The 456,780-nt window shown below is 63.2% G+C and carries 394 protein-coding genes, 16 pseudogenes and 2 riboswitches (1 of these 412 cut by a window edge); of the genes and pseudogenes, 219 read left to right on the top strand and 191 right to left on the bottom strand.

Annotated elements, in window-relative coordinates; all coding sequences use genetic code 11:
* Positions 1 to 51 precede the first annotated feature (51 nt).
* The 5 genes from BN1188_RS20560 to BN1188_RS20540 form a co-directional block, all read right to left on the bottom strand.
* Positions 52 to 921, bottom strand: coding sequence for an ABC transporter permease (locus BN1188_RS20560; RefSeq protein ID WP_040264419.1), 870 nt, complete (start codon positions 919 to 921; stop codon positions 52 to 54).
* 20 nt (positions 922 to 941) lie between these two features.
* Positions 942 to 1,823 (bottom strand): ABC transporter ATP-binding protein, encoded by an 882-nt coding sequence (locus BN1188_RS20555; RefSeq protein ID WP_040263569.1) that lies wholly within the window; start codon positions 1,821 to 1,823, stop codon positions 942 to 944.
* Positions 1,824 to 1,836: 13 nt separating this feature from the next.
* The gene (locus BN1188_RS20550) at positions 1,837 to 2,721 is read right to left on the bottom strand and encodes a TauD/TfdA dioxygenase family protein (protein WP_040263567.1); all 885 of its coding nucleotides are present in this window, start codon (positions 2,719 to 2,721) and stop codon (positions 1,837 to 1,839) included.
* 228 nt (positions 2,722 to 2,949) lie between these two features.
* Positions 2,950 to 4,818, bottom strand: coding sequence for a bifunctional diguanylate cyclase/phosphodiesterase (locus BN1188_RS20545; RefSeq protein ID WP_052469419.1), 1,869 nt, complete (start codon positions 4,816 to 4,818; stop codon positions 2,950 to 2,952).
* A gap of 129 nt (positions 4,819 to 4,947) precedes the next feature.
* Positions 4,948 to 5,619 carry an SOS response-associated peptidase gene (locus BN1188_RS20540; RefSeq protein ID WP_040263566.1) on the bottom strand — a complete coding sequence of 224 codons (672 nt, stop codon included), beginning with the start codon at positions 5,617 to 5,619 and terminating at the stop codon, positions 4,948 to 4,950.
* A 95-nt stretch (positions 5,620 to 5,714) separates the two neighbouring features.
* Here BN1188_RS20540 and BN1188_RS20535 point away from each other — a divergent pair, with 95 nt between their 5' ends.
* Positions 5,715 to 6,146 (top strand): LexA family protein, encoded by a 432-nt coding sequence (locus BN1188_RS20535; RefSeq protein ID WP_052469418.1) that lies wholly within the window; start codon positions 5,715 to 5,717, stop codon positions 6,144 to 6,146.
* A 39-nt stretch (positions 6,147 to 6,185) separates the two neighbouring features.
* Here BN1188_RS20535 and BN1188_RS20530 read toward each other — a convergent pair whose 3' ends face one another.
* Positions 6,186 to 6,812: a LysE family translocator gene (locus tag BN1188_RS20530; RefSeq protein ID WP_040263565.1), complete on the bottom strand. Its 627-nt coding sequence runs from the start codon at positions 6,810 to 6,812 to the stop codon at positions 6,186 to 6,188.
* Positions 6,813 to 7,123: 311 nt separating this feature from the next.
* Here BN1188_RS20530 and BN1188_RS20525 point away from each other — a divergent pair, with 311 nt between their 5' ends.
* Positions 7,124 to 8,398, top strand: coding sequence for a Y-family DNA polymerase (locus tag BN1188_RS20525; RefSeq protein ID WP_040263564.1), 1,275 nt, complete (start codon positions 7,124 to 7,126; stop codon positions 8,396 to 8,398).
* Positions 8,399 to 8,467: 69 nt separating this feature from the next.
* On the opposite strand, the gene BN1188_RS20520 is transcribed toward BN1188_RS20525, so the two are convergent.
* The gene (locus BN1188_RS20520) at positions 8,468 to 8,938 is read right to left on the bottom strand and encodes an arsenate reductase ArsC (protein ID WP_040263563.1); all 471 of its coding nucleotides are present in this window, start codon (positions 8,936 to 8,938) and stop codon (positions 8,468 to 8,470) included.
* Between the two features lie 331 nt (positions 8,939 to 9,269).
* Positions 9,270 to 9,370: riboswitch (guanidine-I (ykkC/yxkD leader) on the top strand.
* Between the two features lie 62 nt (positions 9,371 to 9,432).
* On the opposite strand from BN1188_RS20520, the gene BN1188_RS20515 reads away from it, so the two are divergent.
* The 7 genes from BN1188_RS20515 to atzF all read left to right on the top strand — a co-directional run bounded on the left by BN1188_RS20515 (position 9,433) and on the right by atzF (position 19,037).
* A complete protein-coding gene (locus tag BN1188_RS20515; RefSeq protein ID WP_040263561.1) occupies positions 9,433 to 10,500 on the top strand; it encodes a putative urea ABC transporter substrate-binding protein in 1,068 nt (355 codons plus the stop codon).
* 14 nt (positions 10,501 to 10,514) lie between these two features.
* Complete coding sequence (locus BN1188_RS20510; protein ID WP_040263560.1) at positions 10,515 to 11,330, top strand: ABC transporter permease; 816 nt, start codon at positions 10,515 to 10,517, stop codon at positions 11,328 to 11,330.
* Positions 11,327 to 12,100, top strand: a complete 774-nt coding sequence (locus tag BN1188_RS20505) for an ABC transporter ATP-binding protein (protein ID WP_040263559.1) — start codon at positions 11,327 to 11,329, stop codon at positions 12,098 to 12,100. Before BN1188_RS20510 ends, BN1188_RS20505 begins: the two co-directional genes overlap by 4 nt.
* A gap of 16 nt (positions 12,101 to 12,116) precedes the next feature.
* A complete protein-coding gene (locus BN1188_RS20500) occupies positions 12,117 to 12,830 on the top strand; it encodes an urea amidolyase associated protein UAAP1 (protein ID WP_040263558.1) in 714 nt (237 codons plus the stop codon).
* Between the two features lie 11 nt (positions 12,831 to 12,841).
* A complete protein-coding gene (locus BN1188_RS20495) occupies positions 12,842 to 13,468 on the top strand; it encodes an urea amidolyase associated protein UAAP2 (RefSeq protein WP_040263557.1) in 627 nt (208 codons plus the stop codon).
* A 200-nt stretch (positions 13,469 to 13,668) separates the two neighbouring features.
* A complete protein-coding gene (gene uca, locus BN1188_RS20490; RefSeq protein WP_040263556.1) occupies positions 13,669 to 17,277 on the top strand; it encodes an urea carboxylase in 3,609 nt (1,202 codons plus the stop codon).
* Positions 17,274 to 19,037 carry an allophanate hydrolase gene (gene atzF, locus BN1188_RS20485; protein ID WP_040263554.1) on the top strand — a complete coding sequence of 588 codons (1,764 nt, stop codon included), beginning with the start codon at positions 17,274 to 17,276 and terminating at the stop codon, positions 19,035 to 19,037. The genes uca and atzF overlap by 4 nt, the downstream gene beginning before the upstream one ends.
* Positions 19,038 to 19,106: 69 nt before the next feature.
* Here the strand turns inward: atzF and BN1188_RS20480 are convergent, their stop codons facing one another.
* Positions 19,107 to 19,424: a DMT family transporter gene (locus BN1188_RS20480; RefSeq protein ID WP_040263553.1), complete on the bottom strand. Its 318-nt coding sequence runs from the start codon at positions 19,422 to 19,424 to the stop codon at positions 19,107 to 19,109.
* A 357-nt stretch (positions 19,425 to 19,781) separates the two neighbouring features.
* Between BN1188_RS20480 and BN1188_RS20475 the strand changes: the two genes are divergently transcribed.
* Positions 19,782 to 22,043: an MHYT domain-containing protein gene (locus BN1188_RS20475; RefSeq protein ID WP_040263551.1), complete on the top strand. Its 2,262-nt coding sequence runs from the start codon at positions 19,782 to 19,784 to the stop codon at positions 22,041 to 22,043.
* An 18-nt stretch (positions 22,044 to 22,061) separates the two neighbouring features.
* Here the strand turns inward: BN1188_RS20475 and BN1188_RS20470 are convergent, their stop codons facing one another.
* Both BN1188_RS20470 and BN1188_RS20465 read right to left on the bottom strand, forming a co-directional pair.
* Positions 22,062 to 22,826: a ZIP family metal transporter gene (locus tag BN1188_RS20470; RefSeq protein WP_040263550.1), complete on the bottom strand. Its 765-nt coding sequence runs from the start codon at positions 22,824 to 22,826 to the stop codon at positions 22,062 to 22,064.
* 106 nt (positions 22,827 to 22,932) lie between these two features.
* Positions 22,933 to 23,889: a LysR family transcriptional regulator gene (locus BN1188_RS20465; protein ID WP_084596309.1), complete on the bottom strand. Its 957-nt coding sequence runs from the start codon at positions 23,887 to 23,889 to the stop codon at positions 22,933 to 22,935.
* Positions 23,890 to 24,029: 140 nt separating this feature from the next.
* On the opposite strand from BN1188_RS20465, the gene BN1188_RS20460 reads away from it, so the two are divergent.
* The 4 genes from BN1188_RS20460 (at position 24,030) to BN1188_RS20445 (ending at position 25,834) form a co-directional block, all read left to right on the top strand.
* A complete protein-coding gene (locus BN1188_RS20460) occupies positions 24,030 to 24,455 on the top strand; it encodes a VOC family protein (protein ID WP_040263549.1) in 426 nt (141 codons plus the stop codon).
* A gap of 98 nt (positions 24,456 to 24,553) precedes the next feature.
* Entirely contained in the window at positions 24,554 to 24,754 is a 201-nt protein-coding gene (locus tag BN1188_RS20455) for a hypothetical protein (protein WP_052469417.1), read from the top strand.
* Between the two features lie 312 nt (positions 24,755 to 25,066).
* Positions 25,067 to 25,345, top strand: coding sequence for a hypothetical protein (locus BN1188_RS20450; protein WP_040263548.1), 279 nt, complete (start codon positions 25,067 to 25,069; stop codon positions 25,343 to 25,345).
* A gap of 117 nt (positions 25,346 to 25,462) precedes the next feature.
* Positions 25,463 to 25,834, top strand: coding sequence for a histone-like nucleoid-structuring protein, MvaT/MvaU family (locus BN1188_RS20445; RefSeq protein ID WP_040263546.1), 372 nt, complete (start codon positions 25,463 to 25,465; stop codon positions 25,832 to 25,834).
* 73 nt (positions 25,835 to 25,907) lie between these two features.
* Here BN1188_RS20445 and BN1188_RS20440 read toward each other — a convergent pair whose 3' ends face one another.
* Positions 25,908 to 26,873: an endonuclease gene (locus BN1188_RS20440; RefSeq protein ID WP_040263541.1), complete on the bottom strand. Its 966-nt coding sequence runs from the start codon at positions 26,871 to 26,873 to the stop codon at positions 25,908 to 25,910.
* Between the two features lie 152 nt (positions 26,874 to 27,025).
* Positions 27,026 to 28,447, bottom strand: a complete 1,422-nt coding sequence (mapR, locus tag BN1188_RS20435) for a GntR family transcriptional regulator MpaR (protein WP_040263540.1) — start codon at positions 28,445 to 28,447, stop codon at positions 27,026 to 27,028.
* Positions 28,448 to 28,670: 223 nt separating this feature from the next.
* Here mapR and BN1188_RS20430 point away from each other — a divergent pair, with 223 nt between their 5' ends.
* From BN1188_RS20430 to BN1188_RS20405, 6 genes are all read left to right on the top strand, one after another.
* Positions 28,671 to 30,131: an MBL fold metallo-hydrolase RNA specificity domain-containing protein gene (locus BN1188_RS20430; RefSeq protein WP_040263538.1), complete on the top strand. Its 1,461-nt coding sequence runs from the start codon at positions 28,671 to 28,673 to the stop codon at positions 30,129 to 30,131.
* Between the two features lie 242 nt (positions 30,132 to 30,373).
* A complete protein-coding gene (locus BN1188_RS20425; protein ID WP_198293234.1) occupies positions 30,374 to 31,747 on the top strand; it encodes an NAD-dependent succinate-semialdehyde dehydrogenase in 1,374 nt (457 codons plus the stop codon).
* A 17-nt stretch (positions 31,748 to 31,764) separates the two neighbouring features.
* Positions 31,765 to 32,178, top strand: coding sequence for a cupin domain-containing protein (locus tag BN1188_RS20420; protein ID WP_040263534.1), 414 nt, complete (start codon positions 31,765 to 31,767; stop codon positions 32,176 to 32,178).
* Positions 32,179 to 32,220: 42 nt separating this feature from the next.
* The gene (locus BN1188_RS20415) at positions 32,221 to 32,406 is read left to right on the top strand and encodes a tautomerase family protein (RefSeq protein ID WP_040263533.1); all 186 of its coding nucleotides are present in this window, start codon (positions 32,221 to 32,223) and stop codon (positions 32,404 to 32,406) included.
* 36 nt (positions 32,407 to 32,442) lie between these two features.
* Complete coding sequence (locus tag BN1188_RS20410; protein WP_040263532.1) at positions 32,443 to 32,736, top strand: antibiotic biosynthesis monooxygenase family protein; 294 nt, start codon at positions 32,443 to 32,445, stop codon at positions 32,734 to 32,736.
* A 71-nt stretch (positions 32,737 to 32,807) separates the two neighbouring features.
* Positions 32,808 to 33,569 carry an SDR family oxidoreductase gene (locus tag BN1188_RS20405; protein WP_408633617.1) on the top strand — a complete coding sequence of 254 codons (762 nt, stop codon included), beginning with the start codon at positions 32,808 to 32,810 and terminating at the stop codon, positions 33,567 to 33,569.
* 15 nt (positions 33,570 to 33,584) lie between these two features.
* Here BN1188_RS20405 and BN1188_RS20400 read toward each other — a convergent pair whose 3' ends face one another.
* The 6 genes from BN1188_RS20400 to phbB all read right to left on the bottom strand — a co-directional run bounded on the left by BN1188_RS20400 (position 33,585) and on the right by phbB (position 40,461).
* A complete protein-coding gene (locus BN1188_RS20400) occupies positions 33,585 to 34,628 on the bottom strand; it encodes an AbrB family transcriptional regulator (RefSeq protein ID WP_084596308.1) in 1,044 nt (347 codons plus the stop codon).
* A gap of 42 nt (positions 34,629 to 34,670) precedes the next feature.
* Positions 34,671 to 35,942, bottom strand: coding sequence for a 3-oxo-tetronate kinase (gene otnK / locus BN1188_RS20395; protein ID WP_040263530.1), 1,272 nt, complete (start codon positions 35,940 to 35,942; stop codon positions 34,671 to 34,673).
* Positions 35,943 to 36,035: 93 nt separating this feature from the next.
* A complete protein-coding gene (locus BN1188_RS20390) occupies positions 36,036 to 37,106 on the bottom strand; it encodes an isocitrate/isopropylmalate dehydrogenase family protein (RefSeq protein ID WP_040263529.1) in 1,071 nt (356 codons plus the stop codon).
* Positions 37,107 to 37,249: 143 nt separating this feature from the next.
* The gene (locus BN1188_RS20385; RefSeq protein WP_040263528.1) at positions 37,250 to 38,191 is read right to left on the bottom strand and encodes a GntR family transcriptional regulator; all 942 of its coding nucleotides are present in this window, start codon (positions 38,189 to 38,191) and stop codon (positions 37,250 to 37,252) included.
* Between the two features lie 124 nt (positions 38,192 to 38,315).
* Positions 38,316 to 39,650: a CitMHS family transporter gene (locus BN1188_RS20380; RefSeq protein WP_040263527.1), complete on the bottom strand. Its 1,335-nt coding sequence runs from the start codon at positions 39,648 to 39,650 to the stop codon at positions 38,316 to 38,318.
* A 67-nt stretch (positions 39,651 to 39,717) separates the two neighbouring features.
* The gene (gene phbB, locus BN1188_RS20375) at positions 39,718 to 40,461 is read right to left on the bottom strand and encodes an acetoacetyl-CoA reductase (protein WP_040263526.1); all 744 of its coding nucleotides are present in this window, start codon (positions 40,459 to 40,461) and stop codon (positions 39,718 to 39,720) included.
* A gap of 353 nt (positions 40,462 to 40,814) precedes the next feature.
* Between phbB and otnC the strand changes: the two genes are divergently transcribed.
* The 3 genes from otnC to BN1188_RS20360 all read left to right on the top strand — a co-directional run bounded on the left by otnC (position 40,815) and on the right by BN1188_RS20360 (position 43,976).
* Positions 40,815 to 41,453 carry a 3-oxo-tetronate 4-phosphate decarboxylase gene (gene otnC / locus BN1188_RS20370; protein WP_040263525.1) on the top strand — a complete coding sequence of 213 codons (639 nt, stop codon included), beginning with the start codon at positions 40,815 to 40,817 and terminating at the stop codon, positions 41,451 to 41,453.
* A 92-nt stretch (positions 41,454 to 41,545) separates the two neighbouring features.
* Positions 41,546 to 42,232 carry an aspartate/glutamate racemase family protein gene (locus BN1188_RS20365; RefSeq protein ID WP_040263524.1) on the top strand — a complete coding sequence of 229 codons (687 nt, stop codon included), beginning with the start codon at positions 41,546 to 41,548 and terminating at the stop codon, positions 42,230 to 42,232.
* 124 nt (positions 42,233 to 42,356) lie between these two features.
* Positions 42,357 to 43,976, top strand: coding sequence for a methyl-accepting chemotaxis protein (locus BN1188_RS20360; RefSeq protein ID WP_040263522.1), 1,620 nt, complete (start codon positions 42,357 to 42,359; stop codon positions 43,974 to 43,976).
* Positions 43,977 to 44,115: 139 nt separating this feature from the next.
* Here BN1188_RS20360 and BN1188_RS20355 read toward each other — a convergent pair whose 3' ends face one another.
* The 3 genes from BN1188_RS20355 to BN1188_RS20345 form a co-directional block, all read right to left on the bottom strand.
* Entirely contained in the window at positions 44,116 to 46,131 is a 2,016-nt protein-coding gene (locus tag BN1188_RS20355; protein ID WP_040263520.1) for a M10 family metallopeptidase C-terminal domain-containing protein, read from the bottom strand.
* 292 nt (positions 46,132 to 46,423) lie between these two features.
* Positions 46,424 to 47,620, bottom strand: a complete 1,197-nt coding sequence (locus BN1188_RS20350) for a DUF2252 domain-containing protein (RefSeq protein WP_040263519.1) — start codon at positions 47,618 to 47,620, stop codon at positions 46,424 to 46,426.
* Positions 47,621 to 47,769: 149 nt separating this feature from the next.
* The gene (locus BN1188_RS20345; protein WP_052469416.1) at positions 47,770 to 49,491 is read right to left on the bottom strand and encodes a tannase/feruloyl esterase family alpha/beta hydrolase; all 1,722 of its coding nucleotides are present in this window, start codon (positions 49,489 to 49,491) and stop codon (positions 47,770 to 47,772) included.
* Positions 49,492 to 49,763: 272 nt separating this feature from the next.
* On the opposite strand from BN1188_RS20345, the gene BN1188_RS20340 reads away from it, so the two are divergent.
* Both BN1188_RS20340 and BN1188_RS20335 read left to right on the top strand, forming a co-directional pair.
* The gene (locus BN1188_RS20340; RefSeq protein WP_232430951.1) at positions 49,764 to 51,284 is read left to right on the top strand and encodes an MFS transporter; all 1,521 of its coding nucleotides are present in this window, start codon (positions 49,764 to 49,766) and stop codon (positions 51,282 to 51,284) included.
* Between the two features lie 24 nt (positions 51,285 to 51,308).
* Positions 51,309 to 52,673, top strand: a complete 1,365-nt coding sequence (locus BN1188_RS20335) for an MFS transporter (protein ID WP_040263516.1) — start codon at positions 51,309 to 51,311, stop codon at positions 52,671 to 52,673.
* A gap of 65 nt (positions 52,674 to 52,738) precedes the next feature.
* On the opposite strand, the gene BN1188_RS20330 is transcribed toward BN1188_RS20335, so the two are convergent.
* From BN1188_RS20330 to BN1188_RS21665, 4 genes and pseudogenes are all read right to left on the bottom strand, one after another.
* Positions 52,739 to 54,022: a sugar MFS transporter gene (locus tag BN1188_RS20330; RefSeq protein ID WP_040263514.1), complete on the bottom strand. Its 1,284-nt coding sequence runs from the start codon at positions 54,020 to 54,022 to the stop codon at positions 52,739 to 52,741.
* 399 nt (positions 54,023 to 54,421) lie between these two features.
* Positions 54,422 to 54,589 (bottom strand): annotated as a pseudogene (locus BN1188_RS20325) (general stress protein); the annotation flags it as partial.
* A 316-nt stretch (positions 54,590 to 54,905) separates the two neighbouring features.
* Entirely contained in the window at positions 54,906 to 55,469 is a 564-nt protein-coding gene (locus BN1188_RS20320) for a type 1 glutamine amidotransferase domain-containing protein (RefSeq protein ID WP_040263510.1), read from the bottom strand.
* Between the two features lie 91 nt (positions 55,470 to 55,560).
* Positions 55,561 to 55,740, bottom strand: coding sequence for a hypothetical protein (locus BN1188_RS21665; protein WP_148485277.1), 180 nt, complete (start codon positions 55,738 to 55,740; stop codon positions 55,561 to 55,563).
* 259 nt (positions 55,741 to 55,999) lie between these two features.
* Between BN1188_RS21665 and BN1188_RS20315 the strand changes: the two genes are divergently transcribed.
* The 4 genes from BN1188_RS20315 (at position 56,000) to BN1188_RS20300 (ending at position 61,074) form a co-directional block, all read left to right on the top strand.
* Positions 56,000 to 56,983, top strand: a complete 984-nt coding sequence (locus BN1188_RS20315; RefSeq protein ID WP_040263508.1) for a ribonuclease Z — start codon at positions 56,000 to 56,002, stop codon at positions 56,981 to 56,983.
* Between the two features lie 194 nt (positions 56,984 to 57,177).
* On the top strand, positions 57,178 to 57,606 hold the full coding sequence (locus BN1188_RS20310) for a hypothetical protein (protein ID WP_040263506.1): 429 nt from the start codon (positions 57,178 to 57,180) through the stop codon (positions 57,604 to 57,606).
* Between the two features lie 184 nt (positions 57,607 to 57,790).
* Positions 57,791 to 60,160 carry an outer membrane protein assembly factor BamA gene (gene bamA, locus BN1188_RS20305; RefSeq protein WP_040263504.1) on the top strand — a complete coding sequence of 790 codons (2,370 nt, stop codon included), beginning with the start codon at positions 57,791 to 57,793 and terminating at the stop codon, positions 60,158 to 60,160.
* Between the two features lie 539 nt (positions 60,161 to 60,699).
* Entirely contained in the window at positions 60,700 to 61,074 is a 375-nt protein-coding gene (locus BN1188_RS20300; RefSeq protein WP_148485276.1) for a hypothetical protein, read from the top strand.
* Positions 61,075 to 61,104: 30 nt separating this feature from the next.
* Here BN1188_RS20300 and BN1188_RS20295 read toward each other — a convergent pair whose 3' ends face one another.
* Together BN1188_RS20295 and BN1188_RS20290 are read right to left on the bottom strand one after the other, a co-directional pair.
* A complete protein-coding gene (locus BN1188_RS20295) occupies positions 61,105 to 61,359 on the bottom strand; it encodes a hypothetical protein (protein WP_040263501.1) in 255 nt (84 codons plus the stop codon).
* Between the two features lie 113 nt (positions 61,360 to 61,472).
* On the bottom strand, positions 61,473 to 61,889 hold the full coding sequence (locus BN1188_RS20290) for a J domain-containing protein (protein WP_040263500.1): 417 nt from the start codon (positions 61,887 to 61,889) through the stop codon (positions 61,473 to 61,475).
* Positions 61,890 to 62,048: 159 nt separating this feature from the next.
* Here BN1188_RS20290 and BN1188_RS20285 point away from each other — a divergent pair, with 159 nt between their 5' ends.
* The 3 genes and pseudogenes from BN1188_RS20285 (at position 62,049) to BN1188_RS22420 (ending at position 64,665) form a co-directional block, all read left to right on the top strand.
* Positions 62,049 to 62,945, top strand: coding sequence for a TIGR02285 family protein (locus BN1188_RS20285; protein ID WP_157395829.1), 897 nt, complete (start codon positions 62,049 to 62,051; stop codon positions 62,943 to 62,945).
* 97 nt (positions 62,946 to 63,042) lie between these two features.
* A pseudogene (locus tag BN1188_RS22425) lies at positions 63,043 to 63,810 on the top strand (MCP four helix bundle domain-containing protein); the annotation flags it as partial.
* Positions 63,802 to 64,665: a methyl-accepting chemotaxis protein gene (locus tag BN1188_RS22420; protein WP_408633638.1), complete on the top strand. Its 864-nt coding sequence runs from the start codon at positions 63,802 to 63,804 to the stop codon at positions 64,663 to 64,665. The pseudogene BN1188_RS22425 and the gene BN1188_RS22420, both read left to right, overlap by 9 nt.
* Before the next feature lie 107 nt (positions 64,666 to 64,772).
* Here the strand turns inward: BN1188_RS22420 and BN1188_RS20275 are convergent, their stop codons facing one another.
* The gene (locus BN1188_RS20275; RefSeq protein ID WP_040263496.1) at positions 64,773 to 65,672 is read right to left on the bottom strand and encodes a LysR family transcriptional regulator; all 900 of its coding nucleotides are present in this window, start codon (positions 65,670 to 65,672) and stop codon (positions 64,773 to 64,775) included.
* 119 nt (positions 65,673 to 65,791) lie between these two features.
* Between BN1188_RS20275 and BN1188_RS20270 the strand changes: the two genes are divergently transcribed.
* From BN1188_RS20270 to BN1188_RS20250, 5 genes are all read left to right on the top strand, one after another.
* Positions 65,792 to 67,138, top strand: coding sequence for an MFS transporter (locus tag BN1188_RS20270; RefSeq protein WP_052469414.1), 1,347 nt, complete (start codon positions 65,792 to 65,794; stop codon positions 67,136 to 67,138).
* Positions 67,139 to 67,173: 35 nt separating this feature from the next.
* Positions 67,174 to 68,448 carry a glucarate dehydratase family protein gene (locus BN1188_RS20265; RefSeq protein ID WP_040264400.1) on the top strand — a complete coding sequence of 425 codons (1,275 nt, stop codon included), beginning with the start codon at positions 67,174 to 67,176 and terminating at the stop codon, positions 68,446 to 68,448.
* Positions 68,449 to 68,574: 126 nt separating this feature from the next.
* The gene (locus BN1188_RS20260; RefSeq protein ID WP_040263494.1) at positions 68,575 to 69,501 is read left to right on the top strand and encodes a Gfo/Idh/MocA family protein; all 927 of its coding nucleotides are present in this window, start codon (positions 68,575 to 68,577) and stop codon (positions 69,499 to 69,501) included.
* Positions 69,502 to 69,576: 75 nt separating this feature from the next.
* A complete protein-coding gene (locus BN1188_RS20255; protein ID WP_040263492.1) occupies positions 69,577 to 69,780 on the top strand; it encodes a hypothetical protein in 204 nt (67 codons plus the stop codon).
* 323 nt (positions 69,781 to 70,103) lie between these two features.
* Positions 70,104 to 70,520: a response regulator gene (locus BN1188_RS20250; RefSeq protein ID WP_052469413.1), complete on the top strand. Its 417-nt coding sequence runs from the start codon at positions 70,104 to 70,106 to the stop codon at positions 70,518 to 70,520.
* On the opposite strand, the gene BN1188_RS20245 is transcribed toward BN1188_RS20250, so the two are convergent.
* Positions 70,517 to 71,197 carry a response regulator gene (locus BN1188_RS20245; protein ID WP_040263491.1) on the bottom strand — a complete coding sequence of 227 codons (681 nt, stop codon included), beginning with the start codon at positions 71,195 to 71,197 and terminating at the stop codon, positions 70,517 to 70,519. The genes BN1188_RS20250 and BN1188_RS20245 overlap by 4 nt on opposite strands.
* A 3-nt stretch (positions 71,198 to 71,200) precedes the next feature.
* Positions 71,201 to 72,589, bottom strand: a complete 1,389-nt coding sequence (gene baeS / locus BN1188_RS20240; protein ID WP_088776231.1) for a sensor histidine kinase efflux regulator BaeS — start codon at positions 72,587 to 72,589, stop codon at positions 71,201 to 71,203.
* 154 nt (positions 72,590 to 72,743) lie between these two features.
* Between baeS and BN1188_RS20235 the strand changes: the two genes are divergently transcribed.
* The 4 genes from BN1188_RS20235 to BN1188_RS20220 are packed head-to-tail and all read left to right on the top strand — an operon-like array spanning position 72,744 to position 81,695.
* Positions 72,744 to 73,964, top strand: coding sequence for an MdtA/MuxA family multidrug efflux RND transporter periplasmic adaptor subunit (locus BN1188_RS20235; RefSeq protein WP_040263489.1), 1,221 nt, complete (start codon positions 72,744 to 72,746; stop codon positions 73,962 to 73,964).
* The gene (locus BN1188_RS20230) at positions 73,961 to 77,161 is read left to right on the top strand and encodes an efflux RND transporter permease subunit (RefSeq protein ID WP_040263488.1); all 3,201 of its coding nucleotides are present in this window, start codon (positions 73,961 to 73,963) and stop codon (positions 77,159 to 77,161) included. Before BN1188_RS20235 ends, BN1188_RS20230 begins: the two co-directional genes overlap by 4 nt.
* Positions 77,158 to 80,271: an efflux RND transporter permease subunit gene (locus tag BN1188_RS20225; protein WP_040263487.1), complete on the top strand. Its 3,114-nt coding sequence runs from the start codon at positions 77,158 to 77,160 to the stop codon at positions 80,269 to 80,271. The genes BN1188_RS20230 and BN1188_RS20225 overlap by 4 nt, the downstream gene beginning before the upstream one ends.
* A complete protein-coding gene (locus BN1188_RS20220; protein WP_040263485.1) occupies positions 80,268 to 81,695 on the top strand; it encodes an efflux transporter outer membrane subunit in 1,428 nt (475 codons plus the stop codon). The genes BN1188_RS20225 and BN1188_RS20220 overlap by 4 nt, the downstream gene beginning before the upstream one ends.
* A gap of 26 nt (positions 81,696 to 81,721) precedes the next feature.
* Here BN1188_RS20220 and BN1188_RS20215 read toward each other — a convergent pair whose 3' ends face one another.
* A complete protein-coding gene (locus tag BN1188_RS20215) occupies positions 81,722 to 82,012 on the bottom strand; it encodes a hypothetical protein (protein ID WP_040263483.1) in 291 nt (96 codons plus the stop codon).
* 106 nt (positions 82,013 to 82,118) lie between these two features.
* Positions 82,119 to 83,105, bottom strand: a complete 987-nt coding sequence (gene ftrA, locus BN1188_RS20210; protein WP_040264396.1) for a transcriptional regulator FtrA — start codon at positions 83,103 to 83,105, stop codon at positions 82,119 to 82,121.
* A gap of 94 nt (positions 83,106 to 83,199) precedes the next feature.
* On the opposite strand from ftrA, the gene BN1188_RS20205 reads away from it, so the two are divergent.
* Positions 83,200 to 83,625: a rhodanese-like domain-containing protein gene (locus tag BN1188_RS20205; RefSeq protein ID WP_040263481.1), complete on the top strand. Its 426-nt coding sequence runs from the start codon at positions 83,200 to 83,202 to the stop codon at positions 83,623 to 83,625.
* A gap of 157 nt (positions 83,626 to 83,782) precedes the next feature.
* Here BN1188_RS20205 and BN1188_RS20200 read toward each other — a convergent pair whose 3' ends face one another.
* The 4 genes from BN1188_RS20200 to galB form a co-directional block, all read right to left on the bottom strand.
* Positions 83,783 to 84,733: a GlxA family transcriptional regulator gene (locus BN1188_RS20200; protein WP_040263479.1), complete on the bottom strand. Its 951-nt coding sequence runs from the start codon at positions 84,731 to 84,733 to the stop codon at positions 83,783 to 83,785.
* Positions 84,734 to 84,919: 186 nt separating this feature from the next.
* The gene (locus BN1188_RS20195; protein ID WP_040263477.1) at positions 84,920 to 85,993 is read right to left on the bottom strand and encodes a 4-oxalomesaconate tautomerase; all 1,074 of its coding nucleotides are present in this window, start codon (positions 85,991 to 85,993) and stop codon (positions 84,920 to 84,922) included.
* A 1-nt stretch (position 85,994) separates the two neighbouring features.
* Complete coding sequence (locus BN1188_RS20190; RefSeq protein ID WP_040263475.1) at positions 85,995 to 86,711, bottom strand: 4-carboxy-4-hydroxy-2-oxoadipate aldolase/oxaloacetate decarboxylase; 717 nt, start codon at positions 86,709 to 86,711, stop codon at positions 85,995 to 85,997.
* The gene (gene galB / locus BN1188_RS20185) at positions 86,708 to 87,448 is read right to left on the bottom strand and encodes a 4-oxalmesaconate hydratase (RefSeq protein ID WP_040263473.1); all 741 of its coding nucleotides are present in this window, start codon (positions 87,446 to 87,448) and stop codon (positions 86,708 to 86,710) included. The genes BN1188_RS20190 and galB overlap by 4 nt, the downstream gene beginning before the upstream one ends.
* Positions 87,449 to 87,578: 130 nt before the next feature.
* Here galB and BN1188_RS20180 point away from each other — a divergent pair, with 130 nt between their 5' ends.
* The gene (locus BN1188_RS20180) at positions 87,579 to 88,763 is read left to right on the top strand and encodes a LysR substrate-binding domain-containing protein (RefSeq protein ID WP_040263471.1); all 1,185 of its coding nucleotides are present in this window, start codon (positions 87,579 to 87,581) and stop codon (positions 88,761 to 88,763) included.
* A 174-nt stretch (positions 88,764 to 88,937) separates the two neighbouring features.
* Here BN1188_RS20180 and BN1188_RS20175 read toward each other — a convergent pair whose 3' ends face one another.
* Positions 88,938 to 90,209 (bottom strand): gallate dioxygenase, encoded by a 1,272-nt coding sequence (locus BN1188_RS20175; RefSeq protein ID WP_040263469.1) that lies wholly within the window; start codon positions 90,207 to 90,209, stop codon positions 88,938 to 88,940.
* A gap of 14 nt (positions 90,210 to 90,223) precedes the next feature.
* The gene (locus BN1188_RS20170) at positions 90,224 to 91,576 is read right to left on the bottom strand and encodes an MFS transporter (protein WP_040264395.1); all 1,353 of its coding nucleotides are present in this window, start codon (positions 91,574 to 91,576) and stop codon (positions 90,224 to 90,226) included.
* A gap of 279 nt (positions 91,577 to 91,855) precedes the next feature.
* Here BN1188_RS20170 and BN1188_RS20165 point away from each other — a divergent pair, with 279 nt between their 5' ends.
* Entirely contained in the window at positions 91,856 to 92,047 is a 192-nt protein-coding gene (locus BN1188_RS20165) for a hypothetical protein (RefSeq protein WP_040264393.1), read from the top strand.
* 232 nt (positions 92,048 to 92,279) lie between these two features.
* Here BN1188_RS20165 and mgrA read toward each other — a convergent pair whose 3' ends face one another.
* Both mgrA and BN1188_RS20155 read right to left on the bottom strand, forming a co-directional pair.
* On the bottom strand, positions 92,280 to 93,317 hold the full coding sequence (gene mgrA, locus BN1188_RS20160) for an L-glyceraldehyde 3-phosphate reductase (RefSeq protein WP_040263468.1): 1,038 nt from the start codon (positions 93,315 to 93,317) through the stop codon (positions 92,280 to 92,282).
* Between the two features lie 256 nt (positions 93,318 to 93,573).
* Entirely contained in the window at positions 93,574 to 94,626 is a 1,053-nt protein-coding gene (locus BN1188_RS20155; RefSeq protein ID WP_040264391.1) for an NAD(P)-dependent alcohol dehydrogenase, read from the bottom strand.
* A gap of 173 nt (positions 94,627 to 94,799) precedes the next feature.
* Here BN1188_RS20155 and BN1188_RS20150 point away from each other — a divergent pair, with 173 nt between their 5' ends.
* Positions 94,800 to 95,708, top strand: a complete 909-nt coding sequence (locus tag BN1188_RS20150; protein ID WP_040263467.1) for an AraC family transcriptional regulator — start codon at positions 94,800 to 94,802, stop codon at positions 95,706 to 95,708.
* 208 nt (positions 95,709 to 95,916) lie between these two features.
* Complete coding sequence (katG, locus tag BN1188_RS20145) at positions 95,917 to 98,151, top strand: catalase/peroxidase HPI (RefSeq protein WP_040263465.1); 2,235 nt, start codon at positions 95,917 to 95,919, stop codon at positions 98,149 to 98,151.
* A gap of 67 nt (positions 98,152 to 98,218) precedes the next feature.
* On the opposite strand, the gene BN1188_RS20140 is transcribed toward katG, so the two are convergent.
* Both BN1188_RS20140 and BN1188_RS20135 read right to left on the bottom strand, forming a co-directional pair.
* A complete protein-coding gene (locus tag BN1188_RS20140) occupies positions 98,219 to 98,920 on the bottom strand; it encodes a type 1 glutamine amidotransferase domain-containing protein (protein ID WP_040263463.1) in 702 nt (233 codons plus the stop codon).
* A gap of 75 nt (positions 98,921 to 98,995) precedes the next feature.
* Entirely contained in the window at positions 98,996 to 99,616 is a 621-nt protein-coding gene (locus BN1188_RS20135) for a cyclodeaminase/cyclohydrolase family protein (protein ID WP_040263461.1), read from the bottom strand.
* Positions 99,617 to 99,796: 180 nt separating this feature from the next.
* Here BN1188_RS20135 and BN1188_RS20130 point away from each other — a divergent pair, with 180 nt between their 5' ends.
* Entirely contained in the window at positions 99,797 to 101,278 is a 1,482-nt protein-coding gene (locus BN1188_RS20130) for an alginate export family protein (RefSeq protein ID WP_040263459.1), read from the top strand.
* Positions 101,279 to 101,310: 32 nt separating this feature from the next.
* Here the strand turns inward: BN1188_RS20130 and BN1188_RS20125 are convergent, their stop codons facing one another.
* The 5 genes from BN1188_RS20125 to BN1188_RS20105 form a co-directional block, all read right to left on the bottom strand.
* Positions 101,311 to 102,261, bottom strand: a complete 951-nt coding sequence (locus BN1188_RS20125; protein WP_040263457.1) for an alpha/beta hydrolase — start codon at positions 102,259 to 102,261, stop codon at positions 101,311 to 101,313.
* 51 nt (positions 102,262 to 102,312) lie between these two features.
* On the bottom strand, positions 102,313 to 103,335 hold the full coding sequence (locus BN1188_RS20120) for a transketolase family protein (protein ID WP_040263455.1): 1,023 nt from the start codon (positions 103,333 to 103,335) through the stop codon (positions 102,313 to 102,315).
* Complete coding sequence (locus BN1188_RS20115) at positions 103,332 to 104,180, bottom strand: transketolase (protein ID WP_040263453.1); 849 nt, start codon at positions 104,178 to 104,180, stop codon at positions 103,332 to 103,334. Before BN1188_RS20115 ends, BN1188_RS20120 begins: the two co-directional genes overlap by 4 nt.
* A gap of 17 nt (positions 104,181 to 104,197) precedes the next feature.
* On the bottom strand, positions 104,198 to 105,499 hold the full coding sequence (locus tag BN1188_RS20110) for an MFS transporter (protein ID WP_040263451.1): 1,302 nt from the start codon (positions 105,497 to 105,499) through the stop codon (positions 104,198 to 104,200).
* Positions 105,500 to 105,583: 84 nt separating this feature from the next.
* Positions 105,584 to 106,345 carry an SDR family NAD(P)-dependent oxidoreductase gene (locus tag BN1188_RS20105; protein ID WP_040263450.1) on the bottom strand — a complete coding sequence of 254 codons (762 nt, stop codon included), beginning with the start codon at positions 106,343 to 106,345 and terminating at the stop codon, positions 105,584 to 105,586.
* 173 nt (positions 106,346 to 106,518) lie between these two features.
* Between BN1188_RS20105 and BN1188_RS20100 the strand changes: the two genes are divergently transcribed.
* Positions 106,519 to 107,436 (top strand): LysR substrate-binding domain-containing protein, encoded by a 918-nt coding sequence (locus BN1188_RS20100; RefSeq protein WP_040263448.1) that lies wholly within the window; start codon positions 106,519 to 106,521, stop codon positions 107,434 to 107,436.
* A gap of 194 nt (positions 107,437 to 107,630) precedes the next feature.
* Here BN1188_RS20100 and BN1188_RS20095 read toward each other — a convergent pair whose 3' ends face one another.
* The 5 genes from BN1188_RS20095 to BN1188_RS20075 all read right to left on the bottom strand — a co-directional run bounded on the left by BN1188_RS20095 (position 107,631) and on the right by BN1188_RS20075 (position 112,176).
* A complete protein-coding gene (locus BN1188_RS20095; protein ID WP_040263446.1) occupies positions 107,631 to 108,770 on the bottom strand; it encodes an iron-containing alcohol dehydrogenase in 1,140 nt (379 codons plus the stop codon).
* 82 nt (positions 108,771 to 108,852) lie between these two features.
* A complete protein-coding gene (locus BN1188_RS20090; protein WP_040263444.1) occupies positions 108,853 to 109,125 on the bottom strand; it encodes a DUF6555 family protein in 273 nt (90 codons plus the stop codon).
* A gap of 107 nt (positions 109,126 to 109,232) precedes the next feature.
* The gene (locus BN1188_RS20085; RefSeq protein ID WP_040264389.1) at positions 109,233 to 110,033 is read right to left on the bottom strand and encodes a sulfite exporter TauE/SafE family protein; all 801 of its coding nucleotides are present in this window, start codon (positions 110,031 to 110,033) and stop codon (positions 109,233 to 109,235) included.
* Positions 110,030 to 111,277 (bottom strand): NAD(P)/FAD-dependent oxidoreductase, encoded by a 1,248-nt coding sequence (locus BN1188_RS20080; protein WP_040263442.1) that lies wholly within the window; start codon positions 111,275 to 111,277, stop codon positions 110,030 to 110,032. Before BN1188_RS20080 ends, BN1188_RS20085 begins: the two co-directional genes overlap by 4 nt.
* Positions 111,274 to 112,176 (bottom strand): MBL fold metallo-hydrolase, encoded by a 903-nt coding sequence (locus BN1188_RS20075; protein ID WP_040263441.1) that lies wholly within the window; start codon positions 112,174 to 112,176, stop codon positions 111,274 to 111,276. The genes BN1188_RS20080 and BN1188_RS20075 overlap by 4 nt, the downstream gene beginning before the upstream one ends.
* A gap of 194 nt (positions 112,177 to 112,370) precedes the next feature.
* Between BN1188_RS20075 and BN1188_RS20070 the strand changes: the two genes are divergently transcribed.
* The gene (locus tag BN1188_RS20070; protein WP_040263438.1) at positions 112,371 to 113,645 is read left to right on the top strand and encodes a sigma-54 interaction domain-containing protein; all 1,275 of its coding nucleotides are present in this window, start codon (positions 112,371 to 112,373) and stop codon (positions 113,643 to 113,645) included.
* Between the two features lie 14 nt (positions 113,646 to 113,659).
* On the opposite strand, the gene BN1188_RS20065 is transcribed toward BN1188_RS20070, so the two are convergent.
* Positions 113,660 to 114,091, bottom strand: a complete 432-nt coding sequence (locus tag BN1188_RS20065; protein WP_040263436.1) for a hypothetical protein — start codon at positions 114,089 to 114,091, stop codon at positions 113,660 to 113,662.
* 166 nt (positions 114,092 to 114,257) lie between these two features.
* Entirely contained in the window at positions 114,258 to 115,454 is a 1,197-nt protein-coding gene (locus tag BN1188_RS20060) for an alpha/beta hydrolase family protein (protein ID WP_052469412.1), read from the bottom strand.
* A gap of 228 nt (positions 115,455 to 115,682) precedes the next feature.
* Between BN1188_RS20060 and BN1188_RS20055 the strand changes: the two genes are divergently transcribed.
* From BN1188_RS20055 to BN1188_RS19990, 14 genes are all read left to right on the top strand, one after another.
* Positions 115,683 to 116,624 carry a VOC family protein gene (locus BN1188_RS20055; RefSeq protein ID WP_040263434.1) on the top strand — a complete coding sequence of 314 codons (942 nt, stop codon included), beginning with the start codon at positions 115,683 to 115,685 and terminating at the stop codon, positions 116,622 to 116,624.
* Positions 116,625 to 116,627: 3 nt separating this feature from the next.
* Positions 116,628 to 116,963: a Rieske (2Fe-2S) protein gene (locus BN1188_RS20050; RefSeq protein WP_040263433.1), complete on the top strand. Its 336-nt coding sequence runs from the start codon at positions 116,628 to 116,630 to the stop codon at positions 116,961 to 116,963.
* 178 nt (positions 116,964 to 117,141) lie between these two features.
* Positions 117,142 to 118,266, top strand: a complete 1,125-nt coding sequence (locus tag BN1188_RS20045) for an FAD-dependent oxidoreductase (protein ID WP_040263431.1) — start codon at positions 117,142 to 117,144, stop codon at positions 118,264 to 118,266.
* Between the two features lie 44 nt (positions 118,267 to 118,310).
* On the top strand, positions 118,311 to 119,996 hold the full coding sequence (locus tag BN1188_RS20040; RefSeq protein WP_040263429.1) for a DUF1302 domain-containing protein: 1,686 nt from the start codon (positions 118,311 to 118,313) through the stop codon (positions 119,994 to 119,996).
* A gap of 59 nt (positions 119,997 to 120,055) precedes the next feature.
* Positions 120,056 to 121,372, top strand: a complete 1,317-nt coding sequence (locus BN1188_RS20035; RefSeq protein ID WP_408633637.1) for a DUF1329 domain-containing protein — start codon at positions 120,056 to 120,058, stop codon at positions 121,370 to 121,372.
* 10 nt (positions 121,373 to 121,382) lie between these two features.
* The gene (locus BN1188_RS20030) at positions 121,383 to 122,435 is read left to right on the top strand and encodes a WD40/YVTN/BNR-like repeat-containing protein (RefSeq protein WP_084596329.1); all 1,053 of its coding nucleotides are present in this window, start codon (positions 121,383 to 121,385) and stop codon (positions 122,433 to 122,435) included.
* A 3-nt stretch (positions 122,436 to 122,438) separates the two neighbouring features.
* Positions 122,439 to 124,934 (top strand): efflux RND transporter permease subunit, encoded by a 2,496-nt coding sequence (locus tag BN1188_RS20025; RefSeq protein ID WP_052469411.1) that lies wholly within the window; start codon positions 122,439 to 122,441, stop codon positions 124,932 to 124,934.
* Positions 124,924 to 126,156, top strand: a complete 1,233-nt coding sequence (locus BN1188_RS20020; RefSeq protein ID WP_052469410.1) for an MFS transporter — start codon at positions 124,924 to 124,926, stop codon at positions 126,154 to 126,156. Before BN1188_RS20025 ends, BN1188_RS20020 begins: the two co-directional genes overlap by 11 nt.
* Entirely contained in the window at positions 126,153 to 127,130 is a 978-nt protein-coding gene (locus BN1188_RS20015) for a fumarylacetoacetate hydrolase family protein (RefSeq protein ID WP_040263425.1), read from the top strand. The genes BN1188_RS20020 and BN1188_RS20015 overlap by 4 nt, the downstream gene beginning before the upstream one ends.
* 9 nt (positions 127,131 to 127,139) lie before the next feature.
* Positions 127,140 to 128,132 carry an NAD-dependent epimerase/dehydratase family protein gene (locus tag BN1188_RS20010; RefSeq protein WP_040263424.1) on the top strand — a complete coding sequence of 331 codons (993 nt, stop codon included), beginning with the start codon at positions 127,140 to 127,142 and terminating at the stop codon, positions 128,130 to 128,132.
* The gene (locus tag BN1188_RS20005; RefSeq protein ID WP_040263422.1) at positions 128,122 to 128,901 is read left to right on the top strand and encodes a cyclase family protein; all 780 of its coding nucleotides are present in this window, start codon (positions 128,122 to 128,124) and stop codon (positions 128,899 to 128,901) included. Before BN1188_RS20010 ends, BN1188_RS20005 begins: the two co-directional genes overlap by 11 nt.
* A gap of 101 nt (positions 128,902 to 129,002) precedes the next feature.
* Positions 129,003 to 130,418 carry an iron-containing redox enzyme family protein gene (locus tag BN1188_RS20000; RefSeq protein ID WP_040263420.1) on the top strand — a complete coding sequence of 472 codons (1,416 nt, stop codon included), beginning with the start codon at positions 129,003 to 129,005 and terminating at the stop codon, positions 130,416 to 130,418.
* On the top strand, positions 130,415 to 131,383 hold the full coding sequence (locus BN1188_RS19995; RefSeq protein ID WP_232430950.1) for a methyltransferase: 969 nt from the start codon (positions 130,415 to 130,417) through the stop codon (positions 131,381 to 131,383). Before BN1188_RS20000 ends, BN1188_RS19995 begins: the two co-directional genes overlap by 4 nt.
* Positions 131,384 to 131,408: 25 nt before the next feature.
* Positions 131,409 to 131,855: a globin domain-containing protein gene (locus BN1188_RS19990; RefSeq protein WP_088776248.1), complete on the top strand. Its 447-nt coding sequence runs from the start codon at positions 131,409 to 131,411 to the stop codon at positions 131,853 to 131,855.
* A 162-nt stretch (positions 131,856 to 132,017) separates the two neighbouring features.
* On the opposite strand, the gene BN1188_RS19985 is transcribed toward BN1188_RS19990, so the two are convergent.
* Positions 132,018 to 132,677: an HAD family hydrolase gene (locus BN1188_RS19985; RefSeq protein ID WP_040263416.1), complete on the bottom strand. Its 660-nt coding sequence runs from the start codon at positions 132,675 to 132,677 to the stop codon at positions 132,018 to 132,020.
* Between the two features lie 153 nt (positions 132,678 to 132,830).
* Here BN1188_RS19985 and BN1188_RS19980 point away from each other — a divergent pair, with 153 nt between their 5' ends.
* From BN1188_RS19980 to BN1188_RS19965, 4 genes are all read left to right on the top strand, one after another.
* Positions 132,831 to 134,489 carry a VRR-NUC domain-containing protein gene (locus BN1188_RS19980; protein ID WP_040263413.1) on the top strand — a complete coding sequence of 553 codons (1,659 nt, stop codon included), beginning with the start codon at positions 132,831 to 132,833 and terminating at the stop codon, positions 134,487 to 134,489.
* Positions 134,480 to 136,750 carry an ATP-dependent DNA helicase gene (locus BN1188_RS19975; protein ID WP_040263410.1) on the top strand — a complete coding sequence of 757 codons (2,271 nt, stop codon included), beginning with the start codon at positions 134,480 to 134,482 and terminating at the stop codon, positions 136,748 to 136,750. The genes BN1188_RS19980 and BN1188_RS19975 overlap by 10 nt, the downstream gene beginning before the upstream one ends.
* An 81-nt stretch (positions 136,751 to 136,831) precedes the next feature.
* The gene (gene pgm / locus BN1188_RS19970; RefSeq protein ID WP_040263409.1) at positions 136,832 to 138,475 is read left to right on the top strand and encodes a phosphoglucomutase (alpha-D-glucose-1,6-bisphosphate-dependent); all 1,644 of its coding nucleotides are present in this window, start codon (positions 136,832 to 136,834) and stop codon (positions 138,473 to 138,475) included.
* Between the two features lie 360 nt (positions 138,476 to 138,835).
* Entirely contained in the window at positions 138,836 to 140,941 is a 2,106-nt protein-coding gene (locus BN1188_RS19965) for a UvrD-helicase domain-containing protein (RefSeq protein ID WP_052469408.1), read from the top strand.
* On the opposite strand, the gene BN1188_RS19960 is transcribed toward BN1188_RS19965, so the two are convergent.
* Entirely contained in the window at positions 140,907 to 141,167 is a 261-nt protein-coding gene (locus BN1188_RS19960) for a DUF1652 domain-containing protein (protein WP_040263406.1), read from the bottom strand. The two genes, BN1188_RS19965 and BN1188_RS19960, sit on opposite strands and share 35 nt — an antisense overlap.
* A 302-nt stretch (positions 141,168 to 141,469) precedes the next feature.
* On the opposite strand from BN1188_RS19960, the gene BN1188_RS19955 reads away from it, so the two are divergent.
* The gene (locus tag BN1188_RS19955; protein WP_040263405.1) at positions 141,470 to 143,095 is read left to right on the top strand and encodes a methyl-accepting chemotaxis protein; all 1,626 of its coding nucleotides are present in this window, start codon (positions 141,470 to 141,472) and stop codon (positions 143,093 to 143,095) included.
* A 9-nt stretch (positions 143,096 to 143,104) separates the two neighbouring features.
* Here the strand turns inward: BN1188_RS19955 and BN1188_RS21775 are convergent, their stop codons facing one another.
* Both BN1188_RS21775 and BN1188_RS19950 read right to left on the bottom strand, forming a co-directional pair.
* The gene (locus BN1188_RS21775) at positions 143,105 to 143,269 is read right to left on the bottom strand and encodes a hypothetical protein (RefSeq protein WP_088776228.1); all 165 of its coding nucleotides are present in this window, start codon (positions 143,267 to 143,269) and stop codon (positions 143,105 to 143,107) included.
* 8 nt (positions 143,270 to 143,277) lie between these two features.
* Positions 143,278 to 143,580, bottom strand: coding sequence for a DUF1883 domain-containing protein (locus tag BN1188_RS19950; protein ID WP_040263403.1), 303 nt, complete (start codon positions 143,578 to 143,580; stop codon positions 143,278 to 143,280).
* 118 nt (positions 143,581 to 143,698) lie between these two features.
* Here BN1188_RS19950 and BN1188_RS19945 point away from each other — a divergent pair, with 118 nt between their 5' ends.
* The 3 genes from BN1188_RS19945 to gorA all read left to right on the top strand — a co-directional run bounded on the left by BN1188_RS19945 (position 143,699) and on the right by gorA (position 146,470).
* Complete coding sequence (locus BN1188_RS19945; protein ID WP_040263401.1) at positions 143,699 to 144,052, top strand: hypothetical protein; 354 nt, start codon at positions 143,699 to 143,701, stop codon at positions 144,050 to 144,052.
* Positions 144,053 to 144,195: 143 nt separating this feature from the next.
* Complete coding sequence (gene galU / locus BN1188_RS19940) at positions 144,196 to 145,032, top strand: UTP--glucose-1-phosphate uridylyltransferase GalU (protein WP_040263399.1); 837 nt, start codon at positions 144,196 to 144,198, stop codon at positions 145,030 to 145,032.
* A gap of 82 nt (positions 145,033 to 145,114) precedes the next feature.
* Entirely contained in the window at positions 145,115 to 146,470 is a 1,356-nt protein-coding gene (gene gorA, locus BN1188_RS19935) for a glutathione-disulfide reductase (RefSeq protein WP_040263397.1), read from the top strand.
* Between the two features lie 14 nt (positions 146,471 to 146,484).
* Here gorA and BN1188_RS19930 read toward each other — a convergent pair whose 3' ends face one another.
* The 3 genes from BN1188_RS19930 to BN1188_RS21660 form a co-directional block, all read right to left on the bottom strand.
* Positions 146,485 to 147,129, bottom strand: coding sequence for a response regulator (locus tag BN1188_RS19930; RefSeq protein WP_052469407.1), 645 nt, complete (start codon positions 147,127 to 147,129; stop codon positions 146,485 to 146,487).
* Positions 147,130 to 147,156: 27 nt separating this feature from the next.
* A complete protein-coding gene (locus BN1188_RS22150) occupies positions 147,157 to 147,402 on the bottom strand; it encodes a response regulator transcription factor (protein ID WP_052469406.1) in 246 nt (81 codons plus the stop codon).
* Positions 147,403 to 147,488: 86 nt separating this feature from the next.
* Entirely contained in the window at positions 147,489 to 147,731 is a 243-nt protein-coding gene (locus BN1188_RS21660; protein WP_148485275.1) for a hypothetical protein, read from the bottom strand.
* A gap of 101 nt (positions 147,732 to 147,832) precedes the next feature.
* Between BN1188_RS21660 and ahpC the strand changes: the two genes are divergently transcribed.
* The 5 genes from ahpC to BN1188_RS19900 all read left to right on the top strand — a co-directional run bounded on the left by ahpC (position 147,833) and on the right by BN1188_RS19900 (position 151,541).
* Positions 147,833 to 148,396, top strand: coding sequence for an alkyl hydroperoxide reductase subunit C (gene ahpC / locus BN1188_RS19920; RefSeq protein WP_040263395.1), 564 nt, complete (start codon positions 147,833 to 147,835; stop codon positions 148,394 to 148,396).
* Positions 148,397 to 148,523: 127 nt separating this feature from the next.
* Positions 148,524 to 150,086 (top strand): alkyl hydroperoxide reductase subunit F, encoded by a 1,563-nt coding sequence (gene ahpF, locus BN1188_RS19915; RefSeq protein WP_040263393.1) that lies wholly within the window; start codon positions 148,524 to 148,526, stop codon positions 150,084 to 150,086.
* A 191-nt stretch (positions 150,087 to 150,277) separates the two neighbouring features.
* Positions 150,278 to 150,532, top strand: a complete 255-nt coding sequence (locus tag BN1188_RS19910; RefSeq protein ID WP_232430949.1) for a DUF1652 domain-containing protein — start codon at positions 150,278 to 150,280, stop codon at positions 150,530 to 150,532.
* A 259-nt stretch (positions 150,533 to 150,791) separates the two neighbouring features.
* Positions 150,792 to 151,124: a hypothetical protein gene (locus BN1188_RS19905; protein ID WP_148485274.1), complete on the top strand. Its 333-nt coding sequence runs from the start codon at positions 150,792 to 150,794 to the stop codon at positions 151,122 to 151,124.
* Positions 151,125 to 151,304: 180 nt separating this feature from the next.
* Positions 151,305 to 151,541: a hypothetical protein gene (locus BN1188_RS19900; RefSeq protein ID WP_040263387.1), complete on the top strand. Its 237-nt coding sequence runs from the start codon at positions 151,305 to 151,307 to the stop codon at positions 151,539 to 151,541.
* Positions 151,542 to 151,549: 8 nt separating this feature from the next.
* On the opposite strand, the gene BN1188_RS19895 is transcribed toward BN1188_RS19900, so the two are convergent.
* The 3 genes from BN1188_RS19895 to BN1188_RS19885 form a co-directional block, all read right to left on the bottom strand.
* Positions 151,550 to 152,335, bottom strand: a complete 786-nt coding sequence (locus BN1188_RS19895) for a sulfite exporter TauE/SafE family protein (RefSeq protein WP_040263385.1) — start codon at positions 152,333 to 152,335, stop codon at positions 151,550 to 151,552.
* 352 nt (positions 152,336 to 152,687) lie between these two features.
* Positions 152,688 to 153,638 carry a LysR family transcriptional regulator gene (locus tag BN1188_RS19890; RefSeq protein WP_052469405.1) on the bottom strand — a complete coding sequence of 317 codons (951 nt, stop codon included), beginning with the start codon at positions 153,636 to 153,638 and terminating at the stop codon, positions 152,688 to 152,690.
* A gap of 98 nt (positions 153,639 to 153,736) precedes the next feature.
* Positions 153,737 to 155,224, bottom strand: coding sequence for an MFS transporter (locus BN1188_RS19885; protein ID WP_084596303.1), 1,488 nt, complete (start codon positions 155,222 to 155,224; stop codon positions 153,737 to 153,739).
* A 142-nt stretch (positions 155,225 to 155,366) separates the two neighbouring features.
* On the opposite strand from BN1188_RS19885, the gene BN1188_RS19880 reads away from it, so the two are divergent.
* Positions 155,367 to 156,581, top strand: coding sequence for a maltoporin (locus BN1188_RS19880; protein ID WP_084596302.1), 1,215 nt, complete (start codon positions 155,367 to 155,369; stop codon positions 156,579 to 156,581).
* Between the two features lie 249 nt (positions 156,582 to 156,830).
* Positions 156,831 to 157,145: a hypothetical protein gene (locus BN1188_RS19875; protein WP_040263383.1), complete on the top strand. Its 315-nt coding sequence runs from the start codon at positions 156,831 to 156,833 to the stop codon at positions 157,143 to 157,145.
* 83 nt (positions 157,146 to 157,228) lie between these two features.
* Here BN1188_RS19875 and BN1188_RS19870 read toward each other — a convergent pair whose 3' ends face one another.
* Genes BN1188_RS19870 through BN1188_RS19855 form a run of 4 tightly spaced genes read right to left on the bottom strand, consistent with a single transcriptional unit; the run spans position 157,229 to position 160,761 of the window.
* Entirely contained in the window at positions 157,229 to 157,864 is a 636-nt protein-coding gene (locus BN1188_RS19870; RefSeq protein WP_052469404.1) for a PqiC family protein, read from the bottom strand.
* Complete coding sequence (locus tag BN1188_RS19865; RefSeq protein WP_040263381.1) at positions 157,861 to 159,534, bottom strand: PqiB family protein; 1,674 nt, start codon at positions 159,532 to 159,534, stop codon at positions 157,861 to 157,863. The genes BN1188_RS19870 and BN1188_RS19865 overlap by 4 nt, the downstream gene beginning before the upstream one ends.
* Positions 159,527 to 160,141, bottom strand: coding sequence for a paraquat-inducible protein A (locus BN1188_RS19860; RefSeq protein ID WP_040263379.1), 615 nt, complete (start codon positions 160,139 to 160,141; stop codon positions 159,527 to 159,529). Before BN1188_RS19860 ends, BN1188_RS19865 begins: the two co-directional genes overlap by 8 nt.
* On the bottom strand, positions 160,138 to 160,761 hold the full coding sequence (locus BN1188_RS19855) for a paraquat-inducible protein A (RefSeq protein ID WP_040263377.1): 624 nt from the start codon (positions 160,759 to 160,761) through the stop codon (positions 160,138 to 160,140). The genes BN1188_RS19860 and BN1188_RS19855 overlap by 4 nt, the downstream gene beginning before the upstream one ends.
* 165 nt (positions 160,762 to 160,926) lie before the next feature.
* Here BN1188_RS19855 and BN1188_RS19850 point away from each other — a divergent pair, with 165 nt between their 5' ends.
* On the top strand, positions 160,927 to 161,862 hold the full coding sequence (locus BN1188_RS19850) for an AEC family transporter (RefSeq protein ID WP_040263376.1): 936 nt from the start codon (positions 160,927 to 160,929) through the stop codon (positions 161,860 to 161,862).
* Between the two features lie 11 nt (positions 161,863 to 161,873).
* Here the strand turns inward: BN1188_RS19850 and rarD are convergent, their stop codons facing one another.
* Both rarD and BN1188_RS19840 read right to left on the bottom strand, forming a co-directional pair.
* Positions 161,874 to 162,755: an EamA family transporter RarD gene (rarD, locus tag BN1188_RS19845; RefSeq protein ID WP_040263374.1), complete on the bottom strand. Its 882-nt coding sequence runs from the start codon at positions 162,753 to 162,755 to the stop codon at positions 161,874 to 161,876.
* 45 nt (positions 162,756 to 162,800) lie between these two features.
* Positions 162,801 to 164,372, bottom strand: a complete 1,572-nt coding sequence (locus BN1188_RS19840) for an EAL domain-containing protein (RefSeq protein ID WP_040263372.1) — start codon at positions 164,370 to 164,372, stop codon at positions 162,801 to 162,803.
* Positions 164,373 to 164,766: 394 nt separating this feature from the next.
* Here BN1188_RS19840 and hppD point away from each other — a divergent pair, with 394 nt between their 5' ends.
* Entirely contained in the window at positions 164,767 to 165,843 is a 1,077-nt protein-coding gene (gene hppD / locus BN1188_RS19835) for a 4-hydroxyphenylpyruvate dioxygenase (RefSeq protein ID WP_040263369.1), read from the top strand.
* A 46-nt stretch (positions 165,844 to 165,889) separates the two neighbouring features.
* Here hppD and BN1188_RS19830 read toward each other — a convergent pair whose 3' ends face one another.
* Positions 165,890 to 166,684, bottom strand: a complete 795-nt coding sequence (locus BN1188_RS19830; RefSeq protein WP_157395828.1) for a CSS-motif domain-containing protein — start codon at positions 166,682 to 166,684, stop codon at positions 165,890 to 165,892.
* Between the two features lie 229 nt (positions 166,685 to 166,913).
* On the opposite strand from BN1188_RS19830, the gene BN1188_RS19825 reads away from it, so the two are divergent.
* Positions 166,914 to 168,965 carry a hybrid sensor histidine kinase/response regulator gene (locus tag BN1188_RS19825; protein WP_052469403.1) on the top strand — a complete coding sequence of 684 codons (2,052 nt, stop codon included), beginning with the start codon at positions 166,914 to 166,916 and terminating at the stop codon, positions 168,963 to 168,965.
* Here the strand turns inward: BN1188_RS19825 and BN1188_RS19820 are convergent.
* The 6 genes from BN1188_RS19820 to BN1188_RS19795 all read right to left on the bottom strand — a co-directional run bounded on the left by BN1188_RS19820 (position 168,947) and on the right by BN1188_RS19795 (position 174,210).
* Positions 168,947 to 170,020: a lysylphosphatidylglycerol synthase domain-containing protein gene (locus BN1188_RS19820; protein WP_052469402.1), complete on the bottom strand. Its 1,074-nt coding sequence runs from the start codon at positions 170,018 to 170,020 to the stop codon at positions 168,947 to 168,949. The genes BN1188_RS19825 and BN1188_RS19820 overlap by 19 nt on opposite strands.
* Entirely contained in the window at positions 170,017 to 171,252 is a 1,236-nt protein-coding gene (clsB, locus tag BN1188_RS19815; protein WP_040263366.1) for a cardiolipin synthase ClsB, read from the bottom strand. Before clsB ends, BN1188_RS19820 begins: the two co-directional genes overlap by 4 nt.
* Positions 171,249 to 172,061, bottom strand: coding sequence for an endonuclease/exonuclease/phosphatase family protein (locus BN1188_RS19810; RefSeq protein ID WP_040263364.1), 813 nt, complete (start codon positions 172,059 to 172,061; stop codon positions 171,249 to 171,251). Before BN1188_RS19810 ends, clsB begins: the two co-directional genes overlap by 4 nt.
* Before the next feature lie 211 nt (positions 172,062 to 172,272).
* Positions 172,273 to 172,734 (bottom strand): type II toxin-antitoxin system YhaV family toxin, encoded by a 462-nt coding sequence (locus BN1188_RS19805; RefSeq protein ID WP_040263362.1) that lies wholly within the window; start codon positions 172,732 to 172,734, stop codon positions 172,273 to 172,275.
* On the bottom strand, positions 172,734 to 173,051 hold the full coding sequence (locus BN1188_RS19800; RefSeq protein WP_040263360.1) for a type II toxin-antitoxin system PrlF family antitoxin: 318 nt from the start codon (positions 173,049 to 173,051) through the stop codon (positions 172,734 to 172,736). Before BN1188_RS19800 ends, BN1188_RS19805 begins: the two co-directional genes overlap by 1 nt.
* Positions 173,052 to 173,295: 244 nt before the next feature.
* Positions 173,296 to 174,210 carry a LysR family transcriptional regulator gene (locus tag BN1188_RS19795; protein ID WP_040263358.1) on the bottom strand — a complete coding sequence of 305 codons (915 nt, stop codon included), beginning with the start codon at positions 174,208 to 174,210 and terminating at the stop codon, positions 173,296 to 173,298.
* A gap of 202 nt (positions 174,211 to 174,412) precedes the next feature.
* Here BN1188_RS19795 and BN1188_RS19790 point away from each other — a divergent pair, with 202 nt between their 5' ends.
* The 7 genes from BN1188_RS19790 to BN1188_RS19760 all read left to right on the top strand — a co-directional run bounded on the left by BN1188_RS19790 (position 174,413) and on the right by BN1188_RS19760 (position 183,545).
* Positions 174,413 to 175,432 (top strand): zinc-dependent alcohol dehydrogenase family protein, encoded by a 1,020-nt coding sequence (locus BN1188_RS19790; protein ID WP_040263356.1) that lies wholly within the window; start codon positions 174,413 to 174,415, stop codon positions 175,430 to 175,432.
* 185 nt (positions 175,433 to 175,617) lie between these two features.
* On the top strand, positions 175,618 to 177,057 hold the full coding sequence (locus BN1188_RS19785) for a hypothetical protein (protein WP_040263354.1): 1,440 nt from the start codon (positions 175,618 to 175,620) through the stop codon (positions 177,055 to 177,057).
* A 15-nt stretch (positions 177,058 to 177,072) separates the two neighbouring features.
* Positions 177,073 to 177,693: a transcriptional repressor LexA gene (lexA, locus tag BN1188_RS19780; RefSeq protein ID WP_040263351.1), complete on the top strand. Its 621-nt coding sequence runs from the start codon at positions 177,073 to 177,075 to the stop codon at positions 177,691 to 177,693.
* Positions 177,690 to 178,319: a translesion DNA synthesis-associated protein ImuA gene (gene imuA, locus BN1188_RS19775; protein WP_040263349.1), complete on the top strand. Its 630-nt coding sequence runs from the start codon at positions 177,690 to 177,692 to the stop codon at positions 178,317 to 178,319. Before lexA ends, imuA begins: the two co-directional genes overlap by 4 nt.
* A 7-nt stretch (positions 178,320 to 178,326) precedes the next feature.
* The gene (locus tag BN1188_RS19770) at positions 178,327 to 179,742 is read left to right on the top strand and encodes a Y-family DNA polymerase (protein WP_040263348.1); all 1,416 of its coding nucleotides are present in this window, start codon (positions 178,327 to 178,329) and stop codon (positions 179,740 to 179,742) included.
* A complete protein-coding gene (locus BN1188_RS19765; protein ID WP_040263346.1) occupies positions 179,739 to 182,816 on the top strand; it encodes an error-prone DNA polymerase in 3,078 nt (1,025 codons plus the stop codon). Before BN1188_RS19770 ends, BN1188_RS19765 begins: the two co-directional genes overlap by 4 nt.
* A gap of 78 nt (positions 182,817 to 182,894) precedes the next feature.
* Positions 182,895 to 183,545 (top strand): HAD family hydrolase, encoded by a 651-nt coding sequence (locus BN1188_RS19760; protein ID WP_040263344.1) that lies wholly within the window; start codon positions 182,895 to 182,897, stop codon positions 183,543 to 183,545.
* 12 nt (positions 183,546 to 183,557) lie between these two features.
* Here the strand turns inward: BN1188_RS19760 and BN1188_RS19755 are convergent, their stop codons facing one another.
* Complete coding sequence (locus BN1188_RS19755; protein ID WP_040263342.1) at positions 183,558 to 184,907, bottom strand: cation:proton antiporter; 1,350 nt, start codon at positions 184,905 to 184,907, stop codon at positions 183,558 to 183,560.
* A gap of 51 nt (positions 184,908 to 184,958) precedes the next feature.
* A complete protein-coding gene (locus tag BN1188_RS19750; RefSeq protein ID WP_232430948.1) occupies positions 184,959 to 185,819 on the bottom strand; it encodes a bifunctional transcriptional activator/DNA repair enzyme AdaA in 861 nt (286 codons plus the stop codon).
* 187 nt (positions 185,820 to 186,006) lie between these two features.
* Between BN1188_RS19750 and BN1188_RS19745 the strand changes: the two genes are divergently transcribed.
* The 3 genes from BN1188_RS19745 to BN1188_RS19735 are packed head-to-tail and all read left to right on the top strand — an operon-like array spanning position 186,007 to position 189,685.
* Positions 186,007 to 187,449 (top strand): ATPase domain-containing protein, encoded by a 1,443-nt coding sequence (locus BN1188_RS19745; RefSeq protein WP_040264359.1) that lies wholly within the window; start codon positions 186,007 to 186,009, stop codon positions 187,447 to 187,449.
* 22 nt (positions 187,450 to 187,471) lie between these two features.
* Positions 187,472 to 187,840, top strand: coding sequence for a response regulator (locus tag BN1188_RS19740; protein ID WP_040263340.1), 369 nt, complete (start codon positions 187,472 to 187,474; stop codon positions 187,838 to 187,840).
* Positions 187,841 to 187,867: 27 nt separating this feature from the next.
* The gene (locus BN1188_RS19735; protein ID WP_040263339.1) at positions 187,868 to 189,685 is read left to right on the top strand and encodes a monovalent cation:proton antiporter-2 (CPA2) family protein; all 1,818 of its coding nucleotides are present in this window, start codon (positions 187,868 to 187,870) and stop codon (positions 189,683 to 189,685) included.
* 43 nt (positions 189,686 to 189,728) lie between these two features.
* Here the strand turns inward: BN1188_RS19735 and BN1188_RS19730 are convergent, their stop codons facing one another.
* The 5 genes from BN1188_RS19730 to BN1188_RS19710 all read right to left on the bottom strand — a co-directional run bounded on the left by BN1188_RS19730 (position 189,729) and on the right by BN1188_RS19710 (position 194,194).
* Positions 189,729 to 190,070, bottom strand: a complete 342-nt coding sequence (locus tag BN1188_RS19730; RefSeq protein ID WP_040263337.1) for a DUF202 domain-containing protein — start codon at positions 190,068 to 190,070, stop codon at positions 189,729 to 189,731.
* Entirely contained in the window at positions 190,067 to 190,459 is a 393-nt protein-coding gene (locus tag BN1188_RS19725) for a YidH family protein (protein WP_198293233.1), read from the bottom strand. Before BN1188_RS19725 ends, BN1188_RS19730 begins: the two co-directional genes overlap by 4 nt.
* A 45-nt stretch (positions 190,460 to 190,504) precedes the next feature.
* Positions 190,505 to 190,942, bottom strand: a complete 438-nt coding sequence (gene aroQ, locus BN1188_RS19720; protein ID WP_040263334.1) for a type II 3-dehydroquinate dehydratase — start codon at positions 190,940 to 190,942, stop codon at positions 190,505 to 190,507.
* Positions 190,943 to 191,014: 72 nt separating this feature from the next.
* Positions 191,015 to 193,030: a mechanosensitive ion channel family protein gene (locus BN1188_RS19715; protein WP_040264357.1), complete on the bottom strand. Its 2,016-nt coding sequence runs from the start codon at positions 193,028 to 193,030 to the stop codon at positions 191,015 to 191,017.
* A 99-nt stretch (positions 193,031 to 193,129) separates the two neighbouring features.
* Complete coding sequence (locus BN1188_RS19710; RefSeq protein WP_040263332.1) at positions 193,130 to 194,194, bottom strand: NAD(P)-dependent alcohol dehydrogenase; 1,065 nt, start codon at positions 194,192 to 194,194, stop codon at positions 193,130 to 193,132.
* A 321-nt stretch (positions 194,195 to 194,515) separates the two neighbouring features.
* Between BN1188_RS19710 and BN1188_RS19705 the strand changes: the two genes are divergently transcribed.
* From BN1188_RS19705 to BN1188_RS21655, 5 genes are all read left to right on the top strand, one after another.
* A complete protein-coding gene (locus tag BN1188_RS19705) occupies positions 194,516 to 194,944 on the top strand; it encodes a response regulator (protein ID WP_232430947.1) in 429 nt (142 codons plus the stop codon).
* A gap of 90 nt (positions 194,945 to 195,034) precedes the next feature.
* Complete coding sequence (locus BN1188_RS19700) at positions 195,035 to 195,721, top strand: DJ-1/PfpI family protein (protein WP_040263330.1); 687 nt, start codon at positions 195,035 to 195,037, stop codon at positions 195,719 to 195,721.
* 50 nt (positions 195,722 to 195,771) lie between these two features.
* Positions 195,772 to 196,548: an exodeoxyribonuclease III gene (gene xth, locus BN1188_RS19695; protein ID WP_040263328.1), complete on the top strand. Its 777-nt coding sequence runs from the start codon at positions 195,772 to 195,774 to the stop codon at positions 196,546 to 196,548.
* Between the two features lie 102 nt (positions 196,549 to 196,650).
* Positions 196,651 to 196,947 carry a hypothetical protein gene (locus BN1188_RS19690; RefSeq protein ID WP_052469398.1) on the top strand — a complete coding sequence of 99 codons (297 nt, stop codon included), beginning with the start codon at positions 196,651 to 196,653 and terminating at the stop codon, positions 196,945 to 196,947.
* Positions 196,934 to 197,101: a hypothetical protein gene (locus tag BN1188_RS21655; RefSeq protein WP_157395827.1), complete on the top strand. Its 168-nt coding sequence runs from the start codon at positions 196,934 to 196,936 to the stop codon at positions 197,099 to 197,101. The genes BN1188_RS19690 and BN1188_RS21655 overlap by 14 nt, the downstream gene beginning before the upstream one ends.
* Here BN1188_RS21655 and modC read toward each other — a convergent pair.
* The 4 genes and pseudogenes from modC to modA all read right to left on the bottom strand — a co-directional run bounded on the left by modC (position 197,098) and on the right by modA (position 199,792).
* A complete protein-coding gene (gene modC, locus BN1188_RS19685) occupies positions 197,098 to 198,186 on the bottom strand; it encodes a molybdenum ABC transporter ATP-binding protein (RefSeq protein WP_040263326.1) in 1,089 nt (362 codons plus the stop codon). The two genes, BN1188_RS21655 and modC, sit on opposite strands and share 4 nt — an antisense overlap.
* A pseudogene (locus tag BN1188_RS19680) lies at positions 198,183 to 198,470 on the bottom strand (molybdate ABC transporter permease subunit); the annotation flags it as partial. The pseudogene BN1188_RS19680 and the gene modC, both read right to left, overlap by 4 nt.
* A 55-nt stretch (positions 198,471 to 198,525) precedes the next feature.
* Positions 198,526 to 199,050: pseudogene (gene modB, locus BN1188_RS19675) on the bottom strand (molybdate ABC transporter permease subunit); the annotation flags it as partial.
* Complete coding sequence (gene modA, locus BN1188_RS19670; protein WP_040263324.1) at positions 199,019 to 199,792, bottom strand: molybdate ABC transporter substrate-binding protein; 774 nt, start codon at positions 199,790 to 199,792, stop codon at positions 199,019 to 199,021. The gene modA and the pseudogene modB, both read right to left, overlap by 32 nt.
* A gap of 151 nt (positions 199,793 to 199,943) precedes the next feature.
* Between modA and BN1188_RS19665 the strand changes: the two genes are divergently transcribed.
* On the top strand, positions 199,944 to 200,690 hold the full coding sequence (locus tag BN1188_RS19665; RefSeq protein WP_040263322.1) for an alpha/beta hydrolase: 747 nt from the start codon (positions 199,944 to 199,946) through the stop codon (positions 200,688 to 200,690).
* 38 nt (positions 200,691 to 200,728) lie between these two features.
* Here BN1188_RS19665 and BN1188_RS22145 read toward each other — a convergent pair whose 3' ends face one another.
* Positions 200,729 to 203,311: a glycosyl hydrolase family 28-related protein gene (locus BN1188_RS22145; RefSeq protein WP_052469397.1), complete on the bottom strand. Its 2,583-nt coding sequence runs from the start codon at positions 203,309 to 203,311 to the stop codon at positions 200,729 to 200,731.
* A gap of 399 nt (positions 203,312 to 203,710) precedes the next feature.
* Here BN1188_RS22145 and pvdP point away from each other — a divergent pair, with 399 nt between their 5' ends.
* From pvdP to BN1188_RS22410, 5 genes and pseudogenes are all read left to right on the top strand, one after another.
* Positions 203,711 to 205,318: a pyoverdine maturation tyrosinase PvdP gene (gene pvdP / locus BN1188_RS19655; protein ID WP_040263320.1), complete on the top strand. Its 1,608-nt coding sequence runs from the start codon at positions 203,711 to 203,713 to the stop codon at positions 205,316 to 205,318.
* Positions 205,319 to 205,634: 316 nt separating this feature from the next.
* Positions 205,635 to 206,855: a putative DNA modification/repair radical SAM protein gene (locus BN1188_RS19650; protein WP_040263318.1), complete on the top strand. Its 1,221-nt coding sequence runs from the start codon at positions 205,635 to 205,637 to the stop codon at positions 206,853 to 206,855.
* On the top strand, positions 206,852 to 207,721 hold the full coding sequence (locus tag BN1188_RS19645; protein ID WP_040263316.1) for a TIGR03915 family putative DNA repair protein: 870 nt from the start codon (positions 206,852 to 206,854) through the stop codon (positions 207,719 to 207,721). The genes BN1188_RS19650 and BN1188_RS19645 overlap by 4 nt, the downstream gene beginning before the upstream one ends.
* Positions 207,722 to 207,876: 155 nt before the next feature.
* A pseudogene (locus BN1188_RS22415) lies at positions 207,877 to 208,914 on the top strand (HAMP domain-containing protein); the annotation flags it as partial.
* 15 nt (positions 208,915 to 208,929) lie between these two features.
* Positions 208,930 to 209,769, top strand: coding sequence for a methyl-accepting chemotaxis protein (locus tag BN1188_RS22410; RefSeq protein WP_408633636.1), 840 nt, complete (start codon positions 208,930 to 208,932; stop codon positions 209,767 to 209,769).
* A 60-nt stretch (positions 209,770 to 209,829) separates the two neighbouring features.
* Here the strand turns inward: BN1188_RS22410 and BN1188_RS19635 are convergent, their stop codons facing one another.
* Positions 209,830 to 210,216, bottom strand: coding sequence for a DUF4124 domain-containing protein (locus BN1188_RS19635; protein WP_052469396.1), 387 nt, complete (start codon positions 210,214 to 210,216; stop codon positions 209,830 to 209,832).
* Between the two features lie 106 nt (positions 210,217 to 210,322).
* On the opposite strand from BN1188_RS19635, the gene BN1188_RS19630 reads away from it, so the two are divergent.
* Complete coding sequence (locus BN1188_RS19630) at positions 210,323 to 211,042, top strand: DUF72 domain-containing protein (RefSeq protein WP_040263312.1); 720 nt, start codon at positions 210,323 to 210,325, stop codon at positions 211,040 to 211,042.
* Between the two features lie 149 nt (positions 211,043 to 211,191).
* Here BN1188_RS19630 and BN1188_RS19625 read toward each other — a convergent pair whose 3' ends face one another.
* Entirely contained in the window at positions 211,192 to 211,458 is a 267-nt protein-coding gene (locus BN1188_RS19625; RefSeq protein WP_084596296.1) for a DUF3253 domain-containing protein, read from the bottom strand.
* Positions 211,455 to 212,603 carry an aldose epimerase family protein gene (locus BN1188_RS19620; protein ID WP_040263309.1) on the bottom strand — a complete coding sequence of 383 codons (1,149 nt, stop codon included), beginning with the start codon at positions 212,601 to 212,603 and terminating at the stop codon, positions 211,455 to 211,457. The genes BN1188_RS19625 and BN1188_RS19620 overlap by 4 nt, the downstream gene beginning before the upstream one ends.
* Positions 212,604 to 212,818: 215 nt before the next feature.
* Between BN1188_RS19620 and BN1188_RS19615 the strand changes: the two genes are divergently transcribed.
* The 4 genes from BN1188_RS19615 to araH all read left to right on the top strand — a co-directional run bounded on the left by BN1188_RS19615 (position 212,819) and on the right by araH (position 217,355).
* Positions 212,819 to 213,691 carry an SMP-30/gluconolactonase/LRE family protein gene (locus BN1188_RS19615; RefSeq protein ID WP_040263308.1) on the top strand — a complete coding sequence of 291 codons (873 nt, stop codon included), beginning with the start codon at positions 212,819 to 212,821 and terminating at the stop codon, positions 213,689 to 213,691.
* Between the two features lie 124 nt (positions 213,692 to 213,815).
* The gene (locus tag BN1188_RS19610) at positions 213,816 to 214,820 is read left to right on the top strand and encodes a substrate-binding domain-containing protein (protein WP_040263306.1); all 1,005 of its coding nucleotides are present in this window, start codon (positions 213,816 to 213,818) and stop codon (positions 214,818 to 214,820) included.
* A gap of 23 nt (positions 214,821 to 214,843) precedes the next feature.
* Complete coding sequence (gene araG, locus BN1188_RS19605) at positions 214,844 to 216,394, top strand: L-arabinose ABC transporter ATP-binding protein AraG (protein ID WP_040263304.1); 1,551 nt, start codon at positions 214,844 to 214,846, stop codon at positions 216,392 to 216,394.
* Positions 216,387 to 217,355, top strand: a complete 969-nt coding sequence (araH, locus tag BN1188_RS19600) for an L-arabinose ABC transporter permease AraH (RefSeq protein ID WP_084596295.1) — start codon at positions 216,387 to 216,389, stop codon at positions 217,353 to 217,355. Before araG ends, araH begins: the two co-directional genes overlap by 8 nt.
* Positions 217,356 to 217,957: 602 nt before the next feature.
* Here araH and BN1188_RS19595 read toward each other — a convergent pair.
* Positions 217,958 to 220,579 carry an ATP-binding protein gene (locus tag BN1188_RS19595; RefSeq protein ID WP_052469395.1) on the bottom strand — a complete coding sequence of 874 codons (2,622 nt, stop codon included), beginning with the start codon at positions 220,577 to 220,579 and terminating at the stop codon, positions 217,958 to 217,960.
* A gap of 218 nt (positions 220,580 to 220,797) precedes the next feature.
* On the opposite strand from BN1188_RS19595, the gene BN1188_RS19590 reads away from it, so the two are divergent.
* Positions 220,798 to 223,365, top strand: a complete 2,568-nt coding sequence (locus tag BN1188_RS19590) for a M10 family metallopeptidase C-terminal domain-containing protein (protein ID WP_052469394.1) — start codon at positions 220,798 to 220,800, stop codon at positions 223,363 to 223,365.
* A 72-nt stretch (positions 223,366 to 223,437) separates the two neighbouring features.
* Here BN1188_RS19590 and BN1188_RS19585 read toward each other — a convergent pair whose 3' ends face one another.
* The 4 genes from BN1188_RS19585 to BN1188_RS19570 form a co-directional block, all read right to left on the bottom strand.
* A complete protein-coding gene (locus tag BN1188_RS19585; RefSeq protein ID WP_052469393.1) occupies positions 223,438 to 225,960 on the bottom strand; it encodes an ATP-binding protein in 2,523 nt (840 codons plus the stop codon).
* A gap of 5 nt (positions 225,961 to 225,965) precedes the next feature.
* Entirely contained in the window at positions 225,966 to 226,271 is a 306-nt protein-coding gene (locus tag BN1188_RS19580; protein WP_040263300.1) for a DUF6482 family protein, read from the bottom strand.
* Between the two features lie 312 nt (positions 226,272 to 226,583).
* Positions 226,584 to 226,913, bottom strand: a complete 330-nt coding sequence (locus BN1188_RS19575; protein WP_040263298.1) for a hypothetical protein — start codon at positions 226,911 to 226,913, stop codon at positions 226,584 to 226,586.
* A 387-nt stretch (positions 226,914 to 227,300) separates the two neighbouring features.
* Entirely contained in the window at positions 227,301 to 227,750 is a 450-nt protein-coding gene (locus BN1188_RS19570; RefSeq protein ID WP_040263293.1) for an acyl-CoA thioesterase, read from the bottom strand.
* A 238-nt stretch (positions 227,751 to 227,988) separates the two neighbouring features.
* On the opposite strand from BN1188_RS19570, the gene BN1188_RS19565 reads away from it, so the two are divergent.
* A complete protein-coding gene (locus BN1188_RS19565; RefSeq protein ID WP_040263291.1) occupies positions 227,989 to 229,419 on the top strand; it encodes a serralysin family metalloprotease in 1,431 nt (476 codons plus the stop codon).
* Entirely contained in the window at positions 229,403 to 229,792 is a 390-nt protein-coding gene (locus BN1188_RS19560; RefSeq protein WP_157395826.1) for an AprI/Inh family metalloprotease inhibitor, read from the top strand. The genes BN1188_RS19565 and BN1188_RS19560 overlap by 17 nt, the downstream gene beginning before the upstream one ends.
* Positions 229,793 to 229,803: 11 nt before the next feature.
* On the opposite strand, the pseudogene BN1188_RS22405 reads toward BN1188_RS19560, so the two are convergent.
* The 4 genes and pseudogenes from BN1188_RS22405 to BN1188_RS19545 all read right to left on the bottom strand — a co-directional run.
* A pseudogene (locus tag BN1188_RS22405) lies at positions 229,804 to 230,241 on the bottom strand (methyl-accepting chemotaxis protein); the annotation flags it as partial.
* Positions 230,242 to 230,346: 105 nt separating this feature from the next.
* Positions 230,347 to 231,117: pseudogene (locus BN1188_RS22400) on the bottom strand (PAS domain-containing protein); the annotation flags it as partial.
* A 106-nt stretch (positions 231,118 to 231,223) separates the two neighbouring features.
* Positions 231,224 to 232,333: an SMP-30/gluconolactonase/LRE family protein gene (locus BN1188_RS19550; protein ID WP_040263284.1), complete on the bottom strand. Its 1,110-nt coding sequence runs from the start codon at positions 232,331 to 232,333 to the stop codon at positions 231,224 to 231,226.
* A gap of 83 nt (positions 232,334 to 232,416) precedes the next feature.
* Positions 232,417 to 233,535 carry a site-specific integrase gene (locus BN1188_RS19545; RefSeq protein ID WP_052469392.1) on the bottom strand — a complete coding sequence of 373 codons (1,119 nt, stop codon included), beginning with the start codon at positions 233,533 to 233,535 and terminating at the stop codon, positions 232,417 to 232,419.
* Positions 233,536 to 233,622: 87 nt separating this feature from the next.
* Here BN1188_RS19545 and BN1188_RS19540 point away from each other — a divergent pair, with 87 nt between their 5' ends.
* The 4 genes from BN1188_RS19540 to BN1188_RS19525 all read left to right on the top strand — a co-directional run bounded on the left by BN1188_RS19540 (position 233,623) and on the right by BN1188_RS19525 (position 239,325).
* On the top strand, positions 233,623 to 234,615 hold the full coding sequence (locus BN1188_RS19540) for a DNA-binding protein (protein WP_040263281.1): 993 nt from the start codon (positions 233,623 to 233,625) through the stop codon (positions 234,613 to 234,615).
* A gap of 69 nt (positions 234,616 to 234,684) precedes the next feature.
* A complete protein-coding gene (locus BN1188_RS19535; protein ID WP_040263279.1) occupies positions 234,685 to 235,689 on the top strand; it encodes a DNA-binding protein in 1,005 nt (334 codons plus the stop codon).
* A 557-nt stretch (positions 235,690 to 236,246) separates the two neighbouring features.
* A complete protein-coding gene (locus tag BN1188_RS19530; RefSeq protein ID WP_040263277.1) occupies positions 236,247 to 236,942 on the top strand; it encodes a response regulator in 696 nt (231 codons plus the stop codon).
* A gap of 1 nt (position 236,943) precedes the next feature.
* The gene (locus BN1188_RS19525) at positions 236,944 to 239,325 is read left to right on the top strand and encodes an ATP-binding protein (protein WP_052469391.1); all 2,382 of its coding nucleotides are present in this window, start codon (positions 236,944 to 236,946) and stop codon (positions 239,323 to 239,325) included.
* Positions 239,326 to 239,352: 27 nt separating this feature from the next.
* Here the strand turns inward: BN1188_RS19525 and BN1188_RS22395 are convergent, their stop codons facing one another.
* The 3 genes and pseudogenes from BN1188_RS22395 to BN1188_RS19515 all read right to left on the bottom strand — a co-directional run bounded on the left by BN1188_RS22395 (position 239,353) and on the right by BN1188_RS19515 (position 241,519).
* Positions 239,353 to 240,141, bottom strand: coding sequence for a methyl-accepting chemotaxis protein (locus BN1188_RS22395; RefSeq protein WP_408633635.1), 789 nt, complete (start codon positions 240,139 to 240,141; stop codon positions 239,353 to 239,355).
* A gap of 69 nt (positions 240,142 to 240,210) precedes the next feature.
* Positions 240,211 to 240,984 (bottom strand): annotated as a pseudogene (locus BN1188_RS22390) (MCP four helix bundle domain-containing protein); the annotation flags it as partial.
* Between the two features lie 112 nt (positions 240,985 to 241,096).
* Positions 241,097 to 241,519: a c-type cytochrome gene (locus BN1188_RS19515; protein ID WP_040264334.1), complete on the bottom strand. Its 423-nt coding sequence runs from the start codon at positions 241,517 to 241,519 to the stop codon at positions 241,097 to 241,099.
* A 162-nt stretch (positions 241,520 to 241,681) separates the two neighbouring features.
* Between BN1188_RS19515 and BN1188_RS19510 the strand changes: the two genes are divergently transcribed.
* The 5 genes from BN1188_RS19510 to BN1188_RS19490 all read left to right on the top strand — a co-directional run bounded on the left by BN1188_RS19510 (position 241,682) and on the right by BN1188_RS19490 (position 246,234).
* Positions 241,682 to 242,749, top strand: coding sequence for a zinc-binding metallopeptidase family protein (locus BN1188_RS19510; protein ID WP_040263273.1), 1,068 nt, complete (start codon positions 241,682 to 241,684; stop codon positions 242,747 to 242,749).
* Positions 242,750 to 242,811: 62 nt separating this feature from the next.
* The gene (locus BN1188_RS19505; RefSeq protein WP_052469459.1) at positions 242,812 to 243,582 is read left to right on the top strand and encodes an OBAP family protein; all 771 of its coding nucleotides are present in this window, start codon (positions 242,812 to 242,814) and stop codon (positions 243,580 to 243,582) included.
* Positions 243,583 to 243,717: 135 nt separating this feature from the next.
* The gene (locus tag BN1188_RS19500) at positions 243,718 to 244,002 is read left to right on the top strand and encodes a hypothetical protein (RefSeq protein ID WP_040263271.1); all 285 of its coding nucleotides are present in this window, start codon (positions 243,718 to 243,720) and stop codon (positions 244,000 to 244,002) included.
* A gap of 129 nt (positions 244,003 to 244,131) precedes the next feature.
* On the top strand, positions 244,132 to 245,532 hold the full coding sequence (locus BN1188_RS19495) for an MATE family efflux transporter (RefSeq protein ID WP_084596292.1): 1,401 nt from the start codon (positions 244,132 to 244,134) through the stop codon (positions 245,530 to 245,532).
* A gap of 9 nt (positions 245,533 to 245,541) precedes the next feature.
* Entirely contained in the window at positions 245,542 to 246,234 is a 693-nt protein-coding gene (locus BN1188_RS19490) for a TetR/AcrR family transcriptional regulator (protein WP_052469389.1), read from the top strand.
* On the opposite strand, the gene BN1188_RS19485 is transcribed toward BN1188_RS19490, so the two are convergent.
* Together BN1188_RS19485 and BN1188_RS22045 are read right to left on the bottom strand one after the other, a co-directional pair.
* Entirely contained in the window at positions 246,228 to 248,918 is a 2,691-nt protein-coding gene (locus tag BN1188_RS19485) for a beta-glucosidase (RefSeq protein ID WP_040263269.1), read from the bottom strand. The two genes, BN1188_RS19490 and BN1188_RS19485, sit on opposite strands and share 7 nt — an antisense overlap.
* A gap of 41 nt (positions 248,919 to 248,959) precedes the next feature.
* On the bottom strand, positions 248,960 to 249,112 hold the full coding sequence (locus tag BN1188_RS22045; protein WP_232430946.1) for a hypothetical protein: 153 nt from the start codon (positions 249,110 to 249,112) through the stop codon (positions 248,960 to 248,962).
* Between the two features lie 641 nt (positions 249,113 to 249,753).
* Here BN1188_RS22045 and BN1188_RS19475 point away from each other — a divergent pair.
* The 13 genes from BN1188_RS19475 (at position 249,754) to BN1188_RS19415 (ending at position 262,954) form a co-directional block, all read left to right on the top strand.
* Positions 249,754 to 251,457, top strand: coding sequence for a GspE/PulE family protein (locus tag BN1188_RS19475; protein ID WP_052469388.1), 1,704 nt, complete (start codon positions 249,754 to 249,756; stop codon positions 251,455 to 251,457).
* A 1-nt stretch (position 251,458) separates the two neighbouring features.
* A complete protein-coding gene (locus tag BN1188_RS19470; RefSeq protein WP_040263265.1) occupies positions 251,459 to 252,658 on the top strand; it encodes a type II secretion system F family protein in 1,200 nt (399 codons plus the stop codon).
* Positions 252,659 to 252,667: 9 nt separating this feature from the next.
* A complete protein-coding gene (gene gspG / locus BN1188_RS19465) occupies positions 252,668 to 253,090 on the top strand; it encodes a type II secretion system major pseudopilin GspG (RefSeq protein ID WP_040263258.1) in 423 nt (140 codons plus the stop codon).
* A gap of 14 nt (positions 253,091 to 253,104) precedes the next feature.
* On the top strand, positions 253,105 to 253,545 hold the full coding sequence (locus BN1188_RS19460; RefSeq protein ID WP_040264324.1) for a prepilin-type N-terminal cleavage/methylation domain-containing protein: 441 nt from the start codon (positions 253,105 to 253,107) through the stop codon (positions 253,543 to 253,545).
* On the top strand, positions 253,542 to 253,901 hold the full coding sequence (locus BN1188_RS19455) for a prepilin-type N-terminal cleavage/methylation domain-containing protein (protein WP_040263256.1): 360 nt from the start codon (positions 253,542 to 253,544) through the stop codon (positions 253,899 to 253,901). The genes BN1188_RS19460 and BN1188_RS19455 overlap by 4 nt, the downstream gene beginning before the upstream one ends.
* Entirely contained in the window at positions 253,898 to 254,500 is a 603-nt protein-coding gene (locus BN1188_RS19450; RefSeq protein WP_040263254.1) for a prepilin-type N-terminal cleavage/methylation domain-containing protein, read from the top strand. Before BN1188_RS19455 ends, BN1188_RS19450 begins: the two co-directional genes overlap by 4 nt.
* Complete coding sequence (locus tag BN1188_RS19445) at positions 254,497 to 255,213, top strand: type II secretion system minor pseudopilin (protein WP_040263252.1); 717 nt, start codon at positions 254,497 to 254,499, stop codon at positions 255,211 to 255,213. Before BN1188_RS19450 ends, BN1188_RS19445 begins: the two co-directional genes overlap by 4 nt.
* On the top strand, positions 255,210 to 256,247 hold the full coding sequence (locus tag BN1188_RS19440; RefSeq protein WP_040263250.1) for a PilN domain-containing protein: 1,038 nt from the start codon (positions 255,210 to 255,212) through the stop codon (positions 256,245 to 256,247). The genes BN1188_RS19445 and BN1188_RS19440 overlap by 4 nt, the downstream gene beginning before the upstream one ends.
* Positions 256,222 to 256,833 carry a type II secretion system protein GspM gene (gene gspM, locus BN1188_RS19435; protein ID WP_040263249.1) on the top strand — a complete coding sequence of 204 codons (612 nt, stop codon included), beginning with the start codon at positions 256,222 to 256,224 and terminating at the stop codon, positions 256,831 to 256,833. Before BN1188_RS19440 ends, gspM begins: the two co-directional genes overlap by 26 nt.
* Positions 256,830 to 257,351: a hypothetical protein gene (locus BN1188_RS19430; protein ID WP_040263247.1), complete on the top strand. Its 522-nt coding sequence runs from the start codon at positions 256,830 to 256,832 to the stop codon at positions 257,349 to 257,351. Before gspM ends, BN1188_RS19430 begins: the two co-directional genes overlap by 4 nt.
* Positions 257,348 to 259,630, top strand: coding sequence for a type II secretion system secretin GspD (gene gspD, locus BN1188_RS19425; RefSeq protein ID WP_052469387.1), 2,283 nt, complete (start codon positions 257,348 to 257,350; stop codon positions 259,628 to 259,630). The genes BN1188_RS19430 and gspD overlap by 4 nt, the downstream gene beginning before the upstream one ends.
* Before the next feature lie 105 nt (positions 259,631 to 259,735).
* Entirely contained in the window at positions 259,736 to 260,296 is a 561-nt protein-coding gene (locus tag BN1188_RS19420; protein WP_040263245.1) for a DsbA family protein, read from the top strand.
* A gap of 180 nt (positions 260,297 to 260,476) precedes the next feature.
* On the top strand, positions 260,477 to 262,954 hold the full coding sequence (locus tag BN1188_RS19415) for a bifunctional diguanylate cyclase/phosphodiesterase (protein WP_052469386.1): 2,478 nt from the start codon (positions 260,477 to 260,479) through the stop codon (positions 262,952 to 262,954).
* Between the two features lie 32 nt (positions 262,955 to 262,986).
* Here the strand turns inward: BN1188_RS19415 and BN1188_RS19410 are convergent, their stop codons facing one another.
* Entirely contained in the window at positions 262,987 to 265,227 is a 2,241-nt protein-coding gene (locus BN1188_RS19410; RefSeq protein WP_232430945.1) for a hybrid sensor histidine kinase/response regulator, read from the bottom strand.
* Positions 265,228 to 265,447: 220 nt separating this feature from the next.
* Here BN1188_RS19410 and BN1188_RS19405 point away from each other — a divergent pair, with 220 nt between their 5' ends.
* On the top strand, positions 265,448 to 266,812 hold the full coding sequence (locus tag BN1188_RS19405) for an MFS transporter (protein WP_040263243.1): 1,365 nt from the start codon (positions 265,448 to 265,450) through the stop codon (positions 266,810 to 266,812).
* A 455-nt stretch (positions 266,813 to 267,267) separates the two neighbouring features.
* Positions 267,268 to 267,780: an SRPBCC family protein gene (locus BN1188_RS19400; protein ID WP_040263241.1), complete on the top strand. Its 513-nt coding sequence runs from the start codon at positions 267,268 to 267,270 to the stop codon at positions 267,778 to 267,780.
* A 3-nt stretch (positions 267,781 to 267,783) separates the two neighbouring features.
* Here BN1188_RS19400 and BN1188_RS19395 read toward each other — a convergent pair whose 3' ends face one another.
* Both BN1188_RS19395 and BN1188_RS19390 read right to left on the bottom strand, forming a co-directional pair.
* Complete coding sequence (locus tag BN1188_RS19395) at positions 267,784 to 268,695, bottom strand: LysR family transcriptional regulator (RefSeq protein WP_040263239.1); 912 nt, start codon at positions 268,693 to 268,695, stop codon at positions 267,784 to 267,786.
* Between the two features lie 106 nt (positions 268,696 to 268,801).
* Positions 268,802 to 269,893: an NADH:flavin oxidoreductase/NADH oxidase gene (locus tag BN1188_RS19390; RefSeq protein ID WP_040263237.1), complete on the bottom strand. Its 1,092-nt coding sequence runs from the start codon at positions 269,891 to 269,893 to the stop codon at positions 268,802 to 268,804.
* A gap of 84 nt (positions 269,894 to 269,977) precedes the next feature.
* Here BN1188_RS19390 and BN1188_RS19385 point away from each other — a divergent pair, with 84 nt between their 5' ends.
* Complete coding sequence (locus BN1188_RS19385; RefSeq protein ID WP_040264315.1) at positions 269,978 to 270,280, top strand: ArsR/SmtB family transcription factor; 303 nt, start codon at positions 269,978 to 269,980, stop codon at positions 270,278 to 270,280.
* A gap of 29 nt (positions 270,281 to 270,309) precedes the next feature.
* Here BN1188_RS19385 and BN1188_RS19380 read toward each other — a convergent pair whose 3' ends face one another.
* From BN1188_RS19380 to BN1188_RS19355, 6 genes are all read right to left on the bottom strand, one after another.
* Positions 270,310 to 271,653 carry an OprD family porin gene (locus BN1188_RS19380; protein WP_040263235.1) on the bottom strand — a complete coding sequence of 448 codons (1,344 nt, stop codon included), beginning with the start codon at positions 271,651 to 271,653 and terminating at the stop codon, positions 270,310 to 270,312.
* 7 nt (positions 271,654 to 271,660) lie between these two features.
* Positions 271,661 to 273,124 (bottom strand): ABC transporter ATP-binding protein, encoded by a 1,464-nt coding sequence (locus BN1188_RS19375; RefSeq protein WP_040263234.1) that lies wholly within the window; start codon positions 273,122 to 273,124, stop codon positions 271,661 to 271,663.
* The gene (locus BN1188_RS19370; RefSeq protein WP_040263233.1) at positions 273,121 to 273,966 is read right to left on the bottom strand and encodes an ABC transporter permease; all 846 of its coding nucleotides are present in this window, start codon (positions 273,964 to 273,966) and stop codon (positions 273,121 to 273,123) included. Before BN1188_RS19370 ends, BN1188_RS19375 begins: the two co-directional genes overlap by 4 nt.
* Entirely contained in the window at positions 273,963 to 274,898 is a 936-nt protein-coding gene (locus BN1188_RS19365; RefSeq protein ID WP_040263232.1) for an ABC transporter permease, read from the bottom strand. The genes BN1188_RS19370 and BN1188_RS19365 overlap by 4 nt, the downstream gene beginning before the upstream one ends.
* A complete protein-coding gene (locus tag BN1188_RS19360) occupies positions 274,895 to 276,436 on the bottom strand; it encodes an ABC transporter substrate-binding protein (protein ID WP_040263231.1) in 1,542 nt (513 codons plus the stop codon). Before BN1188_RS19360 ends, BN1188_RS19365 begins: the two co-directional genes overlap by 4 nt.
* Before the next feature lie 198 nt (positions 276,437 to 276,634).
* A complete protein-coding gene (locus BN1188_RS19355; RefSeq protein ID WP_040263230.1) occupies positions 276,635 to 277,822 on the bottom strand; it encodes an MFS transporter in 1,188 nt (395 codons plus the stop codon).
* A gap of 468 nt (positions 277,823 to 278,290) precedes the next feature.
* Here BN1188_RS19355 and BN1188_RS19350 point away from each other — a divergent pair, with 468 nt between their 5' ends.
* The gene (locus BN1188_RS19350) at positions 278,291 to 278,899 is read left to right on the top strand and encodes a hypothetical protein (RefSeq protein ID WP_148485273.1); all 609 of its coding nucleotides are present in this window, start codon (positions 278,291 to 278,293) and stop codon (positions 278,897 to 278,899) included.
* Between the two features lie 76 nt (positions 278,900 to 278,975).
* On the opposite strand, the gene pnuC is transcribed toward BN1188_RS19350, so the two are convergent.
* The 3 genes from pnuC to BN1188_RS19335 form a co-directional block, all read right to left on the bottom strand.
* A complete protein-coding gene (gene pnuC / locus BN1188_RS19345; protein WP_040263228.1) occupies positions 278,976 to 279,569 on the bottom strand; it encodes a nicotinamide riboside transporter PnuC in 594 nt (197 codons plus the stop codon).
* An 11-nt stretch (positions 279,570 to 279,580) separates the two neighbouring features.
* Entirely contained in the window at positions 279,581 to 281,740 is a 2,160-nt protein-coding gene (locus BN1188_RS19340; RefSeq protein WP_040263226.1) for a TonB-dependent siderophore receptor, read from the bottom strand.
* 304 nt (positions 281,741 to 282,044) lie between these two features.
* Positions 282,045 to 283,091, bottom strand: a complete 1,047-nt coding sequence (locus tag BN1188_RS19335) for an NAD-dependent epimerase/dehydratase family protein (RefSeq protein ID WP_040263224.1) — start codon at positions 283,089 to 283,091, stop codon at positions 282,045 to 282,047.
* A gap of 227 nt (positions 283,092 to 283,318) precedes the next feature.
* On the opposite strand from BN1188_RS19335, the gene BN1188_RS19330 reads away from it, so the two are divergent.
* The gene (locus BN1188_RS19330) at positions 283,319 to 283,927 is read left to right on the top strand and encodes a dTMP kinase (RefSeq protein WP_040263223.1); all 609 of its coding nucleotides are present in this window, start codon (positions 283,319 to 283,321) and stop codon (positions 283,925 to 283,927) included.
* 82 nt (positions 283,928 to 284,009) lie between these two features.
* Here the strand turns inward: BN1188_RS19330 and BN1188_RS19325 are convergent, their stop codons facing one another.
* The 8 genes from BN1188_RS19325 to BN1188_RS19290 form a co-directional block, all read right to left on the bottom strand.
* Positions 284,010 to 288,641, bottom strand: a complete 4,632-nt coding sequence (locus BN1188_RS19325; protein ID WP_040263221.1) for an autotransporter domain-containing protein — start codon at positions 288,639 to 288,641, stop codon at positions 284,010 to 284,012.
* Between the two features lie 222 nt (positions 288,642 to 288,863).
* Complete coding sequence (locus BN1188_RS19320; protein ID WP_040263219.1) at positions 288,864 to 290,606, bottom strand: ABC transporter ATP-binding protein; 1,743 nt, start codon at positions 290,604 to 290,606, stop codon at positions 288,864 to 288,866.
* A complete protein-coding gene (locus tag BN1188_RS19315) occupies positions 290,606 to 291,553 on the bottom strand; it encodes an acetamidase/formamidase family protein (protein WP_040263217.1) in 948 nt (315 codons plus the stop codon). Before BN1188_RS19315 ends, BN1188_RS19320 begins: the two co-directional genes overlap by 1 nt.
* A 55-nt stretch (positions 291,554 to 291,608) precedes the next feature.
* The gene (locus tag BN1188_RS19310; RefSeq protein WP_040263216.1) at positions 291,609 to 293,216 is read right to left on the bottom strand and encodes an ABC transporter substrate-binding protein; all 1,608 of its coding nucleotides are present in this window, start codon (positions 293,214 to 293,216) and stop codon (positions 291,609 to 291,611) included.
* Positions 293,217 to 293,241: 25 nt separating this feature from the next.
* On the bottom strand, positions 293,242 to 294,168 hold the full coding sequence (locus tag BN1188_RS19305; RefSeq protein WP_040263214.1) for an ABC transporter permease: 927 nt from the start codon (positions 294,166 to 294,168) through the stop codon (positions 293,242 to 293,244).
* Entirely contained in the window at positions 294,168 to 295,016 is an 849-nt protein-coding gene (locus BN1188_RS19300; RefSeq protein WP_040263212.1) for an ABC transporter permease, read from the bottom strand. Before BN1188_RS19300 ends, BN1188_RS19305 begins: the two co-directional genes overlap by 1 nt.
* Positions 295,013 to 295,597, bottom strand: a complete 585-nt coding sequence (locus BN1188_RS19295) for an ANTAR domain-containing response regulator (protein WP_040263210.1) — start codon at positions 295,595 to 295,597, stop codon at positions 295,013 to 295,015. Before BN1188_RS19295 ends, BN1188_RS19300 begins: the two co-directional genes overlap by 4 nt.
* Positions 295,594 to 296,739: a transporter substrate-binding protein gene (locus BN1188_RS19290; RefSeq protein ID WP_040263208.1), complete on the bottom strand. Its 1,146-nt coding sequence runs from the start codon at positions 296,737 to 296,739 to the stop codon at positions 295,594 to 295,596. Before BN1188_RS19290 ends, BN1188_RS19295 begins: the two co-directional genes overlap by 4 nt.
* A 507-nt stretch (positions 296,740 to 297,246) precedes the next feature.
* Here BN1188_RS19290 and lhpI point away from each other — a divergent pair.
* Positions 297,247 to 298,176, top strand: a complete 930-nt coding sequence (gene lhpI / locus BN1188_RS19285; protein WP_040263206.1) for a bifunctional Delta(1)-pyrroline-2-carboxylate/Delta(1)-piperideine-2-carboxylate reductase — start codon at positions 297,247 to 297,249, stop codon at positions 298,174 to 298,176.
* Positions 298,177 to 298,225: 49 nt separating this feature from the next.
* Here lhpI and BN1188_RS19280 read toward each other — a convergent pair whose 3' ends face one another.
* Together BN1188_RS19280 and BN1188_RS19275 are read right to left on the bottom strand one after the other, a co-directional pair.
* Positions 298,226 to 298,912 (bottom strand): RibD family protein, encoded by a 687-nt coding sequence (locus BN1188_RS19280; protein WP_040263204.1) that lies wholly within the window; start codon positions 298,910 to 298,912, stop codon positions 298,226 to 298,228.
* A 125-nt stretch (positions 298,913 to 299,037) separates the two neighbouring features.
* Entirely contained in the window at positions 299,038 to 299,916 is an 879-nt protein-coding gene (locus BN1188_RS19275) for a LysR family transcriptional regulator (RefSeq protein WP_232430944.1), read from the bottom strand.
* Between the two features lie 87 nt (positions 299,917 to 300,003).
* Here BN1188_RS19275 and BN1188_RS19270 point away from each other — a divergent pair, with 87 nt between their 5' ends.
* From BN1188_RS19270 to BN1188_RS19260, 3 genes are all read left to right on the top strand, one after another.
* Positions 300,004 to 300,504: a lactoylglutathione lyase family protein gene (locus tag BN1188_RS19270; RefSeq protein ID WP_040263202.1), complete on the top strand. Its 501-nt coding sequence runs from the start codon at positions 300,004 to 300,006 to the stop codon at positions 300,502 to 300,504.
* 71 nt (positions 300,505 to 300,575) lie between these two features.
* On the top strand, positions 300,576 to 301,682 hold the full coding sequence (locus tag BN1188_RS19265; RefSeq protein ID WP_040263200.1) for an NADH:flavin oxidoreductase/NADH oxidase: 1,107 nt from the start codon (positions 300,576 to 300,578) through the stop codon (positions 301,680 to 301,682).
* Positions 301,683 to 301,703: 21 nt separating this feature from the next.
* Positions 301,704 to 302,396, top strand: coding sequence for a type 1 glutamine amidotransferase domain-containing protein (locus tag BN1188_RS19260; protein ID WP_040263198.1), 693 nt, complete (start codon positions 301,704 to 301,706; stop codon positions 302,394 to 302,396).
* 73 nt (positions 302,397 to 302,469) lie between these two features.
* On the opposite strand, the gene BN1188_RS19255 is transcribed toward BN1188_RS19260, so the two are convergent.
* Both BN1188_RS19255 and BN1188_RS22040 read right to left on the bottom strand, forming a co-directional pair.
* Positions 302,470 to 303,123 carry an RES family NAD+ phosphorylase gene (locus BN1188_RS19255; protein WP_040263196.1) on the bottom strand — a complete coding sequence of 218 codons (654 nt, stop codon included), beginning with the start codon at positions 303,121 to 303,123 and terminating at the stop codon, positions 302,470 to 302,472.
* On the bottom strand, positions 303,116 to 303,838 hold the full coding sequence (locus BN1188_RS22040) for a hypothetical protein (RefSeq protein WP_052469385.1): 723 nt from the start codon (positions 303,836 to 303,838) through the stop codon (positions 303,116 to 303,118). Before BN1188_RS22040 ends, BN1188_RS19255 begins: the two co-directional genes overlap by 8 nt.
* A 1,396-nt stretch (positions 303,839 to 305,234) precedes the next feature.
* Between BN1188_RS22040 and BN1188_RS19245 the strand changes: the two genes are divergently transcribed.
* Positions 305,235 to 306,527: a tyrosine-type recombinase/integrase gene (locus tag BN1188_RS19245; protein WP_187375339.1), complete on the top strand. Its 1,293-nt coding sequence runs from the start codon at positions 305,235 to 305,237 to the stop codon at positions 306,525 to 306,527.
* A 26-nt stretch (positions 306,528 to 306,553) separates the two neighbouring features.
* On the opposite strand, the gene BN1188_RS22140 is transcribed toward BN1188_RS19245, so the two are convergent.
* Together BN1188_RS22140 and BN1188_RS19240 are read right to left on the bottom strand one after the other, a co-directional pair.
* Positions 306,554 to 306,688: a hypothetical protein gene (locus BN1188_RS22140; RefSeq protein ID WP_267904448.1), complete on the bottom strand. Its 135-nt coding sequence runs from the start codon at positions 306,686 to 306,688 to the stop codon at positions 306,554 to 306,556.
* A 120-nt stretch (positions 306,689 to 306,808) separates the two neighbouring features.
* Positions 306,809 to 307,582 (bottom strand): AraC family transcriptional regulator, encoded by a 774-nt coding sequence (locus BN1188_RS19240; RefSeq protein ID WP_084596290.1) that lies wholly within the window; start codon positions 307,580 to 307,582, stop codon positions 306,809 to 306,811.
* 213 nt (positions 307,583 to 307,795) lie between these two features.
* On the opposite strand from BN1188_RS19240, the gene BN1188_RS19235 reads away from it, so the two are divergent.
* Genes BN1188_RS19235 through BN1188_RS19225 form a run of 3 tightly spaced genes read left to right on the top strand, consistent with a single transcriptional unit; the run spans position 307,796 to position 311,014 of the window.
* Positions 307,796 to 308,722, top strand: a complete 927-nt coding sequence (locus tag BN1188_RS19235) for a 4-hydroxyproline epimerase (RefSeq protein WP_040263194.1) — start codon at positions 307,796 to 307,798, stop codon at positions 308,720 to 308,722.
* Positions 308,723 to 308,762: 40 nt separating this feature from the next.
* Positions 308,763 to 309,710: a dihydrodipicolinate synthase family protein gene (locus BN1188_RS19230; RefSeq protein WP_040263193.1), complete on the top strand. Its 948-nt coding sequence runs from the start codon at positions 308,763 to 308,765 to the stop codon at positions 309,708 to 309,710.
* A 26-nt stretch (positions 309,711 to 309,736) separates the two neighbouring features.
* A complete protein-coding gene (locus BN1188_RS19225; protein ID WP_052469384.1) occupies positions 309,737 to 311,014 on the top strand; it encodes an NAD(P)/FAD-dependent oxidoreductase in 1,278 nt (425 codons plus the stop codon).
* 43 nt (positions 311,015 to 311,057) lie between these two features.
* Here BN1188_RS19225 and zigA read toward each other — a convergent pair whose 3' ends face one another.
* From zigA to BN1188_RS19205, 5 genes and pseudogenes are all read right to left on the bottom strand, one after another.
* Positions 311,058 to 312,272: a zinc metallochaperone GTPase ZigA gene (zigA, locus tag BN1188_RS19220; protein WP_052469383.1), complete on the bottom strand. Its 1,215-nt coding sequence runs from the start codon at positions 312,270 to 312,272 to the stop codon at positions 311,058 to 311,060.
* An 87-nt stretch (positions 312,273 to 312,359) separates the two neighbouring features.
* Complete coding sequence (locus tag BN1188_RS22385; RefSeq protein WP_408633634.1) at positions 312,360 to 313,088, bottom strand: methyl-accepting chemotaxis protein; 729 nt, start codon at positions 313,086 to 313,088, stop codon at positions 312,360 to 312,362.
* A gap of 129 nt (positions 313,089 to 313,217) precedes the next feature.
* A pseudogene (locus tag BN1188_RS22380) lies at positions 313,218 to 313,988 on the bottom strand (MCP four helix bundle domain-containing protein); the annotation flags it as partial.
* 140 nt (positions 313,989 to 314,128) lie between these two features.
* The gene (locus BN1188_RS19210; RefSeq protein ID WP_040263188.1) at positions 314,129 to 315,454 is read right to left on the bottom strand and encodes an APC family permease; all 1,326 of its coding nucleotides are present in this window, start codon (positions 315,452 to 315,454) and stop codon (positions 314,129 to 314,131) included.
* A gap of 118 nt (positions 315,455 to 315,572) precedes the next feature.
* The gene (locus BN1188_RS19205; RefSeq protein ID WP_040263187.1) at positions 315,573 to 316,391 is read right to left on the bottom strand and encodes a carbon-nitrogen hydrolase family protein; all 819 of its coding nucleotides are present in this window, start codon (positions 316,389 to 316,391) and stop codon (positions 315,573 to 315,575) included.
* Positions 316,392 to 316,517: 126 nt separating this feature from the next.
* Between BN1188_RS19205 and BN1188_RS19200 the strand changes: the two genes are divergently transcribed.
* Complete coding sequence (locus BN1188_RS19200) at positions 316,518 to 317,348, top strand: response regulator transcription factor (protein ID WP_040263185.1); 831 nt, start codon at positions 316,518 to 316,520, stop codon at positions 317,346 to 317,348.
* On the opposite strand, the gene BN1188_RS19195 is transcribed toward BN1188_RS19200, so the two are convergent.
* A complete protein-coding gene (locus BN1188_RS19195; protein ID WP_052469382.1) occupies positions 317,333 to 318,250 on the bottom strand; it encodes an alpha/beta hydrolase in 918 nt (305 codons plus the stop codon). The two genes, BN1188_RS19200 and BN1188_RS19195, sit on opposite strands and share 16 nt — an antisense overlap.
* A gap of 191 nt (positions 318,251 to 318,441) precedes the next feature.
* Entirely contained in the window at positions 318,442 to 319,467 is a 1,026-nt protein-coding gene (locus BN1188_RS19190; RefSeq protein WP_040263183.1) for an alpha/beta hydrolase, read from the bottom strand.
* Between the two features lie 137 nt (positions 319,468 to 319,604).
* Between BN1188_RS19190 and BN1188_RS19185 the strand changes: the two are divergent.
* Positions 319,605 to 320,511, top strand: a pseudogene (locus BN1188_RS19185) (LysR substrate-binding domain-containing protein).
* Positions 320,512 to 320,546: 35 nt separating this feature from the next.
* Positions 320,547 to 321,392, top strand: coding sequence for a glutathione-dependent disulfide-bond oxidoreductase (gene yghU / locus BN1188_RS19180; RefSeq protein WP_040263181.1), 846 nt, complete (start codon positions 320,547 to 320,549; stop codon positions 321,390 to 321,392).
* A gap of 163 nt (positions 321,393 to 321,555) precedes the next feature.
* Here yghU and BN1188_RS19175 read toward each other — a convergent pair whose 3' ends face one another.
* The 3 genes and pseudogenes from BN1188_RS19175 to BN1188_RS19165 all read right to left on the bottom strand — a co-directional run bounded on the left by BN1188_RS19175 (position 321,556) and on the right by BN1188_RS19165 (position 323,079).
* Positions 321,556 to 322,329: an ABC transporter ATP-binding protein gene (locus tag BN1188_RS19175; RefSeq protein WP_040263180.1), complete on the bottom strand. Its 774-nt coding sequence runs from the start codon at positions 322,327 to 322,329 to the stop codon at positions 321,556 to 321,558.
* Between the two features lie 78 nt (positions 322,330 to 322,407).
* Positions 322,408 to 322,828: pseudogene (locus tag BN1188_RS19170) on the bottom strand (PIN domain-containing protein).
* Positions 322,828 to 323,079 (bottom strand): type II toxin-antitoxin system Phd/YefM family antitoxin, encoded by a 252-nt coding sequence (locus tag BN1188_RS19165; RefSeq protein ID WP_040263178.1) that lies wholly within the window; start codon positions 323,077 to 323,079, stop codon positions 322,828 to 322,830. Before BN1188_RS19165 ends, BN1188_RS19170 begins: the two are co-directional and overlap by 1 nt.
* Positions 323,080 to 323,334: 255 nt before the next feature.
* Here BN1188_RS19165 and BN1188_RS19160 point away from each other — a divergent pair, with 255 nt between their 5' ends.
* Positions 323,335 to 323,748, top strand: a complete 414-nt coding sequence (locus BN1188_RS19160; RefSeq protein ID WP_040263176.1) for a YybH family protein — start codon at positions 323,335 to 323,337, stop codon at positions 323,746 to 323,748.
* 84 nt (positions 323,749 to 323,832) lie between these two features.
* Here BN1188_RS19160 and BN1188_RS19155 read toward each other — a convergent pair whose 3' ends face one another.
* Positions 323,833 to 325,893 (bottom strand): M10 family metallopeptidase C-terminal domain-containing protein, encoded by a 2,061-nt coding sequence (locus BN1188_RS19155; protein ID WP_040263175.1) that lies wholly within the window; start codon positions 325,891 to 325,893, stop codon positions 323,833 to 323,835.
* Positions 325,894 to 325,994: 101 nt separating this feature from the next.
* On the opposite strand from BN1188_RS19155, the pseudogene BN1188_RS19150 reads away from it, so the two are divergent.
* Positions 325,995 to 326,180 (top strand): annotated as a pseudogene (locus tag BN1188_RS19150) (methyl-accepting chemotaxis protein); the annotation flags it as partial.
* A gap of 12 nt (positions 326,181 to 326,192) precedes the next feature.
* Here BN1188_RS19150 and BN1188_RS19145 read toward each other — a convergent pair.
* The 4 genes from BN1188_RS19145 to BN1188_RS19130 form a co-directional block, all read right to left on the bottom strand.
* Complete coding sequence (locus BN1188_RS19145; RefSeq protein ID WP_052469381.1) at positions 326,193 to 326,918, bottom strand: YetF domain-containing protein; 726 nt, start codon at positions 326,916 to 326,918, stop codon at positions 326,193 to 326,195.
* Positions 326,915 to 327,583: a DUF421 domain-containing protein gene (locus BN1188_RS19140; protein ID WP_052469380.1), complete on the bottom strand. Its 669-nt coding sequence runs from the start codon at positions 327,581 to 327,583 to the stop codon at positions 326,915 to 326,917. The genes BN1188_RS19145 and BN1188_RS19140 overlap by 4 nt, the downstream gene beginning before the upstream one ends.
* A 93-nt stretch (positions 327,584 to 327,676) precedes the next feature.
* Positions 327,677 to 328,294, bottom strand: a complete 618-nt coding sequence (locus BN1188_RS19135) for an antibiotic biosynthesis monooxygenase (protein WP_084596289.1) — start codon at positions 328,292 to 328,294, stop codon at positions 327,677 to 327,679.
* A 129-nt stretch (positions 328,295 to 328,423) separates the two neighbouring features.
* Complete coding sequence (locus tag BN1188_RS19130; protein ID WP_088776247.1) at positions 328,424 to 329,623, bottom strand: glycoside hydrolase family 5 protein; 1,200 nt, start codon at positions 329,621 to 329,623, stop codon at positions 328,424 to 328,426.
* Between the two features lie 210 nt (positions 329,624 to 329,833).
* On the opposite strand from BN1188_RS19130, the gene BN1188_RS19125 reads away from it, so the two are divergent.
* The 6 genes from BN1188_RS19125 (at position 329,834) to BN1188_RS19100 (ending at position 335,457) form a co-directional block, all read left to right on the top strand.
* Complete coding sequence (locus BN1188_RS19125) at positions 329,834 to 330,859, top strand: LacI family DNA-binding transcriptional regulator (protein ID WP_040263168.1); 1,026 nt, start codon at positions 329,834 to 329,836, stop codon at positions 330,857 to 330,859.
* A 73-nt stretch (positions 330,860 to 330,932) separates the two neighbouring features.
* Positions 330,933 to 331,709: a TIM barrel protein gene (locus BN1188_RS19120; RefSeq protein ID WP_040264288.1), complete on the top strand. Its 777-nt coding sequence runs from the start codon at positions 330,933 to 330,935 to the stop codon at positions 331,707 to 331,709.
* Positions 331,702 to 332,652: a sugar kinase gene (locus tag BN1188_RS19115; RefSeq protein ID WP_040263166.1), complete on the top strand. Its 951-nt coding sequence runs from the start codon at positions 331,702 to 331,704 to the stop codon at positions 332,650 to 332,652. Before BN1188_RS19120 ends, BN1188_RS19115 begins: the two co-directional genes overlap by 8 nt.
* 75 nt (positions 332,653 to 332,727) lie before the next feature.
* Positions 332,728 to 334,017, top strand: a complete 1,290-nt coding sequence (locus BN1188_RS19110; RefSeq protein WP_040263164.1) for an MFS transporter — start codon at positions 332,728 to 332,730, stop codon at positions 334,015 to 334,017.
* A 103-nt stretch (positions 334,018 to 334,120) separates the two neighbouring features.
* Positions 334,121 to 334,966, top strand: a complete 846-nt coding sequence (locus tag BN1188_RS19105) for a CopD family protein (protein WP_040263162.1) — start codon at positions 334,121 to 334,123, stop codon at positions 334,964 to 334,966.
* A 35-nt stretch (positions 334,967 to 335,001) separates the two neighbouring features.
* Positions 335,002 to 335,457, top strand: a complete 456-nt coding sequence (locus BN1188_RS19100) for a metallophosphoesterase family protein (protein WP_084596288.1) — start codon at positions 335,002 to 335,004, stop codon at positions 335,455 to 335,457.
* On the opposite strand, the gene BN1188_RS19095 is transcribed toward BN1188_RS19100, so the two are convergent.
* Both BN1188_RS19095 and BN1188_RS19090 read right to left on the bottom strand, forming a co-directional pair.
* Positions 335,381 to 337,699, bottom strand: a complete 2,319-nt coding sequence (locus tag BN1188_RS19095) for a PAS domain-containing sensor histidine kinase (protein WP_052469379.1) — start codon at positions 337,697 to 337,699, stop codon at positions 335,381 to 335,383. The genes BN1188_RS19100 and BN1188_RS19095 overlap by 77 nt on opposite strands.
* On the bottom strand, positions 337,693 to 338,319 hold the full coding sequence (locus BN1188_RS19090; RefSeq protein ID WP_040263158.1) for a response regulator transcription factor: 627 nt from the start codon (positions 338,317 to 338,319) through the stop codon (positions 337,693 to 337,695). The genes BN1188_RS19095 and BN1188_RS19090 overlap by 7 nt, the downstream gene beginning before the upstream one ends.
* Before the next feature lie 178 nt (positions 338,320 to 338,497).
* Between BN1188_RS19090 and BN1188_RS19085 the strand changes: the two genes are divergently transcribed.
* From BN1188_RS19085 to BN1188_RS19060, 6 genes are all read left to right on the top strand, one after another.
* Entirely contained in the window at positions 338,498 to 339,553 is a 1,056-nt protein-coding gene (locus tag BN1188_RS19085; protein ID WP_040263156.1) for a DNA topoisomerase IB, read from the top strand.
* Between the two features lie 398 nt (positions 339,554 to 339,951).
* A complete protein-coding gene (locus BN1188_RS19080) occupies positions 339,952 to 340,752 on the top strand; it encodes a glucose 1-dehydrogenase (RefSeq protein ID WP_040263152.1) in 801 nt (266 codons plus the stop codon).
* Complete coding sequence (locus BN1188_RS19075) at positions 340,745 to 342,568, top strand: glycoside hydrolase family 15 protein (RefSeq protein ID WP_040263150.1); 1,824 nt, start codon at positions 340,745 to 340,747, stop codon at positions 342,566 to 342,568. Before BN1188_RS19080 ends, BN1188_RS19075 begins: the two co-directional genes overlap by 8 nt.
* Positions 342,569 to 342,582: 14 nt before the next feature.
* Entirely contained in the window at positions 342,583 to 342,819 is a 237-nt protein-coding gene (locus tag BN1188_RS19070; RefSeq protein ID WP_040263149.1) for a hypothetical protein, read from the top strand.
* A gap of 299 nt (positions 342,820 to 343,118) precedes the next feature.
* Complete coding sequence (gene csrA / locus BN1188_RS19065; RefSeq protein ID WP_040263147.1) at positions 343,119 to 343,310, top strand: carbon storage regulator CsrA; 192 nt, start codon at positions 343,119 to 343,121, stop codon at positions 343,308 to 343,310.
* Positions 343,311 to 343,329: 19 nt separating this feature from the next.
* Complete coding sequence (locus BN1188_RS19060) at positions 343,330 to 343,851, top strand: FAD/FMN-containing dehydrogenase (RefSeq protein ID WP_232430943.1); 522 nt, start codon at positions 343,330 to 343,332, stop codon at positions 343,849 to 343,851.
* Positions 343,852 to 343,882: 31 nt separating this feature from the next.
* Here BN1188_RS19060 and BN1188_RS19055 read toward each other — a convergent pair whose 3' ends face one another.
* Positions 343,883 to 344,785, bottom strand: coding sequence for a polyprenyl synthetase family protein (locus BN1188_RS19055; protein WP_040263145.1), 903 nt, complete (start codon positions 344,783 to 344,785; stop codon positions 343,883 to 343,885).
* A 211-nt stretch (positions 344,786 to 344,996) separates the two neighbouring features.
* Here BN1188_RS19055 and fni point away from each other — a divergent pair, with 211 nt between their 5' ends.
* The 5 genes from fni to BN1188_RS19030 are packed head-to-tail and all read left to right on the top strand — an operon-like array spanning position 344,997 to position 350,902.
* Positions 344,997 to 346,037: a type 2 isopentenyl-diphosphate Delta-isomerase gene (fni, locus tag BN1188_RS19050; RefSeq protein ID WP_040263143.1), complete on the top strand. Its 1,041-nt coding sequence runs from the start codon at positions 344,997 to 344,999 to the stop codon at positions 346,035 to 346,037.
* Complete coding sequence (locus tag BN1188_RS19045; protein ID WP_040263141.1) at positions 346,034 to 347,317, top strand: glycosyltransferase; 1,284 nt, start codon at positions 346,034 to 346,036, stop codon at positions 347,315 to 347,317. The genes fni and BN1188_RS19045 overlap by 4 nt, the downstream gene beginning before the upstream one ends.
* Positions 347,314 to 348,483, top strand: a complete 1,170-nt coding sequence (gene crtY, locus BN1188_RS19040; protein ID WP_040263139.1) for a lycopene beta-cyclase CrtY — start codon at positions 347,314 to 347,316, stop codon at positions 348,481 to 348,483. Before BN1188_RS19045 ends, crtY begins: the two co-directional genes overlap by 4 nt.
* Positions 348,480 to 349,970, top strand: a complete 1,491-nt coding sequence (locus tag BN1188_RS19035; protein WP_040263137.1) for a phytoene desaturase — start codon at positions 348,480 to 348,482, stop codon at positions 349,968 to 349,970. Before crtY ends, BN1188_RS19035 begins: the two co-directional genes overlap by 4 nt.
* Positions 349,967 to 350,902 (top strand): phytoene/squalene synthase family protein, encoded by a 936-nt coding sequence (locus BN1188_RS19030; protein ID WP_040263135.1) that lies wholly within the window; start codon positions 349,967 to 349,969, stop codon positions 350,900 to 350,902. The genes BN1188_RS19035 and BN1188_RS19030 overlap by 4 nt, the downstream gene beginning before the upstream one ends.
* Here BN1188_RS19030 and BN1188_RS19025 read toward each other — a convergent pair.
* The 4 genes from BN1188_RS19025 to BN1188_RS19010 all read right to left on the bottom strand — a co-directional run bounded on the left by BN1188_RS19025 (position 350,899) and on the right by BN1188_RS19010 (position 357,164).
* Positions 350,899 to 351,381, bottom strand: a complete 483-nt coding sequence (locus tag BN1188_RS19025) for a sterol desaturase family protein (protein ID WP_040263133.1) — start codon at positions 351,379 to 351,381, stop codon at positions 350,899 to 350,901. The genes BN1188_RS19030 and BN1188_RS19025 overlap by 4 nt on opposite strands.
* Positions 351,382 to 351,486: 105 nt before the next feature.
* Positions 351,487 to 354,291, bottom strand: a complete 2,805-nt coding sequence (locus tag BN1188_RS19020; protein ID WP_084596287.1) for an EAL domain-containing protein — start codon at positions 354,289 to 354,291, stop codon at positions 351,487 to 351,489.
* Between the two features lie 237 nt (positions 354,292 to 354,528).
* Entirely contained in the window at positions 354,529 to 355,269 is a 741-nt protein-coding gene (locus tag BN1188_RS19015) for a FadR/GntR family transcriptional regulator (RefSeq protein ID WP_040264281.1), read from the bottom strand.
* Between the two features lie 98 nt (positions 355,270 to 355,367).
* On the bottom strand, positions 355,368 to 357,164 hold the full coding sequence (locus BN1188_RS19010; RefSeq protein ID WP_040263132.1) for a thiamine pyrophosphate-requiring protein: 1,797 nt from the start codon (positions 357,162 to 357,164) through the stop codon (positions 355,368 to 355,370).
* Positions 357,165 to 357,292: 128 nt separating this feature from the next.
* On the opposite strand from BN1188_RS19010, the gene BN1188_RS19005 reads away from it, so the two are divergent.
* From BN1188_RS19005 to gloA, 11 genes are all read left to right on the top strand, one after another.
* On the top strand, positions 357,293 to 358,234 hold the full coding sequence (locus BN1188_RS19005; RefSeq protein WP_040264279.1) for a class I SAM-dependent methyltransferase: 942 nt from the start codon (positions 357,293 to 357,295) through the stop codon (positions 358,232 to 358,234).
* Between the two features lie 100 nt (positions 358,235 to 358,334).
* Positions 358,335 to 360,584, top strand: coding sequence for a putative bifunctional diguanylate cyclase/phosphodiesterase (locus BN1188_RS19000; protein WP_052469376.1), 2,250 nt, complete (start codon positions 358,335 to 358,337; stop codon positions 360,582 to 360,584).
* 246 nt (positions 360,585 to 360,830) lie between these two features.
* The gene (locus BN1188_RS18995; protein ID WP_408633633.1) at positions 360,831 to 362,075 is read left to right on the top strand and encodes an ABC transporter substrate-binding protein; all 1,245 of its coding nucleotides are present in this window, start codon (positions 360,831 to 360,833) and stop codon (positions 362,073 to 362,075) included.
* A 59-nt stretch (positions 362,076 to 362,134) separates the two neighbouring features.
* Entirely contained in the window at positions 362,135 to 363,064 is a 930-nt protein-coding gene (locus tag BN1188_RS18990; protein ID WP_040263128.1) for a carbohydrate ABC transporter permease, read from the top strand.
* 10 nt (positions 363,065 to 363,074) lie between these two features.
* Positions 363,075 to 363,908 carry a carbohydrate ABC transporter permease gene (locus tag BN1188_RS18985; RefSeq protein WP_040263126.1) on the top strand — a complete coding sequence of 278 codons (834 nt, stop codon included), beginning with the start codon at positions 363,075 to 363,077 and terminating at the stop codon, positions 363,906 to 363,908.
* 62 nt (positions 363,909 to 363,970) lie between these two features.
* Entirely contained in the window at positions 363,971 to 365,074 is a 1,104-nt protein-coding gene (locus tag BN1188_RS18980; protein WP_040263124.1) for an ABC transporter ATP-binding protein, read from the top strand.
* A gap of 14 nt (positions 365,075 to 365,088) precedes the next feature.
* Complete coding sequence (locus tag BN1188_RS18975) at positions 365,089 to 366,591, top strand: mannitol dehydrogenase family protein (RefSeq protein ID WP_052469375.1); 1,503 nt, start codon at positions 365,089 to 365,091, stop codon at positions 366,589 to 366,591.
* Between the two features lie 10 nt (positions 366,592 to 366,601).
* Complete coding sequence (xylB, locus tag BN1188_RS18970) at positions 366,602 to 368,083, top strand: xylulokinase (protein ID WP_040263122.1); 1,482 nt, start codon at positions 366,602 to 366,604, stop codon at positions 368,081 to 368,083.
* A 12-nt stretch (positions 368,084 to 368,095) separates the two neighbouring features.
* On the top strand, positions 368,096 to 369,037 hold the full coding sequence (locus BN1188_RS18965) for a carbohydrate kinase family protein (protein WP_040263120.1): 942 nt from the start codon (positions 368,096 to 368,098) through the stop codon (positions 369,035 to 369,037).
* 102 nt (positions 369,038 to 369,139) lie between these two features.
* On the top strand, positions 369,140 to 369,502 hold the full coding sequence (locus BN1188_RS18960; protein WP_040263118.1) for a histone-like nucleoid-structuring protein, MvaT/MvaU family: 363 nt from the start codon (positions 369,140 to 369,142) through the stop codon (positions 369,500 to 369,502).
* A 192-nt stretch (positions 369,503 to 369,694) separates the two neighbouring features.
* Entirely contained in the window at positions 369,695 to 370,225 is a 531-nt protein-coding gene (gloA, locus tag BN1188_RS18955) for a lactoylglutathione lyase (RefSeq protein WP_040263116.1), read from the top strand.
* A gap of 163 nt (positions 370,226 to 370,388) precedes the next feature.
* Here the strand turns inward: gloA and BN1188_RS18950 are convergent, their stop codons facing one another.
* The 6 genes and pseudogenes from BN1188_RS18950 to BN1188_RS18930 form a co-directional block, all read right to left on the bottom strand.
* On the bottom strand, positions 370,389 to 372,770 hold the full coding sequence (locus tag BN1188_RS18950; protein ID WP_052469374.1) for a DNA polymerase II: 2,382 nt from the start codon (positions 372,768 to 372,770) through the stop codon (positions 370,389 to 370,391).
* A gap of 31 nt (positions 372,771 to 372,801) precedes the next feature.
* Positions 372,802 to 373,053: a hypothetical protein gene (locus BN1188_RS18945; RefSeq protein WP_040264274.1), complete on the bottom strand. Its 252-nt coding sequence runs from the start codon at positions 373,051 to 373,053 to the stop codon at positions 372,802 to 372,804.
* A 120-nt stretch (positions 373,054 to 373,173) separates the two neighbouring features.
* Complete coding sequence (locus BN1188_RS18940) at positions 373,174 to 373,398, bottom strand: hypothetical protein (RefSeq protein WP_040263112.1); 225 nt, start codon at positions 373,396 to 373,398, stop codon at positions 373,174 to 373,176.
* A gap of 196 nt (positions 373,399 to 373,594) precedes the next feature.
* A pseudogene (locus BN1188_RS22375) lies at positions 373,595 to 374,188 on the bottom strand (methyl-accepting chemotaxis protein); the annotation flags it as partial.
* 261 nt (positions 374,189 to 374,449) lie between these two features.
* Positions 374,450 to 375,226 (bottom strand): annotated as a pseudogene (locus tag BN1188_RS22370) (CHASE3 domain-containing protein); the annotation flags it as partial.
* Between the two features lie 120 nt (positions 375,227 to 375,346).
* Positions 375,347 to 375,664: an RcnB family protein gene (locus tag BN1188_RS18930; protein ID WP_040263108.1), complete on the bottom strand. Its 318-nt coding sequence runs from the start codon at positions 375,662 to 375,664 to the stop codon at positions 375,347 to 375,349.
* 214 nt (positions 375,665 to 375,878) lie between these two features.
* Here BN1188_RS18930 and BN1188_RS18925 point away from each other — a divergent pair, with 214 nt between their 5' ends.
* Positions 375,879 to 377,822, top strand: coding sequence for a hybrid sensor histidine kinase/response regulator (locus BN1188_RS18925; protein ID WP_088776224.1), 1,944 nt, complete (start codon positions 375,879 to 375,881; stop codon positions 377,820 to 377,822).
* Here BN1188_RS18925 and BN1188_RS18920 read toward each other — a convergent pair.
* Together BN1188_RS18920 and BN1188_RS18915 are read right to left on the bottom strand one after the other, a co-directional pair.
* Complete coding sequence (locus tag BN1188_RS18920) at positions 377,802 to 378,956, bottom strand: HlyD family secretion protein (RefSeq protein WP_040263106.1); 1,155 nt, start codon at positions 378,954 to 378,956, stop codon at positions 377,802 to 377,804. The two genes, BN1188_RS18925 and BN1188_RS18920, sit on opposite strands and share 21 nt — an antisense overlap.
* Complete coding sequence (locus tag BN1188_RS18915; RefSeq protein ID WP_040263104.1) at positions 378,956 to 380,599, bottom strand: MFS transporter; 1,644 nt, start codon at positions 380,597 to 380,599, stop codon at positions 378,956 to 378,958. Before BN1188_RS18915 ends, BN1188_RS18920 begins: the two co-directional genes overlap by 1 nt.
* A gap of 302 nt (positions 380,600 to 380,901) precedes the next feature.
* Between BN1188_RS18915 and BN1188_RS18910 the strand changes: the two genes are divergently transcribed.
* From BN1188_RS18910 to cobM, 10 genes are all read left to right on the top strand, one after another.
* Complete coding sequence (locus tag BN1188_RS18910; protein ID WP_040263102.1) at positions 380,902 to 382,134, top strand: 3-methyl-2-oxobutanoate dehydrogenase (2-methylpropanoyl-transferring) subunit alpha; 1,233 nt, start codon at positions 380,902 to 380,904, stop codon at positions 382,132 to 382,134.
* A gap of 2 nt (positions 382,135 to 382,136) precedes the next feature.
* Positions 382,137 to 383,198 (top strand): alpha-ketoacid dehydrogenase subunit beta, encoded by a 1,062-nt coding sequence (locus BN1188_RS18905; protein ID WP_040263100.1) that lies wholly within the window; start codon positions 382,137 to 382,139, stop codon positions 383,196 to 383,198.
* A complete protein-coding gene (locus BN1188_RS18900) occupies positions 383,198 to 384,481 on the top strand; it encodes a dihydrolipoamide acetyltransferase family protein (RefSeq protein WP_040263098.1) in 1,284 nt (427 codons plus the stop codon). The genes BN1188_RS18905 and BN1188_RS18900 overlap by 1 nt, the downstream gene beginning before the upstream one ends.
* A 9-nt stretch (positions 384,482 to 384,490) precedes the next feature.
* The gene (gene lpdA / locus BN1188_RS18895) at positions 384,491 to 385,855 is read left to right on the top strand and encodes a dihydrolipoyl dehydrogenase (protein WP_040263096.1); all 1,365 of its coding nucleotides are present in this window, start codon (positions 384,491 to 384,493) and stop codon (positions 385,853 to 385,855) included.
* A gap of 157 nt (positions 385,856 to 386,012) precedes the next feature.
* A complete protein-coding gene (locus BN1188_RS18890) occupies positions 386,013 to 386,288 on the top strand; it encodes a DUF2790 domain-containing protein (RefSeq protein ID WP_040263094.1) in 276 nt (91 codons plus the stop codon).
* A 96-nt stretch (positions 386,289 to 386,384) separates the two neighbouring features.
* A complete protein-coding gene (locus tag BN1188_RS21765) occupies positions 386,385 to 386,555 on the top strand; it encodes a hypothetical protein (protein ID WP_040263092.1) in 171 nt (56 codons plus the stop codon).
* Positions 386,556 to 386,719: 164 nt separating this feature from the next.
* Positions 386,720 to 386,935, top strand: a riboswitch (cobalamin riboswitch).
* Positions 386,936 to 387,018: 83 nt separating this feature from the next.
* Positions 387,019 to 387,207 carry a CbtB domain-containing protein gene (locus BN1188_RS18885; RefSeq protein ID WP_040263090.1) on the top strand — a complete coding sequence of 63 codons (189 nt, stop codon included), beginning with the start codon at positions 387,019 to 387,021 and terminating at the stop codon, positions 387,205 to 387,207.
* 9 nt (positions 387,208 to 387,216) lie between these two features.
* Positions 387,217 to 387,900 carry a CbtA family protein gene (locus BN1188_RS18880; protein WP_040263089.1) on the top strand — a complete coding sequence of 228 codons (684 nt, stop codon included), beginning with the start codon at positions 387,217 to 387,219 and terminating at the stop codon, positions 387,898 to 387,900.
* Complete coding sequence (locus BN1188_RS18875) at positions 387,890 to 388,324, top strand: cobalamin biosynthesis protein (RefSeq protein WP_052469372.1); 435 nt, start codon at positions 387,890 to 387,892, stop codon at positions 388,322 to 388,324. The genes BN1188_RS18880 and BN1188_RS18875 overlap by 11 nt, the downstream gene beginning before the upstream one ends.
* A gap of 34 nt (positions 388,325 to 388,358) precedes the next feature.
* The gene (gene cobM, locus BN1188_RS18870) at positions 388,359 to 389,114 is read left to right on the top strand and encodes a precorrin-4 C(11)-methyltransferase (protein ID WP_040263087.1); all 756 of its coding nucleotides are present in this window, start codon (positions 388,359 to 388,361) and stop codon (positions 389,112 to 389,114) included.
* Positions 389,115 to 389,145: 31 nt separating this feature from the next.
* Here cobM and nfuA read toward each other — a convergent pair whose 3' ends face one another.
* A complete protein-coding gene (gene nfuA, locus BN1188_RS18865) occupies positions 389,146 to 389,730 on the bottom strand; it encodes a Fe-S biogenesis protein NfuA (RefSeq protein WP_040263085.1) in 585 nt (194 codons plus the stop codon).
* Between the two features lie 57 nt (positions 389,731 to 389,787).
* Positions 389,788 to 390,816, bottom strand: coding sequence for an acyltransferase family protein (locus BN1188_RS18860; RefSeq protein WP_040263083.1), 1,029 nt, complete (start codon positions 390,814 to 390,816; stop codon positions 389,788 to 389,790).
* A 202-nt stretch (positions 390,817 to 391,018) separates the two neighbouring features.
* Here BN1188_RS18860 and metH point away from each other — a divergent pair, with 202 nt between their 5' ends.
* The 3 genes from metH to BN1188_RS18845 all read left to right on the top strand — a co-directional run bounded on the left by metH (position 391,019) and on the right by BN1188_RS18845 (position 397,438).
* A complete protein-coding gene (gene metH / locus BN1188_RS18855; protein ID WP_040263081.1) occupies positions 391,019 to 394,702 on the top strand; it encodes a methionine synthase in 3,684 nt (1,227 codons plus the stop codon).
* Between the two features lie 599 nt (positions 394,703 to 395,301).
* A complete protein-coding gene (locus BN1188_RS18850; protein WP_040263079.1) occupies positions 395,302 to 396,960 on the top strand; it encodes a nitrite/sulfite reductase in 1,659 nt (552 codons plus the stop codon).
* Positions 396,944 to 397,438 carry a DUF934 domain-containing protein gene (locus BN1188_RS18845; RefSeq protein WP_040263077.1) on the top strand — a complete coding sequence of 165 codons (495 nt, stop codon included), beginning with the start codon at positions 396,944 to 396,946 and terminating at the stop codon, positions 397,436 to 397,438. Before BN1188_RS18850 ends, BN1188_RS18845 begins: the two co-directional genes overlap by 17 nt.
* Here BN1188_RS18845 and BN1188_RS18840 read toward each other — a convergent pair.
* Both BN1188_RS18840 and sohB read right to left on the bottom strand, forming a co-directional pair.
* A complete protein-coding gene (locus BN1188_RS18840) occupies positions 397,435 to 402,510 on the bottom strand; it encodes a dermonecrotic toxin domain-containing protein (protein ID WP_040263074.1) in 5,076 nt (1,691 codons plus the stop codon). The two genes, BN1188_RS18845 and BN1188_RS18840, sit on opposite strands and share 4 nt — an antisense overlap.
* 66 nt (positions 402,511 to 402,576) lie before the next feature.
* On the bottom strand, positions 402,577 to 403,617 hold the full coding sequence (gene sohB, locus BN1188_RS18835) for a protease SohB (protein WP_040263072.1): 1,041 nt from the start codon (positions 403,615 to 403,617) through the stop codon (positions 402,577 to 402,579).
* A gap of 205 nt (positions 403,618 to 403,822) precedes the next feature.
* Between sohB and BN1188_RS18830 the strand changes: the two genes are divergently transcribed.
* The gene (locus tag BN1188_RS18830; RefSeq protein WP_040263071.1) at positions 403,823 to 404,518 is read left to right on the top strand and encodes a histidine phosphatase family protein; all 696 of its coding nucleotides are present in this window, start codon (positions 403,823 to 403,825) and stop codon (positions 404,516 to 404,518) included.
* A 33-nt stretch (positions 404,519 to 404,551) separates the two neighbouring features.
* Entirely contained in the window at positions 404,552 to 404,866 is a 315-nt protein-coding gene (locus BN1188_RS18825; RefSeq protein WP_040263069.1) for an SCP2 sterol-binding domain-containing protein, read from the top strand.
* A 292-nt stretch (positions 404,867 to 405,158) separates the two neighbouring features.
* Here the strand turns inward: BN1188_RS18825 and BN1188_RS18820 are convergent, their stop codons facing one another.
* On the bottom strand, positions 405,159 to 405,455 hold the full coding sequence (locus BN1188_RS18820) for a DUF1652 domain-containing protein (protein WP_084596285.1): 297 nt from the start codon (positions 405,453 to 405,455) through the stop codon (positions 405,159 to 405,161).
* 325 nt (positions 405,456 to 405,780) lie between these two features.
* Between BN1188_RS18820 and BN1188_RS18815 the strand changes: the two genes are divergently transcribed.
* Complete coding sequence (locus tag BN1188_RS18815; protein WP_040263067.1) at positions 405,781 to 406,680, top strand: SDR family oxidoreductase; 900 nt, start codon at positions 405,781 to 405,783, stop codon at positions 406,678 to 406,680.
* A gap of 24 nt (positions 406,681 to 406,704) precedes the next feature.
* On the opposite strand, the gene BN1188_RS18810 is transcribed toward BN1188_RS18815, so the two are convergent.
* Positions 406,705 to 407,625 carry a DUF72 domain-containing protein gene (locus BN1188_RS18810; RefSeq protein WP_040263065.1) on the bottom strand — a complete coding sequence of 307 codons (921 nt, stop codon included), beginning with the start codon at positions 407,623 to 407,625 and terminating at the stop codon, positions 406,705 to 406,707.
* Between the two features lie 120 nt (positions 407,626 to 407,745).
* Between BN1188_RS18810 and BN1188_RS18805 the strand changes: the two genes are divergently transcribed.
* Entirely contained in the window at positions 407,746 to 408,171 is a 426-nt protein-coding gene (locus BN1188_RS18805) for a DUF1810 domain-containing protein (RefSeq protein WP_040263063.1), read from the top strand.
* 136 nt (positions 408,172 to 408,307) lie between these two features.
* Here BN1188_RS18805 and BN1188_RS18800 read toward each other — a convergent pair whose 3' ends face one another.
* A complete protein-coding gene (locus BN1188_RS18800) occupies positions 408,308 to 408,817 on the bottom strand; it encodes a hypothetical protein (RefSeq protein WP_040263056.1) in 510 nt (169 codons plus the stop codon).
* 220 nt (positions 408,818 to 409,037) lie between these two features.
* Here BN1188_RS18800 and BN1188_RS18795 point away from each other — a divergent pair, with 220 nt between their 5' ends.
* The 7 genes and pseudogenes from BN1188_RS18795 to BN1188_RS18765 form a co-directional block, all read left to right on the top strand.
* Positions 409,038 to 410,831: a di-heme-cytochrome C peroxidase gene (locus BN1188_RS18795; RefSeq protein ID WP_040263054.1), complete on the top strand. Its 1,794-nt coding sequence runs from the start codon at positions 409,038 to 409,040 to the stop codon at positions 410,829 to 410,831.
* Positions 410,828 to 412,018 carry a catalase family protein gene (locus tag BN1188_RS18790; RefSeq protein ID WP_148485272.1) on the top strand — a complete coding sequence of 397 codons (1,191 nt, stop codon included), beginning with the start codon at positions 410,828 to 410,830 and terminating at the stop codon, positions 412,016 to 412,018. The genes BN1188_RS18795 and BN1188_RS18790 overlap by 4 nt, the downstream gene beginning before the upstream one ends.
* A 72-nt stretch (positions 412,019 to 412,090) precedes the next feature.
* Complete coding sequence (locus BN1188_RS18785; RefSeq protein WP_040263052.1) at positions 412,091 to 413,797, top strand: amidase; 1,707 nt, start codon at positions 412,091 to 412,093, stop codon at positions 413,795 to 413,797.
* 166 nt (positions 413,798 to 413,963) lie between these two features.
* Positions 413,964 to 415,124: an HPP family protein gene (locus BN1188_RS18780; RefSeq protein ID WP_040263050.1), complete on the top strand. Its 1,161-nt coding sequence runs from the start codon at positions 413,964 to 413,966 to the stop codon at positions 415,122 to 415,124.
* Positions 415,125 to 415,328: 204 nt separating this feature from the next.
* On the top strand, positions 415,329 to 416,333 hold the full coding sequence (locus BN1188_RS18775; RefSeq protein ID WP_040263048.1) for an ABC transporter substrate-binding protein: 1,005 nt from the start codon (positions 415,329 to 415,331) through the stop codon (positions 416,331 to 416,333).
* Entirely contained in the window at positions 416,330 to 417,361 is a 1,032-nt protein-coding gene (locus tag BN1188_RS18770; protein WP_052469371.1) for a FecCD family ABC transporter permease, read from the top strand. Before BN1188_RS18775 ends, BN1188_RS18770 begins: the two co-directional genes overlap by 4 nt.
* A gap of 122 nt (positions 417,362 to 417,483) precedes the next feature.
* Positions 417,484 to 418,155, top strand: a pseudogene (locus BN1188_RS18765) (ABC transporter ATP-binding protein); the annotation flags it as partial.
* Here the strand turns inward: BN1188_RS18765 and eutC are convergent.
* The 3 genes from eutC to eat are packed head-to-tail and all read right to left on the bottom strand — an operon-like array spanning position 418,142 to position 421,785.
* Positions 418,142 to 419,032, bottom strand: coding sequence for an ethanolamine ammonia-lyase subunit EutC (gene eutC / locus BN1188_RS18760; protein ID WP_052469370.1), 891 nt, complete (start codon positions 419,030 to 419,032; stop codon positions 418,142 to 418,144). The pseudogene BN1188_RS18765 and the gene eutC sit on opposite strands and share 14 nt — an antisense overlap.
* On the bottom strand, positions 419,029 to 420,420 hold the full coding sequence (locus tag BN1188_RS18755; protein ID WP_040263044.1) for an ethanolamine ammonia-lyase subunit EutB: 1,392 nt from the start codon (positions 420,418 to 420,420) through the stop codon (positions 419,029 to 419,031). The genes eutC and BN1188_RS18755 overlap by 4 nt, the downstream gene beginning before the upstream one ends.
* A gap of 3 nt (positions 420,421 to 420,423) precedes the next feature.
* Complete coding sequence (eat, locus tag BN1188_RS18750) at positions 420,424 to 421,785, bottom strand: ethanolamine permease (protein WP_040263042.1); 1,362 nt, start codon at positions 421,783 to 421,785, stop codon at positions 420,424 to 420,426.
* A 274-nt stretch (positions 421,786 to 422,059) separates the two neighbouring features.
* Between eat and qhpR the strand changes: the two genes are divergently transcribed.
* A complete protein-coding gene (gene qhpR, locus BN1188_RS18745) occupies positions 422,060 to 423,124 on the top strand; it encodes an AraC-like transcriptional regulator QhpR (protein WP_040263040.1) in 1,065 nt (354 codons plus the stop codon).
* Positions 423,125 to 423,136: 12 nt separating this feature from the next.
* Here qhpR and BN1188_RS18740 read toward each other — a convergent pair whose 3' ends face one another.
* The 3 genes from BN1188_RS18740 to BN1188_RS18730 all read right to left on the bottom strand — a co-directional run bounded on the left by BN1188_RS18740 (position 423,137) and on the right by BN1188_RS18730 (position 427,327).
* Positions 423,137 to 424,291 carry an MFS transporter gene (locus BN1188_RS18740; protein ID WP_040264263.1) on the bottom strand — a complete coding sequence of 385 codons (1,155 nt, stop codon included), beginning with the start codon at positions 424,289 to 424,291 and terminating at the stop codon, positions 423,137 to 423,139.
* A gap of 108 nt (positions 424,292 to 424,399) precedes the next feature.
* Positions 424,400 to 425,953: a galactarate dehydratase gene (gene garD, locus BN1188_RS18735; protein WP_040263038.1), complete on the bottom strand. Its 1,554-nt coding sequence runs from the start codon at positions 425,951 to 425,953 to the stop codon at positions 424,400 to 424,402.
* 24 nt (positions 425,954 to 425,977) lie between these two features.
* A complete protein-coding gene (locus BN1188_RS18730; RefSeq protein ID WP_040263036.1) occupies positions 425,978 to 427,327 on the bottom strand; it encodes an MFS transporter in 1,350 nt (449 codons plus the stop codon).
* Positions 427,328 to 427,735: 408 nt separating this feature from the next.
* Here BN1188_RS18730 and BN1188_RS18725 point away from each other — a divergent pair, with 408 nt between their 5' ends.
* Entirely contained in the window at positions 427,736 to 428,776 is a 1,041-nt protein-coding gene (locus BN1188_RS18725; RefSeq protein ID WP_148485271.1) for a hypothetical protein, read from the top strand.
* A 6-nt stretch (positions 428,777 to 428,782) separates the two neighbouring features.
* On the opposite strand, the gene BN1188_RS22135 is transcribed toward BN1188_RS18725, so the two are convergent.
* The gene (locus BN1188_RS22135) at positions 428,783 to 428,917 is read right to left on the bottom strand and encodes a hypothetical protein (protein ID WP_267904447.1); all 135 of its coding nucleotides are present in this window, start codon (positions 428,915 to 428,917) and stop codon (positions 428,783 to 428,785) included.
* Between the two features lie 198 nt (positions 428,918 to 429,115).
* Between BN1188_RS22135 and BN1188_RS18720 the strand changes: the two genes are divergently transcribed.
* Entirely contained in the window at positions 429,116 to 430,105 is a 990-nt protein-coding gene (locus BN1188_RS18720) for a threonine/serine dehydratase (RefSeq protein WP_040263032.1), read from the top strand.
* 12 nt (positions 430,106 to 430,117) lie between these two features.
* On the opposite strand, the gene BN1188_RS18715 is transcribed toward BN1188_RS18720, so the two are convergent.
* The 8 genes from BN1188_RS18715 to gntR form a co-directional block, all read right to left on the bottom strand.
* Positions 430,118 to 431,449, bottom strand: coding sequence for a TolC family outer membrane protein (locus BN1188_RS18715; RefSeq protein ID WP_040263030.1), 1,332 nt, complete (start codon positions 431,447 to 431,449; stop codon positions 430,118 to 430,120).
* Entirely contained in the window at positions 431,450 to 431,848 is a 399-nt protein-coding gene (locus tag BN1188_RS18710; RefSeq protein WP_040263028.1) for a beta-barrel domain-containing protein, read from the bottom strand.
* Positions 431,824 to 433,068, bottom strand: a complete 1,245-nt coding sequence (locus tag BN1188_RS18705) for an HlyD family type I secretion periplasmic adaptor subunit (RefSeq protein ID WP_084596283.1) — start codon at positions 433,066 to 433,068, stop codon at positions 431,824 to 431,826. Before BN1188_RS18705 ends, BN1188_RS18710 begins: the two co-directional genes overlap by 25 nt.
* A complete protein-coding gene (locus BN1188_RS18700; RefSeq protein ID WP_040263026.1) occupies positions 433,061 to 434,800 on the bottom strand; it encodes a type I secretion system permease/ATPase in 1,740 nt (579 codons plus the stop codon). The genes BN1188_RS18705 and BN1188_RS18700 overlap by 8 nt, the downstream gene beginning before the upstream one ends.
* A gap of 262 nt (positions 434,801 to 435,062) precedes the next feature.
* On the bottom strand, positions 435,063 to 436,019 hold the full coding sequence (locus BN1188_RS18695) for a DUF3618 domain-containing protein (RefSeq protein WP_040263025.1): 957 nt from the start codon (positions 436,017 to 436,019) through the stop codon (positions 435,063 to 435,065).
* On the bottom strand, positions 436,016 to 436,471 hold the full coding sequence (locus tag BN1188_RS18690; RefSeq protein ID WP_084596282.1) for a phage holin family protein: 456 nt from the start codon (positions 436,469 to 436,471) through the stop codon (positions 436,016 to 436,018). The genes BN1188_RS18695 and BN1188_RS18690 overlap by 4 nt, the downstream gene beginning before the upstream one ends.
* A complete protein-coding gene (locus tag BN1188_RS18685; protein ID WP_148485270.1) occupies positions 436,468 to 437,106 on the bottom strand; it encodes a hypothetical protein in 639 nt (212 codons plus the stop codon). Before BN1188_RS18685 ends, BN1188_RS18690 begins: the two co-directional genes overlap by 4 nt.
* Positions 437,107 to 437,237: 131 nt before the next feature.
* Entirely contained in the window at positions 437,238 to 438,254 is a 1,017-nt protein-coding gene (gene gntR, locus BN1188_RS18680) for an HTH-type transcriptional regulator GntR (protein WP_040264255.1), read from the bottom strand.
* A gap of 235 nt (positions 438,255 to 438,489) precedes the next feature.
* On the opposite strand from gntR, the gene BN1188_RS18675 reads away from it, so the two are divergent.
* The 4 genes from BN1188_RS18675 to BN1188_RS18660 all read left to right on the top strand — a co-directional run bounded on the left by BN1188_RS18675 (position 438,490) and on the right by BN1188_RS18660 (position 441,095).
* Positions 438,490 to 439,080 carry a gluconokinase gene (locus tag BN1188_RS18675; protein WP_052469368.1) on the top strand — a complete coding sequence of 197 codons (591 nt, stop codon included), beginning with the start codon at positions 438,490 to 438,492 and terminating at the stop codon, positions 439,078 to 439,080.
* Positions 439,081 to 439,082: 2 nt separating this feature from the next.
* A complete protein-coding gene (locus tag BN1188_RS18670) occupies positions 439,083 to 440,435 on the top strand; it encodes a GntP family permease (protein WP_040263024.1) in 1,353 nt (450 codons plus the stop codon).
* 105 nt (positions 440,436 to 440,540) lie between these two features.
* Complete coding sequence (locus tag BN1188_RS18665; protein ID WP_040263017.1) at positions 440,541 to 440,855, top strand: hypothetical protein; 315 nt, start codon at positions 440,541 to 440,543, stop codon at positions 440,853 to 440,855.
* A 12-nt stretch (positions 440,856 to 440,867) separates the two neighbouring features.
* The gene (locus BN1188_RS18660; RefSeq protein ID WP_040263015.1) at positions 440,868 to 441,095 is read left to right on the top strand and encodes a hypothetical protein; all 228 of its coding nucleotides are present in this window, start codon (positions 440,868 to 440,870) and stop codon (positions 441,093 to 441,095) included.
* Between the two features lie 96 nt (positions 441,096 to 441,191).
* Here BN1188_RS18660 and BN1188_RS18655 read toward each other — a convergent pair.
* From BN1188_RS18655 to BN1188_RS18645, 3 genes and pseudogenes are all read right to left on the bottom strand, one after another.
* A pseudogene (locus tag BN1188_RS18655) lies at positions 441,192 to 442,610 on the bottom strand (short-chain fatty acid transporter).
* Between the two features lie 111 nt (positions 442,611 to 442,721).
* Positions 442,722 to 443,378, bottom strand: coding sequence for a CoA transferase subunit B (locus tag BN1188_RS18650; protein ID WP_040263013.1), 657 nt, complete (start codon positions 443,376 to 443,378; stop codon positions 442,722 to 442,724).
* Between the two features lie 26 nt (positions 443,379 to 443,404).
* Entirely contained in the window at positions 443,405 to 444,103 is a 699-nt protein-coding gene (locus BN1188_RS18645; RefSeq protein ID WP_040263011.1) for a CoA transferase subunit A, read from the bottom strand.
* A gap of 136 nt (positions 444,104 to 444,239) precedes the next feature.
* On the opposite strand from BN1188_RS18645, the gene BN1188_RS18640 reads away from it, so the two are divergent.
* Complete coding sequence (locus BN1188_RS18640; protein ID WP_040263009.1) at positions 444,240 to 445,142, top strand: LysR family transcriptional regulator; 903 nt, start codon at positions 444,240 to 444,242, stop codon at positions 445,140 to 445,142.
* 13 nt (positions 445,143 to 445,155) lie between these two features.
* A complete protein-coding gene (locus tag BN1188_RS18635; protein ID WP_040263007.1) occupies positions 445,156 to 445,977 on the top strand; it encodes an aldo/keto reductase in 822 nt (273 codons plus the stop codon).
* A 16-nt stretch (positions 445,978 to 445,993) separates the two neighbouring features.
* On the opposite strand, the gene BN1188_RS18630 is transcribed toward BN1188_RS18635, so the two are convergent.
* Entirely contained in the window at positions 445,994 to 447,148 is a 1,155-nt protein-coding gene (locus BN1188_RS18630; RefSeq protein WP_040263005.1) for a PilT/PilU family type 4a pilus ATPase, read from the bottom strand.
* Positions 447,149 to 447,254: 106 nt separating this feature from the next.
* Here BN1188_RS18630 and BN1188_RS18625 point away from each other — a divergent pair, with 106 nt between their 5' ends.
* Positions 447,255 to 449,402: a hybrid sensor histidine kinase/response regulator gene (locus BN1188_RS18625; protein WP_052469367.1), complete on the top strand. Its 2,148-nt coding sequence runs from the start codon at positions 447,255 to 447,257 to the stop codon at positions 449,400 to 449,402.
* An 81-nt stretch (positions 449,403 to 449,483) separates the two neighbouring features.
* Positions 449,484 to 449,759: a peptidylprolyl isomerase gene (locus BN1188_RS18620; RefSeq protein ID WP_040263003.1), complete on the top strand. Its 276-nt coding sequence runs from the start codon at positions 449,484 to 449,486 to the stop codon at positions 449,757 to 449,759.
* A 68-nt stretch (positions 449,760 to 449,827) separates the two neighbouring features.
* Here BN1188_RS18620 and BN1188_RS18615 read toward each other — a convergent pair whose 3' ends face one another.
* Positions 449,828 to 450,100, bottom strand: a complete 273-nt coding sequence (locus BN1188_RS18615; protein ID WP_040263002.1) for a DUF1652 domain-containing protein — start codon at positions 450,098 to 450,100, stop codon at positions 449,828 to 449,830.
* 345 nt (positions 450,101 to 450,445) lie between these two features.
* Here BN1188_RS18615 and ku point away from each other — a divergent pair, with 345 nt between their 5' ends.
* From ku to BN1188_RS18590, 5 genes are all read left to right on the top strand, one after another.
* Positions 450,446 to 451,336, top strand: a complete 891-nt coding sequence (ku, locus tag BN1188_RS18610; protein ID WP_040263000.1) for a non-homologous end joining protein Ku — start codon at positions 450,446 to 450,448, stop codon at positions 451,334 to 451,336.
* A gap of 147 nt (positions 451,337 to 451,483) precedes the next feature.
* Positions 451,484 to 451,744 (top strand): hypothetical protein, encoded by a 261-nt coding sequence (locus BN1188_RS18605; RefSeq protein WP_052469366.1) that lies wholly within the window; start codon positions 451,484 to 451,486, stop codon positions 451,742 to 451,744.
* A gap of 145 nt (positions 451,745 to 451,889) precedes the next feature.
* Positions 451,890 to 452,291 carry a response regulator gene (locus BN1188_RS21650; protein ID WP_157395824.1) on the top strand — a complete coding sequence of 134 codons (402 nt, stop codon included), beginning with the start codon at positions 451,890 to 451,892 and terminating at the stop codon, positions 452,289 to 452,291.
* Positions 452,292 to 452,550: 259 nt separating this feature from the next.
* Positions 452,551 to 454,137 (top strand): ABC-F family ATPase, encoded by a 1,587-nt coding sequence (locus BN1188_RS18595; RefSeq protein ID WP_040262996.1) that lies wholly within the window; start codon positions 452,551 to 452,553, stop codon positions 454,135 to 454,137.
* Positions 454,138 to 454,224: 87 nt separating this feature from the next.
* Complete coding sequence (locus BN1188_RS18590) at positions 454,225 to 455,421, top strand: MFS transporter (RefSeq protein ID WP_040262994.1); 1,197 nt, start codon at positions 454,225 to 454,227, stop codon at positions 455,419 to 455,421.
* Between the two features lie 46 nt (positions 455,422 to 455,467).
* Here the strand turns inward: BN1188_RS18590 and BN1188_RS18585 are convergent, their stop codons facing one another.
* A complete protein-coding gene (locus tag BN1188_RS18585; RefSeq protein WP_040262992.1) occupies positions 455,468 to 456,520 on the bottom strand; it encodes an alpha/beta hydrolase family protein in 1,053 nt (350 codons plus the stop codon).
* 195 nt (positions 456,521 to 456,715) lie between these two features.
* Positions 456,716 to 456,780, bottom strand: partial view of an undecaprenyl-diphosphate phosphatase gene (locus BN1188_RS18580; protein ID WP_040262990.1) — the 3' end only. 766 nt of this gene lie beyond the right edge of the window; only the last 65 of its 831 coding nucleotides appear in the window; the start codon falls outside the window, past its right edge; it ends in the stop codon at positions 456,716 to 456,718.

Below are 456,780 nucleotides of genomic sequence, written 5' to 3'. Positions count from 1 at the left end.
TCTGGCCAGAATCATGTTCGAAGCGAGCGCGGTTTCTCTGGTAGCACCGGGTCAGGTGCGTTGCATGCCCCAGCGCCGGAGCGTGACCCGTTCGATGCTGGCGAACAGCAGGTTTTCCACCAGCAGGCCGATCAGGATCACCGCCGCCAGCCCCGCGAAGACCTTGTCGGTGTAGAGCTCATTGCGGTTCTGGAAGATGTACCAGCCCAGGCCGCCCTTGCCCGATGAGGCACCGAACACCAGTTCGGCGGCGATCAGGGTGCGCCAGGCGAATGCCCAGCCCAGCTTCAGCCCCGCCAGGATGGACGGCAGCGCCGCGGGAACGAGGATGTAGGCGATGAATCGAATGCCCCGCAGGCCATAGTTGCGTCCGGCCATGCGCTGGGTTTCCGACACACCGAGGAAACCGGCATAGGTATTGAGCGCCAGAGGCCAGAGCACCGAGTGCACCAATACGAAGACCAGGCTGTTCTGGCCCAGGCCGAACCACAGCAGTGCCAAAGGCAGCAGCGCGATAGGCGGCAGCGGATTGAGCATGGAGGTCAGGGTACTCAGCAGGTCGCGGCCCAGTTGCGTCGACACCGCCAGGGTGGTCAGGCCGAACGCCAGGGCAATGCCGATCACATAGCCCTTGACCAGGACCGTGAGCGATAGCCAGATCTTGCCAGGCAGCTCGCCGCTGACCATGCCCCTCGCGAACGCCTCGGCGGTTTGCAGGAAGCTGGGCAGTAGCAGGTCGTTGTCTTGTATGCGCGCCACCACCTCCCACAGCACCGCCAGGGCAACCAGGATAAGGGTCTTGCGCATCCAGCCGTGGCGCCAGATGCGTTGGGGCAGGGGCAGGGCGCGTGACAGTTCGGAAGGGATGAAGGGTTCCAGCGCCACTTCGTATTCTTGGCGCACAGGCGTAGGTCGGTTCATGTAAGGCTGGCTCTGCAAGGTCAATAAGCGATGCGCAGGCTGCGGAAGTCCACGTCCGTGCGGGCCTGCAACGCGTCCCCTTCGTCGAACAGCAAGCGGTGGATGCGCTGGGCGCTGGCCTGGAATTCAGTACCCCCCAGGCTGTGAAGGTCGTATTGATGGCTGTTGATTTCGGCGCGAACCCGGCCCGGATGCGGCGACAGCAACAGGATTCGATTTCCCACCACCAGGGCTTCCTCAATGGAGTGGGTCACGAACAGCAAGGTAAAGCCTACGTCGTCCCACAGCTGAAGCAGTTCTTCCTGCATCTTGCGACGGGTAAGCGCATCCAGCGCGGCGAAAGGCTCGTCCATCAGCAGAATGCTGGGTTGCATCGCCAAGGCCCGGGCAATCGCCACCCGCGCCTTCATGCCGCCGGACAGCGTATGTGGATAGGCATTGGCGAAGGCGCTAAGCCCGACCTTTTCCAGGTATCGGTACGCGCGGTCCCTGGCCTCGGCCCGCTTGAGGGTCCGCGAAGCCAGCAGGGGAAACATCACGTTTTCCAGAACCGTTTTCCAGGCCGGAAGTTGGTCGAATTCCTGAAATACCACGATCCGGTCCGGCCCGGGCTCGCGAACGACCTTACCGGCAAGCAGGATCTCACCCGCTGCTGGCTTGATGAAGCCGGCGACGGCTTTGAGCAAGGTCGATTTGCCACAACCGGACGGGCCCAGGAGCACGAAGCGGTCTCTTTGATCAACTTCGAAACTTACCTCATGGGTTGCGCGCACTACACGTTCGCTGGTGCGGTATTCAAGGCTGACGTTCACGACCCTCAGCAGTGGATCTGGGCCGACCTGCAATTCGGCAGGCGACAGGGTGCCCTCGCTGGCCGTGTGGCCTGGCAATGCAGCGCTCATGCGAAACTCCTGGTCAGTACGGCGCGTCGCCCTGGATGGTGGTGCGATACAGCTTGCGGCGCAGGTGATTGGGGCAGCCAGTGGCCAGGTGGATCAGCGAACGGTTGTCCCAGAACACCATGTCATGGGGCTGCCATACATGCCGGTAAAGGTTGTCCGGTTGCACGCTGTGGGCATACAGCTGGGCAAGCAGGTCGCGACTCTCGTCTTCGGGAAGCCCGACGATATGAGTGGTGAAACCTTCGCTGACGAACAGCGCCTTGCGCCCGTTTTCCGGGTGAATACGCACCACCGGATGCGCGACTGTGACTACCTGGGCCAGCTGTTCCGGGGTCAGGGTGGGGCGCCAGTTCGCGGCGTCCTTGCCTTCGCTGTAGCGCGCCGTGTAGGAATGCACGGCCTGGCGACCTTCGATCGCCGCTTGCAAGTGTTTGGGCAGGGTATCCCAGGCCCGATGCATGTCGGCGAACAGGGTATCGCCCCCTTCGCTCGGCAGCTCCTGAGCATGGAGCATGGAGCCCAGGCTCGGGAGCGCCTTGTAGGACAAGTCCGAATGCCAGTATTTGCCCGCATCTCCCAGGCCCACCGGCGCGCCGTTTTCCACGATGTTGGAAACGATCAGAATTTCCGGATGCCCGGGCAGCAGGAACTGCTTGAGGACATGAATCTGCAGTACGCCGAAGCGGCGACTGAAAGCGATCTGCTGTTCTGGGGTAATGCGCTGGTCCCGAAACACCACCACGTGATAATCCAGGTGAGCCTGATGCACGCGACGAAAATCCGCATCGTCGAGCGGGTAAGACAGGTCCAGCCCGACAATCTCGGCGCCTACCTGGCCATCGAACGGGCGGACATCGAATACTTGCTTGGAAGGTGCTGCGAGGGATGCGGCGGGCATACGGCGCTCCAGCTCTCATAGGGTAAGAGAAGATATGCCCGAACATTATCGTTATAAGAATAAGCTGTTAAATACGTAAAAAGCATAACCATAGAGCGGATTGAGTAGCTTGGCCGATCTTTGAATGGTTAGCCCTCGAGGGCGCGCAGGATGGTCAGGGCCTGGCCGGTAGGACAGAGGAAGCAGAGCGGGCCTGAGCCAATCCTTCATCAGTGCCTGATCGACCCGCTAGCCATGTCCCTCCCGCATCGATACCGCTGGCGCGAATCGGTAGCAGTTGCGCCCCCGGCGCTTGGCGTCGTACATGGCGGTGTCGGCGTTGGCCAGCAATTGCTCTGGCGTGACCTGGGCATAGGCAGGGCAAACGACAACGCCGACGCTGGTGCCGATGCGCACTGTCTGACCGCGCAAATGGAAGGGTTGGGACAATGTCGCGCACATGGCCCCGGCGATTCGCTCACAGGTGTCCTGGGCCTTCGCGCCTGAGGCGATGACCACGAATTCATCCCCAGCCAGGCGGCACACGGTGTCATGCTGGCGCACCTTCTGGCGAAGCCGCTCGGCGACCTGGCACAGCAATTCGTCGCCCAGGTCGTGGCCGTATTCGTCGTTCACCCGCTTGAATCCGTCCAGGTCCAGAAAGAACAGCGAGAAGTCGGTCTGACCGCGTTCCGCCGAATCCACGGCTTCGGCCAGCTTTTCAACGAGGGCAGCGCGGTTGGGCAGGCCCGTCAAGGGGGCGAGCAAAGCCCTGTCGATCAGGGACTTCTCCTTGCGCTTCTGTTCGGTCACGTCCTGCGACATCACGAAGAAGCCCACCACCGTGTCATCGCGCACGTCCGGAATGTAGGTGGCACGCCAGATTCGGTCGTCATTCTCGTCGTAACGGATGTCGTCACGGGTGCTGCGCTCGCCTGCCAGAGCGCGGTCGAAATAGGGAGAGAGCGCTTCGAATACCGCTGGCTTGAGCACGGTACGTACGGACTGTCCCCGCAGCGACAATGGATCGACATTGAAGATTTCCTGGTAACGGGCGTTGTTGAACACGTAGCGCATTTGCGCGTCTACCTGGGCAATCAACATCGGCACGTTGTCAGCGATCGCCTGCAAGGTTTCCTGGCTACGTGAAAGGGCTGCGGTACGTTCTTCCACGCGCCGCTCCAGTTCGTGCTGGTGGTCCTGTATCAGCGCTTCGCTGTGCTTGCGGGACGTGATGTCCAGGATGCCTGCAAGGAAATGCAGAGGCGCACCCGAACTGTCCCGCACGATAGCCACGCTCAGGCCGATCCAGATGACGCTGCCGTCTTTATGCAGATAACGCTTTTCCAGCGAGTAGCTTTTGCGTCGGTCGAGTATAAGGTCCGCGACCATGGCCAGGTCCTGCTGGATGTCGTCCGGGTGGGTAATGTCCGGAAAGGTCTTGCTCAGGAGTTCGTCCGAGCGATAGCCCGTGATCTCGCAGAATTTGCGATTGACCACCTCGAAACGCCCATGAAGATCCACAATGGCCATGCCAGTGGGTGTTTCCTCGAACGCAGTGGCAAATCGAGCTTCACTGAACGCCCGGGCACGGCGTTCGTCTTCGTAGACGGTTCGGGCCTGCTTGGCCAGGTTACGCTGGAACAATTCGCGCTCCACGGCCCGGGCCAAGTCTTTCATGGCCGCCAGGGCATCGGGATCGATAGACCGGGGGCGGGTATCGATCGCGCAGAGTGTGCCCACTACATAGCCTTCGCTGGAGCGCAGCGGCACTCCAGCATAGAAGCGAACGAAGGGTGCGCCTGTCACCAGGGGGTTGTCGTGGAAACGAAAATCAGTGGTAGCGTCCTCGACGATCAGGCAGTCCGGCACATGCAGGGCATGAGCGCAGAAGGCCAGGTCCCGGGAGGTTTCACAGGCCTCGAGGCCTACCTTGGATTTGAACCACTGCCGCTCTGCGTCCACCAGCGATACCAGGGCGATAGGCACATGCAGCAACTTGGCCAGCACTCGGGTGAACCGGTCGAATGTCTCTTCAGGCGGCGTATCCAGCACCTCCAGGTTGCGGAGGAATTCCACGCGCGCGGTCTCATTGGTCGGGTAGGGGGCGATCAGCATGGGCAGGAATCCGGGGCATGAAGCTGGTCAAGGCAAGCTACCTCGCTGTTATCGGCCGGGAGTGCCGGAACCTGAGTAGGGCGGGGCTATTATCATGCAGCGACCGTGCAGGCTCGGGTCAATGGTGCTTCACCACTCCGGCCCCCGATCCAGCGGCAGCACCAGCTGTTCCCCCTGGTTACGTACGTTGCCTACCGCCTTGTCCACCGGGTACCACTCGAAGGCCTCCACCCCGGTGCCTTCATTGCGGACAATGGCCTCGGCGCGTTCCGGCAAGGTGGCTGGGTCCATCCACTCCCGTGCCAGGTCAGGGGCAAGCACAATGGGACGCCGATCGTGGATGTCCACCATGCCGCCCATGGAGTCAGCGGTGAGGATCACGAAGCCCTCGTCGCTGCGGCCGATGCCCGCGAAAAACACCGGCTCGCCAGATCTGAGCCGGATAAAATAAGGCTGTTTACGTTTCGCGTCTTTTGGGTCTTTCACCCACTCGTACCAGCCAGCGGCGGGTACCAGCAGCCGATTGGGCCAGGCGTCGCGAAAGAATCCGCTCGATGACACGGTTTCCACCCGGGCATTGATCGCCGGTGGTCGCTTGCCCTTGGCCCAGAAGGGTAGCCAGCCCCACTTCAGGGAAGAAATCAGCAGGCCGTCGCCGTCACCCTGGAACACGTTGACTGTTGCCGTAGGCGCCACGTTGTACCGCTCCAGCGGCACCCCGTCGTAGCCACTGGTGGCGGTACTGCCCAACCAGTCCACGTAGTCCGCCAGGCTACGGTCTTGCACAAACCGTCCACACACAGCTGCCACCTATCGTTTCCCAAGTCATCTCATATTGACCACGGGTACTGGCAAAAGGTTAACTGTACAAAAGTACAGTACTCGGTTAACTTCCTATGGCAACCATCCTTGGCCGTCTTGGCCCTTGCTCGGCACGCTTGCCGATCTATTCCTTTCGCGTTCCGGCGGGCTTTCCATCGCCAGCCACGGATCACCTGGAGCGCGCGATTTCCCTCGATGAGCTGCTGAGCCTAAGGGCCCCGCACGTTTATCTGGCGCGCATCGAAGGGGACAGCATGGTGGGCGCGGGGATCTTCGATGGCGACCTGGTGATCGTCGACCGCGCCATCGAGCCTTCCCACGGGCAGGTGGTGATTGCCGCGGTGAATGGCGAGCCGGTCTGCAAACGCCTGCACCGGCGGAGCGGGGAAGTGGCCTTGCTGTCCGAAAATCGTGGCTACCCGCCGCGTTACATTCTCGACGGTGATGAGTTGCAGATCTGGGGGGTGGTGACCTTTAGCCTGCGCAGCCATGATGCGAGGGCGTGATCTGGCGTTCGGGATGGTAGAACTCCTTCGAGAGACGGCTCAAGCCGGCCGTTGAAGCAGCAACAGCCTTGCCGCCAAGGCGGTCATTACTGCCGCGAACGCGTAGTTGGCCAAGGGAAACCGACCGGAACCCTTCAACGCTTTGCCGATTCGCGCGGCGCATACACCCAGGAGTGTGTGAAATATCAACGCAATAAGCGCAAGCATGGCTCCCAAGACACCCAGCTGGAACGAAACATTGCCTCGCTCGACCGTGACGAATTGCGGCAGGAATACCATAAAGAACAGCAGAGCCTTGGGGTTCAACAGGCTGTTCACCATGCCTTGAATAAAAATTGATCGAAGTGGTTTCGCCTTCGTCGTAGATGCATGCGTGCTGGCGGGCCGTTTCAAGGCTTGCCAAGCAAGCCAGAGCAAATAGCAAACTCCACCGGCGCGCAGAAGCTCGAATGCTGGTGCCCAGGTCATTACAAGGGTGCCGATGCCCGCGCTCACGATGGAAGTCATGAGCAAATCCGAGCAGGAGATCCCAAGCGCGGCAGCCGCGGCCCCCCGCCATCCATGAACCAAGGCGTGACTGGTGACAAACGCCATATTCGGGCCAGGAACCACTAGCAGCAGGATAGCGGCTGCGAAGAACAGGGAAAGATTGATGGCGTCCGGCATCCGTTGTTTCTCCATGGGAAGGCTGGAGTCACCCTAAATCAACTCGCGTAGTTGCAATAGGTACAGTGACAGCCGAAGCCACCGCAACAGCAAGGCCTCACCTCCAAAGCAACGGGTTTGGCAACGCATGGGCGTTTCTTCAGATCCCGGTTCCGCTTTCCATTTCTGAGGTGGTTTGAAGGAACAGACCTTGCGGGACGCGCCAAGCCTGTAATACTGTAAATACATACAGCTTCGCTGTGTTCACGACCGGCTTCGATTAGTACCCTGAATGACCCTCCCGCTTGAACTTCGCTACAGCGAGCCCGACCATGGCTGAGCACGATTCCACCTTCGCCCTGATCGACTGCAACAGCTTCTACGCATCCTGCGAGCGCGTGTTCCGGCCTGACTTGGCGAGGACACCGATAGTGGTTCTATCGAACAACGACGGCTGCATCATCGCCCGCTCGGCCGACGCCAAGCCCTATGTGAAGATGGGCCAGCCGTACTTTCAGGTCCGGGACATCCTGCGCCGACATGGCATCAAGGCGTTCTCCTCGAACTACGCGCTCTACGGCGAGATGAGCGAGCGGGTAATGACCATCATCGAGGCCATGGTGCCGCGCCTGGAGGTATACAGCATCGATGAAGCCTTCGCCGAGCTCACAGGTGTCAGCCAAAACCTCGAACAGCTGGGCCGCCAGATGCGCACCCGCATCGGCCAGTGGACTGGCATTCCCGTAGGCGTGGGCATTGGGCCTACCAAGACTCTGGCCAAGCTGGCCAACCACGCCGCCAAGACCTGGCAGAGGCAGACCGGCGGGGTCGTGGACCTGCGTACTCCTGCCGTAAGGGATTGGGTGCTCAAACACTGCGACGTTGGCGAGGTATGGGGCGTGGGCCGACGGATGAAGGCGCATCTGGAACCACTGGGCATCCGCAGCGCCTGGGACTTGGCCCAAGCGGACGCCCGCGCCCTCGGCCGCACGTTCAGCGTGGTCATCGAGAAAACGGTCCGGGAACTGGCTGGTACCTCCTGCCTGGAGCTGGAAGACGTCGACCCGCCCCGCCAGGAAATCTGCTGCAGCCGCATGTTCGGTGATCGCCTGAGTGACCTGCAGCCCATACGAGAGGCCGTGGCCAGCTACACCTTCCGCGCCGCCGAGAAACTGCGCGGCCAGGGCTCGCTCTGCAAGAAAATGCGCATCGCCATCCGTACCGGCCTGTTCAATCCAGAGGAAGCCAAATACGTCAATGGCGTGGTGGTGGAACTGCCCTATCCCACCGATGACACACGGCTGATGACCCGCTACGCCTGCGAGGCGCTGGAACGGGTTTATCGGCCCGGCTTTCGCTACAGCAAGGCGGAGGTCATGTTGCTGGAGCTATGCCAGCGCGGTGAATACACCCAGGACCTGTTCACGGTATCCCAGCCGGCGGCCAGCGACCGCCTGATGAGCCTGGTGGACGAAATCAACGCCCGCTGGGGCAGGGGTACGATGCGTACCGCCGCCGTGCCGCTCGACCCGGACTGGGGCATGCGGCGCGTGCTGATGAGCCAGAGCTATACGACGCGGTTGGACCAACTGATGAAAGTGCGATGACAAAGGCGTTGCGAAGTGCCCGAAGGCGAATGAATCCTGCGCTCAGTCAAACGCACGGGTAGGCGATCGTCAAAGTGACCCGATTCGGCCCAGCTGGGTCTTGAGCGTCTCTGCGTCCATGGAATCGAGCGGCAAGGCTAGAAACGCACCGACTCGCTGGCGAATCCTGGCGAGCGTCGTTTCAAACGCCGCGGTGATCTGCGCTTGCGAACCGGTCGCTTGCGATGGGTCGGCCAGGCCCCAGTGAGCTTTCAATGCCGGGCCGAAGAACACCGGGCAGGCTTCGCCAGCGGCGCGGTCACACACCGTGATCACGATATCCGGAGGGGACGCTTCAAAGGCGTCCGACGCCTTGCTGCTCAACCCGGCCGTGGAAATGCCGGCCGCCTCCAGGGTTTGCAGTGCACGCGCATTGACCTGACCGCTGGGAAAACTGCCGGAACTGACTGCCTCCAGGCCTGGCGGCGCCAGATGGTTGAACAACGCCTCGGAGAGAATGCTGCGGCAGCTGTTATGGGTGCACATGAACAAGACTTTCATCGGTGACGGCTCCGCTTCTGGTTCGACAGGCTGCGAATGATGTGATTAAGGGGCGCGTCCATATCCGTGAAGCCCGCCCGCGTCCATTGTGCAATGTCATCCATAAGCCCCGCCATGACTTCCTGCCCGCATTTGGCGCGCCGCGCCCTGAAATGACGCAGCGGCGCCTTCCCGCTGGCCCAGCAACCGGGCCAATGGGCCGCCGAATCAGGCTACAAGCCGCTGGAACCAGGGCTGCCTGGTCATTTTGCTACCTTGCGCCAATGTTGGCACAAGGGTCGCATTGATATCGGCGTGCAGGAGCAGCGCAAGCTGAGCGCACTACAATATGAAAAAGGTCGGCTAGGGTTCCGGTTCGCTGCGGCGAATGTCTGGACCGAGAGCTGACGACCTCCAATTGAGGTTACACGGCGGGATAAAAGCCCGGGAGACAGACCACCGACCATGCGGTGATGCGCTGCTCCTGTCCGCTAACCGTCAATTGGAGTCCCACCATGAGAAAGCCCGTTCTATCCGCTTTCATGGCAGCCGGCATCAGCCTGCTGACCGCAACCTCATCCTTGGCGGCGGTCAAGTCAGACTTCGAGGTGTGCTGGACCATCTACGCCGGCTGGATGCCGTGGGAATACGCCCAGGCCCAGGGAATCATGGACAAGTGGGCCAGCAAATACGGTATCCACGTCAAGATCACCCAGCTCAACGACTACGTGGAATCCATCAACCAGTACACCGCTGGCCAGTTCGATGGCTGCACCATGACCAACATGGATGCGCTGACCATCCCCGCTGCCGGGGGTGTGGACAGCACCGCCTTGGTGGTCAGCGATTACTCCAACGGCAATGACGGAATCGTGATCAAGGGCGCCGGCAAAACCCTGAAAGACCTCAAGGGCATGGACGTCAACCTGGTCGAGCTGTCGGTGTCCCACTATCTGCTGGCCCGCGCGCTGGACACCGTCGGGCTTCGCGAGCGTGACCTCAAGGTGGTCAATACCTCCGACGCGGACATCGCCGCGGCCTTCAATACCGACACGGTTCAGGCTGTCACCACCTGGAACCCGATGCTGTCCAGCATCAAGGCAGTGCCGAAGGTCAGCGAGGTATTCGACTCCAGCCAGATCCCTGGCGAGATCCTGGACATGATGGTGGTCAACACCCGGACCCTCAAGGACAACCCCGCGCTGGGCAAGGCACTGACTGGCGCCTGGTTCGAGGTGGTGGCCTTGATGAACGCTGGCAGTACCAGCGCCGATGCCGCGCTGGAGCACATGGCCAAGGCCTCGGGCACTGACCTGGAAGGGTTCAGGGGTCAGCTCAAGACCACTCAATTGTTCTACACCCCGGCGCAGGCCCTCGCTTTCGTGACCAGCCCGGACCTGCCCAAGACCATGGCCAAGGTGGCGCAGTTCTCTTTCGATCATGGCCTGCTGGGAGAAGGCGCTTCTGACAGCGATGCGGTGGGTATGGCCTTCCCCAACGGCGTGACTCGCGGCAATGAAGCCAACCTCAAGCTGCGCTTCGACCCGACCTTCGTGCAGATGGCCGCTGACGGGACGCTGTGAGCAGGAGTCTCCCTATGCGATTGATCAACCGACAGCCGGACCGCCCGATGCGTCTGATGCTGGTAATCCTGCCCTTCGTGCTGGTGCTGTGCGCCTATCTGCTGGGTTCGGCGCAGCGTCTTGCAGAAAACCCCAATGACAAGCTGCTGCCCAGCGCGGGCCAGATGACCCAGGCCGTCAAGCGCCTGGCCTTCAGCGAAGACAAGCGCAGTGGAGCGGTATTGTTGTGGCAGGACACGGCTGCCAGCCTGCAGCGGCTGGGGATGGGGCTTGCCATCGCCGCCGGGCTGGGCCTGGGCCTGGGTATCGCGGCGGGCACGCTTCCCATGGTCGGCGCTTCCCTGTCGCCCGTGCTGGTAGTGCTGTCGATGGTTCCGCCCCTGGCGATTCTGCCGATTCTGTTCATCGTGTTCGGCTTGGGTGAGCTGTCCAAGGTGGTGCTTATCGTGATCGGCATCACTCCGCTATTGGCCCGGGACCTGGAGCAACGTGCCCGGGAGATCCCGGCCGAGCTTCTGATCAAGGCCCAGACGCTCGGGGCCAGCACCTGGACGCTCATCCTGCGAGTGGTACTGCCGCAACTGCTGCCACGCCTGCTGATCTCGCTTCGGTTGGTGCTGGGCTCGGCCTGGCTGTTTCTGATCGCCGCCGAGGCCATCGCCTCGGAAGACGGCCTGGGCTATCGCATATTCCTGGTCCGGCGCTACCTTGCGATGGATGTCATCCTGCCGTATGTGGTCTGGATCACCCTGCTGGCCTGGCTCATGGACTGGAGCTTGAAGGCGCTGACCCGTCGTGCGTTCCCTTGGTACGAGGGGGCGAGGGCATGAGCTTCATCGAAGTCAGGAATGTTTGGCAGCAATACGGCGACCACGTTGTGCTCGAAGGCTTGAGCCTGAGCGTGGAGGAAGGTGAGTTCTGCACCATGGTCGGTACCTCCGGGTGCGGCAAGTCGACCTTCCTGCGCCTGTTGCTAGGGCAAGAACGGCCCAGCAAGGGCCAGATCCTGCTCGACGGCCGCCCGCTTTCGGCGGAGCCGGATCCCACCCGCGGGGTCGTCTTCCAACGCTATTCGGTGTTTCCGCATCTGACTGTGCTGGACAACGTGGCACTGGGCCTGGAGCTGCCGAGCGCGCCCTGGGTGGGGCGGCTGTTCGGCCGGCGCAAGCGCGCCGCACGCGAACAGGCGGCCGGTCTGCTGCATAGGGTAGGGCTGGGGCCCGCGCTGGAAAAATACCCGGCGCAGCTGTCCGGCGGCATGCAGCAACGGCTTGCCATTGCCCAGGCGTTGATCATGAAACCGCGGATCCTGCTCCTGGACGAGCCATTCGGTGCGCTGGACCCCGGCATTCGTAAAGACATGCACGCCTTGCTGCTGGAACTGTGGAAAGAAACCAGGCTCACGGTGTTCATGGTCACCCATGACCTGAGCGAGGGCTTCAGCCTGGGCACCCGCCTGATGGTATTCGACAAAGTCCGCATCGACCCACATGCGCCGCTGGCCTTCGGCGCGCGCGTCACCTACGACCTTCCACTCAATGGCAAACGTATCGACGGCCATCAGGCTACTGCCGCGTCGTTATCGTCTGCCATGCCATGAAACGGGGCCCTGACCTATGAATGAACCGACTGTGTTTTCCGAAGAGCTGCTGCCAGGCGGGGGGCATGCCTCCTTCGTGCTCAAGCGTGGCCAGCTGCTGCGCGTGACCGATCTGGAAGGCGGCGCCAATGTGAGCCTTACCCTGTTCAACGCTCGCGAAAAGACCGAGCGCCTGAACCTGCCAGACAGCCTTAAATGCCAGCACACCGCCAAGCTCACCGCCGGGCACTGTCTGTACTCAGACATGGGGCGGGTACTGGCGGCCATTGTCCGGGACACCTGCGGCTGGAGCGACAGCATCGGCGGCGTGCTCTGCGCTGAAGAAGTGCGAGAAAAATATGGGGAAGGGCGCTACCAGGAGCTGCGCAACGGCTTTTTCCGCAACGGCGCGGACAATCTGCTGGTGGAAATGGGCAAGTGGGGCCTTGGACTGAGCGACCTGACCATGGTGCTCAACCTTTTCAGTCGGGTTGACGTCGACGCCGAAGGCGGGCTGCATTTCGTCGAAGGAAACTCCAGGGCAGGGCAGTGCATCGAGCTCTACGCGCCCATGGACACGCTCTTCGTGGTCACCGCCCTTCAGCACCCCATGGACCCACACGTGGAGTACGCGCCCAAGCCGGTACAGCTGACCTTCATGAAGGCCGACGCCAGCGCTGCCGAGCACTGCCGCGTCTCACGCCCGGAGAACGAGCGCGGCTTCGTCAACACTGAACGACTTTTCGCTTGAAGGAGAACCTCATGAACGCGCAACTGCAGCCGGAAACGGCCCTTTACCGTGCAACCGTGCCGGCGGGCGAGCCTTGGCTCACTGAGGTGAAAGCCGGGCAGACGCTACGCATCCTCGACCTGGAAGGAAACCAGGCCATCGACACGCTGTTCTACAGCGCCGCCAACCCTCGAGAGCGCTATGACGTACAGCGGACCCTGCGCCGGCAGGGCAATGTATACCTGGGCAAGGGCAGCGTGCTGTATTCGAACCTGGGCCGCCCGATGCTGACCCTGGTGGATGATAATTGTGGACGCCACGACACCCTGGGCGGCGCCTGTTCCCAGGAGAGCAATACCGTTCGCTATGCGCTGGACAAGCGCCATATGCACAGCTGCCGGGATAACTACCTGCGTGCCTGCGCCCATGATGGCCGCCTGGACAAGCGGGACATCAGCCCCAACATCAATTTCTTCATGAACGTTCCGGTGACGCCCGAGGGGGGCCTGACGTTCGAAGACGGCATTTCCGCGCCTGGCAAGTATGTACTCCTGCGCGCCGAGATGGACGTCATGGTGTTGATCTCCAACTGCCCTCAGTTGAACAACCCCTGCAACGGCTACAACCCGACTCCCGCGGAGTTGACAGTATGGGCCTGAGGCGCTGGGCGCGCCTGCTGCGGCAATGGCTGTACCTGTGCTGCCAGGTCCGGGCGGGCCGTCTTCTGTATCGCTGCGAGCCGCCTGACCGTTTCCGACCGCATTCATGATTCAGTCTGGGGACGGCCCCAAGACCTCGTAAGCACTGTGGGACGACCCACAACCCAGCCGAGCGGCGCAGGCCGTTTCAGGGGCTACTCATGTTCGAATCACTGTTGATCGCCAACCGCGGCGCCATCGCTTGCCGGATCCTGCGCACCCTTGGCCAGATGAACGTCAAGGGCATCGCGGTCTATGCCGAGGCCGATGTGGCCAGCGGTCATGTCACCCAGGCCGACCAGGCCATCAGCCTCGGGGAGGGCGCGGCGGCCAGCACCTACCTGGCGGTGGACAAGATCATTGCCGCCGCCCGCCAGGCCGGCGCGAGGGCTATCCACCCCGGGTACGGGTTTCTTTCCGAGAACGCGGCCTTCGCCGAGGCCTGTGAAAACGCGGGCATCGCTTTCGTTGGCCCGACGCCGGAACAGTTGAAGCTGTTCGGCCTCAAACACACCGCCCGTGCCCTGGCTCGGGCCCATGGCGTACCGCTGCTCGAAGGCACGGACCTGCTGGATACCCTCGAGGATGCGCTGGCCGCCGCCGACCATGTGGGTTACCCGATCATGCTCAAGAGCACAGCGGGCGGGGGCGGAATCGGCATGCGGGTGTGTAGTTCGGCCAGTGAACTGGAGGAAGCCTTCGAGGCGGTTCGCCGCCTTGGCCAGAATAATTTCAGCGACAATGGCGTGTTCATCGAGAAGTACATCCAGCGCGCCAGACATCTGGAGGTACAGGTCTTCGGCGATGGGCAGGGGGGCGTCATCGCCCTGGGTGTACGGGATTGCTCGGTGCAGCGTCGCAACCAGAAGGTCGTGGAAGAAACGCCCGCGCCGAATCTCGCGCCAGGGATAGCCGAAGCCCTGTGCGAAGCCGCGGTGCGGCTGGCCAAGGCAGTGGACTACCGTAGCGCGGGGACCGTGGAGTTCGTGTTCGACGCCCAGGCGCAGCGTTTCTATTTCCTGGAAGTCAACACCCGACTGCAGGTGGAGCACGGGGTGACCGAGCAGGTATGGGGCATTGACCTTGTACGCTGGATGGTCGAACTGGCTGCGGGTGCCTTGCCGCCACTTGAGGTGCTGGCCAGCCGCTTGCAACCACGCGGGCATGCGGTCCAGGCGAGGCTCTACGCCGAGGACCCAGGCAAGGAGTTCCAGCCAAGCCCGGGATTGCTGACCGCTGTCCAGTTCCCGGAGGCCGATGGCGAAACGCTTCGGGTGGACACCTGGGTGGAGGCCGGCTGCGAGGTCCCGCCCTATTTCGACCCAATGCTCGCCAAGCTGATCGCCTGGGGCGAGAACCGTGGACAGGCCTGCGCGCGACTGCAAGAGGCGCTCGATAGCACCTTGATCTATGGCGTGGAAACGAATCGGACCTACCTCAAGCAGATCCTGCAGGATGCGCCCTTCGCTCAGGGCCAACCCTGGACCCGTTGCCTTGAGCAACTGGTGTACCGGGCCGCTACGGTGGAAGTGCTCAGTGGCGGTACCCAGACCAGCGTACAGGATTTTCCGGGGCGCTTAGGCTATTGGGCCGTCGGCGTTCCGCCGTCCGGGCCCATGGACAGTCGGGCACTACGCCTGGGCAATCTGTTGCTAGGGAACAGCGAAGGCGAGGCGGCGTTGGAAATCACCATGGCCGGACCCTCGCTGCGTTTCAATACCGACGCGGTAGTGGCAGTCACAGGCGCGGCCCTGCCCGTCACGGTCGATGGCCGCGCTGCCAAGATGGATACCGCGCTGCTGGTCCGGGCGGGCTCGGTACTGAGCCTCGGCGCCATCCCGGGGGCGGGGGCACGAGCCTATCTCTGTGTCCGCGGCGGCATTCAAGTGCCCCGCTACCTGGGCAGCAAGAGCACCTTTACCCTCGGGCAGTTCGGTGGGCACGGCGGGCGGGCGCTGCGAGCCGGTGATGTGCTGCACCTGGCGCCCTTGCTTGACGAGACGGTCGGCGCCAGGCTGCCCCCTCGGAAGCCGCTCGCCGCCATCCGTGAACTACGGGTGATCTACGGGCCCCATGGCGCCCCGGAATACTTCACGCCCGAGTACGTCGAGACCTTCCTGGCCACCGAATGGGAAGTCCATTTCAACTCCAGCCGCACGGGGGTCCGCCTGATCGGGCCCAAGCCGGAGTGGGTACGCCAGGACGGTGGCGAGGCGGGCCTGCACCCGTCCAATATCCATGACAACCCCTACGCCATCGGCGCCGTGGATTTCACCGGTGACATGCCGGTGATCCTCGGGCCGGATGGTCCGAGCCTGGGCGGCTTCGTTTGCCTGGTCACGGTGATCGAAGCGGATCTCTGGCAGTTGGGCCAGCTCAAGGCTGGAGACAAGGTACGCTTCGTGCCGACGGATATCCCTACCGCCCGCGCCTTGGCCACCGCGCCGCTGCAGAGCGAGGAACAGGTGAGCCCTGCAGCGCCAGAACCCGCGGGGGTACCGGGTTCGCCGATTGTCATGGACGTGGGCAGCGGCGATACCCGGCTGGTCGCCCGGGTGGCGGGTGATACGCATCTGCTTCTGGAGATCGGCGACCCCGAACTCGACCTGGTATTGCGTTTTCGCGCTCATGCATTGATGCAGGTGCTGGAGCAGGCGGGGCTGGCGGGAGTGTTTGACCTGACCCCAGGCATCCGCTCGCTCCAAGTGCATTACCAGCCGGAGCGTTTGCCCCTGCGGCAACTGCTCGAGACAGTCGCGTGCCTGTGGGATGTGGTTTGCGCGCAGACCGACCTGGAGGTGCCCTCGCGGATAGTCCACTTGCCACTGTCCTGGGACGACCCGGCCTGCCAATTGGCGATTGAAAAGTACATGACCACGGTGCGCAGGGACGCACCCTGGTGCCCCAGCAACCTGGAGTTCATCCGTCGGATCAACGATCTCCCCGACCTGGATGAGGTACAGCGTACAGTGTTCGACGCCAGCTACCTGGTCATGGGCCTGGGTGACGTCTACCTGGGCGCGCCCGTAGCTACGCCGCTGGACCCAAGACACCGCCTGGTCACGACCAAGTACAACCCTGCGCGCACCTGGACGGCGGAGAATTCGGTGGGCATCGGCGGCGCCTACATGTGCGTTTACGGCATGGAAGGGCCCGGCGGGTACCAGTTCGTGGGCCGCACCCTGCAGATGTGGAACCGCTACCGCGAGGTGCCGGCCTTTGGCGGTAAGCCCTGGTTACTGCGGTTCTTCGACCAGATCCGTTTCTACCCCGTGACCGCCGTGGAGCTTGAGCGCATACGCCGCGATTTCCCCTTGGGCCGCTTCGAATTGCATATCGAGCAGAGTCAGCTGCGGCTGGCCGACTACCAGGCTTTTCTGGCGGAGGAGGCCGACAGCATCTGCGCGTTCCGCCAGCGGCAACGGGCCGCGTTCGCGGCGGAGCGCCAGCGCTGGGTAGACAGCGGCCAGGCGCATTTCGAGAGTCTCGAAGTCATGCCTGAGCAGGCCGAGGAGGCGGTATTGCCTGTGCACCTGCTCAGTGTGGAAAGTCCTATCGCCGGGAACCTGTGGCAGGCCCAGGTCAGGCCTGGTGACCAGGTAGAGGCCGGGGCCACCCTGGTCGTCCTTGAGTCCATGAAAATGGAGATACCGCTGCAGGCACCCTGCGCTGGCGTAGTGCGCGAAGTGAGAGTCGAGCCCGGCGCCGCCGTGCGGGCTGGCCAGCGTGTCGTTGTCATCGAGCCGTCAACCAATGGAGTCGCAGCATGAACCCGTCCCTTCAACTCGATTCGCTGCGCCAACGCTACCTGAGCGGCGACGTGACGCCCCGGCAACTGATCCTTGGGCTACGTGATCAAGCCGAAGCGATGAACCCCGACTACAACATGTTCATCCATGTGTTGACCGCGGCGCAGTTGCAGCCGTATCTGGAAGCGCTTGAAGCTTCGTCCATCGAAAGCCTGCCGTTATACGGCGTACCCTTCGCGATCAAGGACAATATCGATCTCGCTGGCATTCCCACCACCGCTGCCTGTCCGGCCTTTGCCTATACACCTGAGCGCTCGGCCACCGTCGTGCAGCAGTTGATCGACCTTGGCGCCGTCCCGCTGGGCAAGACCAACCTGGACCAGTTCGCCACGGGCCTGAACGGCACCCGCTCGCCCTATGGGGCGTGCGTGAACAGCGTGCTGCGCGATTATCCCTCGGGCGGCTCCAGTGCTGGATCGCCGGTGGCGGTAGCCCTTGGGCTGGTCAGTTTCGCCCTGGGTACCGATACCGCCGGTTCCGGCCGGGTGCCGGCGGCGCTCAATGGCCTGGTGGGCCTGAAGGCCACCAAGGGCCTGATCTCCACGGCGGGCGTAGTGCCGGCCTGTCGTACGCTGGACTGTGTAACCACCTTCACCCAAACGGCAGCCGAAGCCAGTCGGTTATTGGCCTTGCTGGCAGAAGCCGACCCCACCGATGACTACAGCCGAAGCAACCCGGCCTGGAACGATGGGAGCGCCTACGGACGTGTCGGCACTTTCCGATTCGGCATTCCTCGCCAGCAGGACCTGGAATTCTTCGGATGCGCCGAAGGCCCGGCCTTGTTCAGCGATGCCGTGGAACGGCTACAGGCATTGGGCGGAGAGCCTGTCACCATCGACCTGTCCCCGTTCCTGGAAGCAGCCAAGCTACTGTACGAAGGGCCCTGGGTGGCCGAGCGCTATAGCGTGGTCGGGGATCTGGCTGCGGCACAGCCGCAGGCGCTATTGCCGGTGATCCATGCGGTGCTGGCCAAGGCGCCCGGAGTGACAGGGGTGGACACCTTCCGCGCTCAGTATCGACTGCAGGCCCTCAAGGCTCGATGTGATCGGGTCATGAACGATATCGACTGCATGCTCACTCCCACCATCGGGCGGCCCGTTACCTTGGCCGAACTGGCCGAGGAGCCTGTACTGCGCAACGCCGAACTGGGCTACTACACCAACTTCATGAACCTGCTCGATTATACCGCCGTGGCGCTGCCCAGCGCCCGGATGGCCAACGGGCTGCCCTGGGGCATCACGCTCTTCGCAAGGGCCTTTACGGACCAATACCTGCTGAGCCTGGGCAACGCCTATCAAGGGCTGGCGGCGCCAGCCACCCTGGCGCGTAACGACAAAGCCCGGGTGGTGGTCTGCGGTGCTCACCTCGATGGCCTGCCTTTGAATTGGCAGCTCAGGCAGCGAGGCGGCGTATTGCTGGAGGCTACCCAAAGTGCCGCGGCGTACCGCCTGTACGCCTTGGCGGGAGGGCCAGTGAAGCGTCCAGGCATGGTACGTGTACGAGACGGCGGCGTGGCCATTGCCGTGGAGGTGTGGCAGTTGCCCAGCGCTGAACTGGGTTCCTTCCTGACCGGGATACCCGCGCCCCTGGGGCTGGGCAAGGTGGAACTGAGCGACGGCCGTTGGGAAACGGGGTTCATCTGCGAATCCGACGGCCTTGAGGGCGCAACGGACATCAGCCAATGGGGCGGATGGAAGGCCTGGCTGGCGTCCATGGGGTGAACGCCGGGCGGCGCGTCTTCCGCGCCACGGGGAACGCGTCGCTCAGCCTGGCCTGGCCTGGCCGGTGGCTCACCCCGAGGACAGCTTCATCATCACCAAGCCACCGATGATCAGCAGCGCCGCGACCAGGCGCATGGGCGTGGCCGGCTCTCCCAGCACGAAGATGCCTACAAGGAAGGCGCCGACCGCGCCAATGCCTGTCCAGAGTGTATAGGCCGTGCCCAGGGGCAGCGTCTTCATGGAGACGGTCAGCAGGCCGAAGCTTGCCGTCATCGCCACCAGGGTCACGAGGGTGGGCAGGGGTTTGCTGAAGCCCTCGGAGGTTTTCATGGCAAACGCCCAGAGCACTTCCAGCGCGCCTGCCAGGATCAGGTAAATCCAAGCCATGCTCGGTTCTCCGTGAACCGGGCCGTCCCGGATGATCGCCCAACGTGGGTGAGGTCGTCCTCGGCGCCAGTATCGCATGCTGGCCAGGGCTTCGATAGCGAGCTCTCGGGCCGATAGACCAAGGTTATGCCGCGCAGGTCACAGGCAAGCCCAGCATCATCCAGTTCCGATAGAGCCAGTAAGCCGTTGCCTGCGTGAACGACTGGCCGCAAATCACGCTCTAATCACCAACATGATTTTTTCATGTGCTGCGTGAGCATTCGTGTGTCGGGACGCCTGTGCCATTGCCGGTTTGTAGTGCCGCCAGCGCGCCGATTCCGGCCTGAGCCATCGCTCATTACGATACAGATGACGCCTATGCAAACGACCTATAGCATCTCCCTGGTTTGCCTTTCGGTACTGATCGCCATAGCGGGTTCGTTCACCGCGTTGGACCTGGCCGGCCGTGCCCAAGCGTCCAGAGGCTCGATGTCGCGGGTCTGGCTATGCGCCGCCGCCTTTTGCATGGGCGGGAGCGTATGGTCGATGCATTTCGTCGGCATGTTAGCGTTCGGAATGCCCGGCATGGAAATCCAGTATGACCTGGGGCTGACATTGGCGTCGCTGCTGGTGCCTATCGCGGTCACGGCCGTCAGTTTCTTCGCGGTGGCGCCTGGCAAGCCCGATCGCCGTACGCTGGCAACCGGTGGGGTGTTTATGGGGCTTGGAATCGGAGCCATGCACTATATGGGCATGGCCGCGATGACCCTGCATGCGCACCTCTCCTATAGCTGGGGCTGGGTGGTGCTGTCCTTCATGATCGCCATCAGTGCTTCGACGGTCGCGCTGTGGCTGTCCGCCCAGGCCAGGCGGCTCTCGTTCCAGGCGATATCCGCACTCGCCATGGGCGTAGCGGTGGCGGGCATGCATTACACCGCTATGGCAGGCGCCAACTTCACGCCCATGGAGGACGCCGTCTCGTTATCGCCGGGCAGCGAACTGGACCTGCTGACCCTTGCCATCTCGGTCGCAGGTTCCACGTTCATCATTCTTTTTCTTGGGCTAGCCGCCTCCCTTCACGACAGGCGCATGGCGATGATGGGTGAGCGGGAGGCCCAGGCCTTGCGGACGAGTGAAGCCAGACTGCGCCACCTCTATAGCAAGACACCATTGCCACTGCATGCTTTGGACAGCGAAGGTCGCCTGGAGTCGGTGAGCGACGCCTGGTTGAGGCTGGTGGGTTATCGGCGGGAGGATGTCATAGGCCGACCGCTGACCAGTTTCATGACCGAGAGCTCGGCCCGGCAACTGTTGAGCCAGGATTGGCCGGTCTTGCTTCAGACCGGCGAATGCCTGAATTCCGAATACCGGTTGGTAGTCCGCGATGGCAAGTTCATCGACGTCCTGGCTTCGGTCCGCTGGGAGGAAACGTCCCAAGGCCCGCTGATCATCGGCGGGTTGGTCAATATCACCGAGCGAAAGAATGCCGAGGCTGCGCTTCGGCAGGCGCAGAAGATGGAAGCGGTGGGCAAGCTCACCGGTGGCGTTGCCCATGATTTCAATAATCTGCTCAACGTGATCAGCGGTAGCCTGGAACTGCTGCGCGCCCGCTTGCCAAGCGACATTCCCCGCGCCGAAAAGCTGATCGACAATGCGCTAATGGCCACTCAGCGCGGCGCGGCCCTGACCCAACGCATGCTGGCGTTCGCTCGGAAACAGGAGCTCAAGCCCGTCTCGGCGGGGCTTGCCGAAACCGTCCTCGGCCTGCGTGACCTCTTGCAGCGCTCAGCCGGCCCCAGCATTGCGATCGAATGCCGCTTCGCCTTGAGCCTGCCGCCGGCCTATGTGGACGTCAATCAGCTTGAAATGGTGTTGATGAACCTGGTCGTGAATGCCCGGGACGCCATGCACGCTGGGGGGACCATCTTCATCGAGGGGCAACTGCGTCTGGCTTGCCCCTCGCCCCAGGAGGCGGAACGCGAGTACGTCGTGCTTAGCGTCCGGGATACCGGCACGGGCATGAGCCCGGAAACGCTGAGGCGCGCTACCGAGCCGTTCTTCACCACCAAGGGACCAGGCAAGGGTACTGGTCTAGGCCTTTCCATGGCCCATGGTCTGGCCGAGCAGTCTGGCGGCCGCTTCGAAATACACAGCGAGTTGGGTAAAGGTACCTGTATCGAGCTCTGGTTGCCGGTGGGTCAGGCCGCCCCGTCAATCGAACCAGTAGCCAGTGCGGTCGAACCCCCCGCCAATGTAGGCGGGCGGGCGCTCTCGGTCCTATTGGTCGACGATGACCCTCTGGTGCTTGCCAACACATGCGACCTGCTCGAGGACCTGGGCCATAAAGTTACAGTGACCAGCACTCCAGAGGCTGCACTCGTCGCCCTACGGGCCTCGACGGGCTTTGATCTGATGATCACGGACCAGATGATGCCCGGAATGACAGGCACCCAGCTTATCCAGGTTGCAGCCATGGAATGGCCATGGATGCCGGCCCTGCTGGCCACTGGCTACGCGGAGCTTTCGGAGGTCGAAAGACCTCGCCACGTACTGGCCAAGCCCTTCAGTCAGCAAGCGCTGTGCGGGGCGATCCAGGCAGTAATGGGTCCGGAGAAATCCAAGGTAGTGCCCTTGCGGTAAGAATGAGCCTAACCATGGCTAGCCTCCCAGCTTGCTCAGGACGAATGCCGCCAGGAAACCGGCCACGGTGATGAGCCCGGCGAAGTTGTGGGTTTCCTCGAACGCTTCCGGGATCATGGTATCCACTAGCATGGAAAGGATGGCGCCCGCCGCGATGGCCGTGGTGGCGGCAACCACATCCGGGGAAAGGTCGCGGAACAGCGTATAGCCGACCAATGACGCGATGCCCGAAGCCAGCGCAATGCTGCCCCACACGCCAAATATATAGGCCGCCGAGCGTCCCGCTCGTTTCATGCCCGCCGCGCTCGCCAGGCCTTCCGGGATATTGGAGAGGAAAATGGCAATGACCGCGACCTTGCTCACGGCCCCGCCCTCAAGCATCGACAGCCCGATGACGATGGACTCGGGGATGCCGTCGAGGAGCGCGCCGACGGCAATGGCGGCGCCACTGCCTTGGTCGTCCGCTTCCGAGGGCTGGCGTTCGCCTGAGCGTTTTCGGTGCCTGGCACCGTAGCTAGCCAGTACCCAGTTCGCCAGGGTATAGACCGCCGCCCCGGTGAGAAACCCGAACGCTGTGGAATCGAAGCCGCCCTTTTCGTAGGCCTCCTGCATCAGTTCAAAGGACAGCGCCGAAATCAGCACACCGCTGCCGAAAGCCATCACTGCGGCGATCAGCCGGCGCGGCACCTTGATGAAATACGCGATGACTGCCCCTATCAGGAGCGCGCCGCCCGCCAACAGCCCCCACAATCCGGCCTGCAGCCACACCGGTAGATTCGCCATAACCGCCTCCTGAATGACCGGCCCCTTCCTTCGGACCCTTGCCATGCTCGAGCGATCCCTGGGCCTCATCCGGGCCTCGTTATAGCGGAAGTGATCAGGCGAGCTCTTAACGGTGGGTGACGATTCCCTCAAGTCCTTCGGTGGGCGACTGAGTTTCACCTGGTGAGATGGCATTCGTGGGTAGGTTTTCGCCCAGCTTCAACGCCGATGATTCGATTAGCCTGGCCAGTATCCGCGCAGGGTCACTCAGGGTCCGCTCAGGTCGGTGAACCAGGCCGATGTCGCGATGGAAACCGTGCTTTCCCAGATCCATGGCCCGGACGCTTTCCGGCCAGCCCTGATGCCCCAGTGTCTGCGGCACCAAGGCTACCCCGACGCCCTTGGCCACTAGCTCGGTGATGGCTTCAAGCTCGTCCAGTTCACAGCGCTCCTGGGGCGCGACTGGCAGGCTGCGCAGGAACCTGTCCACCTGCCGGCCTCCGAACGAAGCTCGGTCGTAGCGGATGAAGGGCTGCGAAGCGAGCAGGTCGCGCCAGTGGGCCTCTGGTGTATCCCTGGGCACCAGTAGACGGTAGGGCTCGCGCGCAATCGGCGTCCAGCGCAGGTCGCTCTGCAGCGAGAAGGCAGGGTGGATGATGACCGCCATGTCGATGTCACCTGCATCTACCTGATCCAGCAACGTCATCGACAGGCCTGGCAGAACGCGGGTACGAACGTCCGGGTATTGCCCATGGAAACCGGCCAGTGCGCCAGGGAGGAGCGTTCGTTGCGCCGAGGCGATCGCGCCCAGGGTAACCATCCTCGGCGGCTGAGGTTCGGGGGCAGGGGAGCCCAGGCTCTGGTAGAGCGTGACCATTTGCTGTGCTTGCAGGAGGGTTTGATGACCCATAGAGGTCAAGACAGCGGTGCGGCCGGTTCGGTCGAACAAGCGGACGCCGATGTCCGCTTCGAGGCGGGCGATCTGCGCACTCACGGCGGCCTGGGTCAGGCCGATCTTCTGCGCAGCCGCTGCGAACGTACCTTCGCGCGCTACCGCGATCAGGGTTTTCAATTCACGAATCATTGATCGAATTTATTTGTGGGTCTCGCAAAAATATATTGTTTTTCTTGTTGATTGGCCAACCGCTAAAGTGCGGCATGGCCGGATTTCTGCCAAGGCCTTAAAGCCGGTACGTCGTTTTCAGCCCAATAAGGAGTTACTGGATGAGCCTATCTCCCTTTCACCTCGCGATTCCCGTCTACGACCTGGCCGCGGCGCGTGCTTTCTATGGCGAAACCTTCGGCCTGGCCGAAGGGCGTTCCAGCGAGCACTGGGTCGACTTCGACTTCTACGGCCATCAGCTGGTGATCCACGAACACCCCAGGACCGCGAGCCAAGAGGCGGCTCATACCAATGCAGTGGACGGTCACGATGTGCCGGTGCCGCACTTTGGCATCGTGTTGAGCTGGCCGGAGTGGGAAGCACTGGCAGAACGGCTCAAGGCTCATGGTACGGCCTTCGTGATCGAGCCCTACGTCCGCTTCAAGGGCCAGGTGGGTGAACAGGCAACCATGTTCCTGTTCGACCCCTGTGGCAATGCGCTTGAGTTCAAAGCCTTCAAGGATATGCGCCAATTGTTCGCCAAGTAATGGAGCGCGAGAGGCAGCCTGATCGTCGCTCCCTGTAACCTTCGGGCTTTCCGGAGGACTAACGGAAGAGCCTCTATCTTCGCTAAGGAGTTCCAACCATGATCGCTCACTGTATTTCCGGCCACAGTGGCCTGGCACGGCCGCTCCACATGCCTTGGTCCTGGCGCGCTGATGAATCGCCATTGAATGACCTGGACGATGCCGAAGAGGACATCGCTGAACTGGATGGCGACGTGGCCGACGCGCTCGCCGAACTCCTCGACGAACGCGCGCCATTGGCAGACCCTGGCACGCCTTGAGGCCGTAGATCACGGAGATCTTCAATCGCGGGAATCAGCTCTTCCTGACCCAGGCTTGGCGTTCCCTGGCCTACCTTGCCGCGCTGCACGGTGATAGATCCGCGACCACGCTGCTGAAAAGCATGGCTTCGGGACTCATTGTTCATTTTTCTGCCTCAGGGATGCAGACGCCCCAGGGGCGACCAGGTTACGGCAGCCCCTAAGCATTCGCTCACAGCCTTAAGGGCTGCCACTTTCATGTGACGAACCTGGCAGTGGAAATTATTTCGGTTTTGGTCTTTCATTGCGCTTTCGCAAGCTAAGGAAGCGCATATGAAAAAGGGTACGCTGGTGTGCATGGGGCTTTTTGTAGCGAGTGTCCAGAGCGCCCACGGTGCTGATCGGACACTTCCCAAGGGGTCGCTACTTTGTGACAGCGCGGCATCCATCGAGCGCCTCGAGCAGGGCGACTACCAACTGATCCGTGGCTGCCGACTCTCCAGACAGGATATGGCAGTGGAAATCCTGCAAACTTCGACAGCGGGCTCGGCACAAGTCTATGTGCCGGCAAGAAATGTGCGTGCGTATGTTCAGCGCAACGCATTGAAGTAGGCCGCCATGGAGACTGCTGTAGTTCTTCGACGGGACATTCGTATCTTTCAATTGTCCTACTATCAGAAATGCGCAGCACTCCCTATACTCGTTGGCTCCGACTCGAAGGATTATCTTATGTCTCGCCTCGCAGAATTCCGTGCCCTTGAACAACAGCTCGCCGCACAGCTCGCAGAGCTTGAAAACATGAAGAACGATGAAGGCCTCAAGCGCGAGGTCGAGTTCGAAGAAAAACTGCGCGACCTGCTTGGCGAATATGGCTTTAGTTTGAAGCATATCGTCGAGATTCTCGATCCGCAGGGTTCATCCCGACGTACTCGCGCGCCGGCCCCGGAACCGGAAAAAGCGACCCGCCGGGCACGCCAGGTCAAACGCTACAAGCACCCTGAAAGCGGCGAAGTGGTGGAAACCAAAGGTGGCAATCATAAGGTGCTGAAAGAGTGGAAGGCCCAATACGGCGCCGAAACTGTTGAATCCTGGCTGCAGTGATACCAGTGATCCGAGCGAAGCCGTTGCTGGCAGCCTCGCTCAGACCAGGGCGTCGGTAACGGGCGCCCGGCCGCTATCGGCAGTTGCCAGCTTTGCGGTAGCCCGCCTTGACCGCTTCGGCCTCGGAGGCGAAGTTGATCCGGTTCTTTTCGCCAACCTGGGTATACCCAGGGCAGCCTTCGGGTAGATGATAGACATGACTGCCCCGGTTTCCGATGATCGAGCCTGGCGCGGCCTTCGAGGCTGAACTGTCCTGCTTGGGCTGCGTGGTCGGCCGCATCGGTACCGGGCTGACCACGCCATCGCCCACAGGTTTATAGCCCAGGCTCCAGGCTCGCTGCCTGGTAACGAAAGGGTTGTCATGGCCCATGATGGCGGCGATTCGCGTGTTGCGTTCGCGCTCCCAAGTGGTCACCGGGAATTGCTTGTCCCACGCCATTAGAAGTTGTTGCTGTTGCCTGGACATGCTCAAGTTGTAGCGATCGAACATGTAGAAGGTGGTGCGGGCCACAAGGCCCTTGACTTCATCGCGTGGCTCGGCGGTTCGATGATCGAAGTCCACACGGGTTTTGCACTGGCCGTATTGCGGCGCGACGCCGGGCGCCATGCCATAGTTAAAGTTACTGCGGTCGCCATTCACTTCGCCAACGGAGGGGTAAAGGTTGAACAGGTCGGCTTCCATGGCACGGAAGACAGGGTCATCTTTGACACAATGTTCCCGACCACCGTCTTGCCAACATTGCCTTTGCTGGCCGAAGGTCCAGGCCGGAACAATATGTTCCCACTCGGTACGCTTGGCGCGAGTTTCCTGGGCGCGGGTTTGAAGGCCGCAGGACTGTGCATCGATTCGTCCGCCGGACTTGCCAGTCCAGGCCCAATGACAGCCGCAATAGAGTTCACCCAGGTCGCTGTTGGCCTGGTCGAAGTAAACCTTCTGCTTGGCGATAACCTTGGCTTCGGCGAAGGTGGCGGGCGGATCGGCAAATGCGGGAAAAGCGACAAGCAACGACAACAGCGGGGCAAGGAAAGTGTTTTTCATAGGGCAATAGTCGGTGAAGGAAGGGCATTATAGTGCGCACCGGCAAAAATGCGCCCTTGTCTTATGGACAGGCACTACAATGGTTAACTTCGTTCAAGCCCGCGGTATTCACGAGTTACCCCGTGCCGCGCCCCACGCGCGGCCAAGGTTGCTCATGATAATGATTCAATAAGATGCCCGAGCAGCTGCATGGCCCGTTCCGATTCATCGGTCCACGGATGCCCGTAATTGAGCCGAGCGCAGTGGCCGAACGAGCGCGTCGCCGAAAAGATCGGCCCGGGCGCCAGGCTCACACCCTCTGCCATGGCCAGCCTGAAGAGCTTGAGCGCGTCGACCTGGGCGGGGAATTCGAACCAGAGAAAATACCCGCCTACCGGGCGCGTGACCCGGGTCTGCGCGGGAAAGTATCGAGAGGCCGCCAGGAGCATGGCCTGTTGTTGGGTTTCGAGGCCGTGCCTTAGCCTGCGCAAATGGCGATCATGCCCGCCGTGCTGCAGGTAATCGGCAATCGCCGCCTGCGCCGGCACCGACGGCGAGATGGTGGTCATCAGCTTGAGCTGGAACACCTTGCTGGCGAAGCGCCCGGCCGCGACCCAGCCGACCCGGTAACCCGGAGCCAGGCTTTTGGAAAACGAACCGCAATGCATTACCAATCCATCGCGGTCATAGTGCTTGATCGGCGTTGGAGGGTGGTCGCCGAAGTACAGCTCGGCGTATACATCATCTTCGATCAGTGGCGTTCCATGGCGATGCAGCAGATCCACGAGCTGGCGCTTGCGCCCATCGCTCAGGCTGGCCCCCATGGGATTCTGGAAGGAACTCATGAACCAGCAGGCCCTTATCGGCAGCTTGTCGAGGGTATCGGCCAGTACATCCAGGTCGATACCGTCCCGGGGATGCACTGGAATCTCCACGGCCTTGAGCTTGAGGCGTTCCAGCACCTGGAGCGACGCATAAAAAGCCGGAGCCTCGATCGCCACCAGGTCCCCGGGCGAGGTGACCGCCTGCAGGCATAGATTGAGCGCCTCCATGGCACCCGTGGTGATCACCAGCTCTTCCACGGGCAACATTACCCCAGCCAGGGTGTACCTCAGGGCGATCTGGCGTTTCAGTGCGTCGTTGCCGTTGGTCTGGTCAGCGATGATCTGATGAGCCGACAAGCGTCGCAGGGCCTGGCCCATGGACTTGGCCAGGCGCGGCAGGGGAAACAGATCGGCGCTGGGAAACGCGGAGCCGAAGGGTACAGTGTGAGGGTCGCGCAGGGAGCTGAGCACTGAGAATACCAGTTCGCTTACGTCCACATCCTGGGCAATACCCTCCTGGCGCTTGATCTCCGGTTCGGCTAGCGAGTCCCGCGCCAGCGCACGAACGTAATAACCCGAGCGCGCCCGCGCCTGGATCAGCCCGCGGTCTTCGAGCAGGTAGTACGCCTTGAACACGGTGGCAGGGCTGACCCCGTAGTTCTGGCAGGCCAGCCTGACCGAGGGCACCCGTTCATTGGGAGCCAGCACACCGGAGCGTATCAGCGCGGCGATTTCATCGGCGAGCTTTTCGTAGCGCTTGAGCTTGTGCATGGCATGGGGTCCGGAACGCGTGTAGGGCGGCACTATAGCGGATCTGCCGCTGGCTTTACCGCGGTGGGAACCAGCGAAGCTGGTGAAAAGGACCAATGAGCTGGCTGTCGAGCAGGGAAACTAAGGCCGCGGCTTCGTTGCCCAAATCGGGACGCTGCAGGCGCTGGGTTGTCGCCCGTATCCGGGCCATCCGGCGTAACCGCCCATTTGCCAAGGACCCTCAATGAATTCTGTAAAACTGATCCACCATGGCGCCGCCGAGGGCGTCACCGGGTCGTGCCACCAGGTGTGGCTGGATGATACCTTCAGCCTGCTCATCGACTGCGGCCAGTTCCAGGGCGTCGATGAAGGCCTGGCTGGCGAGGACCCGCTGGGCTTGGACTTTCCCATCGAAGGAATCAAGGCCCTGGTGGTCACGCATGTGCATATAGACCATGTGGGGCGCATCCCCAACCTCCTGGCGGCCGGGTTCGAGGGGCCTATCCTGTGCAGCGAGCCCTCGGCTCAGTTGTTGCCTATCGTGCTAGAAGATGCCTTCCGCCTGTCCATCAGCCGTGACCAGGAACAGCTGGAACGCTACCTGAAAGTGGTGGAGCAGCGAATCTTTCCGTTGCCCTACGGCAACTGGTTCACCGTGCATGAAACCGATACGGCGCTCTGCAAGCTGCGGCTGCAGCCTGCCGGGCATGTGCTTGGTTCGGCCTATGTGGAGCTTGACCTGGGTGAGCCCGGGAATGAAGAGCATAGCCAGCGGATCGTGTTCAGCGGCGATCTGGGAGCGCCTCATTCACCCATCCTGCCGGATCTGGTACCGCCGGAGCGGGCCGACCTGCTGCTGTTGGAGAGCACCTACGGCGATCGCCGCCACGAAGATCGTGCCCACCGGCGAGAGCGCCTGCAGGTCGCCATCGAACGGGCCCTGGCCGACCAGGGGACTGTATTGATTCCGTCCTTCAGCATCGGGCGGACCCAGGAGTTGCTCTACGAGCTGGAAGAAATTCTTCACGACGAAACCGAGGCCGCCGCCCCGACAGGTGAGAACGAGGATGCGAAGGGCGGCAACAGGGGCGCCCCGGACATCGACTGGCCCAAGGTGCCTATCATTCTCGACTCGCCCTTGGCCAGCCGCTTCACAAAAACCTACAAGGCGTTGCAGGGTTACTGGGATGAAGATGCCCAGCACCGCCTGGAAGAGGGGCGCAAGCCGTTGTCTTTCAAGCAGCTGATCACCGTGGACAGCCATGAGGACCATACACGCATCGTGCAGCATCTGACCGAAACCGCACGTCCGGCTATCGTGATCGCCGGCAATGGCATGTGCTCGGGCGGGCGCATCGTCAACTACCTCAAGGCCATGCTGGGCGACCCGAGGCACAATGTGGTCTTCGTCGGTTACCAGGGCCAGGGCACCCCTGGGCGCGACATCCAGACCCACGGTCCCGAAGGCGGCTTCGTGATGCTGGAAGGGGAGCGCATCGACATCCGTGCTGGTATCGACAGCGTGGGCGGCTACTCGGCGCACGCGGACCAGGCCGACCTCGTCGGTTTCGTCACCCGTATGAAGCAGTGGCCAAAGGAAATCCGCCTCATACACGGCGAAGACCAGGCCAAGCAGTGCCTGGCAGAGGTGCTGGAAAGCCGTTACCGGGAAGCGGGGAAGGAAGGTCGCATCAGCATACCCTGAACTTTCAAATTCAGGTTCCCGAGCATCTCTCATACATAAACGCCCTTAAGGGTCGAGGTATAAAAACCGTGACTGACGCTGGGACATTCCTGGATGGACAGGGATGTCCTGACAATTTGTTGCCCCGCTATCGTCCAGAATGGTATATCGTCGCAATAAAGTACTAAATGCGCGTGTAGGGCCTTTCATGCAGCATCAAGCCCGTACTCACTCCGGTATAACAATGAACAATGGAGCCCCCGATGACGCTTGTTTCCACCAATCCCGCTACTGAGCGACCGTTGCAGCGTTACGAACTGCATAGCTGTGCCGAGATCGAGAACAGGCTTGCCCAGGCGGCTACCGCGCAACTGGCCTGGGCGCAGGTCGATATCGAGCAGCGGTGCGGTGCTTTGCGGCGTATCGCGGACGTGCTTCGCCAAAAGCGAGCGGCGTATGCCTTGCTGATCACCCGGGAGATGGGTAAGCCCATCACCGAGGCGGAAAGCGAAATCGAAAAATGCGCGGCGACTTGTGAGTTCTATGCCAGTCAGGCCCCCGTCTTCCTGGCAGACCTTCCGGTGAGTACCAGCGCGGCGGATAGCCGAGTAGTGTTCGACCCCTTGGGCGTGGTCCTGGCGGTGATGCCGTGGAACTATCCATTCTGGCAGTTCATCCGTTTCGCCGCGCCAGCCCTTGCAGCGGGCAACGACGCCATTCTCAAGCATGCCAATAACGTCCCGGGCTGCGCTCTGGCGCTCGAACAGCTATTCGTCGAAGCCGGGCTGCCGGACGGGCTGATTGGCACCGTGCTGATAGACGCGTCCCAGGTGGCGGCCTTGCTGGCTGATGAGCGCATTGCCGCGGTTACCCTTACCGGTTCCACGGCGGTGGGCAAGCTGGTGGCAGCCCAGGCAGGCGCGCTGATGAAAAAGCAGGTGCTTGAGTTGGGCGGGTCAGACCCTTTCATCGTGCTGGCAGACGCCGATATCGAGGCGGCGGCTGCAGCCGCCGTCAAGGCGCGCTTCTCCAATACGGGGCAAAGCTGCATTTCTTCCAAACGCTTCATCATAGAACAGAGCGTCGCAGACCGCTTCGTCGAAGCCTTTGTCAGAAGGGTCGAGACGCTCAAGGTCGGCGACCCTGAGGCACCAGACACCCAGATGGGGCCGCTGGCACGAGCCAGCCTGCGCGCAGACATTCATGCTCAGGTCACCCGTAGCATCGAGGCTGGCGCCAAACTGCTCACCGGCGGGCAGCCGCTTCCGGGCCCGGGCTTTTTCTACCCTCCGACGGTGCTCGATCATGTAACCCCTGCAATGGCCGCGGCCACCGAAGAAACCTTCGGCCCGGCAGCCGCGGTAATCCGTGTCGAGGATGCCCGGCAAGCCATCGAGATCGCCAACGCCACGGAATTCGGCCTGGGCGCCGCGCTCTGGACCAGCGACCTGGAGCGGGCCAGCGCCTTGGCAAGGCAGATCCAGGCCGGCGCCGTATTCATCAATGCCCTGGTGGCCTCCGATGCCCGGGTGCCGTTCGGTGGCATCAAACAATCAGGCTATGGGCGCGAGCTTGGTGACTTCGGTATACGGGAATTCACCAATATCAAGACGGTCTGGCAAGGCCCCAACCATTAATTACAAGAAGACCACTCATGATCAATACGCCATCCAACGCATGGCTACTCAAGCCTGAAGCGATCGCCAAGCACGACCGGGGCGGTGGCGCAGCCACCACGCCGCTGGTCACCAAGGGCTTGGGCGCTGTGGGCTTCATCACGGGCTTCACTGAATTTCAGGGCGGGGCGAAAATCCCGTTCCACTATCACAACTGCGAAGAGACCGTAATGCTTATCGAAGGCCATGCCTGGTTCGACATAGACGGCGAATCCTTCGAGGTCAAGCCACAGGACGTCACCTTCATCCCTGCCGGGGTGCCCCATCGTTTTCGCAATGCCTCTGAAACCCAATCCATGAAGATCCTTTGGGTGTATGGTTCGGTAGACGCCAACCGTACCTTGGTGGAAACCGGCGAAACCCGCCCGATCGCCGCCGAGCACGCCAGCTGAACCGACTGAACCCAAACCCGCTATATCCACGGAGTTACGCCCATGCCTGAAGTCGTAGTCTATGCCGTTCAAGGCCGTACCCATGAACAGAAGAAAATGCTCATGCAGAAGATCACCGACGCGGTGATCGAAAGCTTCGACGTACCCCGGGACAAGGTAGTGGTGCAGATCGTCGAGTCGGACCCGAACAACAAGGCCCGGGGCGGCGTGCTTTACAGCGAGCGCTAGGCCTCGCTTTCCAGGCCTGGAAGAAGGTAAATACCTATGATCATAGAAGTCGCGCAGTTGCATATCGATCCGCAACGTAGCGCCGAATTCGAAGCCGCTATTTTGCGAGGCGTCACTACGGTGATCGCCAACGCCAAGGGCTTTCTCGGCTATCAGGTGATTCGCGGGATCGAATCACCTGGCCGGGTACTGCTGCAAATCCGATGGGAAACCCTGGAAAACCATACTCTGGATTTTCGCCAGTCCCCGGCGTTCGAGCAATGGCGGGCCATCGTTGGTGAATTCTTCCTCAGTCCACCGCAGGTAGAGCATTTTTCGGTAGTGGCTTGACTCTGCCCCCAGGCTCAGGCGGCGGTTCCAAGACTGTAGCGCCCATTGACCTTTAACCTTCCCGTACAAAGGTGTCCGATATGAAAGGAATCGCACTGGTCACAGGCGCTGGCAGTGGCATTGGCAAGGCCGTAGCCTGCGCCTTGGCCGCCGAAGGCTATGCGCTGGTACTGGCCGGGCGACGTCTGGGCCCGCTGGAGGAAGTGGTGGCGTTGATCGAGGCGCTTCCCGGAGGGCAAGCCATTGCGGCAGCGACCGATGTGAGCGACCCAGACGCCGTTGTGCGATTGTTCGAGGTCATTCGCAAGCGCTTCGGTCGATTGGATCTACTGTTCAACAACGCTGGCCGTGGCAACCCGCCCGGTCATTTCCTGGAGTGGAGCCCGGAACAGTGGCAGGCGGTCGTGGCGACCAACCTCAACGGCATGTTCTATTGTCTGCAACAGGCGTTCAAGCTGATGAGTGAACAGCAACCCCATGGCGGACGCATCATCAACAACGGCTCTCTTGCCGCCCACGCGCCTCGGCCCAATGCCATCGCCTATACCGCCACCAAGCATGCTGTCACTGGCTTGACCAAGGCTGCGGCTCTGGACGGCCGCGCGCTGAACATCGCCGTAGGGCAGATAGACATCGGCAATGCCATGAGCGACCTGGCTTCGCGGATGGCAAAGGGCGTGCCTCAGGCCAATGGCGAGATAGCGGTCGAGCCGCTCATCGACGCCGAACTGGTAGGCAGGGCAGTGGTGTACATGGCTGGGCTGCCCTTGGATGCCAATGTGCTCTTTCATACCTTGATGGCCACTCAGATGCCGTTCGTGGGTCGCGGCTGACGCCTGGCCACTCGCTTATGCTCCGCCACGCCTGCGCCAGCGCCGATAGAAAGGCTCGGCCACGGCCATGACTACCACCAGGCGCAGGATCTGCATCGCCGTTACCGTTCCAACCGCCAGGCCCAGGGTTTCGGCGGTCAGGTACATCTCGGTCATGCTGCCTGGGGTCATTCCCAAGGCCAAGGTGGCGAAGGGCAGGGCGAAGCACCACGACAGCAGCCGGGCCACGGCAAAGGTGCAAGCCAGGGAGGTAAGCGTATAGGCCGTCGAGAGCAGTAGAAAGGTCGGCGCACGTCGGAAGAACGCTCGGTCGAAATGACAACCCAGCGTACAACCGATCAACACTTGAGCCAGATGGCTCAACCAGCCGGGCAGGCTGGTAGCCAGGTCGAGGCTTGCGGTGAGCGTGGCGCAGAGCATCAGCGGGCCGAACATCCAGGGGTTTGGCCAGCCGGCGCGCTTCCATGCCATGCCGCAAACCAGCCCGCCAGCCAGCAGAGGCGCCAGCCAGTACCAATCCGGTGGCGCGGGTGGGTGGGGAGCCGTGGCTCCGGCACTCATGCCCCAGAGCATGGTAGGCGGCACCACCAGCACGATCAGCACCAGACGCAAGCTGTGCGCGGCTGCCACGCGACTGGTATCGGCCTGGTAGCGCTCGGCCAGGTTGATCATCTCGGCGAAGTTGGCGGGCATGAATGCAAAGAATGCGGTTTCCCTGTTCATGCCGAGACGGTGCAGCAGCAGGATACCGATCAAGGTCAGGAAGATGGTGGTCACGGCGGCAATGGCCATCAGGGGCAGGTGAGTCAGTATTTCCTGCACCACCTGTGCGGTCAGGTGCAGCCCAACCGCCGTGGCAATGATCCATTGGCCAGCGGGCCGGCCATGGGGGATCGCCGCTATCTTCCAGCCGCTGCAGCGGCTCAGAGTGACAGCGATCAAGGCGCCAGTGATCCAGGGCAGTGGCCAGTGCACCAGGCTGGCCAGCCAGCCTCCGCATACGCCGATGATGGGCGTGGGCCACCAGGTTTTGTCGCGCAGGAAAGCCAAGCTGGGCATGGTTGAGCCTTGAAACGTAACGATGGCGAACAGAGCGCCGGATCAGGGCGCCGTGTTCAATGCTTTGATGAAGAAGTCCGTGCTACCAAAGTTGCCGGATTTCAATGCCAGGGCGACGGGTGCCCGGGTCCCGGAGCCAAGCGTCCAGGGCACCCCCGGATCAATGGTGGCGCCGATGCGCAGGGTATCCACACCCAGCGCCTTCACCACCGCGCCCGAGGTTTCGCCACCGGCGACCACCAGCTTGCCTACGCCACGCTCGCTCAGCCCGATGGCCACTTTGGCCAGGGCCGCTTCCATCAATTGCCCGGCCCGCTCCACGCCCAGGTGCTCCTGCGCTTGACGAACTTCCTCCGGCTCGGCACTGCCGTAGACCAGAACCGGCCCTTCCACCAAATGACGCTCTGCCCAGGCCAGGGCTTGGCTCACCTGATCTTCCCCCGCAGCCAGGGCCAGAACATCGAGCTTGTAACCGGGGCGCGTTGCGAGCCAGTGGGCCACCTGACCCCGAGTCGCGGTCGAGCAGCTTCCAGACAGCACCGCGCTCGCCCCTGAAACGGTGGGCAAGGCCGAGGCCTGGGCGATGTCAGGCAGCAGGCCGCGCTGACGGAAATTGGCCGGCAAACCCTGTGCGACACCTGAGCCTCCCGTGACCAAAACATGATCGGCTACGGCTTTGCCGAGGCTCATCAAGTCCTCATTGGTCAAGGCATCAGCAATGGCGTAGCGCGCACCGCCGACCTTCAGGGCTTCCATTTCAGCGACAATGGCAGCCGCGCCCTGGCGTACTGTCGACCATTTCAACAGCTCGACCTGACGTTCAGTCTGCGTTTGCAGGACACGCTTGAGGTTGGCATCGGTCATCGGCGTCAGCGGATGATCGCGCATGCCCGACTCGTTGAGCGGTACCTCCCCTACGAACAGATTGCCCAGGTAGAGGGTGCGTCCGTTATCCGGGAAGGCGGGACAGGCGATACAGAGGTCGGCGTCCAGGGCATCGGCCAGGGCATCAGCCACCGGACCGATATTGCCCTGGGCGGTGGAATCGAAGGTCGAACAATACTTGAAGAAAAATTGCGTACAACCCAACCCGCGCAGGTACTCCAGAGCCTCCAGGGACTCGGCCACCGCCGACTCGGCCGGGGTGGTGCGCGATTTCAAAGCCACCACCACGGCATCGATGTCGTCAGGCAAGGGGCCATGTGGCACGCCCAGTACCTGTACGGTGCGCATGCCACGACTTGCCAGGGTACTGGCCAGGTCCGTGCCACCGGTGAAGTCATCTGCTATGCAGCCTAACAGCGGCTTTGCCATAGCTTGTCTCCTTCTTGTTGTTATGGGCTTCTTGTCGGCGCGCCCGGCCCCGGCAAAGGGAGCGGGCGCGTCAAGGGCAGGCGCGCTGGCGAATCAGCCCCGCAGCGCCTGAGCCACGGCCTGGCCAAAGGCTGCGCAGCCCAGGCTGCCGCCCAGATCTGGAGTACGCTTGGCAGGGTCTTCGAGGACCAGGTCCACGGCTTTGTCGATGGCAGCGGCGGCTTCCTGCAGCTTGCCGCTGCTACGGTGCTCGCCCATCCAGTGCAGCATCATGGCGATGGACAACATCATCGACACCGGGTTGGCCTTGTCCTGGCCGGCGATGTCCGGTGCGGAACCGTGCTGGGCCTGGGCGCAGCAATGGATGTTGCTGGCCATGATGGAGCCGGCCAGGCCCAGGCTGCCGGACAGCTCGCTGGCCAGGTCACTGATGATATCGCCATAGAAGTTGGTGGCCACGAGCACGTCGAAGCGCTCGGGGTTGCGTACCAGGTGCGCGGTAGATGCGTCTACCAACAGGTCGTCCAGTTGCACTTCCGGGAATTCCCTGGCCACGTTGCGTACGCATTCCAGGAACAGCCCATCGGTCATATGGAAGCTGTTGGCCTTGTGAATCGCGGTTACCTTGCGGCGGCGCTTCATGGCCAGTTCGAACGCCTGGCGCGCGATGCGCTCGCTGCAATGCCGGGTGATCTTGCGGGTCGACAACGCCATGTCAGGAGAAGGCATCACTTCGCCCCAGCCCCGAGTCATGTTGCGGTCCGGGTAAAAGCCCTCGGTAGCCTCGCGCATGATTACCAGATCCATGCTTTTGCCTTCTTTCATGTTCGAGGCCAGGAAAGGACGAGTGCGAGCCGGGCGAACGTTGGCATACAGGTCAAGGCCGATACGGAAGCCTGCCGACACGTTGCGGCCCCCTTTCTCCGGCGCTGGATAGTCTGCATGAGACTGCGTGCCCAGGATGACCCCGTCATAGGTCTTGGCTTTTTCCAGAGTTTCCTCGCGAAGCGTGGTGCCATATTTCTCCAGGCTGGTGAAACCGACATCGTCGTAATCGAAAGACAGGTCCAGGCCGAATTTCTCGTTGGCCACTTCCAGCACCGACATGGAGGCCTGGATGATTTCCGGGCCGATACCGTCGCAGGGCAGAACCAGAATGCGCATTGTTTTTCTCCTTGTTGAAGCGTCTGAGTAGGATCGGTGCCTGACATCGAAACAAGCTGGTTAGCGTTTCTTTGTACCTTATTACATCTAAAAACAATTTATGCAACAGTGAAAGCAGTGGATGCTGCTTTCGAGTTGGCGAGTTAAAGACCCAGCGCCACTACTGGCGGCGTGGCGGCTCCGCGTTCTTCTTGAGCCGCTTCGGCCCGTCGGTCCTGTTCGGCCTTCAGATGGCTCACTACGTCCAGATGGTGGTGCAGGAAATCTGCCGCTTCCTCGCGGCTGCCGTCCTCGATCAAGTCGATAAGGTGGAGGTGTTCCTGGGTCTGGCCTATGAACCTGGTTCGCTCCAGGTTCGAGCGGTACGCCATGAAGCGGCGAAGCTGGTTCTGCCGCCGAATGGCTTCGAGCAGGAAGACATTGCCGGAGCAGCGCACCAGCAGCTCATGGAATGCTGAGTTGATGTCGAACAACTGTGCCCGAGAGAGGGTAAAGATTTCTCCGTCGAGCAGGCGTTGCTGCTGCGCCCGGGCAGCGCTGAAAGCGCGCTTGTCCACTGTGTAGTCGGGTTCACGCAGCGCGAAGGGTTCGATGGCCATGCGAAACCGATAGCTCTGAATGTGGGCATCGCTGTCATGCAGAAATGCCTTGAGCTCCCACCCCTGACCTGCGCGGCGCTCGATCATGGCCTCGCTGGCCAACCGGTTGAGCACCTTCAGCAACTGCCCTCGCGGAATCTCATAGCGCCGCAGCAGCTCGGCTTCGAAGAAGCTGTGCTTGATATCACCGCGCAGCATGTCATCCACTACTCGTAGGTACAGCTCCTCGTAGGGGTCACTTTCCGGCGGCAGCGCGGCGGCTTCGATAGTGGTCGCGTTACGGGTCAGGTAAAAGCCGCGATTGGGCTCCTTGCGTGCAAGCCCGAGTTGTTCGAGCAGGGCGAAGCCCCGGCGGATCGGGGAGCGCGATACCCCCAGCTCCTTGGCAAAAGCTTCTTCACGAAGCGGCTCACCCGCTTTCATCGAGCGTGCACGCGCCAGTTCTATGATGCGTGGCGCAAGGTGTTCGGCAAGGTCTCTTTTCATGTCAGTCTTCTGGCGCTGCCCATGTAGGTCGGCCCTACACAGCCGTAGGGGAGGCAATGAATCTACCATATCCCCAGGCTATGCTCGTGCTCACCGAAGTCGCGTCCTGGCGGCGTCAAGGCCCCTATAGCGAGGAATAGAGCGGGAACAACCCCATTAGCATCGCGGCTGCCATGATCAGGAAGCTCAGCGCGAATGCCCACTTCATGGTGTAGCGCTGATGATCGCTGAACTCGACACCAGCCAGGCCCACCAGCAAGTAGGTCGAGGCTACGAGCGGACTCAGCAGATGCACCGGCTGGCCGATCAGGGACGCACGGCCAATCTCAGCTGCGGTAATGCCATAAGCTTCAGCGGCATGCGCCAGCACAGGCAGTACGCCATAGTAAAAGGCGTCGTTGGACATGAAGAAAGTGCCGGGAATGCTCAGTAATGCAGTGATCGGCGCCAGGTAATTGCCCCATGTGTCTGGCAGCGCCCACAGTAGAGAGCTGGACATTGCCTTGACCATGCCGGTACCGGAAAGAATCCCGGCGAAGATACCAGCGGCGATGAAGATGGATATCTGGGTCAGCGCGGCGGGCGCGTGCGCGGAAATGCGTCGGCGCTGCTCATCCATCTGTCGATAATTGATGGTAAGGCCAATGCAGAAGGCGACCATGAACAACACGGGCAGCGGCAACAGCTCGATCACCAGGCATGTCATCAGCGCCAGGGTCAGTAGCGCGTTGAACCAGAACAGCTTCGGGCGACGCAGCTCAGCGTTCTCATCGCTCAGTGTAAGCAGGTCGCCCATGTCTTCGTCCATGCTCGTGCTGCGCAGGGGGTTGCCTGGTGCTCGCAGCAGCCCTAGACGCTGGCGTTCTTTCAGCCCCAGCAGGTATGCCAGCAGCAACACACCGAGGAAACCGATGATCATCGAGGGGATGAGCGGGATGAACAGCTCTGAGGTCTCGACCTGCAGCGCCGCGGCCACCCGTGCCATAGGCCCGCTCCATGGCAGCAGGTTGGTCACGCTCGCCGCCAGTATCACCACGCAGGGGAGGATCAGGGGGTTGAGGCGCAGCCGGCGGAACAGCGGCAGCATGGCGGTGACCGTGATCATGTAGGTCGTGGAGCCGTCCCCATCCAGGGACACCAGGCCGGCCAACAAGGCCGCGAAGAGCACAGCCTTGGCCGGATCGCCTTTGATGATCTTGATGAATGCACGAATGATGGGGTCGAACAGGCCGGTATCGAACATCAGCCCGAAAAACAGAATGGCGAACATCACCATGATCGCCGTGGGCGCGACCTTTTTCAGCCCCTCGACCATCATCGGGCCCATGTCCGGGGCGAAACCGCCAATAATGGCGAATATGATCGGGACCAGAGTCAGGGCCACTAGGGGTGGCAGGCGCTTGGTCATGATTAGCACCATGAAGGTGATAATCATGCCGTAGCCAAGAACAGAGAGCATATGTATCTCCTAATGCCAGAGTACAATTGTTGTTATGGTTATCACTGGGGAGAGCGCTGGAGGCGCATTAGCTCATGTGCAGCCCACCGTTGATGGAGAAGTCCGCTCCGGTTGCGAAGGCCGACTCATCAGATGCCAACCAGGAGCACATGGCAGCGATTTCTTCCGGCGTACCCAGCCGCCGGGCCGGGATCTCATGGACGATACGATCCATCAATTCCGTGCGGGTCAACGCTTTGAGCCTGGGCGTAGCGATGTAACCAGGCGAAACGGTATTGACCGTGACGCCGCGAGACGCCAGTTCGCGGGCCAAAGCCCGGGTAAAACCGCGGATTGCCGACTTGGCGGTGGAGTAGTTGACCTGGCCGACCTGGCCCAGTTGCGCATTGACCGAGGAAATATTGATGATCCGCCCCCAGCCTCGGGAAGTCATGCTGTCAATCACTTGCTTGGTAACGTTGAACAAAGAGTTCAGATTGGTGTTGATGACCGTTTGCCAGTCATCCGGGCGCATGTCGCGAAAGACCACATTGCAGGCCGTTCCGGCATTGTTCACGAGAACATCCACAGGCCCTACCTCGTCACGGATCTTGGTGAAAGCCGCTTTGGTCGACTCCCAGTCCGCCACGTTGCCTTCGGCGGCGATGAAATCGAAGCCCAGACGCTGTTGCGTCTTCAGCCAGTCCTCCTTGAGAGGCGAGTCCGGCCCACATCCCGCGATCACGGTGAAGCCGTCCCTGGCAAGGCGTTGACATACCGCTGTGCCCAGTCCGCCCATGCCCGCCGTAACGAATGCAATGCGCTTGCTCATCTGTTGCTCTCCGATTGTGATTTCTTGTAGTTCGAGCCACCCTGATGCTCCACGGTACGGTGAGCGTTATTGTTCTGTAAACACCCGCAATACAATTTTTTGATGGCGCAACCCTTTTCTGCTGGTCATTTCGACGGCTGATCTACCGAAATTCCAATACGGACAGACAGTTAGCTTCGTGAGACCAATTATCTGATCACGGCGTTGTCGTCAAAGGTCTGTCGCTATGCTTTTAGGTATAGCTCACAGACCTCCTAAATTGTATTTCGTTATTTTGAAAAACTGATAAGCTCACCCTGTGTTCAAGCGTGACGGTGCTCAGTGGCCAACGTCACCGCAGCCCGAGGATAGCGATGAGTACCGAATCCGAGCTCCGCGAGGAGATTTGCGACACAGGCAAGAGCCTGTATGCAAGAGGTTACTGTGTAGGAAGCGCCGGCAACATCAGCGCCAGGCTGGAAGACGGTTGGCTCATCACTCCGACCGATGCGTGCCTGGGCCGCCTTGATCCGGCCGCTGTTGCCAAGGTTTCCTCGGCCGGCGAGTGGGTATCGGGCGACAGGCCATCGAAAACACTCGCGTTGCATCGACGCATCTACGAAAACAATGCCCAGGCCCAGGCTGTGGTGCATTCCCACGCCACGGCCTTGGTAGCCCTGACGCTCGCCGGTTGCTGGCGCGAGGAAGCCATCCTTCCGCCTATCACGCCCTACCAGGTGATGAAGGTCGGGCGAATACCTTTGATCCCCTATCGTCGGCCTGGCGCGGCCGAGGTCGCCGATGAAGTGGCGGCCCTCGCGGCTCAGGTGCGCGGTGTCATGCTCGAGAGGCTGGGCCCGGTGATCTGGGACACCTCGGTCAGCAAAGCCAGCTTCGCCATGGAAGAGCTGGAGGAAACCGCACGGCTGTGGCTGCAAGTGCAACCGCGGCCCGCCCCATTGAGCGAAGCCGCGATTCGGGAGCTGGAAACAATCTTTAACGTGCGTTGGTAACCCCGCCTCATCAGCCCGGGCCCGGTGGCTAAGCACGCGAACCGCGGGGAGCATCTATTCAGGAGCGGCAGTAGGGTCGCCAGGGAACTTTCATGAGCACGAAGCGTATATTTCTGATCCATGCGACTCGGCTGGCAATGGACCCTGTCAATGCAGGCTTTGCGCGTCTATGGCCCCAGGCCCGTTGTTTCAACCTCTGGGACGATTCACTGTCCGTGGATGCCAATGCGGCAGGGCACGTGACGCCTGCATTGACCGAGCGGCTCTGGCGCCTGGCCGAGCACGCGGTTCGCGCCGATGCCGACGGGGTGCTCTTCACGTGCTCTTCCTATCCCGATGCCATCGCCAGCTGCCAGCGGCGATACCGGATTCCCATGCTCAAGCCCAACGAGGCCATGGTGCGCGAGGCCTTGAACACAGGGTCGCGTATCGCCGCGCTGACCACCTTCGGGCCCGCGGCGGACGCTATTGCCGCAGACTTTGCCGCCGAGAGCGCCGCGCTCGCTCAGGCAGGCCCCGGCACTAGCGCTACTCAGCCGCAGGTAACCCCGGTGCTCTGCGAGGGCGCCCTTGCCGCGCTCCAGGCTGGAGACGTCACTCGGCACGACGAACTGATCGCTGCCACGGCGGGTAAGCTGCGTGGCCACTATGATGTGCTTTGCCTAGCGCAGTTTTCCATGAGCAGCGCAGTATCGGCCTGCGAAGCGGCGTTCGCCGGGCCCGTGCTGAGTAGCCCGGACAGCGCGGTCAGGTTATTGCGAGCCTTGGTAGAGGGCTGAGGGTTACACAGCAAGATGCCTACGAAACCCGTTCAACCGCGCGCGGCTGGCGGCTAAATATTTTCCCCTCCGTGCCGCTAACCAGGCAGACCGGCGCCATGCCACTTCCAGCCACGGACCTCCCATGAACCTACGATCCCTGAAAATCGCCAAGCGCAGCATCCTGTGCTTTGGTGTTATCGCCACCGTGTTGGCTGCCCTCGGCCTGTTCGGCCTCTATCAGATGGCCAACATCCGTGCCCAGGCCAAGCTGGTAACCAGCGAAGGGGTACCAGGGATCGTTACCAGCGACGCCATTGCCTTGCAGTTGGCACGCTTGCGCATGCAGGTCCTACGCCTGGTGGCCGTGCCTGCTGCCGCCGCGCAAACGCAGTCGACCATCCGCGAGATCAGCGACAAGCTGGACGGCCTGTTCGAAACCTACCGCCCGATGGTGGGCAATGAGAACGAACGCTCCAGCTACGAAGGGCTTGCCCGGTTGTATCGCGACTATCTGCAGCAAACCCACCAGGTGGAAGCGCTGGTACTGGCCGGGGACGTAGACGGCGCGCGCCGCATGGTCGTGGATGCCATGACCGAAGCAGGCAGCCGGATGAACGACCTGTCCGCCGCGTTGCAGCAACAGAACCTGGATGAATCCCGGGCGCACGACCAACGTGAAGACGCCCTTTATGCGCAGTCTCGCACCGTTACCCTGGCGGCCGTTTTCCTGGCCCTGGGCTTGACCGTACTGCTTTCCTGGCGCCTCACCCGTAGCCTGACCAAGCCCTTGGAGGCCGCGGTAGTGGCTGCCCAGTCCATCGCTTCGGGTGACCTCACCGAACGTCTTGACACCCGCGGCGACGATGAGGCGGCGCTTCTACTGCAAGCCATGGCCTCGATGCAAGCCACCCTGCGCCAGACCCTGGACAAGATCATGCAGTCCGCCCAACAACTGGCTTCGTCCACCGAACAGATGAGCGCGGTCATGAGCGAGAGCGCCACGGGGCTTGCCCAACAGAACGACGAGATCGAAATGGCCGCTACGGCCGTCACCGAGATGAGTCAGGCGGTGGACCAGGTGGCGACCAATGCCGTTTCAGCCTCCGAGCAAAGCCGTTCGGCCAGCGAAACCGCGCGACGTGGCCAAGGCCAACTGGGCGATACCCTGTCGGCGATCGGCTCGCTGACGGACAACGTGCTGGGCGCCTCTGAACACGCTCGTACCCTGGCGTCCCAGGCTCATAACATCACCCGAGTGCTGGATGTGATCCGCGCTGTCGCTGAGCAAACCAACCTGCTGGCCTTGAACGCGGCCATCGAGGCGGCCCGGGCAGGCGAAGCCGGGCGTGGCTTCGCCGTGGTAGCCGACGAAGTGCGTTCCCTGGCCAGCCGTACCGGGGAGTCGACCCGTGAGATCGAATCCATGATCGCGACCATCCAGGCAGGTACCACCCAGACCGTGGACGCGCTGCTGACCAGCGCCGATCAGGCCAGGCAGACCCAGGAGCAGGCCCATGCCGCCAGCGATGCCCTGGGCGCGATCTCTCATGCGGTGGCTGCGATCGATGAACGCAATGTGGTCATTGCCAGCGCTGCGGAGGAGCAGGCCCAGGTTGCCCGGGAGGTGGACCGTAACCTGGTCCGTATCCGCGACCTCTCCATCCGCACCTCCGCCGGCGCGGAACAGACCCATGCCGCCAGTCAGGAACTGTCGCGCCTGGCCGCCGGGCTCAGTGACCTGGCCGGGCGGTTCAAGGTGTAGAAACGGGGATAGGACCGTGGGCGAAGACGCAGCAGCCCGCGAACTGCCGGAAGCTCGCTTGCTTCGCAAGTTTCCATCAGGGAGGGCCGAGTGGCTTATCGGCACAGGCTGTGGAAGGTAGCGGAGCTGCCGAACGGGCTCAGACGTGCTCTTCCTGGACACCAAGGGCCACCAGTTCCGGCGCGCCTTCGCTGAACTGGAAATTGGACGCGTCCAGGTCATACTCAAGGTCTCCCGCCAGGGATACTTCGAATCGCTGGCCTTGGGCGTCCGGGGTCAGATCCTTGATGAACGTGCGTTGCAAGACGGCGTTATAGCTCACCTGGAGTGTACCGTCCCGGCCATCGCCCAGCCCTGTGTAGCCCAGGGCAGAGACGTCCAGGCGATCTTCGAAGGCGTCGAAGTCAGTGATGATGTCCGCGTGGCTGGCACTGGCGTCCCGGTAGCTATCCGTGGGCGACGTGAAGCGGAACACATCCCGCCCGCTGCCGCCGGTAAGCAAATCGCGGCCTTCGCCGCCGATGAGCACATCGTCATCGGCACCGGCGTTCAAGCGATCATCCCCAGCCAGGCCCGAGAGCACTTCCTTGACCGCCGAGCCCTGGAGGGAGTCACCATTGCTGCCGCCGAGGACGCTCACCGGGGCAAACAGCACATTGCTTTCGTCGAGTTGGCCTGCATAGTTGCCGTTGAGTACCAGCTCGAAGCGGTGGCCCTGGGCATCGTAGTCGTAGCTTTTCAGGAATGTCTGGTTGCCCTTTACGGCGACTGCGAGCGTACCGTTGTGCCCATTGCCCAGCCCTGTGAAACCCAGGCCGATCAGATCGATGCGATCTTCGTCGGCGTCGAATCGGATCAGCGTGTCACTGGCGCTTTGAGTAGCGGTGCGGTAGCTGTCTTCAATGGACAGGAAGCGGATCACGTCGGCGTCATCGCCAAGGTAGAGCCTATCGCGACCGCCATTGCCTTGGTAAACGTCGTTGCCACCTGCGCCGTCCAGTATTTCAGCCAGGTCCCGGCCCTGGAGCAGGTCAGCATTGATCGAGCCTTCGATCGAAAGGTCCCTTTCGCTGCTGAAGCTCAGATCGAGCTCGCCTTCAGGGGTGAGTCGAACCAGCCCATAGTCGGCGTTGAAGCCTACGGTCTGGCCGTTGCCCAGGTCGCTCACCCCGGCAATCAAAAGCTTGCCGTTAGGCAGTACTGTGATCGAGCGGGCCGAATCGTATTCGCCCTGGGTATCGATGCTGGCCACGCCATTGTCGCCGAAGCTGCTATCGTACTGACCATCGGCGCTCAGGCGCACCACCTGGAAATCGGCATAGCCATCATTGCTGCCAGCCAGCACGATCCTACCGTCAGCCTGCACAGCCAGCGCACCACGGTAGTCTGTCAGTACCTCATCGCCGAACACGACCTGGCCAGCTTCACCGAAGCTGGCGTCCAGGCTGCCGTCGGCGTTCACCCGGACAATTCCATAGTGATAGCCCTTGCCGCTGTCGAAGTCTCCGGCGAGGAGGAACTGACCGTTGTCCAAGGCCACGGAATGCACTTCGCCGTTGAAGCTCAACCCTTCGGCCAGGTAGGCCACGCCATCGTCGCCAAAACGGCTGTCCAGGGTGCCGTCTTCGTTGAGCTGAACCAGCACGGCGCCCTGGTCACTGCTTTGGCTGATCAACAGGCTGCCGTCATCGTTGACGGTCACTCGGGTGCCTTCGCTACCCAGGCTGGCGGGGATACTGGCCTTGGCATTGGCGTTGAACGTGGCGTCAGCGGTACCATTGGGGAGCAGGCGGCTGAGGCCGAAACTGTCATTGCCGTTGCGATGGGCGGGGGTCTGTACCAGCAACGAGCCGTCGCTCTGCACGGTGAGGCTGTAGCCTTCATCGATCGGAACCTCGGCGCTGATCAGTCTACGGCCGTTGAGGCCGAAATCGGTATCCAGGGTGCCGTCAGCGTTGAAGCGCACCACTGAGTAGTCATAGGCCGTTTCAATAGGGCCACCATAGAAGCTGAAGCCGGCCACCAGGATCTTGCCGTTGGCCTGCACAGCGATGCTTTGGTTGACTTCATCGAAGCCTGCCACGTCAACGACAACGCTTCCGGGCGCATAGCGGGTGGTGGAACTTGCGGTTTCCAGGGGGTTATAGGCAGCCATGGTTCAATCCTTGAAGAGTGGAGGGGGGGCAGAGTGTGACGGCCTTCACCCTAGCTGCCTTTTCAGCAAACGCCAGCGGTATGAGCGGCAGGGGTTCATTGGCAGCCGCTGGCCACCGGCCTGGCCTGTGACGGAGGGGTAGCCTCGTATTCTGTACCTCGATCACGATCAACGCGCGCTTGCTCATGCTGAACTCTCGAAGGTGGGGTGCAGGCCATCCTAGAGCGCTGGGTAGCTCCGCAACAGGCAGGGTTCGGCCCGGTTGCGGACACTTTCGGACAACCGCGGGCCTCTATCGCTCGCGGCCATGTTCCAGGGCGTAGCGACGGCAGTGCTCGAGGTAGCCGCGTTCATGACTGCCAACCAGTTGCACCACGCTCGACCACAACCATGACGGCGCGTTGAGCGTGCGCGAGCGATTGGCTTGCAGGTCCTTGATCCAGGCCAGGCGCGTGGCCATGTCCATCTGCCTCGCATGAGCGGTGCCTACCACCCGGGCAAGGTAGGCCGCCACCCCCATGGCCTGGCGCTGATCCAGCTCGTCCAGTTCCAGCTTCATGTCCTGGGGCAGCAGTTCACGGATGAAAAATCCGCGCTCGAGCAGGCGGATGGCCACCATCCGGTTGCCCAAGCCTGGCGACAAAGCCCGGGCCCCGGCCAGCACCCGTCGGGCGTTGTCGCGGGGCATGGGCGCCCGATTCACTCGCGGCGCCGCGGCGCCGACGGCTTCCTTGATATCGATCAGGCAGAACTCCTGATCGTCACCCGTGCCGATGCCCAGCAGCACCGCGTATCGAGACAGCCCCAGCGAGCTGCAACCCTTCACCCAGTAAGCGGCATCGAGCAACTCCACCTCATCGTCGCGGGAGCGCCCTTTCAAAGAGGTCACCAGGCCATGGATTTCAGGACTCGCGCACAGGTTCTGCACGGCCTTGCGCTCTTCCTTGGAAAGAGGCCAGAAATGTTTGCCCAGTGGGAGGGTAGGGCGCAGGTCCTCGATCCGCTCCTTGGCCAGGTGTTTCCAGGTGCGGGCCACGGCGCTGCGCATGCCTGCCTTGATCTGGGCCGGCCGCTCGGGCTCCTCGTCGGCATCCTGCTCGAAGGCTTCCTCATAGCCGCGCACCATTTCTTCGAGCATGTAGGCCGTCACCACGCCGGGCAGGTCCGACCCCCGGGCAGCGGTAGCCAGCGACAGGCCCAGGCGGACCAGGTCATGGGCGGGGTTGCCAATGACCGTCTGGTCCAGGTCTCGGATGTGGATGTCTATGCGGCCCTTCAGGTCGCCGGTGGGGCCCAGGTTACCGGCATGGCAATCGCCGCAGATCCAGACCGGCGGCCCGTTGGGCAAGCGGCGGCCTGGCTGACTATGCAACCATTCGTAGAATTGCACCGTACTGCCACGCACATAGGCATGAGCGGAGCGGGCCATCTTGAGGTTGCGCAGTTGAATGAGTGGTTCGGAGCGTTGATCGGGATGGACAGCTTTCATGACGGGGCCTGTGATGGGATACCTCCATGGACAGCGAACCGGGGAAATGTTTCAGAGTGTTTCTATTTCCGATGAGACGACCGCGGCCAATACCCTGCTGCCTGGGGTGGACCGTGGAACATGGCGGCGCTCAGCGCGCCGCCGAAGCGTCAATGAGGCTGGAAAAAGTCAGCGCCGAGCCAATCAGGCAAGGTTGGCGTTCCTTCGTAGGGAAGGATCTGACGAGAGAGCGGGGCGGGGGCCTCGCGGCGACCGTCCGCAGGGCCACGCCCCGGCCCAGGTGGGCCACCCGCCTTTTGGCCGACGCCTGGAGCGCCAGGGCCAAAGCCCCCTGGAGGCGGCCCTCCCTGTTCTGGCCCCGCCCGGCCAGGTGGCGGCCCGGCCATGGGCGCGCCGAAACTGGAGACAGAATCCCGAGCATCGGTAGCGGTGATCGCGCCTGGTGCCTGGGCTTGCTCGACCCAGGCCAGCATCGGTGTCAGGAGGTCGATACTGCTGGGTCCTTCGCCACCGCCGCAGTGGTTGACGCCAGGCAACAGGTAGAGCCGTTCGAAGCCACGGGTGCGCGCTTCTCCCAAGGTTGCGCGCAAGGCCTGATGGTAGGCGAGGGTGTTGAGTGGGGAAATGTGCGGGTCAGCCCAGCCGTGCCAGAGAATGAGCTTGCCACCGGCAGCGGCGAAGGCGTCCAGGTTGGGATTGGTGGCGTCGTACAGGCTGTGCAAGGGGCGCAACAGATCGAAGCCGGCCTTGTCGAAGCGCACTTGTGAAAGGCTGAAATCCGAGGGTGGGTTTTGGGTGTAACTCACCCCGCGTAGCGCATCGAGGGCAATCTTCTCGCTGAAGATCGGCTGATGGGCCTGGGCAGGAACGAATACGCCGGCCCAACCCAGTTCCGAGCCGGGCTGGACACTGCCCACCAACAGCGGCTTGCCGCTTTCAGGGTCCCGGGGGCCGCTATAGAAGCGCCGCACCGCTTCGACTTCGGCAGACGTAAGGCAGCGGTCCGGCGTTTCGCCAGAGCGGCACGCCAGGCTGGCGGGATCGAAGTGGCAGGCCAGAGGGTCCGAGACCAGCCCATCCTTCTCGCCATCCAAGGCATCGCATTGTTCCAGCACCGCGTGGTGGATCAAAGGCAAGCGATTGCTCAGCAAGATCGCCTTGCCATCGGCTCCTGTGTTCGCACTCGCCAGCCAGGCGTGGTATACGCCATTCTGCACCTGGAAGTTCAAGGCGGCGGCACCGGCGATGATGCCGTTGAAGTCCTCCGGATACCGCTGTGCCTCGACCAGGGCCTCGCGACCGCCGTCCGAGCAGCCCGTGAAATAGGCGTAGCGTTGGGCTCGACCATAGAACACTTCGATCAACCGCTTGGCTGTGACAGCGGTCAGGTGCACGGCCCGATGAGCGAAGTCGATGCGCTTCTGTGGGTCGGCACCGAAATCGCCACCATCGCCCTCATGGCCCATGTCTGTCGCCGCGATGGCGAACCGGCCCTGGGTCAAGGGCATGCAGCCATCGGCAGCGCCCACTTCCAGGCCGATACGGCCACAGAGCCCTCCACAGCCTACCTGCAAGTAGCGTTGGGTCCAGGTTTCCGTAGGGAGCGCTACCTGGAAGCCGATGTCCGGGGTCAGCCGGCCGGTAATCCTGCAAGCCGGCGCACCCTCGACGGTTTCCAGCCTGGCGCTCAGCACTTGACTACCAGTACCGCCAATCGAGGTCAGGTCCACCGCGGCAAGACTGGCACAACTGCGTACAGGGCGTGCCACCTGGGCTTCGGGTACGCTCGCGGAAGCCATTGCCGTGGTGCCGATGGCCCAGCAGGCCAACAGACAGAGCCAGCGCCATCGGCTGGGGAAGTGTTTACGCATTGATGTCATTCCATTATTGAACATGGCCGGAACACCCGCCTCCAGCCTGGGAAGCCTAAGTATAGCGGACCAATGCGAGCCAGGTACGTCATGACGGTATCAAGTTCGTCATGGATGCAAGACGGCTTGAGGGCAGGGGCCTGAAATGCCGACCAGGCGGCTATCGGTGGCGTTGAATGTGCAGAAATGATGGAGAATCCCTCGCTGGGGTTGCGAGCGCTGTCCGCGCCCGGCTAAATGACGGGCTGCATGCCCGTTCAGAGGACCTTCCCTTGCCCCCGTCGTCCACCGCCCAAGCCCCGGCCAGAACCCAGGCAGCCGCGCTGTCCAGGCCGAGTTCAGCCCTGATCGCTTCTCTCCTGCTGGCCATGTTCCTCGCTGCGTTGGATCAGAGCGTGCTGGCCACCGCATTGCCCGCTATCGCCACCGACCTGCACGGTATCGAAAGCCTGAGTTGGGTAGTGACCGCGTTCATGCTCACATCCACCATCAGCGCGCCTCTTTACGGCAAGCTCTCGGACCTCTACGGGCCGCGTCCGTTGTTCCTGTTCGCCATCGCGCTCATTGTCGCTGCGTCCGTGCTCTGCGGCGCCTGCACCTCCATGGGGCAGTTGATCGCCGCGCGCGGGCTGCAGGGCCTGGGCGCCGGCGGGTTGATGACGCTCTCGCAGATCGTGATCGGCCGCTCCGTCAAGCCCAGCGAACGAGGGCGCTACCAGGGTGTGTTTTCCGCGACCTTCGCGGTCAGCAGCGCGGCGGGGCCTCTGTTGGGCGGCTTCATCACGTCGAATTTCAGCTGGCGCTGGATCTTTTTCATCAACCTTCCCCTAGGGCTGCTGGCCATGCTCGGGGTAGCACGCAACGTTCCTCGCTTCTCCTCCCAAGCCAAGGTAGCCGTGGACTACGCCGGCGCCGTTACCCTGGGCATCGCTACCTCGGCACTGCTTTTGCTAACCCATGCCCCTGCTCTGGGGTTCGGGGGCGGCGTGCTGCCTGCCTTGGTGCTGGCTGCGGTGATGATCTTGGGCTATGCCCTGCTGTATCGCATCGAGCGCAGCGCTCAGGCTCCCATCATCGATCCGGCCCTATTCCGTAACCGGCGGTTTACGGTGGCTATCTGCGCCATGGCAGCCATGGCGTTCGCAATGATGGGCTCGCTGGTGTTCATGCCCTTGTACTACCAGGCCGTTCTGCATCAGACGCCCACCGAGTCCGGTTTCATGACGCTGCCTCAGGTGGCGATGATGGTACTGAGCTCCTTCGTGGGCGGAGCCATCGCCACCCGGCGGCAGAACTTCGCCCAGCTTCTGCTGGTAGGCGTAGCCCTTGAGTGCCTGGCGCTGTGCCTGCTGTTCGCCTTCACTCACGCGGGCCTGGGCGCGCCATGGTTCTTCCTGACCATGGGCATATTGGGCCTGGGCATGGGCGTGGGCATGCCCAACGCGACCGTCCTGGTACAGAATGCCGTGTCGCCTGCAGTAATGGGGGCCGCTACAGCGGCGCTGTCTTTCTGCCGCTCCCTTGGCGGGGCTGTCGGCGTTGCCGCCGCGGGCGGGATCATGGGCTATGTGCTCACCCAGGGGGCGGGCGCGCTGCCGATTTCGTTGGGAAGCATCCAGATCGGGGACCCTCAATCCCTGAGCCAGGTGCCCGCCGCTCAACTCGCGCAGGTGACCGAACTGTACCGCCAGGCCATCAATGCCAGCCTGCTGGCTGGTGCCTTGGTCATGGGTTTCGCGGTGCTGCTGGTGGCCTGGCTGGTAAGATCGGCCAAGCGTACCCCTAAAGCCTAACCCCCTACCAGGAAGCGCCAGCCTATGTCGACAATGGATGGTCTGCCACGCAACAAGCTGGTTCCAGCAGTGATCGCGGTCAGCCTGGCGGTAGGGATGGCGACCCTGGATACCGCCATCGTCAATACGGCCTTGCCTACGGTGGCCCAGGGCATCGGAGCAACGTCAGCTTCGGTGATCTGGGTGGTCAATGCCTATCAACTGGCGATGGTCGCGACCTTGCTGCCCTTTGCTTCTTTAGGCGGCGTACTCGGTCCGCGTCGGGTATACCTGGGCGGCCTGCTGGTGTTTGTGCTGGCCTCGCTGTTCTGCGGGCTGGCCTGGTCCCTGCCCACCCTGGCGCTGGCCCGGGTGGTGCAAGGGCTCGGCGCCGCGGCCTTGATGAGCGTCAACGCGGTGCTGCTGCGGCACATCTACCCCAGCGCGCGGCTCGGCCGCGGCATGGGTATCAATTCATTGGTGGTGGGGCTGGCCTTCACCTTGGGACCGACGCTGGCTTCGGCAATTCTTTCAGTCGCCAGCTGGCACTGGTTGTTCCTGATCAATGTCCCCCTCGGCCTGCTGGCCATGTGGATGGCAGCACGCAACCTGCCGTTGGTAGACCGCGTGCCTCATCCATACGATACCCCGGCCGCCGTGCTTTGCGCCGGCCTGTTCGGTTTCGCTGTGCTGGCGCTCAGCTCAGGTGTGCAGGGCAACCATGGTGGGCTGGTCGCCCTGGAGCTCGCTATTGCGCTCGGCTGCGGGCTGGCCCTCGGCCGCCGTCAGGCCGGGCACCCGGCGCCTATGCTGGCCCATGACCTGTATCGCCTGCCCGTGTTCGCGCTATCGTCCCTTACCGCCGTCTGCGCGTTCTGCACCCAGGGCCTGGCCTTCGTGGCCTTGCCTTTTCTGTTGCAGGAGCAGTTGGGGCATAGCCAGGTGGCGACGGGGTACTTGATCACACCATGGCCAGCGGTGGTGGCACTCATGGCGTTGATCGCCGGACGTCTTTCCGACCGTTTCGCGCCTGGGCTGTTGGGAGGGCTGGGCCTGTTGGTGCTGAGCCTGGGCATGGGCGCGCTTGCGCTACTGCAACCGGGCGCGGGCGCGTGGGATATCGGCTGGCGAATGGCACTGTGCGGGGCAGGCTTCGGTTTCTTCCAGTCTCCGAACCTCAAGGCGCTGATGACCAGTGCCCCAGTTTCCCGCAGCAGTGGTGCCAGCGGGGTCGTGGCCACGTCCCGGCTGGTGGGGCAGACCCTGGGCGCGGCCCTGGTTGCCCTGTGTTTCCACTTCTTTACCGGAGCAGGCGCCCAGTTGTGTCTGTGGCTGGGGTGTGGCTTCGCTTTGCTGGGTGCGGTTGCCAGTGGCGCCCGGCTCTATGCCGGCCAGCCTACGCTTCGGTAGCCAGCGAAGCTGGCGAAGGGTCGGGCAGTTTTCACTCCCTTCGCTTGCGCCAGCTTCACGGGTGCTTACACCGCCGCCGGGCGGCGGGCGTACCAGCCATAGCAGGCGATGACCGCGTAGCACACCGCTGGCACGGCCAGGGACAGCGCCAGGGTGCTGTAGTCCGCGGCCAGGCCGGTCAGAGGCGGTACGATGGCGCCGCCGACGATGGCGCAGCAGATCAGGCCGGAGCCCTCTGCGGCGCGCTTGCCCAGCCCCTCGGATGCCAGGGCGAAGATGGTCGGGAACATGACCGAGTTGAACAAGCCGATTGCCAGGATCGACCAGCCCGCCACGGCGCCCTCACTGGTCGCCGCGCTGGCGATCAGCGCCATCACTGCCACGGCCGCGCAGGCCAGTACCTTGCCAGGGGCGAAGGCACGCAGCAGGCCGGCGCCGATGAAGCGGCCGACCATGGCGCCACCCCAGTAATAGGCCACGTGCTTGCCTGCCAATTCAGCGTCGAAACCGAAGGTGCTGTCCTGCATCAGGAAGTTGGTGAGCAGACTGCCAATGGCCACTTCCGCGCCCACGTAGCAGAAGATGCAGGCCGCGCCAAAGGCGAAACGGGGCTGCTTGAGCAGGCTCAGCGCCGACAGCGGGTTGGCGCCTTCAGTAGTGCCGGAGGCCGGCAGCTGCTTGCGTTGCTGCCATACCAGCATGGCTACGGCCAGCAGCGCCAGGGCGATACCTACATAGGTGTTGCTGATGACCTTGGCTTCTTCAGCCAAGAAGGCGGTCAAGGCTGAGGCGGACAGGGTTGCCGGATCGACCTGGCTGAGCGAGCCAAGGATCAGCATGGCGCCCAGGTAAGGGGCCACTGTCGTACCCAGGGAATTGAAGGCCTGGGCGAAGGTCACCCGGCTATGGGCGGTAGGCTTGGGGCCGAGCAGGCTGATCAGGGGGTTGGCTACCACCTGCACCACGGTGACGCCGATCGCCAGTACGAACAGGGCCACCAGGAAGGCGCCGAACAAGCCGACCAGAGCGGCCGGGATGAACAGCACGCAGCCGGCGGCCATGGTCAGCAGGCCCAGGGCGGCGGCACGCATGTAGCCGATCCGGGCAATCAGCAGGCCAGCCGGGATGGAGGCGATCGCGTAGGCGAGGAAGAAGGAAGATTGTACCAGCATGGCCTCGGCATAGCTGAGGCTGAACAGGCTCTTGAGTTTGGGGATCAGGATGTCGTTTAGGCTGGTGATCCCGCCGAAGATGAAGAAAAGCGCAAAGACGAACAAGCTCAACCGTTGGACATTGGCAATGGCTGGTAGGGTCTGTTCCGGTGGTACTGCAACGGTGTTATCCGTCATGGCCGCGGTCCTGTTTTCTTGTGAGGCTATGGGTCAGTTTTTCGATTCGACGCGGTTTCGGTCGGCTTCCAGCGTAGGCATGCCGAAGGGCCGAAGCATCTTGGGATGAACTGAAACCAGCGAAGCGGGAAAGTTCAGCGTCCAAATCGAGGTAGGCCAGGCGCGGACAAGCTTTGTGACGCAGGTTGCATTGGAACGCGAGCGCGTCGGGAGGCAGGTGGTCAGGGCTGCAGCCAGGCGCGCAGGACGCCGGCCGGGGCCGGGTCGAATCTGCGGCGGCGTTATAACAGGCAGGCCGGAGGCGGTCAAATTGAAGCGAAGCGGTAAGGGATTGATTTATAGATTTTTTAGGTCTGAAGGAGCGGGCAGCACGCTGCCCGCTCAGGTCACCAGCTGCACTTAGCTGTTGCGGCCGCCGCCATGGCTGTTCTGGCCGCCCTTGCGCCCGGCTTCGGACGCCTTTTCACGATCATTGGCAAAGTTGCCGCTTGAGGATTGTCCGCCCTTCCTGCCCGCTTCGGAGGCTTTCTCACGATCGTTTGCAAAGTTGCCTGGATTTTTATTTCCGGTATTAGCCATGATGAACTCCAGTCTTTAAGTTTGGATAGCCCCACAAGCGGGACATAAGCTCTGACTGGGTCCGTCGGCAAAGTGCTCAAAAGTTTTCGCCAACCCTGATAAACGGTCAAGAGCGCCAAAACTTTCTGGGGCTGGGATTGCCGCGCGGCGTTTTAGTGCGGGACCTTTTGGCGCCTTAAATAAAGCCTAGCTATATTGAAATTACATGAAGATATATTTATAAGGTGTTTCGCATATATGAGGCGTAGCAAGCCATAACCAAAAAAAAGAGCGTCCAGAAGGACGCTCGTTAGGTCATGACGGGTCAGGCCGCCTGCAGGGCCTGGATGATTGCCTGGTTGAATGCCGGCAAATCCTTGGGCGTGCGGGAGCTGAGCAAGGTCCAGCCATTGGCGCCGCATTTGAACAGCTCGGTATCTTCCCAGCCTGCTGCCTTGGCATTGAGCAGGTCTGTGCGCACGCTGCTGTAGGACGTCAGGGTCTTGCCTTCTACCACACCAGCATCGATCAACACCCATGGTCCATGGCAGATGGCCGCGATGGTTTTGCCGCTGTTGGCAAATGCCTGGACCAGACGCTGCGCGTCCGCATCCTGGCGTAGCGTATCAGCGTTCACCGTGCCGCCTGGAATCACCAGGGCGTGGAACGTCGCGGCGTCCAGGCCCGCCAGCTTGGTGTCTGACTCTACCGTGCGGTCTTTCTCGGTATCCTGCAGGAAGGTCTGGGCAGTGCCGCCTTCGATGGAGGCGTAGATCACCTCTGCACCGGCTTCCTTCAGCGCTTGCAAGGGCGCGAGCAGCTCGTCGCGCTCGATACCTGTGTTGGATGTGATGATCAGCACTTTCTTGCCTTGCAGTGTCGCGGCCATGATGATTTCTCCTGAAGTTGAACGCTCAAAGGGGCGCCTATCAATAGGAGGAAAAACGCAGCGGCGAAGTTCACTGAAGTTTACCGTTAGGTTAAGCCGCCAGGCGCCGATTTTTCAGGGTTGAATCAAGTTTCATGCAGGTCTTGATTTCTGAATGCATAACCCCGGCCAATACAGGGCTGGGTTGTTCAAGGCGTGCGAAGGACGTCAAGGCGATCAGAGCCAATAGGAAAACAAGTGCGACAAGAGATACGGGTTCGGTTTTGCTCATGATAATGTCACATTATGTTGGCATCGGGGATGACGACCGAAACTCTACACCCCATGGCCGTAAAGGATCTGTAAAGGCGGGTAAAGGTTCAGAATACGAACGAGCCGCGGTGAAGCGAGGCACGCCCGGGGCGACGTAGCCTGGCCAGCCACAACTATAGGCTAGATCTTTCATTTGTGTAGGTGCCGTGACACTGTCAGAACGAGTGCAAAGTGTCAGGACATCTGCCAGCTGGCGCTGGCTCTGTGGAGAACATTGCGTGGAATTGCTGTTTCTTGGAACTTCGTCCGGCGTGCCTACCAGGAGCCGCAACGTCAGTGGCCTGGCGGTGCTGGCGGGGCAGGGCAAGCGCTGGTACCTGGTCGATTGCGGCGAAGGCACTCAGCACCGTTTGCTGCGCACCCCGTTGTCATTGCACGGTCTGGCTGGCGTCTTCATTACCCATGTGCACGGCGACCACTGCTACGGCCTCCCTGGGTTGCTGGCCTCTGCCGGCATGCAGGGACGTACCCAGCCCCTGGACCTGATCTGCCCGGAGGGTATCGAAGCCTGGCTCACCCAGACCCTGCGTCTGACCCAGACCTGGCTACCCTACGCGCTGCGTTTTCATGCTACCGAGTCGCTGCTCCAGGGCGGCACCTGGCGAGATGCGGCCGTCAGCGTCAGCGCCAGCCTGCTGGCTCACCGAGTGCCTTCGTACGCCTACCGTGTCGACAGCGCGCCCGCGCAGGCGCGGCTCGACACGGCCAGGCTGCAAGCCGACAGAATCGAGCGCGGCCCGGTATGGGGCGCCTTGCTTCGGCAACCCACGGTGGATTACCAGGGCCGCACGCTGCGAAGCGCGGACTATCTGCTGCACGGCTTGCCAGGTCACAGACTGGTCGTGGCCGGGGATAACAGCGAGCCGCAACGCCTGACCGAAGCGTGCCGGGGCGCCCGGCTATTGGTGCATGAGGCAACCTACACGGCCGCCGTGGCGGCGGCCAAGACCGAGCATGGTCATAGCAGCGCTGCTGCGGTGGCCGAATTTGCCGAGGCAGTGGCCGTGCCCAACCTTGTCCTGACTCACTTCAGCCCGCGTTACCACGCCAGCGGTCCGGCGGGTTTGACGCTTGAGGATCTTCGCCAGGAGGCGGCCGCACGTTATTCAGGCACGCTCATCCTGGCGGCTGACTATGACCGCTATCGCATCGACAGCAGCAGCGGCATGGTCGTGGCGGTACCCCGGGCGATCACGAGCTAAGCGTGTCAAAGTCGTCAAACCGAGCGTCACTGGCGTAACAATGATTGCACTTGTTTTAATTGTGTATCGGGGAAGTTCCTGAACAGTGGATTTGTAACGAAAGCGCCAGGCCTGCCTATAAAGTGGCGATAGTTATTGATCAACTTCCATGGTTTCATGCCGACGCTATTGAATGGGTTATCTATGAGGCGGCCATGTTTCTGGTGCACAAGAAGGGTTTCGTTCCAGGCGGAAAGATGATGGGTGGCCTGGTGCCGTACGACTTTTTCTGTGAAGACGACCCGGCCATCAATCTGTTCGTATTCACCGGCGCGCAGGGCGGCAAGCCCGAACAAACCCTCTGGGCCTTTTCGCGCCTGGAGCGATTCGAGGCAATGACCCGTAGCTTCCAGGGCAGCCGGGGCGAGCCAGGCTGGTTCCAGCGGGTCAGCGTATTGACCGGGCCATCCCACAACGGCACCAGCGCGCTGCGCTTCCAGGATGTGGCGCGGGTGGTCAAGCATGAGCGCAAGGGGCGCCAGCCTGGATATGAAATACAAACCCTGGAAGGTGACCGTTATTTCACCCATGAGGTTGAACGCACGGAACAGTGGCAGTCCTGTGTGATTTATCAGTATCAATAACGGACTTTGTATTGTACTGCGTACGCGGCCTGACAATGCGGACAAGTTAGTTCGCCTGGCCGTGCAGTAAGCTCCTTGCCGCTCGATTACAGCGTACACCGCCCGGCGGTGACGATACTTGCTCCTTGCAGGCCATACCGTCCTCGTGGGCTGCGAAAGGAGTGTCAACTGGATAGAACTCTACATGCGCTGCGTCTCGCTGTTACCACTGGTGGCGGCCGTGCTCTTTGCCGGCACTGCCCACGCCGAGTCCTTCACCATCTCCGATATCCGAGTCAACGGCCTGCAGCGGGTGTCCGCCGGCAGCGTCTTCGGCGCCTTGCCCCTGAACGTGGGCGAGCAGGCCGACGACCGCACGCTGGTGGAATCGACCCGCGCGCTGTTCAAGACCGGCTTCTTCCAGGACATTCAACTGGGGCGCGACGGTAACGTCCTGGTGATCAACGTGGTGGAGCGGCCTTCGATCGCCAGCATCGAAATCGAAGGCAACAAGGCCATCTCCAGCGACGACCTGCTCAAGGGCCTGAAGCAGTCGGGCCTGGCCGAGGGCGAGATCTTCCAGCGCGCCACCCTCGAGGGCGTGCGCAACGAGCTGCAGCGCCAGTACGTGGCCCAGGGCCGCTATTCGGCCACGGTGGACACCGAGGTGGTCACCCAGCCGCGCAACCGCGTGGGCCTGAAGATCAAGATCAACGAAGGCACGGTGGCGGCCATCCAGCACATCAACGTGGTGGGCAACACCGTGGTCCCCGAGCAGGATCTGGTCGACCTGTTCGAACTCAAGACCACCAACTGGCTGTCGTTCTTCAAGAACGACGACAAGTACGCCCGCGAGAAGCTGTCCGGCGACCTGGAGCGGCTGCGCTCCTATTACCTGGACCGCGGCTACATCAACATGGACATCGCCTCCACCCAGGTGTCCATCACCCCGGACAAGAAGCACGTCTACATCACCATCAATATCAACGAAGGTGAGAAGTACAAGGTGCGCGAGGTCAAGCTGTCCGGCGACCTGAAGGTGCCCGAGGAGCAGATCCGCGACCTGTTGCTGGTCAAGCCCGGCCAGGTGTTCTCGCGCAAGGTGATGACCTCCACCTCCGACCTGATCACCCGCCGTCTGGGCAACGAGGGCTATACCTTCGCCAACGTCAACGGCGTGCCCCAGCCCCATGACGACGACCACACCGTGGACATCACCTTCGCCGTGGACCCCGGCAAGCGTGCCTACGTGAACCGCATCAATTTCCGCGGCAACACCAAGACCGAAGACCAGGTACTGCGCCGTGAAATGCGCCAGATGGAAGGCGGCTGGGCTTCGACCTACCTGATCGACCAGTCCAAGACGCGCCTGGAGCGCCTGGGCTATTTCAAGGAAGTGAACGTGGAAACCCCGGCGGTGCCTGGCACCGACGACCAGGTGGACGTGAACTACTCGGTGGAAGAACAACCCTCCGGCTCGATCACCGCCAGTGTGGGCTTCGCCCAGAGCGCGGGCCTGATCCTGGGCGGCTCCATCAGCCAGAGCAACTTCCTGGGTACCGGCAATCAGGTGAGCATCGGCCTGACTCGTTCGGAGTACCAAAGCAGCTATAACTTCGGCTTTACCAACCCTTATTTCACGCCGGACGGCGTCAGCCTTGGCTACAACGTTTTCTACAAGAGCACTGACTACAGCAAGCTGTATGACGACGACGACGTGTCCTACTACTCCATCAATAGCCTGGGCACCGGCATCACGCTCGGCTATCCGATCAGCGAAACGTCACGCCTGAGCTATGGCGTCTCGGTGCAGCATGACGCCATCGACCTGGGAACCTACAGCGCGGATGAGCTGTACGACTTCGTGCAGCGCGAGGGCAGCGAGTTCACCAACTTCAAGGCGACGGTGGGGTGGTCTCAATCGGCTCTGAACCGCGGCACCCTGCCGACCAAGGGCTACTCCCAGAATCTGACCCTGATGAGCACCCTGCCGGGTAGCGACCTGCAGTTCTACAAGGTGGACTATTCCGGTCAGGTATTTGCTCCGTTGGGCGATAACCAGGCCGTACGCTTCCACACCAAGCTTGGGTACGGCAATGGCTACGGCGGCACCGACGGCCTGCCGTTCTACGAGAACTACCTGGCCGGCGGGCTGAGCTCGGTTCGGGGCTTCAAGGACAGTACCCTGGGCGCGCGCAGCACCCCGGCCACGGGCACTTACAGCAGTATGGGCCAGGCCTACTACAGCGACCGTGATACTGATGCCCTGGGCGGCAACATCATGATCACCGGCGGCGTGGAGTATCTGTTCCCGCTGCCATTCGTCAAGGACCAGAAGTCCGTACGCACCAGCCTGTTCATGGATGGTGGTAGCGTGTTCAGCAGCAAATGCTACCTGAGCACCACGGAAAGTTGCGGAGGCGTGGACTTCAGTGAAATGGCCGCGTCCCTGGGCGTGGGCGTGACCTGGTACTCCGCCTTGGGGCCGTTGAGCTTCAGCCTGGCGCTTCCGGTGAAGAAGCCCGAAGGGGCTGAAACCCAGGTGTTCCAGTTCTCCCTGGGGCAGACCTTCTAAAGACTGTGATAAGAGAAGCAGGTTGCCTGGCAATAGACAGCGCTTGCAGTATCAGGCTCCCAGGTGACGCCACAATTCGGCATCCAGCAACAGACAGGCGCTTACGCAAGCGAGCAACGAAAGCCATTGGCCACGCGACAGCCCCATGGTTCAGGCCATCCACAGCCAGGTCAAGGTAACGGCCCAGCCGCACACGGCGGCGCAGGTGCCTGCCAGCAGGAGGCGGTCGGCGCGCATGAAAGTCTGCGACCTTTGCATTGAAACTGTGTGGTGATGAGTGCTGCGCATGATTCATTGTCCCCTTTTGTTATTCCACTTATCGGCGTATCGCAGCGGTTCTTTAAAGGGGAAATGAAGCGTGAAAGAAGAGCTGTTATGGATCCGTAGCCGGAAGAAATGGATCCGCTGTAGGGCCCCCAGTCGTAGATTTGGTTGAACGCATCCAGCCTATTCCCGACGCTTCGCTTTCACAGGGCAGCCGTTGCTTCATCCGACGAATAGCTTTGCACTCAAACCCAGGCTCGGCAAAAATACTGTCCATGCATACAGTGTTGGGCGGGCCCATGTATTACCAGATTACTCAAATGTACGTACTGGGCGTACCCAAGGAGCTTAAGGCTATCCGGGCGGAGGAGGGTGTGCGAGGCGATGTGCAGGTGCAGCCTGCGCAATGGGGGCCCTTGGGCCGCTGGTCGCTGGCGGCAAGCCTGCGTACCGCAAGCGCCCATGAGGAGGCGCTTTTTCCGCCTCTCTACGATGTCGAGCTTGGGGGTATGGCAACCCTGGGTTTCATCCTTCGCGGCGTGGAACAGGTCGAGGACCGCTTCTACCTGCAGGCCTGGCACTGCCGAGAAGCCTCCGGGCGCGTGCCTTGGCGAGTGTGCCCACGGTCTGAACTCGATGGCCTTATATGAACGCGTAGGCTCCCACTGCCGATCACACACCTACCAAGGGTCAGCCGAGCCTGCCGCAGCATGGCGCAGCGCTTCCATGCGCTGCTGGGAAGCTGTATCGATACGCTCAGCCATTGCCTTGTGCTGGCCGAGGTTGACCAGCCCGAAATCCGTCAGGCAGCGTAGGTAGCCATTGGCACGGGCCGCGCTTTCCCGTATCTCCAGAAAATCCGAGGCCTGTTGCAGATTGTCGAGCATGTGTCGCCAGGTGGGTGCGTGAAGGCTGTCCAGAGGGGAGTTCGCCATTATCCGAGGTCCTCTTTACCTTGCATTCGACATTAAGTGTGGCGGCCAAGTGGCCGTCCATTCCCGATAAAGTCCATAGACCCACCTCTTGGGCGATAATTCCTGACCGGGTTTCAACGCCGCCAGGTGGCAGCAGGCGGGGTATGAACCGCGCTGGTCAATGCCGAGGCCAGTCCCATGCCTAGCGCAAAGGCCAGCGCCACGGCCAATGCGATCCAGAGCCAGCGCTGGGCATAGGGCGCGCGCGGCCCCGTGCGCGAGGGCACCTGACGCAGTTGTTCGAGCTGAGCCCGTAAGCGTAGTTCTTTCTGGGCAGCGATCCAGGCGTCGTGCAGAGCGCGTTGCTGGGGGTCGTTGAGCACCGCATACGCTTCGTTCAACAGACGAACCACCCGCTCGGCCTCAGGGTCCTGCGGGTGACGGTCAGGATGATGTTTTTGCATAAGCGTCTTGTACGCTGCGCGAATGACTTCCGCTGGAGCATTGCGCGCGACATGCAGGTTGGCATAGTGAGTAGGAATTTCGTGCATGCAGTGCTCCGTCCGGCAGCAGGCGTTGACCCGGCGAGCAGCGTATCGGCACTGATACATCGAACTTTAGACAAGTGCCTGGCGCCCTCACCGGCGGTGCTCTGCTCAAAGGCTGGTATTTGGGTGAGACGCCACCTAGGCTTGATAGCGGAACAGGTCTTGGAACAATTTCTCATGCGCGCCAAGCGTCGCTTGCTACCCTGGCTGTTATGCCTGGTCCACGGCATCGCCATGGCCATCGAGGCGCCTACGGACCAGCCCACGCTCCGCTGGATGACCATCGACTTCCCGCCGCTGTTCATGGTGTCGGGGCCTGAACATGGCGTGGGTGACTATGCACAGGGCGTCGCCGTGGCGAACCTGCCTGGCTACGAACATGTGCTGCAGGCCGTGCCGCCCAACTACCAGCGCATCGAACAGGAAATGAAGAACCGGGAAAATGTGTGTTTTGCGGGCTTTCTCAAAACGCCTGAGCGCGAACGTTTCATGACGTTCAGCGAACCTTACCTGTTGATGCTGCCGGTACAGCTGTTCATCTCTGCCGGGCATGCGGCCCTGGCCCAGGAGAATGGCGCCGTGGACCTGCGCGGGCTGCTGGACACCGGTACCTTCCGCCTCGGCGTACTGGGCGGTCGCCGCTACGGTGCAACGCTGGATCAGGTGATCGACAGCTACGGCGAGCGCGGGCCCGTGTACCGGCGTTATTCCAAGGACCAACTGCGCGGCCTGATCAACATGCTCATGGCTCACGACCGGGCAATCGATGGCGTGCTGGCCTACCCAGGGGAAATCACCTACTTGTCCAAGCAGGAGAGCAGCGTGCCCCGACCGCTGCGCGCCTATCCCCTGCAAGGGTCCCCGGCAGCCATTTTTGGTTATTTTGCCTGCTCGCGCAGCCGCCTCGGGCAAGCCGTGATCGCCAGCATCGATCGCACCATTCCGCATATCCGTGCCGAGGTGGCCGCCCTTTATGCACGCGACCTGGCGCCCCCGGCCAGGGCCGCCTATGCCAGCCTGGTGTATGCCCAGTGGGGCATTCGCCTGCCCAGGGAATGACTGCGGCGATTGAAGGTTGCGTTCAAGTTCATGCCCGTCGCGCCGATACTGCAATATCGAACCCGGCCTGCGCCTGTCGCCTATCAGGACCATCACCATGCTAAGAAAAATAAAGATCGCCCACCGGACCCTGCTGTTCTTCGCCCTGGTAGCCATGCTATTGGCGGGAGTCGGTATTTTCAGCCTGTTCCAGATGGCGACGATCCGGGCTTCCGGCGCCACGGTCGAGGACCATTGGATGAAAAGCCAGGCCACGGCGGACAACATCGCCCTGAGCTTTGCGCGCATCCGGGTCGAATCCCTACGCCAGCTCGCTTTCAAGGATCCGGAAACCTACCGCAAGAGCGATGAACTGGTGAGTGCCTCGATCCAGGACATCAAGCGTGGCCTGCAACAGTATGAAGCGCTGATTGCCAGCCCTCAGGAGCGTGAGGTGTTCAACGCGGCACGCGATACCTTTGGTCAGTATGCGAGCAAACTGGATGAGCGTCAGCGGAGTATCGCCAGCAGCGCGCCTGACAGCGTCATGGGCCCGATCAACCAGGCCCTGGCAGGCCTTGGTCCGGTACTCAACCAGAAACTGGCCGACCTTCGCGATTACAACCAGGCAGGCGCCCAGCAGGCCGCCGCCTATTCCGACGCTGCCTACAGTCGCGCCCGAGGTGTGATCATCGGCGCCATACTGGTGGCGCTGGCCACGACCCTGGTACTGGCACTGGTGCTCACTCGCAGTATCATCGGGCCGCTGCGCCAGGCCATAGGCTTCGCCGATCGCATTGCCCAGGGCGATCTTACCGGTGCGGTTCAGCGTGACGGCCAGGACGAGGCCACCCAGTTGTTCGCCTCGCTGGGCAGCATGCAGGCCAACCTGCGCCAGACGATCGGGCAGATCGGCGAATCCTCTCAGCAACTCTCGGCTGCCGCGGAACAGATGAGCGCGGTGATGGAAGAGAGCACCCGCGGTATGCAGCGCCAGAATGCGGAGATCGAGCAGGCGGCCACGGCCGTCAATCAGATGACCGCGGCCGTCGAGGAAGTGGCTTCCAACGCAGTCTCTACCTCTGAAGCCTCCCGAGCGTCCAGCCGTTCCGCGGATCTGGGCCGTGGCCAGTTGACCGATGCCATCGCTTCGATCCAGTCTTTGACCGATGACGTCATGAGCGCCTCTGACCGCGCGGCGGCCCTGGCTGTACAGACCCGAAGCATCAGCACCGTGCTGGACGTGATCCGCGCCGTGGCTGAACAGACCAACCTGCTGGCCCTGAACGCTGCCATCGAGGCGGCCAGGGCAGGCGATGCGGGCCGCGGCTTCGCAGTGGTGGCCGATGAAGTCCGCGCGCTGGCCCATCGCACCGGGGAATCCACCCGTGAAATCGAAACCATGATCGGAAGCATCCAGCAGGGCACAGGCCTGACCGTAGACGCCTTGCAGCACAGCGCGGACCGCGCCCGGACTACCATGGAGAAGGCCAATGCCGCCGGCCAGGCCCTGGCGACCATCACCGAGGCCGTGGCCAGCATCAACGATCGAAACATGCTGATCGCCAGCGCGTCCGAGGAACAGGCCCAGGTAGCCCGCGAAGTGGATCGCAGCCTGGTCAGCATCCGCGATCTGTCCATCCAGACCGCCACCGGGGCGCAGCAAACCAGCGTAGCCACCCATGAGTTGGCCCGTCTGGCCACGGACCTCAATGGGCTGGTCAAGCGGTTCAGTCTGTAGACACCGGGCCCGCGCGAGCTCCGCCCGCTACACGGCGTCCGTCTCCTACACTGGACTGCATACCATTGTAGGAGTGGGGCGAAGCTCCCGAACGGGGCAGTCCCCCGCTACATGGCGTCCGTCTCCACCGCCCCGCGTATCGCTTCGAGCAGCATCTGGCAGGCCGGATTATCGTTGTCCGCTCGCCAGACCAGATGCAGCTCGCTCTGCACCCCCTCACCCAGTTGCATGGCCTTGAACACCACGTCCTTGAATACCACGGTAGTGGCGCAACGGGGCACCAGGGCCAAGCCCATGCCGGCGTTCACCAAGGCCAGAATGGTCAGGGATGAGCCTAGCCACTGCACATAGTTGGGCGTGACTCCGGCGGATCGGAACATCCCGGTCAGGAGTTCGTTGAAAGGGGCATAGGCGGCATGGGAGTACATCAGGAAGGCCTCCCCGTGGAGGTCCTGCACCTCCACTCGAGCACGCCCGGCCAACGGGTGCCCGGCCGGCAGCGCCAGCACGAAAGGCTCGCGCACCAGACGCTCGCTGGCAAAGCCAGGCTCATGGAAGGGTGCCCGGGCAATCCCCAGGTCGATACGGCGGGCCCGTAGCGCCTCGTGCTGCTGGGCGGTGTTCATTTCCGTGAGAGCGATGTTCACATTGGGCTGTTGCTCACGGGCTTCGGTGATCACCTTGGGAAGAAATTCATAGACCGCGCTGCCCACGAAGCCGATGGTGACCGAGCCAATGTCTCCGGCGGCGAATCGTCGCGCGGACACCGCCGCCATTTCCGCGCGCTCCAGCAAGCTCTGGGCTTCCACGAAGAAGGCCCGCCCCGCAGCGGTCAGCGCCACGCTGCGCGTGTTGCGGGTAAGGAGGGCGACCCCTAGCTGATGCTCCAGCAGCTGGATCTGCCGGCTCAACGGTGGCTGGGTCATGTTCAGGCGCTCCGCTGCGCGGCGGAAATTCAATTCAGAGGCGACCGCGGCAAAGCAGCGAAGCTGGGCAAGTTCAAACACTGATTCATTCCAGGTATCAATGGCTAGCAAAACTAGATTAGACCGGAACAATACCGGCGTCCATTATCTCCCCACAGCCCTAGCAAGCTGCCTTGCGACCAAAAGAACAATAGCAGGAGATGCCAGTGAACCAGTCCCTCAATGCCGTTTCGCCAGAGGCGCTCGCCCGGGCGGCGAGCAAGGTCAAGCGTCATGTATTGCCGCTTTTCGTGGTGATGTTCATCGTCAACTATATCGATCGAGTGAACATCGGATTTGTACGCAGCCACATGGAAGCCGACCTGGGCATAGGCGCGGCTGCCTATGGATTGGGGGCCGGGCTGTTCTTCATCGGTTATGCCCTGTTCGAAGTCCCGTCGAACCTGCTGCTGCAACGCTACGGCGCCCGCGCCTGGCTGGCTCGGATCATGCTCACCTGGGGCGTGGCGGCCATGGCCATGGCGTTCGTGAAAGGCGAAACCAGTTTCTATGTATTGCGATTCATCCTCGGCGCGGCCGAGGCCGGCTTCTTCCCAGGCATCATCTACTACTTCACTCAGTGGCTACCAGGTTCCGAGCGAGGCAAGGCCATGGCCGTGTTTCTCAGCGGTTCAGCCATTGCGTCGGTGATTTCCGGGCCAGTGTCAGGCGGGCTGCTTAGCCTGGGCCTACCCTGGCTGCATAGCTGGCAATGGATGTTCCTCATCGAAGGTTTCGCTTCGGTAGTCCTGTGCGCCTTCGTTTGGCTGTACCTGCAATCCCACCCCCACGAAGCCAAGTGGCTCAGCGCGCAGGAGAAAGAAGCGTTGATCAGCACCATCGCCGCCGAGCAGGCGGCCCGCGAGGCGGAACGGGGCGGGCGCCCGTCCGTGTGGCGCCTGCTGGCGGACCGGCAGATCCTGCTCTTCTGCTTCATCTATTTCTCCGTGGCCTTGACCATCTATGGCGCTACGTTCTGGCTGCCCAGCATGATCAAGAAAATGGGCAGCCTGGGAGATTTCCAGGTGGGCCTGCTCAATGCCATTCCCTGGCTGATTTCCATCGTCGCCATGTATGGCTTCGCCGCGCTGGCGAGCAAATGGCGGCACCAGCAGGCCTGGTGCGCGCTGACGCTGCTGATTGCCGCTCTCGGTATGTTCATGTCCACCACCGGCGGGCCTGTGTTCGCCTTCGTGGCCATCTGTTTCGCCGCCATCGGTTTCAAGGCAGCCTCGGCGCTTTTCTGGCCGCTGCCCCAGGGTTATCTGGATGCCCGCATCGCCGCGGCGGTCATTGCCCTGATCAACTCCATCGGCAACCTGGGTGGCTTCGTGGCACCCACCGCCTTCGGCTTCCTTGAACAGACCACTGGCTCCATCCAGGGTGGCCTGTACGGGCTAGCGCTCACCTCGGTACTGGCGGCCGTGGTGGTGATGTTCGCCCGAGGCAAACCCGGCCCTGGCCAACAGCCCGTGGGCCGGAACAAGCCCGAAGCCGCCACCGCCTGAAGCCAATGCTCGATATCTCGAAGGGAGTACCCACCTTGAAGATCACCCGTGTCACCGTCACCCCTATCGCCTTTCGCGATCCGCCACTGCTCAATGCCAGCGGCATCCATGAACCCTGGGCGTTGCGCTCGATCATCGAGGTTGAAAGCGACAATGGCTACGTAGGCCTGGGCGAAAGCTACGGCGACGCGCCGGCCCTGGCTATCCAGCAGGCGGTACGCGAACAGCTGATCGGCCTGGACCCCTTCGACCTTGCCGCCCTGCGCCGGATCGTGCAAGGCACGGTGGCGGCCCACAAGCCAGCGAGCCTGGCAGGCGCCGAGCTGGCACCCGGTTCACATGCCAGCAAGGCCGTGAGCAATGCCTATTCCGCGTTCGAAGTGGCCTTCCTGGATCTCCAGGCGCGGTCGTTGAACCGCCCGCTGGTGGACCTCCTCGGTGGCGTGGTTCGTGACCAGGTGCCGTTCAGCGCCTACCTGTTCTTCAAATACGCTCAGCATGTGGACAGCCCCTATCCGCCGGACAACTGGGGCGAGGCCCTGACCGAGGCCCAGATCGTGGCACAGGCCGGGCGCATGATCGAAGCCTATGGCTTCCAGAGCATCAAGCTCAAGGCCGGCGCCCTGGCGCCCGAGCACGAGGTAGCCTGCATCAAGGCTCTCAAGCGGGCCTTCCCCAGCCACCCCTTGCGAATCGACCCCAACGGCAACTGGTCGTTGGAAACCGCACTGCGCATGGCAGAGCTGCTTGGCGATGACCTGCAATACTACGAAGACCCCACGCCGGGCCTGGAGGGCATGGCCGAGCTGCACCGGCGTACCGGTCTGCCGCTGGCCACCAACATGGTGGTCACCGACTTCGATGAGTTGCGCCGCAGCGTGGCTCTGAACAGCGTACAGATCGTCCTCGCCGACCATCATTACTGGGGCGGCCTGCGCGATACGCAGCACCTGGCCAAGCTATGCGCCACCTTTGGCCTGGGGGTCTCCATGCATTCGAACTCCCATCTTGGCATCAGCCTCATGGCCATGGCCCACGTGGCCGCCGCGACCCCCAACCTGGACTACGCCTGCGACACTCACTATCCGTGGCAGGAACCCGACGAGGAAGTGATCAAGGGCGGCAAGCTGCCTATTCGCAATGGCTGCGTGAGCATCACCAAGGCGCCAGGGCTGGGAGTAGAGCTTGATCACGATCAGCTGGGCAAACTTCATGACCAGTTCCTGAGCTGTGGAATACGGCAAAGGGACGACGTGCGTCAGATGCAGCGCTACAAGCCGGACTGGAAGGCGGTCAAGCCTCGCTATTGACGCGATGCTGATGAAAGCCAGCGGCAGCTCGCAAAGGGCTTTTCCGCCCGGGAGCTATCCGTCGGCTGCACGGGCTCCTACAATCGGCAGGCTTGGCTCTCTACAACAATACAACAGGAGTGTTCGATGCAGCCCATTCGTCTTGGCCTGGTGGGGTACGGCAAGATCGCCCAGGATCAGCACCTGCCTGCCATTCGCGCCAACCCGATGTTTTCCCTGGAGGGGGTTGCGACCCAGGGCGCGCCTTGCCCGGGTGTGCCCAACTTCGGCACGCTTACCGAGCTACTGGCGTCGCAGCCGGGCCTCGATGCCATCGCCTTCTGCACGCCACCGCAAGGCCGCCATGGTCTTGTCCATGAGGCTCTGAAGGCCGGCAAGCACGTGTTGGTGGAGAAACCGCCTTGCGCTAGCCTGGGCGAGGCCATGGCCCTGGTGGCCCAGGCCCGCGACGCCAGGCTCGCCGGCCTGTTCGCCTGGCATTCCCGGTTCGCTCCGGGGGTAGAGGCTGCTCGCGCCTGGCTCGTGGGGCGGCCGCTCAAGGCGGTGCGGGTGCAGTGGAAAGAAAGCGTTCGCAAGTGGCACCCGGGGCAAACATGGATCTGGCGCGCCGGAGGCCTGGGGGTGTTCGACCCTGGCATCAATGCCTTGTCCATCGTGACCGAGCTGCTGCCCACGTCCTTGTTCATTGAACAGGCCGAGCTGCGGGTACCCGCCAATTGCCAGGCCCCCATTGCCGCGACCATGGCCTTGCGTGACGCCCAAGGGTTGCCGGTGAGCGTGGACCTGGACTTCGATCATGGCCATGATGAGCTCTGGCGCATTGAACTGGAGGCCGAAGATGGCACCCTGCGCCTTGACCAGGGTGGCGCCGTTGTCACCCTCGACGGCATGCCAATGGCAGTGTCGGAGGAGGGCGAGTACCCTGCGCTGTACCGGCATTTCCACGAACTGGTCCAGGCATGCGGCCAGGACATGGACGTGCAGCCCCTGCGGGTGGTGGCTGATGCCTTCTTCGCTGGGGAACGGACGACCGTCGAGCCGTTTTACGAGTAGGCGGGCATTGCGGATAGAACTCTCCGAGGCCTCAGGTTTTCAAATCCTTCGAAACCCTCAGCCCCGGAGACTTCCATGAAATCCGATAACACCAGCGGCCGGCAGTGGCCTCGTCGTGACCGGCCCGAAGACGCCCGTGGCCTGCCTGGCCGCCCGGAAGATGCCGGAAGCGGCATCACCGGCTCCAGCGGCGGCAAGCCAGGCGAGGCCGCGCGGCCACAACCTACTACGCGACAGGATCGTCAGAGTCGAGACGACGAAAACCTTGGAGCCGACTGAAGGCTTCATGAAGGCAGCGTTATCATCAGCATAGCGCTGCCAATTGCCAGGCTGTGACCAAAGCGTCTTCGTTGGCCTGGCCCATCAGACCCAGTCCGCCAGTTGGACACTGATAACCTGCTCGTGCGCGTGGTTGCCGACATTGGCATCTCATGCCGATGCATACTTCCTCATCGCCAAGGGGCTTCAGACGGACAGCGCGCGCTGGCCCTGGGCCGTTGCCGGGTCTTGTCATCGCCCCGCTCGACAAATGGCGCGCGGCCCCGTAGCGTTAGGACGCCAGCGTCCATGATTCATCTCCACAACTTGCACGAGTGCTGCACATGACATTACCAGGCGCCCCCTGGGGCGATGACCGTCTACATGACCTGCGAGTATTGGTGGTTGAAGACGACGCGCTGGTCAGCATGTTCGTCGAAGCCCTGCTGGACGCCGTGGGCGTGGGCGAGGGGGTGCGCCTGGCCCATACGCTGGAGCAAGGGCAGTGGCTGGCTGAAAGCGGTAACTTCGATCTGGCGTTGCTGGATGTCTACCTGGACAACCAGCCGGTGTTCGGCGTTGCCCGTACCCTGCAGGCGCGAGGCATTCCCTTTGCCTTCGTCTCCGGAAACCCGGGCGCCGAGGTCCAGGCTCAGTTTCCAGGCGTGCCGGTCATCCACAAGCCATTTCAGGCGGCGGAACTCGAGGGCGTTTTGCGGCAGTTGCTGGCGGCTTCCTTCGTGCAACAGCACCGTGTCTAGGAAGCGGCGGCCCATTTGTAACCCACGCCGTATAAAGACTGGATAGGGTCATCCCCCGGGCAAGCCTGGGCCAGCTTGCGTCGCAGGTTGCGCACGTGACTGTCCACGGTCCGGTCGGTCACGATGCGCCGGTCCGGATACAGGTGGTCAAGCAATTGGTCCCGGGAGAACACTCGCCCCGGCGCGCTGGAAAGGGTATCCAGCAGGCGCAGTTCTACCCGGGTCAACTCCAGCATCACGCCGTCAAAGCTGGCCTGGTGTGCCTCGTGGTCGATCACTAGGCGAGCGCCGCCGGGGGTAGGGCTGGCAATCGACGGCGCGCGGCGTAGGACCGCCTTCACCCTGGCGACCACCTCACGGGGGCTGAAGGGCTTGCACACGTAGTCGTCTGCGCCAAGGTCCAGCCCCTGCAGGCGGTCGCTTTCCTCCACCCGAGCGGTAAGCATGATGATGGGCACCGGACTGAACGAACGGATGTCCCGGCACACCTCCAGGCCGTCGCGTCCGGGCAGCATCAAGTCCAGCAGGACGAGACGCGGCCGATGGGTACGCACCGCCGCCGCAGCATCCAGGCCGTTGGCCACGCAGAGGGTAGGGAAGCCCGCGGCTTCAAGGTAGTCGCGCAGAAGCGCGGCCAACTTGGGCTCGTCCTCGACGATCAGGATGGGCGCTGCCATCGCCTATACCGCTTTCGGCAGGCGCAGCGTCAGCCATAACCCGCCCAGGGGCGACGGGGCTGCGCTCAGCTCGCCACCATGGACCTGGGCGATGCTGCTGCAAATGGCCAGGCCCAGGCCGGCGCCGCCGCTGGCTCGACTGCGAGAGCCTTCGCCTCGATAGAATCGCTCGAACAACCTGGCCAGTTGCGCCGGTGTCACGCCGGGCGCGGAATCCTGAAAGTCCAGGCGCCACTGAGTCTCTTGCTGAGCGAGGCCGATGCGCAACTCACCGCCGCGGTCCGTGTAGCGCAGGCTGTTCTCCAGCAGGTTGTTCAGCAACTGCTGTAGGCGCGCAGGGTCGGCCTCCACCCGCAGCGGGCCGTGAAGCGACGTGAGTCTCAGCTCGATGCCTCGTTCGGCATAGCGCTCCTGGAAACTACCGACGCACAGCGACACCAGCTGGGCCAGATCGCAGGGCTGCTTGCGGTAGGCGAGGGCACCCACATCCGCGAGAGATAGCTCATACAGATCGTCCACCAGCTTGCTTAGCATGGCGACCTCTCCTTGCAGGGATTTCACCGATGCGGCGTCCAGGCGGCGCACGCCGTCCTCGATGGCTTCCAGCTCTCCCCTGAGGATCGACAAAGGCGTACGCAGCTCATGGGACACATCGGCCATGAACTCCCGACGCACTTGCTCGTTACGCTCCAGGGTATGAGCCAGGTGATTGAAGTCGGCGGCCAGTTGGCCCACTTCGTCCTGGGTTCTTACGGTGACTCGGCTCTGATACTCGCCGGCCGCCAGGCGATGGGTGGCCGCCGCCACCCGCTTGACCGGGGCCAGCAGGGTGCGGGATATCCAGGCTGCGATGAGCATGGCGAGCAGCAACGACACCAGGCCCATGGCGATACTGGTGCGCAGCTGGTACTGCTGGAAGCGCTCGCCGCCAGCCTCGGTCACGCTCTGGAAAGGGCTCACGGCTATCCAGCCGACAGTGCTGCCAGCCACGTCTATGGGCGCGAGCAAGGCGTCGTCACCGATAGCAGGATAGCCGGCCACCCGCTGGTGCCGGGCGTCGAGCAGCGCCGTGCGGAACACGGTGCCTGTAAGGTCGGAGGCTGGCGGGATGCGCATTTCATGTTCTTCGGGGGTCGCCGGAGGGTCCGGCCGCAGTAGATCGAACCAGCGCTGGGGGTGATGGCGGATAAAATCCCAGTTGCCGCCTTCAGCGACATAGGCCTGAGCCATGCGCGGTACCAGGGCGTCGACCCGCTGCATTGCCAGCTCGTTGAGATAGCCGACGAAGCCACGGGCGAAACTCCAATTGCTGGCCGCGCCCATGCTGACGATCACCAGCAGGACGCTGGCGAGCACGGCAAGGAAAAGCTTGCTGGAAATGCTGATTTTCATGGGGGCTACGCATCGTGAAGGCCCTGCTATTTAGGACGCCCCGGCCGGCTGATTCAAGTGCGGCGGGCAAACTCCATTTTCCCTGCACATTTGTCGGCCACCATTGCGCCGTGCCTTGCCATGTCCGGCGGGCTTTTTTCAAGAGCAGGAACAGATGGCTGAACGATCCAGGCGTACCCTCCGCATTCTTTTTGTCATAGCGGCCGCCCTGGCCGTAGTGTTCGTGGGCATGGGTGTCTGGCGCTCGCTGCATGGCAACCAGAGTGCTCCAATGGGCGGCCCGCCCGCGGCTCCGGGCGGGCCAGGTGGCCCAAGCATGGCCGGCGGCAGCTCCGCCGGGGTGACGGTGACGGTGGGTCAGGCCCAGCGCCAGGATGTGCCGGTCTATCAGACGGCGCTTGGGACGGTAGTGGCCAACGCCTCGGTCACCGTTACCAGTCGGGTGGATGGCCAGCTGCAAGCGGTGTATTTCACCGAAGGACAGCCTGTGAAAAAAGGCCAGTTACTGGCCCAGATCGACCCTCGAAGCTACCAGGCGACCCTGGCCCAGTACCAGGGCGATCTGGCGCAGAACCGCGCCCTGCTCAAGAGCGCCCAGCTGACCCTGGCGCGCTACCAGCGGCTGTTCGACAAGGATTCTCTGGCCCGCCAGGACCTGGACACCCAGGCCGCCACCGTGGGCCAATACCAGGGCGCTGTGCAAGCCGACGAAGCGCAGATCGCCGCTGCCCGGTTGGACCTGGAGTACGCCCGTATCGTCTCGCCCATCGACGGCTACGTCGGCCTGCGCCTGGTGGACCCTGGCAACATGGTGCATGCCAGCGACACCACTGGCATCGTGACCGTGACCCAAACCGACCCCATTGCCGTGACCTTCAGCCTGCCCCAGGCGCAGTTGGCCGAACTGTTGCCCAAGCTGCGCGCTGGCCAGGCCTTGCCGGTACAAGCCCTGGATGCGCAGCAGGATCTGGAGCTGGCCACGGGCGAGCTTAAGTTCATCAGCAACGAGATCGACACCGCCACCGGCAGCATCAAGCTCAAGGCCCGGTTCTCCAATGCCGACCAGAAGCTGTATCCCAACCAGTTCGTCAACGTGAAGGTCCGCACTCAGGTCTTGAGCCAGGCGGTGACCGTACCTTCGGCCGCCGTACAACTGGGCGCCAGTGGCAACTTCGTTTACGTACTCGATACCAGCGACAAGGTAGTACGCCGTGCGGTCACCAGCGGTCCGGTGACGGGAGATCGCACCGTGATCCTCGAGGGGGTGACCGCGGACGAGCGGGTAGTCACCCGTGGCATCGATCATCTACGCGACGGTATCCAGGTCACGGTCGAACAAGCCACCGAGGTCGCCGGCAGCGAGGCGCGTCCATGAACCCGTCACGCCTGTTCATCCAAAGGCCGGTGGCCACGGTACTGTTGATGCTGGCCGTGCTCTGTGCCGGCGCCTTCGCCTATCGCCTGTTGTCTACCTCGGCGCTGCCGGAAGTGGACTATCCCACCATCCAGGTCACCGCGCTTTATCCGGGCGCCAGCGCGACCGTACTGGCCACATCGGTGACCGCCCCTCTGGAGCGTCAGCTGGGCCAGATGGCGGGTCTGGAGCAGATGTATTCCACCAGTTCAGCGGGCGCCTCGGTGATCAACCTCAAGTTCGCCTTGAGCCTGTCGCTCGATGAAGCCGAGCAGGAAGTGCAAGCCGCCATCAATGCCGCTGACAGCCTCTTGCCATCGGACTTGCCCAACCCGCCCACCTACAAGAAGGTCAACCCGGCCGATACGGCGGTGATCACCCTGGCCGCCACCTCCGACAGCCTGCCGCTGACCCAGGTGCAGGACCTGATCAATACCCGAATAGCCCTGAAGCTGTCCCAGATCAAGGGCGTTGGCCTGGTCAGCCTGGCTGGCGGGCACCAGCCGGCGGTACGCATCAACGCCGACCCGGCCGCGCTGGCCGCACATGGGCTGACCCTGGAAGACCTCTACGACACCGTCAACGACGCCAACGTCAACGGCTCCAAAGGCGGCTTCGACGGGCCGGACCACTCGATTACCATCGATGCCAACGATCAGTTGCGCGACGCCCAGCAGTACGGCGACCTGGTATTGAAGTACGAGAATGGCGCGGCCCTTTTCCTGCGTGACGTGGCCGCCACCGAAGACGGCAGTGAGAACGCTTACCTGGCCGCCAGCGCCAACGGCCAGCCCGCCATCGTCATCAACGTACAACGACAGCCTGGGGCCAATGTGATTCAGGTGGTCGATGCCATCCAGGCGCAACTCCCGAGCCTGCAGCAAGCCTTGCCGGACAGCGTGAAGTTGCAGGTGCTGGCTGACCGCACGCAGACGATCCGGGCGTCCATTCACGACGTGCAGTTCGAACTTGTACTGTCCATCGCCCTGGTGGTGATGGTGACCTTCGTTTTCCTGGGCAATATCACCGCTACCCTGATTCCCAGCGCCGCCGTTCCACTGTCCTTGGTGGGCACCTTTGGGGTGATGTACCTGGCCGGCTTCAGCCTGAACAACCTCAGCCTGATGGCGCTGACCATCGCGACTGGATTCGTGATCGACGACGCCATCGTGGTGGTGGAGAACATTTCCCGTCACCTGGAAGAGGGCGATAGCCCGATGCAGGCCGCCCTGAAGGGGTCTGGGGAGATCGGCTTCACCATCATCTCGCTTACCTTGTCCCTGGTGGCGGTACTGATCCCACTGCTGTTCATGGGGGACCTGGTAGGCCGGCTATTCCGTGAGTTCGCCATTACCCTGGCCGTGGCGATCCTGGTGTCCATGGTGATTTCCCTTACCCTGACGCCGATGCTTTGCGCGTATCTGCTCAAGCATCTCAAGCCTGAGGAGCAGGGCCGCTTCGCCCGTTGGAGCGAACATCAGTTCACCCGTCTTACTCAAGCCTACGACCGCGGCCTGGGCTGGGTGCTGGCGCATCAAGGGCTGACCTTGCTGGTGGCCATCGGCACCTTCGCTTTGACCGCGGCGCTCTACCTGGCAGTGCCCAAGGGCTTCTTCCCGAACCAGGACACTGGGCTGATCCAGGGTTTCACCCGGGCCTCCCAAGACGTCTCCTTCAGTGAAATGGCCCGCCGACAGGCCGCGATGGTCGAGGTGGTCGGCCGCGACCCGGCCGTGGCCTCGGTATCCTCCACCCTGGGCGTGGATGGCACCAACGCGACCCTGAACAACGGGCGCCTGCAGATCCAGCTCAAGCCATTCAGCGAGCGAGACGAGCGCGCTGACGAAGTGATCGCCCGGCTGGCTCAGGCCAGCCAGGCGGTGGCCGGCATCCGCCTGGACATGGTAGCGGCTCAGGACCTGAGCGTGGACGACCAGCTCACGCCTAGCCAATACCAGTTCACCCTCGACGACGCCGACAGCGCTCGCCTGGCCGCCCTGCTGCCCAAACTGATGGCCGCGCTGCAACAACGGTCGGAAATGAAAGATGTCATCGATAACCTTCAGGACCAGGGCCTGGTCGCCTACGTCGACCTTGACCGCCAGGCCGCGGCGCGCTTCGGCATCACCGCCGCAGACGTGGACGCCGCCCTGTACAACGCCTTTGGCCAGCGGCTCATCTCCACCATCTTCACCCAGGCCAACCAGTACCGCGTGGTACTGCAGGTGCCTGGCAAGTTCCAGCAATCCATGGCGGCCTTCGACCAGATCTACCTGGCGGCCGGCACGGACAGCACAACCACGACCGCTACGTCCAGCTCGAGCACTACCGGCACTACCAGCAGCGTCGGCTCCAGCACGAGCAGCAGCTCGACTGCCAGTTCCAGCAGCACGGCCAGTACCAGCCTGGTGCGGCTGAGCAGCATTGCCAGGATCAGCCAGCGCACCGGCGCCCTGTCATTGAATCGACTGGGCCAGTTTCCGGCGGTGACGGTATCGTTCAACCTTGCCGAGGGTCACTCCCTGGAAGATGCCCAGAAGGCCGTGGCCGAAGCGCTGAAGCAGGTGGACGCGCCTGCGTCCGTGACCCTCCGCTACCAAGGCGCGGCGGCGTCTTTCCAGCAGGCATCGGCCAATACCCTCTGGCTGATCCTGGCCGCGCTCTTGACCATGTACATCGTTCTGGGCGTGCTTTATGAGAGCTACATCCATCCGCTTACCATCCTTTCGACACTGCCATCGGCGGCGATCGGCGCGCTGCTGGCGTTGTTGCTCAGTGGCAGCGATTTCTCCCTCATCGCGCTGATCGGGGTAATCCTGCTCATCGGCATCGTCAAGAAGAACGCCATCATGATGGTCGACTTCGCCTTGCAAGGCAGGGCAGAAGGGCTGACCCCCCGTGACGCCATCCATCGTGCCTGCCTGTTGCGCTTGCGGCCTATCCTGATGACCACCATGGCAGCGTTGCTCGGCGCGGTGCCCCTGATGTTCGCCACCGGGGCGGGCGCGGAACTGCGACGGCCACTGGGCCTGGTCATCGTTGGCGGGCTGCTGCTCAGCCAACTGCTTACCCTGTTCACAACCCCAGTGATCTACCTGGCCTTCGACCGCCTGGCTGAAAGACTGCAACGGTGCCTGCGCGTCCGGAGCACGGCATGAACCTGAGCCGCGTATTCATCGCCCGGCCCGTGGCCACGGTGCTTTTGACCCTGGCCCTGCTGCTGCTCGGCGGGTTGGGCTATAGCCTGCTACCCGTGGCGCCGCTGCCCCAGGTGGACTTCCCCACCGTGATGGTGGAAGCCAGCTTGTCGGGGGCCAGCCCGGAAACCATGGCCGCGACCGTGGCCACACCGTTGGAGCGTACCCTGGGGCAAATCGCGGGGGTTACCGAAATGACCTCCAGCAGTAGCCAGGGCTCGACCAACATCGTTCTGCAGTTCGATCTGGACCGTGACATCAACGGCGCCGCTCGCGACGTACAGGCAGCTATCAACGCCGCTCGCAGCCTGCTTCCCAGCGCGATGAAGTCGCTGCCGACCTATCGCAAGGCAAATCCCTCCGATGGCCCGGTGATCATGCTGGCGCTGACCTCGGCGACCCGGGATGCTGGCCAGTTGTACGACCTGGCGTCCAGTCTGTTGCAGCAGAAGATCGCCCAGGTGCAGGGAGTAGGGCAGGTTTCGGTGCGCGGTGGCTCGCTGCCGGCGGTGCGGGTGGACGTGCAGCCGCAGCCGCTCAGCCATGCGGGCATCAGTCTGACGCAGGTCAGCGATACCTTGAGCAACGCCACTCGTAACAAGCCCGTGGGGGCGCTGCAGATGGGTGCGCAAAGCTGGGCCATCGAAACCAATCAGCAGCTGGAGACCGCGGCCGACTACCAAGGCCTGGTCGTGGGCTACCATGACGGCGCCGCGGTTTACCTTCGCGACGTCGCCAGGGTCTACGATGCCGTGGAAGATGTGTACGTGGCTGGCTACTACAACGGACAGCCCTCGGTGACCCTCGGCGTTACCCGCTCGGCCGGGGCCAACATGCTCGACACCATAGACGCGGTAAGCGCGCTCATGCCTACGCTGCAGGCCATGCTGCCGGGCGATGTGCAACTGGTGAAGGTCATCGACCGCTCGCCCACCATTCGCGCTTCTCTGCGCGACACGGAAGTCACCTTGCTGATCGCCGTACTGCTGGTGGTAGCGGTAGTGTTCGTGTTCTTGCGCAACCTGCGTGCGACCCTCATTCCCGCGGTGGCCTTGCCCGTGTCCCTGGTCGGTACCTGCGCGGCCATGTACGTGCTGGGGTACAGCCTGGATAACCTGTCGCTGATGGCGCTGATCATCGCCACCGGCTTTGTGGTGGACGATGCCATAGTCGTGCTGGAAAACATCGCCACCTATCAGGAGCGCGGCATGCGCCCCCTGCGGGCGGCCTTGCAGGGGACTCGGGAAGTGGGTTTCACCGTGCTGTCCATGACGGTCTCTCTGGTAGCGGTGTTCATTCCTCTGCTTCTGATGGGCGGCATCGTCGGGCGACTTTTCCGCGAATTCGCCGTAACCCTGAGCATCGCCCTAGGCCTGTCCATGCTGGTGTCCCTGAGCATTACGCCGGTGCTCTGCGTAGCGTTTCTGCGCCCGGCACCCTCGGGCAAGCGAGCGCCACGCCTGTATCGGGCGATCGAAGCCGTGCTGGATGACCTGCAGGCGCTCTACCTGAGCGCGCTCGGCTGGGTCATGCGGCATCGCTTGCTGACCCTGTTCAGTCTGTTGCTGACACTGGTCTTGAATATTTACCTCTATACCGTGGTGCCCAAGGGGTTTTTCCCGGCCCAGGATACAGGCGTTCTGATGGGCGCCATCCGGGCCGACCAGAACATTTCCTACCAGGCACTGAAGCCCTACATCCTGGAGATCTCCCAGGCCATGGCCAAGGATCCGGACGTGGCCGCGGTCATGGCATCGACCGGCAGCGGGGGCTTCGGCTCGCGCAATACGGCGCAGTTGTTCATTCGCCTGAAGGATTTCAGCGAGCGACAGGCGACGGCCCAGCAGATCGCCAACCGGTTGAGCAAGGCCTACAGCACCCATGCGGGCATCCAGATGTTCGCCATGCCCATCGAAGACCTGCACATCGGGGGGCGCAGCGCCAACGCCACCTATCAGTTCAGCCTCCAGGCCGATGACCTGGCCCTGCTACGGACCTGGACGCCCAAGGTCGAGCAGGCGCTGCGTCGCCTGCCTCAGCTGACTTCGGTGGATTCGGACGCGCAGACGGGCGGCCAGGAAGTGATGCTGGAAATCGACCGCGCTGCCGCTTCCCGGCTCGGCGTCAGCGTGGATGATCTGGACAGCTTCCTGGGCAACGCCTTCAGCCAGGCCAACGTGGCCACGGTTTATCGCACGCTGAACCAGTATTACGTGATCATGGACCTGGCTGCCCGCTACAGCCAGGACCCCAGCGTGCTCAGCGAGCTGTACCTGATCAACGACCAGGGCGCACAAGTACCGTTGAGCGCCATCGCCCGGTTCGCCAGCGCCGAGGCGCCCTTGTCCGTCGCCCACGCCGGGCAGTCGGCGACCAGCACAGTGGCCTTCAACCTGGCCGACGGGGTCACCCTGGAAGCCGCCCAGGCCGCGGTCAAGGCAGCATTGCAACAGATCGGCCTGCCGTCCCAGGTGCACGGCAGCTACTCTGGCACGGCTGCCGCCAGCGCCTCGCTGGCCAGCAGCATGCCGTGGCTGATCCTCGCCGCGTTGCTCGCGGTCTACATCGTGCTAGGGGTGCTCTACGAAAGTTACATCCACCCCCTGACCATCCTGTCCACCCTCCCGTCGGCCGGGTTGGGGGCACTGCTATTGCTGCAGATCACCGGTACCCAGCTCACGGTCATTGCGTTGATCGGCATCCTCCTGCTGATCGGCATCGTGAAGAAAAACGCCATCATGCTGATCGACTTCGCGCTGGTTGCCGAGCGCCAGCTACGCATGAGTCCTGAGCAAGCCATTGTGGAAGCCTGCCGGCAACGGCTGCGACCGATTCTGATGACCTCCCTGGCAGCGTTCTTCGGTGCCTTGCCCATGGCCCTGGCCAGCGGCGGCGATGCCGACCTGCGGCGCCCCCTGGGCCTGGCCATCTGCGGTGGCCTGGCGCTGAGCCAGTTGCTGACGTTGTTCACCACGCCTGTGCTGTACCTCTATTTCGACCGCTTGAGCCGCGTCACTCGCCGCCAGTGGAATCTGCGAATTCGCCGCCTCGGCCCTGAGAGTCTTTCATGAAGTTGCCTGCCCTCTGCCGTTTCGCCCCTTCACTGTTGCTGCTCGCCATGCTGGGCGGGTGCATGGTGGGGCCAGACTACCAACGCCCCAGCGCCGCCGCCCCGGTAGCCTTCAAGGAAGCCGCCGGCTGGACTGCCGCCGCGCCCAAGGATGATCAGCCCAAGGGGCGCTGGTGGACGGCCTATCACGATGCCCAGTTGGACGGGCTGATGGATCAGGTGACGCTGAACAATCAGAACGTGGCGCAGTACCAGGCCCAGTATCAGCAAGCCCTGGCGTTGGCCCGGGCTTCCAGGGCCGACCTGTTCCCCAGCCTGGACGCGACCCTGGCCAGCACCCGTAGCGAAAGCGCCAGCAGCGCTTCCAGCACGGTAGGCAGCCAGTCCGGGGCAAGCGATACCCATCAGGCAACGCTCAGTGCCAGCTGGGAACTGGACCTCTGGGGCAAGCTACGTCGAACGCTGGAGGAGAACCGCGCCAGCGCCCAGGCCAGCGCCGCGGACCTGGCTGCTGCGACCTTGAGCGCGCAGTCCGAGTTGGCCCAGGATTACTTCAAGCTGCGTTTGCTCGACCAGCAGCTGGAGCTGTATCGGGCTACGGTGTCGACCTACGAGCGATACCTGAAGGTGGTAGAGAATAAATATGAAGAGCAGATCAGCTCCCGCGCGGACTTGGCCCAGGCTCAGACCCAACTTGAAAGCGCCCGGGCCACGCTGCTGGACTACCAGTGGCAGCGCGCCCAATATGAACACGCCATTGCCTTGCTGATTGGCAAGGCCCCGGCAGAATTCAGCCTGGCGGCGCGCCCGGCCAGCGGCCAGGACGCCTGGGCCTGGCATATACCCGACATCCCGGTGAGGCTCCCCAGCCAGTTACTGGAGCGTCGTCCGGATATCGCCGCGGCCGAGCGTGAAGTGGCCGCCGCCAATGCCGCCGTAGGCGTCGCTACGGCGGCCTACTACCCTGACCTTACCTTGAGCGCCAGCGGAGGCTACCAGGCCAGCAGCCTGAGCACGCTATTCAATGCTCCGACCCGCTTCTGGTCCATCGGCCCCTCGTTGACCGGCAACCTGCTGGATTTCGGTGCCACCCGCGCCAGCGTCGACCAGGCCCGGGCCAGCTACGATGCCCAGGTGGCTGCCTACCGACAGACCGTGCTGACAGGCCTTGGCGAAGTCGAGGATTACCTGGTGCAACTGCGCACCCAGGAGCCAGAGCTGGCCGCTCGTACCCGAGCTGTCGCCGCTGCCGCCGAGTCAGCCCGGGTCACGGTCGACCAATACGAAGCCGGGAAAATCGACTACCTGGACGTGGCCACGACCCAGGCTACCTTGCTCAGCCAACAGGAAAGCCTGCTGAGCCTGGTCAGTACACAACTCGTCACCAGCGTGGAGCTGATCGTGGCGCTGGGCGGAGGCTGGTAGGCGACGCGCCTGAGGGCGCGCTGGCCTTACTGGCCTTCGCCTTTCTTCTTGGTACGGTCGGTTTCGTATTGGTTCTCGTACTTCTTCTCCGACTTGCCCGGCTTCTGGTCTTCGGCCCGTTGTTTCACCGGGCCCATGTCAAGGAGGCCGCCACCTTTGCCCTTGTTGCTTTCAGGGGTCTCATTGGCCCCGTCACGGATCTCGGTGTGCACACCTGTGTCATGCTTGTGCGCGCTGTCATCGGCTGCCAGGGCATGAGCGGTGAACAGCGAGGTGGCCAGGTAGAGGCCGGCCATGGCCTGTTTTTGGAACTTCATCGTTTACTCCTAAGGGAACCTGAAAGCGTCACGGCTTTGCGCCGCTGCTGTTCTAACCGACAGCCGATGTCGGCGGGTCGTTCCCTGGAAGAGGCCTCGGGCCCGCTTAGGCCGGCGCCGCGCTCGAAGTCCCTGAGACTTGCCCGAAACGTGCGCGATAGGCCGACGGCGCCAGCCCGCTGTGCTTGCGAAAGGCCAGGCGGAAGGCTTCCGTCGAGCCATAGCCGCAGCGCTCTGCCAGGCGTTCGAGGGGCAGGTTGCCGGTTTCCAGCAGCTCGCGCGCCAGGGCAAGGCGTGCCTGCTGCAGCCAGGCCTTGGGGGCAAGCCCCGTGGCTTCGCTGAACCGGCGCAGGAAGGTGCGCTCGCTCATCAGGGCGCGTTCGGCCAGGCTGCTCACGGTGATGGGCTGGTGCAGGTGCCGTCTGGCCCAGTCCAGCACCGGAGTCAGATCATTGCGAGCGTCCTGGGCCACTGGCGCCGGAATGAATTGCAATTGCCCGCCACCGCGCTGCGGCGCCATCACCAGCCGACGCGCCACGCTGTTGGCCACCGCCGTGCCGAAATCCCGACTGACCAGATGCAGGCAGGCGTCGATCCCGGCTGCGCTACCAGCGGAAGTGATGATCTGGCCGGCGTCCACGTAGAGTACGTCAGGGTCCACTTCGATTGCCGGGTAGCGTGCCGCGAGCTCCGCCGTGTAGCGCCAGTGGGTGGTGGCTCGCTTGCCGTCCAGCAAGCCCGCCGCCGCCAGCACGAACACACCCGAGCAAATCGACAGCAGGCGCGCGCCGCGCTGCTGTGCCCGGCACAAGGCCTCCAGCAGCGCGGCGGGAGGCCCCTGCTCGCGGCTGCGCCAGCCCGGAATCACGACCGTGTGTGCCTCGTCCAGCCCGTCCAGCCCAGCGTCGGCAAGCACCTGGATGCCGCCCATGGCTCGCAGCGGGCCGGCATCCGCCGCGAGAATCCGGTGCCGGTACCAGGGAAATTCGAACTCCGGCCGCGCCAGGCCGAAGATCTCCACGGCGATGCCGAATTCGAATGTGCAGAGGCCGTCGTAGGCGACGATGGCGACTATGCCGGGAGTAGGCTGCATTTTGGCGGAAACCTGCCGGTACCTGTCAGAGTCGCCACTGTAGCCATAAGCGCCAGGGAAATACAGTAGGGCCAGATCACACAGGAGCAAGATCATGACCAGCCTCGTCAGCCACACCCCAGCCGCCTTGCCCAGCGTAGCCTTGATGCACTTCAGCAATCGCCTGGCCTTCGAGACCGACTGCTCGGACGTCTATCACAGCCAGCTCAGTGGCCAGGTTGACTACGTCTTGGTGGATGTACGCAGTGCCGAAGCCTTCGCCGCGGGGCACATTCCCGGCGCCATCAATCTCCCCCAACGCAGCCTTACCCGGGAGGGCCTGGCCGGCTATGGGGCCGACACGCTCTTCGTGGTCTATTGCGCCGGCCCCCACTGCAATGGCGTGCACCGCGCCGCCGTGCGCCTGGCGGCGCTGGGCTTCAAGGTCAAGGAAATGCTCGGCGGCATCACCGGCTGGCTGGATGAGGGGTTCGCTTTGAGTGTGCAGGAGGGGGCGAGCTTGAGCTGTGGTTGTGCCTAGATAGCGAAGGATGCGGCATGGTGCCAGCAAAGGTCTTCGCGAGCTCCGTCTGCGGCGGTGCCCGTCTCCTACATGGTTGCGCGGGTGTAGGAGCGGGGCGAAGCCCCCGAAGGTTACAGGGCGTTGAGATATGCCTTAAAACGAACGACCGCGACCTTCACCCGAACTGCCGCCGATATTGATCCGGCGTCAGCCCGAGACGATCGTTGAATGCCAGGCGCATGTGGCGGGTACTGCCGAAGCCGCTGCGGAAGGCCACTGTCTTGAGGGGAAGGTCGCCGCTTTCCAATAACTGGCGGGCGCGGTCCACCCGGGCGCGCTGGATGAACTCCATGGGGGTGGTGCCGCTTTCCCGCTTGAACTGCCTGGCGAAATGGCGCGCACTCATGGCCGCGAGGCCGGCCAGCCGTTCGACATTGAAGGGCTCTTCCAGATGCTCCAGCACATAGCGCTGCACCTGGGCGATGGGCGAGTCGTCCATCGCCAGCTCAGCGACCAGCGGGCTGAATTGCGCCTGGCCGCCCTGGCGTTGCATGACCACCAGTAGCACCTTGGCCACATCCAGCGCCACGCCACGCCCGTGGTCTTCGCTGACCACGGACAAGGCCATGTCGATCCCGGCGGTAATGCCTCCGGAGGTCAACAGGTTGCCATCCTTCACGAAGATCCGGTCGGTTTCCAGCGTCACCCGAGGGTAACGCTGTTTCAGCCGACTGATGTAGTGCCAGTGAGTGGTGACGCGACGATCCTCGAGAAGCCCGGCCTCGCCCAACATGAAGGCACCGGTGCAGATGGACCCATGGCGACGCGAAGCACCGGCGGCCTCCCGCAACCAGGTGAGGTCGGTCTGATGTTGTCCGTTATAGGCCCCCGGCCCGCCGGGCACCAGCAACAGGTCCCAGGCCAGCGGCGCGTCCTCCAGCCGAAGGTCGGCGTGCAAGGTGATACCGTTCGAGGCTTGTATACGGCTCGCCGGGGCGGCAAGAGTGGTAATGCGGTAACCCTGCTCCTGACCCAGGTAGCGATTGGCAATGGAGAACACTTCCGCGGGCCCGGCCATGTCCAGCATGAGCATGTCTGGGTAGAGCAGGATGGCGATGTCTCTCATGGTCGAATCCCCGGGTGCGCCGCGGAGCGCAGGCGGGGGCACTATAGCAAGCCTTGGCGGTGACTCGGCAAGGCCTCGGACCAAGCTGAACGCCACGGCCTAGACATTGCGCTTGGCCGCCAGGGTATCTGCCAGGTGAGTCCAGTCGAAGGGAGTCACCGAGTATCGAGCCAGGTCTCATGCTGCCTAGGGCCACACCCCCCGGGGTATCTGCACCTTCCCGTCATACAACAGCCGGGCCGTGCGCAGCAGGCCACAGCCGGCGATCTGGCCGTTGTCCAGATGCAGCTCGACGGAGAATTCACCGCCAGGATGCTCGACGGACAACAGCGGTCGGTCGCCCGTGGGGACGAAGGCGACCGCCTTGGCCACCCCGCCTTCGAGCAGACAGGCCGAGGCCACGCTCACGGCTGCGAACACACCGATGGAGGCATGGCAGCGGTGGGGAATGAAACTGCGGGTATGAATGGCTCCGCCGTCACGCGGTTCGGCCACCAGGCACATCTTCGGCACGCTGCGCTGGCTGACATCGCCCAGGTTCATCAACGGCCCAGCCTGCAGCCGGATGGATTCGATCCGCGCCTTGAGCGCTTCGTTGGCGTCCAGCTCGGCCGGGCTCTCATAGCCGCTAACGCCGAGGTCGCTGGCCCGCAGTACGATCACGGGCATGCCGTTGTCGATGCAGGTCACCTCTACGCCGTCGAACAGGTCGACCGCATTGCCAGTGGGCAGCAGGCTGCCGCAACTGGACCCGGCAACGTCGGTGAACTCCACCAGCAGCGGGGCGGCGGTGCCGGGTACGCCGTCGATCCGCGCGGCGCCTTCATAGCGAACGGCGCCGTCCTGGGTCGGCACCTGGGCAATCGCGATCTGGCCGGTATTGACCATATGGATACGCACCAGGGTCAACTCACCGGTGGCCGACACCAGGCCCCGCTCGATGGCGAAAGGGCCAACCCCGGCGAGGATGTTGCCGCAGTTCTGCCCGTAGTCCACCCGCGGCTCGGCCACTACCACCTGGCCAAAGAGGTAGTCCACGTCGGCGTCCGGGCGGGTCGAGGGCTGGATAATGGCCACCTTGCTGGTGAGAGAGTCCGCGCCACCGATGCCATCGATCTGGCGTGGGTCCGGAGAGCCCATCACCGCCAGCAGCACCTTGTCTCGCACCTGTGGGTCTTGTGGCAGGTCACTGGCCAGGAAGTAGGCGCCCTTGGAGGTGCCTCCACGCATCATCAGACAGGGAATGGCGCGTTGGCTCATCTCATTGCTCCAGGTCTTCGAGGCGGTCCACGTAGCGCAGGCCCTTCTCTGCCAGGCGCGGGCGCATGTCGTAGATGTCCAGTCCCAGCTCGCCAGAGGCCAGCCGCAGGCGCTTCTGTTCTTCCACGTCAGCGCGCTTGCGCGTGGCGGCCAGTACTGGTTCGACCTCGCCGCGACGGACAACCACCACGCCGTCGTCGTCAGCCACGATGGCATCGCCCGGATGGATCAGCTGGTCGCCGCAGACCAGCGGAATGTTCACCGAGCCCAGGGTTTCCTTCACCGTGCCCTGGGCGCTGATTGCCCGCGACCATACCGGGAAGCCCATCTCGCGCAAGGTGCGGAAGTCGCGCACGCCTGCGTCGATGACCAGCGCGGCCACGCCGCGGGCCTTGAGCGAGGTGGCCAGCAGGTCGCCGAAATAGCCGTCGGCGCAGGGGGAGGAGGGCGCCACGACCAGGATGTCGCCGGGCTGGCAAAGCTCCACTGCCACATGGAACATCCAGTTGTCCCCCGGCGCCACCAGCACGGTCACCGCGCTGCCGGCAATGCCGAAGTCCTGCTGGATAGGGCGAATGTCTCTACGCAGCAGGCCCTTGCGGCCCTGGGCTTCGTGAACCGTGGCCACCCCCAGGGTGGCCAGCTCCTCGATGGAGGCGGCGTCGGCCCGCTCAATGTTCCGTACCACTATGCCGGTCTTGCCGATCAGCGCGCTCATCCCAGGTTCTCCGTTACCCGTGGGAAGACGCTCTGGTAGCCTTCGCCATAGATGATGTTCTTGGTGGACGTGATGCCCACGTTGCGCTTGGCCTGCACGCCGCGCTGGAGGGCGACGCGGGTGTAGTACTCCCAGAGGTGCTCTTGGCCGGCCATGCACTGGATGGCGGCATACTTCTGCTCCCAGACCGAGGTGATATCCAGCAGTACATCCGGGCACCAGCCGCATTGCTCGGGCTGATGAGGCTCGAAGCTGTAAACCGGCGGCGCGCCCACAATCTTCTGGCCTGGGTCGAAGCCTTCGGCCTGGGCAATGATGCGGGCTTCCTCGGCCAGGGCCAGGGCGCGGGGGTGGTCGTAGTTGTACGGGTCCAGTCGCGAGTGGCTGAGCACGAACTCAGGCAGGATGCGACGGTAGACGCGGGCCAGGCGCAGCAGTGCGTCGTTGTCGATCTTGAGCGGGTAATCGCCCAGGTCGAAGAATTCGACAGTGGCCCCCAGGATCTTCGCCGCCGCTTCGGCTTCCTGCTGGCGGGACTCCTTGACCTTGGCTTCGGTCATTTCCGCGCCCTTGCGCCATAGCTTGGCGGATTCGCCACGCTCGCCGTAGGACAGGCACACGATATGGACGTCATAGCCTTGCTGGGCGTGCAGGGCGATGGCGCCACCGGCGCGCCAGACGAAGTCGGCGGAATGGGCGCTGACCACCAGCGCTGTTTTCTTGTTGGATTCAGACATGGACGGCTCCTCTTGCGATAACGAAGGTTTGCATGCAGCGCCGCGCTGGCATAATGCGATGGCTTGCGACTGGTATGCGTTTTAATTATCGAATTTTAGGAGGGCGGCCTCGGCTGGCCCGGGTGATCCGATGGACGTGCCAAACCTTATGCAAATCCGTGCCTTCGTGCGGGTCGCTGAGCTGGGGAGTATTTCCCGCGCCTGCGAAACCCTCTATCGAGCGCAATCCGTGGTCACCCGTGCAGTCGCGGACCTGGAGCAGCGGCTGGGCGCGGTGCTGTTCGAGCGGCGCGCCAATGGCATGCTGCTGACCGAATACGGCAAGCGGGTGCTGCCTCGGGCCCGCGCGGCCCTGGCCGAGCTGGCCCGCGTGCCGGTGTTGCTGGGTGACGCTTCGGGGGCCGAGCCCCTGTACCTGCTCAACGGGCGACGCCTGGAAGTGTTCGTACGGCTATGCGCGAGCCGGCATATGCAAACCGTGGCCAGCCACTTCGGCCTGACCCAGCCGGCGGTCAGTTCCGCGCTCAAGGTACTGGAAAACGGCAGCGGCCAGGTGTTGTTCGAACGCACGCCCCGGGGCCTGCTACCGACCCGGATCGCCACCGACATCCTGGTGCCGATTCGCCGCGCCCTGAATGAGCTGCGCCACATCGATGCGGACCTGGCCGCCCTGCGTGGCAGCTTGGAAGGGGTGGTGACCATAGGCGCACTGCCGCTGTGTCGAACCCGCATTCTGCCCCAGGCCATCGCCGCGTTGCTGCAAGCCCATCCTCAGGTACGCATCGCCACCCACGAGAGCCCATTCGAGTGGTTGGCCAGTGAACTCAGGGCCGGTGACCTGGATTTCATCCTCGGCGCCTTGCGGCCGAGCGAGTACGCCTCGGACCTGCATGGCGAGGCCTTGCTCAATGAGGAAATGGTGGTGCTGGCGCAACGGGGCCACCCCTTGCTCGACCAGGGTGTAAGCCCTGCCGACCTGGCCAATGCCCGCTGGATCCTGCCACGGGCGGCCACTCCGGCGCGTCAGCTGCTCGAAGGCTTCTTCGAAGCCATGGGGCTCGAGCCTCCGGTACCCGTGGTGGAAACCGGTGACCTGGCGCTGATCCGCGGCCTGTTGCTGAGCTCGGACATGCTCACGGCCGTATCGGCGCACCAGCTTGAATACGAGATCGCCAACGGCAGCCTGCAACGCCTGCCGCTGCAGTTGCGCCACACCAGCCGCGCCATTGGCCTGATCCATCGGGCCAATGCCTTGCACTCGCCCGCGGCCCAGGCGCTGATGGAGGAGATTCGCCGGGTGGTGGAGAAGACCTGAGGGCCGGGCGGCGTTAAGAAAAAGCGAGCCACGCCGACCTTCAAGGGTGTCGTGGACCCTGGCGAAGGCGGGTGTGGCTCGCGAAGTCGCTGGGCTGTTGTCGGTTGACCGGCAGTAGGAATCCCGCTGCCGGCCGATCGGGGAGCCTCGCCCTTCTCCTACATCAGTAAGCAATCAGTCTTTGGACGCTGGCTCCTTGCCTGCCACCGAATACAGCACCTTCTGATTGCGGGTGGCCTGGAAGTCTTCCAGGCTCTGGCCGCGCATATTGGCGTAGATGTGCAGGTTGGTGACGCCTACCACGGCACCCAGTTTCTCCAGCAGGAAGAAGATCACGCCGTAGTGAATCATCCCGCGCCAGTCGCGACGGCGAACCAGTTCGCGTTCTTCTTCGCTGAGCTGATGCTCAGCGAACAGGGCTTCGGGTTCATCGCGGAAGCGCTCGCGGAACTCCGGCTTGATCAACTGGTGCAGGAAGCGGTTCAGGCGATAGCCCTTGGCACTGCGGGCCAGGTCGAAGGGGTAGGTGCCCTTCAGCGCTTCGATCCCCTTGAGTTGTTCACCGGCCTTGGCCCGATAGCGCTCGGCCAGGTCGACCGGCAACGGCCGGGCCTGGTTCTCCAGTATCAGGGTGGCGATACCGGTCATTGAAGGCAGGTAATAACCATGGTGGAGCAGGTCGACGTTGGCCGACAGGGCACCGCGCATGATCAGCCAGGTGACCACTTCGGCGCCTTCCAGACCGCCAAGGGTGGCAAATTCGGCGATGCTCATCTGGGTCAGAGGCTCGGGGTCGTGCACCAGCGAACTGAGGAACTGAGCGTCCCAGTCGGTGTTGTTGAAGCCACAGCGTTCACCGTGGACCTGATGCGAAACACCCCCTGTGGCCACGATGGCGACATCGATGTCTTCCGGGAAGCTTTCAATGGCCCGGCGCAGCGCCTTGCCCAGCTTGTAGCAGCGGCTGGCGCTCGGAATGGGGAACTGCAGTACGCCCATCTGCAGCGGCACCACCTTTACCGGCCAGCCGTCGGTGTGCGGCAGCAGGGCCGACATTGGAGAAAACAGGCCGTGGTCGATGGGCTTGTCCCGGAAGAACGACATGTCGAACTCCTCGGCCATCAGGCTTTCCCCGATGTGCCGGGACAGGGCCGCATGACCTTCGATGGCCGGCAGGTCGCGCGGGCCGCCGCCTTCGTCCGCGACTTCGTAGCGCTCGTCCACACCCAATGCGAACGCCGAGTAGTGGTCGAAGAAAAAGGAGGTTACGTGGTCGTTGTAGATATAGAAGAGGACGTCAGGCTTGCGCTCTTCCAGCCACCGGCAGATGGGGCCGAAGTTTTCGAAGATCGGCGCCCAGGCAGGGTCGTTCTGCTTGTTGTGGTCCACCGCGAAGCCAATGGTGGGTGTGTGCGAAACCGCGAGGCCGCCGATGATTCGTGCCATGACTATTCCTTACATCAATGAGTTGCAACAGGCTGCGCGGTGCTGGCCTCGGCGCGCCGGGCGGCCTTGGCGTTAGCCAGGATCGCCAGCGCGGCGAACAGGGCCGGTACCGCGAGCAGAACGAAAAGAGTGACCAGGCTCAAGCCGAGGGCCAGTACCACACCGCCGATGATCGAGCCGAAGATGGCGCCGAAGCGGCCGATGCCCAGCATCCAGCTCACGCCGGTAGCCCGTGCCTCGGTAGGGTAGTAGCCCGGCGCGAACGCATTCAGGCCGGTCTGCGCGCCGCTCATGAAGAAGCCCGCGGCGGCGACGCCCACCATCATCAGCGTAGATTCGAGCCCGGCAAAGCCAAGCGAAGCGATGCACAGCGCACCCATGGTATAGGCGCCGGCGATGACGCGGTTCGGCTGGCGACGGTCCATGATGAAGCCCACCACCAGGGCGCCAACAGTACCCCCGATCTGGAACAGGCCGGTGGTGCGAGCGGCTTGCTCTACCGAGATGCCGGACTCTTTCATCAAGGTCGGCAGCCAGCCCATGGTCAGGTAGATCACCATCAGGCCCATGAAGTAGGTGGCCCACAGCGCCAGGGTACCCATACGGAAGCGCTCGCTGAACAGGGTGGAAACCGGCGCGCGCCGGATCACCTGCGGCTCTGGCGAGGTGAACTGCTCCGTGCCGGTGAAGCGGCCGCCCATGCGGTTGAGCAGTTTGGCGATGGCCTGGGATGGCGCATTCTTGACGACCAGGAAGCGGGCCGACTCCGGCAGGAACAGCCAGAGGAAGGGCACCAGCAGCAGTGGCAGAATGCCGCCGACCAACAGTACCGAATGCCAGCCATGGCTGCTCAGCAGCCAGGCGGCCACGAACCCGCCGGCACCCGAGCCCAGGTTGAAGCCGGTGAACATCAGAGTGATCAGCAATGAGCGATAACGCTCCGGCAGGTATTCGGAGAGCAGGGTTGTGGTATTGGGCATGGCCGCGCCCAGGCCGATACCGGTCAGGAAGCGCAGGATGGCCAGCTCATAGGGGTTACGGGCAAAGGCGCAAGCCACGCTCAACACCGCGAAGCAGGTGACGGCGCACAGCAGGACTTTCTTGCGGCCGAAGCGGTCGGCATAGGGGCCGGCAAGCATGGCCCCCGCGGCCAGGCCAAACATGGCCGCGCTCATCACCGGACCGAAAGCGGCCTTGCTCAGGCCCCAGTCCTGCATCAGGGCTGGCGCGATGAAGCCCATGACGGCGACATCGACTCCGTCGAAGAGCACGATGAAAAAGCACAGCACGAGCACGAGCCATTGTTGCGGTGAAACCGCGCGCTCGTCGATCCACTGTTTCACGTCAACGCGTGTGTTGCTTTGCATGGAGGCCACCCTGAATTGTCATTGTTTTGCTGCCGGTCGAAGCGCCGGCATCCTCGCCTGGGGAAGAAGGCGGATAAGGCAAGGTAATGGCCCGACACGGGGCTTGTCGTCTGCGAAGCGTTACTGTGGGTATCGTTTTTTTTTATCAGGGTTCTATGGAAATAGCCGCCGCGGCTGGCTGGCGCAGCGGCGATGCCTTCCGATAACCGGTCTACAGCTTGCCGCCGCTGCGCCGATAGGAGGTTTGACAGTTAATCGAAGCGGATGGAGGAAGCGGCCATGGCGACCGCGGCAAGCGAAAAACGTAGTGGACCGGAGCTGACCCTGGGTGAGCGCACCCTGGCCCTGGTGGGTTTCGGCATTCCTTTCAACGAGGTGCTCGGGCAGCCCCGGGAGTTTCTGGTAGCAGACTTGCCCTATCGGCTGACGGCTACGATGAAAGGCGGGCGGATCGCGGTTCAGGTGCGTTGAGCGGCTCGAGCTGTACTGGAGGAGGTCGCTGAGTCAGCCAGCAACCCTATCCGGTAACTGGCGAGCGCGACAATCGACTCGGGTATCTCGCGGATTTGCGGTGGGAGTCAGCGAAAGCTGACCTCGCTCACCATCACTACAGCTGAGCAGGGTGATCGGGCGGTGGTGTTGATGCCCTGGGCTGCGTAGCCCAAGGCAAGTCATGTGAGCGAGGTGGTGAATCACACCACGGTCATTCGGCGCTCGAAGGCTTCTCCCAGAGGTTGATCTTGCCTTCGACGGCGAAACGGTCGATCTCGATCAGTTCCTGTTCGGTAAAGTCCAGACGCTGCAGCGCGGCTACGTTTTCCACGATCTGCTCCGGCCGGCTGGCGCCGATCAGCGCGCTGGTCACCCGCGGGTCACGCAGGGTCCAGGCCAGGGCCAACTGCGCCAGGCTTTGCCCGCGGGCCTTGGCGATCTCGTTGAGCGCGCGAACATGGGCCAGGTTTGCCTCGGACAGGTGATCGGCGCGCAGCGACTGGCCGCCCGGTCGGTTGACCCGGGCATCGTCTGGAATACCGTTGAGGTATTTGTCCGTCAGCAGGCCTTGGGCCAGGGGCGTGAAGGCGATGACTCCGGCACCCAATTGCTCGGTGGTTTCCAAGAGGTCTTTTTCCACCCAGCGATTGAGCAGGTTGTAGGCCGGCTGGTGAATCAACAGGGGCACTTTCCACTCGGCTAGCAGGGCAGCCATTTCCCGGGTCTTGCTTCCGGAATAGGAGCTGATGCCTACATAGAGAGCTTTGCCTTGCCGCACGGCGGTGGCCAGGGCGCTTGCGGTCTCTTCCAAGGGCGTATCCGGGTCGAAGCGGTGCGAGTAGAAGATGTCCACATAGTCAAGGCCCATGCGCTTGAGGCTTTGGTCCAGGCTGGCCAGGACGTACTTGCGCGACCCGCCGCCCTGGCCGTAGGGGCCAGGCCACATGTCCCAGCCGGCCTTGGTGGAAATGATCAGTTCGTCGCGATAGGCGTGGAAATCCTCGCGCAGCAGACGCCCGAAATTGATCTCGGCGCTGCCGTAGGGGGGGCCGTAGTTGTTGGCCAGGTCAAAATGGTTGATGCCCAGGTCGAATGCGGTCCGCAGCATGGCGCGCTGGCGCTCGATAGGGGTGCTGTCGCCGAAGTTATGCCACAGCCCCAGGGAAAGGGCGGGCAATACCAGGCCGCTGCGGCCCACGCGGCGATAAGGAATACGTTCGTAACGGTCAGCGCTGGCGCTGTAGGTCATGGGAATCCTCGCTCGGGTAGCACAGTTGAATAGCAGTAGGCAGGGGTGCGGCCACTTCGGATCTCGAGCAACAACCGCGTCCTCGCAGCGCCGACCAAGGGATATTGAAAGCGCTAGCGGTCAATTGTTCGATCAGGCCTGCGAACTCGCATCGGCCAGCCAGGCGGCTGGCGAATGCGTGCAAAGACTGACCCGGGGACGGCCTGGAAGATACCGTCGACAACTCCCACCCCTTGGCGGGCTTAAATGCGCGGGGTTAAGCCTTCAAGGTTGCCATGTCGATCACGAAGCGGTACTTCACATCGCCCGCGATCATGCGGCTGTAAGCTTCGTTGATGTTACGAATGTCCAGCATCTCGATATCGCAAGTGATGCCATGCTCGGCGCAGAAATCCAGAACCTCCTGGGTTTCGGCGATGCCACCGATCAACGAGCCGGCCAGTACCCGCCGCTTGAGTACCAGGTTGGCGGCGTGCAGGGCAGGGTCCACGGGTTCGATCAGGCCCACCAGGATGTGCGCACCGTCGAAGCGCAGCGTTTCCAGGTAGGGATTGAGGTCGTGCTGTACCGGAATGGTGTCGAGCAGGAAGTGGAAGCGCCCAGCGGCGGCTGCCATCTGCTCGGGATCGGTGGACACGATCACATGGTCGGCGCCCTGGCGGCGAGCCTCCTCGGCTTTGCTGGCCGAGCGGGTGAACAGGGTCACTTCGGCACCCATGGCCTTGGCGAACTTGATGCCCATGTGGCCCAGTCCGCCCATGCCGAGGATGCCGACGCGGTCGCCTGGCTTGACCCCGTAGTGCTTCAAGGGGGAATAGGTGGTGATGCCGGCGCAGAGGATAGGCGCGGCGGCGGCCGGGTCCAGCGAGGCCGGTATACGGACCACGAACTCCTGGCGAACCACGATGCTGCTCGAGTAGCCACCCATGGTGTTGCTGCCGTCCACCCTGTCCGGGGTGGCATAGGTCATGGTCGGGCCTTCCAGGCAATACTGTTCAAGGTCGGCGGCGCAAGCCTCGCAATGCTGGCAGGAGTCCACCATGCAACCCACACCCACCAGGTCGCCCACCTTGTGCCGGGTGACCTTGGGGCCGACCTCGGTGACCCGGCCGACAATCTCGTGGCCAGGCATCAAGGGGTAGACGGCGATGCCCCATTCGTTGCGTGCCTGATGAATGTCCGAATGACAGACCCCGCAGTAGAGAATGTCGATGACCACGTCGTCGGGACGCGGGGCGCGACGGTTGAAGGTCATGGGCGCCAGGGGCGCGGTAGGCGTTTGAGCGGCGTAGCCGATGGCGGTGTACATAAGAGGCCCCTTGGTCAGGCTGGAACAGGCGATCATTGTCCAGGCCGAGACCATTGCCGACGATGGACAATCCTCCGGTTGTGATGCCCATTCCTCCGAATCTTGCGCCGTCCCGCTTCTTGAGAGCGCCCTTTCTGCGAAGATAATCGCGTTCATTCCTCCGTAGCCCTTACATGTCCGTTACCACCTTTTCCGAAGCCAACCGCGCGTTGGCACAGCTCATCGAGCCATTGGCCACTTGCCCCGGCTTCCTGGATACGGCCGTCCCTGGCGTGCAGGTGCTCAGCTGGGACCACTATGTGGCCAGCAGCCCGCAGATCTACGAACCCAGCCTGATCGTGCTCGCCCAGGGCAGCAAGCTGGCTCGTCTTGGCGCCCGGACCCTTGAATACGGCGCGGGCCACTACCTGGTGCAGGCGCTCTCGGTACCCTTCATGTGCGAAACCTTCGCCACGCCCCGGATGCCCCTCTATGGTGTGGCGGTTTCCATCGAGCCGGGCATGCTTGCCGAACTCATCCAGACCATGGGCGTGCCGGCCGACGTCTCGGTGCAAGCGCAAACGCCCGAATCCATGACCTCCGCTCGGCTCGACGCTGCCATGCGCGAGGCGCTGGAGCAATTGGTACGCTGCCTTCACAACCCGGTCGATGCCCGGGTGCTGGGCAAGGGCAGGGTACGTGAGGTGCTTTACGCGGCATTGCGCGGCCCGCAAGCCGGCGCCTTGCGCGCGCTGATCGAGCAGCATGGCCATTTCGCCCGCATCGGCGCCGCCTTGCAGTACCTGCGGGAGCGCTATGACCAACCCTTGACCGTCGAACAGCTGGCCGAGCAAGCCACCATGAGCGTTTCGACCTTCCATGAGCACTTCAAGCGCAGCACGCTGTTGTCGCCTTTGCAGTACCTCAAGCGCCTGCGCCTGCTCAAGGCCCAACAGATGCTGGCAGGTGAGGGGATGAGCGTGGCCCAGGCAGCGCTTCATGTGGGCTACCAGAGCACCTCCCAGTTCAGCCGTGAATACAAGCGCTACTTCGACCGCAGCCCCGGTCAGGAGCGAGCACCGCTGGCCGCGCTGGCGGGCTGAGGCTATCGCACGCATAGGAAAAGCCAATCGCGCCCTTGGAACGGCCCTGGAAGCCCCGTGTCAGACGCCTGGCGCCCTGGCACGGCTGGTGCGCGACCCTGTCTGCGCAGGCCTGGCCGGGTTTGTCGCCTTGCCGGGCCAGTGCTAGGGTTTTTCCAACGTGCCGCCGTGACGGCGCGACAATGATCAGCCATATGAGGAGCAGTACATGAGCACCGAGTCAGAAAAAACCGGTGGTGGGTGCCCGTTCGGCCATGGCGCGCCTCGGCGCAAGCCTGGCAACCGGGACTGGTGGCCGGAAGCGCTGAGCCTCAACGCGCTGAACCAGCACTCCCCGCGCTCCAACCCCTATGGCGGGGATTTCGACTACGCGGCGGAATTCAAGACCCTGGACCTGGACGCTGTCATCGCCGACCTGCATGCGCTGATGACCGACTCCCAGGACTGGTGGCCGGCCGACTTCGGCCACTACGGTGGCTTGTTCATCCGCATGGCCTGGCACAGCGCTGGTACCTACCGCATCACCGACGGTCGTGGCGGTGCGGGGGGCGGGCAGCAGCGTTTCGCGCCCTTGAACAGCTGGCCGGACAACGCCTCGCTGGACAAGGCGCGCCGGCTGCTCTGGCCGATCAAACAGAAATACGGCCGCAAGCTTTCCTGGGCCGATCTGTTCATCCTCACCGGCAACGTGGCGCTGGAGTCCATGGGCTTCAAGACGTTCGGTTTCGCGGGGGGGCGGGCTGATACCTGGGAACCGGAAGAACTCTATTGGGGCCCTGAGGGTACCTGGCTGGGCGACGAACGCTACAGCGGCGAGCGCCAGCTGCATCCAGGCCTGGGTGCGGTGCAGATGGGGCTGATCTACGTGAACCCCGAAGGCCCCAACGGCAAGCCGGACCCCAAGGCCTCGGCCATCGACATCCGCGAAACCTTCGGCCGCATGGCCATGAACGACTATGAAACCGTGGCGCTGATCGCCGGCGGCCACACTTTCGGCAAGACCCACGGCGCTGGCGACCCCTCCTTCATGGGCCCGGAGCCGGAAGGGGCGGTGATCGAGGATCAGGGACTGGGCTGGCGCAGCAAGTTCGAAACCGGCGTTGGCGCGCACGCCATCACGTCCGGCCTGGAGGTGATCTGGAGCCAGACGCCTACCCAATGGTCCAACTACTTCTTCGAGAACCTGTTCAACTTCGAATGGGAACTGACCAAGAGTCCGGCTGGGGCGCACCAGTGGGTAGCCAAGGATGTGGGGGAGATCATTCCGGATCCCTTCGACCCCAACAAGAAGCGGCGCCCGACCATGCTCACCTCGGACCTGGCGCTGCGCTTCGACCCTGTCTACGAGAAAATTTCCCGGCACTTCAAGGATAACCCGGACGAATTCGCCGACGCCTTCGCCCGCGCCTGGTTCAAGCTCACCCACCGAGACATGGGGCCACTGGCGCGCTACCTCGGGCCTTTGGTGCCCAAGGAAGTGCTGATCTGGCAAGACCCTATCCCTGAGCGCGATCACCCCGTGATCGACGAGGCGGATATCGCTTCACTCAAGCAGAAGATCCTTGGCCTGGGCTTCAGCGTCTCGGAGCTGGTGTCCGTGGCTTGGGCCTCGGCAGCCACTTACCGTGGGTCGGACAAGCGCGGCGGGGCCAACGGCGCGCGCATCCGCTTGGCGCCTCAGAAAGATTGGCCAGTGAACAATCCGCCACTGCTGGCCCGGGTACTGGAGAAGCTCACCGCGCTGCAGGCCGAGTTCAACAGCGCGGCCAGCGGTGGCAAGCGTGTGTCCCTGGCGGACCTTATCGTGCTGGCCGGTTGCGCGGCGATCGAGCAGGCGGCGCAGGCGGGTGGAGTCACGGTGACTGTGCCCTTCACCCCGGGCCGCATGGACGCCGCCGAGAAATGGACCGATGCGCATTCCTTCGAGGCATTGCGCCCCGTGGCCGACGGCTTCCGCAACTATTACCACGAGTCCCATTTCATGGCGCCGGAGGAAGCCCTGGTCGACAAGGCTCACCTGATGGGCTTGAGCGCGCCCGAGATGACGGTGCTGGTGGGCGGCATGCGGGTGCTGGGCACCAATGCCGACGGCGGCAAGGAAGGGGTCTTCACCCAACGGGTCGGCACCCTGTCCAACGACTTCTTCGTCAACCTGCTCGACATCAACAATGAATGGACGGCCACCGAGCAGAAGAATCGCTTCCAGGGCCTGCACCGCAAGACGCGCCAACCCACCTGGACCGCCACTCGCGTGGACCTGATCTTCGGCGCCCAGTCCGAGCTTCGCGCCCAGGCTGAGGTGTACGGCTGTTCCGACGGCAACGAGAAGTTCGTGAACGACTTCGTCGCTGCCTGGAACAAGGTGATGAACGCCGACCGCATGGACATCGGCAAGCCCGAAGACCTGTTCAGTCAGAAGCTGTCCACTACCCCCGCTGTGTAAAAGGCCGCGGCAGCTGCCCAATCGTCATGCACCCATGGCTGTTGGCTAGCTGCCGCCAGCTTCCGAATCACTCGGAAGGCTTGGCCTCCTGGCTCAGGCGCCGCAGCAAGGCGTCAGCGGTGGCTTCGGACGAGGCCGGGTTCTGCCCGGTGATAAGGTGGCCATCTTCCACCACGTAGCTACCCCAGTCCGCGCCCTTGGAATAGTCCCCACCCTTGTTCTTGAGCATATCTTCCACCAGGAAGGGGACCACCTCGGTCAAGCCCACTGCGGCTTCCTCGCTGTTGCTGAAGCCGGTGACGCGCTTGCCCTGAACCACCGGCTGGCCTTCCGGGTTCTTTACCCCCTTGAACACGCCGGGCGCGTGGCAGACAGCGGCCACCGGCTTGTTGGATGCGTAGAAGGAGGCGATCAGGGTTTGTGAGTCTTTGTCTTCGGCCAGGTCCCAGAGCGGGCCGTGGCCACCCGGGTAGAACACGCCATCGAAATCATAGGGGTCGATTTCGCCAAGAGGCAGGGTATTGGCCAGGGCCTGTTGGGCTGCGCTGTCCTGGCCGAAGCGGCGGGTGGCCTCTGTCTGCGCGTCGGGCTCATCGCTTTTAGGGTCCAGCGGCGGCTGCCCGCCCTTGGGCGAGGCCAGGGTCACAGTGGCCCCCGCGTCCACGAAGCGGTAATAGGGCGCGGCGAACTCCTCGAGCCAGAACCCCGTCTTCTTGCCGGTGTCGCCCAGTTGGTCATGGGACGTGAGCACCATCAGGATTTTCTTCATCAACAAACCTCCGGGTAAATGAAGCGGCATGACCGCATTTCGCTCCTGATTCTGAGGCTGTCCGGCGTCAGACGTTCAGCCGGAGGCGGCCTGTGGGTCTTGCATCAGGTCGGCCAGGGCCTGCTCGGCCTGCCGGCCGAGATCCTGGGCAGCGGCTTCGAAGGCTGCCGCGGCGGCGGGGTCGGCGAGCAGGGGAAGGTCTTCGGTCACGTTCAGCAGCAGGGCGCGCAGGTTCGCGTGTAGCATCAGGCCCCCGGCCATGAGGTCGCAGCGCAAGCCCTTGGCCGCCAGCGGTAGCGCTGTCCTGGCCAACTCCAGGGCTCGCAGGGTGTCGGCGGCCGCGTGACAGGCGCCTTCGGTCATGCGCCGGACATCGGCCTGGCGCAGCGCATCCTCCGGCGTGGTGTGGGGCAGGTCGTCGATGAAGCGGCCGAAGGCGCGCATGTCCTGATCGGCGTGGGCGTCGAGTGTGGGCTGCAGGCTACGGGCCTGTTCCAGCAGTCTAGCAAGCGCCTCACTGGGCTGCCGCTCCAGGCTCTTGGCGAGGGCCATGGTGATCAGGGCCAGCGCCAGGCTGGCGCCCACCGCGGCCGTGGCGCCACAGCTGGGGACTGCTTCCTGGCCGGCCAGGGCGTCGCGAAACCGGGCCAGCGGCCAAGCCCAGACCGTGGAGCGGATAGAGGCAGGCTTGCTCATAAGGAAAGACTCAGTGTAGGGGTGTCTATCAGAGACACGGGCAGAGCGAAGATTGCAGGTATCTCATCGGACAATAAACCTTGCAAAAATGTTACACAGGCTATGCCGCTCGCTGGCGGAAGGCTATCATCGCCGCCGCGCTCGCGCGCCGCATAATTACCAGCCTGATAAGGAACGCAAATGAAGCAGTGGGTCACGGCCGGGGTCGGCCTTGGATGTTCTTTGGTCTGTGCGCTTCCCGCCCTGGCGGCGCAGCCAGACGGCACCCGGTTCGGCCTGGAGATCAAAGCCACCGCCCAGAGCGAGGGCGACCGTGACCTGGGCACTGCCGCCCATGGCGATGTCAATGGCTTTGGCCTGGACCTTCGTCCTTGGGCTGCCTTCCAGCGTGGTGCCTGGAGCGGCTATGTCCAGGCCCAGGCGGTGACGGCCACGGATATCGTGGAAACCGATACCCTGCAGCAGAACACCAGCGAATCCACCTCCAGCCGCAGCAACGACCGTCAGGCGGACAAGAGCTACCTCGCCTTGCGCGAGTTCTGGGTCGGCTATCGCGGGCTTACCCCATACCCGGGCGAGTTGCTGAAGTTCGGTCGTCAGCGCCTGCGCAACGATGACGGCCAATGGCGTGATACCAATATCGAGGCCCTTGCCTGGACCTTCGACACCACCCTGCTCAAGGCCAACCTGGGCACTGCTCAGCGTTTCAGCGACTACCGCACCGACCTGAGCGAACTGGCCCCGACCGACAAGGACCGCCTGCACCTGTTCGGCGACGCCGCCTGGCAGTGGCAGCCCGGTCAGTGGATCGGCGTGCGTGCCCACCACAGTCGCGACAACGGCAGCCTGGATTACGCGGCGGTGGGCCGCGCCAGCGACCCGCTGGACAAGACCGAGAACGGCGACCTGACCTGGTTCGGCCTCGATGCCAGCAGCGAGGCCTACCGTACCCGCGGCAACACCAATACCCTGAACTACTGGGCCAGCGTCACGGGTATGAAGGGCACCCGCGAGAAGGTCAATAGCCTGGACAGCAATGGCAACCTGCCAAGCGAGCGCAGCAGTAGCGATCACCTCAATGGCTGGGCCACGGACCTTGGCCTGCGCCTGCGGCTGGACCCATCCTGGCAGGTCGGCGCGGCCTACGCCCGCGCCAGTGGTGACTACGAGCAGAACGGCCTGCAGAGCAACCGCTCGACCTTTACCGGCACCACGTCCCGGGTACATCGTTTTGGCGAGGCCTTCCGAGGTGACTTCAGCAATATCCAGAGCGCCACGCTGTTCGGCTCATGGAACCTGCGCGAAGACTATGACGCCAGCCTGGTGTATCACCGCTTCTGGCGCGTCGACGGCGACAAGGCGATCACCAGCCGCGGGGTGACGGCCTACGATAACGACTACGATGACGCCACCGGCGCGCTCTTGTCTTCCAGCAGCCTGCCACTGCGCGACGGCGAGAAGGATCTCGGGCAGGAAATGGACCTGGTGGTGACCCGCTACTTCAAGCAGGGCCTGCTGCCGGCTGGCCTGAGCCAATCCCTGGACGAACCCTCGGCCCTGGTCCGCCTGCGCGGCGGTGTCTTCAAGCCCGGCGACGCCTACGGCAGCCAAGTGGACAGCTACATGCACCGGGCCTTCGTGGACGTGATCTGGCGGTACTGATCCGGAGCAGCCTGCCTGGCGCGGCTGCCCCGTCATGGGCGAACGGTGGGCACTGTCAGCATGCGCTGCAGTGCCCGGCTCACATCGTTGTGGCACTGGTCGCTCAAGGTCCCGGGGTATTGATCGAACATGTGTGGCACGCCGGGATACACATGCAGTTCGACGGGTATGCCGGCCCGGGATAGCTTCACGCCGTAGGCCAAATCTTCTTCCAGAAACAGGTCCAAGGCACCGACGCAGATGAAGGTGGCGGGTAACCCGTCCAGGCGCTGAGCCAGTGCGGGTGAGTACCAGCCTGTGTGAAGGTCAGACAGGGGATGCTCGCCCCGGTAGCAGGCCCAACAGAACTGATTGGCTGGTGCGTTCCAGCTGAACGTGCCGGTGCTGGGGTTGACGGCGGTATCGGGCTGGCCGGTGCGGTGGTCGAGCATGGGGTACACCAGTACGCAGCCGCAAAGAGCATACATGCTTCGGTCGCGGATCAGGAGCGCCAGGCCCGCGGCCAGGCCTCCACCAGCGCTGTGGCCCATGAGGGCTACCCGGGTCGGGTCTACCCCAAGCTCAGCGCTGTGGTCGAATAGCCAAGCCAGGCCGGCATGGCAGTCTTCCAACGGGATAGGAAAAGGGTGTTCCGGCGCCAGGCGATAATCTACAGCCACGATCAGCACGCCCAGGTCCGTGGCCAGATCAGCCAGGTAATCGTCCTGCATTTCCGGACAGCCCAGCACGAAACCGCCCCCGTGAAGGTAAAGCACGGCAGCAAGCTCTTGCTCGCTACGCACACGGGCTGGCCAATACAGGCACAGCCGCAGCGCCTCGCTGTTATCGCGTATCCAGCGCTGTTCGGACCGGGATTGGAACGCGGGTTTGAAACCGGCATGAACCCGAGCGCGGATGGTCGGCAGGTCGCCCAGGCTCCAACTGCTGTGCGTTTCATTCTGGAAAAAATGGTAGTCCGGGTGCAACAGCTCGGCGGGGTTCATGCCTGTTTCAGTCCTGTGAGGCGGGCGCTAGCGCGCCCGCATGCCTTGAGGCTACAGCCATGCCTTGATCTGCGCGCTCACCGCGGTGGTGGAAATCCCGTAGCGGTCGTGCAAGGTGGGGAGCGCGCCAGCGTCCAGGAAGGCATCGGGCAGGGCGATCTGGCGGAAGGTGGGCGTTACGCCGTTACGCAACAGTAATCCCGCTACGGCTTCACCGAGACCGCCGATAATGGAGTGGTTCTCGGCGGTAACCACGAGCCGCCCGGGCTTGCGGGCCTCGGCCAGGATGGTCTGCTCGTCCAGCGGCTTGATCGTAGGCACATGTAGCACGGCCACGTCTACGCCATCGGCCTGCAAGGCCATGGCGCTTTCCAGGGCGCGCATGGTCATCAGGCCGGTCGAGATGACCAATACGTCCCTGCCGGTACGCAGCGTCTTGGCCTTGCCCAGTTCGAATCGGTAGCCGTACTCGTCCAGCACCAGCGGTACGTTGCCTCGCAGCAGGCGCATATAAACCGGGCCTTGATGCGCAGCAATGGCCGGCACAGCCTGTTCAATTTCCAAGGCATCGCAGGGGTCGACGATCATGAGGTTGGGCATGGCCCGGAAGATCGCCAGGTCATCGGTGGCCTGGTGGCTTGGTCCGTAGCCCGTGGTCAGGCCGGGCAGGCCGCAGACGATCTTGACGTTGAGGTTTTCCTCGGCGATCGCCATGCAGATGAAGTCGTAGGCCCGTCGGGAAGCGAATACCGCATAGGTGGTGGCGAAGGGCAAGAACCCCTCGCGGGCCATGCCCGCCGCCGCGCTCATCAGCAACTGCTCGGCCATGCCCATCTGGTAGAAGCGATCCGGGTGCGCCTTGGCGAAAATATGCAGGTCGGTGTACTTGGAGAGGTCGGCGCTAAGGCCGACGATGTCCGAGCGATCCTGGGCCAAGGCCGCCAGGGCGTGGCCGAAGGGCGCCGGGCGGATGGCCTGCCCCTCGGCGGCGATGGAAGCGATCATGGCCGAGGTAGTGAGCTTTTTCTTCGGAGCGGCAGCCTGGGAGGTGGTGCGTTCGTTCAAGGTGTTCATGCGTGTTTACCTTCTTCCAAGTGGTTCAGGGCCAGGTCCCACTCGTGCTCATCAACCCGGATGAAATGGGTTTTTTCCCGCGATTCAAGGAAGGGCACGCCCTTTCCCATACGGGTGTCGCAGATAATGATCCGGGGCTGGGCGCCAGGGTGTTGGCGGGCGCCGTCGAATGCGGCCACCAGGGCGTTCAGGTCGTTGCCATCCACGCGCTGGGTGAACCAGCCGAAGGCCTGCCAGCGGTCCACGATGGGCTCGAAGGCCAGTACCTCGCTGGAATAGCCGTCGGCTTGCTGGTTGTTCACGTCGATGATGGCGATGAGGTTGTCCAGCTTCCAATGAGAGGCCGACATGGCCGCTTCCCAGGTGGAGCCTTCGTTGAGTTCGCCGTCGGACAGCAGGTTGTAGACGAATGAGTCCGAGCCCTTGCGCTTGAGCCCCAAGCAAGCCCCGACGGCAATGCCCAGGCCATGGCCCAGGGAGCCGCCAGTGATTTCCATGCCAGGGGTGTAGGCTGCCATGCCTGACATGGGCAAGCGACTATCATCCGAGCCGTAGGTTTCCAGCTCGTCCAGGGGGATCACCTGGGCCTCGATCAGAGCTGCGTACAGGGCTATGGCGTAATGCCCGATGGACAGGTAAAAGCGGTCACGGCCTTCCCATTCCGGGTCTTCCGGGCGGTAATCCATCGCATGGAAGTAGGCCACCGCCAGCAGGTCGGCGGCGCCCAGGGCCTGGCCGACATAGCCCTGGCCCTGGACCTGGCCCATGCGCAGGGCGTGGCGGCGAATGTTATGGGCACGGTCGACCAAGGTCAGGCCAGGTGCCTGTGTAAGGGTAGCGGTCATGGTGGTAACTCCAATACTCAGCGGTTGACCGAAGCGGCGGGTATGCGCAGCACCAGCGTGGCGCCCATACAGAGCACGCCCGTGATCAGGTACATGCCGATGGCGCTCGATCCCGTCGCGGTCGTCACCCAGCCAATCAGATAGGGCGAGCAGAAGCCGGCCAGGTTGGCGAAGCTGTTGATGCCGGCGATGCCCGCGGCGGCGGATACGCCACCCAGCAAGGTGGTAGGCAGCATCCAGAACAACGATGAAGCGGACAACACGCCGGCGGCCGCCAGGCACAGGCTAAGCACGGACAGCACCAGGTTGTCCCCCAGCCAGGCGGCCAGCGCCAGTCCGACCGCGCCGGCGATCATCGGTAGCACCAGGTGCCAGCGGCGCTCCTGATGCTTGTCGCCGCTGCGCCCCATCAACAGCATGGCAACGATGGCGCAGACGTACGGCAGGGTCGTGATCACACCTATGCGCGAAGGGTCGGCCACCCCGGCGTTGCGGATCAGGGTAGGTAGCCAGAAGGTCACTGCATACTGGCCCATCACCACGCAGAAGTAGATGGCTGCCAGCAACCAGAGCCGCTTGTCGCGGATGAAGGCCCCCACTGACGCATGAGTGACCTTGCGGCTGTTGTCTTCGGCCAGTTCGCTGCTGACCAGGGCCTTTTCATCCTCGGTCAGCCAGCTAGCCTGGTGTACGCCGTCCTTGAGATAGGCCAGTACCAGTAGCCCGACGACCACGGTTGGAATGGCCTCGATCACGAACATCCATTGCCAGCCGGCCCAGCCATGGAAGCCCTGGAAATTGGCCATGATCAAGCCGGACAGCGGCCCGCCGATCATTCCGGACAGTGGAATGGCGATGAACCAGAGCACCGTCATGCGGGCACGGCGATAGGAGGGGAACCAGTAGGTCAGGTACAGCAGCAGCCCGGGCGCCAGGCCGGCCTCGGCGACGCCCAGAAGAAAGCGCAGGGCATAGAACTGCCAGGCGGTTTCGACGAAGGCGAACATGGCCGAGATGATGCCCCAGGAAATCATGATGCGGGCAATCCAGCGCCGCGCGCCAACCCGGTGCAAGATCAAGTTGCTGGGAACCTCGCATAGAAAATAGCCAAGGAAGAACACCCCGGCGCCGAGCCCGTAGACGGTCTCGCTCAAGGCCAGATCGTTCATCATTTGCAGCTTGGCGAAGCCGACGTTGACCCGGTCGAGGTAGGCGCAGAGGTAGCACAGCATGAGGAACGGCATCAGCCGCCAGGCGGTTTTGCGGTAAGCGTTGGAACGCACGGCCGACGCTGCCGTGAGGGGCATGGTTGTCAACATGATGGTCGGGTCTCTTGTTGTTATTGACCTGGGCGACCAGCCCAGGACGCTTTGCGCGATGCCGGGCGAAGCCGGCCTAGCGGATCAGTGGATGAGCATCCCTCCGTTCACATCCAGGGTCACGCCAGTGAGGTAGGCGGACAGGTCGCTGGCCAGGAAGAGGGCGGCGTTGGCCACGTCCTGGGCGGCGCCCAGGCGGCCCAGCGGAATGCCTTCGATGATGGCGTGGCGGCGGTCATCCTGCATCAGGCCGCCGGTGATGTCGGTCTGGATCAGGCCGGGCGCGATGGAGTTGACCCGCACGTTGTCCGCGCCGAATTCCCGCGCCATGGCCTTGCCCAGCCCCAGTACTCCCGCCTTGGCTGCGCTGTAGTGAGGACCACCGAAGATACCGCCGCCGCGCTGGGCCGACACCGAGGACATGCAGACGATGCTGCCGGCCTTTCGCGCCCGCATGTTAGGGATCACCGCCTGGGACATCAGCAGGGTGCCGCGTAGGCTGACGTCCAGTACCTTGTCGTAGTCAGAAGGACGGATGTCCAACGTCTTGATGGGCTGGGTAATGCCGGCGTTGTTCACCAGTACGTCCACTCGGCCAAAGTGCTCGAGCACCTGTGCCACTGCCCGATGCACACCGGCTTCGTCGGCGACGTTGGCGGCCAGGCCCAGGTGCCCTTCGCCCAAGGTGACGGCGGCGTCCCGGGCGGCGGCTTCGTCCAGGTCGATGATGACCACCCGGGCGCCGTGCTGAGCGAAGGTGGCGGCGGTGGCGCGACCAATCCCACGCTCGGATGCGGCGCCAGTGATGATTGCGACTTTGTCGTGCAGCAGGCCTTGAACGGGCATGGGGGCGTCCTCTGATTGTTGTTGTGAGTAAAGCCATGAAGCGTTGGCTCAGAGTGAGCCCCGCCGGCGGCATGAGCCATCCCGCTATGCTCATTGAGTGCTGAAAAAAATTCATGCCTTGGCGCTGACCGGGTGATTCAATAGGCCATTCCACAAGAATAAAGGAGGCCCTCATGCCCGCCCAGGACCATCCCACCCCAGAGCTACCCCCACTCAAGGCCATCCAGGCGTTCGAGCAGGCAGCCCGTTTCGGCAACCTGGCCCGAGCTGCGGACGTACTGGGGCTTACGCCCTCGGCGGTCAGCCATCAATTGGCCAAGCTCGAAGCACTGGTCGGCCGCCCCTTGTTCGTGCGCGCCGCACGGGGCGTGTCCCTGACGCCAGTAGGGGAGCAGTATTTGCGTGATGTCAGCGGTGTCTTGCACAGCTTGACCGTAGCCACCGAGCGGGCCGCCAGCGACCTGAGTCTGGACTGCCTGCGGCTGCACTCGGCGCCTAGCTTCGGCCTGCTGTGGCTGATGCCTCGGCTGGAGGCGTTTCGCCTGGCCCATCCGGATATCCAGATCAGCCTGTCGTGTTCTTATGAATCCCTCCATTTCAGCCGAGACCAGATCGACGTCGACATCCGCCACGGCGCGCCCAACTGGCCCAGCTATGAAGTACGCACGCTGCGCCATGAAACCTTCGCGGTGCTCGCATCGCCCAGACTGCTTGCCCGCCGCCCGGTGGCTACCGCCCTGGACCTGCTAGGCAGTGACCTGATCCTGTCGGAAGCCACGCTGCTGCGATGGCCTGAATGGTTTGCCCAGCACGGATTGGCGCGGCCCGAAAAGCCCTATGCACTGAGTTTCGATCGCTCCTACATGACCCTGGAAGCCGCCAGCCACGGACTAGGCTTCGCCTTGGAAAGCATGTTGCTGGCGCAGAAATACGTTGCCTCTGGGGCCCTGGTGGAGGTAACGCCCGAAGCCTTTACCGCACCGGTGGCGGCTCACCACCTGGTGTTTCCAAGGGCCCATTCCAGCTTCCCAAGAGTGCGTCGTTTCCTTCAGTGGATGGAAACCGAGATGGGCCATGGCTTTGTGTTCTAAGGCCAGACACTCTCAGTGCTGAAGGAGGCAGTGAAACTGCCGAACACCAAATACCTGAGCAGCTCCACGACTGGGGCTCAGTTCACACTGTGGGAGGCAGCGAAGCTGCCAAATGGCCAACACTCCTCAGCGGCTATTCCCCAACTGGTACTGGGTCCCACCAGGTACGCCTCATAACTGGCTCGGTTAAGGACTTACAGCACCTGCCGATACAGCCTCAGCGCATCGTCGAAGGTCAGTGGCCGAGGGTTGTTCACCAGCAGGCGGGTCTGCTTCATGGCGTCTTCGGCCAGTGGCGGCAGGTCCTTCGCTCCGATGCCCACGTCACCCAGGCGAGTAGGCAGCCCCAGCCGGCCGGGCAGCTCGCTGAGCCAGCGGATCAAGCCGTCGGCGCCAGCTACGCCCCCAGGCAAAAGCGTGGCCAGCTCCGCGTAGCGGTCTGCGCAATGGCTGGCGTTGAAGCTCAGCACAGCCGGGAGCACCAACGAATTGGAAAGCCCGTGGGGCACGTGGAAGCGAGCGCCCACCGGATAGGCCAGAGCATGGACGGCCGCCACCGGTGAATTGGCGAAGGCCATGCCCGCCAGGGTAGCGCCGAACAGCATCGCTTCCCGCGCCTGCAAGTCGCTGCCGTTGGCGCAAGCCGTTTCGATGTGGTGGCTGAGCAGGCGCAGAGCTTCCCGCGCCAGGCAGTCGGACATCGGGTTTTTCAAGCGGACGCCGGTATAGGCCTCGATGGCGTGGACCATGGCATCTATACCGGTAGCTGCCGTGCCCTTGGCGGGCAGCCCGAGGGTAAGGGTGGCGTCGAGCACGGCGCTGTCGGGCAGCAGCCAGGGAGACACCACGCCCTTTTTCTCTCCCTCGCCGGTGGTGACGATAGCCACCGGGGTCACTTCCGAACCAGTGCCTGCGGTGGTGGGCAGCAATATCAGCGGCAAGCGGGGGCCGCTGGCCTGATCCACCCCATACAGCTGGCCCAGCGGCTGGGAGCCGCCGACCAGCAGGGCGGTAAGCTTGGCGACATCCATGGGGCTGCCACCACCGATGCCGATCACGCCCTGTACGCCGCCCTGGCGAGCCATGTTGGCGGCCGCTTCCACCGTGGCGGCGCTAGGGTCGGCCTCCACCTCCAGAAACAGTTCCACCGCCACGCCACAGGCGTCGAGGCTTGCCAGAGCGGGTGCCAGCAGGCCCAAGCCATGGACGCCCCGGTCCGATACCAGGAGCACCCGTGTCAGGCCTTCGCGCCGGACTCGCTCACCCAGGCGCTCCGCCGCGCCCTGCGCAACTTCAAGAGTTTTTACGTTTTGGAACACGAAGGGCTGGGTCATGGCAGCGGTCCTTGTTGTTATGAAAAAGCCCCGGCCAGAGAAACCGAGGCTTTTCATTCAAGCACAGCTGTAGCGCCAAGGCTCAGCCGGTGGCGCGATCGACCACAGGCGCCTGCTCCGGTGGTTGCATGCCGGCGGCACGCCAGCGGACCTCGGTGATACCGAACTTCTCCGCCATGGGCTTGGAAGTGCGCTTGATCTTGTCGTGACGATGACGCGGGATATGCCCCACGCCAGCATCGCAACTCGCCCAATGCCACGCTTCGGCGTTGTCCATACGGTCGAGGCGAATCACGAAACTCTTGGGCGCGCCATGAAGGCGATAGTCGATGACGAATAGCGTTGGCGTAGGCATGTGCAATCAGTCCCCTTGATCATTACCGACTTAACGGAGCCTTCAAGGGCGCGCAAAATTCCATCGAATTTACTAACGGTACAGTTTGCTCCGATGTACGGCAAAAATCAGGCGAAAAAGTGGCATCGTGCCAGCAATGCCAGGGCTGCCAGCATCCCGATCACGGCAAACAGTTTCTGCAGCAGGGGCCCGCCCAGACGCGGCGCCAACCAGCGTCCGAGCACAAGCCCGGCTACCGCCCCCGAAGCGAAGGGCAGGGCAATATCCACCGGCACGTGACCGCTGGCGATGCTACCCGCGCCGGTAACCAGGGCGACCAGGGCGATCACCGCCAGGGAGGTGGCTACGACGCTGTCCATCTCAAGGTCAGTGAAGCGGCGCAGGGCTGGAACGATGACAAAGCCACCGCCGACTCCGAGCAGGCCGGACAATAGCCCCGCTAGCCCTCCGGTGAGCGCCAGCGCGCGGGCGCAAGGAAGAGTCCAGTGCAAGCGGCCGGAATTCGGGTCCAGATGGCAAGGGCAGGGCGCCCGCATGCGCGCTTCGTTGCCGGCGCCGCGCCACAGCCGCAGGCTCACCCAGGCCTGAACCACGCAGAAGCAGAGCGCCAAGGGCAAGGCGGGCAGGCGGTGGCCCAGCCACAAGCCGGCAGGTGCAATGGCCACCCCACAGGCGGCGATCAGCCCTGCCGCACGGTAGCGGACCATGCCCTGCCGCAGACCTATGAGGGCGCCCAGGCCAGCAGCCAGGCCCACGGCCAGCAATGCGATAGGGGCTGCTGGCGCGATGCCCAGGCCCAATCCGAATACCAGCAAGGGCAGGGCAAGCACGCCGCCCCCGGCGCCGGTCAGGCCCAGGACAAGCCCCGCCAGGCCGCCGAGGGCCCCCGCCAAGGGTACAGGACTCACGCTGAATCCGCCGTGGTGGGCCGAGCCAGCCATTCATGGCCCTTGAGCATGCCATGCCAGTACAACCAGGGTAGCGCTTTGGCCTTGAGCCACCAGGCCAGCCGGCTAGGCTCCGTGCCTTTTATCAACCATTGAGGGAACGAGGGCGCCAGGGTGCCACCGTAGCCGAACTCGGCCAGCACGATACGCCCACGCTCAACGGTGAGCGGGCAGGCGCCGTAGCCGTCGTAGCTGGCCAGCCCCTGAGCCTCGCCCAACGCTGCCGCCACGTTGTGCGCCACTACAGGCGCCTGCTTGCGGGCTGCTGCGACCGTCTTGGCGTTGCTGGTACCGATGGCATCGCCCAGACCATGGACATTGCCGTAACGGCGGTGACGCAGGCTCTGGGGGTCGACGTCGAGCCAGCCCGCCGCGTCGGCCAGCAGGCTTTGTCTCAGAACGTCTGGGGCGCATTGGGGCGGTACCACGTGGAGCATGTCGAAGCGGCGCTCTTGCTGACGGGTTTGGCCCTCTTCGTCGGTGACCTCGAAAAGAGCCTGCCGGCTCGGGCCGTCCACCGCCACCAAGCGATGGCGCAGACACAAGTCTACCTCGTAGCGGTCGATGTAACGGCGCAGCGCGGGAACGTAGGCAGGGACGCCGAACAAACCCGGGTTGGCAGTGAGAAATTCCGCTTTCACCGCGCCGAGGCGATTTTCACGCCGCCAGTGGTCGCAGGCCAGATAAAGGGCTTTCTGGGGCGCCCCCGCGCACTTGATCGGCATGCCAGGCTGGGTGAACAACGCGAGACCCTGTTTGAGGGCCCGGGTCAGCTCCCAGGTATAGGGCGCCAGGTCGTAGCGGTAGTTGGAGGTGACACCGTTTTGGCCCAGGGTGGAGGGCAGGCCGTGGATGGCGGCCCAGTCCAGCTTCAGGCCGGGGCAAACGACCAATTGCCGGTAACTCACTCGGCCATGGCCGGCTATCTGAAGCCGGTTGTGCTCAGGCTCGAAGCCGGTGACCGCAGCGGGCAGCCATTTGGCGCCCCGGGGGATCAGGGCCGCGGTTTCGCGCCGGGTAGTGGCCTGACTGAATACGCCCGCGCCTACCAGGGTCCAGCCGGGCTGATAGAAGTGCTCCTTGGCCGGGTCTACCAGCAACAGGTCCAGGTCGGGGATGCGCTTGAGCAGGCTGGCCGCGGTCGCCAGACCAGCGGCGCCAGCGCCGACGATGACCACATCGTGGCTGAGGTTGGGTTCGCTCATGGGGCGTCCTTGAGGATATTCAGGGGAATGCTCAGATAGCGCACGCCATTGGCTTGCGGCGCGGGCAAGCGGCCGGCGCGCACGTTGACCTGTACGGCCGGGAGCATCAGCGCCGGCATGCCGAGCGTGGCATCGCGTTGCTGGCGCAGGGTCACGAAGCTGGCTTCGTTGGGGCAGGCTTGCAGGTGCAGATTATGGGCACGCTGCTCGGCGACGCTGCTGCGCCACACCAGGGCCCGCCCGTTGGGCCGGTAGTCGTGGCAAAGCAACAACTGGGTGTGCCCGGGCAGGCTCAGCAGGCGCTGGATCGAGTGGTAGAGGCAGGCCGCGCTCGCACCGGGAAAATCGCAGCGCGCGGTGCCATAGTCCGGGCTGAACAAGGTGTCTCCTACGAACGCCAGGGGTGCATCCGAGTCGTCCAGCACGTAGCTGACACAGGCCGGGGTATGCCCCGGCGTGTGCAGTACTCTTAGGTTGAGCCGGCCAAGCTGAAAGCGATCCTCATCAGCGAACAGTCGATCGAAGGGGCGGCCCTCCAGGCCTTGACCATCCTTGGAGGGAAACCAGCGTTCGAAGGTCGCTTGTACCTGCCCTATCCGGTCGCCAATGCCGATGCGTCCGCCAAGCGCCTGCTGGAGGTAACTGGCAGCGGTCAAATGATCGGCATGGACATGGGTTTCCAGAATCCAGGCCAGTTGGCCGCCCAGTTCCTGAACCCGCGCGACCAGGCGATCAGCGCTGGTGGTGTCGGTATGGCCGGTCGCCGGATGGTAGTCCAGCACCGGGTCTACCAGGGCGCAGGCCTTGGTGGCCCGGCACAGCAGGAGGTAGCTGAGGGTGGAAGTGGCCGGGTCGAAGAATGCTTCCAGCCGGTAGGTATCCGTTTCAAGAACGTCCATAAAGGTCTCTTCGGCAGCGGCCGGTAATACGGCAGAGTGTCAAGAAGCGTGCCACCGTCGGCGCGCGGCGATGGCCCGCAGCGCCAGGGAAAAGAGGCGGGACGTCGAGGGTAACTGCCAACGGCGTGGCAGAACCCTGGCAGTGAGTGGCAGTTATTGGCAGTATGGGTGCTCGCTCATCGGACTCCGCCGCAATGACCTTCGACCCTTTGGCACTGAGTGCCTACCTGGAGCACGACCCTCTGCCCGCCATTGTGCTGGACCTGGACTATCGCATCGTCGCCGCCAATCCGGCTTATCGGCGCCAGTTCGGCGTACACGGCAGCGCGCCCCTGGGCCAGCGCTGCCACCAGGTTTCCCATGGCTACAGCGTGCCCTGTGACCGGGCCGGCGAGCATTGCCCCATGCGCAAGGCTCGGGAAAGCGGCCTGCCGGAACGGGTGCTGCATGTTCATCACACGCCACGCGGCCCGGAGCATGTGGATGTGGAGCTGCGCCCGCTGCTGTCGCCGCAAGGCGTGGTGATCGGCTATGTGGAGCGGCTGCGTTCCTTGGCGGTGGCCGCCGCGCAACCAAGCGAGCATGGCCTGGTGGGCAGGGCGCCTGCGTTCCAGCGGGCCCTGGCGGACCTGGAGCGCGCCGCGCCCTCACAGATCCCCGTGCTGTTGCTGGGAGAATCCGGTACCGGCAAGGAGCTGTTCGCCCGCGCCCTGCATGCCTCCAGCCCCAGGGCCAACGGGCCGCTGGTAGTAGTGGACTGTACCGGATTGAGCGAAACCCTCTTCGAAAGCGAACTGTTCGGCCATGAGAAAGGGGCTTTCACTGGCGCCGCCACGCGCAAGACCGGGCTGGCCGAAGCGGCTCATGGCGGTACATTGTTCCTGGACGAAATCGGCGAAGTGCCGTTGGCCACCCAGGCCAAGCTGTTGCGCCTGATCGAATCAGGCAGCTTTCGCCCGGTGGGCAGCCTGCGCACCCTGCATGCGGATTTCCGCCTGGTGGCCGCCACTCACAAGCCGCTGGAGCAGATGGTCGCAGCTGGCAGCTTCCGCCAGGACCTTTACTACCGCATCAACGCCTTCACCCTTCGCTTGCCCGCCTTGCGCGAGCGTGTCGAGGACTTGCCGCTGCTGATCGAGAGCCTGTTGCGCCGCAGTGGCGACGGCGCCGCCTGGCAGGTGGACCCCGAAGCCATGGCCTGGCTGCGTGACCATGCCTACCCGGGCAACATTCGCGAGCTGCGCAACCTGCTCGAACGGGCCCGACTGCTGGCCAGCGATGGGGTGATCCGTCGCCGCGACCTGCCAGAGAACACCGGTACAATCGCTTCGCCACACCGCGAACGCGATGTTCTGGCCAAGGCCGTCGCGAGTTTCAGCGGTTCGCGCAAGGCCCTGGCCGCGCACCTTGGCATGAGCGAGCGCACCCTGTATCGGCGGCTCAAGGCCTTGGGGCTGGAGCTGTCCTGACGGCTGGCAGGGCTTCAGGCCTCGACCGGCTTTTGTAGCAACCAGGCACCCTCGTGCTCGCGTACCAGGCCGCTGGCGGTCAACAAGGGGAGCAGGCGCGGGTGCAACTCGGATTCGACAAAGCCTTGCACCGCCGCCAGGTCCAGGGTGCCGCTAAGGGGCAGCTCTTGCTTAGTGTAGGACAGCCAGGCTTTCTTCAACGCCAGCAGCACGTCGCTGGCGGTGGTATTGGCGAAGCGCCGGTGGCCTTGGCCATCCGGGAAGACGAAGGTGTGCCGGTGGCTGTAGCCTGTTTCGTCTCCACCGGCCTGGCCGCACCGGACACAAGAGCAAGCACCCTCACCGAAGGCTTCGCGCAGGTAGGCGTTGAAATCGACCACAGGCTTGAGGGACAGGCGCTTGTCCACTTCGAAGAGGTCGGCGGTGAGTTTCTCGAGGGTGGACAAAAAGGCCTCCGCAGGGGTGTGGGTATGGGCCGGGCACCTTAGCAGAGCTGTTCGAAGGCTGTAAGGGCCGAAGGGGATGTAGTGGGTCGATGTGCGGTCTCGGAAGGCCGGTTCGTCAGCTGCCGCTGGCCCACCGGTGGGCGCTAGCGGAGCTGGCGAGCCTTGCTCAATGGCAGGGACGCCGCAAAGGCGAAACCTCGAGTAACGCTAACGCAGCGTGCCCCAGCACCTCGGCCACCCAATCAGCGATGTAATGCCCGGCATTGATGCTGTTGTCGAAGCTGGAATGCTGCACTCCACCCTCGCGCTCGGTGAAGATCTTCAGCTCCCGCCGCGGGCTGTTGACCAGTTGTTCGTAGGTGCGATGGGCCCACTTGAGCGGGATCTGCGAATCCTTGGACCCGTGGGTGACCAGGAAGGGCACCTGGATACGGTCCAGGATGCCGTCCAGGTGTACCTGCTCGGCGATGGTCATGAATTCGTCCATGTCCTTGGCGCCCCATACCCAGCGCACATGAGCCCAGTAATGAGGCACGGGGAAGTCACCTTCCTTTTCCAGGCGACGCTTCTGCACGTCCCGCCAGTCATGGTTGGCACCCCACACCACGCCACAGGCGAAGCGCGGTTCGAAGGCCACGGCTCGCGGGCAGTAGTAGCCACCCAGGGAAACGCCTTCCATCCCGATACGCTTGGGGTCCACGTCCGGGCGAGTTTCCAGCCAGTCCACCACGCGGCTGGCCCAATGCTCGCTGTCGAAGCGCGCGGTCAGGTTGTGCAGCCTCAGGGCCTCGCCAGTGCCGGGCTGGTCGATGATCAATGAAGACACCCCGCGCTTGGCCAGCCAGGCCGGCAGGCCCACCCGGTATTTCATCTCCTTGGTCGAATCCAGTCCGTTGACCTGGACCAGCAAGGGCGCTGGCCCGCTGACGCCTTCGGCGCGCACCAGCAGGCCGGACAGGTGGGCGCCCTCGTAGGGGATCTCCACCCGCTCGCAGTTTTCCTGTGACAAGTCCACGCCTCGGGCGAAGGTGGTCAGGAAGCGCCGGTAGAGCTCGGCGCGGCCCGGCGCGCCATGGGCCTGGAGTCGCTCGCAGGTCAGGTAATAAGTGGCGGCGCGGTTGTATTTTTCCCCGGCCGACAACATCCGCCCGGCGGCTTCGTCTTCCTCGGCCAGGCCGCACAGCTTGTCGGCCATCTTGGCCCAGGTCTCGCGGAAGGCTTCGGTGCCGGCCTTGTCGGGCTGCTTGGCGGCTTCCTGCAAGGGTGCGCACATCTCTTCGATCTCGCCCATGCGGGCGCCCATCTCGATGGCCAGGTCCACCGAGAGGTTCCAGACATAGTTGGTGGGGAAGTACTTGAACATGCTTGTTGTCCTTGTGGGTTCAAACCTGGCGGCACCCTAATCAGCCAGCGGGGCCGACGGCCAATCGAATGTGGGGATGGCAGGTATCGCGCTATCCACTAGGTGAGCTATCTCGCTCGCCGATAGCTCCTATCCCGACACACGATTGGTCACCCGCTCCTCGACGCTTCAGGCTCTGGTCCCACTCGGCCCAGGCCGATATCCAATGACAAGAACGGAGTGGTACCCATGAATATCATCGGCCTTGAAGCGCTGGTGTTCGGCGTCGACGACCTGCAGGCCTGTACCGACTGCCTGAAGGATTACGGCCTGGAACCGGTGGAGCTGGACGCCCATGGCGGGCGGTTCGAAGCCCTAGACGGCACCGCGATCATTCTGCGGCGCGCCGACGACCCCAGCCTGCCGCCCGCCATGGGGCCGGCGCCGTCGCTGCGCGAAACCCTCTACTCGGTGCAAAGCGTCGAGGACCTGGCGGCCATTGAAGATGAACTGGCCCGGGATCGCGCGGTGACCCGTGACGCCGAGGGCGGCCTGCACAGCGTGGACGACCTGGGCTTCCATATCGGTTTCCAGCTCACCCGCAGGCGCCCGTTCGACGCCCCGGCGGACCTGACCAATGCCCCGGGCAGCGCACCGCAACGGCCGCTCAACCAGGTGGGGATCAGCCCGGACATGGCAGCGCGCCCGCGTACTCTGTCGCATGTGGTGTATTTCGTGCCGGATTCGGCCAAGGGCGCGGCCTTCTACACCGAGCGCCTGGGCTTTCGGATCACCGATACCTTCGAAGGGGTAGGACCCTTCATGCGCCCGGCCGGCTCGGATGACCACCACTGCCTGTTCATGATCCAGACGCCACCGCACATGAAAGGCTGCGAGCACTTCACCTTCCACATGGGCAGCGGCACCGAGGTGCTGCTGGCCGGCCAGCGCTTCGCCGCCCAGGGCTGGACCAGCTTCTGGGGCCCGGGACGCCATTTGTTCGGTTCCAACTGGTTCTGGTATTTCAACAGCCCCCTGGGCTGCCATATCGAATACGACGCCGACATGGACAAGCATGACGACGCCTGGGCGGCACGGCTGGCGCCCATGTCGGCCGACAACTCTCAACTGTTCCTGTTCGCCCATCGGGAAAAGTGGGCACCGAGCGGGCCGCCACCGAAGCGGGGTTGAGCCGTGGCGAGCCTGACACGCCTGTGTGCGCTCGCCGACCTGGGCGAAGGCGTATCCCGGGGGTTCGACCCCTGGGGCGTCGGCCACGACCAGGTATTCGCCTTGCTGCATCAGGGGCAGGTGAAGGTGTATCGCAACAGCTGCCCTCACCTGGACGTGCCGCTGGAATATCGCAAGGACCGTTATCTGTCCGCCGACGGTGCCTGGATCATCTGCTACGCCCACGGGGCGCGCTTCGATCCGGCCAATGGGCGCTGCGTGTATGGGCCTTGCCTGGACGAGCACCTGAGCGCCTTGCCATACAGGGTGGAGGACGCCGCGGTCTGGCTGGAAGGTTGAAAGCGCGCCAGCGAGGTAAAGCGTGCAGGTGAGGTATCGCCTGTGGCGATACATCCCATCCCCACACGCGATTAGTCAAATCGGTGCCCGATACGCCGTAATGCCGATCAGCCCAGCTGACCTGAGCCCTGCGAGCGCTGGCGCCCAAGACAAACAATAAGAACAAGCGAGTCCAAGCATGAAACCAGTGAACAAGGTGCTGATCGTGGGCGGTGGGATCGGCGGCCTCTGTGCCGCGATATCCTTGCGACGCCAAGGCCTGGATGTAGACCTGATCGAGCTCAAGCCGCAGTGGACTGTGTATGGCGTGGGCATTATCCAGCAGAGCAATGTGGTTCGTGAGATGGCCCGGCTGGGGGTGCTCGATGCCTACCTGGGCGCCGCCTATGCCTTCGAAGATGTCGCCATCTACGGGCCTCAGGGCCAGACCCTGGCGCGCATCCCCGGGCAGCGCCTGGCCGGCCCGGAATACCCGGCCAACGTGGGCATTTCTCGCCTGGCCCTGCACCATGTGCTCAGCGACACCGCCGCGGCCCTTGGCGCGCGCATTCGCCTGGGCCTGGCGGTGCAAAGCCTGGAGCAGGACGGCGAAGGCGTCGATGTAGGCTTCACCGATGGCAGCCAGGGCCGCTATGACCTGGTGGTCGGCGCCGACGGCCTCTATTCACAGATCCGCGGCCTGTTGTTCGGTGACCGCTACCAGCCGCGCTTCACCGGCCAGGCGGTGTGGCGCCACAACTTCCCTCGCGCGCCCCATATCGACCACCTGGCGAACTTCCAGAGCGCCGCGGGCAATGCTGGACTGGTGCCCCTGGCCGGCGACCTGATGTACCTGTTCCTCACCTCTCACGAGCCGGACAACCCCTGGATGGAGCCTGGCACGCTCGCTGAACAGATGCGCGCTCGTCTGGCGGGCTTTGGTGGCCTGATCGGTGAGTTGCGCGAGCAGATCCAGGACAGCGCCCAGGTGGTGTACAAGCCCATGGAGGTGGTGTTCGTGGACGAGCCCTGGTACCAGGGCAGGGTCCTGCTGATCGGTGATGCCGCCCATGCCACTACCCCGCACCTGGGCCAGGGCGCCGGGATGGCAATCGAAGACGCGGTGGTGCTGGGCGAAGAACTGAGCCGCGGCGGCAGCCTGGCGGACCAGCTGCAAAGGTTCATGGCGCGACGCTTCGAGCGCTGCAAGTTCATCAGCGAGCAGTCGATCCTGGCAGGAGACAAGGAAATCGCCCGGGACCATGGCTTCGACCGCATCGGTCTGGTGAAAGGGATGCTGGCACGTACCGCCGAACCCATCTGAGTTCGTTTTCCAAGCCCTACAAGAACAATTAGAGAGGGAACACCATGATCGTTCGTACCTCACGGCTTTCGCCGCATGGGGCCGGGGCGCGCCGCGTCCGTACCCCGGCCCTGACCCTTGCCGCCGCCCTGGTGAGTGTCGCCGGCCCGACAATGGCTTTCGAGTTCGATAGCGGCAATCCGGACCTGCGCATTCGCTGGGACAACACCCTCAAGTACAGCGCCGCCTGGCGCACCGAAGGGCAGAGCAGCGGTCTGACCGAAGGCAGCGCGGCGCTGAACCTGGACGACGGTGATCGCAACTTCGACAAGGGCCTGATCTCCAGCCGGGTCGACCTGCTCTCGGAAATGGACATCACGTACCAGAACGTGGGGGCACGCATCAGCGGCGCCGCCTGGTACGACGAGGTCTATAACCGCAATACCGACAACAACGCCGCCGGCCGCAACAACAGCCTGGACGGTGATGATTTTCCCGAGGCTACCCGCACCTTGCACGGGCGCAAGGCAGAGCTGCTGGACGCCTTTGTCTTCGCCAAGGGCGACCTGGGCGACATGCCGGCGTCCGCTCGCCTGGGCCAGTACGCGATGCAATGGGGCGAAAGCCTGTTCTACGGGATGAACGGCATTGCCGGCGGCATGGCGCCGGTGGATGTGGTCAAGGGCCTGTCGGTGCCCAATACCCAGTTCAAGGAGCTGATTCGGCCGGTCAAGCAAGTGTCCGGTCAATTGCAGCTGACCCCGGACGTCAGCCTCGGCGCCTATTACCAGTTCGAATGGGAAGCCAACCGCTTGCCCGCCTCGGGCAGCTATTTCTCGACGGACGATTTCTTCGCTGACGGCAACCAGCGGCTGTTCGTGGGTGACGCGCTCTTCCCCGGCGGCCAGCCCTTGGCGTTCTACCGGGGTAGCACCCAACAAGCCAAGGATTCAGGGCAGGGCGGCCTGCAACTGCGCTGGCGTACCGAGAACTTCGATTACGGTATCTACGCCATACGCTTCCATGACAAGAGCCCACAACTGGTGGTGCGCCCGGATTTCGCTCACCTGGACCCTGTCAGTGGCTACGCCGGCCAGTATCAATGGGTCTACCCGGAAGGGATCGAAGCCGTGGGCGCCAGCTTCTCCACCACCCTGGACCAGTTCAACGTGGCCGGCGAGCTTTCCACCCGCTGGCACCAGCCCCTGGCCTCCACCCTGCAGCACGCGCTGGTCGATGGCGAAGACGCGTCCAACGATGCCGACGAAGCCGTCTACGCCACTGGCCGCACGCTGCACGCCAACCTGTCCTGGCTGGCCAGCCTGGGCCCTTCGTTCGTGTCCCAGGAAGCCAGCTTCGTCGGGGAGCTGGCCTGGAACCGAGTGTTGAGCGTGACCCGCAACGCCGATGCGGTAGATCCGAACGCCGACCGCGACGCCTGGAGCCTGCGTACCGTCTACGAGCCCATGTACCGGCAGGCGTTTCCCGGCTGGGACATCAGCGTGCCCGTGGGCGCCAGCTACACCCATGGCGCCTCGATGGCCCTGGGCACCGGCTTCGGCGCCAACCGCGGGGGCGACCTCAACATCGGCATCAAGGGCAACTACCTCAATACCTGGAACCTGGGGCTGACCTACACCCACTACTACGGCCGCAGCGACACCTTCCTGGATGCCAGCAGCAACTACACCTTCGAGCAAAGCCTGATCGACCGCGATTTCCTTGCCTTCAGTGTCAGCCGCACCTTCTAAAAACAAGAGGACCGTCCATGAACCTCCGTCATCGCCTCAGTGCCCTGTCTTTCGCCTTGATGGGCGCCCTCAGCCTGGTTGGCCCTGCCCAGGCCGCGGTCAGCGCGGCCGAAGCCGATACCCTCAAGACCACCCTTACGCCCTTGGGCGGCGAGCGCGCCGGCAACGCCGACGGCAGCATCCCGGCCTGGAACGGTGGCCTGACGCAGGCCGGTGGCGGGGAGGGCAAGCGCAGCGACCCCTTCGCCAGTGAAAAGCCCCTGTTCACCATCAGCGCCCAGAACATGGCCCAGTACGCGGACAGGCTGTCCGAGGGCACCAAGGCCATGCTCAAGAAGTATCCGGACAGCTACCGGCTCAATGTCTACCCCACGCACCGTACCGCGGCCGCGCCCCAGGCGGTGTATGACGCCACCTATGCCAACGCTACCCGGGCCAGGCTGGTTGAAGGCTCGGCCGGTGCCATGCCGGAGAACGCCCAGGGCGGCATTCCCTTTCCGATCCCCAAGGCCGGGGTGGAGGTAATGTGGAACCACCTGTTGCGCTGGCGTGGCGCCTCCTGGCACGCCAATTTCACCCAATACCTGACCACCGCCGATGGCAAGCATGTGCTGACCAATGATTCCCGGGCTGACATGCAGATGCCCTGGTACCTGCCCGACGGCGGCAAGCAGGACGGCACTTTCTGGACGATCCGCATGATCAACGATGGCCCGCCCCTGCGCGCGGGCGAGGCCATCACCGGGCGCGAGAACCTTAACGCCGACAACGCCGGGGTCTGGACCTACCTGCCAGGCCAGCGTCGGGTACGCCGCCTGCCCAACGCCTGCTGCGACACGCCGACGCCTGCCACCGCCGGGGTGATGAGTTTCGATGAGCTCTATGTGTTCAACGGGCGCCTTGACCGCTTCGACTGGAAGCTGGTGGGCAAGAAGGAGCTGTACATCCCCTACAACGCCAACAAGGTATTCACGGTGGCCAACCCCACCGACCTGCTGGCCGACCATCATCTGGACCCGGCCGACCTGCGTTGGGAGCTGCACCGGGTGTGGGTGGTGGAAGCCACCCTCAAGTCCGGCAAGCGCCATGTGATGCCGCGCAGCACCTACTACCTGGACGAGGACACCTGGGCCGCCGTGCTCGGCGAGCGCTACGACGCCCAGAACCAGCTTGCCAAGGCGTTGTGGACCACGCCCGTGGTGTTGCCAGACCTGCCCGGCGTGGTAACCCTCACCAACGGCTTCTACGATTTGCTCTCCGGCGCCTGGTTTACCGGGGACATCTTCGCCGGGAAGAGCGAGCAATACCGGGTCGTCAATGCCTACAAGGACAGCGTCTTCACCCCGGATGCCCTGGCCGGCGAAGGCGTGCGCTGAGATGGCCTGCATGGGTTTGATCGGTAGGCTGATCATGGTCGTGGGCCTGGCCAGCTTGCCTTGGGCAGCCACTGCGCGAGCCAGCGAAGCGCAGATTCCGGCCCAGGCTGCGCCGGGGCTACATGGGGTGCTGTTGGACATCACCCGTGCCGGTGACCGGCTTGTCGCCGTGGGCGAGCGCGGCACCGTGCTGCTTTCGGATGATAACGGCGTTGGCTGGCGGCAGGTGAGCGTACCGGTAGGCAATACCCTGACCGCGGTGCGTTTCATCGATGCCCGGCGCGGCTGGGCAGTCGGGCATGCCGGCGTGGTCTTGCACAGCGAGGATGGTGGCGAGCACTGGGCTCTGCAGCTCAGCGGCGGCGAGGCGGCGCAGCGGGAATTGGACGCCGCCCGCGCCGCGGGAGACGAGGCGCGGGTCGAGTCCGCCAAGCGGCTGGTGGCCGATGGCGCCGATAAACCCTGGCTGGCAGTAGATTTTCGGGATGCCCGCCATGGTCTGGTGGTAGGGGCCTACGGCCTGGCCATGGCCACCGTGGATGGCGGCGCCACCTGGCAGTCCTGGATGGGGCGCCTGCCAAACCCCCAGGGCCTGCACCTCTACGCGGTAGCGCGCCGGGGCGCGGAGCTCTATCTGGCTGGGGAACAAGGGCTGTTCCTGCGTTCCAGCGACGAGGGCGGCCACTTCGAGGCGTTGCAGGCGCCTTATGACGGCAGTTTCTTCGCGCTCCAGCCATTGTCGGACGGGCGCCTGCTCCTGGCCGGCCTGCGTGGCAGCCTGTTGGCTTACGACCCGCACGCAGCCCGGTTCCAGAGCCTGGAAAACCCGCTGCCCATTTCCATCAACGCTGCCCTGACGGCGGCAGGCAGCACCCTGGTCATCAACCAGGCCGGCAACCTGTTGCGGGTCAATGGCAACGGAGCGGCCATACCGGTGCCTGTCGCGCCTGGAGCGCCGCTGACCGCGGCCACCCTGGCGGGTGACGGCGCCCTGGTCGCGGTCGGCTTCGCCGGACCTCGCCGCCTGGCGCTACCGGCCAACCCCACAACTTCCGCGGAGTAAGCGATGCTCAGCCATACCCACGCCGGCAACGGCACCCAAGGCGGCCGCCTGGAAGACTTCGACCCAGCCTCTGGTGCCTGGCTGGAACGCGCCCTGTTCAACCACCGCCGCCTGGTACTGGTGCTTTGCCTGCTGGTCACCGCCGCGCTGGGCTGGCAGGCGACCCGCCTCACCCTTAACGCCAGCTTCGAGAAAATGATCCCGGCCGGACATCCGTTCATCACCCAGTACCTGGCCCACCGCCAGGAGTTGAGCGGCCTGGGCAACGCTGTGCGCATCAGCGTGGCCAACCGGGACGCAGATATCTACGACCCGGCCTACCTGGCCGTGCTGCAGAAGCTCAGCGATGAGCTTTACCTGTTGCCAGGCGTGGATCGCGCCTACATGCGTTCATTGTGGACGCCCGCGGTGCGCTGGGTTGGTGTCACCGAAGAAGGCCTGGAAGGCGGCCCGGTGATTCCTGACGGCTACGACGGTGGCGCCGCCAGCCTGGCGGCACTGCGGCAGAACGTGCAGCGCTCCAACGAGATCGGCCAACTGGTTGCCTTCGATCAGCGCTCCAGCCTGGTGTACCTTCCCTTGCTGGCAAGCACCGCCGATGGCAAGCCGTTGGACTACCACGCCTTCGCCACCCAGCTGGAGGCCCTGCGCGCCAAATACCAAAGCGAGCATATCGAGATCCGCATCACCGGCTTCGCCAAGGTGGTCGGAGACCTGATCGATGGGCTGGCACAGATTCTGGCGTTCTTTGCCGCCGCCATCGTCATTACCGCCGGGGTGCTGTGGGCCTATACCCGCTGCTTGCGCAGCACCCTGCTGGTGCTCTGCTGCTCCCTGGTAGCCGTGGTCTGGCAGCTGGGATTGCTGCCGCTGCTGGGCTTCGAGTTGGACCCGTACTCGGTGCTGGTGCCCTTTCTGGTCTTCGCCATCGGCATCAGCCATGGCGCGCAGAAAATGAACGGCATCATGCAGGACGTGGGCCGGGGCATGCATCGGCTGGTCGCGGCGCGCTATACCTTCCGCCGGCTCTTCCTGGCGGGGCTCACCGCGCTCTTGTGCGACGCGGTGGGCTTTGCCGTATTGATGCTGATCAAGATCCAGGTAATCCAGGACCTGGCGTTGATCGCCAGCCTGGGCGTGGCGGTGCTGATCTTCACCAACCTTATCCTTCTGCCGATTCTGCTTTCCTACCTTGGCGTAAGCGCCAGGGCCGCCCAGCGCAGCCTGCGCGGGGAATGTGGGGGGGAGGAGGGCGATACGGCCCCGCCTGCCGGGCTCTGGGCCGTTCTGGATCGCTTTACCCGGCCGGGTCCTGCCAAGGCGGTGGTAGGCATCTCAGCCCTCATGGCGGTAGGTGGCTACTGGGCCAGCCTGCACCTGAAAGTCGGCGACCTGGACGCAGGCGCGCCAGAGTTGCGTGCGGACTCTCGCTACAACCAGGACAGCCGCTACCTGAGCGCTCACTATGGCGCCAGCAGCGACCTGTTCGCGGTGATGGTGAGCACGCCCCCCGGGGGCTGCGCCAATTACGACACCTTGCGCCGGGTAGACCGCCTGGATTGGCAATTGCGGAGCCTGGAAGGGGTGGATTCCACCAATTCGCTGGCCTTGCTCAATCGGCGGGTGCTGGTGGGCCTCTCGGAAGGCAATCCCAAGTGGTACGAGCTGGTGAACAACCAGGCCACCTTGAACATGGTGACCGCGGGCGCGCCGCGCGGCCTGTACAACGAGGATTGCAGCCTGCTCACCCTGTACGCCTACCTCACTGACCACAAGGCCGACACCCTGGCCCGGGTGGTGGCCAGCGTGCAGCGGTTCGCCCGGGAAAACGACAGCGAGCAGGCCCGTTTCCTGCTGGCGGCAGGTAACGCAGGCATCGAGGCGGCTACCAACATCGTGGTGCAACAGGCCAGCCGGGAGATGCTCTGGTGGGTCTACGGCGCCGTGGTGCTACTGTGCCTGGTGACTTTCCGCTCGTGGCGAGCGGTAGTGTGTGCCGTGTTGCCCCTGGCCCTGACCTCGGTACTGTGCGAAGCGCTGATGGTGGGCCTTGGCATTGGCATCAAGGTAGCGACCCTCCCGGTAATTGCGCTGGGCGTGGGCATAGGCGTGGACTACGCCCTCTATGTGATGACCATAGTCCTCGCCGAGATGCGCCAGGGCGCCAGCCTTTCCCAGGCCTACCAGCGCGCCCTGCGCTTTACCGGCCGGGTGGTGATGCTCACCGGCGTCACCCTGGCGGTAGCCGTCGGCACCTGGATCTTCTCGCCCATCAAGTTCCAGGCAGACATGGGCGTGCTGCTGGCCTTCATGTTCCTCTGGAACATGGTCGGTGCCCTGGTGTTGTTGCCGGCCCTGGCCTGCTTCCTGTTGCCGGGCGCGCGTACCAGCGCCGCGTCCCAGGCCGCGACCGTTCCTTCCCCTTCGAATGCCCGCGCGCGGCGTGCGCCGGGCCATGCCCTCCCACCTCAGACCCTGGAGGCCCGCCATGAAGGCTGAACCCACGGCCCGTTGGCCCCAAGCCACTCTCTTGCTGCTGGGCAGTTGCCTGCCTGTACTGGGCGCCGTACTGCTGGCACCGGTACTGCCACGGATGCAGGCGCATTTTGCCGAGGTCCCGGGGGCCGCCGTGCTGGTGCCGCTGAGCCTGACCTTGCCAGCCCTCGTGGTGGCCTTGCTGGCGCCCTTCGCCGGGATCATGGCCGACCGGGTGGGGCGCAAGCCCTTGCTCTGCCTGGCCCTGGCGCTCTATAGCCTGTGCGGGCTGCTCCCCTTGTGGCTGCCCTCGCTGGGCGCAATCATCGCCAGCCGCGCCGGCATCGGCCTGGCCGAAGCGGCCATCATGACCGCCTGCACCACGCTCATGGGCGATTATTACAGCGGCCCCCGGCGGCAGCGCCTGTTCGCCCTGCAAATGGTCGCCACGTCGCTTTCCGCAGCGATCTTCATGGGCCTGGGCGGCGTGCTCGGCGCCCAGGACTGGCGCGCGCCTTTCTGGCTCTATGCCTGCGGCCTGCTGTTCCTGCCCTTGGTCTGGCGGTTGCTCTGGGAGCCCAAGCCATCGACCCTGGCCAGGCCGGAGGAGCGCGTGGGCAATGCCTGGTCCGGATTGCAGGGCTTCTATGGGCTGGCGGTCATTGCCGGCGTGAGCCTGTTCATCGTGCCCATCCAGGGTGGTTTCCGCCTGGGCCTGCTCGGGATCGAAGACCCCGCGGCGATCGGCGCCACCATGGCGGCGAACCAGCTAGGGGTCGTCGCCGGCGCCCTTGGCTACCGCTGGCTCGGCCAGCGTACCCGACGGGCGCTGGTGCTGGCCTTCATCTGTGCCGGCAGTGGCGGCGCCTGGCTGGCTCTGGCCACAAGCCAGCCGGCGGTAGCCGCGGCTGTGACGCTCAATGGATTGGGGGTGGGCATGCTGCTGCCCACCTTGATCGGCGCCATCATGGCCAGGGTGCCCTTTGCCCAGCGCGGTCGCGCCAGCGGCCTGTTCACCGCGGCCATATTCGCCGGCGAGTTCGCCAGCCCTTTATGCGTGCTGGCGCTCAATGGCGGCGCTCTGGACCAACTGCCTCGTGCATTGCTGATCATCGCTGGGGCCCAGTTGCTGATCGGCGCCGCCTGCCTGGGCCTTGGCCGGTTGCTCGAGCCTGGCACGGCCCGGCCTGACGAGGCCCGCTCCTTAACCACCCAGCCCGCCACCCCGACACAGGATCCGCTATGAAACTTGCTACCTTGAAGAACGGCCACCCGGACGGAAGGCTGGTAATCGTCGATACCTCGCTCAACCAGGCCGTGGACGCTAACCCCGTGGCCGCCACGCTGCAACAGGCGATTGCAAGCTGGGACGCTTGCGAGGGCGCGCTGCGCGAGTTGGCCACGCGGCTGGCCCGTGGCGACTGCCCGGGTGCTTTCACCTTTGATCCCCATCAGGCCATGGCGCCACTGCCCAGGGCCTACCAATGGTGCGATGGCTCGGCCTTCATGAGCCATGGCGAGCTGATGCAGAAGGCCTTCAACCTGCCGCCCATCGAAGGAGCGGATCGGATACCGCTGATGTATCAGGGCGCCGGAGATGACTTCCTCGGGCCCCATGACGACGTTCGCTTGCCCAGCCAGGCTCATGGCATCGACTTCGAAGGGGAGTTCGCCGTGCTCGTCGACGAAGTGCCCCTGGGCTGCCCGGCAGAGCAGGCGCTGGGCCACGTCAAGCTGATCCTGCAATTGAACGATGTGAGCCTGCGTGCCCTGGCGCCGCGAGAAATGACCACCGGTTTCGGCTTTCTCCAGGCCAAGCCGTCGTCCGCCTTCGCGCCCTTCGCCGTGACCCCTGACGAACTGGGCGATGCCTGGCGGGACGGACGCGTCCACTTACCCTTGCAGGTGCATTGGAACGAACAGTGGTTCGGCGAGCCTCACGGCGGCCAGATGACCTTCGGCTTCGATCAATTGATCGCCCACGCCGCGTTCACTCGGCGACTCGGCCCCGGCACGCTCATCGGCTCCGGCACGGTGAGCAACCGCAACCGGGACGCGGGGTCTGCCTGTATTGCCGAGCGCAGGGCGATCGAGATGATCACGAGTGGCGCCCCGAGTACGGGGTTCATGAAGTTCGGCGACCGCGTCCGCATGGAGGCTCGTGGGCTGCAGGGTGAAACCCTGTTCGGCGCCATCGAGCAGCGCATCGCCCAGGCCTGAGGAGCAACCATGCGTGTTCTGATTACCGGAGCCAGTGGCTTCGTCGGCCAGGCTCTGAGCCAGCGCCTGTTGCGCCAGGGCCACCTGCGCGGGGAGCGCCTGACGCTGCTGCGCCTGCTGGACACCGAGTTTTCCGAGACCTTCAGCGATGCGCGAGTGCGTCAGCATGCCGGTAGCGTAGCGGACCCCGTACTGCTGCGCAGAATACTGGCCGACGGAATCGACGTGGTCTTTCACCTGGTCAGCATCGCCGGCGGGGCGGCCGAAACCGATTATGGACTGGGCTATCAGGTGAACCTGCTGGCCAGCCTTGAACTGCTGGAGCAATTGCGCTGTGCCGCAGGCTGTCCTGTGCTGGTGTTCGCCAGCAGCGTGGCGGTGTATGGCGCCAGCCTGCCGTCGCGCATGGACGAGCAGACGGTGCCACAACCGGCGCTCAGCTATGGCGCGCACAAGCGAATGGTGGAAATCGCTGTCCAGGACCTGGCCCGGCGTGGCGAGGTGGATGGCCGAGCGTTGCGCCTGCCGGGCATAGTAGCGCGTCCATCGGGGCAACAGGGCCTTAAATCCGCTTTCATGAGCGAGCTGTTGCACAGCTACGCGGCGAATCGGCCTTTCATCTGTCCGGTGTCGCCCGAAGCGTCGGCCTGGTGGATGTCCTTGCATTGCTGTGTCGACAACCTGATCCGGGCCGCCGAGATCGGCGCCTTGCCGGCCCAGGCCAGTCGAGTGTGGCAATTGCCCGTGCTGCGCCTGACCGTAGCCGAAGTGGTCGCGGCCTTGGCCGCGCGCTTCGGCAATGAGCCACGGGCGCGGCTGAGTTTCCAACCCGAACCGGAACTGGAACGGCTGTTCGGGGCCTTTCCGCCCTTGCGCACGCCCCAGGCGCGCGCCCTCGGGCTGCACCACGATGGGAATGCCGCTGCCTTGGTTCGCAATGCCCTGTCGTCCATTCCTGCGCGTCCGCGCGTCCTACCCGGAAACCTTGCCTATGAAGCCTGAACGGCGTTTCGTCGACCTTTCCGTCACCCTGGAAAACAATCCCTACACCGATCCGCCGCCCTTGCTGCCGCGTATCGAGTACAGCGATCACCAGCAAGGCTGGCCGGAGATGGCCGCCATGTTTCCAGGGCTGACCCTGGAACAGATGCCAGGCGCCGAGGCCTGGGCGGCCGAGCGGCTGGTGATGACGACCCACAGCGGTACCCATATGGACGCCCCCTGGCATTACGCTTCCACCACGGACGGTGGCGCCCGGGCTTGGGGCATCGACGAACTGCCCCTGGAATGGTGCCTGCGCCCCGGCGTAAAACTGGACTTTCGCGCCCTGGCGGACGGACATGTGGTGACCGCGGCCGAAGTGGCGGCCGAGCTCGATCGTATCGAATACCGTTTGCAGCCGTTGGACATCGTGCTGGTCAATACCCGGGCCGGGGAACTGTTCGGTCAGCCGGGCTACCTGGATGCCGGGGTCGGCATTGGACGGGAGGCCACTCTCTACTTGCTGGAACAAGGCGTGCGGGTGGTCGGCACCGATGCCTGGAGCTGGGACGCACCCTTCAGCTACACCCGCCAGCGCTTCGCTGAAACAGGGGATGCCTCGCTGATCTGGGAAGGGCACAAGGCGGGGCGGGACGTGGGCTATGGCCAGATGGAAAAACTCGCCAACCTGGCCCGGTTGCCGCCCCATGGCTTCACCGTCAGTTGTTTCCCCTACAAGATCAAGGGGGGCAGCGCCGGTTTCGTTCGCGCCGTGGCCATCTTCGATTGACGGCCGCAGCCATTCATCCGTGATTGTCGGGCCGGCAGGGAATTTCCGGACAGTGCCGAGGCTCGAATCTCCACGACAAAGCGGATTCGAGTTGTTCTTTTATGACTGCCTTGCAAAACCTTGCCTGCTCGAAGTCTCAACCCGTGCCGGTCACCACGCCGGCCCGGGACCTTTATAACGCGCTGATGCGCCAGCCCAGCGCGCACAGCCTCGAAGCCGCCCGGCAGTACCTGGACGAACGGCTCGAGGAGGCCGCGCAGTTGGGTGGCGGGCTGCCTGACAATCTTGACGATCTGGACGCCTGGGTGGGTGAAAGTGCCGCCAGGGTCGCCGAGCAGTATGCCAGCTACCTCAAGGCCCGCCACGAAGGTGCCCCACGCCGGTTCTTCAGCAACCGCTCCCATGCGCTGTTCTTCCTTCGCGCCGTGGCGCCTACCAAGCTGGTCGACGGTGCCTGGTTGTACGGCACCTTGCGTCAGTGGGCCGACGGTCGCTATCACGGCTTGATCCGCACCTACCTTGAGGAACTGGGCGATGGCGAGCCGGCCCAGAACCATGTGGTGCTCTACCGCAAGTTGATCGCCGACCTGGAGTGTGAGCCCCAAGGCGACCTGGACGACAGCTACTACGTGCAGGGCGCCATACAGCTGGCCCTGGGGGCGCTCGGTCACGAACTTCTGCCCGAGGTGATAGGTTTCAACCTGGGCTACGAGCAGCTGCCGCTGCACTTGCTGATCACCTCGTTCGAGCTGAACGAACTGGGCATCGACCCTTACTATTTCACCTTGCACGTGACCATCGACAATGCCAGTACCGGCCATGCCCAGAAAGCGGCGCAGAGCCTGCGCGAGCTGATTCCGCTGAACGGCCGCGAAGCCTTCATTCGAAGGGTGAGGGCCGGCTACCAGCTTAACGAGCTGGGGGCCGGCACCACGGCCGCCATCGCCGCCTTCGATCTCGAAGACGAGCTGGTGGCCATGCTTGAACGCAAGCAAGTCTTCGCCCAGCACATGCATTCCGACTACTGCAAGATCGAAGGCCGCACGGTCAACCAATGGCTCGCCGAGCCGGGTGGCATCCGCCCGTTCCTGGCGGCACTGGAGCGCAAGGGCTGGATCAAGCGTCAGGCAGACCCCTCGGAAAGCCGCTTCTGGCAGCTCATCGACGGTCCGGGCGCGGCCATGTTCGGGGTGTTCAGTGCCTACGAGAAGCAACTGCTGGCCGATTGGATCGCCGACGGCCATGTACCGGAAGCAGGGCAGCGCCGGGGCAGCGATAACCCCTTCCGCCTGAAATTCCGCCAGCATCCGCTGGCGACCTCCCTCGCCCAGGCCGGCGGGCCCAGCGTCGAGGAACGGGCCGAGGTACAGGCAGCCTTGGCCCAGGCGGGGCCCAAATCGCGGCTGGAACGCTTGTTGCCCTTCCTGGCTCCGCAATGTCATGCCACCCCGAGCGGCCTTTATGCCACCCGCCTGTTCGCCCGCGAGCTTGCCGGCGAAGCGGGGATCAGCCGATGAATATGTTGAGAGCCCTCGAAGAAGTGGAACAGGCGGATGCTGATGCCGCGCTCTTGACCCTGGGCAGCTATCTGGCCGAGGCGGGCTATGCCTTCATAACGCCGACTCCCTTGACCCAACAGCGCAATCTCGACCGACGTGGCGGGCCCGCCGAGGACCTGCGCGATATCTTCGGCTGGAACCGCCCCTTCACGGCCGAGCGGTTGCCCGACACCCTGTTCGCTACATTGGGTGCCGGGCAGTTGATCACTGAACAGACACCCGGACACTGGCGTAGCCTGGTGCGCTGTTCCAGCCTCGGGGAGCTGCGCCTGCTGCACTCCGGCTATCCGACCGAGGCGGCCGACGCGGTGTTCTTTGGCCCGGACACCTACCGTTTCGCCCGTTGCATCCGCGCCCATCTGGAGGCTCGTGAAACCCCGCCGGCGCGTGCCGTAGACATTGGCTGTGGCAGCGGCGCCGGCGCCCTCGTGATTGCCAAGGCTTGCCCACAGGCAAGTGTGTGGGGTACCGACATCAACCCCGGCGCGCTGCGCCTGACCAGGATCAATGCGCGACTGGCAGGAGCGGCTAACCTGACGCCCGTCGCCAGTGATGTGCTGCGTGATCTAAAGGGCGAGTTCGACCTGATCGTGGCCAACCCGCCTTACATGAAAGACCCCAAAGGGCGCGCCTACCGGGACGGCGGGGCAGGGATGGGCAGCCAGCTCTCGTTGCGCATCCTCGACGAAGCGGTACAGCGCCTGGCCCCGGGCGGTACCTTGCTCTTGTATACGGGCGTGGCGATCCAGGCAGGCGAAGATCCTTTCCTCGGCCAGGCCCGCCAGCTGCTGGAGGCCTTCCCCGGACAATGGCGCTACGAAGAGCTGGATCCGGACGTCTTCGGCGAAGACCTCGAGCAGGAGGGCTATGCCCAGGCTGAACGCATCGCCGTGGTGCTGCTGGAAGTCCGCCGCCAGCCCTAGCCTCGACTCTGAAAAGGAGATGACCGTGAACACGCCTCTATCCGCCCAGACCATCGAAACCATCAAGGCCACCGCGCCTGCCCTGCAGTCCCACGGGCTGGCCATCACCACCCGCATGTATGAACGGCTGTTCGTGGACCCGGAGATCAAGCGCCTGTTCGATCAGGCGGCGCAGATCTCCGGTGAGCAACCCAAGCGCCTGGCGGCGGCGATCCTGGCCTTCGCGCAGAATGTGGACCGCCTGGAACGCATCGAGGGCGCGGTGGAAAAGATCTGCGAACGTCATGTGACCACCCAGGTGAGGCCAGAGCATTACGACGCTGTCGCCGCCGCGCTGCTGCCGGCCATCAAGGACGTGCTTGGGGAGGCCGCCACCGAACCGGTGCTCAAGGCCTGGGGCGAGGCCTATTGGTACCTGGCCGGCATCATGATCGAGCGGGAGAAACGGTTGTATGGACAGGCGGCGGGGTGAGCAGGGCCAAACTTCTCAATGCGCTGCAAATGAACATTCGCTGTACTGCCCGATCAGAAGAGTTTTCGCTAGCTTGCGCTAGCTCCCACCGGGAGCACCGCGCTGCCCAGCAGGAGGAGGGCGAAGCTCCCGAATGCGATGTCACGCCTTTACCATCCCGCTCTAGCCCGGCCAGTTCTGAATCACTGCCCACAACCTTGGGTCATTGAAATCCTCTACCACCAGGTCCGCCCCGGCGGCCAATAGGGCCGCTTCGCTCTGGCTGGTGGCCAGGCCCACGGTATAGAGGTTGGCCGCCTTGGCGGCGGTGAGCCCGGGGATGGAGTCCTCGAAGGCCATGGCGGCTTCGGCCTTGGCTTGCAGGCGTTGTAGCCCGGTCAGGTAGGGCAGCGGGTCCGGCTTGGCCCGTGCCAGTTCTTCGGCGACGACGATGCTGGCGAAGGCCTGCTGCAGACCCAGGGCACCGAGCATATGGTCGGCGTTGGCCCGGGGCGCGTTGGTGACTACGACCCGGCCGATACACTTGTCCTGGGCATAGGCCAGCAGCGTCGTCAGCCCGGCAATGGGCTCAAGCGTGCTGGACAGGGTGCGGAAGCGAGCTTCTTTGCGATCGGCGAAGGCACGGTGGAACGTCAGGTCCCGGTCGGGGAAAAGCAGCGCACACATCTGGGGATTGGCGCGGCCACTGCATAGCGCTTCGAAGTCTTCTTCACTGAAGGGGCGCTGGTCCTCTTCCCAGAGCAGTTGCTGAATGGCCACCAAATGCAGCTTGTCAGTGTCGGTCAAGGTTCCATCGAGGTCGAACAGCAAGGCACTGAGCATGAGCGCATCCGCAGGCGTAAAGAACGTGAGCGTATCAGGCCAGGGTGGTATTGCTCAAACCGGCCTGCACCCGGACCACCGGCCGGCGGCTCGCGGTTGAAGGCTTGGACGGCTGTATGTATAACCAGCGCCATCTTACCTGGACAGCCTGCCGTGAACGCTCTGGACAACCCCTTCTACTACCTGGAGAACTTCGAGCAGGCGTTGTCCTGGCTGCGGTCGCGCTACGAGGACGTGCTCGATGAACAAGAGCACGCGTTCCTGGCCGGGTTCGCCGGCCTGCCAAGGTCGTCGAGAGCCTTGCTGGTCCGCCTGATCATGCGCAAGGGCCAGCATTTTCGCTGCAGCAAGCTGAGCTATGCAGAGATTGGCGACCTGGCAGCGGCGGCGACCCCATTGCTCGATCAGGGGTGGCTATCGGCTGAGGTCCCCCTTGCCTTGCATGAACTGTTCGACCTCTTTGGGAAACCTGAGCTGCGCGAATGCTTCAGCGCCCACCGTTTGGCGCCGACAGGCCGCAAGGGTGACTGGTTCGAAACCCTGGCGCCCATGCATCGACAGCGCGCCACCCTGCGCCAATGGTGGCCCGCCTGCGCCGACGAGGTCTGGCTGCTGACGGTACGGCCTCTGTGCGAGCGGCTGCGCATGCTGTTCTTCGGCAATCTGCGTCAGGACTGGTCTCAGTTCGTGCTGGTGGAGCTGGGGTTGCAGCGCTTCGAGCCAGTGGACTTTCCCTTGGCATCCAGGGCCATTCGCCATCGCGCTGACTTGAGTGTGGCCATGGGGCTGGCTGCCTGCGCACAGGTGCTGGAGGAGGGTACGGCGGATGAGCAACTGCTGGTGACCTTGCACGGGCTGGCCTCGGACAATCCCTGGTTGGCCAGCCGCCAACAGAAGCTGCTGTTCCGCGTCGGCCAAGGCTACGAGCGGGAAGGGCGCTGCGCTGAAGCGGAGTCGCTCTATGCCCGGTGCCAATGGCCAGGGGCGCGGCTGCGCCGGTTACGCATGCTTGAGCGTACCGAACGCTTCAGCGAGGCCCTGGCATTGGCGGAAGTAGCCAGCCAGGCACCGGAAAGCCCAGCCGAAGCACAGGGCCTGGCGCGTCTGCTGCCGCGCGTGCGTCGAGCGCTGGGAGCGCCAGTCAAGCTGCGTCGGCGGGCCGCCCCGGTGGAACGCCTGGACCTGGAACTGCCTTATCATGACAGCGTCGAGCGGGCGGTACGCGACGCCCTGGCCGAGGCGGACGCGCCTGTGGTGTACGTGGAAAACACCCTGTTCACCGCCCTGTTCGGGCTGCTCTGCTGGCCCGCCTTGTTCGCGCCCTTGCCTGGAGCCTTTTTCCACCCGTTCCAGGCCAGCCCGCTGGACCTCTACCAACCGGATTTCGCCCAGCGACGGGCCGCGCTGCTGGATGCCTGCCTGGGCGAACTGGACACGGGCACGTACCGCGACACCATCGTGCGTCGCTTCGCCGAGAAATTCGGGGTGGCCAACCCCTTCGTACACTGGGGCGCGATAGCGCTTCCCTTGCTCGAACTGGCGCTGGCCTGCATCCCGCCGCGGCACCTGAGGCTCTGCTTCGAACGCTTGCTGGAAGACCCGAAAGCCAACCGCGCCGGCATGCCGGACCTGATCCAGTTCTATCCGGCGCGCGGCGACTACCGGATGATCGAGGTCAAGGGCCCTGGAGACCGCTTACAGGACAACCAGCTGCGTTGGATCGCCTTCTGCCAGGAGCATGGCCTGTCCGTGCTGGTCTGCCATGTGCGTTGGGAAGCGGCCGTCGAGACCGCGGAGCCGGCATGCCCTTGAGCGTGGCCGTGCGTGCCCTGTGTGAGGTCACCGCGCGCGAGGGAGACCTTGACTTGCGCTTCACGCCATCGCCCAGCGCGCTGGAAGGCATCGCCGGTCATGTGAAGGTGACCGAAAGACGTCCTGGCCATTACCAGCGAGAGCTGAGTCTCGCCGGAGAATGTCGTGGCCTGCAGGTACGCGGCCGTGCCGATGGCTACGACCCCCTCGATGGCTGTCTCGAAGAGATCAAGACGCACCGCGGCGACTTGACGCGGCAACCGGCCAACCAACGCGCATTGCATTGGGCTCAGGCCAAGGTCTATGGCGCTCTGTTGTGCGCCAGTCAGGGGCTGGATTCGCTCAAGCTTGCGCTGGTTTACTGGCATGTGGACCTGGAACAGGAAACTCGTTTCGAACGTTCCTGCACCGCGGCGCAATTGCAGCAATTTCTCGAGCAGCAGTGCGAAGCCTACCTGGCCTGGGCTGCGAGGGAACAGGCCCATGGCCTGAAGCGCGACGCCTACCTGACGGCCCTGGCGTTTCCCTATCCCAGCATGCGCCCGGGCCAGCGCCACCTGGCCGAAACCGTGTACAAGGCCGCCAGTATCGGCCGCTGTGTGCTGGCCCAGGCGCCTACCGGCATCGGCAAAACCCTGGGCACGCTCTTTCCCTTGCTCAAGGCGATGCCACGCCAAGGCCTGCAGCGGGTGTTCTTTCTCACCGCCAAGACCCCGGGCCGGCAATTGGCCCTGGATGCGCTGCACGCTCTCCAGGCTGACAATGAGCAGGCGAGGCCGTTGCGGGTCTTGGAGCTCAGTGCCCGGGAGAAGGTGTGCGAATACCCTGGCAAGGCCTGCCACGGCGAAGCCTGTCCCCTGGCCAAGGGTTTCTATGATCGCCTCCCGGGCGCTCGGCGGGCCGCGGTCGAGCGCGCCACCCTGGACCGCGCCACCTTGCGCGAGCTAGGGCAGGCGCATGGTGTGTGTCCCTATTACCTGGGCCAGGAGATGGCCCGCTGGGTTGACGTGGTCATTGGCGACTACAACTATTACTTCGACCTCAACGCCTCGCTGTTCGCCCTGGCCCAGGCTCAGGAATGGCGCTACGGAGTCCTGGTCGACGAGGCACATAACCTGGTGGACCGCGCCCGCGCCATGTACAGCGCGAGCCTGGACCCGCGCCTGCTGGCCACGCTGCGCGAAGCGCCCCTTGAAGGGACAGCTTCGGCATTGCGGAGCCTGACCCGCCAATGGAGTACCCTGGCCAAGGCGCAGGGTGAGGGCTACCACTGCCTGACCGAGCTTCCGGGCCCATGGTTGAGCGCACTTCAGCGCTGCCTTGGGTTGATAGGCGAACGCCTCAATCAGGACCCCGCCGAGGTGCCCGCGGCCTGGCTGGACTTTTACTTCCAGGGGCTGCAGTTCACCCGGGTCGCCGAGCTGTTTGGCCAGGCCTATCTCTGCGACCTGGAAGTCACGAAGCACAAGCGCCGCCTCAGCGCCCGGATAAACCTGCGCAACGTAGTTCCAGCCGGGCAGCTGGCGCCGCGCCTTGCCGCCGCGCGCACCTGCGTGCTGTTCTCCGCGACCTTGAGTCCGTCCCATTATTTCGCCGACCTGCTTGGTTTGCCTCAGGGCTGGGCGTGGATCGACGTCGCTTCGCCCTTCAAGACCGAGCAGGTCAGCTTGCGCCTGGCTGCCCAGGTGTCGACCCGCTATGCCGACCGGCAAGGCTCTCTCGACAGCGTGGCCCGTATCATCGCCACACAGTACGAGGCGCGGCCGGGCAACTATTTGGCGTTCTTCAGCAGCTTCGAGTACCTGAACCAGGTCGCGCGCTGTCTTGAGGAGCGATACGGGGCCGTGCCGGTACGCTGTCAGCAGCGGAGCATGGACGAGCAGGCGCGGCAGGCCTTCATCGACGGTTTCCGCCCCAACGGCCGCGGGGTAGGCTTCGCCGTCCTGGGTGGGGCCTTTGGCGAAGGCATCGACCTTCCGGGCGCACGGCTCATTGGCGCCTTCATCGCTACCCTGGGGCTGGCTCAGGTGAACCCGGTCAATGAGCAGTTCAGGCAGCGCATGCAAGCCCGCTTCGGCAAGGGCTATGACTACGTCTATCTGTATCCTGGCCTGCACAAGGTGGTGCAGGCGGCCGGGCGGGTGATACGCAGCGAAGATGACCAAGGCACCGTGGTGCTGATCGACGACAGGTTCGGTGATGCCCGGGTGCGTCGGCTGCTGCCGGCCTGGTGGCCGACGCCCGTGCCGATCGAGGCGTAACCCCTGGCGCGGATCATTCCCGTCGCGTGACGGTCGAATCGTCAGTAAACTGCCACCGATTGATACCATCCGAGGTTTTGCATGACGCACAGTCCGCTAGCGGGCAAGCCGGCACCGGCCGAATTGCTGATCGACATCCCCAGCCTGGTGACCGCCTATTTTTCACGCAAGCCCGACGCCTCGGTGACGGGGCATCGCGTGGCATTCGGCACGTCCGGCCACCGCGGCAGTTCGTTCGACAACAGCTTCAACGAAGACCACGTTCTGGCCATTAGCCAGGCGATCTGTCTCTATCGCACGGCCAAGGGCATAGACGGGCCGCTGTTCCTGGGTATCGACACGCACGGGCTGTCTACCCCGGCAGGCGTTACCGCCCTGGAAGTGTTCGCCGCCAACGGGGTTGAGGTGATGCTCGCCCAGAACGACGAGTTCACACCCACCCCGGCGCTGTCCCACGCGATCATCTGCTACAACCGCGGGCGCACCCAGGGTCTGGCGGACGGCGTGGTCATCACCCCCTCTCATAACCCTCCCCAGAGTGGTGGCTTCAAGTACAACCCGCCCAACGGCGGCCCGGCCGACAGCGACGTGACCAAGTGGATCGAGGCCAAGGCCAACGAACTGCTCGAGGGTGGTTTGTCCGAAGTCCGGCGCATCAGCTACGAGCGTGCGCTGCAGGCCGGGACTACCCACCGTCACGATTACCTGAGCGCCTATGTGGCCGACCTGGAAAACGTGATCGATTTCGAGGTGATACGCGGCGCCGGCCTGAAGCTCGGCGTGGATCCGCTGGGCGGCGCCGGTGTGCACTATTGGCCGGCCATCGCCGAGCGCTACAAGCTAGACCTGACCGTGGTGAATCGCTTCACTGACCCCACCTTCCGCTTCATGAGCGTCGACTGGGATGGGCAGATTCGCATGGACCCCTCCTCGCGGGACGCGATGCAGGGTCTGATCGGCCTCAAGGACCAATACGACGTTGCCTTCGCCTGCGACCCTGACCACGACCGCCACGGCATCGTGACCCGTAGTGGCGGACTGCTGAACCCGAACAATTACCTGGCGGTGTCCATCGACTATCTGTTCCGCAATCGTCCTCAGTGGCGCGCCGATGCCGCCGTGGGCAAAACGGTGGTGAGCAGCGGGCTGATCGACCGCGTCGCCGCCAGGCTGGGACGCAAGCTCTATGAAGTGCCGGTGGGCTTCAAATATTTCGCCGCCGGACTGTTCGATGGCACCTTGGGCTTTGGCGGTGAAGAAAGCGCCGGTGCGTCCTTCCTGCGCCGGGACGGCCGTGTCTGGAGCACGGACAAGGACGGCCTCATCCCTGGCCTGTTGGCTGCCGAAATGACCGCGCGGCTGGGCAAGGACCCTTACCAGCTGTACCAAGCCCTGGCCAGCGACTTGGGCCAACCCTTCGCCACGCGGGTGGATGCCAAGGCCGACGCCAGGCAGAAGGCCGCCCTTGGCAAGTTGTCGGCCGAGCAGATCACCTCCACCACGCTGGCAGGCGAACCCATCGAGCGCATCCTGGCGAAGGCGCCGGGCAACGACCAGGCGATCGGGGGCTTGAAAGTCATGACCGCCAATGGCTGGTTCGCCGCGCGCCCGTCCGGCACCGAGGACATCTACAAGATCTACGCCGAGAGCTTCAACGGTGAGGCCCACCTTCAACAACTGGTGAGTGAAGCACAGCAGTTGGTGGACTCCGCTATTGGCGGGTGATCTGCCAGGCCAGCCTTGAGCTTGGGATCAGCTCCCAAGCTCCAATGACTTCTAGAAAGACTGCGCAAGCAATTGAATTTAAATAAGATTGTTTCTTTATTCTCGAAACTGCCTGAACTGGCGCGTTATGTCATCGAAACCTACCGCACAGCCCATCGAAACAATGTTCCCAACTCCTTCCCGCCACCCGAGCCACCCGAGCCACCACAGCCGCCGAAGCGGCACTCGCGAGCACGAACGGGCGTACCCACGATTGCTCCCCGAGTAGCGCCTACAAATGGGGGGGCGGCCGAGGCCGGGCCGCAACCTTGTTTGTTCGCCGATCTGCCGCTTGGGGTTACCCCAACACTGCGCAAGCGAATGAAAGTCGATGCGGAGCAGCGCCTGCCGGCCCATGCCCAGCCATCGGCCAGCCAGTGGAAGCTGATACTGAGTAACGACATCAGCACCTGCGTGGTTGCTGGCGCCGGTTCTGGCAAATCCACGTCATTGGTGTTGCGCATTGTCTTTCTCGTGCAGTACCTGGGCGTGCCTTTGAGCGACATCAGCGTCGTGACCTTTACCCGCGCTTCCCGGGAGGATTTCATCCGGCGCCTGGTAAAGCTGTTCGAGGCATGGGGGCAACCTTTGTCTTCAGGCGAAGCTCGGGCCTGTGTAACCACGTTCCACGCCACTGTCCTGGCCTGGACAAGGAGCCTGCCGGGGCTGGAGCAGGCACAAGCCTTTGAAACCCTTGGCACAGAAAGGGAGACCGAGCCCTTTTCCCTCCGGGTCAGTGCGCAGCAGCGAACCGAGCTCAATGCCTGCTACCACGATCTTATGAGCAAGGATGCAGCCTTTGCGTCCGCCATCGAGCGCCTGCGGCTGCAAGCGGCTCAACTGGGAAGGCTGCCCAGCAATCATCCTGCGGTGCAGCGAAGGCTGCTGGCGATACAGCCTGCGGCCGAGCGTGATCAGGAATTGGCCGACCTGATCGAAGCCCAGTGGAAGCAAGCGGGGCATTGGCCCTTACCGGGCATCGTAGCGGAGCGCCGATTCCATAATATTCTCGGCCAGCGGTTCCAGGGCCATGGCTATCTGGAGGGGACGGATACCTGGGTTGTCCTGGGCGCGGAAGAACCTTTTGCGCAACGGTCACGTCCAGGCGCCACGCTGACTATACGAGCGGAGTGGGCGGTAAAGCGGACCCTGTTTCAAGCATTCTTCGATAAACCATTGATTTGGATGGATAATTACGCGGACTTTCGTGGCGCGACCAGCGCAGGATCGCAGGGACCTGGAATCGAATTCGCCCTGGCGGGAGAATCTCAGCGGCAGCCACTGCTGGATGCCTTTGTCGCCATGGCAGGCTTTATCGAAAACCTGGGCCTGGATGTAGCAGAGGTGCCCTCGTGCATAGAGCTGGAAGCCGATCGGCCATTCTTCGACGCGCTGGGGCGATTCTGGCCCGCGTTCGAACATCGCCTGCGTCAGCAGCAGCCACCGGTACTGACCTATAACCGTATGTTCGGCCTGTTCGGCTCAGCCAGTAAGCACCTCCACCAATTGCCAGCATTACGCCTCGCCAGTCTGCGTCATTTGATGGTGGATGAGTTCCAGGACATCTCGCCACGAATCGCCAACTGGCTGCGGGCGGCCTTGGCCGAGCGCTTGCGGCGGTCGCCAGAGGCCGGATCTAGCCTGATGTGCGTAGGCGATGACTGGCAATCGATCTACGGCTGGCGAGGCAGTTCGCCAAGCTTCTTTCTGAAGTTCGAGCAAGTATTCCCTGCTCCACGAAGCCGTCGGCTGAAGCTGAAGGAAAACTTCAGAAGTCATCAGCAAATCATTGATGCGGCTGAATTTATTGTTAAATCTATCCCTACCATTCCAGGCAAGGGGGCCGTTGCGGCCGGCTTGGCTGGCGAACTGGAAACATTGCCTGGGGTTCAGGTTCATGAGCGCAACGCCGAAGCGGTCCTGGCGCTGTTCGAGCGCCTGTCACAGCAGAAGGCTTCGGTTCTGGTGCTGTATCGCCAGGCCGGGGATGACCCTCGCAAGGACCCGGTGCTCAAGGGGTTCTTGAAGGCGCAGGAGCGGGAGGGCGGCCATGAGCGTCAGTTTCGTTGCATGACGATCCATGGCGCCAAGGGCCTTGAATCGGATGTGGTGGTGTTGTTGGGCGATTGCGGCAGTCGTCAGGCGCCAGGCAGTCGTGACCGTCTATACCAGATCGCCGGCCTTGGCGCGACCGGCGACTCGGCGCCCTACGTGCAGGCACAGGCCGAAGAGGCGTTGCGCCTGGCCTATGTAGCGATCACCCGCGCTGGGCGTGAAGTGCATTGGTACCTCGATGACCCGGATTCGAGCCAGGAAGGGGGCGCGGCGGCCAGGGCGGCTCAGGCTCCCACGCAGTTCGAGCGCCAGCGGGCCGAGACTGGCGTGCCCGCTCTCAGCCGCACGCGCGCAGAGACTGAGGCGGGATGAAGGCTTCGAGTTCAGCTTCGACGGCTTCGATCATGCGCTCCACGTCTGCGGCGTCCATTACGGTGGCGCACGGAATGCCGGCGATGGCGATCAGGGTTTCCCCGCTGTGACGGTCGAACAAGCGAGCCACCATGCTGCTTGGGGCATCCATGCTGCCTTCGAAGCCCAAAGGATGAAAGTGCCAGCGCATGACCTGGCATGCATTGGGAAAGGTCATCTTGTTCATGGTGCTTACCTCTGCAACATGCCTGTTCGAGCTGGCGATACCAACTGGGAGTCAATCAAACATAGCACCCTGACGGTGACGGTATTGTGTTTTTTTCGGACAGACCGGCACTTTTTTACATTTAATTGATCGTGATCAGTCCTGGAAGGATTCAGCATGGCGCAAGCCAAGGCTGGAAAGCGTCGGGGGCACTTTATATGGCGCTGACGCTCAAGATTGCTTGCTCGTGAGCCGATAGCCCGATCAGTGCCCGTCTCGGGCCACGCCGGGCGGCCGGTCGCCGCGCTCAGGGTAGATTCGTCATGGCCATCAGAACCCTCAATATCGCTCCGCGAGCCTTTCTTGGCTTCGCCTTCATCGCCGCGTTACTGATCGGCCTGGGCGGTTTCGCCGTGGACCGCATGGGCGCCATCCGATCCGCCGCCACCGCCATGGAGCACAACGAACTGCCCAGCATCGGTTACCTTGGCGACCTCATGGAAAATGTGCTGCGCTTGCGCATCACCTCGTTCCGTGTGCTGGTCAATCGGGAGCCGGCGGCCTTGGCCGAGACTCAGACCCGCATCGCTACCCTGGTGGACAAGGTGGCGCAGGCCCGGGCGCAATATGGCGCATTGCCCAAGGGTGAGCAGGAAGGCAAGCTGTTCCATGCCTTCGAGGCTACCCTGGATTCTTACCTGGCCGCACAGAAGTCAATGTTGGAGTTGTCTCGCGGCGATCGTCTGGAAGAAATGCGGACCTTGATCAATACCCGGATCAAGGCCGGTACCGACCAGATGGGGGACCAGCTGCGCGAACTGGTCGCGGTCAACAAGGCCGAAGCGGTCAATGCCAGCGCGGCGGCCGGGGATCGTTATCGTCAAGGCGTCTGGACCGTCATCGGCGTGGCACTGGCCGCTTGCGTATTGACCGTGGTGCTGGCGCTCTGGCTTACCCGCAGCATCGTCTCTCCCTTGAATCATGCCATACGGGTAGCCGACGGTATCGCCAAGGGCGACCTGAATCAGCCTATCGTCCAGGTGGGTGAGGATGAGCCGGCGCGCCTGCTGGTAGCGCTGGGCCGAATGCAGGCCAGCCTGCGCCAGACCATGGACGAGGTAACCCGGGCCGCCGATCGCCTGGCCGAGGCCGCCGCCCAGTTGACCGGCACCACTGCTGAAGCGAACCGGGGCCTGGGGCGTCAGAACGATGAAATCGAACAAGCCGCCACCGCGGTCAACCAGATGACCGTGGCCGTGGAGGAGGTAGCGCGTAACGCTATTACGACCTCCGAGGCTTCGGAAGGGTCCCAGCGCATCGCTGACCAGGGCCGTGAGCGCGTCAGTGAAACCGTGACGGCGATCCAGGCGATGACTACCGATGTCGAAGCCAGTGCTCGCCTGGTGGAAGGGCTCGCGGCTCAGGGCCGGGACATTGGCCAGGTGCTGGACGTCATCAGGGCCATCGCGGAACAGACCAACCTGCTGGCCCTCAACGCTGCCATCGAAGCGGCCCGGGCAGGCGAGGCAGGCCGTGGCTTTGCCGTGGTAGCCGACGAAGTACGCGCCTTGGCTCATCGTACCCAGCAGTCGACGCGTGAAATCGAGCAGATGGTCGGCGGTATCCAGGCTGGCACCGGCCAAGCCGTGCAGGCCATGCAGCAGAGTACTCAGCGCAGCCAGCAAACCCTGGACAAGGCGCGTGAGGCCGGCGTAGCCCTGGCGGACATCAATGCCGCCATCGCCCGGATCAATGAACGCAACCAGGTGATTGCCAGTGCCTCCGCGCAGCAAGCGCTGGCGGCGCGTGAGGTGGATCGCAACCTGGTGAACATCCGCGATCTGGCCAGCGGCACCGCGCAGGGCGCCACGCAGACCAGCCAGGCGAGCGAAGAGTTGTCTCGCCTGGCCGACGGCCTCAAGGCGATGGTTGCCAGGTTCAAGGCCTGACTGCTGGCTTCAGAGCGCTCGGCTGATCCTGATCACCGCCAGGTTGGCGGCCTGATCCTGGCCATGGATGGCCAGCAGAGCCTGCATGGCCTCGGCCTCGGTGCCGTCCTCCAGGTTGGCGAAGTCCCAACGGCGTTGGCCGTCCAGTGTGTAATGGATGACGTAGCGAGTCATGGCTGCTCTTACTTGAATGATGACGGCGAGCGTCGGATGATCTTGATCGAATGCTTGAATGGCGCCTGCCTGGCTGCCTTGTTCAATGTGCTGCCCGCCGTGTCCACGGTGATGTTCCAGTAACCGGTGCTGGGCACCGTGATTCGTGCCGGGAAGCGATCGAAGGCCCCGCCGTGGTAGGTATGACGAGCGCCATTCTTGAACGCGCGAAAGTTGGCATCGCTCATCAGGCGAATATTGCAGCGTTGGGAGCACTCGATGACCACCAGGTCGTCTTCATTCAGGTGCTCGCGCTGGTGTGCGAATTTCATGCTGGCTCCAGGGGTCTTCAAGGCGCGAACCATAGCACGACGCGCCAGGCTCACCCAAGCGGGGGCTGGCGAACGTTCTTGCCGGGGTACGGTCCTAGCTTCTTTTCTGGAGGTAGACATGAAGGCAAGAGGGCTGTTGCTGGCCATGCTCGTGCTCGGTGGTTGCGCCACGGTCGAGGACATCGAGCATAGCCACGAGACCATGGACGTGATTTCCGGGAAAGACCCAAAGGACTATAGCCAGTGCCTGGCCCGTGAACTTGCCGATACGCGCAATCCAGTGACCGTGGAACGCAAGGGCAGCGGCTACCGGGTGATCGTGCCACGCAAGCTTTCATCCGGGGCCGCTGCCGTGGTGGACATCGAGGAGCGCTCGGGCGGTAGCGCCATCAAGGTCCATGAACGGCTTTCCAACTTGCCGTTGCGGTTCAAGGATGTGCAGAAGGCAGCCACTGAATGTATATCGGGTTGATTGCAGCAGCGAAGCGGAACTAACGCCTGAGGTTTTTTTCTACAGAATCAGCAGCCGCTCCGAAGCAGCCATTGTAAGCCTCGTAGCGCGTGATTAGACTGCGCCGAACTTGTACGTAACGCCCTTAGAACCAAGGACACCTCATGATCAAGAAATGCTTGTTCCCGGCAGCCGGCTACGGTACCCGCTTCTTGCCGGCTACCAAGGCCATGCCGAAGGAAATGCTGCCGGTGGTCAACAAACCGCTGATCCAGTACGGCGTCGAAGAAGCGCTTCAGGCAGGCTTGAACGGTATTGCAATCGTTACCGGGCGTGGTAAGCGTGCGCTGGAAGACCATTTCGATATCAGCTACGAATTGGAAAACCAGATCCGTAACACCGACAAGGAAAAATACCTGGTCGGCATTCGTCGCTTGCTGGACGAGTGCAACTTCTCCTATACCCGCCAGACCGAAATGAAAGGTTTGGGCCATGCCATCCTTACCGGCCGGCCGCTGATCGGTGACGAGCCCTTCGCCGTGGTGCTGGCGGACGACCTGTGCGTCAACCCCGAAGGCGACGGTGTGCTGCAGCAGATGGTGAAACTGTACAACCAGTTCCGCTGCTCGATCGTCGCGATCCAGGAAGTGGACCCTCAGGAAACCAGCAAGTACGGGGTCATTGCCGGAGAAATGATCCGCGATGATATCTATCGTGTGAACAACATGGTGGAAAAGCCCAAGCCGGAAGACGCGCCGTCCAACCTGGCGATCATCGGCCGCTATATCCTGACGCCGGACATCTTCAAGCTGATCGAGGAAACCGAGCCAGGCAAGGGCGGCGAGATCCAGATCACTGACGCCTTGCTCAAGCAGGCCAAGGATGGCTGTGTCCTGGCCTATAAATTCAAGGGCCAGCGTTTCGATTGCGGTAGCGCCGAAGGCTACATCGAAGCCACCAACTACTGCTTCGAGAATTTCTACAAGAAAGGCCAGCTGTAAGTCGCGCCCCAGGGCTTCCGACAGCACCTTGAACGCCGCCGTCCTGTGAGGACGGCGGCGTTTTCGCATCAGGAGTTTTTTTATGTCATATGACTATGATCTGTTTGTAATAGGCGCGGGCTCGGGCGGGGTAAGGGCTGCTCGATTTTCTGCCGGTTTCGGCGCTCGTGTTGCCGTCGCTGAAAGTCGATATCTGGGCGGCACGTGCGTCAACGTCGGCTGCGTACCCAAGAAACTGCTTGTCTACGGGTCACACTTCGCCGAAGACTTTCACGCCGCCTCGGCTTATGGCTGGGAAGCCTCCAAGCCCTGTTTCGACTGGGCTACGCTGGTTTCCAACAAGAACAAGGAAATCGAGCGGCTCAACGGCATCTATCGCAACCTGCTCGGCAATAGCGGGGTTACGGTTCTCGACGGTCACGCGCGCATCCTCGACCCGCATACCGTAGAGGTAGGAGGCCAGCGCTACCGTACAGAGCGTATCCTGATCGCCACCGGGGGCTGGCCGGCCATTCCAGACCTGCCCGGGAAGGAACATGCCATCAGTTCCAACGAAGCGTTCTTCCTGGAGCGCTTGCCCGAGCGTGTCATCGTAGTGGGCGGTGGCTATATAGCGGTGGAATTCGCAGGCATTTTCCATGGGTTGGGAGCCCAGACCACACAGTTGTATCGAGGTGACCTCTTCCTGCGGGGCTTTGACCAGGGTGTGCGCACCCATCTGGCAGAAGAACTCACCAAGAAGGGGCTGGACTTGCGCTTCAATGCAGACATCGCCCGCATCGAAAAGCATGGCGGCACACTCCAGGCTCACCTCAAGAGCGGGCAGATGTTAGAGGCCGATTGCATTCTCTATGCCACTGGCCGGCGGCCCATGCTCGATAACCTGGGCCTGGAAAACACTGGAGTCACTCTGACCGAGCACGGTTATATCCAGGTCGATGAGTACTACCAGACGCAAGAGCCTTCCATCCTTGCGCTTGGCGATGTCACCGGTACGGTACAGCTGACCCCGGTGGCACTGGCCGAAGGCATGGCCGTAGCGCGTCGGCTTTACCGGCCTGAACAGTATCGCCCGGTGGACTACAGCAATATCCCGACAGCAGTCTTCAGCCAGCCTACCATCGGCACCGTGGGCCTCACCGAGGCTCAGGCCCGGGAAGAAGGGTATGCGGTGCGCATTTTCGAAAGCCGTTTCCGGCCCATGAAGTACACGCTGACGGATATCGCGGAACGTACCTATATGAAGCTGATAGTCGATGCGCAGACCGACCGCGTGCTCGGGTGCCACATGGTCGGGCCTGACGCCGGCGAGATCGTCCAGGGGCTCGCCGTGGCGCTCAAGGCAGGGGCTACGAAGGCCATTTTCGACGAAACCCTGGGCGTGCACCCCACGGCCGCCGAGGAATTCGTCACGATGCGCACCGCGGTGGGCGAATGAGCGCTGGCTCAAGCCTAGGAAAATGGGTAGAAGTAGGGCGGTTCGGCGTCTGGGTTCAGGCCCAGTTTGTCCAGAGCCGCGCGCCGTTGTCGGCTGATGGTTTTTTCGCTGCGCGATAATCGGGCCGCGATGGTTCTGCCATTGAAGCCGGCGTCACTGAGCGACAGCACTTCCCGTTCCCTTGCGGTGAGATGATGTGCATTGACGCCGCCCCAGTGGTGCCGGCTGAGATAGCGGCGATCTAGCAGCGCTTCGAAACCGGGGCTCACAGCCAGCCCACCTCGCGCCGCCTCGCGCAGGATGCGAACCAGATCGGCCAGGGGGCTGCGCTTGTCGAACAGGCCCTTGGCGCCCGCCGCCAGGGCAGCGCCAAGTACTGTTGGTTGTAACGAGGTCGTCATCACTACCACGGCCAGCCGTGGGAAGCGTTGGGCCACCTGCCGGAGCAGCAGGTGGCCCTCGAGGCCGCCCGGGTCAGGCATGTACCAGTCCATCAGCAGCAAATCACAATCCCGACCCCTGAGGCAGGCAAGCACACCGGTGCCATCGGTGGCGGTAGCCGCGACCCTGAAGCGCTCACGTGGGAGCCGCTCCAGCCAGCTACGCAAGCCGTGCAGCGCGACAGGATGATCGTCCGCGATTACTAGGTTCAGCCCCATATGGTAATTCCCTCTGGATACTGTGCCTTAATTGAGATTGATCAGATTGTGCTCCAGGGCGAGCAATACAGCGACGTGTCGCGATTTGACTCCAAACTTGCGACGAATATTGCAGAAATGGAAGTTGATGGCCGATTCGCTGCAACCAAGGATGCGCGATATCTCCCATGAAGATTTTCCGCGCGCGCTCCATTCCAGGGCAGCGGTTTCCTTTTTGGTCAGGCGTACAGGCTCGGATTGCTGGAAGTAGGTGGCCAGGGTAGTGCTCAGCATGAAGTAGCTCCCGTGAGTGATCGACAGGTCCCCAGGGCATAGGGTGTAGTGGGCTTGGCCTTGGTGGCCCTGCCTTGCGATGGCGATCACCTTAAAACTCGGATGACGAGAGCAATGTAAGAAAATTCGCCGCTAAGCCACTGATTTTTCGACAGCTTTTCCAGCTTTTTAACGCCTCTGAAGGCACTGCGACTTAGGCGACTACTCATGCGGCCATGCCCGCCGATGCCCTGGCCAGTGCTGTAACCTGCTTTACGCACGCTCAGGCTTAAGATACAAAGCCGTGCTGCCACATGTTTCTCAGCCTGCATCTCGCGAACGGTGTTCATAGGCAAAACCAATGAGCAACATGCGCATTGCCAATGAGCGTCCCAGAGCATTCGTGGCTAAGATTCACCCAGTCGCAACTACATACCAAGGAGATTCACCGATGCCTATCATCAACAGCCAGATCAAGCCCTTCAAAGCCCAGGCCTTCCATAACGGCAAGTTCGTGGAAGTCACCGAGGCCGACCTGAAAGGCAAGTGGTCTGTGGTGTTCTTCTACCCCGCAGACTTCACCTTCGTCTGCCCGACCGAATTGGGCGACCTGGCTGACAACTATGCCGAGTTCCAGAAGCTGGGCGTGGAAATCTACAGCGTGTCCACCGACACTCACTTCACTCACAAAGCCTGGCACGACACCTCGGACACCATCAGCAAGATCCAGTACCCGATGATCGCTGACCCGACTCACGTGATTTCCCGCAACTTCGACGTACTGATCGAAGAAGCCGGTATCGCTGACCGTGGCACCTTCGTGATCAACCCGGAAGGCCAGATCAAGATCGTCGAAATCACCGACGGCGGCATCGGCCGTGACGCGCTGGAACTGCTGCGCAAGGTCAAGGCTGCCCAGTACGTGGCCGCGCACCCGGGCGAAGTCTGCCCAGCCAAGTGGAAAGAAGGCGAGGCTACCCTGGCCCCGTCCCTGGACCTGATCGGCAAGATCTAACTGTGACTCGGTACTGGGCGGTGAGCCGCCTTCACTGAGCGTCAACTCCGCCCACGAAAGCGCCCGGGCGTCGTCGCCTGGGCGTTTTTGTTTCAGAACCGAATGCAAGCAAGAGGACATCGCCCGTATGTTGGACGCAAATCTCAAATCCCAGCTCAAGTCTTACCTGGAGCGGGTCAGTCAACCGATCGAGTTGGTCGCTTCCCTCGATGACGGTGCGAAATCCCGCGAACTGTTGGAACTGCTGCAAGATATCAAAAGCCTGTCGTCGCTGATCACCCTGCGCGATGATGGCAATGACGCGCGCAAGCCGTCTTTCACGATCAATCGCCCGAACGGGAATATCAGCCTGCGCTTCGCCGGTCTTCCCATGGGGCACGAATTCACTTCGCTGGTACTGGCCTTGCTGCAGGTAGGCGGGCATCCGTCCAAGGCCGGCGCCGATACGCTGGAGCAGATCGCCGCCCTGAAGGGCGAATTCCGCTTCGAAACCTATTTCTCGCTGTCGTGCCAGAACTGTCCGGACGTGGTCCAGGCCCTTAACCTGATGGCCGTGCTCAACCCGTCCATCAAGCACGTGGCCATCGACGGCGCGCTGTTCCAGGCCGAAGTCGAAGAACGCCAGGTGATGGCGGTACCTAGTGTGTACCTCAATGGCGAACCCTTCGGCCAGGGCCGCATGGGCCTGGAAGAAATCCTGGCCAAGCTCGACAGCAACGCTGGCGCCCGTCAGGCCGAGAAACTGAACGCCAAGGCCGCATTCGACGTATTGGTCATTGGCGGCGGCCCCGCCGGCGCTGCGGCGGCAGTGTATGCCGCGCGCAAGGGTATCCGTACAGGCGTGGCCGCCGAGCGCTTCGGTGGTCAGGTGCTCGATACCTTGGCGATCGAGAACTTCATCTCGGTGAAGGAGACCGAAGGCCCTAAGCTGGCGACAGCGCTGGAAGAGCACGTCAAGCAGTACGATGTCGACATCATGAATCTGCAACGTGCCGAGCAGCTGATCCCAGGCCGTAATGGAGACCTTCATGAGGTGCGTTTCGCCGGTGGCGCCTCGCTCAAGGCTCGTTCGGTCATCATCGCCACCGGTGCGCGCTGGCGGGAAATGAACGTGCCCGGCGAGCAGCAGTACCGCAACCGCGGCGTCGCCTATTGCCCCCACTGTGACGGCCCCTTGTTCAAGGGCAAGCGCGTAGCGGTGATCGGTGGCGGCAACTCGGGTGTCGAGGCCGCGATCGACCTGGCCGGTATTGTGAGTCAGGTCACCCTGATCGAGTTCGACAGCCAGCTGCGCGCCGATGCGGTATTGCAGCGCAAGCTGACCAGCCTGCCGAATGTGAAGGTGATTACCAGTGCGTTGACCACCGAAGTCAACGGCGACGGGCAGAAGGTGAACGGCCTGACCTACAAGGACCGCCAGACCGGCGACCTGCACAAGCTCGAACTGGAAGGTATTTTCGTGCAGATCGGCCTGCTACCTAATACCGACTGGCTCAAGGGCGCCATCGAGCTGTCCGGGCGTGGCGAGATCATGGTAGATGCCCGTGGCGAGACGGACCTGCCAGGTATCTTTGCCGCTGGCGACGTGACGACGGTGCCTTACAAGCAGATCATCATCGCGATGGGTGAGGGCGCCAAGGCCTCCCTGGCCGCCTTCGATCATCTGATCCGTACATCGGCACCCGCCTGATCCGCCCTGCGCGGTACTGGAACGGCCGGTCATCCCTGGGATGACCGGCCGTTCTGCTTTCAACGCCAGCGTATTCGACACTTCGGACCTAGGGAACGGTCCAGCCTGCTAGCACTCTGATGTATCACCAGCGTGAAGCGTTCGCGACCGCGCATGTATGGGGAGGAGCGTCAGTGATACCAAAGCATGAGGTGATCAAGATCATCCAGTCCAGCTTCCTGCCGCTGCACTGCAGTTGCATGGTGCACGACGGCGGAACGATCACGATCGAGGTCACTGATCCTGCCAATGGCCATATCGATTTGCTGGTGGTAGGGGTGCCTCTGGCTCCGCTGACCAATATCCGGGCGATCTCGAATCTGGTGGCGGAGCTGCGGCAGGAGTTGCAGGCCAATCAGGAGTGGTTTGCGCGCGACAAACGACAGGGAAGCGGGCCGCAGCGTTAGGAGTTTTCCTTGTGGATCAGGTACATCACATAGGCGAACGAACCCAGTGTGCCAGCGACGATGGCAAGCATGATCAGACCGTCCATTTGGCTATCCTCGTTAGGAGCTGAAGAGGGCTTCATGATGCGCCTGCCTGAGTTTGGATAACAGCAGCAGATCGTCGATAAAAAAGCGTATCAGAATAATGATGGCCACCCCTCGCTGAAACGAAGCGGGTGGCTTAGAGTGCAACCAACCATTAGGTAAATGAGGGAACGACATGCGGCGGCTAACGACGATAATGGGCTTGATGATGCTGGCCGGTTGCGCCAGCAAGGCGGCGGACCCGCGCGCGCCCCTGGACGCTACCACGACCAAGAGCGCGGAGGCGTATGTCCAATGCCTGGCGCCCAAGTGGTCGGCCTTCAAGCCAGGCCTGCGCCAGGAGGAAACTCCGATGGGCTACAAGCTCACCGTGGAAGCTGCCTATACCGCTGCGCCAGCCTGGGCTCAGGTGAACCGCGCTGGCCAGGGGGCCCAGGTGCGCGTCTTCCTGCCGCCTGATTGGGCCGGTACCAACGGCTGGACCGACATGGCGCGTGACTGTCTCTGATGGCTTCATGGCTGCCTCGTGCCCTGGGGCACGAGATGGCCGGGGCCCATGCCTCCCGGAACTGTCGGGCCGATCTTCCGGGCAAGCCAGAGATCGATCGCAGGCCCCTTTCGTGCCGCTAGGCTATTGATCCGCCTTACTGTACGCTCGCGTGGCATTCACGCTAGTCAGGAGGGCAGGGTGAAGTTCAGTAACGACGAGCGTCGCGCCGGCCACCAGCGCATGGCCGAGGAACTCGCCGAATGGGGCCGTCAATGGCGTTTGGAAGCGGACATGATCCGCTGTCCATATTGCCATAGTGTCCAGTTCGCCACCCAGGCTGACCGGGCCTTCCTGCACGATCCCGGTTGCGCTGCCAGTACCCTTGGCGAGCAGTACCCCTGGCGTAGCCTGGCCTGGATTCTGCGCAGCCTCTAAGGCACTGGTCAGTGCAAGAGCTTCAGTCCGATCAGCCCGAGCATGATTGCCAGCGCCGGGCGCAATACCCGATCCGGCACGCGCCCGGAAAGGTGGCTTCCCAGGTAGATGCCTGGCAGCGAGCCGATCAGTAGATGACCCAGTAGCGACCAGTCCATGTTTCCCATGCCTGCATGGCCCAGCCCCGCGACCAGGGTAAGCGGTACCGCATGGGCGATCTCCGTGCCCACCAGGCGGCGCGTGGCAAGGAAGGGGTAAAGCATGAACAGGGCAACGGTGCCGAGGGCTCCGGCACCGATGGACGTCAGCGATACCATGGCGCCGAGCACGACCCCGGTGACGACCGTACAGGCGTTCAGGCCTTTTGGGCTGAGGCGATAACGATCGCCGGCGTGGCGGCTGGCGAAGGCCAGCAAGGGGCCGCGCAACAGGATCGCCAGGGCGGTCAGAAACAGAACGTACGCCAGGGCCGTGCGAATCAGGCTGTTGAGTGCATGGGTGTCGGCGTTGAGGTTATGCAGTAGCCAGAGCGTGACTGCGGCCGCCGGCACACTGCCCAGGCTCAACCAGCCGGTGATGGCCCAATCGATATTCCGATTGCGTCCGTGAACCCACACACCGCTACATTTGGTAATGGCCGCGTAGAGCAAGTCGGTGCCCACTGCAGTGGCGGGATTGATGCCGAACCACAGCAGGATCGGTGTCATCAGTGAGCCACCCCCTACGCCGGTCATGCCTACGATGAAGCCAACCAGCAATCCTGCGAGGGTGAACCCAAGAAAGCCCATATCCATTCTTTATGCGACCGTTATAACCGAACCGGCAGGCAGCATAACCAGAATCCATATAGCGGACTATAACGATATCGAATTTGCTTATGCACCCAGGTTATTAACACGACGGAACTGATGCGCCTCTCTGGCACTCCACTGGAAGCTGGCACGTTGAATGTGCAGCGTGGTTCCAGAAGCTGAACACACCTAATACCCGGCGCATAGCCGCGCAAGGCTGGACTACGAAAGGAGAACCCGCATGAGCGAACAAGACAAAAAGCCTGATGACACCCCGGCCCATTCACGACCCGAAGAGCGAGACCGGCTCAAGGATTACAACAAGGATGGCATCCCGCCAGGAAGCTGTTGAGCCTTAGGATATGAATGGCTCGGCTATCAGCGTCGGCCCCTGGCTGACGTCTACTTCGCGCATGAACTCCCAGAGCCTGCCTCGCAGCCAGCGCTCGGCCGGGTCATTGTCCAAGGCGCCGCGCCACGCCATGCTGACGTCGAACTGAGGGGTGGCAAAGGGAAGTGGCTCGGCGCGTACCCCGCCCTGTGCGACCATCGCCTCGGCTACATAACCAGGCACCGTGGCCACCAGCTCGGTACCAGCGAGCAAGATGGGCAGCGAACTGAACTGCGGCACGGCGAGCTTTACCCGACGGGTGCGGCCCAGGCGCTCCAGCTCGGTATCGATAAAACCACACAGGTCGCCTGCATAGGACACCAGGGCATGAGGGCGGGCGCAGTACTCATCCAGGGTCAGCGCGGGTTCGCCGTCTTCTGCGCGTAGAAGAGTAGGGCGCTGATGACGCAGGAACTTGCGCTTTGCATTGGCGGGCAGGTCGCGTGTGTAGCTCACGCCCACCGAAATTTCACCCGAGGCGAGCAGGTGGGGCATTTGCCAATAATCCACGCGGCGCACCACCAGTGTGATGTCAGGCGCTACCTCGCGCAGCTTGCGCATGCAGGCTGGCAAGAGGCCGTACTCTACGTCATCGGAGAGGCCGATACGGAAAGTGGCCTGGCTGGTGGCGGGTTCGAATCCCGAACTGCGGCTCAAGGCCGATGACATGGCGTCCAGTGCCGGTGACAGCTGGGCGAGTATTTCCTCGGCCCGCGCGGTGGGTTCCATGTGTCGGCCAGTGCGAATGAACAGCGGATCGTCGAACAGCCCGCGCAGCCGATTCAGCGCGGCGCTGATGGCTGGCTGACCCAGGAACAACTTTTCCGCGGTCCGCGTGACGTTGCGCTCGTGCATCAGGGTTTCGAAAACGATCAGCAGGTTGATATCAGCGCGGCGCAGATCGTTGCGGTTCATAGCGGCCCCAGCAGTCCAGGCGAAGGAGCCTGGAATCATGCCAGGGCATCAGCGCCCGCGATAGAACGGGCGTGATCCTGTGAGCAAGGCAGGGAAGCTCAGGCAGGCTGTGCCTGGGACAATGGCCGCGCCACCTCTTCCAGCGAACGCCGTTCCGCGGCCACGCCCATCAATGCCTGCACCACCCCGGCGATGATCATCAGGGCGGCGCCGATGAGGTAGCCAATCAAGACATTGCCACGATCGTGGCTTTCGATGAGCGCGCCGAACAGGGTGGGGCCGATGATGCCGCCCAGTCCGGTGCCGAAGGCATAGAACACCGCGATGGCCAGGGCCCGGATCTCCAGCGGGAAGGTTTCTGCCACGGTGAGGTAGGCCGAGCTGGCAGCCGCGCTGGCGAAGAAGAAAATCACCATCCAGGCGATGGTCTGCTGGGTGACGGTGAGCATTTCCTGCTGAAACAGGTAGCCAGAGATGGCCAGGAGTACACCGGAGAGTACATAGGTCGAGCTGATCATCACCTTGCGTCCGACCACGTCGAACAGCCGCCCCAGTAACAGGGGGCCGCAGAAGTTACCCAGGGCAAAGGGCAGAACGTACCAGCCAATATGCTCGGATGGTACATCGTAGAAATCAGTGAGTACCAGGGCGTAGGTAAAGAAGATGGCGTTATAGAAGAAGGCTTGCGCGGTCAGCAGGGTCAGGCCGACCACGGCGCGGCGGCGATGCACCACGAAGAGCGTGCTGAATACCTCTTTGAGCGGCGTATGGTCGCGCGCGTGCAGCCGCAAGGGTTTGCCTTCCAGTGGTGGCAATCGATGCCCTTGGTCATGGAAGTGCTTTTCGATGTTGGCGACGATACGTTCGGCTTCCTCCGGCTCATTGTGGATCATCAACCAGCGAGGACTTTCCGGGACCCACAGCCGCATGAACATGATGACCAGGCCCAGTACCGCGCCGATGCCGAAGCACAATCTCCAGCCAAGGTCGCCGCCCACGATATCCGGGTCCAGCAATACGATCGAGCCGGCCGCGCCAAGCGCAGCCCCTACCCAGAAGGTGCCGTTGATGGTCAGGTCGACCCAGCCGCGATAGCGCGCGGGAGTGAACTCCTGGATCGTGGAGTTGATGGCGGTATATTCGCCCCCGATCCCTGCGCCGGTAAGGAAGCGGAACAGCAGGAAGCTCCACAGGTTCCAGGAGAACGCGGTCAGGGCGGTGGCGCCTACATACAGGAAGAGCGTGATGAAAAACAGCTTGCGACGGCCCAGGCGATCGGTAAGCCAGCCGAAGAAGAGCGCGCCCAGCACAGCTCCGGCGATGTAGACGCCGCCAGCCAAGCCGATGTCGGCGTTGGTCATCTGCAGCGCCGGGCTGCCTTTCAAGGCGCCGGATACCGAACCGGCCAGGGTGACCTCAAGGCCATCTAGTAGCCAGGTGATCCCGAGGGCGAAGACCAGCAGCGTGTGGAACCGTCCCCAGGGCAATCGGTCCAGCCGCGCTGGCAGGTCCGTTTCGTAGATCCGGTCATCATCGCCCGTTCCTTGGTTGGCATGGCCCTCAACCGGCACTTCCCGACTGGTCATCGCTTGCTCCTTGTAGGTCTGGCGGCTTGCCCGCCTAAGCGTTGAGAGTGGATCCGCAAGGCCCGAGTTCAAACGATACGGAAGGCACTTTTACCGCTGCGCTAGGTCAGTTCAGCATCGGTTGAAAACAAGGAGACCTTCGATGCCTTCACGGATGAGCGTAGCAGTGCCTGTAGCTTCGTTGATCGCCCTGGCAGGTGGCCAGGACGCATGGGGACTGGAGTTTTCCGGTTATGGGCGCATAGGCGTCGGTGGCTCCAGCGAAGGGGGCAAGCAGTCGTGTTTCCAGCTGCCGGGCGCACCCATGAAGTACCGACTCGGGAACGAGTGTGAAACCTATTGGGAGCTTGAGCTCAACCAGGAGCTTTACCGTGGGGCCGATGGCACCGTCATCAAGGTGGACGGCATGGCCAGCCTGGCCGAACAGTACAATCACGCCCCGGTGTTCACCGATGAAAACGGCACTGTCCGACTGCCCCAGGCCTGGGCCAGCATCCAGTCGCCCAAACTCAACGATGCCACCGTCTGGGCAGGTCGCCGCTACTACAAGCGTCACGATATCCACATTGGTGACTTTTACTACTGGAACCCCAGCGGCACCGGTGTGGGTATCGATAACTACAAACTCGGGCACTACTACCTGAGCTACGCCTTCACTCGCGAAGACACCATCGACCAGAAAGACAAAGCCAACCGCCATGATTTCAACCTGGGCGGCATCCAGACCAATGATCATGGTGATCTGGAGCTGGGCTTGAGCGTGATTCAAAAAGCAGGTCAGGTCGAAGGTTCCCATGGGGGCTGGTCGTTATCGGCAGAGCATGACCAGGACGGATTCCTCGGTGGGGAAAACCGTTTCGTGGTGCAGTATGGCGAAGGTCCTGGCATCGGCCTGGGGCAGACCGGTGAGCTGACGGCCTCACGGGATACCAAGACCTGGCGCGTGCTGGAGTCACCCATGTGGCAGATCACGCCCAACTTTGGCGGCATGCTGCTGGCGGTCGTGCAGAAGACCAAGGCGCCGGAGAACAACGGCATGACCTGGTACTCCTTCGGCGTTCGGCCTTCCTATGCTTTCACCGACCATTTCAAGCTGGTGGTCGAATATGGACATGACCAGATCGACCCCGATAGCGGCGGAACCCGCAAGCTGGACAAGTTCACCATCGCGCCCACGCTGAGCATGGGCCGTGCGTTCATGACCCGACCCGAGCTGCGCCTGTACTACACCTATGCACGTTGGAACCGGGCCGCCCAAGCCGCGGCCGATCCTGGAACGGCGCTATCGGACAGCGGCGTCTTCGGCTCCCAGCGGCACGGTTCCAACTTCGGGGTGCAGTTGGAAACCTGGTGGTAGTGGGTGAGAGGTCGACGAAGGGCGAGCTTGCTTTCGCAAGGGTCGCCCTTATACCTCTCAGCTCAACGGGCAGCGTTCATTCCTTCGCTAGGCGATGGGTCGATCTAAAGGCTCGGCTCAATAGCCGTCATACAGACGGCTATCAATTTTGATGATTATTACCATTGCGGTAATGAAATTCCGTATTTGAGCGAGGGGCGTAGCATGTCTTCCAAGCAGTCAACTTAGTACCGCACAGGAAGCCTTAACATGAAAAGCCCCATTGCCTTCAGTCTCGTCATTGCCCTTATGGCCAGCGGCAGCGCCTTTGCCCGTTCACACGCCGAACACCCATTGGACCGTGTCAGCGTATTGGAAAATGCCCAGCAACAAGTGATCGCTCAGGACGGCAACGATCGGCAGCTCAACACGGTTGCGCAGGATGGCGCAGAGCGCAGGTTGAACGATGTAGCCCAGGATGGTGCTGATCGTACCTTGAACGACGTGGCCCAGGACGGCGCCGAGCGTCAGCTCAACAGCGTGGCTCAGGATGGGGCAGACCGTCACATCGGCACTGCCGCCTGACGCCTGGAAGTGTCAACCAGCCCGGCCGCGCGCCGGGCTCGACCTTTATACCTGTTTCAACCGTTCTGCCTTGTTTCTCTCCGTCAACGCGCCGCCCCGGTGATTGGGCAGCCGCTCGATGGGTTCGCTACCCACTGCCCGATGGTACCGCTCATGGTCTGGGCCAGCCGATCGATCAATTGCTGGTGAGCCAGCACCAATTCGCTAATCCCGCCGCTCGTTGCCTGCCTGAGCACGCTCGAACAGGTCAGGTTACGCCGCCCATGGGTCGCCGGGTCACTCAAGCCCAGGCTCCACACCACATCGATCAAGGCGTATTGTCCGGGCACGGTCTCGAAACGGCGCACGTCCGGGCGCACGCTCAGCACAGGCAGGCCACCGGCGCGTGGTAGCCCAGCCACGTCCCGCGTGCCGAGCCGTTGCTCGAGCCGCTGGGTGAGCGCATCGTGGAATTCGTCAGCCAGGGGCGCGCCCCAACGCTCGCTCTCCAGGATGGCGAGGCTGCCTTCACCCTGGCGAATCACCAACTGCGGCTGGTCTACCTGAACCGGCATGCGCACTTGCTGCATCTCGAACTGATAGCCTGGCGCGGCGGCGGGGAGATGCCCGGCCTGGTCCTGGGGCGCCAGCAGGGTATGGTATCCCGTCGGGGTGGAGGCGCAGGCGGCAAGCAGCACTGGCAAGCCCAGCGTTCGAACACGGGCAAGAATGGCGTTCATCGGGCTTCGGACTCCCTGGACGTGGATGTGGTGGAGCGATAGGCATCAGGCTGACCCTCGCGGGTGCGCCCACGGATCAGCGCCTCCGGATGACGGCCCAGGTAATCGGTCAGTGCTCGCACGGACTTGGCGGTGCGCTCGACTTCGCCCAGCGCATCGCCCAGCTGTTGACGCTGCGGAGAATCCTCGCCAAGGGTCTGCTCGGCCGCGGCCAGGGTCTTGCGGGTCTGTGCCAAGGTATCGTTCAGCTGCGGCAACATGCTGGTGTTGACCTGCTGCAAGGTCTTGCTCATTTCACTCAGGCTGCCGTTGAGGTTGTTGGCGATCTGGTCCAGTGGCAGCTTGCTGAACTTGTCCACCATGGCTTGCAACTGCTCCTGGAGTTTGTCCAGGCTGCCGGGAACCGTGGGGACCTGCAAGGGCCGCGCCGCCATGTCGAAGGCTACCGGCGGTGCCTTGGGCACGAAGTCCAATGATATGTACAGCTGGCCGGTGATCAGGTTCGCCGTGCGAGCCTGGGCTCGCAACCCCTGCTTGACGAAGGCGGCCATCAGCTGTGCCGAGCGTTCATCGTCTTCAGCGCCCCATTGGGAGAGGATTTTCTCATGGGCCTTGCCCAGGCGCGCCGGGTAGATCACGGCACCCACCATGGTCGGGAAGGTTTTCTTGTCCAGGTCGTAGTCCAGGTCCACGGATACAACCCGCCCGAGGTTGACGCCGTGAAACTCCACCGGAGCGTTGACCGCCAACCCACGCAGCGCCTGGTCGAAGCGCATGCGAATGTAGCGCGGCTCGCCATCGGGGGGTGCCAGTGCCGATTCCTGATCATCATAAAGCTCGAACTTGGCATGTTCCGGCGCGGCAGTGTTGTCTGGACTCCAGCGGGGCTCCACAAAGGCAATGCCCCCGGCCAGGATGGCGGAAACCGATTGAGTATTAACCTTCAGCCCATTGGCGCCAAGGGAGACGTCAACGCCGCTGGCATTCCAGAAACGCGAGTCAGTGGTCACGTACTGGTCATTGGGAGCGTTTACGAAAATCTCCACGTCGACGCCCTTGCCATCCTCGGCCAGTTCATAGGAGATCACCTGGCCGACCTGGATGCGCCGGTAATAGACCGGGGAGCCGATGTCGAGTGATCCCAGGTCTTCGGTACGCAAGGTAAATCGCCTGCCGCGCTCGCCATAAGTGATGGCCGGCGGTGTTTCCAACCCCACGAAATCTTTGCGAGTGTCCTGGGCCGACCCAGCGTCGGCACCGATGAAGGCACCGGAAAGAAGGGTGTCGACGCCGGATACCCCTTGGGCGCCGATGCGCGGCCGCACCACCCAAAAGGTGGAGTCGGCCGCGGTGAAGGCCTGGGCCGAGGCATTGAGTGCCACGCTCGCCACGACATGGGAGCGGTCTGGTGCCAGTTCGATATCCGTTACCCGGCCAATCACTACGTTCTTGTATTTGACCTGGGTCTTGTTGGCCTCAAGCCCTTCGGCGGTCTGGAACTGGATATTGATGGTGGGCCCGGCCGACAGGCTGTCATGCACCAGCATGGACAGCCCGACCAAGGCTGCCGCGATGGGCACCAGCCATACCAGCGATACATTGAACCGCCGTTTGCGTACGGCGGGCGCCGTGACGCCAGCAGGCCCGGCGGGCTGTCCTTGCTCAGTCATCGTTTACCTCAGCATCCCAGATCAACCGGGGATCGAAACTCATGGCGGCGAGCATCGTCAGCACTACCACCAGGCCAAAAAAGAGAATCCCCAGGCGGGGCTCGATACTGCTTAGCGCATTGAATTGGACCAGCGCGGTGACCAGGGCCACCACCAGTACATCGAGCATGGACCAATAGCCGATCAGCTCGATGAAGCGGAACAGCTTCGAGCGTTCCCGCATCGCCCAGCGGCTGCGCTTCTGAACGGTTATCAAGAGAAAGCCCAGGATGAAGAATTTCAGCGACGGCACCACCACGCTGGCGAAGAAGATCAGCAGGGCGATGTCCCAGGAGCCGCCTTCCCAGAACTCGATCACCCCGCTCATGATGGTGTTCTCGCTGGCATTGCCGAACATGAGGGTATTCATCACCGGCAGCAGGTTGGCGGGTATGTAGAAGATCAGTGCGGCGATGAGGAAGGCCCAGGTACGCGCCACGCTGTCGGGTTTGCGCCGATGCAGGGAGGATTGGCAGCGCAGGCAGTGCTGGCCGGCCAGGGGGCAAGCGTTGCCACAGACATGACACAGTTGCAGACCCGCTTGGATGGCGTAGGGCAGGCCGCTCATGGCAGGCGCCCTTCGAACTGGCGCCACAGGTAACGTACCTGCCGGCTGCCCAGGCTGATCAGCAGCACCGTAAGCATGGCCAGGGCCCACAGGCCTACACCCGCGTGCACATCGAGCATCCCCCCGAGCTTGATGATGGCGACCAGTATGCCCAGCAGGCAGACCTCCAGCATGCTCCAGGGCCGCAGGTGTTCCAGGGTACGCATGCACAGGCGAAAGCCTGGGGCGACTCGGTCCAGGCAGGCGTGTCCCAGCACCCAGCAAAGCAGGGTAACCTGCAGCAATGGCGCCAGTATGATGGTCAGGCCCGTGACCGCGGCCATGGGAGTGATGCGTCCCTGGTTGAGCGCTTCCACCGACTGCAGCAGGGTAGCCGCATTGCTCAGGCCTTCCAGGCTGATCGAGATGACCGGAAAGGCGTTGGCGAACACGAACAGAATCGCCGCGGTCAGCGCCAGGGCAAACTGCTGCTGCGTGGTCGAGCGACGTCCCCGTTCCAGGACCGCGCCACAACGCAGGCACGCGCTGCTCTCGCCAGGCCGCAAGGGCACGGGGCGGTACAGCGTGTCGCAATGCTCGCAGATAAGCCAGGCAGGGGCGATTGGAGGGGTAAAGGGCATGGGGCAGCATTCTCTTCAAACTGAGGGCCGCTGTCTATGGAAGCCGCGCGCCTGGGGTTTGGAAAGCGCCAGCGGGGAAAATATCCCGCCGTGGCCAGGCAAAAGCCTTGCCCGCTGGCTGCAGTGTGCGCATGCTCGCGCAAAACTGACGAAGGCAGGGATAGCATGGCTGCGGTATTGGGGATCACTTCGCCCATTTTCATTTTGATTGGCCTGGGTTACCTGTTGCGCCGGTTCGGCCTTGTCAGTAGTGAACAGGTGCGCGGACTAGGCGCCTTCGTGATCACCCTGGCGTTGCCCTGCCTGTTGATTCAGGCCCTGGGGCAACGCCCGATCGGGCAGGTGCTGGAGCCCGGCTACCTGACAGCCTATGCCCTGGCCTCGCTGCTCAGTTTCGCGCTTGGCTGGGCCGCCTTCAGGCGCGGCGGCGCCAGCAGGACGGAGGCGGCCATCGCCGGGCTGGGCCTGTGCGTGGGCAACACTGGCGTGATCGGCTATCCCGTTGCCCTGATGGTCGCAGGGCCCGGCGCGGCCGTCGCGTTGGCCTTGACCATGCTGCTGGAGAACCTGCTGCTGGTGCCACTGGGGCTGGCCCTCGCCGAGGCGGGGCGTGGGCAGGGAGGGGGCGCCAGGCGGATTATGGAGGAAACCCTGGCGCGCTTGAGCCATAACCCGCTGATTATCGGTATCGTGCTGGCCCTGATGCTGTCGCTTACCCGCTGGTCAGTACCGCCACCCGTCGCGCGCGTCATCCAACTGCTGGCCGAGGCATCGGTGCCGGTCGCGCTGGTGGCCATTGGCGGGGTGCTATACGGTACACCGGTCGGCGGGCATCTCCGGCAGATAGCCGGTGTAGGTCTCGGCAAGCTGCTGTTGCATCCGGTACTGGTGGCTGCCGCCATGTGGCTGGTCGGCGGCATCGAACCCCAGCTGGCGCTGGCTGGAGTGCTCCTCGCCGCGGCTCCGATGATGAGCGTGTATCCCATCGTGGGCCAGCGCTTCGGTCTGGAAGAGCGTTGCGCGGCTACTCTGGTGATGACTACCCTGGGGGCCTTTCTCACCATGAGCGCCTGGTTGGGGTTGGCGCGGTCACTGCCCTAGTGGCGCGTTGTCTAGCGCGCGCCTCGCTTGAGCAAATGCCTGAGCCCTGCCATGACCAATACGGCTACCGCCGCCCAGATAGCGGCGTAGGTGGGCCATTGCTCAGGGGCGATGGTTTCGCCAAGCATCAGCGAAACCGCTACCAGCAGCACCGGCTCGACATAGCTGAGCAGGCCGAACAGGCTGAACGGTAACTGGCGGCTCGCCAAAACATAACTGACCAAGGCCAGCGCGCTGATCACCCCGAGGCCGGGAATCAGCCACCAGAGCGCTGGGTGCTGGGCCAGGTCCGCTTCGCTGAGCGGGCCGGTGCGCACGAAGTAGAGCGCGGCAGGGGCCATCAGCAGCATGTCGGTCCACAGGCCGCCCAGGTGATCGGTACGCAGGCGCCGCCGCAGAATGAAATAGGCCGGGTAGCCCAAAGTGACCAGCAGCGTCTCCCAGGCGAAACTGCCGTGGCGCGCCAACTCATGCCCTACACCCAGCGCGGCCAGGGCCACGGCGATCTTCTGGGGGCGGGACAGCGACTCGCCCCACAGCAGCTTGCCGGTCAGCACCATCGCCAGCGGCAGGAGAAAATACCCCATGGAGACTTCCAGGCTGCGGCCATGCAGGGGCGCCCAGAGGAACAGCCAGAGCTGCAAGCCCATCAGGGCGGACGTGGCCATCGACCCAAGCAGGCGTACCGGTCGCTGGGCGATGCGTCGCAGCACCCCCGCGGCCAGCCGCCAGTCGCCAGTGATCAGCAGGAACAGAGTGACGCAGGGTAGGGTCAGCAACATTCGCCAGCCGAACACTTCCTCGCCGGTCAAGGGCTGAAGGAACGAGGTGTAGTAGTACATCAGGGCAAACAGCGACGATGCGAGAACGGATGCAGCGATGCCTCGGAACACGAAAACCTCTATTGGCTAAGATCAGGGCGCGGCGGGGCCGGCACGTTACCCTAGCGCGGCGCAGGATGCCAGTTGCTCGGCCCTTGGGCGGGCACTGCTTATATAGTCGATGAATGCATCGGCGTGCATGGGCCGGGCGAACAGGTAGCCTTGTAGGTAAGCCACGCCATGGCTGGCCAGGTAGGCGTGCTGGGCCGCGGTCTCGACGCCTTCGGCAACCACGTCCAGCCCCAGTTTCGCGCACAGGGCGATGACGCTGTCAACGATATGTCGGCTAAGCGCCTCGGTGTCGATCATCGCCACGAAGCGCTGGTCGATCTTCAGGTAGTCGACCTGGAACTGCTGTAGATAGGCCAGGCTGGAATGCCCGGTGCCAAAGTCATCCAGAGCGATCTTCACCCCCAGCGCTCGCACCGCTGCCAGTCGCTCCAGGGTTTGCGCAGTAGGCACGATCAGTTCACGCTCGGTCAGTTCAAGTACCAATTGCACATGGCCCTTGGGAAACTGCTCAAGGAACTCACGACAGTCCTCGACCAGGGTAGGCGCCTCGCAATGAGCGGCCGTGAGGTTGACCCCTACATGGAAGCCAGCCTCCAGGCATGGAAGCTGCGGCGCCAGGATCGCAGCCGTCTGGCGCAGCAGGTCACGGGTCATGGGCACGATCAGGCCGCAGCCTTCGGCGTAGGGGGTGAACAGATCGGGCCGGATGAGTCCGTCTTCCGGATGCTGCCACCGCATCAACACCTCCAGGCCCGTGCAACGTCCGTCGTCGCTGGCGACGATGGGCTGGAAGAAAGGAATGAACTCGCCAGCGGCCAAGGCGCGCTCCAGTTCCTGGCGCTGCGACCCCGCACGTTGCCGCTGCCAGTACGTGCCCAGCGCCGCCGTCAGGCCCAACAGCCCCAGCAGGGCCAGGATGGGTGCGTCCCTGAGCCACTGCCGTTCGGTGGCGGACCCTGGGTAACCACTGAGGATGGAAAACGGATAACGCGTGGACGCCGCCATGCTGGCCGCCACCTCGAAGCGGGGTGGCTCGTTGGCTGCTACCGTGCCATCCGCCTTCAGCCAGGCCGCGCCTACTTTCAGGATCAACTGGCTCCCCGGCTCGGCAACGGCCAGGGCGTTGCCCAGGTGCTCTGCATCCACGGTGGCCAGAGCCGAACCCTGGGTGGTGGGATGGCGATAGACCAGCAACGCACGGCCTGGGGTCACCCGGTCGGCGGCGAACAGGCGCAAGCGACCAGCCACGAAATCGCCAGCGGCCAGGGCTTCGCTGTAAGGGCCCTGCAATGAGGTGCAGTAAACGGTGTCAGGGGTGGCTAGCGCGGTACTGCGCACATAGGGGTTGCCGGTCACCTGACGGCGCAGTTCCAGCACCGCCTGCTCGCACGGCTGGCCAGGAAGGGCCGCCAGTGCCTGCGCGGCGGCGGCCGCGTTGTCCAGTACCCGCTCCAATGCAGCCACGGCCTGGGCGGCTTGAAACCTCGACTGGCTGGCAAGATCGCGTTCGGCCTGCCAGCCTAGCAAGGGGAAGCCGGCAGCCAGCGGCAGGAGGGTGATCGCGGCCAGGCCCAGCCAGTGGCCAATGGATAGGTGAGGCTTGCGGCGAAGCGGCATGACAGGCTCCAGTCAGAGGCAATGGGCTGGCGCTGCTTCGCGTCGTAGCCCTGGGCTGGCGGCATGATAGACGTATGTAGACGAAAGTGCTTGAGCGCTGTGTGTCCTCGCATTCCAGGCCCCGCGCATCAGCAGCGGAACGATGCGCAAGCGTCACTATTTGGCGGAGCGCTGCATGTGAGGAGAAAATTACGAGGACAAAGCGGATTACGGTAAGTAGAATCCAATTACGCATAAAACAATAAGGCCAGGCGGAGGCCCTCGGATGCAGTCATTCGGTTTCCAGTTGCTGCTGGGCGACCACCTGTCGCGAAGTACCCGCGGGCTGCCTGGCGCGCCACCTTTCGATGCTCGTTGAGTACCGGTTCATTCCATTTACTACGAGCGTTCGATCATGCCTGATATCTTTGAAAACCCCATGGGCCTGCAAGGCTTCGAGTTCATCGAGTTTGCTTCACCCACTCCGGACGTGCTGGAGCCCGTTTTCGCCATGATGGGCTTTACACATGTGGCCAACCATCGTTCCAAGCAGGTCCGCCTGTATCGCCAGGGCGAGATCAACCTCATCCTCAACAGCGAGCCACACAGCGTGGCTTCCTACTTCGCCGCCGAGCATGGGCCTTCGGCTTGCGGCATGGCGTTCCGGGTAGCCAATGCCCAGCAGGCCTATGCCAGGGCGCTGGAGCTTGGAGCCCAGCCGATCGAGATTCCCACCGGGCCGATGGAGTTGCGGCTGCCTGCGATCAAGGGCATTGGCGGCGCGCCCCTGTACCTGATCGACCGGTTCGGGGAAGGCAGCTCCATTTACGATATCGACTTCGTGTTCCTGGAAGGGGTGGACCGGCATCCGCGCGGAGCGGGCCTGAAAATCATCGACCATCTGACCCACAATGTGTATCGCGGGCGGATGAGTTACTGGGCCGGGTTCTATGAGAAGCTGTTCAACTTCCGCGAGATTCGCTACTTCGACATTACCGGCGAGTATACCGGGCTGACCTCCAGGGCCATGACCGCGCCCGACGGGCTTATCCGCATTCCGTTGAACGAAGAGTCCTCCAAGGGCGCAGGGCAGATCGAAGAGTTCCTCATGAAGTTCAATGGTGAGGGTATTCAGCATGTGGCCTTCCTCACTGACGATCTCGTCGCGACCTGGGATGCCCTGAAGGCCTTGGGCATGCGGTTCATGACGGCGCCTCCGGCTACCTATTATGAAATGCTCGAGGAGCGCGTACCTGGTCACGGCGAGCCCACCGAAGCGCTGCGCAGCCGCGGCATCCTGCTGGATGGTGCCAGTGAGGCCGGCGACAAGCGTCTGCTCTTGCAGATATTTTCCGAAACCCTGCTTGGGCCTGTATTCTTCGAGTTCATCCAGCGAAAGGGTGATGAAGGTTTCGGAGAGGGCAACTTCAAGGCCTTGTTCGAATCCATCGAGCGAGACCAGGTTCGTAGAGGCGTTCTGCAAACATCATGAAGGTTGAGGCAGCAGGCAGGGTGACAGCTGCCTCCTGGCCTAACGCTCAGAGTTCGCGTCGTGGCCGTGTCAACAGCCAGTGGCACAGCCCGCCGCTTAATATGGACCCCATCATCAGGGTACCGAGCAACGTGGTCAGCTTGCCGGTGAGCAGGTTCACCAGGTCCTCGGCCGATACACTGCTGTGCATGGCATAGTCATAGCGGGCCGACAGGGTCTGCGCCCGGTAGCGGGGGTTCTGGCGAAGTTCTCCTCTCAGCAGTGAGCCGTCATCCCAGAGGTACATGCCATTGACGTTCATGGCTACATCCGTGCTGCCGCTGATAAGGTCCAGTCGATCCACCAGTACCCGGTTGTCTATCAGCACTTCCACGCCATGGGTGCCGTCGTCATGGAGCGAACGCAGGGTGCCATGGTCCTGGACGCGGCTTCCCGGGTGCTGGAGTGTCAGGGTCGAGGCGCGAAGATCACCCGGCACGGAGCGGTTCGGCCCGGCAGGCGCGCCAGTAGTCCCGTTGACGCTGTGGCAATAGGCTTTGCTCTTGTACAGCAGGCTGGCGGAGCGTACCCAGGGGTTTTCACTGACGACGGCGCGCAGCGTGGGCAGGACCGTTTCGCAGCGTTGCCCCAGTAACGGCACCAGGGCCTCGGAAGTACCTGTGACTTCGTCCAGTAAGCGGTCGATACTGGTGACCGCAGCCTGGCCGATGGCGATGTTCTGTTTGCGCAAAGCGTCGTCGACCATCGCCCAGGTCAGCCCGAAGCCTGCAATGAGCGGCACGGCTGCCGCGCCAAGCGACCAGGCCAGCGCCGAGCCTGTTGAACGTTGTGGGCCTGTCATGAGCATGTCCATCCTCAGCTGCCGTTGATATGACGCAGCCTAGAGATGAACCCTTGCCCCGTAGAGGCCTGGCGGGCGATTGTCACCATGGGAAAGCACGCGATGCTTTGAAGGAATACGCCTGGCGTTGGGAGATTTATTGACCTGCGACAGGGAACGGATCCGTTTGATTGCGGTTGCCGGCTGGTTGGTCAAGAATGGTCCTGTCGTTGTGCTCAAGGCCTAGCCGATGCTCCAGTCAAAGATGTTGTCCTTCCCTTATTCGCAAGGTGCGATGAGCGACCGGATTCGTAGCTATCCGTGGCAAGACAGCCCCTTGGGGCGCTGGCAGGGCTGGCCGGATTGCCTCAAGCATGGGCTGTTCTCCATCCTCGAGTCGCGCTTCCCGCAGTGTCTTATCTGGAGCGAGGCCCAGCACACGTTCTACAACGATGCCTTCGCTGGTCTTTTGCATCAGGGAGCGCCCGTGGTGGGGCAACCCTTCGAGGCCTTATGGCCGCACGCAGGGCCTCGGCTGGCGCCCATGGTCGCTCGCGCTTTTGCCGGGCTGGCCTGTCAGGGTGAGGACCATTGCCTGCCGGCCGAGCGCAATGGGCACCGGGAACCGGCCTGGTATACCTTCTCCTTCAGCCCGCAACGGGATGCCCAGGGTCAGGTGGTAGCTGTGCTGGGCACTGTGCTGGAAACCACGGCTCGGGTCCAGGCCGAGCGCGACCTCAAGGCATTGGCCAGCCAGTTCGAGCGGGAGATAGCCGAACGTACGGCCGACCGTAATCGGCTATGGCAGCTTTCCACCGACATCATGCTGGTTACCCAGGCTGACCTGGTGATAACCGCGGCGAATCCGGCCTGGGAGACGGTGTTGGGCCGCACCGAGGCAGAGTTGCTTGGCAGCAGCATCCTCGATTATCTGCATCCCGATGACGTGCCAGTGTGCCAGCGGGCCGCGCAAGCATTGGCGCAAGGCCAGACGCTTCGCGACATGGACTGTCGCTTGCGGCACAAGCGCGGCGGGTACCGCTGGATCAACTGGGCAGCCGTGCCTGGGGGAGGCTTCTACAATGCGGTAGGCCGCGATGTGACGGTTGAACGCGAGCGCGCCGCCGCGCTGGAACAGACCGAAGAACTATTGCGCCACAGCCAGAAGATGGAGGCGGTGGGGCAGCTCACTGGGGGATTGGCCCACGACTTCAATAACCTGCTCACCGCTATATCCGGCAGCCTGGAACTGATGAGCAGGCGTCTCGAGCAGGGCCGTACGGAGCAGCTGGAACGCTACATCGCTTCGGCCCGAGGCGCCGCTGAAAGGGCCGCGGTACTGACCCACCGGCTACTGGCCTTTGCCAGGCGACAGACGCTGGATGCCAGGCCGGTACCGGTGGCGGCACTGATTGAAGGACTGGAAGCCTTGATACAGCAAACCTTGGGGCCGAGCATCCACTGTATCTGGGAGCTCGGCAATCCGGCCTGGTGCGTGATGGCCGATCCGAACCAGCTGGAAAGCGCCCTGTTGAACCTGTGCATCAATGCCCGAGATGCCATGCCAGGGGGTGGTAGTCTCAGGCTCGGCTGTGCGCTTCACGAGCAACGAGCCGAGGCAACCGGCGGCGAGGCCCTGGCGCCGGGTGCCTATGTAGTGATCCGGGTCACCGATTCGGGCACTGGCATGGGCCCCGAAGTGCTTGCCCGGGTATTCGACCCCTTCTATACCACCAAACCCATGGGCCAGGGCACGGGGCTCGGGCTTTCGATGGTGTACGGCTTCGCCCGGCAATCCGGCGGGACTGTGCGCATCCAGTCCACGCCTGGCCAGGGAACCAGCGTTGATATCTATTTGCCGAGGGTCGCCTCGGCGGTGGTAGCACCGGAGGTTCCTAGCTCGCCCGTGCAACCTGCCCAGGCCTCGGAAACCGTACTTCTGGTTGACGATGAAGCCGAGATCCGTTCGTTGCTCGCTGAAACCCTGCGAGGACTCGGCTACCAGGTGGTGTGCGCGGCGGATGGCGCGGGGGCCTTGGATGAACTTCGGCGCCCCGCGACTATAGACATTCTCGTCACAGACATAGGATTGCCGGGTGGGCTCGACGGTCGTCAAGTGGCGCAGGCCGCGCGCAGCCTACGCCCTGGCCTGCCCGTGCTGTTCATCACCGGTTATGCCCAGCAGCCCGAGAGGCCGCAGGGTGGTCGGGATCAAGGGATGGACACGCTGACCAAGCCCTTTTCCCTGGAAGAGCTCGGGCGACGTGTCAGTCAACTGCTGGGTCATCCGGCCGCAGGATAGCGCTTGCTCTCGGTGCTTTTCGCTGCGGGCTCGTTGTCGCGTGCCTGTTGGGGTTGGGCTGTGGAAACCTGGTCTTCACCCTTGGCAGTCTTGCGCTCCAGCACCAGGTAAAGCAGGCAGGCGATGGCCAATGGAAGCAGGAAGTACAACGCCCGATAGGCAATCAGCGCGGCCAGCAAGGCCCCCTTGGAATATTGCCCTTGCAGCAGCGAGATGAAGATGGTTTCCAGTACGCCCAGCCCCGCGGGAATGTGTGTGATCACGCCTGCGATACTGCTGATCAGCAGAATGGCCAACACCGTCAGGTAATCGACCTTTTCCGGGAGTAGCGTAAAGATCAATGCGCCCATCAGCGCCCAGTTGCAGGCGCCGGTCGCTGCTTGCAGCGCGGCCAGGCGGAAGGACGGAAGGGTGATTTCCTGGTTGCGCACGCGCCAGGTCCGACGCTTGGAAAAGCGACAGGCCAGCAGGTAGGCGCAACCGGCCAAGACCATCGCTACGCCGATCAGGCGCAGCCCGGTGGTACCTATCTTCACGCTATCAGGCAGGGCAGGCAGGCCCATGGCGAATACCACGCCGCCTAGCAGCAGGTAGCCAAGCCAGTTGGTGACCAGGCCCAGGCTGAGGATCTTGGTGATGGTGGCTACGCTCAGGCCCAGCTTGCCATAGAGGCGGTAGCGCAGGGCGATCCCTCCCACCCAGGAACTGAGGTTGAGGTTGAAGGCGTAGCAAACGAAGGCCAAGGGCAAGACCTTGGTGGTGGGCAGGCGGTGCCCTGTATAGCGACGCGAGATCAGGTCGTAGGAACTGAACACCAGGTAGCTGAGTAAAGCCAGGCCACCCCCAATCAGCAGGGTACTGAGCTTGTATGAGCGCAACGCATGGGTGACCTCTGCCCAGTCCAGGTTGCGTACGAGCATGAACAGCAGCACGGGCACTAGAATGAAACAGCTCCAGGTCATCAGCCGCTTGGCCCATAACCATTTCTTCGAGCGCGGCTTGCGTTGACCGCCTGGGTTGCTGGCCTCGGCGGCTGGATCCACGGGGCGGTTCATAGGCTTTTCCCAGGGTTGAGGGCGTTGCCGGGCTCGGCCGTCTCGTTGACGGTCGTCCAAGGCTTGAGCCGTGGTGAATGGGCAGGTAACAGGCCGATCCAGGCCGGGAAATGACGCAGGAAGTGGAAGCTGAGGAAGATCAGCGGTGCTCGCCACCAGTAACCGCGCAACACGCGTTGCAGAGTGATGCTTTTGCATTCCTGTTCAGCCAGCTGGCTGAGGTGATCATAGAGCCGTTCATTGAACGCTGCGTCGTCGATGACCAGGTTCGCTTCCAGGTTCAGCGACAGGCTCAAGGGGTCCAGGTTACTGGAGCCTACGGTGGACCAGCGTTGATCGACCAGGGCGACCTTGCCGTGAAGCGGGCGCGTGGTGTATTCACGGATGACCACGCCGTCGCGTAACAGATAGTTGTAGAGCAGCCGGGAACACAAGCGAACCAGGGGCATGTCCGGCATGCCTTGCAGGATCAGTGTCACCTTTACTCCGCGGCGCGCGGCGTTGCGCAGGGCCCGCAGCAGGCGATACCCGGGGAAGAAATAGGCGTTGGCGATCAGGACTCGCTCGCGGGCGCCTTCGATGGCCTTTAGGTAATGGGCCTCGATGTCGTTGGTATGCTCGTTGTTGTCGCGGATACTGAGCAGCATCCGCGCCCGGGCGCTGTCGGGCTGCAGCGGTACCCGCTCGGTGAGCCAGGGCTTGGGCTCGCGCTTGACCCGGCTGGTCTGGTCCATCAATGCCAACGAGGCGCGGTGCAAGTCAGCCACGATCGGTCCACGTACCTGGACGGCATAGTCCTGTTTGGCCATGGGGCCGAAATCACCCAGATGGTCAGCGCAAAAGTTGATCCCGCCAACGAAGCCGATCTCACCGTCCACCACCACGATCTTGCGATGCAGTCGGCGGAACAGGTTGGTACGCATGCCCAGCATGGGCTTGCTCGGGTCGAATGCCAGTACCCGGACTCCCGCCACGGACAGGTCATGCAGCGTCTGCGGCGACAGTTCAGCGCTGCCATATCCGTCCACCAGCACTTCCACCCGTACTCCGCGGGCGGCGGCTGCGGTGAGTACTTCTTGCAGTTGGCTGCCCACCTTGTCATCGCGCAGGATGAAGGTCTCGATCAGCACTTCTTCGCGTGCCTGGGCGATGGCCTCGAATACGCTGGTGTAGAATTCCTCGCCATTGATCAATAAGGCGATGGCGTTGTTGTCGCGCCAATGTTCGCTCACAAGCGTACCTCCACGGCCAGGGGGACATGGTCGGACAGATGCGACCAGGGTTTGCGTGACAGTGCCAAGGGTGCGTGGGCTGTGGCATTGCGCAGATAGATGCGATCCAGGCGCAGCAGGGGAAAGCGGGCGGGGAAACTCCGCGCGGGCGCGCCATGGGCCTGGGCGAAGGCTTCGAGCAAACCGCAACCGGCAAGCACCTTGTCGGCTTGCTGACGCCAGTCATTGAAATCGCCAGCCACGATCACTGGCTCATCGGCGGGCAGGCTGTCCAGCAATTCGCAGAGCAGTTGCAATTGTCGCTGGCGTTGGTTTTCGCGAAGGCCCAGGTGCACACAGATGGTATGCACCTGTTCATGCCCGGGCACCGCCAGCACCGAGTGCAGCAAGCCGCGCTCTTCCTGCCCGGCGACGCTGACGTCATGGTTTTTGTGATGAAGGATAGGAAACTTGGAAAGCAGGGCATTGCCGTGCTCGCCATCAGGGTACACGGCGTTACGTCCGTAGGCGAACACTGGCCAGATGCTGTCGGCCAGGAATTCATATTGAGGCACATCGCTCCAGTTGTCATAGCGCTCGCCATGACGCCGGTGCACGCCTAGCACTTCTTGCAGAAATACCACGTCCGCGGACGTCGCGCGCACGGCTTCGCGCAGCTCGGGCAGCACGAAGCGCCGGTTCAATGGGCTGAAGCCCTTATGGGTATTGACGGTGAGGATGTGCAGGGCATGCACGGGCGGGGCTTGTTCGGGAAGCACATCCGCGGCCGTGACCTGCTCATCCCGAGGCCGGAAATCCTGTGTTGCCATCGGCCAAGCTCTCCAAAGCGGTCGGTTAACGGTCCTGATAGTCGGACTGACCGGGTCTGGGATGGTTCAGCGGTCGGCGGGAGCCCACCGGCTGCGCGCAGTGAACTTCTTGGATCACTGGGGCTATGGCTCGAAGAACGGAGTGGATTACAGTGGACGCATCGGGGATGGGCTGGCGCAGAACGTGCACTCCCTCAGCCATTTGCGCAACCTATGCTTTGGGCTCGTCCCAGTCGCTACGCGTCGCAGCCGTCAGCGCATCCCAGTCATTAGGAGGGTTGCCGTGGCCCAGCATCTTCTCGAATACGGCATAGGGATCGGATTTGCTGCCTGCGGACCGCAGGGTATTTTCGTCGTTGACCCATGCATAGACGATGACCTTGGACCTTGAGTCGTAGCGAAAAAACAGCCGAAAGCGTCTGCCAATTTTTGCGCGGCGCCAATGTCTGTAGGCGGTGCCCAGCGTATTGCCTTGGCGGAACTCATCACGGCCTGGGTCGGCTGGCACAGCCTCCATGATCAGATGGCTCAATGCCCGAAACAGCTTGACGTTGGCGTTGCCCTCAAAACCTTGCGGATCGTTCTGCTCGGCTCGGGCGGCGGCTTCTTGCAATTTGCGTAGCTGTAAAATCACACCTTCATGAAATAACAGTGACCAGCCATGTCGCAGCATCAGATCGCGACCTCACCCTCGATATCTTCGTCCAGGTTTACAGAGTGGTTTGCGTTGGCGAGCATGGTTTGCGCCAAGTCTTCCTGCAGAGTGGAGAGGTTGCGGCCGCCTCGGATATCAGCCTCCAGCAAACCCAGGAACGCACCGATAGCAGGATCTTCGTGGGCCGTTTCTACACGGCTGACCACGATTACACCCTCGCGTACGTCAAATGCAATCTTGCCACCTGTATCAATGCCCAGCAGCTGGCGAACGGATTTGGGCAGTGTGACCTGCCCCTTCGAGGTCAACGTGGCGATTTCGTAGATGGCAGGCATAAGGTTCTCCTGAATAGGCAGGGCGGATAGTAAGGAATAATCCTTACCCGGTCAATTTCGGTTCTAGGCTTAAATGCACAGAGGATTGTTCCGCCTCCAGCATCAGGAGTGTGGATGCCCGGGTATTGGGTGACACCTGGCCTTCGGCTGTGGCGTAGGGAAGGTATGGCCATTGGGTGTGAATGGAGCTCCACGGTCTATGACAAGACGGAAGTGACCAGTTGAACAATCTGCCCGACGACGCCTAAAGACTATCCGGATCGCCAAAGAACATCTGCAGCCGCGAACGCAGCCAGCGCTCGCTGGGGTCGTTGTCCTGCGCGCCGCGCCAGGCCATGTGCAGCTCGAAGGTTTCGATGTCCAGGGGAAGTTCCTCGGCGCGAAGGCCGCCGGCCGCGGTCAGGGCGTCAGCGGTGTAGTCCGGTACGGTGGCGACAATGTCGGTGCCGGCCAGCAAGGTGCCCAGGCCATTGAACTGGGGCACGGCCAGCACCACGTGGCGTTTGCGCCCGAGTTTTTCCAGGGTGGTATCGATAAAGCCGCTCAGGTCGCCGGCATAGGAAACCAGGGCATGGGGCCGGGCGCAGAAGTCGTCGAGGCTCATGTTGCCCGGCATGCTGTCGGCGCGCAGCAACCTGGGGCGGCTGCGGCGCAGTACCTTGCGCTTGGCATTGGCCGGCAACTCGCTGGTATAGCTCACCCCAACCGAAATCTCGCCCGAGGCCAGGAGGGCGGGGATCAGGATGTAGTTGACCCGGCGTACCACCAGTACGATACCGGGAGCTTCGGCGCGCAGGCGCTTGAGCAATGACGGCAGCAAGGCGAACTCGACGTCATCCGAGAGGCCGATCCGGAACACCGCGGTACTGGTGGCAGGGTCGAATTCGGCGGCGCGGCTTACCGCCGTGGAAATCGAATCCAGGGCAGGGGACAGGAGGGCGAAGATTTCCGTGGCCCTGGCCGTGGGCTCCATGCTGCGACCGGTACGTACGAACAAGGGGTCGTCGAACAGATTGCGCAGGCGCGACAGCGCGGCGCTGATGGCCGGTTGTCCGAGGAAAAGTTTTTCCGCGGCGCGGGTGACACTGCGCTCATGCATCAGGGTCTCAAAGACAATCAGTAGATTCAGATCGACGCGGCGAAGGTCGTTACGATTCATCTCGATCGCTCGGGCAGGAGGTCGGGCGCAGGCATATTACGGGTATCGAGCCCCAGCCTGCACGGCAATTATTAAATCCTGGCCAGCCGCATTGAATTGGCGATCAATAACAGGCATGTTGACTATCAATCTCCCTCGGTGGTGATGCGGTCAATGCCCGGATAACCTACGGGGTAATAGAAGTGATCAGACGAGGTTAGCGATGTCCCGCACAATCCGTTTTCACAGGTTCGGCCCGGCCGAGGTGCTCAAGTGCGAAACGCACGAGGCGCGGCAGCCAGGGCCCGGTGAGGTGCAGGTGCGCGTCGCGGCCATCGGCATTTCCTGGTTCGATGTGCTCTGGCGGCAGAACCTGGCCCCCTCCCAGGCACGCTTGCCGGCGGGCATCGGCCAGGAAATGGCCGGTATCGTCACCGCGGTGGGCACCGGGGTCGAGGCGTTCAAGGTGGGCGACCGCGTCGCCAGCTTTCCTGCGGCCAGCGCCAATGACTACCCGGCGTGCGCCGAGGACGTCATCATGCCGGCGGCGGCCCTGACCCGTTATCCGGATATCCTCACTCCAGCCCAGGCGGCAGTGCACTACACGCCGTTGCTGATGGCCTGGTTCGCCTACGTGAACCTGGCCCGCGTGCAGCCTGGCCAGAGCGCGTTGATCACCGACGCCAGCCATTGCGCCGGCCCCGCCTTCGTGCAGATGGGCAAGGCGTTGGGCGTGAAGGTCTTCGCTGCCACCCGTGACGAGGCGCAACGCGCGGCCGTCACGGACCTGGGCGCGGACAAGGTCATAGTGACCGAAGAGCAGGACCTGGTGCTGCAGGTGAACAAATACACCGATGGCAAGGGCGTGAACATGGTCTTCGATGGGCTTGGCGGTCCTCAGATGTCGGTGCTCGGCGATGTGCTCGCTCCCCGGGGTGCGCTGGTGCTCTATGGGCTGCAAGGCGGCAACCAGACGCCATTCCCGGCCTGCGCGGCCTTCCAGAAGAACATCCAGTTCCATGTGCATTGCCTGGGCAACTTCACTGGCAAGCCGGAACTGGGCATTCATCAGGACGAACAGGCGGTGCGCGTGGCCCTGACCAACATCAATCAGCTGACCGCCGATCGGGTGCTATCGCCCCAGGCCATCAAGGTCTTCCCTTTCGAGCAATTCGTGGAAGCGCATCGCTACATGGATGACTGTCCCTGCAGCGGCCGGGCCGTTCTGGAGCTCAACGCCTAGGGCGCGGGGTCATGCTTGGGTGCAAGCCTCGGTCTTCCGGGGCTTGCGCCGGTTCAGGGTATTTTCCTACTTCTCAATCAGAATCCTCTGTCAGCGTTTCGCCTGCTGCCAAGGGTGCCCTGCCATCTTGCCATGAGTATTCTTCGCGCCGTCCCTGGTCTGCGCCAGGTTGCGAGGAAGAAATCATGAGCGAAATGCACGAGCAAGCCCTGAACAGCATCTACCGACAGGTATTGCAGCGTCTGCTGAGCCTTCATACCCATGCTGAGCGACACGCCCTGATGAACCTGGCCGAGCGCCTGGGCCGTCAGCACCAGGCCTCGTCCCAATGGCGGCCGGTGCTAGTGTGTGGCGCCGATCGCGACAGCTTGCTGGCCATGGCCTTGCTCAGGGCTAGCCAATTGCTGGTGGCCGGCAGCCTGGGCGAGACCTTTTCCTTGCGCGTGATCATTCCAGGCGCATCCGGCATCGCCCAGGCGGACCACGAAAACGTCAGGCGCGCCCTTGGCGCCCTGTTTATGACCGAAGACCCTCGGGTCGAACTGTTACTGGGCACGCCTGCAGAGCTGCAGCCGTACGACACGATCAGGCCCGCCCCAGCAACGACGCCGGATACCACCGAAGGGTTACTGGCGGGCCTCTGGGAGGCGCGGGCGGAACACGGCAAGGGGCTGGCGCCGGGCTGCCTGCGGGCCCTGGCCCAGCTGGCGTTGCGCGCACTCGAGCGTCCCGGACATGACCAGCTGGTCGGCGCGCTGGCGCCACCTTTGGCCTGGCGAGCGCTGGCACGGGCACGCCGGCAGCTCAGGGCGGGGCGAGGGCGGGCCGCAGTCGCGGCGCCACCGGGCCTCGGCTGGCTGCCGTACCTGGCGGGCAATGGCGAAGTGCCGAGCGTGGCGCGGGTTCAACCCTTGTTGCCCTTCATGGATCTTCATCCGATCTTGCCAACCAGCACCAAGCGACGGTGGCAGTTGGCCATGCAGGGGTTGGGCATGCATGTGGATCCGCTTGGCGCGGCCGCTGGCTTGCCCGGCTGCGCAGACCCTTTGCTCGAAGCGCATCTGGCAGGCCTGGCAGCCCATCATCGTGGCCAGGACTATCAGAGCGGATTGGCCGCGCACCTTCGTCCGCGCCTGGAGCGCCTGCGCCAGGAGGGAGTGCCCGTACGTACACTTGGATTTCTCAGGGCGCATTACCTTGGCGAGGCTGGCCGCACCCTGCAGGCGCAGCGCCTGAGCCAGCATGCGGTCGAGAGGTTGGGATTGACCGAGACGCAGCTCAGTTGCCTGTTGCACGACCCTTTCCGTGACCGTGGCGCGCGCTTGCAGAGCTTCCTCGCGCACTGTCATCCCACCGAGATGCATCGGGCGCCGCAATTGCGCCGCGCCCTGGAAGGGCAGCCCGGCAACGTGGAACAGATACATTGGCTACAGCAGGTCAGCGGGCTGCCCATACCGCTGTTGCGACAGCTCTACGTCCGCCGTTCGGCGGGGCAGCCCTCAATGCTTCCCCGGCTTCCCTGTCTATGTCAGGGGCGACGCGCTACCGCGCCAGCAGCCATCATCCTGGGTCAGGCGCGGCCCTCGCAACCGTATCGATCGAGCGAAAGGGCTGGCCAAAGATAATCAGCTGGAGTACAAATGTACTCCATGGATACTTTACCCCTTACCCCTAAACGCCGCGCCATCCTCTCGTTCATCCGCGAGCGGATCTCCCTGCACGGCCAGCCGCCGAGCCTGGCGCAGATCAGCGAGGCCTTTGGCTTTGCGTCTCGTAGCGTGGCACGCAAGCATATCCAAGCGCTGGCCGAGGCCGGATACATCGAAGTGCAGCCCCATCAGGCCCGCGGTATCCGCTTGCTTGACCAGGCCGGCAAGGCCGGGTTGGTACAGGTGCCCCTGATGGGGCGTGTGGCTGCAGGTGCCCCGATTCACCCCGACGCTGGGGTTCATGACCATCTTGTGCTGGACGTGAGGCTGTTCTCGCGGGTGCCGGACTACTTGCTCGAGGTGCAGGGGGATTCGATGCTCGAGGATGGCATTCTTGATGGTGACCTCGTGGGCGTGCAGCGCTTGCCGGAGGCACGCAATGGGCAGATCGTGGTCGCGCGACTGGATGGCGAGGTCACCATCAAGCGTTTCGAGCAGGGCGCCGGTGGGGTACGGCTGCTACCACGCAACCCTGCCTATGCGCCCATAGAGGTGGGCAAGGACCGGGACCTGGCCATCGAGGGTATCTTCTGCGGGCTGGTGCGGCGATGAGCGCGGCGGTGGTCAGCCTCGAAGGGCTGCTTGACACGCGCCGTGTGTGGAAGGGGCGAGCTATCGCCGATGACCTGCCCGCGCAGGTTACCCAACCCACTGGCCATCGAGGCCTGGACCAGGCCCTGCCCCTCGGTGGCTGGCCTCCCGCGGCCCTGAGTGAAATCCTGCTGCCCGCCGACGGAAGTGGTGAACTGCATTTGCTCTGGCCAACCCTGGCCCGGCTGACCCAGGGGCAGCAGCATGTGGTGCTGGTTGGCCCGCCCTTCATTCCCTATCCACCGGCGTGGCAGGCCGCCGGGGTAGACTTGCAGTGGCTGACCTGGGTCCGCGCCGAGGGCAAGGACGCGCTCTGGGCGGCTGAACAATGTCTGCGTTCGGGCAGCTGCGGGGCCGTGGTCTGCTGGCCCGGCACTGTGGACGACCGCGCCCTGCGTCGGTTGCAGGTAGCTGCCGAAACCGGTCAGGTGCTTGGTTTCGCCTTGCGCGGCAGCCAGGCGGCGGGTAATCCGTCACCCGCGGCCCTGCGCATCGCGCTGTCGGTTCAACCGGCAGGCTTGAACATCCTCAAATGCCGTGGCGGCTTCCCTCCAGCCCGCCCGGTGACCTGGTCGGCCAATCCTTGAGGTCGCCATGCTCTGGGCCTGCATCCTTTTCCCCCAATTGGCGCTGGACGTGGCAATGCGCCAGCAACCCGATCCCGCCCAACCGCTTGTATTGGTCAGCGGCCCGGCTCAGCGGCGACAATTGCGTGCCGTCAACGGTCCGGCCCGCGTCCTGGGATTGCGTCCCGGCCAAGGCCTCGGCACCGCTCACGCCCTGACCCAAGGGTTCATAGCGAGGGAATACGACCCGGCCCAGGTGGAGCAGGCCGAGCAACTGCTGGCAGCCTGGGCATATGGGTTCAGTGCCCAGGTGAGTCGTCACTACCCCAGGGCCCTCCTGCTCGAAGTGGCTTCGGTGATGAGCCTGTTCGGCCCCTGGCCTGCGTTCGAGGCACGCCTGCGCAACGAACTCCAGGCCATGGGGTTCACCCATCGCATCGTCGTGGCGCCCAACGCGGTAGCGGCACGAATGCTGGCCAACGCTCACGATGCCCTTGCCGTCACCTGCGCGAACGAGCTCCAGGAAGTGCTGGCGCGGATGCCTGTGGACCGCATCGGGCTCACTCGCGAACAGGTGGTTTCGCTGCATCGCATGGGGCTGCGACAGGTCGGGCAACTGTTGCGGCTGGAGCGGGCTGCCCTCGGCAGGCGTTTCGCCCCGGATCTGCTGCGTCAGCTCGATTGCCTGCTGGGTAGGGCTCGGCTACCCCTTATGTTTTTCACTCCGCCGGAGCGCTTCGACAGCCGCATCGAACTCAACTTCGACGTTGAATCGACCCAGGCCTTGCTCTTTCCGCTGCGCCGCCTGATCAGCGACCTCAGCCTTTACCTGGTCGGCCGGGACGGGGGCGTTCAGCGCTTCGCGATCCATATGGAGCATGCCGAAGGGGAGGATACCCAGGTGCCGGTTGGCCTGCTGACGCCGGAGCGGGAGCCGAGCCTGCTGTTCGAGCTGGCTCGGGGGCGCCTGGAGCCGGTACAGGTGACACGCCCGGTACGCAATCTGCGCTTGCTGGCCGAGGACTTGCCCGCCTATATGCCCACGGTCCAAGGCCTGTTCGAGGCCCGAACCGCGGCCGGGCAGGGCTGGGAACAGTTGCGTGAACGCCTGCGGGCTCGTCTGGGTGATGAAGCGGTCATGTGCCTGCGTGCCCAGGCCGACCACCGCCCGGAGTGCGCCTGGGGGCTGCACGAACAGCCTGGCCCGGGCTCGATGACCGAGCGCGTGCCGCTACGTCCCGGCTGGCTGCTGGCCCAGCCTGAGGCACTGGAGCCCGGCAGCTGGAAATGCCTGGCCGGTCCGGAACGCATAGAAAGTGGATGGTGGGATGGTGCAGATGTGCGGCGGGATTACTTCCGTCTTCGCTCCCCTTCTGGGCGCCAGGCCTGGGTCTACCGTAGCGTTGGCGATGACGCGCTCTGGCTGCAAGGGTGGTTCGGATGAACGCCTACGCCGAACTGCATTGCCTCTCCAGCTTCAGCTTCCAGCGTGGCGCGTCCTCGGCCGCGGAGCTGTTCGCCCGCGCCAGCCGGCACGGCTACAGCGCCCTGGCCATCACGGACGAGTGCACCCTGGCAGGCATCGTCAGGGCCTGGCAGGCGTCGAAGGATCACGGCTTGCCCTTGCTGGTCGGCACCGAGATCCAGATCCAGTCGGGCCCGCGGGTCGTGCTCCTGGCCGAGAGCCTGGCGGGCTATCAGGCCATGTGCCAATTGATCACCCTGGCGCGGCGACGCGCGCCCAAGGGCTGTTACCAGTCGCTGGCGGAGGATTTCCAGGCCGCGACCTTGAGCGGCCTGCTGGCGCTTTGGCTGCCTGACCCTCAGGCCTCGCTGGCGCAAGGGCAGTGGTTGGCTTCGCGGTTCGCTGGCCGCTTCTGGGTGGCAGTGGAGTTGCACCGAGGGGAGAACGATGCCCATCGCCTGGCCCAGCTGCAAGCAGTGGCGCAACGCTTGGGCGTGTCCTGTGTAGCCACGGGCGATGTGCATATGCATGCCCGGGGTCGCCGGGCCCTCCAGGACACTCTCACCGCGATTCGCAATCATTGCCGCGTGGCTGAAGCGGGCAGGTGGCTGTTCCCCAATGGCGAGCGGCACCTACGTAGCCTTTCTCAACTGGCCGAACTCTATCCACCGGCCCTGCTGGCCGAGACCCTGCAGATAGCCCGGCGCTGCGAGTTCGACCTTGGTCAGGTGCGCTATCACTACCCTCGCGAACTGGTGCCCCAGGGGCATACAGCTGGCGCCTGGCTACGCGAGCTGACCCGCAGGGGCGCCGCACAACGTTGGCCGAGCGGGGTGCCCGCTCAGGTCGAGGCCATGATCGAGCGCGAGCTGGCCATTATCGTCGAGCTGGGCTACGAATCCTACTTCCTCACGGTACACGACATCGTCGATTTCGCCCGGCGTCGGCACATTCTCTGCCAGGGTCGCGGGTCGGCGGCCAATTCCGCCGTGTGCTTCGCCCTGGGTATCACCGCCATCGACCCGGCTCGCACCAGCATGTTGTTCGAGCGCTTCATCTCCAGGGAGCGCAACGAGCCTCCCGACATCGATGTGGATTTCGAGCATGAGCGGCGGGAAGAAGTCATCCAGTATGTGTTCGAGCGTTACGGTCGTCATCGTGCGGCCCTGACGGCCATCGCGAGCACCTACCGGGCCGCCGGCGCCATTCGCGACGTGGCCAAGGCCCTGGGCCTGGCGTCCGACCAGGTCGGCGCCCTGGCCGAATGTGTCGGACGCCATAGTGACCAGTTACCCGATGCGCAGCGGCTGCGGGAGGCCGGCTTCGACCCGCAAAGCCCTCTGCTGCATCGTGTATTGACCTTGACCGGTGAGCTCATCGGGTTCCCCCGGCACCTGTCGCAACACCCTGGCGGCTTCGTCATTTCCGAACACCCTTTGCAGACACTGGTGCCGGTGGAAAATGCCGCCATGGACGAGCGTACCGTGATCCAGTGGGACAAGGACGACCTGGACATGGTCGGCCTGCTCAAGGTGGATCTCCTGGCCCTTGGCATGCTCAGCGCGCTGCGCAGGTGCTTCGATCTGGTCGAGGGCTACCGCGGGCGGCGCCTGGACCTGGCCAGCGTGCCGGCCGACTGCGCGGCCACCTACGATATGATCGGCAGGGCCGACACCGTGGGCGTGTTCCAGATCGAATCTCGAGCACAGATGGCCATGCTGCCCCGCCTCAGGCCGCGCAACTTCTATGACCTGGTGATCGAGGTAGCCATCGTTCGCCCTGGGCCGATCCAGGGTGACATGGTCCACCCGTACCTGAGGCGGCGCAACAACGAAGAGGAAGTCAGCTACCCTTCGCCGGAACTCGAGGCGGTGTTCAAGCGCACCCTGGGCGTGCCCTTGTTCCAGGAGCAGGTCATGCAGCTGGCCATGGTGGCGGCCGACTATACCCCCGGCGAAGCCGACCAGCTGCGCCGCTCCATGGCGGCCTGGAAACGGCACGGCGGGCTGGACCCGCACCAGCGTCGGTTGCGCGAGGGCATGCTCAGGAACGGCTACAGCGAGGCTTTCGCCCAGCGCATCTTCGAGCAGATCAAGGGCTTCGGCAGTTACGGCTTCCCCGAATCCCACGCGGCGAGCTTCGCCTTGCTGACTTATGCCAGCAGTTGGCTGAAGTGTCATGAACCCGCGGCTTTCGCCTGCGCTCTGGTCAACAGCTGGCCCATGGGCTTTTACAGCCCGGACCAGGTGCTACAGGATGCCCGCCGTCATGGTATCGAGGTACGGCCTGTGGACGTGCGACATAGCGATTGGGATTGCTCTCTGGAGCCCAGTGGCAAGGCTCAGCCTGCCATCCGCATGGGCCTGCGCATGGTACGCGGGCTGCATCAGGACATGGCGCTTCGCATTGGCGTGGCAAGGCAGGCGGGGCCTTTTCTCAGCGTGCTGGATCTGGTCCAGCGCGCGCGCCTCGATGCTCGCGCGCGTGAATGCCTGGCCGACGCCGGCGCCTTGCAAGCCCTGGCCGGGCATCGTCACCGCGCCCGTTGGGAGGTGGCCAGCGTGGAGCGCCAGCTACCGTTGTTCGAGGGCCTCGAAGCACCAGCCGAAGCCGAGGTCGATCTACCTGTTCCCACGGTGGGTGAAGACCTGCTCGCCGATTACGCCACCTTGGGTACCACCCTGGGCAGCCATCCTTTGGCATTACTGCGTCGCGCCCTGGCTAAGTGGCGTTGCCGCAGTTCGCGAGAGCTTGCCGCCATCGCCCATGGCCGCGCCATCAGTGTGACGGGGCTGGTGACCAGCCGGCAGCGCCCCTCGACGGCCAGCGGGGTCACCTTCGTGACCCTCGAAGACGAGTTCGGCATGGTCAATGTGATTGTCTGGCGTGACCTCGCCGAACGCCAGCGCAAGGCCCTGGTCGGGGCGCGCCTGCTGCAGGTACAAGGGCGTCTGGAGCGGCAAGGGGAGGTATGCCATCTGGTGGCACGCCAGCTGATCGACATGACCTCCTTGCTCAGTGGGCTGGACGTGCGCAGCCGCGATTTCCACTAGGCATAGGCTGTACGACCCTGGGCACCTCAAGGCAAACTCGCTGTCAGAGCAAGCCAGCCCATTGGAGAGGCCCCTCACTTGAATATCCAAGGCATCATTTTCGATTCGGACGGCACCCTGGTCGATAGCGAGCGGCTCGCGGCCACTGTGCTTCAAAGGCTGCTCCGTGAGCGTGATATCGATCTGCCTCACAGCGAGGTGCTGGCCCGCTTCCGCGGCGTGCAGTTCGCAGTGTTCACCGCTCACCTGGCGGCTCAATACCCCTGGCTGGATCCTGAACCCTTCATGCATGAGTTCAGGGTCAAGAGCCTGGAACTGTTCGCTCAAGGCATGCAACCCATGCCGGGCGTCGAGGCCTTCCTGGCCCGATCCCCGTTGCCGCGCTGCGTGGCATCCAACGGGCCGCGCAACAAGATAGAAACCTGCCTGAGCGCAGCAGGCCTGATCGGGTATTTCCAGGAGCGTATCGTCAGCGCTTATGAAGTAGGTGCCTGGAAGCCGGACCCTGGGTTGATCCTGGCTGCGGCGCAGACCCTGGGCCTGCCGGTGGAAGACTGCCTGCTGGTCGACGACAGCCATGCGGGAGTCGAGGCAGGCCTGGCGGCTGGCGCCTGGGTCGCAGGCTATGGTGATGAGGATTTCAGCCCCTATCTGGATCTGCCGCGTTTTCGCCTTGCCCCGGGCTACGATGATTTGGAGGCGCTACTGACTACCAGGGACCAAGGGTGAAAGGCGCCACAGTCAGTCGGCCGACCTGCTGCTGCGTCGCTCATAGTGCTCCAGCAATGGCTGAGTGCTGACGCCGTGCAGCAGGATGCTCAAGGCGACTACCGTCAGGGTGATGCTGATGCAGGTCTGGGCCATTTCTTCGGGCAGGCCGTGTTCCAGAACGAAGCACAGGTAATACAGTGAGCCAATCCCGCGGATGCCGAACCAGCCCAGCAATACGCGCTGATGTCGACTGAGCAGCGCCCGGCCACCGCCAAAAGCCCATACCGCCAGGGGGCGGATGATACAGAATAGCGCCAGCCCGAGACTGACGCCGCGCCAGTCCCAGTTCCCCCAAAGCAGCGCCCCGAGCAGGGTGATGAGCAATACCTCCATGGCCCGTTCAACCAGGCTGCCAAAGGCCATCATGTCTCCCATCATCACCCCTGCTGCCAATTGAGGCGGTTCCAGCTCATCCAATGGGGCGGCGATCGCGCGCTCCGGTGGCAGATGGTGGTGGCCGATCACCGGTTGGGTCAGGTGCTCTGAGGGCACTTCTGATCCGGTTGAGCGCACTTCGGCCTGGCGCAACCCCAGGCCCGCGGCGAACACCGCCAGGAAACCGAAGGCGCCCACCGCATCGGCCAAGGCATAGGCGAGGGCAATCAGGGCTAAAGCCAGGAAGTCATTGGGCGAAAGCGTGCTGTCCTGGTGACGGACGCGCAGAAAGATCATCACCTGGCCTACCAGCCGTCCCAGACCGTAGCCAATCAGCAGTCCCGCACTCACTGCCCAGAGCACATCCTTGATCGCCCAGTGAGTAACCCAGGCGCTGTCCAGGCTACCGTGCTCGATCAACAGTAGTCCGAACAGCACGAAGGGAAATGCAGTGCCATCGTTGAGCCCGGCCTCGCCGGACAAGCCGAAGCGGACCCGGTCGAAGTCCTGGGCGCTGTTGACTTGCACCATGTTGGCCAGAACTGGATCCGTGGGCGCCAGCATGGCGCCCAGCAACATAGCCAGGCCCCAGTCAAGTCCGAGAGCATAGTGGGCCAGGGCAGCCATTCCCAGAATCGACACCACCATCACCGGCCCGGCCAGGAGGTACGCGCACCGCCAGGCACTACGGCCAAAGGAAAGTCGCAGCTTGATGCCCGTGCCGAAGAGCGAGAACAACACGGCGACCTCAGTCAACCGCTCCAGCCAATGGCTGGATTGGCGAATGTCCAGATCGACGAAGGCCAGGCCAGCCGGACCGATTCCCAAGCCAAGCAGCAGGCAGACGGCGGAGGTGGTAACAGGCAGCCAGCGCAGGTAGGCTGAAGCCAGCGCCAGCAACAGCAGGATCGCACCCAGTATTGCGACAGCAGTGATAAAACTCATGGTTGCTCTTTTGGAAACGGCATGAGTTTTTTGTGACTACGCTCGCCCCGTTTAGTTAGGACGGATGTCAAGTTCCAGGGCCAGCAAGGTTTTCTTGCGCTCTACGCCCCAGCGGTAGCCAGACAGCCCGCCATCGCTACGTACCACCCGGTGACACGGAATCGCGACCGCCAGGTTGTTCGCCGCGCAGGCCCGGGCCACGGCCCGGACCGCGGTAGGTTCGCCAATACGCCGCGCCAGTTCGGCATAGCTCACGGTCTGCCCGGGGGCTATATCACGCAACGCTCGCCATACACGCTCCTGGAAAACCGTGCCCTGCAGGTCCAAAGGCAGGTCCAGGCCCAGGCCTGGCGCCTGGACAAAGCCCACGACCCTGGCTACCAGGGCCTCGAACTCCGTATCCGCGCCTATGAGGTGGGCTTGGGGGAAGCGGTCCTGGAACTGCATGAGCAGTTGTTCCGGATCATCGCCCAATAGAATGGCGCAGATGCCTTTTGGCCCCCTCGCTACCAGGATCGCGCCGAGGTTGCATTGACCGACCGCAAAATGAATTTCAGCGCCCGCGCCACCGAGGCGCCGGGTGGTGGGCGTCATCCCAAGGCGCGCCGGAGCCGTCTCGTAGAAGCGCCCGTTGGAACCGAACCCGGCCTCGTACAAGGCATCGGTGATGGTGCCTTGGCCTGCAAGCCCGGCCTCCGCTCGCTTGGCCCGGGCGGCGAGCGCATAGGCCTTGGGGCTCAGCCCGGTTATAGCCTTGAATACCCGCTGGAAATGCCAGGGGCTGAGCCTGGCCCGGTCCGCCAGTGATCGCAGGCTGGGCGTCCGTGGTTGGGTTTCGATATAGCGACAGGCCTCGGTCACCACTTCCAGGTGAGTGGGCCGTGCTGTCGGGCAAGCTACGGGGAGGGTCATGTCTATGGCTCTGTGCTGGCAGTGACTGTATTCAAGCATGCCTGGCGCTGGCCGCGGTGACACTCCGTTTCTTGCGCATGCGTATCCCTGGTGTGTTCCCGCGCGTCAAGGTATAGAATCCCCGCATCTTACACCGCCCAGGGGCTGCCCCTCGGCCGAATTGCGTACTGACAGACAGGCAGGTTTGATCTTGGAACAGCTAAAACGTCTCCCAACCGGAATAGCGGGCCTGGACCAACTGCTCAAGGGAGGCCTGGTCGCCGGAGCTTCCTATATCGTCCAAGGTCGACCAGGCTCGGGCAAAACCATCCTGGCCAATCATCTTAGCTTCAACCATGCGCGCAACGGCGGGAAAGTCCTGGTGGTGAGCCTGCTTTCCGAGTCCCATGAGCGGTTGTTCCAGTACCTCTCGACCCTTGAATTCTTCGATCCCAACCGAATCGGCGACCAGATCCAGTTCGTCAGTGCCTTCGATACCTTGGAAAACGAAGGGCTGGAAGAGGTCGTCAAGCTGCTGCGTCGGGAAATCGCCAGGCAGAAGGCAACGGTGCTGGTGGTCGACGGTCTGCTCAATGCCCGCACCAAGGCGGACTCGCAGCTCGATACCAAGAAATTCATCGGCGAGCTGCAGGGACATGCGGCCTTCGCTGGCTGCACGGTGCTGTTCCTCACCAGCGCCCGGCTCGATGATGGCAGTCCGGAGCACACCATGGTGGACGGCGTCATCGAAATGGGTGAGGAATTGATCGGCACGCGTTCGGTACGCCGTATCCAGTTGCGAAAGACCCGAGGAAGCGGTGCCTTGTCCGGGGTGCATGAATGCGTGATCACCGATCATGGGCTGGTGGTCTATCCGCGTCTGGAAAGCCTTTATAGCAACCCCTCTCGCCCGGACCCGCAGGATCGCCAAATGATCGGCAGCGGTTCGCCCAGCCTGGACGCCCTGATCGGTGGTGGCCTGGTGCGTACCTCCGCGACCATCATCATGGGGCCCCCCGGCTCTGGCAAGACCTCCTTGGGCATCCAGTTCCTCGCTGAGGCCACACCAGATGCTCCCGGACTTCTGTTCGGCTTCTACGAAAGCCCGCCGCGGCTGCTTCTGAAGGCAGCGGCCTTGGACTTCGACTTCGAATCCATGGAGCGTACCGGGGCACTGCACATCGCCTGGCAGCCTACCACCCAGGGGCTGCTCGACGGCCACGGGGCGCGCCTGCTTGAGATGGTGGACACCCATGGGGTCAAGCGCGTTCTGATCGACAGCCTCGGTGGAATGTCTCGGGTGTCCACGAACCCAGCACGCCTGGGTGACTTCTTCAGCGCCCTGATCGGAGAATTGCAGGGGCGCGGCGTGACGGTGCTCTGTACCTGTGAAATGCAGGGCATGTTAGGCCCGGAGCTGGGTTTGCCGACACCGGACCTGGCCAGTGTGGTGGACAATATCTTCCTGCTGCGGTTGGTTGAAAACCCGTCTGAACTTACGCGAACGATGACCATTCTTAAAGTCAGGGACAGCGTTTACGATCCAGCGCCGCTCGAAGCGGTCATTGGCTCCCGTGGATTGCATTTCATAAAAACTTCGAGACCAAGCGAGCCGGTGTTGACGAACACTGTTTCGTCAACACGCAATTGATGGGTGCCCGGACCACGCGAAAATGACCACCATCCTGATAGTCGACGACGAATATCTGATCGCCGATATCCTCGGGTACGCCCTTGAGGATGAGGGGTACATGGTCGTCAAGGCCAGCAACGGCCGCAAGGCACTGGACGTTCTCGATCGGGAGCGTCCCAGCCTGGTCATCACCGATTTCATGATGCCGGTGATGGATGGGCTCGAGTTCGCCAGGAAAGTGCGCGAGCGCCCGCTGTTCGCCAAGCTTCCACTGCTCCTGATGAGTGGCGCCCAAGGTAGCATCGGGCGGGCGAGCCCGGAGTTGTTCGCCGCCGTATTCGACAAACCCTTCGATATCGATGCAGTGATCCGTGAAGTAGTGGCCCAGATAGGCCGCGCCACGGAGTGAAACGAGTAATGGAAATAGAGGTGATGCATGCCGCATGACGGCAACCTGTTGAGCGCCGCCGTGGTCTTTCTGTTGGCGGCGGTGCTCGCGGTGCCTTTGGCGCGGCGCCTACAGCTCGGGGCGGTACTGGGCTACCTGTTGGCCGGCGTGGCCATCGGCCCCGCGGTACTGGGCGTGGTGGGCAACAGCCAGAGCCTTAACCATTTGTCCGAACTGGGCGTGGTACTGCTGTTGTTCATCATCGGCCTGGAATTGTCGCCCAAACGGCTATGGGTCATGCGCCGCGCTGTCTTCGGCGTAGGGCTGGCGCAGGTCGTCATCACCGGTTGCGTGATAGGCGCGGTCGCCATGATGGCGTTCGATCAGCCGCTGAACAGTGCCATCATTCTCGGCCTTGGCCTGGCATTGTCATCCACGGCCTTCGGCCTGCAGAGCCTGGCCGAGCGGCATGAGTTGCAGACACCCCACGGTCGCCTGGCCTTCGCCATCCTGCTGTTCCAGGACATCGCCGCCATTCCCCTGATCGCCCTGGTGCCCTTGCTCGCAGGGGGTGGCGACCAGCACGCGACGCCCAGCCTCAACCACGCCCTGCAGGTGCTGGGCAGCATCGCGGTGGTGGTGATCGGCGGGCGTTATCTGCTGCGCCCTGTGTTCAGGGTTGTCGCGCGTACCGGGTTGCAGGAAGTATCCACTGCCACCGCGCTGCTGGTGGTCATCGGCACCGCGTGGCTGATGGATCTGGCCGGAGTGTCCATGGCCCTGGGGGCGTTTCTTGCCGGGCTGCTGCTGGCGGACTCTGAGTACCGGCACGAACTGGAGGCGCAGATCGAACCCTTCAAGGGTCTGCTGCTGGGCTTGTTCTTCATCACCGTGGGCATGGGCGCCAACCTGGGTTTGCTGCTGGCCGAGCCGACCACAGTGGTCGGGCTTACCTTGCTGCTGTTGAGCTTGAAACTCCCCCTGCTTGCCTTGCTGGGCCGATTCGGCGGCGGGCTTTCGACTGTCTCTGGTCTGCGTCTTGGTCTGGTACTGGCCACCGGAGGCGAGTTCGCCTTCGTGGTGTTCAAGCTGGGCCGGGACAACGGCCTGTTCGATACTCGCCTGCATGATCTGCTGGTGTTGGCCATTACGCTGTCCATGGCAGTTACCCCCTTGTTGCTGCTGGCGGCCGGACGCCTGCTGCAGCGCACTGAACCGCCCAGACCCGTGCCTGATGCCTATAGAAACATCGATACCGAGGGGCCGAGGGTCGTGATCGCGGGCATGGGCCGCATGGGGCAGATCGTCGCTCGTATCCTGCGAGCCCAGGGTATTCCTTTCGTGGCGCTGGATACTTCCGTGGAGAGCATCGAGCTTTCGCGAAGCCTCTCCGAGCTGCCGGTGTACTACGGTGATCCGCTACGCGCCGAGATCCTTCGGGCGGCCAAGGTGGATCAGGCAGAGTACTTCGTGATCGCCACCAATGATCCGGAGACCAATATCAAGACCGCTGAACTGGTCAATCGTCTCTACCCGCATTTGAAGATCATCGCCAGAGCACGCAACCGTCAGCACGTGCACAAACTGACGGACCTGGGTGCTGATGCCGTCCGTGAAACCTTCTACTCAAGCCTGGAGATGAGCCGGCGTACCCTGGTGGGCCTTGGCTTGAGCCAGGCCCAGGCCGAGTCCCGCATCAGCCGCTTCCAGGCCCATGACCAGGCGGTGTTGCGCTCTCAGCACCGGGTCTACGACGATACCGCCAAGATCATCCAGAGCAACCAGGAAGCGCGTGCCGAACTGGCGCGGCTGTTCGCGGCCGACGCCGAGCGAGAAGCGGCGCAGCCAGACGAAGCGGGGCGCTAGTCTGGTCTTTTTGCTCAGCCCTGATATCCAAGCCCTGAGAAGGTCAGAGCGCAAGACCCAGCACACCATAGAGGCCCAGTACCCCAAGGGTGACGCAGGCCAGGGTAAGCCCCATGACTTCGAGTACCGGAGGGATGGCCTGGCCTCGATTGATCGCCGACACGCCCTGGCGATAACGGCTGGTCAGGGCCGCCCCGATGCCGAGGGCCGCCGCGAGGGTCAAGCCTACCAGCAGCAGCGCGAATACCCTGTGGTGGGGAAGCCAGCGCAAGCACAATAGGCTGGCGCCTACCAGTGACAGCAAGGTACGGCGCCAGGCCAGGCTGGTGCGCTCCGGCTGCAGCCCGGCATCCTGGTGGGGCCGAAGCGGCGGGCTGTGCTTCATGCGGGGCGCCAGGCAATGTAGGCCAGCAGTATCCCGGTGGCCAGCGCGCCGCCGACCGCTAACAAAGGAACCAGCAGTGGCAGCGGTAGCGGCTTGCCATGGCGCATGGCACGCTCGACATGCAGCCAGCGCAGGCCGGCGCTGGCGCTCAGCACCAGGCCCAGCCCGAGCAACAGCATGGCGAGCGCCTTTCGCGCCCCTGGGTCGAAGACCTCCCCGGTAAATGCCTCGACGGCGATGCCGCCGGCCATCAGCGCAAGGGCGGTGCGTATCCAGGCCAGGAAGGTGCGCTCATTGGCCAGGGTAAAGCGCGGGTCCGGCTCGTGGCCACCCTTGAGCAGGCGTAGGCGCCAGGAGACGCCTTCCTGGGACGATTCAGGCGGGGTCATGGATAGTCCCATCCAGGGTCGGGGCAGGTAGGGAGGCTCGGCGTGTCAGCCAAGCAATTTGGCGAAGTGGGTCACGGCCAGGCTGTAGCCATGGGTACCGAAGCCGGCGATCACGCCTACCGCCACCAGGGATACATAGGAGTGATGACGGAAGCTTTCGCGACGGTGCACATTGGAGATATGGACTTCGAGTACCGGCAGCTCCGCCGCGACCAGCGCGTCATGCAAGGCGATGGAGGTGTGGGTCCAGGCCCCGGGGTTGATGATGATTCCCGCGACGCGGCCGCGGGCCTGGTGAATCCAGTCGATCATCTGGCCTTCATGGTTGGTTTGCTGGAACTCCAGGGCCAGGCCGTGCGCCTCGGCGGTGGCCCGGCACTGGGCCTCTACATCGGCCAGGGTTTCCTTGCCGTAGACGGCCGGCTCGCGGGTGCCGAGCATGTTCAGATTGGGGCCATTGAGGACCAGCAGGGTGTGAGCCATGGAACGATACTCTCTCTGTGCGCAGCGGAGGAAGCCACCATGGTAATCGGCGGCTTCGTTGCCCGCTACCGCTTATGCCGGGGCCGGTACCGGGGGCAGGTAATACTGAGCGAAACGGACATTGTCCACACCGTCCACCAGCTTCTTGAGCTTCTCATTGAAGGCCCGGCCTACCGCGTACTGGCCACCGGAGGTGGTGCGGAACTGGGCGGTCAGGGTAATGCCGTTGAGGTCCATCTTGTCGACACCGAAGATCTGCAAGGGGCTTTGCAGGTTGGTCCGGAGCAGAAGATCGTTGGAGATTTCGTCCGCCGCCTTCTGAATCAATGCCAGGGCGGTGTCGATGTCGCTGTCATAAGTAACCTGTACCGAGAAGAAGGCGTTGGCGAACTGGCGAGACTGGTTGGTCACCGCCTTGATCTGGCCGAACGGCACCGAGTGAACGAAGCCCTTGCCGTCACGTAGACGCAAGGTCCGAATGGTCAGGCTTTCCACAGTACCGGCATGGGTGGCGTCGATCACCACCCAATCGCCGATCGCGATGGTGTCTTCGATCAGTATGAACAGCCCGGTGATGACGTCCTGTACCAGTTGCTGGGAGCCGAAGCCGATGGCCAGGCCCACCACCCCGGCACCGGCCAGCAAGGGCGCGACGTTGATGCCCAGGTTGGCCATTGTGGTGATGGTGCCGATGACTACCAGCACGATCTTGGCGGCGTTGCGCAGCATCGGCAGTATGGTCTTGATCCGGGTGCTGGGCTGGCGGCTGGCGCGCTTGCCTACCGCCGGCTTGAGTGCCTGCTGGATGGCGGTGTCGATCACCACCCACACGAGCCAGGTGACCAGCAGGATCAGGCCGATGCTGCTGAGTGAGTTGCTGATCGCCCTGCCGATGCTGTTGCGCGCAGCGAATTCGAGCACCGAGACGCCCCAGGTGCGGGCCAGGAGTTCGATGAAGGCGATGGCAATGACAATCCGCGAGAGGGCATGGCCCAGGCTGCGCAGGAGTTCGACGTAGGGGCGCGCGTGTTCCGGGTCCTGGTTGCTCTGGGGCTTGAGCACATGGTGCATGACCGTGCTCAGGAATACCGCGCCGATGAGCAGTACCGTGCTCATCAACGCTCGTTGCAAGGCTTCCTGGCTCTGTTCTCCCGCCCCGATCAGATGAATGGCCGATACCAGGATCATCAGCAGGATCGGCAAGTACCACACCGCCGCGAATACCCGCAGGGTTTCCTGCACGGCCCGGTGCTCGTGGCGCTGGCGATAGCCTCGGTTGCGGATCATGTGCGCCACTGGCCGCCGTACCCGCAAGACCAGCACGGCGAAGGTGAAGGTGGCGATCAGTCCGACCACCACCGCGATACTGCCGGTGAGGTTGGCCCCTAGCTGACGTGCGATCTGCGGACTGGTCAGGGCGTCTCCAAGGGCTGCGAGAAAGCCGATGACGAACAGGGCCCTGGGTGCGCTCTGGCGCAGGATACGCACGGCGGCGCGCTTGTGGCCTACGTCGAACAGGGTGATCGCGCAAAGGATCACCGTGGTGGAGGTAATGCCGCTGCTGGTGGCATAGGCCAGGCACAGGGCAATGGCCCGGGCGTCGGACGGGGACAGGTGATGGCTGACCAGGAGGCACACGCCGAAGCTGACGATGGCCGGCACGGTGAACCTGAGCAGGTAGCCGATCACGCCTTGCAAGCGCGTGCGTCGCGCCAGGAAGCCGCGGCGGCCGACTCTGGCCCAGGCCAGCCGCGCCAGGCTGTAGAGCACGAAGAAAGTACCTATCCAGGTAAGGCTCAACACCAGGAAATCCCGCGCCAGGGTCCATCCGGAGGTCTGCGCCTGTTGGTCGAACAGGCGGCTGGCCTCGGTGGCGGCGCGGTCCGTGCGCAAGCGCCAGCTATCGACCAGGTGTTCGTTCAGGTCCAGCTTGTCCTGGACATCGTCCAGGCTGGACGTCAGGGTGCCCAGCAACCCGCCCTGGACCAGCACTTCCTTCTCGGCTGGAGCCGGGTCGGCGGCGGGTGCATCGGCAAGGGCGGGGAGGGCAAGCAGGGCGGTCAACAGCAGGATGACTAGACGGGACACAGGGGCAAGGCTCCGCAAACGGTTCCCTCACCAGACCCTCCTTGGCGGGCCAAAGTTCGTCAGGCTCTCGCAGGCTAATACGGGCCGTGATGGCTCGCGTCAGGCCGCCGCCTCTGATCGGAGGCTAGCCATGTCAATCACGAAACGGTATTTGACGTCGCTCTTGAGCATGCGCTCGAATGCCTGGTTGATGTCCTGGATGGCAATGGTTTCTATGTCTGCCACCAGCTTGTGCCGGGCGCAGAAATCAAGCATTTCCTGGGTTTCCTTGATGCCGCCAATCAATGAGCCAGCCAGGCTGCGCCGCTTGAAGATCAGATTGAAGACCGTCGGAGCCGGGTGGGGATGTTCGGGCGCGCCCACCAGGGTCATGGTGCCGTCGCGCTTGAGCAGATTGAGGAAGGGGTCCAGGTCATGCTGCGCCGCCACGGTGTTGAGGATAAAGTCCAGGCTGTTGGCATGGGCTTGCATCTCTTGCGGGTTGCGCGAGACCACCACCTCCTTCGCACCCAGGCGCAGCCCATCGTCGCGCTTGCCAGGCGAAGTGGTGAACAGCACTACATGGGCGCCCATGGCTGCGGCGATCTTTACGCCCATGTGTCCTAGCCCCCCGAGGCCCACTATGCCCACCTTCTTGCCTGGGCCCACCTTCCAGTGGCTCAGCGGTGAGTAGGTAGTGATCCCGGCGCAAAGCAGCGGCGCCACGGCGGCCAGCTCGGCTTGAGGATGACTGATCTTCAACACGAAGGCTTCCTTGACCACTATCCGCTCGGAATAACCACCGTAGGTGTTCTCGCCGCCGAACACCGGACCGTTGTAAGTACCGGTAAAGCCGTTCTCGCAATATTGTTCATCGCCTTCGGCGCAGGCGCTGCAGCACTGGCAGCTGTCCACCATGCAACCTACGCCAGCCAGGTCGCCCACCTTGAAACGGGTTACGGCAGTGCCGACTGCGCTGACCCGGCCCACGATCTCGTGACCCGGTACGGAGGGGTACAAGGTGTTCTGCCACTCATTGCGGGCGGTGTGCAAGTCCGAATGGCAGACGCCGCAGTAGAGGATTTCGATCTGCACATCGTCAGCGCCAGGCTCCCGGCGCTCGATGGCGTAGGGCTTGAGCGAGTCGCTGGCATTCTGGGCTGCGTAGGTCAGGGTGCGGGACATGGGGTTCTCCAGAGGCATAGGTAAGCGAAAGCCTTGAGCATAGACCGCTGAAACCTTTCACGGGTCCACCGCACTTCATCAGTGCCTGCAAGCCCTGGCGCAAACATACGCATCGGCAGACAATCCGCAGGTGTCAGTATTATGCTGTCGCGTCAGCGACGCTTCGCTTGCTGCGCTAAGTGGCTGCTTCATAAGGCCGTCGCAACCGAAAGCTCATACTACCGTCTGTCGAATTACCCCAGTGGAGCGGCGAATCATCTTGGTTTGCGGTTGACGAAGGGAGTATGGGCGCACGAGCCCGCAACCCATGCAAGGACACCCATGATGCCGAATGCCCTGACCCAAGCCACTGTCGTAAATACTGTCGAATCCCGGGGAAAGGTCATGGTCGTGGAAGATGAGCCCATTATCCGGGAATTCGTCTGCGAGATTCTTCAGTCCGAGGGCTTTGAAACCGTCGACTACGCTACCGCCGACGATGCCTGGAAAGCCTTTGGCGAGGGGTTGAGCGTCAACCTTCTGATCACCGATATCCGTATGCCGGGGAGCATTGACGGTGCCGAGTTGACCCATCGGGTCCATGTCGAATGGCCAGCGCTGCCCATCATTGTCATGTCCGGCCATGAGACGCCAGAAACCGCGCGCCTGAGCGGCGACATCGCTTTTCTGCCCAAGCCCTGGACCATCGGCAAGCTTACGGACGAAGTGATGAAGGCCATTCCCGCTGCCGAGACCAATCTGGCGCGCTGAATTGCGATTGGCGTATAGCTGCCGGTCATTGGCCGCCGCGCCCTCATGAAGGGCGCTAGCCTGAGGACATCACCTCAAGGAGAGCGCTCCATGCACATTGGCTATCTGCTATTCCCCGGCGTGCAACCGCTGGACCTCGTCGGGCCATTCGATGTATTCGCGCAGTTTAGCGAAGTGTCTCAATCCCTGATCTGGCGAGACATGGAGCCAATAGCCGCCAGCGGCGGGCTGTGCCTGATCCCAAGTCATACGTTCGAGGCATGCCCAGCCCTCGATGTGCTATGCATACCCGGTGGTAGCGGTGTCGAGCCGCTCATGGAAGACGCCGAGACCCTAGCTTTCATCCGTCGGCAAGCCCAGAGCGCGCGTTACCTCACCTCCGTGTGTACGGGCGCGCTCCTGCTTGGCGCGGCGGGCCTGTTGCGCGGCAAGCAGGCGACTACCCACTGGGCTTATCATCATTTGCTCGAAGCCTTCGGGGCGATACCTGTGCATGAGCGAGTAGTGCTGGACGACAGACTGGTCACGGGGGGCGGGGTCACCGCCGGTATCGACTTCGCGCTGGTCCTGGCTGCCCAAGCCTTTGGCGTTGAACGGGCGCAGCGGGCTCAACTGGCTCTTGAGTACGAGCCAGCCCCGCCTTTCAGCGGTCATCCCGATACCGCGATCGAAGCGGTATCGCGCGCACAACGTGAAGCCGTTTCGCCTTCCGTCAGTCGCCGCGCCGCAGTGGTGGCTCGGGCCGCCGCCCGTCTCGCTTCCAACGTCCCGGGTTAAACCCCTGGCTCAGCGGCAGGTCCATTGGATAAGCCGGAGGACCTGCATTCATGAAGATCGCAACATTCAACATCAACGGTATTCGGGCACGTCACGACGCGCTGCTCACCTGGCTGGCCAACGAAGCTCCCGATATCGTCTGCCTGCAGGAACTCAAGGCGGCGGATACCGCGTTTCCGCGCCAGGCCCTCGAAGAAGCGGGCTATTTCTCGTTGTGGCATGGCCAGGCCAGCTGGAATGGCGTGGCCATCCTTTCCAAGGGTAGCGAGCCTCTGGAAATCCGCCGCGGCTTGCCGGGCTTCGAAGACGACACCCACAGTCGTTACCTGGAGGCCGCGGTCCAGGGTGTGGTCGTGGGCTGCCTTTACCTGCCCAATGGAAACCCGCAACCCGGCCCCAAGTTCGACTACAAGCTGCGCTGGTTCGAGCATTTCATCGAGCACGCCCAGGCGCTGCGCGATAGCGGCCACCCGGTGATCCTGGCCGGGGACTTCAACGTAGTGCCGACGGATTTCGACATCTACAATCCCAAATCCTGGCGCAAGGATGCCTTGCTGCAGCCGGAAAGCCGTGCCTGTTACCAGCGGTTGCTAGACCAAAGCTGGACCGATGCGCTTCGTAGCTATTTCCCGGAACAGCAGGTTTTCACCTTCTGGGACTATTTCCGCCAGCACTGGGAGCATGACAAAGGGTTGCGCATCGACCATCTCCTGTTGAGCCAGGACTTGGCCCCGCGCCTGGAAGAAGCGGGCGTTGACCGCTGGGTGCGCGACCAGCCCCATGCCAGCGACCATGCGCCGACCTGGGTGCGTTTGCGGCAAGGCTGAGCCATCGCTGCTGTATGGCACCTTGAGGCCGGTCCGCAGTCCACTGACCAGGTACATGCCGGATGGCATTGGGTTCAATACAAGACGAGCAGGAGCAGGCCGATGACCCACGATCCTTCAGAGATGGGACTGCACACCCGACTTTACCGCCATCGCGTCAGTTATCTGTATAACGAGCAACCGCGGCAACAGGAACTCGAATACGAAGGCGAGCGCTTGCCGCCCGAAGTCGCCGCCTTGCGGCTGTTGGAGATTCATTACGGCGACACGGAAAACAGTCTGCTCATGCCCAGCGCCGATGCCTCGCCTCAGGAGGTGATGGATCAGGCCCAGCTCATGGGCATCACGACCCTTGAAATACAAAGCCACGGGAGGCTGATCACAGATGTCCATCACTGAGAACGACGAGAACCCTACGCCCGAATGGCCGATCAACGCCCCTAGCGATCCGCTGGACCTGAACGAGAGCGGCTTCGACCCGGCCCTTGACCCTTCCGACGATGCTGCCGACGATAGCGAGCTTGACCCGGAACTCAGCCAGCCACGGCCCTAGGCGAGCACGGCTACCCCTTTGATCTGGGCCCAGACCGCCATGCCCGGTCGTAGCCCCAGGTGAGCGACCGAGTAACGGGTAAGGCGGGCCAGCACAGTGGTGCCCTGGCAGTCCAGGCTGACCAGCACATCGGCACCTCCCGGAGTAGGGCTCAACTCGCCTACCACGGCCGGCAAGCGGTTGAGCACGCTGCTCTGGCTATGGGCGTCGAGGCTCAGGCTGACGTCCCGGGCCAAGACACGCACACGCAACCGGCTGCCCAGGGGCCGTTCGCCGTGAGGCACACGCAAGAGGCTGCCCGCGACGCCAAGGCTTAACTGCAGCAGCTGCCATTGGGGCTGGAACCCGGTGACCTTGCCTTCGATGACCACGCCTGCGTCCAGACCTCGTGCCAGCGGCAGGTCCAGCCGCGTCAGCAGGCTGTTCAAAGGGCCTTCAGCCTGCACGCGACCGCCGTCGATGAGCACGAGATGATCGGCCAGGCGGCTGATCTCCTCGGCGGCATGGGTAACGTAAAGCACCGGAATAGCCAGGGTTTCCCGCAACCGCTCCAGGTAAGGAAGTATGTCAGCCTTGCGTTCGCCATCCAGGGCCGCCAGGGGCTCATCCATCAGCAACAGGCGCGGTCGGCGCAGCAGGGCGCGGGCAATGCCGACCCGCTGGCGTTCGCCACCGGAAAGCCCTTGCGGCATGCGGGCGAGCAGGTGCCCGATGCCCAGGGTCTGGCAGAGAGGCGCCCAATCAGGCTCGCGCTGTGCGACAGACAGCCGGCGCCAGCCGTACGCCAGATTGGCGCGAACGTCCAGGTGTGCGAACAGGTTGGCTTCCTGGAAGACGTAGCCCAGCGCGCGTCTGTGAGTCGCCACGCGGCGCTTCTGTTCAGTGTCCTCCCAGGTGTGCCCATCCACGCGTAGCCAGCCATGCTCGGCGCGCTCCAGCCCAGCCACCCAGCGTAGCAGGCTGGTCTTGCCAGACCCTGAGGGGCCGCTGATGGCGGTGATACCCTGGCCAGGCAAACGCAGGCTGGCTTGCAGGCTGAACAGCCCACGGCTCAAGGTCACCTCCAGTTCAAGCGGTTCGCTCATTCCAGGGCCCCGCGGCCAGGGCCGTGACGCCGGTAGAGCAATAGCAGGGCAACAAATGAGAAGGCCACCATCACGGCCGCCAGACCATGGGCTCGCGCATAGTCCATGGCTTCGACATGATCGAACAGTTGCACCGAGACGACCCGGGTGCGATCTGGAATGTTTCCGCCGATCATCAGGACCACCCCGAACTCACCCACCGTATGGGCAAACCCCAGCACAGCGGCGGTGATCACTCCGGGGCGGGCCAAGGGCAGGGCGACGGGGAAGAAACGGTCCAGGGGGGGGCTCTTATAAACATCTCCGGGCCCACGAGACGGACTCCTATCTCGTATGCCGGCCGATCATCAGGACCACCCCGAACTCACCCACCGTATGGGCAAACCCCAGCACAGCGGCGGTGATCACTCCGGGGCGGGCCAAGGGCAGGGCGACGGTGAAGAAACGGTCCAGGGGCGAGGCGCCCAGGGTTGCCGCGGCTTCGAGGGGACGGCTGCCAATGGCCTGAAAGGCGTTCTGCAGCGGCTGCACCACGAACGGTAGCGAGTAGAGGGCCGAGCCTGCTACCAGGCCCGCGAAGGAAAACACCAGGCTGCCGACGCCGAGTGCTTCGGTCAGCCGGCCTACCGGGCCATCGGGGCCCATGAGCAGGAGCAGGTAGAAACCGATGACCGTGGGCGGCAGCACCAGAGGGAGAGCTACCACAGCATTGACGACCCCACGCCAGCGGCACTGGCTATGGGCCAGCCACCAGGCCAGGGGCGCGCCCAGCAGCAGCAGTAGGCATGTGGTCACGCTGGCCAGTTTGAGCGTCAGCCAGATGGCCTCATAGTCACTGGGGCCGAGCATCGAGGGCGTAGCCATATGAACGGATGATGGCGGCCGCCTTCGGACCGCGCAGGTAGTTCATGAACGCCTCGACTGCAGCCTGGCCTGCACCTGGATCGAGCACCACGGCATCCTGGCGGATAGGGGAGTACAGGGAATCCGGCACGATCCAGGCTGAGCCGCCGGTCAGCTTGCCGTCCCGGGACACCTGGCTGAGCGCGACGAAGCCCAGTTCCGCATTCCCGGTTTGCACGAACTGAAAGGCCTGGGTGATGTTCTGCCCTTCCACACGCTTGGACGCCGTCGCCCCGGTGAGACCCATATGCTCCAGCACCTCAGTGGCTGCCAGGCCGTACGGCGCGGTCTTGGGGTTGGCCAAGGCCAGGTGATGATAGTTTCCTTGCGTGAGTACCTTGCCTTGGGCGTCGACATAGCCCGGTTGCGCGGACCATAGCGCCAGTTTGCCGATTGCATAGGTAAAGCGCGAATGTTCGACGACCTTGCCATCGCTTTCCAGCCGGGCAGGGGTACTGTCGTCCGCCGAGAGGAACACCTGGTAAGGCGCGCCGTTGTTGATCTGGGCGTACAGCTGGCCGGTCGCGCCAGGGGAGGCGATGACATGGTGTCCGGTGTCTTGCTCGAAGGCGGTGGCAATAGCCTGCAGCGGCGCGGTGAAGTTGGCGGCCACAGCGACCTGTACGTTGTCGGCACGGGCCTGCCCGGCCATCAGGCCGACAAGGGTAATCAGCGGCATGCAGAAGAGGGAGACGCGGAGCATGAGGGTTCTCGAACAATGGCGTTATGCACTCGACTATATAGCGTGGCAGCGGTCGGTGCCATGGTTTCGCTTCCAGGTCACGGGCTCTGCCCGCCGCATTAGTGCCAATGTTACGCTCGGGCCTGTCATTTCCCACCAAGAGCCATCCCCCATGAAGTGGTTAGCCGCCCTGACACTGTCATTGTTCACTGCCCTGGCGCAGGCACAGCCCGTACTCCAGACGGACCTGTCCCTGAGCTACCTGGCCCAGGCCGGTGCCGAGCCGAAAGCACGCCCGATGGTGATCTTCCTGCATGGTTACGGCGCCAACGAAGAAGACCTGTTCGAATTGCGCGAGCGGCTCTTTCCCGATTTCACCTACCTTTCAGTGCGCGCGCCCATGCCGTTGGGCGAGGGCGCCTATCAGTGGTTCAGCAAGACCCAAGGCCAGGGCCCATACGAGGGTGTGCAGGAAGACATCGATCGCAGCCTCGAGCGCCTGCGCGCTTTCATCCAGCAAGCCTCCAGCAAATACAATGTGCCACCCCAGCGCATCTATCTTGTGGGCTTTAGCCAAGGGGCCATGATGAGCTATGAGATCGCCTTGCAGGCGCCAGCGTCGGTAGGCGGTATCGCCATCTTGAGCGGCAAGCTGCCTGCCGGCCTGATCGAACAAGTGCAAGCACGAGCGGATCAGGCAGACCTTTTGGCGAAGCTGCCAGTATTCATCGGCCATGGCACGGCCGATCCTGTCCTGGCTTACCAGGAAGCGACACAGGCCCGGCAAGCCCTTATCGAGCTGGGCATCAAGCCGGAGTTCCATGCCTATCCTGGAATGACCCATGGGGTAAGCAAGGCCGAAGTCGATGACCTGGCCAGGTGGATGATGGGCGTCAGCGGCGTGGCTGGCACCCGCTGACGGTGAAACACCGCGCCGTCTTGACGGCGCGGCTGGCCTCAGGCCGTGGTGGTATGATGCTCGGTGTCGCTCGTTCCCAGGATAACGACCTCGACGGCAGTGCTACTGGTGTCGGTGGCAGCGGTATCGGTCGTGGTGGTGCTGGCCGGCGTCGTGCTGGCGAAGACGAAGTTGGCGGCGGTCAGGTCGGTACTGTGATCGCCGGACAACGCCACTTCGAACCGATTGCCAGTGGCATCGGCGTCCAGGTCCTTGATATAGGTGCGATTGGTAGTCGCGTTGTAGACGATCGACAAGGTGTCGTCATGGCCATCGCCCAGTCCGGTGAAGCCGAGCGCGGACAGGTCGATCTTGTCTTCGCTGGCGTCGAAATCAAGGATAAGGTCGTCAGCACTGCTGCTGGCGGTGCGGTAGCTATCGGTCAGGTTGTCGAAGCGGAAGGTATCGGCCCCCGCGCCTCCGGTCAGCTTGTCCAGGCCGGCACCGCCGATGAGTAGATCATCGCCGGCGGTGCCGGTGAGCACGTCATTGCCGTCGGTGCCCTGCACGGTGGTACCGACAGCCGCCGTGGCGAACACGAAGTTGCTGGCGGTCAAATCGCTCAGATGATTGCCCGAGATGGACACTTCGAAGCGATTGCCATCGGCATCGGCTTCACGACTCTTGATGTAGGTGCGGGTGCCCGCGCTGTTGAGCACGATTTCCACGGTATCGGCATAGCCATCGCCCAGGCCGGTGATCCCGAGCGCCGACAGATCGATCGTGTCGGTGGTCACGTCGAAGTCGAGAATCTCGTCGCCCTGGTTCGTGCCATCGGTGTTGTAGTTGCGGTAGCTGTCGCTTGTGGCGGTGTAGCCGAAGGTGTCTGCCCCATCGCCACCGCTCAGGTCGTCCGCGCCGCCACCGCCGTAGATGACGTCAGCCCCCGCGCCCGCGCTGATGGTGTCCGCGCCGCCAAGGCCGTACAGGGTTTCGTTCTGACCGGTGCCGGTCAGGGTGTCGGCGCTGTCGGTGCCGCTGATGACATACTCGAACACGAAGTTGTCGGCAGTGAGGCTGCCTACCAGATTACCCGACAACGCCAGCTCGAAGCGATTGCCGCTGGCGTCGGCCTCCAGGCTCTTGATGTAGGTGCGGTCGGTGCTGGCGTTGTAGGCGATGGTCAGGGTGCCATTGGTCCCGTCGCCCAGGCCAGTGAAGCCCAGCGCGGCCAGGTCCAGCTTGTCTTCATTGACGTTGAAGTCGCTGATCAGGTCGGCGTACGAGGTGGTGCTGCTGCGGTAGCTGTCGGTCAGGCTGTCGAAGCGGAAGGTATCCGCGCCGTCGCCGCCGCTGAGCTTGTCGCTGCCGTCGCCACCAACGATCACATCATCGCCGGTGCCGCCACCGAGGGTGTCTTTGCCCGCCCCGCCGAGCAGCAGGTCGGCTACCGCGGTGCCGGTGAGCACATCGTTGCCGGCGGTGCCGTCGATCTCGTGCAGGGGTACCTGGGCGCTGACGTAGCTGCCATCGCCATACAGCAAGGTGCTGCCCTTGGTGGTGCCGGTGATGGTATTGCCTACCACGGCATTGTTGTCGGTGCCATCCTCGTTGCGCTCGGCCACGCCATAGGTGGAGTTGCTGCCACCGGTGATGGTGTTGCTCTCGATCACGTTGTTACTGCCCGCGTAGAAGTCGCCCGACACACCGTTGGTGTCGTCATAGGACTGGACGATGATTTCCGGGACGGCGGCGTTCTGTCCGTTGGCGGTCAGCGTGTTGTCCACCACGGTCACGTCGGAAGAGCCATAGAGGCGGATACCGGCGCTACCGTTGTTATAGATATCCACGCCGCTGACGGTGACGTCCGTGGACATCTTGATCAGGATGCCCTCGGCGCCGTTATCGTAGACCGAGCCCCCGGTAATGGTGATGTCAGTGGGCGAGGGGATGTCCTCGCTACCGCGCTGTACGGCGATCCCCGCACTGCCATTGCCGTAGGCTAGGTTATCGACCAGGCTGAAGCTGTTGGTGCTGGTGACAATGTTGAAGCCGTGGCGGTCGTTATCATAGGCCACGTTGTTGATGAAGGTGCTATCGATGAGGTAATCGGCTACGAAACCGTCCAGGCCATTGCCATGGGATACACAATTCTGGATGACCATGTTGACGGTCTGCTCGTGGGGATCGAAGCCGTAGCCCGAGCAGTTCAGGATTTCCACCCCATCCAGGGTCACATTGGAGTCCTGGCCGTCTTCTCCTGGGATGTAACCGTTGAACCAGCCATCCACCTTGCCAGTGGTGTTGGCACGGTTGCCGTCGATGGTCAGGTTGCTCAGGCCGAAGTCATGGGTTTCTTCGCCGTAGGCCGAACGCACGATGCCTGTAATGTCCTGGTCGGAACCGTCGGCCAGTTTGAGCGTGGTCTCGCCCATGCCGTCGCCGTACATATAGACGTTGCTTTGCAGCATCAGGCAACCGTCGGAGGGTTCCTCGCCCCCTGATACGATGTAAGTACCGCTGGGAATGTAGACCTGTCCGCCACCGGCGGCGGCCGCGGCATCGATAGCTGCCTGGATGGCGGCGGTATCGTCGGTGACGCCGTCACCCACGGCACCGTAGTCTTTCACATTGAAGGTCATCGTTTGCGCTCTCGTCCATGGGTGACCTGCAGCGCCGAGAGGGCGGCTGTCAATCCCGAATGTCAAAATATCGTCGTTTAGACGCTCAGCCGAATAGTGGCCTCGTGCCCAGACGCTGAGACCAAGCGCAACGGTGGAAGTTTTCCCAGCGGCCAGCCAGTACCGAAATATTCCTGTCGAAAACCATCCGGCCGGCTGTATCCCCCGTGATACAAGGGCTGAGCCAAGATTGCCTGCTCAAGATTTCATCTTGGAGTGCTGCTAGATTCCATTACCCGTGGCCATGGAATCTGATAGGGTGGCAGTCAATCGACTGGCTATAGACTCATGCTTTTGCTGGATGCAAAGGTAAACGGTTGATTTTAAAGATTCAGCAGCGTTTAGAAAGGATGGCAAGCGATGCGAATGACCAGGCGCAGGCTTCTGGCGGGAGCGGCACTCGGCGGACTAATGGCGCCGGCGGGTTATGAAGGGGCCCGACGCTTCAAGAAGTGGTGGGCCGAAGGCGGCACGCCGAGCGAAGCCCAGGTGGAACTGGCGGACCTGCCAACGCAACGCTTGGCCGACTTGCTACGCGGCGTATGGACGGTGCAAACGCCTGCATTGCCGCAATTTGATGGTGCGACTCTTCTCCTCGATGCAGGCGAGCGAGGCCGCGGACTGCGAGGATACCTCGATACCTACCAGCGCCTGGCCAACGAGGCCGCGCCTCGGTTCCAGGTGATGGGCGACCTGGTCGGAGCCAACGCCGGGCTGATACGCTGGCGGTTGCTTGAGAATACTCCCTTGCCCGGCGCGCCGGGCTACTGCCTGAACGTGTCCCTTAGCGATCTGTGGGGCGGCGTGGGAGTCGCCGATAATGATGTGCTCAGCGGACATGTCACGGAGCTGCGCGCCGAAGGTGGCAGGGTTTCCCATGCTTTCAGCGCCCATAAACTGCCTTTTCCCGAGGCGCGTGAACGCATTCCCCTGACCGCTGCCTTCCTGAACTGGCTGGTGACCCCCCAGCACCGGTTGACCCATCAGCTCTGGCATACGGTCAGGGACAAGTGGCATCTGATTGGCAATGACCGTCGCCAGGCATTGCGCAACCTGGGCTGGCAACCCGGCCCGCGCGGTCAGGAGCGGGATTCCCGAGGTCGGCACAAGGATCGCAACGGCTCGGGCATCGACTTTCTCTACATGCACCGCTATATGCTCGGCGTGGCGGCCAAGCTGGGCGCCCCGCAAGCATGGCGCCTGTTCCCCCAGCCGCGACCTGCCGTGGAAACCGACCGCGTGGCTTTCCTTCGCTACTTCGAGAACGCTGATGGACGCTCCGTGCCGCCTACCTGGCTGGCGCCGGGCGACGAAGCCTATAGCCAGGGGATGGCAGCCATCAAAAGCCGGGATACTTACGACGGCAATTTCCAGGTCTGGGAATCGCGTTATCGAGACCCCGAATACCTGGCGCGCATGACCTTGGGCCAGTTTGGCTCGGAATTGGAGCTGAGCCTGCACGATTGGCTGCACATGTGCTGGGCCAGTGTGGCCCGCGGCCCCGAAGACCGGCGCCCCATGCCCATGGCCCGCCAGCCCACCGATTTTTCTCAGGCCTGGTTCGATCCGGGCAATGATTTCCTGGGCGACCCCTTCTCTTCACACGTGCACCCGCTGTTCTGGGGCTTCCATGGCTGGATCGACGCTCGCATCGACGACTGGTACGCCGCTCAGCAGCTGTTCCATCCAGGCCAGGTGACTCGAGCGCGCATCGGTGGCGTGGCCTGGTTTGCCATCGGCCCCTGGGTAGAGCAGGCAGACCCCTGGATGGGACCGGTAAGCCACGCTTGCGCCAGCGGTCCTGGAATCTGGATGGGGCCTGCGGTGGAGAGCGATCTGGACGTGATGAAACTGGCCCTGCGGATCGCCCTCGAGCCCCGCAATGGGTTGGGCGATGCGTTGGGGGACAGTCAACAAAGGCCTTGGTACGCCCGTAGTCTACCGGGCGAGGATCAGCAACGGCTATGAACGGAGTATAGGGCTGTGCGTCATGGATGGGCCCTGCTATAGCCAATGTCTTACACGCCAACGCAGCGTTTGGCTCTGGCTCAACCGTGAGGTAGCGGGTATTCTGGATCCATCAACTGAAGCAAGGGATCGCTTCAGGGATCAAGGAAGATCGGCCATGGCCTGGACGGCTACCGGCAGGAGGCTGGAATGGCATGAAAAAACCCGCTTCGGCGGGTTTTTGTCTTTCTGCTCAGGCTGTTGTCAAGCGACCAAGGGTGCTTGAGGTTGTACATTTAACCAGCTACTGTACAGAAAAACAGTGCCTGGATATTTCATGCAGCTGATCGACAAGCTAAGCATTCTCGCCGATGCCGCCAAATATGACGCTTCCTGCGCCAGCAGCGGCGCGCCCAAGCGCAGCTCTGAAGGCAAGGGCGGCCTGGGCTCCACCAACGGCATGGGCATCTGCCACAGCTACACGCCCGATGGGCGTTGTGTGTCCTTGCTCAAAGTGCTGTTGACCAATTTCTGCCTGTACGACTGCCAATACTGTGTGAATCGTCGCAGTAGCAACGTGCCGCGGGCGCGCTTCGCTCCCGAGGAGGTGGTCAAGCTTACCCTCGATTTCTATCGGCGCAACTATATCAGCGGTCTGTTCCTCAGTTCGGGCATTATCCGTTCCGCGGATTACACCATGGAGCAGTTGGTGCAGGTGGCCCGCTCGCTACGGGAAGAGCATGAGTTCCGCGGCTATATCCATCTGAAGACCATTCCCGATGCGGACCCGGCGCTTATCGAGCAGGCCGGGCGCTATGCCGACCGGCTCAGCGTAAACGTAGAGTTGCCCACTGGCGAAAGCTTGCGCACCCTGGCGCCGGAGAAGCAACTCAAGACCATTCACCAAGCCATGGGGACCATTCATCAAGGGCAGCAGGCGGTGGCTGGCGAGGTCAGGGCACCTGCCTTTACCCCTGCCGGGCAAAGTACCCAGATGATCATCGGTGCCGATGCCACCGACGACAGCACCATCCTGCGCAGCGCCGAAGCACTCTATGGGAATTTTGGCCTGCGCCGGGTCTACTACTCAGCCTTTAGCCCGATTCCGGACAGCCCCAACAGCGTTCCGCTGGCGCCGCCCCCCTTGATGCGGGAGCATCGGCTGTATCAGGCCGACTTCCTCCTGCGCGGCTATGGCTATCGGGCCAACGAACTCCTGGGTGGCGCTGGCAACCTGGCCCTTGACATCGACCCCAAGCTGGCGTGGGCGCTGGAGCATCGTGAGCATTTCCCACTGGATCTGAACCGGGCCGAGCCGGCAATGATCGCGCGAGTGCCGGGCATCGGCATCCGCACTACTAAACGGTTGGTCGAATTGCGTCGGCAACGACGAATCCGCTACGCGGATTTGGCCCGCCTGCGCTGCGTGTTGAGCAAGGCCAAGCCCTTCGTGGTCACCGCCGATTACCATCCGCCCCAGGCTGAGCGCAGTAGCCAGGCCCTGCGCCAGGCCATGGTGGAACGCCCCCAACCTCAGCAGTTGGGGTTGTGGGGATGATCTGCCTGGAGTGCGATGGCCTGTTCGGGCGTTGGCGCGAGCAGGCGCGCTGGTTGCTCAGCCACGGCGTCGACCCGAGCCAGGTCAGTTGGAATGGTGAGCGGGAAGCCGATCTGTTCAGCGCGCCTCATGGCCTGCCGACTGAGCTGGGGCCGTTGCGCTCGCGCATTCCGGTGGCGCTGCCCCAGCTGCTGCAAGCCGCGAGTCAGTACCGGGGCGACCAGCGCTGGAGCCTGCTCTATGAAGTACTCTGGCGGGTCAGCCACGGCGATCGCACCGCCATGCTGGCCGGAGACGCCCTTGGTAGCGAATTGCACAGGCGCGTCAAGCAGGTCAGCCGGGAAGCGCACCACCTGCATGCCTTCCTGCGCTTCGTCGAGTGTCCTGTGACGGACACGGGCCCCCAGTTCGTGGCCTGGCATGAGCCGGCTCATGACATCCTGGAGGATGCCGCCCAACATTTCATCGGACGGATGGGCCGCCAGCGCTGGATGATCGCCACGCCCGATGATGGCGTTTTCTACGATGGCTCGACACTGCACCATGAGCGTAAGTGCCCGCCTCAGTGGCAAGCCATGGCCAAGGGTCAGGGTGACGGCAGCGAAGCACTGTGGCGCGCCTACTACACCCACACGTTCAACCCGGCGCGAGTCAACCCGGGGATCATGCAAGGCCATATGCCGACTCGTTTCTGGAAGGGGCTGCCCGAGGGAGATCTCATTCCCCGCCTGGTGCTGCAAGCACGTCATGGCAAACAGCGGGACGGCCAGGCTGCCGCCGTGGCGGCGCTTCCCGGAAAGGCGATCCATGACCTGGGTATGGAAAATGGCAAGCCTCGTGCCCGGCTGAGGTCTGATCAGGCTTGAAAGCGGCAGGTGGCGGCGAGCGGCAACTGCCAAGCCACCGCAGAGGGCTGGCCTGGTGATCTACCTACCTGCGAACCCGACGGCGCAGCGGCGCTAAATCTTGCGGGGACCTGGCCGATAACCAGGTTACCTAGTTCTCCGCAGGCAGCTCCGGCATGTTCAAAAACCTTAAATTCAGCCACAAGATCCTCTTGGCCGCCTCGCTTGTCGTGGTCGCCGCCTTCAGTCTCTTTTCCTTGTACAACGACTACCTCCAGCGCCACTCCATCCAGGCTCAGGTGGAAAGCTACCTGCGAGAAACCGGAGAAAGTGCCTCGGATAACGTCAAGAACTGGCTGTCCGGTCGCATCCTGCTGGTCGAAAGCCTGGCAGAAGGGCTGGCATCAACCACGGACGATGCCTCGGCTAGCCAGTGGATGAAGCAGAAAACCCTGTTGACGAACTTCATGAGTGTCTATATCGGTCGGGCTGATGGCGGTTTCGTGATGCAGCCGCCGGATGACATGCCGGCCGGCTACGACGCCCGCACCCGCCCCTGGTACAAGGGGGCGCAGGAGGCTGGGAAAACCATGCTGACAGCGCCTTACACCGATGCGGTGACCCAGTCGCTGATCATTACCATCGCCACTCCGGTGAAAGGGCCCAACGGCCAGGTCGTCGGCGTCGCTGGGGGCGACCTGACCCTCGATACCTTGGTCAAGACCATCAACGGGTTGGATTTTCAGGGCAACGGCTACGCCTTTCTCGTGGATGGCGATGGCCAGATCCTGGTGCATCCGGACAAAACCCTGGTCAACAAGACCCTCAAAGATGCCTACCCAGCGGCCACGCCTCGCCTGAACGCTGACATCAGCGAAAGCGAGCGGGCAGGGCGTGCGGAAGTGCTCACCTTTGCCCGTGTGGAAGGCCTGCCGTCCGTCAATTGGTATATCGGTCTTGCCCTGGACAAAGAGAAAGCATTTGCAACGTTGAGTGAGTTCCGCACCTCGGCGGTGGTCGCCACCCTCGTAGCGGTGGTGGTGATCATCTTCTTGCTGGGCATGCTCATCACGGTACTGATGCGACCCCTTAACGTCATGGGCCGCGCCATGCAGGATATCGCCGCGGGCGAAGGCGACCTTACCCGTCGCCTCGACGTGCAGAACCAGGATGAATTCGGCCATCTGGGCAATGCTTTCAACCGGTTCGTTCAGCGTATCCACGACTCGATGCGGGAAGTGTCCTCGTCAACGGTGCAGCTCAACGAGGTGGCGCTGCGGGTAGTGAGCGCCTCCAACTCGTCCATGCTCAATTCCGACCAGCAGGCGCAGCGTACCAACAGCGTCGCGGCAGCGATCAATCAGCTTGGCGCCGCCGCCCAGGAAATCGCCCATAACGCCGCGCTTGCATCGGGCCATTCCAGCGACGCCAGTGACCTGGCGGGCAACGGGCAGGCTGTGGTGCAGCAGAGCATCGAGGCAATGAACCGGCTCGGAGCGAAGATCAGCGGCGCTTGTGACAAGATCGAGCAGTTGAACCTGAAGACAGCCAATATCGGGCAGATCCTCGAGGTCATCACGGGTATCTCGCAGCAAACCAACCTGCTGGCCCTCAATGCCGCGATCGAAGCGGCACGGGCCGGCGAGGCCGGGCGTGGCTTCGCGGTGGTGGCCGACGAAGTCCGCAACCTGGCCCATCGCACCCAGGAATCAGCCCAGCAGGTACAGGGCATGATCGAGGAACTGCAAGTGGGCGCCCGGGAAGCCGTGGCGATCATGAATGAAAGCCAGCGCGAGAGCGATCAGAGCGTGATCATCGCCAACCAGGCCGGCGAGCGCCTGGCCAGCGTAACCGCGCGGATCGGTGAGATCGACGGCATGAACCAGTCTGTCGCTACCGCCACTGAAGAGCAGACAGCCGTCGTGGATACCATCAACATGGACATCAGCGAGATCAACACTCTGAATCAGGAAGGCGTGGAAAACCTTCAGGCGACGCTGCGCGCCTGTACAGATTTGGAGCAGCAGGCCGCTCGCCTCAAGCAGTTGGTCGGCAGCTTCCGCATCTGATGGGTTCGCTCAAGGCCTCGCCCGCGGCATCGGTTGCCGGGGCAGGGCCGGCGGGTGGGTTCAAGGCCGGGCCAGGCCATCGCAGCGCGGGTGTCCCCCCTCGTCCAGGCAGCGCATCGGTTTTGCGGCCACTCGAGGCTTCTTCGCACGCGGTGGCGCCACGCCGGGCAGGTAATGCACGGTGTAGCGCACCTTGGTGCGATAGCTGGTCTGCAGGATCTTGGTCGCGCGCTGATTGATCACATGGGGTTCGGCGTCCTCGGGATTGAGGCTCACCCACTGGGCCTGCTCTACCTTGCGCGCCCAACGGGTTTCCCCCATGGCTACCGGGCAGGGCACGAAGCTGTAGCTGACGCGGCCCGTCGCTCCGATGCACTTGTAGGCTTCGGCCCAAGCCGAAGGCGCAAGGCTGCAGAGTGTCGCCAGCAGGAGAGGGGCGAGGCGCATAAGGACTACCGTGATGGCAAATAGACACGGCATTCTAGGTAGCCTTGGCCGCAGGTTCAACGTACCCCGACGGAACGCGCGCCCTTGTCGTTGGGTCCTTCATGTCATGACACTCGATCAAGACACTCATCGCTACCTGGGCTGCGCCGGCTGGAGCCTGCCGCGTGAGCAGTGGCCCCACTTTGCCGAGGATGGGACCCACCTGCAGCGCTACGCCAGTCGCTTCAACGCGGTTGAAATCAATAGCTCGTTCTATCGCCCGCACCGCCCGGCGACCTATGCCCGTTGGGCGGCAAGCGTGCCGGCGAGCTTCCGCTTCTGCGTCAAGATGCCGCGGCAGATCACTCATGATGCCCGCCTGGTCAATTGCGAGGCTGACATTCGCGCGTTTTTCGAACAGTGCTCGGCCTTGGGCGATCGCCTGGGCTGTATCCTGGTCCAGCTGCCGCCCTCCCTGGCCTACGAAGAGGCCACTGCCAGCCGCTTTTTCCAACAGGTGCGCCTGTTCCACGAAGGGCCGGTAGTGCTCGAGCCCCGTCACCGCTCCTGGCTGGCGGCCGGCCCGGTGCTGATGGCCGCGCATATCGGCTGGGTGCAGGCCGACCCGGCGCCCTTGGGCGAGGCACAGCCCTTGGGTTGGCCCGAGCTTCTCTATTGGAGGCTGCATGGCACGCCCAGGGTCTACTACTCGGCCTATGGCAGCGACGTCTTGGGCGCAATGAGCGCCCGCCTGCGCCAGGCCCAGGTACCGGCCTGGTGCATCTTCGACAATACGGCCGCCGGGGCGGCCGTGCCCAATGCGCTGGACGTGCTCAGCGGCCTCTAGGCCTGAGGGGTTCCCCCACCCCGCCCGGGCTGGCTGCGCGAGGTGAACAGTGTCAGGGCTCACGGTCAAGCGCAGGTGCATTAGCCGCCAACCTTCGGCCAGCAGTCTGCGGAATCATGGCTTGGATTAATCAGGGGAATGTGACTGCTCTAGAAGTTGGGGCCTCGACGCAACCTGATGGGGCCATGGAAAGGGCCCTGGGCGGGTAAAACCGTCGCGCCTTGGGTAATCTCGATGGTTCCGGCCGCGGCGAGGCGTTGAGCCGCCTCTCGTACCGGCGCCATCCAGTCCCGCCATGGGCCGTCGTCGCCCGCCAGATGACGGGCAACCTCGGACGGACAGATGGACGCCTCGGGTGCCCGGCGGGCCAGTAATTCCAGCAGGCAGTCCTGGATACGCCCGGTGCCGTCTTTCACTGCGCGCTGAAGCGGAACAGCGTAGTCTGGGTGTAGGTCTGCCCCGGGTCGAGCCGGGTGCTTGGGAAGTTCGGCTGGTTCGGCGAGTCAGGATAGTGCTGGGTTTCCAGCGTGAAGGCACCCCAGTGCGGGTAGGTCTTGCCTTGCTTGCCGGTGAAGCCGGTCAGGAAATTGCCTGTGTACAGCTGTACGCCCGGCTCGGTGGTGTACAGCTGCAAGCGGCGCCCGGAACCTGGGTCCATCACCTCGGCGGCGAGCTTGCCCAGGTCGCCCGCGCTGTCGAGCACCCAGTTGAAGTCGAAGCCGCCTTGCTTGGGCTCGGCGAATTTCAATTGCGGATGGTCATCGCGGATATGCTTGCCGAAGGCCGTGGGGCGATTGAAGTCCAGCGCGGTGCCCGCGACCGGCGCCAGCTCGCCGGTGGGGATCAGGGTAGCGTCTATGGGCGTGTAGCGCGCGGCGCGAACCGTGGCGACCTGGTTGAGTATGTCCCCTTCGCCGGCCCCGGCCAGGTTGAAGTAGCTGTGGTTGGTCAGGTTCAGAACCGTGCTGCGGTCGGTGGTCGCCTTGTAGCGAATGCGTAGCTCGTTGTTCTCATTGAGGCTGTATTCCACTTCAACATTGAGGTTGCCGGGGAAACCCATTTCCCCATCGACGGAGCGGTAGCTCAGGGTAACGCCCACCCAGCTCTTCTCGTCGGTCTCCCGCGCTTTCCACACATGCTTGTCGAAGCCCTTCGGGCCGCCATGCAACGCGTTGGGCCCGTCGTTCACCGGCACCTGGTACTGCTTGCCGTCCAGGCTGAACTGGCCCTTGGCCAAACGGTTGCCGAAACGGCCGATGGTCGCGCCGAAATATACGTCGCCATGATCCTGGTAGCCCTTCAGGTCATCGAAGCCCAGGACTACGTCCGCGACCTGGCCCGTGCGGTCCGGTACCAGCAGGGACTGCAAGGTGGCGCCATAGGTGAGGATGCTGGCCTCCATGCCATGACTATTGCGCAACACATAGCGTTCAACAGCGGTACCGTCATCGAGGGTAGCGAAGCTGGCGTGTTCCCGGGTCAGGCCTGCGGCCTGGGCACTGCCCGCCGCCAGACCCATGGCGAGGGCGAGGCTGGCAGCTTGCGCAAGGAAGGGTTTCATGGACGTTCTCCGTTGGGGTTGTTGTTATGTCCGAAGGGTGGCCGACAGCGCGGCCCCTTGAATATAGTCATACCAATTCGAACATCAAGTCAGCTTTGGTAGGCCAATATCTGCCCATGGTGGGGCTTGAACTGCAAATAGTAATATTATTTAATGCTTGCACTTGCCAACCTTTGGCAGCGCGAACACCGACAACAACGATAAGCGGAGGCGCCATGCAGTGGCAGCCTGTTTCGCCCCAGCGCTACATGCTGGCCGAAGGGCCCTTCTGGGACTCTTCCACAGCAGCCCTGTATTTCGTCGACATCGCCGGCATGCTCGCCTGTCGGCTCGACACCCGTGGTCTGGCGCAATGGCACCTGGACGAGCCGGTATCGGCGTTCATTCCCACCGACCAGGGCGACGCTCTGGTGACCCTGGCCTCGGGTGTGTACCGCCTGGACCTCGCCTCACCCACAGACCATCCCCGGCTGAGCTTGTTCAGCCAGCCAGACCGCATGCCCGGCAACCGCGCCAACGAAAGCCGTTGTGACAAGCGTGGCAGGCTCTGGCTAGGCACCATGCAAAACAACATCGGCCCCAGCGGTGAAGACCTCCCTGTTGAGCGAGACAGCGGCAGCCTGTTCCTGTTGGAAGGCAACAAGGCCATGCCCGTCCTGGAGGGCCTGGGCATTCCCAACACGCTGGCGTGGAGTGATGACGGTCGTTATCTCTACAGCGCCGACAGTAAGGCTGGCCAGTTGTGGCGCTATGCGTTGGATGTCGATGGCTTGCCAGTCACACGGGAAGCCTGGGCCGAGCCAGGCCCCGGAGTGCCCGATGGCTCTGCCCTGGATGCCGAAGGCTATCTGTGGAATGCCCGCTGGGGTGGTGGCTGCCTGCTGCGCTACGACCCGGAGGGGCGTATCGAGCAACGCATCGCCTTGCCCGTGAGCCACCCGACCAGCTGCGTATTCGGCGGCCCGGACCTGCGCACCCTCTATGTCACCTCGGCCCGGCCTGGCAAGGCTGCCGGCCCCCTGGACGGCGCGGTGCTCTGGAGTCGGCTGGAGGTGAGCGGCCAGCCGTGTCATCGATTCAAGGGTTGATCCTGGGGCAATTGCAGGTGTGACACTTCGTTACATATGGCCCAACGGGCTGTGCTTGACTGAACGCGGTGCTGGGTCAACACCCATGCCGCTCGGCTTTTCTAACAAGAACAAGGAGTAAGCCATGCCTTTGATCAAAGGGTTTCGTGTGTTCTGTGGGGCGGTGGCAACCGCAACGGCGCTGTCCTGGGCTGGACAGGCTCTCGCCGCTGATCCGGTGAAGATCGGCTTTCTGGTCAAGCAACCCGAGGAGCCCTGGTTCCAGACCGAGTGGGCATTCGCCGAGAAGGCGGCGAAGGACAAGGGCTTTACCCTGCTCAAGATCGCTGTGCCGGATGGCGAAAAAACCCTGGCGGCCATCGATAGCCTGGCGGCTAACGGTGCCAAGGGTTTCGTGATCTGCGCGCCGGACGTATCCCTCGGCCCGGCCATCGTAGCCAAGGCCAAGGCCAATGACCTGAAGGTCATGGCGGTGGACGATCGCTTCGTGGATGCCAAGGGCAATTTCATGGAGGACGTGCCTTACCTTGGCATGGCGGCCTTTGAAGTTGGCCAAAAGCAGGGCGCCGCCATGGCCACCGAGGCCAAGAATCGTGGCTGGGACTGGAAGGATACCTACGCGGTAATCAATACCTACAACGAGCTCGACACCGGCAAGAAGCGCACCGATGGTTCGGTGGACGCGCTCAGGAAGGCGGGGATGCCGGAAGACCATATCGTCTTTGCGCCTCAGAAGACCCTCGACGTTCCGGGCAGCATGGACGCCACCAACTCGGCCCTGGTCAAGCTGCCGTCGGCGGCCAAGAACCTCATCATCGGCGGCATGAACGACAACACGGTGCTGGGCGGTGTGCGAGCCACCGAGAGCGCGGGCTTCAAGGCGGCCAATGTCATCGGCATCGGCATCAACGGTACCGATGCGATCGGCGAGCTGAAAAAGCCGGAAAGCGGTTTCTTCGGCTCGATGCTGCCTAGCCCGCACATCGAGGGTGAGCGAACCGCCACCATGGTCTTCGAATGGGTCACCACGGGCAAGGAGCCGCCAAAATACACCGCCATGGACGAAGTGACCCTCATTACCCGAGCCAACTTCAAGCAAGAGCTTGAGAAGATCGGCCTGTGGAACTGACCCGGGTGACGAGGAGCTTTCCCATGTTGTCGACCGCAACCCAGGCCGGGACCGCTGAAGCGCTTTCCTTCAAGGGCATCGGCAAACAGTTCCCGGGCGTGCGCGCCCTGGCGGACATCAACTTCACCGCCTGGCCCGGCCAGGTGCATGCCCTGATGGGTGAGAACGGCGCCGGAAAATCCACGCTGCTGAAGATCCTTGGGGGTGCCTACATCCCCTCCGAAGGCGAACTGCGCCTGGGCGAGCGTGCCCTGAAATTCCGCAACGCTGCCGACAGCCTGGCCAGCGGCATCGCGGTGATCCACCAGGAGCTGCACCTGGTGCCGGAGATGAGCGTGGCGGAGAACCTGCTCCTGGGACACTTCCCGGCTCGCCTGGGCATCGTCAATCGCCGCGCCATGCGTCAGCGCGCTCAGGCCCTCCTGCAGGGGCTGGCTGAGGAAATCCATCCCGACACCCGCCTGGGGGATCTGTCCCTTGGTCAGCGCCAGCTGGTGGAAATCGCCAAGGCGTTATCTCACGATGCCCGGGTGATCGCCTTCGACGAGCCTACCAGTAGCCTGTCTGCCCGAGAGATCGACCGCCTGATGGGCATCATTGGTCGGCTGCGGGACGAAGGCAGGGTGGTCCTGTACGTATCCCACCGCATGGAAGAGATTTTCCGTATCTGTGACGCGGTGACGGTGTTCAAGGACGGCCGCCATGTCCAGACCTTCGAAGACATGTCTGTGCTCAGTCACGACAAGCTGGTGACCTGCATGGTCGGCCGGGACATCCAGGATATCTACAACTACCGATCGCGGCCGCGAGGCGATGTAGCGCTGGCGGTCAATGGCTTGCTCGGCCCGGGGGTCCGCCAGCCGGCGAGCTTCCAGGCTCACCGCGGCGAAGTGCTGGGCTTCTTCGGACTGGTCGGGGCGGGACGCACCGAACTGCTGCGCCTGATCAGCGGGCTGACCCCCGCCAGCGCTGGCAGCCTGAGCCTGGACGGGAAGGCGCTGCGCCTGGCTACACCCCGTGACGCGATCCAGGCCGGCATCCTTCTTTGCCCTGAAGATCGTAAGAAGGAAGGTATCGTGCCGCTGGCCAGCGTTGGCGAGAACATCAATATCGGGGCCCGGCCGCGCCATTCCCGTATGGGCTGGCTGCTGCGCGGCCGCTGGGAGCGGGACAATGCCGAGCGGCAGATTCGAGCGCTCAACGTGAAAACGCCATCGGCGGACCAGGCCATCCTGTATCTCTCCGGCGGCAACCAGCAAAAGGCGATTCTTGGCCGCTGGCTCTCGCTGCCCATGAACGTCCTCCTGCTCGACGAGCCCACTCGGGGCATCGACATCGGCGCCAAATCGGAGATCTACCAGATCATCCACAACCTGGCGGCCAGCGGGGTGGCGGTGATTGTGGTCTCCAGCGACCTGATGGAAGTGATCGGCATTTCCGACCGTGTGGCGGTGATGTGCGAAGGCGCGATCACCGGCGAACTCCCGCGTGAACAGATCAATGAGTCCCGCCTGCTGCAGTTGGCCCTGCCCGGCGCCCGCGCGGCTTCAGAACAAGAGGTGAACCATGGCTAGCGTACCCCAGACCCCTTTGATATCCAGCCACCGCCTGAACATGCGCCGCTTTCTGGACGACTGGGTCATGCTCCTGGCCGCTGTAGCGATCTTCGCCGGCTCCGCCATCTTCATCGACAACTTCCTTTCGCCCTTGAATATGCGCGGGCTAGGGTTGGCGATTTCGACCACAGGCATCGCGGCCTGCACCATGCTGTTCTGCCTGGCCTCGGGGCATTTTGACCTTTCCGTAGGGTCGGTCATCGCCTGCGCCGGGGTGATCGCCGCCGTGGTCATGCGTGACACGGGCAGCGTGGCTTACGGCGTGGGCGCGGCCCTGGGCATGGGCCTGATCGTGGGCCTGATCAATGGAATCGTGATCGCCAAGCTGCGGATAAACGCCCTGATCACCACCTTGGCGACCATGCAGATCGTGCGCGGCCTGGCCTATATCTTCTCCAACGGCAAGGCCGTGGGGGTGATAGAAGAGAACTTCTTCGTGTTCGGCAACGGGCAGTTGTTCGGGGTGCCGGTGCCCATCGTGATCACCCTGGTATGCTTCCTGTTCTTCGGCTGGCTGTTGAACTACACCACCTACGGACGCAACACCATGGCCATAGGCGGCAACCAAGAGGCGGCTCGCCTGGCTGGCGTGGCGGTGGACCGCACCAAGATCGTGATTTTCGCCGTGCATGGGCTGATCGGCGCCCTGGCTGGGGTGGTGCTGGCGTCGCGGATGACCTCGGGCCAGCCCATGATCGGGCAGGGCTTCGAGCTGACGGTGATCTCCGCTTGCGTGCTGGGCGGGGTGTCCCTGGCCGGTGGTATCGGCATGATGCGTCATGTGATCGCCGGAGTGTTGATCCTGGCCATCATCGAAAACGCCATGAACCTGAAGAACATCGATACCTTCTATCAGTATGTGATCCGCGGCACCATCCTGTTGCTGGCCGTGATCATCGACCGGCTCAAGCAGCGCTGAAGGCTGGGCCAGGCCCCATGTGTTGGCTACGAGGCGTCCAGCAAATGGGGTTCAGTTCAGCCGGTGGGAGTCAGCGCAGCTGACGAATCGTGCTCGATCAGAAAGCCTTTTCGCTAGCTCGCGCTAGCTCCCACCGAGATCACCTCGCTGTCCGAGGCGCACCTTTAGGGTCATGTCCTGCTGGCCGTGATCATCGACCGGCTCAAGCAGCGCTGAAGGCTGGGCCAGACTCCATGTGTTGGCTACGAGGCGCCCAGCAAATGGGGTTCAGTTCAGCCGGTGGGAGTCAGCGCAGCTGACGAATCGTGCTCGATCAGAAAGCCTTTTCGCTAGCTCGCGCTAGCTCCCACCGAGATCACCTCGCTGTCCGAGGCGCACTTTCAGGGTCATGTCCTGCTGGCCGTGATCATCGACCGGCTCAAGCAGCGCTGAAGGCTGGGCCAGACTCCATGTGTTGGCTACGAGGCGTCCAGCAAATGGGGTTCAGTTCAGCCTGTGGGAGTCAGCGCAGCTGACGAATCGTGCTCGATCAGAAAACCTTTTCGCTAGCTCGCGCTAGCTCTCACCGAAATCACCTCGCTGTCCGAGGCGCACCTTCAGGGTCATGTCCTTCGCATCACCTCATTGACCGCTTCCATGAGCCGCGCCTGGGAGAATGGCTTTGCCACTCTTGGAATGTCCGGGGTCTGGCCGGGGGCTACGTCGGCGTAGCCCGACATCAGGATCATCGGCAGGTCAGGGCGCTGCTCTCGCACCTTGGCCGCCAGTTGCGCGCCGGTCATGTGCGGCATGGCATGGTCGGTGATCAGCAGGTCGTACTCGGATTGCTCCATGAACGCAAGGGCTTCACGGGCCGAGGCCGCCGGCTGCACCTGGTGACCATGCTCCTTGAGCATTTCCACGGTGTTGGTCAGCACCAGCTCGTCGTCGTCGACCGTAAGGATGCGCAGGCTGCGCGCGAACCTGTCGCCCTCGGGGTCGTCCTCAATCTGCCCCAGCGAGGCGTTGGGCTCTGGCGGCTGGCTGGCCGGCAGCCATATTTCCGCGGTGGTACCGACTCCATGCCGGCTATGCAGGCGCAGGGTGCCCCCGCATTGCTCGGCCAGCCCGAGCACCATGGACAAACCCAGCCCGGTCCCCTTGCCGATACCCTTGGTTGTGAAGAAGGGCTCGATGGCGCGCTTGAGCGTCTGCTCGTCCATGCCCTCGCCTGTATCGGACACGCATAGGCACCAGTAGTCCCCGGCCGCCAGCGGGCCCTCCGCAACCCCTATGCGATGGGCTCGCGCACTGATGCTGATCTTACCCTGGCCGCCCATGGCATCCCGCGCATTGACCGCCAGGTTGAGCAGGGCTGCTTCCAGCTGGTTGGAATCAGTGCGTACCCATGCCGGGAGCGCGTCGAAGGCTGTCTCCAGCTCCACGGTGGGGCCCAGGGAGCGCTGGAGCAATTCGGCCATTCCGGCCACCAGCTGGCCCAACTCCACGGCCTCGGCGCGCAACTCCTGGCGCCGGGCGAAGGCCAGCATTCGAGCAATGAGGGCGGCGCCCCTTTCGGCGCCGGCCTTGGCGTTGTTCAGCAAGCGGGCCAAGGCAGGATCGTCGGGTAGGCGGCGGCGCAACAGCTCCAGGCTTCCCAGCACCGCCATGAGCAGATTGTTGAAGTCATGGGCGATGCCGCCGGTGAGGTTGCCCAGGGCTTCCATCTTCTGCGCCTGGTGCAGGGCCTGCTCGGTTCGCCGGATGTTGGCTTCGCTGATTCGCAGGGCTTCGGTCCGCTCGGCTACCCGCGCTTCCAGATCCTGCCGGAAACGCTCTTCGCCCGCGCGCCGCTGGGCTTCAGCGCGACCGCGCTCGATGTGCGCCCAAGAGCGTTCCGTCACTTCGGAAAGCAGGCTCAGCTCTTGAGACGACCATTGCCGCGGTTGGCGGTCGTGGATGGCCATCAGTGCGATCAGCCGACCTTCCTTGACCAGCGGCATGCAGATGGTGGCGCCCAGGCCGATGCTGAGGAATGCCTCGGCTTCCTCCGGGGGCAACTGAGCCGCGTTGTCCTCGAGGATCAATGGCAGGCCGGCGCGCAGGTTCTTTACGGCGAGTTTGCCAAAGCTGGCCAGGCGGTAATGGCCGACGATGCTGGCGCTTCCCTGCGCATGCCAGTTGCCGCGTATGGTGAAGCCATCCTGGTCGGGGTCCATGTCGGCATAGGCGCAGACAGAGATGCGCAGGTGCTCGCCAAGCATGCGTGTGGTGATCGCCATGATCACGTCGGCATCGTCGCTGCGCATGGACTCCTTGGCCAGGGCGTCGAGAAAGCGCAGCCGGGCCTCGTTGGCCCGCAAGGTCTCCTCGGCCTCACGGCGCGCGCTGATATCCGTGGCCGCGCCGAACCATTCGATGATCTCGCCTCGGTCATCGAACAGCGGTACCGCGCGAGAATGGAACCAGCCGAGGCTGCCATCCGGGCGGCGCACGGGATGCTCGAGATTGAAGCTGGTCTTGGTGCGGATGCAGTGCTCGATGGTCATCTGCACCCGGGGCCGAGCTGAAGGCTCGATGTAGGTGTGCAACCAGTCGCGGTTCGGCTCGCTCACATCCTGGAGCGAGCCCTTGCCATCGAGCTGCCGCATTTCCCGCCAGTCGGGCGACAGTCGGTAGGTCACGTCCGAGGTAGCGTTCACCAGCGCACGCAGGCGTTCTTCGCTGTGCTGCAGGTTGCGCCGGAACAGTACCCGCTGAGTGGTTTCCACCACGATGGCGATCACCCCGGCCGGTTGTCCGCTTTCGTCATAGACCGGCGAATAGTCCAGGTCCATCCATACCTGCTCGGGGCGGCCGTTGCGGTGCAGGGTGAGCTCCTGGTCCTTGTAGGCCAGCGTCCTGCCCGCCAGCCCTTGACGCATGACGTTATCGTTGAAGTCGGCCACTTCCCGCCAGCCCTCGCGCACTGCGGTGCCCAGGAGCCAGGGATGACGACCGCCGGCGAAGCCCGAATAGGCATCGTTGTAGATCATGATGCCCCTGGGGCCCCACAGCAGCACCATGGGTACCGGCGAGGCCAGCAAGAGCGCCGTGATGCTTTTGAGGCTTTGCGGCCACTGTTCCAGCGGGCCCAGGCCGCTGGCTGTCCAGTCATGATCGCGAATCAGTCGGCCGAGCTCGGCCCCGGCGTTGAGGAATTCGATGCTACCTGTGGCGGCGGCCACAGCTGGGTCTTGGATCATCGAAGCGAAAGTCCGTATTGAGCGAGCAGGAAGGAGTGAAACCTCGGGCAGCGCCATCATAACAGGGCGCAGGGACGGCATTCAGACTTCGTTTTGTCGGATGTGGCCTATGCTTATCCAACTATAGAGGCAGCGCTCGGTCAGATGGTTTCGTGAATCCGAAACCGGGACGCCCAGCCGACCGCGCTTCGACTTCAGTACCTTGACAGGAGCACTGCATGACCGACGTATTCGATATCCGTGACTATGGCGCCAAGGGCGACGGCACTACCGACGACACCGCGGCAATCCAGAAAGCCATCAACGCCGCCGCGGCCGCCGGCGGGGGCAAGGTCTACGTGCCCAGTGGCACCTGGGTGGTATCTGACAGTGACGGTTCCGGCAATGCCCTGGCGCTGAAGAGCAACGTGGTGCTGAGCGGGGACGGTGCCGGAGATACCGTCCTCAAGCTGGCCGACAGCGCGGATGGCAATACCACCTCTCTGCTCGGCGTAGCGGCGGGCGGCACCCTTCGCGATGCCCAGGTCAGCAACCTGACCCTCGATGGCAGCCAGGCCAATGACGGCGGGCAGGTCAGTGGCTGGTCGCAAAGTGGCGCCAACAGCGTGACCAACCTGGTGCTCGATGGGGTAACCGCCACTGGTTTCAGTGGCAACGGCTTCGACCTGTCCAGCGCGGCAGTCAACCTCACCGTGCGTAACAGTACCGCCAGTAACAACGGCCTGGATGGATTTTCCCTGGGCGGGTCGCTGCCGGCGCTGACGTTCCAGGACAACCAGGCGCTGAACAACGAACGCAACGGGATCAACGTGGTGCTGGGCAGCGAAGCGCTGTCCCTGGCCGACAACATCGCTTCCGGCAATGGCGCCGACGGTATCTACGTCCATAACGAAAATGGCGTGGACACCGGTTACTTCAGTGTCATCGGCGGCAGCGTGTCGGAAAATGGCGGCGATGGGGTGCGTGTGCGCGGCATTGAGTATGGCGGCGTCTATCGCATGGAGATCCATGACAACGGCGGTTCCGGGGTAGACCTGCAGGGTACGACTCATGTGGAAGTCGCCGACAACATCATCCATGACAATGCTCAGGCCGGGGCCACCGCGGAAGTGGCCATCCGCAGTCAGGGCACGACCAATGGCAGCCAGAACTTCGTCTACGACAACATCATCACCGGCGGGGCCAACGCGACCTGGGGCGTGGCCGAGATCCCTTCCAACAGCGCCGGAGTGGATGGCAGCCTGATCTTCGGCAACGTGATCAACGGCGCCCAGGCGGGCGACATCAACGCGGTCGGTAGCGAGAGCCAGGTCACCAACAATAGCGATGTGCTGATTCTACGAGGCAGCGCAAGTGCCGATGCCCTGAACGGAAGCCGTTCGGCCGAACTCATTTCCGGCGGCGATGGCAACGACCGTATCAACGGGGCGGCCGGTGATGATGTGATCAGCGGCGGCGCGGGGGCCGATCAGCTCACCGGCGGTAGCGGTAGCGACGTGTTCCGGTTCAGCCAGGTCAGTGACAGCTACCGGGCCGGCAACACCTCCTACGTCGACCGCATCAGCGATTTCGACGATGCCCGTGATCGCCTGGATCTGACTGCCCTGGGCCTGACCGGGCTTGGCAATGGTCACAATGGGACGCTCAAGGTCACTTATAACGCCAAGACCGATACGACCTATCTCTCCAGCCTGGATGCCGATGCTGACGGCAATCGCTTCCAACTTGCCTTGAGCGGCAATCACCTGGCTACCCTGGGGGCGGACAACTTCTTCAGCCTCACTACGGGGACCGCCCACAACGATACCCTGGTGGGCACCACCGCCGACGATACTCTGGCCGGCGCGGCGGGTCGCGATTCGCTCTCCGGTGATGGCGGCGCCGATCGCTTGCTGGGCGGCAGCGGCGGCGACACCCTTACCGGCGGCTCCGGCGCGGATACCTTCGTCTACACCAGTCTGAGCGACAGCTACCGCAACGATGCCAGCGGCAGCTATGCGCAGCGCGACCTTATCGTCGATTTCAACAGCAATGGCCACGACCGCATTGATCTCACCGCCCTGGGCTTCACCGGGTTGGGCAACGGTTATGACGGTACACTCAAGGTGGTCCTGAACCTGGCTGGTGACTATACCGCGCTCAAGTCCCTGGAGCCGGACGCCAATGGCAACCGTTTCGAGATCCTGCTCAAGGGCAATCACCTCTACGACCTTACCGCGACCAATGTCCTGTTCGCTAACCCGGACAGCACCCAGACGGACAGCTCGCAACCCATTCCTCATCTTGACCTCAGTGGCACGTCCACCGCCGATACTCTCTATGGGGACTGGGGCGATGACAGCCTGTATGGGCTGGCGGGCAACGACACCCTTGGCGGCAGCGTTAGTGACGACCTGCTGGTGGGTGGGGCGGGCAGCGATCGCCTGACGGGTGGTTCGGGCGCCGATACGTTCCGCTTCGACAGCGTTGGCGATAGCTATGCCGGCTCCGCGGACCTGATCACCGACTTCTCTGTGCAGCGGGACCTGCTCGACGTTTCGGCGCTGGGCTTTACCGGGCTGGGGGATGGTACCGATGGCACGCTCAAGGTCACCTACAATGCCAGCAGCGACCGGACCTATGTCCGCAGCAGCGAAGCGGACGCCGATGGTCACAAGTTCCAGGTGACCCTGGTCGGGGATTACAGCCACACCCTGAGCGATGATCAGTTCGTATTCGCATCGTCCGATACCACTGCGCAAGTGCAGCTGCTGGGCGTGGCGGCCGAGACGGACCATACGGCCTGATCAGTTCCGGGCCGTTCGGCGTCGGGTCGCTGGGCTGCCAGCGGCCCGGGCTTGTGCATGTCCCTCGGCGCGTCAGGAGGCGATCAGGCTACGGATGCGTCGTGCCAGACTGTCCACGGAGAACGGCTTGGTGAGCACATGCATGCCGTCCTGGGGATTGCCGTTTTCGAAGACGCTGGACTCGGCGTAGCCGGTGATGAACAGGACCTTCAGGTCGGGCCGTCTTACTCGGGCGGCATCGGCCATCTGCCGGCCGTTCATGCCGCCCGGCAGGCCCACGTCGGTGATCAGCAGGTCGATCTTCAGGCTCGAATTGAGAATCTGCAGACCCGAACGGCCATCCGCGGCTTCTACCGCGTGGTAGCCCAGGTCCTCCAGTACCTCGGTGATCATGATGCGCACAGTGGGTTCGTCATCAACGATCAGCACGGTTTCGCCGACTTCGGCCCGCGGAGGTGCGCCCATGGGCAGCGTAGGAACCTCCTGGACCTGCCCGCTGTGGCGCGGTAGATACAAGGTTACGACGCAGCCGCGACCTGGCTGGGAATGGATGCGTGCCTGTCCGCCGGACTGCCGAATGAATCCGTAGATCATCGACAGGCCCAGGCCTGTGCCCATGCCGATGGGCTTGGTAGTGAAAAAGGGCTCGAAGGCCTTGGCCGCCACTTCGGGCGCCATGCCCGTGCCGGTGTCCGATACCGCCAGCGCCACATATTCGCCGGCCTCCAGGTCGAAGGTCTGGGCGCCGCGCTCATCGATGCTGCGGTTGCGGCTGCTGATGGTCAGGGTCCCGCCGTCAGGCATCGCGTCTCGCGCGTTGATGCACAGGTTGAGCAGTGCGTTTTCCAACTGGTGGGGGTCGATCAGCACGTTCCACAGGTCAGTGCTCAGGTCGCTGATGATGCTCACCGATGGCCCCATCGTTCGGGAGATCAATTCTTCCATGCCCTTGACCAGGCGATTGACCTGGGTCGGCTTGGGCGCCAGCGTTTGTCGGCGGGAAAACGCCAGAAGCCGGTGAGTCAGCGCGGCGGCCCGTCGGCTGGCGCCCTGCGCGGCATTGATGTAACGGTCCAGATCCTGGGTGCGACCCTGGGTGATGCGGCTTTGCAGGAGTTCGAGGCTGCCGGAGATTCCCGTCAGCAGGTTGTTGAAGTCATGGGCGATGCCGCCGGTGAGCTGGCCCACCGCTTCCATCTTCTGTGACTGCCGCAGCTGCTCTTCCGAGCGCAGCAGCTCCCGTGTGCGTTCGGCCACCAGTTGTTCGAGCCGCGCGTTGAGCTGTTGTAACTGGTGTTCGGCCCGGCGTCGTTCGATGGCGGTGCGGGTACGTTCGCCCAGTTCGCGTGTGAATTCGATATCCTCCTGGCTCCAGCTTCGCGGGTGGGCGCTGTCGGCGAACATCAAGGCCACCAGGCGCGCGTCCTCCATCAGTGGCACATTGAGGAAGGCCCGCGTCTGGTAGCGTTCGAAACGAGCGGGGTAGGGGATGCGCGAGTCATCCAGGACATCCGTGACCGCGATCGACTTGCCCGTCATTAGCTCATCAACGTAGGTACCCAGGTCATGCAGGTTATGCGGGCCAACCAGGGACGGGCGCCCATCGCTGGACCAGTCTCGCTGAACGTCCACCGTGCCGGAATCTGCGGATATCAGGCAGTAGCCGGCGCGGCTCGCCTCCAGCACATTGCCCAGGATCTCGGCGGCCACGGCGGCGATGTCATCCGGTTCATCGAGGCCACGGAGCTGGTCGCTCAGATGCAGCAGCCCCTCTCGCCGCTGAGCCGCGCGGCGCAGTTCGCTGACGTCCTGGAAGATCACCATGAAGCGGTCTCCAGGCAGCGGATGCAGGCGGCCTTCATACCAGCGGCGCACATCGTCGAGGGGGCGGATAAAGGGGCGGGACTGCCCGCTTTCAGCTACCCGTGCCGCGTCGACGATCCAGCCTGGTGCCAGGTTCGGGAACAGTTCGCGCAGGGTACGGGCGCGCACGCCCTCCGCTGGACGGCCGAGCAGGGCGCAGCAAGCCGGGTTCACGTCCAGGAAACGCCAGTCGATGGCCTGGCCAGCGTCATCCCGGATGACTTCGGCCAGGGCGAAGGCCTCGTCGAAGTGTTCGAACAGGCCTCGCCAGTGGCGCTCGCTCTGCTCCAGGGCCTGTTCGGCGAGGCGCCGCTTGGTGATGTCGGTAAAGAGGATGGCGACCCGATGCTGCGAGGGCTCACCGATACGGGCTGCCTGCACCATGAAATGGCGCCCCATGGCCCTGGCTTCGTTTTCGAATTGCGCGGGCTCGCCAGTGAGGGCCACCCTGCCATACATCTCGAACCAATGGGCATCATGGTCCGGTACCAGGTCTCGCATCCAGCGACCTTCGGCCTGAGTCAGGCCGGTATGGGCTTCGAACGCGCGGTTGACGCTGAGAAAACGGTAGTCATTGGCCTGACCCCTGTGATCGAAGCTGACTTCGATGATACAGAAGCCGATCTGGCTGGCATCGAACACGTCACCCTTGAGCGCGCTGACTTCCGCGCGCAGCGTGGCATTCTCCGCCAGGAGCTGATCCCGAATCCCTTGCGCCGCGCGTACGTCCATAGGCTTCAGTGGCTGTGCTTTAGCGGGATGCGTTCCCGGGAGTCGGTGGGCCCGCTGTCCTGGCCTACCATTTCGTCGTACACGGCCGGCTGAACCACGAAGAGTTCGACCTGGTCGGGAACGTCCATCAGCAGCTTGCGGGCTTCATCCACAGAGGCGACATGGACCGTGTCGTCCTTGTCGTTGAGTACCCGCTGGGATGCGCCATCGACCACGGCATGGAGAGTGTAGGAACCCCCTTCGACCGAGACCAGGTTCAGTTCCTGCACGGTACCGGCCTTTACCTGGCCTGCCAGATCTTTCAATTTCATCGTGTTGCCTCCTATGGGTGCTTCTCCATTCGAGGCAAGGGCCGTTCGTGAGTTCAGTGTAGCCTCCATGCCCAACGTGGCCAGCTCACAAGGCAAGGCTTGAGTCATTCGTAGGGCAAGGAGGGAGAGTTTGGCCAGGTGCATGCCGGACTCCTTTCCATGGTAGCGGCGATGGCCCGGTCATTGTGCAGGGTAAACGGGCCGTCGGCTAGCCGTGGCGTGGAGAAAAGCGAATCGGCCAGGGATGGCAGGCCGGCCGGCGCCTGGTGTTCGACAGGCACCGGCCAGCGCGGTGACGCAGTAGGTGGCTGGCTAGTAGTAGCGATCGATCAGATGTACCCCGTTTGCTTGCCTGGCGGTCTGCCATTCCTGCTTGAGGGTGTGCAATACACGACTCACGAACTCTCGGTCCGCCGCGGCCTTGCGTCCCACGTAGCCCAGGCCGCGCCTGTAGGTCCGCAACCTCGCCCGCATGCTGGGGCGCTTGGTTTCGAAGTCCGCCTCGCCAACATGAGGCGACAGGCCTTCCACATGGACCTGGCCGGACTTGCAGATCCAGAGGATATGGCTATCGTTGCGATCCTTGCGCTTGGCCAGCAACTGAGCCAGCTGATCGATGGTGGGTTCGTGGTTCAGATTCATATTCATAGTCCCTTGACCGCTCGTTGGTCTGTCTGGTGTATGGTTTGAACCTGATGTAGCAAGCGGTATATGGCACTACACACGAATCGCGGGCGCAGGGCTTGACGCAGCTCGAAGGGCTAACGGGGCGAAGGAAAAGGGCCCACAAGAGCTCGAACATGCGCCAATGCCGGTGCCCGGATGCGGGCGCGACGCATAAGCCGTTTCATTCTGCCTTGTGGGCAGGTACATCAGGAACAGCCCGGCGGCTCGCCGGACAGGCACAGAGTCGTAAACCTGCTCTCCCGATCAGGGAGACGGCCTAACTATGCAAAAGGCCAGGCGCGCCGTCAACGATTTTGTAGTGATAGTTTTCATGCACTACATATTGTCGTACAATAGGGCTCGCTATTGTTCGCCAGGCTTCAGCAATGGGAGCAAGGCATGGCGCAGTGGCGCGGGCAGGCCGGCAAGCGGTCGTCGGGCGCCCGCATCCACGTACACATGAATGAACTCTCCCTGGGCCGCCGGCTGCTCGCTTCCTTGAACGAAAACCCCCAACTGGTAGCGAACGCTGCTGGTGCCCAGGCTGCCCACGCGCAATCCGATCTCCAGCTCCTGTGGGAAAGCCACCGAGGCGAAGTAGTCGCAGTGGGTATGCACCACAAGGCCTACCCATTCAGCGTCCGGCCCCAGCAGGCCGCGCTCGAGCAGCAGGCGGTTCACCGCGCTGTCGAACCAGCTGTAGTAAACGACATTGTTGACGTGCCCGTAGCAGTCGTTGTCCGCCCAGCGTGTCTGAACAGGCTGCCAGTAACTGAAAGCGCTACGAGGAAATGGTTGGGCTCGGTCTATCATAAAGGGGCCTTGTCTGCGTTCTTTGCTGCATCAGGTTAGTCGCTCAGGGGGCCCGGACAAGCCAGAAAGTGCCGACGCTGAGCGGCAGGGCCAGGCAAAGGTCGGCCTTTCGTCGCCTGCCATGGCAAACTCGGCCGTGAGCATGGCGGCCAGTCTCCGGCTGTGCCAGCTTGAATATACCGGCGGGGGCGCAGATCGCCGCCGGACAAGCCGTTTTCATTAAAGTAGGGTTACCTCGATGTCCGACCTTGAGCTTGCCGCTGCCGCTGCCGCTGCCGCTGCCGCTGTTGATCTTTCCCTGCCAAGCAAGGCGTATCAGCGCCTCGATGAGTTTAGCCATTCCTATGACCGGGGCTCGGGCACGAACCAGGGGCATCCTTCCTATACCGTGGACGAGGCCGCGGCCCAGATAGACCGCTTCGGCTACCGTTTCAAGGATACGAACGCTGACGGTACGGTAACCCTTACCTATAGCTTCACCCAGGTGAAACCCGCCAATTTCGATACTCACCTGGGCGAATTCATTGCCTTCAATGCCCAGCAACAGGCCCAGGCGAAGCTGGCGATGCGTTCCTGGGCCGACGTGGCGAACATTACCTTCACCCAGGCTGCCAGCGGTGGCGAGGGGCATTTGTCCCTGGCCAGTTATTCGGTGTCCAGCGGCGAGGCGGCCTTCGCCTACTATCCTACCAATGGCGCCCGGGACGGCGAGTCCTGGTACTGGGTCAGCGATGAGTACCAGTACAACGCCCAGGCCGGCCTCAACAACTACGGCGGACAGACGCTGGTTCATGAAATCGGGCATAGCCTTGGCCTGGGGCATCCGGGCGACTACAACGCCTGGAACGGCATCCTCAGTTACCGGGATGACGCGGCCTATGCCGAGGATTCGCGCGCCTACAGCGTCATGAGTTACTGGGATGAATCCAATACCGGGCAGGACTTTGAAGGCGCCTATGCGTCAGCTCCGCTGATGGACGACATCGCTGCCATCCAGCGCTTGTATGGGGCGAACGAAAACACCCGTGTCGGAGGCACCGTCTACGGCTTCAACTCGAACAGCAACCGCGCGGAAACCACGGCTACTTCGGCGTCGAGCGAATTGATCTTCTCGGTCTGGGATAGCGGTGGGGTGGATACCCTGGATTTTTCCGGCTACAGCATGAACCAGCGCATCGACCTTCACGCTGCCAGCTTCTCGGACGTGGGCGGGCTGGTAGGCAACGTCTCCATCGCCCAGGGGGTGACGCTCGAAAGGGCGATCGGTGGGGCAGGCAATGATTACCTGATCGGCAATGACGTGAGCAATACACTGACGGGTAATGCGGGCAACGACCTGCTGGCCGGCGAGGGCGGCGCGGATAAGCTCTGGGGTGGCGCGGGCGCGGATATATTCGTCTACTTCGCTCAGTCCGACTCAACGGCGGCATCGGCAGACCGTCTGATGGACTTTACCAGCGGGGAAGACCGCATCGACCTCTCCGGCCTCGCAGCTGTCGATGGTAGCCCGATCCATTTCAGCAACACCCTGGACGGGGCCGCCGGGGCGGCGGTGCTGCGCGATGCCAGTTATGGCACCCGGCTGTCAGTGGACTTCAATGGAGACCATACGGCCGATTTTGTCATCAAGATCCTCGGGGAAGCTCATAGCAGTGACTTCCTGGTCTGATGGCATCCGCACCTGGACAACCAGGCTGATCATGCTGGTCCCGCTGTGCATGACCGGCGCATGGGGCAGCAGCCTCGCGCCGGCCAATGCTACGATCATCGCGGGCACCTGGCGCATAGTGCTGGAGGGGCAGGGGCAGGCGTGCATGTTGCATCTGGCCCGTGATGGCGCGGCTGCCGGCGATCCGGCCGGGTGTGAGGTCAAGGCCTTGGGGCGCGTGGGCGTGGTTCGATGGCGGAGCAAGCCAGACGGCCTGGCGCTGGTCGACGGTGAAGGGCGGACCCAGTTGTTTCTCAGCCCGATCCCTGGGGGACGCTACCAGGGTTACACTCGGCAGGAAGCGTCCGTTGTGCTGGAGCGCCTGGCGCCGTAACGGCACTGGCGCTACTTCAGTTCCTGGGCGAAACGGTTGACAGCATCCAGCACCTGGCGCGCGCCGTCCTGAATGTCGACGATCACCTCCCCGGCCTGGGTGGCCAGGGTCAGGCCCTGGACGGCTTGCTCGTTGCTCACGCCCATACTGCGGATGGCTTCATCCACCAGTTTCTGATTCTGCTGTACCACCGTCACAATCTCTTCCGTGGCGGCGCTGGTACGGCCGGCCAGCTGCCTGACCTCGTCAGCCACCACGGCAAAGCCCCGCCCCTGTTCCCCAGCCCGGGCCGCTTCGATGGCGGCATTGAGCGCCAGCAGGTTGGTTTGTGCGGCGATACCGCCGATGGTCTGCACGATCGTGGTAATGGCCACGGATTGTTTGCCGATGGCGCCCATGACTTCGGTGGCATCGCGCAGGTCCGAGGAGATGCGCTCCATGGTGGCGACGGTCTCGCTGACGACGCTGGCCCCTTGGCGCGCGCTGACGTCCGTGCGCCGCGAAATGTCATGGGCTACAGTGGCCGCGTCACGCACTTCGACTTCACGATTGACCTGGTCAGTGATCAAGGTCGCGAACTTGACCACCTTGCAGAGGCGATCCTGAGTGTCATAGACCGGGTTGTAGGTAGCCTCCAGCCAGACCTCTTTGCCTCGGCTGTCCATTCGACGGAAACGTCCGGAGACGAACTCCCCACGATTGAGTTGCGCCCAGAACGCTTGGTAATCAGGGGATGTCACTTCATCGGAGAAGCAGAAGACCTGATGGTGCTTGCCGCGTATCTGCTCGGCGGTATAGCCCATGGTGCGCAGGAACTGATCATTGGCGGTGACGACAGTACCGTCGGTCTGGAACTCGATCACCGCGGTCGAGCGCAACAGTGCGTCAATGAACGCGGCGTTTTCCTTGTTGCGCTCCTGCTCGGCGCTGACATCAGTGCCGTAGCCTTCCACGTGCAGGAGCTTGCCATCGGAGCCGCGTACCGGCTGCCACTGGAAGCGCAGCCAGGCGAGGCTGCCATCAGCGCGCAGGAAGCGGTAGTCGTCGGCGACCATTTCACCCTTGGCCACAGCCGCACGGAAGTTGTGATAGCAAGGCAGGTTCTTCACATAGGGCGGAACGATCTCGGCCATGGGCCGATCTTGCAGACGGTCGGCGGTATATCCCAGGGCGCGCGTGAAACGCTCGTTGAACGTGACCATGCGAAATTCCGCGTCCAGGGTCACGGCGATCATGCCGGCGCGCATACCATCTTTGAGTTGACGCAACTGCGCCAATTCGATGGCCTGGTCTTGCAGCTGTCGTTTGAGGTGTTTGTTGAACATAAAAGGGTCACTCCTGTGCATGGCCAGGCTATCGGCAGGCACAGGAGTTCTTTAGGCAAAACCCGGTTTTCGTGATCCAATCGCCATAAAACCTTGTAGCGCTGCCTCAGCGCCGTTGCCCGAAGGTGGCATCCCGCGTATTGACGTAGAGCGCATACAACGAATGCGAGCTTGTCATGAACAACCGATTGCCGGCAGCGCCGCCAAAACAGAGATTCGGGCAGCGCTCGGGCAAGTGAATATGCCCGATGGCCTTGCCTTGCGGATTGAATACGCGTACCCCGTCAAGTTGCTCGGGCTTGGCTTCGCGTGCCCCCGTGCTACCCCAGCCGCACCATAAATTGCCGTCTTCGTCGCACTTGAGTCCGTCGAGCGCGCCGTAGTCCAGCCCTTCGATGTGCTTGCGACGATCGCCCAGCGTACCGTCCGGGTTGACGGCGTAGGCCCATACCAGTCGGTTGGGCTTGGCCCGTCCTTCGACCACGTAGATTGTTTTCTCATCCGGCGAGAAACACAGGCCGTTGGGGCCGGAGAAGTTTTCAATCACCCGAGTCACTTCAAGTGTCTTGCCATCGATGCGATACACCGCATCCGGCAATTCAGGTGTGATCTTGTGGCCTTCATAGTTGTTGCCGGTCTGGAAGGGTGGGTCGGTGAACCAGATAGATCCGTCCCGCTTGACCACCACGTCGTTGGGAGAGTTGAAGCGCTTGCCGTCGAACCGCTCCGCCAGCACGGTTGTGCTGCCATCCGGTTCCGTGCGGGTGACGCGGCGGCCTTCGCTACCCGTGGTGCTGCCCTCGCATACGATAAGGCGTCCCTGGAGGTCCCGCGTAAGGCCGTTGGAAAAGTTCGAGTTGTATCGGTACACCCCCAAGGAATCGCTGATCTCATCCCAGCGCATGATGCGGTTATTCGGTACATCGCTGAACAGAAGGTATCTGCCATCGCCAGACCAGACCGGGCCTTCAGGCCAATGCAGTCCGCTTGCCAGGCGCTCGACGCCGGCATTGAAGATCCGATAGGCCATGAAGCTGTCGTCCAGGATCTCGATCAGCGGGTCCGGATAACGCTGGCTCAACGCCTCGGCGGCGTCAGCATTGCGAGGAAGCAGCCCAGCCCCTGCGCTGGCTGCCGCCACCGCCAGGGTGTGCTTCAGGAAACGACGGCGCGAGCTTTTCTGAGGGGGCGAAGGGGCATCTACGGAGTCATGCATCGGTAACCTCTGCTGTTGTTTTTATAAGCCACACAACACTAGCACAGGTTATACGATGTCCTATCTGGCCATAGAAAGACCAGTCATTCGCTGGCACTGCCGGGTCCGGTTCGGCTCTTTTCCGCCGGGGCCAAGTCATCCAGCAGTCCCAGCGCGCGGCTGCGCAAGAGGCTGCCAGCCTGGAAATAGCTCATCACCGTATTGACGCTGCGGTGTTCAGTCATTGCCATTACTTCGCCAAGTGGTACGCCCTGACGGCCCGCCTCGGTAACGAAGCCCGAACGCAAGCTATGGGCCGCCCAGTCGCCAGCGAGCCCGGCCAGCCGGGCCCGACGCTGAACGATGCGCGCCACCTGATCCGCCGATAGGCCGGCGCTGCCCACCCGACCGCCTTTGTGTACCCGTCGAAAGAGTGGCCCGACGTCAGCCGGCGCCGCTGCCAGCCAGGCGGTGAGCGCAGTGGCGGCAGGGCCGGCCAAGGGTTTCTCCCGACGCAGCCCGCCGGTATTTGTCTTGGTCACGCCCAAGGCATAGAGCCAGGTATTTTCGTCCAGGCGACGCAGATCGGTCACTTGTAATCCCACTACTTCCGAGCGACGACGACCACCGCCGCTCCAGGCCAATAGCAACAGGGCGCGATCGCGTATGCCGCGCACGCCGTCGGTACAGGTGGCGAGCATCGCTTGCAGCGATTCGCGGGCCACGGCGGTTTTCTTGCGCACTTCACGGCCGTTGCGCACCTGGGCCTTATGGGCATCGCGCAGCAGTGTCCTCAGCGCGGCGCCTTCAGTAGGGCTCGGCCAGCCCTTGAGTTGATGCCATTTGCCAAGTACCGCCAGGCGATGGCGCACCGTGTTGTGACTCAGGGGGCCGGGTCTGGCCTTGACTCCCGCCTGTACAAGGGCTTGGTCCACTACCGGCGGAAGAAGATGCAGCCATTGGCCCTCGCTCGGCCGTGCCAGATGATCGAGTACGAACTGCATTGCCACCTGTTCCGGCACCGGACTGTCATGGAAGCCACGGCCGTAGCGCAGTCGCAGCCAGCCCTCCCAGTACGCTACCGCCGACTTGTAACTGCGCAAGGTGTTCGGTGCCGTTCCTGCGGCGACGAAGCCGGCAATCGCTTCCTGAGCCTTGGCGTCCAGCTCCATGGCCTGGAGAGGCTTTGAATCAGCTTCGAAAACGGTTATCGTATTATTCATTACGTCCAACGTAAAATAATTAACGTTTGGCAATTAATGAGTCGGATAATACTTCATTATCAGACCTAATATAATGGGGGTGGGGGTGTGGCGGTAGGGGTTCCGGAAGAAGAGGTCTATGCCGCAGCTGACGCAGTGCTGGCACGAGGGGAGCGCCCAACGGTGGAACGGGTGCGCCTGGAGCTGGGCCGGGGCAGCCCCGCGCGGGTCGGGGCCTTGCTCGATCAATGGTGGGACCGTCTCGCCCAGCGGCTGCGTGGCGAGACCCGCTTGCCCGCCTTGCCGAGCGAGGTGTCGGAGGCGTTCGTTGCGGTATGGCGTCACGCTATCGGCTTGGCCCAGGCAGTCGCTGAACAAACCCTGGAGCAGCAACGGCAGCTCCTGGCCCAGGAGCGGCTGCAACTGGCTGAAGCCGAGGATCAGGCCAGGCGAGAGGTGGCCGGCGCACGGCAACAGGTAAATGCGGCCGAGTCGGCGCGTCGTTCTGTAGAGACCCGCCTGACAGATCTGGAACGCTTGCTGGAAGAGCGACAGGCGCAGATCGACGATCTGCATGCTCAGCGTGAAGCGCTGCAGCAAGGACAAGCGCTTGCCGCGCAACAGGTACAACAGATGCAGGCCGCCCTGGACACCGCCCGGCTCCAGGCCGAAGAAGCCCGCCTGACACAGGAGGCCTACGTGCGGGGCCTAGAGGAACGCGCCCATCGAGAGGTCGATCGAGCTCGCGAAGAGAGCAAGGCCCGCGCGGCAGAGTTGAAGGAGGCGCGGCTGCAACTGGCTGATCTCCAACAGCGCCAGGCCGCGATCCTTGTGCAAATGACGGAAGCCCAGCAGCAGGCGGTGATTGCCCAAGGCCAGGCCGCACAAGCGCGAGAGGAGCGCCTTCAGCGCGTAATGGAAGCCGAGCACGCGCAGACGGCCCTACAGGCACGCCTGAGCCAGGCGCAGGAAGCCCTGGAAGCGGCTCGTCGGGAGGCAGCCGTGCAACACGCGCGCGCCGATACGCTGCAGGCCCAATTCAGCCAGCTAAGTGAGCGGCTGGCCCGGCGCAAGCCGGCCAGCCCGCGTTCGGGTGGCTAGCACGCACTAGCACTGGCTACCCAAAACGCCGGACAATGGCTGCAAGCTATCAATTCACCTGGGGGACCTATGGCACGTGGCGGTATCGATAAGGCATCGGTGGACAAGGCGCGCAAGGCGCTCTTGGCCAAGGGGCAGAACCCTAGTATCGATGCCATTCGGATCGAGCTGGGCAACACCGGGTCCAAAAGCACCATTCACCGCTACCTCAAGGAGCTGGACCAGGCTGAAGGAACCCTGGCCGAAGGCATGGGCAGCATCAGCGACACGCTGAGCGAACTGGTCGGCGCCTTGGCCCAGCGGCTGCATGATGAAGCCCAGGCGCGCATCGACACGGCCCAGGAAGCGTTCGATACACACCGGGCTCGTCTGCAAGGTACCTTGAACGACCAGGCCGAGCGACTTGTCCAGCTGGAGCGGACTCTCGCCGATCGTGACCTGGCCTTGGCCGGCGCCGGTGAACAAATCGCGCGATTGCAAGAAACCATTCAGGCTGCCCGCCTGGACAATGCGCGGTTGAGCCAGGCCCGAGAGGACTTGCAATCCCGGCTCGCTGACCAGCAAAGTCAGGCAAGCGCCTGGGAGGGCAAGCATCAGCAGGCCGTGGAGGCGTTGCGGCAGGAACGGCTGGACAGCCAGGCACTGTGTGAGCAGGAGCGGCGCCATCATGAGGCGATTGCGATGGGCTTGCAGGAAGAGTTGCGGCAGGCTCAGGCCGGGCTGAAGGCGGTGCAGGAGACACTTACCCAGCGGGACAGCGACTCTCGCCACCTGCGCACAGCGCTGGAGCAGGGTGAGGCGCGGGAGCAAGAAGCACAAGCTCGTATCGCTGCGCTTCAGGGAGAGTTGGCCCAGCTGGCAGCGCTGCGAGGTCAGGCCGAAGGCTCGCGGGATGCGCTAAGCCAGCAGTTGGCGCAAGAACGTGAACAGGCCAGGGAGGCAGCGGCAAAGCAGCTGGCGCACACCGGCGAACTGGCTGAAGCGCGCGCGCGTATCGGCTGGCTCGAGCAAGCCCTTGCTCAGGCGCATGCCGAAGCACAAGCGCAGCGTGCCAGGAAAGGTTCGAAGCCCTGAGGCAGAAAAAAGAGCCACCGCGCCATGGGTGCGGTGGCCAACTTATCACCAAAGGACGAAGGAGAGAGGCGCCGGACGGCGGGGGGTATTTGCCGACGACCTCAGCTTCGGGGTAAACCTTAACACCGATCGATCGCCCTGCTGAATCAGCCGTGTTGATAGCAGTTATCGGTCGTATGCATGGATTGCGTTAGTAATGACTGGCATCGAGCAGGCAAAACTCTGAAGAAAAATTGTTTCAAAATCAGTAAATTAAGATCATTCCGATACAACTGGATACAGGTGCGACCTAAAGTGCCTGCCTGTTCTACGGCAAGCCTTCGGCACGGGAAGCATGATCCCGGGTTTCTCCGCTTCGGTCTTCAGGCTAAGCTCTGAAAACAGGAGCTGTCCCGAGCCAAGCCTTCCGGCGAACTTCCTTAAGGAGCGCCTTCAGGGCACCATGAACCGAAAGTTTCGAGGCTTGGCAGCATGAGAGATTCCGCACCTGTACCGCGCACTCAGGACAGTCCCATCCCAAGGCCGGCCCAAGCGCCAGTTTCGCCAAGGTGGTTCGCATGAAGAAATATGCGGCCCCACTGCGCCTGATGCTGCTGGATGACCACGAATTCATCCTCCATGGCATGTCGCACCTGCTTGGCAACCAGTCCGACCTCCGCGTTCTGAGCACCCATACCAATAGTCATTCGCTGCTGGCCGCGTTGCGTGCCAACGAAGTGGACATGGTGGTCATCGATTACGCCCTGAGCCCTGGTGAAGTCGATGGCCTGAACCTGATAAAGGCCATTCGCACCCGGTATCCAAAGGTGGCGGTGGTGGTGATTTCCTCCCTGCACACACCGGCCACGGTCGCGCTATCGCTGCGTTGCGGCGCTACAGGGTTCGTGGGCAAGGAACTCGGCGCCCAGGAACTGCTCAAGGCCATTCGCACCGTGGCGGGTGGCGAGATCTACCTGCACCCTGACATGGAAGGGGAACTGCTGCGCAACAATGTCGCTACCTTGCCCCTGGCGGCTCAGGACGACACGGAAACCCCGCCCGCCGCCGCATTGGTTTCCACTCATTCATTGACCCCCCGTGAACGCGAGGTGTTGCGCTGCTGCCTGGACGGTCTTTCGGTGACGGCCATCGCGTCCAAGTTTTCTCGCAGCATCAAGACGATCAGCGCTCAGAAACAGTCGGCCTATCGCAAGCTCGGCCTGCGTACGGACCACGAGTTGTTCAAGATCAGCTCACAGCTGGAAGGCCGGTAAGGTGTTCCGGTTGTGCGGCTGGCTAGCGGCCGCCATTCTCTGCCCCAGCGTGGCGAGCGCGCAGCTGTTCACGGAGCAGGAGCAGGCGTGGATACGCGAGCACCCGGTAGTCCGTTACGCCATTGATCCCTACTGGCCCATGGAGTACCGCGACAACAAGGGTCGGCACCAAGGCCTGACCCGGGAATACGTCGACTATGTGCAGAAAACCACGGGGCTGGTTTTTCAAGAGGTGCCCAGCCCGAACCTTCAGCACAGCCTGGACATGATCGGGCGCGGCGAGCTGGACCTGTTGCCGGCCGTATCGACGCACCTTCTGGATGATGAATTCGGCCATCGCCTGCTCTATAGCGACCCCTATTTTGTCGGGGCTTCGGTCATCATCACCAAGGCGGCCAGCCCCATCGCCTACAGCCCGGCCAAGCTGGAAGGTCAACTGGTGGCCGTAAAGCGGGGCGGCAATTATGAACGCTACCTGAGCCGACACTATCCGGGCATCCATCTGTTGTTGCTCGACGAAGCCGAGGATGCCCTCGCCGCGGTAGACGAAGGCACCGCCGACGCGGTCGTTGGCCTCGATCAGGCGCTACGGCCCTTGGTGCGACGCAAGTACTTCGATCAACTGCACCTGTCCGGCGTGATTTCCGAAATGCCCGCGGTCATCGCCATGGGCATTTCACCGCGCCAGCCTGTGCTCAAGGCGATCATCGACAAGAGCCTTGCCACCCTGACCTCCCGAGGCACTGACCAGATGCAGGCCCGCTGGATCGCGCAGACGGATTTTGGCGCGCCCTCGTGGTCGACCCTGTTGCGTTACTATCGCGGCGAGCTGCTCGGGCTGGCGCTGTGTGTACTGTTGCTGGTGTTGTTCGCTCGCAATGCTACTCGGGCCCGCCGCGAGGCCCAGCGCAGCGAGGAAGCCAAGTCGGCGTTCCTGGCGATGATGACCCACGAGGTCCGTACACCGATGAACGCCATCCTGTCGTCCATCGAGCTGCTAAGGCGCACGCCCCTGCAAGCGCGACAGGAGCAATTGGCAAGCCTGGCGGCATCTGCCGCTGGAAACCTGCTGGAGTTGCTCGATGATGTGCTCAGTCTGTCCCGCTTGCAGGCTCGCCAGGTTCAACTCGACCCGCAACCGGCCGAACTCTGGGCCCTGGCCGAAGCTGTCGCCGACATTCATCGCCTCGGCGCGAACCAGAAGGGCGTCGCCCTGGGGTTCGTGCACGAAGGGCCCGCACCGGCCCTGGTGCGCATCGACCCCGTGCGTACCCGCCAGATCCTCAACAACCTGCTGTCCAACGCGGTGAAGTTCACCCATCAAGGGCGGATCGAATTGCGCATGCGCCTCACCTTGGGCGCCATGCCATGCCTTCATGTGGAGGTCGCTGACACCGGTATCGGCATCGACCCGCAACGCCAGGTCCAGGTATTCCAGCCATTCGTGCAAGCCGAGAATTCCACCAGCCGCCGCTACGGGGGCAGTGGCCTGGGGCTGGCCATCTGTAAAGACCTGGTCGCCCTGATGGAAGGCGATATCGGCTTGCGTAGCCAGACGGGCGAGGGGACGACCGTCTGGTTCAGGGTACCCGTGCAGTGGCTGGGCGATCAGAAAGAGCCTGGCAATTCGGCCGAGCTGCCCGCGGATGACGTCGCGGCAGTTTCCAGCCAGACGGAGCGCAAGATACTGCTGGTCGAAGACCATGTGGTGAACCAGCAGGCCATCAGCCTGCAGCTCGAAGCCCTGGGCTATGGCTGCGAGATTGTGGCCGACGGGCCTGCTGCCCTGGCCAGGCTGGAACAGCAGCCACTCTTCGACGCCATCCTGATGGACTGCCACTTGCCTGGCATGGATGGTTATGAAGTGACCCGGCGGATTCGCGAGCTGGAGCGGCGGGCAGGCCGGCGGCGCACCCCCGTGCTGGCCATCTCGGCGGCCACCGATGATGCTCATCGTGAGCGGGTCTTTGCCAGTGAAATGGATGGCAGCTTGGGCAAGCCCTTGCGTCTGGCTGAGCTGGAGTCACTGTTGGACCTCTGGATCTGCGAGCCGGCCTCCGACCTCTCCGGTGTAGCCTCGGTGGACAACCGGCTCTTCCAGGTATTCATCGACAGCACCGAGGCGGACCTGCTTGGCCTGGCGGCCGCGCTGGAGGCCGGCGACGCCGCGCAGGCAGCCCACCAGGCACACCGCATTCACGGCGCGGCGCTGATGGTGGGCGCCAATGAGGTCGCAAGCCTGGCGGCATCTCTTGAGGCATCCTTGGCCGAGCCTGGCGGTGGCTCCAGCGGCCCACAGCCCCTGGATGCGCTGCGTGCCGCTTTGCGCCGGTACAGGAAGGTCAGCCCGACGGAGCAGGTGTCAGCCAGCGAACGGCTGTGATCTCAGACTACGGTCGCGGCGCCCCTGTCACAGCTTGAAGCGCAGCAGCGTGCTATTGAGGGCGACCGCCAGGCGCGACAGGTCATTGCCGGCGGCCGCGGTCTGTTGCGCGCCGGCGGCGGTCTGGATCGACAGATCGCGGATGCTGACCAGGCTGCGGTCCACTTCCCTGGCGACCTGGGCCTGCTGTTCAGTCGCCGAGGCGATGTTCAGGTTACGGGCATTGATCTGCGCAATGGCGTGATTGATATCGACCAGGGCAGCGCCGGCCGCTTCGGCCACGCTTACGCTGATGCGCGCCCGTTCGCTACTGTCATTCATGGACTTCACCGCCTTGTCGGCACCGGCCTGGATGCCCACGACCATTTCCTCGATCTGCGCGGTGGACTGCTGGGTCCGATGGGCAAGGGCGCGTACCTCATCGGCGACCACCGCAAAGCCACGTCCGGCTTCACCGGCGCGTGCGGCTTCGATGGCGGCGTTGAGCGCCAACAGGTTAGTCTGCTCAGCCACACCCCGAATCACTTCCAGTACCCCGCCGATGCTTCGCACCTGGCCGGCGAGGGCATCGAGTTCCTCGGCGGCGCGGTCGACCGCGCCTTGCACGTCGTTGATCGCATGCACGGTCTGGCCTACCTGACGTTGACCATGCTCGGCTGCCGTGCTCGAGGCTTGCGCCGCCTCGGAGGCCAGCACTGCATTGCTGGCCACTTCTTCCACGGCGGCCGACATCTGGTTCATGGCAGTGGCGGACTGGGCGATTTCGTCGTTCTGGCGTTGGATGCCGCGCAGGGCATCATCAGTGACCGCGGCCATTTCCTCGGAGGTCGAAGCCAGGCGGGTCGAAGAATCCCCCAGCTCGCCCAGGGTCACTCGCAGATTGGCCTGCATCTGTGCCAGGGCGCCCAGCAGGCGACCCGGTTCGTCCTGTGCGTCCGCGGCCACGGGCTGGCTCAGGTCATTGTCAGCGATACGCTCGGCCACACCCAGGGCACGGCTGATAGGGCTCACCAGGCTACGGGTGAAGAGTGTCGCCAGGGCCACGGTCGCCGCCAGCGCGAGCAGGATCACGACAATGGTGACTTCCTTGGCCTGTTGGTAGGTAGCCGTGGCATTGCCTTCCTCACGTTTGACCTTGCCATCGATCAAGCCATTGAGCCGGTCGATCAACCCTTGGACCTGCTCGGCGGCGAGGGTCATCTCGCCACCGCTGGCGGTCAGGGCCACGATGGTCGCGTCCTGGTTGGCCCGCACAGCAGTGAGGTAACGGTCGTGTACCTCCAGGTAGGCGCGGGTCGCGCGTACCAGCTCCGCGTGGGCCCGCTGGCCCTGCTCACTGATCAATAACGGGCGCAGGACCTCCAGATCGCTGTTCAACGCTGCCCGGGCGCCCTGAATCCGCTGCTCGGCGGAGGCGATGGTGGCGTTGTCCTTGGCCAAGCGCAGGCTGCTGTTGAACAGGCGGATGGAAAGCAGATCATTGCGCAGTTGGTCGATGGTCTGCACGCTGGGCAACACATTGAGTTGCAGAACCCGCTGGGATTCCCGTATGGCAGATACCTGTCCCAGGGAGAACAGGCCGAAGCCCAGTACCAGCAGGGCGAAGAAACCGAAGCACAGCAACGAACGTTGAGCGATGCGCAATTGACGTAAGAACATACAACCCCCAGTCGATAAGTACCCCTATTATCGGCTGAAACGCTACAGCTTTAATGTGGCATGGCACACATCTGCATAATGGCGATGTGCCATAGCCGATCGGCGGCTGCGATCATGGGGTTGGGGGCAGCGCAGGAGCAGGGGGATCCTGAGCCTCGGACTGAGAAGCAAGGTAGGCCACCAGATCGGAGAGTTTCTGATCGCTACCAATCCACCAGAAGTTCATCCGCGTGCCCGGGACCACGCCCTTGGGGTCATCGATGTAAGCCTTGAGCTTGTCCGGCGTCCAGACGAAACCGGCATTCTTCAAGGCAGTGGAGTATTGATAGCCAGGGTCGCTGCCGGCCGGGCGGCCGACCACTCCGGTGAGGGCAGGGCCGAAGGCCGACTGTGCGCCCGGACCAATGGTATGGCAGCCACCGCAGCGGCCCTTGAACAGCGCGCGACCGGCTTCCACATCGCCTTCAGCCATCGCACTGGCTTGAGCGCCAAGCGGAAACAGCAGCAGCAAGGCAAGACTACATCGGGTGATCATGGTGGTATCCGCAGTGGAAATCACGGTCATAAATACGATGGATGCTCGCCGCTTGCAAGCAGCAGGCTCGTGACCGGATGTCGCAGCCAGGGCGGGGCAGGTGCCTGAACCCCTATCGGCCGCGGATGGTCTACCCAGGAACTCTTGCAATCAGGCATTACGATGGAACGACAGCAATGGATCGAGCTGCTGCAGAAGCTGTTGCTCGCACGTGGCCCTGGAGGCCAGGAAGATGAAGTGCGCCAGATCTGCGCTGAGGCGTTGGAAGGCGTCTGTGATGAACTACGGGTAGACCCGGCCGGCAACCTGGTCGGGGTTATCCGGGCAGTCGCCCCAGCGCCGCCAGAGTCAGCCGTCAAGCTAATGGCTCACCTGGATGAAATCGCCATGGTGGTCGAGCTTGTCGATGCCGATGGCACACTCCAGGTAACCGCGCTTGGCGGCGCTCAACCCATCAGCTTCGGCGCCTGCCCGGTGGACATACTTGCCGACGAAGGCAGCTTGCCCGGCGTGCTCTCCTTCGGCTCCATGCATAATAGCGGCGCGAGCCAGCAGGGGCGCGACGTGCTAAGCGGCCAGGTGGCCTGGAGCGACGTGCACGTGGTAACTCGGCTCAGTCGTGAAGCCTTGGTCGCGCGCGGCGTGCGGCCAGGCAGTCGGGTAGTGCTGAGCCAGCATTGGCGGCAGCTGTTTCGCGTCAATGATGCCTTGGCGGCGCATTTCATGGACGATCGGGCGCCGCTGGTGGCCCTCATATTGGCGGCGCGTCAGCTAGCCCAGCGTCGCGAGGCGCTGCGCCAGGACGTCTGGTTCGTATGCACGACCCTTGAGGAAGAGTCCAATGCCGGCGCCATGTATGCGGCGGCGCGCCTGCCCGGCGAGACCACCATCGCCGTGGAGGTAGGCCCGGTGCTGGAGGAGTACGGCACGCGGCTCTCAGCGGAGCCCATCATCAATACCGGGGACCAGAAAGGCTATTACACCCGTAGCGTGGTACAGGGGCTCGTCGCCGCCACGGAGGCGGCGGGGGTTGGCTCGCAGGTCGCCCTGCTGGTAGATTTTGCCTCCGATGCCAGCGCGGTCATGAGTGCAGGGCACTGTGCCCGAGGTGGCTGCATCGCCATTCCCACCGAAAATACCCACGGCTACGAGGTGGTACTGGAAGCGGGCATCGAGGCTTGCGCCGCTACCCTGGTCGAATTCGTGCTGGCCAACCCAGCCGCAACATAAGGAGATTCAGGATGGCCAGGCTACGGTTCAGGTCTCTCCATTACACTCGCCGGCTGGTTTCCATGCTGGGCTTGAGCCTGCTGGTCGGGTGCGCCGGCCATGATACCCATTCAGATGTCACCGCGCCGGGGGCGCCGGCCAGCACCTCCACCCGCGCCCTTGACGCCGGCGCTGACCTGCTGCAAAGCCGTCCGCCCGTCGATGCCTTGAATGCCTACCTCGATGGCTTCCACTTCTACAATGGCCATCCCGGCATGCAGATGGAGGCTCATCACTATTGCGCCGTGCTCAACGAGGAAGTGATTCAGTGCGTGATCTATGACGGCAATCAGAACGACGCGAAGCTGATGGGCGTGGAATACATCATCAGTGCCCAGCGCTATGCCAGCCTGCCATCGGCCGAAAAGCCGCTATGGCACAGCCATGTCCACGAAGTGAAATCAGGCACCCTGGTAGCGCCCGGCTTGCCGGCGCCGGCCGAGCATGCCCTGATGGAAAAGCTGGTCGGCACCTATGGCAAGACCTGGCATACCTGGCATACCGACCTTGACAAGCAACTGCCACTGGGGGTGCCGCAATTGATGATGGGCTTTACCGCGGACGGGCAAGCCGATCCGGCCATGATCCAGCGTCGCGACCGCCGGTTGGGTATCAGCAGCGCCGATGAGAAGCGTGCCCGGGCCGATATCCCGGCGCCGACGGTGGACCCCGGTGCCGATGCCTGGCAGCGTGGCAAGGTGGTTCAAGTCGATGATCCTACCGGCCAGTACATCAAGGCCGCGGAGGCCATGGAACAGTCCTCCGGCAGTAATGCCCATTCCACTCACCCTTGAGGATTGTTGCCGGGAGATATCGCATCAGAGCGAAGATGGCGCTTTGCCAAAGCGCTACTTCGTCGTACAGTCAGCCTTACTGTTGCCATGGTTGTGTTCCGTTGTCGTGGCCCTGAACGTTACAAGGGGAATGACATGCAGGACCAGGATCACGGCGCCAACGGCGGTGCCGCGGAAGCCATCAACCGGTTCTTCGACGAGTTGGCGGCGGTGCGAATGCCCCATGGAATAGCCTGGGGACACCAGACCCAGGTCAGCGAGTTGCGTGCCAAGGCCCTGCAAGCCATCGGCACCGAGTACCTGAGCGAAGAACTGGTGGGTTATCTCAGCGGCCTGGCCGTGAGCGGCGCACTGACGGCGGATCAGGTAAGTCATTTTTCTCGACATCTGCGCACGCTCAAGCAGCATGGCTGGCTATAAGCCAATTCGGTGATGGCTCGCGTCGAGGCTGCCCCTGCCTGACCGTTGGTGACTCCCGCGGTTGCGCTGAACTGGGCGGCCCCGTACCCTGAGCGCACCCGCCTCAATGGCCATTTGCCCTCACGCGTTATGCCCCTGATACCCTCCAGCGTCCCGGAATGGCGGGCGTCCCTGTCTGCGCGTGCCTCCAGTCGCTTCGTCCAGGGTTACGTCGGCGGACACGTGCTGCGCCTGTGCGCGACCACCACGGCAAGCCTGCTGGCGGTGTTCGCGGTGGATATACTGACCCTGGTCTATGTGGCCATGCTTCACGACCCCTTGCTGCTCGCCGCGGTGGGCGTGGCCAAGACGCTGGTATTCCTCAACAGCGGGGTCATGTCCGGGCTGGTGACCGCTGCCGGCGCCCAATGGTCCGGCCGTATCGGCCGGCTGGGGCGGGGCGTGAGAAGCCGCTGGGCGGCAAATCTGCTTTGGCTCGCCCTGGCGCTGTCCGGCGCCCTCGGTCTGTTCGAACTGGCCGTGGCAGCGCCGGCCATCGCCTGGTTCGGTGCCGACCCGGCTGTCTGGCAGGCCGGCAAGGCCTTCGCGATCTGCGCGGTACCCGCCGCCGCGCTCAGCTGCGTGATGCAACTGTGCGCCCAGTTGCTCAGGAGCGAAGGGCATCATCGCACCGCCCTCATGGTGGTTCTCAGTGGCGCACTGAGCCTTGCGGCGTTAGACCCACTATTCATTTTCGCCTTTGGCATGGGCTTGCGCGGGGCTGGCTTGGCCTATGCGCTGTCTGCCGCCGTCGCCGCGGTCACCGGCATCACCCTCGTGGCTCGCCATATAGGACTACGCTGGGCGTGGCGACCGGTCCTGTTTGTGGTGCATGCCCGTCGGGCCTTAAGGCTCGCCGTGCCCACGATGTTGGGTACGCTGGCCATGCCCTGCGCCGTTACCTACCTGATGCTGACGCTCTCCGGTTTTGGCGCCCCGGCGCTGGCCGCCATGGCTGTCATCGATCGTCTCCTGCAATTGGGTTATGCCTTCTACTTCGCCTTGCCCAATGCACTGACCCCGGTGCTGGCGCAGAATCTTGGCACGGGCCATTTGGAGCGGGCGCGACAGGCCTCGCGCTTTACACAAGGGCTCGTTGTGCTCTATGGTCTGGCCGCGTGGATACTGTTCACGGCCCTGGCCAATCCACTGGCCCGGCTGTTCGAACTGCCCGCGGACGCACAGCCGCTATTTCTGCTGTTCTGTCACTTCGGCGCTGGCCTGTGGGTGTTCTTCGGCCTGGACTTCGTCGCCCTGGCCAGCTTCCTGGCCCTGGGCAGGCCTTGGTGGGTCGCCGGGTTCGCCTGGCTACGCGCCAGTCTCGGCACCTGGCCGTTCGTGCATTTCGGCGCTCAGGCCTGGGGCGCGGGTGGGGCATTGCTGGGGATGTGGCTCGGAAATGCTCTGGTCGCCGCGCTGGCTGTAGTGACCGCCGGCATCCTGGTGCGGGCGGTCGCGACGCGCAATACTTCGGTTTCCATTTACTCCTAGCGGATCACCATGGCTGTCAAGGATTCACCAGCTTCAAGCGCCGAGCAGGCGACGCCCAAGCGTCGGCGCGCCCCGAAAGGCGAACAGCGACGGGCGGCCCTGCTGGACGCCGCGACTGTCATGATTGCCCGCGATGGCTTTCAGGCGGCCTCGATGCGCGACATCGCCGAGCTGGCCGGCATCACCACCGTTGGCCTCTTGCATCATTTTCCAAACAAGGTTGCGCTGTTGCGCGCGCTGCTCGACCGCCGAGACCAACGGGTGGTCGAGCGTTTTGGCGACCTGCTCGACGCGCCCACGCTCGAAGGGTTCATGCGTTTCCTGCGCATGGGCATGACATTCAGTGTCGAAACGCGGGATGAATGCCAGGCCGCGGTGATGATCAATACCGAGAGCCTGTCGAAGAACCACCCGGCCTGGCCGTGGTACAGAGAAAAGTTCGAGATGACCCACGCCCACGCCCAGGCACACCTGCAGTCGCTGGTGGAACGGGGTGAGATTCGTGCCGGCGTCGACGTCAGGGCCCTCGCCCAGGAAATCTTTTCCGTGATGGACGGCCTGCAGATTCAATGGCTGCGCGGGCCCAAGGACGTGAAAGTACTGGCCGTGTTCGACCAGTACCTTCAGCGGTTGGAGCGGGACCTGCGAGGCCCGACCGACGCTCAGGCGCCCCGGCCGGCCCCGCAGGGTGCGACTCAGTAGGTCTGCTGCGCCGTTACCTGCACCGCCTTGCGGATCGGCGCGGGCAATGGGTTGCTGTCGCGGGTGGTCAGCTGCTCAGGGTAGAGCGTGACCAGGGTACGCACCAGCGCCAGGTCTTCGGAGTTGGTGCCGACGCGGATCTTGAACTTGCCTGCATCGACGTTCCAGCTGTCGGTGTTTTCGACGTAGTAAGCCAGGGAGCGGGAGTCGATCGGAATACTCACGGTCTTGCTCTCTCCGGCCTTCAGGTACACCTTGGCGAAGCCCTTGAGCTCTTTCTCCGGACGGTCCACGGCCGAGGAAACCGGTTGCACGTACAGCTGCGCGGTCTCGTAGCCTGCCTTGTCCCCGCTGTTGGTCACCGTGAATTTCACGGTCACGGTGCTGCCTGGCGTCAACACGTTGCTGGACAGCTTCAGGTCGCTGTAATCGAAGGTGGTATAGGACAGCCCATAGCCGAAGGGATACAGCGGCTTGGCGTGCTTCTTGTCATATCCGCGGTAGCCCAGGTAGATGCCTTCGCTGTAGGTCATCTCGCTCAGGGCGTTATCACCACGGTAGGCCGCCGGGTCCGAATAGGAGGCGTAGCTAGGGTTGTCTTCTATCTTCTTGTCGATAGTGATCGGCAGCTTGCCCGACGGATTCACCTTGCCGAACAGGATCTCTGCCAGTGCCTGGCCACCTTGCTGGCCGGGGAACCAGGCATGCAGGGATGCGCCCACCTTGGTTGCCCAAGGCTGCATGTTCAAGGAACCACCGCTATGCAGCACCACGATGGTCTTGGGGTTGGCCTTGGCGGTGTAGGTGATCATGTCCGACTGATACTCGGGCAGGTCAAAGCCGTGATCGATGGACTCGCCCTCGTATTCATAGGTATTGCCGGCGGCCACCACTACGGCGTCGTAGTCTGCCAGGTTCTTCGGCGGACGCAGCGAAGCCCAGCTCATCTGCACCCCAGCCAGCCCGCCGAGGAAGGTGGTGTAGTCGCCGCGAGTGCGACGGTATTCCAGCTTGACGCTGTATTCCTTGCCGGCGGTGAGCTTGGCTGTCTTGCCGGAACGCGATACAGGGTTCAGCAGGTCGGTGGCAAGGGGCACGCCGTCGCTTTCCAGCACCAGCTCATCGTTGACCCACAGCTTGAAGGGCCCGTCCGCGCGGACCTTGAATACCTGCTCGCCGCTGATGGTCGGCTTGATCTTGCTGGTGAAGCGGGCGGAGAAGGCTCCGGCGGTCGGGGTGAAGCCCGAGACCGTGGTGCTTCCGGCGTTGGTGACGTTGTCGCTGGTGGTCCAGTCCAGGTTGACCCCAGGTTCTACGCGCGTCAGCACCGGATCGCCGGCGAACTCGGTATTGCTGAAGTACTCGGCCTTGACGCCACTGTTGCTGATGCTGTTCTTGCCACTGGCTGGCTGGTACCAGACCGAGGCCTTCGGATTGAGGCTCATTTCGGACAGGTAGGTCACGTTGCCGCTGGCCGAGGCCAGTTGCTGCAGGCCGCTGAGTTCGGTCACATAGGTGTTGGGCGGCGAGTTGGCGGTCCCGAACGGCGAAGAGGGCGCTTCCAGGGCCAGGTCACCGATCACCGCGATCCTGGCGGTGCGCGCCAGGGGCAGGAGCGGCTGGCTACCGTCGACCTTCTCGTTGCGCAGCAACACGATCGATTCGCGCGCCACGTTCAGAGAGGCGCGCTGGCCGTACTCCGGGTGCTCGAGGGTCTGGGCGGTATTGAGCTTGGTGTCGAAGCCGTAGCTGACCATGCCGCGCAGGTTGCGCCGGACCTTGTCGTCGATCACGTTCTGGGTCAGCTGGCCGCTCCACAGATAGGGCAGCAGCTTGGCCTCGGTGAACTGCAGGCCGGACGGCATGTCGATGTCGGTGCCGGCCCAGGCCCCTTTGAAAGCATCGGTGACCGAGTTGAAGTCACTGATCACGAAGCCCTGGTAGCCCCATTCACCCTTGAGCACGTCCGTGATCAGATGATGGTTTTCGCAGGCGAAGTCGCCGTTGATCTTGTTGTAGCCGCACATCACCGAGGCCACGTTGGCATTCTTCACCAACGACTCGAAGCCAGGCATGTACAACTCGCGCAGGGTGCGCTCATCCACCTTCACGTTCAGGTTATGCCGGTTGGCTTCCTGCTCGTTGGCGATGAAATGCTTGGCTCCGGCCTGGATGCCCTGGGCCTGGATGCCATTGGCGATAGCCGGCCCAAGCGCAGCGCCGAGGAATGGGTCTTCCCCACTCACATACTCAGCGGCGCGGCCGCCAAAGGGCGTGCGGAACAGGTTCAGCCCCGGGGATAGCATCTGCTGGCCGCCGGCGATGCGGGTCTCGTAGCCGATGGCCAGGCCGAATTCCTTGGCCCGGTTCAGGCTCCAGGTCGCGGCCAGCGCGGTCTGCGCCGGGTACTGGGCGCCGAAGGTTGCATTGTTGACATGAACCCCCATGGAGGAGTCGTAGGCGACCGTTCCCTGCATGCCGAATTTGCTCAGCACCGGGATCATGTGGCCATCATCCACTCGGGTGAAATTGATTTTTTCCGATTGGCTCATGTTGTCCAGCACGGCGCCAACGCGGGCTTCCACGTCGTTGCCGGTCTTGGGTGTCACAGGCGCGGCGGCATGGGCCTGGGCCACGCTGAAGGCGAGCAGGCTCAAGGTGAGTGTCTGTTTAAGTGTTGACAAGGGATACGTCCTTTTAGGCGACAGTCGAAAAGCAGGGCTGCTCAGGGCTGCTGCGCCTGGGCCGGGTCGTCTTCAGTAGCGATGGGAGCATCGAGCACAGCGCTCGGGCCGTTGACCTGGGGCTTGGCGATCTCGCTGACGCCCGACGCCTGATCGCGCTTTTGCTCGAAAGCCTCGCGCGCTGCCTGGCTCACGGACGCCCCGGCGCTCTGCGTCGAATCGTCCGCCAAAGTTGGTAAGGAATGCGCGCACAGAAGTGCAGCGCCTACTACAGACAATAGTCGTCTGGTCATCGATAGGCTCTCGATAATAGTTTAGGGGTGAACAGCCAGCAGCGTCCGATAACAAGATGTATCAGAAATAACCGCTGCGTAAGTGCGGATGATGCCGTTAAAAGTTCAACGGGCGCAAAAAAAATTTTAGTTTGGGATCGCCGATCCGAAGAAAAACGAAGGAACGGCCCCTTGCCTTAGCTCTTGTCGCCGAATGTCATTTGCTAAAATTGCTAAAAAACAGGTTATTGTGGTTAAAAATATCTGTCGATATAGTCTTATAGCTATAACTATGATGTTCGTGGAGGTGTTTGGGCTAATCGTAGCTTTTGCTAAACCTAGTTGCAGGTAGGTTTAACGTTCTGGTAAGCTGCGGCGGCATCGAGACCCTGCCCGCCTTGGTCTGATGAAAGTTGCTACTTTACCTGTCGCTTAATTGCTCCATTAGTTCGGGTGAATAGGCCTGGTCAGGCCGTTGATCACAGTTTTGAAGTTCGCCCGACCTTTGCTGGTCTTGGGCGCGGAAGCATTCACTCAGAGAAAACTCGCCAGAGTCTTACGGTATGTTCAACTTGGATATCGCGACATGGCCAAAGACCAGTTCCGTTCTGGCCTGGTTGTTGGAACATACCGACGTTGCCAGTGGCGACATTGCCCGGGCGCGCAAGCTGGCCGAGCGTTCAGTCGACCATGATGACGAGGTCGTGCGGGTACTGCTGCGCCTGGGCCTGCTCAGCGATGAGCAAGCCGCCACGGCCTATGCCCAAGTGCTGGGCGTACCTCGCTACCACGGCGGGATGCCTGATGAGGCCCCAGCGATAGGCACCGAACGCTTTCTTCGTCAGTACGCGGTGGCGCCGGTCGAGCACCGCGAGGCCGGGCTGCTGGTCGCCGCCGCCGCGCCCGTCAGCGCCTATGCCTTGCAGGCCCTTGAACAGTGCGGCGGCCGGCCCGTGTCCTTGGTGATCGCCACGGGCCAGCAGGTGCAGGCGCTTATCGAACGCAGCCACGGTCAGGGCCGCAGTGCCATGGACGCGCTGATCGAGAACCTGGACGAACCCGGTGATCGGGATGACGACGTGGAGCACCTGCGGGACCTGGCCTCCGAGGCGCCGGTGATCCGGCTGGTCAACCTTATCTTGCAGAAGGCCGTGGAATATCGCGCATCCGATGTGCACGTGGAGCCCTTTGAAGACCAGTTGCAGGTGCGCTACCGGGTCGACGGCCTTTTGCTCAACGGTGAATCACCGCCCCCCGGCTATGCGGCGGCGGTTGTGTCACGGCTCAAGATCATGGCACGGCTGGATATCGCCGAGCGACGGCTGCCTCAGGACGGTCGCATCATGCTGCGCCTGCAGGGCCGTGAGCTGGACCTACGGGTATCCACCGTTCCCACCAGTTTCGGCGAGTCTGTGGTGATGCGCCTGCTGGACCGACAAAACGTACGCTTCGATTTTTCCCACTTGGGTATCGACGGCCCGCGTTTGCAAGCCTTGCTGGACCTGTTGGAGCACCCGCACGGCATTCTCCTGGTGACCGGGCCGACCGGTTCCGGGAAAACCACCACCCTGTACACGGCGCTGTCGCGGCTCAACACCCCCGAGCGCAAGATCATCACTGTGGAAGACCCGGTCGAATACCAGCTCGAAGGCATCAATCAAATCCAGGTCAAGCCTGCCATTGGCCTGGATTTTCCCACGGCCCTGCGCTCGATCGTACGGCAAGACCCGGACGTGATCATGATCGGGGAGATGCGCGACCTTGAAACCTGCCGGATCGCCATCCAGTCGTCCCTGACCGGTCATCTGGTGCTTTCCACGCTACACACCAACAGCGCGGCCGCCAGTATCACCCGCCTGCTGGACATGGGCGTGGAACATTACCTGATCGCCTCCACGGTGCAGGGCATCCTGGCCCAGCGGCTGGTCAGGCGCCTGGACCCCGCCACGCGGATCGCCTTCCAGGCACCGCCAGAACTCATTGCCCGACATGAGCTGCACCGTCATACGGACGAGCGCCCGATTCGGCTCTACCGCGCCGATCCCACCGCGCCCGGCGGCGGCTACCTGGGCCGCAGCGCGATTACCGAGCTGCTGGTGATGAACGATGAACTGCGTCAGTTGCTGACCCGACAGGCCGACGCCGCCACCCTCGAGGCCTGTGCTCAGCGCCATGGCCTGGTGACCCTCTATGAAGATGGCCTGCGCCAGGCGCTGGCAGGCATCACCACCTTGGAGGAAGTGCTGCGCGTCACGCGCGGCGATTGATATGCCGGTCTATTCCTTCAAGGCCCTGGCTGCCGACGGCAGCATGCACAGGGGCGAAATCGACGCGGCTGATCCTCAGCTCGCGGCCACCCGCCTGCAAGCCCGCGGGCTGCTGCTGCTCAGCCTCAAGCCGGGTATCGGCGGATCGGTACTGGGGCGTAGCCGTCGGGTGTTCAAGGCCGCCGCCCTGGTCAGCTTCACCCAGCAACTGGCTACCTTGCTAGGTGCCGGCCAGCCGCTGGAGCGGGCCCTGGGCAGTCTGCTGCGCCAAGCCAAGGAACCACGGGTACAGGCATTGGTACAAAGGGTCCGTGAACAGGTCAAGGGCGGCAAACCCTTCTCACAGGCTCTGGAAGAGGAGGGCGGCCAGTTCTCCACGCTCTACCTGGGGCTGGTGCGCGCCGGGGAAGCCGGAGGCACCCTTGACACCACCCTGGCCCAGTTGGGCCAGTACCTGGAGCGCAGCCAGGCCCTGCGCGCCGGGGTGGTCAACGCGCTGATCTATCCGGCTTTCCTGGTCTTCGGCGTCTTGGGCGCGCTGGGGCTGTTGCTGGCTTATGTGGTGCCACAGTTCGTGCCGATCTTCCGCGACCTTGGCGTCCCCATTCCGTGGATCACTGAAGCGATCCTGGCGCTCGGCACCTTCATGAGCCAATACGGGTTGGCCCTGCTCGCGGTCGCGATAATGCTGCCCTGGGCCGTGTCGATGAGCCGCCGCCAGCCAGGGCTTCGCGAGCGCCAGGACCGCTGGCTGCTGCGTGCGCGGGGCCTGGGCCCCTTGCTTGGCAAACTCGAGGCGGCGCGCCTGGCCCGCACCCTTGGAACCCTGCTTGACAACGGCGTGGCGCTGCTGCCGGCGCTGCTGATCGTACGGCAGCTGAGCGCCAACCATGCCATGCGTGCCCAGGTAGGCGAGGTCAGCGAACGGGTCAAAAGCGGCCAGCGCCTGGCCGCGGCCTTCGAGCACGACCCGCTGCTGCCCGAACTTGCCCTGCAGATGATCGCCGTGGGCGAGGAGTCCGGCCAGCTCGCCGCCATGCTGCTCAAGGCCGCGGATGTCTTCGATGTCGAGGTCAAGCGCGGTATCGACCGTTTGCTGGCGGCGCTGGTGCCCAGCCTCACCGTGGTCATGGCCGCCCTGGTGGCCGTGATCATGCTCGCCGTCATGCTCCCCTTGATGAGCCTTACCAGTCATATCTGAGGAACCTCCATGCAACGCTTCCGTTCTCGTCCAGCGCATCAGCGCGGCTTCACACTTCTTGAAATGCTGGCCGTAATCGTCCTGCTCGGCATTGTTGCCACCATCGTTGTCCGTCAGGTGGGCGGCAACGTAGACAAGGGCAAATACGGCGCCGGCAAGGCTCAATTGGCCAGCCTTGGAATGAAAGTCGAGAGCTACGCCCTGGACGTAGGCGCGCCGCCTGCCAACCTGAACCAGTTGGTCACCCGCCCGGCCAACGCCCGCCAGTGGGCCGGCCCCTACGCCAAGGCATCGGATCTGCAAGACCCCTTCGGCCACGGTTTCGGCTACCGCTACCCGGGTGAACATGGCAGCTTCGACCTGATCTTCTATGGCCAGGACGGTGTTCCGGGTGGCGAGGGCTATAACGCAGACCTGGGTAACTGGGAATAAGCCACGTGCCGAGCCTGCCTATTTCGCTGCCGCGTAGCCGCGGCTTCACCCTGTTCGAACTGCTGATCGTCTTGCTGCTGTTAGGGGTCGCCGCGGGGCTTGCCGGCATTGGGATGCAGCGAGGACTGGCGCGGGCAGCGGAACAGAGCGCCCTGAATCAGATGGTCAATGCCCTGCGCGCCGCACGGGTGCACGCCATCGTGACCGGTCAGCCAGCTCAGGCACGCTTCGACCTTGACGCACGTACGGTAAAAGGCCCGGTTGGCCCGGCGAGCCAATGGCCGGCGTCGTTGCACCTGCGCCTGCACACTGCCCAGGCCTTGGGCGCAGCTTATGAGTTCTATCCTGATGGCGGCGCCAGCGGCGGCAATATCGGCGTCAGCGATGGCGCCCGCGCGTGGCGTATCGATGTGGCCTGGCTGACCGGCTCCGTGAGGCTGCGCGAGCTGCCATGAAGCATGTACGCGGTTTCACCCTGCTGGAGATGCTTGCCGCACTGACGGTATTGGCCCTCTGCGCGGCTGCCGCGTTGGGTGGCTTCGCCCAGGGCGCTCGCGCGCTGCAGCAGAGCCAGGGCAGTGACCGCCTGAGCCTGGCCGCGCGCTCGCTGTTCGAAGCGCTGGGTGAAGGGGCCCTGCAGCCAGGACAGCAACAAGGCATATGGGACGGTGTGGAATGGACCCTGCAGGTTCGCCGCGAACCGACGGCGCCCGGCCTCGCCCTTTACCGTCTGGAGCTGAGCGTAGCGGCCCAGGGCCGGCAGCAGATCTTTTCCAGTTTGCGCGTACGTACCCAAGGGGTGAGGCCATGACCGGCCAGCGAGGTTTCACCCTGTTGGAAATCCTGGTGGTCCTGACCCTGATGGGCTTGTTCCTTGGGCTGGTGGGCGTCGCCATCGTGGGAGCCAATCGTGCCCTGGCCAGGGTCGAGGCCTACGGCACACAGTTGGACGAGGTCCGCGCGACCCAGGCGTACCTGCGCCGAGCGCTGAGCCAGGCGCTTCCCCTGAGCGCGCCGGCCGGTGACGGCAGCCAGCCCCAGCGCTTCGTGGGTGACGCCACCACCCTGATGTTTTTCGCCCCCATGGCCGGCACCGTGGTGGCCGGCTTGCAACAGCAGCGAGTTTTCCTGGACGACCAGTGCCTGATGGTGAGCTTCGCCGAACTGACAGGAGGGGGCCTGACGCCTCTGGGCGATGCCCAGGTGCTGCTGCATGGCGTCTCTGACTTGGCGTTCAGTTACCAGGGTATGAACTCTTTGGGCCAGCCTACCGGCTGGATAGCGCAATGGCCTTGGCCGGAACGGCTGCCTCGGGCAGTGCGTATCGACCTTCGCCTGGCCGGCGCCGTGCCTTGGGTGCGCCAGCAGGTCGGCCTGCGCATGGACCTTTCCAGCGAGCCGGGCCTATGAGCAGGCAAAGGGGCATGGCGCTGCTGGTGACGCTCTGGGTACTGGCACTCTTGAGTGGCGTACTGGCGGCGGTCGCTGGCACGGTGCGCCTTGAACTGCGCCAGGCCCGCTGGCAGCAACAGTCCACCCAGGCCGTGCTCACCGCGGAAGCCGGAATCAGCCTCGCCGTGCTTGGCCTGCAGGCGAGTTCACCGCGGCTTCGTTGGCGGGCCGACGGCCAGGATCACGAGCACGCTTTCGATGGCGCCACTCTACGGATCAGTGTGCGCAGTGAACGTGGCAAGCTCGACCTCAACAGCGCCCCGGCCTCTACCCTGGTGCGTTTCCTCCAGGCCTTTGGCGCTGACGGCGCCAGCGCAGCCCAGCTGACGGCCGCGCTGGCCCGTCAGCGTGAACACAGGCCTCTGCGCACGCCTGAAGAGCTGCGCCCGCTGCCAGGCATGAGCGCGACGCTCCACGCACGCATCGCCCCATTCATCACGGTGTGGTCGGGGCAGCCGCAGCCGGATGGTGCCCTGGCGGCAGCGCCCTTGACGCGGGCCCTGGGCCTGCCACGAGTCGCTGGCATGGCTTTGGAGCCAGGGCAGATTTTCACCATCACCAGTCGTGCCCACCTGCCCAATGGAGCCCGGGCCACTGTGCGAGCCACCTTGCTCATGATCACCGCGAAGGAGGGCGCCAGGCCTTATCGGGTTTTGCGCTGGCAAACATGACCTCACTGTTTATCGCCTGGCGCTCGTATCGCGCCGCGCTCGGCACCTGGTGGCGAGCCAGCACCGCGCGCCCTCTCTATCACGCCTGGCTGGCGGAGCTATGGGCGTTGCTGCCAGCTTTCCTGCGCGCCCGGCTGGATGTGGCTCCCGACACAAGGCGCATTGACTGGCCGCTGGTCGAGGCCCTGGAGCCGGGCACGCGCGTTACCCTGGTACTGCCCGGTCGCGAGGTACTGTGCCCGCCGGTCAGTTTGCCCGCGGCGGCCGCTCGGGACCTGAGGGCCGTACTCGGGTTCGAGATGGATCGTTATGTCCCGTACCCGGCGCAGCAGCTTTATTACGACGCCCGGGTGGTAGAGCGGCAGGGCGATAAGGTGCGCGTTCAACTGGTCGTCATCCCGCAGGCGCGCCTGGATACGATCATCCAGGCCTGCCACGGGCGAGGCCTTACCCTGGCCGGAATCGACGCGCGCGCCGATGATGGCCGCAGCCTGGCGGTCGACTTGCTGCCACCCAGTCAGCGCCCCCGACCAGCGCCCGGCCGGTTCCTGGATCGCGGCCTGGCCTGGCTGGCGGCCGCGCTGCTGCTCCTGGCAATGCTTGGGCTGTTGCACCAGCGTGACGCCGAGCTGGAGCGGATGCAACAGGCCGTCCAAGGGCAGCGTCAGGCCTTGGCAAAGCTGGAGGCCGTCCGCCGGGAACTGCTCAATACCGAGGGTGCCGCTACCTACCTGGCCGGCTTGAAAGCCGCTCGCGCGCCCTTGGCCAGTGTCTTGGCCGATCTCAGCCAGTGCCTTGACGATGACACCTGGCTCGAGCAACTGGAAGTCAGCGAAAACGGCGAGCTGTCCATGAGCGGACAGAGCTCGAGGGCCAGTAGCCTGATCAGTCAGCTCAAGCAATGCCGGACCCTGGGGGAGGCACGTTTCCAGGGTGTCATCCAGCCGGACGCCGGCACGGGCCGGGAGCGCTTCTCCCTTATCGCACAGCTCACCAAGGAGCCCAGCCATGGCGCGTCCCCTGACCAACCGTGAGCGCAAGGTAGCTGCGCTGCTGGCGGTTCTCGTCGTGGCCTGGCTGGCGTGGACGCTGTTGATCGATAGCTGGTTCAGCGGCCCGCTGCGCGCAATGTCCGCGCAGGCCGAGCAATTGCGCGAACAGCAACAGCGCTATGCTCGGCAGCTCAGCCAGGGGCCGGAGCTGCAGGCCCGGCTGGAGCGTGCGCGCCAGCAACCTGCCGCCCAGGGTAGCCTGCTGGCCGGTGATGACCCTAGCGTGGCCGCGGCTGAACTGATGCAGCTAGTGATGGACCAGGTCAAGGCCGCTACTACAGCCGGCCTCGGCTGCGAAGTGACCCAGCGGATGCCGATGGTGGCTCCGCCCGAAAACGGCGAGCCCTACCAGGCAGTGAAGGTGAGCCTCACCCTGGAATGCGCCATAGAGCCTCTGATCAAGCTGTTCCAGGCCCTCGAGTACCGCCAGCCCTATCTGTTCATCGATGCCCTGAGCATCCATCGCCAAGCTGGCGCTGCCGCCCAGGGCGGCCCAGGAACGCTTCAGGTTCACCTGCTGGTACGTGGCTACCTGGCACCCACCGCCGGGGAGGCAAGTCCCGAATGAAGCCAACCCCGGCCCGCCTGGGCCTGCTCGCTCTCAACGCCCTGTTGGCCCTCAGCCTTGCGCGGCTATGGACGGATGACACTGGGTCTCTTCACTGGCTGCCTCAGGGCACTGCCGACACTGGCGCGAAACAGGTGGCGGAGCCGGTGCCGGCCTTGCCGGTCGCCACGCTGGCAGACCTGGCCGTTGCCTGGAGACGCCCGCTGTTCAGCCCGGCGCGCCAGCCCGACCCTGGCCCCGCGGCGGCCGCCGCGCCAGGCCTCGAAGGCCTCAGCCTGAGTGGCGTGATCATCGACGGCGATGCTCGCTGGGCGCTGCTGCGCCAGCGCGATAAACGCCCCTTGCGGCTAAAGCGTGGCGATCGCCTGGACGGCGATTGGCTGCTCGCCGAACTCGACGCTACCAGCGTCACCTTTACTCGCCAGGGCCAGGTTCGCCGCCTGAGCCTGCCCTTCGCCCGCTTGCCGGCGCCAGGGACCTCGCCAATACCCAAACTCTCAGATGTACAGCAACCATGACCGAACACAGTCGCGCTTCTTTTTCCTTCCTGCGCTTACGGGCGCCCTTGATGAGCCTGGCCGCCGCGCTGGCGTTGGCCGGCTGCGCCGCCGACCATGGCCTGGAGAACGACCCCAGGCTGATGGGCGAAGCCCTGGCCGGCACCGGGGCCTCGCGGCCAGCTTTGCCGGTGGACAGCGAAGAACCTTCGCCGGTCCCCGATGCCACCGCCAGCGTGACGACTCCGCCGCAACGCCAGGTCAGGGCCGGCACGCAACGCTTCGTACGGCCGGCCAAGGCCGTGTCAGCGTCGACGGACAGCGAGCAGGGCGAGGTGGTCTTCAACTTTACCGACCAGCCCATCGAAGCGGTGATCAATACCGTGCTCGGTGACCTGCTGCACGAGAACTACAGCATCACCCAGGGGGTGAAGGGCAACGTGAGCTTCTCCACGTCCCGCCCGGTGACCAAGCGGCAGGCGCTCTCCATCCTGGAAACCCTGTTGTCATGGACCAACAACGCCATGATCCGCCAAGGCACGCGCTATGTGGTGCTGCCGGCGGACCAGGCGGTGGCCGGCAAGCTGGTCCCGGAAGTGGCTGTCAGCGCGCCCGCCAGCGGGCTTTCAGCGCGGATGTACCCGCTGCGCTACATAGGCGCGGCGGACATGCAGAAGCTGCTCAAGCCCTTCGTGCGGGAGAATGCCTTCCTGCTGGTTGACCCCGCGCGCAATCTGCTCAGCCTGGCGGGTACCCCAGAGGAGTTGGCCAACTACCAGGACACCATCGACACCTTTGATGTGGATTGGCTTAAGGGCATGTCCATCGGTGTGTACGGGCTGCAACGGGCATCGGTGGCCGAGCTGATGCCGCAGTTGCAGAAGCTGTTCGGCCCCGACAGCGGCATGCCCCTGGCCAGCATGGTCAAGTTCATGCCCAATGAGCGCACCAACTCCATAGTCGCGATTTCGCCCCAGCCCGAATACCTGCGGGAAGTCGGGGACTGGATTCGTACCATCGACGAAGGGGGCGGCAACGAACCGCAGCTGTACGTCTATGATGTGCGCAACATGAAAGCCGCGGACCTGGCCGGTTATCTGCGGCAGATCTACGGCAGCAGCCAGGCCAGGCAGGAAAGCGCGGCCAAGGTAGCGCCCGGGGTCAAGACCACTACGCTAGGTTCGCTCAACGGCACTGGCGGCACTACCATGGGCGCCAGCGCCGGCGCCTTGAATGGCGCGGCCACCACGGCAATGTCGGGCGGGCTATCCGGGGCCGCGGAGGAAAGCGCCGACCAGGACAGTGCCGAGCAGGACGGCCAGGACACCAGCGAGTACAGCGGTACCAGCCAGGCGTCCCAGCAGACCCACGGCTTGCAGGAGACCGTGCGTATCAGCGCGCAGAAGGGCACCAACCAGTTGCTGGTACGCACTCGGCCGGCTCAGTGGAAGGAAATCGAAGCCGCGATCCGGCGCCTGGATACCTTGCCCCCGCAGGTCCAGATCGAAACGCGCATCCTCGAGGTCAAGCTCACCGGCGAGCTGGACCTGGGGGTGCAGTGGTATCTCGGCCGCCTGGCTGGCAACTCATCGAGCACCACCGTGGCCAACACCAGCGGCAGCCAGGGCGCGCTCGGCAGCGGCGGGGCGGGGCTGGGTTCCAGCGACTCGTTGTTCTATTCCTTCGTGAGCAATAACCTGCAGGTCGCCTTGCATGCGCTGGAAACCAGCGGTCGCACTCAAGTGCTGTCGGCACCGTCCCTGGTGGTGATGAACAACCAGCAAGCGCAGATCCAGGTGGGCGACAATATCCCCATCAGTCAGACCACCGTCAGCACTACCACTTCGGATACGACCTTGAGCAGCGTCGAATATGTGCAGACCGGCGTCATCCTGGATGTAATCCCGCGCATCAACCCGGGCGGGCTGGTGTCCATGGAGATCCAGCAGCAGGTCAGCGACGCCGACAGCAGCAATGTCACCACCAGCCAGCCGAATCCCGTCATCTCCACCCGCTCGGTGTCTACCCAGATCGCCGTACAGAGCGGCCAGACCATTCTCCTGGGCGGATTGATCAAGCAGGACAACAGCGAAAGCGTATCGAGCGTGCCCGGACTTGGCCGGGTGCCTGGCCTGCGCTGGTTGTTCGGCAGCACCAGCAAGAGTCGCGATCGCACCGAGCTGATCGTGCTGATCACGCCGCGGGTGGTCAGCAACACCAGCCAGGCCCGGCAGATTACCGATGACTACCGGCAGCAACTGCAATTGCTCAAGCCGGGGGCAAGCGCCCAGGCCTGGTAAGGCGGTGGACTTGAAGATCCCGCTACATTGGTTGCCTCGACGTTGTCCGAGGCAAGCACCTGGGGTAGCGTTGCTCCTCTGTCCATGCCTTCTCGAGGAACTGCAATGAGCGACGCTACCTGGCACGCCGAACCCCTGACCTGGGGCCACGGTCCGCGTGTTTTCGAAGTTTTCCTGGAACCGACCTGCCCATTCTCGGTAAAAGCCTTCAACAAGCTTCAGCCGTTACTGGCGTTGGCAGGTGAAAACCGGCTGACCCTCAAGGTGCGCTTGCAGTCGCAACCCTGGCATCTGTATTCAGGCGTGCTGGTGCGCTGCATCCTGGCGGCGTCCACCTTGCCCAATGGCAAGGCGCGCGCCTGGGACGTGATGGCGGCCATTGCGGCCCATCGGGAGGAGTTCGAGTTCGAACATCATGCCGCCGGGCCCAACCTGGATGCCACGCCGAACCAGATCATTGCGCGCCTGGAAGGATACAGCGGGGTACCGCTCGAGGCAGCCTTCGCCATTCCCGACCTGGATCGGGAAATCAAATGGCACTGCAAGTACGCCCGGCAGAACGGCATCCATGTGTCGCCTACCTTCATGATCGATGGCCTGGTCCAGCCTGGGTTGGGCAGCGGTGATTCACTCGAAACCTGGCTGCGACACCTGCGTTTGAGCTGATCCGCGCGTCCTAGGCTCATGTAAGCCGCGGTGTTGCCGATAGAGGGGCGTCACACTGAGGCAGCCGCTGCCCGGTGTGCTCCTACTTCAAGGTAAAGCCCAGCCATGCGCGACGCGTCATCCGTTCGTTCCAATCACATTCACGCCACAAGGCGGTTCGCTTGGGGCTTTGTAGCCTTGATGGCCGCGCTTTTCGTCATTGCCGCGGTGGCCCTTGTAGTCATCGCCCGCGAGCAGAACGCTCGCCAGGCGGAACATTCGGTGGCCGATGTCGCGCGGGCCTTCAAGAGCAACGGACGCTTGCTCAACATCGCCTTGGCTGACTACGCCTTCTGGGACGATGCCTATCGCTATGCCGGTCAGCGCTCGGTGGACCTGGACTGGGCATTCGAGCGCGATAACATGGGGCCCTCGCTGTTCAGCAACTATTCGCTGGAAGGGGTATTCATTCTCGACACCACGCTCAATACGCGCTATGCCGTCGTCGATGGCAAGCTGAGCGACACCAGCGCCGCCCGCTACATCAACGCGGACCTGGCCGCGCTGGCGAGCCTGGCACGGAAGCGGGCCGTGGATGACCAGACAGCCCACGGCTATTACCTGATCCAGGGCCGTCCCGCGCAAGTCTACGCCGCCGCCATCAAACCCTCCGAGATGGATGACCCCAAGGCCCTGGCCAAGACTTGGGTGCTGGTCTACGTGGATATACTGGATCTGCCCCGCATGGCAACCGACGAATTCGCCGTACAGGGGCTGGAAGCGCATATCGGCCAGGCGCATCCGGCGACGGCAACGTCCTTGCGGGTCAAGGGCGACCTTGACACCCAGCTGGAGCTTGGCTGGACGGCCGAGCGACCAGGCGATGCCTTCATCCGGCCCCTGCTGCCGGCGCTGGGCTTGATCCTGGCCGTGTTCGGTCTGCTCATGGGGGTATTGCAACGCCGCATGTTGCGCTCGGCGGTCGCGTTCGATGCAGGCCAGGCCGCGCTGCTGCGAAGCGAGGAGCGGTTTCGTTCGATCACTGAAGCGTCCTCGGACTGGATCTGGGAAACCGACGGCAAAGGCCTGCTTACCTATCTTTCCGAGCGCTTCAGCGTCATGACGGGATTCTCTCGGGAGCAATGGCTGGGCCGGCCGCTGTGCGATCTGCTCCAGGTGTCATGGGAGCAGTTCTGCGGGGCGGCGGGCCAGGAAGCCGATGCCGCGTTACCGGCAAAGCGGCAGTTGGAGTGCAGCTATGCCGATAGCGAAGGGCGCCTGCGCGATTGCGTGCTTTCGGTACGTGCACTCGGTCACCCGACAGGCGCTTCGGGCTATTGCGGGACGGTGAACGACGTCACCCAGGAGGTGGAAGCCAAGCGCCGGATCAAGCACATGTCGCAACATGATGCGCTCACCGGTCTGGCGAACCGCGCCTACCTCTATACCCACCTGCAGACAGTGCTGGCTGACCGCCGCGAGCCGCTGTATCTGTTGAGCCTGGACCTGGACCGTTTCAAGCCTATCAACGATACCCTGGGCCACCCCACGGGCGACCGAGTGTTGTGCGAGATCGCCAATCGCCTGCGCCTGTGCGTGCGTGATCGCGACCTGGTTGCCCGACTCGGTGGCGATGAATTCGTGGTGGTCGTCGAACATCTGCCTGCAGGCTATTCGGTGGAAAATCTATGCGCGCGCATCCGCGATGCGCTGGGTCAGCCGATCATGCAGGGGGAGCACGAACTCACCGTAGGGGTAAGCATGGGCGTGGTGGTTGCGCCCCGAGACGGCACTCATCCCGGCGACCTATTGCGTTATGCCGACATCGCTTTGTACGAAGCCAAGGCTGCCGGCAAGAACAATTGGCAGTTCTACGCCTCGGAGATGAACGAGCGCGTACTGGAGCGACGCCAGGTGGAAACGGACTTGCGCAATGCCTTGCGTCGCTCGGAGCTGGTGCTTGAGTTCCAGCCTCGCTATGCAGTCAATGGCCAGACCCTGAGCGGCGCCGAGGCCCTGGTGCGCTGGCACCATCCTGGCCGTGGCCGGCTGCCACCGGCGCAGTTCATCGGGGTGGCCGAGGAAACCGGGCTGATCGTCCCGCTCAGCGACTGGGTGCTGCACACGGCCTGCCAGGCGGCGCTTGGCTGGGGCGGGGAGTTGGTGGTATCGGTCAACCTGTCGCCGGTGGAGTTCCAGCGTGGCGACCTGGTAGCCCGTATTCATCGGGTGTTGCAGCAGACAGGCTTGCCAGCGGCCCGGCTGGAACTGGAGATTACCGAAACCGTGTTGCTGGAGGATTCCGCGGCGGCCTTGACCATCATGCACAACCTCAAGCAGTTGGGGGTGCGCCTGGCCCTGGACGATTTCGGCACCGGCTATTCATCGCTCAGCTATCTGCGCACGTACCCCTTCGACGGCCTGAAGATCGACCGCAGCTTTATTGCGGACCTGCACGGCGAACGCCGCGGTACGGGCCTGGCGATCGTCGAATCCATCATCGGTCTCGGCCGCGCGCTGACCATGACGGTGACGGCCGAAGGCGTGGAAACCGACAGCCAGCTCAGCGACCTGGTCCAGGTGGATTGCGACGAAGCCCAGGGCTATCTTCTCGGCCGGCCACTGCCGATGGCGGATTTCCAGGCCCTGGCCGAGCAGGGCCAGCCCACGCCGGCGTAAACGTCGATAGCGGATGCGTGAGAGCCCAGGCCTCAGGGCCTGGCGCTCGTGCCTTCACCGCGCCGGCCGGTGGCTACCAGCCTGAGCAGCTCATCCAGGTCCGCCGGCTTGGTCAGATGCATGTCGAAGCCGGCACTCAAGGCTGTGTGCACGTCCTCGGCCTGGCCCCAGCCGGAGACCGCGATCAGATAGGGCATATGGCCTTCGGGCAGGGCTCGGATTACCCGGGCCGCCTGATGTCCATCAAGGCCTGGCATGCCAATGTCGAGGATGGCCACCTCAGGCATCGCTGCCTCGCAGAGGCTTACGGCCTGCGCGCCGTCGAACGCCAGACGAACCTGATGGCCCTCCATTTCCAGCAACGCCTGCAAGGTAGTGGCGATGTCGGTATTGTCGTCGGCTATCAAGACATGCCGGCTCGCTGGGCTCTGCGGGGCCGAGGGCGGCGGAGCCTGAACCTCGGCAGGCGTGCCTTGCAGCGTTGCCAGGGGCAGCCTGGTAAGGAACTCGCTTCCCTGCCCAAGGCCCGGGCTATGGACACTCAGTGTTCCGCCATGCAGTTCCACCAGGCGTCTGGCCAGAGCCAGGCCGACGCCCAGGCCACCGGCGTCGGAGCCGAGACTGGCGACACGTCCGAACAAGCGGAAGATCTCTTCCATCTGTTCGGGCGCCAGACCGCGGCCGCTGTCGACTACCGCCACCTCGACCTGCCCGGCGCTCACCTGGGCAGTCAGCATGACCTGCCCACCCGGCTCGGTATATTTGACAGCGTTATCGAGCAGGTTCACGAACAGCTGTTGCAGACGAAGGGCGTCGCCCTCCACATAAGCTGCCGCTTGTGGCAGGCCCTCGCTCAGCAATATGTGTTTTTCCATCGCCTTTTCGCGGACAAAGCCCAAGGCGTCGCGCAGCAGCGCCACGATGTCCAGGCGCTCGAGCCGCAGGGAGATATCGCCGAAGTTGAGTCGCGCGGCATCGAGCAGATCGTCCAGCAAGCGCGCCATATGCCCGAGTTGTCGGTCGATCACCGCCAGGTTCTGCGCACGGGCAGGCTCGCTCTGAGGGTGCCTTAGAAGCGCGGCGGCCTGACGAACAGGCACCAGGGGATTGCGCAGCTCGTGGGCCAGCGTGGCGATGAACTCATCCTTGCGGCGATCCGCCTCCATCAGTTCCTGGTGAGCGGCGGCAAGGTGCGCCAGGGCATCGCCACGCGCCTGCTCGCTTGCTGCCAGGGCCTGGGCCGAATGCTCCAGCGCCTCGCCGACGTCACGAACCTCCTTGATGTCGCTGGCAACGGCTGTTGGCGTTTCGCCCCGGCCCACCGCCTTCGCCGCTTCACGCAATTGCGCCATGGGCCGGCTGATGCCCCGCGCGGCGAACCAGGCGGCCAGACTGGCCAAAAGCAATGATAGCGCCAGGCCGCCGCCATAGAGCAGCATCGCCCGGCTGACAGTGGCGGAAACTTGCCGGGTAGGGATGCCGGTGGCGAGGGTCCAGCCACTTTGCGGCAAGCGAACGTAAGCGGTATAGACTTCTTCACCGGCGGAGGTATGGGTGATCCCGCTGCCTTCCTCGGCCTGGCTGCGCCTGACGAGCGCGAGCAGGTCCGGTGATACCTGGTCGCCCAGGGCGAAACCCCGTTCCGGTACCCTGGCGATGCGCCGCCCATTATTGTCGAACACCACCACTGTCCAGCCCTCAGGAAGCTTCTGTAGCCCCAATACATCTCCCAGGGTCGTCGGCAGCAGCGGGGTGGTCAGTACATAGCGCAGCTTGCCGTCGCGTATCACCGGCACCCGCAGAGGGATGGCCCAGGTTCCCGACGGGCCCTGGCCAAGCTGCCCGACCATCGGAGCGGGGCGCTCCACCATCTGCGCGAAGCTGGTAGGCTCCGCGGGCTGGTGGAAGGTCACGTACGGGCCAGGGGATGCCCTGAGCAGCAATTGCCCGTCTGGCGCGGCGAGCAGCAGCGACCGGGAACCAGGCATCACAGGCAGTACCCGCTCCAGCATGGCGGCAAAGGGGGCAAGATCCGTTCCGTCGAGCAGCGGTGACTGGGCCAGCGCGTCCAGCACCGCGAATGAGCGATTCAAGGTGACCTGGACCGCGATCGCGGTTTGCCGGTTGGCTTCCAGGGCTCTGGAAATGGCCTCGGACTCTTCATTGCGCAACAGCACGGCCAGGGCCATGGCCGCGCAGCCAGCCAGGGGCAGGGTGCTTACCAGTACGAGGGCTGTGAGACGACCACGCAGAGAGGACAAAGGATGGCGCAAGCTACAACTCCGGGTGGGCTGGGACAGCACGGTCCGCGATGGGCAGCGCGAGCATAGCAAAACGCTTGCTCGGGCACGACTGGGCAACCGACAGACACTGCAACCCACAGCGGTCCGTCGGCCTGGTCGGCGCGCTGACAGCTATGCCAGAGGCGTTTCCTGAACAGAACAGGGTGGGCAGAGGCCGATAATCGCCTCATCCGCTATCAGGAGCATGCCCATGGAAACCGCCGCCAGCACAGAGGCAACACCGGCCACCCTTCGCAAAGTCATCGCTGCCTCGGCCATCGGCAACTTCGTGGAGTGGTTCGACTTCGCTGTCTACGGCTTCCTGGCTACCTTGATCGCCAATCAGTTCTTCGCCAGCAGCGCGCCCGGGGTGGCGCTTCTCAAAACCTTCGCGGTATTCGCAGTGGCTTTTGCCCTGCGACCACTGGGCGGCGTTGTGTTCGGGGCGCTGGGCGACCGTCTTGGCCGTAAACGCGTCCTCTCGCTGACCATCCTTTTGATGGCGGGCTCGACTACCCTCATCGGGCTATTGCCGACCTATTCCAGCATCGGCGTCTGGGCACCGGTGCTGTTGACCCTTGCCCGCTGCGCCCAGGGCTTTTCCGCCGGGGGCGAATATGCCGGCGCGGTGGCCTATCTGATGGAGCATGCGCCCCGACACAGGCGCGCCTGGTATGGAAGCTTCGTGCCAGTGTCGACTTTTTCGGCCTTCGCTGCGGCGGCCGTGCTGGCCTATGCTTTGGAGGCCAGCCTGGCGGCCGAGGCCATGGCAGACTGGGGCTGGCGGGTTCCCTTCCTGGTTGCCGCGCCCCTGGGCCTGGTTGGCCTGGTGCTGCGTTGGCGAATGGAAGAAACCCCAGCGTTTCGCGTTGCCCAAGCCCAACAGGCCGGTCACCCTCACTCGCCGTTGCGGGAAACCTTCACCCGGCAGGCCGGCACCATGTGCTGCCTGGGCGCGTTCATCTCCCTGACTGCCTTGTCCTTCTATATGTTCACTACCTATTTCTCCACCTACCTGCAGTTGGTAGGCCACCTCAGCCGCGCGCACTCCCTGGGCGTGACTACGATAGCGTTGGTCTTCGCGGCCATTGCCTGCCCCCTGGCAGGCGCGTTTTCCGACCGGGTCGGACGGCGCAAGACCATCGGCTTTACCTGTCTGTGGCTGATGCTGACCGTATTTCCCGCCTATTGGCTGGCCGGCAATGGCGGTGCAGGGCCAGCGATCGTCGGGGTGCTGCTGCTGGCCGTCGGGGCCGTGCTCTGTGGCGTGGTGACTGCCGCCTTGTTGGCCGAAAGCTTTCCCACCCGCACCCGCTACACGGCGTCCGCCATTACTTACAATGCCGCCTATACCCTGTTCGGCGGCACGGCACCGCTGGTGGCGACCTGGCTGATCGGTGCCACGGGCAGCAGCCTGGCTCCAGCGTTTTATCTCGTAGTCATCGCCTTGCTGGCACTGGCGGGCGGGCTGGCGTTGCCGGAGACTTACCGCATTTCTCTGCACGAGGAAGGCGACCCTAATGATGCGGTCACGGCCGCCACCAGCCGCGCGCTCAGTCGAAGCGGCCTGACTTGAAGTGTGCTCATGGCTTGGCGTTCATGGGCCTGTTGCCCGGCGCGCCCAGCGAGACCGACGCCTGGTGACTCAAGAAAAAATGTGAATAATGGGCGAAACTCAAGATTTTCCTGGAAGGCTCAAGAAAAATTGAGCCCAGGGAGCTTATCTTAAGGATTCCTATTGTGAGTTCCGTTGGTTACGCCCACCTGCAAGCCGCTTTGTCACTCTCGGCTTTCCCGCTCTCGTGTCCGGCGCGCATCATATAGCCTGTAACGCCTATTCGCCGGATAGGCGACATATTGGCGGTGCCGCAGCAGCGCGAGCCTGGTCTAGAAGATCTTCGGCAACAGCATGAACAACGAGACGGTAGAGCTGACATAACGCGGGCTGATATTTGAGATAAATTTTCAGGATTGGCGTGATATCAGCGGATATCGCACCATTGGGCTCCTTCCCATCATGAAGATTTGACCATGCACGCAATCATCTGGCCTGAAGGCTATACCCCCGGCTTCACCGATAACTTCGTCTCCAACGAGGTGATAGTCGCCGGGCTGAGCGCCAATGAAGTCTGGCCGTTGCTCGCCGTCCCCGCACGTTGGCCCACCTATTACGCCAACTCGGCCAATGTCCGTTTCATGGACAACACCGGGCCAGAGCTGTCTGAAGATGCCCATTTCTATTTCGAAACCTTCGGTTTCCCGGTACATGCGCGCTGCACCGAATATGTGGCGCCAGCGCTGGGCCAGCCTGGGCGTGTCGCCTGGCACGGCTGGGCTGGGGAAGAGGGCAGTGGAGACCGCTTGGATGTCCACCACGCCTGGCTGATCGAGGACCTGAGCGGAGGCCGTGTGCGCATTCTCACCCAGGAAACCCAGATCGGTCGGCCTGCCCAGGAGCTGCGCCTGGCCAAGCCAAACCCCATGCTCAACGGCCATCAGGATTGGCTGGACGGCCTGGTGTTGGCCGCCCAAGGCGCGTCTTGAACCCTAGGGGGTGACCTGATCACAGCTGGCGAATAAAAGCTGGCGCAGCCAGCGGTGACCGGGGTCTGCATGGGTACGCTCATGCCAGGCCGCTACCTTGGTGAAGCCTGGTACCGCCAGTGGCGGTTCCACCCAGGTCAAGCCCTCCAGGCCGACAACCAGACGGCTCGGCAGCACGGCCACCCGATCACTGGCGCGCAGGATCTCCGGCAGGATCAGAAAGCTTTTCACTGAAAGGCTTACAGCGCGGCTGCGACCTAGGCGGGCCAGGGCCTCGTCAGTCACGCCTTCGAAGGCGCCGGCGGTATACGACACCAAGGCATGGTCCAGCGCGCAGAAGGCATCCAGCGTCAGCGGCCTGTCGGTATCGACTACAGGATGCCCCTGCCGTGCCACACACACGTAATGCTCATCGAACAGCACCCGTGCATGCAGGTCGGCCGGCGCGCTCTGCGGGGTAACCAATGCAAGGTCCAGGTCGCCGCGTTCGAGCTGACGCTGCAACCGATCCTCTTCGACGGGCACCAGCGCAACCCGGATTCCTGGCGCCTCTGACTTGAGGCGAGCCAGAAACGGTACGGTGATGGCGCGCAGGGCATAGTCGCTGGCGGCCAGGGTGAACGTCATCCGAGCACTGGAAGGCGTGAAGGTCGCCGGCGCCAACAGGCCCTCGACCCCGGCCAGGGCCGCCTTGAGCGGGGCGGCCAGTTGCTGCGCCCGCGCAGTAGCGACCATGCCGCGCTGGGCGCGCACGAAAAGCGGATCGTCGAAGGTCGCCCGTAACCGGGTAAGCATCCCGCTCATGGCCGGCTGGGTTACCCCCAGCCGCAGCGCCGCCCTCGTGACATTGCGCTCGTCGAGCAGGGCGTCCAGGGCCTTGAGCAGGTTGAAATCCAGGGCTTTGAGGTCACGCATGGAGAATCGCGTCAGATTGAAAGGGGCCAGCTTAGCATCACCCAGGCATTGCCTGCCCAGAGGCCGCGCTGCCGCTCAGCCCCTGGTTTGAAGGCAGGCCGGGACCTTAGCGGTAACGCTCCAGCCAGTGGGCATAAGGCGCTGGCAGGGTCCAGGAGGCTTTCTCGACCCCCAGTTCCTTGGCGGCGAAGTAGGCCCAATGGGGGTCGGCCAGGTGCGCGCGGCCTACCGAGACCAGGTCCAGCTGGTTGGCGGCGACGGCCTGCTCGGCCAGCTGTGGCGTGCCGAAGCCCCAGGCGGAAGTGACCGGCAGGCCCGCTTCGCGGCGTACACGCTCAGCGACCGGCCCCATGAACGCCGGACCCCATGGGATATTGGTGTCGGGAATGGTGAAACCCACGCTGACGCTGAGCAGATCCAGGCCGCCGGCCTTGAAACGGCGCGCCAGCTCAATGGATTCTTCGAGGGTCTGCTCGTCGCGACCGTCGTATTCGATCACCCCGAAGCGCGCGGTCAGAGGGAGATGCTCCGGCCATACCTCACGCACCGCGGCCAGGGTTTCCAAGAGGAAGCGGCTGCGGTTCTCGAAGCTGCCGCCGTAGGCGTCGGTGCGCTGGTTGGAGTGCTCGGAGAAGAAGCTCTGGCCCAGGTAACCGTGGGCGAAGTGCAGTTCTATCCACTCGAAGCCCGCGTCCCGCGCGCGGCGCGCGGCGTCTACGAAGTCCTGGCGAACCCGGGCAATGTCATCCAGGGTCATTTCCCGAGGTACCTTGGGCAGGTTGGCGCCGAAAGCGATCGGGGAGGGCGCGATGGTCTGCCAGCCTTGCGGCGCGCCTTCAGCGATATGGTCATCGCCTTCCCAGGGGCGGTTGGCGCTGGCCTTGCGCCCGGCGTGGGCGATCTGGATGCCAGGCACCGAGCCTGCCGCCTTGATGGCTTGCACCGCGGGCACGAAGGCCTGGGCCAGCTCGTCGTTCCAGATACCGGCGCAGCCGGGGGTAATGCGTCCCTCAGGCGCAACCGCGGTGGCTTCGACCACCAACAGGCCGGCACCACCACGGGCCATGCTGGCCAGGTGAACCAGGTGCCAGTCGTTGATCAGTCCGTCCTTGGCCATGTACTGGCACATCGGTGGAATGGCGATGCGGTTGCGCAGAGTGACATCTTTGAGCTTGAACGGTTGGAACAGCGCGGACATGGATAGGCTCCACTGGTTAAGTACGATAGTTCGATAGTATTCGAAATATAGCCGTGAGCGATAGCCCCCGGTATCATGTTCGTCATGCGAGCCTACAAACACCCGGAACCTGAAGCCTTTGTCCTCGAGCGCGTGCTCTACGCCTTGAGTGACCCCGTACGCCTGGAAATAGTTCGACATCTGGCCGGTGTGGCGGAGGCCAGCTGCGGTGAGCTGGACGGTGGGCGGCCCAAGTCCAGCGTTTCCCATCATTTCCGCGTGCTGCGAGACGCGGGCCTGGTGCATACCCGCAGCCTGGGCACTACCCATATGAATTCGTTACGACGGGATGAGATGGAGGCAAGGTTCCCCGGCTTGCTCGACGCCATTCTGGCGCAACGCGGCTAGGCGTCGGCGCCCGTTGGGAAAGCCTTGAATCAAAGCCTGCCGGTCAGAGGATATTCCACAGCCAGCCGGAACTGATCCGTATCCAGCTCCGCCTGGGCGCTGTTTCCCCTGTGCGCGTTGTGCCGCAGCGAGAACACCGCGCCCTTGGCCTTGCCGCTCTGGACCACATAGCGGGCTTCCAGGTCACGCTCCCAATGCTTGCCGCCTTGACCATAGCCCAGATAGGCATAGCCACCCCGCGGGTCGACCTGGCTGCCATCGATACCGAAACCGCGCACATAGGCTGCGCTCAGTTGTAGCCCCGGAGCGCCATACAGGCTCATGTCCAGGTCGTACCGCGCTTGCCACGACCTTTCATGAGGCGCGTTGAAGTCAGACAGCTGCACGGCGTTGGCCAGGAAGATCGCACCCCGGGTGACGTAGTCGAAGGGGCTGTCGCCGTTCACCTGCTGCCATCCCAGGCTCAGGCCATGGGCTCCTTGGCTGTACCGCGAGAGCAGGCTCCAGGTGGTATTGTCGATACGCCCGGACAGCGCCCGTCCGGTGTCCTGCGTTCGGTAGAGGTTAAGGTCAAGGCTTAGGCTGCGGCGGTCGTCCAGGGCACGCACCAAGGTAGCGCCCAGGTAATGCTGGTTCCAGCTGTCCTGGTAGCGGGCGCTGTAAAGGCTGGCGCGCAGTCCGGGAGAGGGGTTCCATACCATCCCGGCGAGGTCGAAGGCATTGCCTTTGGGGGCGTTGGAATAGTTGACCACCAGGCCTTGGTCGTGACTGCTGGCGTTGCGATCCGTGCTTTCGGTGAAATGACCGGCCACCAGTCTCAGCGAATCCACTGGCTGGTTGATCAAGAAGACGCCTGTGGCGGTCTCGGGCAGCAAACGGCTGTCAGAAGAACTGAACACAGGTGTTTTCACCCGCTGTTCCCCATAAGTCAGCACGGTGTCCGCGTAGCGCAGCTTGAGCGCGGCGCCGCCGCGGCTGTACTCCCCCTTTGGATGGCCCTCATTATCCAGCGCCAGCAGGCGCGCCTTGCCGGCCCGCCCACCGCCACTGTCCAGGCTGGCACCCAGATAGGCATGGGCATCGAGGCCCACGCCTAGTACCCCTTGGGTAAAGCCGGACTGAAACTGACCCATCAGGCCATATGCCCATTCCTCGGCTTTTCCATTGCGCTCGCGCCGAGGCTTGTAAGCGTTGCGCGCGCCACCGTTGACGCCACCATGGCGGTAGTCGCGCTGATCGAACACGCTGCGATTGAGCAGGCTCCAGGTACTGTCTTCGAGCCAACCGTTGCCCCCGGGCGGTGCTGTCTCAGCAAGGGCCACCGGGCTGAACAATAGCGCAACGCCGAAGTTGCGAGCTAAATTCGCGTTCATACAAACCTTACCGAGCTGGACTGCAGAAGGGTACGTTCCCGGCGGGCGATGCCGGCTCGGCGGGGCGCTGCGCAAGGTCGCCCAGGTGTAGGCGCTGGTCGGACACCGCCTCGATCAGCGCCTGGTCATGGCTGACCAGCAGCAGGGCGGTGCGACTTTCCCTGACGTTTTCCACCAGCAGCTCCAGCATTTCCCGTTGAGTGATCAGGTCCAATCGCGAGCTGGGCTCGTCAGCGAAGATGAACGCAGGCTCTACCAGAAGAACGCGCAGCAGAGAGAGCCGCTGCAGTTCGCCACCTGAAACATTGCCGGGTCGACGGTCGAGCAGCGCCGGCTCCAGGCGTAGGCGCTTGAGCAAAACGTCAATGCGCCGCGGGTTCAGGCGATGTCGTCTCACCAGGTCTGCCAGGGTACGACCAAGGGTCACGCTTGGAGGGAACGCGGCGACCGGATCCTGGAACAGCTTCTGGAAGGCGATCCGAGGCACCCCGGGCAGGCGCGTGACGGTGCCTGAATGAGGGCGGATCAGCCCGAGAAGCGCATCGCCCAGGGTGGACTTTCCGCACCCGGACGGGCCGGTCACGCCCAGGATTTGCCCCCGATGCAGGTTGAAACTCAGGTCGCGGAGCAGCGTCTTGCCTCCGCGCGCCAGAGCAAGATCATGCACCGCTATCACTGGCTCGCCTTCGGGTGTACGAACCGGCGAGCGTTGCCAATGGGCGGGCTCCGCGGCCAGGAGGGCGCGGGTATAAGCGTGACTAGGTTCATTGAGCACCTGCTCGGCACTGCCGGTTTCGATGACCTTGCCTTTGAGCATGATCATCACCTGGCCGCCCAGCCGGCGGGCCACCTCCAGGTCATGGGTGATGACCAGAAGCGCGCCGCCGGCTTCGGTGCCGGCCTTGAGCAGGTCGACGACCTCGCCGATGCGCGCGCTGTCCAGACCCTTGGTGGGTTCGTCGGCGACCATGATGGACGCGCCGCCGCCATGGGCGGCCACGAAGGCCAGACGCTGGGCCATCCCGCCGGACAGCTGAAAGGGGAATTGCCGCTCGGCCTTGCCCAGGCCCACTTTCGCCAGCGCCTCGCGGGCAGATGCTCGGGCTCCCATCCTCGGTTTGCCCAGCACATGCTGGTAGGTTTCGGTCACTTGCTCCAGAGCGGCCATGGTTGGGTCCAGGCTTAGCCAGGGTTCCTGGGGCAACACGGCCACTTGCCTGCCCCATAACGCCCTGCGCCCCTGATCGCGTCCGTCCTCGCCGAAGCCATCGGCGAATTCGACCCGGCCTTCGGCATGCAGCCCCGATGGAAGATTCCCGACTATCCCTTGGGCGAACAGACTCTTGCCCGAGCCCGTCTCCCCGATGATGGTCAGTACCTGGCCAGGTAGCAATTCGATGGACAGGGGCTGGACCAATTGCGAGTGCGCGGTGCGAATCTCCAATGCCTGGGTCTTCAACAGGGGCTTCATGGCTTTTGCCTCCCGGCAATCAGTAGCAAGGACAGGACGATCAGGAAGATCACCACGATGGGCAGGGCCAGAGCCTGGGGTGCTTCAGCGAAATAGGGCAGCAACTCGGTGATCATCAAGCCCAGCTCGGCGGTCGGTGGCCGCACCCCTACGCTGACGAAGCCCAGGGCGGCGATCGCCATGATGGCCGAGGCCGCGCCGAAGGCCGCCAGGGTGGTGATCACTGGCGCCAGCTGCGGCCACAGGTGGCGCCGGAAGATGTACAGCGGCCCGAACCCGAGCAGGCGGCTGGCGGTGACTGCCTGGGAGGCCAGGACGGTGCGCGCCAATGCCCGGGTCATTCGGAAGTACTCGATCCACAGCACCAGGGCCACAGCCCCATACAGCGCCAAGAATGAGCCTGGATAGATAGCGACCACCAGCAAGACCAGCAGCAGCCCAGGCAGGGCAAGAAACATTTCAGCCAGCAGACCCAGGCATTTATCGGTCAGCCCGCCGCGCCAGGCGGCCAGAATGCCCAGCAGGACGCCTGGCACGGCCGCGCTGGCTACGCTGACCAGGGCCAACCCCAGGGACAGGCGCACCGCGGCCGCCAGGCGGGCAAGCATGTCGCGTCCCAGATGGTCGGTACCCAAGGGATGGGCGCCGCCGAACGGTGAGAGGATGGCGTTGTAGTCCTGGCGGGCGATATCGCCTTGCCACAACAGCGGAACCAGGAAGCCGAAGCCCGCCAGGGCCACGAGCAACGCCATGCCCGTGATCCGCGCCGGGCCATAGGCGCTGGCACGCACGTTGCTCAAGGGTTCTGGCGCCGCGTCCAGCGTAAGGGGTCGAGTGTTCATGCGGCGCTCCGTCGAGGGTCGATCACTTGGTTTGCCATGTCCACCAGGGTGTTGAGCAGCACGAACATCAGCCCCATGGCCAGTGCTGCGCCCTGGACCATCGGCACGTCGCGCTGGACGATGGCGTGTACCAGGCCGTGGCCGATGCCAGGCCAGGCGAACAGGGTTTCAACCACTACTACGCCCTCGATCAGGTACACCAGCTGAACGCCGAGATAGGTCATCAGCGGAACACCGATGTTGCGCAGGCCATGGCGCAGGAACAGTCGTGTTTCCCCCAAGCCCTTGAGCCGACCAAAGGCATAGAAGGGAGACGCTGTGACCTGCACCGTGGCGTCCCGGGCAACGCAGCAGGACACCGCCGCCAGGCCCAGCCCCAGGGTGAGGGTGGGCAGTACGGCATGCGCCCAGGTGCCATGGCCAGCGGAAGGCAGCAGCCCCCAGGACACGGCGAACAGCAATACGAGGATCGCACCCAGCACGAAGTGGGGCAGGGCCCGGGTGGCGGTGCTGAGCATGAGCAGGGCTCGGTCCAGCAGGCCTCCCGGTCGCAGCCCGGCCAGCACTCCCAGGGGCGGGCCGAGGATAACGGACAGCAGCAGCGCGCCGAGCGCCAGGCGAACCGAGCTACCCAGTTCATGCCGGATCATCTCGCTGACCGCCATGCCGGAGACAAGGGACTTGCCCAGGTCGAGGCTCATGAGGTTGCCGATCCAGTTCAGGAATCGCCAGGCCACGGGCTGATCCAGCCCCAGTTCGGCCCGTACGGCTTCGGCGGCGGCGCCGCTGACCATGTCGTAACCGTAGCGGCCGGCCGCGATCCGGTATGCCGCGTCGCCGGGCAGCAGCGTCATCAGTAGGAAGCTAAGGGCGCCTACCAACAAGGCAACCATCGCCGCTTGCAAGAGCCTGAAGCCCAAGAGCCGGATCATGGCGCCCACCTCATGGTGCTCAGCCCGAAGGTCCGCTCCAGGGGATCGATGGCAGCGCCTTCCACGGTCTTGGCTACCGCGATCGATTGGCGGTACCAGGCCACGGGTATGATCGGCAGTTCGTTCTGTACCTGACCGACGAGTGCATAGCGCAAGCGTTGCTGCTCGGCGGGGTCGCTGCTCTCCAGCAGGGCGTTAAGCGTTTGATCGAAGCCCGGGCTTTTCCAGCCCAGCGGGCCCCATTCAGCTCCACCGTTGGCGAAATCGCCGTATAGGGTAACCAGGGGATCTGGCGCCAGGGCGTAGTTGCGCGAGAACAGTGCCAACTGCAGGCTGCCATCCTGGTACGCGGCGGGGATGGCGCTGGCGTTCTCGACAGCCACGTCCACCTCTACACCCACTTCGCGTAGTTGGGCCTGCAAAGCGGTGGCAATCAAGGGAAGCTCGGGGCGGTCGGCGAAGGTCAGCAATTTCAGGCGCAGGGGCACGCCGTCCTTGTGCAGTACGCCATCGTTGCCAGGCTGCCAGCCCTCGGTCTCGAGCAGCTTGCGCGCCGCGGCCGGGTCGTAGGCCAGAGGGGGCAGGCTCGGGTCATGCCAGGCTGCAAGGTTGCTGGCGAACATCTGGCTCGCCCCCGTACCTGGCGCTCTCAATACCGCTGCGGCAATGCCCTCACGCTGTATGGCCAGGCTCAGCGCCCTGCGCGTCTGGGTCGAAGCGGTGGCACCCTGGCCGGCGTTCAGCGCCAGCATGACCACGCGCGGCACTGGCCCCGTGAGCACTTGCAAGTTCTCGGCACGGGACAGGCGGGCAATGCTGGGTGGGTCCAGCTGGAACACCAGTTCGGCACCGCCGCTTTGCGCCATCAGCGCGCGGGTTTCCCCGCGACCGGCACCCAGGTAGGTGGCTTTCTCGATGCTGGGCTTGGTGCCCCAGTACTGTTCGAAACGTTGCGCGGCGAGCCTTTGCGGGGGCTGCACCAAGGTGGCCTGGTAAGGCCCCGTGCCGATGATGTTTCGCACGGCACCGCTGGCGTCATAGGCACTGGCGGCCAGGATGCTGGTGGAGGAATGAGCCAGCAGTGCAAGCAGGGGGGGGAAGGGCTGGGCGAGACGGATGACCAGTTCGTTGCCCTCAATGCCGATGGCTTCGATACGCGCGTTACGCAGGATGGATGCCTTGGCCCGCGCCAGCTCCAGAGAATGAGCAGCGGTCTCGGCGGTGAGCGCCGTGCCATCGTGGAACCTTACATTGGGCCGTATGCGCAGGCGCCAGGTTCTGCCATCGTCCGAAACGCTCCAGGCTTCGGCCAGTCCCGGCAGGGGCCGGCCGCTGGCATCAGCTTCCAAGAGCGTTTCGGTGATCTGCATGCGTTGGAAAATGTAGCCGGATACGGAGGGGTCCAGCCCGACGATTTCGAAAGGGGCTACCACATCCAAGACCCCATCGCGGGCCTCGGCATGCCCATAAGACACGGCCAGCCAAGCCGCGAGGGAAACCACGAGCAGCTTCAAGGGCCGCTTCACAACTATTGCCATGAGATTCCTTATGACTGCCTGGATGAAAAAGGCTTCACCCGATGAACAAGGTCGGCATCATAAGCAATGTAATAATGTAACGTCCAGCTGGGAAATGTTTTGTAACTAAGGTCGATAACGGGAGGGTGAGAGCGGCGAACCGAGCGCTGACTAGGGTAGGTTCGCCGCCAAGACAGAAAAGCTATCCGGCTGGAAAGATCAATGCCCGCCCTTCATACGGCGGGCTAGCCCGTAGAGGGCCAGGCCGACCAAGGCTGTGGCCGCGCCTATATAACCTGTGCTGGTCCAACCGAAGCCCGCGGTGATCGCCATCCCGCCGAACCAGGGGCCTAAGGCATTGGCCAGGTTGAAGGCCGCATGGTTGGAAGCCGCGGCCAGGCTGGGCGCCTCGTGGGCAATGTCCATCAGCCGTATCTGCAAGGGCGCGGCGAGTGCCACCATGGTACCGATCAGGCAGATTCCCAGCAGAATCGACCAGAGCGCGTTCACCGCTACCGTGAAGAACAGCAGCACGACGACCGACCAGGCCAGTACCAGGCCTACCGCGCGAAAGCCGAAGCGATCGAAGAGCTTGCCGCCTGCCAGGTTGCCAATGATGCCACCGGCACCGAAGGCGGCCAGGCCGAAGGGAATCCATTGCGCCGATACGTCGGTCACTTCGAGCATGGTTGGCGCAAGGTAGCTGAACACGCAGAACATGCCGGCGAAGCCAATGGCGGCAATGGCCAGGGCCATCCACACCTGGGGTAGGGCAAAGGCTTGCAGTTCCTTGCGAGGGTCGCTGCGAGGCTCGTCCGCGGGTTGTGGCACGAAGCGCCAGACCAAGGCGATGGTGCACAGTGCCAGCCCCCCGACCAGGATAAAGGCCGAGCGCCAGCCGAAGAATTGGCCCAGGAAGGTGGCTACCGGGTTGCCCAGCAGCATGGCCAAGGTCAGCCCCATCATGACTCTGGCGACCGCGCCGGCGCGCTGGTTGGTGGGAACCATGCTCGAAGCCACCACCGCGGCGATACCGAAGTAGGCGCCATGGGGCAGGCCGCTGATAAAGCGAAAGGCGACCAGGCCAGCGAAGGAAGGGGCGAGAGCCGTGGCCAGGTTGCCCAGGGCGTAGAGCGCCATCAGCAGCAGGAGCATGTGCTTGCGCAGCAGTTTCGCGCCAAGGATGGCCAGGCCAGGCGCGCCTACTACCACGCCAAGGGCGTAGGCACTGATGGCATGACCGACTTCGGGCTCACTGAGCTGAAGGTTATGGCCGATATCGGGCATCAAGCCCATGATGGCGAATTCGCCTGTGCCGATGGCAAAACTTCCCAGGGCCATGGCGGCTTCCATTTTTCCCACCGAGGTATGGGAAGCGGCGAGAGGTGGCGGTTGATGAACGGACATCGGGTTCCTTAAGAGAGGCTGAATCGATAAAACCGTGGATTTTAGTCATTAAGCGTCCAGGGCACAGCATTCACTGATGACCAAGTGGAGTTAGCGACCTGCTATGACTTGAAGCGGGAGCCTTTCCCGTTCCGCGCTCCTTCCCATCGTTGCACGGTCCCGCTGTGGGGGCAGGCCGAAACCGTCAGGCGTACCTTGCGAAGTGGGGGCAGCTGAAATCGATCAACTGCTGTAAATGCGATTATTCTGTAACACCGCCTTGAGTCGACTTACCCCGCCTCCCTAGAATGGCCCGCCATTTTTTCCAAGGAGGTTTCGATGCGCAGCGTTTATACGCCAGCCGCGGGGTTTGCCATGTTGGCTGTAAGTCTTCTCATCCTGGGCGGTTGTAGGTCAGCTCCGAAAGACCCGCTGAGCGCGGCTCAGCTTGGAGAGATCCACCAAGGCTTCAGCGCCGCCCTGGAACCCATGATCCGCGCGGCCAATAGAGACCAGCTCGACGGCTCGGTCGAGATGAAGGTCGTCATCGACAGCGATGATCAGTTGCTCGAATGCAAGGGCAAGCCTGTAACGGGCGCGCCGGGGTTGGTCGAAGTGGTCGAACAGGCATGCTGGACGACCCTGTTTCCACCGCTTCCTCGTCAAGCCTTCGCCAAGGATGATCGGGCGCGGTTTCGCATGCCGATCACCGTGGAGATGAACCTCGGGCAGGACACGCCTCAGTTCGCCTATTATCAGGCCGTGGTATTCCCCATGTTCGCGCAGAACCAGTACTTCTGGGACAACGGCGTTTCCGGCCTCGTCATTGGCAGTGTGGGCGAGGCAAGCTTTCGCTATGTCGCCAACACGGAAGGGCGCGTTTTATCGTGTACGGTAAGAATCGAACCCACCGAGACCCGACCGAAGGCTTTCAGCCGAAGCCCCTCACTGGCGGCCAATCTGGAAAAAGCCTGTATGAGGATGAACCTCGCAAGGATGCCCGGCTTCGTCGCCGCATCCAATGGATTGGCGACCGGCACGGTATGGACGACCTATTCCCCTTGGCGCAAGCGAGCCCCCAGGGCGGCAGCCTGGTGATCAGCCACCTCAGCCGCCCACTTCTCGACCAAGGCGTCCCGAATGCGCAGGTACTGTGGGTTGGCCGGCTTGATCGTCATGGCAGGGCCTGCGCGTTTTCGAGGCCGTGCTGCCGGGCCTGCAGGTCCCGTTGCCAGGCGCGCAGCCCATACAGTGCGAGGATGATGAATCCGGCGTAGAGCGCAGCCGTCAATGGCAGGGACTTGTGGTAATAAAGCCCGGTGTACACCACGTCAAGGACAATCCACAACCACCAGCTGGCCACATATTTGCGCGCCGCCCAGTAGCTGGCTACCAGGCTGTAGGCCGTGAGCGCCGCATCCAGCCAAGGCACCTGGGCATCGGTGAAACGAGCCATGCAGGCCCCAAGCGATAGCGCCAGCAGGGCACCGATGGCCAGGCTGGTAAAGGCTACCGGCAATGGCAAGCGCTCTGCGTGCACCCGACCGGCTTCAAGCTGGCCTGAGCGCCAGCGCCACCATCCATAGCCCTGCATGAACACGAAAACGATTTGCAGCAGCATGTCCGAATAGAGCTTCACGTCGTAGAAGATCCATACGTACAGCAGTACCGCGATGACATTGACGGGCCAGCACCAGGGCGTGCGCCGGGCGGTCAGCCATACACCCAGCACGTTGACGATGACCGCGATGATTTCCAGGTCGGACATGGCCGCATCCCTCAAAAGTTGATCGTGGCGGACAAGCGCGCCGTCCGGGGCGCGCCGGGAAACAGGTAGCCGTCACCCATGTACTCGCCCACGTCCCGCCAGTATGCCTTGTCGAAGAGGTTATCGACGCTCAGCCTGAAGACGGTTTCATAGCCCTCGATCCGCGTGGTGTAGCGGCTGCCGGCATTGAACACCGCATAGTCGCCGACCTTTAACGTGCCGGCGCGGTTGGCGTAGCGGCTGCCGCTGTACTGCACGCCCCCCAGCAAGGACAGCCCCTGAATGCCGGGTATGCTGTAATCGCCATAGAGAACGGCCTGCACCTTGGGCACATTGATCGCCTGGTGACCATCGTAGGCTTCGGTTCCGCTACCGCTTATCCGAGCGCGGATCGCTGCCAGGCTGGCGGTCAGTTGCAAGCGCTCGGTGGCGTGGCCGCTGGCAGTCAGTTCCAGCCCCGTGTTCTTCTGCTGGCCTTGCTGCACGAAGGTCAGGGTTCCATCGCCATTGTCACGTGAGTATTGGTAGCCCTGTTGCAGCTGGAAGAGCGCCGCGCTCAGGCTCAGGCGCCGCCATTGTTGCTTCACGCCCAGTTCGACCTGACGAGATACGGTCGGGGCCAGTGTGTCACCGGCATTGGTGGTGTACCAGTCGGCTTCCCGGCCCGATGCCAGGCCTTTGCTGTAGCGGGCATAGAATGAGGTATTCGCCCAGGGTTGGTAGATAACGGCTACATCTGGCAGGAGTTTCCATTGGCGGGTATGCCGGGTCGTATTGCCGTCGCTATCGAAGGTCTTTTCGTCCAGCAGGACCTGGCGACCGCCCAGCACCAGTTGCCACTGCTCGTCCAGGTGCAGGCGGTCGCTCACCCATACCCCGTACTGGCGGCTGTCGAGGTGACGATAGCTGGGTGCCAGGCTTGCGCCGGAAGGCGCCACGCTGCTTGCGCCGCTGTAGATATTGCCGCTGCCTACCCACTCATTGATCTCCGGGTGGCTGTCCAGGGTCCGGCGCTGGGCGCTCATGCCCAGGGTCAGCTCGTGCAGCAGTCCCGCCGTGTCGAATCGGCCATCGAGAGAGGCCAGGGCTTCATCCACCCGCCGAGTATCATTGGGGCTGCGGAAGTCGTAGATGTCGTAGTCACCCTGGTGGCTGAAATAATTAGGCACGGCGTCACCAGCGCAACTGGCTGCTGCGTAGCAGCCCCAAGGGAAAGCGCTGTAGTCGTCGATGACTACCTGGCTGTGGGCCAGGCCCAGCTGTGTCGTCCATTGATCGTCAATGAGATAGGTATAGCGGCCGCTGGTGTTCAGGGAGTTCATGCGTACCGGCTTGGCCCATGCCTGGTCGGCCAGTAGATCATGGGGGTTGACGCCGTGGGGCAGGGCGGTGCCGCCCAGCAATTGATAGCCAGGGACCGAGCGCTGCTCACGCGCCTGATATTCGAAGTCCAGCTGCAGAGTGGAGCGAGGGTCGACCACCCAGTCGACGGCCAGGGAGGCGAAATCCCGCTGGCCGTCGGCGTGGTCCACATAGGACCGCAGGTCGTCGTGGGCCAGATTGGCACGCACGCCGAACTGCTGGTCAGCGCCGAACCATTGCCCCAGGTCCAACGCCAATGAACGCTCGCCGTCCTGGTTGGTACCGACCGAGACGGAACGCACCTCGCGTGGCCGCTTGGTCACGTAGCCAACGAGGCCCCCGGGCTCGCTTACACCGCTTTGCAGGCCGGCCAGCCCCTTGAGTACTTCCACCTGCTCTTTGTTCTCCAGCGCTACGTTCTGCTCGCCGGCGATGGTGAAACCGTTGATCTTGTAGCTGCTGGCAGCATTGAGGGCGAATCCTCGCAACACGAAGTTTTCGTAATAGCCCACGGGCGCGTAGCTTAGGCCGGCGGCGGCCTCGTTGCGCAGCACGTCGCTGAGCAGCCGGGCCTGTTGGTCTTGCAGCAGGGCGGCGTTATAGACCGATACCGAGGCCGCGGTATCCAGCAGGGGAGTATCAGTCACGCCGGCCACCGACGCCGTCGGGGTTTCATAACCGTCGCCGGCATTGCCGACCACCGTAACGGTGCCCAGGGTCGTAGTCTCATCCGCCGCCGCGGCGCCGGCCGAGGCCAGGGCGATACCGGTAAATAGCAGACGGGCCGGAAAAGGAAGGTGATGCAACATCGAGGCAGCTCCATGTTCGAATCGTTGCGGTGCGCGCCCGCTTGCCTCCGTGGTCGGAAGCAGATAAGGGGCGCAAGTGTACGCCTGCCTGGGCAAGCGGTCAGGCCGGAGCTGCCGCAATACAGCACGAAGGGCTCATCGCTGGCCCGGATTGCCTCACCCCAACGCGGCCCGCAGGCCGGCTGGGGGCTTGAACCGGTGGTTGATCTGAATTCCGTGACATCCCCCCGCTGTAGACCATCCACACAGCCGCGCCGCCCAGGAGCCTTCGCTGCGGTCGGTCATGGCGAAGCTGTAGTCAGGCTCAAGGAATCAGCCGACGTTCCCGCATGTCTTCCAGATGCCGCAGCAAGACCTCGTCCGAGCGCAACGTCATGCCGTTGAAGCCAGCCTGGCGAGCCTTGGTCACATCAAAGATCGCATCGGCCTGTACATGGAAGATGAAATCACCGAAGGCCCCCAGGGCGATCCGGTCTGGGTCGCCTTCGGCCAGCCGATGCTCGTTCGCCAACTCGTTCCAAAGCGGCCGCAGGACCTTCAGACGCTGCTCGAGGGAAATCGGCTGTGGTTCACCGACCTCCAGCCCGAACCAGTCGGCTAGCCTGGGCCAGACATGGCTCCAGCGCATCACGTCTCCATTGGTGATATTGAAGGCACCATCTGCCTCATGCCTGGCAGCCCACAAGGCAGCCTCGCCAATAAGCGGCGCTGCGGTGAGGTTGACCAGCGCGTTGCGGTAGGCGCGGTCGGGGCCGGGAAACTGCATGGCGGTGCCTGTTTTTTTACAGAGCGCGCCGTAGAGGCCGATCAGGTTGCCGAGGTTCATCGGCGATCCCAGCGAGTGGCCGATGACGATGTCCGGGCGCAGGGCTGTCCAGCGCACGCCTTTGCTTTCCAGCGTACGGGCGAAGTCCTCGTGGCGGAAGTACAGGTTCGGCGGGAAGTGGCGGCTATCGTCTTCCCGCGCTGGGGTTTTATAGACGCCCAGGTGAGCACCGTACACCTTGCCGCCCTGTACGAAGGTCACTCTGTGTAGAGGGGCTCTCACTTTCAGCAGTCGGTTGACCAGGTGCTCGAACATCGCGGCGTTTTCGTTCGCCTCGATGCCCGGATCCGGGTTGGGTTTGAGGGCGCTATAGAACAGGTGAGTGACGCTCTTGAGCATCGCCTCGGCGCCGTCCAGCGACCTGCTGTCCAGCAGATCGGCCTGGAGATGCCCATGAGTGGACGACGGCATGGCGGCTGCGCGCCCAATGGTGGTGACCCTCCAGCCGTCATTCTCGAAAGCCGTAAGTACGGCCTTGCCGATGACACCCGTGGCGCCTGCGATTAATACGTGATTTTCAGCCATCTGAGCCTCTGCGAAGTTCGGTTCGTTCAGCAGTGACAGTGCAGAGCAAGCAAGGTGCGCTCGGGCAGATGGGGCGCCCGGATGCCGACTGATGTGCGATCATGTGCAAGCGCCGGGTTCTGCGCCTTGCAGTCCAGCGCCAATCCCTTTCGCTTGTGTCGAGGAAATCTGATGTCAATGCACGCTCCGAGGCTTGACGCCCATGCGTTCAAGCAGCTCTGCCTGGCATGAAGCCCTCGTTGTTCGTGTCCCTGGACGGGCCCAAGGGCACCGGCAAGACTACCCTGCTGGAAGCGGCCACTCAGAGGCTCAGAGCGCAGGGGCACAAGGTCATCCGCCTCTGCGAAAAGAAAAGCGACCCCTACAGGGGCCAGACCATGGCCCTGGTCAACGAGTTCGTCAGGCGCCCCTCGGCGGTCCTTGAAAGGCTGGTCTGCGAGCGCCTGGCCGAGAGCCGCCGCTGGATTTCCCAGCAGGTCTTGCCGAAACAGCCACCGGGCAGCCTCATTCTGATAGATCGGTGGTACCCCTCGGATGCGGCTTTCCGTCGGCTCATTCCCTTCGAAGACATTCTGGCGCTCAATATGGCCAGAGAGGTGCGGGTGCCAGACCTGCATGTGGGAGTGATCACTGCCGCGAGCGTCTCCTGGGCACGCGCGGCGGCCAGAACGCGTGGGCTAGGCAGCACGGTGCTCCGAGGGCTGGGGGAGCACGTTGCCTGCACCGAGGCTTTCGAACACGCCTTCAGCGATCGCGGCTGGCTGCTCTGCTGCAACGAAGGCACGCTGGAAGCGGCGACCGGGCAAGTGGTGGCGCATATCCAGAAGCTGCTTTGACCCGGCACACCTAGCAGCCAGGGCAGCGGGCGAATATCGCTCCCTCGCGCATTGGGCTGCCAGCACCGCCTTCCACGGAGTATCAGAAGGGTGCGACGACCTTGACTGTCGCCGCGGCGTCGTCGTAGTCGCTGCGGCTCTGGGCACTATAGTTTACCGACAGCTCGGCGCCGTTGGCGGTGAGCGGAGTGACCAGGCTCAGTGCGCCTCGGGCCAGCCAAGGGCTTGGGTCGCCGGCCCGGGCTTCGAATCGCTGCCCGGGTACGCTGGCGAAGCGGGCGGTGACACTGCCTGGGTCGTTGATCAGGTCATAGCCGACGCCAAGGCTCAGTTGCAGCCGACTGCCCGCGCCGCCCAGCGCATCCGCGAAGCGATGCTCCAGCCGGCCGTCCAGGCCGGCGATGAGCTGGTCGGTCTGGCGGGCATCCACTGCCAGCAGTAGCGGGGCGATTGCGCTATTGCCTTGCTCGCGATAGCCCTCTTCGCGGATATGGTTGTAATCCAGGCGCAGCGACGGCGTCAGGCGGGTACTGTCGCTAAAGGCGTAGGCATGCCCCAGGCTGGCGCCAAAGGTGGCCACCAGGCTGTCGTAATCGGCGCGGGCCTTGCCGCTGGCGCCACCCAGCGTCAGGCCGCGCGCGCCCTGGACCGTACCCTGGCCGGCACCCGCGTAAAGCATCAGCTCGGTATCAGGCGCGAGCGTATAGGCGCTGTAGCCGCTGAACTGCCAGAGGCCAAGGTGGCTGTCCCGCGCGCCGCCGAGCGCATCGCCCTGGGTATCGCCATTCGCATAAGCGAAAGCCACCCCCAGACGGCGCCCAGGCCCCAATTGGCTATCGAGCCCAATGACTTGGCCGTTGTTGCCGCTGCTGCCGTGCCCGCCGCTGGCCGCACGGGTGAAAGGCCTGGCCCAGAGATTGGCGGACGGGCGCGGATTCACGCCTTGGGTGGAAGCAGGCAGCAGACGGTCCTGCAGGGCCTGATTGATTTCACCCAGGGCCGCCTGGCTGGCGCGCAGACTGGCGTTGCCAATGGGCAGTGCCTGAGTCAAGGCGTTGGCCACTTGCGCTTCGCTGGTCGCCGAGACGAAATAGGGCGTCAGTGGGCTGGCCGTCCCCTTGGCGAGTTCCGCGTCCAGTGCCCGAGCCAGCCCCGCAGCCTGTTCCAGGCCGGCCTCGGTCGCCGTCCGGCTCACGCCCGTGGCGGATTTGGCCGACAGGGTGAGGTCCACGGTGTTGCCATCCTTGATGGCGCCGAAATCGAACAGAGCCGAGTTGCCGGTGACGGCGAAGCTGCCGTCTGACTTGAGCGTGCCAGCGCTCAGAACATCGGCCAGTTGGCTGACATTGAACGGCTGACTGGCGTTGGCAACGTCTACATCGATGCGGGCATCACTAGGCAGGGTAGCCGTGCCGGTGACTATCAATTTGCCGTAGTGGGTCTGGTCCAGCACCTGTGTCCGTAACACTGCCCCGCTGCGCTGATTATAGTCTCCATTGATGGTGGCCGGCGCGGCAGCCCGGGCTGAAGGCGCGGCCAGGTTCAAGGTGCCGCGGTTGACGAAGCTGTCCAGGGTCCACTGGTCCTGGGCGGTCAGGGTATAGGTCGCATCGCGGTAAAGTGTGGCGACAGTATTGGGGGCGTAGACCGCGCCATCGAAGCGGGCGCTGTCATTGCCGCCAATGTACAGATTGGCGAGGGTACTGGTCGCGTCCACGTAGAGCGAGTAGTTACGTCCGGACAACGTCCCCGTGTTGATCAGATCGTGCTTTAGCGTGCTGTCGGTCACGCGCAGCCCCACGCGGTTGCCCATCACCTGACCGCTGTTGGACACCAGGCCCTCGACCGTGGAGCCCCTGATCAGCAGGCCATTGCTCTGGGCCTTGATGAAGTCTGGGGAAATGCTGCTGTCGACGCCAATGTAGCCGGCGTTTTTCAAATGACCAGCGATGGTGCTGTTTTCAACCACCAGGGCCGCATCGGCCGAAGCGATGCGGCCGCTGTTGATCAGGCTGCCCCCGAGGTTTGTGCCGCTCAGCCTCAAGCCATAGGTGACGCCGGTCATCGTGCCGCTGTTGCGCAGGTTGCCAGCCAAAGTCGCCTGCTCGAGCTGCACCGCGGCGCCCTGATCCTGCCAGATGGCGTTGAAACCGGTGATGGTCCCCTCGTTACGCAGGTCCCCAACGACCGTGGCGCGGTCTAAGAGAATGCCTTGGCCCCCCCAGATCCATCCGCTGTTGAGCAGGCTGCCTGATACCTGCTCATTATCGAGGATCTGCAATGCGGTGCCCTGGTATCCACCGCGCAGCTCGCCGCGATTGTCGAAGTTTCCAGTCAGGCTGCCTTGGGTAAGGACCACGCCACCATAGCCGTCGCTGTCGTTGCCCAGCACGCCGCTGTTGAGGATGTCGCCGCGAATCTGCGTGCCACCAATGTAAAGGGCACCGGAGCTGACATCCATTTCACCACTGTTGAAGATGCCGCCCAGCACGCTGCCGCGAATGGAGATCCCTTCGCCGGAGTGAATTCTCCCGCGGTTGATGATGCCGCCTTCCAAGGTGCTGTAGAAGATGCCGAAACCATCCGGATTCCCCTGCACAATGCCAGTGCCGGTGTTGATCAGCGCGCCTGCGACGGTGCTGCCACTGATCTGGGTATAGCCATAGAGCGAGCCGGTGTTGACGATATCGCCGCTTATGCGCGAAGCGTTCTGTATCAGGAGCGCGTAGCTGCCGGCATCGATGCGCCCGGCGTTGCGTAGCGAGCCGTTGACCGCTGTGCTGTCCACAAGCATGGCGGTATAGCCGCCGGCAAGATCACCCACATTGCGGATATCGCCATTGACCGTACTGCCCTGGAAACTGAATCCTGCCTCTGCAAGCTGCAGGTCGGCACTGTTGCGCAAGCCCCCCAGGGTGCTGTTTTCGATCAGTACGAGGGTTTCCCCGCTGAGCGACCCCTCATTGACGATGCCGCCGTCCACATGGCTATCGAGCAAGCGGATTGCGCCCGCGGTACCTGAAAGAAAAGCGTCGGCCGCGTTGGTGATGCGGCCGCTCAGCTGACTCTGCTCCAGGTTAAGCCCCCAGAGCTTGCCCCTGATGGTGCCGCTGTTGAGCAGGTTCCTGGCACTGGACTGGCGTAAGGTGATGGCGCTGGTGGTGGGGTCCGGGATATCGTCGCGCAGATCCGGGTCCACGCCAAGGGTTCCACTGTTGAACAGGCTGCCTCCCAGGCTGCTGCTCTCCAGGGCTATGGTTGTTCTGGCCGAAAGCATGGCGCCGCTATTCACGACATTGCCGCGGATGCTCGAGCCTCTCACCGTCACCGCCTGCGCGCGGCCCTTGAGTGTGCCGCTGTTGGAGAGGTCGCCGCCAAGGGTGCTGTTTACGACGGACACCCCTACACCTTCCAGAAAGGCGTCGCGATTCAGGCCATCGAGCCGGCCAGTGTTGTAGAGGCCGCCGTCTACCTGGGCATCGGCCAGGTCGAACCCGGTATAGCCGATGATTTCACCGGCGTTGACCACATCGCCTTGTACGCGCTGGCCTTGCCAGACCCGGATGGCGCTACCGAAGTAGCCGGCATCCAGGCTGCCGCTGTTCACCACATTGCCGGTGACCACGCCGTTGTATAAGGAAATGGCACCGAAGCCCACTTCGGACGACGCAATGCTTCCGCTGTTCACCAGGTTACCCTTGATGGTGGTGGCGCGAATGGCGAGGTCGCCGCTGCTGACGTACAGGGTACCGGTATTGACGAAACCGCCCAGCACGTCGTTATCCAGCGTAATGCCGGAGCCTGTATTGATCGTGCCCTGGTTGATGAAACCCCCGGCTATGGTGGAATTCCAGATGGTCAGGGCTGTGGGGTTGTTACGCAACACGCCGCCACTGCTATTGATGAATGCCCCCTCTATGACACTGTCCACGATGCGTGTATCGCCCCAGAGGGTGCCGGTATTGACCAGGTCACCGGTAATCACCGTGCCGCCGCTGATGAACAGCGGGTAACTGCCGCCAGACAGGTTGCCGGCATTGATCAGTGAGCCTTCGAGGCGTGAACCGTCCAGGCGTATGGCCGAAGCCGCTGAAAGCGAGGCACTGTTCCTGAGGTTGCCGGTGAGAGTACTTTCGAACAGCCCTATGGCATGATCCTGGCTGGCAGCGATACTGCCAGCGTTGTCCAACCCGCCCGTCAAGTGGCTGTCCCGGAGGGTCAATGAGCCATTGAGGGTGCCTGCGTTGCGCAGGCCCCCGTCCACTCGGCTGTTTTCGATGAGCACGGCCGAGGATGCGCCGCTGATGGTCGCGCCCAGGGCATTGTTCAGCCCTGCGCTGAGCGCGCCCTGGACAATCGACACTCCTAGCTCGACGCCAGCCAGCACACCCTGATTGACGATACGGCGGGCGGTGACGCCTTGCACGCTCACCGCCGGTTCGGCTGCGGGCTCGATCGCCCCGGTCGCCGTGACGTTGAGGCTGGCGCCATGGCCGAGCCGGCAACCCTGGCTTTGCGCTCCATTGATCACGGTGGTGCCGCTGCCTGTGCAACTGCCGGCCCCGAGGCTTGCCGTGGCTGCTGTCAAAGTGCCCAAGGCAAGCACGATGGCCAGGCTCAGCCTATGAGGCTGAGTGTCGAAGCGGTTACGAAAGGTCGAAGGGGTATGCTGTGCGGTCGACTGCCGAGACTGACCAGGGTTGCTTGAGTCCATTTGAGGCTACCCTGCGAGGTGGAGGTTGCCTGGGTATAGGCGCGGGCCTGAAGTGTGTCAAAACGGAAAGGTTCTGAAGGCAGGCGATTCCGACGAAACGTCAGGCCAACAGCAGGCGGGGCTGGCTTCCGCGGGGCCATGCAATCGCTCACGGGGGAGTTCCTAAGCTGCATAGGCCGCGCAAGCGCTGGTCTCTGCGCTTGTGCATCCTGCCCGGGCGGCTCAGGCTTCTATCGCCACCCAGTGGTCCACGCCCACGGGCGCGTAGCGCTGTGGTGGAGGGGTGAAGCCAGCCTCCTTGATGGGGTTGGGCGGCATGAAGTCCTTGAGCAGGCCCTTGAAGTCTCGTCGCTTGCCCAGTTGCGGGAGCGGAACCGCAGCCAGGAGCCGGCGCGTATAGGGATGCTGGGGGTTGTGCAGCACCTGGTCGCGCGCGCCGATCTCGACGATCCTGCCTGCATACATCACTGCCACCCGATGACAGATCCGCTCCACTACCGCCATGTCATGGGAAATGAACAGATAGCTCAGGCCATGCTCAGTGCGTAGCCGTTCGAGCAGGTCCAGCACCTGGGCCTGTACCGAGACATCCAGGGCCGAGACCGATTCGTCGGCGATGATGACCTTGGGGTTCAAAGCAAGGGCACGGGCGATGCACAGACGTTGCCGTTGGCCACCGGAAAACTGATGCGGGTAGCGCTCCATGGCAACGACGGGCAGGTCCACCTGCTCTAGCAGTCGGGCTACTCGCGCGCGGCGTTCGGGTTCGGCCAGGCGGTCATGGATCAGCAATGGCTCGCCTACCAGATCGAACACCGTCTTGCGCGGGTTGAGGGCCGCGTAGGGATCCTGGAATACCATCTGGATGTCCCGGCGTACCCGCTGCAAGGCGTCGCCGTGCAGGCCGTTGAGTTCCTGCCCATGAAGGCGGACGCTGCCCTGGTACGCGAGCATGTTCATGATGGCCTTGCCCGTGGTGGATTTGCCGCAGCCACTTTCACCGACCAACCCCAGGGTCTCACCGTGGCGCAGCTCGAAGCTCACACCCTCCACCGCGTGAACAGCGCGAGGGCGCTCGAACCAGCCACGACGCAAGGCGAAACGCACGCTCAGGTCTTGCACCGCCAGCACAACAGGCTGTTCGCTCAGCGTCTCCAAGGGCGCCGCGGTACCCAGGACGGGCACGGCGGCCATCAATTTCCGTGTATAGGCGGCCTGGGGCATTGTGAACACTTGCTGCAGGCTGCCGCGTTCTTCCATGCGGCCCTGGTTCATCACCACCACTTCATCGGCCATTTCCGCGACCACCCCCATGTCGTGGGTGATCAACAGCAGGCTGGTCCTGAACTGCTGCTGCAATTCACGCATCAGCTCCAGGATCTGCGCCTGGATGGTGACGTCCAGCGCCGTGGTCGGCTCGTCGGCGATCAGTAGCTGGGGCTGGCAGAGCATGGCCATGGCGATCATCACCCGCTGGCGCATGCCACCGGATAGTTCGTGGGGATACTGGGCCAGCCGTTTCTCCGCCTGGGGCATGCGCACGGCCTCGAGCATCTCGCGGCAGCGCAGGCGGGCTTGCGAGCGCCCCAGGGCTTCGTGGCGGCGCAAGGTTTCCGCCAACTGTTGCCCCACGGTGAGCAATGGGTTCAGTGAGGTCATCGGTTCCTGGAAGATCATCCCGATGCGCTTGCCGCGCAATGCCCGCAGATCAGGCTCGGGTAGGCGAAGCAGATCCTGGCCATCGAACCGGATCGCCCCAGCGCTGGCCTTCACACCCTTGGGCAACAGCCCCATGATTGCCAAGGACGACAGCGACTTACCGCTGCCGGATTCCCCGGCGATGCACAGGGTGCGTCCGGGATAGAGCGCGAAGCTCAGGTCCTCGACCACTACCTTGTGGGCCGCCCCGGCACCCACCTCGATGCTCAGATGCTCGACGGACAAGCTGGGCAAGGGTTCGGCCATCAGTTGAACACCACTTTGGGGAAGTAGAACGACACCACCCAGTTGGGCAGGTCGACGATTTCGCTGATGCGCAGATCGCCACACACGGAACACAGCATGTACGCCTGCTCGGCGGGCATTCCCTGTTCACGGCACAACCAGTCCACGGTATTGGCGACCGCCTGGCGGGCGGCCTGCATCAGGTCGGGCCCGATGCCGGTGAATGCCTCGTAGCCAGCGCTGTCCAGGTGGCGGGTAACCGGGCCAGGCGTGCTGAAGCGTGGCGTGGCCAGGGGGGTCTGCTTGATCAGATCGAGTTTCACCACGACGTCCATGGCGCTTTCGATGGCCGTGCCGCAGACTTCGCCATCACCCTGGGCGGCATGGGTGTCGCCAATGGAAAACAGGGCGCCTTCCACCTCGACCGGGAGATACAGCACGCTGCCCGCCGCCAGGTCGCGGATGTCCAGGTTGCCACCCACACGTCGCGGCGGCACGACCGAATGCGAGCCAGCCTGGGCCGGTGCCACCCCGACGGTGCCGGCGAACGGCTTGAGCGGCACCTTGGCGAATTGCCCGAAGGCGGCTGGCGCCAGGGTCTGGGTGTCATACTGCCAGAGCGCCAGGGCGGGGTTAGTGAATTGATCGGCCAGCAGGCCGAAGCCGGGGATGTTGGCTGTCCAGCCAAAACCGCCCGGCTTGAAACTATCGAGCGTGATCTTGAGGATGTCACCTGGCTGGGCGCCCTCGACGTAGACCGGCCCGGTCACGGGGTTGATCTGGTCGAAAGGCATCGTGACCACGTCCGCCACCTGAGACTGAGCCGTGAAGTAGCCGTTGGAAGAATCCCTGCAGTTCATTTGCAGGACGCTCCCCGGTGCGACGCGTTCCACCGGGGTTAGGCTGTTGTCCCAGCCGAAGTGGCTGTTGACGCTGTGGATGGTCTTGACCAGGCAGTTCTGGCACATGGCAGTATCCTCTTGCGATGGCGACGATGGCTCGTGACACGAGCCACCGCTTATGTCATTTCACCCAGATGTAGTCGTAGTTCACCGGTACATGCACCGGGTCCACGTAAAGGTCGTCGGCGCCGCCCAGGCGCTGGGAGCGCACGGTGAAACGTTGCTCGTTGAAGACCGGTATCCAAGGGGCGTCGGCCATCACGTCGGTGAAGATTTTCTTCCAGGCTTCGGTGCGTTCGGCCTCCTGCCCGGGGGCCGCCATGGCATCGGCCTTGGCCGCGCGCTCATCCAGCGCCTTGTTGCAGTACAGTGCCCAGTTCCAGCCGCCTTCCACCGCGCCGCTGCAGCCAAGGATAGGGCCGTAGAAGTTGGACGGATCAGGGAAGTCGGCGATCCAGGCCATGCCCCCGGACCAGACCATGGGCGCCTGGTCCCTGGCGCTGCCAGCGGCGATCACGTTGGCTTGCGCCAGCGATTTGATCTGCGCCCGGATGCCCACCTTGGCCAGGTCCTGTTGGATCGACTGGGCGATCCGCGGTTGTGGGTCTGTGTTCATGACATACAGCTCGGTGTCGAAGCCCTTGGCGAACCCAGCCTCGGCCAGCAGCTTCTTCGCCCCGTCCACATCGTAGGGCAGGCCCTTGAATTGCGGGTCATAGCCGGGCATGGCTGGCGGCAGCGGCTGATTGGCGGGGATGGCCCGACCATTGATGATACGCACGATGCGTTCCTTGCTGATGGCCATGTTCACGGCCTGGCGCACCTTCAGGTTGTCGAACGGTGGCAGTGTGGTTTTCAGAGTGACGTACCCGGTTTGCAACTGGTTGCCGGTAACCATCAAGGCCTTGGCGGCCGCGTCGTTCTTGAACTGGAGGAACTGCGCGGGCGGCACCCCGTCGCCGGCGATGTCCACCTCGCCCTTTTGTAGACGCAGGAGCGACACGGTAGGGTCCTGACCGATCTCGAAGGTGATCTTGTCCACATACGGCAGCCCCTTCTGGAAATAGTCGGGATTCTTCACCAGCTCCAGCTTCTGGCCGAGCTGCCAGTTCGCCAGGCTGAAAGCGCCACTGCCCACCGGATGCTTGCCGAAGTCGGCACCCCACTTTTCCACCGCTTCCCTGGGCACTACCGAGGCGAAGTTGAGGGCCATCAGATGCAAGAAGGTGGCATTCGGCGCGCTGAGGCTGATGGTCAGGTGATGATCGTCGACGACCTTGATCCCGCTCAGCGTCTGGCTCTTGCCGCTGCTGACGTCGTCATAACCCACGATGGTGCTGAAGAAGCCGGCGCCTGGGCTCTGGGTCTTGGGATTGACGGTACGCTCCAGGGAGTACTTGACGTCGCTGGCCACCAGCTCGCGCCCATTCTGGAATTTCACGCCCTTGAGCAAGGTGAAGCTATACACGGTGCCGTCGGCCGACACGCTATAGTCTTCGGCCAGGCTTTTGACCAGTTCGGTGGTGCCCGGCTTGTAGTCCATCAGCCGCCCGAACAGGCTTTTGATCATCGACCAATTCTGCCAGTCGTAGCCGATGGCCGGGTCCAGTGTAGCGACGTCGTTCTGGTAGGTCACAACTACATTGCCACCACTCTTGGGCGTATCAGCCCATAACGGCGTCGTACACAGCGTGGCCGCCACGGCCAGGGTCAGCGCTTTGATCTTCATGGTTTGCCCCGTTGTGTTGAAAGGTTCAGTGACGCTTGATGTCGATGCGTGGGTCTACCAGCGGGATCACCAGGTCCGCCAACAGATTGCCCAGGACGATGGCCACCGCTGACAGCGTGGTGACGCCGACGATGACCGGAATATCCACCTGCTGGATCGACTGCCAGGCCAGTTGGCCAATGCCGGGCCAGCCGAACACTGACTCGACCACCACCAGCCCGCCCATGAACACGCCGATGTCGATGCCGATCATGGGAATTACTGGCACGATGGCGTTGGGCAGCGCATGCACCAGCACGACCCGCGCGCGGCTCAGGCCCTTGGCGCGGGCAGTGCGGATGAAGTCCTGGTGCAAGACCTCGATCATCGACGAGCGGACTATCCGCGAATACCAGCCACTGCCCAGCAAGCCGAGGGTCAGCGCGGGGAGCATCAGATGGTTGATGCCGCCATAGCCTCCGAGCGGAAACCAGCCCAACTGAACGGCGAAGAAATAAAGAAAGAGCATCGCGGCAATGAACTGGGGTGCGGATACACCCACGAAGGAAAAACCCATCAGCAGCTTGTCCGCAAAGCTGTCCCGCTTGAGCGCCGCCAGCACGCCAAGGCTGATGCCGATCAGCAGCTCAAAGCTGATGCCGGCGGCCATCAGTTCCAGGGAAGGACGCAGGCGCGCCCCTATGAGCTCGCTCACGGCGGTGCGCTGGATGTAGGAGCGGCCAAGGTCGCCATGCAGCAGATTGCCAAGGTAGCCCAGGTATTGCCGATAGAACGGCTGGTCGAGGCCCAGCTGGGCGCGGATCGCCGTGACTACCTCAGGGGTGGCGCTACGGCCTGCGATCTGTCGGGCCGGGTCGGCGGGCAACAGGAACAGCAAGAGGTAGGTGATCAGGGTAACGCCCAGCAGAATGAGCAGGGCGTAGCCTACGCGGCGGAGAATGAACGGCAGCATCAGCGACGCCCCTGCAGGGTAGGGTCAAGCTCGTCGCGCAGGGCGTCGCCGACCAGGTTGAAGGCCAGGGAGAGCAGGATGATCGCCGCGCCCGGGATGAAGACAAGCCAGGGTGCCGAAGTGAAGTAGGTCTGGCTCTCGAAGATGATGTTTCCCCAGCTCGGCGTGGGCGGCTGTACGCCGACGCCCAGATAGGAGAGGGTGGCCTCCAGCAGCACAGTGGTGGAGATACCCAGCGTGGCCCATACGAGTATGGTCGGCAGCAGATGCGGCAGCAGGTGCGAGAAGAGAATCCGCAGGGAACTGGCCCCCAGGGTACGCTCCACCGCGACGAAATCACGGGCGCTCAGGGCAACCGTTTCGGCGTGGATCACCCGGGCGATCTGGACCCAGTTCACCATGGCGATGACCAATGCCACTATCCATACGCTGGGCTTGAAGATCGCCGACAGGGCGATGGCCAGGAGCAAGGCGGGGAAGGCCATCATCAGATCCGTGAGGCGCATCAGCGCGGTGCCAAGCCATCCCCGGACGAAACCGGCGGTCAGGCCCACCAGGGTACCGATGAGCACCGCCAGCCCATTGGCCAGCACGCCGATGAACAGCGAGGTGCGCGCTCCGAAGATAAGACGAGAGAGCAGGTCGCGACCGAGCAGGTCGGTGCCCATCCAGTAAGGCGTGGCGGGTGACAGCGGGGCACCTTCCAGGGACAGTCCCTCGACGAACTGCTCATCGGGGTTGAAAGGGGCCAGCCAGGGGGCCAGTACCGCCAGCAGTACCACTGCCCCTATGAAGACCAGGGCGACAGCCACTAGGGGCCGCCGCAGCAGCGCTTTAAGCGTGTTCATGCCTGGCCTTCCTGTTGCGTGGCCAGGATGTCTTCGCACAGTGCTTCGATAGGGCGGTTGAGCTGCATGGAGAGGGTGCGCAGACGTTCGTAGGCGGTGGCTTCGTCCAGACGCTGATCGACCATCAACCGAGCGAGCGCCCGGGCCATAAGTGGGCGCCGGCTCAGGCGATAGTGCAGGGCGGCCAGCTCTTCGGCATCGGTTCGCTGGCGGTCGCGCAGCCCTACCGCCATCATCAGGGTGGTGTACACCGAACCCTGGCTGATGGGTTTGTTGAGCAGCGCGGTGGCGCCCAGTTGCAGCGCACGCTGGATCTGCGACAGGGTTTCATGGGCGGTCAGCGCTACAAGGGGGATGGCCTTGGCATTGAATTCCGCTACCGCGCCCGGGCTGTTGAAATGTTCCACTTCCAGGATGGCTGCGAAACACTGCTTGGTTTCGCAGGCATTATCGTCGCGCAGGATCCGGGTATCGATGCCCAGGCGCGCCAGGCTCTTGTCGAGTTGGGCCTGGCTGCGCTCGTCGCAATCGATCAACAGCACATGGCCTTGTCCCAGCGGTGGGAATGCTCTCGCTTTCATTTGACGATCCTCAAATGTGCCGCGCCGCGAACGTGTCGGTCGGCTACGCCCGCACGTAGATCTGTAACGGTCAGGTAGGGGTCGGCGACAACGGGTTGCGCTGCCGAATGCACGATTTCGAAATGGCCTTGGCGCAGTTCGGCGATATGGCTGCCCAGGGTACTGTGATGGTTACGCGATGACAGGGTCAGGGGCCCGAGCACGCTAGGCATCGAGTGGCTGTAGAGGTAGTTGCGAATGGCCGTTGGGCCAGGGTCGCCGCAGGCTTGGAAGGCATCGGCGAACAGCCGCAGGGCCGCATAGGCGCCCACGTAATAATGGGAACATCGCCGGGGCCCATGGCGCTGTTGACGGGCGCAAAAGGCCGGCGCCAGCGCTTCGAAGAAGGGGCCGCAGGAGAGCAGGCGCAATGCCCGCATAGGGCCGACGGCGTCCAGCTCGGCCTCGGTGAGATTGCAGCTAAGGATGGGCAGCCGCAAGCCTTGGTCGGCACAGGCGTCATCCAGCTGGCGAAGAAAAGCGTAGGATGATTCACCCACCAAGTTGTTCAACACGAAGGAGGGCGGCGTCTGCATGAGCCCTTGAACCAGCGATTCGAAGCCGGTCGCGCCCAGGTGCCAATACTTTTCCCCTTGCACCTGGCCGCCCTTGGCTTCGAGCATTTCACGGGCGATGCGATTGCTTTCCCAACCCCACACGTAGTTGGAGCCGAGCAGGAGGGCGCGCCGGCCGAAACGGGCCAGCGCATATTCCAGCAAAGGCAGCAGGGTCTGGTTAGGACAGCCGCCGAGGTAGAGCACGCTTTCGCTGCTCTCATAGCCTTCATAAGGGCTGCTGTACCACAGTAGAGCATCGTGCTGCTCTAGGTCGGGAATGATCTCCTTGCGGCTTGCCGAGAGCGTGGTCCCGAACACATGCCGCACCTCGCCGGCCAACAGTCTGGCTACCCCGTCCCGGTAAGCCGCCGGGTTCCCTAGCGGGTCAACGACAATGGCTTCAATCCGGGTACTGCGGTGCGCCTCGGCATTGACTTCCGCCAGCGCGTCCTGCAGGCCTTGCAGCGCACTGAGGCCCATCCGCCGATAGGTGCCTTGGGTGGACAACAGAAAGCCGACAGTGACACTGAAAGGGGTATCTGCCATGAACGCTATTCCAAAAAAAAGCCTGATCTACCCGGTGAAGGGTGGATCAGGCTTCGGTACCTGGCGCCAAGGGGCGCATATGTAGCAAGGCTTAGGGCAGGGCTGCCGGCTTGCGGGTTTGCCGGAATATCATGAAAGAAATGTGCCAACCGAGGCGGCTATCCGGGCAAGGTCGATAAAGGAGGGAACGGCTCGCGTAGTCACTAGGCACAACCGTCTGGTCAACAGGAACGCCGCGGGATAAAGGGGGGCGTAAATCCTTGGCCAAACGCAGTGGGCGCACCGCAACGGTGCTGACAACGCTTGGGTGCTTCGCCGCAGCGCACCCGCAGATCCTTGCACGGTTCCCTTGGCTTGCTCTGTGTATCGCACTGAGTACAGCGGGAGTGTGGGTGGCTTCCCTGGTGAAATTCCTGGCGAAATGCATCGCCCACTGCTGAAAGCGGACGTAAACGACAGCCTTTTTCGATACATTGCCATACCGCCATCGCACCCAGGAGCCAAACAATGCCTGAACCATCCCGCCAAGCGTCCGTCGCTCTCTGTAACCAGGCCCAAACCGCTGCCTTGCTGGATTTCAAAGGGCTGGTCGAGGCGATAGCGCAAGCGGCCAGAGAAATGGAGGAGGGCGCTATTGCCAGTCCAGAGCGCAGGGTGGTTCCCCTCGGCAATGGCGGCGTCATGCTCAGCATGCCTGCTACCGCCAGCGATATCGGCATTCACAAACTGGTGAACGTGCAACCCGCTAATATTCAACGCCAACTGCCTACCATCAATGGCATCGTAACGGTATGCGATGCGGCCACCGGCAGCATCATTTGCCTGCTGGACGGGCCCGAGGTAACGGGGCGCCGTACCGCAGCCGTTACGCTCCTGGCGATTCGTACTTTCCTGGAACAGCCGCCTGAACAGTTGCTCCTGTTCGGCACTGGCGTGCAATCGCGCTATCACGTACAAGCCATCAATGCGGTTTATCCGGATGCCAGGGTCTTCGTTCGCGGACGCGATCTGTGCGGAGCAACCGACTTCTGCGAGCGCCATCGCGAGCTGCACCCCCACCTCGAGCCGGTAGCCGCGGTTGTTCCGAATGTAGACGTGGTCGTCACCCTGACCACCAGTACGGAACCGGTATATGACGAACTGGCGAAGCCGGGTCGCCTGGTGATCGGGGTAGGGGCCTTCAAGCCCGACATGGCCGAGATTGGCCGGGTCACCCTGGGTGACAGCCTCATCTATGCGGATGAGCCCGAGGGCGCGCGCCATGAAGCAGGCGACCTGCTACGTGGCGGGGTCGCTTGGGCCCAGGTCAAATCCCTCGCGCATGTCTTGAAGGAGGGTGTCGATCGCTCCCGTCCGATCGTATTCAAAAGCGTCGGGACCGCTGCCTGGGATCTGGCGGCAGCCCGGGTGGCGCTGGCGGCGCTCAGCGCGAATTGATCCTTGCTCGAGCTTCGGTTATGGCCCGGCCAGCCGACCGGGCCGCTGACTAGACCTTGGTATAGCGCAGCCACACCGAGCCATCGTCCTGTGCCTGGGCCATGCTCAGCTTTAGATGGCTGGGTTGCTTCCAATCGCTGGCGGAAATTTCGAACGAGGCTGGATGCTCACCACGGCCGTCGATCAGGGGCAGGATCACCACGCTCACCTCGTCTACCAGGCCCGCGTTGACGAATGACCCGCTCACGTGTGGCCCACCTTCAACGATCAGCCGCTTGCAGCCCAGCTCTTGGGCAAGAATGCTCAATACCCGTTCCAGGTCGATTTCATCCTTGCCCGCGAACAGGTAGGAGACCTGTATGGACTGCAGGTAGGCCAGATAATCGTCTGATACCGCTTCGGTGAGCACCTCGACCACATGGGAATCCAGCGCTTGATTGGTTTTCCAGCCCACCTTGCCGTGAGGATCGATGGAAATGGCATAACGCTTGGCGTCGCGGTCGGCAAAATAAGGGGTGCGCGCGACAGGGCCCGTGGCCAGCCCCTTGGGATAGCCCTCGTCATGAGCGATTTCCTGCATGGTCACGCGGCCGCAGACCCAGGCATCGAAGTCGAAGGTTTGCGCCAGGGTTTCGTAGCGTTCGTCCGCGGCCTTCTTGAAGGCGCGATCCCAGCCATCGGTAAGGGCGTGGCCGTCCAGAGAGGACATCATGTGGCAGATGACGTAAGGCTGCATTGTGGTTTCCTCGGATAGTGGGCGACCTATAGCCGACCGGTGACAGAGCGACAGGTTCAGCAAGCAATGCCCGGCTCTAGTGCTCAACACCTTTGACCATTGCCCGCTGTACCGCCCACGAGGCGCTATCGGCCGCCCAGGCACTCACGAACATGCTCGATCGCTTTCTGGGCTCGGGCGGCCAGTGGCCATTCGGCTCGATGGATGAGCCAGAGGGTATCGACGACGGGGCTGCCACATTCGATAACCTGAATGGCACTCTGATCAGCAAAAGCTTGCCGAGCGAAGCGGGGTAGAACAGTAAAGCCCAGCCCTCGTGACACGGGTTGCAGAATCAAGCCTACCTGATTGCTGAAGCCCCGCTTTGACAATTGTCTAATCCCGGGGCGGCCGGGGTAGCGACGGCTCAAAAGACGTGTCGCCATTCCAGCGCCGTCGGGGTGGTCGATGAAACCCAGCTTCACCAGCGTTTCCCACCCCTCATAGTCAACCCTCGCCGGAAGGATCAGCTCCAGAGGTTCATCCATGAAAGGATGGGCGCGCAGGCGTGGATCTTCCGGTCTGGAGGTGAGCAATCCCATTTCGTAACCATTATTCAGGACGGCTTCAAGGACCTCGCTATCAGGTGCGAAGCGATGCCGGACGGTAAGCCCAGGGTTTCGCTGCTGGTGATCGAGCAACAGCGGGTAAACGGCCAGGCCGATGCTGCCGGGGGTGATGAGACTGATCTCACCGTGCTGGTCGTTAACCCCTGACAGGCGTGCCTTCAACGCTTGGGAGGCGCGCTCCATATCCTGGCCGTAATCGATCAGCGCGGCACCGGCAGGGGTCAACTCCAACTGCCTGGTTCGGCGTATCAGGAGCGGGCCAAGCCCTTCTTCCAGGTATTTGAGATGCTGACTCACAGCGGCCTGGGTCAACCCCAGCCGCTCAGCAGCGCGAGTAAAGTTTCCAAGCTCAGCGACAGTCAGGAACGAGCGCAGCCACTGGGGATTTATCATCATGAAATGTTATTGAAACCATAACTGAGTCGTTATTCTCATTATAGTTGAGTGGCGCTAAGGTTGGCTTCCGATTATTGGAGGTGAATCGTGCCTATCTACCCTCGCAGCTTTTCTCATATTGGCCTGTCGGTCACGGACCTGGACGGCGCGGTCAGGTTTTATACCGAAGTCCTGGGCTGGTACCTGATCATGCCACCGACCACCATCAGCGAAGACGAAAGCGCCATTGGCGTGATGTGCACCGACGTATTCGGCGCGGGATGGGGGTCGTTCCGCATTGCCCATCTGTCAACGGGCGATCGGGTAGGGGTGGAAATCTTCGAATTCCGTAACGCCGAGCGACCCAGCAACAACTTCGAATACTGGAAAACCGGCGTGTTTCATTTCTGCGTACAGGATCCGGATGTCGAGGGGCTGGCGGCGAAGATAGTCGCGGCCGGTGGCAAGCAACGCATGCCTGTACGTGAATACTTCCCGGGGGAAAAGCCTTACCGCATGGTCTACATGGAGGACCCTTTCGGCAACATCCTGGAAATCTACAGCCATAGCTATGAATTGACCTACTCGGCGGGCGCTTATCAGGGCTGACCGGGCGGCCTGACTGCGGCTGCCCAGGCCCCTCGAAGCGTGTATCCAGATTTCATTCGAACAGGTTCATCATGTCCAAGTTGTTTTCCGCGTTTTCCCTCAAGTCCGTTACGCTGCGCAACCGTATCGCCGTGCCACCCATGTGCCAATACAGCGCTCACGACGGCCTGATCAACGACTGGCACCTGGCCCATTATGCGGGTCTGGCTCGGGGTGGGGCAGGGCTGGTCATCGTCGAGGCAACGGCAGTGTCGCCGGAAGGGCGCATCACCCCAGGCTGCACCGGCCTGTGGAACGAGGAACAGGCTGCTGGCATGGCCAAGGTGGCGGCTGTGATCAAAGCCGGGGGCGCGGTGCCAGGCATTCAGATCGGCCACGCCGGGCGCAAGGCGAGCGCCAATCGCCCATGGGAAGGGGATGACCACATCGCCGCCGGCGACCCGCGCGGATGGGAAACCCTGTCGCCCTCTGCCGTAGCCTTTGGTGCGAACCTGCCGCAAGTGCCTCGGGAGATGACACTCGCCGACATCCAGCGAGTACGTGAAGACTTCGTAGCCGCCGCGCGTCGGGCCGTCGAGGCCGGTTTCGAGTGGCTGGAACTTCACTTCGCCCATGGTTACCTGGCCCAAAGCTTCTTCTCGCCGTACGCCAACCAGCGCACCGACGCCTATGGCGCAAGCGCGGAGAACCGCGGGCGATTTCTGCTGGAAACCCTCGAAGCGGTGCGAGCGGTATGGCCTGACCATTTGCCGCTAACGGCGCGCTTTGGGGTGATCGAGTTCGATGGCAAGGATGAGCAAACCCTTGTGGAGTCCATTGCGCTGGTCAAGGCCATGCGCAGTGCCGGCCTGGACATGCTCAGCGTGAGCATGAATTTCACCACTCCTCAGGCCAATATCCCATGGGGGCCAGCATTCCTGGCACCAATTGCCGAGCGCGTGCGCCGTGAAGCGGGGCTGCCCGTTGCGACGGCATGGGGCGTAGATCTGCCAGAGCTGTGCGAGCAAACCTTGCAAGCCGGCCAACTGGACTTGGTCATGGTCGGCCGCGCCCATCTGGCAGACCCGCACTGGCCTTACCAGGCCGCGAAAACCCTCGGCGTCGAACAACCGGCCTGGGTGCTCCCCGCGCCTTATGCCCACTGGCTGCAGCGCTACCAGCCTGCTGGCCCACAATAATCTGCATTCGAGGCTGTATTCATGAGCGATGACAAACGGATCTTGCTGGTGCTGACCTCCCAGGCAACGATGGGCGATTCCGATCGTCCTACCGGTGTGTGGTTCGAAGAACTCAGCACGCCGTACTACCATTTCCTGGATGCCGGATTCGGCGTTGATCTGGCCTCCCCCAAAGGCGGCCCGATCCCGGTAGACCCTCATTCCAAGGAGGATGGCGCGGCAAGCGTGCAACGATTCCTGGCAGACGCGCAAGCGATGGCTGCGCTGAATGCTTCACGCTCGCTGACGCAGATCGATAGTGCCAATTACGTCGCGATATTCCTGCCGGGCGGCCATGGCACGATGTGGGACTTACCCGACAACGGCACGCTGGCGACTTTGCTCGGAAACGCCTGGGAGCAGGGCAAGGTCATTGCGGCGGTGTGCCATGGTCCGGCAGGGCTGCTAGGCGCGGTCGACGGCCAAGGCAAACCGCTGATAGCTGGGCGCCGGGTGAGCGCCTTCAGTAACGAGGAGGAAGACGCGGCAGGCCTGACCGCGGCGATGCCATTCCTGCTGGAAACCCGCGTGCGTGAACTGGGAGGCCTCTACGAGGGCGCAGCGAAGTTCGAGCCCTATGCGGTACGTGATGGCCGCCTGGTCACTGGGCAGAACCCAATGTCCAGCGAACGCGTTGCGCAACTGACCCTGGAGGCCATCGCCGAACAGGCCTGACCTCTGGCTCCGGTGCTTTTCGGCCGAGCAAGTCGGCCTCTCTGAAGGTATGCGGTAAAGCGAATCGCTCTTTCTAGAACTCCGCACTGGCATCCAGAATGTCCAGTAGGTCCAGCAAGGCGCTGAACGTCGTGTCGTCTTCCAGCAGGTCCAGGCTCGGCCCATGAGGAGCGAGATGGCGCGGGCCTACACGATCACCGAACAGAACGGCTACCCTTGCCGTGTCGTCCTGCCGAGATACCCAGGTCAACCCCTGGGCCTCGGCTGCCGATGCATGAATCGCCTCGGCCCATTTCCGGGTGAACGGATAATGACTGCCGTCGGTGTCGATCAGCTGGGTACGAACAAGCCCCAGGGCCGTCAGGGATTTTGTCGTGAGGTCTACAAGCGTGAGCGGCGCTTTGACCTGGACCTGGGAGTGCCTGTAGCCCGCGAGTTTCTTCATGTCGATGTGGCGTGGGGAGGGGATATGGGCCAGATCCCGGAATATCGTTTCCATCGCGGCGCAGTCGAAGGTTTCGGCCCCGTAGAGGGTAGGGATGATGTCCCCGTTGCGGTTCCGGATAGGACTGAACCGCGCGTGCCCTCTGTCTGTGCCATTGAAAACCGTGGCGGGGTACTGGCTCATATGGAAACGATGAAATATCGTCCCCGGCTCGATAGTGGTGAAGCGTATGCGCAGGTTCTCGCTTGGGTAGGGTGCCTCCTGCAAGCCCATCTCAGCCATGCAAGACCCCGCACACCTCGTCCTTGGCCGCCTCCAGTACCAATGCAGGATCTTCCTTGAGAACGTCTTTGGGCATCCGCCCGCCTAAATAGGAATTGGTCGAGCCGAACCAGAACGCGAGGCCCCAATCATCCTTCCGAGACTTCAGCACCTGGATGATGGGCGCCAGCGCTTTGAGAGGCCTGTAGCCGGTCGATGGGTCAAGCCCGTACACCGGGAAATAGTCGACACCCTCATGGCGCAGAGCGAAGATTCTATCGGAGCGCTTCCATTTGCTGGTTTGAGCACTGGAATTGACCGTCTTGAAACCCGCTACCTCGGCGACCTCCTGAGCGGTAAGCCAATCGCCGCTTTGCAGGATCCGGGTCTTTCCCTTCGCGAGCATTTTCGCTTCACGCAGCAGAGTAGGGCGCGCCGGCTTGGCAGGAATGAGCACCGACACCAAGCCAGCGATATTGGCCTCGGGCATCCGCTTGAGCTGTGCGCCGAACGCTTGGCTCATAAGCTCGATGCCCTCGAAGAAGGCATCGGTCAACTCTTCGGTCAAGCCGTTCACATCCACCACAAAGCGGTCTTTCACCCCAGTAGGAAATTCGCTGGGAGGAATATTTGCCTGCAAGGCGTTCGGCTTTGCGTCACGCCCGAGTTGAATCGTGACTCGGTGGGCAGGCTGCGACTCCCTCTGGATCGTGATGTTCTCGGCTGCACTGGACATGGCGACCCCCTTGGGTGATTTAGGTTAGACAGGCTGCTTGAGAACCAATCTAACCCTACATGCCTGTAGGTGCAATGGGCAGAAGACGCCTGGCTTTGGCCGAGACAGTCCAGCCGTTGGCTCAGCACGGCTGCAGGCGCTTAAGACAAGCGGGCTCAGCCATCGCTGGCACAGATCGCGTCGGCAGATGCGGAAGTCGGCAGATGCGGAAGCATGTCAGTGGCCAGTTAGAGACTACAGAGCGTCTGATCGCGCGGTATCCAGGGGCTAGGAGGCTGGCGAACGCGCTAGGTAGTTGAGAATGATAGAGGGATGCGGCAGACGACCATGTGCAGCGGTTGGTCTAGATGCTTTCAAGAAGCATGAGTGTGTGAAAGCCGACCTAGCTACGCAGTGACAGCAAAAGGCAAGAGGTCAGTTACGTGATTTAACATAATGTAGATTATCAGTAACCTGATATGTCTATTTTAAACTGTCGGTACGCACGTGGAAGACACCGCAAGCTGTACTGCAACATGGGCTTTTCAGCTTGGCAATGCCTTTACGCTTGAGGACCCTCCGCGCACCACGTTCGGCTTATTGATAACGGCCGGCAAGACCCGCCCCAATGTTTGACCAACCCTGACACCGACTCAATAGACATTGCCTGCACAGCGTGTAAATGACTCAAGCGTCGTCAATGCTGTCGACAGCAAAGCTCATGCGATCATGCGGCGGAATTGTTCGCGGACTTGCCTATCAACGGAGTGTCGAGATCTTTGTCCGACATATCAACGAGCAACAACGCACTCAGCATGGCTCGGTGCGCTTGGTGATGATTCTGCCGATTTCCACAGGCGCCATGCGCCGTGACAGACATTCATGCACGACTATTGAGGTTGCCCGGTGGCCTGTCGGCTTCCCGCGCTTATATAAAGGCCATCCGTAAAGCTCACCGCCCAATGTGCCCTGTGCCTGATTCGAGCGCAGGCTGAATGCTGGCCGTGCGGAGGTATGCATGCATGCATGCGACTATAGCTGGAGGCAAAGGCGCTTATATCCAGGGAACCGCTTTGCGCCCATGGACTAGCGTTCCGAGGCGGAATATCGGAGAATCGAGTACCTCGCTTGATAACGAAGTCCTATTGGTGCCCTGGCATCTCGCCCCTTCCTAAGAACCAGAACTTACACTACGGCAGCGATGTAATATCCGATAACTACCAGACCCGGATATTGCAGCATTATGACCGCATTCAGGATTAAACCCTCTTTTTCTTGGTATCTCGGCATCTCGCGGTTGGAAGCTGATCCGCCAATAAACTGACAACATCGACTTGCTCCCTGCCGCCTCCTTAAGGCAACCTACGTTCCCTTAAGGCAACCTACGTTCAGATCCGCCCCCCCGAGACACCGCCCCATGGCTACCCGCCCTCAGCCCCTCTTCGATACCTACGACCGTTTTCTCGACCTGCACTTCATGAGCCTGGCTTCGGAGCGTGTCGCTGTACGTACGTTTCTCGAAGGCTGCGCCCCAGAGGCGCGACCGTTAGAAAGTTACCAGGCGGTGCGCGGCTTTCTAAAGTCCTATGCAGGCAACGAGTCCACTTTCACCTCCTACCGTACCCATGTGGAGCGGCTCCTGTTATGGGCCCTACTGTTGGGCAACAAGCCAGTGCTGGAGCTGCGCCGGCGCGATGCCGAAGCGTTCATGGAGTTTTGCCTGAACCCTCCGGCTGATTGGGTGGGTCCGGTAGTGAAGTCTCGTTTCCTGCGCCGTGGCGGCCGTAAGGCCCAGCACGATGATACGTACGAAACCAACCCGGCCTGGCGGCCGTTCAGCACCACCGTGGCCAAGCGCGAACGCAAGATCGCCGCCGAACACAACCTGCGTCTGCCCTTGCCCACCTATAAAATGAGTCAGGGGTCGGTCGCGCAGGTGTTCGCGGTTTGTGGCAGCTTCTTCCAGTACGCTATCGACGAAGGGCTTACCGAAGTGAATCCCTTCAGGGCGGTACGGCAAAAATCTGTGTACAAGCAGCGCAACACGGTGGATGTAGCCTCGCGTTCCCTGACTCAGTTGCAATGGAACTTCGTCATCGAAACGGCGGAGCTGATGGCGACTGAGGAGCCTGACCACGAGCGAACCTTGTTCATCGTGGCGACACTGTACGCCATGTACCTGCGTATTTCTGACCTGGTAGGCCGGGATAACTGGGTACCGACCATGGGAGACTTTCGTCGTGACACTCGTGGCCACTGGTGGCTACATGTCGTTGGCAAAGGCAACAAGGCAGCGAAGATCAGTGTGCGGGACGACTACGTTCAAACCTACCTGGTACGTTACCGCACGTACCGACAGCTTTCACCGCTGCCCTCGCCTCATGAGAAGTCGCCCTTGATCAGCACGCTCAAAGGTCGCGGCGGACTTTCCGACAGGCATATACGCCAACTGTTGCAAGTGGTCTTCGACCGCTCGCTCGCTCGCATGCAAGCCGATGGCTGGAGCGAGGACGAGATCGATCAGTTACGCTCAGCGTCCCTGCATTGGTTGCGGCATACGTCGGCCACCTTCGATGCCAAGCATCGGGATATGAAGGATCTCCAGGCAGACCTGCGACACAACAGTCTGAGCACCACGCAGAATACTTATTACAACTCGCTCGATGAGCAGCGCGCGCATTCGATGAAGGACCTGAAGGTCAAGATATAACCGGCACGCTAATAATTGACTTAGTGTCAATCGACGATACAGACCCAACGGTGGTTATGACGGTAAGGTGCCCGGGTGAAATGAATATCGGACACCAGCATCAGGCCACGTTGTTGAAGGGTGCGGGTCAGTTGTTCCAGGGTATCAGCTTCGATGGTCATGGGAGTTACCTCTGTAATGTTTGCCGCTTACAGAGTTCTTGACCGGGCCGCTTTTACGTTGATTCCCTTTTTAGTGCGTGATGGGTGTAGGCTCTGGACGAACGGCGTTTGCGATAAGGTTCAACCTGATATCGCCTGTCGATAGTGCCTGGGCGTAAAGCCGGTCAAGGTCTTGAATTGCCGGGTGAAAGCGCTATGGTCCGTGTACCCGCAACGTAACGCCACCTCGATAATTGGCAGGCGGCCCTGTAGCAATTCCCGTGCGTGCTCCAGGCGGGCTTTCTGGATCATCTGGCGTGGGGACAGCTGAAACACCCGTTTGCAGTACCGCTCCAGCTGGGCTGCGGAGATGCCGGCGATGTCCGTGAGCGTCGCCAGGCTGATGGGCCCTGAAAAGTGCTCGCGAATGTAGGTATCCACCGCAGCGAGGCGCTGATAGGCCGGATGACTGTGCCCCGCTGTCTGCAGGTCCAGGGAGATGCCTGCCAAGCCATAGATGACGCCGTTGCCGTTATCCAGCGGCCACTTGTAGGTCAGGCACCAGCCAGGCTCCTGGCTGCCGTACAGATGCAGTTCCAGCTGACCTTCAAGTACGCGTCCCTGCTCCAGCACCTGTTTGTCCTGCTCGGTATAGCCGGGACCGAAGCGGGCCGGGAACACCTGCGCGCTGGTCTTTCCAAGTAGCTCGCGGGCGAACTTCAGCCCGCAGCGCTCCACCAGCGCCCGATTCGCCAGCACATACCGAGCCTGGTCATCCTTGATGAAGATAGCGGCGTTGGGCACCACATCCAGCAAGGGGCCAAGGGGCGCTACGGTAGCCAATAGCGCGTCAAGGCTGGGCGCGCCCTCTCCTCCCATGCGATGGATCAGCTTGCTCAGGCTTGCGGGGCTCATGTGGCTTGGCGGGCTCCTTTCAATGAAGGGTAGCCAGCTTGAGCCAGCATCGATCGGCTGTCCAGCCTGGGGCGCATGCCTGGACTATGCCGATTTCGTCATCCGTTTCGCCTGAAGCCATCAAGCCCGGAAACAGAGGGAGCGGCATGCTGAACCCGCCCGGCATAGCTTTCTGGCTTGCTGCGCTATGGCGCCTAACGAACGGACACTCCCATGCACCAGGTTCATGTCATCGATTCCCACACAGGCGGCGAACCGACCCGTCTCATTCTCAGCGGTTTCCCCGAGTTGTCCGGCGCGACCATGGCTGAAAAGCGCGACGCCCTGCGCCATGGACACGACCGCTGGCGCAGGGCGTGCCTGCTGGAGCCTCGCGGCAACGACGTGCTGGTGGGCGCGCTCTATTGTGAGCCGGTATCCGTCGACGCCACCTGCGGGGTGATCTTCTTCAACAACGCTGGCTACCTGAACATGTGTGGCCACGGCACCATCGGGCTGATCGCCTCCCTGCACCACCTGGGGCGTATCGCGCCCGGCGTGCATAAGGTCGACACGCCAGTGGGCCAGGTTGAGGCGACCTTGCACGCCGACGGCGCAGTGACGGTGCGCAATGTGCCTGCCTGGCGCTCAGCGCGGCACGTGGCGGCAGAAGTTCCGGATTACGGTGTCGTTCACGGAGACGTGGCCTGGGGCGGCAACTGGTTCTTTCTGGTTGCCGATCATGGTCGGGACCTGCGCCTGGCGAACGTGGAGGCGCTTACCGCTTATACCTGGGCCATGCTCAAAGCCTTGGAAGCCCAGGGCATCCGTGGCGACGATGGCAGCCTGATTGACCACGTGGAGCTGTTCGCCGATGACGAAGTGGCTCACAGCCGCAACTTCGTGATGTGCCCCGGAAAGGCCCACGACCGCTCACCTTGCGGCACGGGCACTAGCGCCAAGCTGGCGTGCCTGGCCGCGGACGGTAAGTTGGCGCCCGGGGACACCTGGGTCCAGGCCAGCATCACCGGCAGCCAGTTCCAAGGGCGCTATGAATGGGACGGCGACCGTATCCGCCCATTCATTACCGGGCGCGCCTACCTCACCGCCGACAGCACCCTGCTTATCGATGACAGCGACCCCTTCGCCTGGGGCATCTGAACGCGCTCCCCCGCCCCTTGCATCTTCTGGAGGCTTCGCCATGAACACTTCGATCTTTATCGGTTGCATTCCTGCCCTGATGACCCCCTGTACAGCGGAGCGCACGCCCGATTTCGATGCCTTGGTGGCCAAGGGGCGTGAGCTGGTGGACCTTGGCATGAGCGCGGTGGTGTATTGCGGGTCCATGGGCGACTGGCCGTTGCTGAGCGAAGCCCAGCGCCAGGAAGGTGTGGCCCGTTTGGTGAGCGCCGGGGTGCCCACCATCGTCGGCACCGGCGCGGTGAATTCGCGGGAGGCGGTAAGCCATGCGGCCCACGCGGCCAAGGTGGGCGCCCAGGGGCTGATGGTGATCCCCAGGGTGCTGTCTCGTGGCGCTTCCGCCGCCGCGCAGGAAGCCCATTTCGCTGCCGTGCTGGCGGCGGCTCCCCAGCTACCGGCGGTGATCTACAACAGCCCCTACTACGGCTTCGCCACCCGGGCGGACCTGTTCTTCGAGCTGCGGCGCGAACATCCAAACCTGATCGGCTTCAAGGAATTCGGTGGTGGCGCGGATTTGCGCTATGCCGCCGAGCACATTACCTCCAAGGACGACGCGGTAACCCTGATGGTCGGAGTGGATACCCAGGTAGTTCACGGTTTCGTCAACTGCAACGCCACCGGCGCCATCACCGGCATCGGCAATGCGCTGCCTCGAGAAGTGCTGCAATTGGTCGCGCTCAGCAAGCAGGCAGCCCGGGGCGATGCCAAGGCCCGCCGCTTGGCGGGTGAGCTGGAAGCTGCCATGAGCGTGCTGTCGTCCTTCGACGAAGGCGCCGACCTGGTGCTGTATTACAAATACCTGATGGTGCTCAACGGCGAGGAGGCCTACCGCTTGCATTTCAACCCCACCGACGAGCTCAGCGATGCCCAGCGTCGCTATGCCGAAATTCAATATCGGCTTTTCCGGACCTGGTACGCCAACTGGTCCGCCGAGCAGAACCGGCTTTGAAGTTTCAGCCGCCAAGGATGCCTGATATGACGGCGCTATCCCTCGCTGCCGATGGTCAAACGACGCCAGAGGTGGACATGCTTGTGGTAGGGGCCGGAATCATCGGCGTGGCCTGTGCCCTGCGGCTTGCCCGCCAGGGCTTGCGGGTGCACCTGATCGATGCTCAGGCACCCGGGCACGGCGCTTCCTATGGCAATGCGGGGCATCTGGCGACCGAGCAGGTATTTCCCATCGCCGATGCGTCCCTCCTGCGGCGCCTGCCCGGCATGCTGATGGATCCCCTGGGGCCTTTACGTCTGGACTGGCGCTACCTGCCCCGCGCGCTGCCCTGGCTGAGCCGCCTGCTGTGGAACCTGCGGCCTGAGCCGTTCCGGCAGACCGTGGCGGGGCTGCGTGCGCTGAACGAGCGCAGCCTCGGCGCCTGGCAGCGCCTGCTTGGCGAAATCGGGCAAATGACGCTGCTGCGTCTGGAGGGCTCGTTGTTGATGCATGAGCTCGTTGGCGCGAGGCCTGGCGTTGAGGACCTGCAAAGGCGCTTGCGCGACCAGGGTGTCAAGGTGGAGCCCTGGACCGCCACGCGGATATTGCAGGCCGCGCCGGCATTGGCGCCAACGGTTGCGGGCGGCCTGTTCTTTCCAGATACCGGTCATGTGCTGGACCCGCTGCGGGTGGTGAACGAACTGGCACGCGCCGCTCAGGCCTGTGGCGCGCGAATACTGCGCGGGCGAGTCAGCGATGGCTGCGTCCATCCGGCGGGCGTGACCCTGAACACTGACCAGGGCGCCCTGAGCGCGCGCCGAGTGCTGATCGCCTGCGGCGCTCACTCGGCGCCCTTGGTGAGAGCCTTGACCGGGCGAAGCGTCCCTCTGGATACGGAGCGTGGTTACCACCTGATGCTGCCGGCCGAGCGCAATCGTCTGCCCTTCGCGGTGACCTCATACGAGCGCAAGTTCATCATGACGCCCATGAGTGGCGGATTACGCTTGGCCGGGACAGTGGAGTTCGCTGGGCTCAAGCGCCCCCCTACCATGCGCCGCGCCTGGCAACTACAGTCGCTCAGCCAGGGCTTGTTTCGTGCGCCCTTGAACTTCGACGGGGCCGAACCCTGGATGGGCTTTCGGCCTTCCCTCCCCGACTCCTTGCCGGTGATCGACCACGCGGCCGATGGCAAAGTGTTGCTGGCCTTCGGCCACCAGCACCTTGGCCTGACCCAGGCGGCGATCACCGCCGAGCTCATCGGTGAGCTGGCCAGTTCGGGAACGCGCCCAGCGGTGCTGGAGCCTTACCACCTGGACCGCTGGTAGGCGTGCCTGGTCTCGCCTGCTGGTGCCGCTACCCACAAGGCCGCTACTCCAAGAAAGGGTCTGTTAGCCCTTGCCAGGCGCTTGCCCCCCCGGCCATCTCCTCGTCTGTCAGCAGGCAGCGGTCCAGCATGGCGGCCAGGGCGAGCCGGTCCATGTCCATGCCGATCAGTACCAGCTCCTGGCGAGCGTCACCCACTTGGCTGTCCCACAGGGCCTCGATGGCGGCGCGTTGCGCGGGCTCGATCGGCCACTGCACCTTAGGCACCTCTACCCACCATACCCCGGCTGGGCCGTGACGGCACAGCCCGCCGGCCTGGGACCATTCGCAGGCCTCGCTCGGGCGACTGGCCAGCCAGAAGAAGCCCTTGGAGCGAATAACGCCGGGCCAGGATTGACTGATCGCAGTATGGAAGCGCTCCGGGTGGAAGGGCCGTCGCGCGCGATAGACGAAGCTGCTAATACCATAGGTGTCGCTTTCCGAGACTTCTTCCCCCCTCAACGCGGCTAACCACCCTGGCGCCGCGGCGGCTTGCTCCAGATCGAACAAGCCTGTGTTCAGGACTCGCTCCAAGGGCACCCGGCCAAAATGCGCCGGCTCTATACGCGCCCTTGGATTGAGCCGGTGAAGGACCGCTTCGAGCCGCGCGCGCTCAGCCGATGAAACCTGGTCCAGCTTGTTGAGCACAATCACATCGCAGAATTCGACCTGCTCTACCAGCAGATCCACGACGCCGCGGTCATCTTCTTCATCCAGGGACTCGCCTCGGGTCTGAAGGCTGTCATCGCTTTCATAGTCCTTGAGAAAATTACAGGCATCGACCACCGTCACCAGGGTGTCGAGGCGGGCGACATCGGAAAGGGAGCGGCCCTGCTCATCGGTGAACGTGAAGGTTTCGGCCACGGGCAAGGGTTCGGAGATTCCCGTGGACTCGATGACCAATTGGTCGAAGCGCCCTTCCCGGGCCAGTCGAGCGACTTCCGCCAGCAGGTCTTCACGGAGCGTGCAGCAGATGCAGCCATTGCTCATTTCCACCAACGCTTGCTGCGTACAAGACAGCGCCCCGCCCCCGCCTCGCACCAGCGCGGCGTCGATGTTCACCTCGGACATGTCATTGACGATGACGGCAACACGGCGTCCCTCACTATTATCAAGAATGTGGTTGAGCAACGTGGTTTTTCCGGCGCCGAGAAAGCCCGACAATACGGTGACTGGTAAACGAACAGCAGTACTGGCGGCGCCAGGATGCACAATGGACATGAGAGCGGCTCCATCAAAGGAGCTATATGTTACGTTATAACAATTTTAACGGCCATCCCTGGCCCCGCCCTTTCGCGGCCTGCACCTTTACACTCTGAACCGCTTGACCAGGCTGCTGAGTTCGGTTGCCAACTGGGACAACTCGCCCGTGGCGATCGTCGTCTGGCGCGAACCGTCCGACGTCTGCCCGGACAGATCGCGAATGCTCACCAGGCTTTGATCTACCTCGCGCGCCACCTGCGCCTGCTCCTCGGCCGCGGTGGCGATCAACAAGTTGCGCTCGTTGATCTGGCCAATCGATGCTGTAATTGCTGTCAAGGCCTGACCCGCCGCTTCGGCTTTACGCAGGGTTTGCTGGGCTTGCTCGCTGGTCTGGTGCATGGACGCGACAGCATTGTGGGTGCCAGACTGGATGACGTTGACCATCTGCTCAATCTCCAAGGTCGAGGACTGGGTGCGATGGGCAAGGGCGCGTACTTCATCCGCTACCACGGCAAAGCCACGCCCCGCTTCCCCGGCCCGCGCGGCCTCGATGGCGGCATTGAGTGCCAGCAGGTTCGTCTGTTCGGCGATGGTCCGGATGACCTCCAGCACCTTGCTGATGGCCTTGGCACTCTCGGCCAGGGTCTCCACACTGACGGACGTCGCCGCCACCGTTTTGACCATGGAAGTGATAGCCGCCACTGTTTCACTGACCTGAGTGCGGCCATTGAGCGCAGCCTGGGCGGATTGGCCCGCGGCATCGGAAGCGGCGGCAGCGTTGCCGGCGACCTCATCCACCGCCGCACTCATTTCCGTCACTGCGGTGGCGGCCATTTCGATTTCCCCGTTTTGCCGCTGCAGCGCGCCGGCTGCATCTTCGGTTACCGCGTGCATCTGCTCTGAGGTCGCCGCCAGTCGGGTGGCGGAATCACCGATCAGGGTGACGGCCCCGCGAAGGTTTTCTTGCATGTTCGCCATGGCGGCCATCATCCGCGCGGGTTCGTCCTGGCCCTCGATCTGAATGTCCTGGCTCAGGTCATTGCTGGCGATGCGCTCAGCCGCAAGCAGCGCCTGCCGCACCGGACGCGTCAGGCTACGGGTGAACAGTACCGCCAGGGTGATGGACAGCAGTACCCCTACAACGATAAAGCCCACGACCAGGGCGATGGTTTGGCTATAAGCTGCGCGCGCTGCCAGGCCCGCATCGGCTGCCTTCTTGGTATTGACCTCCAGCAGGCGCGTCAGCGTCGCATCTATCTGCTCGGCGGCCTGACGCATCTCGCCGGCCGATAGCGCAGTGGCCGCGGCCATGTCCTGCTGGGTGACCAGGGCGGCGTAGCGGTCGAGGTGGACGTCGTAGCCACGCGACAGCGCCTTGAGTTCGTCCAGCCCCTTGCGGCCCTGCGGCGTAACGATCAGTTGCTCCAACTGCTGGAGGGCCTGCTCGATGTGGGCACGGTTCTGTCGCACGTCGGCGCTGGCTTTGGTGCGGGCTTCAACCGGCTCGCCAAGGTTGCGCAGGCGCGCATTGTTGCCCCGTATTTCCGCGAATTCCTGGCCGAGGATGCCCAGCACGCGCATGCTCGGCACTACGTTTTCCTCAACGAACCGCTCGGACTCATCGAGCACCTTGGCTTGTCGCAAAGCGACCAGCCCCAGCAACACCAGCAGCAAGCACATCAACCCGAAGAACAACGCCGAGCGCGGCCCTATATTGAGTGAACGAAGGCTCATCCCATCCTCCATGAACAGCTTGGTCAATACAGAGCGAGCCCCTGCTCCGCTCCTCTCCAATGTTTCGACCAGGCCGGCGTCCACGTGAGGGCAGGGATTTGTAAGCAATTACTACTTTTCTAGGCCCGCCGCTGCGCTGCTCAAATGGCTTCCTGAAAGTCCATTTCCGGTGGCTGGCGACGAAAACCACCCGTCAGCCACGCGAGGTAGACACATCCCAGCGCCAGCCAGACCGCACCCAGCATCACAGCCAGCTTATCCAGGCTGAGTATCAGCCAAAGGTCTGCCACCAAGCCCATCAGCGGACATATCAGAAACACGACGAATGCCCGAGCGCCGCGTGCCTTGCCGGCTATCCAGTAGTGGAAGATCACCGCCAGGTTAACCAGGCTGAACGCCAGGAACGCGCCGAAGTTGATGAAGGACGTTGAGGTGCTCACGTCCAGCTTCAGGGCCAGGAGTGCCACCAGGGCGCAGAGCAGGATGCTGTTCACGGGCGTGCCGAAGCGTCCGCTCATGCGGCCGAAGATCGAGGCCGGCAACACCCGGTCGCGGCCCATGGCATAGAGCAATCGAGAACCGCTGGCCTGGGCCGAAAGTCCCGAGGCGAACTGCCCGACCACCAGGCCGATCAGGAACAGGCTGACGAACAGGTCGCCGCCAATGTTGCGGGCGATCTCGTAGGCCGCCGAGTCCACACTGCTGAACTGATCTCCCGGGTGTGCCAATTGAACGAAGTAGGAGACGCCCAGGAAGATCACCCCGCCTACCAAGGTAATCAGGAAGATAGCCTTGGGAATGGTGCGCCGCGGGTCGCGGGTTTCCTCGGTCAGAGTGCTTACGGCGTCGAACCCCAGGAAGGAGTAGCAGGCAATGGCGGCGCCGCTCATGATCATCGGCAGCTGAAGATCCCCATTGGTGAAGGGGGCCAGGGACCACAGCGGCGTGCGAGGGTCGCCGCCCAGGTAATGGATGCACAGCGCCACGAAGGCCGCCAGCACCAAGAACTGGACCGCCATCAACAGGGCATTGACCGTGTTGGCCAGCTTCAACCCTACGATGTTGATGGCGCTTGTCACCAGGATGAACGCCAGCACCCACACCGGCTGGGGCACCGAAGGAAAGGCCGAGCCCAGGTAGGCCGCGCCTATGAGCCAGATGGCCATGGGCAGGAACAGGTAGTCCAGCAGCACCGCCCAGCCGGCTATGAAACCCAGCTTCGGACTGATCGCCTTGCGCACGTAACTGTAGGCCGAGCCCGCCACCGGAAACGCCGCGGCCATGCGGCCATAACTCATCGCCGTGAAGAGCATGGCCACCAGCGCCGCCAAATAGGCTGCCGGCACTCGCCCGCCGGTGGCCTGGGCCAGGATGCCGAAAGTACCGAGCACGATGATGGGCGTCATATAGGCGATGCCGAACAGCACCACCGACCCCAGAGAGAGGGTAGGTTGCAAACGAGCCATGAGCGACTTACTCCGAAATTATAGGTGTTATGGCAGAGGGTGTTTCAAGCAACGGGGGCGGACATGTTCTTGTTCTAACCTTTTGCGGGGCCGCCCGCCCACAAGTGGCAACGCCTACTCAGGCAGGGATCATCAGCTCGCGGCGGCCATCCGTGTGTTCGATCACTGCGCCTGGCAAGCGCAACCGCTGGTCTTCCAGATAGCGGTAGTCCCGGCGAGCGAGCGCCAGCTGGGCCAGGTCGAGTTCCACTGTGAACTGAGACGACTCCCGCCCGGCTTCGTGCAACAGGCGCCCGAGCGGATCGACCAAGGCGCTGCCCCCGGCGAACACCAGGCCGCCGTCGCCCTCACCTACCCGGTTCACCATCAAGGCGAACGCCTGGTTTTCCTGGGCCCGAGCCATGATGGCCGTGCGATGGGTTGGTCCGTATGGGTCCATATTTCCGTTGGTGACCAGAATCAGGTCAACGCCCAACTGGCCAAGTGCCCGGGCAGACTCCGGGAATTCGATGTCATAGCACACCAACAGCCCCACCCGCAGGCCCTGCCAAAGACAGGTCACGTAGCGATCACCCGAGCTGAATACGCCTCGGTCGGATGCCCATAGGTGTGTCTTTCGGTACTTCAGGGCAACGCCTTCCGGGGTGATCAACAAGGTGGTGTTATAGAAACGGCCGCGGTCGTTTTCGGCCAGGCCGATGGCAACGCTCAGGTTGCGCGCCTTGGCGGCCGCCTGAATGGCGCCGACGCTTGGGCCGTCCACTGGCTCGGAAACCCGGGCCACGGTCTCGGCAGAGGGGAAGCCCATCAGATGGGTTTCTGGGAACACGATCAGGCTGGTGTCGGGCGCGCAGGCTTCGATGGCCGCCAGGGCCTGTTTGAGGTTATGGGCCGTGACATTATCCTGACCCGCCAGCTGGGCAAGTTCGACCTTCATGAAAGCTCCTTAGGCGAGGCTGGCTGTGCGAAAGCGCTAGCGAGCCTTTGAACGGTGCTGCAGTATGCGCGCCGGCATTGTTTACGGGGTATTCCGCAGCTGGGGTACCCCATTGAGGGTAGTTCGATGAGCGTCTCGCTCGAAGACATGGCCTGGCACCGGGCGATAGGGCAATTGATCGAGGCTTTGGAGCGGCCCAATTTCTGGGCGCACCTGGTGCGCCTCATTCGCCAGCAGGTGCCATTCGATAGCTGGGTGGCGTTGCAGTTTTCATCTGCGGCCAAGCCCCTGGTGTTCGCCGAATCGCCCACGGAAGACGGGGGCGCCGATGCTTTGTTCCAAGATTACCTGCACGGGCTGTATCTGCTGGACCCTTTCTACGGCGCGAGCCGGGAAGGCACTCGCAGCGGGCTGGTCAGCCTGGCGGAGGTCGCGCCCGAACACTTCGAACTCACCGAGTACTACCAACGCTACTTCCGCCTGAACGTGGTCGCCGACGAGGTGCAGTTCAATTGTCAACTAGACACGGACCTTACCCTTTGCCTGTCCCTTGGGGCCAAGCGGCCATACACACCCGCGCAGCTTTCCCTGCTTACCCTCATACAGCCCTGGGTCCTGGCCCTGATGCGCCAGCGAATGGCCCATGAACGCGCCGAGGCTGACGGCACGGCCCAGGATGCGCGAGCCGATGTGCTGGATTGGCGTGTGCAGCTGGAAGCTTCGGTACAGCGCAGTCGAGGCGCGCAGTTGACGGCGCGGGAACTGGAGGTGGGCCGCTTGATGCTGAGCGGATGCTCGAGCAAGGAAATCGCGCGCAAGCTGGCGATTTCCGCCGAGACTGTGCGTGTTCACAAGAAGCACATGTACAGCAAGCTGGGCATAAAGTCCCAGTCTGAGCTGTTTTCCATCTTCCTGCAGGCACAGAGCGAGAGCGGTGACAGTCAGTTCTCCCCCTGAATGAAGCGCGCGGCTTCGCTCAGGGCACGCTGGCCCTGCTCGAGATTATGCAGCTCCTGATAGAACTGCACGAAACCGTGTTCCATGCCAGGGCATTCCACATGACGGGCGAAGACGCCGGCCTGCATGAGCCTGCGGACATAGGCCTGCCCTTCATCCCTCAGGGGGTCAAGCTGCGCCGTGATCACCAGGGCGGCCGGTAGCCCGCTCAGCTCAGCGCGCAAGGGCGCGGCCAGAGGCTGCAGCCGATCTTCTACAGGCCCCGGCAGGTAGCAGCGCAGCGTCAGTTCCATGGCTGCCCTGGTAGGAAAGTAGCGGTTCCCCAGCTCGGCCCAGGAAGGGGTATCACAGCTGCCATCGAGGTTCGCGTAGAACAAGACCTGACCCGCAGCCTGAGGGCCGCCGCGCTGCCTCGCCAGAAGACAGACCGCAGCCGCCAGGTTGCCGCCGGCGCTGTCCCCGCACAGGAACAGACGCGCCGGGTCGGCACCCAAGTCGGCGGCGTGCTCGGCCAGCCAGCAGAGCGCGGCATGGCAATCCTCCAGGCCCGCCGGGAATGGCGACTCCGGCGCCAAGCGGTAGTCCAGTGACAGCACCGGCGCGCCGCTACGGTTGGCCAAGGCGCACAGCATGGCCTCATGGGTATCCAGATCGCCACAAAGAAAGCCGCCGCCATGAAAGAACAGGACCATGGGCCCCGCGTTGGAGCGTTCGGCGGCAGCCGGAACATACAGTCGCGCCGGAATTCGCCGCTCGGGCTGCCCCGCCGGAATGCTCAGCTCGCGAACCTCGGCGACGGGCTCAGGCGTGCCCGCCCGAGGGATCATCCCACGGTAGCTGGCGCGCCCCTGCCGGGCATAAGCGAGCAGATCGGGGTTGGGCACATAGGGGGCGCTGGACATGGCGAAGGCTCCAGTGTGGCTCTGGGCAGGCCGCGTGCCAGAGCCATTGATTCGTAAGGGCAAGGTTCGTAAAGGCAACGTTAAACAGCGGATTCGTTGAGGCTGCGGACCTTAACTCAGGGCTGATCCACGCGCAATGCAAGCACCGCTACCAACCGGGGGGGGGCTGGTAGCGGTGAGTGGCGATGGCCTCAATTGGCCAGATGGGCCTTGAGTTCCCCCGCGGCCTGACGCAGGGCCGCTTGCACCTCAGGCACGTCGCTCAAAGGGTTGAGCAGGCCATAGTCGTGGATCATGCCGTTGTAGCGAACCGCGGTCACAGGCACCCCGGCTGCGTCCAGCTTGCGGGCGTAGGCCTCGCCTTCATCACGCAGCACGTCCAGGGCGGCAGTCTGTACCAGGGCCGGTGGCAGGCCCTTGAGCTGATCCAGGCTGGCGCGCAGCGGTGAGGCATGGATATCGGCCCGCTGGGCGGTGTCCGTGGTGTAGTTGTCCCAGAACCACTTCATCATGTTGCGGGTCAGGAAATGCCCCTCGGCGTATTGCTGGTAGGAGCCTGTGTCGAAGTTGGCGTCTGTCACCGGCCAAAGCAGCGCCTGGAAGCGAAGCCTGGGCGCGCCCTGCTCCTTGGCCATCAGGCTGACCACCGCGGCCATGTTGCCGCCTACGCTGTTGCCCGCCACGGCGAGCCGGCTGCCGTCCACGTTGATCTCCCGGCCATGGTCAGCTACCCAACGGGTGGCCGCGTAGGCCTGATTGATGGCAGTGGGGTAATGGGCCTCTGGAGATGGGGTGTAATCCACATACACCGCTACCGCGCCAGAACCTACCACCAGGTCATGGATCAGCCGGGCATGGGTAGGGTAGTCTCCCAGCACCCAGCCGCCGCCGTGAAAGAACATGAAGGCCGGGAGCGCGCCTTTCACTCCCGCCGGGCGCACCACGGTCAGCTTGATGGACTGGCCGTTCGCTTCGATGCGTCGCTCATTGACCTCGGTGCCTGCCAAGTTGACCTTCACCGAGTTCTGGGCACCGGTGAGCACTGCGCGGGCGTCCTTGGGCGGCAACTGTTCCAGCGGCTTGCCGCCACCGGCGTTGAGGGCATCCAGGAATGCCTGGGTGCGCTGACTGGCGATGGCGTCGGGGCCGGCGGCGAACGCATTGCCAATGGCCAGGGTAAGCGCGGTGGTGACGAGGGCTTGGCGCAAAAGGGTCATGGTTGTATCTCCTTATATCGAAATGGGAGCCGGGTCTGGGTGGTCGTCGCTCGGCATGGATGTACTTTAGGGGTGGCGCTTCGTTGCAACAATTACCTAGAATCCAGACTCTTTGATTCGACTTTAGAGACAATCCCGTGGATCGTATTGAATGCATGCGCGCTTTCGTTTCCACCGTCGATGCCAATGGCTTCGCCGCGGCGGCCCGGGCAATGCGAGTGCCACGTTCAAAGGTGAGCAAGCAGATCCAGGCGCTCGAGGAAAGCCTTGGGGTGCAGTTGCTGCTGCGCACCACACGCAGCCTGCATATGACCGAAGCAGGCGCCGAATACTATGAAGCCTGCCGGGAGCTGATTAGCGCATTGGATGAAGCCGAAAACAGCGCGCCCGCAGCGGCCTGGCCGAGGTCCAGGGAGTGCTGCGGGTAAACGCGCCCATGTCGTTCGGCCTGACCCAACTCTGACCCAACTGGGTGCCCTGCTCCCCAAATTCCATGCCCAGCACCCGAAACTGGAACTGCAACTGGTGCTCAGTGACCAGCAGGTAGACCCGATCAAGGGCGGCTTTGACGTCACCATCCGTATCGCTAGCCTGGCCGACTCCTCCATGGTGGCTCGCCAGCTGGCCCCAGCGCCACGGGTACTGGTGGCGTCGCCTGGTTACCTCAAGCGTGCCGGCACGCCGGAGCATCCCAAGGAGCTGGCCGGCCATGCCTTCCTCAACTATGGCTACCTGCAAAGCGGCGTCAGCCTCCAGCTAAGCAATGGTCGCGAAACCCAGAGCGTGCATGTCACCGGCCCGCTGCATGCCAACAATGGTGACCTTTTGGCTCAAGCGGCTGAGGCTGGCATGGGTATCGCCCTGCTGCCGACCTTCATCGTCGAACAGGCCTTGGCCCGCGGCACCCTGGTCGCCTTGATGTGCGACTGGCAGGCGCCGCCCATTTCCATCAACGCCGTCTACCCCACCGCGCGCCGGGTGCCGATGAAAACCCGGGCGTTCCTGGATTTTCTCAAGAACGAACTGGCCCCAAGCGCAGCCTAACCTGGTTTCCCCCTACCCAATACTGGAGTTGCAGCATGAGCGACACTGCCTACGTTCCGCCAAAGGTCTGGAAACACGAAGCCCCATCGGGCGGCCACTTTGCCAGTATCAACCGTCCCATCGCCGGCCCGACCCACGAAAAAGAGCTGCCTACGGGCAAACACCCTCTCCAGCTGTACTCCCTGGCCACGCCTAACGGCGTGAAGGTGACGGTCATGCTGGAGGAATTGCTCGCCCTGGGCCACCAAGGCGCCGAGTACGATGCCTGGCTGATCCGCATTTCCGAGGGGGACCAGTTCTCCAGCGGCTTCGTGGAAGTGAACCCCAATTCCAAGATCCCCGCCTTGCTGGACGTGAGCGGTGAGGCGCCGATACGCGTATTTGAATCCGGTTCGATCCTGCTCTACCTGGCCGAGAAGTTCGGCGCCCTCCTGCCCAAGGACGTGGCCGCACGGACCGAAACCCTGAACTGGCTGTTCTGGCAGATGGGCGCGGCGCCCTACCTGGGCGGCGGCTTTGGGCACTTCTTTGCCTACGCGCCCGAGAAGCTGCAATACCCTATCGACCGCTTCACCATGGAGGCCAAGCGCCAGCTGGATGTGCTCAACCGTCGCCTGGCCGACCAGCCCTACCTGGCCGGCGCCGAATACAGCATCGCGGATATCGCGGTATGGCCCTGGTACGGGGAGCTGGTGCGCGGCAATCTGTACGGCGCGGCGGAATTTCTTTCAGTGCACGAGTACACCCATGTGCTTCGCTGGGCCAACGAAATCGCCAAGCGCCCCGCCGTGGTTCGCGGTCGGCGGGTGAATCGGGTATGGGGTGAGGAAGCCGAGCAATTGGCCGAGCGGCATCAGATCAGTGATCTGGATGCGAAGTAACCGGCCATGATGCTGGCGAATAGTTGATTCGCCAGCTGCGCTGGCTCCCACTGACTGACTGAACTGAAAATATTCGATCTCCTTGCCTGGCTGTCCGGTGGGAGCTAGTGGCTAGCGAATGAGGCATCGATGCCTTACAGGTGTTCGCCGGCCCTACCTACTCTCACAGATGCCAGCACCGGTACCAGCCGTCCTGCTCGCTGACCCGCAGGTCGATCTGGTACAGGTCGGACAAGCGCTCGCTGGTCAGCACCTCTGCCTTGGGGCCGTCGGCAACGATCCGCCCCTTGGCGAGCAGTACTACCCGCTCAATCTCCGGGATGATCTCGTCCAGGTGATGGGTAGTGATGAGCATGGCATGTTCCGGCCCACAAAAGCGGCGCAACAGCCGGAGCATTCCCAGGCTCGCCCCCATGTCCAGCCCATTGGCCGGCTCATCCAGGATCAGGGCCGCGGGGCGATGCACCAGGGCACGAGCCAACAGCAACCGGCGCCTTTGCCCCGTGGATAGCCGCTGGAACATGGTGTCTTCGTATCCAGCCATTTCCACTTCGGCCAACATGGCCCTGGCCTGGACAAGCTGATCTGCGCTCGGCTGCAGGTGCCCATGGGCGCCGATGGCGCCGAAAAAGCCCGAAGTGATCACCTCAAGGGCGCTGGTATAGGGCGTGTAGTCGTCCTGCAGGTCCTGGGATACCAGGCCCAGGCGGCTGCGCAGGTCCCAGAGGTTCACGTTCTGCCGGCCGAACAGCTTGAGATGGCTGCCCTCCCGGTCCAGCGGGTAGAGCTCCCGGGTGATCAGCTTGAGCAGGGTGCTCTTACCGGCGCCGTTGGGCCCCAGAATAGCGACCTTCTCGCCGGTTTCGATCTTCAGTGAAAAGCCTTCCAGCACGCGGGTCTGCTGCTGGAAGGCGGTGACGTTGTGGAATTCGATCATTTAGAGCTCTGGCGGCCGGTACAGGGTTCTAGACCATAGGTGCAGGACGCGACACGCTCAAGTAACTTTTCATCCAGGTCAGGCTGACCAGGGGTTGTAGGTAGTCGCCCCGGTGTCCCGGAAGTCCTTGATATTGCGAGTGACCACGATCAGACCGTGAGCCAAGGCGGTTGCCGCGATCAGCGCGTCGCGCTCGGGGCGCGGGTCAGGCACATGCAAGCCCGCGCATTTGAGCGCGACGCCGAGGTCGATAGGCAAGATCCGCTCCCGGAAGCCCGGCAATACCTGGGGTTTCGAACCATCGACTCAGGGCCGTCGCCTGTTCGGGGTCGCGACGCGCGACCAGGCCTATACCGATACGCAGCTCCATGAGCGACACAACGGAAATGAACAGGGTATTGACCGGTACCTTGCGTGCCCACTCCAGCACGCCGGGATCAGCTCGTCGCGATGACGCCTTGCGCAGCTCGGAAACGACATTCGTATCAAGCAGGAACATCAGTCGAAGCTTGCCGGGGTCAGAGCCAGGCTCAGGGGCGGTGGATCGAACTCGATAGTATCGTCTTCGGACATTGCCAAAAGCTGATCGATACTGATGGAGGGGCCGGACAGGCGCTCATAGTCCTCCATGGTGAGCAATACATGGGCCGGCCGGCCACGGTCCGTGATGAATACCGGGCCTTGGGCAGTGGCTTTCTTGGCCCTGCTGGTGTCCTGATTGAAGGCGCGACTGGAGACGGTAGTAGGCATGGCTATCTCCCAAGCTGGGGTAGCAACGTTACTACATCTGAAGCCTATGATCCAGGCATTCGCCCAGCGGCAGGATCGTTGAATCCACGCCAGCGCCCCCGCGGCTACCAAGGGTGTGCCGCCAAAGCCAGATGTCTCTGTTTGGCGTCGACTGAAGTGATTATTTGCTGGGGCGTATGTGACGTTCCCAGGCCAAGCGGCAAAATCGAGCCATCATAAAAGCCAAGGCCGACCGTCATGCACCAGGACATGCTTATGCCCTTACCTACCGATACTTGCCACGACGAGGTGTTACAAGCGGCCCGGCGGCTGGTGGAGGCATTCGCCAGCAATGACACCGAGCGCTATTTTGCCGCTTTCAGTCCGCAGGCGACATTCGTGTTCCATACCACCGGGGAGGTTCTAAGCGACCGGGCGACCTATAGGGCGTTGTGGGACGGCTGGCAAGAGGACGGCCTGCGAGTGCTGGCCTGTGAGTCCCGGGAACCGCGGGTGAGCGTTCTGGGGGATGTAGCGATCTTCATTCATGAAGTAGCCACACGCGTAAGCCTGGCCGGAACCCTCAGCGACAGCCTGGAACGCGAAACCATCGTATTCCATCGCCAGCCCGAGGGCGGCTGGCTGGCGGTGCATGAGCACCTTTCGCCGAGGCCAGTCGGTCAGGCATAGGTCCTGCCGCGCAATGCCCATTACCCCACCGCTCGCTGATAACGGGCTGCGCGACGGGGGATGGGTAAGACCGCCTGGATGAGGTCAGCCGATCAAGTGCTGCTCGTCGGCCACCGTAGTCACGCCCACCAGGGCGACGGGCTCCGGCGAGGCAAAGATCATGTTGCTGTCGTAGAGGCTTTCTCGCCAATCGCCTTCCAGGGCAACCTGGAATTTATGGCCTTGGCTGTTGGCTTCCGTATTTTGCAGGTAGGTACGTTCCAGCTGGGCGTTGTACACCATCCTTAGCGTATCGCCGGTGCCATCGCCAAACCCTGTATAGCCGAGGGCCGACACGTCGATCTTGTCTCTTACGGTCATATTGACGATCAGGTCGACGAAACTCTGGGTATCGATCCGGTAGCTGTCCTCGACCGAGGTGTAGCGGAATATATCGGCATTTTCCGCGTTGTCAAAAAGGATGTCGATGTCCGCCCGGTCACCACCCTCCAACCGATCCGCCCCCCGCCCGCCGATGATTACATCCGCGCCGGCGCCAGCGTTGATACGGTCGTTACCGTCCAGCCCAAGGATGACTTCCGACAGGGCCGAGCCTGTGATCACATCCTTCGCGGACGTTCCTTCCAAGGAAGGTGCGGTGAAGATCAGATTGGTTTCATTCAACTGCCCCACCAGGTTGCCGTTCAGGGCCAATTCGAAGCGATGCCCTGCCCCGTCGACATCGTAGCTTTTCAGGTAGGTGCGGCTGCCGTCGGCACTGGCCTGGATAGCCAGGGTGCCGTCATGGCCGTTGCCGATGCCGGTGAAGCCCAGGGCAGTGAGGTCGATACGGTCCTCGCTGGCGTCAAAGTCAGAGATTCGATCGCTGTTGTTCTGGGTAGCGGTACGGTAGCTATCGCTCAATTCAGCGTAGCGAAAGACATCCGCCCCTGCGCCACCCTGTAGCAGGTCTCGCCCACCGTTTCCTTGCAATACATCATCGCCAGCATGCCCATCGACCACCTCGGCCACGCCCGTGCCCTGGAGCACCTCGTCGCCCAGGTAGCCGTCTATGTGAGGCTTGCCGTCCTGGCTGCCGAAGCCGCTATCCAGGGTGCCGTCTTCATTCAAGCGCACCAGCTTCAGATCCCGGTCGTCAGAGCCTCCCAACAGGATCTTGCCGTCCTGTTGCACGGCCAGGGACATGGGCTGCTCGAATTCAAGTACAACCCGGCCGTCCCCTCTACCGAAGCTGGTATCGAAGGTGCCGTTGGCGTTCAGGCGGAACACACTCGTCAGCGTATCGTCCGCTGTCTGGCCCACAACGATGATCTTGCCATCAGCCTGGACGGCCATCTTGACTTCGCCTTCCAGGCCCAGGGCAACGTTGAAGGCCACAACGCCATCATTGCCAAAACCGGTATCAAGCTTGCCTTCCGGGGTGAAGTGCTGCAGCACATAAAGCGGGGCGTTGGAGATTTCATGGTTCCATGAGCCGATGACGACACTACCGTCGTCTGCCACGCCCACCGTACCTACGCGATAGTACGGATCATCCACCGTGTTCAGTAGCAGCTTGCCCTGATCGCCGAAGCTGTCTAGGAGGCTGCCATCATTGTTCAGTCGGTAGACGGAAGTCGTTTCCGGCCCTCGCGCGCTGAAGGCCAGGGTGCCGTCTGAAAGCACCTTGAGGTCCGGATCCTTGAAGTCATGAGAAATCTGGAAGGTGGCGACGCCCTTCTCGCCGAAACCGGTGTCGATACTGCCGTCGCTGTTGAAGCGCTTGAGCTGGACACTGTCGTCCAGGGTCAGGGCCAACAGCACCTTGCCATCGGCCTGCACCAGCGTTCTCTCGCCGAGCACCTCCGGTGCGTAGGCCGCCGGTACGGTACTCACCCCGCCGTCGCGGAAACCACGGTCCACACTGCCATCGGTATTGAGCCGCACCACTGAGTAATTCTGCTCGTAACCATAGCTTTCTTCTCCAGGAGCGCCGGGATATCCCCAGGCCAGGTACTGGGTAAGGCCGCCGACTATTATCTTGCCATCCTGGTCGATAGCGATGCTGCGGTTGGCATCGGCGTAACCGCTCACATCGATCCGGATGCTGCCAGGCGCGGTCGTGACGGTATGGGTGGCTAACGGAGTACTATCCTTGGTATTCATGAATAATCCTTCAGGCAAAGGTATGGATCCATTACTCTAGCCCTCTTTTCGAATTGTGCATCCGAAGCGTGCGGTACTCCTCACTCGAGCACGGCAACTACCTGGTCATCGCCAGCGCGGCCGAAGAGCAGGCCCATGTGGCTCGGGAAGTGAACCGCAACCTGGTGAATATTCGCGACCTGTCCTTGCAATCCGCCGCCGGTGCCAACCGGACCACCGTGGCCAGTCACGGACTTACCCGTCTAGCGGCGGAGTTGAACGAGCTGGTAGGCCACTTCAAGGTCTGATCCGCACGCTGATCAGGCGCTGCGGGCCTGGGCGGTCGACTTCTTGGCTTCAGGGCTACCCACGGGTGCGGCGGGTTGCCAGTGGTCGTGCTCGCAGTATGGGCAGCGTGGCCAACCTTCGGCATCGGCCGTTGAGGTGTAGCCGCAACAGGTGCAGCTGAGACTGCCGTCGCCCAATGGCTGCTCCCTGCCTGGCGCGGCAGGGATCAGGGACAGGCCCGGGCGAGGCTGCCGGTAGGTCAGCAGGGTGAAACGGCCAGTAGACTCCAGGTACACCCGGCGCAGTTGACCCAGCTGAACGATGCCCTGCCCGCGCAGCTCGGAGTGGACCCGGTCCAGGGTGAGCCCGGCGCCGCGTACATCGTCCATCAACAGCCGACCGTCCCTGAGCAGCAGAGTGACATCCCCTTGCACTGCCACTTCGACCCGCCGCCAACGAAAGGACAAGGCGGATAGCCCCCGCTGGAACACCAGGGCGCAACCCAGCAGTACCACAGCCGGCAGCACCCCCTGGCTGGGAGTTTGCAGGGGCGCGCCTATGGCCGCGCCTAGGGTGAGCATCACCGCCATCTCCGAAATGCTCAGCTGGGCTGCCATGCGTTTGCCCAGCAAACGCATCACAATGAACAGGGCTGCATAGACCACCAACGCGCGGCAGCCCACCTCCAGCAGAAACACCCAAGGCGCCTCGCCCACAAGCAAGCGATGCAGCGTCGTCACGCCACCCTGCCCGCTCATTCGTCCAGCTCCCGAGCCGCTGGTTGCCAACGATCGGCCCCACAGTCAGGGCAAGGCTTCGTGGCGGGTCTGGGCTCGACATGGCCGCACGAGGCACAGCAGCAAGCGCTTTCGATACGGGCTGCGCGGCGCAACTCTTCGTCGATTTCCGGGAGAATGCACAGCCCAGGCCGCGGGCATTCGGCGCGCACCAGGGTAAGCTGGCCGGAAGGTTCCAACCAGGCACGGCCCACCTGCCCGAGATGTTGGATGCGCATGCCACGCAACAGGCCGTAGAGTTTTTCCCGTGACAAGCCGGCATGCTTGAGGGCGGCCAACTCCAGGGTGCCTTCGTTGACGACCAGTTCCGGAGCGCCGGCTACAGCGACCGCGAACCGTGGATTTCGGCTGCTCAACGCCACCACCACACGCTGGATGGAGATGAGTACCAACAGGATGATCAACGGCGGGAGCAGGCCCCGTTCCTGAGCCTGGAGCGGAATGCCCACCGCGCCGGCCAAGGTGACGACAATGGATAATTCAAACAAGGTGTACTGGGAAACCACGCGGCGCCCCAGCAGGCGCATGCCATACATCAGCATCCAGTACAGCAAGGCCGCCCGGCCGCAGATCTCCAACAACATCCAGGGGCTGGCTTCGCCCAGCAGAAATCTATGCCATTCCACGGTACGTCCCCTTTCGCTACAACAACTCACTTACGAGCGAGGCGCCCGCGATGGGGTTCGGTCTTTCAGTCCCGTCTTCCGGCGAACGGCTGTCTAGATCCCGGCCAGCCAACGGGCGAACAGTCGGGTGACTCTGGGCATTATCACGAACACTACACTGATGACGATGCACGCCGTGATCAGCATGTTGCTCGGAATCAAACCGCCAAGCATCGGATAACGAGCGAAAACGGGCTGCCAGAGCAGGGGAATCACGATGGACAGCGGCAAGATGACTGCATAGCTGAGCACCGCCTGTTTCCATTTGGGCGGCTGGGCCGCGCCCTGGTCGTTGGGGGTGAACCAGAACTCAGGGCCGGCATGGACCTGCGGATGGTCCCCATCCTCCAGCAGGGGCAGCACTTCGTCGACCAAGGCCCGGCGTTCGCTGGAGTCTATCCAGCCTTGCAGAAGTTGTGCGCTGGAAAAGCGCAGCACCGAGGTGAAGACCTGGCCATCTTCACCTGGCCGTATCACGTTCACGCCCAGATGTCCGGGATGCCGCCGAGCGGTGGTCACGGTGCGCTTGAGCCAGGCTTCATAGCGCTGGCATTGTCCGCGACGGACCTTGTGCTGGATGACCAAGGTCACCACGCTGTTGGACGATGCCTGTTCTGGGCCCGAGGCGTTGCTCGGCAGGGCCGAGTGAACGACGGTGGTGGGCTTCACCATGGCTGCGCTTCCTCCGGTAAAAGCATAGCTTGCCTGCGCTCAGTGGAAGCGAATTGGACGGGTGTGCTGGTTTGCGTCAATGCCAGGCAGAAGCGCTTCGGTCTAGCCGGAACCAGGACAAAGTCATGGTCAGGGGGCTGACTGCGCAGGCTTGAGCGAGCCCTGGAGGTAGCGACCAATGACATCAAATAGCGCACTGCCATGGCGCTGGACAGGATCGGGCCTTCCGGCTTCCGCAGCTTGCCAGTATTCCCAAGGCACAGGCGCGCTGCCCAGTTCGTAGTCCATGCCATCCCAGGCATCTTCCCGAAACGCATAGAAGGCCCAGTGCACGCCGCTGCGCTCGGCGACGTTCAGGACGTCTTCCAGGTAGCTCGCGCACCCGGGCCAGCGACGCAGGCAGCCGAACTCGCCGAAAACCAGGCGCGACGCCGGCAGCCCGGCCTGCTCCGCCCAGCGGGTGAAGTTACCCAGGTAAGCGGCTACTCGCTCTCGATTCCAGTACGCCTCGCTTGCGCCGAAGGGTGCCATGCCGGGGTACGCGAGGGCGGGCCTTTTCAATGAGGCTGGGTCGCTGGTCATATGGTAGGGCTCGTACATGTGCACGCTGTACAGGATTCGCCCATCCCCGAGCGCACCCGGCCAATAGGCGAAGCCATCGGCTGCCGCGTACCAGCCTGCGTCCAGCATGATCGGCATCCGAACATCCTGGCTGCGCACCGCGGTGATCAACGTCTGATAGAAGGCCCTGAGATCCCGCCCGCTACCCTGCTGCTTCTGATACCAGGCCTTCATCTCGGCTTCCGACGCGTGTTCGGCCAGGCCACCGTTACGCTCGGGCGCCGGTTCGTTGATCAGGTTATAGGCCGCCACCGCTGGATGACCTTTCAAAGCCCTGGCCAGGTCCCGCCAGAATCGCGTAGCCGCTTCCCAGTTCGCGGGGGTCTGCCACAGGCGATCATCGAACCGGCCATCATTGTTCTGTGCCCAGCGCATCAGTGGCAGTGACAAGGGCGTCAGTACTACCTTCAATCCAGCCTTGTGTGCCCGGTCGAGCACTGCCCTGAGGCAGGCCAGGTCAGCCTGGACCAGCCCCTGGTAATGATCGGCATTGCCTATGAGAAAATCGCGACCACGACTGGGCCACTTGTCGTAGGCCAGGCGAACCCAGGTCGCGCCGGTGGCGGCCAGGGCATCAAAGTAAGCCTGGCTCGGAGGCATCCGGTTGAAACTGTTCGCCCCTCGCTGCGGATCGGCCCAAAAACCCAGCGGATCTGTCGCCGTGGCCGGGCTCGCCAGCCCAAGCAGGGCCAGCCATAACACGAGCATCTTGGACATGGGTTCGCCTCTTTGCAGAAAAGCAACAGGCTAAAGAGACCACGAGGCCATTGCTGCCGGTAATTTCTGTAACTTCCGTAGGAAAGGGGGAAATCTTGAGGTGATTGGCCCGACCAATGGCAGCTTGACCCGGCACGCGAACTAGGGTTTCCTGAAACCGGTTTCACCCTGTCCAGACAACTACCACAAGGATGACAGGCCATGAGTCGATTTTCCCCCGGTCATAGGGTCACCATGCAAGATGTCGCGCGCCAGGCGGGAGTCTCCAAGGCCAGCGTGTCACGTTTCATCGGTGAAGACCGCGGTCTGCTCTCAGAAGCCATCGCCGGGAGAATCGAACAGGCGATCACGACCCTCGGCTATCGCCCCAATCAAATGGCACGAGGCCTCAAGCGCGGGCGCACCCGCCTGATCGGGATGCTGGTGGCCGATATTCGAAACCCCTACTCCGTCGCCGTGATGCATGGTGTCGAGACGGCGTGCCGACAGCATGGGTACACGCTGGTGCTATGCAACACCGACCGCGATCCAGGCCGCGAAGTCGAACAGCTGGATGCACTTCGCGCTTATAACATCGAAGGTCTGATACTCATCACGCTTGGCGGGCATGCCGAGCAATTGCAGGCGCTGCGCGGTGAGCTGCCCGTGGTGCTCATAGACCGCAAGCTTGAAACCTTCGGTACCGATCTGGTAGGCCTGGACAACGGCGCGGCCGTGACGCTAGCCCTGGATCACCTTCTTGAGCGAGGTTACCGAGACATCGCACTGGTCATGGAGCCGCTGGAAGGCGCCAGTTCTCGCGCGGAACGGCGTGCGGCCTTCGAGACAGGCATTGCCGCCAGGCCGGGCATCAAGGGCCGGGTGTTCTACACCGGGCAGTCGCTGGCTGACGATCTCAAAGATTTTCGAGAGGGCCTTGATAACGGCCCCCAAGCGCTTTTCTGCGCCAATGGCGTGGCCACCCTGGCCGCTACCCTGGTACTGGCCGAGGCGGGTGTGCAGGCGTTCGATACCGTGGGCTTGATCGCACTCGACGATTTGGACTGGTACCCCCTGGTCGGTGGCGGGATTACCGCGCTGGCCCAGCCCACCGACGCCATTGGCCGAGTGGCGTTCGAATGCCTCTTGCGACGGCTGCGGGGCGATACCGGGCCGAGCCGACAGATAGACGTACCGGCTCGCCTGATTGTGCGCAGTTCCACCCCGCGCAGAACGCACTACGCTTAACCAGAAGCTGGGGCCAGCGATGGCAAAGAGTCGCGAACTCGACTGGCCCTGTAACCGGTTTCAGAGGATAACAATAATGCAATCATCCGTTTCCATCAGCCTGTCCAGCTTCGGTGCGCACCTTGTGCGTGCCCAAGGCCAAGCCTGTTTCCTGCCGCTGGTCGCCCAGGCGGGCGCCAGCCACGTGGAGTTGCGTGAAGAATTGCTTGAGCCAGACGCGGACCTCGCCGCCTACCGACGCCAGGCCTCAGCCCTGGGATTGACCCTGGTATACAGTTCTCCCCTGGAGCTGTGGCAGCTCGACAGCAACCGCCCGCAATCCCAGTTGGCAACGGCCCTGGCGGCAGCCTCCGAGGCAGGTGCCTGCTGGCTCAAGGTCTCTCTTGGCCATTTCACGCCTAACGCTGATTTCAAGGCCCTTGCCGATCAACTCAAGAGCTCTCCTGTAAGGCTGCTGGTGGAAAACGACCAGACCTTCCAGGGTGGTCGTATCGAGCCTCTTGTGCAGTTCTTCGCGGGCGCGCGGGCCCGCCAGGTTCCAGTGGGCATGACCTTCGATATAGGCAACTGGCAGTGGCAAGGCCAGTCTGCCCTGGGCGCTGCCGGCCAGCTAGGGCAGTACGTAGACTATCTCCATTGCAAGGCCGTACGGATGAACCCGGAAAGCAAGCTGGTGGCAGTGCCCCCCGAACGTCATGACCTGGCGGACTGGGCGCGTCTGCTTCGCCGCTTCCCTGAAGGCATTGTACGGGCCATCGAGTACCCTCTCGAGGGCGCGGATACTGGCAGGGTAGCGGCTGAGCGCGTGGCAGAACTGGCCACCCTGGGGCGGGAGGTCGCTCATGCCTGAGTTCGATATTCTCAGCTTCGGTGAAACCATGGCGATGTTCGTGGCCGACGAATACGGCGAACTGGCCAGAGTGAAACGCTTTCACAAACGCATCGCCGGGGCTGACAGCAACGTAGCCATCGGCCTGGCCCGCCTGGGGTTGAACGTGGCCTGGCTGAGCCGGGTCGGCAAGGATTCACTGGGCCGCTTCGTCACTGATACCCTGGTGGACGAAGGCCTGGATTGCCGTTTTGTGCGCACGGATCCCGCCCGGCCCACAGGCTTCCAGCTCAAAGGCAGCGAGGCGGACGGGCGCGACCCGGCGGTGGAATACTTTCGCAAAGGCTCGGCCGCCAGCGTGTTGAGCGTCGCTGACCTGGACCCCAGCCTCCTGCGCGCGCGCCATCTGCATGCCACTGGTATTCCTCCGGCGTTGTCCCCTCAAGCACTGGAGCTCTCGGCCAGCCTTATCCGGCAGATGCGCGAAGCCGGGCACAGCATCTCCTTCGACCCCAACCTACGCCCTGCCCTCTGGGCTGATCAGCGCACTATGGTCGATACCGTCAATCGACTCGCCTGCCAGGCCCACTGGGTGCTGCCCGGATTGGCCGAAGGCCAGATGCTCACGGGCGTGGAAGCGCCTCGCGACATTGCCGGCTGGTACCTGGAACGAGGGGTGGAAGCCGTAGCCATCAAGCTGGGTCCGGAAGGTGCCTATTACCGGACCGCTCAGGATGAAGGCGTGGTGGAAGGCTTCGCAGTGGCTCGGGTGATCGACACCGTTGGTGCCGGCGACGGTTTCGCGGTGGGGGTCATCAGCGCCCTGCTCGAGGGCCAGGGTTTCGCCCAGGCGGTCCGTCGTGGCAACTGGATCGGTAGCCTGGCGGTACAGAGCCAGGGCGATATGGAAGGCCTGCCAAGGCGTGAGCAACTGGAAGCGGCGAGGCTGGCGCTGAGCTTGTAGCACCGGGCCGGAAGGCCACCGACGCCTGGCCGGCTTGCAGCCGGGCCCACCTACAACAATACGCGGAGAGCGATCATGAATACGTTGAAACTGGCCAGCCGTCGCTGGTGGTATCTGATGCCGGTGGTATTCATCACCTACAGCCTGGCCTACCTTGACCGCGCCAACTACGGCTTCGCCGCGGCTTCGGGCATGGCTGAGGATCTGCACATCACGCCCCAGCTGTCTTCATTGCTGGGCGCCCTCTTCTTCCTCGGCTATTTCTTTTTCCAGGTACCTGGCGCCCTCTACGCAGAAAAGCGCAGCGTCAAGAAGCTCATCTTCGCCAGCCTTATCCTCTGGGGCGGTCTGGCCAGCCTGACCGGCGTAGTCACCAATGCCTATTGGCTCATCGCCATACGCTTCTTCCTCGGTGTGGTCGAGGCGGTCGTGATGCCCGCCATGCTGGTGTACCTGTGTCACTGGTTCACCCGCGCGGAGCGCTCAAGGGCCAATACCTTCCTCATCCTGGGAAACCCGGTGACCATGCTGTGGATGTCAGTGGTCAGTGGCTATCTGGTGCAGCATTACTCGTGGCGTTGGATGTTCATTATCGAAGGCCTGCCTGCGGTACTCTGGGCCTTTGTCTGGTGGCGCCTGGCCGATGAGCGCCCGGCGCAGGCCAAATGGTTGAGCGCGCAGCAACGCCAGGCCCTGGAGAGCGCTCTGGACGCCGAGCAGCAAGGTTTCAAACCGGTCAAGAACTATGCCCAAGCCTTCCGCTCACCCAAGGTCGTCCTGCTATCAGTGCAGTATTTCTGCTGGAGCATCGGGGTCTATGGGTTCGTCATCTGGCTGCCCTCTATCCTGAAGAAAGGGCAGGACATGGACATGGTGCAGGCCGGCTGGTTGTCGGCGCTGCCCTACCTGGCCGCGGTAGTGGCGATGATACTGTGCTCCTGGGGCTCGGACCGGCTGCAGCGCCGCAAGGCGTTCGTCTGGCCGCCGCTATTGCTGGCCGCACTGGCTTTCTACGGCTCCTACGCGCTGGGAAGCACGCATTTCTGGTGGTCCTATGCCTTGCTGACCTTGGCCGGAGCCTGCATGTATGCACCCTACGGCCCGTTCTTCGCCATCGTCCCTGAGATCCTCCCGGTCAATGTAGCCGGCGGCGCCATGGCGCTGATCAACAGCATGGGCGCCCTGGGATCCTTCGCCGGCGCCTGGGTGGTAGGCTACCTCAATGGCAGCACGGGCGGACCAGGCGCTTCCTACCTGCTCATGAGCGCGGCCCTGGCAATGTCGGCGGTGCTCACACTCTGCCTGACGAAGCGGGATGCAGCGGCCCCGGTCACGCCAGTCGCGCCCCGTACCGCCCATGGCTGACAAGTCCGCCAGGGCAACATCGGTGCGCCCGCGGGACCTGATTTGGCCGGTGGGGTCATGGCTGCTAAAGTAGCCCGCCCCACTGGCCAGACCACCCCTACCCATGACTGCCCTGGTTGTATTCCGCTTCGTTCACTACGCCGCCATTCTGAGCCTGTTCGGGATCAGCCTGTTTCGCCCGCTGTTGCTCAAGGGCGCGCCTCAATTGCCTGCACTGCGCCAGCGTATGGACCCGATCCTGTGTGTCGTGGCACTGCTGGGTTTTCTGAGCGCAATCGGCTGGCTCCTGGCAACCAGTGCCGAAATGACCGGGAGCTGGCGTACCGGCATCGCGGCACCGACCCTGCGTACGCTTTTGTCTGATACCAGCTTCGGTCGGGTATGGGCCGCTCACGTGGTCATCTGCCTGGTCCAGCTGGTCTGGTGGCGCCTGCCCGGCCAACGCTCGCCGGTGCCAGCACTGGCACTGAGCGCACTGGCCGTGGCGACCTTGGCGCCGGTTGGCCATACCGGTGTCAGCCAAGGGCTGCTAGGCACCTTGGTAGCCCTGAACCAACTGGTGCACCTGGCCGCCGTGGGTGGCTGGTTCGGCGCCCTGGGCCTGCTCGCCTGGATAGCGGCCCAACCACGCGGGCTACAACCGGCACGCCTGGCTCTTGCCTTCGGCCGGTACGGGGTCGGCCTGGTATGGGCGATGGCCATCAGCGGGCTGATCAACCTCTGGCTGGTGACAGGCGTCTTGATCCCAAGTGCCGGTGCCTACACGGGGGTACTGGCGCTCAAGCTGCTGGCCGTGGCGGGCATGCTGGCGCTGGCCCTGTGGCACCGCAGGCATGCCGCGATGGCAGCGCCGGCGAACTTGCGACTGACCCTGGGGCTCGAATGGGGCTGCGGCTTGCTGGCGCTGATAGCGGTGGCGTTCCTGGGCACGCTGTCGCCCGTGGCGTGAGCCTCGGCCACTGTCTACACGAGAGGAACTCGACCATGAAAATCGGGATTATCGCCGACACCCATGGCCTGCTTCGCCCCGAGGCTATCGTAGCCCTGCGGGGATGCGAGCAGTTGATCCACGCCGGGGACATCGGCAAACCCGAGATTCTTCGCGACCTCCGCAAACTGGCCCCTCTGCACATAGTGCGGGGGAACAATGACCGTGGCCTGCCATGGGCCGATGGCCTGCCTGACCACCTGCTGATCCCCTTCGGCAACTGGGCGGTCTATCTCACCCATGAGATGGCCCATGTGCCCAAGGTACTGCCCGATTCGGTTCGGGTTGTGGTGACCGGGCATTCTCACAAGCCATTGCTCCAGACCAAGGGCGGCGTGCTTTTCGTCAACCCTGGTAGCGCCGGGCCTCGGCGTTTCAAGCTGCCGGTTTCGGTTGCGTTGCTGGAGACGGGCCCGACGGGGCCTGAGGCTCGCCTGTTGACGCTGGGCTGAACCGCATCTGGCGCAATTGCCGCTGCAAGGCCTCCATCTCCATCAACAGCTCCTCCACCGGGCGCTCGTCTCGCTCCACCGCTTCGCAGCACTTCACCAAGGCCACCGCCCCCACGATGCGCGCGCCACCCTTGATCCGGTGCACCACATCGTCGATCTCCGGGCAGACGGCGGGGAGCGTGCGCAAGCGTTGTTCGTCCTGCTGCAGAGCCTTGAGCAGGCTTTCCCGCAGGCGGCGGGCCGAAGCCGCGCAACCACCGGCCAGGGCGAGCAAGGCCTCGGCCCCCTGGGCTGAGGCCTGAGCCTGAGGGTCGGCCCTGGAATCATCGGACCGAGGCGCCAGGGCCGCCGCCAGGCTGTCCAGCCCTAGGGGCTTGGTCAGACAGTCATCGAAGCCGACTTCGCGGCAACGGGCGCGCGGGGCGCCGCCCACGTCAGCGGTGTACGCCAGCAGGCGGCACCTGGTCAGGCCCTTGCGGTGCTCCTCGAGGCGGATCGCGCGAGCCAGATCGTAGCCGTCCAGCCCTGGCATTTCACAATCGCAGATGACCGCGTCGAAGCCGCCCCGCCCGCACCATTCTCGCAAGCCCTGCGCGCCGTCCCCGGCGACCACCACCCGGTGTCCAAGGTAGCTGAGCTGCTGTGCCAGCAAAAGCCGGTTGGGCTCATGGTCGTCCACCACCAGGATGTTCAGGCTGGCCTGTGCAACACTGGGTGAGGCCGATGCCGGCTCCGGGGCGATCACCTCGCAGATTGGCAGGCGCATCAGGGCCTCCACCCGCGTGCCCTCGCCTTCCCGGCTGTGCAGCGACAACTGGCCACCCATGATGCGACACAGATGATGGGTGATGGACAGGCCCAGCCCGGCGCCCGCCCGCCCGGAGAGCTGATGATTTCCCGCCTGTTGATACGGCTGACAAAGACGCTGCAGATCACCTTGTGGTATGCCTATGCCGGTGTCCTCGACCACCAGCCGAACCGTCAGCTCGCTTGCCGTCGCCTCGCCGGCCAGGCGAACCCGAACGCCTCCTTCCCGGGTGAACTTGATGGCGTTGCTGAGCAGGTTGCCAAGCACCTGCTGAAACCGCAGCGGATCGAGCAGCACGCCCCAGGCCATGTCGCTCTGCGCCTCCAGCCGCAAGGCTAGTTTCCTCTCGCGCGCACGTACTTGGTAGAGCTGGACTACCTGTCGCGCCAAGGCATCTACCTGTACCGGACGTGGGTTCAGAGTCAGGTGGCCTGCTTCGATACGGCTGATGTCGAGGATGTCGCTAAGCAGTTCGAGCAGGCTGCTCGCCGATTCCGACGCCACTCGCAGCGCCAGGGTATCCAGCTCGCCGGTCTCGGCCTTGCGCAAGGCCAGCTCCAACATGCCCAGCACCGCGTTCATGGGCGTGCGGATTTCGTGGCTGGCGGCGGCGAGGAAGCGGGACTTGGCCCGGTTGGCGCTGTCGGCTTCCTCCTTGGCTGCTTCCAGCGCGTCGTACAGGCGCTGCCGCTCGGTGATGTCGATCCAGCCGCCGATAAGCCCGACGATGCTGCCATTGCTGGCCCGGTACGGGAGCATCCAGTGCAGCACCGTCATCCGCCTGCCGCTTTGCAGATGAAGATGACGATCCTCCACGATCGGCTCGCCGTCGCGGATCACCTTCTGGTACAGGGTCTCGTATTCCCGGGCCTGCGCCTCGGTCAAGGGAATGCGCGTGACCGCCTGGCCGACCACCTCCTTGTAACTCACGCCAAGGGCTTGCAGGTAGCTGGCATTGCAATTGAGCAAGCGACCCTCCCGGTCACGTACATAGACCGGATGCGGGGTGCCGTCGATCATGACCCGCATGAATTCCAGTTGATCCTTCAAGGCTTGCTCGGCCTGGCGGCGTTTATAGACCTGGCGCTTGAGCAGGTGAATCCAGAGCAGCGCCAGCCCAAGCATGATGCCGGCGACCCCGAAAGCCGGGGCAACCCATCGGGCTTCGCTGGCCCCCAACGGGCCTACAGGCGCCAGGAAGGTCGCTCGCTCATGGCCTTCGGGCGGACTCTGCCCCAGCCGGGCGGCCCCGGCATCGCCGCTGGCCAGTACCGCGTCGGCTTCGCCCAGGGCAAGCACCGCCATGGCAGTCTGCAAGCGGGCGTACACGGTCGCCGCCTGGCCAGACGCGCTGGGCGTGGCGGCAAGCCCCGCGATCAGGATGAATAGCAGCAGCAGGATGCGCCAACCCTGGCGCCCCGGAGGTTTCAACACAATTGGTGCCTCCTCGCGATTTCCGCCAGGCCTACCACCGAGGGCACGCCCAGCTTTTCCATCAAACGGTACTTGTAGCTGCTCACCGTCTTGGCGCTGAGGGCCAGGTGCTCGCCAATCAGTCGGTTGGTGTAGCCCTTGGCGAGGTGGTGCAGCACCAGAATCTCCCGGTCGCTGAGTTCAGCCAGGCATTCGCGCTCCGATCGTCGGCCATCGGCCTTGCGCACGCTGCTGAGGGTGACGCTGGGGAAATAGCTGTAGCCCGAACGCACCGCGCGCACGGCCTTGCGCAGTTCGCCCAGTTCGTTGTTCTTGGCCACGAAACCGCAGGCGCCCGCCTTCATGCAGCGCAGCGAATAGAATTCGGCCGGAAGCGAGCTGAGCACCAGCACCTTGGTGGGTAGCGCCAGGCTGCGCAGGCGCTGCATCACCGTGAGACCGTCCAGCAAGGGCATGGAGATATCGACGATGGCCAGGTCCGGCTGCAGATCACGGGCCAGTTGCAATGCCTGGCGGCCGTTGTCGGCCTCGCCGGCAATCTCGATGTCGTCCTGGGCCAGAAGCAGGGCGACACTGGCGCGAATGAAGGGGTGATCGTCCACGATCAAAGCCCGGTACATGATGACCTCCTTGGCAATGCCGCCTATCACCTGACGGTGCGGTGATTATTCGGTTTGCGCCTGGCGGAGTCTGTAGGACTGGTCCCAGCTGCTTGTAGGAAAGGTGGAAGAGTTCTATCAGGGAGCAATAACGACGCGGTTGCGGTCCATAGCACAGCCCTGGAAGGACATGACAACCATGCCGGATACCGCCGCACCCGCCATTCCCGATCTGCCCCCCGACCTGCATTACGTCGACGACAGCCAGCCCGGTATCCGCCGACGCAAGCTGCGCGGAAAGTTCGCCTACTTCACTCCGGACGGCGAGCGGATCAAGGACGCGGACCAGATCCAGCGCATCAACGCCCTTGCCATTCCTCCGGCCTACCAGGATGTATGGATATGCTCGGACCCTCGCGGTCACCTCCAGGCCACTGGCCGTGATGCCAGGGGGCGTAAGCAGTATCGCTACCACGCGCGCTGGCGGGAGGTGCGCGACGAAAACAAATATGCGCGAATGCTGGCCTTCGGACGCTCGCTACCCAAGGTGCGGCGCCAGCTCGAGGAGCACCTTGCCACCCCGGGCCTGTCTCGGAACAAGGTCATGGCGGTGGTGATCTCGCTGCTGGATGCGACCCTCATTCGCGTCGGCAATAGCCAGTACGCCCGGGATAATCAGTCCTACGGCCTGACTACCCTTCTCAACGAGCATGTGGAGGTAAAGGGCAGCGCTATCGCCTTCCAGTTCCGTGGCAAGAGCGGCGTCGAACACCAGGTCAGCCTGAAGGACAAGCGCCTGGCTCGGATCATCAAGCGCTGCATGGACTTGCCCGGCCAGCATCTGTTCCAGTATCTGGACGAGGATGGCCAGCGTCACCATGTAAGCTCCCACGACGTGAATGAATACCTGCGCGGCCTGCATGGCAGCGATTTCACCGCCAAGGACTACCGCACTTGGGCGGGCTCGGCACTGGCACTGTCGATGCTTCGCGAGTTGCACTGGCAGCCGGAGCCGGAAGCCAAGCGCCATATCGTGGAGATGGTCAAGCAGGTAGCCAGGCAGTTGGGCAACACGCCGGCGGTCTGCCGACGATGCTATATACACCCGGCGGTGCTCGAGCGTTTCGCCCTGGGGGAGCTCGCTAAGCTACCCAAGCCCCGGCAACGCAAGGGCCTGCGGCTGGAGGAAGTGGCCCTGGCTACCTTCCTGGAACGCCTGCTGGAAGTCGCGGAGAACACCAAGGCGGGGGTGTGAGCGTGAAGGCCGATGGCGGCTCACGGCGCCGCCATGCTTTCTATCCTGCCAGTGGTCGAGCCTCTGGGTTCCCGCGAGCGGGGGTTCGCGGGGCTAGGGTCCACCCCATCAGCCGCCGGTGGGGGGGCATTGGTCAGGCCTGGCCCCCCTGCCATTTTCCTTTTCGGTCCTCGGCCGAGGGGCTTCCCCCTGCTGGTTCAGCTGCTTATGGGTTTCTCCCACCTTGCCGGCGTTGCCTGGCGAGTGGTCAAGGTCTTCGCGTTGAGATTGCTTGGTCATGGTCGTGCCTCCAGACGGTTCACTACGTTGGGCAACGGCGAGACGCTAAATGTTTCCGCTGAACTCATCACCCTGTGGGCCAGTCCCCTTTAAGAGTACTGGCGATGAGGCTCAACCCGATGCACATTTCACTCGAGAAACAAGTTGCGCTGGTCACCGGCGCCAGCTCCGGCCTCGGTTACGCTTCGGCCAAGGCGCTGGCCGCCGCAGGGGCAGCGGTGGTGGTGAACTACCGGAGCCAGGCCGAACCCGCCGAAGCACTGGTGAATGAGATTCGTGAGGCGGGCGGGCAAGCCGTAGCGATCGAAGCTGACGTCAGCCAGGAAGACGCGGTCGACGCCATGTTCGCCGAGGCCATCGACACCTTCGGCGCGCTGGACATCCTGGTCGCCAACTCTGGCCTGCAAAAGGATGCCGCCATTGCCGACATGACCCTGGACGACTGGCGCACCGTGCTGGATGTCAATCTTACCGGCCAGTTTCTGTGCGCCCGCGCCGCGCTGCGGCAATTCGCTCGCCAGGGCCCGCGGCCATGGGTTTCCAGGGCCAATGGCAAGATCATCCATATGAGCTCGGTCCATCAGTTGATTCCCTGGGCCGGGCACGTCAATTACGCCGCCTCCAAGGGGGGCGTGGACCTGCTCATGCGCAGTATTGCCCAGGAAGTCGGTGAACAGCGCATACGGGTCAACGGTATCGCCCCGGGGGCCATCCGTACGGCCATCAACGAACAGGCGACCCAGGGCGAGGCCGCGCGAGACTTGCTTCGGCTGATCCCCTACGGCCGCATCGGGGACCCGCAGGACGTGGCCAACGCTGTTGTATGGCTCGCCTCCGACCTGTCCGACTACGTGCATGGCACCACGCTGTTCATCGACGGGGGCATGAGCCTGTATCCGGAGTTCCGGGACAATGGCTGAAGACCAGAAGACCGCCCAGGTACCGATCCAGCGCCATGGGGTGATAGGCAATATGCGCGCCCTGGCCCTGGTCGCAGACACCGGCAGCATCGACTACATGTGCTGGCCAGAGTTCGACAGTCCCTCGCTCTTCGCAGCCTTGCTGGACACTCCTGCGGCGGGCATGTTCGAGGTCGCGCCACGCCTGCCCGACGCCCGTCGCTTACAGATCTACCTACCCGGCAGCAATGTACTGCAAACGCGCTGGCTGAGCCGCGATGCCGTGGTGGAGGTCACCGACTTCATGCCTGTGGTCGCTGATGCCGGCCTGCCACCGCTTCTGGTTCGTCGGGTCACGGTGGTGCAGGGGCATGCACGGATTCGCATGCGTTGCAGGGTTCGTCACGATTACAGCCGCGCCGATACCCGAGCCCGGCTGGCGGACGGGTGCGTGCTGTTCAGCGCGCCGGATCAGATCGACGTCAGTCTGTCGGCCTCCGTGCCCCTGTTGCTGCAGGAGCACACCGCCATCGCTGACTTCGACCTTGGCGCCGGCGAGCATGCGCAGTTCGTCTTTGGCCATGCGCGCGATGCGCGGGTCAACCCAGGCCGGGTCGAGGAACTGCTCAAGCAGACGCTGGCCTTCTGGCGCCAATGGTTGCGCAAGAGCAACTACCGTGGGCGCTGGCGCGAGTCGGTAGAGCGTTCGGCCTTGGTGTTGAAGCTGCTCACGTCCCGCGAGCACGGCGGAATATTGGCCGCCGGTACGTTCGGCTTGCCCGAGCTGGCCGGCGGGGAGCGGAACTGGGATTACCGCTATTGCTGGATCCGCGACGCCTCCTTCACGGTTTATGCGTTCATGCGCCTAGGCTTCAGCGACGAGGCCAATGCCTTCATGCGGTGGGTTCGCGCACGGGTAAGCGCCTGCAGTGAGGACCCTTCCCCGCTACGCATCGTCTACAGTATCGCCGGTCAGAAGCACCTGCCGGAAGCGCAGCTGGATCATCTCGCCGGCCACCTGGCCTCCCGTCCGGTACGTATCGGCAACCAGGCATATGAACAGAAGCAGCTCGACATCTACGGTGAGCTGCTCGACGCTGTGTACCTGGCCAACAAATACGGGGAGGCGATTTCCCATGAAGGCTGGGAAAACTGCCAGCGCGTCGTTGACCGATTGTGCGAGCAGTGGCAGGAAAGCGATGTAGGCATCTGGGAAATGCGCGGCGCCCCGCAACATTTCCTGCATTCGCGCCTGATGTGCTGGGTCGCCCTGGACCGAGCCATCCGCCTGGCCTACAAACGCTCACTGCCGGCTCCGTTCGAACGGTGGGATCGTGCTCGCCAAGCCATTCACCACGACATATGGACCCACTTCTGGGACGACGAAGCGGGCCATTTCGTGCAACGCCTCGGTAGCCGGGAAGTGGATGCCGCCATGCTGCTCATGCCCCTGTTCCGCTTCGTAGGCGCCACGGACCCGCGCTGGATCGCGACCCTGAGAGTCATCGAGCGGGACCTGGTACGCGACGGCATGGTGTATCGCTATCGCACCCGCGAGGGGACCGATGGACTGGTGGGTGATGAGGGTGCGTTCACCGCCTGCTCGTTCTGGTACGTCGAGTGTCTGGCACGCGCTGGTGAACTGGACAAGGCTCATCTTGAATTCGAACAACTGCTGCGCTACGCCAATCCCCTTGGCCTGTACGCCGAAGAGTTCGACCGTAACGGCCGACACCTTGGCAATACGCCCCAGGCCCTCAGCCATCTGGCGCTGATCAGCGCGGCAACCTTTCTTGACCGCAAGCTCAGCGGTGACAGCAGTTTCTGGCAACCCTGAAAGAGGAAGCAACCATGCAAAGCGAATTGGAAAAAGAAGTGCTCACCCGCCTGCTCAATGCCCATCCCAAGGGCCTGGGTTCGGAGATCCTCCAGGACTTCCACGGCGCAGAGCAAGTGGAACTGTGCATCAAGGACCTGCGTAGCCGTGGGCTCATTCATAGCCCTGAAGAAGGTAGCGGCAAGCTGGTGTTTCCGGTGAAGCTCAGTGCCGCTGGCGTCGAAGCCGCCAACGCCAGGACAGATGCCTGAACCCGCCGACACGCCGGCCAGCCATGCCTGGCCGACGTGTCGGATCCCCTGAATCGAGGGCTGTCAGAAGTCAGGTCATGCGATTTTATCGACTTTTCATGCTTTCAAGCCCTTGACACGCTAGGCGCAGCGGTCGTTACAGGCGATACTTCGCTTCCCGATTTCTCAATCACTTGTAGTCCATTTCTTATACAGGCGAAGGATAAAACGGAATTAATAGGGCCAAACCGCGTCTCTAGTGTAGGACGTCCGTTGTGCATTTTCAGACCGGATATTTTGCAAGAATCAAGGAGCATTAAATGCTGATACTCACCCGCAAGGTCGGCGAAAGCATCGTTATCAATGACGATATCAAGATCACCATCCTTGGCGTGAAGGGAATGCAGGTCCGCATCGGCATCGACGCGCCCAAGGATGTGCAGGTTCATCGCGAGGAAATCTTCAAGCGCATCCAGGAAGGCACCCCTGCCCCCAAGAAACCTGAAGTCTGATAAAGGCGCGCTTGTTTCCATGTGCCGGGTTGCGCCCGGCCGGTTTTTCCCCCGCATCGGCTTGCCCATGTTCAACCCTCGCTACCTGCTCGCCTTGCTGCTTTCATCCAGCAGCCTGCCTGCCCTGGCCATGCAACCGGGCGACGCCGTACACCCCTGGACACTGCTCGATCAGTTCGACCAACCCTTCACCCTTGGCCCGGATACCCGGGTTCTAGTGGTAGCGCGCAGCATGGGTTCGGCACGATTGTTCAACCAAGCCCTGGAAGACGCACCCAAAGGGTTTCTCGAAGCTCGGCACGCGGCTTATATCGCCGATGTGGAACGGATGCCGTCGGTAGCCCGGGCCTTGGCCATTCCCGCCATGCGCTCGGCATCTTACCGGATCCTTCTGGATATTGAAGGACGAGTGGCGCCGCGCTACGAGGGCGCGCGTGAAGGCGTCCAGTGGCTGGAGGTCGACAACGGCCGCTTGCAAGCAGAGCGCCGTTTCGACGACGCCGTTCAGCTCAGGCAGGCACTTGACCGTCTTGGGCCTTGAGCCCGCATTCTTGATCGCGGGGTGCCCATGGCTAGCCGAATCGGGAAAAGAGTTCATCCACGAAGACACGGATCGGCTGCTCCGGTGGATAGACCCGAGCCAGGTGGTATTCTGCGCTTCGCAAGTGCTGGCGCAGCCGGTGCCTGACGCCTGAACTGCCCAGGACAGCCACCAGGGTCGCCTTGCCTTCATCTTTGCCCACATCCTTGCCCGTGGCCGTGGTGCAAGGACTACGGTCATGAAGGTCGTCCATCAGCTGGAAGGCCTGGCCTAGATCCAGCCCAAAGCCGGCAAGGGATTGCCGCACCTCAGGTGTCGCACCCGCGGCAATGGCGGCCATCTGCAGTGCTGCGTCGAACAGCACACCGGTCTTCAGCTCATTGGTTCTGGCAATGGCTTCGACGCTGCGGGCTTTGCGCCCTTCTCTCAGGTCTTCATACTGCCCCTTCACCAAACCTTGGCTGCCGACGGCCCGAGACAGCTCGGCGACCAGGGTGGCACGCCGGCTGGGCTCGATATCGGCGCTGGCCAAGAGGCCGAACGCCTGGCTCAGCAGGCCAATGGCCGCAAGGATGGCCACGTCATCTCCGTAGCTCAGGTGCAGCGTGGGTCGCCCCCGCCGCAGGCGGGCATCGTCCATGCAGGGCAGGTCATCCAGCACCAGTGAGGCGGCATGCACCATCTCCACGGCGCAAGCCAGATCCAGCATGGCCGGACGGGTTTCACCCAGGCCTTCGGCCGCCAGCAACAGTAGCAGTGGCCGCACCCGCTTGCCGGGCGCCACGGCGCTTTCACGCATGGCCAGGCTGAGCAGTTCCTGCTGCTGGTTCGGTAGCGGCAACAGGGCATCGAGGTGAGCATCCACGGCGCGGCGCCTTGATTCCCAGGCGCAAGTGGGGCTGGCTTGAACGAGTGCAAGAGGCTTGGCGGTCATCCGTGGCGATCCTTCTGGCTATCAACGGCTGTATTTACACGGCATGGGATGCGCCCAGGCCGAGATCAATTTCAAGGTCATTGCAGGTTCCGGGGAACGCCTCGCTCGCTACGCTGCCTTAACACCGCACGGACGCTGTACCAACCCTCTACAAGGTAGCCGACCCTGCATAACAGACAGTGAATCTGCACGAATACTCCCCGGAGCCTCGATGAATCCTGTGGAACTGCTCAACCGCAAGAATGACCATCTGGAAATCGTGCTGGACCCGGCCCGCGCCCTTAGCAATGGCCGCACGGGTTTTGACCGCTGGCGCTTCGTTCACTGCGCACTGCCTGAGCTGGCCCTGGACAGCATCGACCTGGGTATCGGCTTCCTCGGCAAGCGCCTGGCCGCGCCCTTGATGATCAGCTCGATGACCGGCGGTGCGCAGCGCGCTGGGGAAATCAATCTGCACCTGGCCGAAGCCGCGCAAGCCCTGGGCCTGGCCATGGCGGTGGGTTCCCAGCGGGTAGCGCTGGAAACCGGCGTCGATCACGGCCTGACCCGTGACCTTCGTCGACAGGCCCCAAATGTGTTGTTGCTGGCCAATCTTGGCGCCGCGCAGCTGCGTACCCCCAATGGCCTGGACATGGCTCGCCGGGCCGTGGACATGATCGATGCCGATGCGCTGATCGTACACCTGAACCCATTGCAGGAAGCCGTGCAGCCCGGCGGGGACTGGGACTGGCGCGGGGTTCTCGCGGCCATTACCGAAGCCGTGCGTCGGCTCGACGTGCCCGTGGTGGTCAAGGAGGTCGGCTGCGGCCTTAGCCCCGAGGTCGGCCAGCGCCTGGCGCAGGTCGGCGTCGCTGCCCTGGACGTGGCTGGCCTGGGAGGTACTCATTGGGCCGCGGTGGAAGCCGAGCGCGCGGCTACGCCAGCGCAGCGGCGCATCGCCGAGGCCTTCAGTGCCTGGGGCATCCCTACCGCCGAGGCGCTGCGGGGGCTGCGCGAGCGGCTTCCCGACACGCCCTTGATTGCCTCGGGCGGAATCCGCGACGGGATCGACATGGCCAAGGCCTTGGCGCTGGGCGCTGACCTGGTAGGCCAGGCGGCGGCGGTGCTGGCCAGCGCCACGCTATCGTCGGAGGCCGTCGTCGAGCACTTCCAAGTCATGTTGCAACAATTGCGCATCGCCTGTTTCTGCACTGGTTCGGCCAATCTCCAACAACTGCGCCAGGCGCGGCTCGCCCAGGTACCCGCTACGTGAGCCATTTCGGGGTCGTGGCACCGCCTCTTTTCAGTCATTTCCAGGCCTTGCAGGCCCTGGCCGGCCGTCTCGTGGACCTGGGCCACCGGGTGACATTCTTCCAGCAACTGGAAGCGGGCGCCCTGATGCGGGACAACCGCCTGGCCTTCCACCCGCTGGGCCTGGCCAGTCACCCGCCCGGCAGCCTGGGTGAAGTGCTGCGCCACGCGGCCCGCCCGAGTGGACTTTCAGTACGCCGGGTGATCAAGGACATGGCTGCCAGCACTGACATGCTGTGCGCCGAACTGCCGGAGGCGGTCACGGCGTTGCATGTGGATGCCTTGATCTGCGACCAGATGGAAGCCGCTGGTGGCCTGGTGGCCGAAGCCTTGGGCATTCCCTTCGTATCCGTGGCGTGCGCCCTGCCCATCAACCGTGAGCCGGGAGTGCCCTTGCCAGTGATGTCCTTCCCTTGGGAGGATGATCCGCGCATGCGCAAGGTCTACGCCAGCTCTACACAAGTCTACGACGCCTTGATGGCACCTCACGGCCGTGTAGTGGCCAGGCATGCCAGGGCATTCGGCTTGCCACCGCGCCGCGGGCTTCACGAATGTTTGTCCAATCTGGCGCAGATAAGCCAGACCCTCCCCAGTCTGGAATTTCCCCGCCAGGCCCTGCCTGGATGTTTTCATCATGTGGGCCCCCTGCGTGTGCCAGCGCGCAGCCTGGCGGACACCTCACCCTGGCCGGTCGAGCGTGGACGGCCGTTCATCTTCGCCTCCCTGGGCACCTTGCAGGGACATCGCTACGGGTTGTTCAAGCGCATTGCCAAGGCGTGCCGGGCGATAGACGCACAATTGCTTATCGCCCACTGTGGCGGCCTTGATGATAGCCAGGCGGCCATGCTGCGCGGCCTCGGCGCCAACTGGGTGACCGGTTTCGTCACCCAGCCCCAGGTACTGCGCCAGGCCGATGCGGTGATCACCCATGGCGGCCTCAATACCGTCATGGATGCCTTGGTAGCGGCCACGCCGATCCTGGCGCTGCCTATCGCCTTCGATCAGCCCGGGGTGGCGGCTCGGGTCGCCCACGCCGGGATCGGCCGGCACTGTTGGCACCGTAGCCGCTGGCGTACGCTGGCCGGGCGCCTGGAGTCGCTGCTTGACGATACCGGAGTTCTGGTCAGGCTCGCGGCTCTGGATGCGCAATTGCAGGCCGCCGGCGGGGCGCAACGGGCCGCCGCTATCGTCGAGCAGGCAGTACGTAGCGGCCGACCTGTCAACGCCGAGGGCGCTGCATGAAAGAAGCCTGGGACCTTATCCTCGTCGGTGCCGGCCTGGCCAATGGCCTGCTGGCGTTGCGCCTGCAGCGTGCCAGGCCCGAGCTTTCGGTGCTGGTGGTGGAACAGGCGCCTGTGCTGGGCACGGCCCATACCTGGTCGTTCCACCGCAGTGATCTGACGCCCGCGCAGAACCAATGGCTGGCCCCGCTGGTCAGCCATCGCTGGCCTGGCTACCGCGTACGCTTTCCTCATCTGGAGCGACAACTCGATGGGGAATATTGCAGTATCAGTGGCGCTCATTTCGCTCAGGCACTGAGCGCCGGGCTGGGGCGGCAGTTGATGCTGGGGGCGCCGGTACAGCGGCTGACGCCCGATCGGGTGCAGTTGGCCAATGGCGAGACGCTGCGCGCCCGCGTGGTGATCGATGGCCGTGGGCTTGCACCCAGCCCCAACCTTCGTCTGGGCTATCAGAATTTCCTCGGGCAGGAACTGCAGCTTACCGCTGCGCATGGCCTGGACGTGCCTCTGGTGATGGACGCTACGGTGCCACAGCTGGATGGCTACCGGTTCGTCTACGTGTTGCCTCTGGGGCCGGACCGTCTGCTGGTCGAGGACACCTATTACAGCGAAACCCCCCAGTTCGAACAGGCACGCCTGCGAGAGCGCATCGAAGCCTACGTGCGCGACAAGGGTTGGGTCGTACGCGACCGGCTTCGGGAAGAACAGGGCTCGCTGCCCATCGTGTTGGCGGGGCGCTTCGAGGCTTTCCATGCCGAAGGGCACGGGGTGGTGCGCAGCGGCTTGAGGGCAGGACTGTTCCATCCGGTGACGGGGTATTCCCTGCCAGAGGCTGTGCGCCTGGCTGACCTGCTGGCGGCGACACCCGAGTTGAGTGCAGAGGCGTTGCAGAGACAATTGCAAGCCTACAGGCGCGACCTGTGGCAACGGCAGCGCTTCTTTCGCTTGCTCAACCGGATGCTCTTCCTGGCCGGCCGACCCGAGGAGCGCTGGCGCATCCTCGAACGCTTCCACCGCCTGGCGCCAGGCCTGATCCAGCGCTTCTACGCCGGCACGCCGACGGCAACGGACAAGGTTCGGCTATTGATGGGCAAGCCACCGGTGCCGGTAATGGCAGCCTTGCACGCCATGCTCGATTTCGCTCCACCTAGACAGGAGTCACCATGACAGACGCTCCATTGACCGTGATCACCGGCGCCGGCTTCGGTGGGCTTGCTCTGGCCATCCGCTTGCAGGCCGCCGGTCGCCGCACCCTCTTGCTGGAAGCACGCGACAAGCCCGGCGGGCGCGCCTATGTGTACGAAGACCGGGGCTTCACCTTCGACGCCGGTCCGACGGTGATCACCGATCCCAGTGCCATCGAAGAACTGTTCAGCCTCAGCGGCCGACGCATGGCCGACTATGTGGAGATGCTGCCGGTCACACCCTTCTATCGGCTGTGCTGGGAGGACGGCAGCCGCTTCGACTATGCCAACGACCAGGCCGCGCTGGAGCGGCAGATCCATGCCTTCAATCCTGCCGACGTGGCCGGCTATCGCCGTTTTCTGACGTATTCGAAGGCGGTGTTCGAGGAGGGTTACCTGAAGCTGGGCAGCGTACCCTTCCTGTCTTTCCGGGACATGCTTCGGGTTGGGCCAAGCCTGGCGCGGCTGCAAGCCTGGCGAAGCGTGTACGCCATGGTCGCCAGGTTCATCCAGGACGAGCGCCTGCGCCAGGCCTTTTCCTTTCACGCCCTGCTGGTAGGTGGCAACCCCTTTGCCGCGTCCTCCATCTATACTCTTATCCATGCCCTGGAGCGCGAATGGGGCGTCTGGTTCCCACGCGGCGGAACCGGCGCGTTGGTTCAGGCACTGGTCAAGCTTTACCAGGACCTTGGCGGCAAACTTGAACTCAATGCCCGCGTCGAAGGCATCGAAACCCGCCAGGGTCGGGTCAACGCGGTGCGCCTGGCCGATGGCCGGGTGATTCCGGCAGCCGCCGTGGCCTCCAATGCCGATGTAGTCAATACCTACAAGGAACTGCTCGCCGGCCATCCGCGGGGGGTGAGCCAAGGCAGGATCCTGGCGGGCAAGCGTGCCAGCAACTCCCTGTTCGTGCTCTATTTCGGGCTGGATCGGCTGCTTCCGGGCCAGGCGCACCATACCGTCTGCTTTGGGCCTCGCTATCAGGGGCTGATCGAGGACATCTTCAACGGCAAGCGCCTGGCCGAAGACTTTTCGCTTTACCTGCACGCGCCTTGCGTCACCGACCCTTCCCTGGCGCCGCCGGGGTGCAGTGCGCACTATGTGCTGGCACCGGTGCCGCACCTGGGTAACGCGCCTCTGGATTGGGCCGAGGAAGGCCCGCGGCTGCGCGAGCGGATCTTCGACTACCTGGAGCAACGCTACCTTCCCGGCCTGCGTCAACACCTGGTCACCAGTCGCATGTTCACGCCAGTCGATTTTCGCGATCAACTGGGCGCTCACCTGGGCTCGGCCTTCTCCCTGGAGCCCTTGCTGCGCCAGAGTGCCTGGTTCCGCCCCCACAATCGGGACGACAAGATCGCCAACCTTTACCTGGTAGGCGCAGGTACCCATCCTGGTGCAGGCGTGCCAGGCGTCATTGGCTCGGCCAAGGCCACCGCTCGGCTGATGCTGGAGGATTCCCAGCCATGAACCAGCCCCTGCTCGACCATGCCACCGAAACCATGCGCCAAGGCTCCAAAAGCTTTGCCGCCGCGGCGCGGCTGTTCGACGCCCCTACTCGGCGCAACGCCCTGCTTCTGTATACCTGGTGTCGCCACTGCGATGACGTGATCGACGGTCAGGCACTGGGGCATGGCAACGCCCCTCCTTCACCCACCCAGGCTCTGGCCCGCCTTCAGGGCCTGAGAGAGACCACGGCGGCCGCCTACCGAGGCGAGCCCATGAACGATCCGGCATTCGCAGCCTTCCAATCGGTGGCCATGGCATGTGGCATCGAAGCCAGGCATGCGTTCGCGCACCTGGATGGCTTCGCCATGGATGCCCATGGACGGCGTTACGAGGACCTGGCCGATACCCTGGACTATTGCTATCACGTGGCCGGGGTGGTAGGCCTGATGATGGCTCAGGTAATGGGGGTACGAGACCGGGCCACCCTCGAGCGGGCCTGCGACCTGGGCCTGGCCTTTCAATTGACGAATATCGCCAGGGATATTGTGGATGACGCCACCGTGGGACGTTGCTATCTGCCGAGAGCCTGGCTGCGCGAGTTTGATATCCCGATAGAAAGCATCGTCGACACTCGCCATCGCCCGGCCCTGGCGACACTCGCCGGACGGCTGGTAGAGGCGGCCGAGCCCTACTATGCGTCGGCCACCGCGGGTATCGGCGCCCTGCCCCCGCGCTGCGCCTGGGCAGTGGCGACTGCCTTGCACGTCTACCGTGCCATTGGGCTGAAAGTTCGCGCCAAGGGCGCCCAGGCCTGGGACGAGCGCCAAGGCACCAGTAAAGCGGAAAAGCTCTGGTTGCTGGGTCGCGGCCTTGGCTCGGCCGGCCGCGCACGCCTGGCCAGGCATCCGCCGCGCCCGGCAGGATTGTGGCGGGCGCCCGAACAGGCGCTCTAGGAGCGCGGAGCGCGGCCTTTGCCGGCCGCGCCTTGGCGCAGTTGGCGCTTGAGCTTGGCGACCGGCGGCGCATACAGGAAGCCGAAGGACACGCACCCCTCACGCCCTCCAACGGCGTGATGGAGCCGGTGGGCCTGGTAAAGCCGCTTGAGATAACCGCGACGAGGCAGGTAGTTGAAGGGCCAGCGCCGGTGCACCAGACCGTCGTGGGCAATGAAATACAAGGCTCCGTAGGCAGTCATGCCAGCGCCTATCCATTGCAACGGATAGTAGCCATGGCTGCCCGCGGCGATCAGAGCGATAGCCAGGCCTGCGAAGAACACCGCATACAGATCGTTAAGCTCGAACCAGCCAGCACGGGGCTCATGATGGGAGCGATGCCAGCCCCAGCCCCAGCCGTGCATCACGTATTTATGGGCAAGTATGGACACCACCTCCATCGCTGCCACGGTCAGCAACACAATCAGCGCTTCAAGCATGCCATTCCCCTTCGCTTGCTGTTGGGCAATGCCTCGCAGAGAGGGTTCCCCGCGCCTGCTTTCGAAACGCTGTGCCTCCACTAAGGCATGGGGCTGCGCCCAGGCCTAGGTGGCCAGCCAGGTTCGCTGCAGCGCCTCGACAGCCATGGGCCGGGCGAAGTGGTAACCCTGGGCCTGGCCGGTGCCCATTTCTCTGAGCAGTTCCAGGGAAGCGGCGTCTTCAACGCCTTCGGCCACTACCGAAAGGCCCAGCGATTCGGCCATGCGTACGATAGCACGGACGATTGCCCGACTACGTCCGCTGGCGGTCAGCTCAAAAATGAACGATTTGTCGATTTTCAGCCCGGTGAAGCGGAATTGATGCACATAGCTCAGGGAGGAAAACCCGGCGCCGAAGTCGTCCAGCACCACGGACATTCCGCGGTCCGCCAGCTTCTGCATGGTCTGGCGAGCCAGTTCGGGCTCGGCGACCAGCGCGCCTTCGGTGAGCTCCAGGCAGATCCTCGCGGGCTCTACCCCGTGGTTTGTCAGCAGTTCTAGAACTTCATCGGCGAACTCTGGGCGGGTGATGCTGTAGCTGGAGCAGTTCACATGCACCGGCGGCCAGTTGCTGTTTTCCGGGTGGGACAGGATCAACGCCACGCAGCGAAGCATGTAGAGGTCCAGACGGCCAATCAGGCGCAAGCCTTCCAATGCGGGCAGGAACGCACCGGGGGCTAGTACGTTGCCGTCCGGCTGGCGCCAACGGATCAATGCCTCCAGGGCCATCAGGCGCCCGCTGGCCACGTCCACGATGGGCTGGAAATATGGCACCAGCTCATCACTGCCCTTCAAGGCGTTCCTCAGGGCCCCTTCACGCTCCACCTGGTCTGAAAACTCTCGACGCAGTTCCTGGTTGAAGACCGCATAGCTGTCCCGCCCCGCATTCTTGACGCGGTACATTGCCGTGTCCGCATCACGCAGCAGGTCGGCCGGTTCCTCATGGAACTGTTCATCGGCGCTGACGATGCCGATGCTGCACGACGAAAACACTTCATGGCCGTCGATGTGGAATGGAAGGTCGAAGGCAGCCAGGATGCGCTCGGCGATGCCCACCGCCACGTCCACCGGAGCTTCGGGGGCCAGCACCGCGAACTCGTCACCGCCCAGGCGCGCCAACAGGTCGGCGTCGCGCAGGCAACTACGCAAGCGTGCCGCGGCGGCCATCAGCAAGAGGTCGCCGAAATGGTGCCCGCGGCTGTCGTTGATCAGCTTGAAGCGATCAAGGTCCAGAAACATGACCACCAGTTCGCGGCCTTGCCCACGGTAGGCCTGCCAGGCCTGTTCCAGGCGCAATTGCAGGTGGCTGCGGTTGGGCAGCCCTGTGAGCGCGTCGTGGGCGTTTTCATGCTGTAGCTTGGCGTTGGCCAGGTCCAGTTCTCGGGTGCGATCCTGCACGCGTGCCTCGAGTTTCAGGTTGGCCGCATGTACCGCTTCGGCTGCGCTGCGCCGGCTCAATGCAGTATCGATATGCCGCGAGACGAAGGTCAGGAGTTCCTGGTCGCGCAGGGTGTAGCGGATATGCGGTGCGTAGCTCTGTACCACCAGCACGCCGCGCACCTGGTCGTCGTCGAACAGGGGAATGCCCAGCCAGGACTGGGAGCGGACCGGCTCGTTGGTATGTTGGATCTCGCCGGTTTCCATCAGCCGGGTCGCGTCATCGAAGTCGATCAGGCAAGGTCGCCTCTGGCGGATCACATATTCAGTCAGGCCGCGGCGTCCCCGGCGTGGCGGTGGGCGCACGGCCTGCACTTCATCGATGTAGTAGGGAAAAGTCACTTCACCTTGCCCAGGGTCGTACAGAGCGATATAGAAGTTACGGGCATACAGCAGTTCACCGACGATGGCATGGAGCCTGGAAAACAGCTCAGCCATGTCGCCCCGCTGGCTGGACAACTCGGCGATCTGGAACAGGGCGCTTTGCAAGTGTTCGGCGCGTTCGCGCTCGCTTACCTGCTGGCGAAGCGCATCGTTGAGCTGGGACAGTTCTCGGGTGCGCTCGGCTACCGTACGCTCCAAGTGGGCGCGATGAAGGATGCGATCCAGGGCCATGGCGACGTGCCTGGCGACCACCAGGAACAGGGCGCGATCTTCCTGGCTGTAGACCCTGTTCACGTCATAGACCTGCATGGCGATCATGCCGAATACCTGGTCCGAGGCGTTCTTCAGCGGAGCGCCCATCCAGAATTCCGGACGATGACCAACGCAATGGAAACGGTCCTCGGCTGCCGCCTGGGCGATACCCGCGGCGTCGATCAGCATGGGCTGGCCGGTGGTCAGCACATAGCCGGTCAGGGACAGCCGCCTGGGGTTGAGGTATTCGTTGGCGTCCGCCTCGACGGCTTCGACGTCCGTGGTATCGACGTAGTAAGGATAGGTGACCTGCCCGGAGCGCTGGTCGTAGAGCGCCAGGTAGAAATTTTCCGCGTCGATCAGGTCGGCCAGCTGGCGGTGCACGCCGACCATGAAGGTGGCGCGATCATGGGTAGAGCTGGCCAGATTGGTGATGCCATAGAGCACACGCTGGGTATGCTGAGCACGGATCAGCGCGTCGCTTTGCAGTCGCAGGCCCAGGCGCATCGCCAGATCCATGAAGGTCGGGTTGTCGCGGTCGCTGTCATGGGCCAGCAGCCAGCCCAGGGTGCTTTCACCCTGGCCGGTAGGCCAACGATGCAGGCCCTGGGCCTGGCAGAACGACGCCAGCCCGCCGTCCTCGAGTATGGCAGGCCACTCGGCCCGGGCCTCGCCCCTGCCGGTGAGCTCCAGACGTTCCCCGGCCCGATAGAACGCCCAGGGGCGTTCCCGGTTATGGGCGCGGGCCTCGGTCAATAAATGCGCGAGACTTGGCAACTTCGAATCCTGCGAACCCATGCACGCTCCAAGCTATCCCGTCGATATCCATCATCTGCGCCTGGCCAAGCCTATGGCCATGTGACATCACCGCGTCGCCAACGCATAGTACATGCATGAAACGGGCAACCGCCAGCCTCGCCATCGGATCACGCTTCAGGCCGGACCTGGCATATTGGCGGGCCCTTCCGTTGCGTTCAAGCTTTGCCGCCGCTTGCCTGCCGTGGCGCTCATTCCCCAGCCCGGGGCGGCACCGTGCTATATCTCCTCCCCTCGCGGCTGGTGCGAACGGATCACCCGGGCCCGGCTGTTGGCCAGGTGCACTCGCATGGCCGCCCGGGCGGCGTCGTAGTCCTGGCGAGCGATCGCGTTGTAGATATGCTCATGCTCTCCAACCAGCCGACTGTGGGCCTGCTGCCGATCCAGCCGGGCGATCGCCAGGGTATTGAGCCGCGCGCGCGGGAACATGCTGGTACCAAAGTGGGTCACGATCTCGGTGTAGTAACGGTTGTTGGTGGCATGCGCTATTTGCAGGTGGAACTGAAAATCCGACACCAGCGAACCGCCCGTATCGCTGGCCCGTTCGAAACGCGCCAGCGCCTCTGCCAGGGCGGCCAGCTGTGTCTCGGTCCGGCGCAGCGCGGCGAGGCCCGCGGCCTCGACCTCGAAACTCATGCGAACGTCCAGAATGGCGACCACGTCCTGCAGGGTAACAATGGTCGAGGGGTCCAACCGGGGGCTTGCACTACCGCGGGCGTTGAGCACGAAGGTGCCGATGCCCCGGCGAGTTTCCACCAGGCCGGCCACCTGCAAGCGAGACAGGGCTTCGCGGACCACTGACCGGCTGACACCGCCGCTTTCCATCAGCTCCACTTCACTGGGCAACCTGTCGCCCGGTTTCAATTCCCCCGCGCCGATGCGCCGAGAAAACTCTTCCACCAGGGCCTGGGCCAGGTTGCGTGGACGGCGCGGCACGCCAATGGGGGCACTAAGGTCAATGGCCAAGGAAGTCTGTCTTTACCAAAGGAAGTTAGGGCAATCATATAGGAATGCGCAGCACCATGGCCAAGGCCTCCCTTCCATGCAGGCTATTCATTTCATTCCTTGCGTTGTCCGGGCAACACCGCGCCAAGCACCTGGCGCGCGGTCTGCAGGAGGATGCCGGCTTCGTCGGGATCGCCCTTGAGCAAGGCCGAGGCGAATTTCTTCGCTTGTTCGAGCTTGATATGCGGAGGCAGCGGCGGAACGTTTGGGTCAGTCTTGAATTCAATCACCACCGGCCGGTCGCTGGCCAGGGCCTGCTCCCAGGCGCCGGCGACCTGATCATCGCTATCGACGAAAATGCCTTTCAGACCGATGGATTCAGCGAAGCGGTGATAGGGAACGTCCGGGATGTTCTGGGAGGCCTCGAACTTGGGGTCGCCTTCCATCACCCGCTGCTCCCAGGTAACCTGGTTCAGGTCTTCGTTATTGAACACCGCACAGATCCATCGGCTGTCCTTCCATTGTCGCCAGTACTTGGCCACAGTGATCAGCTCGGCCATGTTGTTCATTTGCATGGCGCCATCGCCCACCAGGGCGATCACCGGACGGTCAGGCCAGGCGAACTTGGCGGCGATGGCGTAGGGAACCGCCGCACCCATGGAGGCCAGGCCGCCGGACAGCGAACACTGCATGCCACGGCGGATCTTCAGGTCGCGGGCGAACCAGTTGGCGCAGGAGCCCGAGTCGCTGGTGATGATGGCCTGGTCCGGCAGGCGCGGCGACAGTTCATACACGACGCGTTGAGGGTTGATCGGGTCGGCCGTGACCAGGGCGCGATCGCTCAGCGTCTTGTCCCAGTTCGCATGCCAGCCCTCGACTCGCTCGCGCCAGGCGCCGCGGTCTTTATCCAGTAGCAGCGGCATCAGCGCGGCAAGGGTTTCGGCCGCGTCGCCGGTGAGGTTGACTTCCATGGGATAGCGCAGGCTGAGCATGTCGGGCGCCAGGTCGATCTGCACGCCCCTGGCCTGCCCTTCCTTGGGCAGGAACTCCGAGTAAGGGAAGCCTGAGCCGATCATCAGCAAGGTATCGCACTCGCTCATCAGCTTATAGCTGGGCTCGGTGCCCAGCAGGCCGATCGAGCCTGTTACCCAGGGCAGATCGTCGGGCAGTACCGCCTTGCCGAGCAGGGCCTTGGCCACGCCCGCGCCGAGCACTTGCGCGACCTGGGCAACCTCATCCGCTGCCCCAAGGGCGCCCGCCCCTACCAGTATGGCGATGCGCTCACCACTGTTGAGCACGTCGGCGGCCCGTTGCAGGTCATGTTCGTAGGGCACCACCCGGGGGCGACTGAAGCCTACCCCTGAATGCACAGTGCCATGAGCCCGGGTGGGCTCGCTGTAGGCTTCCTCCTGAAGGTCATTGGGCAGCACCAGCGCAGTCACGCGCCGCTCGCCTACAGCCGTGCGCACGGCGCGGTCCAGCAAATGTCGCACTTGCGAAGGGGCACTGGCCTGTTGCACGAACGCGCCGGCCACGTCCTTGAACATGGACACCAGGTCCAGCTCCTGCTGATAATGTCCGCCCAAGGCGGTACGGGCTTGCTGCCCGGCGATGGCCAGGACCGGCATGTGGTCCATGCGCGCATCGTACAGCCCGGTGATCAAGTGGCTGGCGCCTGGGCCGGAAGTAGCGATGCATACGCCAAGCTCGCCGGTGAACTTGGCGTGGGCACAAGCCATGAAAGCGGCCATTTCCTCGTGCCGGGCTTGAACGAACTCGATCTTGCCCTTGGCCCGAGCAAGCGCCCCGAACACACCGTTGATGCCATCGCCAGGGTAGCCGAATATCCGCCTTACCCCCCACTGGTGAAGCCGCTCAACCAGAAAATCGCCGACGGTCATGCTCGCCATGGCTTACCTCTCCTTGCCGGTACGTTTGCTGTCTAGACCGCCCCCGGCCCGCCGTCGGTTCCATTTATTTCCTCGAAACCCTGGAGTTGGCTACACTCGCCGCCCTTTTTCAGCAGTGCCGCCTGACCATGGATTCCATCGCCCTCGCCTCCCTGTCCCTTTGCCTGCGCCAGGCGCTGGCCGCTCCGCCCGCCGAGGCCCGGCGGCTGCTGCATGGCCGGGGCCGCCGTTGGCCGGGGTTGGAGCAGCTCACGGTGGACTGGCTTGAAGGGCTCGTGCAAGTAACGCTCTTCAAGGCGCCGCCGACCGAAGCGTTCGAAGCACTCATTGAATGTTTGCGCGGCGTGCTGGCCGATCCCGGCTGGGCAACCTCCGATGCTCAGGGCCTGCTGCTGCAGCAGCGCTATCTGGACGGCAGCCCCTCCCTCTGGCTAGCTGGCCAGGCCCAGGGCCCGCGCCGGATCCATGAACAAGGCTTGGCCTACTGGGTAGAACCCGGACGCGCCCAGAACAGCGGTTTCTTCATGGACATGCGCGCGGGCCGGCAATGGGTACGCCAGCAAGCGGCCGGCAAGCGAATACTGAACCTGTTCGCCTACACCTGCACCTTTTCGGTGGCCGCCATGGCTGGCGACGCCCGCAGCGTGGTCAATCTGGACATGTCCAGTGCCGCGTTAGCGCGGGGGCGCGAGAATCATCGCGCCAACGGGCATGATCTGGCATCCGTGAGCTTCCTGGCCCATGATCTGTTCAAATCCTGGGGCAAGCTGGCCCGCCTGGGCCCCTATGACCTGATCATTGTCGATCCGCCGTCCTTTCAGCAGGGCAGCTTCGTATTGGCCCGGGACTATCCGAAGGTGTTGCGTCGGCTCGAAGGGCTGCTGGCCCCCGCAGGGCAAGTGATGGCTTGCCTCAATGACCCTGCCCTGTCGACGGACTTTCTGCGGGAAGCCATGGCCAGGCATGCCCCGACATTGACGTTCGTCGAGCGGCTGGCCAACCCCCCCGAGTTCGAGGACACGGACCCGGACGCAAGCCTGAAGGTGGCGATCTTTCGCCGGGACGCCTAGGGCGCTGACGAGGCTTCATTTTTTCGCTGGGTCGCCGATACAGCAGACACCACAGTTTCGCTGACTTCATCCAGGCCACCCAGCGTCCATGATCCCGCGCATGCTCACCCGCTTACTGCCTTACCGCCGCGACCAGCGGGGTATCGTCCTGCTTCCGCTGGCGATATTGCTGATCGCGGTGGTACTGGCTCTTTGCGTAGGTCATCTGGAGCTGCGCAACCAGCGAGCCGAAGAACGCGGGGACGTTCGTCTGGAGCTGACCGCCCTCAGCGCCCAGGTGCAAAGCCAAGTGCGTAGCGCTTTCACCGAAAGCGAGGGGCTGGCACAGCTGATCGCCGTGGACGGCGATATCAGCGAAGCCCGGTTCGCCGGCATGGTAGGCCAGATGATGGACAAGCTCCCTTACCTGAGCCATATCGCCATCGCGCCCAACGATGTGGTGCGCGATGTGTACCCTCGTGAAGGCAACGAGCGACTGCTGGGGCTGGACTTCCGCTCCGTCAGTGGACAGTTCCAGCAACTGGAAGCGGCACGCCAGGCCCGGCAGAGCATCCTGGTAGGGCCGTTGCGCCTGTACCAGGGCGGCCTTGCGCTCGTCTATCGTCGCCCTGTGTTCGTCACTGGCCCGCTGGGGCGGCCTAAATACTGGGGCGCGCTGTCGGTGGTGGCCAAGGTGGATGGATTATTGGTCGCCTGCGGCATCACGGCGCATCCGGACCTCGAGCTTGCCCTGCGCGGTGCCAACGGCCTAGGGGCCAGGGGCGACCTTATCTGGGGTGATCCTTCGCTGTTCAACAAGAACAACGTCCTGGCGGACGTAGACATCCCAGGTGGCCGCTGGCAATTGGCTGCCCGTCCCCAGGGTGGCTGGCCCAGGCCTGGCTTGCTGGATTCGCGCCTGTTCCTGCTGTGCCTGGGTGCTGGCGCCCTGCTTGCGCTGCTTTGCGCGCAATTGACGCGTAGCCATCTACTATTGAGTCGGCGCAACCACGACCTCAATCGCGAGGTAGCCGAGCGCCAGCAGGCCGAGGCGGAGTTGGCGCACATCGCTCACTTCGACAGTGTGACCAACCTGCCGAACCGGGTGCTGTTCGGCCAGCAGCTCGACCGCTGCGTCGCCGATGGTCTGACATCGACTGGCTTTGCGGTGCTGCTGCTGGACATCGACGGCTTCAAGGTCATCAATGACACCCTGGGTCACGCTCTGGGTGACCAGTTGTTGCAACAGGCCACTGAACGCCTGGCGCGGCAGATCCGACCTGGCGATACCCTGGCCCGGCTAGGCGGCGATGAATTCGGCTTCATACTCGAAGGCGCGGGAGATCCCGGCGAGGCCGCGCCGCTGATCGAACGCCTGGTCCAGGCCATGCAGCAACCCTTTGACCTGGATGGGCATACCGCGCTGGTTTCCGCCAGCGTGGGCGCCGCTCTGTTTCCGCTGGACGGCCAGTGCGCGGCCGATCTTATCCGCCACGCGGATACGGCCATGTACAGCGCCAAGGAAGCTGGCCGCAACGACTACCATTTCTATCAGCCGGCGATGACTTCGGTGATCCATGAACGGGTGATGCTCGAGCATGCCCTGCGCCGTGCCTTGCAATTCGACGAGTTCGAGCTGTGGTATCAGCCCAAGGTGTGCCTGCGCACCGGCGCGATTGCGGGTGCGGAGGCCCTGCTGCGTTGGCGCGACCCGGTCCAGGGTCTCATGCTGCCGGATCTGTTCATTCCGGTGGCCGAGCGTAGCGGCCTGATCGTGCCCATGGGCCAATGGGTGCTCGAGGAAGTGTGCCGACAGCAGCGGGTATGGCGCGAGCAGGGTCTGTTCGAAGGCCGGATCGCCATCAATGTCGCGGCACCACAGATCGATCGCAGCAATTTCGTCGCCAGTGTCACCGCGGCCCTGGAGCGCAACGGGTTGCCTGCGGCGGCCCTCGAGGTCGAGGTCACCGAAAGCCTGCTGATGGAAAGCCAGGAGCGTGCCCGGGACGTGCTGGCGCACCTGCAGTCCATCGGAGTACGCACCGCCATCGATGATTTCGGCACTGGACAATCCTCGCTGGCCTATCTCAAGTGGCTTCCAGTGGACCACTTGAAGATCGATCGCGCGTTCATCCGCGATCTACCCGATGACCGTACCTACGGTGCTATTACCGAAGCCATCATTGCCCTGGGCGCGGCGGTGCGCTTCTGCGTTACGGCCGAAGGGGTCGAAACCGCGGACCAGGCTCGCTTCCTGCGCGACGCCGGTTGTACCTATGGCCAAGGCTATCATTTCGGCCGCCCCATGCCTGGCCCCGCATTCGAGGCATGGGTGCTGCAGCGCCAGGCTGCCTTGGCCCTCCCAGGCTGAGCCCGGGGGTTGCACAGGGCTCCCGACCGATCGACTGCAAAAAAGTATCAGTGCCGGTGTGCCCGCGGCGTTGTTTCACGTGCTCGCCCAGCGTGTAATCCCTTCCAGGCACATGCCCCGCTTCCTTGCGGATCAACAAGAACAATAAACAGGCCCGGGCGTCGCCCGGGCCATGAGGAGAGCACGATGCGCACGTCGGCACCCGCCATTTTCGCCACCTGCTGCCTTGCCCTGGTCGGGCCAGCCATGGCCGCAGACACCTTGACCATTGCCACGGTCAACAATAGTGACATGATCCGCATGCAGCGGTTGTCCAAGACCTTCGAAGAACAGCACCCGGACATCAAGCTCAACTGGGTGGTGCTCGAAGAGAATGTCCTGCGTCAGCGCCTGACGACCGACATTGCCACCCAGGGCGGGCAGTTCGATGTGCTGACCATCGGCATGTACGAAGCCTCACTCTGGGGCGCCAAGAACTGGCTGGCGCCGATGCAGAACCTGCCGGCGGACTACAAGCTCGACGATGTCTTCCCTTCCGTACGTGAAGGGCTTTCCGTTGGCGGAACCCTTTACGCCCTGCCCTTCTATGCCGAAAGCTCCATTACCTATTACCGCACCGACCTGTTCAAGGCAGCCGGGCTGACCATGCCGGACAAGCCTACCTGGACCCAGGTCGGTGAATTCGCCAGCAAGCTCACCGACAAGAGCAAGGATCAGTACGGGCTCTGCCTGCGGGGCAAACCGGGATGGGGTGAGAACATGGCATTGATCACCACCCTGGCCAATGGCTATGGCGGCACTTGGTTCAACGCTCAATGGGCACCGCAATTCAACGGCAAGGCCTGGAAGGACGCCTTGAACTTTTATGTGAACAACCTTAAGCAGTTCGGCCCGCCGGGGGCTTCGAGCAACGGGTTCAACGAGAACCTGGCATTGTTCAACAGCGGCAAGTGCGCTATCTGGGTGGATGCCAGCGTCGCCGGCTCTTTCGTGACCGACACGAGACAAAGCAAGGTGGCCGACAGCGTCGGCTTTACCTTCGCTCCCCATGAAACCACCGAGAAAGGCACCTCCTGGCTCTACTCCTGGGCGCTGGCCATTCCGGCGACTTCCAAGAAACAGGAGGCCGCGCGCAGCTTCACCACCTGGGCGACCTCCGAGGCTTACGCCAGGCTGGTGGCCGAGCGGGATGGCATCGCCAATGTGCCGCCCGGCACCCGGGCCTCCACCTATAGCGAGGCTTATCTGCAAGCCGCGCCCTTCGCACGGGTGACTCTGGAATCGCTGAAGGTGGCCGACCCCACCGCCTCGGCAGACAAGCCCTATGTGGGCATCCAACTGGTGACCATTCCCGAGTTCCAGGCCGTGGGCACAGCGGTGGGCAAGATATTCTCCGGCGCGCTCACTGGCCAGGCCAGCGTGGACCAGGCCCTGACCGCGGCGCAGACCGCCACCGAGCGGGAGATGAAACGGGCCGGTTATCCGAAATAAGGCCCAGCCCTTGACCGCCCTCCCGCGAGGGCCTGGTCACTCTTGCCAAGGTAACCATCATGACTGCTTCCACCCTCAAGGCCGGGCTTGCGAACGACCCTCGCCAGCCCGGCCGGCGCCTGTTCCGCAACCCTGGCTGGTTCCTGGTCAGCCCCTCGGTCATTCTCCTGCTGCTGTGGATGATCGTGCCCCTGGCGATGACCCTGTATTTTTCCCTGATTCGCTACAACCTGCTCTACCCGGGGGAAAACGCCTTCGTGGGGCTGGAAAACTTCAGCTTTTTCCTCACGGACAGCGGCTTCATGCCCGGCGCCTGGAACACCGCGGTGCTGGTGGTCAGCGTGCTGTTGATCAGCGTGGTGGGCGGCGTGCTCATCGCCGCGCTGCTGGAAGCCAGCGAATTCTTCGGCCGGGGCTTGGTGCGGGTGATGCTGATCTCGCCTTTTTTCATCATGCCGACCGTAGGCGCACTGGTGTTCAAGAACCTGATCTTCCATCCGGTATCCGGCGTGCTGGCCGCGCTCTGGCGTTTCTTCGGCGCTGAGCCTGTGGATTGGCTAGCCAACTATCCCTTGCTGTCGATCATCCTCATCGTGGCCTGGCAATGGCTGCCCTTCGCGATTCTGATCCTCATGACCGCGATGCAGTCGCTGGACCAGGAGCAGAAGGAAGCGGCGCGACTGGACGGTGCCGGCCCGCTGGCAATCTTCTGGCACCTGACCCTGCCGCACCTGGCCCGGCCGGTGGCAGTGGTGGTGATGATCGAAACCATCTTCCTGCTCTCGGTATTCGCCGAAATCTTCACCACTACCAATGGCGGGCCAGGCTTCGCGTCCACCAATCTGGCCTACTTGATCTACAACCAGGCCCTGGTGCAGTTCGACGTCGGCATGGCCTCGGCGGGCGGGCTGATCGCCGTGGTGATCGCCAATATCGCTGCCATCGTGCTGGTACGCATGATTGGCAGGAACCTGACCGACAAGGGCTGAGGGCAAACCCATGATGACGCTCAAACAATCCAGACGGTTGCAAAGCCTGGCCCTGGGTACGCTGTCCTGGCTGGTCGCGCTGGTCATTTTCTTTCCCATCTTCTGGATGGTACTGACCAGCTTCAAGACGGAAATCGACGCCTTCGCCACGCCGCCACAGTTCATCTTCAGCCCTACCCTGGAGAACTACCTGCATATCCAGGAACGCAGCGATTACTTCCACTACGCCTGGAACTCGGTGGTCATCTCCTTCGCAGCGACCCTGTTGTGCCTGCTTATCGCCGTGCCGGCCGCCTACTCCATGGCTTTCTACGAGACCCAGCGCACCCGCAAGACCCTGCTGTGGATGCTCTCGACCAAGATGCTGCCACCCGTGGGCGTGCTCATGCCCATCTATCTACTGGCCAAGGGCGCCGGGCTGCTGGATACCCGACTGGGGCTGATCATCATCTACACCCTGATCAACCTGCCCATTGTCGTGTGGATGGTATACACCTACTTCAAGGACATTCCTCGCGACATTCTCGAAGCCGCCCGCCTCGACGGGGCGACGCTGCTGCAGGAAATGCTGCGGGTACTGCTCCCGATCAGCAAGGGGGGGCTGGCCTCGACCGTCTTGCTGTCGCTGATCCTGTGCTGGAACGAGGCATTCTGGTCGCTGAACCTGACCAGTTCCCAGGCGGCGCCGCTCACCGCGCTGATCGCTTCCTATTCCAGCCCGGAGGGCCTGTTCTGGGCCAAGCTGTCCGCGGTTTCCACACTGGCCTGCGCGCCCATCCTGATCTTCGGCTGGATCAGCCAGAAGCAACTGGTGCGCGGCCTGTCCTTTGGCGCAGTGAAATGAACGCCGGCGCGCCTCGGTCGCGCCCGGCCACCTCCTGTCTGGCTTGAACAAGGAGCCAACCCATGGCGACGTTGAAAGTTCGAAACCTGAAGAAGGGCTTCGAAGACCTGCAAATCATCAAAGGCATCGACCTGGAAGTGCGCGACCGCGAATTCGTGGTATTCGTCGGCCCTTCCGGTTGCGGCAAATCCACCCTGCTGCGCCTGATCGCCGGGCTAGAGGATGTCAGCAGCGGACAGATCGAGCTCGACGGTCGGGACATCACCGAAGTCCCTCCGGCCAAGCGAGACCTGGCCATGGTGTTCCAGACCTACGCGCTCTATCCACACATGACGGTCCGCAAGAACCTCTCCTTCGCACTTGATCTAGCAGGGCGCGACAAGCAGGAGATCGAGCGCAAGGTGAGCGAGGCTGCCCGTATCCTGGAGCTACAGCCATTGCTGGAGCGCAAGCCCAAGCAACTGTCTGGCGGCCAGCGCCAGCGCGTGGCCATCGGCCGTGCCATTGTGCGCAATCCTAGGATTTTCCTGTTCGACGAGCCCTTGTCGAACCTTGACGCCGCCCTTCGGGTGCAGATGCGCCTGGAATTGTCACGCCTGCACCAAGAGTTGCAGGCCACCATGATCTACGTCACCCACGATCAGGTGGAGGCCATGACCCTGGCCGACAAGGTAGTGGTGCTCAATGCCGGACGGGTCGAGCAGGTAGGTTCTCCCCTCGAGCTCTATCACCACCCGGCCAATCTTTTCGTGGCCGGTTTCCTGGGCACGCCCAGGATGGGCTTTCTCAAGGGGCAGGTCAGCCAGGTCTTCGGTAACGGTTGCGAACTGCTGCTGGACGCGGGCATCCGCATCAGTCTCCCCAGGGTAAGCCCGCAACTGAGCGAAGGCAGTGCCGTGACCCTCGGCATCCGGCCGGAGCATCTGGAGCTGGCCCAGCCCGGGCAGGCCAGGCTGAGCGTGACTGCCGACGTGAGCGAGCGGCTGGGCAGCGACACCTACTGCCATGTACGCACCGACGCCGGCGAAGCCCTGACTCTGCGCATCCGGGGGGACCTGGCCAGCCAGTACGGCCAACGCCTCGAACTGTACCTTGACCCTGCCTGTTGCCACCTGTTCGATGCCAATGGCCTGGCCGTACCCAGCGCCTTGCGTGCCGCCGCCTGATGCCTGGAGCCTTCATGACCATCGCACCGCCAAGACTTAGCCTGGCCACTCTGGACGATCTGCCGGACGTGGTGAAACGACCTTCCTACTTGCCTGATCTGTTGACTCAAGGCATCGTCCACATCGGGGTCGGCGGCTTTCATCGCGCCCATCAGGCCTATTACATCGATGCCCTCATGAACCAGGGCAAGGCTCTGGACTGGGCCATCTGTGGCGCAGGGCTGCGATCCGAGGACCGCCGCGCCCGCGACGATCTGGCCAGCCAGGATCATTTATTCACCCTCTACGAGCTGGGTGACCATGAGGATACCGAGGTTCGGGTGATCGGCGCCCTACGCGACATGCTGTTGGCCGAGGACGATCCCGAAGCGCTGATCACCCGGCTGGCCAGCCCCGGCATTCGCATCCTGTCCCTGACCATCACCGAAGGCGGCTACTGCATCGATGACAGCACCGGTGAGTTCATGGCGCACTTGCCCGCTATTCAGCATGACCTGGCCAACCCAGGCGCGCCACGCACAGTATTCGGCTTCGCCTGCGCCGCGCTGCAACGCCGCCGGGCAGCGGGTCTCCCACCGTTCACGGTGATGTCCTGCGACAACCTTCCTCACAACGGCGAGGTGGCGCGCAAGGCCTTGCTGGCCTTCGCGCGTCTGGCCGGCGATACCTATGGCACGGGCCTGGCGGACTGGATCGAGCGACAGGTCGCGTTCCCCAACGCCATGGTGGACCGGATCACTCCCATGACCAGCGCCGCGCACCGGCAACAGCTCCTGGAGCGACACGGCATCGACGATGCCTGGCCAGTGGTGTGCGAGCCCTTCGTGCAGTGGGTGCTGGAAGACAATTTCTGCAACGGACGCCCGGCCTGGGAAGACGTCGGCGTTCAGTTCACCGCCGACGTTACGCCCTATGAACAAATGAAGATCAAGCTGCTCAACGGCAGCCATCTGGCGCTCACGTACCTGGGCTTCCTGCGCGGCTACCGCTTCGTCCATGAGACCATGCAGGACCCGTTGTTCGTGCAGTACATCCGCGACTACATGAAACTGGACGTACTGCCCCAGCTTGCGCCTGTCCCGGGTATCGACCTGGCCGGCTACCAGGACACGCTGATCCAGCGGTTCTCCAACAGGGCCATCGCCGATCAGCTCGAACGTGTGTGTTCCGACGGCTCTTCGAAATTCCCCAAGTTCACCGTACCTACCATCAACGAGCTTATACGCAGCGGCGGTGACCTGCGCCGCGCTGCGCTGGTGGTCGCGGCCTGGGCGCTTTACCTGCGCGGCGTGGATGAGAACGGCGTCGCCTATTCCATCCCGGATCCCCGCGCCGATTTCTGCCAGGGCCTGGTCGCAGAAGATGATGGCCTTACCCAGCGTCTGTTGGGCGTGGTGGAAATTTTCGGCGAGCAGATGCCCGCTTCGCCTGATTTCATTTCCGCGTTCGAGGAACAATTGCACCACCTGCGCGCCTACGGCGTGGAAAGCGCGCTTCGCGCTCTGGTGAGCCTTTGAGGAGGCGTTCATGTACTTAGGTATCGACTGCGGCACCCAGGGCACCAAGGCCGTGGTATTGGATAGCGAAAGCGGCCGCGTGCTGGGCCGCGGGGCTGCGGGACATCGCTTGCTAAGCGGTGCGAATGGCCGCCGTGAGCAGGACCCGGCTGAATGGGTACAGACGCTGGTGAGCGCGAGCCGCCAGGCGCTCGCCGATGCGGGCGTCGCCGGGCAGGCCATCGTGGGGGTCGGTGTATCTGGTCAACAGCATGGCCTGGTATTGCTCGATGCCCGGGGCCAGGTGTTGCGCCCGGCCAAACTCTGGTGCGATACGGAAACCACTGTGGAAAACGCGCGTCTGCTCGCCGACCTGGGCGGCACGCAGGGATCGCTCGAACGCCTGGGCCTGGCCCTGGCGCCGGGATATACCCTCTCCAAATTGCTGTGGAGCAAGGAGCGGTTCCCTGAGCTCTTCGACCAGATAGCGCATGTCCTGTTACCTCATGACTACCTGAATTTCTGGTTGACCGGCCGCTATTGCAGTGAATACGGAGATGCCTCGGGCACCGGTTACTTCAACGTCCGTACCCGCGGCTGGGATTTGGAGCTTCTGGATGTCGTCGATCCCGGTGGGCGTCTGCGTCGGGCCCTTCCCACCCTGGTGAGCGCGGACGAGGCTGTCGGGCGGGTCCGTCCAGACGCGGCGGCCGAGCTGGGCATCAGCCCGGATGCGCTGGTCTCCAGCGGCGGGGGCGACAACATGATGGCCGCCATCGGCACGGGAAATATCAGCCCCGGCCTGTTCACCATGAGCCTGGGCTCCTCGGGCACCGTGTACGGCTATACCGATTCGCCAGTCGTGTGTCCCGAGCCCTCGGTAGCCACCTTCTGTTCGTCTACCGGGGGCTGGCTGCCGTTGATCTGCACCATGAACCTGACCAACGTGACCAGTCAGGTACGCGATTTGCTGCGCCTGGACCTGGGCGCGTTCAACGAAGCCGTGGCGGGCGCGCCCATTGGCGCCGAGGGGGTGCTGATGCTGCCTTTCCTCAACGGCGAGCGGGTGCCTGCCCTGCCTGAGGCTACCGGCTCGATCCTCGGGTTGACGACTGCCAACATGAACGCCGCGAATCTATGCCGGGCCGCGGTAGAGGGCACTACTTTCGGCCTGCGTTATGGGCTTGACCTCCTGCGCGCGGCCGGCATGCAAAGCAGCGCCATACGACTGGTGGGCGGCGGCGCCAAGAGTCCGGTGTGGCGGCAACTGGTGGCCGACGTCATGAACACCCCCGTGATCTGCACCGTCGAGCCGGAAGCCGCCGCGCTGGGCGCTGCATTGCAAGCCGCCTGGTGCGCCCAGGGCGGCAATGGCACCCTGGCTGGCCTCGAGGCGCTCTGCGCCCGTTGCGTGATGCTCGACGAAACGACACAGTGCCTGCCGAAACCGGAGAACGTCGCGGCCTACCAGCCGATCTACGCGCGTTACCGGACCCTGCTTTCCCACCTATGATCTGGAGCCCCCATGTTTCTGGTATGCGGCGAAGCCCTCTACGACTTCTTTTGCGACACCCGCCTCGGTGAACCTCAGTCGCGGCTGGCCTATACGGCCGTGGCTGGGGGATCGCCTTTCAACGTCGCGGTCGGCCTGGCGCGCTTGCAGGCGCCGGTAGGTCTGCTGGCCGGCCTGTCCACCGACGCGCTTGGCGAAAACCTCGTCGCGCTGCTGGCCCGGGAAGGCGTGGCGGGTGACTACCTGCAACGCTTCGAGGCGCCCACCACCCTGGCCATGGTCAGCCTGTCCGGCGCGGGCATACCGAGCTATGCCTTCCGCGGCGCCGGCTGCGCTGATCGAGCCCTGGAACCGCGGCATCTGCCTGAACTGGATGCCCGGGTAACGGCCCTGCATTTCGGCTCTTTTTCACTGGTGGTCGAACCGGTGGGCAGCACGCTGAGGTCCCTGGCCCGCCGCGAACGAGGCCGGCGCCTGATCAGCTACGACCCGAATGTCAGGCTCAATCCAGCGCCGGATATTCATCAATGGCGCGCCAGCGTCGCCGAGATGGTGGGCATGGCGCACTTGGTGAAGGTCAGTGATGAAGACCTGGCGCTGCTTTATCCGCAGGTGTCCATCGAGCAGGTAGCCAACGGCTGGCTGGAGCAAGGCTGTGAACTGGTGTTCGTGACCCGGGGCGGGGAAGGCGCAGAGGCCTACAGCTGCGGCCAGGCTTGCGTCAGGGTAGCGGCCCCGGTGGTGCAGGTGCGCGATACGGTAGGCGCCGGGGATACCTTCCAGGCCGCGCTCCTGACATGGCTGCACGAGCGAAGCAAGGCAGTGCCGGACCAGTTGCGTTCATTGAACGCCCAAGATCTGGAAGCGATGCTTCACTTCGCCTGCAAGGCAGCCGCCGTCACCTGTTCACGGATCGGGCCGGATCTGCCCCGCCGCTCGGAACTTCAGGCTTAGTTGCTCTCGGACAACCTAAGGAGCCGGTCTGCTTCAAGGTTTACTTGGCGCAACCGGCGTTTTATCCTGCCCCGCACTCGTTTACCAAGCCGGAGCTGTCCCATGTCACGACTCGCTGAATTCCGTGCCGCTGAAAAGGCCCTTCAAGAGCAACTCGCCTTGTTGGAGCAGATGAAAAGCGACGCGGCGCTGAAGCGCGAACTGGCCTTCGAGGAAAAGCTTGTGGCTTTGATGCAGCAGTATGGAAAGAACCTGCAGGATATCATCCCTCTTCTCGATCCCCCGCGGTCCCTGAGTGGCGCGTCAACGCCAGCGCCCAGAACCCGCCGTCCGCGCGTGGTGAAGGTGTACGAAAACCCTCATACCGGGGAGTTGATCGAAACCAAGGGCGGCAACCACCGCGGCCTGCGCGCCTGGAAGGACCAGTATGGCGTGGATGCCGTCGAGGGTTGGGTACGCCGCTGAGCGGTCGCATGCTTCACGCTTTTTTCACGTCCGAGCGCGCAGGATCAAGATCGCTGAAGGAACAGCGCCCCATATGCCCGCTTCGGCGGGCTTCTTCTTTCCTGCCTGTTTCGGCAGTCGTCCCCAGGGACATCGCGGATACCGCGCCTCGATCCAATCTTCCTCCCGTTTTCCCATCAAGGAGTGCTTGCCATGAGCCGCAGCCAGTTGGACGCCGTCGCCGGCGTCACCGCTTCCCCCGATTCCGCTACCCAGGGCTTCGTTTTCAACCACACGATGTTGCGGGTCAAGGACATCACACGCTCGCTGGACTTCTACACCCGCGTGCTGGGTTTCAGCCTGATCGAAAAACGTGATTTCCCCGAAGCTCAGTTCAGTCTTTATTTCCTTGCGCTGGTGGATCGGGCCAATATTCCTGACGACGATGCCGAGCGTCACCGCTGGATGAAATCCATTCCCGGCGTGTTGGAACTTACCCATAACCATGGCACGGAAAGCGATGCCGACTTCGCTTACCACAATGGCAACAGTGACCCGCGTGGGTTTGGGCATATCTGCGTGTCCGTGCCGGATATTCATTCGGCCTGCGAGCGCTTCGAAGCACTGGGTGTCGACTTCCAGAAGCGCCTGACCGATGGACGCATGAAAAGCCTGGCGTTCATCAAGGACCCGGACGGCTACTGGGTAGAAATCATCCAGCCCCAGCCGGTGGTCGGTGAGTAAGATTCGCTAGAAGACGCCGTTCGCGAGCTCCGCCCGCCTCCTGCATGAGGTGCATAACGCGGTACGAAGCGGGCGCAGCCGCGATTGGGCACTGGGTGCATTCGGCAGCTTCGCTACCTCCCACAGCCATGGCTACCTTTCTCGGCTACGCTACTGGTGACTGCTAGAAAAGCCCCATCTGCCCGCCGATCACGTGCTCGAAATCCGCATTGACAAAGGGCAGTATGGCATCGGCCACCGGTTGCAGCTGGCGACTGATGTAATGGTCGTAGTCCGGAGCGGCCTTGCGCGCTTCCAGTGGCTGCGGGCCGTTCAGGGTCATGACATAACTGATCCAGCCGCCGCGCTGGTACTGGGCAGGCCGGCCGTGGGCCTGGTTGTACTCATCGGCCAGGCGAGCGGCCCGCACATGCGGGGGCACATTTCGCTCGTACTCGACCAGCGAACGGCCTAGCCGCTTGCGGTACACCAGCAAGTGGTCCAACTCGCCCTCGCGGGTTTGTCGTACATATTCGCGCAGCCAGCTCTCCCATGGCTGACCCGTGAAGACGCGCTCATAGAGCGCCTGCTGGAATTCCCGAGCCAGCGGCGACCAATCGGTTCGCACACTTTCCAGCCCCTTGAACACCAGCCGATAGCCACCGTCCGGAGTTTCGACCAGCCCGGCATAGCGCTTCTTGCTGCCCTCCTCGGCACCCCGGATGGTCGGCATGAGGAAGCGCTTGAAATGAGTTTCGAACTGCAGCTCCAAGGCACTTTCAAGCCCCAGGGTCCGACTCAGTTGCTCGCGCCACCATTGGTTGACCGTCACCACCAAGTGCTGGCCTATGGCAGTCGCTTCATCGTGATCGCACGCGCGGTCGAGCCAGACGAAGGTCGAGTCAGTGTCGCCATAGATCACCGAATACCCCTGGGCTTCGATCAGCGCGCGCGTCTGCTGCATGATCTGCTGGCCCCTGAGGGTAATGGACGAGGCCAGGCGGTGGTCGAAGAAACGGCAGCTCGGCGAACCCAGTACGCCGTAGAAGGCGTTCATGATGATCTTCAGGGCCTGGACCAAAGGGGCATTACCGTCTTGCTTGGCCTGCTCACGGGCTTTCCAGACACGCTCGACGATGCCTGGCAGGCCGTGCCGGGTGCGTGAGAACCGCGCGCCACAATAGCCGTCAAGCGCCTGGCCGGGTTCAGCCAGGCCTTCGACCAGGCCAACCGGGTCGATCAGGAACGTGCGAATGATGGACGGGTAAAGGCTTTTGTAGTCCAGCACCAATACCGAGTCGTATAGCCCTGGCCGCGAGTCCATCACGAACCCTCCCGGACTGGCCTGGGGCATGCGCTCGCCACGGTTGGGCGCTACCAGGCCCAGGCGGTGCATCACCGGCAGGTAAAGATGATCGAACGCGGCGACCGATCCACCATGGCGGTCGGCCGGCAAACCGGTGACAGTGGCTCGCTCGAGCAAAAAGTCCATGATCCGGGTGTGCTCGAAGATGCGGGTGACCAATTCGCAATCGCGCAGGTTGTAGTGCGCCAGGGCAGGCTTGTCCTCCCGAAACATGCGTTCGATGGCGGTCAGGCGCTGGTACACATTGTCGATGGCCTTTCCCTCGCCCAACAGCGTTTGTGCCACGTGCTCAAGGCTGAACGACTCAAAACGCCAGAACGCCGAGCGCAGCGCCTCGATGCCATCGATGACCAGCCGTCCCGGCACCGACGCGAAGTAATGGGCATGCTCGGAGTGCTCACGCCAGCCCATGGGCTCGGCGCCCCGGCCCAGCCGCAAGGGCACCTGATAACGCTGGCTGTGCTCATGGAGCACCCTCAGATCGAATTGCACCAGGTTCCAGCCGATGATGGCGTCCGGGTCATGCTCGGCGAACCAGGCATTGAGGGCTTCAAGCAGCGCTGGACGGTCCGGCAGGTAGCGCAGCGTGAAATCCACGGCCGGGTGCATGCGGGCCAGGTCACCGAGCATCAACACGGTGCGGCTTGCGCAGCCCTCTAGCCCGATACAGAACAGATTGCCGTGACGATCGGTTTCAATATCCAAGGACACCAGACGCAACTTGGGACGGTAGCTCGGGGCCGGCCGGATATCCCCTTCCCAACCCGTGTTAACGCCTGGCTGGGCCGTGAAGACCACCGGGGCGGTGATGAAGCGCTCCATGAGGTAGCGGTCCGGCGGCCGCACGTCGGCCTCGTAGACATCCACTCCGCCCTGGCGCGGCCGTTGCGCGAGGTCGAGGAGCTGTCGGTACTGACTACAGTAGAGCGCGGCAACCGGTCGCTGGCGAAAATCCTTGAGTTCCAGGTCGCGCAGTCGCGCTCCAGGCTCGCCATCCAGCAAGTGCTCGGCCCGCGCGCGCTGCGCCTGAGGCAGGAAAGCGACGGCTTCCTGCAGCGGGAGGCGCAGACGCAAGGGGCCTTCATCCGTGGCCAGCCATACGTCCAGCGCGATGCCCTGTTCGGTATCGACCCAATGACGGGTGAGAATAAAGCCGTGACGATGGGACAACCCCGGTTCCTCGCTTGAGCGGGTCGTCATTCTATTCCGTCAGGTCCGTGGTCGCCCAAGGTTATGGGGAAATGGGATCGCTGGCGGGGAAAGTTTCCTCCACGGCGTTATCCACTTTGTCGTGGCCCTGGCCATGGTCGCGGGTTTTCACGGCCGTGCTGCCGCAACCGCAGCCGTGCATCGCACAGGGCTGACCATCGAGATGATCAAGGGAGCAGGCAACGCAGCAGAACCACTTGCCCTGCACCTCCACGCCCTCGGCGGAGCCGGAAGCGCAATCGCAGCCAGAACAGTTACAGGTATCCTCAGCCATTTCGATCTCCAGGCAGTAGCTGTACTGCATAGGAATGGCTGGCTGGGCGGGAAGTTTCGTCGGCGGGTCAAGCCAGGCCCGTCAGCGGGCCTGGTCGAGGATTGCCTGTTACGGATGCGCTCAGTACCGCTGGTACTGGGAACCGAACTCCTTGCGGTTCTCAGCCACGAGCACGGCGGCAGGCTTGCGCTCCGTCGCGGACTTGGCGGCTGCGACCTGGGCCGGCCGGGCGGCGGCAGCGGCCTGATGCGTGGCTAGGGCTATGGCCTGAGCCTTGGGCAGCGCGAAGGCGCTGGTGGACGCGAGGGCCGATACACTGAGGGCAAGCGCGAGTAGGCGTTTCATGGTGAGTCTCCTGAGAGGTTGTTAACTGTTTCGCTACAGTAACCACCCGCCCGGCTCAGGGGAAAATCAACTCAGGCATAGTAACCATCGACGGCAGTGATCATATGTTCGCCCGGACCGGCGCCACGGCATGCGGCTGCAGCGACCTGTACAAAAGGGAAATGCCAGGTCGCCGCCAAGCGGGCCGCCCTTCGTGCTACAGCTTGAACTCCCGCACCTGGGCTTCGAGCTCCCGCGCCAGTTGCTCGATCCGGCCCGCGCTGCTGGACGCACCGGCGATGCCCTGGTTGGCGGCCTGGGCCATCTGGGCGATGCGCTCTACATTGCGAGCCACATCCTGGCTGGCCACCGATTGCTCCTGCAACGCGATGGAAATCTGATCCACCGCCGAAATGATTCGGCCGGAACCGCCACGGATATGCTCGATCGCCTGGTTGGCGGTCTGAGCCAGCCGTAGGCCATTGTCGACCTGGTCCACCCCTACCTGCATCTTGTTCACCGCCTCATGAGCGCTGCTCTGGATCTTCTGGATCATCTCGCCGATTTCCTGGGTGGACTTGCCGGTGCGCTGGGCGAGCAAACGAACTTCATCGGCAACCACCGCAAACCCGCGGCCTTGTTCCCCGGCACGTGCCGCCTCGATGGCGGCGTTGAGCGCCAACAGGTTGGTCTGTTCCGAAATCGCCGTGATCACATTGACGATGCTGGTGATCTGTTCGATCTGACGACCCAGCTCGGCCACCTGGTCCGAGGACGTCTGCACGGTGCCGGCAATCTGCCCCATGCTCTGCAGGGTTTGCTCGATGACCGCGCCGCCTTCCCGTGACTGTCGGCCTGAGTCAGAAGAGATCTCCCGTGCTTCGCTGGCGCTGCTTGCCACATGGCTGATGCTGACGGTCAGTTCCTCCACGGTTGCCGCCATGCTGGACGCTGAATGGGACTGCTCCTGGGCAGCGTTGGACAGTTCGGTGGAGGTAGAGGCGATATCTCTCGCCGCCGCTACCAGGCCTTCAGTGCTGATAAGAATGTCGCGGATCATCTCCCGCAGTCGCTGCTGCATCGCCGCGAAGGCACTGTTCAACTGGCCAATCTCGTCAGTTGAACTATCTGTGATGGAAAGGTCCAGACGCCCGCCGGCAATACCCTGGGCGACATCGATAGCCCTCTGAATGCGCCGGCGGATCGAGGCTGACAAACCGATGGCGACGCCAAGCGCCAGGAGGGTCGCGGCGATCCCGCCAAGCACCAGGCTCCGCACGGCGAAGGATTCCGCCTTCTTGAGCGCCTCGCTGCGCGCACCCAGGAGTTGTTCTTCATCGCCGCGTATGTCGGCCAGCAACTTTCGCATGCTGTCCATGCGGATTTTGTCCTGCCGCGCGATGATACGGTCGGTCAAGGCACTGGCCGGCTGGGTCCCTGCGTTCACTGCGCGACGCAGCGCCAGGGTGCCTTCCACGTCCTGGCTAAGCCAGCTTTGCTGAGTGGCGCGCAAATCATCCAGCCGCTTCTGCTGGACCGCGTTGTCCGAAGTCAGTTCTTTGATCCGCGCCCAGGCGCGTTCGAACCGCTGACGGCCATCATCATATGGGCCAAGAAAATCGTCCTGACCGCTGAGGGCGAAGCCGCGCATGCTCGTTTCAATGTTGGTCAGGGCAATCAGAGCGTCGCTGGAGGCGTCCATTACCTGGTAGGTATGGATGGTCCAATTCACGCTTTTGTCAGCCTCGGAGAAGCCGTGGCGGGCCACCAGCACCAGGCCGAGGATAATCAGGATGATCGCGCCGAACGCGGCGCTGAGCTTCTGGGTGAGCGAAAGGCGCGACAACATGGCAGGTCCTCGAACGAGCGGCCCCGGGGAGGATGGGGCACGCAGTACCGGTCGACAGAACCCGCGGCCTGACGCACGGGATTCGAGGCCGCCTAATTGCCGGGCTCTGTCATGCCGGGATCATTTCCGATCGCGAATTTCCTTGATCACCGCGTTTTCGCGGTTGATCATCACATACTTTCCGCTGATCTCGACCCACTGGGCGTTATCCTCAGGCGCAGGCAGGCCTCTTGCTTTCCAGTCGTGAATCGCGGTGTCGTCACGGGTATAGGGGTCTGGCGCCTTGTCGCCATGGGTGTAGCAGCGGCCGTGGCCGAGGAAGTCTGTCCAGACTGCGTCGGGCTTGCAGTCGCTTTTCTTTTCATCGGTGGCCTGGGCCAGCAAGGGGGTCAAGCACAACAGGGCAGCCAGGGCCGCCGCGGATGTTTTATTTCGCATCGCTCACCTCTTTCTCAAGCGGGCCCGCGGCCCGCGCTTCGGGGGCCCGAGCCTTATCCAGACCCCTCAGGCTATGGAAGCCTGACAACCCGGAAAGTTTCCTTTATCCGTGTCCGTGGGCCGTTTGTAGCCTGGGTATATCGCCCCGCTTCCCCGCCCGCTAGAATTGCGGGTCGCCCGTCATACAGCTATGCCCTACGCCATGAACGCTTCCATGCCCGGACCTTCCCTGAACGAGCTGAGTGACGAAGGCAGCCGCTACCGCCTTTTGCTCGACGCTGTCACCGACTACGCCATCTACATGCTCGGCCCAGGCGGCGAGGTCACCAGCTGGAACACCGGCGCCAAGCGTTTCAAGGGCTATGAGGAAGCCGAGATCCTCGGCCAGCATTTCTCGCGCTTCTACACTGAAGAAGACCGCGCCGCCGGCCTGCCTCAGCGAGCCCTGAACATCGCCGCCCAGGAAGGCCGCTTTGAAAACGAAGGCTGGCGTGTGCGCAAGGATGGCTCGCGCTTCTGGTGCCATGTGGTGATCGACCCCATCCTTTCGGGCGAAGGCGCTGTGCTCGGCTATGCCAAGGTTACCCGGGACCTGACCGAACGACGCCAGGCCGAGCAGGAACTGCGCCGTACCGAGCAGCAGTTTCGCCTGCTTGTCCAGGGTGTGGTGGATTACGCCATCTACATGCTCGACCCCAACGGCATCATCACCAATTGGAACCAGGGTGCCCAGCGCATCAAGGGCTATACCCCCGCCGAGGTGATCGGGCAGCACTTCTCGATGTTCTACCCCACGCCGGAGCGCGAGCGCGGCGATCCGGAACGTGGCCTGCGCACGGCCATGAGTGAGGGCCGTTTCGAAAACCAGGGCTGGCGGGTACGTCGGGACGGCACGACCTTCTGGGCCAACGTAGTGATTGACCCCATCCGCGACGACCAGGGCCAGTTGCTAGGATTCGCCAAGGTGACCCGGGACATCACCGAGGCGCGGGAAAAGGAGCTTGCCTTGGAACAGGCGCGGGAAGCCCTGTTTCAATCCCAGAAGATGGAGTCGCTCGGCCAGCTGACCGGCGGCATCGCCCATGACTTCAACAACCTGCTCATGGTGGTGCTCGGGAGCCTGGAGATCCTGCGCAAGCGCCTGCCCAGCGACCCTCGCATCACTCCTTTGCTCGACAATGCCCTCCAGGGCGCCCAGCGCGGCGCGTCCCTGACACGCCGCATGCTTGCCTTCGCCCGGCGTCAAAAGCTCACGCTCGAGCGGGTGGACCTGGGTGCGGTGATCCGTGGGATGTCGGAGCTGTTGCAGAGCTCGCTCGGCGCCAAGGTCCACATCGAAACCCGCTTCCCCTTACTTTTGCCTCCGGTAATGGCCGATACCAACCAGCTGGAGCTGGCCGTGCTCAACCTGGCCGTGAATGCACGGGACGCCATGCCCGAGGGCGGCACCTTGACCATAGAGGCGCGCAAGCATGAGTTGAACGCCAACGCTCTGAACCTTCCAGCCGGCGCCTACATTTGCCTCTCGCTGAAGGACACCGGCGAAGGAATGGATGCGGCGACCCTGGCGCGGGCCGCCGAGCCCTTCTTCACGACCAAGGGCATAGGCAAGGGAACCGGCCTGGGCCTGTCCATGGTTCATGGCCTGGCGGAGCAGACCGGCGGCAAGTTCCAGCTGCGCAGCAGCCGGCCCGGCGGCACCACGGCCGAGCTGTGGTTGCCCGTGGCCCAGGGCACCGCCAGCACCCCGCAGCCGCAGGCGATGACAGGTGCCGACCTGCACGCCCCGCCGGGGCGGTCGCGCACCCTGCTGGTGGTGGATGATGACCCCCTGATCCTGCTCAGCACCCGGGCCATGCTCGAAGACCTGGGCTATGCCGTGCTCCAGGCCACCAGCGCGGAGCAGGCCTTGAACTGCCTGGCCCGGCACCCCGGACGTATCGATGCACTGGTGACCGACAACGAACTGCCCGGTTTGTCCGGTATCGAATTGATCGGCCGCGCCCGGGAACAGCAGCCGGCCCTGGGGTGTGTACTGGTCAGCGGCTTCGGTCATCAACCAGAGGCCCGCGGGCCGGCGCTAACGCGCATCGACAAGCCCTTCGATCAGCGCGTACTGGGCCAGGCTTTGCTCGACCTATGGAGCGAGTGCCGCTGAAGCTGGCGCCTGCGCGGAGGTGTCCACGCTGACGACCACCGACATGCCCGGGCGCAGCCTGGGTAGGTCAGGCTGGTCAGCGTCCAGGACGATCTTCACCGGAATGCGCTGGGCGATCTTGACGAAGTTGCCTGTCGCATTGTCGGCCTGCAACAGGCTGAACTCCGAACCGGTGGCCGGGGCGATTTCGAGGACGTGGCCTCGCAACCTGGCATGGTTGAGCGCGTCCACGGTAAAGGTCGCCGACTGGCCAATACGCATGTGGGCCATCTGGGTTTCCTTGAAATTGGCAATCACCCATATCGTTTCCGGAACCAGGGCCATCAGTTGGGCCCCGGAGTTGACCCAGGCGCCGAGGCGCACGCCAATCTGCCCCAACTGTCCGTCCCTGGGCGCGACCACCCTTGTATTGGCCAGGTCGATGCGGGCCAGTTCCAGTGCCGCGGTGGCGTTATCGACCGCCGCTTCGAGCGCGGCCCGGTTGACATCGACGGTACGCACGTCTTCCTCGGCGATTCGCACCGCGGCCCTGGCCTGGGCCAGGCTGGCCTTCGCCTCGGCCGCTGCCGCCCGGCTCACATCCAGTTCGCTACGGGAAATCGAGCCGTCAGTAATCAACGCCTGGCTGCGTGCCAGGTCTGCCTCAGCCTTGCGCGCTTGGGCCTCGGCGCTGCCGATAGCGGCACGACGTTGTTCCAGGGTGGCCTGGGCGCTGCGTTTCTGCTGTCGATTGTTGGCCAGGTTCGCCCGCTGGGACGCCAGGCTTGCCTGGGCCTGCGCCAGGCGCTGGGTGTAGATTCGATCATCGAGCCGCACCAGCAGCTCTCCCGCCTTCACATACTGAAAGTCCTGAACAGGCACTTCGAATACATAGCCGCTCAGCTGTGGGCTTATGACCGTGACCTGGCCACGCACCAGGGCATTCTCGGTACTTTCAACGGCGCTGGCGAAGGGAGGCAGTTGCCAGGCATAGAGGACGATGAGCACACCCAGCACCGCCAGCCCGCCGAAGGTAAACGCAGAAAAGAATTTGGCGCGACCGCTACGGCCCTGGACGATGGGGTCGGCTGGCGGGGACTGCCCCTCGGGTGTGGCCGCGATCGCCGTGGTGGTGGTTTGAGTCGGTTCAGTCATCAGGGTTTGCCGGAAGTGGAATCTAGGGCCGCCTGGGCGCGGGCATTGCTGGCCAGCCAGAGTACCCGCACCGCCATCCAGATGAAGGTCAGGATGGCGATGATGGCAATGAGCATGAATACATCGTTGTAGGCCATGATGTTGGCTTCCCGGGTCGCGGCGGTGGCCAGCGCCCGCAGCCCTTGTAGCGTGCGCGCCTGGGTGTCGGGAAGCAGGCTGCTGTAGTTGGCCGCGCCGCTACTCAGCCGCGCGGCCACCCGAGGATCGGCGCCCACCAGTTGTTCGACGATATGGCTGGAGTGGAATTTCTCCCGGATGACCTGCCAGGTACCCAGCAGGGCCGAGCCGAGCAACCCACCCAGGTTCTGGGCAATACCGAACATGACGGAGAAACTCACCAGGTTGCGCGGATTGGCAATAACGTTACGGGTGCCGAGTACCATGGTGGGGCCCAGGAAGAACGTACTGCCGAACGCGAGCAGGAACTGGCTCAGGTAAAGCTGCGGTGGCCGGGTCAGATTGCTGGAGAAACTGTCCATCAAGGCGCCTGCGGCCATCAGCGCTACCGAGAGCAACAATGGACGGAACAGATGTTCAGGGTCGATCGTCAAGGCGCTGACCACCAGCCCTGCCACGCTGCCGATGAGCATCACCACATACAGGCTGAACAGTTGCTCGCTGCCCATGTTCAGGTATTGCATGAAGCCGACCGCGCCGGTGGATTGCTCGGACGTCACCATGCGAATCAACACCACTGCCAGGCCCAGGCGCAGGATCGGCCCGCTGCCCAGCCAGCGCGTCATCAGCAAGGGGTTGCGCCTGTTGTGCTCGATACACAGCCCGAGCGAGATCAACACGATGGCAGCGGCCAGGGCCATGCCGATCCAGGGCGCTTCCAGCCACCAGTCGATGCGCCCCAGGGATAGTACGGCCACCAGCAGGCCGACTCCTGGAGCGAGAATGGCAAAGGTCAGGAAATCCATCGGCTCGAAGGTGCGAAAGCGATCTCCAGGTGGAAGCTTCAGCCAGAGCACGCAACCCAGCGCGGTGATCGCCAGGCCGAGCTCGAACAGGTATAGCCCGCGCCATTCTGCGATCTGCAGGAGGTCTTCGGACACCAGGCGCGCCAAGGGCAAGGCCAGCTGTGCCGTACCCAGCCCCAGTACCAATGCCTTGAGCCGCCACTTGGCCGGCAGCGCCTGGATCATGTAGTAAAGGCCGAGAGAGCTGAGCGCGGCGCCCACCATGCCGTGGGCGGCGCGCACCGCGATGGCCGAGCCGAGGTCGTTGACGAACAGGTGGGCCAGGGTCACCAGCACATAGAGGGCCAGGAATACTTCTGTGAAGGCACGCAGGCCGAACTGTTGGCGAAACTTGACCAGCAGGAGGTTCATGGTGACGTTGGTCATCACATAGGCCGCCGGCAGCCAGGCGATCTCGGCGCTGGTCACACCCAGCGCGCCCTGCAGGTACACCAGATTGGCGGTGACCAGGGCATTGCCCAGCCCGCCGGTAATGCCCACCAACAACCCAGTGAGGGCGTAGGCCAGGCGCCGATGAGCAGGATGCAGGGGTGTGGAGGGCGATCCGGGGAGGTTCGGCCGCTCGTGGGGCTGCCAGTCGCGAGGGGCGTAGCGATCCATTCATTGACTCGTCTGCGGCGATTTGGCCGAGCCAGGCCGGCCGCTGTCGATACAGCCCGGCATGACATCTGTGCCTTAGTAGCAGCGCGGCGGCAAAAGTTTCTATGCACCCTCGATTCAGGGCTCGCTGCAACCGAAGCCGGGCCGGCAACCTGTTTATTCTTCACTCGCGGCCCGAGGAAGAATTTTTCTCCGCTGACAGCGCGCCGTGCTGTAGCAAAAGAGAAAAACTCTCCAGCGGGACAGGCCTAGAATCAGTATCGACAACTCCCCAATAAACACAAGATCGAGGGTTGTGACACGTGAACGCCCAAGAACCGCTTCGCCTGCACGTGCCCGAACCGACGGGCCGCCCGGGTTGCAAGACCGACTTCAGCTATCTGCAGTTGCTCCCCGCTGGCGCGGCTCGCAAACCGCCCCTGGACATCGACCCTCGAGACACCGCCGACCTGGCCGTGGGTCTGGTGCGAGTGCTGGATGAGCAAGGCCAGGCCGTTGGCCCATGGGCCGAGGCCATACCGCTCGAGCTTCTCCATCGTGGCCTGCGCACCATGGTGAAGACACGAGTATTCGACAGCCGCATGGTCAAGGCCCAACGACAGAAGAAGATGTCCTTCTACGTACAGAGCCTGGGAGAGGAAGCCATAGGCACGGCCCATGCCCTGGCGCTGCGCGGCGATGACATGTGCTTCCCGACCTACCGCCAGCAGAGCATCCTCCTGGCCCGCCAGGTGCCGTTGTTCGAGATGATCTGCCAGCTGTTCTCCAACGAGTGCGACCCGCTCAAGGGCCGGCAGTTGCCGGTGATGTACTCCAACAAGGCTGCCGGTTTCTTCAGTATTTCCGGCAACCTGGCGACTCAGTTCGTACAGGGCGTGGGCTGGGCCATGGCCTCGGCCATCCGGGGCGATACCCGCATCGCCTCGGCCTGGATAGGTGACGGCTCCACAGCCGAAGCCGATTTCCACACCGCCCTCACCTTCGCTCATGTATACCGCGCGCCCGTCATCCTGAATGTGGTGAACAACCAGTGGGCGATCTCCAGCTTCCAGCATATCGCTGGCGGCGAGGCCACCACCTTCGCGGGGCGGGGCGTAGGCAGCGGCATTGCCTCGCTGCGGGTGGATGGCAACGATTTCCTGGCAGTCCATGCCGTCTCGCGCTGGGCCGCCGAGCGTGCCCGGGCCAATCTGGGGCCCACCCTGATCGAGTGGGTGACCTACCGGGCCGGCCCCCACTCCACTTCCGACGACCCTTCCAAATATCGCCCCGCCGATGATTGGGCCAATTTCCCCCTGGGGGACCCGATCGCTCGGCTCAAGCAGCACCTGATTGCCGAAGGGCACTGGTCCGAGGCACAACACGAGGCGCTGGTGGTCGAGCTCGAGCAGGACGTACTGGAGGCAACCAAGCAGGCCGAAAACCACGGGACCCTGGGTGGCAGCGCCTATGCCAGCGCGGCGACCATCTTCGAAGACGTTTATCACGAGATGCCCGCGCACCTGCGGCGTCAACGCCAGCAGATGGGGATCTGACCATGACTACCGCACACCAGATTGAGCCTTCGCAGGCTGTTGAAGCGACACGAGACATGACCATGGTGCAAGCCATTCGCTCGGCCTTGGACGTGATGCTGGAACGAGACCCCAACGTAGTCACGTTCGGCGAGGACGTGGGCTATTTCGGCGGTGTGTTTCGCTGCACGGAGGGCCTCCAGGCCAAGTTCGGCAAGACCCGGGTTTTCGATACGCCGATCTCCGAGAGCGGCATCGTGGGAGTGGCCGTGGGCATGGGCGCCTACGGCTTGCGTCCGGTTGCCGAAATCCAGTTCGCGGACTATGTATACCCGGCGTATGACCAGCTCACTTCCGAAGCGGCGCGGCTGCGCTTCCGCTCCGCCGGCGACTTTACCGCGCCGATCACGGTGCGCATGCCCTGCGGCGGCGGAATCTACGGTGGGCAAACCCACAGCCAGAGCCCGGAGGCGATCTTCACCCAGGTTTGCGGCTTGCGCACGGTGATGCCATCGAACCCCTACGACGCCAAGGGCCTGCTGATCGCTGCCATCGAATGCGATGACCCAGTGATCTTCCTGGAGCCCAAGCGCTTGTACAACGGCCCCTTCGACGGGCACCACGATCACCCTGTAACGCCTTGGGCCGGCCATCCCGACAGCCAGGTGCCGGAAGGCTACTACCGGGTACCCCTGGACAGCGCTGCCGTGGTGCGCGCGGGCAGCGATGTCACCGTGATCACGTACGGCACCACTGTCCATGTGGCCCTGGCCGCGACCGCGGAAACAGGCGTCGATGCCGAAGTGATCGATTTGCGCAGCCTCTGGCCGCTGGACCTGGACACCCTGGTGACATCGGTAAGGAAAACGCGGCGTTGCGTAATCCTGCACGAGGCCACCCAGACTTGCGGCCTGGGCGCCGAATTGCTCGCCCTGGTACAGGAACATTGCTTCTATTGGCTGGAAGCCCCTATCGAGCGGGTAGCCGGCTGGGATACCCCTTACCCCCATGCCCAGGAATGGGCCTATTTCCCCGGTCCGGTCCGGGTCGGCGCTGCCTTGCGCCGTGTCATGGAGGTGCGCTGATGGGCGAGCATGTGATCAGGATGCCCGATATCGGCGAAGGCATCGCCCAGGTGGAGCTGGTGGAATGGTTCGTCAAGGTGGGCGATACCGTCAGTGAAGATCAGGTACTGGCTGATGTCATGACGGACAAGGCAACGGTGGATATTCCTAGTCCGGTACAGGGTCGGGTATTGGCGCTGGGCGCCTCGCCCGGGCAGACCGTAGCGGTGGGCAGCGAGCTCATTCGCCTGGAGGTCCAGGGCCCGGGCAATGAGAAACCGGCCGTCTCGTCCGCCAGCACGGAAGCAGACGCGCGGCCACCGGCAGAGGAACAGATTACCGCGTCGCCAGCCGCCACCACGGAGCCGAGGCTGGCGTCTGTGGCGTCCGCCTCCGTCTGTGCCCCGCCGTCCGTTGGCGAGTCAGCACGCCCGCTCGCCTCGCCCGCGGTACGCCAGCGTGCCTGGGACAGCGGACTGGACCTCGCTGCCATCGCCGGGAGCGGGCCGGCTGGCCGGATTCTCCATGAGGATCTGGATCATGCCCTGGCCCGCGGCGCCCTTTCCCCGACCGCTGCGGGATCTGACGGGCGCCACGCTTGTTCCCCGGCCATCGAAGAGGTGCCAGTGATCGGCCTGCGCCGCAAGATTGCCGAACGCATGCAGGAAGCCACTCGCCGTGCCGCGCATTTTAGCTATGTGGAAGAAATAGATGCCACCGCCCTGGAAGCGCTGCGTCAGCAGCTCAACAGCCAATGGGGCGAGCGCCGCGGTCGGCTTACGCTGTTGCCATTGCTGGTCAGGGCGCTGGTGGTGGCCCTGCGAGACTTCCCGCAACTCAACGCGCGTTACGATGATGAGCGCCAGGTCATCGAGCGGCACAGTGCGGTGCATGTGGGCATCGCCACCCAGGGCAGCCAGGGGTTGCTGGTGCCCGTACTGCGCGACGCCCAGGCCGGGGATCTCTGGAGCAACGCGCGCGAGATCGCTCGTATCGCCGAGGCGGCGCGGGAGGGCAAGGCCGAACGGGCGCTGCTTTCAGGCTCGACCATTACCTTGACCAGCCTGGGTGCGCTCGGCGGGATCGTTTCTACCCCTGTGCTGAACCTGCCGGAAGTGGCCATCGTCGGGGTCAATCGCATGGTCGAACGCCCGATGGTAGTCGACGGCCAGATCACTATCCGCAGGATGATGAACCTTTCTAGCTCCTTCGACCACCGGGTGGTCGACGGCATGGACGCAGCCCGCTTCATCCAGGCCGTGCGCCAGTTGCTGGAGCAGCCCGCTACCCTCTTCATCGACTAAGGTCCGAACATGCAGAGGCTTGAAACGCAACTTCTTGTCCTCGGCGGCGGCCCTGGGGGTTATGTCACCGCGATCCGGGCTGGCCAGCTGGGCATCCCTACCGTGCTGGTGGAGGCGCAGGCCCTGGGAGGAACGTGCCTGAACGTGGGCTGCATCCCGTCCAAAGCCCTGATCCATGTGGCAGAGCGCTTCCATCAGCTGAGCGAGCCCAACGAATTCGGCATCAGCGGCGGTCAGCCGCATCTGGACCTTGGCCAGGCAATCGCCTGGAAAGACCGGACCGTGGACCGGCTGACGTCCGGCGTGGGCGCGCTGCTGAAAAAGCACCGCGTGCAGGTCATTCATGGACATGGCCAAATCGTGGATGGCAAGACGGTACAGGTCGGTGATACGCGCATTCATTGCCAGCAACTGGTGCTGGCTACCGGCTCGCAAGCGATGCGCCTGCCGGGCCTGGCCATTGACGGGGCCATCATGGATTCCACCAAGGCCTTGTCCCCTGCAACGCTGCCGCGCCACCTGGCGGTGATCGGCGGGGGTTATATTGGCCTTGAGCTGGGCACCGCCTATCGCAAGCTGGGCGCTCAGGTGACCATTGTCGAAGCCCAGCCTCGCCTGCTGCCCACCTATGACTCCGAGCTGACGGCCCCTGTGGTCGCACGCCTGCAACAGCTTGGCATCAAGGTGATGACCGACAACCGCGTCGAAGGTTACGACGCGGCGGGGCAGCGCTTGCAGTTAGGCTCCGGCAGCGGCGATACGGCGAGTCTGGAGGTTGATCGCGTGTTGGTGGCTGTGGGGCGCACGCCCCATACCGAGGGCTATGGTCTGGAACGCCTGGACCTGGAAAGAGCGGGCAAGGCCGTGAAAGTCGATGGGGGGTGTCGCACCAGCATGACAGGTGTATGGGCTATCGGCGACCTTACAGGAGAGCCCATGCTCGCCCACCGAGCCATGGCTCAAGGGGAAATGGTGGCTGAGCTCATCGCTGGGAAGCGCCGAAGCTTCGCCCCCGCGGCTATCCCCGCCGTGTGCTATACCGACCCGGAAATTGTCGTTGCCGGGCTTACCCCGGACCAGGCCGGCACCGACGCCACGGTGGCGAGCTTCCCCTTCGCGGCCAATGGGCGCGCCCTGACCCTGGGGGATACCTCCGGCTTCGTACGGGTGGTCGCACGCCCAGACGACCATCTAATCCTCGGCTGGCAAGCGGTGGGCCCAGGCGTCTCGGAACTGGCCGCGGCCTTCACCCAGTCGTTGGAGATGGGCGCTCGCCTGGAGGACATTGCCGGGACCATCCACGCGCATCCGACGCTTGGTGAAGCGGTACAGGAAGCGGCCTTGCGGGCGCTGGGCCACGCCCTGCACATCTGACCCGGAAACGGCATAAAAGCCCGGAGCCAGGGCGCTCCGGGTGAACTATCAAAAGCATCGATTCCAGACAACAAAGCGTTCAATTTCTCGGACAGCGCTGTTAGCGGTTTACTGAACTCAACCAGAAACCCAACCCGCTCCAAACGAGGAATCGATCATGAAAGCTGCATTCGCCATCGCTGCCCTGACTGCTGTGTTCGCCACCGGTGCCTTCGCCCAGGATGGCGCCGACCGTGCCGTCACCAGTAACCTGCCAGTGGAAACCTACCATTACGGCATGAAGCTGGATGTGCAGAAGATCATCTCCAGGACCGACGTGAGCACCAAGCGAGGTGTGGTACCGGTGACCATGGTGTACCAGGATAGTCAGGGCGCGCTGCACAAGCTGCAGTTCCTGCAACTGGGTGGCTACGACGACAACGCCAACGGCTGATTCGGCCGTGACCTTGTCGAGCGAGGCGAATAGGCCTGGCAGGTCTGCTGCCGGGTCGCCTCGATGAATTCTCGCCCTCCTTTGCAAAGGTGTGACATGTCATCTGATCGCATCATGTGCGTAATAGGCAGCGCGGTACCCGAGCACCTTCGCGACCTTGGCTTGCTGGCCTGCTGGTACGTGGTCCGCGACGGCGAGCCGGTAAGCCCACCCCTGCTTTCCCGGGCTGCGGCCCAGGACTATCGGCTCCGCGACTTCGCGGCCTGACCCAGCGAGGCCTGAGGCCTGCCGGCCCCACTCTTATGGCCATCGCTATGCCCGCCCCGTGCTGCCGCCTCGCATCCATCATGCGACCTCGTCAGTTGACGGACCAGGTACTTCTGGTCCCTCCGCCTCCACCTCCATTTGACGCCCTCTGCCCGACGTGCTTTGCTTACGTCTTTCGTTCGGGTGCCCCTCACGGGGTGAAACGGGAAACCGGTGCGCCTTCGGGCCAGTCCGGTGCTGCCCCCGCAACGGTAAGCGAGCGTGCTTCCAGGCAATGCCTGAACCACTGTGCACAGGCATGGGAAGGTATGAAGCAGATCGGTGGTCTGTATTGTCCGCCCCTCGCGAGCCCGGAGACCGGCCCGAGCGTTCTCGATGACACACCTGCGGTGGGCGGGCGGTCGGCCATGCCCTTCTAGGGAAGGTCCCCGCGCGCCTGCCTCATACACTGGAAGGAAGCGCCATGACCACCCGCATCGCAAGTCACACTCAGAGCCAGCCCGCCGTCGCGCTCAGCGCGCGTATCACAACCGCCTGTGTGGCTGGGGTCCTGGGCATGGCACTGGTTTATTTCGCCGGCTTTTCTCATATTCCCGCAGTCCATAATGCGGCACACGATACTCGGCACAGCGCTGCCTTCCCCTGCCACTGAGGGCTGACCATGTTCACTCGTATCGCCCGGACCGCGGGCTTCGCGGGGCTACTGGCCGCGCTGCTGCTGACGCTGATGCAAAGCATCTGGATCAGCCCTCTGATTGAACAGGCGGAAGTTTTCGAAAGTGCCGCCTCCGAGACTGTGCATCAGGATCATGCCGCGCCCGACGGCCATCACGAACATGAGGTCCCGGCCTGGGAGCCGGAGCCGGGTTGGCAGCGCCTGCTTTCGACCACCGGTGGTAACCTGGTCGTTGCCTTAGGCTTCGCCTTGATGCTGGCCGGCCTGTATACAGTGCAGGCGCCCAGTCGCACCGCGGCCGGCCTGCTCTGGGGGCTGGCAGGTTATGCCGTATTCACCTTGGCGCCTACTCTGGGACTTCCTCCGGAATTGCCAGGCACAGCCGCCGCGGACCTCAGTTCCCGCCAGCTGTGGTGGGTAGGCTCTGCTGCCAGCGCCGCCGTCGGCCTTGGGCTGATCGCGTTCGCCGGCTCCTGGCCCTTGAAGCTGGCTGGCGCCGTACTGATGGCCATCCCTCATGTGATAGGGGCGCCGCAACCCCCGCTGCATGAAAGCGTCGCGCCCGAGGCCTTGCAGGCGCAATTCCGCTGGGCAGCCCAGGCGGTGAACCTGGCGTTCTGGCTGGTGCTTGGCCTGGTCAGCGCCTGGTTGTTCCGTCGTGCTTCCTGACACTGCCGCACTTCAATCGGCGCCCGCCTGCCTGGTGGCCGGTTTCGGCTGCCGCCAGGCTTGTAGCCACGCTGAGTTGCGGGCACTCCTGGAGAGTGCCCTGGCCGTGATAAAAGCGCGGCCGGGGCAGCTTCTCGGTCTCGCTACCCTGGACAGGCGCCTTGCCGTGCCAGGGTTGCAGGCGCTGGCCCGGGAGCTCGACCTGGCTCTGGCCGGCTATGACGCCCAGGGCCTGGGGCATTATGATGGCGAACTCAGCCACCGCTCCGCTCTTACCTGGCGCTATACGGGCTGCCATGGTGTCGCGGAGGCCAGCGCCCTCGCTCACTGCCGGGCACTCGTCGGCAGAACGCCACGCCTGTGCGTCAGCCGTCTTGCCAGCGCCAATGCCACCGTCGCCCTGGCCTGCCCTGCCCCGACTTGAAACCCCTTCACGCTCCGCCTCGAAAGGCCATTCAATGACTGTCTATTTTATCGGTGCCGGCCCCGGCGACCCCGACCTCATCACGGTCAAAGGGCAGCGGCTCATCCAGCGCTGTCCGGTGATCATCTATGCCGGTTCACTGGTACCCGAGGCCGTGCTGCAGCCCAACCAGGCCGAACGCGTGGTCAATAGTGCGCAACTGCACCTGGAAGCGATCATCGAGGAAATGGTCATCGCCCACAAGGCCGGCCTGGACGTAGCTCGGGTACATTCAGGCGACCCTTCCCTGTATGGGGCCATCGGCGAGCAGATCCGCCATTTGCGAGTGCTGGGCATACCGTTCGAGATCGTGCCCGGAGTCACCGCGGTCGCCGCCTGCGCGGCCTTGCTCGAGTCCGAGCTGACCCTGCCTGGCGTATCGCAGACGGTGATTCTGACACGCTATGGACACAACAGTCCGATGCCTGAAGGGGAAGCACTGGCTGATCTGGCCAGGCACCGAGCCACCCTCGCGATACATCTGGGGGTGGGCCATCTCGGTGCGATCGCCGCCTTGCTCCAGCCTCACTACGGCGCGGACTGCCCGGCGGCGGTGGTTCACCGCGCGAGCTGGCCGGACCAGGATTGGGTTTCAGGGACGCTGGAAAACATTGAAGCCAAGGTGGCCTTGAAAGGGTTCAGGCGCACCGCGCTCATTCTTGTCGGGTGGGTACTGGGAGACGAACCCTTCGAGGATTCGGCCCTGTATCGGGCGAGCCATGCCCACCTCTATCGGCCCGGCAACGACTGAGGCCAATCATTCGCCGAGCTCGCGCCTGTCGTCAGTAGTAGGCGTTCTCGCGGTTGGTGTGGTCGGTCACGTCACGAACGCCCTTGAGTTCCGGAATGCGCTCCAGCAACGTGCGCTCGATGCCTTCCTTGAGGGTGACGTCGGCCTGGCCACAACCCTGGCAACCACCGCCGAACTGCAGTACGGCGATGCCCTCTTCCACCACATCGATCAGCGTCACCTGGCCACCATGGCTGGCCAGGCCAGGGTTGATCTCGGTCTGCAGGTAATAGTTGATGCGCTCGTTCAACGGGCTGTCCTCGTTGACCATCGGCACCTTGGCGTTGGGCGCCTTGATGGTCAACTGGCCGCCCATTCGATCAGTGGCGTAGTCCACCACCGCGGCGTCGAGGAACGGCTCGCTCACTGCGTCGATCCAGGCAGTGAAACGCTTTAGCCCCAGCGCGGTGTCGTCCGGCTTTTCCTCGCCTGGCTTGCAGTAGGCGATGCAGGTTTCAGCGTATTGGGTACCGGGCTGGGTGATGAACACGCGGATACCGATGCCGGGGGTATTCTGCTTGCTGAGCAGGTCGCCAAGGTAATCCTGGGCCGCGTCAGTTATGGTTATGGTGCTCATGGGGGCTCCTCACAGACTAGCGCGCAGTTTACGGCAAAGCTTGCCGGGGAGAAAGTCCTAGTAATTTTGTCGGGTTAAGCCGGAGCCGGTCCTCGCGCGGATCAGCGAAGCTTTCATGCGGTGATAGAGCCGCTTTTCCAACAGTTCATAGCTGAGCCAAGACATTGCCAGGATCATGGGCACGCAGAAAAACGCGAACACCATATAAGCATTGATGCCCAGCCGCTCGGTGATGAACCAGCCGGCGTAAAGCACGAGCAGATGCACCAGGTAGACCGAGTAGGAACAGTCTCCCAGGGCCTTCAGCGCCCGGCTGCGGGCGAACCGTGCCTCCAACGCCAGGCACCCGGCCACGATACCGGTGCTGGGCAGGCCCCAGTTGAGCAGGCGATTGGTCGGTTCCAAGCGATAGATGACCGTCGAGCAGACGGCTATCAGTGCCAAGGGCAACCACAGACCACTGCGCACCCAGCCACGACGCCAGGCCACCCCCAGTGCGATACCCAGCAGGAATTCATAGACGATATTGTTGGCGTAGAAGCGGCCCGACCAGCCCAGACGGCTGAAGGCCTCGCTGCTGAGCAACAGGGCGCCGGCGACGAACAACGCCCGCCACGCCTTCGGCACGATGAAGGCCAGGGAGAACACCAGGTAGAAGAACATTTCGTAGTTCAGGGTCCAGCCCACGTTGAGTGTGGGGTACAACCCATATCCCCCCGGATTTTCCGCGGGGATGAATAGCAGCGAGAGGATGAAGGTGGGCCAGTTCACCACACCATGGGGCATATGACTGCCTACTGTGTAAAGCAGCAGCCCCATGGCCATCGTATAGAACCAGTAGGCAGGAATGATGCGGATGGCTCGATTGAGCAGAAACTCTCGTGGCTGCAGGGGCTTGTCCCAGGTCGATAGATAGATCACCAGGCCACTGATGACGAAGAAAATGTCTACACCCACCGCGCCTCGTGCGGCGAAAAAGTGACCGATAAGGCCCCCGCCCTGGAAGTTGAAAAACACCTGCATGAAGTGGTGGCATACCACCATCCACGCCGCCATGGCCCGCAAAGCCTGAATCGAGATCAGCATTCAAGGTTCCCGCATTACGCTGTCACTACCGTGCCCATGAGCACGAACTCATAAGTGGGACCGGCCTTCCAAAGTTATGTTTCATGACAATGCCGCCCAGCCGCCAACATGAGCCAGATTCATGCAAAGCCTCGGCGGGGTATAAACCCGTTCAGCTTTGCTATCATCCTCGGCTTTCGCAGCCGCACCAGAGTGCCCTTCCATGACCGACCGCCTCGCTCGCCAGACCGCCCTAAAAGAAGCCCTCGCTTCGCGCATCCTGATCCTCGACGGCGGAATGGGCACAATGATCCAGAGCTACAAGCTCGAGGAAAATGACTATCGGGGCGAGCGTTTCGCCGACTGGCCCAGCGACGTGAAAGGCAACAATGATCTCTTGCTGCTGAGCCGGCCGGATGTGATCGCTGAGATCGAAGCAGCCTACCTCGATGCCGGCGCGGATATCCTGGAAACGAACACCTTCAATGCAACCCGGGTATCCCAAGCCGATTACGGCATGGAGCATCTGGTCTACGAACTGAACCTGGAAGGCGCTCGGGTCGCCCGCCGAGTGGCCGATGCCAAGACCCTGCAGACTCCGGACCGCCCACGCTTCGTGGCCGGCGTGCTGGGGCCGACCAGCCGCACCTGTTCCCTGTCGCCAGACGTGAACAACCCTGGCTATCGCAACGTCACCTTCGACGAACTGGTGGAAAATTACACCGAGGCCACACGCGCCCTGATCGAGGGCGGCGCTGACCTGATCCTGATCGAAACCATCTTCGACACCTTGAACGCCAAGGCTGCCATCTTCGCGGTGCAGGGCGTCTTCGATGAATTGGGCTCTACCCTGCCGATCATGATTTCCGGCACCATTACCGATGCCTCAGGACGCACCCTGTCCGGCCAGACCACCGAAGCCTTCTGGAACTCGGTGCGCCATGCCAACCCGGTGTCCGTGGGCTTGAACTGCGCGCTGGGGGCAAAGGAACTGCGCCCTTATCTCGAGGAGCTGGCGACCAAGGCCGATACCCATGTATCGGCCCACCCCAACGCGGGTCTGCCCAACGCCTTCGGTGAATACGACGAAAGCCCCGAGCAGATGGCCGAGACGGTAGAGGAATTCGCCCGCAGCGGCTTCCTGAACATCGTAGGGGGCTGCTGCGGTACCACGCCGGCGCATATCGCGGCCATCGCCAAGGCTGTGGCGCCCTACCCGCCGCGGCCTATCCCGGCGATTTCCAAGGCGTGCCGGCTGTCCGGCCTGGAGCCGTTCACGATAGACCGGCAGTCGCTGTTCGTGAACGTAGGCGAACGCACCAACATTACCGGCTCGGCCCGCTTCGCCCGGTTGATCCGTGAAGAAAACTACACTGAAGCCCTGGAAGTCGCGCTGCAGCAGGTCGAGGCCGGCGCTCAGGTGATCGACATCAACATGGACGAGGGGATGCTCGACTCCCGCAAGGCCATGGTCACCTTCCTCAACCTGATCGCGGGCGAGCCGGACATTTCCCGAGTGCCGATCATGATCGACTCCTCCAAGTGGGAGGTGATCGAGGCGGGGCTCAAGTGCATCCAGGGCAAGGGCATCGTCAACTCCATCAGCATGAAGGAAGGCGTGGACGCCTTCATCCACCATGCCCGCCTGTGCAAGCGCTACGGCGCCGCCATCGTGGTCATGGCCTTCGACGAGCAGGGCCAGGCCGACACGGAGCAGCGCAAGATCGAGATCTGCGCTCGCTCTTACGACATCCTGGTGAACCAGGTCGGCTTCCCGGCGGAAGACATCATCTTCGACCCGAACATCTTCGCCGTGGCAACCGGCATCGAAGAGCACAACAACTACGCAGTGGATTTCATCCGGGCCTGCGCCTGGATCCGTGACAACCTGCCCTATGCGCTGACGTCGGGCGGGGTATCCAACGTTTCCTTTTCCTTCCGGGGCAATAACCCGGTACGTGAAGCCATCCACTCGGTCTTCCTGCTCCACGCCATCCGCAATGGCCTGACCATGGGCATCGTCAATGCCGGGCAACTGGAAATCTACGACGAAATTCCGGCCACGCTGCGCGACCGCGTCGAGGATGTGGTCCTGAACCGTAGCGCCGAAGCCACCGAGGCCCTGCTGGCCATCGCGGACCAATACCGTGGCGATGGCGCCGCCAAGGAGGCCGAAACCGAGGAATGGCGTGGCTGGGATGTGAACAAGCGCCTCGAGCATGCGCTGGTCAAGGGGATCACCACCTACATCGTCGAGGACACCGAGCTGTCCCGGCAGGGCTTCGCCCGGCCGATCGAGGTCATCGAGGGGCCACTGATGGCAGGAATGAACGTGGTAGGTGACCTCTTCGGTGCCGGCAAGATGTTCCTGCCCCAGGTCGTCAAGTCCGCCCGGGTGATGAAGCAGGCCGTGGCCCATCTGATTCCCTTCATCGAAGCGGAAAAAGGTGACAAGCCGGAAGCCAAGGGCAAGATCCTCATGGCTACCGTCAAGGGCGACGTGCACGACATCGGCAAGAATATCGTCGGCGTGGTACTAGGCTGCAACGGCTATGACATCGTCGACCTGGGCGTGATGGTTCCGGCGGAGCGAATCCTGCAGGTTGCCCGCGAAGAGAAATGCGACATCATCGGCTTGTCCGGCCTGATCACCCCTTCTCTGGATGAAATGGTCCATGTTGCGAGGGAAATGCAGCGCCAGGATTTTCACTTGCCCCTGATGATCGGTGGCGCGACCACCTCCAAGGCACATACTGCCGTGAAAATCGAGCCGCGCTATAGCAACGACGCAGTGATCTATGTGACCGATGCCTCTCGCGCCGTCGGCGTAGCCACCCAACTGCTGTCCAGGGAGCTCAAGCCAGGTTTCGTCGAGCGCACCCGTCAGGACTATGCCGAGGTGCGGGAGCGTACGGCCGCGCGAGGCAGCCGCAGCGAACGCCTGACCTACGCCCAGGCGGTGGCGGCCAAGCCCACCTGGCATTTCGAACCGGCCGAGCCGAGCTTCACCGGAGTGCGGGTGCTGGAAGATATCGACCTGAATGTGCTGGCCGACTTCATTGACTGGACGCCTTTCTTCATTGCCTGGGACCTGGCTGGCAAGTACCCCCGGATCCTGACCGACGAAGTGGTGGGGGAAGCGGCCACGGCACTGTTCAGCGATGCCCAGGTCATGCTGCGCAAGCTGATCGACGAAAAACTGATCAAGGCCAGGGCCGTGTTCGGGTTCTGGCCGGCCAATCAGGTCGCCGACGATGACATCGAAGTGTATGGGAATGATGGTCAGCCCCTGGCTCGCCTGCACCACCTGCGTCAACAGACGATCAAGCCCGACGGCAAACCGAACCTGAGTCTGGCAGATTTCGTGGCGCCCAAGGCCAGCGGCGTCACCGACTATATCGGCGGCTTCATTACCACTGCGGGCATCGGCGCCGAGGAAGTGGCCAAGGCTTATCAGGATGCTGGCGACGACTATAACTCGATCATGGTCAAGGCCCTTGCCGACCGCCTGGCTGAAGCCTGCGCCGAATGGCTGCACCAGCAGGTGCGCACTACCTATTGGGGCTACGCCCCTGAGGAATCCCTGGATAACGAAGACCTGATCCGCGAGCAGTATCGTGGCATCCGACCGGCGCCAGGCTATCCAGCCTGCCCGGACCATACCGAAAAGGGCACCCTGTTCAGCCTGCTGGACCCGGAAGGTACTAGCGGGGTGACCCTGACGGAGCACTATGCGATGTTCCCGACCGCGGCCGTGAGCGGTTGGTATTTCGCGCATCCGCAAGCACAATATTTCGCTGTTGGCAAGATCGACAGGGACCAGGTAACCAGCTACTCCGAGCGTAAGGGCCAGGAACACAGCGTGAGCGAGCGCTGGCTTTCGCCCAACCTAGGCTACGAGATCTAGGTAATTACCTTTGATTTTCAATGGTTTGGATTCGTAGTCTAACCCTGTTTAGAGATTGCCAGGCCCTGGACGCTTGTATGGAAGACGATCCAGGAGGCCAAGGCTCGAGCGTCCGCTATCGAGAAGGCTCGACGACAGCTTTGATGCGCCCGCTTCGCAGCAGGTTTGATCCATAAATCATTTAGAAACAATGACTTAAAGGCAAAACCTCAACCAAAGTACTTAGTGTGTATTGGTCCAGAACACCAGTGCGGCAATCACCAGAACCACCATGAAGGCGGTTGCCCAGGCATCGATGTGACGGGAAGGCTTTCGGGTTTTCACGGATAGATGGCGCATGGTGCGAACCTTTATTTTTGTAGGCGTGGCTTGGCGAACACGCAGGCCCATTGGCTGGGACGCTCGTACCAGTAAAGCTCATGCCCGAGCGCGCTGCCAGCCCTTCTATCGGTCCCGGACTGAAATCCGCACATATCGATTTTGGTTATTTCCTTATATAAAAACTTCGCTTCAGTGGATAAGGCAAAAGGGGTATCTTCCGTCGGCTGAAAATTAGAGCGCGCGACCGTGAGCGCAGACCAGCCTGAAGCAGGACACCTATGTACGTTTACGACGAGTACGATCAAAGGATCATCGAGGACCGCGTCAAGCAGTTCCGTGACCAGACCCGCCGCTATCTGGCTGGCGAGCTGAGCGAGGAAGAATTCCGGCCGCTGCGTCTGCAGAACGGTCTGTACATCCAGCGCTTCGCCCCCATGCTCCGCGTAGCGGTACCTTACGGCCAGTTGAGTTCCCGTCAGGCCCGAATGCTGGCCAAGATCGCGCGAGACTATGACAAGGGCTACGCACACATCAGTACCCGTCAGAACGTGCAGTTCAACTGGCCCGCCCTGGAAGACGTACCGGATATCCTGGCAGAGCTGGCTACGGTGCAGATGCACGCCATCCAGACCAGCGGCAACTGCCTGCGAAATGTCACCACCGATCAATTCGCCGGCGTAGCCGCCGACGAGCTGGTCGACCCGCGCCCATGGTGCGAGATCGTGCGTCAATGGACCACCTTCCATCCCGAGTTCGCCTACCTCCCACGCAAGTTCAAGATCGCCGTCAACGGTGCCCGTAGCGATCGGGCTGCCATCGAGGTGCATGACATCGGCCTGGAGCCGGTGCGCAATGAAGCCGGCGATCTGGGCTTCCGGGTACTGGTCGGCGGCGGCCTCGGGCGCACGCCCATCGTGGGCGCCTTCATCAATGAATTCCTCCCCTGGCAGGATCTCATCAGCTACCTGGATGCGATCTTGCGGGTGTACAACCGCTACGGCCGCCGTGACAACAAGTACAAGGCCCGGATCAAGATCCTGGTCAAGGCCCTGACGCCGGAGGTGTTCGCCGAGAAAGTGGAGGCCGAGATGGCTCACTTGCGCGGCGGGCCGACTACCTTGACCGAAGCGGAAGTCGAACGCGTCGCCAGGCACTTCGTCGACCCCGCCTATGAAGCCCTGGAAGACATTCCGGCGGTACTGGCTCAGCTGGACGCCGAGCATCCAGGATTCGCCCGCTGGCGCCAGCGCAACGTGTTCGCCCACAAGCGGCCCGGGTACGTCGCGGTCACCTTGTCGCTCAAACCCACGGGTACCGCGCCCGGCGACCTGACGGACAAGCAGCTCGATATCATCGCTGACCTGGCCGACCGCTACAGCTTCGGCTTCCTGCGCACCTCCCACGAGCAGAACGTGATCCTGGCGGACGTCGAGCAGAGCAAGTTGCACGCTCTCTGGCTGGAGGCGCGGGAGGCCGGGTTCGCCACGCCTAACATCGGCTTGCTCACTGACATCATTTGCTGTCCGGGTGGCGACTTCTGCTCTCTGGCCAATGCCAAGTCCATCCCCATCGCCGAGTCGATCCAGCGTCGCTTCGACGACTTGGATTACCTTTTCGATATCGGGGAGATCGACCTGAACATCTCGGGCTGCATGAATGCCTGCGGCCACCACCACGTTGGCCACATCGGCATTCTCGGTGTGGACAAGAAGGGCGAGGAGTTCTACCAGGTCTCACTGGGCGGTAGCGCCAGTCGCGATGCCAGCGTCGGCAAGATCCTCGGCCCATCGTTCGCCCAGGACGACATGGCTGACGTGATCACCCGGCTCATTGATGTATATGTGGAAAAGCGCACCGAAGATGAGCGCTTTATCGATACCTACCAACGTATCGGCATCGAACCCTTCAAGGAACGCGTTTATGCAGCGAATCATTAAGAACAACGAAGTGGTGGACGAAACCTGGCATCTGCTGCCCAAGGAGGCGTCCTTCGATGAACTGACCAATTGTGATGACTACATCGTGCCCCTGGCGCTATGGCGTGATCACGGTCACGCATTGAAGGCTCGGGACGGCGGCCTGGGCGTATGGCTGGATTCCGATGAGGAAGCCGAGGAAATCGGCGATGACGTCGCTCATTTCCGGGTCATTGCGCTCAACTTTCCGGCTTTCACCGATGGCCGCAGTTATTCCAACGCGCGCCTGCTACGCGACCGTTATGGTTTCAAGGGGGAATTGCGTGCCATTGGCGACGTATTGAGGGATCAGCTTTTCTACATGCACCGTTGTGGTTTCGATGCCTTCGCCCTTCGCGCGGATAAAGACCCCTATGAAGCACTGGAAAGCTTGAAGGACTTCTCGGTAGCCTACCAGGGGGCGAGCGACGAGCCGCGCCCCCTTTTCCGCCGCCGTTAAGTTTCCGGCGTCGCCGGCCGGGCCTGATCCAGCCCCAGTAGTTGCCGGGTCAGGCGCAATGCCAGGGCGTCGAGGGATTCCTCTCGCCGACGGCTGACCCAGTCATAGGCAACCCGGGTTTGCTGGTCGGTGAGCGCCGGCAACCGCTGGCTGTCCCAGTTCAATTCCGGCAATGCCTCCCGCAGGCCTTCCAGAGCCGAAGGGATTCGCCGGGAGGCGTCGGGCTGCGCGTCGTACAGAGCATCCGCAGCTGTCTGCCACCTTTCCTGCTCAGGTTCGAACTCAGCGGAATATGCGCGTTCCAGATACAGTCGGAAGCCAGGCTGGCGTGCCACCCACTGCGCGAAAGCCTCGTCGGTATCCCTCTGCAAGACCTCTGCGCCTACTCGATGCGCGGTGTTGCCACTCACGCGCGCGTTATATTGCATGCCGCGACTGGGCGGCAAATTCAAGCCACCTTCAAGTAGCTGGAACAGCCGAAAACGTACCTCTACCTCATCCAGCCCTTGTTCGAGCACTGCGTCCGATATGTCGTCCATTGCATGCAACGAAGGCGGCGGCAAGCCATTGGCGAGCGCCGTATGCCTGGCAATGCGACCGCGAACGATGGCCCGGGCGATCTCATCCACCAGGGCTCGGCGCCACAACCCGCGCTGATAGTCCAGCAGTGCACGCATCGGTGCCTCGCCGCCACCCTGGGCATCGATCATCCTGCGCCAGGCCTCGACCTCGAACTCCATATCGTCCAGCGTAAGAGCTACCCCGTCGCCGCAGGTACCCTGAGTATCCTGAGCCAATGAAAACAGCCGTTCGCGCAGTTGACTCAAGCCCGGCGTACTGTCTGTGCCTACCTGCAACCAGGTTTGCACGAGGGTCCAGGCGCGTCGGCGAGTAGCAACCGGATCAGTACGGTAATCCGCGGTGTGCACGATGCGGCTGAGTAAACCGTAGAATTCCGCCGCCTCCTGTTCCGTGCGCTCGGCACGGATCGAAGCCGCCAGTGCTTCAGGACACCCGGTGAGCCATTCGTCCGGGTGCGCGCCCAGGCCATCTTCATCGGAAGACGGGTCGGTGAAGAATTCGATGCTGGCCCGACGCAGCATGTCGCGGCTTTCTTCGTCCAGCGGATTGCCGTCCAGATTGATCCCACTGCCGTAGTGCGGAGACTCGATATCGTCCAGCGCCTGGCGAGCGACGTGGACGAACCGGGTTTCGGAGAGGTCTGGCAAGTGAGTCAGCGAATTGGACGATAAATCGATTTCCAATATTCTCGGCGGTTCGCGATTCATCAAGTCGATGAGCCCGGGTGGAAACTCGGCGATCCCGGCGCTGCTCATGTCCAGGCGGACCAGGCCCTGCATCTGACTCAGCTGGGGCGCCCGTTGCAGCGGGTTGCCGCTGAGGTTGAGTTCCTCCAGCGCCGTCAACTGATTGAAAGCGCTGGCGGTAGCCTCATCCAGAGTGATGAGGTTGTAATCGAGTGCCAATGTTCGCAGGCGCGGCAGTTGCCCGAGCCGCTGAATGTCTTCCACAGTGAGGCTCAAGCTATTGCCCGCCGCTTCAAGGTGCTCAAGGCCGGACGCCACGGGCGCGACAGCATCGAGGATCTCGCTCATGGCGCTACGCCCCGTGGCATCGAGAGTGAGCCGCCTTAGCTGGGAGAACTGACCTATGTTGCTGGGCAAGCGTGTGAGTTCGTTGAAACTCAGGTCCAGCCACTGCACATTGGGGAAGCTGGCGAGGAACGCGTCACTGACCTCGCTCAGGTGAAGGTTGACCAAGGCAAGACGGTGCACGTGGTCGAGCCTGACACTCAAGGTGGGCAGCTCACTGACGGGCCAGTTGCGCAGGTTCAGGCCATAGCCCGGCCAGCCCATGGCATAGGTGCTCTCGCGTCGTTGCCAGGCTCGCGTGATTTCCCGCGCGATGGCGCTTCTGTGCTCTCTCTCGATATCGGCCTGCTCCGAAGCGGAATCCAGGGCCCGGTTTACCCAGGTATCCAGGTCCAGGCGCAACCTGGCGAGGTCCGCATTGAGTCGAGCCAAAGCCGTAGTCGCCGCCTCGCCATCACCGAGCGAAGCACGAATTTCCAGCAACTCCACTTGGGAAACGTCTGGATACAGGCCACGAAGCGCCGCGAGGATCGGGCTGATCGCGCCGAAGGGTGTCTCCAGGGAGCGCCCTCGCCCGCTAAGCTCATACCCCACTGCCCCGTTGGCCTGAAGGCTCGGTGGACGGAAGAACGGACGTCGGTCCGGGATCATTCCCAGCTGAAGCCGCAGCGCCTCTCGATCAGCCAGTGCCAGCTCTACCAGACGGTGACGCAAGCCGTCCACGTCTCCGACGCGGACCTGGAATTCCGGTCGATAGGCATCCGGCACTGTCGCGAACAGGGCCTGCTCCAGCGAGCCGACCGGGGACAGTTCCAGGCCCTGTGCATCCAGCGCCTGGTAGGCCCGGCCCTGGCGGACGATCACCCAATGCGGCAGATCACTGCTTCCAGTGCTATTGAGCAGGGGGCCCGCAAAATGCCCTTCGCGTAGTTCAATGCGCATCGCTGCCGTACCTTCGGCAAGATGGGGCCACAGGCCGAAGACCAGACGTTCGCGGTCGGGACTGAAACGCCCTTGCGCCAGCGCGTCGCAGACACGTGTCAGGCGCATTTGTCGCAGGCTCTCAGCCGCCAGCTCGGCGATGGGTAGCGGTACTCGCCCTTCAGCGAGCATCTGGTGCTGCGCTGCGGTTCGACCCGTGAGCAGCGCATCGAGGGCTTCATCCACAAGGCCTGGGAAGTGACGCCTGAGTGTCTCGCGCGCACTGTCTGTTCCGGTCGACTCCAGCAGCCAACGGTCGATCAGCTGATCGCGAACCTCCTCCATCGCCTTGGCCCAATGCTGGCCAAGCATCTGACGCACAGGCTCGGCGGGTACCAGCGAAGTGTTTTCCCCAAGCAGGCCTTCGGTGGCGACAGAGCCCAAGTCTGACAGCACATGCTGTGCCCAGTTGCGATCCTCCATCAGCTGGTCGCTGAGCCGTACCGGTTGGGCATCCTCGGCAGAGCCGAAGCGGTGATCGGTTCCTTGATATTCATAGAGTAGTGCGCGATCCGTGGGCCATCCTGGGGCGGTGGTCAAGAGTTCCACGAATCGAGGTTCCAGCGTGCCAAGGCGTCTGTGGCTGCGCAGTGCCCGGACGATGGCATCCACACGCCCCTCCAGCATGCGTCTTCTGAGCAAATGAGCGAGAGGCGCCGGCGCCGGCTGATGATCCAGATGAGCCTGGCGCAGTTGACCATCACTGATTCCAGCCAATCGCTGCGCTTGCAGCATTACAGAGTCCGGGAGGGCCTCGTATGCCGGATCGAAGCGCCGCAACAGGCCCGCCCCGCTCCAACGCAGCGGATCTTCATGGGCGAGGCGCCATCCCCCGCGGCCATTCCCCTGCACCGCCGGCGCGAAGCCAACCTGCCGGTGGCCGGTCAGCCGGGCATGACGGGCGCTGGCGTCGTGCTCAACCTCATGGAATCGCCCTTCGATTTTCACCCAGGCCCGCCCCCGGTGGCGGTAGCGACCGGCCTCATCAGCCCGAACATGGGCCGGGGGCTCATCAAGGGCCTGATAATCTTCAGGCTCAGGCCGCCACAAGCGGACCTGACCATCCGCGCTGACGACCGGCAGCAGACGTTCTGCGAATAGCCTCGTTTCCGGGCTGGGTTCCGGGCGCTTGCCAAGACCGAGGAAGGTTGCGTTTTCCACGGCACCGAACAGATAGTCCAATGCCGCTTGGGAATCACCGGCGCGCCACGCTTGCATGCCTTCGTAGATGCTATAGACGCCCTGCGCCAGCATGATGCCATCTACTATCAGGTTCACCCCGGGAATGGCCGAGCCTACCAGCATCGCCAGGGTAAGCCCCAGCTGTTCGCCCAGCGCGACCCAGTGGGCATAGCGATCGAGTGTATCGCGACGATCGAGCATGTCCGTGGGTACCGCGGCCCGTGCTGCTTGAGCCAGGCTTTGCTGGGCCCAGACGCGGTAACAGTCGACGAAGGGGTCTTCCGCCAAGGGGACGGGTGTCCATGTGAGGTGGGGCGCCAGCCAATGGCTGCCCTTGAGTGAATCGTTCAGTCGCTCGACGAATTCAAGCCGGCGCGCCGCCGGCACGAAGGTGGCGAAGCGCTTTACCTGGGCAGGATCTCGCAGCTTTTGCCCAAGCGCCAGGGCCAGGGCCTGAGCGTTGGGGTATTCTGCTACCGGAGCGGGTAAATCGCCGGGGAAATAGGCCACCACAGGCCCGATCTGGTCGTCGTCCAGCGGCTGAAATACCAGCGGCCCGGCCAGGGGGAAACCCAACAGCTCCAGCCGACAAGCCTGGGCGGGCCTCCCCGGCCCGCATACAAGGTTCCACCCCGCCAGCAGTGCCCGCCCCGCTGAGCGGAGCCGGCCCTTCATCAGAGCCTTATGGGCCTCCAGCATGAACGCCTTGCGCTGGGCGTCGAAGACGCGCCAACACAAGGGCGGATCGGCGTCCACTGGCACCGCCCGGCTCGGTAGCGATGCCGGGATCTGTTCCAGAAGTTGCAGACGATACCGGCCGCCGATGTCCAGTTCGCGGCAGCGCCGAGCGAAGGCGGCAGGCGTTAGCGGAAGTGGCTGAGCCGTATCAGGTTCACCCGTCGCCAAAGCGCGCGCGAAGAGGCCGGACCCTGGTGCGTAGGCCGCCTCGGCAGCCTCTGAGGCATGGAAATTCAATAGCGCGGCCTCGAGTAGCGAGCGCTGACTGGGCGAACGTTGGCCGGCGGGGTCTACCCAATGCAGCACGGCCCTCTCAGGATCAATGCCTGTGCTGAGTTCAGGCGCAAATTCGCTTCGTAATAGCGCCAAGGCGTACTGACGTAGCGAAGGCAGGCTTTCCTGAGCCTGTCGCAAGGCCTGGCGGGCTGCGTCGGCGGCCAAGGCAAGACGGTGCAGTTCTCGACGCTGCTCCGGACTGGCATTCAACAGCCAGTCAGGTAGCCTAGAGATAACGAATGCATGATGAGGGAGGGTGGGGGACGCATGGGTTTCGATCATCGAGGGACCTCCTTGTGGAAGGCCCTATGCTAGGATGCCCCGCCTGACGCCGGCGGTAGATAGCGCTTACCAGAACCGTGCGGCCGTGAGCTTGCTCCAGGCGCGGGCGAAGCCGTGCTCCAGCGCACCGCTCGCTGCCAGGCCTACCCGCTCCGGCAGGCTTTTGCGCTCGGCGTAGTGCAGATGAAATACATCCGCGGCCCGGGCTCGTTCCGCCAGGTATTCATCGCTGGTCTTGATCTCATCCACCAGCTTGCGTTCCAGGGCAGAAACGCCCAGCCAGACTTCACCGGTAGCGACCTCATCGATGTTCAGCTGGGGCCGATAGTGAACGACGAAGTTCTTGAACAGCTTATGGGTGACGTCCAGGTCTTCCTGGAATTTTTCACGGCCCTTCTCGGTGTTCTCTCCGAAGACGGTCAGGGTGCGCTTGTACTCCCCCGCGGTATGCAGCTCCACATCGACGTCATGGTTGCGCAGCAGGCGATGCAGGTTCGGCAATTGGGCGACCACCCCTATGGAACCAAGCACGGCGAAGGGGGCGCTGAGAATCTTTTCGCCAATACAGGCCATCATGTAGCCGCCACTGGCGGCGACCTTGTCCACACACACGGTCAGCGGTACGCCAGCCTGGCGGATACGCGCCAACTGCGAACTGGCGAGGCCGTAGCTGTGGACCATTCCGCCGCCACTCTCAAGGCGCAGCACCACCTCATCGCGCGGCGTGGCCAGGGTCAGCAAGGCAGTGACCTCATGACGCAGGCTCTCGTTGGCGGACGCCTTGATGTCACCATCGAAGTCCAGAACATAAACCCGGCCCTTGGTCTCAGTCGTCTTGGCCTTTGCTCTTGCTTTACGTTTGGCTTTCTCTTCTCGGGATTGCTCCTTGCGCAAGCGTTTGAGCGCGTCCTTGTCGAATAGCGCGCTTTCCAGGCGTTCGCGTAGGCCCTTGTAGAAATCGTTCAAGCGGGTGACCTGTAGCTGGCCACCACCCTTGCGCCTGCCCTTGGCGCGCAATGAGGCGATGCCGGCCAGTACAATGAGAACGGCGATGACAAGGGTAGCGGTTCGGGCGAGAAAGCCCAGGTATTCGGAGAGAAACTCCACGATGACTCCTGCAGCGGATGGAAAACGTTCACCAGCATACCGATGCGCGTTGCCGGGGCATAGCGGGCTACAAGAGGGGACGCTGCAGGGAATGAAACGCCCTTTTGAAACGGTCGTATGAAATCACGTTGACACCTGCCGAGATCGCCCCTAACCTGCCGAGCACTCGTTTTGCACGGCAGTGTCACCGTGGGGGACATTCAGCTTGGGAAACCTTTATCTGATTCGGCACGGTCAGGCCTCCTTCGGCGCCGCTGACTACGACGTATTGTCCACCGTGGGTCAACGTCAGGCGGAACTCCTGGGTGACTTCCTTGCCCAGGTGGGCATACGGCTCCACCGCTGTGTCAGTGGCAGTCTCAGGCGCCAGCAGGACACCGCGCGGCACGCCCTGGCCCGCCTTCCCCACCCTCCCCGATTGGAAACCGACCCCAGGTTCGATGAGTTCGACGCCCAGGGCCTGATTCGCGCGCTGTTACCCGGTTTACTGGATACTGAACCCGGAGCCGGGGAGGTCATGCGCAATGCCGCGCAACACCCCCACGAGTTCCAGCGCCTTTTCGAGCGCCTGGTCTCCCAATGGCTAGAAGGCGGTGTCCAAGGTGGCAGCGAGTCCTGGGGCGCGTTCCTGGCGCGCACCGTCGAGGCCGTTACCAGCCTCCTGCGCGCCGCCGCGCCCGGGGAAAACATTGCCGTCTTCACCTCGGGCGGCGTGATCACCGCCCTGCTCCACCGCTATACCGGCCTGGCTGCCAGCGAGGCCTTTCGGCTGAACTGGCAGATCTACAACAGCTCCTTGAATCATCTGCGCTTCAAGGGCTGCGATGTAACCCTGGTGTCTTTCAACGGTCATGCCCATTTGCAACTGGCCCAGGCACCAGACTTGATAACCTGGCGCTAGCGCCATCCTCAGCACTCCTGACAGGACACCCCAATGAGCGACGCAACGAAAGCCATCGAAAGCATGAAAGCCAAGTTCAACCCCGCCGCCGCGCAGGGCCTGGATCTGGTCTTCGGTTTCCGCATCGACGAAGACAAGCACTACAACCTGATCGTCAAGGATGGCGCCTGCGACATCCAGGAAGGCGAGAATCCCGATGCGAACGTTACCCTGGTGATGGACAGCGAAACCCTGGAAGGCATCGTCAGCGGTAACACCGACGGCATGCAGGCCTTCATGCAAGGCAAGCTGCGCGCCGAGGGCGACATGATGCTGGCCATGAAACTGAGCGAACTGTTCCCGGTTTGATGTACCGGTCCGGGCCGCGAAACACACTTCCGCGGCCCGGGCCTGCTAGCTGTCAACCTGGCGGGGCGCATCCCCTCGTTCGAACAGCTTGCTCAGCCATCTTCAGTTTGGCGGTACCTACCAAGGCGTTGCAGGCCTTGTCCAATAAAGCACTCAAGGTCAGCACTTGCTGCTCGGGAGCGGATATTAAGGCTCGTCCCTGCGGTGGTACCAGGCGACCTTGCGTTCTGCACCTCCTGGCGTCCGAAATTGACCGCACGGCCTTCGCCAGCCAAGCGGGCATACGGAAGAATCAGAGACGACGGGACGAATGAACATGCTGAGTTCGGACCACGATAGAAGCAGGGAATGCCTGATGTTGTTCCAGGCGAGTGCGCAGATCGGCGATCAGGGCGCAGATTTCGCGGCTGCTGGCGAAGCGGTCGGGCGATATGCCTTCGGCTGCCAGCATCAGTTTTCCGCTATGCAGGTCTTCGATGCGGATGTTGAATTCATCGTCGTCGGCGTGTTCGCAGGTGCAAGCGAGCGGTAAAAAGGCCTGCTCGACGATGCCTCGGATTTCCAGCGGGCTTAAACCTATGGTTTTCATGAAGCGACCTCCTTGGGCAGTGGCCCGGGTCGCGAAGGCGCAGAAGCGGAATGGAACGCATCAATTTCCCAGGCTTACCCATCATTTATAGACTTCGAGGCGCATCGCGGCAACGACCTCTACTCCGCGCGCTGCCTGCCGGGCGGCTGCATTGGAGACATGGATTACGAGTGTTCCACGAATTGCCCAGGCGGAAAGCTTTCAGCGAGGCAATACCGCAGCCTTCGACCAGCGCGTCCGCCCGTCGTACAAGCCGTCTGCCAAATGAAACAGAACGTTGCGCCCGGCTTCGACACGTTCAGCATTCATCGAACAGGAGCCCATCATGGCAGCCGGCAATCAGTACCAGATGCAAGACCCCCGCACTCAATACCCTACCCCCGAGTTCGAAGAACAGCCTCAGCCAGCCCCTGGCCTTGACTCGAAAATGAAGCCCGAGCCCGACCACGGCGAAGCCACCTATGAAGGCGCCGGTCGGCTGAAGGGTCGCAAGGCGCTGGTGACCGGCGGCGACTCTGGCATTGGTCGCGCCACCGTCATCGCTTACGCCAGGGAGGGCGCCAGCCTGGTCATCAACTACCTCCCCGAGGAAGCCTCGGATGCCCAGGCCGTCATCGACCTGGTCAAGGGTGAAGGTGGTGAAATCGTCGGCATCCCGGGCGACCTCAAGGATGAACGCTTTTGCCAGAGCCTGGTGCAAAAAGCCCATCAGGCCCTGGGCGGGCTGGATATCGTTGTCAACGTGGCCGGCAAGCAGACGGCCAGGAAGAACATCGCCGAGATCGACACCGAGCAATTCGACGCTACCCTCAAGACCAACCTCTACGCGCTGTTCTGGATCTGCAAGGCGGCGCTGCCGCTACTGCCTGCCGGCGCTGCCATCATCAACACAGCGTCGATCCAATCTTATCAACCATCGGCCACCCTGCTCGATTACGCCACCACCAAGGCGGGCATCGTCGGTTTCACCAAAGCCCTGGCCAAGCAAGCCATCGAACAGGGCGTACGGGTGAATGCCGTGGCGCCGGGGCCGGTGTGGACGGTTCTGCAGCCCAGCGGCGGCCAGCCGCAGGAGAAGATCCCGCACTTCGGTGAGCAGACACCTTACAAGCGTCCAGGCCAGCCGGCCGAATGTGCGCCCCTCTACGTTTTCCTGGCTTCGCAGGAGTCGAGCTATATCACCGGCGAGACCTTTGGCGTGACCGGCGGCAATCCACTGCCGTAACGCGCTCGCGACCAGGCCAGTCGCCTACCATGGCACCTGGCCTGGCAGCCTGCCGGGCTGTACCTGCAGCGCGTCGCTCAGGCCAAGCCGCTCCAGCAACGCTCGCGCGTCATAGGGCGCGTGCACCTTCAGGTCGTTGTCGAAAAAGCAAAAGACATCCCGGCTCTTGCGCCTGCGCCCTTGTGCCGGGCTGATCGTGATGGGGCTCGGCGCCTGCCGGCCTTGACTCCAGCATGCAATGCGGGCTTGCCAACGGTCGAGGGTTTCGCCGCTATATCCGCTTTCATAAAGCTTGGCGTCTCCGTGCAAGCGAATGTAGACGAAATCGGCGGTCAGGTCCTCCGCGTAGGGCCACTTGCCGGCCGTGTCCGCCACCACCAGCGCTACGCCGTGGCGGCGTAGCAGATCGATGAAAGCTGGCGTGGCAAAGCTTTCGTGACGAATCTCCACGGCATGACGCAGGCGAATCCGCTGGGGTATGTCCAGGTAGCCTGGTTTGCGTAGGCGCTCGGCACCCTGCTCGGCCAGGGCTCGAGCTTGAGCCCCGGTGCGCGGCAAAAGGGTCAGGAAAGCTTCGAACAGCTTCGGCTCGAAGCGGAACGTGGCCGGGAACTGCCACAGGAAAGGCCCGAGCTTTTCCTTGAGTTGAAACATGCCTGAGGCGTAGAAGTTCGCCAACGGGCCTTCGATGTCCTTCAAGCGCCGGGTGTGTGTGACATAGCGCGGCCCCTTGACGCTGAACATGAAACCTTGCGGCGTGGCGGTGTACCACTGCGCGTAGCGGTCCGGTGCCTGCAGGGCGTAGAAGGATCCATTGATCTCGATCGCCCGCACCGCTCGCGAGGCAAAGGCCAGCTCATTGGCCTGCGCTAGCCCCTTGGGATAGAAATCCCCTCTCCAGGGCGCATAACGCCAGCCTGAGATACCAATGCGAATGTCACCCATGAGTGCCGTTCCCGCGTCGAGGACTGGTGATCGGACCAACGGGGTGGTGGGCGGTTCACTGCGGGGAACTTGCCGGCCTGGCGATAGCCTTTACTTGATCGACGAACAAGCGAGGCCGCCATGACCGCTCATTATGACTTGCAGCGTTTTCTGGATGCCCAGGCGCCAGCGTACGCCCGGGTAGTGGAGGAACTGCGCGCCGGCCAGAAACGCAGCCACTGGATGTGGTTCGTGTTTCCTCAGCTGCAGGGGCTTGGTCGCAGCGAGACCGCCAGGTACTACGCCATCAGCAGCGTCGATGAGGCAGTTGTCTATCTGGCGCATCCGGAGCTCGGCCCGCGCCTGCGCCAATGCTGCCAGATGCTGCTACAGCTACAGTCGCGCTCGCCGGCAGAGATCTTCGGCGAGCTGGACGCGCTCAAGCTGCATTCCAGCATCACCCTATTTTTGCGCGCTTCGAGTAACGACCCACTCCTTCAGAAAGTGCTCGACCGGTTCTACTCGGGCGAACAAGACCCTCGCACGCTTGAGCTACTGGCCAGCTAGCGCCCATCACGCTCTCAGGCTCTGCTGTCGTGACCCTCGCCACAGCCCCGAGGGTTCCCTGAGTGCGCCGACCGTTGCACACCGCTTCGACGGCCGGACTTCCAGGCTGCTGGCGTTCACCCCAGTTTCGCCAGGCCTAGAACAGCCAAGGGTGATGTTCCGGCAGCACCCCGGTTTCCAATGCGATCATCAGTTGCTGCGGGTGTAATACCCAGGCGTTACGGTCGAAGGCCTGCTGTAGCTCCCGCCAGCGCACCCGCATCCCGCAGCAACAGAATTCGAGTGCCTTCGGCAGCTTGGGCAGTACGTGCAAGCCTTTTTCCGCTGCGAGCAGCTCCAGTCGCAAACGCTCCGCAGCGGTAAAGCCGAAGAAGAAAATGCGGGGGCTGAAGCCACCCGCGAGCCGCGCCAGTGGATCAGGCGCCGGCGGCACCTGCGCCTGGTTCAACCATTCGCCGCCTCCGTGCACCCGCACCATGCAAGCCTTGTGGAAGCTGGCGAAGGCACCGGTGTGCTCGCGGCCCTGCACAGCCAGGCTGTTTTCCTGCCAGTACAGCAGCGTATGTTCGCTGATGGCGCCCTGGCGGCTGCGGTAACTGAAACGAATGGGGGGCGCGCGACGGGTGTTGCGATAGCGAATGTCCATGCCAGCGTTCGGCATCCTTTGAGAGGGGTTTTCCAAGGTATAGGCCCTGGGCCGGGGCTTTCCATAAAGCAGCGCCTTAAATGCTTGTAGGAAAAGTTACCTGGCTCACCCATCCCCGCCAAACGCAGCCTTTCACTGCCGGGGGCAGCACGAAATAGCCACTTGCCATCATGCGGGCGATAGGGCATAAAGGCGCCCGATTTCACCATGGATGGCCCCAATGCGTCGTGTCGCTCGCCTTAGCTTCGCCCTGCTCATTGCGCTCCTGCTCGCCCTGGCTGTGTTGCTGTATTACGTAGCCTGGCCGAATCTCCCCACCTACCAGGCGCCCACGCAGGTGCGCTACCTCGATCAATGGAGCCCAGCGGACCGCCAGCTGTATTACTTCACGCCCCAGGGCACACAGGTCAAAGGCCTGCGCTATCAGTGGTTCACCGCCCTGGAGCAGCCCTTCTCGGCGACTCCCTTTGCGTTGCAGAGCAACCTGGGGCGCTTCGGCTTTCTTTTCGAACAGCCGGCTGCCGACGCCAATTCCGGCCGGTTGCCGGTGGGCTTCACCCAGCACTTGAACCCCGATGATGGCCAACGCTACCTAGACATCACCTGTGCCGCCTGCCATACCGGGGAACTGCGCTATGGGGGAACAGCGGTGCGCATCGACGGCGGAACCGCGCAACACGTACTGCCCTCGAGCGTGCCGACCCTGCGCGGTGGCAGCTTCGGCCAGGCATTGGTCGCCAGCCTTGCCGCCACCACCTACCTGCCCTGGAAGTTCGACCGCTTCGCCCGCAAGGTGCTAGGCAATAGCTATCCCAAGGGCAAGGACGAGCTACAGGCTGCCCTCAAGCAGTCGCTGTTCGCATTCGTGCGCGCGGCCTGGAACGACACCCACCGCGGGCTCTATCCTGTTGAGGAAGGACCCGGCCGTACCGACGCCTTCGGGCGTATCGCCAACGCGGCCTTCGGCGACGCCATCACGCCGGACAACTATCGAGCCGGCAACGCCCCCGTTGATTACCCGCAACTGTGGGACATCTGGAAATTCGACTGGGTCCAGTGGAACGGCTCGGCCCAGCAGCCGATGGCGCGCAATATCGGCGAATCACTGGGCGTGGGCGCCACGCTGTCCTACTTCGACGCGGACGGCCAGCCTCGCATGGGGCTGGATCGCTATCCGTCGAGCGTCCGGGTGAAGGACCTGCACCTGATCGAGGAAACCCTGCAGCGGTTACGCCCTCCGGCCTGGCCCGAGGATGTCTTCGGCCCTGTGGACCTGCCCCTGGCAGCGCAGGGCCGCGCGCTCTTCACGCAAAACTGCGCCCATTGCCACGAGCCCCGTGGCCGTGAAGCCAATGGACGGCTGGAACTGAAGCTGACCCTGTGGCCCACGGCGCAGATCGGCACCGACCCGACTGCAGCGGACAACATTGCCAACCATCGCTTCGACTTATCCGCGCTGGCCTGGACACCCGAAGAGCTGCGCGCCCTGGACGTCCATCCCAAACCCGAGAAGATCGACCTGCATAGCGTCTCGGTGGCCATGGGCCTGGCCTGGGTCACAGCTTTCGTGGAGCAGCGTGCCTATGCGGACGCCGGTATACCCGCCGAACAACAGGGGCACATGAACGGCTTCGATTTGCCGATAGGCGTACGCGAAGAGGCCGCCTACAAGGCCCGCCCGCTGGCCGGCGTCTGGGCAACGCCACCCTTCCTGCATAACGGCTCGGTACCCAACCTCTATCAGTTGCTATCCCCGCAGGACGAGCGGGCCGTGACCTTTTATCGAGGTACCTTCGAATACGATCCTCGTCACCTGGGCTATCAGACCGGTGCTTTCACGGGTGGCTTCCGCTTCGATACCCGCATCCCCGGTAACCGCAACGGCGGCCATGAGTTCCGCGATGGTCCCCAGGGCAGCGGCGTGATCGGCCGCCTGTTGCAACCCCAGGAGCGCTGGGCCCTGCTCGAATACCTCAAGGTGCTAGGCACACCACTGGAGTCTCGCCTGCCATGACTGAACGTACCCTATTCATTTCACGCAAGCGCGGCCCTGGCCGCGGTCGATGGGCGGCCGCCTGGCTGATTCTCGGTCGATGGCTGGCGCGGCTGGTCATCGGATTGGCGATTCTGGGGTTGCTTGGCTGGGGCGGCGCCAGCCTCTGGTACGCCTGGCGCTTTTCGGGCCCGGTCGCGGCGGTGGAAGAGATACCCGAAGGCGAGGCCGCCATGACTCAGGACGTGATCCAGACCGCCATCCGTATCGTCGACCGTTTCCGCACCGATACTCGTTACCTGCGCGACGCCCACGCCAAGGCCCATGGCTGCGTGCGCGCTCAGGTAGAAGTGGCCAGCGACCTGCCCGCCCAGTGGCGCCAGGGCGTATTCAGCGAACCTGGCAAGACATGGGCAGCCTGGGTGCGTTTGTCCAACGGCAACGCTTACCCGCAATTCGACAAGCTTTCCGACGCTCGCGGCATGGCGATCAAACTGCTGGACGTTCCCGGCACGCAATTGCTCGACAGCCAGCAGGCTCGTCGTGAGCAGGACTTTGTCATGTTCAACCATCCCAATTTCTTCGTCAGCGACGTGGCGGAATACCGGCAGAATGTCGCCGCCCAAGCCGAAGGCAAGCGGGCCCTGGCCTTCTTCCCCAGTTGGGACCCGCGTACCTGGCAGATACGCCACCTGCTCATTGCCTTCGCCACCTTGAGCAAGGCGCCGGATAGCCCTGTGGACGCCACCTATTACTCCGTGTCGCCTTACCGCTTCGGCCCTGAAAATGCCAAGTTTCGTGTGGTGCCCGAGCCCTCCGCCTGCCCGGCGTACAGCTTGCCGAAGATGAACAGGGACCAGCCCAATTTTCTGCGCGACGCGCTGTTCCAGCAGCTTTCGGCGGACCGCCAGCCAGCCTGCTTCGCCTTGCAGGTCCAACTGCAGGACCCTGCCCGCTACATGCCGCTTGAAGACACCAGCGTGACCTGGAAAGAGAGCGATTCGCCATATCGTACCGTGGCGCATCTGCGAGTTGCGCCCCAGGATTTCGACACCCCTGAACAGAACCTGGCTTGCGACGACATGCGCTTCAGCCCTTGGCATGGCCTGGAAGCCCACCGTCCACTGGGTGGGATCAACCGGTTGCGCAAGGCTGTGTACGAGGCGGTGGCCGATTACCGCCACGCCCGAAATGCTCAGGCGCAATAGCCTGGGCAAGGATTGCAGTCTTGTCAGGTGACGGCCAGAATGCTCTCACCTGATCGTCTCAACCGGTGCCCCATGTTCCAAGTTACGGAAGTCTCCATCGCCGAGCTGCGCGCCGCGCTCGAAGCCGGCACGCTTACCGCGGTCGACCTCGTTCATGCCTACCTGGCCCGGATCGATGCCTTCGACCGCCTTGACACCGCTACCGCGCTCAACGCCATGGTCGTGCGCAACCCCGCCGCATTGGAGGAAGCCGCCGCGTCAGACGCTCGTCGCGCGCGAGGCGAAACCCTGGGCCCGCTGGATGGAATCCCCTACACGGCCAAGGACAGCTACCTGGTCAAAGGCCTGACGGCCGCTTCGGGCAGCCCGGCTTTCGCTGAACTGGTCGCCCAGCGCGACGCCTTCACCATCGAGCGCTTGCGGGCCGCCGGCGCCATCTGCCTGGGCAAGACCAACATGCCGCCCATGGCCAACGGCGGCATGCAGCGCGGGGTCTATGGCCGCGCCGAGAGCCCCTATAACGCGGCCTACCTGACCGCCCCGTTCGCCTCTGGCTCATCCAATGGCGCAGGTACCGCCACCGCGGCCAGTTTCAGCGCTTTCGGGCTTGCCGAGGAAACCTGGTCCAGTGGACGGGGCCCGGCCTCCAACAATGGGCTGTGCGCCTATACCCCATCGCGCGGGGTGATCTCGGTGCGCGGTAACTGGCCGCTGACGCCTACCATGGACGTGGTAGTGCCCTTCGCTCGCACCATGGCTGACTTGCTGGAGGTGCTGGACGTGATAGTCGCGCCGGACCCGGATCCTCGGGGTGACCTCTGGCGCCTGCAGCCCTGGGTCCCGATTCCCCCGGTAGCCTCGGTGCGCCCGGCGTCCTACCTGGCGCTGGCCGCGCCTGCCAGCAGCCTGGCCGGCAAGCGTCTGGGGGTGCCGCGCATGTATATCAATGCCGACCCCGAGGCAGGCACCAGTGAGCAGCCGGGTATCGGCGGCCCTACCGGGCAACGCATCCAGACCCGCGCTTCGGTCATCGCGCTCTGGCAACAGGCGCGTCAAGCGTTGGAAGCTGCGGGCGCCGAGGTCATCGAGGTGGACTTCCCGCTGGTATCGAACTGCGAAGGCGACCGCCCCGGCGCCCCCACTGTCTACAATCGGGGGCTGGTGTCCAGGGAGTTCCTCCATCACGAGTTATGGGACCTGACCGCCTGGGCCTTCGACGATTTCCTTCAGGCCAATGGCGACCCCCGGCTGAACCGCCTGGCGGACGTGGACGGCCCGAGGATCTTCCCACACGAACCCGGCACTTTGCCCAACCGCGAGGGTGACCTGGCCGCCGGCATGGACGAGTACGTAAACATGGCCAGGCGCGGCATCACGCCCTGGGACCAGTTGCCGACCCTGCCGGATGGCTTGCGCGGGCTGGAGCGTACCCGGCGGCTGGACCTGGAAGACTGGATGACCGAGCGCGGCCTGGACGCTGTGATATTCCCCACCGTGGCCGATGTAGCGCCCGCGGATGCGGACGTAAACCCTGCCTCGGCGGATATTGCCTGGAGCAACGGTGTCTGGGTGGCCAACGGCAACCTGGCGATACGCCATCTTGGCGTGCCCACCGTCACTGTACCCATGGGGGTAATGGCGGACATTGGCATGCCGGTAGGGCTGACGTTCGCCGGTCGCGCCTACGACGACAATGCCTTGCTGCGCTTGGCCGCAGCGTTCGAGGCCACCGGCCAGCGTCGCCAGATACCACCGCGCACGCCGCCCCTGCCGATCTGATTCGACGGTGGCGACAAACAGCGAAGCTGGCCCAGGTGGCTTGGCGGGCCGACGCCGGCAGCTTCGCTATTTTTTCCAGGATGCTCACGCCCTGAAGGGTGCTGGGCTCGCGCTCAAACTTCATTTGCCCGCTTACTGGGCGCCACTACAGGCTCACTGCTAGAAGATGTCCGTTCCTACCCCTGACCCGAACGAGCCCAGGCATACCCGCCTTGGTGTATTCGTACGCGCGCTTTGGCCACAACCCCAGCCGATCAACCTGCGTGAGCGCTGGCGTGCCAGCATGGGCGCCGCAGTCGGCATTCTGTCGGTCGCCTTGCTGGCAGCGGGCTGGGTCGGCGGTTTCCTTGCCCACGATCACCAGGCCCTCGCCCTGGCCCTGGTCGCCCCACTGGGGGCCAGCGCGGTACTGGTGTTCGGGGTGCCGTCCAGCCCGCTGGCCCAGCCTTGGTCAGTGGTAGGCGGCAATACCCTTTCAGCCCTCACGGGTATCGCCTGCGCCAAATGGGTGCCGGACGCTTCCCTGGCGGCGGGCCTGGCGGTGGGCCTGGCCATCGCGGTGATGCTGGCCTTGCGTTGCCTGCATCCGCCCGGCGGCGCTTCAGCGCTGTTGATGGTGCTCATGGGCTGCGAGCACTTTTCCTTCGCCGTCACCCCGGTGCTGCTCGATTCATTGCTGTTGGTGGCCGCCGGGCTGCTCTACAACAACCTTACCGGCCGACCGTGGCCACACCTGCAACGGGCCGCGCCAGCCGCGGCGACCACGCGCCTGCAACGCAGCGACCTGGACGCGGTACTGTCGCGCCACAACCAAGTGCTGGACATCAGCCGGGACGACCTCGAAGCTCTGCTCGAGCAAGTGGAAGCGCTGGCCTACCAGCGCACCATGGGCGAGGTACGCTGCGCGGATGTGATGACCCGGGACCCGCTCGCCGCGCGAGTGGAAATGCCTTTGAAAGAAGCCTGGGCCTTGATGCGCAAGCATCGGATCAAGGCGTTGCCAGTGGTCGACGGCCGCCGCCACCTGCTGGGAATCGTGACTGTGGCCGACTTCATGCGCCAGATCGACCTGGACGTCCACGAAGGCATGGCCTGGCGGCTGCGCTCCCTGCTACGGCCTCGCCCTTCCCAGACCCAGGGCGTGGGGCGGATCATGACGCGCACCGTCCGGGTCGCCAGCCAGGACCGGCTGCTGATAGACCTGGTGCCCGTGTTTTCGGAAAACGGCCATCGCCATATTCCCATCATCGACCAGGAACAGCATCTGGTAGGCATCATTACCCAGTCAGACCTGATCAAGGCCTTGTATCGTGCCGTACACGGCTAAAGGCTGGTAACAGCCTGGCGTGGTACCCGACGATGCATTGGTTTAGTATGCCGTCCGCCGGTTTCCGAGTGAAATCATGCAGCACCCATCAAGACAGAGCCGCCTCATGGTCGGAGCTGGCCAGCACCGCGTCGGCGGCGCACGGAGGCCGTGACTGCTTCTCCTCCACGCCGGGTGCTCTTCCATCGACATCAAGGATGCTCCATGCTCCCGTTCCGCTTTCTTGGCGTGGCTCTTGTCTGCCTCGCCGGCAACGCCTTCGCCGACGCTCCGGAAACCGCCGTCGCCCTGGACAACTGCGGCCAGGCCCTCAGTTTCCAGGAGGCACCCGCGCGAGCGGTGACCATCGGCCAGGCCGCGACCGAAATGCTCTATGCGCTGGGCCTGGGCGATCGTCTGGCAGGCACTTCCCTGTGGTTCAACGCGGTAGACCCTCGCTACGCCGAGCAGAACGCCAAGGTGCCGCGCCTGGCCAACAACGAGCCCGGCTTCGAGACCGTCATCGGCAAGCGCCCGGGGCTGGTGATCGCCCAGTTCGAATGGATGGTGGGCCCTCAGGGGGTAGTGGGTACGCGCGAGCAGTTTCACGACCTGGGCGTGCCGACCTACATCCTGCCTTCCGACTGCGAAGGCAAGGACAACCTGGTCGGGGCTGATGGGACCCGGCTTCGCCCCTTCCGCGTCGAGAGCGTCTATGAAAGCGTCGTTCAGCTGGCGCGTATCTTCGGGGTGCCGGAGCGCGGCAGCGCCCTGGTCGAGGGCTACCGAAGCCGCCTGGCCGCCGCCACCGCCCAAGCGCCGGGCAACCAGGCCAAGGATCTTTCCGCAGTCGTGTGGTTCTCCAGCGCCAACCTGGCCAGCGATCCCTACGTGGCCGGCCGCCAAGGGGTGGCCGACTTCCTCTTGGCCAGCGTGGGGCTGCGCAACGTAGTGACATCCACCGAGGAGTGGCCTACCGTCGGCTGGGAGACCCTGGCCAAGGCCAACCCCAGCATGATCGTGATCGCCCGGATGGATCGCCGTCGCTTCCCTGGGGATGACTACCAGGAAAAACTTCGCTTCCTGCGCACCGACCCGGTTACCCGCAACATGGACGCGGTCAAGCATGACCGCATCGTTATCCTCGACGCCGAAGCCTTGCACGCCGGAAACCGGCTGTTCAACGGCATCGAAGAACTGGCCAGGGCTACCCAGGCATTGACGCCATGATCCGCTGGCGCTCAGGGCTAAGCTATCTGCTACCGCTGGGCATCGGCGGCGGCCTGCTGCTGATCGCCTTGTTGGGCGCCATCAGTCTGGGGGAAACTTCCCTGGCAGTGCCGGTGGTGTTCAAGGCCGTGGCCAATGCCCTCGGCGCCCAGTACCCGCTGGACCCGATCGACCAGGGCATCGTCTGGAACTACCGGCTGCCACGCAGCCTGGTGGCCGCCGCCTGTGGCGCGGGCCTGGCCCTGTGCGGGGTGATACTCCAGGCGCTGTTGCGCAACCCGCTGGCCGAGCCTTACCTGCTGGGTATTTCCGCCGGGGCATCCACCGGCGCTGTGCTCGTGGCCATCGTCGGCCTCGGCGGCGGACTGCTTTCCCTGCCCCTGGGCGCCTTCAGCGGCGCCCTGCTGGCATTTGCCCTGGTCGCCCTGCTGGTCAGGGCGTCGCGCCTGCGCAGCAGTGCCGGGCTTATCATCCTCGCCGGCGTGGCCGGCTCGCAACTCTTCAATGCCCTGACCGCCCTGCTCATCGCCAAGTCCGCCAACGCCGAGCAGGCCCGCGGCATCCTCTTCTGGCTGCTGGGCAACCTCAGCGGGGTACGCTGGGGCGCCGTCTGGCTCACCTTGCCAGTGGTGGCCCTCGGCCTGGCCGTAAGCTGGTCGGAACGACGTACCCTCGATGCCTTCATCTTCGGCAGCGAGGCCGCGGCCTCCATGGGTATCGCAGTGCGACGTTCACAGATCGTGCTGATCGGCACCGCCGGGCTGGTCACCGCCGTACTGGTCTCACAGGTGGGCGCCATCGGCTTCGTTGGCCTGGTCATTCCCCATGCGTTGCGCTTGTGGGTAGGCAGCGGACACCGCCGGCTGGTGCCCCTGTCGGCACTGTGTGGCGCGCTCTTCCTGATCGCCGCCGACCTGTTCTCGCGCACCCTGGTCAAGGGCCAGGTGCTACCGGTGGGTGTGATCACTGCCCTGGTAGGCGCCCCGGTGTTCGCGCTGCTTCTGATGCTGGGGGAGCGAGGCCGGTGAACGCAGCCTTGTCTCCGCTAGCCCTGAGCCCGCTTCCCTTGCGCTGCGAGAGATTGACCTGGCGCCGTCACGGGGCCACGCTGCTCGACAGCGTCACGCTCGATGTACACCCCGGTGAGAAACTGGGCATTGTCGGGCCGAACGGTTCGGGCAAATCCAGCCTGCTGCGCCTGCTGGCCGGGCTGGTGGCCCCTAGCGCGGGCGCGGTCTGGCTGGGCGGCCGGCCGATGGGTGAGCTCACCCGGCGGCAGGTTGCCCAGGCCATGGCACTGGTTCAGCAACATAGCCAGGCCACCGAGCGCATTCGCGTCTGCGACGCGGTGGCCCTGGGGCGTACCCCTTGGCTGTCTTCCATTCGTCCCTGGGGCACCGAGGACGACCAGGTCGTGGCGCAGGCCCTGGCGCAGGTAGGCATGGCTGGCTTCGCACGACGCTGGTGGCATAGCCTCTCTGGCGGCGAACGCCAGCGGGTGCAACTGGCCAGGGCCCTGGCCCAGCAACCACGGGTGCTGCTGCTCGATGAGCCGAGCAATCACCTGGACATCGCCCAGCAACTGTCGTTGCTCAAGCTGATAGGCAGATTGCCGGTCACCCTCCTGTTGGCCCTGCACGATCTCAACCACGCCCTGTATTGCGATCGCCTCGCGGTACTCGATCGCGGCCGCCTGGTGGCGCTGGGGCCTCCTCGACAGGTGCTTACCGAGGAGTGCCTAGCGGGTACCTTCGGGGTAGCCGGCCACTGGCTGCATGATCCGATGGAAGGGCGGGACGTACTGGTGTTCAAGCCCCTGTAGACTTCTCCGGCCGGCCCGGCCCAAGCAGGAAATTCCCCGGGCTCGGCTGCGTCTGGTCCAGGGCGAGCAGGGGCAGCTGGGCTTCATCCTTGAGCTGAACGCCCGACAGGCCTCGCTTGCAAGCTTCACGCATGAGATAGGCAAGCTTGTGCGCGGCCGTGGCATAGCTCAACCCATCGGGTCGCACGTTGGAGATGCAGTTGCGGGACGCGTCGGTGAGGCCCACCCGAGGCGCATAGGTAAAATACAGCCCTAGACTGTCCGGTGAACTCAACCCCGGGCGCTCGCCAATCAGGTTTACCACCATTCGAGCATTCAACCCCTGGGCCACTTCGTCAGCCACCGCTACCCGGCCTTGCTCGACGATCACCAGGGGGGCGACTGTCCATCCTTCCTCCCTGGCCAGCGCCTGGATGCGATCGACCATGGGCGCGGCGTGACGCTGAACCGCCAGCGACGAAAGCCCATCGGCAATCACGATGGCCAGGTCGAAGCCTCTGCCCTGGATTGCACCAGTACCCTTCAGGCTCGCAAGGCTGTCCTCGGCCAACCGTCGTCCCAGGTCGGGCCGTTGCAAATACACCAGCCGATCAGCAGCCGCGCTGTGCAGCGTCAGAATAGGCGCCTGCGTTTCTCCGAGCGCTGCCTTCAAGCCGTCGACGTCCAGGGGCAAATGAACGGCGTCTCGGGCTTGGGCGTGGGCGAACTGGAATGCCAGCTGCGCCTGGGTCGGCAGGCTGGTGCCAGCGCGGCCCAGGGCGATCCGTGCCGGCGTCAGCGCACGCAGGGCCTGCCACGGGTCAGCCTGGGCGGGTTGCTGCGGCTTGCCCGACGCGGGCCGTGCTTGCGGTTCGTCAGCGTAGTCCGGGACATTCATAGCTGTGCCAGCGCCCTCGCGAAGGCGTCGGGCAGCTGGCTGCCCAGGCGCAATTGCGAGCCTTCTTGATTCAGGATACCCATGCGCGCCAGCCAGCCCTCGAACTCCGGGGCGGGCCGCAACCCGAGCACCTTTCGTGCATAAAGGGCGTCATGGAAGGAAGTGGTCTGGTAGTTGAGCATCACGTCGTCAGAACCTGGAATACCCATGATGAAGTTCACCCCTGCCGTACCGAGCAGGGTCAACAGGGTGTCCATGTCGTCCTGGTCGGCCTCGGCATGGTTGGTATAGCAAATATCGCAGCCCATCGGCACGCCCAGCAGCTTGCCGCAAAAATGGTCTTCCAACCCGGCGCGGATGATCTGTTTGCCGTTGTAGAGATATTCCGGCCCAATGAAGCCGACCACGGTATTCACAAGGAAGGGGTGATAGCGCCGGGCGACGGCATAGGCTCGAGCCTCGCAGGTCTGCTGGTCCACACCGTGGTGAGCGTTGGCCGAAAGCGCGCTGCCCTGCCCGGTTTCGAAGTACATGAGGTTCTCCCCCAAGGTGCCTCGCTTCAGGCTCAGGCCGGCGTCATAGCCCTCCTGCAGAACGCTCAGGCTGACCCCGAACCCCGCATTGGCCGCTTCGGTGCCGGCGATCGACTGAAATACCAGATCCACGGGCGCGCCTCGCTCGATGGCAGCGATCGAAGAGGTAACGTGGGTTAGCACACAGGCCTGGGTGGGTATTTCGTAGCGCTGGATCACGCCATCGAGCATTTTCAGCAGCTCGATGATCGCCGGCAGGCTGTCACCGGCCGGATTGATGCCGAACATGGCATCGCCGTTGCCGTAGAGCAGGCCATCGAGCAGGCTCGCGGCAATGCCCGCCGGGTCATCCGTAGGATGATTGGGCTGCAGTCGCGTGGACAGCCGCCCAGGCAGGCCCAGGGTGCCGCGGAAGGCCGTCACCACTCTCACCTTGCGGGCGACCAGGATAAGGTCCTGGACGCGCATCAGCTTGGATACCGCCGCTACCATTTCCGGCGTCAGCCCCGGTGCCAGCGCCGTCAGCACCGGCCCGCTCGCCGCCTCGCTGAGAAGCCAGTCGCGAAACCCTCCTACGGTCAGGTGCGCCACGGGTGCAAAAGCATCCGCATCATGGGTATCAATGATCAGCCGGGTTACTTCGTCGGTTTCGTAAGGAATCACCGCTTCATCGAGAAACCGCCGTAAAGGCACCTCGGCCAGGGCCATCTGCGCCGCTGCCCGCTCGGCATCGCTTTGCGCCGCGATGCCCGCCAGCATATCTCCGGAGCGGGCCGGGCTGGCTTTGGCCAACAACGTCCGCAAACTGTCGAACTCCCATTGCAGTTGCCCCAGTGTCTGACGGTATCGAGCCATGCTTCAACTCCCGTTGGCGACCACAGTCAAGCCTGGCGCACGCCCGCGCACCACCTTGGAAAAGATGGCACCCAAAGCCATCAACCCGACGAAAAGCGCGCCGACCTGAAGATTGAACCAGATCATCGCCAGCAGACAGACTATTGCCAGGGTCAAGGCGATGGCCGGTACCACCGGATAGCCAGGGGCGCGGAAACTGCGCTCCAGACCAGGCTCGCTGCGGCGCAGCTTGAACAGGCTGAGCATGCTCACGATATACATCACGATAGCGCCGAATACGGACATGGTGATCATGGCGGCAGTCAGGCTCATGCCCTGGATATTGATTAGGCCGTCGCTGAAAATGGCCGCGATACCGATCAGGCCGCCAGCGATGATTGCCCGGTGCGGCGTCTGGAACCGAGAGAGCTTGGCCAGGGCCGGCGGCAGGAAACCGGCCCGGGCCAGGGCAAAGAACTGCCGCGAGTACCCCAGGATGATGCCGTGGAAGCTGGCGACCAGCCCGAACAGGCCAATCCATACCAGCATGTGCATCCAGTTGGAATCACTGCCTACTACTGCCTTCATGGCCTGGGGCAAGGGGTCGTTGATATTGGACAGCGCTCGCCAGTCCCCTACTCCGCCAGCGAAGATCATTACGCCGATGGCCAGGACGACCAGCGTAAGGATGCCGGCGATGTAGGCTCTGGGAATGGTGCGCCTGGGATCCTTGGCCTCTTCGGCGGCCATGGCCGCGCCCTCGATGGCCAGGAAGAACCAGATGGCGAAGGGAATGGCAGCGAATATGCCAGCCAGGGCACCCGTGCTGAAAGTGTCCTCGCCTGCCCAGCCGCCCAGGGCAAAATTGGCGAAGCTGAAGCCTGGGGCTACGACGCCCATGAACACCAACAGCTCGGCCACCGCCAGCACCGTGACCACCAGTTCGAAGGTGGCGGCGATGCTCACGCCCAGGATGTTCAGGGTCATGAATACCAGATAGGCCCCTACCGCTGCCCACTTGGGGTCCAGCCCCGGGAACTGGACGTTGAGGTAGGCACCGATGGCCATGGCGATGGCTGGCGGAGCGAAAACGAATTCGATCAGGGTCGCCAGGCCGGCGATGGTACCGCCAGTAACACCGAAAGCGCGCAGGCTGTAGGCAAAGGGGCCGCCTGCGTTGGGAATGGCGGTAGTGAGTTCGGTGAAACTGAAGATGAAACAGGTGTACATGACGGCCACCATCAAGGTAGTGACCAGAAAGCCCAAGGTACCTGCCGTGCCCCAGCCGTAGCTCCAGCCGAAATACTCGCCGGATATGACCAGCCCTACCGCAATACCCCAGAGGTGGATCGTGCCAAGTGTAGGTTTAAGGGTGTTAGCGCTCATCGATCACGCTCCAGTAGTTAACCCGATAAGGTATCCGGGGTTTCAGGGAGCATAGACGTGCCCTGGCAGTAAAACTTGACCGCAGCGCCTGGCGCCAGGCGGCCTAAGGTCAAATCGTCAAGGCTGCCCTGCTTTTGCGCGGCTTGCTCGATACCTGCACCGGCCTGGTTCACCCTTGACGTTGAAGGTCCGGCAAGGTGAACACCAGCCTCGTTCGCAAGCGGGAACGCCTTTTGCTAAACAACAATACTCCAGCTTGCCAAGGTAACCGTCCGTGACGCCCACCACTGCCAGCTTTGCCTCGCCCGGAAACGCGGCGCGTCCACATCTTGGTGTGCTGTCCGCGGCCGCCAGCGGCCTGGACAGATTTATCATCGAGCAAGGCGGCGACCTTGACCGGGTGTTCGGCCATGCAGGCATCGACCCCGAACAACTTGCCCACCCGACCTTGAGCCTGGCGCTGCCCAACTACTGCCGGGTACTCGAAGTCGCCGCCCGGCAGACCGGTTGCGACACCTTCGGGCTGCGCTACGGCGAGCAGTTCATGCCCCAGGCGCTGGGCCTGCTTGGCTATGTGGGCCTGTGCTCCCCGACCTTGGAAACCGCCCTGATCAACTTTGCTGAAGCCTTTCCCTATCACCAGCACAGTACCCTGATCGAGCTGGTGGATGAGGGCGAGTGCTATCGGTTCGACTATCAGGTTCGCCATGGGTCGATCGTCGAACGGCGCCAGGACGCCGAACTGACCATGGGCATGGCGCTGAACCTGGTTCGCCACGCCCTTGGGCCAGGCTGGCATCCGCGGGAGGTGGGCTTCGAGCACAGTAGGCGCGGAGACGTTGAAAGGCATCGGCAGGTATTCGGTGCGCCCGTTCACTTCGACCGCGCTTGCAATTGGCTCTTGATCCCCAAGGCAGACATCGCCGACCTGCCAATGCCGGGAAGCGATCCCGTACTGTTGATGCTCATCAAGGATGCCATTCGGCAACTCGGCGGGGCGGCCAGCGATGGAAGACTGATGCCTATGGTCGAGCGCGCTATCATTGAGCGGCTGCCGGAAGGCGAGCCCAGCCTGGAAGCGGTGGCACTGGCTGTGGATATGGGTGTCGGGACCTTGCAGCGCCGCTTGCGCGACCAGGGTTGTTGCTTCACCCAACTGGTGGAACGCGTGCGCCAGCGGCTGGCGCAGCGTCTACTGCGTGAGGGCGTGACCTCGGTCACGGAACTGGCAGGCCTGTTGGGCTATTCGGAAACCAGCGCCTTCTCCCGAGCTTTTCGCCGCTGGCATAACCTCAGCCCGCGCCAGTGGCGTGCCCTTGAAGCGGGCCGCCAGGCCTGAACAAAAGCCACTTCAGTTCACGCGCAGATAACGCGCGCTCGCGCTGACGAACAGAAGCAGCAGGATAAGGCTACCCAACGCCCAGGAGAGGCTGGCCAGATGGGCCAACAGGCCGATGCTGGCAGGGCCGAGCAGGATGCCTGCGTAGCCAAGGGAAACCATCGCCGGAATGGCCGAGCTCTGCGGCATCCGTGTCTGTCGCCCGACAGCGGAAAACAGCACCGGGACGATGTTCGAGCAGCCGGCACCCACCAGCGCAAAGCCCACCAGCGCGGCTGGCCAGCCCGGCAGCAACAACGTCACGGCGATGCCGGCCGCTGCGCAGGTACCGCCGAACATGACCACGCGAACCCCGCCCAGGCGATTCACCCAGGCGTCGCCGGTCAACCGGCCGAGCGTCATGGCGGCCGCGAAGGCAGCGTAGCCGAGTCCGGCCGAAGCGGCTTCCATCTGCCGAGCGGACACCAGGAACACGGCGCTCCAGTCCAGCACAGCACCTTCGGTCAGGAACACAATGAAGCAGAGAATGCCCAGGAACAGCACGATACCCCGAGGTACCGCGAACAGCGGTCCATCCCGTTCGCTACCATAGGGCAGCAAGGCCTTGCCAGCATAGAACAGCCCCAGCATGACCAGGCCCGCCACTACCAGGGTGGATGGCAGCGGTGCCAGGCCAAGGCTCAGCAGCCCGGTCATACCCGCGGCGCCTACGATCCCGCCCAGGCTGTACATGCCATGAAAGCCGGACATGACGGCTTCTTCACCCGCTTTTTCTACCAGCACCGCCTGTATGTTCATGGCGCAATCAAGCGTGCCCATGCAGGCACCGAAGAGCGCCAGCGCAATGGCTAGGGTGGCGGCATTGGGCGCCAGGGCAAGGGTAGGCAACAACAGGCAAAGCGCCACGCTGGCGACCGTTATGGTCCAGCGGCAGCCACGGTGGGCGGTCAGGTAGCCAGCGAAGGGCATGGCCAGAATCGAACCGCCCCCCAAACCCAGCAGCAGCAGACCCAGGGTACCGTCGTCGAGCCCCGCTCGTGCCTTGGCCAGAGGCACCATGGGCGCCCAGGCGGCCATGACGAAACCGGCGATGAAAAAAGCCACGCGAGTGGACAGGCGCTGGGGAGCACCCACCGCGGCGGTGGAAAGCGAGGATGGAGCGGTCATGGCAGGCGTTGGATCCTTGTTCAGGAAAGCGCCTACCTTGCCCATGGCCTTGAGCGAACGCAAGTCGAGCGCCGGGAACCGCGAGAGTTCCCGAGCGCAGCATGCGCCTCAGGTGATAGGCGCTGGGTTGAACAGCACGATGTCGTTATGCAACCTGTGACGCTCGGCCCAGGTCTGCTTGCGGCCACTGGCGACGTCCAGGTAGTAGTGGAACAGCTCCCAGCCAAGCTCCTCGATGGTCGCACGGCCCGTGGCTACCACACCGGCGTCCACGTCGATCAGGTCCGGCCAACGCTGCGCCAGTTCGGTGCGAGTGCTGACCTTGACCACCGGCGCCATGGCCAGACCGTAGGGGGTGCCACGGCCAGTGGTGAACACGTGCAGGTTCATGCCCGCAGCCAGCTGCAGCGTACCGCATACGAAATCACTGGCCGGCGTGGCGCAGTAGATCAAGCCTTTGCCCGTTACCCGCTCGCCGGGGCCGACCACGCCATTGATGGCCGAGCTGCCGGACTTGACGATCGAACCCAGGGACTTTTCCACGATGTTGGACAGCCCGCCCTTCTTGTTCCCCGGCGTGGTGTTGGCGCTACGGTCCGCCGCGCCGCGCTCAAGGTAATGGTCGTACCAGTCCATCTCGCGGACCAGCGCCTGCGCCACCTCCTGATCCTGGGCACGCGACGTCAGCATATAAATGGCATCACGTACTTCGGTCACTTCGGAGAACATCACAGTGGCGCCAGCGCGGATCAGCAGGTCGGAAGCGAAGCCCAAGGCCGGGTTGGCGGTGATGCCGGAGAAGGCGTCACTGCCGCCGCATTGCATGCCCAGGATCAGTTCCGACGCCGGGACTGTTTCGCGGCGGCGCTGGTTGAGCTTTTCAAGCCGCGTTTCGGCCAGGGCCATGATCTGCTCGACCATCTCCACGAACCCATGGCTGGCATCCTGCAGGCGATAAAGCCAGGGCTCGCTCAGGTCCACCGAAGGGTCGTCCTCGTGCATGACCTGCCCGGCCTGGAGTTTTTCGCAGCCCAGGCTGATCACCAGGGCCTCGCCCCCCAGGTTGGGGTTGCGGGCCAGGTTACGCACCGTCCGGATGGGAATGTAGGCATCCCGGGCGTTGATCGCCACGCCACAGCCATAGCTGTGGGTCAGGGCCACCACATCATCCACATGGGGGTAGCGCGGCAGCAGTTCTTCGCGGATACGCTTGACCGCGTGATCGAGCACGCCGGTCACGCACTGCACAGTGGTGGTGATCCCCAGGATGTTGCGCGTACCCACGGTGCCATCGGCGTTGCGATAGCCTTCGAAGGTATAGCCATCCAGTGGCGGCAGTGGCGCCGGTACCGCGTCGGACATCGGCAGGCTGTCCAGGGGTGGAGCGGACGGCATCGCCAGCTGGGTCTCCTTCACCCAGCTGCCCTGGCACAGGTCTTCAAGCGCGTAGCCAATGACCTGGCCATAGCGGCGGACCTCGCCCCCCTTGGGAATATTCACCAGGGCGACCTTGTGGCTCTGCGGAACGCCTTCGACGGTGGTCAGGCCATCCGGGAAGACGCTGCCTTCGGCCACGCCCTGGTCGTTGACCACCACCACCACGTTATCAGCCGGGTGTAGGCGCACGTAGCGCGGGGAATCGGAATGTTCGATCAACTGCATGGGGTTGGCCCCTTTTAATGTTATTCAGGCATGTACGGGTTGAGCGTCGGTCAGCAACTGGCCCTGGGCGTCGCGCAACTGCACGCGGCGGATGGGCCCGACGATGACCAGGTAGCTGAGCACCGCCACTAGGGCGTTGGCGCCAACGTAGACCAGGGCCCATTTGAATGAGCCGGTCGTCGAGATCAGGTAGCCGATCACGATTGGGGTGGTGATGGAGGCAACGTTGCCGAACATATTGAACAGGCCACCGCTGATGCCGGCGATCTGCCGCGGCGAGGTGTCCGACATGACCGCCCAGCCCAGCGCGCCTACCCCTTTGCCGAAGAAGGCCAAGGCCATCAGGCCGACCACCAGCCAGTCCAGCTGTACGTAGTTGCACAGGACCATGGTGGTAGAGAGCAGCAGGCCGCAAACGATCGGCAGCTTGCGGGCGAAGGTCAGCGAATGGCCACGACGTAGCAGCCAGTCTGAAATCACGCCGCCGAGCACGCCGCCGATGAACCCACAGATGGCAGGCAGCGAAGCGACGAAGCCGGCCTTGAGAATAGTCATGCCCCGCTCCTGCACCAGGTATACGGGGAACCAGGTCAGGAAGAAATAAGTGATGCCATTGATGCAGTACTGCCCCAGGTAGATGCCCAGCATCATCCGGCTGGTCAGCAACTGGCGCACATAACCCCACTGGGGGCCGGCACGTTTCTGCCCGGGCTGGTCCATGTCCACTACCCCGCCGTTGTCAGCGATATGACGGTATTCGGCTTCGCCTATCATTGGATGCTGGCCGGGGTTGTGCAGGAACTTCATCCAGACGCCGGCGAACACTACGCCCAGGGCGCCCATGATGATGAACACGTGTTCCCAACCCAGAGCATGGACGATCCAGCCCATCAATGGGGCAAACAGTACGGTCGCGAAATACTGGGCCGAGTTGAAAATGGCCGACGCCGTTCCGCGCTCCGCGGTGGGGAACCAGGCAGCGACTATGCGCGCATTGCCCGGGAAAGATGGCGCTTCCGCGAAGCCCACGAGGAAACGCAGGGTGAAGAGCGCCATGACGGCCGTGGCCACCGGCATGAAACCGACGAAGCCTTGCAGGAGCGTGAACACTGACCAGGTAAAGATGCTCAGTGCGTAGACTTTCTTGGAACCATAGCGGTCCAGCAGCCAACCGCCGGGAATCTGTCCTGCCACGTACGCCCAGCCAAAGGCCGAGAAGATGAATCCAAGGGTCAACGGGTCGATGCCGAGGTCTTTCTGGATGCTGGAACCGGCGATCGAAATGGTCGCGCGGTCGGCATAGTTGATCGTGGTCACCACGAACAGAAGGAAAAGAATCAGGTAACGCACATGCGTTTTCTTATTGGCATGCATCTAGAGCACTCCCACTTTTTATCGTTATGCGGGCTGTCGTCAGGGCGGCGGCAGGCACTGCTACGTTATCGTACAAGTTAAGTGCCTGCTAGCTGCCTTTGGACTTTTTTTGACCGGAGGCAGAAATCTCTGAATGGATGGACTCTTGAAAGGCAGGACCAATGGGAACGGCACAGCGCCATGGATGACAGCACACCTGATGCCGCGCACAGGTTGTCCGACATGAATGCCTTGAAGACGGCACAAGTCCGCTGACCGCCTGGTCACGGATTGGCGGACGACCTTGGATTCAGTTCACGGTTCCATGCCGCTTCGCTGGACACCGACGTGCGGTAAGGATATGTTTCCGTGGTCGAACGGCGCCATGGAGGCGTCGCGGCGCAATTGGACTGCATCCGAGGTATCAACATGGGAACCAGGCAGCTGCTGGCGCTCGTCATGGGCTATGGATTACTGGGCGGTTGCGCTCAGGGCCCTCTCCTGCACTACACCGCCTTTGGCGATGGCGGCCAGGTGCGCCAGGGAGATTATTCTGGCCTGACGAAATTTACCCTCGCCAAGACCCTGTTGCTGGTCCAGCATGCCAAGGGTCACGCCAGCGTAACCTCCATCCCCGCCGAGGCCAGCGGCATAGGCACTGATTTTGGCATCCTGGCGAATGCAAGCGGCAGGCAGGCCAGACTGCAACTGACCAAGATCGGCGATACCAACCTGGTGAACACCCTGGCATTGCGTCCGTCGGAGCTACCGACCACCCACCCGGAAGTCGCGCCGCAGAGCGTTGATCCCGCGACTGCGTCCATCAGCCAACTTAAAGACAGCACGGCACTGGCCATCGATGTGCAGGCGCTATTGGACAGTCCGCGCCCCGGCCCCTTGCCCCTGGCCGGCCTCGCCAGCGATGGCAACCGCGAACTGGCCTTCGAACTGGCATTCGAAGCCGTGCCTAGCGACGCCATCGAGACTCGCAAGCTCGACCTGCAGCGTACCGGAAACCTTTACTTCTACTCGGCCTGCCGTACCGCCACCCTTACCTTCCTCAACCCACCCTTGGCTGGGCAACGCTTCACGTTCACCGTGGCCGATCCCAATTACGTGCAGACGGTGAGCATGGAACCGGGTCGCACGATAGCAACCCATCCAGGTTGCGGGGTCGATGTGCTCGTCGGCGACCCCCTGCAACGTGCCCCTACCCTGCAGGTGCAGCAGGTGGCACAGGCCCGTAACCTGGCGTCGTCCTGGACCATCAGAGTCCTGGCCGACCGAGAGGCCGCTCTGGCCGCGCTGAAGCCGGTAGCCCCGGCCAAGCCCACCCGGCGTAAAGGCAGTGTCGGCAAGACCGGCACGCCTCGAGTGGCGGACAAGCCCGCCACCATGGCGGAGGAAGCGTTGCGCAATACCGAGATACGCGTTCCACCGGCGCCGCGTCGGGAATCCTTTACCTTCTGAGCAGGGTCAGGCGGGGTCTGTAAGGGGTTGGTCCGGCTGCCCCTTTTCCTCAGGCTTATCCTGCCCCGGGTCGCTGCCGTACTCGTCATAGTCGGCGGGCGTTTGGGTGGGTTTATCGGCATACGGCTCTTGCTCGGCCATCATGTGCTCCTTTCGCTGAGTTCTACAGATTCGAGGTACTAAAATCGCGAATGTTCAGCCACGAAGCTCGCAACCTTCACTACACTGAACAGAATCAGAATCCGCTCAGGTAGAAGTGGCCTGCGTGTAGTCTCCGTCAAGGCCCTGATCAGCTTGAAATATCTGCGTTGCGCCCGCAGGGCCGCGCTGGGAGCGCGAATGAGCCAGAACCCTGATTCCACGGATGCGTTGCTCGACACCTTGTACCGAGACATTATCGCGGCCCATTCGGCCATGCGCCCGGCCGTGGCGGTAACGCCGATGACCTACAGCGAGCGGTTTTCCAGGGCCACCGGCTGCGAAATCTTCTTCAAGTGCGAACACCAGCAGCACACTGGATCGTTCAAGTACCGCGGTGCCTATAACAAGATGCGCCTGCTTACGCTGGAGGAGCGCGCCCGGGGCGTGGTGGTGGCCACTTCAGGCAACCATGGGCAGGCCATGGCGTTGGCCGGTCGCCTGGCCAGCGTCGAGATCACCGTCTACACCCCGCAACGCACATCACCCTACAAGATCGAGGCCATGCGTGCCTTGGGCGCTACGGTGGTTACTGTGCCGGGCACCTCCCTGGACGCCGAGATCGAAGCCAGCCGGCAGGCGCAACTGCAGGGCAAGCCCTATGTATCGCCCTACAATGACCTGGCTGTGATCGCCGGTCAGGGTACGGTGGGCGTCGAGATCAACGAGCAGCAGCCGGGCGTCGACGCGGTGTTCGCCGCGGTGGGCGGTGGCGGCCTGATTTCGGGTATCGGGGCCGCCCTGGCCCGGCTCAACCCTGGCGCCCGGCTCATCGGCTGCTGGCCTGAGCACGCTGCCAGCCTTTATCGAAGCCTGGAAGCCGGAGAAATCGTTTCCGTACCCGATGAGCCCTCCATTGCTGAAGGCGTGGCCGGAGGCATATTTCCCGGTGCTGTCACCTTCGGCCTGTGCCAACAGCTAATCCACCAGAGCGTGCTGGTAAGCGAAGCGGAAATCCACGAAGCCATGCGTCTGGTGGCCGTCGACGAACACTGGATCATCGAGGGCGCGGCCGGGGCATCCCTGGCCGGGGCGCTACGAATGGCCCGCGGCCTGGCCGGCAAGCGGGTAGCGGTCGTGCTTTGCGGACGCAATATAGATTGGCCCAAATTCCTCAAAGCCGTTTCCTGATCCAGGCGAGCTTCAGAACAGCGCCTCTACCTGTGCAAGCACCGCCCGGTCCATCTGCCCGGTATGCACATGCAGGGTCACGTAACTTTGCAGCATATCCAGCTTGGCGTTGAGCAGGTCCCGGCGAGCCTCGAACAGCCGCTGCTGGGCATCGAGGATGTCCACGGTGGAGCGTACTCCCCCCTGGAAGCCTTTTTCCGTGGAAACCAGCGCGCGCTGGTTGGACTCCACCGCCCGTTGGGTCGCGCGGCACTTTGCGTAGCCGGCCACCACGCCCGCATAGGCGGTTTCGACGTCTTCGCTGAGTTGCTGACGTTGGGCGTCGGCATCGGCCTGGGCCCCCGCAAGGGCTTCGGTCGCCTTGCGCACCGAGGCACTGGTGGCCCCACCGCGGTAAAGGGGAATATCCAGGGCAAGCCCCACGTAGTAGCTGTCCTGCCGGGGCGAAAGCTCTTCGTACTGAGAGTTGTCCCGGCGAGTCAACTGGGTGGTCAGCGACAATGTCGGATAATGCCCGGCCTTCTGCGCCTCGGCCTCGCTCTCCGCCACCTTGACCTCGGCCAGGCGAGCCGCCAGTTCAGGGCTGGCCTCGCGGGCCAGGCCCGTCCAGTAGCCCAGGTCGTGGCCATCGTTCAACGGGTTGTCCGGCGGGGCCTCACGCATTGGCACAATTTCCAGCAGCGGCAGGCTGCCCCGGCCAGACAGGGTACGCAAGGCGGCGATGCGCTGCGCCTGGTTCTCCGCCTCCTGGGCTTCGACCAGATCATAACGGGCGCGCGCTTCATCCACATCGGTAATCGCGCCCTGCCCTTTCTCGTACAGGCGCTGACTCTGATCCACCAGCCCGGCGATCGCGGCCTTTTGCTGGGCGATCAGTTTCAGCTCGTTTTCCACCCTCGCCACCGCGAAATAGGCCTTGGCGACCCGATCGTAGAGCGCCTGGTCGGCTACCTGGTATTGCACTTCGCCCAGCTCGCCACGCGCCTTGCCCTGCTGGTAGGCCGCCCAGCGCCCCTTGTCGTAGATCGGCTGCTGGGCGACCAGCGATAGGCTGTTGGACTGATAGTCGTCACTGTCGACATAGCTGGCGTCAGTGCCGCCGTCGGTACGGCCACCCTTGCCGTAGCGCGAACTCAAGGACAGCTGTGGCAATAGCCCGCCGCGGCCGATGGCCTCTTCGTTCTGCGCCGCCCGATGCGAGGAATCGGCCGAACGCATCACAGGATCGTTCAATCGGGAAGCGTCGTACAGTTGCAGCAGCGTCAGGCGATCAGGGTCTGGGCTCAATGCGTGGGCCTGGATAGACAGGCACAGCAGCGCAAGGGGTAGCCAGCGGTTATTCATTCATTCTTCCTTGAAGGCTGCGAGCAGGCGCTCGCGCAAGGGTTTCATCAGGTAATTGACGAGGGTGCGCTCACCCGTCACCACGGTCACGTCCGCCAGCATCCCGGGTTTGATTGGCAGGCCGGCCGCCTGCAGCTTGGGCAGCGTATCGGGTGGCAATTCCACCTTGGCGGAGAAATATGGCTGGTGAGTCTGCTCATCGATGAGCTGGTCCGCTGAAACCGTTGCCACGGTCCCGGTCACCGTCGGCGTATCTACTCGCTGTAATGCGGTGAAATGTACCTGTACCGGCAGGCCGGGCCGCAGCTTGTTGGCGAGCATCGGCGGGAAACGCGCGGTGATCCCCAACGGCGTGCCGACCGGCACGACTTCCATCAAGGCCTGCCCCGCCCGGGCCACCCCCCCGATGGGATGCACGGGCCGGGTGAGCACTTTCCCCGATACTGGCGCGCCGAGGTCTGCTCATCGATGAGCTGGTCCGCTGAAACCGTTGCCACGGTCCCGGTCACCGTCGGCGTATCTACTCGCTGTAATGCGGTGAAATGTACCTGTACCGGCAGGCCGGGCCGCAGCTTGTTGGCGAGCATCGGCGGGAAACGCGCGGTGATCCCCAACGGCGTGCCGACCGGCACGACTTCCATCAAGGCCTGCCCGGCCGTGGCCACCCCGCCGATGGTATGCACGGTCAGGTTGAGCACTTCCCCGGATACTGGCGCGCGTAGCGAGCCGTTATCCACCTCGAAGCGCAGGGCGCGGATCTGGTCGGCATACCCGGAGGCCTCGGCTGCCACGTCACTGAGCTGGCTTTCCGCGTCACGGCGAAACTCCTGCTCCTGCTGCATCGCCTTGAGCCTGCTCTCATTGATCGATTGTTCGGTCTTGCCGATATCGCCGATGGACGAGGCGATCTGACCAGACAGTTGCGCGGTATTGCGCTCGGCCTCGAACAGCTTGGCGCGGGGCACGTAGCCGTCACGCGCGAGGTCACGCAGCCCACTGAGTTCTTCCTGCTGGAAGCTCATCTGCGCATCGTAATTGCCTTTTACCTGGCGATACGCGCGCAATTGCTGCGTAAGGGAAGCCACCTCGTGATCGACGATGCCCTGCCGGCTGGCCAGTTCGGCCTTGCGTGTCAGGAACAGGTTTTCCTGCAGCGCCATGGCTGCCTTGGCGCGTGGGTCGGCGGCATGCTCGAGCAGATCCGCAGGCCACTCGATATGGTCCTGGCGCAGCCGTTCGGCGGTCAGTCGCGCCTCGGTGGCACGGGCACTCAACAGCTTGCCCAAGGTCACCTCCAATTGCGACTGGGCCTGTACCGTATTCAGTTGCACCAGCAACTGCCCCTGGCTGACCAGATCGCCCTCGCTCACGAGGATCTTCTCGACAACACCGCCAACCAGCGGCTGCACTGTCTTGCGTTCTCCGGCCACCACCACGGTGCCTTGCCCGACCATGCCCTGGTCCAGGGGGGCTACGAAAGCCCAGAGCAGGAATCCACCAAAGGCAACCAGCAGAAACCAGAGGCCCTTGCGCGCCGTGCTGCCGGCATCGGCGTTGGCGGCTTCGTTCGAAATGGGTGTCACCGGCGCCAATGGCCGGCGGGCGGTTACGTCACGCATCGGAACGCGCCTCCTTGACGGGGGGATTGGGAGCCACGGTGGGAGCGCTTGCCGGCGGCAATACCGCCTTGAGTACCTGGTCGCGGGAACCGAACAATTGCTGGCGGCCGTCGTTGAGGACCAGGATCTTGTCGACCACCCCCAGCACGCTCGGCCGGTGGGTGATCATGATCACAGTACTGCCCGCGTTCTTGAGCGCCCGCAGTGCCTGCACCAGCGCCTGTTCGCCGGCTTCGTCCAGGTTGGAGTTGGGCTCGTCCAGGACGATCAGAGCCGGTTGGCCATACAGTGCCCGAGCCAGGCCGATGCGTTGCTTCTGTCCGCCAGACAGGCCCTGCCCACCGGGGCCGAGGACGTTGTCGTACCCTTGCGGGAAGCGCAGGATCATTTCATGGATACCGGCATGCCGAGCGGCCTGGATGATCGGTTCGGAGTCGAGCTCACCGAAGCGGGCGATGTTCTCGGCCACGCTGCCATCGAACAGCTCGATATCCTGCGGCAGATAGCCCAGATGGGGCCCCAGCGCTTCGGGTGCCCATTGGTCCAGCGGCGCCCCATCCAGGCGCACGGCACCTTCCATCGCGGGCCAGATGCCCACCAGCGCGCGGGCCAGCGTGGATTTGCCCGAAGCGCTCGGGCCGATGACCGCCAGGATCTCGCCCTTGGCCAGCTGGAAATCCACTCCTTTGATGATCGGGTCCTTCGCGCCAGGCGGCGCGGCCAGCAAACGCTCCACCTTGAGAGCGCCCGTTGGCGCCGGCAGAGTCATGGGCGCCACTGTTTCCGGCTCTTCAGCCAGCAGGTCGCTCAGGCGGCGGTAGCTCTGACGAGCGCCCACGAATTGTTTCCACGAGCCGATCGCGATTTCAACCGGCGCCAGGGCGCGTCCCAGCAGCAGGGACATGGCAATCATCATGCCTCCTGAGATCTGTCCTTCCAGCACCAACAGGGCCCCCAGGCCTAGAGACAACGACTGCGCCGCTACCCGCACGAACTTGGTCATGGCGCTGATCCGCGCGCCTCGGTCGCTGGCCACGGCCTGGGCGGAAATCATGCCCTGTTGCAGCCAGCTCCAACGCTTGCGCAGCGCTGGCAGCATGCCCATCGCCTGAATCACCTCAGCATTATGCAAACTGCTGTTCACATAAAGATTGGCCTTCATGGAAAGGCCGTTGGCCTGGGCCAGACTGGGCCGGGTCGAAAGCTCCCCCCAAAGCGCCAAGGCGATCAAGACCAGGGCAACTCCCAAGGACAGGAAGCCGAACCAGGGGTGAAACAGGAAGGCGATGACCATGAAGACCGGAAGCCAGGGCGCGTCGAGCATCGCCAACAGGCCCTGGCCGGTGATGAACTGGCGCACTTGGGTAAGATCGCCGAACACCTGAGCGGGATTGCTGTCCTGCTTGCGCAGGCTACGGGTGAAAGCCGCGTCAAACAAACGCTGCGCCAAGGTAGCGTCGATCCCCGCGCTCATGCGGATCATGACCTGGCCGCGTAGCCATTCGATCACGCCACTGAGCATGAACAGCCCCATGGCAATGAGGGTAAGCATGAGCAGTGTAGTTTCATTGCGACTGGTCAAGACCCGGTCATACACCTGCATCATGTAGAGCGAAGGTACCAGCACCAGCAGGTTGATGACGCCACTGAAAATAGCCAACGCCCAGAAGACCCGACGGTAGCGTAACAGGGCGGCGTCGATGTCGTTGCGAGGATCAAGAGTCAAGCGCATGAAACGTTACCGAATGTGAAAACCGAGTCTCTGACCGTGAAAGTTCGATTTCATTCCGCCATCACGGACGCCTGTAACAACTATTGCATGCTTCCTTGCCAATTCGGATACGCATGCTGCGCAGACTGTATGAAACCTTGGCGGAGCGCAAGGAAAAGGCACGAGGGATTGGCATTCGCGACGGAATATTGACGAAACCGGAATCAAACAAAAAAAACCCCGGACGTTTCAAAAACGCCCGGGGCAAAAAACGATACGGATTTCAGTGATGGGTGCCGAGCCCTCGGGAAAGATCAGTATCGGCCCCAGCATTGGGCCGGCCAACGTGCGCGGCTCCATCATAGCCATTGCCGCTCGCGTTGCCCTTGGACGTGCTGCCGGCATCACTGTCGTTACCCCGAACCTGCTCTACCGCCGCGCCCGCTTCGCTCTTCACCGTTTCCTTGACTTCACGCGCCTTGCTCTTGACTTGCTCCGTCAGCCGGTCACTGGTTTTGCCCAGCAGTCGATTTTCATGACGCGTGGAAGGCAAGGCAGCGCCAAAGGCAGCGCCGAGCGCCAGGCCAACCGCGGCTAGAACCAGTGGTTGCTCCTGAAGCAGGTGCTCGAATTGGCCCTTGACCTGGACGCCGGTGGTCTTGGCTTGGTGGGTAAGGTCGTGAGCGCCATGGTTGAGGCGTTCGCTTCCCTGGCTAAGGCGATCGCTGGCGCCATCGCGCCAGGTCGTCGCTTTGTCCTTGACGCTAGACGCGCCGGAGGCGACCGAGTTTTTCACGCTGGAAGCACTGGAAGTCACCGAGTCCTTGACCGCCGAAGCGCGGGTGGTCACCGAATCGGCGGCACCACGCAGTTGCTCCTTGGCCGAGTCCACCACCTGGCCGACCTTGCTTGCTGCGGCGCTGGCCCGATCCATCAGGCTGGGGCCTTCGTTCACCCGGCGCGGCGCGATGGGCCGGTTCTGGTTCATCGCCAACCAGGCCAGGCTCAGGCCGGCCAGCACAGTAGGGACCGGATTGTTCTTTACAGTGGTGCCCAGGTTCTGGAAGAACTCACCGCCATTGCCGCGGGTATAGGCCAGGGCCTGGTCGAAGAGCTGACCCGGGGTCAACTTGCTCTCCAGGGCGTCTACGATATTGCTGATATTGGCCCGTTGCTGGTCAATCTCATGCTCCAGCGTTTCCGGACTTTTATGCGACTGTGCGGTAATCGAGGAAGTCATGGCAATTTACTCCGCAGTACTTGCTGGTCTTTATCCATGGCATTGAGGGTACGGTCTGGCTTGAAATGAGAAGGCTCGAACTGTTTCTTTCCTGCCTGCAGCATGATGAAGCCGATCACCATCACGACGCCGCCGACGATGAGCGCGGCCAGCCACGGCTGCAGCACGGTGCTCAAGCCGTAGACCGCCGCCATCAACAACACGATGAAACCGCCCAGCAACACAATGGCTCCGCCAGCGACAGCCGCGACGCCGGCCTTGAGGGTGGTGAGGCTCTTTTCCATTTCAGCCTTGGCCAAGGCCAATTCCTTGCTGAACAGGGCGGGCACTTCATGGGTCAGCTGGCGCAACAGGCTGATGACGCTTGCATCACCCTCGGGCGTATGCACAGTGGTCTCGCGACGCACCTGCCCGGTGGCAGAGGTTTGCGTGGTGCGCGTCTCGACGTTCATACCAGGCCTCCTTTGTTCAGCGAGTCGACAGGCTTGTCCAGGGTTGGATAGGTGGCTGCCTCACCGAGAGGGTCGGCAGCGGGCAGCGGGTCCACTGGGGGGCGGCTGCCTGGCATGGTGCTGCCCTCGGCGACAGTGCTCTGGTAAGGCGCGCTGGCGCCATAGGCTTCCTGCGGGGTAGGCGCCATCGCGCTCAGCCCGTCGTCCTCGCTGGAAGTACTCGCTGGCGCTGAAGCACGGAGGAAGCGAGACAAGGCAAAGCCCACTGCCACGGTGCCAGCCAGGAACAACATCGGATTTTCCCGGGCCACGCGGGCGCCTTCCTGCAGGAGCTCTTCAGCGCTCTTGTGGCGCATGCGATCGGCAAAATCACCCAGGCTGGCGGCGACATCGGACAGTCCCTGAGCCAGCCCCAGTGTGTCGCGTCCTTCCATGGCCGACGCGGCCGATTGCACACCTTCGACCAGGCCCTCGAGCTGATCGGCGGCTTTATCGCGGTACTGCTCGAATTGCTGAGTACCTTGCTCTTTCAATTCATTGACCGCCGAACTGGCTTCACTGGTGATAGTGTGCAAATGGTCTTGTGCACGGTCCGCGCCCTTCGGCGTCGGTGACTGGTTTGGGATGGTCATCATGTCGCTCCTCAAAGGAAGTGGACTGTTGATGCGCGTTCGCCGGATTGCGATCCGCATCGCCCTACACTATTGAGGACGCCTTGACCAGAGGATGAGTTCAGTCTAATCGCACCGGTTCCGGTGACCGGTCATCAGCTTTCTCGCACGATCAGCTCGAAACCCAGGTCGCTGGGGCGCATCGGCGCGCCCTTTCCATCGAGCTGATCAAGCAGCATCAACGCGGCCTGGCGGCCGATTTCAGCCCTTGGCGTGCGGATGGACGTCAGCCGGGGGACCATGTGTGCCGATGCTGGCAGGTCGTTGAAGCCCACCATTGCAACCTGGGCGGGGATGCTAATGCCCAGGCGCTGCGCCTCGAAGATCGCGCCCTGTGCCAGGTCATCGTTGCAAAAGAAGATTCCATCCACATCGGGGCGCGTCCGCAGCAAGCGCTGGAACAACTCGCCACCCAATCCGATGGAGGAAGGCTCGGGGCACATCACTTCGAGCGACGGGTCATGGCACCCCGCCTGCCTCAGCGCCTGACGAAAGCCTTCGGCACGCTGAAGGACCCGTGGGTCCAACTGAGCCGCGACATAAGCCAGGTGCCTGCGACCCTGACCAAGCAGATGGGCAGCGGCCGCCGCGCCGGCCTGCTCTTGGGAGAAGCCCACGCAGGCAATCCCGGCTGTGGCACTGAGTTCCATCATATGCACACAAGGCAATGCCGCCTGGGCAAGCAAGCGAGTAGCGTTCTCGCTCCGAGTGACTCCCGTCAGCAACATTCCGCAGGGCTGGTAAGCCAGATAGTTGCGTATGAGATTTTCTTCTTCCTGTTCATCGTAGTGATAGTTGCCGATGAGAACTTCCAGTCCCTTGGGCCGGAACACTTGGTGGATAGCCTCCAGCGTGTCGATGAACAGGTGGTTGGACAGCGAGGGTATCAATACCACCACCGATTGACTTCGCGCAGACGCCAGGGCTCGGGCCGCCAGGTTGGTCACATAGCCGAGGCTGGCGGCGGCCTCCTGTACGCGCAGGACCAGCTCGGGCGCGACCGTGGCAACCCCGCGCAAGGCCCGTGACGCGGTAATGGGGGATACGCCTGATAGGCGGGCGACTTCATCGAGCGTAGGTCGGCCAGTGGTACGGGTGCCAGAACGAGCCATGTACTGAAGCATCTCTGTTTCACGGTAGCCGGCGAGTGTAGGAATTTTCTCTTGCCATGGGTAGGAATTTGGATAAGGTAGCGCTGTCTCAAGCGGCGGGAAATGCAGTAGAGCCCAGTCGCCCGCGGTCGAATCCGTCATACCGCTTTGACACATACGAACAACAAGACAGGGTGTGGCGTTAGCGGCGTTGGCCTTCCATCGCCCAGACAGCGCTACCCCGCTGGAGGTAAAGATGGTTTCACCCTTGAGCGCGCTGGTCGTGATGGGCGTGTCCGGCTGCGGCAAAAGCAGCGTCGGCGCGGCTATCGTCGAGCGCAGTGGCGGCCGCCTGATCGAAGGCGATGCGTTCCACCCTGCCGCCAATATCGCCAAGATGAGTGCGGGCATTCCCCTGGATGACACCGACCGAGCGGGCTGGCTCCAGCGCCTTGGCGAGGAAATGGCCACCTGGGTTGCCCAAGGCCAGCGCCCGGTGCTGACCTGCTCGGCATTGAAACGCAAGTATCGCGACACGCTTCGAAACGCGGTACCGGAGCTCGGCTTCGTGTTCCTTGAGCTATCGCGGGAAGAAGCCGCGGACCGAGTCGCACACCGCCCCGGCCATTTCATGCCTGCCAGCCTGATCGACAGTCAATTCGCCGCGCTCGAGCCGCCCACAGGCGAATCCCACACTCTGGCCGTGGACGCCACCCTGCCAATCGTCGAACTCGCCCGGCAAGTGGACGGTTGGTTGCGTGAATCCGGTGCCGATGACCACAGCCAAGCCGCCGGCGACGCTGCCGGCGCCCCCTTCTGCGCCATCAATAACAATACGAGGCCTTGACCATGCTGGGTTTGCCCCTTGATACCTTTCTGATGATCGATGCGCTGGTGACGATCATCGGCTTGATCCTGTTGATCACCAAGTTGAAGGTCCACCCCTTCGTGGCCCTTACGCTGGCCGCCGGCTTCCTCGGCTTGACCTCCGGGATGCCCGTGGCCAAGGTCATGAAGTCGTTCCAGGACGGCTTCGGCGGCGTGCTCGGCTTCGTCGGCATCGTGCTTGCCCTGGGCACCATGCTGGGCAAGCTGATGGCTGATTCCGGCGGCGCCGACCAGATCGCCCAGACCCTCATCCGCTGGTTCGGGGTGCGCTATGTGCATTGGGCGATGATGTTCTCGGCCTTCCTGGTAGGTATCCCGCTGTTCTTCGAAATCGGTTTCGTCCTGCTGATTCCGCTGGTGTTCATCGTGGCGCGACGCTCCGGCGTGTCGCTGGTGAAGATCGGCATCCCTCTGCTGGCCGGCCTTTCGGTTGTGCACGGCCTGGTGCCTCCCCACCCCGGTCCGTTGCTGGCCATCGGCGTGTTCGGCGCGGACATCGGCAAGACCATCTTCTACGGCCTGCTGGTGGGCCTGCCCACGGCGATGATCGCCGGCCCGCTGTTCGGTGCGTTCATCTCTCGCTATGTACCGGGCAACCCCTCCCAGGAGCTGATGGATCAGATCGCCAAGGAATCGAGCGCTCGCGACCTGCCGAGCTTTACGGTGACGCTGGTCACTGTTCTTCTTCCCGTATTCCTGATGCTGCTCAAGACCTTCGCCGACGTAGTATTGCCAGCCGACCACATGGTACGCGTATGGATGGACCTGATCGGCCATCCCATCACTGCCCTGCTCGCCGCCCTGCTCCTGGCTTTCTATACCTTTGGCTTCGCTCGCGGCTTTTCCAGCTCCCAAGTCATGAAACTGCTGGATCAGAGCCTGGCACCCACTGCCGCGATCATCCTGATCGTGGGCGCGGGCGGCGGTTTCAAGCAGATGCTGGTGGATACGGGCGTCGGTAACGTAATCGGTCAGATGGCCGTGCATGCTCAGATCAACCCGCTCCTGCTCGCCTGGCTGGTGGCCGCGGTGATTCGCATAGCGACCGGCTCGGCAACGGTAGCGACCATCACTGGCGCCGGCATAGTCGCCCCTGTGGTCACGCTGATTCCAGACGTCAATCGGGAGCTGTTGGTGCTTGCCACTGGCGCTGGGTCGGTGATCCTTTCCCACGTCAACGACGCAGGTTTCTGGCTGGTGAAGCAGTATTTCAACATGACCGTGGAAGAAACCTTCAAGACCTGGAGCATGATGGAAACCATTCTTTCAGTGGTAGGCATCATCCTGATCCTGCTGTTGTCGCTGGTGGTATGACCCTGCCCAGCGCAGCGACGGGGTGAATACCACCCGTCGCTTCGCTGGCACTAAGCCTTGCGTTCGCCTGCCTTATGTCATGTGTCCTTCATCCTGGAGACGAACATGACCCGCAAATCTCTCGCTACCCTTTTCCTGGCCGCGACCCTGGGCGCCGGCAGCGCACTTGCCCTGGCTGATTCGAGCACTGGCACCACCGCGCCAGCCAACCCCGGCACCCTGCCTGCCGACAAGGGCGGCGCTACGGGTACCGGCACCGGCAGCCTGCCCAATCGCAATACCGATGGCTCCACCGCCAGCAATCCCAAGCCCCATACCAACACCGACGTGTCCACGCCTCAGAGCAGCGATACTCGGCCAACCAACGGAAAAACCGGCATGGGTGGCACGGGCTCCGAAGGCACCGGCACTGATAAGTAAGCGGAGGCGATGATGACCAACCGCGCGCCAGATGAACAAGGCACTGCCCAGCCGGAGGTCGGTAGCCAACCGCACGACCAAGGTACTACCGGCGCGGCCATAGGGCCCGGGGCGACGCCGGGCGAAGGTGACCCCTCCACCGCAGAAGGCAACAGCTACAGCCCTGACTTCGGGCCTGAGCCCGGCGAGGAAAAGGTATACAACCCCAAGGACGCCGACATCGATACCGACGGCGGTTGAGTTGCCCAACTGGTTGTTCCGCCCCCGGCCTGCCCTGCTGCCCTCGTCATGCGAGGGCAGCGTCGTTTCGGCCGGTGGATTCGTCCGCCTACCCCCTCAGGGCGCTATTGGCGGTACGTAGTCCAGGGTACCGCCCAGCCACCAGAGCAGAACCAGTACCAAGGGCGCGTGCACCAGCAACTGTACGAAAGAAAAACCAATCAGCTCGCGCGCCTTCAGTCCAAGCACCCCGAGCAGTGGCAGCATGTAGAAGGGGTTGATCAAGTTGGGCAGGGCTTCCGCCGCGTTGTAGATCTGGACGGCCCAACCCAGGTGATAGCCGAGGTCGTTCGCCACCTGCATTACGTAGGGCGCCTCAATGATCCACTTGCCCCCGCCGGAAGGGATGAAAAACCCCAGGACTGCGGAATAGACGCCCATCAATACGGCATAGGTATCATGGCTGGCGATTTGCGTGAAGAAGGTGGAAATGTGATGGGCGACGGTTTGCCCATCCATGCCCTTGACGGTTGTCATGATCGCTGCAATGGAACCATAGAGTGGGAACTGGATGAGCACCCCAGTGGTGGTTGGCACAGCCCGAGCTACGGCGTCAAGGAAGCTGCGGGGGCGCCAGTGCAAAAGCGCGCCGAGCATCAGGAACAGGAAGTTATAGGTGTTCAAGCCGGAAATGGCCATTATTACCGGCTTGCTTGCGAATTCCCTGGCCAGCCAGCCACCGGCTAGCAGTACCAGGATGATCGTCAGTACTGGGCTGTATTCCAACCATTCCCCTGGCCGCTCTCGCTTGCACAGGGCAGGCGCGTTGAAGCTGGGGTCCACCCCGCAGGCCCGGGCATCCTTGGCGCTACCGGCGCCTGGGGCAGTGACATAGGCCACTATCAGGGAAACCACTACCAAAGCCAGAAGAAGCACACCCGACTGCCAGAGGAAGATGGTCTGGGTGAAGGGGATCACACCGGTGATCGCCAGGATCGAAGGAGGGAGGCTCGCCGGATTGGCCTGCAGCTGGGCTGCCGAAGATGACAACCCCAGCGCCCAGACTGCGCCTAGCCCCAGCTAGGCAGCCGCCCCCGCCGCCCGATAATCCATGCGCAGCTCTTCCCGCCTGGCCAGGGCCCGTACCAGCAAGCCGGCGAATACCAGGGACAAGCCCCAATTGAGCAGCGACGCGAGCATGGATACCAGGGCCACCCAGGCCACGGCGGATCGGCCATTGCGCGGTACTCGTGCCAAGGCGGCGATCAGCCGGGCCGCGGGTGGGGAGCTGGCGACCACATAGCCGCCGATGACAACGAAGGCCATCTGCATGGTGAACGGGATCAGGCTCCAGAAACCGTCGCCAAAGGCTGCGGCGGTCGCCGTCGGGGTACCGCCAATGGCCAGGGCCGCCAGGGCTACCACCACCACTGCCAGCGCGGCGAAGACATAGGAATCCGGGAACCAGCGTTCGGCGAAACCCGAACAGCGCAGGGCGAACCGGGCGAACCGGCTGTCTTCCAGGGAAGTGGACATAGTCAACCTTTTATTTTCGTTATTGGGCAAACCACCGCAAGCGCCCCGCGTCCCGGCGAGCCGCTCAGGGGGCCTCCCAAGGGCGCAGGGCGCGCGAACACTTCGGTGACGCTAGAACGTCATTTCAGGCACCTGATCCGGTACCACCAGACGGCCGGCGGTCTTGGCGACGATCTCCTCGACGCTCACGCCAGGGGCACGCTCACGCAGGATGAAAGCACCGTCTTCTATTTCCAGCCAGGCCAGGTCCGTGAGGACCTTGCGGATGCAGCCGGCGCCGGTAAGCGGCAGATTGCAACGAGGCAGCAATTTCGACTCACCGTCCTTGGACGCATGGGTCATGGTGACGATGATGTTGTCCGCGCCAGCGACCAGGTCCATGGCGCCGCCCATACCCTTGACCAGTTTTCCAGGAATCATCCAGGAGGCGATATTCCCCTCCACATCCACCTCGAAGGCACCCAGCACGGTAAGGTCCACGTGGCCGCCACGGATCATGGCGAAGGACAGCGCCGAGTCGAAAATGGACGCGCCGATGCGGGCCGTCACCGTTTGCTTGCCGGCGTTGATCATGTCGGCATCCACGGTCGCCTCCGTGGGAAACTCGCCCATGCCGAGCAGGCCGTTCTCCGATTGAAGCATGACATCCATGCCAGGCGGGACATAGTTGGCTACCAGGGTCGGAATGCCGATGCCCAGGTTGACGTAATACCCGTCGCGCAATTCACGCGCTACACGCTGGGCCATTTGTTCGCGGGTCAGAGCCATGTTCGAGATCCTCCGGTGAGCGGCGCTCACGCCTTCAATGTGCGTTTTTCGATGCGCTTTTCAAAACTGCCCTGGATAACCCGGTCGACGAAGATCCCCGGGGTATGGATCTGGCTGGGCTCAAGGCTGCCCGGCTCGACGATTTCTTCGACCTCCACCACGGTGATCCTGCCGGCGGTTGCCGCCAGTGGATTGAAGTTCTGGGCCGTATGGCGGTACACGACATTGCCGAAATGGTCAGCCTTCCAGCCCTTCACGATCGCAAAATCTCCGGTAATGGCCTGTTCAAGGATGTAATGGCGGCCATTGAACACCCTGACCTCCTTGCCCTCTGCAATGGGAGTGCCATAGCCGGTCGCGGTATAGAATGCGGGGATGCCTGCGCCACCGGCGCGCATTTTTTCCGCCAGGGTCCCCTGGGGGGTCAGTTCCACTTCGAGTTCGCCGTCCAGCAACTGCCGCTCGAATAAGGCGTTCTCGCCAACGTAGGAGGCGATCATCTTGCGGATCTGCCGCTCCTCGAGCAGTACCCCAAGGCCGAAGCCGTCAACGCCGCAGTTGTTGGAGACCACCGTGAGCCCGCGCACACCCATGCGCTTGATCTGAGCGATAAGGTTTTCGGGGATGCCGCAGAGGCCGAACCCGCCGGCCAATACGGTCATGTTGTCGGTGAGCCCTGCGAGGGCCTCTTCATAGGTGTATACCCGCTTGTCGAGTCCGGCCATGGTGAATGCCTTTTTATCGTTATGAGGTCGCCCCCAACTGGTTGCTCGCAGGAGACAGTTGGAGCTTGGGCTTATCTTCCGCCTGAAGCAGTCATTTGATAATTTTGTTTTTTTGATGGATTGATTTGCTTTCCTTATGACCCCTCGTCAACTCCGTGCCTTCGTGACAATCGCTCAGACCTTGAATTTCGCTCAGGCTGGGGAACGCTTGCACCTGTCCCAGCCAGCCTTGAGCCTGACCATCAAGGGTCTTGAAGAAGACCTGGGCGGCCCTTTGTTGGTACGGAGCACGCGCAATGTGAGCCTCACCCCGGAGGGCGAGATTCTTCTACCGCTTGCACGCCAGTTGTTGGCCGATTGGGATAACACTGAAGAGCGTCTGCGCCAGCACTTCACTTTGCAGTTGGGCAAGGTTTCCATTGCCGCCATGCCGTCGTTTGCGGCCAACCTGCTGCCTGATGCCCTGCGCCGCTTCAAAGACCAGTATCCCAAGGTCAATGTAGCCGTTCATGACGTGATAAACGAAGAAGTGGTTGAGATGGTTCGCCAGCGTCGGGTCGAATTGGGCATCGGCTTCGAACCGGAATCCGTCCGTTCGCTCTCCTTCGAACCCTTGTTTCTTGATCGTTTCGTTGCCGTGGTGCCCCGGGAGTCATCCTGGGCCAATGCGCCCGGTATCACTTGGGCCCAATTGCTGGAAGCCGATTTCATCACCCTGCAGCGCCCGTCTGCCGTGCGCCTGTTGCTGGAAGCCGATTTACGCGAGCGGCACGGGCGCCTGGCGGTAGCCTTGGAAAGCCATCAGTTGAGCACGGTGGGCCGAATGGTAGCCTGCGGCCTGGGCGTGAGTGCCGTCCCGGCGTTGTGTCGGCAACAGATGGAGGCCTCGGGTGCCCTCTGCCTTGCCCTGGAGGAACCTCGGATCGAACGCAGGATCGGATTGATGCGGCTTGCCGACCATCAGCTCTCAAGCGCCGCCCAGGCCATGCACGACGTGTTGGTGCAGGTGCTGGCCAGGCCGCAGTCGTTGCTAACCTGATTGGGAGAAGCTGATGCGAAACGTACAACTGGCTGGCAAGACCGTGCCCCTTATCGGTCAGGGTACCTGGCGCATGGGCGAGGACAGCCAACGCCGAGAGCAGGAAATCGCCGCGCTGCGCCTGGGCCTGGAGATGGGCCTGAGCCTGATCGACACCGCCGAGATGTACGCCGAAGGAGGCGCTGAAACCCTGGTGGGCCAGGCCTTGCGCGGCGTCAGCGAGCCCTACTGCCTGGTCAGCAAGGTCTACCCTCAGCATGCCAGCCGCCAGGGTGTGGTCAGCGCCTGCGAGCGCAGCCTGCGCCGCCTCGGCGTAGACCGCCTGGACCTCTACCTGCTCCACTGGCCCGGCAGTCATCCCCTGGAGGAAACCCTCGAAGGCTTCGAAACGCTGCGAGCCAGCGGCAAGATCGGCGCCTGGGGCCTGTCGAACTTCGACCTGGGCGATCTTGCCGATGCAGACCTGAGCAACTGTGCCGCCCAGCAAGTGCTGTATAACCCGCAGGCCAGAGGAATCGAATACGACCTCCTGCCATGGGCGCAGCAGCGCCGTATGCCGATCATGGCCTACTGCCCCATCGCCCAGGGAGGCCGCTTCCTCGAGCACCCGGCGTTGCAGGCAATCGCCGTGCGTCATAGGGTAACCCCGGCCGAGGTCTGCCTGGCCTGGGTGATTCGCAGTACGGGGGTCATCGCCATACCCAAGGCGGTGGATCCGGTGCACGTGCGCCTGAACGCCCGCGCCGCCACCCTGGAGCTGGACAGTGAGGACCTGGCACGTCTCGATCAGGCCTTTCCCCCGCCGACCCGCAAGCAACGTTTGAAAATGGTGTAAGGGGCCAGCGCTCGTGTCAGTCCCGGCCCTCTTCATCCACCAGTCCCCAATCCGGCCGACCACCCGCTGCCGTGCCCGGTGTCGTCGAAACGCCGGTACGGCCTGGAGTCGGGTCTCGCTGCAATTTCAGGCGCAGCCGAAGGTTGTTGACCGAATCGGCATTTTTCAAGGCTTCCTCTTCACTGATAGCGCCTTCGATCACCAGATCGAACAGCGCCATGTCGAAGGTTTTCATGCCAAGGTTTACCGACTTTTCCATGATGCCCTTCAATTCGCCGAATTCGCCGCGGTGGATGAGATCGCGAATGGTCGCAGTGCCCAGCATGACTTCCACCGCGGCACGACGCTTGCCATCCACGGTCTTGACCAGGCGCTGAGATACGAAGGCCTGCAGATTGTTGCCCAAGTCCTGGAGCAACTGAGCGCGGCGTTCCTCTGGAAAGAAATTGATGATCCGGTCCAGGGCCTGGTTGGCGTTGTTGGCGTGAAGCGTCGAAATGGCCAGGTGCCCGGTGTCGGCGAAGGCCAGGGCATGCTCCATGGTTTCGCGGTCACGGATCTCCCCGATGAGGATCACATCCGGCGCCTGGCGCAGGGTATTCTTCAGGGCAGCGCGGAAACTGCGCGTGTCTACTCCAACTTCTCGCTGGTTGACGATGCACTTCTTGTGACGATGGATATACTCCACCGGATCCTCGATGGTAATGATGTGGCCGCTGCTGCTGCGATTGCGATGATCGATGAGCGCGGCCAGTGAGGTTGACTTGCCGGACCCGGTGGCGCCGATGAACAGTACCAGGCCATGTTTGCGCATCACTACGTCGAGCAGAACCGGCGGTAGCTTGAGGTCTTCGAACAGAGGGATATCGAGCTTGATGTTTCGTGCTACCAGGGATACTTCGTTGCGCTGTTTGAAGATGTTGACTCGAAAACGCCCGACGCCAGGCAGCGAAAGCGCCAGGTTCATTTCCAGTTCCCGGTCAAAATCGGCCCGTTGCTCCGCATCCATGATGCTGGCAGCGATCTGGGCGACCTCCCCCGGTTTCAGGGCTTCGCTGCCCAAGGGGCGCAGCACGCCATTGAACTTGGCACAAGGAGGGGCGCCAGTGGAAAGGTACAGGTCCGAACCGTCCTGTGAAGCTAGAAGTTTGAGCAGCGCCGGTAGGTCCATGTGAAATCCGCCAGTATTACGTTGGAAACGGTGACATCGATTCGCTCCATAGCTTGGCTGCTAAGGGCATGGTGAAGCAACTCAAATGGCAAGCAAGGGATACGGGATGACAGTGATAAACCCGGCGGCGGTCGAGCCCGGCATCAGTGGCGCCAGCACAGGCAGCGAGACGCCGCTGCCATGGCCCGGGGTGTTACATCAGGCTGCTCAGATGGTGAACCAGGCACCCGTGCCGATGGCCTTGTGCTGGGAAACGGGGCAGCATGCCGTTGCAAATCCCGAGTTTCTGGCCCTGTTCGGCCTGGAAAAACGGCAACAGGGCCTGGCTTTGCTCAAGTGGTTCCCGGAGCACTCGCCGCAAGCCCGGTTCGTGATCGAACAGGCGACAGCGGGCAAGCCTTGCGACCTGCAGGATTTCGACCTGGCGTTCAATCCCTCGCTGCACGGCCAGGCGTCTCGTCACCTGGCTGGACGCTTCAGACCATTGAGGGATGAACAGGGTCGCCTCCTGGGCTTTTTCCTCTCAGTGCTGCGCCAGGCGATGGAGCCTCTGGATGAGCGCACGCTCGCCTTGCGCCTGGCCGAAGAACAACGCGCCAAGGCCGCTTCCGAAGAGCGCCTGCGCCTGGCCCTGGACGCAACCCATGCCGTAGGCACCTGGGACTGGTACGTGCGCGAGGATCGCTTCATCGCCGATGCGCACTTCGCCCACATGCACAACATCGATCCTCACCAGGCCGGTCAGCGTCCGATTGGCGATTACCTGACAGCCGTCCACCCCCAGGACCGAGCCTACGTGGCTCGACGAATCAAGGCCTGCATGCACGGCACTGGGGAGTTCGCCGAGGAGTATCGGCTACGCCAGAGCGATGAAAGCTGGCGCTGGGTGTTCGCCCGGGGGCGCTGCTTCCGCGATGACCATGGGCGACCAGTGCGTTTCATTGGGTCATCCATCGATATCACCGAGCGCAAGCTGGCCGAGCAGGCCTTGCGAGAACTCAACGAAACCCTGGAGCAACGCGTCCAGGAGCGCACCCAGGCCTTGGCCGAGGCCAATCGCCGGCTACTGGCCGAGGCGCAGGAACGAGAACGCGCCGAAGAGCTGCTGCGCCATGCCCAGAAGATGGAGGCCGTAGGGCAGCTCACCGGAGGGATCGCCCACGACTTCAACAACATGCTTACCGGCATCATGGGCAGCCTGGACCTGATGAACCGTTACATCGCCAAGGGACGCAGCGCCGAAATCGGCCGCTTCGCCGAGGCTGCCTTGGGCTCGGCGCAACGGGCTGCAGCATTGACTCATCGCCTGCTGGCATTCTCCAGGCGGCAATCGCTGGACCGCCAGCGTATCGACCTCAACGCCCTGGTGACCTCGCTCGAGGATCTGCTGGGACGCACCACCGGTGAGCAGATCGACCTGCAGCTGGACCTGGCAACCGATGCCTGGCCGGTGTACACCGACCCCAACCAGCTTGAAAGCGCCCTGCTCAACCTGGTGATCAACGCCCGCGATGCCATGCCGAGCGGTGGGCAGTTGGTGATCACCACCTGCAACAGGGACCTGCCTCATGCCCAGCCGAACCCGCCCATGGAAGCAGTGCGGCCAGGGCAGTACGCGGTGCTTTGCGTGCGGGACAACGGCAGCGGCATGTCGCCCTCGACCCGTGCGAAAGCCTTCGACCCATTCTTCACTACCAAGCCTACTGGTCAGGGCACCGGGCTGGGGCTTTCAATGATCTACGGTTTCACCCAGCAGAGTGGCGGGCACGTGACCCTGGACAGCGAGCCTGGCGCGGGAACCGAAGTGAGTCTCTACCTGCCTCGCTACCTGGAGCCTGAAGGCGACGCGGTTCTGCCCCAGGCCGAATGCGAAGCTCCGCTGGCCCAACAGGGTGAATGCGTGCTGGTGGTAGAGGACGACCCTTCGGTACGCATGCTGATCATCAATGTGCTCGACGAGCTTGGCTATCGAGGTTATCCAGCAGCGGATGCCGAGGTCGCGGTACCCTTGCTCGAGGCCCCGCTGCGCATCGATCTGCTGGTAACCGACGTAGGCCTGCCTGGCATCAACGGACGCCAGTTGGCCGAAATCGCGCGGCGCCAGCGGCCCGGCCTGAAGGTCCTGTTCATGACCGGCTATATTGACAAGGCGGCTGATCGGGACTCTTACCTGGAAGAAGGCATGGACATCCTAGGCAAGCCCTTTACCCTGGAAACCCTGGCCAGCAAGATTCGCCAGATGATCGGTGATTGAAAGGGTAGGCGACAATGCGCGCAGGCAGTAACATCCCGCCCCCCCTTTCAATCCACGCAGCAGTTACGGACGTATCGACCCATGAAAGCCCAGGCTAGACACATACTGGTGCGCACGGCGCAAGAAGCTGAAGCCCTGCGCCAACGCCTGGCCAAAGGCGAGGCTTTCGACGTCCTGGCGCGCAAGTACTCCACTTGCCCCTCAGCCAAGCGTGGCGGTGACCTGGGGGAGGTGCGGCCGGGACAGATGGTGGCCGCGATCGATCAAGTGATTTTTCGCAAGCCGATCAAGCAAGTGCACGGGCCGATCAAAAGCCGATTCGGCTACCACCTGGTCCAGGTGTTCTACCGAGACTGAACTGGATCAGGTGTTCACGCATAGAAAAACCCGCGCCTGAGCGGCCGCGGGTTCTACCTGCAGAGAGATCAGAAGCCGGCGACGGCCTGCGAACGCTGCGCCATACCGCGCTGGGCGCGCTGCGCGGACAGGTCATGGCGCAGCCCAGCGATCAGATTGGATATGGCACGGCTACTGTTGAGCTGACGCGTATCGATACCACTGACCATGAAGTCTGTCTGATCGGCGTGCCCCCCGAATACCTTGACCGTCAGCGAGTGGTTCGGGCCCTGAGAGCATTGGCACCGCTGCGGCAAAAAGCTGCTTTCGATGATATTGCGCAGTTCAAGTGTGGACAGCATCGGGCATCTCCATTGGTATTGTATGTCCTGAACCTTCGCCTGATAGGGCTCCGACATGGGCCCACTACTGACAGGTGACCGACTCTTCATGATTCGGCGTTACAGAACTTTCCTATAATTAGCAGACTGCATGCCTACGCCGAAGCCGTTCGTCGGATCTTAAAAATCAAAGGGTTATGCGCTTTAACTAATCCAGATTCGCAAAGCCAGCATGCAGAATGCACGGCAATGTACCCGTCGGGGTTGCAAGGTGCACGGCGGCGGCGCAGCGGCGGTTTCGTCTGAACTTCAGGATCTGGACGCTGGTCTTTTCAGATATCTCCCCTATCAGCAGGTTCAGAGCCCATGCCCCGTGCAATTTGGAAAGGCGCTGTCAGCTTCGGCCTGGTTCATATCCCAGTGGCGCTGGTGTCAGCCACCGCCTCTAAGGGCGTCGATTTCGATTGGCTGGATAAACGCAGCATGGACCCTGTCGGCTACAAGCGCGTGAACAAGGTGACCGGCGAAGAAATGGATCGGGAAAATATCGTCAAGGGCGTGCAATACGAGAAGGGCCGCTACGTAGTGCTGAGCGAGGACGAGATCCGTACCGCTCACCCAGTGTCTACGCAGACCATCGAAATCTTTTCCTTCGTGGACAGCGCGCAGATCCCGCTGCCGAACATCGATACGCCCTACTACCTTGCACCCGACCGTCGCGGCGAGAAAGTCTACGCCCTGCTCCGGGAAACCCTGCGGCAAACGAACAAGGTGGCGCTGGCGCTGGTAGTGCTTCACACTCGTCAGTACCTGTCGGCCCTGATGCCTTTGGACGATGCCCTTGTGCTGGTCAAGCTGCGCTGGCCCGCGGAAGTTCGTGGACTGGAAACGCTTGAACTCAGTGATGAGGCCAAGACGCCAGACCTGAAAAAAGGCGAACTGGACATGGCCAAGCGCCTGGTGGAAGACATGACCGGTGCCTGGAGCCCTGAGGACTATACGGATCAGTTTGAAGCCAAGATCATGGATTTGGTACAGCGCAAAGCCAAGGAGGGCAAGATCGAAGAGGTTGAGTCGCCGGACGAAGGCGGTAAGCAGGGAGCGGACGTTATCGACCTTACCGAACTGCTCAAGCGAAGCCTCGGCGGCAAAGGAAGTGGTTCATCCTCTTCCAAGGCTTCCAAGACGCCTTCCAAGGCCGCTGAACCCCACCAATCCGGTAAATCGCGCACTCCGCGCAAGCGCAAGGTTTCTTGAGGTTACAACCGTGGCGAGCACTTGGCATGCGTTGTTATTCCAATTGTCGCCCGAATTTGCCAGACATTTCCGCCTTGCGGATGATGGCCACATGGCCAGACCCCGCTATCAGCACCTGCCAGTGACGCAATGGAGGCGTAGCACGCCATGAGCCTTGGCAAGCCCGAAGCAGCACTCAAGCGCGACCTCGAGGGAATCGCATCAGACCTGAAGTGGTCAGCGGTGGAACTCAAGCGTATCGCTCATCGCCTGGAGACTCCGGATCGCGAAGCCTTGCTTCGAATGGTCGAGACCTTTACCCAGTGCGAGGCTCGATTGAGCTATCATGCCGAAGAAGTCCGAGCAGGGCGCATCGTCTCTTCTTCCGGAGAGCCCGCCCAGGGGACCAGCGTTTCGCTGGAAGATTAACGCTGGCCGCCAGCCATCATTTCAGAGGTGCCAGGGAACCCTTTGTTTATTAACGGTCTTAGGCTTGCAGGTCCCCTGGCATTCCCCGCCTGACCGGTCCCAGAGTGCCAGCGAAACCATCCTTAGCCCCGCCGGAGCCAGAGCAGTGACGCAAGTACCGTTGTCCGCAGAGCCTACCCGCATGAAGGTGCTCATCGCCGAGGATGATGAACTGCTTCGCTGGATCGCCGAAGAGGTCGTGGAGCAGTTGAATCTGGATGTGGTGAGTTTCCAGAGTGGTGATGAAGCCTACGCCTATATGCGGGCCAATCCTGACGAGGTCAGCATGGTGGTCACCGATTACCTGATGCCTGGCGAGCTGGACGGTTGGGAGTTCGCCAAGCTGGTGTGCAAGCGTTGGCCCGAGATCCCGGTGATCCTCACCACGGGCTCGGCGGGAGAAAGCGAAGGCAATATTCGCTTCCTGCAAAAACCTTGGCAGATTGGCGAACTCAATCACCTGATCCGCACCGCGGTCGCCGCCATCGAGCGGCGGCAACCACGTTGACGTAAAACCGGGTCTAGCTTCAGTCTGCCCAAGTCGCCAGCCATTGCGGACGGGTTCGAGGTCTTGGCCGTTTTATGCCACAATAGCGGCAATGTCCTGTTTGCAATCAAATTCACATCCACTGCTTGCCTTTGGCGGGTCCATTCATGGCCTGTCAGCCGACTTTGGATGACGCTCTCCCGGCCCGGCGCAGCGGAAACCAGAACCTCGCCAGGCCACTTGCCCCACTCGCCCACCGTAAGCATCGAAGGTAAGGCCCTTGATCTCCACCGCTAACATCACCATGCAGTTCGGCCCCAAGCCGCTGTTCGAAAACGTTTCTGTCAAATTCAACAACGGCAACCGCTACGGCCTGATCGGAGCCAATGGCTGCGGCAAGTCGACCTTCATGAAGATCCTGGGTGGTGACCTCGAGCCCAGCGGTGGCCAGGTCATGCTCGAACCCAATGTCCGACTGGGCAAGCTGCGCCAGGATCAATTTGCCTATGAAGCCTTCAGCGTCATCGACACGGTGATCATGGGGCATGAGCAGCTGTGGAAGGTAAAGGCCGAGCGTGACCGCATCTACGGCTTGCCGGAGATGACCGAGGCCGACGGCATGGCAGTGGCGGAACTGGAGACAGAGTTCGCGGAAATGGACGGCTATACCGCCGAATCCCGTGCCGGCGAGCTTCTGCTTGGTCTTGGGATCCCCCTTGAGCAGCACTTCGGTCCCATGAGCGAAGTCGCTCCAGGCTGGAAGCTGCGCGTGCTGCTGGCCCAGGCATTGTTCTCCGACCCGGACGTGCTGCTGCTGGACGAACCTACCAACCACCTGGATATCAATACCATTCGCTGGCTGGAAACCATACTCACCGCCCGTAACAGCACCATGGTGATCATTTCCCACGATCGGCACTTCCTCAACAGCGTGTGCACGCATATGGCCGACCTGGACTACGGCGAGCTGCGCCTGTTCCCGGGCAACTATGATGAGTACATGACGGCCGCCACCCAGTCGCGCGAGCAACTGCTGGCAGACAACGCCAAGAAAAAGGCCCAGATCGCCGAGCTGCAGACCTTCGTCAGCCGCTTCTCGGCAAACGCTTCCAAGGCCAAGCAGGCGACCTCCCGGGCCAAGCAGATCGACAAGATCCAGCTGGCCGAGGTCAAGCCCTCGAGCCGGGTGAGCCCCTTCATCCGCTTCGAGCAGAACAAGAAGCTGCACCGCCAGGCCGTGACCGTGGAGAACCTTGCCAAGGGGTTCGAAGACAAGCAGCTGTTCGAACGCCTTGGGTTCCAGATCGAGGCGGGCGAGCGGGTGGCGATCATCGGGCCCAACGGGATCGGCAAGACCACTCTGCTGCGCCTGCTGATGAACGATCTGACGCCGGACCAGGGCACCGTGAAATGGACCGACAGCGCCGAGCTGGGTTACTACGCTCAGGATCACGCGGCGGATTTCGAGGAGGACTCGACCCTGTTCGACTGGATGGGCCAGTGGACACAAGGTGGCGAACAGCTAGTACGGGGCACCTTGGGCCGCATGCTGTTCTCCAGCGACGAAATCGGCAAGTCGGTGAAGGTAATCTCGGGGGGTGAGCAGGGCCGCATGCTGTTTGGCAAGTTGATCCTGCAGAAGCCCAATGTGCTCGTGATGGACGAGCCTACCAACCACTTGGACATGGAATCCATCGAGGCATTGAACCTGGCGCTGGAGAACTATCCAGGCACGCTGATTTTCGTCAGCCATGACCGGGAGTTCGTGTCTTCCCTGGCCACTCGCATTCTCGAGCTGAGCCCTTCGGGCATCGTCGACTTCAGTGGCACTTACGATGAGTACCTACGTAGCCAAGGCGTGATCTGAGGCGATGGGGCGAGGAAATCATTAGGCAGCTTTCAATTTTCTCGCCCGCTGGCGATCATAGGGATAGCCCACCACAGCGAGCGCCCCATGACTTCGCCATCCGCCTCCTCCCCCGCGGCTCCCGGGGGAGTCACCCTGCAGATCCTGTCCATCGTCTTCTACACATTCATTGCGTTCTTCTGCATCGGCCTGCCGATCGCGGTGATTCCGGGATACGTCCACGATGTGCTGGGCTTCAACGCAGTGCTCGCCGGCGTCGTGATTGCCGCCCAGTATTTCGCCACGCTGCTCATCCGCCCCTTGGCGGGTCGGCTTGCCGATAGCTGGGGTACCAAGCGCACCATTACCCACGGGCTTTATGCAGTCGCGGCCAGCGGCCTGCTGACGCTGATCGCCACTCTGAGCCATGAATGGCCTTCCCCCAGCCTTGCGATACTGCTGGTGGCACGCCTGCTGCTGGGCGTAGGCCAAGGGATGATCGGGGTAGGCACCAGCAGTTGGGGTATTGGCCAGGTGGGGCCGGAACACACGGCCAAGGTCATCTCCTGGAATGGGATCGCCTCATATGGAGCCATAGCCGTGGGTGCGCCCTTGGGCGTGGTCATGACCGAAGACCTGGGCTTTCACTCACTGGGCGGCGCCCTGCTGGTACTGGCCCTGTTCGCGCTCTGGCGGTTGCGCAAGCGGGAGTCCGTGCCCGTGGTGCGGGGCGAGCGCCTCCCGTTCTGGTCAGCCTTCGGGCGCGTGGCGCCTTATGGCTTGGGGCTATGCCTGGCCTCCATTGGATATGGAGCCCTGACGACCTTTATCACGCTTTACTATCTGGAACAGGGCTGGGCAGGCGCCGCCTTCTGCCTGACAGCGTTCGGTGCCTGCTTCATTCTGTCTCGCCTGCTGTTCATCAATGCCATCAATCATTACGGCGGATACACCGTTGCCTTTGCCTGTCTGAGCGTCGAGACCGTAGGCTTCCTGTTTCTGTGGCTGGCGCCCTCCCCGGTCTTCGCGTTGATCGGCGCCGCCCTGGCAGGTTTCGGCCTGTCCCTGGTGTACCCGGCTTTAGGGGTGCTGGCCATCGCGCAGGTGCCGGCCACCAGTCGCGGCGCCGGACTCGGCGCCTTTGCCGTGTTCTTTGACATTGCCCTGGCCATCGCCGGTCCGCTCATGGGCGCCCTGGCCGCCAATGCTGGCTACGCTGCCATCTTCCTCTGCGCCGCCGGCCTTTCCCTGGTGGGGCTGGGCCTGATCGGCTGGCTGTCCCGGGATGCCCAACGGCCGCTTTAGCCCAACGATTGGCAAACAGCTCAGGCATGCACCTGGCCATGACCGGCTAAGGCTGTTCTGGTTGCCCGGCCGTCTGCCAGCCAGCCCGACTAGGCTTGCCAAGGGCCTGAGCAAAGAAACGCCCGGCTTCGTCGATCAGGTTCCGATGTATGCCTGCGCGATCCACCCCCTGGGCGTCCTTGCACAGGGCTGGCATCTCACGTTCCTGTTCGGCCGTGCAGGGGGCCATGAATACGAAGTGGCCCGCCCCGGGCAGCGCGTGGTAGCGGGCCTTCGACGGCAGCTTGCGCGCCAGCGCCTCGGCGTTCTTGTCAACGGCCACCAACTGGTCGTTGTCCCCCGCGTAGATAAGGGTCGGTACCCTGACCGTGGCCAAGGCCTGCCGGCCGAACATCAGGCTCAAGGGCGCCATGAGCAGCAGCGCATGAACCCGGGCGTCGGCCTGGGGTGCCAGATCCTTGCGGTCCGCGACCAGCTCACCGTGGCGCTTGCAGGCGTCGGCGTCATGCGGCCGTTCCAGGCAGTACAACTTGAGCCGGGAAAGGTCGGGCTGGGCCCCGGATAGAATCAAGGCGGTTTCGCCGCCAGCGGAATAGCCGATTACCCCTACTTCGCTCGCGTTGAGGAAGGGCGACAGCATAGGCTCGTCAAGCGCCGCGGTGATCGCGGCTGAAATCTGCAAGGGCCTTCCATAGAGGTTGCTCAGGGTGCCCAGGCGGCTTTGGTCCAGATAGTTGTCCCCCGGGTGCAGCACCGCCACGACCACGAAACCTTTGCTGACGATGGAGGTGATCAAGTCATGAAGGGCCAAGGGCGTGCCTGTATTGCCATGGGACAGCATCAACAAGGGAAACCGCCCCATGGCGATTGGCGCATCTGCCCCGGCAGCCACTTGGTAGCCGTCCAGGCGGGTGGGCTGAATGTCAGTTTCGGCGCTCGGGTAGAAAGCGTATGCCCGCATAGGGCCGCCGTCGAGCGGGTCTTTGAAGGTCAGGCGATGCACTCCCACCGTCCACTGGGTACGGGGCGCGGCATCCAGCTGCACCGAAAACAGGCTTACCGTGAGCAGCAGCCCCATCCATGCGCACAGACGCTTCATCTACATGCCCTCGATCCTGTGGGCGCCATAGCAGGCAGCGCCCCTTGCCTCATCCAGCTGGCGGGCCGGTGCCCCGGCATAACACCCTTGCATAAGCAGGAAAAGGACCAGCATGCGGGGCCACCGATCGACGGCAGCCAAATAGGCGCCATCGACAGCTTCGACCTAGAGGTTGAAGGTGGGTTCAGCCGATGCTCAGCCCTGGGCAGTGGCCCAATCGACCCAATTCATCTGCCAGGTCAGAAGGATGAGCAAGCCGA

It is taken from the genome of Pseudomonas massiliensis (genome assembly GCF_000826105.1).
Classification (GTDB): Bacteria; Pseudomonadota; Gammaproteobacteria; order Pseudomonadales; family Pseudomonadaceae; genus Aquipseudomonas; species Aquipseudomonas massiliensis.
Note: the sequence above shows the minus strand (reverse complement) of the source record. Positions and strands in the feature narration are given on the sequence as shown.

Excerpts from the sequence above, each read along its gene's own strand:
- BN1188_RS19860 (WP_040263379.1), bottom strand. The coding sequence starts at position 160,141 with ATGAGCGGCCTGCCCTACGCCATCCAAGCGGGTCTGCAACTGTGTCAT.
- BN1188_RS19415 (WP_052469386.1), top strand. The coding sequence starts at position 260,477 with ATGGCCGCGCTTTTCGTCATTGCCGCGGTGGCCCTTGTAGTCATCGCC.
- BN1188_RS19330 (WP_040263223.1), top strand. The coding sequence starts at position 283,319 with ATGAAGCCCTCGTTGTTCGTGTCCCTGGACGGGCCCAAGGGCACCGGC.
- BN1188_RS19340 (WP_040263226.1), bottom strand. The coding sequence starts at position 281,740 with ATGTTGCATCACCTTCCTTTTCCGGCCCGTCTGCTATTTACCGGTATC.
- BN1188_RS19450 (WP_040263254.1), top strand. The coding sequence starts at position 253,898 with ATGACCGGCCAGCGAGGTTTCACCCTGTTGGAAATCCTGGTGGTCCTG.
- BN1188_RS19585 (WP_052469393.1), bottom strand. The coding sequence starts at position 225,960 with ATGGACGTACGCGCGGCGCAAGGGATTCGGGATCAGCTCCTGGCGGAG.
- BN1188_RS19240 (WP_084596290.1), bottom strand. The coding sequence starts at position 307,582 with ATGAGCCCCGCAAGCCTGAGCAAGCTGATCCATCGCATGGGAGGAGAG.
- BN1188_RS20510 (WP_040263560.1), top strand. The coding sequence starts at position 10,515 with ATGCGATTGATCAACCGACAGCCGGACCGCCCGATGCGTCTGATGCTG.
- BN1188_RS18840 (WP_040263074.1), bottom strand. The coding sequence starts at position 402,510 with ATGATCGAAACCCATGCGTCCCCCACCCTCCCTCATCATGCATTCGTT.
- BN1188_RS19665 (WP_040263322.1), top strand. The coding sequence starts at position 199,944 with ATGAAGTGGTTAGCCGCCCTGACACTGTCATTGTTCACTGCCCTGGCG.
- BN1188_RS19060 (WP_232430943.1), top strand. The coding sequence starts at position 343,330 with ATGTGCCGGGTTGCGCCCGGCCGGTTTTTCCCCCGCATCGGCTTGCCC.
- BN1188_RS19950 (WP_040263403.1), bottom strand. The coding sequence starts at position 143,580 with ATGAAATTCGCACACCAGCGCGAGCACCTGAATGAAGACGACCTGGTG.
- BN1188_RS20270 (WP_052469414.1), top strand. The coding sequence starts at position 65,792 with ATGCCAGTGAACCAGTCCCTCAATGCCGTTTCGCCAGAGGCGCTCGCC.
- BN1188_RS18920 (WP_040263106.1), bottom strand. The coding sequence starts at position 378,956 with ATGACTGAACCGACTCAAACCACCACCACGGCGATCGCGGCCACACCC.
- ku (WP_040263000.1), top strand. The coding sequence starts at position 450,446 with ATGCCCCGTGCAATTTGGAAAGGCGCTGTCAGCTTCGGCCTGGTTCAT.
- BN1188_RS20215 (WP_040263483.1), bottom strand. The coding sequence starts at position 82,012 with ATGAAGTTCCAAAAACAGGCCATGGCCGGCCTCTACCTGGCCACCTCG.
- BN1188_RS19080 (WP_040263152.1), top strand. The coding sequence starts at position 339,952 with ATGCACATTTCACTCGAGAAACAAGTTGCGCTGGTCACCGGCGCCAGC.
- BN1188_RS20515 (WP_040263561.1), top strand. The coding sequence starts at position 9,433 with ATGAGAAAGCCCGTTCTATCCGCTTTCATGGCAGCCGGCATCAGCCTG.
- BN1188_RS20140 (WP_040263463.1), bottom strand. The coding sequence starts at position 98,920 with ATGAAGAAAATCCTGATGGTGCTCACGTCCCATGACCAACTGGGCGAC.
- BN1188_RS18650 (WP_040263013.1), bottom strand. The coding sequence starts at position 443,378 with ATGGCTCTGACCCGCGAACAAATGGCCCAGCGTGTAGCGCGTGAATTG.
- BN1188_RS19390 (WP_040263237.1), bottom strand. The coding sequence starts at position 269,893 with ATGTCCGCGCTGTTCCAACCGTTCAAGCTCAAAGATGTCACTCTGCGC.
- BN1188_RS19790 (WP_040263356.1), top strand. The coding sequence starts at position 174,413 with ATGTCCCGCACAATCCGTTTTCACAGGTTCGGCCCGGCCGAGGTGCTC.
- BN1188_RS20100 (WP_040263448.1), top strand. The coding sequence starts at position 106,519 with ATGCCCGCCCAGGACCATCCCACCCCAGAGCTACCCCCACTCAAGGCC.
- BN1188_RS19595 (WP_052469395.1), bottom strand. The coding sequence starts at position 220,579 with ATGATCCAAGACCCAGCTGTGGCCGCCGCCACAGGTAGCATCGAATTC.
- metH (WP_040263081.1), top strand. The coding sequence starts at position 391,019 with ATGACCGACCGCCTCGCTCGCCAGACCGCCCTAAAAGAAGCCCTCGCT.
- BN1188_RS19315 (WP_040263217.1), bottom strand. The coding sequence starts at position 291,553 with ATGTGCCAGAACTGCCTGGTCAAGACCATCCACAGCGTCAACAGCCAC.
- BN1188_RS19500 (WP_040263271.1), top strand. The coding sequence starts at position 243,718 with ATGCAGGACCAGGATCACGGCGCCAACGGCGGTGCCGCGGAAGCCATC.
- BN1188_RS22420 (WP_408633638.1), top strand. The coding sequence starts at position 63,802 with ATGCAGGCCAACCTGCGCCAGACGATCGGGCAGATCGGCGAATCCTCT.
- BN1188_RS18775 (WP_040263048.1), top strand. The coding sequence starts at position 415,329 with ATGCTCCCGTTCCGCTTTCTTGGCGTGGCTCTTGTCTGCCTCGCCGGC.
- BN1188_RS20480 (WP_040263553.1), bottom strand. The coding sequence starts at position 19,424 with ATGGCTTGGATTTACCTGATCCTGGCAGGCGCGCTGGAAGTGCTCTGG.
- BN1188_RS19365 (WP_040263232.1), bottom strand. The coding sequence starts at position 274,898 with ATGATCCGGCTCTTGGGCTTCAGGCTCTTGCAAGCGGCGATGGTTGCC.
- BN1188_RS19545 (WP_052469392.1), bottom strand. The coding sequence starts at position 233,535 with ATGAATAATACGATAACCGTTTTCGAAGCTGATTCAAAGCCTCTCCAG.
- BN1188_RS19320 (WP_040263219.1), bottom strand. The coding sequence starts at position 290,606 with ATGGCCGAACCCTTGCCCAGCTTGTCCGTCGAGCATCTGAGCATCGAG.
- BN1188_RS18630 (WP_040263005.1), bottom strand. The coding sequence starts at position 447,148 with ATGGACCTACCGGCGCTGCTCAAACTTCTAGCTTCACAGGACGGTTCG.
- BN1188_RS20075 (WP_040263441.1), bottom strand. The coding sequence starts at position 112,176 with ATGGACGTTCTTGAAACGGATACCTACCGGCTGGAAGCATTCTTCGAC.
- BN1188_RS19335 (WP_040263224.1), bottom strand. The coding sequence starts at position 283,091 with ATGGCTGAAAATCACGTATTAATCGCAGGCGCCACGGGTGTCATCGGC.
- BN1188_RS20060 (WP_052469412.1), bottom strand. The coding sequence starts at position 115,454 with ATGTTCAAGTACTTCCCCACCAACTATGTCTGGAACCTCTCGGTGGAC.
- BN1188_RS19225 (WP_052469384.1), top strand. The coding sequence starts at position 309,737 with ATGACGGCGCTATCCCTCGCTGCCGATGGTCAAACGACGCCAGAGGTG.
- BN1188_RS19290 (WP_040263208.1), bottom strand. The coding sequence starts at position 296,739 with ATGGCAGATACCCCTTTCAGTGTCACTGTCGGCTTTCTGTTGTCCACC.
- BN1188_RS21655 (WP_157395827.1), top strand. The coding sequence starts at position 196,934 with ATGTCCATCACTGAGAACGACGAGAACCCTACGCCCGAATGGCCGATC.
- BN1188_RS22140 (WP_267904448.1), bottom strand. The coding sequence starts at position 306,688 with ATGACCATCGAAGCTGATACCCTGGAACAACTGACCCGCACCCTTCAA.
- BN1188_RS20290 (WP_040263500.1), bottom strand. The coding sequence starts at position 61,889 with ATGCACGAAATTCCTACTCACTATGCCAACCTGCATGTCGCGCGCAAT.
- BN1188_RS19510 (WP_040263273.1), top strand. The coding sequence starts at position 241,682 with ATGGAACGACAGCAATGGATCGAGCTGCTGCAGAAGCTGTTGCTCGCA.
- BN1188_RS19100 (WP_084596288.1), top strand. The coding sequence starts at position 335,002 with ATGAAAATCGGGATTATCGCCGACACCCATGGCCTGCTTCGCCCCGAG.
- hppD (WP_040263369.1), top strand. The coding sequence starts at position 164,767 with ATGCCTGATATCTTTGAAAACCCCATGGGCCTGCAAGGCTTCGAGTTC.
- BN1188_RS18660 (WP_040263015.1), top strand. The coding sequence starts at position 440,868 with ATGACCAACCGCGCGCCAGATGAACAAGGCACTGCCCAGCCGGAGGTC.
- phbB (WP_040263526.1), bottom strand. The coding sequence starts at position 40,461 with ATGAGCAAGCGCATTGCATTCGTTACGGCGGGCATGGGCGGACTGGGC.
- BN1188_RS19160 (WP_040263176.1), top strand. The coding sequence starts at position 323,335 with ATGCCCTTACCTACCGATACTTGCCACGACGAGGTGTTACAAGCGGCC.
- BN1188_RS19700 (WP_040263330.1), top strand. The coding sequence starts at position 195,035 with ATGCACATTGGCTATCTGCTATTCCCCGGCGTGCAACCGCTGGACCTC.
- BN1188_RS20335 (WP_040263516.1), top strand. The coding sequence starts at position 51,309 with ATGTCGACAATGGATGGTCTGCCACGCAACAAGCTGGTTCCAGCAGTG.
- crtY (WP_040263139.1), top strand. The coding sequence starts at position 347,314 with ATGAAAGAAGCCTGGGACCTTATCCTCGTCGGTGCCGGCCTGGCCAAT.
- BN1188_RS19280 (WP_040263204.1), bottom strand. The coding sequence starts at position 298,912 with ATGCAGCCTTACGTCATCTGCCACATGATGTCCTCTCTGGACGGCCAC.
- BN1188_RS19515 (WP_040264334.1), bottom strand. The coding sequence starts at position 241,519 with ATGATCACCCGATGTAGTCTTGCCTTGCTGCTGCTGTTTCCGCTTGGC.
- BN1188_RS18645 (WP_040263011.1), bottom strand. The coding sequence starts at position 444,103 with ATGGCCGGACTCGACAAGCGGGTATACACCTATGAAGAGGCCCTCGCA.
- BN1188_RS21665 (WP_148485277.1), bottom strand. The coding sequence starts at position 55,740 with ATGAGCAAAACCGAACCCGTATCTCTTGTCGCACTTGTTTTCCTATTG.
- BN1188_RS18985 (WP_040263126.1), top strand. The coding sequence starts at position 363,075 with ATGATGACGCTCAAACAATCCAGACGGTTGCAAAGCCTGGCCCTGGGT.
- lpdA (WP_040263096.1), top strand. The coding sequence starts at position 384,491 with ATGCAGAGGCTTGAAACGCAACTTCTTGTCCTCGGCGGCGGCCCTGGG.
- BN1188_RS18615 (WP_040263002.1), bottom strand. The coding sequence starts at position 450,100 with ATGCTGTCCACACTTGAACTGCGCAATATCATCGAAAGCAGCTTTTTG.
- BN1188_RS18695 (WP_040263025.1), bottom strand. The coding sequence starts at position 436,019 with ATGACTTCCTCGATTACCGCACAGTCGCATAAAAGTCCGGAAACGCTG.
- BN1188_RS20505 (WP_040263559.1), top strand. The coding sequence starts at position 11,327 with ATGAGCTTCATCGAAGTCAGGAATGTTTGGCAGCAATACGGCGACCAC.
- BN1188_RS19105 (WP_040263162.1), top strand. The coding sequence starts at position 334,121 with ATGACTGCCCTGGTTGTATTCCGCTTCGTTCACTACGCCGCCATTCTG.
- BN1188_RS19430 (WP_040263247.1), top strand. The coding sequence starts at position 256,830 with ATGAAGCCAACCCCGGCCCGCCTGGGCCTGCTCGCTCTCAACGCCCTG.
- ahpF (WP_040263393.1), top strand. The coding sequence starts at position 148,524 with ATGTTGGACGCAAATCTCAAATCCCAGCTCAAGTCTTACCTGGAGCGG.
- BN1188_RS19885 (WP_084596303.1), bottom strand. The coding sequence starts at position 155,224 with ATGACCAGTCGGGAAGTGCCGGTTGAGGGCCATGCCAACCAAGGAACG.
- BN1188_RS19895 (WP_040263385.1), bottom strand. The coding sequence starts at position 152,335 with ATGGATATGGGCTTTCTTGGGTTCACCCTCGCAGGATTGCTGGTTGGC.
- BN1188_RS20550 (WP_040263567.1), bottom strand. The coding sequence starts at position 2,721 with ATGCCCGCCGCATCCCTCGCAGCACCTTCCAAGCAAGTATTCGATGTC.
- baeS (WP_088776231.1), bottom strand. The coding sequence starts at position 72,589 with ATGAAAATCAGCATTTCCAGCAAGCTTTTCCTTGCCGTGCTCGCCAGC.
- BN1188_RS20175 (WP_040263469.1), bottom strand. The coding sequence starts at position 90,209 with ATGGCACGAATCATCGGCGGCCTCGCGGTTTCGCACACACCCACCATT.
- BN1188_RS20035 (WP_408633637.1), top strand. The coding sequence starts at position 120,056 with ATGGGCGCCCTCAGCCTGGTTGGCCCTGCCCAGGCCGCGGTCAGCGCG.
- BN1188_RS20380 (WP_040263527.1), bottom strand. The coding sequence starts at position 39,650 with ATGCTCTCTGTTCTTGGCTACGGCATGATTATCACCTTCATGGTGCTA.
- BN1188_RS18690 (WP_084596282.1), bottom strand. The coding sequence starts at position 436,471 with ATGAACGTCGAGACGCGCACCACGCAAACCTCTGCCACCGGGCAGGTG.
- BN1188_RS20205 (WP_040263481.1), top strand. The coding sequence starts at position 83,200 with ATGACCAGCCTCGTCAGCCACACCCCAGCCGCCTTGCCCAGCGTAGCC.
- BN1188_RS19805 (WP_040263362.1), bottom strand. The coding sequence starts at position 172,734 with ATGCTGCGACATGGCTGGTCACTGTTATTTCATGAAGGTGTGATTTTA.
- modC (WP_040263326.1), bottom strand. The coding sequence starts at position 198,186 with ATGAGCGAACCGCTTGAACTGGAGGTGACCTTGAGCCGTGGGCTGTTC.
- BN1188_RS18605 (WP_052469366.1), top strand. The coding sequence starts at position 451,484 with ATGAGCCTTGGCAAGCCCGAAGCAGCACTCAAGCGCGACCTCGAGGGA.
- BN1188_RS20080 (WP_040263442.1), bottom strand. The coding sequence starts at position 111,277 with ATGAGCGAACCCAACCTCAGCCACGATGTGGTCATCGTCGGCGCTGGC.
- BN1188_RS19770 (WP_040263348.1), top strand. The coding sequence starts at position 178,327 with ATGCTCTGGGCCTGCATCCTTTTCCCCCAATTGGCGCTGGACGTGGCA.
- BN1188_RS20530 (WP_040263565.1), bottom strand. The coding sequence starts at position 6,812 with ATGCCGGACGCCATCAATCTTTCCCTGTTCTTCGCAGCCGCTATCCTG.
- BN1188_RS19960 (WP_040263406.1), bottom strand. The coding sequence starts at position 141,167 with ATGAACAAGATGACCTTTCCCAATGCATGCCAGGTCATGCGCTGGCAC.
- BN1188_RS20130 (WP_040263459.1), top strand. The coding sequence starts at position 99,797 with ATGAAGCAGTGGGTCACGGCCGGGGTCGGCCTTGGATGTTCTTTGGTC.
- fni (WP_040263143.1), top strand. The coding sequence starts at position 344,997 with ATGAATCCTGTGGAACTGCTCAACCGCAAGAATGACCATCTGGAAATC.
- BN1188_RS19075 (WP_040263150.1), top strand. The coding sequence starts at position 340,745 with ATGGCTGAAGACCAGAAGACCGCCCAGGTACCGATCCAGCGCCATGGG.
- atzF (WP_040263554.1), top strand. The coding sequence starts at position 17,274 with ATGAACCCGTCCCTTCAACTCGATTCGCTGCGCCAACGCTACCTGAGC.
- BN1188_RS19035 (WP_040263137.1), top strand. The coding sequence starts at position 348,480 with ATGACAGACGCTCCATTGACCGTGATCACCGGCGCCGGCTTCGGTGGG.
- BN1188_RS19620 (WP_040263309.1), bottom strand. The coding sequence starts at position 212,603 with ATGAAACCCTTCCTTGCGCAAGCTGCCAGCCTCGCCCTCGCCATGGGT.
- BN1188_RS19705 (WP_232430947.1), top strand. The coding sequence starts at position 194,516 with ATGATGCCGAATGCCCTGACCCAAGCCACTGTCGTAAATACTGTCGAA.
- BN1188_RS18885 (WP_040263090.1), top strand. The coding sequence starts at position 387,019 with ATGACCACCCGCATCGCAAGTCACACTCAGAGCCAGCCCGCCGTCGCG.
- BN1188_RS20545 (WP_052469419.1), bottom strand. The coding sequence starts at position 4,818 with ATGCTGATCGCCCCCTACCCGACCAATGAGACCGCGCGCGTGGAATTC.
- BN1188_RS20120 (WP_040263455.1), bottom strand. The coding sequence starts at position 103,335 with ATGAACACCTTGAACGAACGCACCACCTCCCAGGCTGCCGCTCCGAAG.
- BN1188_RS19305 (WP_040263214.1), bottom strand. The coding sequence starts at position 294,168 with ATGCTGCCGTTCATTCTCCGCCGCGTAGGCTACGCCCTGCTCATTCTG.
- mapR (WP_040263540.1), bottom strand. The coding sequence starts at position 28,447 with ATGCACAAGCTCAAGCGCTACGAAAAGCTCGCCGATGAAATCGCCGCG.
- BN1188_RS19855 (WP_040263377.1), bottom strand. The coding sequence starts at position 160,761 with ATGCCCTTTACCCCTCCAATCGCCCCTGCCTGGCTTATCTGCGAGCAT.
- BN1188_RS19470 (WP_040263265.1), top strand. The coding sequence starts at position 251,459 with ATGCCGGTCTATTCCTTCAAGGCCCTGGCTGCCGACGGCAGCATGCAC.
- BN1188_RS19645 (WP_040263316.1), top strand. The coding sequence starts at position 206,852 with ATGATCTGCCTGGAGTGCGATGGCCTGTTCGGGCGTTGGCGCGAGCAG.
- yghU (WP_040263181.1), top strand. The coding sequence starts at position 320,547 with ATGAGCGACACTGCCTACGTTCCGCCAAAGGTCTGGAAACACGAAGCC.
- BN1188_RS19255 (WP_040263196.1), bottom strand. The coding sequence starts at position 303,123 with ATGGCTGAGATGGGCTTGCAGGAGGCACCCTACCCAAGCGAGAACCTG.
- BN1188_RS20245 (WP_040263491.1), bottom strand. The coding sequence starts at position 71,197 with ATGGCAGCGCCCATCCTGATCGTCGAGGACGAGCCCAAGTTGGCCGCG.
- BN1188_RS19210 (WP_040263188.1), bottom strand. The coding sequence starts at position 315,454 with ATGGCTCGTTTGCAACCTACCCTCTCTCTGGGGTCGGTGGTGCTGTTC.
- BN1188_RS19565 (WP_040263291.1), top strand. The coding sequence starts at position 227,989 with ATGTCCGACCTTGAGCTTGCCGCTGCCGCTGCCGCTGCCGCTGCCGCT.
- BN1188_RS20465 (WP_084596309.1), bottom strand. The coding sequence starts at position 23,889 with ATGATTCGTGAATTGAAAACCCTGATCGCGGTAGCGCGCGAAGGTACG.
- BN1188_RS19820 (WP_052469402.1), bottom strand. The coding sequence starts at position 170,020 with ATGAACCGCCCCGTGGATCCAGCCGCCGAGGCCAGCAACCCAGGCGGT.
- BN1188_RS19490 (WP_052469389.1), top strand. The coding sequence starts at position 245,542 with ATGGCTGTCAAGGATTCACCAGCTTCAAGCGCCGAGCAGGCGACGCCC.
- BN1188_RS18820 (WP_084596285.1), bottom strand. The coding sequence starts at position 405,455 with ATGAAAACCATAGGTTTAAGCCCGCTGGAAATCCGAGGCATCGTCGAG.
- BN1188_RS19070 (WP_040263149.1), top strand. The coding sequence starts at position 342,583 with ATGCAAAGCGAATTGGAAAAAGAAGTGCTCACCCGCCTGCTCAATGCC.
- BN1188_RS20455 (WP_052469417.1), top strand. The coding sequence starts at position 24,554 with ATGATCGCTCACTGTATTTCCGGCCACAGTGGCCTGGCACGGCCGCTC.
- BN1188_RS19475 (WP_052469388.1), top strand. The coding sequence starts at position 249,754 with ATGTTCAACTTGGATATCGCGACATGGCCAAAGACCAGTTCCGTTCTG.
- BN1188_RS19635 (WP_052469396.1), bottom strand. The coding sequence starts at position 210,216 with ATGCGCCTCGCCCCTCTCCTGCTGGCGACACTCTGCAGCCTTGCGCCT.
- BN1188_RS18925 (WP_088776224.1), top strand. The coding sequence starts at position 375,879 with ATGCCCGGACCTTCCCTGAACGAGCTGAGTGACGAAGGCAGCCGCTAC.
- gloA (WP_040263116.1), top strand. The coding sequence starts at position 369,695 with ATGAGCCGCAGCCAGTTGGACGCCGTCGCCGGCGTCACCGCTTCCCCC.
- BN1188_RS18900 (WP_040263098.1), top strand. The coding sequence starts at position 383,198 with ATGGGCGAGCATGTGATCAGGATGCCCGATATCGGCGAAGGCATCGCC.
- BN1188_RS18975 (WP_052469375.1), top strand. The coding sequence starts at position 365,089 with ATGACCATCGCACCGCCAAGACTTAGCCTGGCCACTCTGGACGATCTG.
- BN1188_RS18980 (WP_040263124.1), top strand. The coding sequence starts at position 363,971 with ATGGCGACGTTGAAAGTTCGAAACCTGAAGAAGGGCTTCGAAGACCTG.
- BN1188_RS19130 (WP_088776247.1), bottom strand. The coding sequence starts at position 329,623 with ATGCTCGTGTTATGGCTGGCCCTGCTTGGGCTGGCGAGCCCGGCCACG.
- BN1188_RS18700 (WP_040263026.1), bottom strand. The coding sequence starts at position 434,800 with ATGCGCTTGACTCTTGATCCTCGCAACGACATCGACGCCGCCCTGTTA.
- BN1188_RS19890 (WP_052469405.1), bottom strand. The coding sequence starts at position 153,638 with ATGAACCGCAACGATCTGCGCCGCGCTGATATCAACCTGCTGATCGTT.
- BN1188_RS19000 (WP_052469376.1), top strand. The coding sequence starts at position 358,335 with ATGCTCACCCGCTTACTGCCTTACCGCCGCGACCAGCGGGGTATCGTC.
- BN1188_RS19400 (WP_040263241.1), top strand. The coding sequence starts at position 267,268 with ATGCACGCAATCATCTGGCCTGAAGGCTATACCCCCGGCTTCACCGAT.
- BN1188_RS20170 (WP_040264395.1), bottom strand. The coding sequence starts at position 91,576 with ATGCAAAGCAACACACGCGTTGACGTGAAACAGTGGATCGACGAGCGC.
- BN1188_RS19740 (WP_040263340.1), top strand. The coding sequence starts at position 187,472 with ATGACCACCATCCTGATAGTCGACGACGAATATCTGATCGCCGATATC.
- gspG (WP_040263258.1), top strand. The coding sequence starts at position 252,668 with ATGCAACGCTTCCGTTCTCGTCCAGCGCATCAGCGCGGCTTCACACTT.
- BN1188_RS20350 (WP_040263519.1), bottom strand. The coding sequence starts at position 47,620 with ATGAAAGCTGTCCATCCCGATCAACGCTCCGAACCACTCATTCAACTG.
- BN1188_RS20500 (WP_040263558.1), top strand. The coding sequence starts at position 12,117 with ATGAATGAACCGACTGTGTTTTCCGAAGAGCTGCTGCCAGGCGGGGGG.
- BN1188_RS20030 (WP_084596329.1), top strand. The coding sequence starts at position 121,383 with ATGGGTTTGATCGGTAGGCTGATCATGGTCGTGGGCCTGGCCAGCTTG.
- BN1188_RS19965 (WP_052469408.1), top strand. The coding sequence starts at position 138,836 with ATGAAAGTCGATGCGGAGCAGCGCCTGCCGGCCCATGCCCAGCCATCG.
- BN1188_RS20125 (WP_040263457.1), bottom strand. The coding sequence starts at position 102,261 with ATGAACCCCGCCGAGCTGTTGCACCCGGACTACCATTTTTTCCAGAAT.
- BN1188_RS20365 (WP_040263524.1), top strand. The coding sequence starts at position 41,546 with ATGAGCACGAAGCGTATATTTCTGATCCATGCGACTCGGCTGGCAATG.
- BN1188_RS19905 (WP_148485274.1), top strand. The coding sequence starts at position 150,792 with ATGCGGCGGCTAACGACGATAATGGGCTTGATGATGCTGGCCGGTTGC.
- gspM (WP_040263249.1), top strand. The coding sequence starts at position 256,222 with ATGGCGCGTCCCCTGACCAACCGTGAGCGCAAGGTAGCTGCGCTGCTG.
- BN1188_RS20425 (WP_198293234.1), top strand. The coding sequence starts at position 30,374 with ATGACGCTTGTTTCCACCAATCCCGCTACTGAGCGACCGTTGCAGCGT.
- BN1188_RS20330 (WP_040263514.1), bottom strand. The coding sequence starts at position 54,022 with ATGACGGATAACACCGTTGCAGTACCACCGGAACAGACCCTACCAGCC.
- BN1188_RS19975 (WP_040263410.1), top strand. The coding sequence starts at position 134,480 with ATGCCCTTGAGCGTGGCCGTGCGTGCCCTGTGTGAGGTCACCGCGCGC.
- otnK (WP_040263530.1), bottom strand. The coding sequence starts at position 35,942 with ATGGCAAAGCCGCTGTTAGGCTGCATAGCAGATGACTTCACCGGTGGC.
- BN1188_RS20440 (WP_040263541.1), bottom strand. The coding sequence starts at position 26,873 with ATGAAAAACACTTTCCTTGCCCCGCTGTTGTCGTTGCTTGTCGCTTTT.
- galU (WP_040263399.1), top strand. The coding sequence starts at position 144,196 with ATGATCAAGAAATGCTTGTTCCCGGCAGCCGGCTACGGTACCCGCTTC.
- BN1188_RS19020 (WP_084596287.1), bottom strand. The coding sequence starts at position 354,291 with ATGGGTTCGCAGGATTCGAAGTTGCCAAGTCTCGCGCATTTATTGACC.
- BN1188_RS20420 (WP_040263534.1), top strand. The coding sequence starts at position 31,765 with ATGATCAATACGCCATCCAACGCATGGCTACTCAAGCCTGAAGCGATC.
- BN1188_RS18945 (WP_040264274.1), bottom strand. The coding sequence starts at position 373,053 with ATGGCTGAGGATACCTGTAACTGTTCTGGCTGCGATTGCGCTTCCGGC.
- BN1188_RS18805 (WP_040263063.1), top strand. The coding sequence starts at position 407,746 with ATGACCGCTCATTATGACTTGCAGCGTTTTCTGGATGCCCAGGCGCCA.
- BN1188_RS19870 (WP_052469404.1), bottom strand. The coding sequence starts at position 157,864 with ATGAACGCCATTCTTGCCCGTGTTCGAACGCTGGGCTTGCCAGTGCTG.
- BN1188_RS20390 (WP_040263529.1), bottom strand. The coding sequence starts at position 37,106 with ATGCGCATTCTGGTTCTGCCCTGCGACGGTATCGGCCCGGAAATCATC.
- BN1188_RS18940 (WP_040263112.1), bottom strand. The coding sequence starts at position 373,398 with ATGAAACGCCTACTCGCGCTTGCCCTCAGTGTATCGGCCCTCGCGTCC.
- BN1188_RS20155 (WP_040264391.1), bottom strand. The coding sequence starts at position 94,626 with ATGTACACCGCCATCGGCTACGCCGCTCAAACGCCTACCGCGCCCCTG.
- BN1188_RS18685 (WP_148485270.1), bottom strand. The coding sequence starts at position 437,106 with ATGATGACCATCCCAAACCAGTCACCGACGCCGAAGGGCGCGGACCGT.
- BN1188_RS20025 (WP_052469411.1), top strand. The coding sequence starts at position 122,439 with ATGCTCAGCCATACCCACGCCGGCAACGGCACCCAAGGCGGCCGCCTG.
- BN1188_RS18905 (WP_040263100.1), top strand. The coding sequence starts at position 382,137 with ATGACTACCGCACACCAGATTGAGCCTTCGCAGGCTGTTGAAGCGACA.
- BN1188_RS19785 (WP_040263354.1), top strand. The coding sequence starts at position 175,618 with ATGAGCGAAATGCACGAGCAAGCCCTGAACAGCATCTACCGACAGGTA.
- BN1188_RS19110 (WP_040263164.1), top strand. The coding sequence starts at position 332,728 with ATGAATACGTTGAAACTGGCCAGCCGTCGCTGGTGGTATCTGATGCCG.
- BN1188_RS20475 (WP_040263551.1), top strand. The coding sequence starts at position 19,782 with ATGCAAACGACCTATAGCATCTCCCTGGTTTGCCTTTCGGTACTGATC.
- BN1188_RS18880 (WP_040263089.1), top strand. The coding sequence starts at position 387,217 with ATGTTCACTCGTATCGCCCGGACCGCGGGCTTCGCGGGGCTACTGGCC.
- BN1188_RS19995 (WP_232430950.1), top strand. The coding sequence starts at position 130,415 with ATGAATATGTTGAGAGCCCTCGAAGAAGTGGAACAGGCGGATGCTGAT.
- BN1188_RS19230 (WP_040263193.1), top strand. The coding sequence starts at position 308,763 with ATGAACACTTCGATCTTTATCGGTTGCATTCCTGCCCTGATGACCCCC.
- BN1188_RS20045 (WP_040263431.1), top strand. The coding sequence starts at position 117,142 with ATGAAACCAGTGAACAAGGTGCTGATCGTGGGCGGTGGGATCGGCGGC.
- BN1188_RS19575 (WP_040263298.1), bottom strand. The coding sequence starts at position 226,913 with ATGAATCTGAACCACGAACCCACCATCGATCAGCTGGCTCAGTTGCTG.
- BN1188_RS18705 (WP_084596283.1), bottom strand. The coding sequence starts at position 433,068 with ATGCGTGACGTAACCGCCCGCCGGCCATTGGCGCCGGTGACACCCATT.
- BN1188_RS18640 (WP_040263009.1), top strand. The coding sequence starts at position 444,240 with ATGACCCCTCGTCAACTCCGTGCCTTCGTGACAATCGCTCAGACCTTG.
- BN1188_RS19155 (WP_040263175.1), bottom strand. The coding sequence starts at position 325,893 with ATGAATACCAAGGATAGTACTCCGTTAGCCACCCATACCGTCACGACC.
- aroQ (WP_040263334.1), bottom strand. The coding sequence starts at position 190,942 with ATGGCTCACACCCTGCTGGTCCTCAATGGCCCCAATCTGAACATGCTC.
- BN1188_RS18725 (WP_148485271.1), top strand. The coding sequence starts at position 427,736 with ATGGGAACCAGGCAGCTGCTGGCGCTCGTCATGGGCTATGGATTACTG.
- BN1188_RS20295 (WP_040263501.1), bottom strand. The coding sequence starts at position 61,359 with ATGGCGAACTCCCCTCTGGACAGCCTTCACGCACCCACCTGGCGACAC.
- BN1188_RS19380 (WP_040263235.1), bottom strand. The coding sequence starts at position 271,653 with ATGAACGCGAATTTAGCTCGCAACTTCGGCGTTGCGCTATTGTTCAGC.
- BN1188_RS18960 (WP_040263118.1), top strand. The coding sequence starts at position 369,140 with ATGTCACGACTCGCTGAATTCCGTGCCGCTGAAAAGGCCCTTCAAGAG.
- BN1188_RS19985 (WP_040263416.1), bottom strand. The coding sequence starts at position 132,677 with ATGCTCAGTGCCTTGCTGTTCGACCTCGATGGAACCTTGACCGACACT.
- BN1188_RS19200 (WP_040263185.1), top strand. The coding sequence starts at position 316,518 with ATGAGCGTCTCGCTCGAAGACATGGCCTGGCACCGGGCGATAGGGCAA.
- zigA (WP_052469383.1), bottom strand. The coding sequence starts at position 312,272 with ATGTCCATTGTGCATCCTGGCGCCGCCAGTACTGCTGTTCGTTTACCA.
- BN1188_RS19850 (WP_040263376.1), top strand. The coding sequence starts at position 160,927 with ATGGCTGCGGTATTGGGGATCACTTCGCCCATTTTCATTTTGATTGGC.
- BN1188_RS19395 (WP_040263239.1), bottom strand. The coding sequence starts at position 268,695 with ATGCGTGACCTCAAAGCCCTGGATTTCAACCTGCTCAAGGCCCTGGAC.
- BN1188_RS19405 (WP_040263243.1), top strand. The coding sequence starts at position 265,448 with ATGGAAACCGCCGCCAGCACAGAGGCAACACCGGCCACCCTTCGCAAA.
- BN1188_RS19765 (WP_040263346.1), top strand. The coding sequence starts at position 179,739 with ATGAACGCCTACGCCGAACTGCATTGCCTCTCCAGCTTCAGCTTCCAG.
- BN1188_RS18780 (WP_040263050.1), top strand. The coding sequence starts at position 413,964 with ATGTCCGTTCCTACCCCTGACCCGAACGAGCCCAGGCATACCCGCCTT.
- BN1188_RS19840 (WP_040263372.1), bottom strand. The coding sequence starts at position 164,372 with ATGCCGCTTCGCCGCAAGCCTCACCTATCCATTGGCCACTGGCTGGGC.
- BN1188_RS20250 (WP_052469413.1), top strand. The coding sequence starts at position 70,104 with ATGACATTACCAGGCGCCCCCTGGGGCGATGACCGTCTACATGACCTG.
- BN1188_RS18755 (WP_040263044.1), bottom strand. The coding sequence starts at position 420,420 with ATGGCTCGATACCGTCAGACACTGGGGCAACTGCAATGGGAGTTCGAC.
- katG (WP_040263465.1), top strand. The coding sequence starts at position 95,917 with ATGAGCACCGAGTCAGAAAAAACCGGTGGTGGGTGCCCGTTCGGCCAT.
- galB (WP_040263473.1), bottom strand. The coding sequence starts at position 87,448 with ATGTCTGAATCCAACAAGAAAACAGCGCTGGTGGTCAGCGCCCATTCC.
- BN1188_RS19445 (WP_040263252.1), top strand. The coding sequence starts at position 254,497 with ATGAGCAGGCAAAGGGGCATGGCGCTGCTGGTGACGCTCTGGGTACTG.
- bamA (WP_040263504.1), top strand. The coding sequence starts at position 57,791 with ATGCGCTGCGTCTCGCTGTTACCACTGGTGGCGGCCGTGCTCTTTGCC.
- BN1188_RS18915 (WP_040263104.1), bottom strand. The coding sequence starts at position 380,599 with ATGGATCGCTACGCCCCTCGCGACTGGCAGCCCCACGAGCGGCCGAAC.
- pvdP (WP_040263320.1), top strand. The coding sequence starts at position 203,711 with ATGCGAATGACCAGGCGCAGGCTTCTGGCGGGAGCGGCACTCGGCGGA.
- BN1188_RS19725 (WP_198293233.1), bottom strand. The coding sequence starts at position 190,459 with ATGACCCCGCCTGAATCGTCCCAGGAAGGCGTCTCCTGGCGCCTACGC.
- BN1188_RS20355 (WP_040263520.1), bottom strand. The coding sequence starts at position 46,131 with ATGGCTGCCTATAACCCCCTGGAAACCGCAAGTTCCACCACCCGCTAT.
- gorA (WP_040263397.1), top strand. The coding sequence starts at position 145,115 with ATGTCATATGACTATGATCTGTTTGTAATAGGCGCGGGCTCGGGCGGG.
- BN1188_RS20235 (WP_040263489.1), top strand. The coding sequence starts at position 72,744 with ATGGCTGAACGATCCAGGCGTACCCTCCGCATTCTTTTTGTCATAGCG.
- BN1188_RS18730 (WP_040263036.1), bottom strand. The coding sequence starts at position 427,327 with ATGCATGCCAATAAGAAAACGCATGTGCGTTACCTGATTCTTTTCCTT.
- uca (WP_040263556.1), top strand. The coding sequence starts at position 13,669 with ATGTTCGAATCACTGTTGATCGCCAACCGCGGCGCCATCGCTTGCCGG.
- BN1188_RS19550 (WP_040263284.1), bottom strand. The coding sequence starts at position 232,333 with ATGCATGACTCCGTAGATGCCCCTTCGCCCCCTCAGAAAAGCTCGCGC.
- xth (WP_040263328.1), top strand. The coding sequence starts at position 195,772 with ATGAAGATCGCAACATTCAACATCAACGGTATTCGGGCACGTCACGAC.
- BN1188_RS20450 (WP_040263548.1), top strand. The coding sequence starts at position 25,067 with ATGAAAAAGGGTACGCTGGTGTGCATGGGGCTTTTTGTAGCGAGTGTC.
- BN1188_RS20165 (WP_040264393.1), top strand. The coding sequence starts at position 91,856 with ATGGCGACCGCGGCAAGCGAAAAACGTAGTGGACCGGAGCTGACCCTG.
- BN1188_RS20105 (WP_040263450.1), bottom strand. The coding sequence starts at position 106,345 with ATGCCCGTTCAAGGCCTGCTGCACGACAAAGTCGCAATCATCACTGGC.
- garD (WP_040263038.1), bottom strand. The coding sequence starts at position 425,953 with ATGCAGTTGATCGAACATTCCGATTCCCCGCGCTACGTGCGCCTACAC.
- BN1188_RS20095 (WP_040263446.1), bottom strand. The coding sequence starts at position 108,770 with ATGACCCAGCCCTTCGTGTTCCAAAACGTAAAAACTCTTGAAGTTGCG.
- BN1188_RS18810 (WP_040263065.1), bottom strand. The coding sequence starts at position 407,625 with ATGGGTGACATTCGCATTGGTATCTCAGGCTGGCGTTATGCGCCCTGG.
- BN1188_RS20560 (WP_040264419.1), bottom strand. The coding sequence starts at position 921 with ATGAACCGACCTACGCCTGTGCGCCAAGAATACGAAGTGGCGCTGGAA.
- BN1188_RS18620 (WP_040263003.1), top strand. The coding sequence starts at position 449,484 with ATGAAAGCCCAGGCTAGACACATACTGGTGCGCACGGCGCAAGAAGCT.
- modA (WP_040263324.1), bottom strand. The coding sequence starts at position 199,792 with ATGCTCCGCGTCTCCCTCTTCTGCATGCCGCTGATTACCCTTGTCGGC.
- BN1188_RS19810 (WP_040263364.1), bottom strand. The coding sequence starts at position 172,061 with ATGGCAACACAGGATTTCCGGCCTCGGGATGAGCAGGTCACGGCCGCG.
- eat (WP_040263042.1), bottom strand. The coding sequence starts at position 421,785 with ATGAGCGCTAACACCCTTAAACCTACACTTGGCACGATCCACCTCTGG.
- BN1188_RS19275 (WP_232430944.1), bottom strand. The coding sequence starts at position 299,916 with ATGATGATAAATCCCCAGTGGCTGCGCTCGTTCCTGACTGTCGCTGAG.
- BN1188_RS18815 (WP_040263067.1), top strand. The coding sequence starts at position 405,781 with ATGGCAGCCGGCAATCAGTACCAGATGCAAGACCCCCGCACTCAATAC.
- BN1188_RS20230 (WP_040263488.1), top strand. The coding sequence starts at position 73,961 with ATGAACCCGTCACGCCTGTTCATCCAAAGGCCGGTGGCCACGGTACTG.
- ahpC (WP_040263395.1), top strand. The coding sequence starts at position 147,833 with ATGCCTATCATCAACAGCCAGATCAAGCCCTTCAAAGCCCAGGCCTTC.
- BN1188_RS21660 (WP_148485275.1), bottom strand. The coding sequence starts at position 147,731 with ATGAACACCGTTCGCGAGATGCAGGCTGAGAAACATGTGGCAGCACGG.
- BN1188_RS20005 (WP_040263422.1), top strand. The coding sequence starts at position 128,122 with ATGAAGCCTGAACGGCGTTTCGTCGACCTTTCCGTCACCCTGGAAAAC.
- BN1188_RS19735 (WP_040263339.1), top strand. The coding sequence starts at position 187,868 with ATGCCGCATGACGGCAACCTGTTGAGCGCCGCCGTGGTCTTTCTGTTG.
- BN1188_RS19930 (WP_052469407.1), bottom strand. The coding sequence starts at position 147,129 with ATGGGGCTGAACCTAGTAATCGCGGACGATCATCCTGTCGCGCTGCAC.
- BN1188_RS20180 (WP_040263471.1), top strand. The coding sequence starts at position 87,579 with ATGGACGTGCCAAACCTTATGCAAATCCGTGCCTTCGTGCGGGTCGCT.
- BN1188_RS19875 (WP_040263383.1), top strand. The coding sequence starts at position 156,831 with ATGAAAAGCCCCATTGCCTTCAGTCTCGTCATTGCCCTTATGGCCAGC.
- BN1188_RS20040 (WP_040263429.1), top strand. The coding sequence starts at position 118,311 with ATGATCGTTCGTACCTCACGGCTTTCGCCGCATGGGGCCGGGGCGCGC.
- BN1188_RS19355 (WP_040263230.1), bottom strand. The coding sequence starts at position 277,822 with ATGTCCGTTCATCAACCGCCACCTCTCGCCGCTTCCCATACCTCGGTG.
- BN1188_RS19535 (WP_040263279.1), top strand. The coding sequence starts at position 234,685 with ATGGCACGTGGCGGTATCGATAAGGCATCGGTGGACAAGGCGCGCAAG.
- BN1188_RS19440 (WP_040263250.1), top strand. The coding sequence starts at position 255,210 with ATGACCTCACTGTTTATCGCCTGGCGCTCGTATCGCGCCGCGCTCGGC.
- BN1188_RS19010 (WP_040263132.1), bottom strand. The coding sequence starts at position 357,164 with ATGGCGAGCATGACCGTCGGCGATTTTCTGGTTGAGCGGCTTCACCAG.
- imuA (WP_040263349.1), top strand. The coding sequence starts at position 177,690 with ATGAGCGCGGCGGTGGTCAGCCTCGAAGGGCTGCTTGACACGCGCCGT.
- BN1188_RS20310 (WP_040263506.1), top strand. The coding sequence starts at position 57,178 with ATGTTTCTGGTGCACAAGAAGGGTTTCGTTCCAGGCGGAAAGATGATG.
- ftrA (WP_040264396.1), bottom strand. The coding sequence starts at position 83,105 with ATGCAGCCTACTCCCGGCATAGTCGCCATCGTCGCCTACGACGGCCTC.
- BN1188_RS19830 (WP_157395828.1), bottom strand. The coding sequence starts at position 166,684 with ATGACAGGCCCACAACGTTCAACAGGCTCGGCGCTGGCCTGGTCGCTT.
- BN1188_RS20320 (WP_040263510.1), bottom strand. The coding sequence starts at position 55,469 with ATGGCCGCGACACTGCAAGGCAAGAAAGTGCTGATCATCACATCCAAC.
- BN1188_RS19825 (WP_052469403.1), top strand. The coding sequence starts at position 166,914 with ATGCTCCAGTCAAAGATGTTGTCCTTCCCTTATTCGCAAGGTGCGATG.
- BN1188_RS20020 (WP_052469410.1), top strand. The coding sequence starts at position 124,924 with ATGAAGGCTGAACCCACGGCCCGTTGGCCCCAAGCCACTCTCTTGCTG.
- BN1188_RS19795 (WP_040263358.1), bottom strand. The coding sequence starts at position 174,210 with ATGAATCGTAACGACCTTCGCCGCGTCGATCTGAATCTACTGATTGTC.
- eutC (WP_052469370.1), bottom strand. The coding sequence starts at position 419,032 with ATGAATGTCCCGGACTACGCTGACGAACCGCAAGCACGGCCCGCGTCG.
- BN1188_RS18790 (WP_148485272.1), top strand. The coding sequence starts at position 410,828 with ATGACTGAACGTACCCTATTCATTTCACGCAAGCGCGGCCCTGGCCGC.
- BN1188_RS18845 (WP_040263077.1), top strand. The coding sequence starts at position 396,944 with ATGCAGCGAATCATTAAGAACAACGAAGTGGTGGACGAAACCTGGCAT.
- BN1188_RS19175 (WP_040263180.1), bottom strand. The coding sequence starts at position 322,329 with ATGATCGAATTCCACAACGTCACCGCCTTCCAGCAGCAGACCCGCGTG.
- BN1188_RS20015 (WP_040263425.1), top strand. The coding sequence starts at position 126,153 with ATGAAACTTGCTACCTTGAAGAACGGCCACCCGGACGGAAGGCTGGTA.
- BN1188_RS22145 (WP_052469397.1), bottom strand. The coding sequence starts at position 203,311 with ATGACCTTCAATGTGAAAGACTACGGTGCCGTGGGTGACGGCGTCACC.
- mgrA (WP_040263468.1), bottom strand. The coding sequence starts at position 93,317 with ATGACCTACAGCGCCAGCGCTGACCGTTACGAACGTATTCCTTATCGC.
- BN1188_RS20220 (WP_040263485.1), top strand. The coding sequence starts at position 80,268 with ATGAAGTTGCCTGCCCTCTGCCGTTTCGCCCCTTCACTGTTGCTGCTC.
- BN1188_RS20190 (WP_040263475.1), bottom strand. The coding sequence starts at position 86,711 with ATGAGCGCGCTGATCGGCAAGACCGGCATAGTGGTACGGAACATTGAG.
- BN1188_RS20115 (WP_040263453.1), bottom strand. The coding sequence starts at position 104,180 with ATGACCGCTACCCTTACACAGGCACCTGGCCTGACCTTGGTCGACCGT.
- BN1188_RS18665 (WP_040263017.1), top strand. The coding sequence starts at position 440,541 with ATGACCCGCAAATCTCTCGCTACCCTTTTCCTGGCCGCGACCCTGGGC.
- BN1188_RS22410 (WP_408633636.1), top strand. The coding sequence starts at position 208,930 with ATGCGGGAAGTGTCCTCGTCAACGGTGCAGCTCAACGAGGTGGCGCTG.
- BN1188_RS19630 (WP_040263312.1), top strand. The coding sequence starts at position 210,323 with ATGACACTCGATCAAGACACTCATCGCTACCTGGGCTGCGCCGGCTGG.
- BN1188_RS18635 (WP_040263007.1), top strand. The coding sequence starts at position 445,156 with ATGCGAAACGTACAACTGGCTGGCAAGACCGTGCCCCTTATCGGTCAG.
- BN1188_RS18860 (WP_040263083.1), bottom strand. The coding sequence starts at position 390,816 with ATGCTGATCTCGATTCAGGCTTTGCGGGCCATGGCGGCGTGGATGGTG.
- BN1188_RS18995 (WP_408633633.1), top strand. The coding sequence starts at position 360,831 with ATGGCCGCAGACACCTTGACCATTGCCACGGTCAACAATAGTGACATG.
- pnuC (WP_040263228.1), bottom strand. The coding sequence starts at position 279,569 with ATGTCCGACCTGGAAATCATCGCGGTCATCGTCAACGTGCTGGGTGTA.
- BN1188_RS20300 (WP_148485276.1), top strand. The coding sequence starts at position 60,700 with ATGCATACAGTGTTGGGCGGGCCCATGTATTACCAGATTACTCAAATG.
- BN1188_RS19530 (WP_040263277.1), top strand. The coding sequence starts at position 236,247 with ATGAAGAAATATGCGGCCCCACTGCGCCTGATGCTGCTGGATGACCAC.
- BN1188_RS19690 (WP_052469398.1), top strand. The coding sequence starts at position 196,651 with ATGACCCACGATCCTTCAGAGATGGGACTGCACACCCGACTTTACCGC.
- BN1188_RS20260 (WP_040263494.1), top strand. The coding sequence starts at position 68,575 with ATGCAGCCCATTCGTCTTGGCCTGGTGGGGTACGGCAAGATCGCCCAG.
- BN1188_RS18770 (WP_052469371.1), top strand. The coding sequence starts at position 416,330 with ATGATCCGCTGGCGCTCAGGGCTAAGCTATCTGCTACCGCTGGGCATC.
- BN1188_RS20445 (WP_040263546.1), top strand. The coding sequence starts at position 25,463 with ATGTCTCGCCTCGCAGAATTCCGTGCCCTTGAACAACAGCTCGCCGCA.
- BN1188_RS19710 (WP_040263332.1), bottom strand. The coding sequence starts at position 194,194 with ATGTCCCGCACCCTGACCTACGCAGCCCAGAATGCCAGCGACTCGCTC.
- otnC (WP_040263525.1), top strand. The coding sequence starts at position 40,815 with ATGAGTACCGAATCCGAGCTCCGCGAGGAGATTTGCGACACAGGCAAG.
- BN1188_RS20055 (WP_040263434.1), top strand. The coding sequence starts at position 115,683 with ATGAATATCATCGGCCTTGAAGCGCTGGTGTTCGGCGTCGACGACCTG.
- BN1188_RS20090 (WP_040263444.1), bottom strand. The coding sequence starts at position 109,125 with ATGCCTACGCCAACGCTATTCGTCATCGACTATCGCCTTCATGGCGCG.
- BN1188_RS20345 (WP_052469416.1), bottom strand. The coding sequence starts at position 49,491 with ATGCGTAAACACTTCCCCAGCCGATGGCGCTGGCTCTGTCTGTTGGCC.
- BN1188_RS21765 (WP_040263092.1), top strand. The coding sequence starts at position 386,385 with ATGTCATCTGATCGCATCATGTGCGTAATAGGCAGCGCGGTACCCGAG.
- BN1188_RS19370 (WP_040263233.1), bottom strand. The coding sequence starts at position 273,966 with ATGAACACTCGACCCCTTACGCTGGACGCGGCGCCAGAACCCTTGAGC.
- nfuA (WP_040263085.1), bottom strand. The coding sequence starts at position 389,730 with ATGAGCACCATAACCATAACTGACGCGGCCCAGGATTACCTTGGCGAC.
- BN1188_RS19145 (WP_052469381.1), bottom strand. The coding sequence starts at position 326,918 with ATGAGCGGGCAGGGTGGCGTGACGACGCTGCATCGCTTGCTTGTGGGC.
- BN1188_RS19385 (WP_040264315.1), top strand. The coding sequence starts at position 269,978 with ATGCGAGCCTACAAACACCCGGAACCTGAAGCCTTTGTCCTCGAGCGC.
- BN1188_RS20415 (WP_040263533.1), top strand. The coding sequence starts at position 32,221 with ATGCCTGAAGTCGTAGTCTATGCCGTTCAAGGCCGTACCCATGAACAG.
- BN1188_RS20385 (WP_040263528.1), bottom strand. The coding sequence starts at position 38,191 with ATGAAAAGAGACCTTGCCGAACACCTTGCGCCACGCATCATAGAACTG.
- BN1188_RS20070 (WP_040263438.1), top strand. The coding sequence starts at position 112,371 with ATGACCTTCGACCCTTTGGCACTGAGTGCCTACCTGGAGCACGACCCT.
- BN1188_RS19455 (WP_040263256.1), top strand. The coding sequence starts at position 253,542 with ATGAAGCATGTACGCGGTTTCACCCTGCTGGAGATGCTTGCCGCACTG.
- BN1188_RS18715 (WP_040263030.1), bottom strand. The coding sequence starts at position 431,449 with ATGAATAACCGCTGGCTACCCCTTGCGCTGCTGTGCCTGTCTATCCAG.
- BN1188_RS19125 (WP_040263168.1), top strand. The coding sequence starts at position 329,834 with ATGAGTCGATTTTCCCCCGGTCATAGGGTCACCATGCAAGATGTCGCG.
- BN1188_RS20400 (WP_084596308.1), bottom strand. The coding sequence starts at position 34,628 with ATGCCCAGCTTGGCTTTCCTGCGCGACAAAACCTGGTGGCCCACGCCC.
- cobM (WP_040263087.1), top strand. The coding sequence starts at position 388,359 with ATGACTGTCTATTTTATCGGTGCCGGCCCCGGCGACCCCGACCTCATC.
- BN1188_RS20150 (WP_040263467.1), top strand. The coding sequence starts at position 94,800 with ATGTCCGTTACCACCTTTTCCGAAGCCAACCGCGCGTTGGCACAGCTC.
- BN1188_RS18800 (WP_040263056.1), bottom strand. The coding sequence starts at position 408,817 with ATGGACATTCGCTATCGCAACACCCGTCGCGCGCCCCCCATTCGTTTC.
- BN1188_RS19420 (WP_040263245.1), top strand. The coding sequence starts at position 259,736 with ATGAGCGACGCTACCTGGCACGCCGAACCCCTGACCTGGGGCCACGGT.
- lhpI (WP_040263206.1), top strand. The coding sequence starts at position 297,247 with ATGCCTGAACCATCCCGCCAAGCGTCCGTCGCTCTCTGTAACCAGGCC.
- BN1188_RS19195 (WP_052469382.1), bottom strand. The coding sequence starts at position 318,250 with ATGTCCAGCGCCCCCTATGTGCCCAACCCCGATCTGCTCGCTTATGCC.
- BN1188_RS20195 (WP_040263477.1), bottom strand. The coding sequence starts at position 85,993 with ATGAGCCAACGCGCCATTCCCTGTCTGATGATGCGTGGAGGCACCTCC.
- BN1188_RS19610 (WP_040263306.1), top strand. The coding sequence starts at position 213,816 with ATGCCTTTGATCAAAGGGTTTCGTGTGTTCTGTGGGGCGGTGGCAACC.
- BN1188_RS20460 (WP_040263549.1), top strand. The coding sequence starts at position 24,030 with ATGAGCCTATCTCCCTTTCACCTCGCGATTCCCGTCTACGACCTGGCC.
- BN1188_RS19005 (WP_040264279.1), top strand. The coding sequence starts at position 357,293 with ATGGATTCCATCGCCCTCGCCTCCCTGTCCCTTTGCCTGCGCCAGGCG.
- BN1188_RS19325 (WP_040263221.1), bottom strand. The coding sequence starts at position 288,641 with ATGGACTCAAGCAACCCTGGTCAGTCTCGGCAGTCGACCGCACAGCAT.
- BN1188_RS19750 (WP_232430948.1), bottom strand. The coding sequence starts at position 185,819 with ATGACCCTCCCCGTAGCTTGCCCGACAGCACGGCCCACTCACCTGGAA.
- BN1188_RS20410 (WP_040263532.1), top strand. The coding sequence starts at position 32,443 with ATGATCATAGAAGTCGCGCAGTTGCATATCGATCCGCAACGTAGCGCC.
- BN1188_RS19205 (WP_040263187.1), bottom strand. The coding sequence starts at position 316,391 with ATGAAGGTCGAACTTGCCCAGCTGGCGGGTCAGGATAATGTCACGGCC.
- BN1188_RS18795 (WP_040263054.1), top strand. The coding sequence starts at position 409,038 with ATGCGTCGTGTCGCTCGCCTTAGCTTCGCCCTGCTCATTGCGCTCCTG.
- BN1188_RS20255 (WP_040263492.1), top strand. The coding sequence starts at position 69,577 with ATGAAATCCGATAACACCAGCGGCCGGCAGTGGCCTCGTCGTGACCGG.
- BN1188_RS19265 (WP_040263200.1), top strand. The coding sequence starts at position 300,576 with ATGTCCAAGTTGTTTTCCGCGTTTTCCCTCAAGTCCGTTACGCTGCGC.
- BN1188_RS18825 (WP_040263069.1), top strand. The coding sequence starts at position 404,552 with ATGAGCGACGCAACGAAAGCCATCGAAAGCATGAAAGCCAAGTTCAAC.
- BN1188_RS22040 (WP_052469385.1), bottom strand. The coding sequence starts at position 303,838 with ATGTCCAGTGCAGCCGAGAACATCACGATCCAGAGGGAGTCGCAGCCT.
- BN1188_RS19085 (WP_040263156.1), top strand. The coding sequence starts at position 338,498 with ATGCCGGATACCGCCGCACCCGCCATTCCCGATCTGCCCCCCGACCTG.
- BN1188_RS19945 (WP_040263401.1), top strand. The coding sequence starts at position 143,699 with ATGAAGGCAAGAGGGCTGTTGCTGGCCATGCTCGTGCTCGGTGGTTGC.
- BN1188_RS19300 (WP_040263212.1), bottom strand. The coding sequence starts at position 295,016 with ATGAACACGCTTAAAGCGCTGCTGCGGCGGCCCCTAGTGGCTGTCGCC.
- BN1188_RS18785 (WP_040263052.1), top strand. The coding sequence starts at position 412,091 with ATGTTCCAAGTTACGGAAGTCTCCATCGCCGAGCTGCGCGCCGCGCTC.
- BN1188_RS19245 (WP_187375339.1), top strand. The coding sequence starts at position 305,235 with ATGGCTACCCGCCCTCAGCCCCTCTTCGATACCTACGACCGTTTTCTC.
- BN1188_RS19650 (WP_040263318.1), top strand. The coding sequence starts at position 205,635 with ATGCAGCTGATCGACAAGCTAAGCATTCTCGCCGATGCCGCCAAATAT.
- BN1188_RS19260 (WP_040263198.1), top strand. The coding sequence starts at position 301,704 with ATGAGCGATGACAAACGGATCTTGCTGGTGCTGACCTCCCAGGCAACG.
- BN1188_RS19090 (WP_040263158.1), bottom strand. The coding sequence starts at position 338,319 with ATGTACCGGGCTTTGATCGTGGACGATCACCCCTTCATTCGCGCCAGT.
- BN1188_RS19135 (WP_084596289.1), bottom strand. The coding sequence starts at position 328,294 with ATGGTGAAGCCCACCACCGTCGTTCACTCGGCCCTGCCGAGCAACGCC.
- BN1188_RS19115 (WP_040263166.1), top strand. The coding sequence starts at position 331,702 with ATGCCTGAGTTCGATATTCTCAGCTTCGGTGAAACCATGGCGATGTTC.
- BN1188_RS19755 (WP_040263342.1), bottom strand. The coding sequence starts at position 184,907 with ATGAGTTTTATCACTGCTGTCGCAATACTGGGTGCGATCCTGCTGTTG.
- BN1188_RS19615 (WP_040263308.1), top strand. The coding sequence starts at position 212,819 with ATGCAGTGGCAGCCTGTTTCGCCCCAGCGCTACATGCTGGCCGAAGGG.
- BN1188_RS19495 (WP_084596292.1), top strand. The coding sequence starts at position 244,132 with ATGCCCCTGATACCCTCCAGCGTCCCGGAATGGCGGGCGTCCCTGTCT.
- BN1188_RS20200 (WP_040263479.1), bottom strand. The coding sequence starts at position 84,733 with ATGAGAGACATCGCCATCCTGCTCTACCCAGACATGCTCATGCTGGAC.
- BN1188_RS19730 (WP_040263337.1), bottom strand. The coding sequence starts at position 190,070 with ATGAAGCACAGCCCGCCGCTTCGGCCCCACCAGGATGCCGGGCTGCAG.
- BN1188_RS20000 (WP_040263420.1), top strand. The coding sequence starts at position 129,003 with ATGACTGCCTTGCAAAACCTTGCCTGCTCGAAGTCTCAACCCGTGCCG.
- BN1188_RS20525 (WP_040263564.1), top strand. The coding sequence starts at position 7,124 with ATGGCTGAGCACGATTCCACCTTCGCCCTGATCGACTGCAACAGCTTC.
- BN1188_RS20520 (WP_040263563.1), bottom strand. The coding sequence starts at position 8,938 with ATGAAAGTCTTGTTCATGTGCACCCATAACAGCTGCCGCAGCATTCTC.
- BN1188_RS19350 (WP_148485273.1), top strand. The coding sequence starts at position 278,291 with ATGATCCGCGCGGCCAATAGAGACCAGCTCGACGGCTCGGTCGAGATG.
- BN1188_RS19295 (WP_040263210.1), bottom strand. The coding sequence starts at position 295,597 with ATGAAAGCGAGAGCATTCCCACCGCTGGGACAAGGCCATGTGCTGTTG.
- BN1188_RS20495 (WP_040263557.1), top strand. The coding sequence starts at position 12,842 with ATGAACGCGCAACTGCAGCCGGAAACGGCCCTTTACCGTGCAACCGTG.
- BN1188_RS18990 (WP_040263128.1), top strand. The coding sequence starts at position 362,135 with ATGACTGCTTCCACCCTCAAGGCCGGGCTTGCGAACGACCCTCGCCAG.
- gspD (WP_052469387.1), top strand. The coding sequence starts at position 257,348 with ATGACCGAACACAGTCGCGCTTCTTTTTCCTTCCTGCGCTTACGGGCG.
- BN1188_RS18890 (WP_040263094.1), top strand. The coding sequence starts at position 386,013 with ATGAAAGCTGCATTCGCCATCGCTGCCCTGACTGCTGTGTTCGCCACC.
- BN1188_RS20110 (WP_040263451.1), bottom strand. The coding sequence starts at position 105,499 with ATGTTGACAACCATGCCCCTCACGGCAGCGTCGGCCGTGCGTTCCAAC.
- BN1188_RS19030 (WP_040263135.1), top strand. The coding sequence starts at position 349,967 with ATGAACCAGCCCCTGCTCGACCATGCCACCGAAACCATGCGCCAAGGC.
- BN1188_RS19375 (WP_040263234.1), bottom strand. The coding sequence starts at position 273,124 with ATGAAGCCCCTGTTGAAGACCCAGGCATTGGAGATTCGCACCGCGCAC.
- BN1188_RS18850 (WP_040263079.1), top strand. The coding sequence starts at position 395,302 with ATGTACGTTTACGACGAGTACGATCAAAGGATCATCGAGGACCGCGTC.
- BN1188_RS22150 (WP_052469406.1), bottom strand. The coding sequence starts at position 147,402 with ATGCTGAGCACTACCCTGGCCACCTACTTCCAGCAATCCGAGCCTGTA.
- BN1188_RS19590 (WP_052469394.1), top strand. The coding sequence starts at position 220,798 with ATGACCGACGTATTCGATATCCGTGACTATGGCGCCAAGGGCGACGGC.
- BN1188_RS19055 (WP_040263145.1), bottom strand. The coding sequence starts at position 344,785 with ATGACCGCCAAGCCTCTTGCACTCGTTCAAGCCAGCCCCACTTGCGCC.
- BN1188_RS19165 (WP_040263178.1), bottom strand. The coding sequence starts at position 323,079 with ATGCCTACTACCGTCTCCAGTCGCGCCTTCAATCAGGACACCAGCAGG.
- BN1188_RS20555 (WP_040263569.1), bottom strand. The coding sequence starts at position 1,823 with ATGAGCGCTGCATTGCCAGGCCACACGGCCAGCGAGGGCACCCTGTCG.
- BN1188_RS22135 (WP_267904447.1), bottom strand. The coding sequence starts at position 428,917 with ATGGCCGAGCAAGAGCCGTATGCCGATAAACCCACCCAAACGCCCGCC.
- araH (WP_084596295.1), top strand. The coding sequence starts at position 216,387 with ATGGCTAGCGTACCCCAGACCCCTTTGATATCCAGCCACCGCCTGAAC.
- csrA (WP_040263147.1), top strand. The coding sequence starts at position 343,119 with ATGCTGATACTCACCCGCAAGGTCGGCGAAAGCATCGTTATCAATGAC.
- lexA (WP_040263351.1), top strand. The coding sequence starts at position 177,073 with ATGTACTCCATGGATACTTTACCCCTTACCCCTAAACGCCGCGCCATC.
- BN1188_RS22395 (WP_408633635.1), bottom strand. The coding sequence starts at position 240,141 with ATGGCCGCGGTCACTGATGATGCCCTGCGCGGCATCCAACGCCAGAAC.
- BN1188_RS19865 (WP_040263381.1), bottom strand. The coding sequence starts at position 159,534 with ATGACTGAGCAAGGACAGCCCGCCGGGCCTGCTGGCGTCACGGCGCCC.
- BN1188_RS19310 (WP_040263216.1), bottom strand. The coding sequence starts at position 293,216 with ATGAAGATCAAAGCGCTGACCCTGGCCGTGGCGGCCACGCTGTGTACG.
- BN1188_RS18590 (WP_040262994.1), top strand. The coding sequence starts at position 454,225 with ATGACTTCGCCATCCGCCTCCTCCCCCGCGGCTCCCGGGGGAGTCACC.
- BN1188_RS22385 (WP_408633634.1), bottom strand. The coding sequence starts at position 313,088 with ATGGCCGCCACCGCAGTGACGGAAATGAGTGCGGCGGTGGATGAGGTC.
- BN1188_RS21775 (WP_088776228.1), bottom strand. The coding sequence starts at position 143,269 with ATGACTCGCTACGTCATCCATTACACACTGGACGGCCAACGCCGTTGG.
- BN1188_RS18675 (WP_052469368.1), top strand. The coding sequence starts at position 438,490 with ATGGTTTCACCCTTGAGCGCGCTGGTCGTGATGGGCGTGTCCGGCTGC.
- BN1188_RS19580 (WP_040263300.1), bottom strand. The coding sequence starts at position 226,271 with ATGAAATTGAAAGATCTGGCAGGCCAGGTAAAGGCCGGTACCGTGCAG.
- BN1188_RS20535 (WP_052469418.1), top strand. The coding sequence starts at position 5,715 with ATGGCAACCATCCTTGGCCGTCTTGGCCCTTGCTCGGCACGCTTGCCG.
- BN1188_RS18670 (WP_040263024.1), top strand. The coding sequence starts at position 439,083 with ATGCTGGGTTTGCCCCTTGATACCTTTCTGATGATCGATGCGCTGGTG.
- BN1188_RS19955 (WP_040263405.1), top strand. The coding sequence starts at position 141,470 with ATGGCCATCAGAACCCTCAATATCGCTCCGCGAGCCTTTCTTGGCTTC.
- BN1188_RS18950 (WP_052469374.1), bottom strand. The coding sequence starts at position 372,770 with ATGACGACCCGCTCAAGCGAGGAACCGGGGTTGTCCCATCGTCACGGC.
- gntR (WP_040264255.1), bottom strand. The coding sequence starts at position 438,254 with ATGGCTCGTTCTGGCACCCGTACCACTGGCCGACCTACGCTCGATGAA.
- araG (WP_040263304.1), top strand. The coding sequence starts at position 214,844 with ATGTTGTCGACCGCAACCCAGGCCGGGACCGCTGAAGCGCTTTCCTTC.
- BN1188_RS20360 (WP_040263522.1), top strand. The coding sequence starts at position 42,357 with ATGAACCTACGATCCCTGAAAATCGCCAAGCGCAGCATCCTGTGCTTT.
- BN1188_RS19880 (WP_084596302.1), top strand. The coding sequence starts at position 155,367 with ATGCCTTCACGGATGAGCGTAGCAGTGCCTGTAGCTTCGTTGATCGCC.
- BN1188_RS20225 (WP_040263487.1), top strand. The coding sequence starts at position 77,158 with ATGAACCTGAGCCGCGTATTCATCGCCCGGCCCGTGGCCACGGTGCTT.
- BN1188_RS18740 (WP_040264263.1), bottom strand. The coding sequence starts at position 424,291 with ATGACCGCTCCATCCTCGCTTTCCACCGCCGCGGTGGGTGCTCCCCAG.
- BN1188_RS18585 (WP_040262992.1), bottom strand. The coding sequence starts at position 456,520 with ATGAAGCGTCTGTGCGCATGGATGGGGCTGCTGCTCACGGTAAGCCTG.
- BN1188_RS18625 (WP_052469367.1), top strand. The coding sequence starts at position 447,255 with ATGACAGTGATAAACCCGGCGGCGGTCGAGCCCGGCATCAGTGGCGCC.
- pgm (WP_040263409.1), top strand. The coding sequence starts at position 136,832 with ATGACGCACAGTCCGCTAGCGGGCAAGCCGGCACCGGCCGAATTGCTG.
- BN1188_RS19190 (WP_040263183.1), bottom strand. The coding sequence starts at position 319,467 with ATGACCCTTTTGCGCCAAGCCCTCGTCACCACCGCGCTTACCCTGGCC.
- BN1188_RS20135 (WP_040263461.1), bottom strand. The coding sequence starts at position 99,616 with ATGAGCAAGCCTGCCTCTATCCGCTCCACGGTCTGGGCTTGGCCGCTG.
- xylB (WP_040263122.1), top strand. The coding sequence starts at position 366,602 with ATGTACTTAGGTATCGACTGCGGCACCCAGGGCACCAAGGCCGTGGTA.
- BN1188_RS20470 (WP_040263550.1), bottom strand. The coding sequence starts at position 22,826 with ATGGCGAATCTACCGGTGTGGCTGCAGGCCGGATTGTGGGGGCTGTTG.
- BN1188_RS18965 (WP_040263120.1), top strand. The coding sequence starts at position 368,096 with ATGTTTCTGGTATGCGGCGAAGCCCTCTACGACTTCTTTTGCGACACC.
- BN1188_RS20010 (WP_040263424.1), top strand. The coding sequence starts at position 127,140 with ATGCGTGTTCTGATTACCGGAGCCAGTGGCTTCGTCGGCCAGGCTCTG.
- BN1188_RS19025 (WP_040263133.1), bottom strand. The coding sequence starts at position 351,381 with ATGCTTGAAGCGCTGATTGTGTTGCTGACCGTGGCAGCGATGGAGGTG.
- BN1188_RS19570 (WP_040263293.1), bottom strand. The coding sequence starts at position 227,750 with ATGATAGACCGAGCCCAACCATTTCCTCGTAGCGCTTTCAGTTACTGG.
- BN1188_RS18720 (WP_040263032.1), top strand. The coding sequence starts at position 429,116 with ATGAGCCAGAACCCTGATTCCACGGATGCGTTGCTCGACACCTTGTAC.
- BN1188_RS19505 (WP_052469459.1), top strand. The coding sequence starts at position 242,812 with ATGCTGGGCTTGAGCCTGCTGGTCGGGTGCGCCGGCCATGATACCCAT.
- BN1188_RS19800 (WP_040263360.1), bottom strand. The coding sequence starts at position 173,051 with ATGCCTGCCATCTACGAAATCGCCACGTTGACCTCGAAGGGGCAGGTC.
- BN1188_RS19235 (WP_040263194.1), top strand. The coding sequence starts at position 307,796 with ATGCACCAGGTTCATGTCATCGATTCCCACACAGGCGGCGAACCGACC.
- BN1188_RS18930 (WP_040263108.1), bottom strand. The coding sequence starts at position 375,664 with ATGCGAAATAAAACATCCGCGGCGGCCCTGGCTGCCCTGTTGTGCTTG.
- BN1188_RS20430 (WP_040263538.1), top strand. The coding sequence starts at position 28,671 with ATGAATTCTGTAAAACTGATCCACCATGGCGCCGCCGAGGGCGTCACC.
- BN1188_RS19360 (WP_040263231.1), bottom strand. The coding sequence starts at position 276,436 with ATGGCAATAGTTGTGAAGCGGCCCTTGAAGCTGCTCGTGGTTTCCCTC.